Source organism: Salmonella sp. 3C (assembly GCF_025426275.1).
Taxonomy (GTDB): Bacteria; Pseudomonadota; Gammaproteobacteria; order Enterobacterales; family Enterobacteriaceae; genus Salmonella; species Salmonella enterica.
In genome coordinates, this window is sequence record NZ_CP104858.1 from 3,454,573 (window position 1) to 3,911,300 (window position 456,728).

445 protein-coding genes, 5 tRNA genes and 21 pseudogenes (2 of these 471 only partly in view) are annotated in these 456,728 nt (G+C 51.6%); 289 read left to right on the plus strand and 182 right to left on the minus strand.

The annotated features are described in order from the left end of the window. The 3 genes in view from gsiB to gsiD are tightly spaced (at most 60 nt apart) and all read left to right on the plus strand, a layout consistent with a single transcriptional unit that may run on beyond the window. Positions 1 to 409: the 3' end of a glutathione ABC transporter substrate-binding protein GsiB gene (gene gsiB / locus N7E69_RS16455; RefSeq protein WP_000191440.1), read on the plus strand. Its footprint begins 1,130 nt before the window's first position; only the last 409 of its 1,539 coding nucleotides appear in the window; its start codon lies beyond the left edge, outside the window; the stop codon is at positions 407 to 409. Between the two features lie 60 nt (positions 410 to 469). Then, positions 470 to 1,390, plus strand: a complete 921-nt coding sequence (gene gsiC / locus N7E69_RS16460; RefSeq protein ID WP_000936066.1) for a glutathione ABC transporter permease GsiC — start codon at positions 470 to 472, stop codon at positions 1,388 to 1,390. Between the two features lie 2 nt (positions 1,391 to 1,392). Then, positions 1,393 to 2,304 (plus strand): glutathione ABC transporter permease GsiD, encoded by a 912-nt coding sequence (gene gsiD, locus N7E69_RS16465; protein WP_001236024.1) that lies wholly within the window; start codon positions 1,393 to 1,395, stop codon positions 2,302 to 2,304. 90 nt (positions 2,305 to 2,394) lie between these two features. Here the strand turns inward: gsiD and rimO are convergent, their stop codons facing one another. After that, positions 2,395 to 3,720: a 30S ribosomal protein S12 methylthiotransferase RimO gene (gene rimO / locus N7E69_RS16470; protein WP_000073317.1), complete on the minus strand. Its 1,326-nt coding sequence runs from the start codon at positions 3,718 to 3,720 to the stop codon at positions 2,395 to 2,397. Between the two features lie 230 nt (positions 3,721 to 3,950). Between rimO and bssR the strand changes: the two genes are divergently transcribed. The 8 genes and pseudogenes from bssR to N7E69_RS16510 all read left to right on the plus strand — a co-directional run bounded on the left by bssR (position 3,951) and on the right by N7E69_RS16510 (position 10,894). Further along, positions 3,951 to 4,334, plus strand: a complete 384-nt coding sequence (bssR, locus tag N7E69_RS16475; RefSeq protein WP_000259651.1) for a biofilm formation regulator BssR — start codon at positions 3,951 to 3,953, stop codon at positions 4,332 to 4,334. Between the two features lie 101 nt (positions 4,335 to 4,435). Then, positions 4,436 to 4,721 (plus strand): annotated as a pseudogene (locus tag N7E69_RS16480) (IS4 family transposase); the annotation flags it as partial. 325 nt (positions 4,722 to 5,046) lie between these two features. Beyond that, positions 5,047 to 5,562, plus strand: a complete 516-nt coding sequence (locus N7E69_RS16485; RefSeq protein ID WP_001574067.1) for a CoA ester lyase — start codon at positions 5,047 to 5,049, stop codon at positions 5,560 to 5,562. Between the two features lie 22 nt (positions 5,563 to 5,584). After that, the gene (locus N7E69_RS16490; protein ID WP_001523061.1) at positions 5,585 to 6,334 is read left to right on the plus strand and encodes an electron transfer flavoprotein subunit beta/FixA family protein; all 750 of its coding nucleotides are present in this window, start codon (positions 5,585 to 5,587) and stop codon (positions 6,332 to 6,334) included. A 10-nt stretch (positions 6,335 to 6,344) separates the two neighbouring features. Further along, positions 6,345 to 7,304, plus strand: coding sequence for an electron transfer flavoprotein subunit alpha/FixB family protein (locus N7E69_RS16495; RefSeq protein ID WP_001752648.1), 960 nt, complete (start codon positions 6,345 to 6,347; stop codon positions 7,302 to 7,304). A 32-nt stretch (positions 7,305 to 7,336) separates the two neighbouring features. Next, on the plus strand, positions 7,337 to 7,534 hold the full coding sequence (locus N7E69_RS16500; protein WP_001200424.1) for a hypothetical protein: 198 nt from the start codon (positions 7,337 to 7,339) through the stop codon (positions 7,532 to 7,534). A 63-nt stretch (positions 7,535 to 7,597) separates the two neighbouring features. Beyond that, positions 7,598 to 8,761, plus strand: coding sequence for an acyl-CoA dehydrogenase family protein (locus tag N7E69_RS16505; protein WP_000835388.1), 1,164 nt, complete (start codon positions 7,598 to 7,600; stop codon positions 8,759 to 8,761). 447 nt (positions 8,762 to 9,208) lie between these two features. After that, positions 9,209 to 10,894, plus strand: coding sequence for an electron transfer flavoprotein-ubiquinone oxidoreductase (locus tag N7E69_RS16510; RefSeq protein WP_001000310.1), 1,686 nt, complete (start codon positions 9,209 to 9,211; stop codon positions 10,892 to 10,894). A gap of 5 nt (positions 10,895 to 10,899) precedes the next feature. Here the strand turns inward: N7E69_RS16510 and N7E69_RS16515 are convergent, their stop codons facing one another. Both N7E69_RS16515 and N7E69_RS16520 read right to left on the minus strand, forming a co-directional pair. Beyond that, positions 10,900 to 11,790: a LysR family transcriptional regulator gene (locus N7E69_RS16515; RefSeq protein WP_000545335.1), complete on the minus strand. Its 891-nt coding sequence runs from the start codon at positions 11,788 to 11,790 to the stop codon at positions 10,900 to 10,902. A 264-nt stretch (positions 11,791 to 12,054) separates the two neighbouring features. Then, positions 12,055 to 12,480, minus strand: coding sequence for a GntP family permease (locus N7E69_RS16520; RefSeq protein WP_000287111.1), 426 nt, complete (start codon positions 12,478 to 12,480; stop codon positions 12,055 to 12,057). A gap of 346 nt (positions 12,481 to 12,826) precedes the next feature. Between N7E69_RS16520 and N7E69_RS16525 the strand changes: the two are divergent. Together N7E69_RS16525 and N7E69_RS16530 are read left to right on the plus strand one after the other, a co-directional pair. After that, positions 12,827 to 13,030, plus strand: a pseudogene (locus N7E69_RS16525) (IS1 family transposase); the annotation flags it as partial. After that, positions 13,016 to 13,518: pseudogene (locus N7E69_RS16530) on the plus strand (PQQ-dependent sugar dehydrogenase); the annotation flags it as partial. The pseudogenes N7E69_RS16525 and N7E69_RS16530, both read left to right, overlap by 15 nt. Here N7E69_RS16530 and N7E69_RS16535 read toward each other — a convergent pair. Continuing rightward, positions 13,515 to 14,141 carry a glutathione S-transferase family protein gene (locus N7E69_RS16535; protein WP_000631900.1) on the minus strand — a complete coding sequence of 209 codons (627 nt, stop codon included), beginning with the start codon at positions 14,139 to 14,141 and terminating at the stop codon, positions 13,515 to 13,517. The pseudogene N7E69_RS16530 and the gene N7E69_RS16535 overlap by 4 nt on opposite strands. Before the next feature lie 243 nt (positions 14,142 to 14,384). Between N7E69_RS16535 and dacC the strand changes: the two genes are divergently transcribed. After that, positions 14,385 to 15,587, plus strand: a complete 1,203-nt coding sequence (gene dacC, locus N7E69_RS16540; RefSeq protein WP_000195712.1) for a serine-type D-Ala-D-Ala carboxypeptidase — start codon at positions 14,385 to 14,387, stop codon at positions 15,585 to 15,587. 44 nt (positions 15,588 to 15,631) lie between these two features. On the opposite strand, the gene deoR is transcribed toward dacC, so the two are convergent. Beyond that, entirely contained in the window at positions 15,632 to 16,390 is a 759-nt protein-coding gene (gene deoR, locus N7E69_RS16545) for a DNA-binding transcriptional repressor DeoR (RefSeq protein WP_108610888.1), read from the minus strand. Positions 16,391 to 16,461: 71 nt separating this feature from the next. Continuing rightward, a complete protein-coding gene (ybjG, locus tag N7E69_RS16550; protein ID WP_001531378.1) occupies positions 16,462 to 17,070 on the minus strand; it encodes an undecaprenyl-diphosphate phosphatase in 609 nt (202 codons plus the stop codon). A gap of 312 nt (positions 17,071 to 17,382) precedes the next feature. Here ybjG and N7E69_RS16555 point away from each other — a divergent pair, with 312 nt between their 5' ends. After that, the gene (locus tag N7E69_RS16555; RefSeq protein WP_001181285.1) at positions 17,383 to 18,615 is read left to right on the plus strand and encodes an MFS transporter; all 1,233 of its coding nucleotides are present in this window, start codon (positions 17,383 to 17,385) and stop codon (positions 18,613 to 18,615) included. Between the two features lie 53 nt (positions 18,616 to 18,668). On the opposite strand, the gene N7E69_RS16560 is transcribed toward N7E69_RS16555, so the two are convergent. Continuing rightward, positions 18,669 to 19,484: a Cof-type HAD-IIB family hydrolase gene (locus N7E69_RS16560; RefSeq protein ID WP_000023547.1), complete on the minus strand. Its 816-nt coding sequence runs from the start codon at positions 19,482 to 19,484 to the stop codon at positions 18,669 to 18,671. Then, positions 19,481 to 20,692, minus strand: coding sequence for an MFS transporter (locus N7E69_RS16565; protein ID WP_000217416.1), 1,212 nt, complete (start codon positions 20,690 to 20,692; stop codon positions 19,481 to 19,483). Before N7E69_RS16565 ends, N7E69_RS16560 begins: the two co-directional genes overlap by 4 nt. A 167-nt stretch (positions 20,693 to 20,859) precedes the next feature. Here N7E69_RS16565 and N7E69_RS16570 point away from each other — a divergent pair, with 167 nt between their 5' ends. Beyond that, positions 20,860 to 21,480 (plus strand): TetR/AcrR family transcriptional regulator, encoded by a 621-nt coding sequence (locus N7E69_RS16570; protein ID WP_000661881.1) that lies wholly within the window; start codon positions 20,860 to 20,862, stop codon positions 21,478 to 21,480. Between the two features lie 116 nt (positions 21,481 to 21,596). Here N7E69_RS16570 and N7E69_RS16575 read toward each other — a convergent pair whose 3' ends face one another. Next, positions 21,597 to 23,282 carry an aspartate:alanine antiporter gene (locus N7E69_RS16575; protein ID WP_001024853.1) on the minus strand — a complete coding sequence of 562 codons (1,686 nt, stop codon included), beginning with the start codon at positions 23,280 to 23,282 and terminating at the stop codon, positions 21,597 to 21,599. Between the two features lie 270 nt (positions 23,283 to 23,552). Here N7E69_RS16575 and N7E69_RS16580 point away from each other — a divergent pair, with 270 nt between their 5' ends. After that, positions 23,553 to 23,930 (plus strand): inner membrane protein YbjM, encoded by a 378-nt coding sequence (locus tag N7E69_RS16580; protein WP_000680850.1) that lies wholly within the window; start codon positions 23,553 to 23,555, stop codon positions 23,928 to 23,930. Between the two features lie 31 nt (positions 23,931 to 23,961). Here N7E69_RS16580 and N7E69_RS16585 read toward each other — a convergent pair whose 3' ends face one another. Then, a complete protein-coding gene (locus N7E69_RS16585) occupies positions 23,962 to 24,225 on the minus strand; it encodes a GrxA family glutaredoxin (RefSeq protein WP_000495513.1) in 264 nt (87 codons plus the stop codon). A 169-nt stretch (positions 24,226 to 24,394) separates the two neighbouring features. Between N7E69_RS16585 and N7E69_RS16590 the strand changes: the two genes are divergently transcribed. The 13 genes from N7E69_RS16590 (at position 24,395) to N7E69_RS16650 (ending at position 36,612) form a co-directional block, all read left to right on the plus strand. Then, positions 24,395 to 24,685, plus strand: coding sequence for a YbjC family protein (locus tag N7E69_RS16590; RefSeq protein ID WP_001259137.1), 291 nt, complete (start codon positions 24,395 to 24,397; stop codon positions 24,683 to 24,685). Further along, on the plus strand, positions 24,669 to 25,391 hold the full coding sequence (gene nfsA / locus N7E69_RS16595) for a nitroreductase NfsA (protein ID WP_000075300.1): 723 nt from the start codon (positions 24,669 to 24,671) through the stop codon (positions 25,389 to 25,391). Before N7E69_RS16590 ends, nfsA begins: the two co-directional genes overlap by 17 nt. 57 nt (positions 25,392 to 25,448) lie before the next feature. Next, a complete protein-coding gene (rimK, locus tag N7E69_RS16600; RefSeq protein ID WP_000684361.1) occupies positions 25,449 to 26,351 on the plus strand; it encodes a 30S ribosomal protein S6--L-glutamate ligase in 903 nt (300 codons plus the stop codon). Between the two features lie 95 nt (positions 26,352 to 26,446). After that, positions 26,447 to 26,923, plus strand: a complete 477-nt coding sequence (locus N7E69_RS16605; protein WP_000624814.1) for a YbjN domain-containing protein — start codon at positions 26,447 to 26,449, stop codon at positions 26,921 to 26,923. Between the two features lie 348 nt (positions 26,924 to 27,271). Next, on the plus strand, positions 27,272 to 28,384 hold the full coding sequence (potF, locus tag N7E69_RS16610; RefSeq protein ID WP_000125769.1) for a spermidine/putrescine ABC transporter substrate-binding protein PotF: 1,113 nt from the start codon (positions 27,272 to 27,274) through the stop codon (positions 28,382 to 28,384). A gap of 87 nt (positions 28,385 to 28,471) precedes the next feature. Further along, complete coding sequence (gene potG, locus N7E69_RS16615) at positions 28,472 to 29,605, plus strand: putrescine ABC transporter ATP-binding subunit PotG (protein WP_001000700.1); 1,134 nt, start codon at positions 28,472 to 28,474, stop codon at positions 29,603 to 29,605. 9 nt (positions 29,606 to 29,614) lie between these two features. Continuing rightward, positions 29,615 to 30,568: a putrescine ABC transporter permease PotH gene (potH, locus tag N7E69_RS16620; protein ID WP_000105453.1), complete on the plus strand. Its 954-nt coding sequence runs from the start codon at positions 29,615 to 29,617 to the stop codon at positions 30,566 to 30,568. Beyond that, the gene (gene potI, locus N7E69_RS16625; protein WP_001061632.1) at positions 30,565 to 31,410 is read left to right on the plus strand and encodes a putrescine ABC transporter permease PotI; all 846 of its coding nucleotides are present in this window, start codon (positions 30,565 to 30,567) and stop codon (positions 31,408 to 31,410) included. Before potH ends, potI begins: the two co-directional genes overlap by 4 nt. A gap of 73 nt (positions 31,411 to 31,483) precedes the next feature. After that, the gene (locus N7E69_RS16630) at positions 31,484 to 31,957 is read left to right on the plus strand and encodes a YbjO family protein (protein WP_000505788.1); all 474 of its coding nucleotides are present in this window, start codon (positions 31,484 to 31,486) and stop codon (positions 31,955 to 31,957) included. A 42-nt stretch (positions 31,958 to 31,999) separates the two neighbouring features. After that, positions 32,000 to 33,127, plus strand: coding sequence for a 23S rRNA (uracil(747)-C(5))-methyltransferase RlmC (gene rlmC / locus N7E69_RS16635; protein ID WP_001149796.1), 1,128 nt, complete (start codon positions 32,000 to 32,002; stop codon positions 33,125 to 33,127). A 294-nt stretch (positions 33,128 to 33,421) separates the two neighbouring features. Beyond that, positions 33,422 to 34,765: a PTS sugar transporter subunit IIC gene (locus N7E69_RS16640; protein ID WP_000399313.1), complete on the plus strand. Its 1,344-nt coding sequence runs from the start codon at positions 33,422 to 33,424 to the stop codon at positions 34,763 to 34,765. Between the two features lie 29 nt (positions 34,766 to 34,794). Further along, positions 34,795 to 35,115: a PTS sugar transporter subunit IIB gene (locus N7E69_RS16645; protein ID WP_000567331.1), complete on the plus strand. Its 321-nt coding sequence runs from the start codon at positions 34,795 to 34,797 to the stop codon at positions 35,113 to 35,115. Positions 35,116 to 35,124: 9 nt separating this feature from the next. After that, complete coding sequence (locus tag N7E69_RS16650) at positions 35,125 to 36,612, plus strand: sulfatase (protein WP_000644036.1); 1,488 nt, start codon at positions 35,125 to 35,127, stop codon at positions 36,610 to 36,612. Positions 36,613 to 36,819: 207 nt separating this feature from the next. Here the strand turns inward: N7E69_RS16650 and artJ are convergent, their stop codons facing one another. From artJ to N7E69_RS16680, 6 genes are all read right to left on the minus strand, one after another. Beyond that, positions 36,820 to 37,551 carry an arginine ABC transporter substrate-binding protein ArtJ gene (artJ, locus tag N7E69_RS16655; protein ID WP_000737538.1) on the minus strand — a complete coding sequence of 244 codons (732 nt, stop codon included), beginning with the start codon at positions 37,549 to 37,551 and terminating at the stop codon, positions 36,820 to 36,822. A 236-nt stretch (positions 37,552 to 37,787) separates the two neighbouring features. Further along, the gene (artM, locus tag N7E69_RS16660) at positions 37,788 to 38,456 is read right to left on the minus strand and encodes an arginine ABC transporter permease ArtM (RefSeq protein WP_000895396.1); all 669 of its coding nucleotides are present in this window, start codon (positions 38,454 to 38,456) and stop codon (positions 37,788 to 37,790) included. Beyond that, positions 38,456 to 39,172: an arginine ABC transporter permease ArtQ gene (gene artQ, locus N7E69_RS16665; protein WP_001001677.1), complete on the minus strand. Its 717-nt coding sequence runs from the start codon at positions 39,170 to 39,172 to the stop codon at positions 38,456 to 38,458. The genes artM and artQ overlap by 1 nt, the downstream gene beginning before the upstream one ends. 6 nt (positions 39,173 to 39,178) lie before the next feature. Continuing rightward, positions 39,179 to 39,910, minus strand: a complete 732-nt coding sequence (gene artI / locus N7E69_RS16670; protein WP_000756586.1) for an arginine ABC transporter substrate-binding protein ArtI — start codon at positions 39,908 to 39,910, stop codon at positions 39,179 to 39,181. Between the two features lie 17 nt (positions 39,911 to 39,927). Then, entirely contained in the window at positions 39,928 to 40,656 is a 729-nt protein-coding gene (gene artP / locus N7E69_RS16675; protein WP_000027186.1) for an arginine ABC transporter ATP-binding protein ArtP, read from the minus strand. 229 nt (positions 40,657 to 40,885) lie between these two features. Beyond that, positions 40,886 to 41,401, minus strand: a complete 516-nt coding sequence (locus N7E69_RS16680; RefSeq protein ID WP_001270725.1) for a lipoprotein — start codon at positions 41,399 to 41,401, stop codon at positions 40,886 to 40,888. A 127-nt stretch (positions 41,402 to 41,528) separates the two neighbouring features. Here N7E69_RS16680 and N7E69_RS16685 point away from each other — a divergent pair, with 127 nt between their 5' ends. Together N7E69_RS16685 and N7E69_RS16690 are read left to right on the plus strand one after the other, a co-directional pair. Then, the gene (locus N7E69_RS16685) at positions 41,529 to 41,852 is read left to right on the plus strand and encodes a heavy metal-binding domain-containing protein (protein WP_001160727.1); all 324 of its coding nucleotides are present in this window, start codon (positions 41,529 to 41,531) and stop codon (positions 41,850 to 41,852) included. Continuing rightward, entirely contained in the window at positions 41,849 to 42,679 is an 831-nt protein-coding gene (locus N7E69_RS16690; protein ID WP_000645850.1) for an N-acetylmuramoyl-L-alanine amidase, read from the plus strand. The genes N7E69_RS16685 and N7E69_RS16690 overlap by 4 nt, the downstream gene beginning before the upstream one ends. Here N7E69_RS16690 and N7E69_RS16695 read toward each other — a convergent pair. From N7E69_RS16695 to N7E69_RS16725, 7 genes are all read right to left on the minus strand, one after another. Continuing rightward, entirely contained in the window at positions 42,676 to 43,689 is a 1,014-nt protein-coding gene (locus N7E69_RS16695) for an NAD-dependent epimerase/dehydratase family protein (RefSeq protein ID WP_000866905.1), read from the minus strand. The two genes, N7E69_RS16690 and N7E69_RS16695, sit on opposite strands and share 4 nt — an antisense overlap. 95 nt (positions 43,690 to 43,784) lie before the next feature. Next, positions 43,785 to 45,218, minus strand: a complete 1,434-nt coding sequence (locus N7E69_RS16700) for an SDR family oxidoreductase (protein ID WP_000068996.1) — start codon at positions 45,216 to 45,218, stop codon at positions 43,785 to 43,787. Positions 45,219 to 45,228: 10 nt separating this feature from the next. Beyond that, positions 45,229 to 46,230 carry a low-specificity L-threonine aldolase gene (gene ltaE / locus N7E69_RS16705; protein WP_000566338.1) on the minus strand — a complete coding sequence of 334 codons (1,002 nt, stop codon included), beginning with the start codon at positions 46,228 to 46,230 and terminating at the stop codon, positions 45,229 to 45,231. 38 nt (positions 46,231 to 46,268) lie between these two features. Continuing rightward, complete coding sequence (poxB, locus tag N7E69_RS16710; protein WP_000815309.1) at positions 46,269 to 47,987, minus strand: ubiquinone-dependent pyruvate dehydrogenase; 1,719 nt, start codon at positions 47,985 to 47,987, stop codon at positions 46,269 to 46,271. A 158-nt stretch (positions 47,988 to 48,145) separates the two neighbouring features. After that, the gene (gene hcr / locus N7E69_RS16715) at positions 48,146 to 49,114 is read right to left on the minus strand and encodes an NADH oxidoreductase (RefSeq protein WP_001675420.1); all 969 of its coding nucleotides are present in this window, start codon (positions 49,112 to 49,114) and stop codon (positions 48,146 to 48,148) included. An 11-nt stretch (positions 49,115 to 49,125) separates the two neighbouring features. Further along, on the minus strand, positions 49,126 to 50,778 hold the full coding sequence (hcp, locus tag N7E69_RS16720) for a hydroxylamine reductase (protein ID WP_000458788.1): 1,653 nt from the start codon (positions 50,776 to 50,778) through the stop codon (positions 49,126 to 49,128). A gap of 143 nt (positions 50,779 to 50,921) precedes the next feature. Then, entirely contained in the window at positions 50,922 to 51,821 is a 900-nt protein-coding gene (locus tag N7E69_RS16725) for a lysine exporter LysO family protein (protein ID WP_000491118.1), read from the minus strand. Positions 51,822 to 52,022: 201 nt separating this feature from the next. On the opposite strand from N7E69_RS16725, the gene N7E69_RS16730 reads away from it, so the two are divergent. Continuing rightward, complete coding sequence (locus N7E69_RS16730; protein ID WP_000599761.1) at positions 52,023 to 53,681, plus strand: ATP-dependent endonuclease; 1,659 nt, start codon at positions 52,023 to 52,025, stop codon at positions 53,679 to 53,681. Here N7E69_RS16730 and N7E69_RS16735 read toward each other — a convergent pair. After that, positions 53,678 to 54,628, minus strand: a complete 951-nt coding sequence (locus N7E69_RS16735) for a VirK/YbjX family protein (protein WP_001537300.1) — start codon at positions 54,626 to 54,628, stop codon at positions 53,678 to 53,680. The genes N7E69_RS16730 and N7E69_RS16735 overlap by 4 nt on opposite strands. Positions 54,629 to 54,773: 145 nt before the next feature. Here N7E69_RS16735 and macA point away from each other — a divergent pair, with 145 nt between their 5' ends. Continuing rightward, positions 54,774 to 55,892, plus strand: coding sequence for a macrolide transporter subunit MacA (gene macA / locus N7E69_RS16740; protein ID WP_261743134.1), 1,119 nt, complete (start codon positions 54,774 to 54,776; stop codon positions 55,890 to 55,892). Further along, the gene (macB, locus tag N7E69_RS16745) at positions 55,889 to 57,835 is read left to right on the plus strand and encodes a macrolide ABC transporter ATP-binding protein/permease MacB (protein WP_000125884.1); all 1,947 of its coding nucleotides are present in this window, start codon (positions 55,889 to 55,891) and stop codon (positions 57,833 to 57,835) included. Before macA ends, macB begins: the two co-directional genes overlap by 4 nt. A 129-nt stretch (positions 57,836 to 57,964) precedes the next feature. Here macB and cspD read toward each other — a convergent pair whose 3' ends face one another. Next, positions 57,965 to 58,186 (minus strand): cold shock-like protein CspD, encoded by a 222-nt coding sequence (gene cspD / locus N7E69_RS16750; RefSeq protein WP_000447499.1) that lies wholly within the window; start codon positions 58,184 to 58,186, stop codon positions 57,965 to 57,967. Between the two features lie 150 nt (positions 58,187 to 58,336). On the opposite strand from cspD, the gene N7E69_RS16755 reads away from it, so the two are divergent. The 3 genes from N7E69_RS16755 to clpA all read left to right on the plus strand — a co-directional run bounded on the left by N7E69_RS16755 (position 58,337) and on the right by clpA (position 61,137). Continuing rightward, on the plus strand, positions 58,337 to 58,414 hold the full coding sequence (locus N7E69_RS16755; RefSeq protein ID WP_212742690.1) for a hypothetical protein: 78 nt from the start codon (positions 58,337 to 58,339) through the stop codon (positions 58,412 to 58,414). A gap of 95 nt (positions 58,415 to 58,509) precedes the next feature. After that, a complete protein-coding gene (clpS, locus tag N7E69_RS16760; protein ID WP_000520789.1) occupies positions 58,510 to 58,830 on the plus strand; it encodes an ATP-dependent Clp protease adapter ClpS in 321 nt (106 codons plus the stop codon). Between the two features lie 30 nt (positions 58,831 to 58,860). Next, positions 58,861 to 61,137 (plus strand): ATP-dependent Clp protease ATP-binding subunit ClpA, encoded by a 2,277-nt coding sequence (gene clpA / locus N7E69_RS16765; RefSeq protein ID WP_000934064.1) that lies wholly within the window; start codon positions 58,861 to 58,863, stop codon positions 61,135 to 61,137. Between the two features lie 212 nt (positions 61,138 to 61,349). Here clpA and N7E69_RS16770 read toward each other — a convergent pair whose 3' ends face one another. The 5 genes and pseudogenes from N7E69_RS16770 to N7E69_RS16790 all read right to left on the minus strand — a co-directional run bounded on the left by N7E69_RS16770 (position 61,350) and on the right by N7E69_RS16790 (position 64,051). Further along, positions 61,350 to 61,547: a hypothetical protein gene (locus N7E69_RS16770; RefSeq protein ID WP_108610887.1), complete on the minus strand. Its 198-nt coding sequence runs from the start codon at positions 61,545 to 61,547 to the stop codon at positions 61,350 to 61,352. A gap of 161 nt (positions 61,548 to 61,708) precedes the next feature. Further along, a pseudogene (locus N7E69_RS16775) lies at positions 61,709 to 62,062 on the minus strand (tyrosine-type recombinase/integrase); the annotation flags it as partial. 195 nt (positions 62,063 to 62,257) lie between these two features. Continuing rightward, positions 62,258 to 62,345: transfer RNA gene (locus N7E69_RS16780), tRNA-Ser, on the minus strand. Positions 62,346 to 62,493: 148 nt separating this feature from the next. After that, the gene (locus N7E69_RS16785; RefSeq protein WP_000097893.1) at positions 62,494 to 63,171 is read right to left on the minus strand and encodes a hydrolase; all 678 of its coding nucleotides are present in this window, start codon (positions 63,169 to 63,171) and stop codon (positions 62,494 to 62,496) included. A gap of 19 nt (positions 63,172 to 63,190) precedes the next feature. Continuing rightward, entirely contained in the window at positions 63,191 to 64,051 is an 861-nt protein-coding gene (locus tag N7E69_RS16790; protein ID WP_000809969.1) for a pirin family protein, read from the minus strand. A 108-nt stretch (positions 64,052 to 64,159) separates the two neighbouring features. On the opposite strand from N7E69_RS16790, the gene N7E69_RS16795 reads away from it, so the two are divergent. Then, positions 64,160 to 65,071: a LysR family transcriptional regulator gene (locus N7E69_RS16795; protein ID WP_000597928.1), complete on the plus strand. Its 912-nt coding sequence runs from the start codon at positions 64,160 to 64,162 to the stop codon at positions 65,069 to 65,071. Positions 65,072 to 65,161: 90 nt separating this feature from the next. Here N7E69_RS16795 and infA read toward each other — a convergent pair whose 3' ends face one another. From infA to trxB, 6 genes are all read right to left on the minus strand, one after another. Then, on the minus strand, positions 65,162 to 65,380 hold the full coding sequence (gene infA, locus N7E69_RS16800) for a translation initiation factor IF-1 (protein WP_001040187.1): 219 nt from the start codon (positions 65,378 to 65,380) through the stop codon (positions 65,162 to 65,164). Then, positions 65,308 to 65,691, minus strand: a complete 384-nt coding sequence (locus tag N7E69_RS16805) for a membrane protein (RefSeq protein WP_001578948.1) — start codon at positions 65,689 to 65,691, stop codon at positions 65,308 to 65,310. The genes infA and N7E69_RS16805 overlap by 73 nt, the downstream gene beginning before the upstream one ends. Continuing rightward, positions 65,692 to 66,396 (minus strand): leucyl/phenylalanyl-tRNA--protein transferase, encoded by a 705-nt coding sequence (aat, locus tag N7E69_RS16810; protein WP_001241647.1) that lies wholly within the window; start codon positions 66,394 to 66,396, stop codon positions 65,692 to 65,694. Between the two features lie 44 nt (positions 66,397 to 66,440). Continuing rightward, positions 66,441 to 68,162 carry a heme ABC transporter ATP-binding protein/permease CydC gene (gene cydC / locus N7E69_RS16815; protein ID WP_001751914.1) on the minus strand — a complete coding sequence of 574 codons (1,722 nt, stop codon included), beginning with the start codon at positions 68,160 to 68,162 and terminating at the stop codon, positions 66,441 to 66,443. After that, a complete protein-coding gene (gene cydD, locus N7E69_RS16820) occupies positions 68,163 to 69,929 on the minus strand; it encodes a heme ABC transporter permease/ATP-binding protein CydD (RefSeq protein ID WP_001044549.1) in 1,767 nt (588 codons plus the stop codon). A 113-nt stretch (positions 69,930 to 70,042) separates the two neighbouring features. Next, positions 70,043 to 71,011 (minus strand): thioredoxin-disulfide reductase, encoded by a 969-nt coding sequence (trxB, locus tag N7E69_RS16825; RefSeq protein WP_000537407.1) that lies wholly within the window; start codon positions 71,009 to 71,011, stop codon positions 70,043 to 70,045. Between the two features lie 545 nt (positions 71,012 to 71,556). Here trxB and lrp point away from each other — a divergent pair. The 10 genes from lrp to N7E69_RS16875 all read left to right on the plus strand — a co-directional run bounded on the left by lrp (position 71,557) and on the right by N7E69_RS16875 (position 87,198). Continuing rightward, positions 71,557 to 72,051 carry a leucine-responsive transcriptional regulator Lrp gene (lrp, locus tag N7E69_RS16830; RefSeq protein ID WP_000228469.1) on the plus strand — a complete coding sequence of 165 codons (495 nt, stop codon included), beginning with the start codon at positions 71,557 to 71,559 and terminating at the stop codon, positions 72,049 to 72,051. Positions 72,052 to 72,185: 134 nt separating this feature from the next. After that, positions 72,186 to 76,229: a DNA translocase FtsK gene (gene ftsK / locus N7E69_RS16835; RefSeq protein WP_108624500.1), complete on the plus strand. Its 4,044-nt coding sequence runs from the start codon at positions 72,186 to 72,188 to the stop codon at positions 76,227 to 76,229. Between the two features lie 142 nt (positions 76,230 to 76,371). Then, the gene (gene lolA, locus N7E69_RS16840; protein WP_024139215.1) at positions 76,372 to 76,983 is read left to right on the plus strand and encodes an outer membrane lipoprotein chaperone LolA; all 612 of its coding nucleotides are present in this window, start codon (positions 76,372 to 76,374) and stop codon (positions 76,981 to 76,983) included. A 9-nt stretch (positions 76,984 to 76,992) separates the two neighbouring features. Next, entirely contained in the window at positions 76,993 to 78,336 is a 1,344-nt protein-coding gene (rarA, locus tag N7E69_RS16845; protein WP_000067792.1) for a replication-associated recombination protein RarA, read from the plus strand. Positions 78,337 to 78,594: 258 nt separating this feature from the next. After that, positions 78,595 to 79,887, plus strand: coding sequence for a serine--tRNA ligase (gene serS / locus N7E69_RS16850; RefSeq protein WP_001752571.1), 1,293 nt, complete (start codon positions 78,595 to 78,597; stop codon positions 79,885 to 79,887). Positions 79,888 to 80,123: 236 nt separating this feature from the next. Further along, positions 80,124 to 82,568: a dimethylsulfoxide reductase subunit A gene (gene dmsA / locus N7E69_RS16855; protein WP_108629072.1), complete on the plus strand. Its 2,445-nt coding sequence runs from the start codon at positions 80,124 to 80,126 to the stop codon at positions 82,566 to 82,568. Positions 82,569 to 82,578: 10 nt separating this feature from the next. Further along, positions 82,579 to 83,196: a dimethylsulfoxide reductase iron-sulfur subunit DmsB gene (gene dmsB, locus N7E69_RS16860; RefSeq protein WP_000213069.1), complete on the plus strand. Its 618-nt coding sequence runs from the start codon at positions 82,579 to 82,581 to the stop codon at positions 83,194 to 83,196. A gap of 1 nt (position 83,197) precedes the next feature. Next, entirely contained in the window at positions 83,198 to 84,061 is an 864-nt protein-coding gene (locus tag N7E69_RS16865; RefSeq protein WP_000534676.1) for a dimethyl sulfoxide reductase anchor subunit family protein, read from the plus strand. A gap of 349 nt (positions 84,062 to 84,410) precedes the next feature. Continuing rightward, positions 84,411 to 85,559, plus strand: a complete 1,149-nt coding sequence (locus tag N7E69_RS16870; RefSeq protein ID WP_000109266.1) for an MFS transporter — start codon at positions 84,411 to 84,413, stop codon at positions 85,557 to 85,559. 217 nt (positions 85,560 to 85,776) lie between these two features. Further along, complete coding sequence (locus N7E69_RS16875; RefSeq protein WP_001134268.1) at positions 85,777 to 87,198, plus strand: APC family permease; 1,422 nt, start codon at positions 85,777 to 85,779, stop codon at positions 87,196 to 87,198. A gap of 292 nt (positions 87,199 to 87,490) precedes the next feature. Here the strand turns inward: N7E69_RS16875 and pflA are convergent, their stop codons facing one another. Continuing rightward, complete coding sequence (gene pflA, locus N7E69_RS16880) at positions 87,491 to 88,288, minus strand: pyruvate formate lyase 1-activating protein (RefSeq protein WP_000067973.1); 798 nt, start codon at positions 88,286 to 88,288, stop codon at positions 87,491 to 87,493. Between the two features lie 118 nt (positions 88,289 to 88,406). Continuing rightward, positions 88,407 to 88,733, minus strand: a complete 327-nt coding sequence (locus tag N7E69_RS16885) for a hypothetical protein (RefSeq protein ID WP_012543336.1) — start codon at positions 88,731 to 88,733, stop codon at positions 88,407 to 88,409. Positions 88,734 to 88,863: 130 nt separating this feature from the next. On the opposite strand from N7E69_RS16885, the gene sopD2 reads away from it, so the two are divergent. Further along, complete coding sequence (sopD2, locus tag N7E69_RS16890; RefSeq protein WP_001145562.1) at positions 88,864 to 89,823, plus strand: SPI-2 type III secretion system effector SopD2; 960 nt, start codon at positions 88,864 to 88,866, stop codon at positions 89,821 to 89,823. Between the two features lie 75 nt (positions 89,824 to 89,898). On the opposite strand, the gene pflB is transcribed toward sopD2, so the two are convergent. The 3 genes from pflB to ycaO form a co-directional block, all read right to left on the minus strand. Further along, positions 89,899 to 92,181, minus strand: a complete 2,283-nt coding sequence (pflB, locus tag N7E69_RS16895) for a formate C-acetyltransferase (RefSeq protein ID WP_001292799.1) — start codon at positions 92,179 to 92,181, stop codon at positions 89,899 to 89,901. Positions 92,182 to 92,240: 59 nt separating this feature from the next. Further along, positions 92,241 to 93,098: a formate transporter FocA gene (gene focA / locus N7E69_RS16900; protein WP_000642539.1), complete on the minus strand. Its 858-nt coding sequence runs from the start codon at positions 93,096 to 93,098 to the stop codon at positions 92,241 to 92,243. 404 nt (positions 93,099 to 93,502) lie between these two features. Next, positions 93,503 to 95,263, minus strand: coding sequence for a 30S ribosomal protein S12 methylthiotransferase accessory factor YcaO (gene ycaO / locus N7E69_RS16905; RefSeq protein WP_000194823.1), 1,761 nt, complete (start codon positions 95,261 to 95,263; stop codon positions 93,503 to 93,505). 136 nt (positions 95,264 to 95,399) lie between these two features. On the opposite strand from ycaO, the gene N7E69_RS16910 reads away from it, so the two are divergent. The 14 genes from N7E69_RS16910 (at position 95,400) to N7E69_RS16975 (ending at position 111,317) form a co-directional block, all read left to right on the plus strand. Beyond that, a complete protein-coding gene (locus N7E69_RS16910) occupies positions 95,400 to 96,092 on the plus strand; it encodes a DUF421 domain-containing protein (protein WP_000642867.1) in 693 nt (230 codons plus the stop codon). 185 nt (positions 96,093 to 96,277) lie between these two features. Further along, positions 96,278 to 97,366, plus strand: coding sequence for a 3-phosphoserine/phosphohydroxythreonine transaminase (gene serC / locus N7E69_RS16915; protein ID WP_000079590.1), 1,089 nt, complete (start codon positions 96,278 to 96,280; stop codon positions 97,364 to 97,366). Positions 97,367 to 97,436: 70 nt separating this feature from the next. Next, entirely contained in the window at positions 97,437 to 98,720 is a 1,284-nt protein-coding gene (gene aroA, locus N7E69_RS16920; RefSeq protein WP_000445198.1) for a 3-phosphoshikimate 1-carboxyvinyltransferase, read from the plus strand. A 142-nt stretch (positions 98,721 to 98,862) separates the two neighbouring features. Continuing rightward, on the plus strand, positions 98,863 to 99,624 hold the full coding sequence (locus N7E69_RS16925; protein WP_000792301.1) for a M48 family metallopeptidase: 762 nt from the start codon (positions 98,863 to 98,865) through the stop codon (positions 99,622 to 99,624). A 172-nt stretch (positions 99,625 to 99,796) separates the two neighbouring features. Then, positions 99,797 to 100,480, plus strand: coding sequence for a (d)CMP kinase (gene cmk, locus N7E69_RS16930; RefSeq protein ID WP_000125007.1), 684 nt, complete (start codon positions 99,797 to 99,799; stop codon positions 100,478 to 100,480). A gap of 113 nt (positions 100,481 to 100,593) precedes the next feature. Then, positions 100,594 to 102,267, plus strand: a complete 1,674-nt coding sequence (rpsA, locus tag N7E69_RS16935) for a 30S ribosomal protein S1 (protein WP_000140324.1) — start codon at positions 100,594 to 100,596, stop codon at positions 102,265 to 102,267. A gap of 155 nt (positions 102,268 to 102,422) precedes the next feature. Further along, complete coding sequence (gene ihfB / locus N7E69_RS16940; RefSeq protein ID WP_000167332.1) at positions 102,423 to 102,707, plus strand: integration host factor subunit beta; 285 nt, start codon at positions 102,423 to 102,425, stop codon at positions 102,705 to 102,707. Between the two features lie 229 nt (positions 102,708 to 102,936). After that, entirely contained in the window at positions 102,937 to 105,201 is a 2,265-nt protein-coding gene (locus tag N7E69_RS16945; RefSeq protein WP_000705770.1) for a ComEC family protein, read from the plus strand. Positions 105,202 to 105,237: 36 nt separating this feature from the next. After that, positions 105,238 to 106,986, plus strand: coding sequence for a lipid A ABC transporter ATP-binding protein/permease MsbA (gene msbA, locus N7E69_RS16950; protein ID WP_000551246.1), 1,749 nt, complete (start codon positions 105,238 to 105,240; stop codon positions 106,984 to 106,986). Continuing rightward, the gene (gene lpxK / locus N7E69_RS16955) at positions 106,983 to 107,960 is read left to right on the plus strand and encodes a tetraacyldisaccharide 4'-kinase (RefSeq protein WP_000561699.1); all 978 of its coding nucleotides are present in this window, start codon (positions 106,983 to 106,985) and stop codon (positions 107,958 to 107,960) included. The genes msbA and lpxK overlap by 4 nt, the downstream gene beginning before the upstream one ends. A 43-nt stretch (positions 107,961 to 108,003) precedes the next feature. Next, on the plus strand, positions 108,004 to 109,236 hold the full coding sequence (locus N7E69_RS16960; protein ID WP_000056913.1) for a winged helix-turn-helix domain-containing protein: 1,233 nt from the start codon (positions 108,004 to 108,006) through the stop codon (positions 109,234 to 109,236). Positions 109,237 to 109,287: 51 nt separating this feature from the next. Further along, positions 109,288 to 109,470, plus strand: a complete 183-nt coding sequence (ycaR, locus tag N7E69_RS16965) for a protein YcaR (protein WP_000350061.1) — start codon at positions 109,288 to 109,290, stop codon at positions 109,468 to 109,470. After that, positions 109,467 to 110,213 (plus strand): 3-deoxy-manno-octulosonate cytidylyltransferase, encoded by a 747-nt coding sequence (gene kdsB, locus N7E69_RS16970; protein ID WP_000011585.1) that lies wholly within the window; start codon positions 109,467 to 109,469, stop codon positions 110,211 to 110,213. The genes ycaR and kdsB overlap by 4 nt, the downstream gene beginning before the upstream one ends. Positions 110,214 to 110,423: 210 nt before the next feature. Beyond that, the gene (locus tag N7E69_RS16975; RefSeq protein ID WP_000436889.1) at positions 110,424 to 111,317 is read left to right on the plus strand and encodes a YcbJ family phosphotransferase; all 894 of its coding nucleotides are present in this window, start codon (positions 110,424 to 110,426) and stop codon (positions 111,315 to 111,317) included. Here the strand turns inward: N7E69_RS16975 and elyC are convergent. Then, positions 111,297 to 112,073, minus strand: a complete 777-nt coding sequence (gene elyC, locus N7E69_RS16980; RefSeq protein ID WP_000899553.1) for an envelope biogenesis factor ElyC — start codon at positions 112,071 to 112,073, stop codon at positions 111,297 to 111,299. The two genes, N7E69_RS16975 and elyC, sit on opposite strands and share 21 nt — an antisense overlap. A 135-nt stretch (positions 112,074 to 112,208) precedes the next feature. On the opposite strand from elyC, the gene cmoM reads away from it, so the two are divergent. The 7 genes from cmoM (at position 112,209) to N7E69_RS17015 (ending at position 123,144) form a co-directional block, all read left to right on the plus strand. After that, the gene (gene cmoM, locus N7E69_RS16985; RefSeq protein ID WP_001154025.1) at positions 112,209 to 113,012 is read left to right on the plus strand and encodes a tRNA uridine 5-oxyacetic acid(34) methyltransferase CmoM; all 804 of its coding nucleotides are present in this window, start codon (positions 112,209 to 112,211) and stop codon (positions 113,010 to 113,012) included. Further along, positions 113,005 to 114,327: a chromosome partition protein MukF gene (gene mukF / locus N7E69_RS16990; protein ID WP_001288828.1), complete on the plus strand. Its 1,323-nt coding sequence runs from the start codon at positions 113,005 to 113,007 to the stop codon at positions 114,325 to 114,327. The genes cmoM and mukF overlap by 8 nt, the downstream gene beginning before the upstream one ends. Then, positions 114,308 to 115,012: a chromosome partition protein MukE gene (gene mukE / locus N7E69_RS16995; RefSeq protein ID WP_000060025.1), complete on the plus strand. Its 705-nt coding sequence runs from the start codon at positions 114,308 to 114,310 to the stop codon at positions 115,010 to 115,012. The genes mukF and mukE overlap by 20 nt, the downstream gene beginning before the upstream one ends. Further along, positions 115,012 to 119,466, plus strand: coding sequence for a chromosome partition protein MukB (gene mukB / locus N7E69_RS17000; RefSeq protein WP_000572757.1), 4,455 nt, complete (start codon positions 115,012 to 115,014; stop codon positions 119,464 to 119,466). The genes mukE and mukB overlap by 1 nt, the downstream gene beginning before the upstream one ends. A gap of 344 nt (positions 119,467 to 119,810) precedes the next feature. Beyond that, positions 119,811 to 121,661, plus strand: a complete 1,851-nt coding sequence (gene ldtD / locus N7E69_RS17005; RefSeq protein WP_000925867.1) for a L,D-transpeptidase — start codon at positions 119,811 to 119,813, stop codon at positions 121,659 to 121,661. A 259-nt stretch (positions 121,662 to 121,920) separates the two neighbouring features. Then, a complete protein-coding gene (locus tag N7E69_RS17010) occupies positions 121,921 to 122,469 on the plus strand; it encodes a YcbK family protein (protein WP_000357052.1) in 549 nt (182 codons plus the stop codon). Between the two features lie 27 nt (positions 122,470 to 122,496). Further along, positions 122,497 to 123,144 (plus strand): MBL fold metallo-hydrolase, encoded by a 648-nt coding sequence (locus N7E69_RS17015; protein WP_001109471.1) that lies wholly within the window; start codon positions 122,497 to 122,499, stop codon positions 123,142 to 123,144. 61 nt (positions 123,145 to 123,205) lie between these two features. Here the strand turns inward: N7E69_RS17015 and aspC are convergent, their stop codons facing one another. The 4 genes and pseudogenes from aspC to N7E69_RS17035 form a co-directional block, all read right to left on the minus strand. Beyond that, positions 123,206 to 124,396 (minus strand): aspartate transaminase, encoded by a 1,191-nt coding sequence (gene aspC / locus N7E69_RS17020; RefSeq protein ID WP_000462653.1) that lies wholly within the window; start codon positions 124,394 to 124,396, stop codon positions 123,206 to 123,208. A gap of 184 nt (positions 124,397 to 124,580) precedes the next feature. Continuing rightward, positions 124,581 to 125,672: pseudogene (gene ompF, locus N7E69_RS17025) on the minus strand (porin OmpF). 593 nt (positions 125,673 to 126,265) lie between these two features. Beyond that, positions 126,266 to 127,666: an asparagine--tRNA ligase gene (gene asnS, locus N7E69_RS17030; protein ID WP_000117867.1), complete on the minus strand. Its 1,401-nt coding sequence runs from the start codon at positions 127,664 to 127,666 to the stop codon at positions 126,266 to 126,268. 200 nt (positions 127,667 to 127,866) lie between these two features. Next, the gene (locus N7E69_RS17035; protein ID WP_000762342.1) at positions 127,867 to 128,328 is read right to left on the minus strand and encodes an Lrp/AsnC family transcriptional regulator; all 462 of its coding nucleotides are present in this window, start codon (positions 128,326 to 128,328) and stop codon (positions 127,867 to 127,869) included. Between the two features lie 317 nt (positions 128,329 to 128,645). On the opposite strand from N7E69_RS17035, the gene dpaL reads away from it, so the two are divergent. Both dpaL and N7E69_RS17045 read left to right on the plus strand, forming a co-directional pair. Then, a complete protein-coding gene (gene dpaL, locus N7E69_RS17040) occupies positions 128,646 to 129,860 on the plus strand; it encodes a diaminopropionate ammonia-lyase (protein ID WP_000544855.1) in 1,215 nt (404 codons plus the stop codon). A 245-nt stretch (positions 129,861 to 130,105) separates the two neighbouring features. Next, a complete protein-coding gene (locus N7E69_RS17045; RefSeq protein WP_000893202.1) occupies positions 130,106 to 131,542 on the plus strand; it encodes an alanine/glycine:cation symporter family protein in 1,437 nt (478 codons plus the stop codon). A gap of 77 nt (positions 131,543 to 131,619) precedes the next feature. Here N7E69_RS17045 and pncB read toward each other — a convergent pair whose 3' ends face one another. The 9 genes and pseudogenes from pncB to N7E69_RS17090 all read right to left on the minus strand — a co-directional run bounded on the left by pncB (position 131,620) and on the right by N7E69_RS17090 (position 140,349). Continuing rightward, a complete protein-coding gene (gene pncB, locus N7E69_RS17050) occupies positions 131,620 to 132,822 on the minus strand; it encodes a nicotinate phosphoribosyltransferase (RefSeq protein ID WP_000191404.1) in 1,203 nt (400 codons plus the stop codon). Between the two features lie 194 nt (positions 132,823 to 133,016). Continuing rightward, the gene (locus tag N7E69_RS17055) at positions 133,017 to 134,309 is read right to left on the minus strand and encodes a tyrosine-type recombinase/integrase (protein WP_001262311.1); all 1,293 of its coding nucleotides are present in this window, start codon (positions 134,307 to 134,309) and stop codon (positions 133,017 to 133,019) included. A 44-nt stretch (positions 134,310 to 134,353) separates the two neighbouring features. Beyond that, complete coding sequence (gene xis, locus N7E69_RS17060) at positions 134,354 to 134,602, minus strand: excisionase Xis (RefSeq protein ID WP_000065276.1); 249 nt, start codon at positions 134,600 to 134,602, stop codon at positions 134,354 to 134,356. Positions 134,603 to 134,642: 40 nt separating this feature from the next. Further along, the gene (locus N7E69_RS17065; RefSeq protein WP_001237031.1) at positions 134,643 to 134,882 is read right to left on the minus strand and encodes a DUF4060 family protein; all 240 of its coding nucleotides are present in this window, start codon (positions 134,880 to 134,882) and stop codon (positions 134,643 to 134,645) included. Between the two features lie 42 nt (positions 134,883 to 134,924). Continuing rightward, positions 134,925 to 136,084: pseudogene (locus tag N7E69_RS17070) on the minus strand (RecT family recombinase). After that, positions 136,047 to 139,235 (minus strand): RecE family exodeoxyribonuclease, encoded by a 3,189-nt coding sequence (locus N7E69_RS17075; RefSeq protein ID WP_000394220.1) that lies wholly within the window; start codon positions 139,233 to 139,235, stop codon positions 136,047 to 136,049. The pseudogene N7E69_RS17070 and the gene N7E69_RS17075 overlap by 38 nt, the downstream one beginning before the upstream one ends. A gap of 140 nt (positions 139,236 to 139,375) precedes the next feature. After that, positions 139,376 to 139,546: a YdaE family protein gene (locus N7E69_RS17080; protein ID WP_000917690.1), complete on the minus strand. Its 171-nt coding sequence runs from the start codon at positions 139,544 to 139,546 to the stop codon at positions 139,376 to 139,378. Beyond that, positions 139,539 to 139,694: pseudogene (locus tag N7E69_RS17085) on the minus strand (hypothetical protein); the annotation flags it as partial. The pseudogene N7E69_RS17085 and the gene N7E69_RS17080, both read right to left, overlap by 8 nt. A gap of 250 nt (positions 139,695 to 139,944) precedes the next feature. Continuing rightward, positions 139,945 to 140,349: a transcriptional regulator gene (locus N7E69_RS17090; protein WP_001009036.1), complete on the minus strand. Its 405-nt coding sequence runs from the start codon at positions 140,347 to 140,349 to the stop codon at positions 139,945 to 139,947. A 129-nt stretch (positions 140,350 to 140,478) separates the two neighbouring features. Between N7E69_RS17090 and N7E69_RS17095 the strand changes: the two genes are divergently transcribed. From N7E69_RS17095 to N7E69_RS17300, 42 genes and pseudogenes are all read left to right on the plus strand, one after another. Further along, positions 140,479 to 140,715, plus strand: coding sequence for a transcriptional regulator (locus tag N7E69_RS17095; RefSeq protein ID WP_000869364.1), 237 nt, complete (start codon positions 140,479 to 140,481; stop codon positions 140,713 to 140,715). Continuing rightward, the gene (locus tag N7E69_RS17100) at positions 140,681 to 141,055 is read left to right on the plus strand and encodes a CII family transcriptional regulator (protein ID WP_001574095.1); all 375 of its coding nucleotides are present in this window, start codon (positions 140,681 to 140,683) and stop codon (positions 141,053 to 141,055) included. The genes N7E69_RS17095 and N7E69_RS17100 overlap by 35 nt, the downstream gene beginning before the upstream one ends. An 84-nt stretch (positions 141,056 to 141,139) precedes the next feature. Beyond that, positions 141,140 to 142,123: a replication protein gene (locus tag N7E69_RS17105; protein WP_000062941.1), complete on the plus strand. Its 984-nt coding sequence runs from the start codon at positions 141,140 to 141,142 to the stop codon at positions 142,121 to 142,123. A 2-nt stretch (positions 142,124 to 142,125) separates the two neighbouring features. Continuing rightward, complete coding sequence (locus N7E69_RS17110; RefSeq protein WP_000800010.1) at positions 142,126 to 142,875, plus strand: ATP-binding protein; 750 nt, start codon at positions 142,126 to 142,128, stop codon at positions 142,873 to 142,875. A 10-nt stretch (positions 142,876 to 142,885) separates the two neighbouring features. Then, positions 142,886 to 143,233, plus strand: coding sequence for a DUF977 family protein (locus N7E69_RS17115; RefSeq protein WP_000113623.1), 348 nt, complete (start codon positions 142,886 to 142,888; stop codon positions 143,231 to 143,233). Next, a complete protein-coding gene (locus N7E69_RS17120) occupies positions 143,230 to 143,754 on the plus strand; it encodes an ead/Ea22-like family protein (RefSeq protein ID WP_000065105.1) in 525 nt (174 codons plus the stop codon). The genes N7E69_RS17115 and N7E69_RS17120 overlap by 4 nt, the downstream gene beginning before the upstream one ends. Then, positions 143,754 to 144,227 (plus strand): class I SAM-dependent methyltransferase, encoded by a 474-nt coding sequence (locus N7E69_RS17125; protein WP_000445793.1) that lies wholly within the window; start codon positions 143,754 to 143,756, stop codon positions 144,225 to 144,227. The genes N7E69_RS17120 and N7E69_RS17125 overlap by 1 nt, the downstream gene beginning before the upstream one ends. 3 nt (positions 144,228 to 144,230) lie before the next feature. Beyond that, entirely contained in the window at positions 144,231 to 144,803 is a 573-nt protein-coding gene (locus N7E69_RS17130) for a DUF550 domain-containing protein (RefSeq protein ID WP_000208074.1), read from the plus strand. Positions 144,804 to 145,318: 515 nt separating this feature from the next. Next, a complete protein-coding gene (locus tag N7E69_RS17135; RefSeq protein WP_001217670.1) occupies positions 145,319 to 145,558 on the plus strand; it encodes a DinI family protein in 240 nt (79 codons plus the stop codon). 334 nt (positions 145,559 to 145,892) lie between these two features. Continuing rightward, on the plus strand, positions 145,893 to 146,495 hold the full coding sequence (locus tag N7E69_RS17140) for a DUF1367 family protein (protein ID WP_000929791.1): 603 nt from the start codon (positions 145,893 to 145,895) through the stop codon (positions 146,493 to 146,495). Further along, positions 146,495 to 146,701, plus strand: coding sequence for a hypothetical protein (locus N7E69_RS17145; protein ID WP_001241019.1), 207 nt, complete (start codon positions 146,495 to 146,497; stop codon positions 146,699 to 146,701). Before N7E69_RS17140 ends, N7E69_RS17145 begins: the two co-directional genes overlap by 1 nt. 2 nt (positions 146,702 to 146,703) lie before the next feature. Further along, a complete protein-coding gene (locus N7E69_RS17150) occupies positions 146,704 to 147,315 on the plus strand; it encodes a recombination protein NinG (RefSeq protein WP_001096559.1) in 612 nt (203 codons plus the stop codon). Next, on the plus strand, positions 147,312 to 147,458 hold the full coding sequence (locus N7E69_RS17155) for a YlcG family protein (RefSeq protein WP_001617856.1): 147 nt from the start codon (positions 147,312 to 147,314) through the stop codon (positions 147,456 to 147,458). Before N7E69_RS17150 ends, N7E69_RS17155 begins: the two co-directional genes overlap by 4 nt. Next, the gene (locus N7E69_RS17160; protein WP_001047633.1) at positions 147,448 to 148,245 is read left to right on the plus strand and encodes an antitermination protein; all 798 of its coding nucleotides are present in this window, start codon (positions 147,448 to 147,450) and stop codon (positions 148,243 to 148,245) included. The genes N7E69_RS17155 and N7E69_RS17160 overlap by 11 nt, the downstream gene beginning before the upstream one ends. A 404-nt stretch (positions 148,246 to 148,649) precedes the next feature. Continuing rightward, complete coding sequence (locus N7E69_RS17165; protein ID WP_162096904.1) at positions 148,650 to 148,991, plus strand: phage holin, lambda family; 342 nt, start codon at positions 148,650 to 148,652, stop codon at positions 148,989 to 148,991. 2 nt (positions 148,992 to 148,993) lie between these two features. Then, positions 148,994 to 149,608 (plus strand): glycoside hydrolase family 19 protein, encoded by a 615-nt coding sequence (locus N7E69_RS17170; protein WP_001005899.1) that lies wholly within the window; start codon positions 148,994 to 148,996, stop codon positions 149,606 to 149,608. Continuing rightward, the gene (locus tag N7E69_RS17175; protein ID WP_001050813.1) at positions 149,605 to 150,156 is read left to right on the plus strand and encodes a DUF2514 family protein; all 552 of its coding nucleotides are present in this window, start codon (positions 149,605 to 149,607) and stop codon (positions 150,154 to 150,156) included. The genes N7E69_RS17170 and N7E69_RS17175 overlap by 4 nt, the downstream gene beginning before the upstream one ends. After that, positions 150,146 to 150,559, plus strand: a complete 414-nt coding sequence (locus N7E69_RS17180) for a hypothetical protein (protein WP_000403520.1) — start codon at positions 150,146 to 150,148, stop codon at positions 150,557 to 150,559. The genes N7E69_RS17175 and N7E69_RS17180 overlap by 11 nt, the downstream gene beginning before the upstream one ends. A gap of 61 nt (positions 150,560 to 150,620) precedes the next feature. Then, entirely contained in the window at positions 150,621 to 151,595 is a 975-nt protein-coding gene (locus tag N7E69_RS17185) for a terminase small subunit (protein WP_001118137.1), read from the plus strand. Further along, positions 151,585 to 152,856, plus strand: a complete 1,272-nt coding sequence (locus N7E69_RS17190; RefSeq protein WP_000179870.1) for a hypothetical protein — start codon at positions 151,585 to 151,587, stop codon at positions 152,854 to 152,856. Before N7E69_RS17185 ends, N7E69_RS17190 begins: the two co-directional genes overlap by 11 nt. Then, positions 152,856 to 154,286: an anti-CBASS protein Acb1 family protein gene (locus N7E69_RS17195; protein ID WP_001150142.1), complete on the plus strand. Its 1,431-nt coding sequence runs from the start codon at positions 152,856 to 152,858 to the stop codon at positions 154,284 to 154,286. The genes N7E69_RS17190 and N7E69_RS17195 overlap by 1 nt, the downstream gene beginning before the upstream one ends. Beyond that, positions 154,258 to 155,133, plus strand: a complete 876-nt coding sequence (locus tag N7E69_RS17200; RefSeq protein ID WP_001084016.1) for a hypothetical protein — start codon at positions 154,258 to 154,260, stop codon at positions 155,131 to 155,133. The genes N7E69_RS17195 and N7E69_RS17200 overlap by 29 nt, the downstream gene beginning before the upstream one ends. Next, positions 155,134 to 156,708 carry an NUDIX hydrolase gene (locus N7E69_RS17205; RefSeq protein WP_001099363.1) on the plus strand — a complete coding sequence of 525 codons (1,575 nt, stop codon included), beginning with the start codon at positions 155,134 to 155,136 and terminating at the stop codon, positions 156,706 to 156,708. It begins immediately after the preceding gene. 20 nt (positions 156,709 to 156,728) lie between these two features. Further along, positions 156,729 to 157,601: a hypothetical protein gene (locus N7E69_RS17210; protein ID WP_001574105.1), complete on the plus strand. Its 873-nt coding sequence runs from the start codon at positions 156,729 to 156,731 to the stop codon at positions 157,599 to 157,601. A 17-nt stretch (positions 157,602 to 157,618) separates the two neighbouring features. After that, positions 157,619 to 158,650 (plus strand): major capsid family protein, encoded by a 1,032-nt coding sequence (locus N7E69_RS17215; protein ID WP_001110971.1) that lies wholly within the window; start codon positions 157,619 to 157,621, stop codon positions 158,648 to 158,650. Between the two features lie 64 nt (positions 158,651 to 158,714). Then, complete coding sequence (locus tag N7E69_RS17220; protein WP_000780866.1) at positions 158,715 to 159,200, plus strand: hypothetical protein; 486 nt, start codon at positions 158,715 to 158,717, stop codon at positions 159,198 to 159,200. A 12-nt stretch (positions 159,201 to 159,212) separates the two neighbouring features. Beyond that, positions 159,213 to 159,638: a hypothetical protein gene (locus N7E69_RS17225; RefSeq protein WP_001114360.1), complete on the plus strand. Its 426-nt coding sequence runs from the start codon at positions 159,213 to 159,215 to the stop codon at positions 159,636 to 159,638. Next, positions 159,635 to 160,066, plus strand: a complete 432-nt coding sequence (locus tag N7E69_RS17230) for a hypothetical protein (RefSeq protein ID WP_000766225.1) — start codon at positions 159,635 to 159,637, stop codon at positions 160,064 to 160,066. Before N7E69_RS17225 ends, N7E69_RS17230 begins: the two co-directional genes overlap by 4 nt. Next, a complete protein-coding gene (locus tag N7E69_RS17235) occupies positions 160,050 to 160,988 on the plus strand; it encodes a hypothetical protein (RefSeq protein WP_001139602.1) in 939 nt (312 codons plus the stop codon). Before N7E69_RS17230 ends, N7E69_RS17235 begins: the two co-directional genes overlap by 17 nt. 4 nt (positions 160,989 to 160,992) lie before the next feature. Continuing rightward, the gene (locus N7E69_RS17240) at positions 160,993 to 162,387 is read left to right on the plus strand and encodes a hypothetical protein (protein WP_001018952.1); all 1,395 of its coding nucleotides are present in this window, start codon (positions 160,993 to 160,995) and stop codon (positions 162,385 to 162,387) included. 3 nt (positions 162,388 to 162,390) lie between these two features. Next, the gene (locus tag N7E69_RS17245) at positions 162,391 to 162,828 is read left to right on the plus strand and encodes a hypothetical protein (protein WP_001133547.1); all 438 of its coding nucleotides are present in this window, start codon (positions 162,391 to 162,393) and stop codon (positions 162,826 to 162,828) included. After that, complete coding sequence (locus N7E69_RS17250) at positions 162,828 to 163,415, plus strand: hypothetical protein (protein ID WP_000268742.1); 588 nt, start codon at positions 162,828 to 162,830, stop codon at positions 163,413 to 163,415. The genes N7E69_RS17245 and N7E69_RS17250 overlap by 1 nt, the downstream gene beginning before the upstream one ends. A gap of 123 nt (positions 163,416 to 163,538) precedes the next feature. Beyond that, positions 163,539 to 165,593, plus strand: coding sequence for a hypothetical protein (locus N7E69_RS17255; protein ID WP_261743136.1), 2,055 nt, complete (start codon positions 163,539 to 163,541; stop codon positions 165,591 to 165,593). After that, positions 165,593 to 166,090: a hypothetical protein gene (locus N7E69_RS17260; protein ID WP_000011140.1), complete on the plus strand. Its 498-nt coding sequence runs from the start codon at positions 165,593 to 165,595 to the stop codon at positions 166,088 to 166,090. Before N7E69_RS17255 ends, N7E69_RS17260 begins: the two co-directional genes overlap by 1 nt. A 215-nt stretch (positions 166,091 to 166,305) precedes the next feature. Beyond that, positions 166,306 to 166,581, plus strand: coding sequence for a hypothetical protein (locus N7E69_RS17265; protein WP_000100901.1), 276 nt, complete (start codon positions 166,306 to 166,308; stop codon positions 166,579 to 166,581). Then, positions 166,581 to 167,633 (plus strand): hypothetical protein, encoded by a 1,053-nt coding sequence (locus N7E69_RS17270; protein WP_001271127.1) that lies wholly within the window; start codon positions 166,581 to 166,583, stop codon positions 167,631 to 167,633. The genes N7E69_RS17265 and N7E69_RS17270 overlap by 1 nt, the downstream gene beginning before the upstream one ends. After that, positions 167,630 to 168,346 carry a hypothetical protein gene (locus N7E69_RS17275; RefSeq protein WP_000055864.1) on the plus strand — a complete coding sequence of 239 codons (717 nt, stop codon included), beginning with the start codon at positions 167,630 to 167,632 and terminating at the stop codon, positions 168,344 to 168,346. Before N7E69_RS17270 ends, N7E69_RS17275 begins: the two co-directional genes overlap by 4 nt. After that, on the plus strand, positions 168,343 to 168,675 hold the full coding sequence (locus N7E69_RS17280) for a hypothetical protein (protein WP_001261467.1): 333 nt from the start codon (positions 168,343 to 168,345) through the stop codon (positions 168,673 to 168,675). Before N7E69_RS17275 ends, N7E69_RS17280 begins: the two co-directional genes overlap by 4 nt. Further along, entirely contained in the window at positions 168,672 to 169,898 is a 1,227-nt protein-coding gene (locus N7E69_RS17285) for a baseplate J/gp47 family protein (protein WP_001281708.1), read from the plus strand. Before N7E69_RS17280 ends, N7E69_RS17285 begins: the two co-directional genes overlap by 4 nt. Beyond that, positions 169,882 to 170,508: a hypothetical protein gene (locus N7E69_RS17290; RefSeq protein ID WP_000729406.1), complete on the plus strand. Its 627-nt coding sequence runs from the start codon at positions 169,882 to 169,884 to the stop codon at positions 170,506 to 170,508. Before N7E69_RS17285 ends, N7E69_RS17290 begins: the two co-directional genes overlap by 17 nt. A gap of 833 nt (positions 170,509 to 171,341) precedes the next feature. Next, positions 171,342 to 172,214: pseudogene (locus N7E69_RS17295) on the plus strand (phage tail protein); the annotation flags it as partial. After that, on the plus strand, positions 172,214 to 172,795 hold the full coding sequence (locus tag N7E69_RS17300; RefSeq protein WP_000143167.1) for a tail fiber assembly protein: 582 nt from the start codon (positions 172,214 to 172,216) through the stop codon (positions 172,793 to 172,795). The pseudogene N7E69_RS17295 and the gene N7E69_RS17300, both read left to right, overlap by 1 nt. Before the next feature lie 3 nt (positions 172,796 to 172,798). Here N7E69_RS17300 and N7E69_RS17305 read toward each other — a convergent pair. Then, a pseudogene (locus tag N7E69_RS17305) lies at positions 172,799 to 173,014 on the minus strand (tail fiber assembly protein); the annotation flags it as partial. Between the two features lie 258 nt (positions 173,015 to 173,272). Between N7E69_RS17305 and sseI the strand changes: the two are divergent. Beyond that, positions 173,273 to 174,241, plus strand: coding sequence for an SPI-2 type III secretion system effector SseI (gene sseI, locus N7E69_RS17315; RefSeq protein WP_001574112.1), 969 nt, complete (start codon positions 173,273 to 173,275; stop codon positions 174,239 to 174,241). A 97-nt stretch (positions 174,242 to 174,338) separates the two neighbouring features. Further along, positions 174,339 to 174,757, plus strand: a pseudogene (locus N7E69_RS17320) (transposase); the annotation flags it as partial. Positions 174,758 to 174,888: 131 nt separating this feature from the next. Here the strand turns inward: N7E69_RS17320 and N7E69_RS17325 are convergent. The 4 genes and pseudogenes from N7E69_RS17325 to N7E69_RS17340 form a co-directional block, all read right to left on the minus strand. After that, a complete protein-coding gene (locus tag N7E69_RS17325) occupies positions 174,889 to 175,515 on the minus strand; it encodes an SOS response-associated peptidase (protein WP_000334547.1) in 627 nt (208 codons plus the stop codon). A gap of 68 nt (positions 175,516 to 175,583) precedes the next feature. Then, positions 175,584 to 175,890 (minus strand): annotated as a pseudogene (locus N7E69_RS17330) (hypothetical protein). Then, complete coding sequence (gtgE, locus tag N7E69_RS17335) at positions 175,875 to 176,561, minus strand: virulence effector protease GtgE (RefSeq protein ID WP_001525490.1); 687 nt, start codon at positions 176,559 to 176,561, stop codon at positions 175,875 to 175,877. The pseudogene N7E69_RS17330 and the gene gtgE overlap by 16 nt, the downstream one beginning before the upstream one ends. A gap of 270 nt (positions 176,562 to 176,831) precedes the next feature. Beyond that, positions 176,832 to 177,023, minus strand: a complete 192-nt coding sequence (locus N7E69_RS17340; protein ID WP_000497439.1) for a DinI-like family protein — start codon at positions 177,021 to 177,023, stop codon at positions 176,832 to 176,834. Positions 177,024 to 177,449: 426 nt separating this feature from the next. On the opposite strand from N7E69_RS17340, the gene pepN reads away from it, so the two are divergent. From pepN to zapC, 3 genes are all read left to right on the plus strand, one after another. After that, complete coding sequence (gene pepN / locus N7E69_RS17345) at positions 177,450 to 180,062, plus strand: aminopeptidase N (RefSeq protein WP_000193790.1); 2,613 nt, start codon at positions 177,450 to 177,452, stop codon at positions 180,060 to 180,062. Between the two features lie 207 nt (positions 180,063 to 180,269). Beyond that, the gene (gene pyrD / locus N7E69_RS17350; RefSeq protein ID WP_000291723.1) at positions 180,270 to 181,280 is read left to right on the plus strand and encodes a quinone-dependent dihydroorotate dehydrogenase; all 1,011 of its coding nucleotides are present in this window, start codon (positions 180,270 to 180,272) and stop codon (positions 181,278 to 181,280) included. 165 nt (positions 181,281 to 181,445) lie between these two features. Beyond that, positions 181,446 to 181,988: a cell division protein ZapC gene (zapC, locus tag N7E69_RS17355; RefSeq protein ID WP_001574119.1), complete on the plus strand. Its 543-nt coding sequence runs from the start codon at positions 181,446 to 181,448 to the stop codon at positions 181,986 to 181,988. On the opposite strand, the gene N7E69_RS17360 is transcribed toward zapC, so the two are convergent. Further along, positions 181,985 to 183,094, minus strand: a complete 1,110-nt coding sequence (locus tag N7E69_RS17360) for a YcbX family protein (RefSeq protein ID WP_000224079.1) — start codon at positions 183,092 to 183,094, stop codon at positions 181,985 to 181,987. The two genes, zapC and N7E69_RS17360, sit on opposite strands and share 4 nt — an antisense overlap. 98 nt (positions 183,095 to 183,192) lie before the next feature. On the opposite strand from N7E69_RS17360, the gene rlmKL reads away from it, so the two are divergent. The 6 genes from rlmKL (at position 183,193) to rmf (ending at position 191,117) form a co-directional block, all read left to right on the plus strand. Further along, positions 183,193 to 185,301, plus strand: a complete 2,109-nt coding sequence (gene rlmKL / locus N7E69_RS17365) for a bifunctional 23S rRNA (guanine(2069)-N(7))-methyltransferase RlmK/23S rRNA (guanine(2445)-N(2))-methyltransferase RlmL (protein ID WP_001086485.1) — start codon at positions 183,193 to 183,195, stop codon at positions 185,299 to 185,301. Between the two features lie 12 nt (positions 185,302 to 185,313). Next, positions 185,314 to 187,221: an ABC transporter ATP-binding protein gene (locus tag N7E69_RS17370; RefSeq protein ID WP_000053044.1), complete on the plus strand. Its 1,908-nt coding sequence runs from the start codon at positions 185,314 to 185,316 to the stop codon at positions 187,219 to 187,221. Positions 187,222 to 187,235: 14 nt separating this feature from the next. Continuing rightward, entirely contained in the window at positions 187,236 to 188,489 is a 1,254-nt protein-coding gene (pqiA, locus tag N7E69_RS17375; RefSeq protein ID WP_024139221.1) for a membrane integrity-associated transporter subunit PqiA, read from the plus strand. A 4-nt stretch (positions 188,490 to 188,493) separates the two neighbouring features. After that, positions 188,494 to 190,134 carry an intermembrane transport protein PqiB gene (gene pqiB / locus N7E69_RS17380; protein ID WP_000433414.1) on the plus strand — a complete coding sequence of 547 codons (1,641 nt, stop codon included), beginning with the start codon at positions 188,494 to 188,496 and terminating at the stop codon, positions 190,132 to 190,134. Further along, entirely contained in the window at positions 190,131 to 190,694 is a 564-nt protein-coding gene (pqiC, locus tag N7E69_RS17385) for a membrane integrity-associated transporter subunit PqiC (protein WP_000759134.1), read from the plus strand. The genes pqiB and pqiC overlap by 4 nt, the downstream gene beginning before the upstream one ends. Before the next feature lie 255 nt (positions 190,695 to 190,949). Further along, positions 190,950 to 191,117: a ribosome modulation factor gene (rmf, locus tag N7E69_RS17390; protein WP_001537784.1), complete on the plus strand. Its 168-nt coding sequence runs from the start codon at positions 190,950 to 190,952 to the stop codon at positions 191,115 to 191,117. 99 nt (positions 191,118 to 191,216) lie between these two features. Here the strand turns inward: rmf and fabA are convergent, their stop codons facing one another. Then, on the minus strand, positions 191,217 to 191,735 hold the full coding sequence (gene fabA / locus N7E69_RS17395; RefSeq protein ID WP_000227928.1) for a bifunctional 3-hydroxydecanoyl-ACP dehydratase/trans-2-decenoyl-ACP isomerase: 519 nt from the start codon (positions 191,733 to 191,735) through the stop codon (positions 191,217 to 191,219). Positions 191,736 to 191,803: 68 nt separating this feature from the next. Next, entirely contained in the window at positions 191,804 to 193,564 is a 1,761-nt protein-coding gene (locus N7E69_RS17400; RefSeq protein ID WP_000156448.1) for a Lon protease family protein, read from the minus strand. 185 nt (positions 193,565 to 193,749) lie between these two features. Between N7E69_RS17400 and matP the strand changes: the two genes are divergently transcribed. Next, complete coding sequence (matP, locus tag N7E69_RS17405; protein ID WP_000877172.1) at positions 193,750 to 194,202, plus strand: macrodomain Ter protein MatP; 453 nt, start codon at positions 193,750 to 193,752, stop codon at positions 194,200 to 194,202. Positions 194,203 to 194,273: 71 nt separating this feature from the next. Here the strand turns inward: matP and ompA are convergent, their stop codons facing one another. Together ompA and sulA are read right to left on the minus strand one after the other, a co-directional pair. Further along, positions 194,274 to 195,326, minus strand: a complete 1,053-nt coding sequence (ompA, locus tag N7E69_RS17410; protein WP_001674965.1) for a porin OmpA — start codon at positions 195,324 to 195,326, stop codon at positions 194,274 to 194,276. A 356-nt stretch (positions 195,327 to 195,682) separates the two neighbouring features. Continuing rightward, positions 195,683 to 196,192 carry an SOS-induced cell division inhibitor SulA gene (sulA, locus tag N7E69_RS17415; protein ID WP_000288733.1) on the minus strand — a complete coding sequence of 170 codons (510 nt, stop codon included), beginning with the start codon at positions 196,190 to 196,192 and terminating at the stop codon, positions 195,683 to 195,685. 216 nt (positions 196,193 to 196,408) lie between these two features. Here sulA and N7E69_RS17420 point away from each other — a divergent pair, with 216 nt between their 5' ends. Continuing rightward, positions 196,409 to 197,014 carry a TfoX/Sxy family DNA transformation protein gene (locus tag N7E69_RS17420; protein WP_001202375.1) on the plus strand — a complete coding sequence of 202 codons (606 nt, stop codon included), beginning with the start codon at positions 196,409 to 196,411 and terminating at the stop codon, positions 197,012 to 197,014. On the opposite strand, the gene yccS is transcribed toward N7E69_RS17420, so the two are convergent. Both yccS and N7E69_RS17430 read right to left on the minus strand, forming a co-directional pair. Next, a complete protein-coding gene (yccS, locus tag N7E69_RS17425) occupies positions 197,001 to 199,154 on the minus strand; it encodes a YccS family putative transporter (RefSeq protein WP_000950876.1) in 2,154 nt (717 codons plus the stop codon). The genes N7E69_RS17420 and yccS overlap by 14 nt on opposite strands. Before the next feature lie 18 nt (positions 199,155 to 199,172). Further along, entirely contained in the window at positions 199,173 to 199,619 is a 447-nt protein-coding gene (locus tag N7E69_RS17430; RefSeq protein WP_001261222.1) for a YccF domain-containing protein, read from the minus strand. A 123-nt stretch (positions 199,620 to 199,742) separates the two neighbouring features. Between N7E69_RS17430 and helD the strand changes: the two genes are divergently transcribed. Beyond that, a complete protein-coding gene (gene helD, locus N7E69_RS17435) occupies positions 199,743 to 201,797 on the plus strand; it encodes a DNA helicase IV (protein WP_000420503.1) in 2,055 nt (684 codons plus the stop codon). Between the two features lie 35 nt (positions 201,798 to 201,832). Here helD and mgsA read toward each other — a convergent pair whose 3' ends face one another. Both mgsA and N7E69_RS17445 read right to left on the minus strand, forming a co-directional pair. Next, positions 201,833 to 202,291, minus strand: coding sequence for a methylglyoxal synthase (mgsA, locus tag N7E69_RS17440; RefSeq protein ID WP_000424187.1), 459 nt, complete (start codon positions 202,289 to 202,291; stop codon positions 201,833 to 201,835). Between the two features lie 94 nt (positions 202,292 to 202,385). Further along, the gene (locus tag N7E69_RS17445; RefSeq protein ID WP_000847736.1) at positions 202,386 to 203,048 is read right to left on the minus strand and encodes a DUF2057 family protein; all 663 of its coding nucleotides are present in this window, start codon (positions 203,046 to 203,048) and stop codon (positions 202,386 to 202,388) included. Positions 203,049 to 203,221: 173 nt separating this feature from the next. On the opposite strand from N7E69_RS17445, the gene N7E69_RS17450 reads away from it, so the two are divergent. Next, on the plus strand, positions 203,222 to 203,635 hold the full coding sequence (locus N7E69_RS17450) for a CoA-binding protein (RefSeq protein ID WP_001537782.1): 414 nt from the start codon (positions 203,222 to 203,224) through the stop codon (positions 203,633 to 203,635). A gap of 44 nt (positions 203,636 to 203,679) precedes the next feature. Here N7E69_RS17450 and hspQ read toward each other — a convergent pair whose 3' ends face one another. Together hspQ and rlmI are read right to left on the minus strand one after the other, a co-directional pair. Further along, positions 203,680 to 203,997, minus strand: coding sequence for a heat shock protein HspQ (gene hspQ / locus N7E69_RS17455; RefSeq protein ID WP_000561983.1), 318 nt, complete (start codon positions 203,995 to 203,997; stop codon positions 203,680 to 203,682). A gap of 57 nt (positions 203,998 to 204,054) precedes the next feature. Beyond that, positions 204,055 to 205,266, minus strand: coding sequence for a 23S rRNA (cytosine(1962)-C(5))-methyltransferase RlmI (gene rlmI, locus N7E69_RS17460; RefSeq protein WP_000140480.1), 1,212 nt, complete (start codon positions 205,264 to 205,266; stop codon positions 204,055 to 204,057). Positions 205,267 to 205,480: 214 nt separating this feature from the next. Here rlmI and N7E69_RS17465 point away from each other — a divergent pair, with 214 nt between their 5' ends. The 3 genes from N7E69_RS17465 to yccX are packed head-to-tail and all read left to right on the plus strand — an operon-like array spanning position 205,481 to position 207,164. Beyond that, positions 205,481 to 206,029: a YbhB/YbcL family Raf kinase inhibitor-like protein gene (locus N7E69_RS17465; protein ID WP_000859415.1), complete on the plus strand. Its 549-nt coding sequence runs from the start codon at positions 205,481 to 205,483 to the stop codon at positions 206,027 to 206,029. 25 nt (positions 206,030 to 206,054) lie between these two features. After that, positions 206,055 to 206,834: a helix-turn-helix transcriptional regulator gene (locus N7E69_RS17470; RefSeq protein WP_000548091.1), complete on the plus strand. Its 780-nt coding sequence runs from the start codon at positions 206,055 to 206,057 to the stop codon at positions 206,832 to 206,834. Between the two features lie 48 nt (positions 206,835 to 206,882). Then, entirely contained in the window at positions 206,883 to 207,164 is a 282-nt protein-coding gene (gene yccX / locus N7E69_RS17475; protein WP_000072884.1) for an acylphosphatase, read from the plus strand. On the opposite strand, the gene tusE is transcribed toward yccX, so the two are convergent. Both tusE and yccA read right to left on the minus strand, forming a co-directional pair. Then, a complete protein-coding gene (gene tusE / locus N7E69_RS17480) occupies positions 207,161 to 207,490 on the minus strand; it encodes a sulfurtransferase TusE (RefSeq protein WP_000904446.1) in 330 nt (109 codons plus the stop codon). The two genes, yccX and tusE, sit on opposite strands and share 4 nt — an antisense overlap. Before the next feature lie 86 nt (positions 207,491 to 207,576). Beyond that, on the minus strand, positions 207,577 to 208,236 hold the full coding sequence (gene yccA / locus N7E69_RS17485) for an FtsH protease modulator YccA (protein WP_000374046.1): 660 nt from the start codon (positions 208,234 to 208,236) through the stop codon (positions 207,577 to 207,579). 394 nt (positions 208,237 to 208,630) lie between these two features. Here yccA and N7E69_RS17490 point away from each other — a divergent pair. Then, a tRNA-Ser gene (locus N7E69_RS17490) sits at positions 208,631 to 208,718 on the plus strand. A gap of 156 nt (positions 208,719 to 208,874) precedes the next feature. Here the strand turns inward: N7E69_RS17490 and pipA are convergent. Both pipA and pipB read right to left on the minus strand, forming a co-directional pair. Then, on the minus strand, positions 208,875 to 209,555 hold the full coding sequence (gene pipA, locus N7E69_RS17495) for a type III secretion system effector protease PipA (protein ID WP_000938188.1): 681 nt from the start codon (positions 209,553 to 209,555) through the stop codon (positions 208,875 to 208,877). Positions 209,556 to 209,776: 221 nt separating this feature from the next. Then, the gene (gene pipB / locus N7E69_RS17500; protein WP_001123035.1) at positions 209,777 to 210,652 is read right to left on the minus strand and encodes an SPI-2 type III secretion system effector PipB; all 876 of its coding nucleotides are present in this window, start codon (positions 210,650 to 210,652) and stop codon (positions 209,777 to 209,779) included. 214 nt (positions 210,653 to 210,866) lie between these two features. Between pipB and N7E69_RS17505 the strand changes: the two genes are divergently transcribed. Next, positions 210,867 to 211,190, plus strand: a complete 324-nt coding sequence (locus N7E69_RS17505; protein WP_077906650.1) for a hypothetical protein — start codon at positions 210,867 to 210,869, stop codon at positions 211,188 to 211,190. Between the two features lie 9 nt (positions 211,191 to 211,199). Here the strand turns inward: N7E69_RS17505 and sigE are convergent, their stop codons facing one another. Both sigE and sopB read right to left on the minus strand, forming a co-directional pair. After that, positions 211,200 to 211,541: a type III secretion system chaperone SigE gene (gene sigE / locus N7E69_RS17510; RefSeq protein ID WP_000444720.1), complete on the minus strand. Its 342-nt coding sequence runs from the start codon at positions 211,539 to 211,541 to the stop codon at positions 211,200 to 211,202. A gap of 16 nt (positions 211,542 to 211,557) precedes the next feature. Continuing rightward, positions 211,558 to 213,243 (minus strand): SPI-1 type III secretion system effector inositol phosphate phosphatase SopB, encoded by a 1,686-nt coding sequence (gene sopB, locus N7E69_RS17515; protein ID WP_001166952.1) that lies wholly within the window; start codon positions 213,241 to 213,243, stop codon positions 211,558 to 211,560. Between the two features lie 331 nt (positions 213,244 to 213,574). Here sopB and N7E69_RS17520 point away from each other — a divergent pair, with 331 nt between their 5' ends. Then, complete coding sequence (locus N7E69_RS17520) at positions 213,575 to 213,745, plus strand: YlcI/YnfO family protein (RefSeq protein WP_001111006.1); 171 nt, start codon at positions 213,575 to 213,577, stop codon at positions 213,743 to 213,745. Here the strand turns inward: N7E69_RS17520 and N7E69_RS17525 are convergent, their stop codons facing one another. From N7E69_RS17525 to hprR, 4 genes are all read right to left on the minus strand, one after another. Beyond that, positions 213,746 to 213,856 (minus strand): hypothetical protein, encoded by a 111-nt coding sequence (locus N7E69_RS17525; protein WP_000174813.1) that lies wholly within the window; start codon positions 213,854 to 213,856, stop codon positions 213,746 to 213,748. It abuts the gene before it with no gap. A 108-nt stretch (positions 213,857 to 213,964) separates the two neighbouring features. Further along, on the minus strand, positions 213,965 to 215,434 hold the full coding sequence (locus N7E69_RS17530; protein ID WP_000760236.1) for a C69 family dipeptidase: 1,470 nt from the start codon (positions 215,432 to 215,434) through the stop codon (positions 213,965 to 213,967). A gap of 172 nt (positions 215,435 to 215,606) precedes the next feature. After that, positions 215,607 to 216,971, minus strand: a complete 1,365-nt coding sequence (locus tag N7E69_RS17535) for a heavy metal sensor histidine kinase (RefSeq protein WP_000240029.1) — start codon at positions 216,969 to 216,971, stop codon at positions 215,607 to 215,609. After that, entirely contained in the window at positions 216,964 to 217,644 is a 681-nt protein-coding gene (gene hprR, locus N7E69_RS17540; protein WP_000698209.1) for a response regulator transcription factor HprR, read from the minus strand. The genes N7E69_RS17535 and hprR overlap by 8 nt, the downstream gene beginning before the upstream one ends. A gap of 135 nt (positions 217,645 to 217,779) precedes the next feature. Here hprR and hiuH point away from each other — a divergent pair, with 135 nt between their 5' ends. Continuing rightward, a complete protein-coding gene (gene hiuH / locus N7E69_RS17545) occupies positions 217,780 to 218,190 on the plus strand; it encodes a hydroxyisourate hydrolase (protein ID WP_000820358.1) in 411 nt (136 codons plus the stop codon). 332 nt (positions 218,191 to 218,522) lie between these two features. Here the strand turns inward: hiuH and N7E69_RS17550 are convergent, their stop codons facing one another. The 3 genes from N7E69_RS17550 to hpaR all read right to left on the minus strand — a co-directional run bounded on the left by N7E69_RS17550 (position 218,523) and on the right by hpaR (position 221,273). Further along, complete coding sequence (locus tag N7E69_RS17550; protein WP_001195550.1) at positions 218,523 to 219,035, minus strand: 4-hydroxyphenylacetate 3-monooxygenase reductase subunit; 513 nt, start codon at positions 219,033 to 219,035, stop codon at positions 218,523 to 218,525. Between the two features lie 17 nt (positions 219,036 to 219,052). Further along, a complete protein-coding gene (gene hpaB / locus N7E69_RS17555; RefSeq protein WP_000801492.1) occupies positions 219,053 to 220,615 on the minus strand; it encodes a 4-hydroxyphenylacetate 3-monooxygenase, oxygenase component in 1,563 nt (520 codons plus the stop codon). A gap of 217 nt (positions 220,616 to 220,832) precedes the next feature. After that, the gene (hpaR, locus tag N7E69_RS17560; protein WP_000543922.1) at positions 220,833 to 221,273 is read right to left on the minus strand and encodes a homoprotocatechuate degradation operon regulator HpaR; all 441 of its coding nucleotides are present in this window, start codon (positions 221,271 to 221,273) and stop codon (positions 220,833 to 220,835) included. Between the two features lie 275 nt (positions 221,274 to 221,548). Between hpaR and hpaG the strand changes: the two genes are divergently transcribed. The 9 genes from hpaG (at position 221,549) to N7E69_RS17605 (ending at position 230,600) form a co-directional block, all read left to right on the plus strand. Next, the gene (gene hpaG, locus N7E69_RS17565) at positions 221,549 to 222,838 is read left to right on the plus strand and encodes a 4-hydroxyphenylacetate degradation bifunctional isomerase/decarboxylase (protein ID WP_000679212.1); all 1,290 of its coding nucleotides are present in this window, start codon (positions 221,549 to 221,551) and stop codon (positions 222,836 to 222,838) included. After that, positions 222,835 to 224,301 (plus strand): 5-carboxymethyl-2-hydroxymuconate semialdehyde dehydrogenase, encoded by a 1,467-nt coding sequence (gene hpaE / locus N7E69_RS17570; protein WP_000723528.1) that lies wholly within the window; start codon positions 222,835 to 222,837, stop codon positions 224,299 to 224,301. Before hpaG ends, hpaE begins: the two co-directional genes overlap by 4 nt. Before the next feature lies 1 nt (position 224,302). Next, the gene (gene hpaD, locus N7E69_RS17575; RefSeq protein WP_000516978.1) at positions 224,303 to 225,154 is read left to right on the plus strand and encodes a 3,4-dihydroxyphenylacetate 2,3-dioxygenase; all 852 of its coding nucleotides are present in this window, start codon (positions 224,303 to 224,305) and stop codon (positions 225,152 to 225,154) included. Positions 225,155 to 225,163: 9 nt separating this feature from the next. Continuing rightward, entirely contained in the window at positions 225,164 to 225,544 is a 381-nt protein-coding gene (locus tag N7E69_RS17580; RefSeq protein WP_001119849.1) for a 5-carboxymethyl-2-hydroxymuconate Delta-isomerase, read from the plus strand. Positions 225,545 to 225,687: 143 nt separating this feature from the next. Then, complete coding sequence (gene hpaH, locus N7E69_RS17585) at positions 225,688 to 226,491, plus strand: 2-oxo-hept-4-ene-1,7-dioate hydratase (RefSeq protein WP_000884795.1); 804 nt, start codon at positions 225,688 to 225,690, stop codon at positions 226,489 to 226,491. A gap of 10 nt (positions 226,492 to 226,501) precedes the next feature. Beyond that, positions 226,502 to 227,293, plus strand: a complete 792-nt coding sequence (gene hpaI / locus N7E69_RS17590; protein ID WP_000785062.1) for a 4-hydroxy-2-oxoheptanedioate aldolase — start codon at positions 226,502 to 226,504, stop codon at positions 227,291 to 227,293. A 72-nt stretch (positions 227,294 to 227,365) separates the two neighbouring features. After that, the gene (gene hpaX / locus N7E69_RS17595) at positions 227,366 to 228,742 is read left to right on the plus strand and encodes a 4-hydroxyphenylacetate permease (RefSeq protein ID WP_001285788.1); all 1,377 of its coding nucleotides are present in this window, start codon (positions 227,366 to 227,368) and stop codon (positions 228,740 to 228,742) included. A 9-nt stretch (positions 228,743 to 228,751) separates the two neighbouring features. Next, positions 228,752 to 229,648, plus strand: coding sequence for a 4-hydroxyphenylacetate catabolism regulatory protein HpaA (gene hpaA / locus N7E69_RS17600; RefSeq protein WP_001751832.1), 897 nt, complete (start codon positions 228,752 to 228,754; stop codon positions 229,646 to 229,648). Positions 229,649 to 229,661: 13 nt separating this feature from the next. Then, positions 229,662 to 230,600 carry an MBL fold metallo-hydrolase gene (locus N7E69_RS17605; RefSeq protein WP_000976563.1) on the plus strand — a complete coding sequence of 313 codons (939 nt, stop codon included), beginning with the start codon at positions 229,662 to 229,664 and terminating at the stop codon, positions 230,598 to 230,600. A 407-nt stretch (positions 230,601 to 231,007) separates the two neighbouring features. Here N7E69_RS17605 and N7E69_RS17610 read toward each other — a convergent pair whose 3' ends face one another. The 3 genes from N7E69_RS17610 to cbpA all read right to left on the minus strand — a co-directional run bounded on the left by N7E69_RS17610 (position 231,008) and on the right by cbpA (position 233,249). Beyond that, positions 231,008 to 231,370 (minus strand): anti-adapter protein IraM, encoded by a 363-nt coding sequence (locus N7E69_RS17610; protein ID WP_001675818.1) that lies wholly within the window; start codon positions 231,368 to 231,370, stop codon positions 231,008 to 231,010. A gap of 653 nt (positions 231,371 to 232,023) precedes the next feature. Next, entirely contained in the window at positions 232,024 to 232,329 is a 306-nt protein-coding gene (gene cbpM, locus N7E69_RS17615; RefSeq protein ID WP_001284251.1) for a chaperone modulator CbpM, read from the minus strand. After that, complete coding sequence (gene cbpA, locus N7E69_RS17620; protein WP_000420603.1) at positions 232,329 to 233,249, minus strand: curved DNA-binding protein; 921 nt, start codon at positions 233,247 to 233,249, stop codon at positions 232,329 to 232,331. The genes cbpM and cbpA overlap by 1 nt, the downstream gene beginning before the upstream one ends. Positions 233,250 to 233,484: 235 nt before the next feature. Between cbpA and N7E69_RS17625 the strand changes: the two genes are divergently transcribed. The 5 genes from N7E69_RS17625 to agp all read left to right on the plus strand — a co-directional run bounded on the left by N7E69_RS17625 (position 233,485) and on the right by agp (position 238,272). After that, positions 233,485 to 233,847 carry a copper resistance protein gene (locus tag N7E69_RS17625; protein WP_001118898.1) on the plus strand — a complete coding sequence of 121 codons (363 nt, stop codon included), beginning with the start codon at positions 233,485 to 233,487 and terminating at the stop codon, positions 233,845 to 233,847. 48 nt (positions 233,848 to 233,895) lie between these two features. After that, positions 233,896 to 235,782, plus strand: coding sequence for a protein-disulfide reductase DsbD family protein (locus N7E69_RS17630; protein ID WP_000972969.1), 1,887 nt, complete (start codon positions 233,896 to 233,898; stop codon positions 235,780 to 235,782). Further along, positions 235,779 to 236,402 (plus strand): DsbA family protein, encoded by a 624-nt coding sequence (locus N7E69_RS17635; protein WP_000876690.1) that lies wholly within the window; start codon positions 235,779 to 235,781, stop codon positions 236,400 to 236,402. Before N7E69_RS17630 ends, N7E69_RS17635 begins: the two co-directional genes overlap by 4 nt. Further along, positions 236,392 to 236,898, plus strand: a complete 507-nt coding sequence (locus N7E69_RS17640; protein ID WP_000907523.1) for a protein disulfide oxidoreductase — start codon at positions 236,392 to 236,394, stop codon at positions 236,896 to 236,898. Before N7E69_RS17635 ends, N7E69_RS17640 begins: the two co-directional genes overlap by 11 nt. 132 nt (positions 236,899 to 237,030) lie before the next feature. Then, positions 237,031 to 238,272, plus strand: coding sequence for a bifunctional glucose-1-phosphatase/inositol phosphatase (gene agp, locus N7E69_RS17645; RefSeq protein ID WP_000749193.1), 1,242 nt, complete (start codon positions 237,031 to 237,033; stop codon positions 238,270 to 238,272). A gap of 32 nt (positions 238,273 to 238,304) precedes the next feature. Here the strand turns inward: agp and N7E69_RS17650 are convergent, their stop codons facing one another. Then, positions 238,305 to 238,532: a YccJ family protein gene (locus N7E69_RS17650; protein WP_001143125.1), complete on the minus strand. Its 228-nt coding sequence runs from the start codon at positions 238,530 to 238,532 to the stop codon at positions 238,305 to 238,307. Positions 238,533 to 238,552: 20 nt separating this feature from the next. Continuing rightward, the gene (wrbA, locus tag N7E69_RS17655) at positions 238,553 to 239,149 is read right to left on the minus strand and encodes an NAD(P)H:quinone oxidoreductase (RefSeq protein ID WP_001062898.1); all 597 of its coding nucleotides are present in this window, start codon (positions 239,147 to 239,149) and stop codon (positions 238,553 to 238,555) included. Between the two features lie 384 nt (positions 239,150 to 239,533). Here wrbA and N7E69_RS17660 point away from each other — a divergent pair, with 384 nt between their 5' ends. Next, the gene (locus N7E69_RS17660) at positions 239,534 to 239,701 is read left to right on the plus strand and encodes a general stress protein (RefSeq protein WP_001273663.1); all 168 of its coding nucleotides are present in this window, start codon (positions 239,534 to 239,536) and stop codon (positions 239,699 to 239,701) included. 136 nt (positions 239,702 to 239,837) lie between these two features. Then, positions 239,838 to 240,476, plus strand: coding sequence for an HTH-type transcriptional regulator RutR (gene rutR / locus N7E69_RS17665; RefSeq protein WP_000083130.1), 639 nt, complete (start codon positions 239,838 to 239,840; stop codon positions 240,474 to 240,476). On the opposite strand, the gene N7E69_RS17670 is transcribed toward rutR, so the two are convergent. After that, positions 240,473 to 240,868 carry a lysozyme inhibitor LprI family protein gene (locus N7E69_RS17670; RefSeq protein ID WP_000821066.1) on the minus strand — a complete coding sequence of 132 codons (396 nt, stop codon included), beginning with the start codon at positions 240,866 to 240,868 and terminating at the stop codon, positions 240,473 to 240,475. The genes rutR and N7E69_RS17670 overlap by 4 nt on opposite strands. 58 nt (positions 240,869 to 240,926) lie before the next feature. After that, positions 240,927 to 244,889 (minus strand): trifunctional transcriptional regulator/proline dehydrogenase/L-glutamate gamma-semialdehyde dehydrogenase, encoded by a 3,963-nt coding sequence (gene putA / locus N7E69_RS17675; protein WP_261743138.1) that lies wholly within the window; start codon positions 244,887 to 244,889, stop codon positions 240,927 to 240,929. Between the two features lie 420 nt (positions 244,890 to 245,309). On the opposite strand from putA, the gene putP reads away from it, so the two are divergent. Together putP and phoH are read left to right on the plus strand one after the other, a co-directional pair. Continuing rightward, a complete protein-coding gene (gene putP / locus N7E69_RS17680; protein WP_001018467.1) occupies positions 245,310 to 246,818 on the plus strand; it encodes a sodium/proline symporter PutP in 1,509 nt (502 codons plus the stop codon). 892 nt (positions 246,819 to 247,710) lie between these two features. Beyond that, positions 247,711 to 248,499 (plus strand): phosphate starvation-inducible protein PhoH, encoded by a 789-nt coding sequence (gene phoH / locus N7E69_RS17685; protein WP_000533528.1) that lies wholly within the window; start codon positions 247,711 to 247,713, stop codon positions 248,497 to 248,499. 105 nt (positions 248,500 to 248,604) lie between these two features. Here phoH and N7E69_RS17690 read toward each other — a convergent pair whose 3' ends face one another. The 3 genes from N7E69_RS17690 to N7E69_RS17700 all read right to left on the minus strand — a co-directional run bounded on the left by N7E69_RS17690 (position 248,605) and on the right by N7E69_RS17700 (position 252,285). Then, complete coding sequence (locus N7E69_RS17690; protein WP_000433673.1) at positions 248,605 to 249,486, minus strand: MurR/RpiR family transcriptional regulator; 882 nt, start codon at positions 249,484 to 249,486, stop codon at positions 248,605 to 248,607. A gap of 285 nt (positions 249,487 to 249,771) precedes the next feature. Beyond that, positions 249,772 to 251,268 (minus strand): sodium:solute symporter, encoded by a 1,497-nt coding sequence (locus N7E69_RS17695; protein ID WP_000628085.1) that lies wholly within the window; start codon positions 251,266 to 251,268, stop codon positions 249,772 to 249,774. Between the two features lie 336 nt (positions 251,269 to 251,604). After that, a complete protein-coding gene (locus tag N7E69_RS17700; RefSeq protein WP_000054241.1) occupies positions 251,605 to 252,285 on the minus strand; it encodes an N-acetylmannosamine-6-phosphate 2-epimerase in 681 nt (226 codons plus the stop codon). A gap of 505 nt (positions 252,286 to 252,790) precedes the next feature. Here N7E69_RS17700 and N7E69_RS17705 point away from each other — a divergent pair. From N7E69_RS17705 to N7E69_RS17720, 4 genes and pseudogenes are all read left to right on the plus strand, one after another. After that, on the plus strand, positions 252,791 to 253,945 hold the full coding sequence (locus N7E69_RS17705; RefSeq protein ID WP_000525768.1) for an N-acetylneuraminate epimerase: 1,155 nt from the start codon (positions 252,791 to 252,793) through the stop codon (positions 253,943 to 253,945). A 44-nt stretch (positions 253,946 to 253,989) separates the two neighbouring features. Further along, positions 253,990 to 254,682 carry an oligogalacturonate-specific porin KdgM family protein gene (locus tag N7E69_RS17710; protein ID WP_000700610.1) on the plus strand — a complete coding sequence of 231 codons (693 nt, stop codon included), beginning with the start codon at positions 253,990 to 253,992 and terminating at the stop codon, positions 254,680 to 254,682. Between the two features lie 282 nt (positions 254,683 to 254,964). Beyond that, positions 254,965 to 256,246 (plus strand): annotated as a pseudogene (locus N7E69_RS17715) (MFS transporter). Between the two features lie 10 nt (positions 256,247 to 256,256). Then, complete coding sequence (locus tag N7E69_RS17720) at positions 256,257 to 257,363, plus strand: Gfo/Idh/MocA family protein (protein WP_000988586.1); 1,107 nt, start codon at positions 256,257 to 256,259, stop codon at positions 257,361 to 257,363. Positions 257,364 to 257,529: 166 nt separating this feature from the next. On the opposite strand, the gene N7E69_RS17725 is transcribed toward N7E69_RS17720, so the two are convergent. Then, positions 257,530 to 257,823, minus strand: coding sequence for a YciI family protein (locus N7E69_RS17725; protein WP_000114401.1), 294 nt, complete (start codon positions 257,821 to 257,823; stop codon positions 257,530 to 257,532). A gap of 30 nt (positions 257,824 to 257,853) precedes the next feature. On the opposite strand from N7E69_RS17725, the gene N7E69_RS17730 reads away from it, so the two are divergent. After that, positions 257,854 to 258,072 carry a hypothetical protein gene (locus N7E69_RS17730; protein ID WP_000880617.1) on the plus strand — a complete coding sequence of 73 codons (219 nt, stop codon included), beginning with the start codon at positions 257,854 to 257,856 and terminating at the stop codon, positions 258,070 to 258,072. A gap of 600 nt (positions 258,073 to 258,672) precedes the next feature. Here the strand turns inward: N7E69_RS17730 and N7E69_RS17735 are convergent. From N7E69_RS17735 to tssB, 19 genes are all read right to left on the minus strand, one after another. Then, positions 258,673 to 259,131, minus strand: coding sequence for a lysozyme inhibitor LprI family protein (locus N7E69_RS17735; protein WP_000623372.1), 459 nt, complete (start codon positions 259,129 to 259,131; stop codon positions 258,673 to 258,675). A gap of 123 nt (positions 259,132 to 259,254) precedes the next feature. Then, positions 259,255 to 259,626: a hypothetical protein gene (locus N7E69_RS17740; protein ID WP_001675823.1), complete on the minus strand. Its 372-nt coding sequence runs from the start codon at positions 259,624 to 259,626 to the stop codon at positions 259,255 to 259,257. 8 nt (positions 259,627 to 259,634) lie between these two features. Further along, complete coding sequence (locus tag N7E69_RS17745) at positions 259,635 to 260,075, minus strand: hypothetical protein (RefSeq protein ID WP_001022121.1); 441 nt, start codon at positions 260,073 to 260,075, stop codon at positions 259,635 to 259,637. A 19-nt stretch (positions 260,076 to 260,094) separates the two neighbouring features. Then, on the minus strand, positions 260,095 to 260,967 hold the full coding sequence (locus N7E69_RS17750) for a LysM peptidoglycan-binding domain-containing protein (protein WP_000248210.1): 873 nt from the start codon (positions 260,965 to 260,967) through the stop codon (positions 260,095 to 260,097). Positions 260,968 to 260,999: 32 nt separating this feature from the next. Continuing rightward, complete coding sequence (locus N7E69_RS17755) at positions 261,000 to 261,479, minus strand: Hcp family type VI secretion system effector (protein WP_001284963.1); 480 nt, start codon at positions 261,477 to 261,479, stop codon at positions 261,000 to 261,002. A 15-nt stretch (positions 261,480 to 261,494) separates the two neighbouring features. Beyond that, the gene (locus N7E69_RS17760; RefSeq protein ID WP_000076066.1) at positions 261,495 to 262,859 is read right to left on the minus strand and encodes a VasL domain-containing protein; all 1,365 of its coding nucleotides are present in this window, start codon (positions 262,857 to 262,859) and stop codon (positions 261,495 to 261,497) included. A gap of 10 nt (positions 262,860 to 262,869) precedes the next feature. After that, positions 262,870 to 266,331 (minus strand): type VI secretion system membrane subunit TssM, encoded by a 3,462-nt coding sequence (gene tssM, locus N7E69_RS17765; protein WP_001137104.1) that lies wholly within the window; start codon positions 266,329 to 266,331, stop codon positions 262,870 to 262,872. 78 nt (positions 266,332 to 266,409) lie between these two features. Next, positions 266,410 to 267,822 carry a type VI secretion system protein TssA gene (tssA, locus tag N7E69_RS17770; RefSeq protein WP_001752219.1) on the minus strand — a complete coding sequence of 471 codons (1,413 nt, stop codon included), beginning with the start codon at positions 267,820 to 267,822 and terminating at the stop codon, positions 266,410 to 266,412. Position 267,823: 1 nt separating this feature from the next. Next, positions 267,824 to 268,561, minus strand: a complete 738-nt coding sequence (gene vasI, locus N7E69_RS17775) for a type VI secretion system-associated protein VasI (protein WP_000089148.1) — start codon at positions 268,559 to 268,561, stop codon at positions 267,824 to 267,826. Next, positions 268,558 to 271,293 carry a type VI secretion system ATPase TssH gene (gene tssH, locus N7E69_RS17780; protein WP_079945312.1) on the minus strand — a complete coding sequence of 912 codons (2,736 nt, stop codon included), beginning with the start codon at positions 271,291 to 271,293 and terminating at the stop codon, positions 268,558 to 268,560. The genes vasI and tssH overlap by 4 nt, the downstream gene beginning before the upstream one ends. Before the next feature lie 12 nt (positions 271,294 to 271,305). Continuing rightward, the gene (icmH, locus tag N7E69_RS17785; protein WP_000343978.1) at positions 271,306 to 272,064 is read right to left on the minus strand and encodes a type IVB secretion system protein IcmH/DotU; all 759 of its coding nucleotides are present in this window, start codon (positions 272,062 to 272,064) and stop codon (positions 271,306 to 271,308) included. 4 nt (positions 272,065 to 272,068) lie between these two features. After that, positions 272,069 to 273,400: a type VI secretion system baseplate subunit TssK gene (gene tssK, locus N7E69_RS17790; protein WP_000246455.1), complete on the minus strand. Its 1,332-nt coding sequence runs from the start codon at positions 273,398 to 273,400 to the stop codon at positions 272,069 to 272,071. 2 nt (positions 273,401 to 273,402) lie between these two features. Then, positions 273,403 to 273,936: a type VI secretion system lipoprotein TssJ gene (tssJ, locus tag N7E69_RS17795; protein WP_000147702.1), complete on the minus strand. Its 534-nt coding sequence runs from the start codon at positions 273,934 to 273,936 to the stop codon at positions 273,403 to 273,405. Continuing rightward, entirely contained in the window at positions 273,933 to 275,219 is a 1,287-nt protein-coding gene (gene tagH / locus N7E69_RS17800; RefSeq protein ID WP_000796942.1) for a type VI secretion system-associated FHA domain protein TagH, read from the minus strand. Before tagH ends, tssJ begins: the two co-directional genes overlap by 4 nt. A gap of 24 nt (positions 275,220 to 275,243) precedes the next feature. Further along, complete coding sequence (tssG, locus tag N7E69_RS17805; RefSeq protein WP_000509049.1) at positions 275,244 to 276,332, minus strand: type VI secretion system baseplate subunit TssG; 1,089 nt, start codon at positions 276,330 to 276,332, stop codon at positions 275,244 to 275,246. Then, positions 276,296 to 278,149 (minus strand): type VI secretion system baseplate subunit TssF, encoded by a 1,854-nt coding sequence (tssF, locus tag N7E69_RS17810; protein WP_000393868.1) that lies wholly within the window; start codon positions 278,147 to 278,149, stop codon positions 276,296 to 276,298. Before tssF ends, tssG begins: the two co-directional genes overlap by 37 nt. Positions 278,150 to 278,153: 4 nt before the next feature. Continuing rightward, positions 278,154 to 278,570, minus strand: a complete 417-nt coding sequence (gene tssE / locus N7E69_RS17815; RefSeq protein WP_000611698.1) for a type VI secretion system baseplate subunit TssE — start codon at positions 278,568 to 278,570, stop codon at positions 278,154 to 278,156. Continuing rightward, a complete protein-coding gene (gene tssC, locus N7E69_RS17820; protein ID WP_000056999.1) occupies positions 278,567 to 280,039 on the minus strand; it encodes a type VI secretion system contractile sheath large subunit in 1,473 nt (490 codons plus the stop codon). The genes tssE and tssC overlap by 4 nt, the downstream gene beginning before the upstream one ends. Before the next feature lie 290 nt (positions 280,040 to 280,329). Next, a complete protein-coding gene (tssB, locus tag N7E69_RS17825; RefSeq protein WP_000031252.1) occupies positions 280,330 to 280,833 on the minus strand; it encodes a type VI secretion system contractile sheath small subunit in 504 nt (167 codons plus the stop codon). 628 nt (positions 280,834 to 281,461) lie between these two features. Between tssB and N7E69_RS17830 the strand changes: the two genes are divergently transcribed. From N7E69_RS17830 to N7E69_RS17865, 8 genes and pseudogenes are all read left to right on the plus strand, one after another. Then, positions 281,462 to 281,980, plus strand: coding sequence for an Hcp family type VI secretion system effector (locus N7E69_RS17830; protein ID WP_001142966.1), 519 nt, complete (start codon positions 281,462 to 281,464; stop codon positions 281,978 to 281,980). 221 nt (positions 281,981 to 282,201) lie between these two features. Next, positions 282,202 to 284,316, plus strand: coding sequence for a type VI secretion system tip protein VgrG (locus N7E69_RS17835; RefSeq protein ID WP_000103447.1), 2,115 nt, complete (start codon positions 282,202 to 282,204; stop codon positions 284,314 to 284,316). A gap of 101 nt (positions 284,317 to 284,417) precedes the next feature. Continuing rightward, positions 284,418 to 288,635, plus strand: a complete 4,218-nt coding sequence (locus N7E69_RS17840) for an RHS element core protein (protein ID WP_024139208.1) — start codon at positions 284,418 to 284,420, stop codon at positions 288,633 to 288,635. Then, entirely contained in the window at positions 288,635 to 288,967 is a 333-nt protein-coding gene (locus N7E69_RS17845) for a hypothetical protein (RefSeq protein WP_001675826.1), read from the plus strand. The genes N7E69_RS17840 and N7E69_RS17845 overlap by 1 nt, the downstream gene beginning before the upstream one ends. Positions 288,968 to 289,164: 197 nt before the next feature. Continuing rightward, entirely contained in the window at positions 289,165 to 289,725 is a 561-nt protein-coding gene (locus tag N7E69_RS17850; protein ID WP_094078566.1) for an RHS repeat-associated core domain-containing protein, read from the plus strand. Positions 289,726 to 289,792: 67 nt separating this feature from the next. Further along, on the plus strand, positions 289,793 to 290,215 hold the full coding sequence (locus tag N7E69_RS17855) for a tetratricopeptide repeat protein (RefSeq protein WP_001691786.1): 423 nt from the start codon (positions 289,793 to 289,795) through the stop codon (positions 290,213 to 290,215). Continuing rightward, positions 290,196 to 290,756, plus strand: a complete 561-nt coding sequence (locus N7E69_RS17860; RefSeq protein WP_001691784.1) for a tetratricopeptide repeat protein — start codon at positions 290,196 to 290,198, stop codon at positions 290,754 to 290,756. Before N7E69_RS17855 ends, N7E69_RS17860 begins: the two co-directional genes overlap by 20 nt. 193 nt (positions 290,757 to 290,949) lie before the next feature. Further along, positions 290,950 to 292,098: pseudogene (locus N7E69_RS17865) on the plus strand (IS3-like element IS1230B family transposase). Positions 292,099 to 292,236: 138 nt separating this feature from the next. On the opposite strand, the gene N7E69_RS17870 reads toward N7E69_RS17865, so the two are convergent. Further along, positions 292,237 to 293,016, minus strand: a complete 780-nt coding sequence (locus N7E69_RS17870) for a hypothetical protein (protein ID WP_000686692.1) — start codon at positions 293,014 to 293,016, stop codon at positions 292,237 to 292,239. 267 nt (positions 293,017 to 293,283) lie between these two features. On the opposite strand from N7E69_RS17870, the gene N7E69_RS17875 reads away from it, so the two are divergent. The 4 genes from N7E69_RS17875 to N7E69_RS17890 all read left to right on the plus strand — a co-directional run bounded on the left by N7E69_RS17875 (position 293,284) and on the right by N7E69_RS17890 (position 294,887). After that, positions 293,284 to 293,562: a hypothetical protein gene (locus tag N7E69_RS17875; RefSeq protein ID WP_001675348.1), complete on the plus strand. Its 279-nt coding sequence runs from the start codon at positions 293,284 to 293,286 to the stop codon at positions 293,560 to 293,562. Next, the gene (locus tag N7E69_RS17880) at positions 293,559 to 293,936 is read left to right on the plus strand and encodes a hypothetical protein (RefSeq protein ID WP_001574179.1); all 378 of its coding nucleotides are present in this window, start codon (positions 293,559 to 293,561) and stop codon (positions 293,934 to 293,936) included. The genes N7E69_RS17875 and N7E69_RS17880 overlap by 4 nt, the downstream gene beginning before the upstream one ends. A gap of 539 nt (positions 293,937 to 294,475) precedes the next feature. After that, positions 294,476 to 294,688: a cold shock domain-containing protein gene (locus tag N7E69_RS17885; protein ID WP_000208509.1), complete on the plus strand. Its 213-nt coding sequence runs from the start codon at positions 294,476 to 294,478 to the stop codon at positions 294,686 to 294,688. Positions 294,689 to 294,698: 10 nt separating this feature from the next. Further along, positions 294,699 to 294,887, plus strand: a complete 189-nt coding sequence (locus N7E69_RS17890) for a hypothetical protein (protein WP_024131163.1) — start codon at positions 294,699 to 294,701, stop codon at positions 294,885 to 294,887. A gap of 258 nt (positions 294,888 to 295,145) precedes the next feature. Here the strand turns inward: N7E69_RS17890 and ompC are convergent. Further along, positions 295,146 to 296,357: pseudogene (gene ompC / locus N7E69_RS17895) on the minus strand (porin OmpC). A 649-nt stretch (positions 296,358 to 297,006) separates the two neighbouring features. Between ompC and drpB the strand changes: the two are divergent. From drpB to N7E69_RS17915, 4 genes are all read left to right on the plus strand, one after another. Next, positions 297,007 to 297,318, plus strand: coding sequence for a cell division protein DrpB (drpB, locus tag N7E69_RS17900; protein ID WP_000107437.1), 312 nt, complete (start codon positions 297,007 to 297,009; stop codon positions 297,316 to 297,318). Positions 297,319 to 297,397: 79 nt separating this feature from the next. Next, positions 297,398 to 298,093: a phosphohydrolase gene (locus N7E69_RS17905; RefSeq protein WP_000377040.1), complete on the plus strand. Its 696-nt coding sequence runs from the start codon at positions 297,398 to 297,400 to the stop codon at positions 298,091 to 298,093. Positions 298,094 to 298,166: 73 nt separating this feature from the next. Beyond that, the gene (locus N7E69_RS17910; RefSeq protein WP_001157309.1) at positions 298,167 to 299,597 is read left to right on the plus strand and encodes a DNA cytosine methyltransferase; all 1,431 of its coding nucleotides are present in this window, start codon (positions 298,167 to 298,169) and stop codon (positions 299,595 to 299,597) included. Next, a complete protein-coding gene (locus tag N7E69_RS17915; protein WP_000785978.1) occupies positions 299,578 to 300,048 on the plus strand; it encodes a very short patch repair endonuclease in 471 nt (156 codons plus the stop codon). Before N7E69_RS17910 ends, N7E69_RS17915 begins: the two co-directional genes overlap by 20 nt. Here the strand turns inward: N7E69_RS17915 and yedA are convergent. Continuing rightward, positions 300,037 to 300,957 (minus strand): drug/metabolite exporter YedA, encoded by a 921-nt coding sequence (gene yedA, locus N7E69_RS17920; protein WP_001212267.1) that lies wholly within the window; start codon positions 300,955 to 300,957, stop codon positions 300,037 to 300,039. The genes N7E69_RS17915 and yedA overlap by 12 nt on opposite strands. A gap of 169 nt (positions 300,958 to 301,126) precedes the next feature. Here yedA and N7E69_RS17925 point away from each other — a divergent pair, with 169 nt between their 5' ends. The 3 genes from N7E69_RS17925 to dgcQ all read left to right on the plus strand — a co-directional run bounded on the left by N7E69_RS17925 (position 301,127) and on the right by dgcQ (position 304,183). Beyond that, positions 301,127 to 302,044, plus strand: a complete 918-nt coding sequence (locus tag N7E69_RS17925; RefSeq protein ID WP_085983347.1) for a DUF808 domain-containing protein — start codon at positions 301,127 to 301,129, stop codon at positions 302,042 to 302,044. A gap of 76 nt (positions 302,045 to 302,120) precedes the next feature. Next, positions 302,121 to 302,306 (plus strand): YodC family protein, encoded by a 186-nt coding sequence (locus tag N7E69_RS17930; RefSeq protein WP_001521741.1) that lies wholly within the window; start codon positions 302,121 to 302,123, stop codon positions 302,304 to 302,306. Positions 302,307 to 302,470: 164 nt separating this feature from the next. Next, a complete protein-coding gene (gene dgcQ / locus N7E69_RS17935) occupies positions 302,471 to 304,183 on the plus strand; it encodes a cellulose biosynthesis regulator diguanylate cyclase DgcQ (RefSeq protein ID WP_001119828.1) in 1,713 nt (570 codons plus the stop codon). Here dgcQ and N7E69_RS17940 read toward each other — a convergent pair. Both N7E69_RS17940 and yodD read right to left on the minus strand, forming a co-directional pair. Next, complete coding sequence (locus tag N7E69_RS17940) at positions 304,162 to 304,998, minus strand: mannosyl-3-phosphoglycerate phosphatase-related protein (RefSeq protein WP_000948784.1); 837 nt, start codon at positions 304,996 to 304,998, stop codon at positions 304,162 to 304,164. The genes dgcQ and N7E69_RS17940 overlap by 22 nt on opposite strands. Positions 304,999 to 305,307: 309 nt before the next feature. Next, positions 305,308 to 305,535 carry a YodD family peroxide/acid resistance protein gene (yodD, locus tag N7E69_RS17945; protein WP_000844798.1) on the minus strand — a complete coding sequence of 76 codons (228 nt, stop codon included), beginning with the start codon at positions 305,533 to 305,535 and terminating at the stop codon, positions 305,308 to 305,310. A gap of 128 nt (positions 305,536 to 305,663) precedes the next feature. Between yodD and dsrB the strand changes: the two genes are divergently transcribed. Then, positions 305,664 to 305,858, plus strand: a complete 195-nt coding sequence (gene dsrB / locus N7E69_RS17950) for a protein DsrB (RefSeq protein ID WP_000867218.1) — start codon at positions 305,664 to 305,666, stop codon at positions 305,856 to 305,858. A gap of 38 nt (positions 305,859 to 305,896) precedes the next feature. On the opposite strand, the gene rcsA is transcribed toward dsrB, so the two are convergent. The 14 genes from rcsA to fliF all read right to left on the minus strand — a co-directional run bounded on the left by rcsA (position 305,897) and on the right by fliF (position 317,399). Next, positions 305,897 to 306,520, minus strand: coding sequence for a transcriptional regulator RcsA (gene rcsA / locus N7E69_RS17955; protein ID WP_000103974.1), 624 nt, complete (start codon positions 306,518 to 306,520; stop codon positions 305,897 to 305,899). Positions 306,521 to 306,801: 281 nt separating this feature from the next. Continuing rightward, positions 306,802 to 307,596 carry a flagellar biosynthetic protein FliR gene (gene fliR, locus N7E69_RS17960; protein WP_000616955.1) on the minus strand — a complete coding sequence of 265 codons (795 nt, stop codon included), beginning with the start codon at positions 307,594 to 307,596 and terminating at the stop codon, positions 306,802 to 306,804. 8 nt (positions 307,597 to 307,604) lie between these two features. Continuing rightward, positions 307,605 to 307,874 carry a flagellar biosynthesis protein FliQ gene (fliQ, locus tag N7E69_RS17965; RefSeq protein WP_000187355.1) on the minus strand — a complete coding sequence of 90 codons (270 nt, stop codon included), beginning with the start codon at positions 307,872 to 307,874 and terminating at the stop codon, positions 307,605 to 307,607. A 9-nt stretch (positions 307,875 to 307,883) separates the two neighbouring features. Beyond that, entirely contained in the window at positions 307,884 to 308,621 is a 738-nt protein-coding gene (fliP, locus tag N7E69_RS17970; protein WP_001253411.1) for a flagellar type III secretion system pore protein FliP, read from the minus strand. Then, entirely contained in the window at positions 308,621 to 308,998 is a 378-nt protein-coding gene (fliO, locus tag N7E69_RS17975; RefSeq protein ID WP_000978276.1) for a flagellar biosynthetic protein FliO, read from the minus strand. The genes fliP and fliO overlap by 1 nt, the downstream gene beginning before the upstream one ends. Further along, on the minus strand, positions 308,998 to 309,411 hold the full coding sequence (gene fliN / locus N7E69_RS17980) for a flagellar motor switch protein FliN (RefSeq protein ID WP_001282111.1): 414 nt from the start codon (positions 309,409 to 309,411) through the stop codon (positions 308,998 to 309,000). The genes fliO and fliN overlap by 1 nt, the downstream gene beginning before the upstream one ends. After that, positions 309,408 to 310,412, minus strand: a complete 1,005-nt coding sequence (gene fliM, locus N7E69_RS17985; protein WP_000502811.1) for a flagellar motor switch protein FliM — start codon at positions 310,410 to 310,412, stop codon at positions 309,408 to 309,410. Before fliM ends, fliN begins: the two co-directional genes overlap by 4 nt. A gap of 4 nt (positions 310,413 to 310,416) precedes the next feature. Continuing rightward, positions 310,417 to 310,884: a flagellar basal body-associated protein FliL gene (fliL, locus tag N7E69_RS17990; RefSeq protein ID WP_000132169.1), complete on the minus strand. Its 468-nt coding sequence runs from the start codon at positions 310,882 to 310,884 to the stop codon at positions 310,417 to 310,419. Between the two features lie 104 nt (positions 310,885 to 310,988). Next, complete coding sequence (fliK, locus tag N7E69_RS17995; RefSeq protein WP_000631684.1) at positions 310,989 to 312,206, minus strand: flagellar hook length control protein FliK; 1,218 nt, start codon at positions 312,204 to 312,206, stop codon at positions 310,989 to 310,991. Continuing rightward, positions 312,203 to 312,646, minus strand: a complete 444-nt coding sequence (fliJ, locus tag N7E69_RS18000; protein ID WP_000046981.1) for a flagellar export protein FliJ — start codon at positions 312,644 to 312,646, stop codon at positions 312,203 to 312,205. The genes fliK and fliJ overlap by 4 nt, the downstream gene beginning before the upstream one ends. Positions 312,647 to 312,667: 21 nt before the next feature. Beyond that, the gene (fliI, locus tag N7E69_RS18005) at positions 312,668 to 314,038 is read right to left on the minus strand and encodes a flagellar protein export ATPase FliI (protein WP_000213257.1); all 1,371 of its coding nucleotides are present in this window, start codon (positions 314,036 to 314,038) and stop codon (positions 312,668 to 312,670) included. Further along, positions 314,038 to 314,745 (minus strand): flagellar assembly protein FliH, encoded by a 708-nt coding sequence (gene fliH / locus N7E69_RS18010; protein ID WP_000064158.1) that lies wholly within the window; start codon positions 314,743 to 314,745, stop codon positions 314,038 to 314,040. The genes fliI and fliH overlap by 1 nt, the downstream gene beginning before the upstream one ends. Next, on the minus strand, positions 314,738 to 315,733 hold the full coding sequence (gene fliG, locus N7E69_RS18015) for a flagellar motor switch protein FliG (protein WP_000067735.1): 996 nt from the start codon (positions 315,731 to 315,733) through the stop codon (positions 314,738 to 314,740). The genes fliH and fliG overlap by 8 nt, the downstream gene beginning before the upstream one ends. After that, complete coding sequence (gene fliF / locus N7E69_RS18020) at positions 315,726 to 317,399, minus strand: flagellar basal-body MS-ring/collar protein FliF (RefSeq protein WP_039507715.1); 1,674 nt, start codon at positions 317,397 to 317,399, stop codon at positions 315,726 to 315,728. Before fliF ends, fliG begins: the two co-directional genes overlap by 8 nt. A 216-nt stretch (positions 317,400 to 317,615) precedes the next feature. On the opposite strand from fliF, the gene fliE reads away from it, so the two are divergent. Continuing rightward, the gene (gene fliE, locus N7E69_RS18025) at positions 317,616 to 317,930 is read left to right on the plus strand and encodes a flagellar hook-basal body complex protein FliE (RefSeq protein ID WP_000719037.1); all 315 of its coding nucleotides are present in this window, start codon (positions 317,616 to 317,618) and stop codon (positions 317,928 to 317,930) included. Between the two features lie 119 nt (positions 317,931 to 318,049). Here the strand turns inward: fliE and N7E69_RS18030 are convergent, their stop codons facing one another. From N7E69_RS18030 to yedE, 3 genes are all read right to left on the minus strand, one after another. Next, positions 318,050 to 318,436 (minus strand): hypothetical protein, encoded by a 387-nt coding sequence (locus N7E69_RS18030; RefSeq protein WP_000639596.1) that lies wholly within the window; start codon positions 318,434 to 318,436, stop codon positions 318,050 to 318,052. 264 nt (positions 318,437 to 318,700) lie between these two features. Then, positions 318,701 to 318,934, minus strand: a complete 234-nt coding sequence (yedF, locus tag N7E69_RS18035; RefSeq protein ID WP_000790504.1) for a sulfurtransferase-like selenium metabolism protein YedF — start codon at positions 318,932 to 318,934, stop codon at positions 318,701 to 318,703. Then, on the minus strand, positions 318,931 to 320,136 hold the full coding sequence (gene yedE / locus N7E69_RS18040) for a selenium metabolism membrane protein YedE/FdhT (RefSeq protein ID WP_001531105.1): 1,206 nt from the start codon (positions 320,134 to 320,136) through the stop codon (positions 318,931 to 318,933). Before yedE ends, yedF begins: the two co-directional genes overlap by 4 nt. A 185-nt stretch (positions 320,137 to 320,321) precedes the next feature. On the opposite strand from yedE, the gene yedD reads away from it, so the two are divergent. Continuing rightward, positions 320,322 to 320,735 carry a lipoprotein YedD gene (gene yedD / locus N7E69_RS18045; RefSeq protein ID WP_000754699.1) on the plus strand — a complete coding sequence of 138 codons (414 nt, stop codon included), beginning with the start codon at positions 320,322 to 320,324 and terminating at the stop codon, positions 320,733 to 320,735. 39 nt (positions 320,736 to 320,774) lie between these two features. Here the strand turns inward: yedD and amyA are convergent, their stop codons facing one another. From amyA to fliD, 4 genes are all read right to left on the minus strand, one after another. Then, positions 320,775 to 322,259 (minus strand): alpha-amylase, encoded by a 1,485-nt coding sequence (gene amyA / locus N7E69_RS18050; RefSeq protein ID WP_000795480.1) that lies wholly within the window; start codon positions 322,257 to 322,259, stop codon positions 320,775 to 320,777. Positions 322,260 to 322,330: 71 nt separating this feature from the next. Further along, positions 322,331 to 322,699 (minus strand): flagella biosynthesis regulatory protein FliT, encoded by a 369-nt coding sequence (gene fliT / locus N7E69_RS18055; RefSeq protein WP_000204899.1) that lies wholly within the window; start codon positions 322,697 to 322,699, stop codon positions 322,331 to 322,333. Beyond that, positions 322,699 to 323,106, minus strand: coding sequence for a flagellar export chaperone FliS (fliS, locus tag N7E69_RS18060; RefSeq protein WP_000287764.1), 408 nt, complete (start codon positions 323,104 to 323,106; stop codon positions 322,699 to 322,701). The genes fliT and fliS overlap by 1 nt, the downstream gene beginning before the upstream one ends. Positions 323,107 to 323,120: 14 nt before the next feature. Then, positions 323,121 to 324,527 (minus strand): flagellar filament capping protein FliD, encoded by a 1,407-nt coding sequence (fliD, locus tag N7E69_RS18065; RefSeq protein ID WP_000146816.1) that lies wholly within the window; start codon positions 324,525 to 324,527, stop codon positions 323,121 to 323,123. Between fliD and N7E69_RS18070 the strand changes: the two genes are divergently transcribed. The 10 genes from N7E69_RS18070 (at position 324,526) to sdiA (ending at position 333,590) form a co-directional block, all read left to right on the plus strand. Next, the gene (locus N7E69_RS18070; RefSeq protein ID WP_001141165.1) at positions 324,526 to 324,765 is read left to right on the plus strand and encodes a hypothetical protein; all 240 of its coding nucleotides are present in this window, start codon (positions 324,526 to 324,528) and stop codon (positions 324,763 to 324,765) included. The genes fliD and N7E69_RS18070 overlap by 2 nt on opposite strands. Positions 324,766 to 324,782: 17 nt before the next feature. Continuing rightward, entirely contained in the window at positions 324,783 to 326,300 is a 1,518-nt protein-coding gene (locus N7E69_RS18075; RefSeq protein ID WP_000079834.1) for a flagellin, read from the plus strand. Between the two features lie 78 nt (positions 326,301 to 326,378). Beyond that, the gene (fliB, locus tag N7E69_RS18080; RefSeq protein ID WP_000659245.1) at positions 326,379 to 327,584 is read left to right on the plus strand and encodes a flagellin lysine-N-methylase; all 1,206 of its coding nucleotides are present in this window, start codon (positions 326,379 to 326,381) and stop codon (positions 327,582 to 327,584) included. 196 nt (positions 327,585 to 327,780) lie between these two features. Next, positions 327,781 to 328,500, plus strand: a complete 720-nt coding sequence (locus N7E69_RS18085) for an RNA polymerase sigma factor FliA (RefSeq protein ID WP_001087453.1) — start codon at positions 327,781 to 327,783, stop codon at positions 328,498 to 328,500. Positions 328,501 to 328,558: 58 nt separating this feature from the next. Beyond that, the gene (gene fliZ, locus N7E69_RS18090) at positions 328,559 to 329,110 is read left to right on the plus strand and encodes a flagella biosynthesis regulatory protein FliZ (protein WP_000218080.1); all 552 of its coding nucleotides are present in this window, start codon (positions 328,559 to 328,561) and stop codon (positions 329,108 to 329,110) included. A gap of 146 nt (positions 329,111 to 329,256) precedes the next feature. Beyond that, positions 329,257 to 330,057 (plus strand): cystine ABC transporter substrate-binding protein, encoded by an 801-nt coding sequence (tcyJ, locus tag N7E69_RS18095; protein WP_000761628.1) that lies wholly within the window; start codon positions 329,257 to 329,259, stop codon positions 330,055 to 330,057. 153 nt (positions 330,058 to 330,210) lie between these two features. Continuing rightward, entirely contained in the window at positions 330,211 to 331,197 is a 987-nt protein-coding gene (gene dcyD / locus N7E69_RS18100) for a D-cysteine desulfhydrase (RefSeq protein ID WP_001128188.1), read from the plus strand. A 20-nt stretch (positions 331,198 to 331,217) separates the two neighbouring features. Next, positions 331,218 to 331,886 (plus strand): cystine ABC transporter permease, encoded by a 669-nt coding sequence (gene tcyL / locus N7E69_RS18105; RefSeq protein ID WP_001158237.1) that lies wholly within the window; start codon positions 331,218 to 331,220, stop codon positions 331,884 to 331,886. Continuing rightward, complete coding sequence (tcyN, locus tag N7E69_RS18110; RefSeq protein WP_001273044.1) at positions 331,883 to 332,635, plus strand: L-cystine ABC transporter ATP-binding protein TcyN; 753 nt, start codon at positions 331,883 to 331,885, stop codon at positions 332,633 to 332,635. The genes tcyL and tcyN overlap by 4 nt, the downstream gene beginning before the upstream one ends. A gap of 232 nt (positions 332,636 to 332,867) precedes the next feature. After that, positions 332,868 to 333,590: a transcriptional regulator SdiA gene (sdiA, locus tag N7E69_RS18115; RefSeq protein ID WP_001157165.1), complete on the plus strand. Its 723-nt coding sequence runs from the start codon at positions 332,868 to 332,870 to the stop codon at positions 333,588 to 333,590. Between the two features lie 66 nt (positions 333,591 to 333,656). Here the strand turns inward: sdiA and N7E69_RS18120 are convergent, their stop codons facing one another. After that, positions 333,657 to 333,881, minus strand: coding sequence for a DUF2594 family protein (locus N7E69_RS18120; RefSeq protein ID WP_000106483.1), 225 nt, complete (start codon positions 333,879 to 333,881; stop codon positions 333,657 to 333,659). Continuing rightward, on the minus strand, positions 333,878 to 334,033 hold the full coding sequence (locus N7E69_RS18125) for a hypothetical protein (protein WP_000546188.1): 156 nt from the start codon (positions 334,031 to 334,033) through the stop codon (positions 333,878 to 333,880). Before N7E69_RS18125 ends, N7E69_RS18120 begins: the two co-directional genes overlap by 4 nt. 311 nt (positions 334,034 to 334,344) lie before the next feature. Here N7E69_RS18125 and uvrY point away from each other — a divergent pair, with 311 nt between their 5' ends. From uvrY to N7E69_RS18175, 10 genes and pseudogenes are all read left to right on the plus strand, one after another. After that, complete coding sequence (gene uvrY / locus N7E69_RS18130; protein ID WP_000611323.1) at positions 334,345 to 335,001, plus strand: UvrY/SirA/GacA family response regulator transcription factor; 657 nt, start codon at positions 334,345 to 334,347, stop codon at positions 334,999 to 335,001. Next, positions 334,998 to 336,830: an excinuclease ABC subunit UvrC gene (gene uvrC, locus N7E69_RS18135; protein WP_001289477.1), complete on the plus strand. Its 1,833-nt coding sequence runs from the start codon at positions 334,998 to 335,000 to the stop codon at positions 336,828 to 336,830. Before uvrY ends, uvrC begins: the two co-directional genes overlap by 4 nt. 56 nt (positions 336,831 to 336,886) lie before the next feature. Continuing rightward, positions 336,887 to 337,435, plus strand: a complete 549-nt coding sequence (gene pgsA / locus N7E69_RS18140) for a CDP-diacylglycerol--glycerol-3-phosphate 3-phosphatidyltransferase (protein ID WP_001160192.1) — start codon at positions 336,887 to 336,889, stop codon at positions 337,433 to 337,435. A 151-nt stretch (positions 337,436 to 337,586) separates the two neighbouring features. Continuing rightward, positions 337,587 to 337,662 (plus strand) — tRNA-Gly (locus N7E69_RS18145). A gap of 52 nt (positions 337,663 to 337,714) precedes the next feature. Next, positions 337,715 to 337,788, plus strand: a tRNA-Cys gene (locus N7E69_RS18150). Positions 337,789 to 337,799: 11 nt separating this feature from the next. Further along, positions 337,800 to 337,886: transfer RNA gene (locus N7E69_RS18155), tRNA-Leu, on the plus strand. A gap of 249 nt (positions 337,887 to 338,135) precedes the next feature. Next, a pseudogene (locus tag N7E69_RS18160) lies at positions 338,136 to 338,467 on the plus strand (hypothetical protein). 213 nt (positions 338,468 to 338,680) lie between these two features. Then, the gene (locus tag N7E69_RS18165) at positions 338,681 to 340,120 is read left to right on the plus strand and encodes an SH3 domain-containing C40 family peptidase (protein WP_001574190.1); all 1,440 of its coding nucleotides are present in this window, start codon (positions 338,681 to 338,683) and stop codon (positions 340,118 to 340,120) included. 212 nt (positions 340,121 to 340,332) lie between these two features. Continuing rightward, complete coding sequence (locus N7E69_RS18170) at positions 340,333 to 340,659, plus strand: glucose-6-phosphate dehydrogenase (protein ID WP_000240832.1); 327 nt, start codon at positions 340,333 to 340,335, stop codon at positions 340,657 to 340,659. Between the two features lie 238 nt (positions 340,660 to 340,897). Next, entirely contained in the window at positions 340,898 to 341,563 is a 666-nt protein-coding gene (locus N7E69_RS18175) for a YecA family protein (RefSeq protein ID WP_000781526.1), read from the plus strand. Positions 341,564 to 341,637: 74 nt separating this feature from the next. On the opposite strand, the gene tyrP is transcribed toward N7E69_RS18175, so the two are convergent. After that, on the minus strand, positions 341,638 to 342,849 hold the full coding sequence (tyrP, locus tag N7E69_RS18180; protein WP_001562965.1) for a tyrosine transporter TyrP: 1,212 nt from the start codon (positions 342,847 to 342,849) through the stop codon (positions 341,638 to 341,640). Between the two features lie 226 nt (positions 342,850 to 343,075). On the opposite strand from tyrP, the gene N7E69_RS18185 reads away from it, so the two are divergent. Next, positions 343,076 to 343,315 carry a YecH family metal-binding protein gene (locus N7E69_RS18185; RefSeq protein ID WP_000377238.1) on the plus strand — a complete coding sequence of 80 codons (240 nt, stop codon included), beginning with the start codon at positions 343,076 to 343,078 and terminating at the stop codon, positions 343,313 to 343,315. Positions 343,316 to 343,360: 45 nt separating this feature from the next. Here N7E69_RS18185 and ftnA read toward each other — a convergent pair whose 3' ends face one another. After that, complete coding sequence (gene ftnA / locus N7E69_RS18190; protein WP_000920611.1) at positions 343,361 to 343,858, minus strand: non-heme ferritin; 498 nt, start codon at positions 343,856 to 343,858, stop codon at positions 343,361 to 343,363. Between the two features lie 239 nt (positions 343,859 to 344,097). Continuing rightward, positions 344,098 to 344,433 (minus strand): YecR-like lipofamily protein, encoded by a 336-nt coding sequence (locus N7E69_RS18195; RefSeq protein WP_000803234.1) that lies wholly within the window; start codon positions 344,431 to 344,433, stop codon positions 344,098 to 344,100. A 255-nt stretch (positions 344,434 to 344,688) separates the two neighbouring features. On the opposite strand from N7E69_RS18195, the gene N7E69_RS18200 reads away from it, so the two are divergent. Continuing rightward, on the plus strand, positions 344,689 to 345,327 hold the full coding sequence (locus N7E69_RS18200; RefSeq protein WP_000684804.1) for an RpiB/LacA/LacB family sugar-phosphate isomerase: 639 nt from the start codon (positions 344,689 to 344,691) through the stop codon (positions 345,325 to 345,327). Between the two features lie 178 nt (positions 345,328 to 345,505). Here the strand turns inward: N7E69_RS18200 and N7E69_RS18205 are convergent, their stop codons facing one another. Beyond that, on the minus strand, positions 345,506 to 346,009 hold the full coding sequence (locus tag N7E69_RS18205; RefSeq protein WP_000741707.1) for a non-heme ferritin-like protein: 504 nt from the start codon (positions 346,007 to 346,009) through the stop codon (positions 345,506 to 345,508). A gap of 550 nt (positions 346,010 to 346,559) precedes the next feature. Between N7E69_RS18205 and N7E69_RS18210 the strand changes: the two genes are divergently transcribed. From N7E69_RS18210 to otsA, 4 genes and pseudogenes are all read left to right on the plus strand, one after another. After that, entirely contained in the window at positions 346,560 to 347,117 is a 558-nt protein-coding gene (locus tag N7E69_RS18210; protein WP_000754800.1) for a DJ-1/PfpI family protein, read from the plus strand. Between the two features lie 228 nt (positions 347,118 to 347,345). Beyond that, positions 347,346 to 347,527 (plus strand): annotated as a pseudogene (gene araH / locus N7E69_RS18215) (L-arabinose ABC transporter permease AraH); the annotation flags it as partial. A gap of 222 nt (positions 347,528 to 347,749) precedes the next feature. Then, entirely contained in the window at positions 347,750 to 348,553 is an 804-nt protein-coding gene (gene otsB / locus N7E69_RS18220; protein ID WP_000840114.1) for a trehalose-phosphatase, read from the plus strand. Continuing rightward, positions 348,528 to 349,949, plus strand: coding sequence for an alpha,alpha-trehalose-phosphate synthase (gene otsA / locus N7E69_RS18225; RefSeq protein ID WP_000089042.1), 1,422 nt, complete (start codon positions 348,528 to 348,530; stop codon positions 349,947 to 349,949). Before otsB ends, otsA begins: the two co-directional genes overlap by 26 nt. A 17-nt stretch (positions 349,950 to 349,966) precedes the next feature. Here otsA and uspC read toward each other — a convergent pair whose 3' ends face one another. Continuing rightward, entirely contained in the window at positions 349,967 to 350,395 is a 429-nt protein-coding gene (gene uspC / locus N7E69_RS18230; protein WP_000122606.1) for a universal stress protein UspC, read from the minus strand. Further along, positions 350,392 to 350,508, minus strand: a complete 117-nt coding sequence (locus N7E69_RS18235) for a hypothetical protein (RefSeq protein WP_031617291.1) — start codon at positions 350,506 to 350,508, stop codon at positions 350,392 to 350,394. The genes uspC and N7E69_RS18235 overlap by 4 nt, the downstream gene beginning before the upstream one ends. A gap of 682 nt (positions 350,509 to 351,190) precedes the next feature. Between N7E69_RS18235 and flhD the strand changes: the two genes are divergently transcribed. From flhD to N7E69_RS18310, 15 genes are all read left to right on the plus strand, one after another. Further along, positions 351,191 to 351,532, plus strand: a complete 342-nt coding sequence (gene flhD, locus N7E69_RS18240) for a flagellar transcriptional regulator FlhD (RefSeq protein WP_001518146.1) — start codon at positions 351,191 to 351,193, stop codon at positions 351,530 to 351,532. After that, positions 351,529 to 352,113, plus strand: a complete 585-nt coding sequence (flhC, locus tag N7E69_RS18245) for a flagellar transcriptional regulator FlhC (RefSeq protein WP_000605987.1) — start codon at positions 351,529 to 351,531, stop codon at positions 352,111 to 352,113. Before flhD ends, flhC begins: the two co-directional genes overlap by 4 nt. 124 nt (positions 352,114 to 352,237) lie before the next feature. Continuing rightward, positions 352,238 to 353,125: a flagellar motor stator protein MotA gene (motA, locus tag N7E69_RS18250; protein ID WP_000906312.1), complete on the plus strand. Its 888-nt coding sequence runs from the start codon at positions 352,238 to 352,240 to the stop codon at positions 353,123 to 353,125. Beyond that, positions 353,122 to 354,051 (plus strand): flagellar motor protein MotB, encoded by a 930-nt coding sequence (gene motB / locus N7E69_RS18255; RefSeq protein ID WP_000795653.1) that lies wholly within the window; start codon positions 353,122 to 353,124, stop codon positions 354,049 to 354,051. Before motA ends, motB begins: the two co-directional genes overlap by 4 nt. 4 nt (positions 354,052 to 354,055) lie before the next feature. After that, entirely contained in the window at positions 354,056 to 356,071 is a 2,016-nt protein-coding gene (gene cheA, locus N7E69_RS18260; RefSeq protein ID WP_000061316.1) for a chemotaxis protein CheA, read from the plus strand. 20 nt (positions 356,072 to 356,091) lie between these two features. Beyond that, the gene (gene cheW, locus N7E69_RS18265; protein WP_000147295.1) at positions 356,092 to 356,595 is read left to right on the plus strand and encodes a chemotaxis protein CheW; all 504 of its coding nucleotides are present in this window, start codon (positions 356,092 to 356,094) and stop codon (positions 356,593 to 356,595) included. Positions 356,596 to 356,831: 236 nt separating this feature from the next. Then, positions 356,832 to 358,493, plus strand: a complete 1,662-nt coding sequence (tar, locus tag N7E69_RS18270) for a methyl-accepting chemotaxis protein II (protein ID WP_000483265.1) — start codon at positions 356,832 to 356,834, stop codon at positions 358,491 to 358,493. 160 nt (positions 358,494 to 358,653) lie between these two features. Beyond that, positions 358,654 to 359,520, plus strand: coding sequence for a protein-glutamate O-methyltransferase CheR (gene cheR / locus N7E69_RS18275; protein WP_000204370.1), 867 nt, complete (start codon positions 358,654 to 358,656; stop codon positions 359,518 to 359,520). Beyond that, positions 359,517 to 360,566 (plus strand): protein-glutamate methylesterase/protein glutamine deamidase, encoded by a 1,050-nt coding sequence (cheB, locus tag N7E69_RS18280; RefSeq protein ID WP_000036393.1) that lies wholly within the window; start codon positions 359,517 to 359,519, stop codon positions 360,564 to 360,566. The genes cheR and cheB overlap by 4 nt, the downstream gene beginning before the upstream one ends. A 17-nt stretch (positions 360,567 to 360,583) precedes the next feature. Then, positions 360,584 to 360,973 carry a chemotaxis response regulator CheY gene (gene cheY, locus N7E69_RS18285; protein ID WP_000763861.1) on the plus strand — a complete coding sequence of 130 codons (390 nt, stop codon included), beginning with the start codon at positions 360,584 to 360,586 and terminating at the stop codon, positions 360,971 to 360,973. Positions 360,974 to 360,983: 10 nt separating this feature from the next. Next, a complete protein-coding gene (gene cheZ / locus N7E69_RS18290) occupies positions 360,984 to 361,628 on the plus strand; it encodes a protein phosphatase CheZ (RefSeq protein ID WP_000983585.1) in 645 nt (214 codons plus the stop codon). A 193-nt stretch (positions 361,629 to 361,821) separates the two neighbouring features. Beyond that, positions 361,822 to 362,973 carry a flagellar biosynthesis protein FlhB gene (gene flhB, locus N7E69_RS18295; RefSeq protein ID WP_000797090.1) on the plus strand — a complete coding sequence of 384 codons (1,152 nt, stop codon included), beginning with the start codon at positions 361,822 to 361,824 and terminating at the stop codon, positions 362,971 to 362,973. Continuing rightward, positions 362,966 to 365,044 carry a flagellar biosynthesis protein FlhA gene (gene flhA, locus N7E69_RS18300; RefSeq protein ID WP_000002392.1) on the plus strand — a complete coding sequence of 693 codons (2,079 nt, stop codon included), beginning with the start codon at positions 362,966 to 362,968 and terminating at the stop codon, positions 365,042 to 365,044. The genes flhB and flhA overlap by 8 nt, the downstream gene beginning before the upstream one ends. Continuing rightward, positions 365,044 to 365,436: a flagellar protein FlhE gene (gene flhe / locus N7E69_RS18305; protein WP_001233619.1), complete on the plus strand. Its 393-nt coding sequence runs from the start codon at positions 365,044 to 365,046 to the stop codon at positions 365,434 to 365,436. Before flhA ends, flhe begins: the two co-directional genes overlap by 1 nt. A 235-nt stretch (positions 365,437 to 365,671) precedes the next feature. Continuing rightward, positions 365,672 to 366,811: a glycoside hydrolase family 105 protein gene (locus tag N7E69_RS18310; protein ID WP_000989899.1), complete on the plus strand. Its 1,140-nt coding sequence runs from the start codon at positions 365,672 to 365,674 to the stop codon at positions 366,809 to 366,811. A 53-nt stretch (positions 366,812 to 366,864) separates the two neighbouring features. Here the strand turns inward: N7E69_RS18310 and mrdA are convergent, their stop codons facing one another. Together mrdA and argS are read right to left on the minus strand one after the other, a co-directional pair. Beyond that, the gene (gene mrdA, locus N7E69_RS18315) at positions 366,865 to 368,736 is read right to left on the minus strand and encodes a penicillin-binding protein 2 (protein ID WP_000142879.1); all 1,872 of its coding nucleotides are present in this window, start codon (positions 368,734 to 368,736) and stop codon (positions 366,865 to 366,867) included. Between the two features lie 188 nt (positions 368,737 to 368,924). Beyond that, positions 368,925 to 370,658: an arginine--tRNA ligase gene (gene argS / locus N7E69_RS18320; protein WP_001025366.1), complete on the minus strand. Its 1,734-nt coding sequence runs from the start codon at positions 370,656 to 370,658 to the stop codon at positions 368,925 to 368,927. Between the two features lie 236 nt (positions 370,659 to 370,894). Between argS and N7E69_RS18325 the strand changes: the two genes are divergently transcribed. Together N7E69_RS18325 and cutC are read left to right on the plus strand one after the other, a co-directional pair. Then, positions 370,895 to 371,464, plus strand: coding sequence for a VOC family protein (locus tag N7E69_RS18325; RefSeq protein WP_000024799.1), 570 nt, complete (start codon positions 370,895 to 370,897; stop codon positions 371,462 to 371,464). A 19-nt stretch (positions 371,465 to 371,483) separates the two neighbouring features. Beyond that, positions 371,484 to 372,230: a copper homeostasis protein CutC gene (cutC, locus tag N7E69_RS18330; protein ID WP_001185770.1), complete on the plus strand. Its 747-nt coding sequence runs from the start codon at positions 371,484 to 371,486 to the stop codon at positions 372,228 to 372,230. 235 nt (positions 372,231 to 372,465) lie between these two features. On the opposite strand, the gene cmoB is transcribed toward cutC, so the two are convergent. From cmoB to N7E69_RS18355, 5 genes are read right to left on the minus strand one after another with little or no spacing between them, the layout of a single operon-like run. Next, positions 372,466 to 373,437 (minus strand): tRNA 5-methoxyuridine(34)/uridine 5-oxyacetic acid(34) synthase CmoB, encoded by a 972-nt coding sequence (cmoB, locus tag N7E69_RS18335; RefSeq protein WP_000569026.1) that lies wholly within the window; start codon positions 373,435 to 373,437, stop codon positions 372,466 to 372,468. Next, the gene (cmoA, locus tag N7E69_RS18340; protein ID WP_000019609.1) at positions 373,434 to 374,177 is read right to left on the minus strand and encodes a carboxy-S-adenosyl-L-methionine synthase CmoA; all 744 of its coding nucleotides are present in this window, start codon (positions 374,175 to 374,177) and stop codon (positions 373,434 to 373,436) included. Before cmoA ends, cmoB begins: the two co-directional genes overlap by 4 nt. A 40-nt stretch (positions 374,178 to 374,217) precedes the next feature. Then, positions 374,218 to 374,613 carry an MAPEG family protein gene (locus tag N7E69_RS18345; protein WP_000252975.1) on the minus strand — a complete coding sequence of 132 codons (396 nt, stop codon included), beginning with the start codon at positions 374,611 to 374,613 and terminating at the stop codon, positions 374,218 to 374,220. Between the two features lie 52 nt (positions 374,614 to 374,665). Next, positions 374,666 to 375,484 (minus strand): DUF72 domain-containing protein, encoded by an 819-nt coding sequence (locus tag N7E69_RS18350; protein ID WP_000639226.1) that lies wholly within the window; start codon positions 375,482 to 375,484, stop codon positions 374,666 to 374,668. Next, on the minus strand, positions 375,481 to 376,047 hold the full coding sequence (locus tag N7E69_RS18355; RefSeq protein ID WP_000916144.1) for a hydrolase: 567 nt from the start codon (positions 376,045 to 376,047) through the stop codon (positions 375,481 to 375,483). The genes N7E69_RS18350 and N7E69_RS18355 overlap by 4 nt, the downstream gene beginning before the upstream one ends. 324 nt (positions 376,048 to 376,371) lie before the next feature. Between N7E69_RS18355 and aspS the strand changes: the two genes are divergently transcribed. The 5 genes from aspS to N7E69_RS18380 all read left to right on the plus strand — a co-directional run bounded on the left by aspS (position 376,372) and on the right by N7E69_RS18380 (position 381,554). Further along, entirely contained in the window at positions 376,372 to 378,144 is a 1,773-nt protein-coding gene (gene aspS, locus N7E69_RS18360; RefSeq protein WP_001258629.1) for an aspartate--tRNA ligase, read from the plus strand. A gap of 102 nt (positions 378,145 to 378,246) precedes the next feature. After that, entirely contained in the window at positions 378,247 to 378,699 is a 453-nt protein-coding gene (gene nudB, locus N7E69_RS18365; protein ID WP_000653695.1) for a dihydroneopterin triphosphate diphosphatase, read from the plus strand. 29 nt (positions 378,700 to 378,728) lie between these two features. Continuing rightward, a complete protein-coding gene (locus N7E69_RS18370) occupies positions 378,729 to 379,469 on the plus strand; it encodes a YebC/PmpR family DNA-binding transcriptional regulator (protein WP_000907242.1) in 741 nt (246 codons plus the stop codon). Positions 379,470 to 379,505: 36 nt separating this feature from the next. Further along, positions 379,506 to 380,027: a crossover junction endodeoxyribonuclease RuvC gene (gene ruvC / locus N7E69_RS18375; protein WP_000022510.1), complete on the plus strand. Its 522-nt coding sequence runs from the start codon at positions 379,506 to 379,508 to the stop codon at positions 380,025 to 380,027. 30 nt (positions 380,028 to 380,057) lie between these two features. Beyond that, a complete protein-coding gene (locus N7E69_RS18380) occupies positions 380,058 to 381,554 on the plus strand; it encodes a PstS family phosphate ABC transporter substrate-binding protein (protein ID WP_000974701.1) in 1,497 nt (498 codons plus the stop codon). A gap of 99 nt (positions 381,555 to 381,653) precedes the next feature. On the opposite strand, the gene N7E69_RS18385 is transcribed toward N7E69_RS18380, so the two are convergent. After that, the gene (locus N7E69_RS18385; RefSeq protein WP_000716751.1) at positions 381,654 to 382,250 is read right to left on the minus strand and encodes a YebB family permuted papain-like enzyme; all 597 of its coding nucleotides are present in this window, start codon (positions 382,248 to 382,250) and stop codon (positions 381,654 to 381,656) included. 208 nt (positions 382,251 to 382,458) lie between these two features. On the opposite strand from N7E69_RS18385, the gene N7E69_RS18390 reads away from it, so the two are divergent. The 3 genes from N7E69_RS18390 (at position 382,459) to ruvB (ending at position 385,141) form a co-directional block, all read left to right on the plus strand. Beyond that, a complete protein-coding gene (locus tag N7E69_RS18390) occupies positions 382,459 to 383,151 on the plus strand; it encodes a hypothetical protein (RefSeq protein WP_001675835.1) in 693 nt (230 codons plus the stop codon). A 359-nt stretch (positions 383,152 to 383,510) separates the two neighbouring features. Next, positions 383,511 to 384,122, plus strand: a complete 612-nt coding sequence (gene ruvA / locus N7E69_RS18395; RefSeq protein ID WP_000580335.1) for a Holliday junction branch migration protein RuvA — start codon at positions 383,511 to 383,513, stop codon at positions 384,120 to 384,122. Between the two features lie 8 nt (positions 384,123 to 384,130). Further along, positions 384,131 to 385,141, plus strand: coding sequence for a Holliday junction branch migration DNA helicase RuvB (gene ruvB, locus N7E69_RS18400; RefSeq protein ID WP_000568508.1), 1,011 nt, complete (start codon positions 384,131 to 384,133; stop codon positions 385,139 to 385,141). 78 nt (positions 385,142 to 385,219) lie between these two features. Here ruvB and znuB read toward each other — a convergent pair whose 3' ends face one another. Together znuB and znuC are read right to left on the minus strand one after the other, a co-directional pair. Continuing rightward, on the minus strand, positions 385,220 to 386,005 hold the full coding sequence (gene znuB, locus N7E69_RS18405; protein ID WP_000571508.1) for a zinc ABC transporter permease subunit ZnuB: 786 nt from the start codon (positions 386,003 to 386,005) through the stop codon (positions 385,220 to 385,222). Continuing rightward, the gene (gene znuC, locus N7E69_RS18410) at positions 386,002 to 386,757 is read right to left on the minus strand and encodes a zinc ABC transporter ATP-binding protein ZnuC (RefSeq protein WP_000203013.1); all 756 of its coding nucleotides are present in this window, start codon (positions 386,755 to 386,757) and stop codon (positions 386,002 to 386,004) included. Before znuC ends, znuB begins: the two co-directional genes overlap by 4 nt. A 78-nt stretch (positions 386,758 to 386,835) precedes the next feature. Between znuC and znuA the strand changes: the two genes are divergently transcribed. From znuA to lpxM, 3 genes are all read left to right on the plus strand, one after another. Beyond that, complete coding sequence (gene znuA / locus N7E69_RS18415) at positions 386,836 to 387,780, plus strand: zinc ABC transporter substrate-binding protein ZnuA (RefSeq protein WP_000939597.1); 945 nt, start codon at positions 386,836 to 386,838, stop codon at positions 387,778 to 387,780. Positions 387,781 to 387,795: 15 nt separating this feature from the next. Continuing rightward, positions 387,796 to 389,115 carry a murein DD-endopeptidase MepM gene (gene mepM, locus N7E69_RS18420; protein ID WP_001184028.1) on the plus strand — a complete coding sequence of 440 codons (1,320 nt, stop codon included), beginning with the start codon at positions 387,796 to 387,798 and terminating at the stop codon, positions 389,113 to 389,115. Positions 389,116 to 389,231: 116 nt separating this feature from the next. Continuing rightward, entirely contained in the window at positions 389,232 to 390,203 is a 972-nt protein-coding gene (gene lpxM, locus N7E69_RS18425) for a lauroyl-Kdo(2)-lipid IV(A) myristoyltransferase (protein WP_000448401.1), read from the plus strand. Positions 390,204 to 390,275: 72 nt separating this feature from the next. On the opposite strand, the gene pyk is transcribed toward lpxM, so the two are convergent. Next, complete coding sequence (pyk, locus tag N7E69_RS18430) at positions 390,276 to 391,718, minus strand: pyruvate kinase (protein WP_000091156.1); 1,443 nt, start codon at positions 391,716 to 391,718, stop codon at positions 390,276 to 390,278. Between the two features lie 123 nt (positions 391,719 to 391,841). Next, entirely contained in the window at positions 391,842 to 392,711 is an 870-nt protein-coding gene (locus N7E69_RS18435) for a MurR/RpiR family transcriptional regulator (protein ID WP_001056720.1), read from the minus strand. 341 nt (positions 392,712 to 393,052) lie between these two features. On the opposite strand from N7E69_RS18435, the gene zwf reads away from it, so the two are divergent. The 3 genes from zwf to kdgA all read left to right on the plus strand — a co-directional run bounded on the left by zwf (position 393,053) and on the right by kdgA (position 397,253). Beyond that, the gene (gene zwf / locus N7E69_RS18440) at positions 393,053 to 394,528 is read left to right on the plus strand and encodes a glucose-6-phosphate dehydrogenase (protein WP_000301704.1); all 1,476 of its coding nucleotides are present in this window, start codon (positions 393,053 to 393,055) and stop codon (positions 394,526 to 394,528) included. Between the two features lie 234 nt (positions 394,529 to 394,762). Next, complete coding sequence (gene edd / locus N7E69_RS18445; RefSeq protein WP_001069124.1) at positions 394,763 to 396,574, plus strand: phosphogluconate dehydratase; 1,812 nt, start codon at positions 394,763 to 394,765, stop codon at positions 396,572 to 396,574. A gap of 37 nt (positions 396,575 to 396,611) precedes the next feature. Next, entirely contained in the window at positions 396,612 to 397,253 is a 642-nt protein-coding gene (gene kdgA, locus N7E69_RS18450) for a bifunctional 4-hydroxy-2-oxoglutarate aldolase/2-dehydro-3-deoxy-phosphogluconate aldolase (RefSeq protein WP_000800494.1), read from the plus strand. Positions 397,254 to 397,352: 99 nt separating this feature from the next. Here the strand turns inward: kdgA and purT are convergent, their stop codons facing one another. Beyond that, positions 397,353 to 398,531: a formate-dependent phosphoribosylglycinamide formyltransferase gene (gene purT / locus N7E69_RS18455; protein ID WP_000173430.1), complete on the minus strand. Its 1,179-nt coding sequence runs from the start codon at positions 398,529 to 398,531 to the stop codon at positions 397,353 to 397,355. Between the two features lie 130 nt (positions 398,532 to 398,661). Between purT and yebG the strand changes: the two genes are divergently transcribed. From yebG to ptrB, 4 genes are all read left to right on the plus strand, one after another. Continuing rightward, on the plus strand, positions 398,662 to 398,952 hold the full coding sequence (gene yebG / locus N7E69_RS18460; protein ID WP_000257723.1) for a DNA damage-inducible protein YebG: 291 nt from the start codon (positions 398,662 to 398,664) through the stop codon (positions 398,950 to 398,952). 67 nt (positions 398,953 to 399,019) lie between these two features. Beyond that, positions 399,020 to 399,373, plus strand: coding sequence for a protein YebF (gene yebF / locus N7E69_RS18465; RefSeq protein ID WP_001042123.1), 354 nt, complete (start codon positions 399,020 to 399,022; stop codon positions 399,371 to 399,373). A gap of 93 nt (positions 399,374 to 399,466) precedes the next feature. Beyond that, entirely contained in the window at positions 399,467 to 400,126 is a 660-nt protein-coding gene (locus N7E69_RS18470) for a tellurite resistance TerB family protein (RefSeq protein ID WP_000024709.1), read from the plus strand. Positions 400,127 to 400,338: 212 nt separating this feature from the next. Next, positions 400,339 to 402,390 carry an oligopeptidase B gene (gene ptrB, locus N7E69_RS18475; protein ID WP_000936999.1) on the plus strand — a complete coding sequence of 684 codons (2,052 nt, stop codon included), beginning with the start codon at positions 400,339 to 400,341 and terminating at the stop codon, positions 402,388 to 402,390. 36 nt (positions 402,391 to 402,426) lie between these two features. On the opposite strand, the gene exoX is transcribed toward ptrB, so the two are convergent. The 3 genes from exoX to N7E69_RS18490 all read right to left on the minus strand — a co-directional run bounded on the left by exoX (position 402,427) and on the right by N7E69_RS18490 (position 404,143). Further along, complete coding sequence (exoX, locus tag N7E69_RS18480) at positions 402,427 to 403,125, minus strand: exodeoxyribonuclease X (RefSeq protein WP_000944287.1); 699 nt, start codon at positions 403,123 to 403,125, stop codon at positions 402,427 to 402,429. Between the two features lie 23 nt (positions 403,126 to 403,148). Continuing rightward, the gene (locus tag N7E69_RS18485; RefSeq protein WP_000100257.1) at positions 403,149 to 403,805 is read right to left on the minus strand and encodes a carbon-nitrogen hydrolase family protein; all 657 of its coding nucleotides are present in this window, start codon (positions 403,803 to 403,805) and stop codon (positions 403,149 to 403,151) included. 107 nt (positions 403,806 to 403,912) lie between these two features. Next, a complete protein-coding gene (locus tag N7E69_RS18490; protein ID WP_000856224.1) occupies positions 403,913 to 404,143 on the minus strand; it encodes a DNA polymerase III subunit theta in 231 nt (76 codons plus the stop codon). A 137-nt stretch (positions 404,144 to 404,280) separates the two neighbouring features. Here N7E69_RS18490 and yobA point away from each other — a divergent pair, with 137 nt between their 5' ends. From yobA to N7E69_RS18505, 3 genes are read left to right on the plus strand one after another with little or no spacing between them, the layout of a single operon-like run. Next, positions 404,281 to 404,655, plus strand: a complete 375-nt coding sequence (gene yobA / locus N7E69_RS18495; protein ID WP_000168392.1) for a CopC domain-containing protein YobA — start codon at positions 404,281 to 404,283, stop codon at positions 404,653 to 404,655. Continuing rightward, entirely contained in the window at positions 404,656 to 405,531 is an 876-nt protein-coding gene (copD, locus tag N7E69_RS18500; RefSeq protein WP_000979703.1) for a copper homeostasis membrane protein CopD, read from the plus strand. A gap of 16 nt (positions 405,532 to 405,547) precedes the next feature. Next, a complete protein-coding gene (locus tag N7E69_RS18505) occupies positions 405,548 to 405,901 on the plus strand; it encodes a YebY family protein (protein WP_000722368.1) in 354 nt (117 codons plus the stop codon). Between the two features lie 382 nt (positions 405,902 to 406,283). Here the strand turns inward: N7E69_RS18505 and N7E69_RS18510 are convergent, their stop codons facing one another. The 9 genes from N7E69_RS18510 to N7E69_RS18550 all read right to left on the minus strand — a co-directional run bounded on the left by N7E69_RS18510 (position 406,284) and on the right by N7E69_RS18550 (position 412,986). Continuing rightward, complete coding sequence (locus N7E69_RS18510; RefSeq protein WP_000087638.1) at positions 406,284 to 407,363, minus strand: tyrosine-type recombinase/integrase; 1,080 nt, start codon at positions 407,361 to 407,363, stop codon at positions 406,284 to 406,286. Then, entirely contained in the window at positions 407,338 to 407,616 is a 279-nt protein-coding gene (locus tag N7E69_RS18515) for an excisionase (RefSeq protein WP_001675651.1), read from the minus strand. Before N7E69_RS18515 ends, N7E69_RS18510 begins: the two co-directional genes overlap by 26 nt. Positions 407,617 to 407,676: 60 nt before the next feature. Next, complete coding sequence (locus tag N7E69_RS18520; RefSeq protein ID WP_000743301.1) at positions 407,677 to 408,105, minus strand: hypothetical protein; 429 nt, start codon at positions 408,103 to 408,105, stop codon at positions 407,677 to 407,679. Between the two features lie 98 nt (positions 408,106 to 408,203). Beyond that, complete coding sequence (locus tag N7E69_RS18525) at positions 408,204 to 408,389, minus strand: DUF1187 family protein (RefSeq protein WP_000280163.1); 186 nt, start codon at positions 408,387 to 408,389, stop codon at positions 408,204 to 408,206. A 46-nt stretch (positions 408,390 to 408,435) separates the two neighbouring features. Continuing rightward, positions 408,436 to 409,266, minus strand: a complete 831-nt coding sequence (gene recT, locus N7E69_RS18530; protein ID WP_001126030.1) for a recombination protein RecT — start codon at positions 409,264 to 409,266, stop codon at positions 408,436 to 408,438. Continuing rightward, a complete protein-coding gene (gene recE / locus N7E69_RS18535) occupies positions 409,259 to 411,949 on the minus strand; it encodes an exodeoxyribonuclease VIII (protein WP_000023732.1) in 2,691 nt (896 codons plus the stop codon). Before recE ends, recT begins: the two co-directional genes overlap by 8 nt. Positions 411,950 to 412,089: 140 nt before the next feature. Beyond that, positions 412,090 to 412,425, minus strand: a complete 336-nt coding sequence (locus tag N7E69_RS18540) for a hypothetical protein (RefSeq protein WP_000799627.1) — start codon at positions 412,423 to 412,425, stop codon at positions 412,090 to 412,092. 75 nt (positions 412,426 to 412,500) lie between these two features. Further along, positions 412,501 to 412,707 carry a cell division inhibitor protein gene (locus N7E69_RS18545; RefSeq protein WP_000682660.1) on the minus strand — a complete coding sequence of 69 codons (207 nt, stop codon included), beginning with the start codon at positions 412,705 to 412,707 and terminating at the stop codon, positions 412,501 to 412,503. Between the two features lie 3 nt (positions 412,708 to 412,710). Continuing rightward, positions 412,711 to 412,986 carry a hypothetical protein gene (locus N7E69_RS18550; protein ID WP_000103933.1) on the minus strand — a complete coding sequence of 92 codons (276 nt, stop codon included), beginning with the start codon at positions 412,984 to 412,986 and terminating at the stop codon, positions 412,711 to 412,713. A 261-nt stretch (positions 412,987 to 413,247) separates the two neighbouring features. Between N7E69_RS18550 and N7E69_RS18555 the strand changes: the two genes are divergently transcribed. Then, complete coding sequence (locus tag N7E69_RS18555; protein WP_071591195.1) at positions 413,248 to 413,562, plus strand: hypothetical protein; 315 nt, start codon at positions 413,248 to 413,250, stop codon at positions 413,560 to 413,562. A gap of 441 nt (positions 413,563 to 414,003) precedes the next feature. On the opposite strand, the gene N7E69_RS18560 is transcribed toward N7E69_RS18555, so the two are convergent. Then, entirely contained in the window at positions 414,004 to 414,402 is a 399-nt protein-coding gene (locus N7E69_RS18560) for a helix-turn-helix domain-containing protein (RefSeq protein ID WP_001574209.1), read from the minus strand. 98 nt (positions 414,403 to 414,500) lie between these two features. Between N7E69_RS18560 and N7E69_RS18565 the strand changes: the two genes are divergently transcribed. From N7E69_RS18565 to N7E69_RS18585, 5 genes are read left to right on the plus strand one after another with little or no spacing between them, the layout of a single operon-like run. Further along, positions 414,501 to 414,755, plus strand: coding sequence for a helix-turn-helix domain-containing protein (locus tag N7E69_RS18565; protein ID WP_001033912.1), 255 nt, complete (start codon positions 414,501 to 414,503; stop codon positions 414,753 to 414,755). After that, entirely contained in the window at positions 414,742 to 415,236 is a 495-nt protein-coding gene (locus tag N7E69_RS18570; protein WP_001574210.1) for a toxin YdaT family protein, read from the plus strand. Before N7E69_RS18565 ends, N7E69_RS18570 begins: the two co-directional genes overlap by 14 nt. A gap of 46 nt (positions 415,237 to 415,282) precedes the next feature. Further along, positions 415,283 to 416,281 (plus strand): DUF1376 domain-containing protein, encoded by a 999-nt coding sequence (locus tag N7E69_RS18575; protein WP_000729536.1) that lies wholly within the window; start codon positions 415,283 to 415,285, stop codon positions 416,279 to 416,281. Further along, the gene (locus N7E69_RS18580) at positions 416,193 to 416,735 is read left to right on the plus strand and encodes a replication protein P (protein WP_158000546.1); all 543 of its coding nucleotides are present in this window, start codon (positions 416,193 to 416,195) and stop codon (positions 416,733 to 416,735) included. The genes N7E69_RS18575 and N7E69_RS18580 overlap by 89 nt, the downstream gene beginning before the upstream one ends. A 12-nt stretch (positions 416,736 to 416,747) precedes the next feature. Next, entirely contained in the window at positions 416,748 to 417,143 is a 396-nt protein-coding gene (locus tag N7E69_RS18585; RefSeq protein ID WP_000089417.1) for a DUF977 family protein, read from the plus strand. Between the two features lie 286 nt (positions 417,144 to 417,429). Here the strand turns inward: N7E69_RS18585 and N7E69_RS18590 are convergent, their stop codons facing one another. Continuing rightward, the gene (locus N7E69_RS18590; protein ID WP_000529512.1) at positions 417,430 to 418,560 is read right to left on the minus strand and encodes a GGDEF domain-containing protein; all 1,131 of its coding nucleotides are present in this window, start codon (positions 418,558 to 418,560) and stop codon (positions 417,430 to 417,432) included. Between the two features lie 396 nt (positions 418,561 to 418,956). Between N7E69_RS18590 and N7E69_RS18595 the strand changes: the two genes are divergently transcribed. The 8 genes and pseudogenes from N7E69_RS18595 (at position 418,957) to N7E69_RS18630 (ending at position 424,200) form a co-directional block, all read left to right on the plus strand. Then, a complete protein-coding gene (locus N7E69_RS18595) occupies positions 418,957 to 420,936 on the plus strand; it encodes an alkyl/aryl-sulfatase (protein ID WP_001237395.1) in 1,980 nt (659 codons plus the stop codon). 318 nt (positions 420,937 to 421,254) lie between these two features. Continuing rightward, entirely contained in the window at positions 421,255 to 421,353 is a 99-nt protein-coding gene (locus N7E69_RS18600; protein ID WP_223151200.1) for a hypothetical protein, read from the plus strand. Positions 421,354 to 421,624: 271 nt separating this feature from the next. Next, complete coding sequence (locus N7E69_RS18605) at positions 421,625 to 421,873, plus strand: hypothetical protein (RefSeq protein WP_000911593.1); 249 nt, start codon at positions 421,625 to 421,627, stop codon at positions 421,871 to 421,873. Between the two features lie 63 nt (positions 421,874 to 421,936). Further along, positions 421,937 to 422,536 (plus strand): DUF1367 family protein, encoded by a 600-nt coding sequence (locus N7E69_RS18610; RefSeq protein WP_261743143.1) that lies wholly within the window; start codon positions 421,937 to 421,939, stop codon positions 422,534 to 422,536. A gap of 71 nt (positions 422,537 to 422,607) precedes the next feature. Continuing rightward, positions 422,608 to 422,760: pseudogene (locus tag N7E69_RS18615) on the plus strand (recombination protein NinG); the annotation flags it as partial. A 49-nt stretch (positions 422,761 to 422,809) separates the two neighbouring features. Further along, positions 422,810 to 422,893, plus strand: coding sequence for a YlcG family protein (locus tag N7E69_RS24600; RefSeq protein ID WP_012539865.1), 84 nt, complete (start codon positions 422,810 to 422,812; stop codon positions 422,891 to 422,893). After that, positions 422,890 to 423,579, plus strand: coding sequence for a bacteriophage antitermination protein Q (locus tag N7E69_RS18625; RefSeq protein WP_001097218.1), 690 nt, complete (start codon positions 422,890 to 422,892; stop codon positions 423,577 to 423,579). Before N7E69_RS24600 ends, N7E69_RS18625 begins: the two co-directional genes overlap by 4 nt. Positions 423,580 to 423,675: 96 nt before the next feature. Continuing rightward, the gene (locus N7E69_RS18630; protein ID WP_001574213.1) at positions 423,676 to 424,200 is read left to right on the plus strand and encodes a hypothetical protein; all 525 of its coding nucleotides are present in this window, start codon (positions 423,676 to 423,678) and stop codon (positions 424,198 to 424,200) included. 373 nt (positions 424,201 to 424,573) lie between these two features. On the opposite strand, the gene N7E69_RS18635 is transcribed toward N7E69_RS18630, so the two are convergent. Together N7E69_RS18635 and gtgA are read right to left on the minus strand one after the other, a co-directional pair. Then, positions 424,574 to 425,023, minus strand: a complete 450-nt coding sequence (locus N7E69_RS18635; RefSeq protein ID WP_000798708.1) for a hypothetical protein — start codon at positions 425,021 to 425,023, stop codon at positions 424,574 to 424,576. A 360-nt stretch (positions 425,024 to 425,383) separates the two neighbouring features. Then, on the minus strand, positions 425,384 to 426,070 hold the full coding sequence (gene gtgA, locus N7E69_RS18640) for a type III secretion system effector protease GtgA (RefSeq protein WP_001574215.1): 687 nt from the start codon (positions 426,068 to 426,070) through the stop codon (positions 425,384 to 425,386). Between the two features lie 275 nt (positions 426,071 to 426,345). Here gtgA and N7E69_RS18645 point away from each other — a divergent pair, with 275 nt between their 5' ends. The 18 genes from N7E69_RS18645 (at position 426,346) to N7E69_RS18730 (ending at position 441,370) form a co-directional block, all read left to right on the plus strand. After that, positions 426,346 to 426,675 carry a phage holin, lambda family gene (locus tag N7E69_RS18645; RefSeq protein WP_001574216.1) on the plus strand — a complete coding sequence of 110 codons (330 nt, stop codon included), beginning with the start codon at positions 426,346 to 426,348 and terminating at the stop codon, positions 426,673 to 426,675. Next, positions 426,659 to 427,111 carry a lysozyme gene (locus N7E69_RS18650; RefSeq protein ID WP_000984586.1) on the plus strand — a complete coding sequence of 151 codons (453 nt, stop codon included), beginning with the start codon at positions 426,659 to 426,661 and terminating at the stop codon, positions 427,109 to 427,111. Before N7E69_RS18645 ends, N7E69_RS18650 begins: the two co-directional genes overlap by 17 nt. Positions 427,112 to 427,128: 17 nt before the next feature. Further along, positions 427,129 to 427,608, plus strand: a complete 480-nt coding sequence (locus tag N7E69_RS18655; RefSeq protein ID WP_001541990.1) for a lysis protein — start codon at positions 427,129 to 427,131, stop codon at positions 427,606 to 427,608. 207 nt (positions 427,609 to 427,815) lie between these two features. After that, on the plus strand, positions 427,816 to 428,349 hold the full coding sequence (locus N7E69_RS18660; protein WP_024139201.1) for a DUF1441 family protein: 534 nt from the start codon (positions 427,816 to 427,818) through the stop codon (positions 428,347 to 428,349). Further along, positions 428,306 to 430,444, plus strand: coding sequence for a phage terminase large subunit family protein (locus N7E69_RS18665; protein WP_000989241.1), 2,139 nt, complete (start codon positions 428,306 to 428,308; stop codon positions 430,442 to 430,444). Before N7E69_RS18660 ends, N7E69_RS18665 begins: the two co-directional genes overlap by 44 nt. Further along, the gene (locus N7E69_RS18670; RefSeq protein ID WP_000196190.1) at positions 430,441 to 430,647 is read left to right on the plus strand and encodes a hypothetical protein; all 207 of its coding nucleotides are present in this window, start codon (positions 430,441 to 430,443) and stop codon (positions 430,645 to 430,647) included. Before N7E69_RS18665 ends, N7E69_RS18670 begins: the two co-directional genes overlap by 4 nt. After that, a complete protein-coding gene (locus N7E69_RS18675; RefSeq protein WP_001009211.1) occupies positions 430,644 to 432,191 on the plus strand; it encodes a phage portal protein in 1,548 nt (515 codons plus the stop codon). The genes N7E69_RS18670 and N7E69_RS18675 overlap by 4 nt, the downstream gene beginning before the upstream one ends. Beyond that, positions 432,115 to 434,196, plus strand: a complete 2,082-nt coding sequence (locus N7E69_RS18680; protein ID WP_010989008.1) for a ClpP-like prohead protease/major capsid protein fusion protein — start codon at positions 432,115 to 432,117, stop codon at positions 434,194 to 434,196. Before N7E69_RS18675 ends, N7E69_RS18680 begins: the two co-directional genes overlap by 77 nt. Before the next feature lie 90 nt (positions 434,197 to 434,286). Further along, positions 434,287 to 434,610 carry a DUF2190 family protein gene (locus N7E69_RS18685; protein ID WP_001107908.1) on the plus strand — a complete coding sequence of 108 codons (324 nt, stop codon included), beginning with the start codon at positions 434,287 to 434,289 and terminating at the stop codon, positions 434,608 to 434,610. Beyond that, positions 434,603 to 434,902 carry an ATP-binding protein gene (locus N7E69_RS18690; RefSeq protein WP_000774239.1) on the plus strand — a complete coding sequence of 100 codons (300 nt, stop codon included), beginning with the start codon at positions 434,603 to 434,605 and terminating at the stop codon, positions 434,900 to 434,902. The genes N7E69_RS18685 and N7E69_RS18690 overlap by 8 nt, the downstream gene beginning before the upstream one ends. Beyond that, positions 434,883 to 435,449, plus strand: coding sequence for a phage tail protein (locus N7E69_RS18695; RefSeq protein ID WP_000453192.1), 567 nt, complete (start codon positions 434,883 to 434,885; stop codon positions 435,447 to 435,449). The genes N7E69_RS18690 and N7E69_RS18695 overlap by 20 nt, the downstream gene beginning before the upstream one ends. Then, positions 435,446 to 435,847 (plus strand): phage minor tail U family protein, encoded by a 402-nt coding sequence (locus N7E69_RS18700; RefSeq protein ID WP_000196703.1) that lies wholly within the window; start codon positions 435,446 to 435,448, stop codon positions 435,845 to 435,847. The genes N7E69_RS18695 and N7E69_RS18700 overlap by 4 nt, the downstream gene beginning before the upstream one ends. 11 nt (positions 435,848 to 435,858) lie before the next feature. Next, a complete protein-coding gene (locus tag N7E69_RS18705; protein WP_000132757.1) occupies positions 435,859 to 436,608 on the plus strand; it encodes a phage tail protein in 750 nt (249 codons plus the stop codon). A gap of 45 nt (positions 436,609 to 436,653) precedes the next feature. Further along, positions 436,654 to 437,052 (plus strand): phage tail assembly chaperone G, encoded by a 399-nt coding sequence (gpG, locus tag N7E69_RS18710; RefSeq protein ID WP_000478858.1) that lies wholly within the window; start codon positions 436,654 to 436,656, stop codon positions 437,050 to 437,052. After that, on the plus strand, positions 437,049 to 437,378 hold the full coding sequence (locus tag N7E69_RS18715) for a phage tail assembly protein T (RefSeq protein ID WP_010989009.1): 330 nt from the start codon (positions 437,049 to 437,051) through the stop codon (positions 437,376 to 437,378). The genes gpG and N7E69_RS18715 overlap by 4 nt, the downstream gene beginning before the upstream one ends. Before the next feature lie 79 nt (positions 437,379 to 437,457). Continuing rightward, on the plus strand, positions 437,458 to 440,445 hold the full coding sequence (locus tag N7E69_RS18720; protein WP_077906652.1) for a phage tail tape measure protein: 2,988 nt from the start codon (positions 437,458 to 437,460) through the stop codon (positions 440,443 to 440,445). Beyond that, on the plus strand, positions 440,442 to 440,774 hold the full coding sequence (locus N7E69_RS18725) for a phage tail protein (protein ID WP_000978295.1): 333 nt from the start codon (positions 440,442 to 440,444) through the stop codon (positions 440,772 to 440,774). Before N7E69_RS18720 ends, N7E69_RS18725 begins: the two co-directional genes overlap by 4 nt. A gap of 98 nt (positions 440,775 to 440,872) precedes the next feature. Continuing rightward, complete coding sequence (locus tag N7E69_RS18730) at positions 440,873 to 441,370, plus strand: Ail/Lom family outer membrane beta-barrel protein (protein ID WP_000725268.1); 498 nt, start codon at positions 440,873 to 440,875, stop codon at positions 441,368 to 441,370. A 116-nt stretch (positions 441,371 to 441,486) separates the two neighbouring features. Here N7E69_RS18730 and sodC1 read toward each other — a convergent pair whose 3' ends face one another. Next, complete coding sequence (gene sodC1 / locus N7E69_RS18735; protein WP_000877926.1) at positions 441,487 to 442,020, minus strand: superoxide dismutase [Cu-Zn] SodC1; 534 nt, start codon at positions 442,018 to 442,020, stop codon at positions 441,487 to 441,489. Positions 442,021 to 442,109: 89 nt separating this feature from the next. Between sodC1 and N7E69_RS18740 the strand changes: the two genes are divergently transcribed. The 8 genes and pseudogenes from N7E69_RS18740 to N7E69_RS18775 all read left to right on the plus strand — a co-directional run bounded on the left by N7E69_RS18740 (position 442,110) and on the right by N7E69_RS18775 (position 450,899). Continuing rightward, positions 442,110 to 442,805, plus strand: a complete 696-nt coding sequence (locus N7E69_RS18740; RefSeq protein WP_001152416.1) for a phage minor tail protein L — start codon at positions 442,110 to 442,112, stop codon at positions 442,803 to 442,805. A gap of 9 nt (positions 442,806 to 442,814) precedes the next feature. Next, entirely contained in the window at positions 442,815 to 443,546 is a 732-nt protein-coding gene (locus N7E69_RS18745) for a C40 family peptidase (RefSeq protein WP_000606352.1), read from the plus strand. Continuing rightward, positions 443,450 to 444,154 (plus strand): tail assembly protein, encoded by a 705-nt coding sequence (locus N7E69_RS18750; protein ID WP_001576012.1) that lies wholly within the window; start codon positions 443,450 to 443,452, stop codon positions 444,152 to 444,154. Before N7E69_RS18745 ends, N7E69_RS18750 begins: the two co-directional genes overlap by 97 nt. A gap of 71 nt (positions 444,155 to 444,225) precedes the next feature. Continuing rightward, positions 444,226 to 446,675, plus strand: a pseudogene (locus N7E69_RS18755) (host specificity protein J). 69 nt (positions 446,676 to 446,744) lie between these two features. Next, the gene (locus tag N7E69_RS18760; RefSeq protein ID WP_077943317.1) at positions 446,745 to 447,578 is read left to right on the plus strand and encodes a phage tail tip protein; all 834 of its coding nucleotides are present in this window, start codon (positions 446,745 to 446,747) and stop codon (positions 447,576 to 447,578) included. Positions 447,579 to 447,616: 38 nt separating this feature from the next. Continuing rightward, entirely contained in the window at positions 447,617 to 447,859 is a 243-nt protein-coding gene (locus N7E69_RS18765) for a hypothetical protein (RefSeq protein ID WP_000178848.1), read from the plus strand. Between the two features lie 53 nt (positions 447,860 to 447,912). Continuing rightward, positions 447,913 to 450,330 (plus strand): phage tail protein, encoded by a 2,418-nt coding sequence (locus tag N7E69_RS18770; protein WP_001574223.1) that lies wholly within the window; start codon positions 447,913 to 447,915, stop codon positions 450,328 to 450,330. Continuing rightward, complete coding sequence (locus N7E69_RS18775) at positions 450,330 to 450,899, plus strand: tail fiber assembly protein (protein WP_000143180.1); 570 nt, start codon at positions 450,330 to 450,332, stop codon at positions 450,897 to 450,899. The genes N7E69_RS18770 and N7E69_RS18775 overlap by 1 nt, the downstream gene beginning before the upstream one ends. A gap of 201 nt (positions 450,900 to 451,100) precedes the next feature. Here N7E69_RS18775 and sopE read toward each other — a convergent pair whose 3' ends face one another. Further along, positions 451,101 to 451,823: an SPI-1 type III secretion system guanine nucleotide exchange factor SopE gene (gene sopE / locus N7E69_RS18780; RefSeq protein ID WP_000161701.1), complete on the minus strand. Its 723-nt coding sequence runs from the start codon at positions 451,821 to 451,823 to the stop codon at positions 451,101 to 451,103. A 209-nt stretch (positions 451,824 to 452,032) separates the two neighbouring features. On the opposite strand from sopE, the pseudogene N7E69_RS18785 reads away from it, so the two are divergent. Then, a pseudogene (locus tag N7E69_RS18785) lies at positions 452,033 to 452,274 on the plus strand (helix-turn-helix domain-containing protein); the annotation flags it as partial. A 28-nt stretch (positions 452,275 to 452,302) separates the two neighbouring features. Here N7E69_RS18785 and N7E69_RS18790 read toward each other — a convergent pair. From N7E69_RS18790 to N7E69_RS18800, 3 genes and pseudogenes are all read right to left on the minus strand, one after another. Beyond that, on the minus strand, positions 452,303 to 453,103 hold the full coding sequence (locus tag N7E69_RS18790) for a hypothetical protein (protein ID WP_001536069.1): 801 nt from the start codon (positions 453,101 to 453,103) through the stop codon (positions 452,303 to 452,305). Between the two features lie 953 nt (positions 453,104 to 454,056). Beyond that, positions 454,057 to 455,136 (minus strand): tyrosine-type recombinase/integrase, encoded by a 1,080-nt coding sequence (locus N7E69_RS18795; RefSeq protein WP_000087644.1) that lies wholly within the window; start codon positions 455,134 to 455,136, stop codon positions 454,057 to 454,059. 29 nt (positions 455,137 to 455,165) lie between these two features. Next, positions 455,166 to 456,170 (minus strand): annotated as a pseudogene (locus N7E69_RS18800) (exonuclease VIII); the annotation flags it as partial. A 138-nt stretch (positions 456,171 to 456,308) separates the two neighbouring features. Between N7E69_RS18800 and N7E69_RS18805 the strand changes: the two are divergent. Beyond that, positions 456,309 to 456,557, plus strand: a pseudogene (locus N7E69_RS18805) (glycoside hydrolase family 19 protein); the annotation flags it as partial. Next, a protein-coding gene (locus tag N7E69_RS18810) for a DUF2514 domain-containing protein (protein WP_000055326.1) crosses the window boundary here: on the plus strand, positions 456,554 to 456,728 show its start. 359 nt of this gene lie beyond the right edge of the window; the window shows 175 of its 534 coding nt (coding positions 1-175); its start codon is at positions 456,554 to 456,556; its stop codon lies off the right edge, out of view. The pseudogene N7E69_RS18805 and the gene N7E69_RS18810, both read left to right, overlap by 4 nt.

Below are 456,728 nucleotides of genomic sequence, written 5' to 3' on the forward strand. Positions count from 1 at the left end.
AGCCCGGATAACCGCGATGGACGCCGGCCAGCGCGCCGCGGAAGTCGAGGGCAAAGGGCAAAAAGAGAGCGGCGTGCGAATGTTCTATACAGGCTGGTCGGCGTCGACGGGCGAAGCTGACTGGGCGTTATCGCCGCTCTTCGCATCACAAAACTGGCCGCCGACGCAGTTTAATACCGCTTTTTACAGCAACAAGCAGGTCGACAGCGATTTGGCGGCGGCCTTAAAGACCAACGATCCGCAGGAGAAAACACGATTGTACAAAGAGGCGCAGGATATTATCTGGAAAGAGTCGCCCTGGATACCGTTGGTGGTGGAGAAATTGGTTTCTGCGCACAGTAAAAATTTGACCGGTTTCTGGATTATGCCGGATACCGGTTTCAGCTTTGACGATGCGGATTTGAAGTAAGTAATGCGATGGGGCTGGATGGCGCGCGCGTTGTCCGCCATCCGGTAAAAGGTTCGTGTGATGCTTAACTATGTTCTCAAGCGCCTGCTGGGATTAATTCCTACGCTGTTGATTGTGGCAGTGCTGGTGTTTTTATTTGTTCATTTGTTGCCCGGCGACCCGGCGCGGCTGATAGCCGGACCGGAAGCCGACGCGCAGGTGATCGCGCTGGTTCGTCAGCAGCTGGGGCTTGATCAGCCGCTTCATGTCCAGTTTTGGCATTACATCACCCATGTTTTACAAGGCGATTTCGGGACGTCAATGGTTTCCCGCCGCCCGGTTTCTGAGGAGATCGCCAGCCGCTTTTTGCCGACGCTGTGGCTGACGATAACCAGTATGATATGGGCGGTGCTGTTTGGCATGGCGATCGGCATCGCCGCCGCCGTGTGGCGTAATCGCTGGCCTGACCGGGTAGGAATGACGCTTGCCGTGACCGGCATTTCTTTCCCGGCTTTTGCGCTGGGAATGTTGTTAATGCAGATTTTTTCCGTGGATCTGGGCTGGCTACCGACCGTGGGGGCGGATAGCTGGCAACATTATATTTTACCCTCCCTGACGCTTGGTGCGGCGGTGGCATCAGTCATGGCGCGTTTTACGCGCTCCTCGTTTGTCGATGTGCTGAGCGAGGATTACATGAGGACCGCGCGGGCGAAAGGCGTCAGTGAAACGTGGGTGGTGTTAAAACATGGCCTGCGCAATGCAATGATCCCGGTCGTCACCATGATGGGACTGCAATTTGGCTTTCTGCTTGGCGGATCGATCGTCGTCGAAAAAGTGTTTAACTGGCCGGGGCTTGGGCGGTTACTGGTCGACTCCGTCGACATGCGCGACTACCCCGTGATTCAGGCGGAAGTGCTGCTGTTTTCTCTGGAATTTATTCTTATCAACTTAGTGGTGGATGTCCTCTATGCCGCCATTAATCCGGCTATCAGGTATAAGTAAGGATGCGATTATTTAACTGGCGCCGTCAGGCGATTTTACATGCTATGCCGGTGGTAAAACCCGACCAGATACGCACGCCGTGGCGGGAGTTCTGGCGTCGTTTTCGCCGCCAGCATGTCGCGTTGGTCGCCGGGGGATTCGTACTGGCGTTAATTCTGGTGGCGATTTTTGCCCGCTGGCTGACGCCCTACGATGCGGAAAACTATTTTGACTACGATAGCCTGAACAATGGCCCCTCTTTGCAGCACTGGTTTGGCGTTGACTCGCTGGGAAGAGATATCTTTAGCCGGGTTCTCGTTGGGGCGCAGATCTCACTGGCGGCGGGCGTGTTCGCGGTATTTATCGGCGCGATAATCGGTACGGTGTTGGGATTGCTGGCGGGATATTATGAAGGCTGGTGGGATCGTTTTATTATGCGCATTTGCGATGTGCTGTTCGCCTTCCCCGGCATTTTGCTGGCGATTGCCGTTGTGGCGGTGTTAGGCAGCGGTATTGCTAATGTGATCGTTGCGGTGGCGATTTTCTCTATTCCGGCGTTTGCTCGTCTGGTGCGCGGAAATACCCTGGTCTTAAAACAGCAGACGTTTATTGAGTCTGCCCGCAGTATCGGCGCCAGCGACACGACGATTTTGTTTAGCCATATATTGCCGGGAACGGTCTCGTCAATTGTGGTTTTCTTTACGATGCGTATCGGTACGTCAATTATTTCCGCGGCAAGCCTGTCATTTCTCGGATTAGGCGCGCAGCCGCCAACGCCGGAGTGGGGAGCGATGCTCAATGAAGCGCGGGCGGATATGGTCATCGCGCCGCACGTAGCGCTCTTCCCGGCGGTGGCGATTTTCCTGACTGTGCTGGCGTTTAACCTGTTAGGCGACGGGTTGCGCGATGCGCTGGACCCGAAGATTAAGGGGTAAGCCAGCCCGGTGGCGTTGACGCCTGGCGGGCCTGGAACGGTCTCGTCAGGCGGGATAACACATCCGGCACCCGCGCCGGGGGAGGTGGCGTTAAACCCGACTGCCCCACAAATCATATTCGTCGGCGTTTTCCACTTTCACGCGCACGATATCGCCCGGCTTGACGTTGGTTTCGCCGTTCAAATAGACCGCGCCGTCAATTTCCGGCGCATCCGCCATGCTACGCCCGATAGCGCCTTCTTCGTCAACCTCATCGACGATCACCAGAATTTCGCGGCCCACTTTTTCCTGCAAGCGCTCAGCGGAGATTTGCTGTTGCAGTTGCATAAAGCGGTTCCAGCGCTCTTCTTTCACCTCTTCCGGCACCTGATCCGGCAGCTCATTCGCGCCTGCGCCTTCCACCGGGCTGTACTTGAAGCAGCCTACACGATCGAGGCGCGCCTCTTTCAGGAAGTCGAGCAGCATCTGGAAGTCTTCTTCCGTTTCGCCGGGGAAGCCGACAATAAAGGTGGAGCGTAGGGTCAGTTCCGGGCAGATTTCGCGCCACTGCTTAATGCGCGCCAGCTGGCGGTCAACGGAACCGGGACGTTTCATCAGTTTAAGAATCCGCGGGCTGGCATGTTGCAGCGGAATGTCCAGATAAGGCAGGATTTTGCCTTCCGCCATTAGCGGAATCACATCATCAACGTGTGGGTAGGGGTAGACGTAGTGCAGACGTGTCCAGACGCCCAGTTTTGATAACTGCTCGCACAGGCTCACCATACTGGTTTTCACCGGTTCGCCATTATGGAATCCGGTGCGGTGCTTCACATCTACGCCGTAGGCGGAGGTATCTTGCGAAATCACCAGAATCTCTTTGACCCCGGCATCAACCAGACGTTTCGCTTCGCTTAATACGTCGCCAATCGGACGGCTGACCAGATCCCCGCGCATCGACGGGATGATGCAGAACGTGCAGCGGTGATTACAGCCTTCAGAAATTTTCAGATACGCATAATGGCGCGGCGTCAGTTTTACACCCTGTTCTGGTACGAGGCTTAAAAATGGATTGTGCTTCGGCTTCGGTACGTAATGATGTACGTGCTGCAGAACTTGCTCATAGCTATGCGGCCCGGTGATTTCCAGTACTTTCGGATGCACTTCGCGGATCTGATCTTCTTTTGCGCCCAGGCAGCCGGTGACGATTACCTTACCGTTTTCGTTCAGCGCTTCGCCAATGGCTTCCAGTGACTCTTGTACCGCGCTGTCAATAAAGCCACAGGTATTAACGATAACCATATCCGCATCGTCATAGCGTGGCACAACGTCATAGCCTTCGGTACGCAGCTCAGTCAGGATGCGTTCCGAATCAACGAGGTTTTTCGGACAGCCCAGGGAAACGAAGCCGATCTTTGGCTGGTGGGTTACATTACTCATAGCTTAAAAAGTGTTCATTTATTGGAATGGTCAGGGCAGGGATTCTACAGATATCCGAACAAAAATTGTATCGCAATCTCATCGGGAGCGGCGGCATCAACCGTTGTGGTTATCAGCAAAAGGTGAAAAAGGGCAATTCTAAGAAAATTCTTGATCTCTGACACCCCTTTGTCTAAAAAACGACCATACTATTAAGTTGAACCCTGGTAGAAAAGAGGAGGAAAAAAGGTATGGTCGTTGACAGACTGAGAACCGATCTTCTCAACAAGCTGATAAACGCGCGTATCGATCTTGCCGCTTATCTGCAATTGCGAAAAGCGAAGGGGTATATGTCAGTCAGCGAAAGTGACACTCTGCGTGACAATTTTTTTGAACTGAATCGTGAGCTCCACGATCACGCTTTACGGCAGGGACTGCATCTCGATCAGGAAGAGTGGAACGCGCTGCGCCGTGCCGAAGGCGCGCTTGCAGCCGCCGCCGTTTGTTTAATGAGCGGACACCATGATTGTCCGACCTTTATTGCCGTCAACGCAGATAAACTTGAAAACTGTCTGACAACTTTGACGCTGAGTATTCAGAGTCTGAAAGCACATTCACCGCTTACACAGGTCTGAACAAGGGGAGGCGACTCCTGAGGAATCCCCAGCAAACCAGGACAGGCATAGTGTTATGTGATCTAATTGATTGCGCTAACATTTTCAAGGAAATCATCACTATGCCTGCTCGTTCATTATGCCAAAAATCCTTTAAAAATATACTGGAGCCTTTGCACCTTTACCGCCGTCAATCTCTGATTGAGGCTACCAGTGTAGTGATTAACGGTGCATCTCTTACACTTATTCAGTATTGGGCGTGATTTGTCAGGAGTAGCATCGGTCAGGCACAAGATAAAACGTATCGATCGACTTCGGGGAAAGTCTCACTTGCAGAATGAAGTTTCAGATACTTTTTCAGCGTGTTACTAAAAAATCACGGAGGGAATGACCCGGGTTGTCATGCTCTCCTATATGCCAGCCTGTTTTCCGCCAAAGGTGACTAAATTCGGTTCACCAGACAATCGTTGATGTTCTTAGGGAACGGTATAGTCGAATTCACTCCTGAAACAGGTACGGAATGTCGGCCGTTTACTATTCTGAAACGTTATTTATATCAAATAATTAAATTTTATTTTTATCTTTGTTATTGTAACAATAAATTACATGTTTCTTTCTGTTATCAGCGAACCTGAACCAATTTTAATGGGGGGTTAGATAAAAGCTAATTCAGAAAATTATTTTTTTAAGATATATTGAATTATCAGATGCTCCATTCAAATGAGAGACGAGAATGCAAACGTTAGAACGGTTTTTTCTTTTCGTTACGGGTGACCAACCTGAACGATTTGAAAAAGCAAATAGCAGTTGTGTTGATAGCGTAATCCTTGATTTAGAAAATGCGGTGTCATCTGAGAAAAAAATAATTGCCAGAGAAAATGCTCTGAATTTCATGAGTAATGATGAAAAAGTACTGATTGCTGTACGTGCAAAAATTGTAATAACTTCACGCCTGGCTGGATCATATCCTTCTGTTGACGGTATCACAACTGAATTTATGAAAAACGAGTTGACAATACAAAATGCTATTCACTCCTGTAAAATGGGGTTCAGTGGCAAGGTATGTATTCACCCTCCACAAATTTCACATGTAAACAGAGCATTCAGCTATTTAAAACAAGAAATCGAGTGGGTTCCCCAGATTATGCGACTGGCTCAATATCCCCATGGAGCGTTCAGTCATGAAGGGCAAATGGTGGATAAACCGTTACTGGAAAAAGCAAAAAGGATTTTGGCTCATAGCATTTAGTAAATATATGAAGGAGTCACCAATGAAAGCTTTAGTTTGTGTAAAACAAGTTGTCGATCATAACGTTAGAATTAGAATAAAGCAAGATCATTCTGATGTTGATATTTCTGATTCAAAACTCAGTATCAATCCATTTGATGAAATTGCAGTTGAAGAAGCAGTACGTTTAAAAGAACGGGGATTAATCAGTGAGGTTGTTGTAGTGTCTATAGGAAACACAGGTGTAGGGGATGTATTGCGTACAGCACTGGCAGCAGGGGCAGACAGGGCAATACACATATTAACAAAAAACTCTCTTACACCACTAATTGTGGCCAAAACTATCACCGCTATTACCCGGAATGAAAAACCCGATATTATATTATTAGGCAAGCAAGCTATTGACGATGATTGTAATCAGGTAGGCCAAATGCTGGCAGCATTACTCGATCTTCCCCAAGCCACTAATGTTAGTGAAATTACTATTTCTGATAATTCATTAACTGCTGTTCGTGAGGTTGATGGAGGATTAGAAACGTTAAATTTATCCCTGCCTGCAGTACTCACTACAGATCTACGTCTGAATACACCGAGGAATATCAGCTTGCCGAATGTTATTAAAGCCAAAAAGAAACCTGTTAAGGAGATAGATTTCGATTCACTTGGTATTAACCCATCATCCAGATTGACTATTATTAAAGTTGATGAGCCAGCAAGAAGGAAAGCAGGCATAATCGTTCCAGATATTAACACGCTGCTAGATAAATTAAAAAACGAAGAAAAAGTAATTTAAGGAGGAAAATATGGCTTCTTTAGTTATTGCTGAACATAACGGCAATACTCTTTTACCTTCAACACTCAGTACTATCACTGCGGCAAAAGCCATTAATAGTGATATAGATATACTTATGTTAGGATATGGTATAGAAAGTATTGCAGTTAAAGCCAGTCATATTCAGGGGATATCCACTGTATTTGTTGCTGACAGCCCACTATTCGAACACCTTCTGGCAGAGAATGTGGAAAAACAGATCAGCTATTTTTTGAATAGTGGGAAAAATCATTATCAGTCCATTCTTTTTCCTGCAAGCTCTTTTGGAAAAAACTGTGCGCCACGCTTAGCAGCAAAACTTGATGTATCTCAGATTAGTGATATTACGCGTGTCATTGATCAACATACCTTTGAACGTCCAATCTATGCGGGTAACGCTATTGCCACAGTACACAGTGATGATGAATATAAAGTGATAACTGTTCGTCCTACCTCATTTGCGGCTGCGGCTGCGGCTGCGGTTGCGGAAGATGAGGGAAAAGCCCCCATTGAATTTACAGAGGTTGTTCTTGGTTCAGATCAGGTAAAATTTATTAGCCAACATGTTAATAAAAGTAACCGTTCAGACTTACAATCCGCCAGAGTTGTAGTATCAGGTGGACGAGGAGTAGGAAGTGCACAGGCATTCAAAGAACTTGTTGATAACCTGGCAGATAAATTAGGCGCTGCCGTGGGGGCAAGCCGGGCTGCTGTAGATGCTGGTTATGCACCAAATGATTATCAGATTGGCCAGACCGGAAAAATCGTTGCGCCTCAACTTTATATTGCTCTGGGAATTTCTGGCGCCATACAACATCTTGCCGGGATGAAAGAGTCAGGCGTCATTGTCGCTATTAATAAGGATCCTGACGCTCCTATCTTTTCTATTGCGGATTATGGTTTGGTAGCTGATATTTTCAAAGCTGTACCTGAACTTATCGATAAATTATAAATCATATTTTTTCCTCCTTAAAGGTAACTTTTATGCAATATACTGATATTCAAATTTGGCAGCCTGGCATTCTGCGCAACACCGATTATCTTAACCCCGGTCCCGCTAAGCTGCTGGCCGCCACTCTGGATAAAGACATCAAAATCTTTAAAGAGGGGGGGCGTTCTGCCAGAATTATGGCACTGGCTCTATTTTCTTCCTGTCGACCGCCAGTCAGATCTATCTGCTGATGGTCATCCGATAAAAGGTCATTTTCTACCCCCTGTTGGCGCTGGTTTATTGAGGAAAAAATTATGAAAAGTATTGAAAAGGATAAATATCAGGATATTCGTGATGCGGTTAGTTCATTATGTAGTGAATTTGATGATAAATATCACCGTAAGATAGATGAAGCAAAAGCCTATCCTGAAGAGTTTGTTAATAAACTAACCAAAGCTGGTTGGCTGGCTGCGCTCATCCCGGAGGAATTTGGAGGGTCAGGGCTTGGTTTAACTGAAGCATCTATTATCATGGAAGAGATCAATAGATCGGGTGGAAACTCTGGAGCCTGCCATGGTCAGATGTATAACATGAATACGTTGTTACGTCATGGATCCGATAAACAGAAAGAATTCTGGCTGCCACGGATAGCTACTGGTGAATGGCGCCTGCAGTCGATGGGCGTCACAGAACCCACAGCAGGTACAGATACCACCAGAATTAAAACTACAGCTATAAAAAGAGAAGACCGGTATGTGATAACCGGACAAAAAGTCTGGATTTCACGTGTTCAACATTCAGACTGGATGATTCTTCTGGTTCGAACTACTCCGCTTGCAAATGTAAAACGTAAATCCGAAGGGATGTCTATTTTCATGGTTGATATTAAAGAAGCTATGAAAAATGGAATGACAGTACGACCTATTCCCAATATGGTCAATCATGAAACCAACGAGCTCTTTTTTGACAACCTGGAAATTCCCGAAGAAAATCTTATTGGTGAAGAGGGTATGGGTTTTCATTACATACTTGATGGTTTAAATGCAGAGCGTACCTTGATTGCGGCAGAATGTATAGGCGATGGATATTGGTTTATGGATCGTGTTACCCGCTATACCTGCGAGCGTGAGGTTTTTGGTCGTCCCATTGGTCAGAACCAGGGGGTGCAGTTTCCTATTGCAGAAGCATTTATTGCAGTGGAAGCGGCTAATCTGATGCGTTTTAAAGCGTGCGAGCTTTTTGATCAGCATCTTGATTGTGGAGCACAGGCTAATATGGCGAAATACCTTGCTGCGAAAGCCAGCTGGGAAGCAGCCAATGCCTGCCTGCAATTTCATGGTGGATATGGTTTTGCCTGTGAGTATGATATCGAACGAAAGTTTAGAGAAACACGTTTATATCAGGTTGCTCCCATATCTACCAACCTGATCCTGAGCTATATCGCTGAGCATGTGCTGGAGATGCCACGTTCATTCTGATGTCAAATCAATTGGAAAAATATTATGAAACAGTTACCTCTGTCCGGAGTCATTATAGTCTCGATTGAACATGTCATTGCCGCTCCCTTCTGTACCCGACAGTTGGCTGATTATTTCTCGCGGGTAACTATAATAGAATGCCAAGAAAATAGGGACTTTTCCTGCAATTATGATGAACGGCTTAAAAATGATTTGTGTATATTATTTTCATCTGAGGGAGAAAGCTAAATATAAATGTTATGGAATGCTTCATCATCACCGACATTTTTTTAATAGTTGATAACTGGCTATATAGTCTTATAGGCACCTTTTTCTAAGGTTGAACATTCCTATACCATTTCATCTGTTTTATCACTATGATATTTATTTCATTGGTTACAATATGAATGCAATTTTATTTACATAATATAGCTGTTCCTACGGTGCTGAAAAATTAAGGAGTTAATAATGAACGATACACTTTCTAATACCCAGCAATCACGTGAGACAATAGAATGTGATGTTCTTATTGTGGGAGCAGGACCCGCCGGATTATCTGCAGCTCTTAAACTTAAATTACAGGCAAATGACGCAGGAAAAGAACTGTCCATTATCGTCCTTGATAAAGGAGCTGAGCCTGGTTCTCATATTCTCAGTGGGGCAGTCATGGATCCCCGAGCGCTGAATGAACTAATTCCTGATTGGCAGGAAAGAGGCGCACCCATTAAACAGCCTGTTACTCAGGATAAATTACTGTTACTGACGAATGAAAAATGTATTAATTTGCCGGATGTATTGATTCCTGATAATTTTCGCAACCATGGAAACTTTATCGTAAGCCTCGGTAATCTCATTAAATGGCTCGCCGGTCAGGCAGAAACGTCAGGCGTGGATATTTATGCAGGCTTTTCGGCAACTGAGATACTGTATGATCAGGATACTAACATTATCGGTGTAGTAACTGGTGATATGGGACGTCATCGGGATGGCAGCAAGAAAGAGGGGTTCCAGAGTGGAATAGAAATTCTGGCAAAATATACAATTTTTGCCGAAGGGGCCCGCGGTAGTCTGGCTAAAGAACTGATCAAAAAATTTCATCTTGATACAGGCAAAGCACCCCAGAGTTTTAGCATAGGCATAAAAGAGTTGTGGGAGGTTCCATCAGACCAGTCCCATCCGGGGCTTGTAATTCACACCACAGGTTGGCCTCTGGATAAAGAGTCGTTCGGGGGTGGGTTTCTCTATCATCTTAATGATAATAAAATTGCACTAGGTTTGGTTGTGGGACTTGATTATTCAAATCCCTGGTTAAGCCCTTTTCAGGAAATGCAGCGCCTGAAAACACACCCTTCTATACGCAAATACATTGACCGGGGTAAGCGTATTGGTTATGGCGCAAGAGCAATCAATAACGGCGGGATTGCGTCTATGCCTGATCCCTGTTTACCTGGTGGTCTGCTGATTGGTTGTAATGCCGGTACGCTCAATGCAAGTAGAATCAAGGGCATCCATACAGCTATCAAAAGTGGCATGATAGCGGCTGACGCTATATTTAATGCTTTGCTGGACAACAGGAAAAACGACATACTGACAGAATATCAAACATTACTGCGACAGAGCTGGCTTTGGCAGGAACTGGAAAATGGTAGTAATTTCAAACCCTGGTTTAAAAAAGGGCGTGTGATAGGTTTTATCATGACTGGCATTGAGCATTGGCTGCTTCCCCGAATGGGTATAAAAAAAATCCCCTGGCGTGTAAAAAATAACCGACCGGACAATATCACTCTGCAACCGGCCAACAAAAGCCAGAAAAAACTGTACGACAAACCTGACGGTAAACTGACGTTTGATATTTTGTCATCCGTCTATCTCAGTAACACCTGGCATGATGACGACCAGCCAGTACATTTGAAAATCAGTGATCAGAATATCCCTATATCCATTAATCTGGATATTTATGGTGGCCCCGAAGAACGATATTGCCCTGCCGGAGTATATGAATTTTTACAGGATAGTGAAACACAAAACATGCGTCTGCAAATAAATTCACAGAACTGTATTCACTGTAAAGTTTGTGACATTAAAGATCCTAAACAAAATATAACCTGGACTACGCCTGAAGGTGGCAACGGACCAAATTATACAGGGATGTAACGCTATCACTCAGTCTGAGCTGTAAGCATAGTAACCAGTTTTTGTGTGAAACCGGGTAATTTGTCAAAGCTTCTGGCGCAGATTTGTAATTTTCTTAATGACCAAAATTCATCAAGATCAATAATCGAAAATTCATGCAACTGACGCAAACGGGATGCAGCAGAGTGAGGCATTATACCAATGCCCACTTTTGCTTCAACCATACGGCAAAATGTTTCAAAGTTGCCGACCTGTATTCTAATTTTCAGTTTAGATGGTACTAGTTCTGCCTTTTTTCGGATAAATTCAAACATTCCTGTCCCTTCAGGCAGGCTGATTTGTTCATATTGAATTAATTCATGAAAGGTCACGCTTTTTCTGTCAGCAAAGGGATGGTCTGTCGCGGTGATAAGCACTAGCCTATCAGTACGGAACGGCAGTATTTCAAGATTATCTGTTGTAATATTACCAGCAACAATTCCGAGATCAGTTTTCCCCTCAATAACAGAACGTACAATTTCCGGACTTGGATACTCCCTGAGATCAATATTCACATCGTTATATAGTGTAAGGAAATGGCTCAACAATGGGGGGAGATACTCTGCAATAGCAGTTATACTGGAAAATATTCTGACATGTCCTTTGATGCCTTTAACATGCTCCTGCATATCGCTACGTAACATTTCCATCTGATTCACAATAAGGCTGGCGTGGTGTTTAAATGTTTCACCAGCAGAGGATAACGTTATCCCCTTGCTACTACGATACAGCAATCTCAGATTGATACTCTGTTCAAGATTACGTATACGCACGCTACCAGATGCGGCAGACATGTAAGTTTTTTCCGCTCCACGTGTTAAGCTCCCTTCTTCACTGATAGCAAGGAATAATTTTAAATCTTTTATATCAAAGTGCATCGTTGTGGCTCATAATTAACGTATAATACAGTGTGCTGCTTTTTTATAGACTCAGTCAGACTGAGTATTTCGGCCTATCCGAATTCCTGTCACGTCGAGATAACTACAAAATGTAGGCTGACGGTGTCACCGCCCTACCATGATCCGGGGCGGATCTGGTAGGACGCTGGTGACCGCTGACAGGGGGTCAGGTCAGACATATTGTCGGAACCGTTGTAACGTAGATGCTAATACCTGCTCCCCGTGGTCATCAGGTTAACCCGTTTACAGCGGTTTTTTCAGCCCCGGCAGATTTATCATAAACTGATCACCGTAAATATGTGGAATCAGCCAAGTAAAGAACAGATTGGCAAACGCCACCACAAGCAATGATACGCCTCCATAGGTCAATAAAGCGCATACAAGAATAATCATCGGCATGGCTTTGTTCTGGCCCACCATACAGGTCACAGCACTGACAATTGAGTAGTAAAAACCAGCAAATTCAATCAGCTTGCCAAATACTGCACCCAGCAGAAAGACAGGAAAATAAAGTTTTACAAAACCGATCAACTTATCCATAAATATATCACTGAAAACCGGGGCGACCGTCACTGGACGGGTGAACAGAACTGCGCCAAGTGCTACCAGCGGAGCAAAAAGGATCACACTGTAACCACGATAAGCGACCAGCATCAGTAATGAATACATTCATTGTCTTATCTCGCTTGCATGACTACCCATTTTATCCATGTTATGCAACAGCTTGTGTCATATTTTTCTGATCTCCATTTTAGATCAGACAGGCTATTACTCAGGGATTCCGGCGCGAAGAATGGAACATACTCTAAAAAGTACTTGGCGGATTCAAGTCGGTATCACTCCGTTAATAATCTTTATTCTCGACCCGCTGCATGTTGATTTTACGGTTAAACGCCGTTCTCTTATTCATCGCAGGAGTAAACCATCATGACATGCAGTGAAATCCCCAGAAAACGATCATGTATTCAATCGGTGATTATCGTTTCGAATACCGACTTTTATCGCAGGATTTATGATGGCTAAAGTCGATGTGAAATGCCCGTTTTGCGCGCAAACGGCATCCGTTAAAAAGTATGGTCCGGGGAGTGCAGGGCACCAGCATTACCGCTGTCAGGCATGTTGCCGCAGCTTTCAGGTCGACTATGAATACCGCGCCTGTCAGCCCGGCATGAAAGAGCAGGTTGTTGATCTTGCCATGTACAATGCCGGTATTCGTAATCCGCAGGGACTGGCAGTCAATCCCTGGAGCGGCGCGCTATGGCTGCATGAACACGGTCTGCGCGGCGGCGATGAAATTAACATACCGAAAAAAGGCAAAAATTATGGCTGGCCGCTGGCCACATGGGGCGTCAACTATAGTGGTCTGAAAGTGCCGGAAACCAAAGGTGAAATTGTCGAAGGAACGGAGCAGTCGGTTTACTACTGGAAGGATTCTCCGGCAATTAGCGGGATGGCCTTTATATCAGCGACGTTTTTGTGCCGTGACGGCATAAACTGTTTATCGGCGCGCTAAAAGATAAAGAGGTTATTGTGATGCGCGTCAATGGCAATACGGTGACGGAAGAAGACTGTATTTTGAGTGACAGAAAGCAACGTATCTACGATGTGCGTGTCGGACCTGACGGCTACTTATATGTGTTAACCGATGAGTCCGACGGGCAGTTACTCAAGGTAAGTCCTTCACTTGAGGCCGCGGCTACGCGTTAGGTGACTGGGATCATCACCACTTTGCGAAAAGCAGGGCGCTCGGTAAGCTGTTGATACCAGCGTTCCAGATTCGGGCGCGGCGTCCACTTCAGACCCACGTTCAACAGGTTATAGACGAAAGGCGCAATGGCGATATCGCCGGTGCCGAAGTTGTCTCCGGAGAACCACGGCTGGTGGGCCAGAGCGTCATCAAGCAGCGCAAACAGGCCATCACACTTTTCGATACCGGCTTCAATTGCCGCCTGGTCGCGTTTTTCCGGCGGGGTTCTGACCAGTCCCATCAGTATCACGCGGTGCGCCGGGCTTAACGTTTGATTCGCCCAGTCCATCCATTTTTCGCCCTCCGCACGCCGCGCCAGATTATCAACCCATAGCCGGTTCTGGCCGTATTGCGCCGCCAGATAGCGGACAATGGCATTGGATTCCCACAATAACAGGTCGGTTTCATCATCTTTAAGCAGCGGCACCAGCCCATTAGGATTCATCGCCAGATAGTCGGCATCCTGGTTAACGCCGAATTTTCCACCTGCCAGAATTTGATCGTATGGCAGTTCCAGCTCTTCAAGCGTCCACAACACTTTTTTAACATTAGTCGAGTTGTTCCGGCCCCACAGCGTAATCATATTAACCCCTTCTGTTTTATCAGGATGATGACAGTAATCGGCCTACCGTGAGATAAACCTAACATTTACACAATGGTCTGTAAAAAAATCGTTATGAAGGAAGCGTAACGGGATGTTATTGCATAAACTTTAAAAACTTTACCAAGTTACGGTTTCTTTAACGTCGTGAGTGCGTTATTACTCACCGCACTTATTACACGGTGGTGTGACGTGTGTTTTTGGAATGGATACTCGGGTGGTACTATGACGCAATACGCTTCTTCCCTTCGTAGCCTCGCGGCAGGTTCGGTTCTCTTATTCCTTTTCGCTTCGCCTGTAAAGGCAGAGGAACAAACGATCGCGCCGCCGGGCGTTGATGCGCGAGCCTGGATCTTAATGGATTACGCCAGCGGTAAAGTACTGGCGGAAGGCAACGCCGATGAGAAACTCGACCCTGCCAGTTTGACAAAAATTATGACCAGCTACGTGGTGGGCCAGGCGCTGAAGGCAGGGAAAATCAAGCTGACCGATATGGTGACGGTGGGCAAAGATGCCTGGGCGACGGGGAACCCGGCGCTACGTGGGTCGTCGGTGATGTTTCTGAAGCCAGGCGATCAGGTGTCGGTTGCGGATCTTAATAAAGGCATCATCATTCAGTCAGGTAACGATGCCTGTATCGCGCTTGCCGACTACGTCGCCGGAAGCCAGGAGTCCTTTATCGGCCTGATGAACGCCTATGCGAAACGACTGGGGTTAACCAATACAACCTTCCAGACGGTACACGGTCTTGATGCGCCAGGGCAGTTCAGTACCGCTCGCGATATGGCGTTGCTCGGCAAGGCCTTGATTCACGATGTGCCTGACGAATACGCCATTCATAAAGAAAAAGAATTTACTTTTAATAATATTCGTCAACCGAACCGCAACCGCCTGTTGTGGAGCACCAATCTGCATGTCGACGGCATGAAAACGGGGACAACGGCTGGCGCTGGGTATAACCTTGTCGCCTCCGCCACTCAGGGCGATATGCGCCTGATCTCTGTCGTGCTGGGGGCGAAAACGGACCGTATTCGTTTTAATGAGTCAGAAAAACTGCTGACCTGGGGTTTCCGCTTCTTTGAAACGGTCACGCCGATTAAACCTGACGCGACATTCGTGACGCAACGGGTCTGGTTTGGCGATAAGCGTGAGGTCAATTTGGGGGCGGGCGATGCGGGGTCTGTGACGATTCCGCGTGGGCAGCTTAAAAACCTGAAGGCCAGCTTTACGTTGAACGAACCACAGCTCACGGCGCCGTTGAAGAAAGGGCAGGTTGTCGGCACCATCGATTTCCAGCTTAACGGAAAATCCATTGAGCAACGCCCGTTAATGGTGATGGAAAACGTCGAGGAGGGGGGATTTTTCAGCCGGATGTGGGATTTTGTGCTGATGAAACTCCATCAGTGGTTTGGCAGTTGGTTCTCGTAAAATAACTCCGTTGCCGGGTGCGCGTCGCATCCGGCTACGGGCGGTTAATACATCAGAGTAATTTGTTGCGCTTTAGCGTAGGCCACAAAGGCCTCATCGGGACGGCGGTCGCTGATAATCGTATCAAAGCGTGATAATTCCCCCATCCGCGCCGGACGTACCTTGCCGAATTTACTGTGATCCACCACCAGTACATGGCACTGTGCCATTGTCATTGCCCAATGTTTTACCGGCAGCTCTTCCAGATTAAAGCAGGTAGCGCCTTTACTGGTATGAACGCCAGCGGCGGAATAAAACGCGATATCCGGACAAATATTGTTTAACGTTTCATGGAAATCAAGCGGTTTGAAAATGGCGTTGCTGGCGTGAAACTCCCCGCCGCTGAGGATGGCGCGGCAATGGGGTTTGTCCTGCAGCGCCAGAAAGGTATTAAGTGAATAGCACACCGCCGTAAAGGGAAGGTCATTATCAATGGCTTCAATGATCCACGGCGTGGTGGTGCCACAGTCAATAAATACCGTCTGATGGGCTTGTACCAGGCCCGCAGCCAACTGAGCGGCTCGGCGTTTTTCTTCCACCAGACGAGATTTTTGATCGCTTAACAGATAATGGCTGGCGCTGCGGGGCTCCAGTAAGATATAGCCGCCCAGCAACACGACAGGAGCGCTTTTATGGTTCAGGTCGCGACGAATGGTCATTTCAGAGACGCCCAACAGGGTCGCGGCTTCTTTAAGATGAAGTTTATCGCTGTGTTTTAAGGCCTGCAGCAATTGACCAATACGCTCGTCGCGTCGCGTTTCCATAGTTCCCCTGGAGAGTTAAATAAGCGCTCCGCACCATACAGAGCGCTTAATATTACTCTTTTTTTCGCTATTTAGTCACGTACCCAGCCTTTTCGAATGGGCAATGCGAAACAGAAACGGTAACAACGTTGCAGCGCCTGGTAGAGCGGCGCGCCGTACCATTGCCAGATCAGCTGTGCGCTCAGGCAGCCAAGCATCGCTACCAGCAGCGCGCCAATCATATCTAACGGCCAGTGTACGCCGAGATAGACGCGCGACCAGGCGATGGTAATGGCTATCGCCATCATCACGATGCCTGACCAGAGGCGGTGCCAGAACAAAAACGCCAGCGCAAAGGTAAAAATCACCGTACCGTGATCGCTGGGGAACGAGTCATCGGCGGCATGATGCAGGAAGTTATAGCCGATATGATCGACAAACGGACGGTCGTGCGGGAAAAGGTGTCCCATTGTCCAGGAGACCGCCAGACTGATAATCAGCGCGATGCCGATTTTAACGATCAGCTGGCGCTGAGCGCAGACCCGATCGCGGGGACCCCACAGCCAGAGTACCACGGCTAAGAGCGGGACAATGTTGATGACATCTTTGGCGATAAAGATAGCGAGCGAAATTGTCCACTGCGCGGAATCAGGCGTGGCGTTAATAAAATAAAACAGCGAGTTGTTAAGGTTTTCCAGCATAACATCCAGGCTCGGAGCAATGAAATCAAAAGGGATAGCCAGCTCATCCCCGTGCAAACTGAGCATAAATGCAGCGTAACAGAGAGGAAAAGCAGTATTGTCTTATTTGGCGGCAACATGAAGAGATTTAAGACAATGGCATAAAATAACGTTGATGATAACGGCGCAAACTTAAATTAACCTTAAAGTACGTAAGCGCTAAGCGGCTTTCTGTAAAAATGTGCGCTATTTCCCTTGCAGCCTCATAATTCGCTATCTCAGTTCCCCGACTTTCATTACACTCTGCGCGGTTTTTATTGGCGAAGAGATGGTATGCAGAATCGTTTACAATCAGGCGGCAGGCTGGGACGTCAGGCGCTGCTTTTTCCTCTCTGTCTGGTGCTGTACGAGTTTTCTACTTATATTGGCAACGACATGATCCAGCCGGGTATGCTGGCGGTGGTTGAGCAGTATCAGGCGGGCCTGGACTGGGTTCCGACGTCCATGACCGCTTATCTGGCGGGCGGTATGTTCTTACAGTGGCTGCTTGGCCCGTTGTCTGACCGGATTGGCCGTCGTCCCGTGATGCTGGCGGGCGTCGTGTGGTTTATTGTCACCTGCCTGGCGACGTTACTGGCGAAAAACATCGAACAATTTACCTTCCTGCGTTTTTTGCAAGGGATTAGCCTGTGTTTTATCGGCGCTGTAGGGTATGCCGCGATTCAGGAGTCCTTTGAGGAGGCGGTGTGTATAAAAATTACCGCGCTGATGGCGAACGTGGCGTTAATCGCGCCGCTACTGGGACCACTGGTTGGGGCGGCATGGGTGCATGTTCTGCCGTGGGAGGGGATGTTTATTTTATTTGCCGCACTGGCCGCTATCGCCTTTTTCGGGCTACAGCGCGCAATGCCGGAGACCGCCACGCGGCGGGGCGAAACGCTGTCATTTAAGGCGCTGGGCCGGGATTATCGGCTGGTGATAAAAAACCGGCGGTTTGTCGCAGGGGCGTTAGCTCTGGGATTTGTCAGCCTGCCGCTGTTGGCCTGGATTGCGCAGTCGCCGATTATCATCATTAGCGGCGAACAGCTCAGCAGCTATGAATATGGTCTGCTACAGGTGCCCGTTTTTGGCGCGCTCATTGCCGGTAATCTGGTGTTGGCGCGTTTAACCTCCCGACGTACGGTTCGCTCGCTGATCGTGATGGGCGGCTGGCCTATCGTCGCGGGGCTGATCATCGCCGCGGCGGCGACGGTGGTTTCATCCCATGCTTATTTATGGATGACGGCGGGATTAAGCGTATACGCTTTTGGCATTGGGCTGGCGAATGCCGGACTGGTGCGTCTGACGCTCTTCTCCAGCGATATGAGTAAAGGAACGGTCTCGGCGGCGATGGGAATGCTACAAATGCTGATTTTTACCGTTGGCATTGAAGTCAGTAAACACGCCTGGTTAAGCGGCGGCAATGGGCTATTTAGCCTGTTTAATCTGGCAAACGGTATTCTTTGGCTACTGCTGATGCTGGTCTTCTTAAAAGATAAGCGGACGGGGAATTCGCAAACAGTCTGAGAGAGCGGCTACGCCTGATAAGCTTTCTGTTATCAGGCGTAGAGAGGCATCCGCTAGACGTTGAACGGCGGCTCGTTGTTTAATACGCTGTCGATAATATCCAGCACGCCTTCCTGGTTGTTCGATCCGGCGCGGTATTTCGCCGCCGCCGCGACCGCTTCGCTGGCGTGCGACATGGCAAAACTAAACCCGGCCTGACGCAGCATCTCAATATCGTTGCCACCGTCGCCGAATACCACCACTTCACTATCATGAATGCCCCAGCGCTGCTGTAACAGACGCAGGCCGTTGGCTTTATGCACGCCGGGAATAATTAAATCAATACTGCCATAGCCGGTATGAACGGGGACCATGATATCGCCAATGGCGTCGTGCAGCGCTGCCTGTACTTCCGGTATCCGTTCATCGGTAATATTAAGGCCGAATTTGAAAAAGACATCGTTGATATTATTAAAATTATCCACAAACTCCAGACGATGATAATACATTGCCGCAACGGCTTTTAACGCATCGTCGTAGCGTTTCAGCGTGTAGGCGCTGTTTTTTCCACAGGCGATGATCTCCACATCGGCGCGTGTGAGCAGGTGTTCGACAACCGCCTGGAAGTCGGCTTTTGTCAGCTCGCCGTTAAAAATATCCTCGCCTTCGCTGACCACCCAGCCGCCGTTTTCCGCGACAAAAGCGATTTCGTGCGCAATTTCCGGAAAGAAGGAGATTAACTGGTAATACTGGTTGCCGCTGGCCACGACAAAGCGAATGCCTTGCCGCTTCATTTGTTGGTACTGCGCCATAAACCGGTCACGGTTATAGGTTTTTTGATCGCTCAGAAACGTGCCGTCCATGTCGACGGCGATTAATTTGATACTCATGCGTTATGCTCCATCACCGGTTGCGGAGTCGATACAGGTTTGGCGACGGCCTTCGCCACCAGCGCCGCCAGAATAACCAGCGCCAGCACAACCATCATGGCGCTGCGTAATCCATAATGCTCTCCCAGATAGCCCAACAGCGGCGGCCCGACCAAAAACGCCAGATAGCCGGTCGTGGCGACAACGCTCACGCGCGTCGGCGCGTCGGGACCGGTATCGCTGGCGGCGGAAATGGTCAGCGGGAAGCCGAGCGAAGCGCCTAAGCCCCAAAGAATGACCGAGACGCCGGCGACCCAGTCGCTATCGACAAAAATAATCAGGCCAATGCCCAACGCTCCCATCAACGCGCTGGCGCGAACAACCGTCACCCGGCTATAGCGGTCAATAAACCAGCCGCCGGTAAAGCGGCCAACGGTCATACCAAGCGTGAAACCGGCGTAGATCAGAGAGCCGGAGGTTGGGCTAAAACCGTGTCCGTCTACCATCAGTAGCGGTAGCCAGTCATTCGCAGATCCTTCGGCGAATGCCATTGCCAGCACCACCACGCCAATAAGCAAAAGCTGGATGTCCCGATAAAAAGGTAATCCTTTTTCCTGAAGGTGAGAATCTTCCGATGCGTTTTTACCCGTACCGTCAGGGATCGCCCGAATGGCGATGAAAATGGGCGCGATCGCCACGGCAGCCGCGAGGATGATATGGATGTTAGCCGGGACGCTTAATGCGGTTAACGCCATGCCGACACCAGCGCCCGCCAGCGTGCCGAAACTGTAAAAACCATGCATCATCGGCAGAACGGTTTTATTCAGCTCGCGTTCGACCGCCGCGCCTTCGACATTAATCGCCACTTCGGCGGCGCCAAAACTGGCGCCGAAAACGGCTAATCCAAGGGCAAAAATCAGCGGCGAGGCGCACCACAGCGCGACGCTAAGAATAACCATCCCGCCTACTGCGCAGGTCATCGTCATGCGAATAACCTTCCGGGTGCCAAATCGTTTCACCAGCCAGGCGGAACAAAGAATACCGCTCATTGAACCGATAGAAAGCCCGAATAAGACCGCCCCCATTTCCGCGGTAGAGACGGAAAGAATATCCCGAATAGCAGGCGTTCGGGTTGCCCAGGAGGCCATCAGCAGTCCGGGTAAAAAGAAGAACATAAACAGCGCCCAGGTACGGCGTTTTAAGGCGTTACGTGAGGAGAGGACGGTCATAGCGTCAGGCCAGAAAATAGAAGCGAGAGGTAAACATTAGCAAGCTTGTGTACATTTGTACATATCGTCGTCATACTTCGTTGTGCAGACAGTTTTTACTGTCTGTTTTTTCAGCGTAAGCGGCAGGCTACTATCGCCTGCATCCTGAATGAGATGTGGAACTCATCATGAAAGAAAATGCCGTAAGACGCGCCAATGATCCTAAGCGACGGGAAAAAATAATTCAGGCCACACTGGAAGCGGTAAAGACCTATGGCGTTCATGCCGTGACGCACCGGAAAATCGCCGCTATCGCTCAGGTGCCGCTTGGCTCGATGACCTACTATTTTGCCGGTATGGATGCGTTATTGAGTGAAGCTTTTACACTTTTCACCGAGAACATGTCGCGTCAATACCAGGACTTTTTTGCGCAGGTGACGGATGCGGAGGGGGCGTGCCAGGCGATAACGGAAATGATTTACGGCTCGCAGGTTACGACGCCGGATAATATGACGTTAATGTATCAGTTATATGCCTATGCCAGCGATAAGCCAGCGTTAAAAATAGTCATGCAAAACTGGATGCAGCGTAGCCAGAATACGCTGGCGCAGTGGTTTGACGCGCAGACCGCCCGCGCGCTGGATGCGTTTATCGAGGGGATGACGCTGCATTTTGTAACGGATCGAACGCCGCTGGCGCGTGAAGCGATTTTACAGATGGTAAAGCGAATCGCCGGAGAGTCAATGTCGTGTCACTCTGCGTCAGGCAACAAAAAACCCACCAACCTTGAACCGAAATGGCGGGGTTGATGGGCTCCACAAAATGGGGACATCAAAGAAAAGCAGTGGCAATAGGTATGACTGATGCTTTAACGAAAAGTTCGACCTATTGGCAAAATTTTTTCACTTAAAGGCAAACTTCAGTTTTATCCTAACCCCGGCCAGATGATGACAATAAGCGTCCCCGCCAGCGTTAGCAGAACGTTGGCGATGGCGTAAGTCCCCGCATAACCCAGCGCTGGAATATTACTGCGCGCCGTATCGCTAATGATTTCCATCGCCGGGGCGCAGGTACGCGCGCCCATCATGGCACCGAACAGCAGCGCCCGGTTCATGCGCAGCACATAAGCGCCAAACAAGAAGCAGATCACCACCGGTACCAGGCTGACGACAAGCCCGGCGATCAGCATTTGTCCGCCGACCGCGCCCAGACCGTTGCTGATACCGCTGCCGGCGCTTAAACCAACGCCTGCCATAAACACCATCAAGCCGAATTCTTTCACCATATTAAGCGCGCCCTGCGGAATATAACCAAAGGTAGGATGGTTAGCGCGCAGGAAACCGAGCATGATCCCGGCGAACAACAATCCGGCCGCGTTGCCGATGCCGAAACTAAAATTGCTGAACTGGAAGGTAATCATCCCGATCATTAACCCGATGATAAAAAAAGCGCAGAAGGCGAGCAGGTCCGTCACCTGACTATGGATCGAAATAAAACCAATGCGATCGGCGATGGTTTTTACGCGTCTGGCGTCGCCGCTCACCTGTAAAACGTCGCCTTTATTCAGCACGACGTTATCGTCGATAGGCATTTCGATCTGGCTGCGGATGACGCGGTTAAGGAAGCAGCCATGATCGGTCAGCTTGAGCTGAGCGAGGCGGCGACCGACCGCATTGTGGTTTTTCACCACAATTTCTTCCGTCACGATGCGCATATCAAGCAGATCGCGATCAAACACTTCCTTACCATTACGGAAGCTGGGATCGAGCCTGGCGTGCGCGTCCGGATAGCCGACCAGCGCAATCTCATCGCCCATTTGCAGCACCGCATCGCCATCCGGGTTCGCCAGAATACCGTTACGGCGAATACGTTCGATATAGCAGCCTGTCTGGCGGTAAATACCCAGCTCGCGCAGGTTTTTGCCGTCAGTCCAGGCCACCAGTTCCGGGCCAACCCGATAGGCGCGGATAACCGGCAAATAAACCTTGCGATTAGCATCGGTATCCAGACCGCGCTCGCGAGCAATTTGCTGGGCGCTGGTTTGCAAATCCTGATGCTGTAGTTTAGGCAAGTAGCGCGCGCCCACGATCAGACTGACCAACCCAATCAGATAGGTCAGGGCATAGCCCAGGCTCAGATTATCAAGAGCGGAGGAGAGTTGCGTGCTGGCGATGCCGGAATGTCGCAGGGTATCGCCTGCGCCAACCAGCACGGGCGTGGAGGTCATTGAGCCAGCCAGCATACCGGCCGTCAGGCCGATATCCCAGCCGAATAGCTTACCAAGGCCTAAGGCGATTAGCAGAGCGCTACCGACCATGACCAGGGCAAGCATCAGATAATTTTTACCGTCGCGAAAAAAAATCGAAAAAAAGTTGGGGCCAGCCTCGACGCCGACACAAAAAATAAACAGCATAAATCCCAGATTTAGCGCGTCGGTGTTAATACTGAAGTGTTGCTGCCCTAATAATAGAGAGACCACTAAAACGCCAATGGAATTACCAAGTTGGACTGAACCCAGACGTAACTTGCCAAGACACAGGCCAAGAGCCAGGACCACAAATAATAACAGGATGTAATTCCCATTTAACAAATCTGCGACGTTTATATTCACGGAGACTAACTTCTTGTTTACGAGTAAGCTGTTGAAAGAAATGGTAATTTACGCTACTGTTTTTATCATGAATTAAGGGTGCAATCGTATTGCATACAGCATCCAAATAAAAACAACACAACAATATATCCTGCTAGTTTAATCTTATTGCGTACTAACGGCTATAAGAATCGTGCAGGTGTGTTTTTGGCATGGAATGCCACATGACTTTATCTGACTGGATGCCTCACGGCGGAAAGCGTGTTCGATAGAGAGTGTCAGGAGGAACGATTGAAACATAAACACGGGTGGGCAAGCGTTGTCTGCTGCTTTGTACTCTTTATTGTGGTGTGTCTTTCATTAACTATGCATGTACAAGGCGCTTTTCGCGCGGCAGGGCATCCTGAGATTGGACTGTTATTTTTTACGTTGCCTGGTGCGGTGGCCAGTTTTTGTTCTCACCGACGCGAGGTGATCCGACCGCTGATCGGGGCGATGCTGGCGGCGCCGTTTTGCCTGGTGTTAATGCGCGTGGTATTTATGCCTACCCGATCGTTTTGGCAAGAACTCGCGTGGTTATTTAGCGCCGTATTCTGGTGTGCGTTAGGCGCGCTCTGTTATTTGTTTATTAGCAGCCTGTTTAGCCACCGGCGAAAAAAACGCCGATAGCGCCCTCCGTCAGAGGGCGTTGCCAGAGCAATCAGGCGAAAAGATTCAGATTTTCTTTTGCCCATGCTTCAAAATCCGTACAGCCGCCGATATGTTTTTGATCGACAAAAATCTGCGGTACGGTTTCTACAGGTTTACCTACGGTTTTTTCCAAATCCGCTTTAGTAATGCCTTCAGCATGGATATCAATATAGCGGTAGTTGAAATCGTCGCGTTCTTTGCTCAGTTTTTCCGCCAACTCTTTTGCACGCACGCAATAAGGGCACCCTGGACGGCCAAAAATAACAGTAAACATATCTCTCCTCGAACATAAAGCCAGACGGCGAACAGGTGTTATCATGCCGCGATTTACGGCAGATGAAAAGCAGGTTACGCCTGTTCCTTTGATAACCCAGGGCTATATCTGTTAAGCACGCCGGACCAGAACGTTCTACACTGTGCGTCAGTTAACCGGGAGGCTTGATATGCGCACGATTGGCGTGTTACCCAAAAGCGTACTGATACTGGAATACCTCGGTATGATTTTGCTGGCGCTTGCTCTGCTATCGCTTAATCATTACCTTACGCTGCCCGCGCCGTTCAATACGCCGCTGGCTGGCGTATTGATGGTTTTCCTCGGCGTCGTGTTGATCCTCCCCGCCGCGGTGGCGATGATGTGGCGTATTGCGCAGTTACTGGCGCCGCAGTTGATGAAACGTCCACCCGACATTTCTTCCCGTTCAGATAGAGAAAAGCATAATGAGTCCGACCATTGAACTTCTTTGTGGCCATCGTTCTATTCGCCATTTCACCGATGAACCCGTGACTGACGCGCAGCGAGAGGCCATTATTGCCGCCGCGCGCAGCACGTCCAGTTCCAGTTTTTTACAGTGCAGCTCTATTATCCGTATTACCGATCGGGCGCTGCGTGAGGCGTTAGTGCCCCTGACGGGCGGGCAAAAGCATGTGGCGCAGGCCGCTGAGTTCTGGGTATTTTGCGCCGATTTTAATCGTCATTTGCAGATCTGCCCTGACGCGCAGTTGGGGCTTGCCGAACAACTGCTGCTCGGTGTCGTCGATACGGCGATGATGGGGCAAAATGCGCTGACGGCGGCGGAATCACTGGGATTAGGCGGCGTGTATATCGGCGGCATCCGTAATAATATTGAATCTGTTACCGAACTATTAAAATTGCCGAAGCATGTATTGCCGCTCTTTGGCCTGTGTTTGGGATGGCCTGCGGATAATCCGGATCTGAAACCGCGCCTGCCTGCCGAGCTTGTGGTTCATGAGAACCAGTATCAACCGCTTGATGAAAAGCTGCTGGCGCGCTATGACGAGCAGTTGGCTGAGTATTATCTGACCCGCGGCAGTAATACGCGACGCGATACCTGGAGCGATCATATCCGTCGCACCCTGATTAAAGAAAATCGCCCATTTATCCTTGAATATTTGCATAAACAGGGCTGGGCGACGCGCTAAAACCTGCGGGCCAGTGTATGATACGCGGGCTTTTCAGGGTTTTCAGCGAGGTGCAGGGTGAAAATTGCCATATTGTCCAGGGATGGAACGCTCTATTCTTGCAAACGTCTGCGCGAAGCGGCGATGCGGCGCGGCCATCTGGTCGAGATACTCGATCCTCTTTCCTGCTATATGAATATTAATCCGGCAGCGTCGTCGATCCATTACAAGGGGCGTCGTCTGCCCCATTTTGACGCCGTTATTCCCCGTATTGGTTCGGCCATTACCTTTTATGGTACCGCTGCGCTACGTCAGTTTGAGCTACTGGGTAGCTATCCGCTGAATGAATCCGTCGCTATTACCCGCGCGCGCGATAAGCTGCGATCGCTACAACTTCTGGCGCGCCAGGGGATCGATCTCCCCATTACCGGGATCGCCCATTCGCCGGATGATACCAGCGATCTTATTAAGATGGTTGGCGGGGCGCCGCTGGTCGTGAAGCTGGTAGAAGGCACGCAAGGGATCGGCGTGGTATTGGCGGAGACGCGTCAGGCTGCTGAAAGCGTTATTGATGCGTTTCGGGGGCTGAATGCCCATATCCTGGTTCAGGAATACATTGCCGAAGCTAAAGGATGCGATATTCGTTGTCTGGTCGTCGGCAATGAGGTTGTGGCGGCGATTGAGCGGTGCGCGAAAGCCGGTGATTTTCGCTCCAATCTTCATCGTGGCGGGGTGGCCAGCATCGCGACGATCACGCCTCGTGAACGGGATATCGCCATCAAAGCCGCACAAACGCTGGGGCTGGATGTGGCGGGCGTCGATATTTTACGCGCCGCGCGCGGGCCGCTGGTGATGGAGGTGAATGCCTCGCCGGGACTGGAAGGTATCGAAAAGACTACGGGCGTAGATATCGCGGGGCGAATGATTCAGTGGATAGAACGTCACGCTACACCTGAATTTTGCCTTAAAATCGGCGGCTAATCGCAATCGTGGATTCCGCCGTAGTACGAAGCACGCTTTTTGCGTAAGCTGTGCCGGTAATTTTTCATCGTCATCGTAAGAGGTAGCACATTATTATGATATCACTGGTCGTTCCCACTCTGGATACGTTGCGTCAATGGCTCGACGACCTGGGCATGAATTTCTTCGAATGTGATACCTGCCAGGCGCTGCATTTGCCGCATATGCAGAATTTTGACGGCGTCTACGATGCTAAAATCGATTTGGTGGACAACACCGTTCTTTTTTCCGCGATGGCGGAGGTCAGGCCTTCCGCGTTGCTGCCGCTGGCGGCCGATCTCTCTGCTATCAACGCCAGTTCGTTGACGGTAAAAGCCTTTCTCGATATGCAGGATGATAATCTGCCAAAACTGGTTGTGTGCCAGTCTTTATCCGTTATGCAAGGCGTCACCTACGAACAGTTCGAATGGTTTGTTCGCCAAAGTGAAGAGCAGATTTCTATGGTGATCCTTGAGGCCGGGGCGCATCAGCTTCTGTTTAACGCGGAAGAAGACGCGCAAAAAACCAGCGCGGTTGACCATTTTCTTCACTGATCCCTCCCGATAATCAGGCAGTCGCTGCCAGCGCGGCTGCTGTTTACGTTTTTTTATGCTGCCGTTAACCTTTATTTAAAGAATTATTCACCTCCTTTCTGACCATTTCGCTTTATCACATAGACAAAACCTGCATAAAAAATTGATAAAAGGCGTTTTTTAATCTGGGCTATAGCCTCAAACCTTAGCTAAAGTTATTCTTGCGAAGCTTCTATAGCGAGCTTGATGGCAGGGAGGGCGACCTCTCTTCTTCATTTGTATCAAATGAAAAGGTATGCACATTTCAGGCATGTTTTAAACCACGCCTAATGGGTTCATTTGTTAACGGATTTCAGAAGGAAAGCGATGATGACCGCCTTAAAGAAAAAATGGCTATCGGGTCTGGTTGCGGGTGCTCTGATGGTCGTCTCTGTCGGCACGCTCGCTGCCGAACAAAAAACGCTGCACATTTATAACTGGTCAGATTATATCGCGCCGGACACGGTGGCGAACTTTGAAAAAGAGACCGGGATTAACGTTATCTATGATGTCTTTGACTCTAACGAAGTGCTGGAAGGCAAGTTAATGGCAGGCAGCACCGGGTTCGATCTGGTGGTGCCATCGGCCAGTTTTCTTGAGCGCCAGCTCACCGCGGGCGTTTTTCAGCCGCTGGATAAAAGCAAACTTCCCGGCTGGAAAAACCTCGATCCTGAACTGTTGAAACTGGTAGCGAAGCACGATCCTGACAACAAATACGCCATGCCCTATATGTGGGCCACGACGGGCATTGGCTATAACGTTGATAAAGTGAAAGCGGTGCTGGGGGATGATGCGCCAGTGAATAGCTGGGATTTAGTCCTCAAGCCGGAGAATCTGGAGAAGCTAAAAAGCTGCGGCGTCTCTTTCCTTGATGCGCCTGAAGAAATTTTTGCCACCGTGCTGAACTATCTGGGTAAAGATCCGAATAGCAGCAAAGCGGATGACTACACCGGCCCGGCAACCGATCTGTTGTTGAAGCTACGGCCAAACATTCGCTATTTCCACTCCTCGCAATACATTAACGATCTGGCTAATGGCGATACCTGTGTAGCCATCGGCTGGGCGGGCGATGTCTGGCAGGCCGCTAACCGGGCGAAAGAGGCGAAAAATGGCGTCAATATCTCTTTCTCGATCCCCAAAGAGGGGGCAATGGCGTTTTTTGATGTGTTTGCCATGCCGGCTGACGCCAAAAATAAAGACGAGGCCTACCAGTTCCTTAATTATCTGCTGCGCCCTGATGTGATTGCCCATATTTCCGATCACGTTTTCTACGCCAATGCGAATAAAGAGGCGACGGCGCTGGTCAGCCAGCAGGTGCGCGATAACCCGGGAATTTATCCGCCGGCGGATGTGCGGGCCAAGTTGTTTACCCTGAAAGTGCAGGAGCCGAAGATTGATCGCGTCCGCACCCGCGCATGGACGAAGGTGAAAAGCGGTAAGTAATTTATTAACGGTATGGCCTGATAAGCGTGCGCTATCGGGCATTCCACCGTTTGTATCGTTTGATTGTGTTATGCCGGAGAGCGCCTTGTGAATGATGTCCCCCACCGCCCGCAGGTGAAAACCCGTAAAGCGCTGACGCCGCTTCTGGAAATTCGCAACCTGACGAAGTCATTCGACGGGCAACATGCTGTCGATGATGTCAGTCTGACTATCTATAAAGGCGAGATTTTTGCCCTGCTGGGCGCGTCAGGTTGTGGAAAATCGACTCTGCTACGGATGCTGGCAGGTTTTGAACCGCCGAGCAGCGGGCAAATTATGCTCGACGGCGTCGATCTGGCGCATGTTCCGCCGTATCAGCGTCCGATTAATATGATGTTTCAGTCCTATGCGTTGTTTCCGCATATGACGGTAGAGCAGAACATCGCTTTTGGTCTGAAGCAGGACAAACTGCCGAAGGCGGAGATTACCAGCCGCGTCAATGAGATGCTGGGTCCGGTGCACATGCAGGAGTTTGCAAAACGTAAGCCGCATCAGCTTTCCGGCGGTCAGCGCCAGCGCGTGGCCCTGGCGCGCAGCCTGGCGAAACGTCCTAAGCTGCTCTTGTTGGATGAACCGATGGGCGCGCTGGATAAAAAATTACGCGACCGGATGCAGCTTGAAGTGGTGGATATCCTTGAGCGCGTCGGCGTGACCTGCGTCATGGTGACGCACGATCAGGAAGAAGCGATGACGATGGCGGGGCGCATTGCCATCATGAACCGTGGAAAATTTGTGCAAATTGGCGAACCGGAGGAGATTTACGAGCATCCGACAACCCGCTATAGCGCCGAATTTATCGGATCGGTAAATGTTTTTGAGGGCTTACTGAAAGCGCGTGAAGAGGACGGTCTGGTCATTGACGCGCCCGGTTTGGTTCATCCGTTAAAAGTCGATGCAGATGCCTCTGTCGTTGATAATGTGCCGGTATATGTGGCGCTACGTCCGGAAAAAATCATTCTGTGTGAGTCGCCGCCTGCCGATGGCTATAATTTCGCCGTCGGCGAAGTGGCGCATATTGCGTATCTCGGCGATCTGTCTATTTATCATGTGCGGCTAAAAAGCGGGCAGATGATCAGCGCTCAACTGCAGAATGCGCACCGTTACCGGAAAGGGTTACCGACCTGGGGCGATGAAGTGCGTTTGTGCTGGGAAGCGGATAGCTGCGTGGTCCTGACGGTATAAGGGGGAAACATGAGCACACTTGAACCTCCGGCACGCATTAGTAAACCTGGCGGCGCGGCGCTATGGTTGGCGCGAATGCAAATGAAACATGGGCGTAAGCTGGTTATTGCTTTGCCCTATATTTGGCTCATTCTGCTGTTTTTACTGCCGTTTCTTATCGTCTTTAAGATAAGCCTGGCGGAAATGGCGCGGGCGATCCCGCCGTATACCGATCTGCTGGAATGGGCTGACGGTCAGTTGTCGATTACGCTCAACCTCGGCAATTTTTTGCAACTGACCGACGATCCGCTCTATTTCGAAGCCTATCTGCAATCGTTACAAATTGCCGGTATTTCCACAATCTGCTGCCTGCTGTTGGGCTACCCGCTGGCGTGGGCGGTGGCGCACAGCAAGCCCTCCACGCGCAATATCCTGCTGCTGTTGGTGATTCTGCCCTCGTGGACGTCTTTTTTAATACGCGTCTATGCCTGGATGGGCATTTTGAAAAACAACGGTGTGCTGAACAATGTGTTGCTGTGGCTAGGGGTTATCGATCAGCCGCTGACGATCCTGCACACTAACCTGGCCGTCTATATCGGCATTGTTTATGCTTATCTGCCGTTTATGGTACTGCCCATTTATACCGCATTGACGCGCATTGATTATTCGCTGGTGGAAGCGTCGCTGGATCTCGGCGCCCGACCGCTGAAAACATTTTTTAGCATCATTGTCCCGCTCACCAAAGGCGGAATCATCGCCGGCTCGATGCTGGTTTTTATCCCGGCGGTGGGCGAGTTCGTGATCCCGGAACTGCTTGGCGGGCCGGACAGTATCATGATTGGTCGCGTCCTGTGGCAGGAGTTTTTCAATAACCGCGACTGGCCGGTTGCTTCTGCGGTCGCCATTATTATGTTGCTGCTGCTGATAGTACCGATCATGTGGTTCCATAAACATCAGCAAAAAAGTGTGGGGGAGCACGGATGAATAACTTACCGGTCGTTCGCTCGCCCTGGCGCATTCTGATTCTGGTGCTGGGGTTTACTTTTCTCTATGCGCCGATGTTAATGTTGGTGATTTACTCGTTTAACAGTTCGAAGCTGGTGACGGTGTGGGCGGGATGGTCGACGCGCTGGTATGGCGAGCTCTTTCGGGATACCGCCATGATGAGCGCAGTGGGACTAAGCCTGACAATTGCCGCCTGTGCGGCGACGATGGCGGTGGTGCTCGGTACTATTGCTGCGGTGGTGATGGTGCGATTTGGACGATTTCGCGGCGCAAACGGCTTTGCGTTTATGATCACCGCGCCGCTGGTGATGCCGGATGTGATTACCGGGCTGTCGCTGCTGCTGCTGTTTGTCGCGCTCGGTCATGCTATCGGCTGGCCCTCCGATCGCGGGATGCTGACCATCTGGTTGGCGCACGTCACTTTCTGTACCGCCTATGTGGCAGTGGTGATCGCTTCGCGATTACGCGAACTGGATCGTTCGATTGAAGAGGCGGCGATGGATCTTGGCGCGCCGCCGTTGAAAGTCTTTTTTGTCATTACGTTACCGATGATCATGCCAGCGGTGATCTCGGGCTGGCTGTTGGCCTTTACGCTTTCTCTTGACGATCTGGTGATTGCCAGCTTCGTTTCCGGTCCCGGTGCCACCACGCTACCGATGCTGGTTTTCTCCAGCGTGCGCATGGGCGTGAACCCGGAAATCAACGCGCTGGCGACGTTAATCCTCGGCGTGGTAGGAATCGTCGGATTTATTGCCTGGTACCTGATGGCGCGAGCGGAAAAACAGCGGATTCGCGATATCCAGCGTGCAAGACGCGGCTGAAGCCACTAAAATCTTCCACTATGGTAATGCGTTGCCGCGCGGGTCGCGGCATCATTTTCAGGGAAGACATTCATTGGGATTTATAAAGCAATCAACCTCATCACATGCCCGTTTAAATGTGCCTACGCTGGTGCAGGTTGCGGCTATGGCGATTATTTTGATTCGCGGTCTCGATGTGCTGATGATTATGAATACCCTCGGCATACGCGGGATGGGCGAGTTTATTCATCGCAGCGTGCAGACGTGGAGCTTAACCCTGGTCTTTCTGGCCAGTTTAGTGCTGGTCTTTGTTGAAATTTATTGTGCGTTTTCGCTGGTGAAAGGCCGTAGCTGGGCGCGCTGGGTGTACCTGGCGACACAAATTATTGTAAGTGGGTATCTGTGGGCGGCGTCGTTAGGCTACGGGTATCCGGAGTTGTTTAGCATCGCGGGAGAATCGAAGCGTGATATCCTGCATTCCTTGGTCATGCAAAAACTCCCCGATCTTTTAATTCTGTTTCTGCTGTTTATTCCCGCTCCCAGCCGTCGGTTCTTCCGGCTGCAATAATGTGTATAATCGTCGCCCCGGATAATATGAAGGTTTTTTGGTATGCAGTGCGCACTCTATGACGCGGGTCGCTGCCGTTCCTGTCAATGGATTACGCAGTCGGTTAACGAACAACTTTCCGCAAAAACAGCCGATTTACATCGTTTGCTCGCCGGGCTGCCTGTTGAACAGTGGTGCTCGCCGATTGGCGGCCCGGAACAGCATTTCCGCAACAAAGCGAAAATGGTCGTGAGCGGTAGTGTAGAAAAACCGCTCTTCGGGATGCTGCATCGCGACGGTACGCCGGTCGATCTTTGCGGCTGCCCGCTGTATCCCGCCTCCTTTGCCCCCGTATTCAGCGCGCTAAAACCTTTTATTGCCCGTGCCGGACTCACGCCTTATAACGTGGCGCGAAAACGCGGCGAACTGAAATACCTGTTGCTGACGGAAAGCCAGTTCGATGGCGGTATGATGCTACGCTTCGTGTTGCGTTCAGAAACCAAACTTACGCAACTGCGCGCGGCGTTACCGTGGCTGCGCGCGCAACTGCCGCAGCTCAGAGTGATCACCGCAAATATTCAGCCGGTACATATGGCGATTATGGAAGGGGAGACGGAAATCTACCTGACGGATCAGCAGGCGCTGGCGGAACGTTTTAACGATGTGCCGCTGTGGATTCGCCCGCAAAGTTTCTTTCAGACCAACCCTACGGTCGCCAGCCGATTATATGCAACGGCGCGCGATTGGGTAGGGCAACTGCCGGTACGCCATATGTGGGATCTTTTTTGCGGAGTGGGCGGATTCGGCCTGCACTGCGCGACGCCGCAGATGCAATTAACCGGTATTGAGATCGCGCCGGAGGCGATTGCCTGCGCGAAGCAATCCGCTGCCGAGCTGGGATTGACCCGCCTTCATTTCCAGGCGCTGGATTCCACTCAATTCGCCACCGCACAAGGCGAAACGCCCGACCTGGTGTTGGTGAATCCTCCCCGCCGCGGCATTGGCAAGCCGTTGTGCGATTACCTTGCACAAATGGCGCCGCGTTTTATTATTTATTCGAGCTGTAACGCGCAGACGATGGCGCAGGATATTCGCCATCTTCCGAACTACCGTATTCAACGTGTTCAGCTTTTCGATATGTTCCCGCATACCGCGCATTATGAAGTGTTAACACTGCTTTGCAGGCTGTAGCGCCAAAAGCCAGACATACAAAATATCTATATTAACTATCTAATTATCCATAAATAATAATAACCATGATCGAGCGATAAAAAACTCCGATCGATCGTGGTTATATATTACCCTATTTTTGCAAATCAAATCACAAATAATCACTTTAAATCTTTTAATGACTAATTTTGATTATTACAGTGCGTGTAAGGCAAAATTAGACAAGGTGGTTTATCGGGTAACTTTCAATAGCATCAGCGAAGCAATACGTAACGTCAGTAAAGGGGTCAATCATGACAACGAATAGGCACGCTTATGGAGGGCGTTCAGACGATGTTTGCCAAATTTATAGATGTTATTCAAACGTTTTTAACTGAACCGGCAATATTAATTGGGATATTAGTCGGTGTTGGCTATGCGCTGGATAAAAAGACGCCTATAAAAATTATCATCGGTATGATCAGCGCGATGGTTGGTTTGATGATGGTGTTATTTGGCGGCTTTCAATTTTCAGCCACTTTTAAACCGGTTGCAGAGGCAGTCAGCAAGGCTTATGGCGTGCATGGATACTTAATGGATTCATACGCCATGAAAGCCGCGACGCAAATAGCGCTGGGCGATAATTTCGGCTATGTAGGATACGTTTTTGTACTGGCGTTTTTTACTAACCTGTTATTAGTTTTATTTGGCCGTTATACCGGCGCAAAAGGTATATTTCTTACCGGTAATACCGGGGTCTCTCATTCACAGGCAGTACTGTGGTTAATCGTCTTCTGGCTGGGGTTCGGTTGGGTACAATCCATTGTAATTGCCGGGGTATTGACCGGGGTCTTTTGGGCGTTTTCAACTACGCTTATTGTTAAACCCATCGCCAAAGTGACCAATAACGCCGGTTTTACCATTGCGCATAACCAGATGCTGGGACTGTGGTTTTTTTCGAAATTCGCGCATAAATTCGGCGATCCGGAAAAGCATGACGCCGAAAATCTGAAACTTCCCGGTTGGTTAGCCATTTTTAACCACAATGTGACGGCAATCGCCATTGTGATGACGCTCTTCGTTGGCGGTTTTCTATTGGCGACAGGGATCGATAACGTACAGTTAATGGCGAAAGGCAAACCCTGGTATATCTATATCATCAATCTGGGCCTGCAATTCTCTATGTATATGGTCATCTTGCTGCAGGGCGTGCGGATGATGGTTGGTGAAATTAACGGTTCGTTTAAAGGATGGCAGGATCGCTTTATTCCTAACGCCATACCGGCTGTGGATGTTGCTGCTTTATTACCTTTTTCGCCTAACGCGGCCACGCTGGGATTCGTCTTTTGTACTTTCGGCACGATTTTTTCCATGGGCATCCTGCTGCTCATCCATAGCCCTATTATGGTATTGTCTGGTTTTGTTCCGCTCTTCTTTTCCGGCGGTCCCATCGGCGTATTAGCCAACCGAATGGGGGGATATCGTTCCGTTATTATTTGCACTTTCCTGTTAGGGATTATTCAGACTTTCGGTACGGTATGGGCCATTCCTTTAACCGGGCTGGCAAAAGAAGGTGTGGGCTGGACGGGAATATTTGACTGGGCGACTCTGTGGCCTGCAATTTGTGAATTACTGAAATTTATTGCTTCAACGTTCCATCTTGGTCCTTATTCCATTTAATTGATTCGGTTTATATAAAGGATTTTATTATGATAGATTCTGTAAATATTTTATTCGTATGCGGGTATGGTGTAGGCAGTAGCGTAATGTTACAGACTGTTGTTAAGAAAGCGTTAGCAAAATATGACTTCTCTTTTGATATGGAGCATACGGCAGCGGGAGAGGTCGGTGGATTTACCGACTGGGCAGATATTTATGCGATTTCGAAAAAATTGCTTGATGTTGTTAGCCTCGATCCTAAACACGGACAATATCTCATTCCCATTGAAAATATCATGGATGGCGAATCAATAGGTAAACAGATTTACGATGTGGTAGAGAAAAATTTTCCGCACCTGCTCAACAAATGAGGGTGAGTCATGAAAGCGATTATTCTGCTGTTTGACAGTCTGAATAAAAACTATTTGCCGCCCTATGGTGATTTGCTAACGAAAGCGCCTAACTTTCAACGCCTGGCGGCACATACCGCCACCTTTGACAATAGTTATGTCGGCAGTATGCCCTGTATGCCAGCCCGTCGGGAACTGCACACCGGGCGCTACAACTTTCTGCATCGTGAGTGGGGGCCGCTGGAACCCTTTGATGATTCCATGCCGGAATTATTGAAAAAAGCGGGGATCTACACCCATCTTATCAGCGATCATCTGCATTACTGGGAAGACGGCGGCGGTAACTACCATAACCGCTATAGCTCCTGGGACGTAGTACGCGGTCAGGAGGGCGATCACTGGAAGGCAAGTGTTGGCGAGCCGCCCATTCCGGAAGTACTGCGCGTTCCACAAAAACAAACCGGAGGCGGCGTTTCCGGGCTATGGCGTCATGACTGGGCGAACCGCGAATACATCCAGCAGGAGGCCGATTTTCCCCAGACGAAAGTTTTTGACGCAGGGTGCGATTTTATCCATAAAAATCATGCCGAAGATAACTGGTTATTGCAGGTTGAGACGTTCGATCCGCATGAGCCGTTTTATACCACCGAGGAATATTTATCGCTCTATGACGATGAGTGGCAAGGCCCGCATTATGACTGGCCGCGCGGCAAAGTCAGTGAAAGCGAGGAGGCGATAGCGCATATTCGCTGTCGTTATCGGGCCCTGGTTTCCATGTGCGACCGCAATCTGGGACGTATCCTTGATCTGATGGATGAACACGATCTCTGGCGCGATACGATGCTGATTGTCGGTACCGATCACGGCTTCTTGCTGGGGGAGCACGGTTGGTGGGCTAAAAATCAAATGCCCTATTATAACGAGGTGGCGAATAACCCGCTGTTTATCTGGGACCCGCGCAGCGCGGTATGCGGAGCGCGACGGCAGTCGCTGGTGCAGATGATTGACTGGGCACCAACGCTACTGAATTATTTTCAGCAACCTATTCCCGCAGATATGCAGGGCCAACCGCTGGCGAAAGTCATTGCCAGTGATGAACCCGTCAGGGAAGGTGCGCTGTTTGGCGTGTTTAGCGGACATGTTAATGTTACCGACGGACGCTATGTTTATATGCGGGCCGCGCAGCCGGGGCGTGAGCATGACATTGCGAACTACACGTTAATGCCGATCAAGATGAATGCGCGTTATGACGTGGATGAACTGGGAAAATTATCTCTGGCACCTCCGTTTAAATTCACTAAAGGGCTTCAGGTATTACGTATTCCGGCCAGGGAAAAATATAAAGGTGTGAATAGCTTTGGTCATCTCTTGTTTGATCTCAGAGACGATCCGCAGCAGCAACATCCTATTCATGATGAGGCCATCGAAGCAAGGATGATCAACTTACTTATCCGTTTGATGAAAGAAAATGATGCTCCGGCGGAGCAGTATCGCCGTCTGGGTCTGGATGTTGTCTAAAAACGTAACAATGTTGTAAGCCGGGTGCGCGTTAGCGTCACCCGGCAAGTATTAGTCCGAATCGCCTGTTGATGCAGGCGTTTGAAACTGTAGAATGCTCAATGGCGCTGCGCTTATCAGGCCAGGATAGTTTCCGATGGCGGCCCGTGGGCTGAATAAGGTATTTATACTGCCATTTTGCAACACGGTGGGCTAATCACATACGTCTTACTGCGGGAACCACTGATCGCTAATTTTCTGATAAGTGCCGTCTGCTTTAATGGCGGCCAGCGCATTATTCAGTTTTTCCAGCAACGCCTTATTGTCCGGGCGCACCGCGATGCCAAGTCCGGTACCGAAGTATTGCGGATCGGTCACTTTCTCTGTTGCCGGGCCCAGTTGCGGATTCGTTTTCAGCCACTCATTGACCACTGCGGTATCGCCAAAGACACCGTCAATACGGCCATTTTTCAGGTCGATAATCGCATTCTGGTAGCTGTCGTAGGCCACGGTTTTGACCTCCGGATGTTTATCCTGGAGATATTTTTGATGCGTGGTGCCATTTTCCATACCGATACGCTTACCTTTTAGATCGGTAAAGGTTTTATAGGTGTCTTTTTTGGCAATCACCAGCGCGGAGTTCGCATAATAGGGATTGCTAAAGGCGACCTGCTTACTGCGCTCCGGGGTAATGTCCATTCCGGAAATGACGGCATCATATTTTCTGAATTTCAGCGCCGGGATAAGACTATCGAAAGCATGATTGGTAAAAGTACATTCTGCCTGCATTTGCTTGCATAATGCGGTTGCCAGATCGATATCGAAGCCCACAATTTTATTACTCGCATCCAGGGATTCAAACGGGGGATAGGTGGCGGAAACCCCGAAATTGATTTTTTCAGCGGCGATGCTGCCAGTGGCGAAAGAGGCGAGTAATGCAGCCAGAACTAATTTTTTCATGATGTCACTCCCGTAATCTTATGATTATGCGCCGTGTCTGCGGCATAGATTTACAATGTCATTAATTGAATTTATATGCAATAAAAATGATTAAATATTTTAAAATGGATAAAAAAAGACGGACAGGTTAACCACTTGTCCGTCAGATTTATTCAAAATTATGCATCGTAGGCTTGATAAGCGCAGCGCCATCTGACCATTGTCGAACGGCGGCGAGAATGCCTTATCCTGCCGGGTTAATTGCGCCGCTCAAACGCCAGGGCTTTACGCTCAATCAAACGCATCATCAGCGTCAATAGACCGTTGACGACCAGGTAAATTACGCCTGCCGCGCCAAATACCACCACATCGTAGGTACGACCATAGAGCAACTGACTGTACCCCATGACTTCCATCAAGGTGATGGTATAGGCCAGCGAGGTACTTTTGAAGACCAGTACCACCTCATTAGAATAGGAGGAGAGGGCGCGTTTAAACGCATAGGGCAACAAAATCGCCAGCGTATCTTTCTTACTCATCCCCAGCGCGCCACAGGACTGCCACTGACCTTCCGGAATCGCGCGAATCGCGCCATAAAATAGCTGCGTCGTGTAAGCGGCGCTGTTTAGCGACAACGCGATCAGTGCGCACAGCCACGGTTCAGACAGTAGATGCCAGAGTAGTGGATACTCTTGCAGGGTCGGGAATTGACCGGGTCCGTAGTAGATTAGGAAAATTTGCACCAACAACGGCGTACCGGTAAACAACGTGATATAGCCGCGCACCAGCCACACCACGAACGGCGTTTTTAGTGTCAGGATAATGGTAAAAACTAACGCCAGCACCAAAGCGACGGCAATAGAAGCCACGGTCAGCGTCAGGCTGGTGTGTAGCCCTTTTAGCAGTTCAGGTAAGTACTCAAGCATTAGTCTGGCCTCCGCTCAAAACGTGTCGCGCGCAGGTCTATGCGTTTGAGAATGTACTGACTGATCAGCGTAATGACCAGGTAAATAGCCGCCGCAATAATGTACCAGTTAAACGGTTCCTGGGTGCGTGTGGCAATACTTTTGGTCTGCAACATCAGATCGTTAACGCTGATAAGGCTGACCAGAGCCGTATCTTTTAGCAACACCAGCCACTGATTACCCAGCCCTGGCAGGGCGTGACGCCACATCTGCGGCATCACCAGACGGAAAAAAATCGCCGTCTTTGATAATCCCAGTGCCTGACCCGACTCCCACTGACCAGACGGAACGGCTTTCAGCGCGCCGCGTAGCGTCTGCGACGCATAGGCCGCATACAGCAGGGACAACGCAATCACGCCGCACAGGAACGGACTGACGTCAAAGTTCTCAATCTCCATTTGCACCGGGATCTGCGTAAAGCCGAGATGGAGGGTAAACCCGTCAGACAGCGTAAGCAGGAGTTGCGAGGAGCCGAAATAGATAAACAGCACCACCAGAATTTCCGGCAGGCCGCGCAAAATAGTGACCAGCGCGGAGCCTATCCAGGCAATCGGGCGCCATTTTACGGACTCCCAGACGGCAAAGAACATGGCTAACGCGAGGCCAATGATCAGCGCGCAGACGGCAAGGCCGACGGTCATCCCGGCGGCGCTTGCTAAAGGAAAAAATTCGTTCATCAAAGATTACTTCTGGAACCATTTGTTATAGATGGTCTCGTAAGTCCCATCTTTCTTCACTTTTTCCAGCGCAGTATTGAATTTCTGCTGCAGCTCGGTGTTGCCCTGACGTACCGCGATACCCAGGCCGGTGCCGAAATAATCTTTATCGGTGACTTTATCGCCGACCGGCGCCAGCTTAGGATTGGCTTTCAGCCATTCGGTCACGACCGCCGTGTCGCCGAAAACAGCGTCGATACGGCCATTTTGTAGATCCAGCTTCGCGTTCTGATAGCTGTCATACGGTACGGTGGTGATTTCCGGATGCTTATCCATGATGAATTTCTGGTGCGTCGTACCGTTCTGTACGCCGACTTTCTTGCCTTTCAGTTGATCAACGCTGGTGTATTTGCCCTGCTGACCCACGAACAGCGCGGAGTTGTCGTAATATGGCGTGGTAAACAGCACCTGCTTTTCACGTTCCGGCGTGATATCCATTCCCGCCATTACAGCGTCGAAGCGGCGGAATTTCAGGCTGGGGATCAGGCTGTCGAACGCCTGATTGGTAAAGGTACAGGAGGCGTCGATCTCTTTACATAGCGCGTTGGCCAGGTCGACGTCAAAGCCGACAATCTTGTTATTAGCATCCATCGATTCGAACGGCGGATAGGACGCTTCGGTCGCAAAACGAATGGTCTGGGCTGCTGTAGCGGAAAGGCTAAAGCCTGCAATTAGCGCGGCAATCAGAACTTTTTTCATTGTCATTGTCCCGAATCTTAGTGAGAGAGATAGTTTTTGAACGCTTCGGTCTGAGGGTGGGCAAAGCAACCCGCATCACCGTGCTCGACGATGTGACCATTTTCCATATAAATCACACGACTGGCGGTCTTACGCGCCACTTCGACTTCATGCGTAACGATCACCTGAGTAATGTTCGTTTCCGCCAGCTCATGAATAATGCTGACGATTTGAGCGGTAATTTCCGGGTCCAGCGCGGCGGTCGGTTCATCAAACAGCAGCACCTGCGGCTCCATCATCAGCGCGCGGGCAATCGCGACGCGCTGCTGCTGACCGCCGGAAAGGTGCAACGGATAACGATCGCTATAGGGCTTCAGACGTAGACGCTCCAGCAGCTTTTCTGCGCGCGCCAGCGCCTGATCTTTTGTCAGACCCAGTACGCGGCAGGGCGCTTCAATCAGATTCTGCACAACGGTGAGATGCGGCCAAAGATTATATTGCTGAAAGACCATTCCGACATTTTGACGTAGCTCACGAATCGCCTTATCGGACGGCGTTTTCGTAAAGTCAAAATGGTTCCCGGCGATAGTCAGAGTGCCGGAGCGCGGCATCTCAAGCAGATTGAGTACACGCAGCAGCGAACTTTTACCCGCCCCGCTTGGGCCAAGCAACACCAGCGTTTCGCCTTCGGGGCAATCCAGCGTGATATCGAACAGCGCCTGATGCGCGCCGTAAAAGCAATTAATGCCGTTTAATTGAATACTCATTGACACTCGTATACAGGCAGTCTGATAGCTATTGAAGCCGCAGATAGTACCTTTCGCAGAATAGTTATGCAATATTTATGCGTTAAAAGTTAAATATATCCCACATTCTTCCCTAAACATAGCACAAAATAGCAGGAGGAATAGTAGGTAAGAAGAATTGTCGGCATCCCGGGCAGAATGCCAGACAATTTACGGGGTTATGGGTGCAAAAGCGGGGGAATACTGTCTGTTAACGGTTTTCTATTGACTGGCGCAGCGTAACGGCAGGGGCATGGACATCTCCGCCCAGATAGCGAACGTCGTCAATCACCCAGCATGAGCCTTCGTGAATCATAAGCACTTCATCCTGCCAGCTTTGATCGCCCTGTTTTAACGCCACCCGCAGAGGAATGTTGCGCGCATCTCGGTTCGGAATGGTTGATGCGCTGGCGACGTTGGCGCTATCCGGCAGCGTAGCGCGGCTGGAGAACAGATCGCCGCTCATCAACTGGCGGTGCTCCGTATCGCGGCTAGCGTCGGTCAACAATTTCGCCAGGTTATCACTCAAGTAGGGGCGAAGCGCGGCGATATCATTGCTGTGGTGTTGAATACGGTAGTCGTAAAATTGTTGAGCCACGCTGTCCGGGCCGCCTTCCACACACGCGCCGATACGCGGGCCATTATCTTTGTAGGCGGGAGTGACGGTCGTACAGGCGCTAAGCAGAAGCGCGCACGGGATGAGCAAAGAGAGTTTAGAATAGCGCATGATGATTTCCTTATAGGCGATCGAGCAAAAACCGATCTACGATAATCAATTATATCCTTTCAATGATAGCGTATCAGCTTGATAATGCGTTTGAGATCGTGTGCTTAGCTAACCCGGGAGATTCACTATGCAGTTTTCAACAACCCCAACGCTGGAAGGACAAAGCATCGTGGAGTATTGCGGTGTGGTAACGGGCGAAGCCATTTTAGGCGCCAATATTTTCCGCGATTTTTTCGCCGGCATTCGGGATATCGTCGGCGGACGTTCCGGCGCGTATGAGAAAGAGCTGCGTAAAGCGCGTGAAATCGCTTTGCAGGAACTTGGCGAGCAGGCTAAAGCGTTGGGTGCCGATGCGGTGGTAGGCATCGATATTGATTACGAAACTGTCGGCAAGGATGGCAGTATGCTAATGGTCAGCGTCAGCGGAACGGCGGTGAAAACGCGCCGATGAAAGCGCTACTGTGGCTGGTGGGTCTCGCGTTGCTGTTAACAGGCTGCGCGAGCGAAAAAGGAATTATCGATAAAGAGGGATATCAGCTTGATACCCGACATCGGGCGCAGGCGGCCTATCCGCGCATTAAAGTCCTGGTGATTCACTATACGGCGGAAAACTTTGACGTTTCGCTGGCGACGTTAACGGGTCGCAACGTCAGTTCGCATTACCTGATTCCCGCAACCCCGCCATTATATGGCGGTAAACCGCGCATCTGGCAACTGGTGCCGGAACAGGATCAGGCCTGGCATGCGGGCGTCAGTTTCTGGCGAGGCGCCACGCGTCTCAATGATACGTCTATTGGCATTGAGCTGGAAAATCGCGGCTGGCGAATGTCCGGCGGGGTGAAATCTTTCGCGCCGTTTGAATCCGCGCAAATTCAGGCATTGATTCCGTTAGCGAAGGACATTATCGCGCGCTATGACATCAAACCGCAGAATGTGGTGGCCCATGCGGATATCGCGCCGCAGCGTAAAGACGATCCCGGCCCGCGCTTCCCGTGGCGCGAGCTGGCGGCACAGGGGATTGGCGCCTGGCCTGACGCCCAGCGTGTGGCGTTTTATCTGGCTGGACGCGCGCCGTATACGCCAGTCGATACCGCAACGGTGCTTGCGTTACTCTCGCGCTATGGCTATGAAGTCAAAGCCGATATGACGGCGCGCGAGCAGCAGCGGGTGATTATGGCGTTCCAGATGCACTTCCGTCCGGCGCAATGGAACGGTATCGCAGATGCCGAAACGCAGGCGATTGCCGAAGCATTACTGGAGAAGTACGGCCAGGATTAACGCGGTAAATTTCCGTGATCGCGCAGCCAGGCGGCGGTGCGCTCAATGCCTTCGTCCAGCGTGATGATGGGCTGGTAGCCCAGCTCTTCCTGCGCGCGAGTCGTATCGAGCGTAAAATCAAAATTCAGTTTTGACACGCCGTAATGCGTTAGCGGGGGCTCTTTGGCGGATTTTTTGCCGAAGCGCTCCATACTGCGGGCGATCATATCCAGCATCGGGTAAGGCACAGAGCGAATGCGGCAATCGATAGTCAATTCATCAATTAACTTTTGTACGATGCTGCGTAAGGTACGGTTTTCGCCGTTAGTGATGTTATAAGCGCGGCCAGAAGGCAGATGATCGCAGCCCGGCTGGCTGGCCAGCCACATGGCGTGGATCGCATTTTCATAGTAGGTCATATCGACCAGCGCGCTGCCCCCGTGCGGTAATAAGACGCTACCGTAATGGTGCATCATATGCGCCAGACGTGGGATAAATACTTTATCGTGCGGGCCAAACAGGCTTTGCGGACGCAACACCGTAAAACGTGTTTGCGGATTGGCCTGCGCCAACAGATTAATCACCTCTTCGCCGGCGGCTTTACTGCGGGCGAACTCATTGGCAAACCGATGCGGGCGGAAATCTTCTTTGATATCACGGTGATGGTGGTAATCAAAATAGAGCGAGGGAGAGGAGATATGAATAAAATTGCGCACGCCCCAGGCGACCGCCCATTCTCCCAGACGGCGGGTGGCGCGAACATTCGCCAGATCGAAAGCCTGTTGGGTTCCCCAGGGCGAGGTAAAGCTGGAGCAGTGCCACAACGTGTCGATCCCGGCGAGCATCACTTTAGCCTGCGAGGAGACCAGTTCGGTTAAATCCGCATGGACGAATTCCGCGCCCATTTTTTCAAGCAGCTTGCCCATCGCTTCATTGCGACCCGTCGCTCTGACGCTGATGCCTTTATTGCGCAAAAATTCAACCGCGTTTCGACCTAAGCCGCTGGTGGCGCCGGTAACCAGTACCTTCATATCAATCCACTGTGTTTAATAAACCGTCGTGCGCATTCTTCCGTGAATTACGTCGGTATGCAATGGGAAACACGCAAGAATACAGCAACTTTTTCTCATTTTTCTGTGATTTGTTCTGCAAGTCGGGCAATACGCCTTGCCATTCCCCGGAAAATAAACAGGTGCGCCGGGATCATCAGTAGCCAGTAAATCAGGCCCGGCATTCCGTGTGGATGCCACCAGGCGCGCACGTCAATTTCGCGGTAGCGGCCTTTATCGTGCAGCGTGAAGCTAAGCCGCCCCAGGCCCGGCGCTTTCATGCCAAACAAGAGCGTGAGCTGTTTTTCTGGTTCGACAATGATCACTTTCCAGCTATCTACCGTATCGCCAGGCTTGAGCAAGGTATGCGACGGGCGGCCTTTCGCCAGTTTATGCCCCACCAGACGGTCCATCGCGGCGCGCGTCTGCCACAAAATATTGCCGAAAAAATAGCCCTCTTTGCCACCCAGCCGATTTACGACCTGCCAGAGCGCCGATAGGCTGGCCGGGGTCTGCGCGGTAAAGCCCGCCTGCTTTGGAAAATAGCCGTATTCGGGACGCCAGCGGGCGAAGGCCAGCGCGTCGTAGCCCCAGTCGCTGGAGTTCACCAGTTTTTCTTCTTCTTTCAGCGTGCGGCGAACGGCGTCGTCAAAGGTGATAAGCGTTTGGGGGATCAACTTTTTTAACGCGGCGTCATCGGCCAGCAAATCGTGCCTTAACCCCTGGATTAAGGCTTTTGCGGTAGTCGGCGGCACGGAGGTAATAACGTTTAAAAACCAGACCGAAATCCAGCGGGTCGGAAAAGGCACCGGGATCAGCGGACGCCGTTTACCGCTGACGGCCATAAAACGTTCAAACTGCTGCTGATAGCTTAATACCTGCGGCCCGGCGGCTTCCAGAATACGATGCTCGTGCGCAGGGTGGTCCAGCAAGCCGACCAGGTAGTAGAGTAAATTTTCCAGAGCGATGGGCGTGGTGCGCGAACGCACCCAGCGCGGCGGCGTGAGTATTGGCAGGTTGTAAACCATGTCACGCATGACTTCGAAGGCGGCGGAGCCTGCGCCGACGATGATCCCGGCGCGTAATTCCGTCACCGGTACGCCTGCGTCGCGCAGCGTGTCAGCCGTAAGCTGGCGGGCGCGCAGGTGATCGGATTGCTCATGTGCCGGCGCCTGCAATGAACTGAGGAAAATAAGTTGTTTAACCGGCGTCTGGCGCAGCGCGTCGCGCACGTTGAGCGCCGCCTGACGCTCATGGGCGATAAAATCGCCGCCTTCGCCCATGCCGTGTACCAGATAGTAAACGGTATCAATGTCGCGAAGCAGCGCGGGTAAATTTTCCGGCCAGTGCAGATCGACCTTATGACAACTGACGTTGGCGAGGCGCTGTTTTTCCAGACGTTCGATGCGTCGCGCCGCCGCTCGCACATGATGCCCTTGCTGACTTAGCGCAAAGACCAGGTGCTGGCCGATATAGCCGCTGGCGCCGAGAACCAGAATGCGTTGCGCCACGTTGCTCTCCTTAGCGGGCTAAAAAGGCGCGCCAGTGGGCGACGACGTCGGTAAGCTGTTCGCGAGAGACATCCAGATGCGTCACCAGACGCACAATCGGCGCGGCGTTAATCAGGATATTCCGTTCCCGCAAATAGTCGCCAAGCGCGGCGGCCTGTGCTTCGCCAACGCGAACAAACAGCATATTCGTTTCGTGGCGCATGACCTCCGCGCCCGCTTCGCGAAGCTGCTGCGCCAGCCAGGCGGCGTTATCATGATCCTCTTGCAGACGCGCCACGTTATGCTTCAGCGCATACAGTCCGGCCGCTGCCAGAATCCCGGCCTGACGCATTCCGCCGCCGACCATTTTACGCCAGCGTGTCGCGCGTTTAATGTAGTCGCGGTTACCGACCAGCAGCGAACCGACCGGCGTTCCGAGACCTTTTGACAGGCAGATGGTAAAAGAGTCGCAATACTGCGTAATCTCTTTTAACTCACAGCCGTAGGCAACCACCGCGTTAAAAATTCGGGCGCCGTCAACGTGCAGCGCCAGCCCACGTTCGCGGGTAAACGTCCAGGCGTCTTTCAGATACGCGCGCGGCAGCACTTTCCCGTTATGCGTATTTTCCAGACTGAGCAAGCGCGTACGCGCGAAGTGGATGTCATCCGCTTTAATCTTCGCCGCCACGTTCTCCAGCGGCAGCGTACCGTCCGCGGCGGCGTCGATGGGCTGCGGCTGAATGCTGCCGAGCACCGCCGCGCCGCCAGCTTCATAGAGATAATTATGCGCGCCCTGACCGACGATATACTCTTCGCCGCGTTCACAATGGCTAAGCAGCGCGACCAGATTGGCCTGGGTGCCGGTGGGTAAAAAAAGCGCCGCTTCTTTACCGGAAAGGTCGGCGGCGTAGCGCTGAAGGGCGTTAACAGTAGGGTCATCGCCGTATACGTCGTCCCCGATCGGGGCGGTCATCATCGCCTCGAGCATGGCGCGACCCGGTCGGGTAACGGTATCACTGCGTAAATCAATCATGGCACATCCCTGGATTTTAAAAGGTGATGTGCACTGTTTTACCTTAGCCAGTTCGTTTTCGCCAGTTCGATCACTTCATCGCCGCGGCCGCTAATAATGGCGCGTAGCATGTACAGGCTAAAGCCTTTCGCTTGTTCCAGTTTGATCTGCGGCGGGATCGCCAGCTCTTCTTTTGCCACGACCACGTCAACCAGTACCGGGCCGTCAATGGAAAACGCGCGCTGTAGCGCACCGTCCACGTCTGCGGCTTTTTCCACGCGAATACCGGTAATGCCGCAGGCTTCGGCGATACGCGCGAAATTGGTGTCGTGCAGTTCGGTACCGTCGGTAAGGTAGCCGCCGGCTTTCATTTCCATCGCCACAAAGCCCAGCACGCTGTTATTAAAGACGACGATTTTTATCGGCAGCTTCATCTGTACCACCGAGAGAAAATCGCCCATCAGCATACTGAAGCCGCCATCACCGCACATCGCGATAACCTGCCGACCCGGCGCGGTGGCCTGAGCGCCGAGCGCCTGCGGCATGGCGTTGGCCATTGACCCGTGGTTAAACGAACCCAGCAGGCGGCGCTTGCCGTTCATTTTTAGATAGCGGGCCGCCCAGACGGTCGGCGTGCCGACATCGCAGGTAAAAATAGCGTCGTCAGCGGCGAAATGGCTAATTTGTTGCGCCAGATATTGTGGATGGATGGCTTTGTCGCTGAGTTTGGCTAAGTCATCAAGTCCCTTACGGGCGTCCCGATAGTGCTCCAGAGCTTTATCGAGGAATTTACGATTGCTTTTTTCTTCCACCAGCGGCAGCAGGGCGCGAAGCGTGGCTTTAATATCGCCCACCAGCGCCATGTCGACTTTGCTGTGCGCGCCAATACTGCCCGGGTTGATGTCAATCTGAATGATTTTGGCATCGCTCGGATAAAAGGCGCGGTAGGGGAACTGGGTGCCGAGCAGGATCAGCGTATCGGCGTTCATCATGGTGTGGAAGCCAGAAGAGAAGCCAATCAGGCCGGTCATTCCCACATCATAAGGGTTATCGTACTCAACGTGCTCTTTGCCGCGCAGGGCATGAACGATTGGCGCTTTTAGTTTTGCCGCCAACGCGACCAACTCCTCATGCGCGCCCGCGCAGCCGCTACCGCACATCAATGCGATATTGCTGGAGTAGCGCAGCAGTTGCGCCAGTTTTTTCAGCTCTTCCTCCGCCGGCGTAACGACGGGGTGCGGGGCATGGTACCAATGGGTGACGGCGTTTTCAGGCGCAGGTTTCAGCGCCACGTCACCCGGAAGTACGACCACGGAGACGCCGCGGTTTAGCACCGCTTTGCGCATGGCGATGGCGAGTACCTGCGGGATCTGCTCCGGGCTGGAAACCAACTCGCAATAGTGGCTGCATTCACGGAACAACTCCTGCGGGTGGGTCTCCTGGAAATAACCGCTGCCGATTTCACTGGACGGAATATGGGCGGCGATCGCCAGAACAGGGACGTGGTTACGGTGGCAATCAAACAGGCCATTGATCAGGTGCAGGTTGCCCGGTCCACATGAACCGGCGCACACTGCCAGCTCGCCGGTAAGCTGCGCTTGTGCGCCGGCGGCGAAAGCGGCGACCTCTTCGTGACGGGTTGGCATCCATTCAATGGTTCCCATACGATTAAGACTATCGCTCAGGCCGTTCAGGGAGTCGCCAGTGACGCCCCAGATTTGTTTTACGCCAGCCTGTTCCAGCGTTTTGGCGATAAAAGCAGCAACGGTTTGTTTCATGGTTCTCCATCTCCTTAAATGTGATAACGGTTACAAGTTTAGTTGAAGATGACGATGACGTTTTTTCTTTGGCGAAGAGAGGGGCGAAAGGATGAAGCGAGCGGCAAATCGCCCGGTAGCGCTGACGCTTACCGGGCCTATGATGGAACGTTTACCGATTATGCGAGAACAAGATCGCCCTGCGGATGGCAGGAGCAGGCCAGTACGTAACCTTCGGCAATCTCCGCCTCGCTCAGCGTCATGGTGCTACTCACCGTATAGTCGCCGGAAACGACTTTGGTTTTACAGCAGCCGCAAACACCTGCCCGACAGGCAGCGGCAACCGGTACTTTATTACTCTCCAGCGCCTCCAGCAGCGTCGTACCGATCGGGGCATAAAATTCCTGCGCTGGCTGTAGCTTGGTGAATTTCAGGCCGCTGGTTGCCGTTTCCGCCACCGGCGTGAAGAACTTCTCTTTAAAGAAGCGCGTTACGCCAAGCGCTTTCACTCCCTGTTCGACGAAATCCATATAGGGCGCCGGGCCGCAGGTCATGATGGTGCGCGATGCCAAATCCGGTACGCGCTGTAATAATTCCGTGGTCAGACGGCCCGCGACAAAACCTTCCGTGGCATGATTTTCCGCCACTAGCGTGACCGGATACTGTCGCCACTCGTCGGCAAAAATCACATCATCCGGCGAACGGACGTTAAAGATGACCTGCACGTCGGCCTGCGGGCGGTATTTCGCCAGCCAGCGACGCATCGACATGATTGGCGTTACGCCACAACCGGCGGCGAGCAGCAGAAATTTATCTTCTGTTTTATCGTCACAGGTAAAATCGCCCATTGCATCAGACAGCCAGATGTAATCGCCGCGCTTGATGTCATGGGTCAACCACTGTGAACCCGTGCCATCTTCAATCCGACGAACGGTCAGCGTAATATATTCACTGACGCCCGGCGTAGACGAAAGGGTGTAGGCGCGCAGCGTTTCCGCTGAATTACGCACGCTCACCAGCGCATACTGCCCGGCGCGATAAGGGTAGTAGTCATGGCATAATAGCGCAATTGTCCATACATCCGGCGTCTCCTGACGGATGTGATGCACCTGCATTTGCCAGGGACATTGTGAGGTTGGCATCGTCATCATTGACCTCCTTACGCGCTCAGCAATTGCTTCATGTCTTCTTCAACGGTGGTCACGGAGCGCAGGCCGAACTTCTCGTTGAGGATAGCCAGCAGATCCGGCGTGAAGAAGCCCGGCGCGGTCGGCCCGGTGACAATATTTTTCACGCCTAATGACAGCAGCGTCAGCAGAATCACGATCGCTTTCTGCTCAAACCAGGAGAGCACCAGCGATAGCGGCAGATCGTTGACGCCGCAGCCCAGTTTTTCCGCCAGCGTCACCGCCAGGATAATCGCGGAGTAAGCATCATTACACTGACCGGCATCGACCAGACGCGGCAGCCCTTCGATGTCGCCGAACTCCAGTTTGTTGAAACGGTATTTACCGCACGCCAGGGTCAGGATCAGGCAGTCATCCGGTACGCTGGTGGCGAAATCGGTAAAGTAGTTACGCTCGCCGCGCGCGCCGTCACAGCCGCCGACCAGGAAGATGTGGCGCAGTTTTTCACGGCTGACCAGATCGATGAGCGTATCGGCAGTGCCGAGCAGGGTCTGACGGCCAAAACCGACGGTGATGAGATGCGGAATTTCGCTATACGGGAAGCCCGCCATTTGCTGCGCCTGGGCAATGACCGGCCCGAAGTCATCGCCTTCAAGATGGCTAACGCCCGGCCAGCCGACGATGCTACGGGTCCAGATACGGTCGTCATAGCTGCCTACGGTCGGGTCGATAATGCAGTTAGAGGTCATCACGATTGGGCCAGGGAAGCGGGCGAATTCGACCTGCTGATTCTGCCAGCCGCTGCCGTAGTTACCGACCAGATGCTTGAATTTACGCAGTTCCGGATAGCCATGTGCGGGCAGCATTTCACCGTGAGTGTAGACGTTAACGCCGGTGCCTTCGGTCTGCTCCAGCAGGTTGTAGAGATCTTTCAGATCGTGACCGGAGATCAGAATGCACTTGCCTTCAGTCGCTTTGACGTTGACCTGAGTCGGCGTTGGGTGACCGTATTTGGTGGTTTCACCGGCATCCAGAATGCTCATCACTTTGAAGTTCATCTGGCCGATTTCCATTGCGCACTCCAGCAGCGCGTTCATGTCAGCAGGCCAGGTGCCCAGCCAGGCCATGATTTTGTGGTACTGCGCGTAAATGTCGTTGTCGTATTGACCGAGAACGTGCGCGTGTTCCATATACGCCGCCGCGCCTTTCAGACCGTACAGGCACAGCAGACGCAGGCCGAGGATGTTCTCGCCAATGGCGGCTTTGTCTTTATTCGGGGTAAATTCCGCCGCCTGACGTTGCAGTTCGCCCAGATCGTCGCTAACCAGTTGCAGATCGGCCATCGGATTGTCGCAATGCGCATTGGCATCCACGCTCAGGCACTGCGCTTTCAACGCTTCACGCAAGGCAATCGCTTCACGGGCGTAGCCGACGATACGCGGAGAGTCGAAGTTAACGTTGGTCAGCGTGGAGAAAAACGCGCGCGGCGCAAAGTTATCAACGTCGTGATTAATGATGCCATATTCACGGGCCTTCACCGCCCAGGCAGACAAACCTTGCAAAGCCGCAATCAGCAGATCCTGCAGATCGGACGTTTCAGCTGTTTTACCGCACATTCCCTGCGCGTAGGAGCAGCCGTTTCCGGCTGGTGTACGGATGGTTTGTTCACATTGCACACAAAACATGGTCACACCTTTTAAAGTTATATTTAATATACATGTTTAAGGTTATGCCTGTGAACAAAGGGATAAAAGGGATTTCTGCCATAATGTGCAGGGAGATTGATTTAGCGCAATTTTGGCGGCAGATGCCTACCGCCAAAGAGGTATCAGGCCGAGAAGAACGCCATTAAGAGGGGGACCAGCAGGCTGAGGATAAAGCCATGTACGATAGCCGCCGGAACAATCTCTACGCCGCCGGAGCGCTGTAATACCGGCAACGTAAAGTCCATTGAAGTCGCTCCGCACAGGCCCAACGCCGTTGAACGGCTGCGGCGAACCAGACCGGGAATAAGCATAATGGCTAAGAGCTCGCGGGCCAGATCGTTAAAAAATGCCGCGCTGCCGATAACCGGTCCAAACGACTCCGTCAGCAAAATACCGGAAAGAGAGTACCAGCCGAAACCTGACGCCATCGCCAGGGCGGTTTTTAGCGGTAAGTCCAGGATAAACGCATTAATCACGCCGCCCAGTAATGAGCTTGCCACGACAACGACCGCGACCATCATTCCCCGGCGGTTAAGCACAATTTGCTTTAAGGTCATGCCGCTATTTCGTAGCTGAATCCCCACCAGGAACAATAAAAAGATCAGCGTATATTCACTGGCTTCGGTGGCGTGCTGTAAAACAGAGAGTCCGCTCAGGCCGATGACAAACCCCAATACCACTACGCCGCACAGTTGCAGCGACTCCAGCGCCATGGCAATACGTGAAGGCAGTTTTTCCTGCTGATGATGGTGACGCCACGGGAGGATACGTTCCAGCCACAATAAGGCGGCGATATTACACAATAAAATAATCGTAATACTGACGGCGGAATAATGAAAAATCGCCACCAGATTACTGGCGAGGTTATCCAAAAACGCCAGGCTTATTCCCATAAAAAAGAGAATAAGGTACACGATCCAGCTCAGTAGCCGGTTAATAAGTTGTAATGCGGCTTTATGTCGCAGTGGAATGAGATAGCCCACAATCAGTGGAACCAGAATGATTAAAAGTCCTGAAAACATGAACAGCCGGGCCCTTTTTTATTGTTTGAATAGCGTACATGACACTACCGAATTCCAGACTATCAGTAAAGCGACACCGTCAGCCGTACATTTATCAGACAGTTGCCCCAGGCAAAGGGGGGGAATATCACGCCAGGCGGACGCATTTGCCGTTATACTGCGGTGAATTTTATGGAGTGATGACGTTTTTCTGGAGGAAGCATGATTCTCGAACGCGTTGAAATAGTAGGATTTCGCGGTATCAACCGACTGTCGTTGATGCTGGAGCAAAACAACGTGCTGATTGGGGAAAACGCCTGGGGCAAATCCAGCCTGCTGGATGCGCTGACTCTGTTATTGTCGCCAGAACTCGATCTCTACCATTTTGTCCGTGAGGATTTCTGGTTTCCGCCTGGCGACATAAAAGGACGCGAGCATCACCTGCATATTATTCTGACTTTTCGCGAAACGCAGCCAGGGCGGCATCGGGTACGTCGTTATAGAGCGCTGGAAGCATGCTGGTCGCTTTGCGAGGATGATTTTCACCGTATTTTTTATCGGCTAGAGGGCGAATGCGGCGCCGATGGCAGCGTGATGACGCTGCGCAGTTTTCTCAATAGCGATGGGCAGCCATTACTGGTGGAAAATATTAACGATCAGGTGCGCCACCTGGTTCGTCTGATGCCAGTGCTACGTTTGCGCGATGCGCGCTTTATGCGACGTATTCGCAACGGTACGGTGCCCAATGTGCCGGATGTTGAAGTCACGGCCCGGCAACTGGATTTTCTGGCGCGTGAGCTGGCGACCCGGCCGCAAAATTTAACCGACGGGCAGATTCGTCAGGGACTGTCCGCGATGGTGCAACTGCTTGAACACTATTTCTCAGAGCAGGGCGCAGGACAGGCGCGTCACCGACTCATGCGCCGACGTTCGCAAAATGAGCAGCGTAGCTGGCGCTATCTGGATATTATTAATCGGATGATCGACAAACCGGGCAGCCGGTCGCATCGGGTGATCCTGCTGGGGCTTTTCTCCACGCTGTTACAGGCGAAAGGGACGCTGCGGTTACATAAAGACGCACGACCATTACTGCTGGTGGAAGATCCGGAAACCCGTTTACATCCCATTATGCTTTCAGTCGCCTGGCAATTGCTCAATCTGTTACCGCTACAGCGGATAGCGACAACCAACTCAGGCGAATTGCTCTCGCTAACGCCGGTGGAGCATGTCGTACGGCTGGTGCGCGAATCTTCCCGCGTCGCCGCCTGGCGTCTGGGCCCGGGCGGGTTAAGCGCGGAAGATGGACGGCGCATCGCCTTTCATATCCGCTTTAATCGCGCGTCATCGCTGTTTGCGCGTTGCTGGCTACTGGTGGAAGGCGAGACGGAAACCTGGGTTATTAATGAGCTGGCGCGTCAGTGTGGACATCATTTTGATGCGGAGGGCATTAAAGTCATTGAGTTTGCTCAGTCTGGCCTGAAACCGCTGGTGAAGTTCGCCCGCCGTATGGGAATCGAGTGGCATGTCCTGGTGGATGGCGACGAAGCGGGGAAAAAATATGCCGCGACGGTCCGCAGTCTGCTTAATAACGATCGGGAAGAAGAACGCGAACATCTCACGGCGCTGCCTGCGCTGGATATGGAACATTTTATGTATCGTCAGGGCTTTGCCGATGTTTTTCACCGGGTTGCGCAGCTTCCGCCTAATGTGCCGATGAATACCCGGAAAATTATCACTAAAGCTATCCACCGCTCGTCAAAGCCGGATTTGGCGATTGAAGTCGCGATGGAAGCCGGGCGGCGGGGAATTGACGCCGTGCCGCCGCTGTTCAGAAAGATGTTCTCGCGCGTGGTTTGGCTGGCGCGGGGCCGGGCGGATTAACGTTTGAATGTGGCCGGAACCTGTTCGACGACGCTATCGAGTAACGCATAGCGGCGGCGATACTCGGCCCGTTTTTTACTGGCGATCTCCGCTTCGCTTTTTCGGGCGATCGCCAGCGGCAGCGCATAGTAATTTCCTTTAATTCTTTCACCGCCTAACGATTCCCAAAACGCGTCATAGTCGGCATGCATTTGCGTCTTTTTATCCATGTATCGCCAGCTACGGTAAACGTGCGCATCGTTACTCACGGCTATAATCTTTTCTGCCTGAAAGACTTGCGCAAACTGACAGAGAGCCTCCATCACGATGCGTTTGGGAAAAAGACCATGGCAGGCTTTGGTCGCCTGCTGGATAATTTCGTGAGGGACGTCGTTTGCCGCGCCCTGTAATCCGCCGATAAATAGTGTGCGTTGTTGGTTAAAGCGACACAGGGTAAATGTGATCTCTGCCAGAATACGTAACTGTGCGTCGCGAACAACAATAGTGCTTTCACCTTCTTTATCCAGTGAGACCAGACTGACTAAATCAAGTTGAAACAACTCGCCGGTTTTAGTTTCAAATTTAGCAAGATTCAGGCCATACTGACTTAAATAGCTAACTTGTTGTTCCCGCGATAAAAGTTGGCGCATCTGTTGATAATGAAAACACAGCGCATCTAAGGCGAAATCGCGTTTAATATTTACAGCCATATAAGGACGATGTAGCCGAATAGGCAAACGCGGCTGACGAGCAAGTAACGTATTTAACTCCGGCCATTGGGTGAGATTGGTCAGTAATTGGCTGGTCGCACGCGGCATGACTAATGAGCGGATTAAAAACTTGCGACGAAAGCTGGCTTTACGCCAGAATTTTCCTGGCTGTAATTGCCCGCGCGTCAGACGAATAAATAATTGTAAAGGAGAGATGTAATCTGAAGTGTACCAGGTATTATCTGTAAGCTGTGTCATGATCGTAATCCGCGACATAAGATTGTCGAGATTGAACCACAGGAAACATTAACCAATCGTCAATACAGCCGGCGCTATCTTTATTGCGTCAGGTTTGTTTAGATACGGTTTACTTTCTGGTTAAAATTTTGCCGTCAGGGTTTCTATGCGTGCTAAGGGAAAGAAATTTAAAAAGCGTTATCTGGTCATTATTTTAATTCTTTTAGTGGGGGGGATGGCTGGCTGGCGAATGATAAATGCCCCGCTGCCAACTTATCAGACATTAATCGTGCGGCCAGGCGATCTTGAACAGAGTGTACTGGCGACTGGAAAACTGGACGCGTTGCGTAAAGTGGATGTCGGCGCGCAGGTGAGCGGCCAGTTGAAAACGCTGCTGGTCTCCATTGGCGATAACGTTAAAAAAGATCAGCTACTCGGCGTGATTGACCCAGATCAGGCGGAGAACCAGATAAAAGAGGTCGAGGCCACCCTGATGGAGCTGAACGCGGAGCGTCAGCAGGCAGCCGCTGAGTTAAAGCTGGCGCGGGTTACGCTGGCGCGCCAGCAGCAGTTAGCTAAGACTCAGGCGGTATCGCAACAGGATCTGGATACCGCGGTGACGGAGATGTCGGTTAAACAGGCGCGTATTGGCACCATAGATGCCCAGATCAAACGTAATCGGGCCTCGTTGGACACCGCGAAAACCAACCTGGAATATACCCGTATTGTCGCCCCCATGGCGGGGGAAGTGACGCAAATCACTACCCTGCAAGGACAAACGGTGATTGCAGCTCAGCAGGCGCCCAATATTCTGACGCTGGCGGATATGAGCACCATGCTGGTAAAAGCGCAGGTCTCGGAAGCGGACGTGATCCATCTTCGGGCGGGGCAGAAAGCATGGTTCACCATTGCAGGCGATCCGCAAACGCGCTATGAAGGCGTTTTAAAAGATATTCTGCCGACGCCGAAAAAGATCAACGACGCTATTTTTTATTACGCCCGGTTTGAAGTGCCGAATCCCAAAAGAATCTTGCGTCTTGATATGACCGCACAGGTTTATATTCAACTCATGGATGTCAAAAATGTGCTGATTATTCCTCTCGCCGCGCTTGGCGAACCGGTGGGCGGCAATCGTTATAAAGTGGCGCTGTTGCGTAACGGTGAAAAACGTGAGCGCGAAGTGGTCATTGGCGAGCGTAACGATACAGACGTAGAAGTGGTTAAAGGTCTGGAAGCGGGCGGTGAGGTGATCATCGGTGAGAGCAGGCCAGGAGCGACGCCATGACGGCATTGCTTGAACTGCGCAATGTGAGTCGCAGCTACCCCTCCGGAGAAGAGCAGGTGGCGGTGTTGAAAGATATCTCCCTGCAAATCCACGCCGGGGAGATGGTGGCGATCGTCGGCGTTTCCGGTTCTGGAAAATCAACGCTGATGAATATCCTCGGGTGCCTGGATAAACCGACCAGCGGCACTTATCGGGTGGCGGGGCGGGACGTCTCGACGCTGGACCCGGACGCGCTGGCGCAGCTGCGGTGTGAGCATTTTGGCTTTATCTTTCAGCGCTACCATCTGTTGTCGCATTTAACGGCAGCGCAAAATGTTGAAATCCCCGCCGTCTACGCCGGCATTGAACGCAAAAAACGCCAGGCGCGCGCCAGAGAGTTACTTCTGCGGCTGGGATTAAGCGATCGCGTCGATTACCCGCCTTCACAGCTTTCTGGCGGACAGCAGCAGCGTGTCAGTATTGCCCGCGCGCTGATGAACGGCGGACAGGTGATTCTGGCGGATGAGCCGACCGGCGCGCTGGATAGCCATTCCGGCGAAGAGGTGATGGCGATTTTGCGCCAACTGCGCGATCGCGGACATACGGTGATCATTGTGACGCACGATCCGCTGATTGCCGCCCAGGCGGAGCGGATTATTGAAATTCACGATGGCAAGATTGTCCATAATCCGCCCGCGGAGGAAAAGAAACGCGAACAGGGCGTTGACGCTGCCGTAGTTAATACGGCTCCCGGCTGGCGGCAATTTGCCAGCAGCTTTCGCGAAGCGCTGTCAATGGCGTGGTTAGCGATGGCCGCTAACAAAATGCGTACTTTACTGACCATGCTGGGAATTATTATCGGTATTGCGTCGGTGGTGTCGATTGTGGTGGTCGGCGACGCCGCAAAACAGATGGTACTGGCGGATATCCGCGCTATGGGCACTAACACGATTGATATTCATCCAGGCAAAGATTTTGGCGACGACAATCCGCAGTATCGACAGGCGCTGAAATATGACGATCTGGTCGCTATTCAGAAACAGCCGTGGGTTAACTCTGCGACGCCCAGCGTTTCAAAGAGCTTACGTCTTCGCTATGGCAATATTGATATTGCCGTAAATGCTAATGGCGTCAGTGGCGATTATTTTAACGTTTACGGCATGTCCTTTAGGGAGGGGAACACCTTCAATGCTGTACAGCAACAGGATCGCGCGCAGGTGGTGGTGCTGGATGCCAACACGCGACGCCAGCTATTTCCAAATAAAGCGAATGTCGTAGGGGAAGTGGTGCTGGTGGGTAATATGCCGGTTATTGTTATTGGCGTGGCGGAAGAGAAACCGTCCATGTACGGCAATAGCAATCTGTTGCAAGTTTGGTTGCCCTATAGCACGATGTCAGATCGCATAATGGGTCAGTCATGGCTTAACTCGATCACCGTTCGTGTGAAAGATGGCGTTGATAGCGATCAGGCTGAACAGCAGCTTACCCGCCTGCTCACCTTACGCCACGGTAAAAAAGACTTCTTCACCTGGAATATGGACAGCGTTCTGAAAACGGCTGAAAAAACCACCTATACTCTTCAGTTATTTCTGACGCTGGTGGCCGTCATTTCGCTGGTTGTCGGCGGCATTGGCGTTATGAATATTATGCTGGTTTCCGTCACCGAGCGAACGCGTGAAATCGGCATCCGTATGGCGGTAGGCGCGCGCGCCAGCGATGTGCTACAGCAGTTTCTTATTGAAGCGGTGCTGGTTTGCCTGGTTGGGGGAGCGCTGGGGATTAGCTTGTCGATGTTCATCGCATTTATGCTACAGCTTTTCCTGCCCGGCTGGGAGATCGGTTTTTCACTGACTGCGCTGGCGAGCGCGTTTTTATGTTCGACGTTTACCGGGATACTGTTTGGCTGGCTACCGGCGAGAAACGCGGCGCGACTGGACCCGGTGGATGCGCTGGTAAGGGAGTAATCTCGCTGACGTCATTTGTCGGCCTGATAAGATGCAACAGTGTCGCTATCAGGCACTGGCGTTAAATAAAAATGCCAGCCGATCGGGCTGGCATTTTGCCTCCTGGATGTACACAATGAGACAGAGGAGCTATGCAACGGCCTCTGCTTCGATGGGCACGATGACGCTGGCGTGATTGCCTTTTGGCCCCTGGTGGACATCAAACCGGACAGACTGTCCGGCTTTAAGCGTTCTGTAACCATCCATTTGAATGGTGGAATAATGGGCGAAAATATCCTCGCCGCCGCCTTCAGGGCAGATGAAACCAAACCCTTTGGCATTGTTGAACCACTTTACAGTACCCGTTTCCATGCTTCGACATCCTTCGTAAATCTTATATAAGTAAGATGGAATGAACCGGTGACGGAGTGGGGGCTGTTCAAAACCTCACCAACTCTCGACATTACAATTTAGAGAAATCAGGCGAGGCGTCAAGCATCAGGCAGGGGGGATCGGGTAAAAATGAATCAAAAATTTGAAGCAGTTAACGCTATTGCCGGGAATGTGACAGATGTCGCGGATGGTACTGATAGATGTTAGTTATCTATCAATTGAGGTAGATTGATTGTGTGCATAGACTCTGGTCAGCGGCAGATTTTCCTGCCGACAACCGTAACCGATAATGACGACTGACAATGGGTAAGACGAACGATTGGCTGGATTTTGACCAGTTGGTGGAAGATAGCGTGCGCGACGCGCTAAAACCGCCATCTATGTATAAAGTGATATTAGTCAATGATGATTACACTCCGATGGAGTTTGTTATTGACGTGTTACAAAAATTCTTTTCTTATGATGTAGAACGTGCAACGCAATTGATGCTTGCAGTTCACTATCAAGGCAAAGCCATCTGCGGCGTGTTCACCGCCGAGGTGGCGGAAACCAAAGTGGCGATGGTGAACAAGTATGCAAGGGAGAACGAGCATCCGTTGCTGTGTACGCTGGAAAAAGCCTGAATGCAGGTATAAAAATTGGGGGAGGTGCCTATGCTCAATCAAGAACTGGAACTCAGTTTAAACATGGCTTTCGCCAGAGCGCGCGAGCACCGTCATGAGTTTATGACCGTCGAGCATCTGTTGCTGGCGCTGCTCAGCAACCCATCGGCTCGCGAAGCGCTGGAAGCATGCTCCGTGGATCTGGTGGCGCTCCGTCAGGAACTCGAAGCCTTCATTGAACAAACCACACCCGTACTGCCTGCCAGTGAAGAAGAGCGTGATACGCAGCCGACGTTAAGTTTCCAGCGTGTCCTGCAGCGTGCCGTCTTCCATGTTCAGTCTTCCGGGCGTAGTGAAGTGACTGGCGCGAATGTGCTGGTGGCTATCTTTAGCGAACAGGAATCACAGGCGGCTTATCTGCTGCGCAAGCATGAAGTGAGCCGTCTGGATATCGTGAACTTTATTTCTCACGGGACGCGAAAAGACGAACCGAGCCAATCTTCCGATCTCGGCAATCAGCCAACTGGCGACGAACAAGCTGGCGGGGAGGAACGTATGGAAAACTTCACGACGAATCTTAACCAACTTGCTCGCGTGGGCGGCATCGATCCGCTGATTGGTCGTGAAAAAGAACTTGAACGCGCGATCCAGGTCTTGTGTCGTCGCCGTAAAAATAACCCGTTGCTGGTAGGGGAATCCGGCGTCGGCAAAACGGCGATTGCCGAAGGGCTGGCCTGGCGTATCGTGCAGGGCGATGTGCCGGAAGTGATGGCCGATTGCACCATTTACTCTCTGGATATCGGTTCGCTGCTGGCGGGCACCAAATACCGCGGCGATTTTGAAAAACGGTTTAAGGCGTTGCTGAAACAGCTTGAGCAGGATACCAACAGCATCCTGTTTATCGATGAAATCCATACCATTATCGGCGCTGGCGCGGCGTCGGGCGGACAGGTGGATGCGGCAAATCTGATTAAACCGCTGCTTTCCAGCGGCAAGATCCGGGTGATCGGCTCAACGACCTATCAGGAATTCAGCAATATTTTTGAGAAAGACCGTGCATTAGCGCGCCGTTTCCAGAAAATTGATATTACCGAGCCTTCGGTGGAAGAGACGGTGCAAATTATCAACGGCTTGAAACCTAAGTACGAAGCGCACCACGACGTGCGTTATACCGCGAAAGCGGTGCGTGCGGCGGTCGAGTTGGCGGTAAAATATATCAATGACCGCCATCTGCCGGATAAAGCCATTGACGTGATTGACGAAGCGGGCGCTCGGGCGCGTCTGATGCCGGTGAGCAAACGTAAGAAAACGGTCAACGTGGCGGATATTGAGTCCGTAGTGGCGCGAATTGCGCGAATTCCTGAAAAGAGCGTCTCGCAGAGCGATCGCGATACGCTGAAGAACCTGGGCGATCGTCTGAAAATGCTGGTCTTCGGCCAGGATAACGCGATTGAGGCGCTGACCGAAGCTATTAAGATGAGTCGTGCCGGTCTGGGCCATGAGCATAAACCTGTCGGCTCATTCTTGTTCGCCGGGCCAACTGGCGTAGGGAAAACTGAAGTTACGGTACAGCTTTCAAAAGCGCTGGGTATTGAGCTGTTGCGCTTCGATATGTCCGAATATATGGAGCGTCATACGGTGAGCCGTTTGATCGGCGCGCCTCCGGGATACGTCGGTTTCGACCAGGGCGGGCTGCTGACGGATGCGGTGATTAAGCATCCTCATGCGGTGCTGTTGCTGGATGAGATCGAAAAAGCGCACCCGGATGTCTTTAACCTGCTGCTGCAGGTGATGGATAACGGTACGCTGACCGATAACAATGGCCGTAAGGCGGATTTCCGCAACGTGGTGCTGGTGATGACCACCAACGCCGGCGTGCGAGAAACCGAACGTAAATCTATTGGTCTTATTCATCAGGACAACAGTACCGATGCGATGGGCGAGATCAAGAAAGTGTTTACGCCGGAGTTCCGTAACCGTCTCGACAACATTATTTGGTTCGATCATCTGTCTGGCGAGGTGATTCATCAGGTTGTCGATAAGTTTATCGTCGAGTTGCAGGCTCAGTTGGATCAGAAAGGCGTCTCTCTGGAAGTCAGTCAGGAAGCGCGCGACTGGCTGGCGGAAAAGGGCTATGACCGGGCGATGGGCGCACGACCGATGGCGCGTGTGATTCAGGATAACCTGAAAAAACCGCTGGCCAATGAGTTGCTGTTTGGATCGCTGGTTGATGGCGGACAGGTCACCGTCGCGCTGGATAAAGAGAAAAATGCGTTGACGTATGGCTTCCAGAGTGCGCAAAAGCACAAGCCGGAAGCCGCGCATTAATCTTCGTTTCACTGCCGTACAAACCGGGCCTTAGCGCCCGGTTTTTTTACGCCGGCTAATAGTTAGCCTGATGGCGTTGTGCTCGCGGTAGGCGGACAAGGCGCTTGTAAATTGCGTCATCATCCGGTAATCGACGGGTCAAATGCGAAAAAAAAGCCCGACCCGCTGCGTGAAAAGGGATGCTGAAGCCGCTGTTACCAATGCCAAAAAAACTAATCCTCTTCTCTGAAAAGAGTAGTCTTACACTTAGCACAAAGAATTCTTCTGTGATTATCCCATACCTGTATCAAACCAACATCGCTGAATTTCTCGTGACCACAACTGTAGCAGGATATTTTGCTCATATTGTGTTTTTTAATATATTCATCTTTGGCGGGAAGTTGCTTCCAGTAGCCTATCAGTCCGGGCATAACCTCTCCTTGAGTGGGTTATGTAATTTGCAAATCATGATAATAATTATATAAGAAATAGTTCAGTATGAAATTATTACTTATCACATTTTCGAAAGCGAATGCTATTAGCATCACACTTTCTACGTTGTTATCAACGATAATGCTTTCGTACAGGTAGCTTAGCTGTTGGCAGTGCTATACCCCGTCCAATCATCCATCAACGCCACCCGTTTAGGCCATAACGTCCCACGCTGATACGCTGCTTCAGCCTTATCTGCCAACTGGTGCGCCAACGCATGTTCAATAACCTCACGTTGATAATCCGTTGCTTCACCAGCCCACTCACGGAAAGTAGAACGGAAGCCATGTTGCGTTAAGTCGATATATCCCATTCGTTTCAATACAGCCAATAACGACATATCAGAAAGTGTTTCAGCGCGAGGGGCAGGGAATACATGATTGTTATCTTTTAATCGTGGTAAATCTTTTAACAAATCAACAGCAGCATCAGACAGAGGAACTCGGTGCTTTTTTACTACCGAGAGATACTTATGCAAACTTTTCTAAAGCGTTTCAGGTAGGGAAGTAGGGCTGTTTTACACAATCTATAGTAAGTTTGGTGTAGCAACCAAAGGTCCAAAAACAAACCTTTCATCAGGAAAATCACAGTAAAAACAAGAAGTTTAGATACAAAAGCCCGTACTTTCGTACGAGCTCTTTCTTGAATATGGCGGTGAGGGGGGGATTCGAACCCCCGATACGTTGCCGTATACACACTTTCCAGGCGTGCTCCTTCAGCCACTCGGACACCTCACCATATTGTATTGCTGCCTGACCGCTTGGGGGGCAACGGGGCGCTACTATAGGGAGTTGCGCTAAAACGGTCAAGCAGAATTTACATATTCACTGTCGTTTGCTCATGCAATAGACATAATCCCCGCCCAAACTGGCGCGGGGAGGCAAATTAGCGCTGTGAATCCAACATTTCGTTGTTTTTCACCACATCCTGCGCTTTGCTGTAGCTTTCTATCAGCAGTTGATAGGCCGGGAATACCTGAGTATAAACGTCGGCCCACGCGGCGGCGTCTTCACGGTTCCAGGTGCCTTGCAGCTCAGAGGCGACTGCGGCAGTATCCATCGGTACGACGCCAGCCTGTACGATACGCGCCAGGGTGATCTCCTGCGCCATCTTACTGTAGGTACCGGATGCGTCGATCACGGCAAATACCTTATAACCTTCCGCTACCGCGCTAATGGCCGGGAATGCCATGCACACGCTGGTAATCGTCCCGGCAATGATCAGCGTCTTACGACCCGTCGCTTTTACCGCCTTAACGAAATCTTCGTTATCCCAGGCGTTAATTTCACCTTTACGCGCAATGTACTGCGCATGTGGCGCATTAGCGTGGATCTCCGGGATCAGCGGGCCGTTCGGACCTTGCGGTACGGATGCCGTGGTAATGACCGGCATTTTCGCTAACGTCGCCATCTTCGCCAACGCCGCGGCGCGAGCGCGTAATTCCGGCATTGGCATATCGCCTACGGTCTGGAAAAGACCGCTTTGATGATCGATTAAAAGCATCACGGAATCGTTAACATCAATTACCGGGCGCAAACCATTAAAATTAGCAGGACTTGACATCGTGTTCTCCTTCATGTTTTCAGATTTGGCCAAAACGGCCGGAGTTGAAATCGCGGACTGCTTCTGCGATCTCTTGTTTCGTGTTCATAACAAATGGGCCGTAACCCACAATCGGTTCATTCAGCGGCTCGCCTGATAACAGCAATACGCTGGCGTCGCTGCTGGCCTCAAGGTGCAGCGTTTTCCCTTGCTGGCTCAATACCACCAGTTGCGCTTCGTTGACCGGCGTCGTGCCGTTCACCGTGATATTGCCTTTCAGTACCACCAGCGCGGTGCTCCATCCTTCCGGCTGTGCCAATGTAAGCTGGCGATTGCGTTGCAGGCGCATATCCCAGACATTGAGCGGCGAGAAAGTGTGCGCCGGGCCTTTTGTCTCTTCATAACGCCCTGCAATGACCCGCACGACTCCGGCGTCATCCGGTAACGTAACGGTCGGGATAACATCGTGGGTAATGCTTTGATAACCCGGGGTGGTCATTTTGTCCTTCATTGGAAGGTTAACCCACAACTGCACCATTTCCAGTTCGCCGCCCCGACGGGTAAACGCGTCGGAATGGAACTCTTCATGCAAAATGCCTGCGCCTGCGGTCATCCACTGAACGTCGCCCGGGCCGATAACGCCGCCGCGACCGGTAGAGTCCCGATGCTCGACTTCGCCACTATAAACAATCGTCACGGTCTCGAAACCGCGGTGTGGATGCTCCCCAACGCCGCGTTTTTCATTACCCGGCGTAAATGTGTGCGGCCCGGCATAATCCAGCAGCAGGAAGGGACTCAACTGCTGCGCATGTGACTGATAAGAAAAGAGTGAACGAACCGGAAATCCATCGCCAACCCAGTGCGGGCGAGGTGCGGTATAGACGCCTGTAATCTGTTTCATGGTGTTCTCCTCAGTGGCGTTGTCTTGATGTGAATAAGCTTATATTCATGACAAAAGCTTCGGTAGTGGCTAAAATGGCTCATACCGTTCCATTAATAGGACAATGTAATGATAAAAACGGATCTCAATGATTTTGCGTGGTTTGTGCATGTGGTCGAAGAGGGTGGGTTTGCCGCGGCGGGGCGTGCGCTTGATGAACCAAAATCAAAACTGAGCCGGCGTATTGCGCAACTGGAGGAACGGCTGGGCGTGCGATTGATTCAGCGAACCACCCGGCAGTTTAACGTTACCGAAGTGGGACAAACATTCTATGAGCACTGTAAAGCGATGCTGGTGGAAGCTCAGGCGGCGCAGGATGCCATTGCCGCATTGCAGGTAGAGCCTCGCGGTATCGTGAAGCTGACCTGCCCGGTGACGCTGCTGCATGTACACATCGGCCCAATGCTGGCGAAGTTTATGGCGCGTTATCCTGATGTTTCGCTACAGCTTGAAGCGACCAATCGTCGGGTGGACGTCGTAGGGGAGGGGGTGGATGTGGCGATTCGCGTCAGGCCGCGCCCGTTTGAAGATAGCGACCTGGTGATGCGCGTCCTGGCTGACAGAGGGCATCGCCTGTTTGCCAGCCCGGATCTTATCGCACGGATGGGAATCCCTTCCGCGCCGGCGGAGTTGAGTCATTGGCCAGGGCTAAGTCTTGCATCCGGCAAGCATATCCACCGCTGGGAACTTTACGGCCCGCAGGGCGCGCGTGCGGAAGTCCATTTTACCCCGCGTATGATTACTACAGACATGTTGGCGCTACGCGAGGCGGCGATGGCGGGCGTGGGGCTTGTGCAGTTACCTGTCTTAATGGTGAAAGAACAACTGGCCGCCGGTGAACTGGTCGCGGTGCTGGAAGAGTGGGAGCCCCGGCGGGAGGTTATTCATGCTGTGTTCCCATCCCGGCGAGGATTATTACCTTCCGTACGCGCGTTGGTCGATTTTTTGACGGAAGAGTATGCGCGGATGGTGGAAGAGTAACCTGCTCGTCATTCATCGACTTAATGGACGCAAAAAAGGCCGGTTAAACCGACCTTTTATCCAGCCGCCCTTCAGGGCGTGAGGAGACAATTAGCGACTACGGAAGACAATGCGGCCTTTGCTCAGGTCGTACGGGGTCAGCTCAACGGTCACTTTGTCGCCCGTCAGGATGCGGATGTAGTTCTTACGCATTTTACCGGAGATGTGTGCAGTAACCACGTGACCGTTTTCTAACTCTACGCGGAACATGGTATTAGGTAACGTTTCGAGAACGGTACCTTGCATTTCAATATTGTCTTCTTTGGCCATCTAATCCTCTGGGGTATCACTACCATAATTTGAACCGGCAAGATAATGCCGAACTTCTTTTGATAAGTAAAGATTTGTGCGTTTAAAACACAGCAAACCAGGTTTAGCACATGATTCCGCGACACACGACAACGCCGCGTTATACACTTTTTCCCTGATACTACCGCCTGATGTATCGACATAAGCGCAACATATAAGGGAACGGTGAAATAAACGATGGGCGTTACCTGACAACGGGCTGCGGGATAATGAGCTAAACCAATTCTGCGGCAGCAATTATAACACCCCAATAAAAAATGTGCCGAAAACATTCACTTCCGGGGCAAAAATAATGTCCGCGGCACCCAAAAACGGGAGGCCAGCGGCTGTTGGCGTAAGGCCGCGAGGTGATCGAGGTAGTCACGACGTAGAATTTCAATGGCGCCGAGCGAGGCGGTATGATTATTAAGTACCTGACAATCAATAAGTTTACCGCCGTGACGGATAAATTCAGCGCAAAAAACCAGCAGTGCGGTTTTAGAGGCATTCTCCTGGCGGCTAAACATCGATTCGCCGCAAAATAGCGCCCCCTGCGAGACGCCATATATCCCGCCGACCAGTTCCCGATCGCGCCACACTTCAATGGAGTGCGCGTGGCCCAATTCATGTAATCGGCGATAGGCTTCCTCAATACCACGCGTTATCCAGGTGCCTTCGTCACGGTGATTGGCGCATCCATCAATGACCCGGTCGAAAGCGTAATTGAGCGTCACGCGGTAAGGGGATGCGTTGTGAAAGCGCTTCATGCTGCGACTGAGGTGAAACTTTTCAGGCCACAGCACGGCGCGCGGATCGGGCGACCACCACAGAATCGGGTCGCCCGGCGAAAACCACGGGAAAATCCCGTGCTGATAGGCCATTAACAACCGGGCAGGGCTGAGATCGCCGCCCAGCGCCAGTAAACCGTTAGGCTCGCGTAAAGCGCCTTCCGGCGAAGGGAAGGCGATAGAATGTCGGGAAAGCTGAACCAGACGCATGACGGCGAAACTCCAGTACGCAAGTCGGATCGTTCAATAATAGCTTACAGACGTTGTTTAAACTGATAATAGCGCCCTTGTCCGGCTAACAATTCTGCATGAGTGCCTCGCTCAATGATGCGCCCGTCGTCCATTACGATGATTTGATCAAAACGGGCCAGGCCGCGCAAACGGTGAGTCACCATCAGGATGGTTTTCTCGCGCATCACATCGGCAAGTAATTCCAGCATTTCGCTCTCGGTGGTCGCATCCAGCCCCTCAGTAGGCTCATCCAACAGCATCAACGGGGCATCGTGCAACAGCGCGCGGGCGATGGCCAGGCGACGAAGTTCGCCGCCGGATAGCAGACGACCGCCTTCGCCGAGCCAGCTATTAAGCCCACTATCTTCGAGCAGATTTTCGAGGCCGACGCGACGCAGCATGTCGGAAAGGGCTTCGTCGCTGGCATTGGGCGCCGCCAGTAATAAATTATCACGCAGCGTGGCGCTGAACAGGTGGACACGCTGCGGCACCACGCTGATAGTCCGGCGTAAGGCGGATTCGCTCAGCGAGGATAGCGGAAGATCGTTGAGCAGAATTTTGCCTTGTTGCGGGGCCCAGGCGCGGGTGAGTAGCTGCAACAGCGTTGATTTTCCGCAGCCGGTACGCCCCAGAATAGCGACATGCTCGCCAGGATTAGCCTGTAATGAGAGGGCATTGAGCGCATTAATCGGCTGGTCGGGATAACGAAACGAAACGTCCCGCAGGGTGAGTGTGACCTTTTCCGGCGCGGGAGTTTCTGCTTGCGGAAAGGTCACCTCCGGTTTTTGCTCCGTTAATTCAGTGATACGAAGCGCAGAGGCGATAACCTGCCCCAGATGCTGGAATGCGCCGGTAACGGGCGCAAGCGCCTCGAAAGCCGCCAGCGCGCAGAAGACAAACAGCGCGATGAGCGCGCCGGGCTGCGTATTGCCGCCAACGCCGCCGGAGGCCATCCACAACATTAACATCACCGCCAGCGCACCAATCAGCAGCATTAACGCCTGCGATAAGGCGGTGAGTTCAGACTGTCGGCGTTGGGCCTCATGCCATTGTAATTCGGTGGCTTCCATTTGCGCCCGATAGCGTTTGCTGGCGCCAAAAATGGTGAGTTCCGCCTGGCCCTGTAACCATGACGTGAGCTGCTGGCGATACTGACCTCGTAGATGCGTCAGATTTTGGCCGGTATTTTTGCCGGCGCGATAAAACACCGGCGGCATAATAAACAGCGTCAACAGCATAATGCCGCCCAGCGTGATCGCCAGCGTCACGTCGAGAACGCTAAGCCCCAGGGTGACAATCATAATCACTACAAAAGCGCCGACCAGCGGGGAGATGACGCGCAAATAGAGATGGTCCAGCGTGTCGACGTCGGCAACGATGCGGTTCAGCAGTTCACCTTGCTGATAACGCGCCAGACCCGCGGGGGAGAGCGGTAAAAGTTTGCTGAAGGTATAAATACGCAGATGTTGCAGCACGCGGAACGTGGCGTCATGACTTACCAGACGTTCAAAATAACGACCGGCGGTACGGGTAATGGCCGCGCCGCGCACGCCGGCCGCCGGGAGCATATAGTTAAGACTGTAAATTCCCGCGAAGCCTGCGATAGCGGACGCGGACAGGAACCAGCCGGAAAGCGTCAGCAGCCCGATACTGGCAAGCAGGGTCAGGATTGCCAGCGCAATTCCCAGCGTTAGCATCCATTTGTGGCGTTTATAAAGCGTCAGATAAGGGAGTAGCGCGCGCATTTAAATATCCTCCTGACGGTGAGCCAATAACGTCGCAAAAGCGCCGTTGGCGGCGCTGAGTTCGGCATAGCTGCCTTGTTCGACAATCGCGCCATCTTGCATAACCCAGATAGCGTCCCAGTCGGCGAGATCTTCCAACTGATGCGTCACCATTAATGTGGTCTGGCGTTTTGACGCCGCTTTTAACGCCTGCATGACGCGTTGCTCGCTGTGAGCGTCCAGGCTTGCCGCCGGTTCATCCAGCAGTAGCAGTTGACAGGGATTAAGTAGCGCGCGGGCGACCGCTACACGCTGTGCCTGGCCGACGGAAAGTCTGCTGGCATGATTGCCGAGCGGGGTGTCTACTCCCTGCGGCAGCAGCGGTAAAAACTCGCTTACCCATGCGGCGTCAAGCGCGGCATAAAGTTCCTGCTCGCTGGCGTCCGGGCGCGCCAGTAATACATTTTCGCGTAGCGTCGCTGCAGGTAATTGCGGGTTTTGTCCGACCCAGGAGAGATGCTGGCGCCAGGATTCCGGCGAGAGATCGCGAAGCTCGACACCGTTAATACGCAAAGAGCCCTGATAGGAGAGAAAACCGGATAATACATTCAACAGAGAGCTTTTACCGGAACCGCTGCGTCCTACCAGGACGGCGCGTTCTCCTGCCGCTAATGAGAAATTCAGCGGCCCGGCAAGCGTTTTGCCTTCTGGCGAGGTGATAATAAGATTGACTGCGTCAATGGTTACAGGTTCGTTTTCCGCCAGCTCAACTTCGCCGCGCGCCGGGTGGGCGAGGGGTGTTTCCAGAAACGTCTTCAGACTATCCGCCGCGCCAACCGCCTGCGCCTTAGCATGGTAAAACGTGCCGAGGTCGCGTAACGGCTGGAAAAACTCCGGCGCGAGGATCAAGGCGAGGAACCCGGCGGCGAGCGTCACGCCGGTACCGTAATGACCAAAGTTCAGTTCGCCCAGGTAAGAGAAGCCAAAATAAACGGCGACCAGCGCAATAGAAAGCGAGGTGAAAAATTCCAGCACGCCGGAAGATAAAAAGGCGAGGCGCAGTACTTCCATCGTGCGCTGACGAAAATCCTGCGATGCTGCGCGAATGCTTTCGGTTTCCGCTTCTCCACGACCGAAAATTCGCAGCGTTTCCATCCCGCGCAGACGGTCAAGAAAATGGCCGCTTAGCCGGGCAAGCGCCAGGAAATTGCGGCGGTTGGCGTCAGCCGCGCCCATCCCCACCATTGCCATAAATAGGGGAATGAGCGGGGCGGTGCCCAGCAGAATCAGCGCCGCCGCCCAGTTTGACGGGAAAATCGCCGCCACGATTAAGAGCGGTACGCAAACGGCAAGCGCCATTTGCGGCAGATAGCGCGCATAATAGTCATGCATATCGTCAATCTGCTCCAACACCAGCGTCGCCCAGCTACCGGCGGGCTTGCCCTGAATCCAGACAGGGCCGGCTTGCTGCAGACGATCCAACACCTGACGGCGGATCTCAAAGCGAATATGCTGTCCGGCATGAAAACCGACGCGCTCGCGCAACCACACCACCCAGGCGCGGAGGACAAAGACCAGTATCAGCAGGATAAAAGGGAGCAACAGCGCTTCCCGTGGAATGTTCTCCATGATCATATGTTGCAGGATACGCGCCATGATCCAGGCCTGAGCGACAATTAATACGCCACTCATGAACCCCAACAGGCGGGAAATATTCAACCACCGTTGGGAGATTACGCTTTGCTGTTTTAACCAGCGGGTCAGCTCTTTTTGACGGGTTTTATTCATTGCACGCTTAGCAGGTGAGTTATTGGAATTTCAGGCAGGGCAATGTTACAACGACGCAAAAATAAAGGCGACTTATAGTCGCCTTTTTTACTTTTGTTACTGATTTGTAAAAACTATTTGCTCGCGTCGGCCAGACCATCGAGATAGCGTTCAGCATCCAGCGCCGCCATACAGCCCGTACCTGCAGAGGTGATCGCCTGACGGTAAATATGATCCATGACGTCACCCGCCGCGAATACGCCAGGGATGCTGGTTTGTGTGGCGTTGCCATGGGTGCCGGACTGAACTTTGATATAACCATTTTCCAGCTCAAGCTGGCCTTCGAAGAGCGCCGTGTTTGGGCTATGACCGATGGCTACGAAAAGTCCGGCGATGTCCAGCGTCTCGATATTATCGCTCTGCTGCGTGTCGCGAAGACGCAGACCGGTGACGCCCATCTGATCGCCGGTCACTTCTTCCAGCGTCCGGTTGGTGTGCAGAATGATATTGCCATTTTCGACTTTATCCATCAGGCGCTTAATGAGGATTTTTTCAGCACGGAAACCGTCACGGCGATGGATAAGGTGCACTTCCGAAGCGATGTTGGACAGATAAAGCGCTTCTTCAACCGCGGTGTTGCCGCCGCCGATCACCGCTACTTTCTGATTGCGGTAGAAGAAACCGTCGCAGGTTGCGCAGGCGGAAACGCCGCGCCCTTTAAAGGCTTCTTCCGATGGCAGCCCCAGATAGCGCGCGGAAGCGCCGGTCGCAATGATCAACGCATCACAAGTGTACTCTGCGCTGTCACCTGTCAGACGGAACGGACGATTTTGCAGATCCACGTTGTTGATGTGATCAAAAATTATCTCGGTTTCAAATTTTGCCGCATGTTCATGCATGCGTTCCATCAGCAGCGGGCCGGTCAAATCGTTTGGATCGCCGGGCCAGTTTTCCACTTCCGTCGTGGTAGTCAGTTGACCGCCTTTTTCCATACCGGTAATAAGTACCGGCTGTAAATTTGCGCGCGCGGCATACACCGCCGCGGTATATCCCGCCGGTCCTGAGCCCAGAATAAGCAGCTTACTGTGTTTGGTCGTGCCCATGAGATCCCCATAGTTGTTGGCAGACAATGAGCAGAATTGTAGGGAATTTACAGACGTAAAAAAAGAGCATAACGATTTTGTTAACAATATGTGTAATAGCATGAACCGATGAACGGCCGCGACAGCGACGTTATCATCACAAACTTTAATTAAAATCGGTAACTTATAAGGTGACGAAATGACAGTTTACCGCCCTCTCTAATGAATAACTGGCATGTTGTACTAAAAATCGATGTTTTGCTTTGACAATCACCTGCTGTTTTGCGAAAACATTCGAGGAAGAAAAAACTGTGTTATGTATGTGCTGCATAATCATGCATGTAAATACCATGTTTACCGGGCTAGTGAAATCTACGCATGGCGTGGACAGACGCCATTCGTGATGTCGATAGCTGCCGCGAGGCAACGGTCTTCTCACCATAGACCAGGCATTGCGCGCCGTTAATCCCTCTGGGTTTCGGTCTATCGTGATGGGCAGCGACTCTGAACAGTGATGTGAGTAGAGTCAGGCAGGAGTAGGGAAGGAATACAGAGAGACAATAATAATGGTAGATAGCAAGAAGCGCCCTGGCAAAGATCTCGACCGTATCGATCGTAACATTCTTAATGAACTGCAAAAGGATGGGCGTATTTCCAACGTCGAGCTTTCTAAACGAGTAGGACTTTCGCCGACACCTTGCCTTGAGCGTGTGCGTCGGCTGGAGCGACAGGGGTTTATCCAGGGCTATACGGCGCTGTTGAACCCGCATTATCTGGATGCGTCACTTCTGGTATTCGTTGAGATTACCTTAAATCGCGGCGCGCCGGATGTGTTTGAACAGTTTAATGCCGCCGTGCAAAAGCTTGAAGAGATTCAGGAGTGTCATTTGGTTTCCGGCGATTTCGACTACCTGTTGAAAACCCGTGTACCGGATATGTCAGCGTATCGAAAACTATTGGGAGAGACGTTGCTGCGCTTGCCAGGTGTGAACGACACCCGAACTTACGTAGTGATGGAAGAGGTAAAACAGAGTAATCGTCTGGTTATTAAGACACGCTAACACGGAACAGGTGCAAAATCGCTGTAGTTTGATTACACTCCTGTTAATCCATACAGCAACAGTGCCGGGGCAACCCGGTGCTGTTGTCCGTTTTAGCATCGGGCGGGAAAAGCCTGGAACCTGGAGAGCCTTTTTTGAGCCAGGAATATACTGAAGACAAAGACGTCACATTGACGAAGTTAAGCAGCGGGCGCCGACTTCTGGAAGCGTTGTTGATACTTATTGCCCTTTTTGCCGTCTGGTTGATGGCGGCCTTGTTGAGCTTTAACCCTTCGGACCCCAGTTGGTCGCAAACCGCCTGGCATGAACCCATCCATAATTTAGGCGGCGCGCCGGGCGCGTGGCTGGCCGATACACTGTTCTTTATTTTTGGCGTAATGGCCTACACCATCCCTGTCATTATTGTCGGCGGGTGTTGGTTTGCGTGGCGTCATCAGTCTACGGATGATTACATCGACTATTTTGCTGTGTCGCTACGCCTTATCGGCGTGCTGGCGCTGATTCTCACTTCCTGCGGTCTGGCGGCCATTAATGCCGACGATATCTGGTATTTCGCCTCTGGCGGCGTAATTGGCAGCCTGTTAAGCACCACGCTGCAGCCGTTGTTGCATAGTAGCGGCGGAACGATAATGCTTCTCTGTATTTGGGCTGCCGGGCTGACGCTCTTTACCGGCTGGTCCTGGGTCAGTATCGCCGAAAAATTAGGCGGCTGGCTGCTTAATATACTGACCTTCGCCAGCAACCGTACCCGGCGTGATGATACGTGGGTTGACGACGAAGAGTATGATGACGAATACGATGAAGAAACCGACGGCGTGCAGCGTGAATCTCGCCGGGCGCGTATTTTGCGCGGCGCGTTGGCGCGTCGTAAGCGACTGGCTGAAAAATTCAGCAATCCACGGGGCCGTCAGACCGATGCCGCGCTCTTTTCCGGCAAACGGATGGATGATGACGAGGACATTCAGTATAGCGCGCGCGGCGTCGCTGCCGATCCCGACGACGTTCTGTTTTCGGGCAACCGTGCGACGCAGCCGGAATATGATGAATATGATCCGCTGTTAAACGGCCATTCTGTCACCGAACCGGTCGCCGCCGCTGCGGCTGCAACTGCCGTCACCCAGACGTGGGCAGCGTCCGCCGATCCCATAATGCAAACGCCGCCCATGCCTGGGGCTGAGCCGGTTGTCGCGCAACCGACCGTGGAGTGGCAGCCCGTACCGAGGCCGCAAACCGGCGAACCGGTTATCGCGCCTGCGCCGGAGGGGTATCAGCCGCATCCGCAATATGCTCAACCGCAAGAGGCGCAAAGTGCGCCGTGGCAGCAACCTGTGCCTGTCGCTTCCGCGCCGCAATACGCCGCGACGCCAGCGACCGCAGCAGAATATGACTCTCTTGCGCCGCAGGAAACACAGCCGCAATGGCAGGCGCCGGATGCCGAACAACACTGGCAGCCGGAGCCGACCCATCAGCCGGAGCCGGTTTATCAGCCGGAGCCGATAGCGGCTGAACCTTCCCACATGCCGCCGCCGGTTATCGAACAGCCGGTTGCCACCGAGCCTGAACCTGACACAGAAGAGACCAGACCCGCCCGTCCTCCGCTTTACTATTTTGAAGAGGTGGAAGAGAAACGCGCCCGTGAGCGCGAACAACTGGCGGCATGGTATCAACCGATTCCGGAGCCGGTAAAAGAGAACGTGCCGGTCAAACCTACGGTATCTGTCGCGCCGTCCATACCGCCAGTGGAAGCGGTAGCCGCCGCCGCGTCGCTTGACGCAGGTATTAAGAGTGGCGCCCTGGCAGCAGGCGCCGCGGCCGCTGCGCCTGCATTTAGTCTGGCTACCGGCGGCGCGCCGCGTCCGCAGGTGAAAGAGGGGATTGGTCCGCAACTGCCGCGTCCGAACCGCGTTCGCGTGCCGACCCGACGGGAACTGGCATCGTACGGTATTAAGCTGCCGTCACAGAGGATTGCAGAAGAAAAAGCCCGCGAGGCGGAGCGCAATCAGTACGAGACGGGCGCGCAGCTAACCGATGAAGAAATAGATGCAATGCATCAGGACGAGTTAGCCCGTCAGTTTGCGCAGTCGCAGCAGCATCGTTATGGTGAAACGTATCAGCATGATACTCAACAGGCAGAAGATGACGATACCGCTGCGGAAGCTGAATTAGCCCGCCAGTTTGCCGCTTCGCAACAGCAGCGCTATTCCGGCGAGCAACCCGCTGGCGCGCAGCCGTTCTCACTGGACGATCTGGATTTCTCGCCAATGAAAGTATTGGTTGATGAAGGTCCGCACGAACCGCTGTTCACGCCGGGTGTCATGCCCGAGTCAACGCCTGTTCAGCAACCTGTAGCGCCGCAGCCGCAGTATCAGCAGCCGCAGCAACCGGTAGCGCCGCAGCCTCAGCCACAGTACCAGCAGCCGCAACAGCCGGTAGCGCCGCAACCGCAGTATCAGCAGCCGCAGCAGCCGGTAGCGCCGCAGCCGCAGTATCAGCAGCCGCAGCAGCCGGTAGCGCCGCAGCCGCAGTATCAGCAGCCGCAGCAGCCGGTAGCGCCGCAGCCACAGTATCAGCAGCCGCAGCAGCCGGTAGCGCCGCAGCCACAGTATCAGCAGCCGCAACAGCCGACAGCGCCGCAAGACAGCTTGATCCACCCGCTGTTGATGCGTAACGGCGACAGTCGTCCATTACAGCGTCCGACGACGCCGCTGCCTTCGTTAGATCTTCTGACGCCGCCGCCGAGCGAAGTTGAACCGGTAGATACCTTTGCGCTGGAACAAATGGCGCGTCTGGTTGAAGCGCGTCTGGCGGATTTCCGCATTAAAGCTGATGTGGTGAACTATTCGCCAGGCCCGGTCATTACTCGCTTTGAACTGAATCTGGCCCCGGGCGTTAAAGCGGCGCGTATCTCCAACCTTTCCCGGGATCTGGCGCGCTCATTGTCAACGGTAGCCGTACGCGTTGTGGAAGTCATTCCAGGCAAACCTTACGTAGGGTTGGAATTGCCGAACAAGAAACGGCAAACCGTTTATCTGCGCGAAGTGTTGGATAACGCCAAATTCCGCGAGAATCCGTCGCCGCTTACCGTGGTGTTAGGTAAGGATATCGCGGGCGATCCGGTAGTGGCGGATCTGGCGAAAATGCCTCACCTGCTGGTGGCCGGTACGACCGGTTCCGGTAAGTCGGTCGGGGTTAACGCCATGATCCTCAGTATGCTGTATAAAGCGCAGCCGGAAGACGTTCGCTTTATCATGATCGACCCGAAAATGTTAGAACTCTCGGTCTATGAAGGTATACCGCATCTGCTGACAGAAGTTGTTACCGACATGAAAGACGCGGCTAACGCGTTACGCTGGAGCGTCAATGAGATGGAGCGTCGCTATAAGCTGATGTCCGCGCTCGGCGTGCGTAATCTGGCTGGTTATAACGAGAAAATCGCCGAAGCGGCCCGCATGGGACGCCCGATTCCGGACCCGTACTGGAAGCCGGGCGACAGTATGGATGTTCAGCATCCGGTTCTGGAAAAACTGCCGTATATCGTGGTACTGGTTGATGAATTTGCCGACCTGATGATGACCGTCGGTAAAAAAGTTGAAGAGTTGATCGCGCGTCTGGCGCAGAAAGCGCGCGCCGCGGGGATTCACCTGGTACTGGCGACGCAGCGTCCGTCGGTCGATGTGATTACTGGTTTAATTAAAGCCAACATTCCAACCCGTATCGCTTTTACCGTATCCAGCAAGATCGACTCCCGCACCATTCTTGATCAGGGTGGCGCTGAGTCGTTATTGGGAATGGGGGACATGCTCTATTCCGGACCAAACTCCACCATGCCGGTACGTGTCCATGGGGCGTTTGTGCGTGACCAGGAAGTCCATGCGGTGGTGCAGGACTGGAAAGCGCGCGGTCGTCCGCAATATGTGGATGGCATTACCTCCGACAGCGAAAGCGAAGGTGGCGGTGGCGGTTTTGACGGCGGCGAAGAATTAGATGCGCTATTCGATCAGGCCGTTAATTTCGTCACCCAGAAGCGTAAAGCGTCCATTTCCGGCGTTCAGCGTCAGTTCCGCATCGGCTATAACCGTGCGGCGCGTATTATCGAACAGATGGAAGCGCAGGGTATTGTCAGCGCTCAGGGGCATAACGGTAATCGTGAAGTGCTGGCTCCGCCGCCTTTTGAGTAAACCTGTAAGCCGGATGGCGCTGTGCAGGCTGCCATCCGGCAACAAAATTCAGTATTTTCTTCTTTCCTCATGCTGATTTTTGGCCTGGAATAGAAAGCAAAAGGAGCTCCTGGTCGGGAGTGTCGAAACCTGAGGAATAATGATGAAAAAAATGGCAATCGCCTGTGCATTACTTTCAAGCGTTGTAGCCAGCAGCGTATGGGCTGACGCCGCCAGCTCTCTGAAAAGCCGTCTGGATAAAGTGAGCAGCTTTCATGCCACCTTTACTCAAAAAGTCACCGATGGCAGCGGTGCCGCGGTGCAGGAGGGACAGGGTGATTTATGGGTTAAGCGGCCAAATCTATTCAACTGGCATATGACGCAACCTGACGAGAGTATTCTGGTTTCTGACGGCAAAACGTTATGGTTCTATAACCCGTTTGTAGAACAGGCTACCGCCACGTGGTTGAAAGATGCCACTGGAAATACACCGTTTATGCTGATTGCCCGCAACCAGGCCAGCGACTGGCAGCAGTATAATATTAAGCGGGATGGCGATAATTTTGTGCTGACGCCGAAAGCCAGCAACGGCAATCTGAAACAGTTCACCATCAATGTGGGACGCGACGGGACTATCCACCAGTTTAGCGCCGTAGAACAAGACGATCAGCGTAGCGCCTATCAGCTAAAATCCCAGCAAAACGGCGCTGTTGATCCGTCAAAATTTACGTTTACTCCGCCGCAAGGGGTAACGATAGACGACCAACGTAAGTAGAGGCGATGAGTGAGCAATCTGTCGCTCGATTTTTCTGATAATACGTTTCAACCGCTGGCCGCGCGAATGCGGCCGGAAAATTTAGCGCAGTATATCGGCCAGCAGCATTTGCTGGCCGCAGGTAAGCCGTTGCCTCGCGCTATTGAGGCCGGGCATCTGCACTCCATGATTTTATGGGGGCCGCCAGGGACGGGGAAAACCACGCTCGCTGAAGTGATCGCCCGCTACGCCAGCGCCGATGTCGAGCGTATTTCCGCCGTCACTTCTGGGGTAAAAGAGATTCGTGAAGCTATCGAGCGCGCCCGCCAGAATCGTAATGCTGGTCGCCGTACCATCCTGTTTGTCGATGAAGTGCATCGCTTTAACAAAAGCCAGCAGGACGCCTTTTTACCGCATATCGAAGATGGCACTATCACCTTTATCGGCGCGACCACGGAAAATCCCTCTTTTGAGCTGAACTCGGCGCTATTGTCGCGAGCGCGGGTCTATCTGCTGAAATCGTTGACCACTGACGATATCGAGCAAGTACTGGACCAGGCGATGCAGGACAAAACGCGTGGTTACGGCGATCAGGATATCGTGTTACCGAATGAGACACGGCGAGCGATTGCTGAGCTGGTCAATGGCGACGCGCGGCGCGCCTTAAATACGCTGGAAATGATGGCTGATATGGCGGAGGCGGATGACAGCGGCAAACGCGTTTTATTGCCCGCCTTGTTGACCGAGATCGCCGGCGAGCGCAGCGCGCGTTTTGATAACAAAGGCGATCGCTTCTACGATCTTATTTCCGCCTTACATAAATCAGTGCGCGGCAGCGCGCCGGATGCCGCCCTCTATTGGTATGCCCGTATCATTACTGCGGGAGGCGATCCGCTGTACGTGGCGCGTCGCTGCCTGGCGATTGCCTCGGAAGATGTGGGTAATGCCGATCCGCGCGCGATGCAGGTCGCCATTGCCGCGTGGGATTGTTTCACCCGCGTTGGCCCGGCTGAAGGCGAAAGGGCGATCGCGCAGGCTATCGTTTATCTCGCCTGCGCACCGAAGAGCAACGCCGTCTATACCGCCTTTAAGGCTGCGCTGGCCGACGCGCGCGAACGTCCTGATTATGACGTTCCTGTCCATCTGCGTAATGCGCCAACCAAACTGATGAAAGAGATGGGCTATGGCCAGGAGTACCGCTATGCCCACGATGAGCCCAATGCCTATGCTGCGGGTGAAGTGTACTTCCCGCCGGAAATCGCGCAAACGCGCTATTATCATCCGACAAATCGTGGTCTGGAAGGCAAGATTGGCGAAAAGCTCGCCTGGCTGGCTGAACAGGATCAAAATAGCCCCACAAAACGCTACCGCTAGTGTAAACGTTGCGGTAAGGTTATCTCTAAATATGATGCTCCAGGTATCATGGCGTTGATGATGAATCTCGTTATGCCTGATAGCACGTTGCTTATGAGGTCCGCGGGTATAGCGCAATGGATGCGTTGTTGCTGTCGTCGGTCTGGTAAGGCGAAAACGTCGCTATTACGTAAACGCGGTTTACGTTCATCAATACAATCAGAGGCGATCATCAATTGATCGCGTTTCCTTTTATTATTCGATAAGCACAGGATAAGCATGCTCGATCCCAATCTGCTGCGTAATGAGCCAGACGCAGTCGCTGAAAAACTGGCACGCCGGGGCTTTAAGCTGGATGTAGATAAGCTGCGCGCTCTTGAAGAGCGTCGTAAAGTTTTGCAGGTCAACACGGAAAACCTGCAGGCGGAGCGTAATTCTCGATCGAAATCCATCGGCCAGGCGAAAGCGCGCGGGGAAGATATCGAGCCTTTACGCCTGGAAGTGAATAAACTGGGCGAAGAGCTGGATGCGGCGAAAGCCGAGCTGGATACCTTGCTGGCGGAGATCCGCGATATCGCACTGACCATCCCAAACCTGCCTGCGGATGAAGTGCCGGTAGGTAAAGATGAAAACGACAACGTTGAAGTCAGCCTCTGGGGTACCCCGCGTGAGTTTGATTTTGAAATCCGCGATCACGTCACCTTAGGGGAAATGCACTCCGGCCTCGACTTTGCCGCCGCGGTTAAGCTGACCGGCTCCCGTTTTGTGGTGATGAAAGGACAGATTGCGCGTATGCATCGCGCATTGTCGCAGTTCATGTTGGATCTGCATACGGAACAGCACGGCTATAGCGAAAACTACGTGCCGTATCTGGTTAACCACGACACGCTGTATGGCACCGGTCAACTGCCGAAATTCGCAGGCGACTTGTTCCATACCCGTCCGCTGGAAGAAGAAGCAGACAGCAGCAACTATGCTTTGATCCCGACGGCGGAGGTTCCGCTGACCAATCTGGTACGCGATGAAATCATCGACGAAGATCAACTGCCGATTAAAATGACGGCGCATACGCCTTGTTTCCGTTCTGAAGCAGGTTCTTATGGTCGTGATACCCGTGGCCTGATTCGTATGCATCAGTTTGACAAAGTTGAGATGGTGCAGATCGTTCGCCCGGAAGATTCTATGGCTGCGTTGGAAGAGATGACCGGCCACGCGGAAAAAGTGCTCCAGCTACTGGGACTGCCGTACCGTAAAATCATTCTGTGCACTGGCGATATGGGCTTCGGCGCCTGCAAAACCTATGACCTCGAAGTCTGGGTTCCGGCGCAGAATACCTACCGCGAGATCTCTTCCTGCTCTAACGTCTGGGACTTCCAGGCGCGTCGTATGCAGGCACGTTGTCGCAGCAAGTCCGACAAAAAGACCCGTCTGGTCCATACCCTGAATGGTTCTGGTCTGGCGGTAGGTCGTACCCTGGTGGCTGTGATGGAAAACTATCAGCAGGCTGATGGCCGCATTGAAGTGCCGGAAGTATTACGTCCGTACATGAACGGACTGGAATATATCGGCTAATCCTCGCTTTCTCCTCTTCTAAAAAGCGCCTTCGGGCGCTTTTTTTATGCCAGTTTGATACCGGACAATAATCTCTACCCTATTAGGGGTAATACTGATTTCGAATGAAGGTCAGTTTTTAACACTATTTTTCTATTTTTTCGATATATATCAGACTTTATAGCGAAGTTGTCGCTATATAAAATTCTATACATCGTTTTATTGCTTTTTTATTGTGAGCAGCAGAGTGAGCCCTTATGAAAACTAAGATCCCTGATGCCGTGCTGGCAGCCGAGGTGAGCCGTCGTGGTTTAGTCAAAACCACCGCGATAGGCGGCCTGGCGATGGCCAGTAGCGCATTTACCCTGCCATTTACCCGCATCGCTAACGCCGCAGAGGCGATAAGCCCGACGAAAACCGACGAGAAAGTCGTCTGGAGCGCCTGTACGGTAAACTGTGGCAGCCGTTGTCCGCTACGTATGCATGTTGTGGATGGCGAAATCAAATATGTTGAAACGGATAATACCGGAAACGATGATTACGATGGCCTGCACCAGGTTCGCGCCTGCCTGCGCGGTCGTTCTATGCGTCGTCGCGTCTATAACCCGGATCGGCTCAAGTATCCGATGAAGCGCGTCGGCGCGCGCGGCGAAGGTAAATTTGAGCGTATTAGCTGGGACGAAGCCTACGATATCATTGCCACCAATATGCAGCGTCTTATCAAAGAGTATGGCAACGAGTCCATTTATCTGAACTATGGCACGGGAACGCTGGGCGGCACTTTGACACGTTCATGGCCGCTAGGAAAAACGCTGGTCGCTCGTCTGATGAACTGCTGCGGCGGTTATCTTAATCACTACGGTGATTACTCTTCCGCGCAAATCGCAGCGGGTCTGAACTACACCTATGGCGGCTGGGCGGATGGCAATAGTCCGTCCGACATTGAAAACAGTAAGCTGGTGGTATTGTTTGGCAATAACCCTGGCGAAACCCGCATGAGCGGGGGCGGTGTAACGTATTATCTTGAACAGGCGCGGCAGAAATCAAACGCGCGGATGATCATTATCGATCCTCGTTACACCGACACCGGCGCCGGTCGCGAAGATGAGTGGATTCCGATTCGTCCAGGTACCGATGCGGCGCTGGTCAATGGTCTGGCATATGTCTTAATCACCGAGAACATGGTCGATCAGCCGTTCCTGGATAAATATTGCGTTGGTTATGACGAAAAAACCTTGCCTGCCAGCGCGCCGAAAAACGGTCACTACAAAGCCTATATTCTGGGCCAGGGTAAAGACGGTATCGCGAAGACGCCGGAGTGGGCGGCGCAAATTACCGGTATCCCGGCGGATCGCATTATTAAGCTGGCGCGAGAAATCGGCAGCGCTAAACCCGCCTATATTTGCCAGGGATGGGGACCACAACGTCATGCTAATGGAGAAATCGCCACGCGCGCCATCTCGATGCTGGCGATCCTGACGGGTAATGTTGGGATTAACGGAGGTAACAGCGGCGCGCGCGAAGGGTCTTATGCCCTGCCATTTGAACGTATGCCCACGTTAGAAAACCCGGTTGAAACCAGCATCTCCATGTTTATGTGGACCGATGCCATTGAACGCGGCCCGGAAATGACGGCGCTGCGTGATGGCGTGCGGGGGAAAGATAAGCTGGACGTGCCGATTAAAATGATCTGGAACTATGCTGGCAACTGTTTGATTAACCAGCACTCTGAGATTAACCGCACCCACGAAATCCTGCAGGATGACAAGAAATGCGAAATGATCGTCGTTATCGACTGTCATATGACCTCGTCGGCAAAATACGCCGATATTCTGTTGCCGGATTGCACTGCTTCTGAGCAGATGGACTTTGCGCTGGATGCCTCCTGCGGGAACATGTCTTACGTTATCTTCACTGACCAGGCAATTAAACCGCGCTTCGAGTGTAAGACGATTTATGAGATGACCAGCGAACTGGCGAAACGTCTTGGCGTGGAACAACAGTTTACCGAAGGACGGACGCAAGAAGAGTGGATGCGTCATCTGTACGAACAGTCGCGTAAATCCATTCCGAATCTGCCCACCTTTGAGGAGTTCCGTAAGCAAGGCATCTTCAAACAGCGCGACCCCGAAGGCCACCATGTCGCCTATAAAGACTTCCGCGAAGATCCGCAAGCGAATCCACTTACAACGCCATCGGGCAAGATTGAAATCTATTCACAGGCGTTGGCGGATATCGCCGCTACCTGGGAGCTGCCGGAAGGCGACGTGATCGATCCATTACCGATCTACACGCCAGGTTTTGAAAACTATAACGATCCGCTAACGGATAAATTCCCGCTGCAGTTGACGGGTTTCCACTATAAAGCGCGTGTGCATTCCACTTATGGCAACGTAGACGTACTGAAAGCCGCCTGTCGCCAGGAAATGTGGATTAACCCAATGGATGCGCAGAAACGCGGTATCAACAATGGCGATAAAGTCCGCATCTTCAACGATCGCGGCGAAGTTCATATCGAGGCTAAAGTGACGCCGCGCATGATGCCGGGCGTGGTCGCTCTGGGAGAAGGCGCATGGTATGACCCGGATGCAAAACGCGTGGATCAGGGCGGATGTATTAACGTACTGACGACCCAACGTCCTTCTCCGCTGGCGAAGGGGAACCCGTCACATACGAACCTCGTTCAGGTTGAAAAGGCGTAAGGAGTAACCGATGACAACCCAGTATGGATTTTTTATTGATTCCAGCCGTTGCACCGGTTGCAAAACCTGCGAACTGGCCTGCAAGGACTACAAAGATTTGACCCCGGATGTCAGCTTCCGTCGCATTTATGAGTATGCAGGTGGCGACTGGCAGGAGGATAACGGCGTCTGGCACCAGAACGTCTTTGCCTACTATCTCTCCATCTCCTGTAACCACTGCGAAGACCCGGCCTGCACCAAAGTCTGCCCGAGCGGCGCGATGCACAAGCGCGATGACGGTTTTGTGGTGGTGAACGAAGAGGTCTGTATCGGTTGCCGCTACTGCCACATGGCCTGCCCGTACGGCGCGCCGCAGTACAACGCGGCCAAAGGTCATATGACCAAGTGCGATGGCTGTTATGACCGGGTGGCGGAAGGTAAGAAACCGATCTGCGTCGAATCCTGTCCGCTGCGGGCGCTGGATTTCGGCCCGATAGACGAACTGCGCAAAAAACACGGTGAGCTGGCTGCCGTCGCGCCGTTACCGCGCGCGCATTTCACGAAGCCGAATATTGTGATTAAACCCAACGCCAACAGCCGCCCGACCGGGGACACTACCGGTTATCTGGCCAATCCGAAGGAGGTATAAGATGGGAAGTGGATGGCATGAATGGCCGTTGATGATCTTCACGGTCTTTGGTCAGTGCGTGGCCGGTGGTTTTATTGTTCTGGCTTTGGCGCTGATGAAGGGCGACCTGCGCGCGGAAACGCAGCAGCGGGTGATCGCCTGTATGTTTGGTCTGTGGGTGCTGATGGGGATTGGCTTTATCGCCTCGATGCTGCATCTGGGCTCGCCGATGCGCGCGTTTAACTCGCTTAACCGCGTGGGTGCTTCCGCACTGAGCAATGAAATTGCCAGCGGCTCGGTGTTTTTTGCGGTCGGCGGGATTGGCTGGCTGCTGGCGGTACTGAAAAAGCTGCCGCCGGCACTGCGCACACTCTGGCTGATTATCACGATGGTACTGGGCGTCGTCTTCGTCTGGATGATGGTACGCGTCTATAACAGCATCGATACAGTACCGACCTGGTATAGCGTCTGGACGCCGCTGGGCTTCTTCCTGACGCTCTTTATAGGGGGCCCGCTACTGGGTTATCTGCTGCTGCGCATCGCAGGCGTGAACGGTTGGGCGATGCGTTTGTTGCCTGCGGTGTCGGTGCTGGCGCTGGTGGTTATTGCCATTATGGTGGCCATGCAGGGCGCGGAACTGGCGACGATTCACAGTTCCATTCAGCAGGCGTCTGCTCTGGTGCCGGATTATGGTTCGCTGATGGCCTGGCGTATGGTGCTGCTTGCGGCGGCGTTGTGCTGCTGGATTGTGCCACAGTTAAAAGGGTATCAACCTGCGGTACCGTTGCTCTCTGTCGCCTTCATTCTGATGCTGGCGGGGGAATTGATTGGCCGCGGCGTATTCTATGGGCTGCATATGACCGTGGGCATGGCGGTAGCCAGCTAACGCGTTGACGCGCATTCGGCCTGCAGAACGTGCAGGCCGAATTCGCCTTTAGCCGCCATCAATCTAAGGAATATAACCGGGGCGGAGAAGGCGCATATAAATCCATAGAGAAGAAAACGAAGCTAAAGGAACCATGAAATTTTTCGACTGAACAAAACGCCGATTTTGCGGGTTAGATCAATAAAAACAAGGGGATGAATTTTTAGCCTTTCAATATATTCACGTGCAGAATAAGTAAATCAAATCGATAGTCTCAAAACTTGAGAATCGCCCATGCGGAGCCGATTGACAATGTTTTTGGCGATGGCATGATGCGCATGAAATTTGAACTTCCTCACGGTTTTTATTCATGTCCACCTATACCCGTCCCGTCATGCTTTTGCTGTGCGGGCTACTTTTGTTGACCCTGGCCATTGCGGTACTGAATACGCTTGTGCCGCTGTGGCTTGCTCAGGCAAACCTTCCTACCTGGCAGGTGGGGATGGTCAGCTCGTCTTATTTTACCGGCAATCTGGTCGGGACGTTATTTACCGGGTATTTAATTAAACGCATTGGGTTTAACCGTAGCTATTATCTTGCCTCGCTGATCTTCGCCGCGGGTTGTGTCGGGTTGGGGGGGATGGTGGGGTTCTGGAGCTGGATGAGCTGGCGTTTTATTGCCGGTATCGGCTGCGCCATGATTTGGGTGGTTGTCGAAAGTGCGTTGATGTGCAGCGGAACCTCGCATAATCGCGGGCGCCTGCTGGCTGCCTATATGATGGCCTATTACATGGGGACCTTCCTTGGACAATTATTGGTCAGTAAAGTATCTGGTGAATTGCTGCACGTCCTTCCCTGGGTGACCGGAATGATTCTGGCGGGAATTCTGCCGCTACTCTTTACCCGAATTGTAAATCAGCAAACGCAGGCACGTCATTCCTCTTCTATTAGCGCCATGCTGAAGCTACGCCAGGCGCGTCTTGGCGTGAATGGTTGTATTATTTCCGGCATTGTTCTTGGTTCATTATATGGCCTGATGCCGTTATATCTGAAGCATCAGGGGATGGCTAACGCCAGCATCGGTTTCTGGATGGCGGTGCTGGTGAGCGCCGGCATTTTGGGGCAATGGCCAATGGGACGTCTGGCGGACAAATTTGGTCGCTTGCTGGTGTTACGCGTACAGGTATTCGTTGTCATACTCGGTAGTATTGCCATGTTAACCCAGGCGGCGATGGCGCCAGCTCTGTTTATTCTGGGGGCGGCGGGTTTTACGCTTTATCCCGTCGCAATGGCCTGGGCCTGTGAAAAAGTCGAACATCACCAGCTTGTGGCAATGAACCAGGCGCTGTTGTTAAGTTATACGGTAGGGAGCCTGTTGGGGCCGTCTTTTGCTGCGATGTTAATGCAGAATTATTCAGATAATCTGCTGTTTATTATGATCGCCAGCGTATCGTTTATTTATCTGCTGATGCTGTTACGTAACGCCGGCCAGACGCCTAATCCTGTCGCCCACATCTGACTGTTCTCTGAATCGTATGCAGGACGTGAGTCTTGCATACTATTTGTTTATGTTTTACGTAAAATAATTGACCTGCATAATTTTCTTGCTTTGCTGAAAAATAAAATGTGCCGAAGGTTATAATTTTGCGCTCCTCTATTTTCTCTCTTCGTCTTTACCGCGCATAATCCCCCGCTTCATTTATAGTAATAGCATTGTGTTCACGAAGGATCGCGTTATGCCGAATGTGCAGGAAAAACAGTTGCGATGGTACAACATCGCCCTGATGTCGTTTATTACCGTTTGGGGATTCGGCAATGTTGTCAATAACTATGCTAACCAGGGGTTAGTGGTTGTCTTCTCCTGGGTGTTTATTTTTGCGCTCTATTTCATTCCTTATGCCTTAATCGTGGGGCAACTGGGCTCAACCTTCAAAGAGGGAAAAGGGGGCGTCAGTACCTGGATTAAGCATACGATGGGGCCGGGGTTGGCTTACCTTGCGGCATGGACCTATTGGGTCGTGCATATTCCCTACCTGGCGCAAAAGCCGCAGGCGATACTCATTGCATTGGGATGGGCTTTAAAAGGCGACGGCTCGTTGATAAAAGAATATACCGTCGTTGCCTTGCAGGGGCTGACGCTGGCATTGTTTGTTTTCTTTATGTGGGTTGCTTCCCGGGGGATGAAATCGCTAAAGGTTGTTGGGTCTGTGGCCGGGATTGCCATGTTTATCATGTCAATTTTATATGTTGTGATGGCAGTGACCGCGCCAGCAATTACAAACGTTGAAATTGCGACCACTAACATCACCTGGCAGTCATTTATTCCTCATATCGATTTTACCTATATCACCACCATCTCTATGTTGGTCTTTGCGGTTGGTGGGGCAGAGAAGATCTCGCCTTATGTCAACCAGACGCGGAATCCAGGAAAAGAATTTCCGAAGGGGATGCTCTTTTTAGCCGTCATGGTTGCGGTCTGCGCTATCCTCGGTTCGTTGGCGATGGGAATGATGTTTGATTCGCGGCATATACCTGACGATTTAATGACTAATGGGCAATATTATGCATTCCAGAAATTGGGTGAGTATTACCATATGGGTAATTCATTAATGGTGATTTATGCCATTGCCAATACTCTGGGGCAAATCGCCGCGCTGGTGTTTTCTATTGATGCGCCACTGAAAGTTTTACTGGGTGATGCAGACACTAAATATATCCCGCAGCGCTTATGTCGTACTAACGCTTCAGGTACGCCTGTTAACGGTTATTTGCTGACATTAGTGTTGGTCGCTATCTTGATTATGTTGCCAACGCTTGGCATCGGCGATATGAACAACCTGTACAAATGGCTGCTTAATCTCAATTCAGTCGTTATGCCGCTGCGCTATCTGTGGGTATTTGTCGCCTTTATTGCCGTCATTCGACTGGCGCAAAAGTACAAACCCGAATATGTGTTTATTCGCAACCGGGCGTTGGCGTTAACTGTGGGAATATGGTGTTTTGCCTTCACCGCGTTTGCCTGCCTTACCGGTATTTTCCCCAAAATGGAGGCGTTCACGCCGGAGTGGACATTCCAGCTGACGTTGAACATCGTGACGCCTTTTGTCCTGGTCGGGTTGGGATTAATTTTCCCACTGCTGGCGCGTAGAAACACATAACGACGCTCTTTTCCACGGCGCTCCTGTCAGGCGAGCGCCTTTTAAGGTTACAGGTGCCTGGGTTCCAGGCGGAGACCACGGTATTAACAGGCGCCGGGGGCAGCAATAGTTGTCAGACCTTCAACCCAGCAGCAGATAAGCGACTCTGTATTTAATACCTGGTTAGCGCAATATTGTTAACCATGCCTGTCTGATGGCGGGGTCGGGTATTTTAGCGGTAAGAGCGTTATCCAGACAGCAAAACGGCTACCGTCATGGGTAGCCGTTTAAAAGCGGGTAAGATAGCAGGCGATTAATACATCACTTTATGACCATACTGCTCAAGAATACCCTTTACACGCTCCATGGTCTCTTTTTTAGGCGGCTTCACGCCATCCAGTTTATATTCTTCGCCCATTGCCACCCATTTATGTTTGCCCAGCTCATGATAGGGCAACAGTTCGATTTTTTCGACATTACCCATATCGCGGGTAAACTCGCCCAGGCGATGCGCGGAATCATCGTCGTCAGACCAGCCGGGAACGACAACGTAACGGATCCAGACCTTCACATTTTTCTTTGATAAATACTGCGCGAATTCCAGCGTCCGGTGATTAGAGACACCGACCAGATTCTGGTGGATCTCATCATTCATCTGCTTGAGATCGAGCATCACCAGATCGGTAACGTCCAACAGTTCATCAATCACCGGGTCATAACGGCGCACAAAGCCGTTGGTGTCGAGACAGGTGTGGATACCTTCTTTTTTACAGGCGCGAAACCAGTCGCGTACAAATTCTGCCTGCAAAATGGCCTCGCCGCCGGATGCCGTCACGCCGCCGCCAGAAGCATTCATAAAATGCCGATAGGTCACCACCTCTTTCATTAAGTCTTCAACGGTGATTTCTTTACCGCCATGCGTATCCCATGTGTCGCGGTTATGGCAATACAGGCAGCGCATCAGGCAGCCCTGAAAAAAGGTAATAAAGCGGATGCCTGGGCCATCAACGGTGCCACAGGACTCAAAGGAGTGAATGCGACCAATAACCGGCTTTTTATCAGCAGTTACTGCAACACTTTCATTTGTAATACAATTGGTTAAGTTACTCATATCGCTTCGGCTAGCTCTAAATAACATGGGGTTTATGGACACATTCCGGGCATGTTGAGCACCCTGGTAAGGGGGTTGCATCCTGTAAAAAAGCGGTACTGCGAGCGTAAATTTTGGACTACAGAATGTGTGGCTGTTCCAGAATGTGCTGCAATGGGGCTATTTTACCTCTATTCAGTATAAAATATACGGCAAATCTATGCTGCATAACTCGCACCGCCAGAAATTCTGGCTCATTCATCAGCTCGTAACGCCTCAACCGCAATACATACTGTAAGTGTATCATCCATAGCGTCCTGGTTTTGCTGTTTATGATCCGCCTCTTTTTTCGAATGGTTGGCGCCGTTTTGTTGTGGTCAGAACGAAAATAATTCTCAACATAATTCAGATGTGTCCAAAGAACGTTATGCGCTGTCCAGCGCCTGGCGTCGCATTCAACGCGCAATCAGGTGTAAATCTGATGTCATTTCTAAACCCAGGCTGATTCAATCTCTTAAATAGAGTGTGGTTTTAATCAAAAAATGAGAGCAACGGATTGGATCTTGCTTTCGCGGTAAATAATCAAGGGAGTTATTATGCCAGTTACGTTAAGTTTTGGTAATCGTCATAACTATGAAATTAATCATTCACGGCTAGCCCGTTTGATGAGTCCTGATAAAGAAGAAGCGCTATACATGGGGGTATGGGATAGATTTAAGGACTGCTTCAGAACACACAAAAAACAAGAGGTGCTGGAGGTATTATATACACTCATCCATGGATGTGAACGTGAAAATCAAGCTGAACTTAATGTTGATATAACCGGCATGGAGAAGATACATGCCTTTACACAATTAAAACAATATGCTAATCCATCTCAACAAGACCGCTTTGTTATGCGTTTTGATATGAATCAGACACAAGTTTTATTTGAGATTGATGGCAAGGTTATTGATAAATGTAATTTGCATCGTCTCCTCAATGTTTCAGAAAACTGTATTTTTAAAGTGATGGAAGAAGATGAAGAAGAGTTGTTTTTTAAAGTATGTATTAAGTATGGAGAAAAAATTGCCCGCTATCCAGAATTATTAGAAGGATTTGCTAATAAACTTAAAGATGCAGTTAATGAGGATGATGACGTTAAGGATGAAGTTTATAAGCTTATGCGATCTGGAGAAGATCGAAAAATGGAATGTGTTGAATGGAATGGTACTCTTACTGAAGAGGAGAAGAATAAACTACGCTGTCTTCAAATGGGGTCTTTTAATATTACTACCCAATTTTTTAAAATAGGTTACTGGGAATTAGAGGGGGAAGTCCTGTTTGATATGGTTCATCCAACACTTAGCTATCTGCTACAAGCATATAAACCGTCATTGTCATCTGATTTAATAGAAACTAACACCATGCTGTTTTCTGATGTATTAAATAAGGATTATGATGATTATCAAAATAATAAAAGAGAAATTGATGCTATTCTAAGAAGAATATATAGATCACATAATAACACTTTATTTATAAGTGAAAAGTCGAGTTGTCGCAATATGCTTATATAAAAAGTCATTAAAAAGGCCCCACTGATATGGAGCCTTTTTTGTACGCTTTTTATGGCGTAATTTCAGTCAAACCCATTACATGGTCTGCGTGAAGGTACGAGTAATAACGTCCTGCTGCTGTTCTTTCGTCAGGGAGTTAAAACGTACTGCGTAACCAGATACACGGATGGTCAGCTGCGGATATTTTTCCGGATGTTCCATCGCGTCCAGCAGCATTTCACGGTTCATGACGTTGACGTTCAGGTGCTGACCGCCTTCGATGGACGCTTCGTGGTGGAAGTAACCATCCATCAGACCTGCCAGGTTAGTCTTACGAACTTCGTCGTCTTTACCCAGTGCGTTCGGAACGATAGAGAAGGTATAAGAAATACCATCTTTCGCGTAAGCAAACGGCAGTTTAGCAACGGAGGTCAGAGAAGCGACAGCGCCTTTCTGGTCACGACCGTGCATCGGGTTAGCACCTGGTCCGAACGGCGCGCCAGCGCGACGACCATCCGGGGTGTTACCGGTTTTCTTACCATACACAACGTTAGAAGTGATGGTCAGAACAGACTGCGTCGGGATAGCGCCACGGTAGGTGGTCAGTTTCTGAATTTTCTTCATGAAACGTTCTACCAGGTCAACCGCCATGTCATCTACACGAGCGTCGTTGTTACCAAACTGCGGGTATTCGCCTTCGATTTCGAAGTCGATAGCCAGACCATCTTCGTCACGAATCGGTTTAACTTTCGCATATTTGATGGCAGACAGGGAGTCAGCAGCAACGGACAGACCTGCGATACCACACGCCATGGTGCGGATAACGTCACGGTCGTGCAGCGCCATCAGAGAGGCTTCGTAGCTGTACTTGTCGTGCATGTAGTGGATAACGTTCAGCGCGGTGACATACTGTTTAGCCAGCCAGTCCATGAAGTGATCCATGCGATCCATCACTTCGTCGAAGTTCAGAACATCGCCTTTGATCGGTTCGGATTTCGGACCAACCTGCATTTTCAGTTTTTCATCAACGCCGCCGTTGATAGCGTACAGCATGGTTTTCGCCAGGTTTGCACGCGCGCCGAAGAACTGCATTTGTTTACCAACGATCATCGGGCTTACGCAGCATGCGATAGCGTAGTCATCGTTGTTGAAGTCCGGACGCATCAGGTCATCGTTCTCGTACTGCAGAGAAGAGGTGTCGATGGAGACTTTAGCGGCGAATTTCTTGAAGTTCAGCGGCAGTTTTTCAGACCACAGAACGGTGATGTTCGGCTCCGGAGACGGCCCCATGGTGTACAGGGTGTTCAGGAAACGGAAGCTGTTTTTGGTGACCAGAGTACGGCCATCAACGCCCATACCGCCGATAGATTCGGTTGCCCAAATCGGGTCGCCGGAGAACAGTTCATCATATTCAGGAGTACGCAGGAAGCGAACCATACGCAGTTTCATGACCAGGTGGTCAATCATTTCCTGTGCGTCTTGCTCGGTGATTTTGCCTGCTTTCAGGTCACGTTCGATGTACGCATCCAGGAAGGTGGATACACGACCGAAGGACATTGCTGCGCCGTTCTGAGATTTAACCGCAGCCAGGTAACCGAAGTAAGTCCACTGGATTGCTTCCTGAGCGTTAGTCGCCGGACCAGAGATATCGCAGCCGTATTTAGCTGCCATTTCTTTGATCTGACCCAGAGCGCGGTGCTGTTCAGCGATTTCTTCACGCAGACGGATAGTCGCTTCCAGATTTACGCCGTTTTCCAGATCGGATTGCAGAGACGTAAACTGTGCGAATTTGTCTTTCATCAGGTAGTCGATACCGTACAGCGCTACGCGACGGTAGTCACCGATGATACGGCCACGGCCATACGCATCCGGCAGACCGGTCAGAACGCCGGATTTACGGCAACGCAGGATGTCCGGAGTATAAACGTCGAACACGCCCTGGTTGTGAGTCTTACGGTATTCGGTGAAGATTTTTTTGATCATTGGGTCCAGCTCGCGATTGTACGCTTTGCAGGAACCTTCAACCATTTTGATGCCGCCGAACGGGATAATCGCACGCTTCAGCGGAGCTTCAGTCTGCAGACCAACAATTTTCTCAAGCGCTTTGTTGATGTAGCCAGCGTCGTGAGAAGTGATGGTGGAAGCAACGGAGGTGTCAAAGTCAACAGGCGCGTGAGTGCGGTTTTCCTGTTTAACGCCTTCCATTACGCTGTCCCACAGCTTGGTGGTCGCGTCAGTAGCGCCAGCCAGGAAGGACTCGTCACCCTCATACGGAGTGTAGTTTTTCTGAATGAAGTCACGGACGTTTACTTCATTCTGCCAGTCACCTTTGGTAAAACCTTCCCAGGCTGTGGCTAACTTTTCATTAAGCTCGGACATGTAACACCTACCTTCTTAAGTGGATTTTTTATTTACTGCGTGTAATGGGCATCAACAGATTAATGATGCTCGTTACCACGCAGGTAAATGACCCAGTATGTCAACCCGACCAACAAACCGCCGCCGATAATATTACCGATCGTGACCGGAATCAGGTTATCAGTGATGAAGCTCATCACGGTCAGGTGAGAAAAACTTTCCGGAGACGAACCAACCGCGGTCCAAAACTCCGGTGTAGCAAAATCGCGTATTACAATACCCATAGGAATCATAAACATGTTTGCGATACTGTGCTCAAAACCGCTGGCGACAAACATGGCGACGGGCAGTACCATGATGAACGCTTTGTCCATCAGGCTACGACCTGAGTAGCTCATCCACACGGCCAGACAAACCATCAGGTTCGCCAGAATACCGAGGCAGACAGCTTCAATAAAAGTGTGGTGCATTTTGTGGTCGGCGGTTTGCAGGACGTTAAGTCCCCATTGACCGTTGGCAGTCATATACTCGCCGGAAAGCCACATCAGTAACACGAAAAGCAGAGCGCCAATCAGGTTACCAAAATAGACGTTTAACCAGTTTTTAGCCAGTTGCCCCCAGGTGATGCGACCGCTAGCTTTAGCTACAACGATCAGAACAGTAGAGGTGAAGAGATCAGCGCCGCAAATAACACAGAGAATCAGTCCCAAAGAGAAACAGATACCCCCGATAAGTTTCGCCATGCCATAAGGCATCGCGCCAGTACCGGTTGTCGCAGTAATATAAAAAACAAAGGCAATTGAAATGAATACGCCGGCGGTAATCGCCAGATAGAAAGTCTTAAGCGGATGTTTCGTTGCTTTATAGACGCCTGCTTCTTCAGCCACTTTGGCCATTGCTGCAGGGAGTAAAAGGTCAAAAGGGTTGTCAGCTTTCACACTAACTCTCTCTTTATTAAGTCGGCGACGAGATACTAACAAAGCATTATAGATGAGAATTTGATATAGATCATATCTCGCCTGGCTTATAGGCCCGTAAGTCGCATGGCTTTTATGCAATTACGGTGTAACTTTTTGATTATACTAATAAAAATAAATTTTAAAAATTATAAATAGAGTTGAATTTTTTCCTGACTCCTCCTGCTGCACGGTTAATTAATATGGAGTAATCAACAAATAAAGTAACATCACTATGTCAATTAATTTAATATCAACAACCAATATTTAACCTTGTTATTACATTTTTCGCCGTTTAGCGAAAATAAATAAAACGGGGCCGCAAAGGCGCCCCGTAATATAACGCAGCCGAGAGGGTAAACCTACCCTAAGTCACTCATATGGCCTTATTTTGACCAGTATGCCGCTTTCGCGCGCTGTAATTTATCATACGCTTTTAACAAGGACTGATGCGCCGGGAACGCTTGTAGATCGTGGTCGACAGCCGGTAGTCCATAAAAAGCCGCTTCACCGCTAAGCGCGGCGCTGGCGGCCTCTACAGCCTCTGCGCCATACATTTTTATAAAAGCATTGAGATATTGCAGTGGCTGACGCGCATCTTCTTGCGACAGGAGCAGCAGAGTTTGCAGGCAACGGTAATAGTTTGCGCGTGTCGGACTAAAGACCGACGAATTGAACTCCATCGTCCATTCTGTCCAGATTAGCGCCTGCTCCAAATCGCCGCCCGCTAACGCTAACATTGCTTTTAATTCGCCGACGCGCAGTGTATACCAACCATTGTCCGCTCCGGTCGCCAGACCCAACAGTTCACGCACGCGGGTGAAATCGTCAAAACCTTCTTCATCCAATTGTTCAATCAGATTGAGATAATCTTCTTTATTCCAGGCGCTACCGGGCAGCGAAAGCAGAGTCTCACGAAGATGGCTACCCATATTGTTGTTGGCCAGCCACAGATCTTCGGCAGGATAAATATCAGACATTCCCGGTACGATAATACGACAGGCGTATACGCCGAGATGCTCGTAATCGGCAATGTAAACTTCTTTATCTTCAGCAGCAAAGATGGCCATCAGCGTGGCGAATTCTTCTTCGGTAGTGCCGGAAAAACTCCAGTCCGTGAACGGATAATCGGCGTCCTGTTTGAACAGATCCCAGGAAATCAGGCCGCTGGAGTCGATGAAGTGGGTCTCCAGATTAGTGTGCTCCGCGACTTCTTCATCATCGAACGTTGGTGGCGTGAAGACATCAAGATCTTTCAGACCGCGTCCCTGGAGTAGCTCGGTCACTGTACGCTCCAGCGCAACGCCAAAGTCAGGATGGGCGCCAAAAGAAGCAAAGCAGGTACCGTTAGCCGGGTTGAACAGCACGACGCAGATAACCGGATACTTACCGCCCAGCGAGCCGTCATAGGCGAAAATCGGGAAACCCTCGGCTTCCAGCGTGGCGATTGACTCCATTACCGCCGGATAACGCGCCATCACCTCTGCGGGAATCTCCGGCAGACTGATACTTTCCGCAATGATGCGATTTTTCACATAACGCTCGAAGACTTCCGACAGTCCCTGAACGCGGGCTTCATTACGCGTATTGCCGGCGGACATTCCGTTAGAGACGTACAGGTTGCCGATGATATTCATCGGAATATACACGGTCTGGTTATCGGACTGACGGGTAAATGGCAGGCCGCAGACGCCGCGAGCTTCATTGCCGGACTGAAGATCAATTAACTGGCTTCCGGTGAGTTCATTTTCCGGATCGTAAAACGCGCGCAGACGGGCATCAAGCAAGCCTTCCGGTACGTCGTCATTTTCAGTCAGCGGGAACCACTTTTCGTTCGGGTAATGCACGAATGGCCCATTGGCGACCGTTTCGCCAAGCCAGAAATCAGCAAAGAAGTAGTTGGTTGACAGACGCTCGAAGTATTCGCCCAGCGCCGAGGCCAGCGCCGCTTTTTTGGTCGCGCCTTTTCCGTTGGTAAAGCATAACGCGCACTCTTTATCGCGAATATGCACTGACCAGACGTTTGGCACCGGGTTCAGCCAGGAGGCCTCTTCGATGTGAAAGCCGAGGTCGAGTAACTTTTGCTGGAAGCGGGCGATGGAGTCTTCCAGCGCGGCGTCTTTGCCGGGAATAAATGTTTGCGTCATGAAAATCACTTTTGTCGTACGGAAAGCGCGCAATGATACGGGTTTTATGTGACGGGCGCTATCTCGCCGGGACATCGGCGGAAATAAAAGTATTGGCTATGCTTTTACACTGGCATTCACAGGAAGAGCATAAAAAATGAAAGCATTTGATTTGCAACGAATGGCGCTGGATAACGTGCCGGTAGCGTTTTTGGGGGAAGTGGCGCTGCGTAGCTTTTACACCTTTGTTCTGGTGTTTCTTTTCTTAAAGGTGACAGGACGACGCGGCGTACGGCAAATGTCGCTTTTTGAAGTGCTGATCATTTTGACATTGGGATCGGCGGCAGGCGACGTCGCGTTTTATGATGACGTTCCGATGCTCCCTGTTCTGGTGGTATTCATCACCCTGGCGCTGCTCTATCGCCTGGTCATGTGGCTGATGGCGCATAGTGAAAAGTTGGAAGATCTGCTGGAAGGCAAGTCGGTGGTCATTGTTGAAGACGGCGAACTGGCGTGGGAAAAACTGCAGCGCTCGAACATGACGGAGTTTGAGTTTTTTATGGAGCTTCGCTTGAATGGCGTTGAGCAACTGGGGCAGGTCAGACTGGCCATCCTGGAGACAAACGGACAAATCAGCGTCTATTTCTTTGAAAATAAAGACGTTAAGCCGGGGTTAAGCATTCTTCCTGAGCACTGTACGCCACGCTTTATCGTGGCGCCGGAGGCTGGCGACTATGCCTGCGTACGTTGCAGTGAAGTGATACGCATGAATATCGGGGAAAAGCAATTATGTCCGCGCTGCGCAAATCCAGAATGGACGAAGGCAAGCCGGGCTAAACGCGTTGTTTAACAGCGAAAATATCGGATTTATACGGTTAAACCGGAAGATTCTGTTGTGTGACGCATGCCGCATTTTCTCCTCGCATTGTTTTACCCATTGCGGCGCGTGTCACTGAATGATAAAACCGATATTCACATGAATAACGTTTGCCTGATGTCTGTCAGGCAGGAAACAATGCAGCGTGGTGAGGGGAAATGGCTCAGGTCTTTAATTTTAGTTCAGGTCCGGCGATGCTACCGGCGGAAGTACTTAAACTGGCGCAACAGGAACTGCGTGACTGGCACGGTCTTGGTACGTCGGTAATGGAAATTAGCCATCGAGGCAAAGAGTTTATCCAGGTCGCTGAAGAGGCGGAGCAGGATTTTCGCGATCTCCTTAATATCCCCTCCAACTATAAAGTTTTATTTTGTCACGGCGGCGGTCGCGGGCAGTTTGCTGGCGTGCCGCTCAATCTGCTGGGCGATAAAACCACGGCGGATTATGTCGATGCTGGTTACTGGGCGGCGAGCGCCATCAAAGAAGCCAAAAAATACTGTGCGCCGCAGATTATCGACGCCAAAATCACCGTTGACGGCAAACGTGCCGTAAAACCGATGCGCGAGTGGCAGCTTTCCGATAACGCCGCTTATTTACACTATTGCCCGAATGAGACCATTGACGGCATCGCCATCGATGAAACGCCGGATTTTGGCCCGGAAGTGGTCGTCACGGCGGATTTTTCTTCTACCATCCTGTCTGCGCCGCTGGACGTCTCTCGCTATGGCGTAATTTATGCTGGCGCGCAGAAGAATATCGGTCCGGCAGGACTGACGCTGGTTATCGTCCGGGAGGATCTGTTAGGCAAGGCGCATGAGAGCTGCCCGTCCATCCTCGACTACACCGTCCTGAATGATAACGACTCGATGTTTAATACGCCGCCGACTTTCGCCTGGTATCTTTCCGGTCTGGTGTTCAAATGGTTGAAAGCGCAGGGCGGCGTGGCGGCGATGCACAAAATCAATCAGCAAAAAGCGGAGTTGCTGTACGGTGTGATTGATAACAGCGATTTCTACCGTAACGATGTCGCACAGGCCAACCGTTCGCGGATGAATGTTCCGTTCCAGTTAGCGGACAATGCGCTGGACAAGGTCTTTCTGGAAGAGTCTTTCGCCGCCGGTCTGCACGCCTTAAAAGGGCACCGTGTTGTTGGCGGGATGCGCGCCTCTATCTATAACGCCATGCCGATTGAAGGGGTAAAAGCGCTAACCGATTTCATGATCGATTTTGAGCGTCGCCACGGCTAATTCGTTTCTTTTTTCATCCCCACGGCCAGTCTGTGGGGTTTTTATTTCTGTTTTTTGAGAGTTGAGTTTCATGGAATCCCTGACGTTACAACCCATCGCGCGGGTCGATGGCGCCATTAATTTACCTGGCTCCAAAAGTGTTTCAAACCGTGCTTTGCTCCTGGCGGCTTTAGCTTGTGGTAAAACCGTTCTGACGAATCTGCTGGATAGCGATGACGTCCGCCATATGCTCAATGCCCTGAGCGCGTTGGGGATCAATTACACCCTTTCTGCCGATCGCACCCGCTGTGATATCACGGGTAATGGCGGCCCATTACGTGCGCCAGGCGCTCTGGAACTGTTTCTCGGTAATGCCGGAACCGCGATGCGTCCGTTAGCGGCAGCGCTATGTCTGGGGCAAAATGAGATAGTGTTAACCGGCGAACCGCGTATGAAAGAGCGTCCGATAGGCCATCTGGTTGATTCGCTGCGTCAGGGCGGGGCGAATATTGATTACCTGGAGCAGGAAAATTATCCGCCCCTGCGTCTGCGCGGCGGTTTTATCGGCGGCGACATTGAGGTTGATGGTAGCGTTTCCAGCCAGTTCCTGACCGCTCTGCTGATGACGGCGCCGCTGGCCCCTAAAGACACAATTATTCGCGTTAAAGGTGAACTGGTATCAAAACCTTACATCGATATCACGCTAAATTTAATGAAAACCTTTGGCGTGGAGATAGCGAACCACCACTACCAACAATTTGTCGTGAAGGGAGGTCAACAGTATCACTCTCCAGGTCGCTATCTGGTCGAGGGCGATGCCTCGTCAGCGTCCTATTTTCTCGCCGCCGGGGCGATAAAAGGCGGCACGGTAAAAGTGACCGGAATTGGCCGCAAAAGTATGCAGGGCGATATTCGTTTTGCCGATGTGCTGGAGAAAATGGGCGCGACCATTACCTGGGGCGATGATTTTATTGCCTGCACGCGCGGTGAATTGCACGCCATAGATATGGATATGAACCATATTCCGGATGCGGCGATGACGATTGCCACCACGGCGCTGTTTGCGAAAGGAACCACGACGTTGCGCAATATTTATAACTGGCGAGTGAAAGAAACCGATCGCCTGTTCGCGATGGCGACCGAGCTACGTAAAGTGGGCGCTGAAGTCGAAGAAGGGCACGACTATATTCGTATCACGCCGCCGGCGAAGCTCCAACACGCGGATATTGGCACGTACAACGACCACCGTATGGCGATGTGCTTCTCACTGGTCGCACTGTCCGATACGCCAGTTACGATCCTGGACCCTAAATGTACCGCAAAAACGTTCCCTGATTATTTCGAACAACTGGCGCGAATGAGTACGCCTGCCTAAGTCTTCTGTTGCGCCAGTCGACGGGCTGGCGCGCCGAGTCCGTATTCGCACTATTTTTATAATTATGACTAATGCTAATTTGTTGATGATTTAACACATTGATTTATGTGTTTTTTATAATAGTTATCAACGGAAGATTAGTATGAAAAATAAATCATTACTACTGGCGGTGGCGATTTCCGCCACGCTACTGGCAGGATGTAAAAATGGCGTGAATGGCAATTTAATCGCCAGTTCAGGCATGTCAGCCTACAAAGCCGCCACACTGTCCGATGCGGATGTTAAGGCATTATCTAATAATGCCTGTAAACAAATGGACAGCGAGAATCAACTGGCAGGTTCGAAAAGCAAATACACCAAACGTCTGAGCAAAATCGCCAAAGCGCTGGGTAACAACATTGACGGTACGCCGGTTAGCTATAAAGTCTATATGACCAGCGATATCAACGCATGGGCGATGGCGAACGGTTGCGTTCGCGTATACTCCGGCCTGATGGATCTGATGACCGATAATGAAATTGAAGGCGTACTGGGCCATGAACTGGGCCATGTCTCTTTAGGGCACTCTCGCAAGGCAATGCAGACCGCTTATGCCACGCTGGCGGCTCGCGATGCGATTTCCGCCACCAGCGGCGTCGCAGCGCAGCTTTCCCAGTCTCAATTGGGCGATCTGGCGGAAGGCGTCATCAATTCGGCGTTTTCTCGCAGTCAGGAGTCGGATGCGGATGACTTCTCTTACGATCTGCTGAAAAAACGCGGGATTAACACCCAGGGCTTAGTCACGGCATTCGATAAATTCGCCACAATGGACGCAGGTCATGCAAAATCATTGATGGACTCCCACCCGGCTTCAGCCGATCGCGCGCAGCATATGCGCGACAGAATTGCCGAAGATAAAAAGTAAATCATTGTCATCTTTCGGGCTGGTTTCTCGCCGGCCCGCTATAATTGCGCAATTATTCCGCATCTGATTACAGACAAAACTGGTTTTTGCACGCAACGTTAACGGTCGCGAGCGTTGGCGCGTATAATGCGCGGCGTTTACGTTAACGGTACGCCTGTTTAAGGAGATAAAGATGACGGCAATTGCCCCGGTAATAACCATTGATGGCCCAAGCGGTGCAGGTAAAGGCACCTTGTGCAAAGCAATGGCGGAAGCATTGCAATGGCATCTGCTGGATTCCGGCGCGATATACCGCGTACTGGCGCTGGCGGCATTGCATCACCATGTCGATCTCGCCTCTGAAGATGCGCTGGTGCCGCTGGCGTCCCATCTGGACGTGCGTTTCGTCTCAACGGACGGCAACCTGGAAGTTATCCTGGAAGGCGAGGACGTTAGCGGCGAAATCCGTACGCAGGAAGTCGCGAACGCGGCATCCCAGGTGGCAGCATTCCCACGCGTGCGTGAAGCGCTTCTTCGCCGCCAACGCGCATTCCGCGAAGCGCCTGGTTTAATCGCCGATGGACGCGATATGGGGACCGTGGTCTTCCCGGATGCGCCGGTAAAAATTTTCCTTGACGCCTCCTCGGAGGAACGTGCGCATCGACGTATGCTACAGTTGCAGGAGAATGGCTTTAGTGTTAACTTTGAACGCCTTTTGGCCGAGATCAAGGAACGCGACGATCGCGATCGTAATCGCGCTGTAGCGCCGTTAGTTCCTGCTGCTGATGCATTAGTTTTGGATTCTACCCGATTAAGCATTGAGCAAGTGATTGAAAAAGCGTTACAATATGCGCGCCAAAAATTGGCTCTCGCTTAAATGCGACCGAATTTGTAGTACCCCCGTTGCAAAGGATTGACAGCGGGTATGTTAAACAACCCCATCCGGCACGGAGCCAGGTGGACGTTAAATATGAAACCTGAAGATTAAACATGACTGAATCTTTTGCTCAACTCTTTGAAGAATCCTTAAAAGAAATCGAAACCCGCCCGGGTTCCATCGTTCGTGGTGTTGTTGTTGCTATCGACAAAGACGTAGTACTGGTTGACGCCGGTCTGAAATCTGAGTCTGCCATTCCGGCTGAGCAGTTCAAAAACGCCCAGGGCGAACTGGAAATCCAGGTTGGTGACGAAGTTGACGTTGCTCTGGATGCAGTAGAAGACGGCTTCGGTGAAACTCTGCTCTCTCGTGAGAAAGCTAAACGTCACGAAGCATGGATCACGCTGGAAAAAGCTTACGAAGATGCTGAAACTGTTACCGGTGTTATCAACGGCAAAGTTAAGGGTGGCTTCACTGTTGAGCTGAACGGTATTCGCGCGTTCCTGCCAGGTTCTCTGGTAGACGTTCGTCCGGTGCGTGACACTCTGCACCTGGAAGGCAAAGAGCTTGAATTCAAAGTAATCAAGCTGGACCAGAAACGTAACAACGTTGTGGTTTCTCGTCGTGCCGTTATCGAATCCGAAAACAGCGCAGAACGCGATCAGCTGCTGGAAAACCTGCAGGAAGGCATGGAAGTTAAAGGTATCGTTAAGAACCTCACTGACTACGGTGCATTCGTTGATCTGGGCGGCGTTGACGGCCTGCTGCACATCACTGATATGGCCTGGAAACGCGTTAAGCATCCGAGCGAAATCGTGAACGTTGGCGACGAAATCAACGTGAAAGTGCTGAAATTCGACCGCGAGCGTACCCGTGTATCCCTGGGCCTGAAACAGCTGGGCGAAGATCCGTGGGTTGCTATCGCTAAACGTTATCCGGAAGGTACCAAACTGACCGGTCGCGTGACCAACCTGACCGACTACGGCTGCTTCGTTGAAATCGAAGAAGGCGTTGAAGGCCTGGTTCACGTTTCCGAAATGGACTGGACCAACAAAAACATCCACCCGTCCAAAGTGGTTAACGTTGGCGACGTAGTGGAAGTGATGGTTCTGGATATCGACGAAGAACGTCGTCGTATCTCCCTGGGTCTGAAGCAGTGCAAATCTAACCCGTGGCAGCAGTTCGCAGAAACCCACAACAAGGGCGACCGCGTTGAAGGTAAAATCAAGTCTATCACTGACTTCGGTATCTTCATCGGCCTGGACGGCGGCATCGACGGCCTGGTTCACCTGTCTGACATCTCCTGGAACGTTGCAGGCGAAGAAGCAGTTCGTGAATACAAAAAAGGCGACGAAATCGCTGCAGTTGTTCTGCAGGTTGACGCAGAACGTGAACGTATCTCCCTGGGCGTTAAACAGCTCGCAGAAGATCCGTTCAACAACTGGGTTGCTCTGAACAAGAAAGGCGCTATCGTAACCGGTAAAGTCACTGCAGTTGACGCGAAAGGCGCAACCGTAGAACTGGCTGACGGCGTTGAAGGTTACCTGCGTGCTTCTGAAGCATCCCGTGACCGCGTTGAAGATGCGACTCTGGTTCTGAGCGTTGGCGACGACGTTGAAGCTAAATTCACCGGCGTTGATCGTAAAAACCGAGCAATCAGCCTGTCTGTTCGTGCGAAAGACGAAGCTGACGAGAAAGATGCCATCGCAACTGTTAACAAACAGGAAGATGCAAACTTCTCTAACAACGCAATGGCTGAAGCATTCAAAGCAGCTAAAGGCGAGTAATCCTCTGAAACTTCGGGTCTTTTAGTCCGAAGTATAACGAGATTACTTGACAGATTGCAGGTTTCGGCCTGTAATCAAGCACTAAGGGCGGCTACGGCCGCCCTTAATCAATCTCACGGCTGCAGCCAATTTGCCTTTAAGGAACCGGAGGAATCATGACCAAGTCAGAATTGATTGAAAGACTTGCAACCCAGCAATCTCACATTCCCGCTAAGGCGGTTGAAGACGCGGTAAAAGAGATGCTGGAGCATATGGCCTCGACTCTTGCGCAGGGCGAGCGTATTGAAATCCGCGGTTTCGGCAGTTTTTCTTTGCATTACCGCGCGCCTCGTACCGGACGTAACCCCAAGACCGGCGATAAAGTGGAACTGGAAGGAAAATACGTTCCTCACTTTAAACCGGGTAAAGAACTGCGCGATCGCGCCAATATTTACGGTTAAGTTTTAACGAAAAACTTGAACCCGAAAAAAGCACCGTCAGGGTGCTTTTTTCATTTATACGCCGTCAGGCGCAAACGCTATTCGACCGAAAACTGGAAAACGTTTCGCATTTTTTGCTGCGTCTTACATTTATCAGGTAAAAAACCTGGAATCCGCGCCGTATAGCACAAAATCCCCTCCAGACAATGGCGTCCTGAACCTGCACACTTTCCCGCACAGGGAGGTGTCTATGAAGATAACGACGGTCAGCGTATGCGTAGTATGCGGCATACTTCCACTCATGATATTGCCAGTATTACCTGATACGTGGATTCTCGCGGTGCTGTTTTGTCTGGCATGTTTGCTTTGCCTCATACCCCATCACTATGCGCGCTACGCGGCATTAACCTTGCTCTTTTTCATATGGGGGATATTTGCCGCCAGGCAGGCCATCTGGGCGGGAAACGTCCTGCCCGCCGCGACGCAGGAGGCGACAGTCGTCATTACTGCCACCGATCATATGACCACTCATTATGGGCGAATCACCCATTTGCGCGGAAAGCCGCTCTTTCCTGCTGTAGGGATTGTCCTGCATGGCCAGTACTTACCCACGGAAGTGTGTGCCGGGCAACAGTGGGCGATGACGCTGAAGGTCAGAGCGGTACACGGACAGCTTAACGAAGGCGGTTTTGATAGCCAGCGTTACGCGCTAGCGCAGCACCAACCGTTGACCGGGCGTTTTCTACAGGCTAAAGCGATTAACCCTGAGTGTAGCTTGCGTGGGCGCTATCTTGCTTCGCTTCGCGCTACGCTTGCGCCTTATCCGTGGCAGCAGGTTATTCTGGCGTTGGGAATGGGGGAGCGGGGAGCGGTGTCGCAGGAGGTGAAGGCCGTTATGCGCGATACGGGGACTGCCCATTTGATGGCGATTTCCGGCCTGCATATCGCTTTTGCTGCGTTATTGGCTGCCGGATTAATCCGTGGCGGACAATTCTTTTTGCCGGTCAGATGGATTCGTTGGCAGACGCCATTGCTGGGCGGCATTCTTTGCGCGATATGTTATGCCTGGCTTACCGGCTTACAACCGCCTGCGCTGCGCACGGTGGCGGCACTGAGCGTCTGGGGAGGATTAAAATTAAGCGGACGACAGTGGAGCGGCTGGCAAGTCTGGTGCTGCTGTCTGGCCGCGATTATTTTCGCCGATCCTGTGGCGGTTATATCACAAAGTCTTTGGCTGTCAGCATTTGCGGTTGCCGGCCTGTTATTCTGGTATCAGTGGTTTCCTGCGCCAAACGGAAATTTTCCACGAGGCTTACGCTGGTTGCTTAACCTGCTTCACCTACAGGCAGGCATTACACTTCTGCTTTTGCCTCTCCAGGTGGCGCTTTTTCATGGCATAAGCGTTACCGCAATGCTGGCGAATCTTTTTGCCGTACCCTGGGTCACATTTGTGACGGTTCCGCTCATCCTGGCGGGAATGATTCTGCATTTAACCGGGCCGTTTTTTCTTGAAGAGTGGGTATGGTACCTGACCGATCGCGCGTTAGCCGCGCTATTTTACCTGTTGAATGCTTTACCGCAGGGCTGGGTCAATATTGATAACCGTTGGCAGTGGCTGACGCTTTTACCCTGGCTAACGCTTATCGCGTGGCGATTAAACGTCTGGCGTACCTGTCCGGCGGTCTGTTTATGCGGGTTATTGTTGATGAGCTGGCCACTCTGGCGGCCGATAAACGCCAGCGGATGGCAGGTGCATATGCTGGATGTCGGTCAGGGGCTGGCGATAGCGATCGTCAGGGGCGATAAAGTAATACTCTACGATACCGGTCGGGCATGGCCGGAGGGCGACAGCGGGCAACAGGTTATTATTCCCTGGTTGCGCTGGCATAATCTGACGCCGGAGGGCGTTATTTTGAGTCATGAGCATCTGGATCATCGGGGCGGGCTGCGTTCGCTACAGCGGGTCTGGCCGTCAATGTGGATTCGCAGCCCGTTAGGCTGGCAGGGACATTTGCCCTGTTTTCGCGGCGAGCAGTGGCAATGGCAGGGGCTAACGTTTCAGGCGCACTGGCCGTTACGCGAAAGTGCCGATCGAGGAAATAACCGTTCTTGTGTGGTCAAAGTGGATGACGGTGTACATAGCATCCTGCTCACGGGCGATATCGAAGCGGGCGCTGAACAAAAAATGCTAAGTCGTTACTGGCGACATCTTGCGGCGACGTTTATCCAGGTGCCGCATCATGGTAGTAATACGTCGTCGTCGCTACCATTTATTCAGCGCGTACATGGTGAAGCGGCGCTGGCGTCCGCATCGCGCTATAACGCATGGCGGCTGCCGTCCCGCAAGGTAAAACGGCGCTACCGACAGCAGGCGTATCAGTGGTTTGATACACCCCACCAGGGGCAAATTTCGCTGCTGTTTTCTCCGCAGGGCTGGCGCATACAAGGCTTACGGGATCAAATTTTACCTCGCTGGTATCATCAGTGGTTTGGCGTGTCCGAGGATAACGGGTAGAATATGCGGCTATTTCAACAAATGCTGGTTTTTTGAATGCATAACGATAAAGATCTCTCTACGTGGCAGACCTTCCGCCGACTGTGGCCAACCATAGCGCCTTTTAAAGCAGGTCTGATCGTGGCGGGCATAGCGTTAATTCTCAACGCAGCCAGCGATACCTTCATGCTATCGCTCCTCAAGCCATTACTGGATGATGGTTTCGGTAAAACGGATCGCTCAGTGTTGCTGTGGATGCCGCTGGTGGTTATTGGGCTGATGATATTACGAGGCATCACTAGCTATATCTCCAGCTACTGTATTTCATGGGTGTCAGGCAAGGTGGTAATGACCATGCGCCGTCGCCTGTTTGGCCATATGATGGGAATGCCCGTCGCTTTCTTTGATAAACAGTCTACCGGTACGCTGCTGTCGCGTATTACATACGATTCAGAACAGGTTGCCTCTTCTTCATCTGGCGCGCTGATTACCGTGGTGCGTGAAGGGGCATCGATCATCGGATTGTTTATCATGATGTTCTATTACAGCTGGCAGCTGTCGATCATCCTGGTTGTTTTAGCGCCGATTGTGTCGATTGCGATTCGCGTTGTCTCAAAGCGGTTCCGCAGCATCAGTAAAAATATGCAGAACACGATGGGACAAGTGACTACCAGCGCTGAACAAATGCTGAAAGGACACAAAGAGGTACTGATTTTTGGCGGTCAGGAAGTCGAAACTAAACGCTTTGATAAAGTCAGCAATAAGATGCGACTGCAAGGCATGAAAATGGTCTCTGCCTCGTCAATTTCCGATCCTATCATTCAGCTCATTGCCTCGCTGGCGCTGGCGTTTGTCCTCTATGCTGCGAGCTTCCCAAGCGTAATGGATAGCCTGACGGCAGGGACCATCACCGTGGTGTTCTCCTCCATGATCGCGCTGATGCGTCCATTAAAATCGCTGACAAACGTTAACGCGCAGTTCCAGCGTGGGATGGCGGCTTGTCAGACGTTGTTTGCGATTCTGGACAGCGAACAGGAGAAAGATGAAGGTAAACGTGTCATTGACCGCGCGACCGGCGATCTCGAATTCCGCAATGTGACGTTTACTTACCCGGGCCGTGAAGTGCCGGCATTGCGTAACATCAATTTGAAAATTCCTGCCGGGAAAACCGTGGCGCTGGTGGGGCGTTCCGGATCGGGTAAATCAACTATCGCCAGTCTGATCACCCGTTTCTACGATATTGATGAAGGACACATCCTGATGGATGGTCACGATCTACGCGAATACACTCTGGCCTCTCTACGTAATCAGGTGGCGCTGGTTTCGCAAAACGTGCATCTGTTTAACGACACGGTCGCCAATAACATTGCTTATGCCCGGACGGAAGAATACAGCCGCGAGCAGATTGAAGAGGCGGCGCGCATGGCCTATGCCATGGACTTTATCAATAAGATGGATAATGGCCTGGATACCATCATCGGCGAAAACGGCGTACTGCTTTCCGGCGGTCAGCGCCAGCGTATCGCGATCGCCCGCGCCTTACTGCGTGACAGCCCGATTCTGATCCTTGATGAAGCTACGTCCGCGCTGGATACCGAATCTGAACGTGCGATTCAGGCAGCGTTGGATGAGCTGCAGAAAAACCGTACCTCTCTGGTGATTGCGCACCGTCTCTCCACCATCGAACAGGCGGATGAGATCGTTGTAGTCGAAGACGGTATTATCGTTGAGCGCGGCACTCATAGCGAGCTGCTGGCGCAACACGGCGTTTACGCCCAGCTACATAAGATGCAATTTGGCCAATGATTGCGCGTATCTGGTCGGGTGAATCCCCGCTATGGCGGTTACTGCTGCCGCTCTCCTGGCTGTATGGCCTGGTGAGCGGGGCGATTCGTCTGAGCTATAAGCTTGGTTTGAAACGCGCCTGGCGAGCGCCGGTACCGGTGGTTGTGGTAGGGAATCTTACGGCTGGCGGTAACGGTAAAACCCCCGTAGTCATTTGGCTGGTGGAAAAGCTGCAACAGCGTGGCGTGCGCGTGGGGGTCGTTTCCCGCGGCTACGGCGGGAAAGCTGCCGCTTATCCGCTGCTCCTGACGCCGGAGACGACAACCGCAGAAGCGGGAGATGAACCGGTATTGATTTATCAACGGACCGGCGCGCCTGTCGCGGTGGCGCCTGAACGCGCCGCGGCGGTGAAAGCGATTCTGGCGGCGCATAATGTGCAGATTATTATCACCGACGATGGGTTGCAGCATTACCGACTAGCGCGAGATATTGAAATTGTGGTGATTGACGGGGTGCGCCGTTTTGGCAACGGCTGGTGGCTTCCTGCCGGCCCTATGCGCGAACGCGCCAGTCGCCTGAAAACCGTGGACGCCGCTATCGTGAATGGCGGCGTCGCCCGGGCGGGTGAAATACCCATGCAGCTAGCGCCTGGACTGGCGGTGAACTTACGTACGGGAGCGCGTTGCGATGTGGCGCAACTGAGCAATATTGTGGCGATGGCGGGCATCGGTCATCCGCCGCGCTTTTTCGCGACGCTGGAAGCCTGTGGCGCGCATCCGCAAAAGTGCGTCCCGCTGGCCGATCATCAAACGCTCGCCCCTGCTGACGTTCAGGCGTTGGTCGGTGAAGGGCAGACCCTGGTAATGACGGAAAAAGACGCGGTGAAATGCCGTGCTTTTGCCGAAGATAACTGGTGGTTCTTACCGGTTGATGCGCGTTTGTCCGGTGAGCAGCCTGATAAGTTGCTTCAACATATCACCTCGCTGGTTCGCTAGCGTCCCCCAATGCAGCGGCAGTGATGAATTTATGGAGTCATGAATGTCATTGCCGTACCTTTCTCTTTCCCAGGCCCGTTGTCTTCACCTTGCTGCGCAGGGGCTATTGAAAAAGCCGCGCCGTAACGCGCTGCCTGGCGATGTTCTTGCCGCCATCTCACGCATGGCGTTGCTGCAAATTGATACCATCAATGTTGTCGCACGTAGCCCCTATCTGGTGCTGTTTAGCCGTCTCGGTTCGTACCCGCAGGCCTGGCTGGATGAGGCGCTGCGACGCGGCGAGTTAATGGAATACTGGGCGCATGAGGCCTGTTTCTTACCACGCCGCGACTTTAAACTTATCCGCCATCGTATGCTGTCGCCGGAAAAGATGGGCTGGAAATATCGCGCGGCATGGATGCATGAGCACGCGGAAGAAATAGAACAGCTAATGCGGCATATTCAGGAGCACGGCCCGGTGCGATCTGCCGATTTTGAACATGCGCAGAAAGGCGCCAGCGGCTGGTGGGAATGGAAACCACATAAACGCCACCTTGAGGGTTTATTTACCGCCGGAAAAGTCATGGTTGTTGAGCGGCGTAATTTTCAACGTGTATATGATTTAACGCGCCGTGTGATGCCGCACTGGGATGATGAACGCGATGGACTGTCACAGCCGCAGGCGGAAAGCCTGATGCTGGATAATAGCGCGCGCAGTCTGGGGATTTTCCGTGAACAGTGGCTGGCGGATTACTACCGCCTGAAACGTCCTGACCTGAAAGGATGGCGGGAGAGCCGGGCGGAACAGCAGCAGATTATTCCGGTCGAGGTGGAAACGTTGGGGCGGATGTGGCTTCATGCCGATCTTCTTTCGCAGCTTGAACCGGCGCTAAATAACGCCTTAAAGGCGACCCATAGCGCAGTGCTGTCGCCTTTCGATCCTGTGATATGGGATCGCAAGCGGGCAGCGCAGCTTTTCGGATTTAACTATCGGCTGGAATGTTATACGCCTGCGGCGAAGCGCCAGTACGGTTATTTTGTGCTGCCGCTATTATACCAGGGCCGTTTAGTCGGGCGAATGGACGCCAAAATGCACCGTAAAACGGGGGTACTTGAGGTTATCTCGCTGTATCTGGAGGACGATATTCGCCCTGGCGTTAGTCTGCAAAAAGGAATCTGGCAGGCCATTAGCGCGTTTGCTGCCTGGCAACGGGCATCGCGCGTGACGCTGGGACAATGTCCGCCAGGCCTGTTTAGCGCCATGCGTCATGGCTGGGAAATAGACCCTGCACCATAACCGATTATGTTAATATTGAAGGATTCACAATCCGGTCCATCTGGAGGAACTATGGATCATCGTCTGCTTGAAATCATCGCCTGCCCGGTATGTAACGGCAAACTCTGGTATAACCAGGAACAGCAAGAATTAATTTGCAAACTGGATAATCTCGCTTTCCCGTTACGCGACGGCATTCCTGTATTGCTGGAAAATGAAGCTCGCGCCCTGACATCTGATGAGAGTAAATCATGAGTTTCGTCGTCATCATTCCGGCCCGTTTTTCATCTACCCGACTGCCAGGCAAACCATTAGTGGATATTAATGGTAAGCCCATGATTGTTCATGTCCTGGAGCGGGTGCGCGAATCTGGCGCGGAACGCATTATTGTCGCCACCGATCATGAAGACGTGGCTCGTGCGGTAGAAGCGGCTGGCGGCGAAGTGTGCATGACGCGCGCCGATCACCAGTCCGGCACCGAACGGTTGGCGGAAGTGGTAGAGAAGTGCGGATTCAGCGACGATACCGTTATTGTGAACGTTCAGGGCGATGAGCCGATGATCCCGGCGGTTATTATTCGCCAGGTCGCGGAAAATCTGGCACAGCGCCAGGTTGGCATGGCGACGCTGGCGGTGCCGATTCACAGCGCCGAAGAAGCGTTTAACCCGAATGCGGTAAAAGTCGTGCTGGATGCTGAAGGCTATGCGCTTTACTTTTCCCGGGCGACGATTCCCTGGGATCGCGATCGCTTTGCAAAAAGTCTGGAAACGGTAGGGGATACTTGCCTTCGTCACCTGGGCATTTATGGCTATCGCGCGGGGTTTATCCGCCGTTACGTGAGCTGGCAACCCAGCCCGCTTGAACATATTGAAATGCTGGAGCAACTCCGTGTGCTGTGGTACGGCGAAAAAATTCATGTCGCCATCGCCAAAGCGGTGCCCGGCACGGGCGTAGACACCGCCGACGACCTGGAGCGCGTACGCGCTGAAATGCGTTAACATGATCCTGTTCATGATCGTCTTAGACGGTCATGAACAGCGCGGTATGATAGCGCAAAGATGAATACTCACGTCTGCTCATCAGTGGCGGCTTTCTCGTACCGTTACGATTTTCCTCATTTTTCTTTTCTTCCCTTGATCTGATACGGGTGACATCTGTCCATACGACGCTCATTATTAAAGCAGTAGCACTAATGGGGGTAATCTGGAATGGAACAGTTGCGGGCCGAACTCAGTCATTTGTTGGGTGAAAAACTTAGCCGTATAGAGTGCGTGAATGAGAAAGCGGATTCCGCATTGTGGTCATTATATGACAGCCAGGGCATTCCGATGCCGCTGATGGCGCGAAGTTTTACCACTCCCGGCGTTGCGCAGCAACTGGCATGGAAAACCTCAATGCTGGCGCGTAGCGGTACGGTGAGGATGCCGGTAATCTATGGCGTATTGACGCATGAAGAGCATCCTGGTCCGGATGTGCTGCTACTGGAACGACTGCGCGGTGTGCCGGTCGAGGCGCCGGCGCGCACTCCGGAACGCTGGGAACAGCTAAAAGATCAGATTGTCGAAGGGCTGTTAGCCTGGCATCGGCAGGATAGCCGCGGTTGCGTTGGCGCCGTAGACCATACTCAGGAGAATATCTGGCCTTCCTGGTATCGTCAGCGGGTGGAGGTGCTGTGGACGACGCTAAATCAGTTCAGCAATACCGGTCTGACGATGCAGGACAGACGCATTCTGTTTCGTACCAGAGAATGTCTTCCTTCGTTATTTGAAGGGTTTAACGACAACTGCGTACTGGTGCATGGCAACTTCTGCTTGCGCAGTATGCTTAAAGACGCCCGTAGCGATCAGCTTCTGGCGATGGTCGGCCCCGGGCTGATGCTGTGGGCGCCGAGAGAGTTCGAACTGTTTCGCCTGATGGATAATCCATTGGCGGAGGGATTGCTTTGGCATTATCTGCAACGCGCGCCAGTGGCGGAGTCCTTCATCTGGCGGCGTTGGCTCTATGTGCTGTGGGACGAGGTTGCGCAATTGGTCAATACCGGACGTTTTAACCGTACCAATTTTGATCTGGCGGCGAAATCATTACTCCCCTGGCTTGCCTGATATGCCTTTCAGCCATTGCCAAAGTCGCCCTAATGTTTCATACCCAGCGCGATCGCTGTGCATCAGCCAGACCGGGGACGGAATTGCCCGCTCCCAGGGATTGAGCGGCGAATCGATCGCCAACTGATTCGCCGGCGCGGGAAGCGGATTCAGCCCGGCATGCTGAAAGAAAATCATCGCACGCGGCAAATGCGAGGCGGAGGTTACCAACAGGAAAGGGGCGTCGCCGATGGCCTGCTTAACGGCGGCGGCTTCTTCTTCCGTATCTTTTGGCTTATCCAGCGTAATAATATCGCTACGCGGTACGCCCAGCGACTGCGCCACCCGCGCACCGACTTCCGCCGTGCTTACCGTATTGGTTTTTGCTATGCCGCCGGTAAAAATCAGCCTGGCTCCCGGATTCGCGCGCCACAGCCGAATGCCTTCCGCCAGCCGCGGCAAGCTGTTGTTAATTAAATTAGAGCTCGGCGCCCACTGCGGGTTCCAGGTATAGCCGCCGCCGAGAACCACAATATATTCCACCTTTTGCGGACCCTGCCAGGTAGGGTAGCGGTTTTCTATCGGACGCAGCAAATGGTCAGAGACGGGTTGCAGGCTTAATAGCAATAGCGCCAGCCAACCTACGCTGATAAATACTTTTCCGGTCTTCTGAAAGCGGCTAAACCAGAGCAGCGCCAGGCCGACGCCAATGATCAGCAACATCAGCGGAAGCGGCAATAACATACCGCCAATCACTTTCTTTAGCGTAAAAAGCATCCTTTTTGGTTCCTTTTTTAACCATATAGCGGAGGATTAACGGTGATATTACACCAGACAGGTTCATTCTGGCCGCGGCTGTGACAAAATAGCGGTTTTATCAGATAACGCCTGAGCCAGCCTGTGGAGAGTCCGATGCAGGATCGCAATTTTGATGACATTGCTGAAAAGTTTTCCCGTAACATTTACGGCACGACCAAAGGACAACTGCGGCAAGCCATTCTGTGGCAAGACCTGGATCGCGTGCTGGAGGAGATTGGCGGGCGGAAACTGCGGGTGCTGGATGCCGGCGGCGGCGAAGGGCAAACGGCGATTAAGATGGCGGAACGCGGCCATCAGGTGACGTTATGCGATCTGTCTGGCGAAATGATCGCCCGCGCGCGGCAGGCGGCCGAGGCAAAAGGTGTGAGCAAAGACATGCATTTTATACAATGCCCGGCTCAGGACGTCGCTTCGCATTTGGAAAGCCCGGTTGATCTGATATTGTTTCATGCTGTGCTGGAGTGGGTAGCCGATCCTGTCGGCGTATTAGAAACGCTCTGGTCAGTATTGCGCCCTGGCGGCGCGCTGTCGTTGATGTTCTATAACGCTAACGGTTTGCTGATGCACAATATGGTGGCGGGTAATTTTGACTACGTGCAGGCGGGGATGCCTAAACGCAAGAAGCGCACGCTGTCGCCTGACTACCCGCGCGACCCCGCGCAGGTGTACCAGTGGCTGGAGGCGATTGGTTGGCAGATTACCGGTAAAACCGGCGTGCGTGTGTTTCATGATTATCTGCGTGAAAAACACCAGCAGCGTGACTGTTATGAGACCCTGGTCGAACTGGAAACGCGTTATTGCCGCCAGGAGCCGTATATTAGCCTTGGGCGCTACATTCATGTCACCGCGATTAAAAGCCCGGCGCTAGCCGCAGATGCAAGGATAACCTATGAGTGAATTTTCCCAGACAGTCCCCGAACTGGTTGCCTGGGCCAGAAAAAACGACTTTTCCATCTCGCTGCCGGTAGACAGACTTTCCTTTCTGCTGGCGGTCGCCACGTTGAACGGCGAACGCCTTGACGGCGAGATGAGTGAAGGCGAGCTGGTGGATGCATTCCGCCATGTGAGTGATGCGTTTGAGCAAACCAGCGAAACCATCGGCGTGCGCGCGAACAACGCGATTAACGATATGGTGCGTCAACGTCTGCTGAACCGCTTTACCAGCGAGCAGGCGGAAGGCAATGCGATTTACCGATTAACCCCGCTCGGGATTGGCATCACCGATTACTACATTCGTCAACGCGAATTCTCTACGCTGCGTCTTTCTATGCAGTTGTCGATTGTGGCCGGCGAATTGAAGCGCGCGGCGGATGCGGCAGCGGAGGGGGGCGATGAGTTCCACTGGCATCGCAACGTTTACGCGCCATTGAAATATTCGGTGGCGGAGATTTTCGACAGTATCGATCTCACCCAGCGCATCATGGATGAACAGCAGCAGCAGGTGAAAGACGATATCGCACAACTGCTGAATAAAGACTGGCGGGCGGCGATTTCCAGCTGTGAGCTGCTGCTTTCCGAAACGTCCGGTACGCTGCGCGAGTTGCAGGATACGCTGGAGGCGGCGGGCGATAAGCTGCAGGCTAACCTGCTGCGCATTCAGGATGCCACGATGACGCACGACGATCTGCATTTTGTCGACAGGCTGGTGTTTGACTTACAAAGTAAACTCGACCGCATTATCAGTTGGGGTCAGCAGTCTATTGATTTATGGATCGGCTACGATCGTCACGTGCATAAATTTATCCGTACCGCGATCGATATGGATAAAAACCGTGTCTTCGCCCAGCGGTTGCGCCAGTCCGTGCAGACTTATTTTGACGATCCCTGGGCGCTAACCTACGCGAATGCCGATCGTCTGCTGGATATGCGCGATGAAGAGATGGCGTTGCGTGACGATGAAGTCACCGGGGAGTTGCCGCCGGATCTGGAATATGAAGAGTTTAACGAGATCCGCGAGCAGTTAGCGGCCATCATTGAAGAACAGCTGGCTATCTACAAAACCAGACAAACGCCACTGGATCTTGGGCTGGTGGTGCGCGAGTATCTGGCGCAATACCCGCGCGCGCGTCATTTCGACGTGGCGCGTATTGTTATCGATCAAGCGGTACGTCTTGGCGTAGCGCAAGCAGATTTCACCGGACTGCCAGCCAAATGGCAGCCGATTAATGATTACGGAGCCAAGGTACAGGCGCATGTCATTGACAAATATTGAACAAGTGATGCCGGTTAAGCTGGCGCAGGCGCTGGCGAATCCGTTATTTCCGGCGCTGGATAGCGCATTACGTTCGGGCCGCCACATCGGGCTGGACGAACTGGATAATCATGCCTTTCTGATGGATTTTCAGGAATACCTGGAAGAGTTTTACGCGCGTTATAACGTGGAACTGATTCGCGCGCCGGAGGGGTTCTTCTACCTGCGTCCGCGTTCTACCACGCTTATCCCGCGCTCGGTGTTATCCGAACTGGATATGATGGTCGGTAAAATTCTCTGCTACCTCTATCTTAGCCCGGAGCGTCTGGCCAACGAAGGGATCTTTACTCAGCAAGAATTGTACGACGAGCTGCTTACCCTTGCGGACGAAGCCAAACTGCTAAAGCTGGTTAATAACCGCTCGACGGGATCTGACGTTGATCGTCAGAAACTGCAGGAAAAGGTGCGTTCTTCTTTAAACCGCCTGCGTCGTTTGGGCATGGTATGGTTTATGGGCCACGACAGCAGCAAATTCCGCATTACCGAATCGGTCTTCCGCTTTGGCGCGGATGTCCGCGCCGGCGACGATCCTCGCGAGGCGCAGCGTCGTCTCATCCGCGACGGGGAAGCGATGCCCATTGAAAACCATCTGCAACTTAATGATGAGACCGAAGAGAGTCAGCCGGACAGTGGAGAGGAAGAATAATGATTGAACGCGGTAAATTTCGCTCGCTAACGCTGATTAACTGGAACGGTTTTTTTGCCCGTACTTTTGACCTGGATGAACTGGTCACGACGTTATCCGGGGGCAACGGTGCCGGGAAATCCACGACGATGGCGGCGTTCGTCACGGCGCTGATCCCGGATCTTACATTACTGCACTTTCGTAACACCACGGAAGCCGGCGCCACCAGCGGTTCGCGCGATAAAGGTCTGCACGGTAAGCTGAAGGCGGGCGTCTGTTACTCCATGCTCGACACCATTAATTCCCGCCATCAGCGGGTGGTGGTCGGCGTGCGTCTGCAGCAGGTCGCTGGGCGCGATCGCAAAGTGGACATCAAACCGTTCGCTATCCAGGGGCTGCCGATGTCGGTACAGCCGACACAACTGGTGACGGAGACATTAAACGAACGTCAGGCGCGCGTACTGTCGCTTGCTGAGCTGAAAGACAAGCTTGACGAGATGGAAGGCGTGCAGTTTAAGCAGTTTAACTCCATCACCGATTATCATTCGCTGATGTTTGACTTAGGGATTATCGCCCGTCGTCTGCGCTCCGCTTCCGATCGTAGTAAATTCTATCGTTTGATAGAGGCCTCGCTGTACGGCGGGATCTCCAGCGCCATTACCCGATCGCTACGCGATTATTTATTGCCGGAAAACAGCGGCGTGCGCAAGGCGTTCCAGGATATGGAAGCGGCGCTGCGCGAGAACCGACTCACGCTGGAAGCGATTCGTGTTACCCAATCCGATCGCGATCTGTTTAAGCATTTGATCAGCGAAGCCACCGATTATGTGGCGGCGGATTATATGCGCCACACCAATGAGCGTCGGGTTCACCTTGATCAGGCGTTGGCGTTTCGACGCGAACTGTACACATCGCGCAAACAACTGGCGGCTGAGCAGTACAAGCACGTCGATATGGCCCGTGAGTTGGGCGAACATAACGGCGCCGAAGGTTCTCTTGAGGCGGATTACCAGGCGGCGAGCGATCACCTGAATCTGGTGCAAACCGCGCTGCGTCAGCAGGAAAAAATTGAACGCTACGAAGCGGATCTTGAAGAGCTGCAGATTCGACTCGAAGAGCAAAACGAAGTGGTGGCGGAAGCCGCCGAAATGCAGGACGAAAATGAAGCGCGTGCCGAAGCCGCCGAGCTGGAAGTCGATGAACTCAAAAGCCAGCTTGCGGATTACCAGCAGGCGCTGGATGTACAGCAAACGCGCGCGATTCAGTATAACCAGGCGATATCAGCGCTTGCCCGCGCTAAAGAACTTTGTCATCTGCCGGATCTAACGCCGGAAAGCGCCGCCGAATGGCTGGATACTTTCCAGGCAAAAGAGCAGGAAGCTACGGAAAAACTGCTGTCGTTGGAACAAAAAATGAGCGTGGCGCAAACCGCGCACAGCCAGTTTGAGCAGGCTTACCAGCTAGTAGCGGCGATCAACGGCCCGCTGGCGCGTAGCGAAGCCTGGGACGTGGCGCGCGAGCTGTTACGGGACGGCGTGAACCAGCGTCATCTGGCGGAACAGGTACAGCCGCTGCGGATGCGCCTGAGCGAACTGGAACAGCGGCTGCGCGAGCAGCAAGAGGCGGAACGTCTGCTGGCTGAGTTCTGTAAGCGACAGGGCAAAAATTTTGATATTGACGAACTGGAAGCGCTGCATCAGGAGCTGGAAGCCCGCATCGCGTCCTTGTCTGAGAGCGTGTCGTCAGCCAGCGAACAGCGTATGGCCTTGCGTCAGGAACAGGAACAGCTGCAATCCCGTATCCAGCATCTGATGCAACGCGCTCCTGTCTGGCTGGCGGCGCAGAATAGCCTGAACCAGCTTAGCGAACAGTGCGGCGAGGAGTTTACGTCCAGCCAGGAAGTGACCGAATACCTGCAACAGCTACTGGAGCGTGAGCGCGAAGCCATTGTCGAACGCGACGAAGTGGGCGCGCGTAAAAATGCGGTTGATGAAGAGATCGAACGTTTAAGCCAGCCGGGCGGCGCGGAAGATCAGCGTTTGAATGCGCTGGCGGAGCGTTTTGGCGGGGTACTGCTGTCGGAAATCTACGATGATGTCAGTCTTGAAGATGCGCCGTACTTTTCCGCACTATATGGCCCGTCGCGCCATGCGATCGTCGTACCGGATTTATCGCAAATAGCCGAACAGCTTGAAGGTCTGACCGACTGCCCGGAAGATCTGTACCTGATCGAAGGCGATCCGCAGTCTTTTGATGACAGCGTATTCAGCGTTGACGAGCTGGAAAAGGCGGTGGTCGTGAAAATTGCCGACCGTCAGTGGCGTTATTCGCGTTTTCCGTCGCTGCCTATTTTTGGCCGTGCGGCGCGCGAGAACCGTATTGAAAGTCTCCATGCGGAACGGGAAGTGCTTTCCGAGCGCTTTGCCACGCTCTCGTTTGACGTGCAGAAAACCCAGCGTTTGCACCAGGCGTTCAGCCGTTTTATCGGTAGCCACCTTTCTGTTGCCTTTGAGGACGATCCGGAAGCGGAAATTCGCCGACTGAACGGGCGTCGCGTCGAGCTGGAGCGCGCGCTGGCGACGCATGAAAGCGACAACCAGCAGCAGCGCCTTCAGTTTGAGCAGGCCAAAGAGGGCGTTTCCGCGCTTAACCGTTTGCTGCCGCGGCTGAATTTATTGGCCGATGAAACGCTGGCCGATCGGGTCGATGAAATTCAGGAACGGTTGGATGAGGCGCAAGAAGCGGCGCGATTTGTGCAGCAATATGGCAACCAGTTAGCCAAACTGGAGCCGGTGGTTTCCGTTCTGCAAAGCGATCCGGAACAGTTTGAGCAGTTAAAAGAAGACTATGCATGGTCGCAGCAAATGCAGCGCGACGCGCGCCAGCAGGCTTTTGCTCTGGCTGAAGTTGTCGAACGTCGGGCGCATTTCAGCTATTCCGACTCGGCGGAAATGCTGAGCGGCAACAGCGATCTCAACGAAAAGCTGCGCCAGCGGCTGGAGCAGGCGGAAGCCGAGCGTACCCGCGCCCGCGAAGCGCTGCGCAGCCATGCCGCGCAGTTAAGTCAGTACAGCCAGGTCCTGGCCTCGCTAAAAAGCTCTTACGACACGAAAAAAGAGCTGCTTAACGATTTGCAGCGCGAATTACAGGATATTGGCGTTCGCGCCGACAGCGGGGCGGAAGAGCGTGCCCGCCAGCGTCGCGATGAACTGCACGCCCAGTTGAGCAATAACCGTTCGCGTCGCAATCAGCTTGAGAAAGCGCTCACCTTCTGCGAAGCGGAGATGGAGAACCTGACCCGTAAGCTGCGCAAGCTGGAGCGTGATTATCATGAAATGCGCGAGCAGGTCGTGACCGCGAAAGCCGGCTGGTGCGCAGTCATGCGGATGGTGAAAGACAATGGCGTGGAACGCCGTCTGCACCGTCGTGAGCTGGCTTATCTGTCGGCGGATGAACTGCGCTCCATGTCGGATAAGGCGTTGGGCGCGCTGCGCCTGGCCGTCGCGGATAACGAACATCTGCGCGACGTATTGCGTCTGTCGGAAGATCCGAAACGCCCGGAACGTAAAATCCAGTTCTTTGTGGCCGTTTACCAGCATCTGCGCGAACGTATTCGTCAGGATATTATTCGTACCGACGATCCGGTTGAAGCCATTGAACAAATGGAGATTGAGCTGAGTCGTCTGACGGAAGAGCTGACATCGCGTGAGCAAAAGCTGGCGATCAGTTCCCGCAGCGTGGCAAACATTATCCGCAAGACTATCCAGCGTGAGCAGAACCGTATTCGCATGCTGAACCAGGGGTTGCAAAGCGTCTCGTTTGGCCAGGTGAATAGCGTGCGGTTAAACGTCAACGTGCGTGAAACGCATGCCACCTTGCTGGATGTGCTTTCAGAACAGCAGGAGCAGCATCAGGATCTGTTTAACAGCAATCGTCTGACCTTCTCCGAAGCGCTGGCGAAACTGTACCAGCGCCTGAATCCGCAGATCGATATGGGGCAACGCACGCCGCAGACCATCGGCGAGGAGCTGCTGGACTACCGTAACTATCTGGAAATGGAAGTTGAAGTTAACCGTGGGTCCGACGGCTGGCTGCGTGCGGAATCCGGCGCGCTATCAACGGGGGAAGCTATCGGGACCGGGATGTCAATTCTGGTGATGGTTGTGCAAAGCTGGGAAGACGAAGCGCGCAGACTGCGCGGGAAAGATATTTCGCCATGTCGCCTGCTGTTCCTCGATGAAGCGGCGCGTCTGGATGCGCGCTCTATCGCCACGCTGTTTGAACTATGCGAACGTTTGCAGATGCAGCTCATCATCGCCGCGCCGGAAAACATCAGTCCGGAGAAGGGCACGACCTATAAACTGGTGCGTAAAGTGTTTCAGAATACTGAGCATGTTCATGTTGTCGGGCTGCGTGGCTTTGCGCCGCAGCTTCCCGGTACGCAAACGGAAGATACGCCTTCAGAAGCGAGTTAAATACGGCAGAAACGATGACGTGCCTGATGGCGCCTCGTTTATCAGGCAAGGCCGGATAAGTCGGTTACGCCGCCATCCGGCACAACAAGTTCTGCTTTATCATTAGCCTGGGGCGGCGAAAGCCGCCTTTTTCTTTATCTGAAAAATCTCTCCGGGTAGTGCATTTTCTTTAAACTTCTTTACATTAGGTTAGGCAAAAACGTAACGAACTTTATATACTGGAGTTAAGCCTGACGAGTGAGCAGGCTGACTCGTCATACTAAACAAAAGCATTGGTTGCGGTTGACCCGCGCTGCGGGCAGCACAGTCATGCGGAGTATGATAACGAAAACAGGGGGCAAGGGATGTTGCTTAACAAGATGTGTGGTCGTTGTCTGTCGGCAATCAGTTTATGCCTGGCCGTAACATTCGCTCCACTGTTCAATGCGCAGGCCGATGAGCCTGAAATGATACCTGGCGATAGCGCCGTTGCCGCGCCGGATCTAGCTGGGCCGCAGAAGCAATCAGCCGCGACGGCGATTATGGCCGGGATTCAGCCGCTGCCGGAGGGCGTTTCAGCCGAGAAAGTCCGGGCTGATTTACAGTCGCAGCTTCCTTCCGGCTATACGCCGGTCTATATGAGCCAGCTGACATTGCTGTATGCCGCGCGCGACATGAAGCCCATGTGGGATAATCGCGATGCGGTGAAAGTCTTCCAGCAACAGTTGGCGGAGGTGGCGATTGCCGGATTCCAGCCGCAGTTTACCGCCTGGGTGGCATTGTTGACCGATCCCGCCGTAAACGGTATGGCGCGCGATGTTGTGTTGTCAGACGCTATGATGGGCTATCTCCATTTCATTGCGAATATCCCCGTCAAAGGCCAGCGCTGGTTATATAGCAACAAACCTTACGCATTGGCGACGCCGCCAGTCTCGGTGATTAACCAGTGGCAAATCGCGCTGGAAGAGGGGCAGTTGCCGATGTTTGTCGCCAGCCTGGCGCCGCAGCATCCACAGTATGCGCCCATGCATGACGCGCTGCTGAAGCTGGTGGCGGACTCTCGCCCGTGGCCGCAGTTGGCCAATACCGCAACGCTGCGCCCGGGGCAATGGAGTAACGATGTGCCTGCGCTGCGCGAAATATTACAGCGTACGGGGATGCTGGATGGCGGTCCAAAGATAGCCTTACCCGGCGATAACACTGCTGATAGCGCCGTCGTCAGCCCCTCCGCCGTGGTCGACGAACCATCGGTGGCGCAGCCGGTCGACGAACAAACGGCCCGCCGTAGTAAGCCGGCTCCGGCGGTACGCGCCGCCTACGATAATGAACTGGTCGAGGCGGTAAAGCGTTTTCAGGCATGGCAAGGGCTGGGGGCGGATGGCGTTATTGGCCCGGCGACGCGTAACTGGCTTAATATGACCCCCGCGCAACGCGCAGGCGTACTGGCACTGAATATCCAACGTTTACGCCTGCTGCCGGCGGAACTCTCTACCGGTATTATGGTAAACATTCCCGCTTATTCGCTGGTCTACTATCAGAATGGCAACCAGGTGCTGGCTTCGAGGGTGATCGTCGGGCGTCCCGATCGTAAAACGCCGATGATGAGCAGCGCGCTGAATAATGTGGTGGTGAACCCGCCGTGGAACGTTCCGCCCACGCTTGCGCGTAAAGACATTTTACCGAAGGTGTGGAATGACCCAGGCTATCTGGAGCGCCATGGCTACACCGTGATGCGCGGCTGGAACAGCAAAGAAGCGATCGATCCGTGGCAGGTTGACTGGACCACCATTACGCCATCGAATCTTCCGTTCCGTTTCCAGCAGGCGCCAGGCGCGCACAATTCGCTGGGGCGTTATAAATTTAATATGCCGAGCTCTGATGCGATCTATCTGCACGATACGCCTAACCATACTCTCTTTCAGCGTGACGCCAGGGCGTTAAGTTCCGGCTGCGTGCGGGTCAATAAGGCCTCTGAACTGGCGAATATGCTCTTGCAGGATGCTGGCTGGAACGATGCGCGGATCTCAGGCGCCCTGAAGCAAGGCGACACGCGGTATGTCAATATCCGGCAGAACATTCCAGTAAATCTTTACTATCTGACCGCGTTTGTCGGCGCAGATGGACGTATGCAATATCGTACAGATATTTACAATTACGATCTCACAGCGCGATCCAGCGCACAAATTGTGCCAAAGGTTGAACAATTAATCAGGTAAATGAAGAAGTTCTGGTAAATATGTTGTCCTAATGTTTGGCTTCAACGGGGCGTTTCGCTGTAGACCCCCGTTGTGGCTGGGGGAGGGCCATCTTGACGCGGGCTTTATCGGCAGTTAAGGTGCCTTTCGTGCGCCAGAAGTGCATATACAACAACCTTTAAGTCGACCGGGCCGTTCAGAAGTCTGTGCCAGCCGGTATCATGTCTGCTTAAAGGTAGAAGTGTATTAACGATAACATTGACCTGTAGACCTGATTATCATGGACAAATTTGACGCTAATCGCCGCAAGCTGCTGGCGCTTGGTGGTGTCGCTCTCGGCGCCGCCATCCTGCCCGCGCCAGCGTTTGCCACACTCTCGACCCCACGCCCGCGCATTTTGACGTTAAACAATCTCCATACCGGAGAGTCAATCAAGGCGGAGTTTTTCGATGGAAGAGCCTACATTCAGGATGAATTAGCAAAGTTAAACCATTTTTTCCGTGACTATCGCGCGAATAAAGTCCGATCAATCGATCCCCGCCTGTTTGACCAACTTTACCGACTTCAGGGGCTGTTAGGGACGCGTAAACCTGTGCAGCTCATCTCAGGCTACCGTTCTCTTGATACCAATAATGAATTACGCGCCCGTAGCAGCGGCGTAGCGAAAAAAAGCTACCATACAAAAGGGCAGGCGATGGATTTTCATATTGAAGGCGTGGCGCTGAGCAATATTCGCAAAGCGGCGTTATCTATGCGCGCAGGTGGTGTAGGATATTACCCACGTAGTAACTTTGTGCATATTGATACCGGGCCGGCGCGGCACTGGTAATCAGCGAGGCTTAATCAAAGGAGCAGTATGAACTATCGTATTATTCCGGTCACCGCGTTCTCCCAGAACTGTTCATTAATCTGGTGCGAACAAACCCGGCTGGCGGCGCTGGTCGATCCGGGCGGCGACGCGGAAAAAATTAAACAGGAAGTGGACGCCAGCGGCGTGACGTTGATGCAAATTTTACTCACGCATGGGCATCTCGATCATGTCGGCGCGGCGAGTGAACTGGCGCAGCATTACGGCGTTCCTGTTATCGGTCCGGAAAAAGAAGATGAGTTCTGGCTGCAAGGACTGCCGGCGCAAAGCCGCATGTTTGGTCTGGATGAGTGTCAGCCGCTGACGCCTGATCGCTGGCTGAACGACGGCGATCGCGTCAGCGTAGGGAATGTGACGTTACAGGTGTTACATTGTCCGGGACACACGCCGGGACACGTGGTTTTCTTTGATGAACAGTCGCAACTGCTGATCTCCGGCGATGTGATTTTCAAAGGTGGCGTCGGGCGCAGCGATTTTCCTCGCGGCGATCACACCCAGTTGATTGACGCCATTAAGCGTAAATTATTGCCGCTTGGCGATGATGTGACCTTTATTCCTGGCCACGGCCCGCTCTCTACGCTCGGATACGAGCGTCTGCATAATCCCTTCCTGCAAGATGAGATGCCGGTCTGGTAAGCAGAATGAAAAAGCCTGCAATGTGCAGGCTTTTTTATCGGTCACGCCAGTCGACAGCTTTTTATAGTACCGCGACAATGGCTTCGCACAGCGGCGCCATATTATCCGGGGTCATGCCCGCCACGTTCACGCGACCAGAAGCCACGGCATAAACGCCAAACTCTTCACGCAGACGTAGCACCTGATCTTTGGTCAGACCGCTGAATGAGAACATCCCGTTCTGCTTGATAATAAAGCTGAAGTCACGGTTCGCGCCTTTTTCCTGCAAGGTATTCACGAACAGTTGACGCATACGCTGAATACGCTGGCGCATGTCCGTCAGTTCCTGTTCCCAGATAGCGCGCAGGGCGTCATTACTCAGGATAGTCGCGACGATGGACGCGCCGTGCGCTGGCGGGTTGGAGTAGTTAGCGCGAATGGCGGATTTCATCTGGCTAAAAGCGCGATCCACGGTTTCCGCATCGGCAGCCACGAGGGTGCAGGCGCCGACGCGCTCATTATATAAGCCGAAGTTTTTGGAGTAGGAGCTGGCGACAATAAGCTCTTTATGCAGCGCGGCAAAGGCGCGCAGACCTTCCGCATCTTCTTCCAGGCCGCGGGCAAAGCCCTGGTAAGCGAAATCGAATAGCGGCAGCCACCCTTTTTCAACGGAAAGCTCAGCCAGAACCTGCCACTGTTCCAGAGTAGGGTCAATGCCGGTTGGGTTATGACAGCAACCGTGGAACAGAACCACATCGCCGGCCTGTGCTTCGCTCAGGCTGGCTTGTAGCGCTTCAAAATCCAGCGTGTGATTTTCCGCATCGTAGTAAGCGTACTCCCGAACTTCCAGGCCGGCAGCGTTAAACACGCTTTTGTGGTTCGGCCAGCTGGGGTTGCTCACCCACACCCGTTTTACCGGAGTATTTTTTGCCAAAAAGTCGGCGGCAATGCGTAACGCGCCGGTACCGCCCGGCGTTTGCGCCGTGCGTGCGCGCTTGTCGTTAATCAGCGCGCTGCCTTTGCCGAACAGCAGTTCCTGAGTGCAGCGAGCAAATTCCGGAATCCCGTCAATGCCGAGATAGTTTTTCGTCGTTTCATTTTCCAGTAAATACTGCTCGGCTTTTTTAACGCTGGTGAGCACCGGTGTTTTGCCGGTTTCATCTTTATATACGCCAATGCCAAGGTTAATTTTCCCTGGACGGTCATCGGCGCGAAACAGATCGGCCAGGCCCAAAATCGGGTCGGCAGGAGCGGCGGTTATGTTCTCAAACATGACGAGGTTCCATTATAGTTACAGAAGGGAAATCCGCTATCAGGTTAACGGCAGATTTACAAAATGCCAACCGTTAGCGCTAAAAAGCCCGCCTGTTTTTGAAAGACGCACATTTTCTCTAAGAGAGATAAAAAAACAGGACCGAAGTCCTGTTTTTGAGGCATAAAACAAAGGGGTCTGCTGATCAGAACTGGTAAGTAATACCGACAGCCGCCTGATCGTCGGTGCCAACGTAGCTGGAGCTGTAGTCGTTTTCGTCCAGCAGGTTGAAACGGTAGTCAACCCATACGTTCATGTTTTTGTTGAAGTAGTAAGTCGCGCCCGCCTGAATATATTTCGCCAGATCGGCCGAGCCGTCGGCGCCGTTCAACTGCTTACCTTTACTCTGCACATACGAGATTGCCGGACGCAGGCCGAAGTCAAACTGGTACTGAGCGACCACTTCCAGGTTCTGCGTTTTGTTTGCCATTTCCACGGTATCGGTAACCGTATTTTCAACAATGCTCATATTGCGGGTTTCAGCATATACGGCAGCCAGGTAGACGTTGTTTGCATCATATTTCGCGCCAACGGCCCATGATTCTGCGCGATCGCCATTACCATCGCGATCCTGCTGATCGTTAGTACGCTTGCTGTTGCTGTACGCTGCGGTGACGCCAAAGCCGTCGAACTCATATGCCATGGTGTAACCTACGCCATCGCCATTCTGAGAGTTAATGCTGTGGTTGTCCTGATTTTTACCCTGATACTGGATACCGAAAGAGAGACCGTCCACCAGACCAAAGAAGTCAGAGTTACGGTAGGTCAACAAACCGCCAGCACGGCTGGTCATGTAGTTATCAGTATAGGCGCCGCCCTAGGTTTCGCCGGAGAAGTAGGGGGCCATATCGGTATAGGATTCAACATCGTAAACGATACCGTAGTTACGACCATAATCGATTGAACCCACTTCCGCGTATTTCAAACCCGCGAAGGCCAGACGGACCAGATTCGAGTTCTGCTGTTCGCCTTCAGCGCGGTCTGCTTTAGTACGGTATTCCCACTGACCGAAACCGGTCAGATCGGTGTTAATCTGCGTTTCCCCTTTAAAACCAATCTGGGCATAAGTCTGGTCGGCATTTTTGCTATCGCCGGTCGTTGTCCATACGTGACGACCCACGGCTTTACCGTACAGATCCAGCTTATTACCATCTTTATTATAAATTTCTGCTGCGTTTGCGGTTGCAGCAGCCAGCAGGGCAGGGATCACCGCTGCCAGGATTTTGCGCTTCATCATTATTTATTACCCTCATTGGTTTTTTTATATGACACCTGCCACTGCCGTCAATAAAACTTTACAGAAATATTGATGAGAGTTTGGTGTCTTTATGTGTCTGACAGGCATCTTTCCATTCAAACTAACGTTTCGCTACCGTGAAAGTGTTACAAATATAAAGATTTAGTTTCAAAAGGAAAAAATATGTAAATAAATGTTATTTTCGCGGAACTTTGTGAACAACGTCAAACTTCCCCTGAGTTCTCGCTTTGATTTGATCGTTTTTCTTTTATCACTATGATTTTATTGTAATTATTGGCTTGTAGAACCGTTGTGCCTGAAAAAGCAGCAGAAGAGCTATTTCATAAAAATAGCCATTTAGAAGTCTTGATGTCTGAAATTGTGGTGAAAAATTGTGCTATTAGAACAGAAAAATCTAATCCGCAATAAAATTAAGGATTAATTTTTATGTGTAAATATTTTCGTGAAATATACAGTAACAAGATGTGGTAATTCAGAGGGTTGTAATTAAATTTATTTACTTATTGATAATAAAGCTGACATTCAGGCGAAAAAAAAGGCCAGCATAGCTGGCCTTGAGTGTGACGTAAAAATCAGAAGCTGGCGTTGCGTGGGGTCCGTGGGAACGGAATAACATCGCGCACGTTTTGCACACCCGTGACGTAAGCGATAAGGCGTTCAAAGCCCAGGCCAAAGCCGGAATGCGGTACAGTACCGTAGCGACGCAAGTCGCGATACCACCAGTAATCCTCTTTATTCAGCCCCATTTCGGCCATACGGGCATCCAGCACATCCAGACGCTCTTCACGCTGGGAACCACCGATGATTTCGCCGATTCCCGGCGCCAGCACATCCATGGCCGCCACGGTTTTGCCATCTTCGTTAAGGCGCATGTAAAATGCTTTAATTTCCTTCGGATAGTTTTTCACCACTACCGGCGCTTTGAAATGCTCTTCCGCCAGATAACGTTCGTGTTCGGAAGAGAGGTCGACGCCCCAGAACACCGGGTTTTCAAATGTCTTACCACAGCGTTCCAGAATGGCGACCGCATCGGTGTAATCCACCTGAGCGAAGTCGGTAGAGACAAAACGCTCCAGACGAGCGATAGCGTCTTTATCTACGCGTTCGGCAAAGAACTTCATATCATCCGCACGCTCTTCCAGAACCGCCTTGAAGACATATTTCAGCATGGCTTCCGCCAGACGGGCGTTGTCTTCCAGATCGGCGAACGCCACTTCCGGCTCCAGCATCCAGAACTCCGCCAGGTGGCGGCTGGTGTTGGAATTTTCCGCGCGGAAGGTCGGCCCAAAAGTATAGATTTTGGACAGCGCACAGGCATACGTTTCACCGTTGAGCTGGCCGGAGACGGTCAGGAATGATTCTTTGCCAAAAAAGTCTTTGTCAAAATCTACTCTGCCCTGGTCGTTACGCGGCAGGTTTTCCAGATCCAACGTTGAGACGCGGAACATTTCGCCAGCGCCTTCGGTATCGGAAGCGGTAATCAGCGGGGTGGAGACCCAAAAGAAACCCTGCTCATCGAAGAAGCGATGCAGCGCCTGCGCCAGAGTATGGCGAACGCGCGCTACCGCGCCAATCAGGTTGGTGCGCGGGCGCAGATGCGCGACCTCACGCAGATACTCAATGCTATGGCGTTTTGCCGCCATCGGGTAGGTATCCGGATCTTCCACCCAGCCTGCGACCTCTACTTTCGTAGCCTGGATTTCGAAACTTTGCCCCTGTCCCGGCGACGCGACAACCTTACCTGTTACTACCACGGAGCAGCCTGTCGTCAGGTGTAATACTTCTTCATTATAATTGGGCAGAGAATTATTAATGACAGCCTGTACAGGATCAAAGCAGGAGCCGTCATAAACGGCGAGGAAGGAGATGCCAGCTTTTGAATCTCGGCGGGTACGCACCCATCCGCGCACGGTGACTTCTTGGTCAACGGCTACGCGGCCCTGGAGTACGTCGGCTACAGGCACAACGCTCATAATATTCTCTCTAGTTAATAGTCGGAAAAAATAAACACTTGTCCACCCGAAATGGGGGTATTCCTATGTTACCTGGCATCTGCAATCAGACAAGCAGAAATCGCATCTGGAAGCAGGTTTTCAGAAAGAAACCTGTAAAAAGTTCGCACCTGCTCGCGAACCATTGAGAATTTAGGCTGGTTTTGCAAGCTTTGCGCACGTTACTCGATCAGGACGCGCATCTCTTGCTTGGCGTTTTGCATCACGACAATCGTTTTAAAAGACTTAATATTGCCTGAGGAAAAGAAAAGCTCACGGGTAAGCGCTTCATATTCCGCCATGTCACGAACATTGAGCACCAGTAAAAAGTCGAAATCGCCCGTTACGTAGTAGACCTGCTGCACCTGCGGGCAACTGACAAACCGTTGACGAGCCTCTTCCAGTAAATTGAATCGCTCGTTTTCGATCACCACCTGCACCACAATCGTGACCGGGCGTCCCACTTTGCCAGCATCAATAAGGCTGACATTGCCTTTAATTATGCCCGCCTCCTCCAGTGCCGCGATACGACGATTCACTGCCGAAGGTGAAAGATTGACCTGTTCGGCGATTTCCCGCTGAGAAAGACGATTATCGCGCTGCAATAATGTCAGAATGTTTTTATCCCAGGCGTCAAGCTTCATATCGCAAATAACCTCTTTAATGTGATGACTATCACTGTGCGCAATTTTGCCGCGTCCAGGTCGTTAAAAAAAGGTGAAAATTGCACGACGATGGGCATTTTCGCGCCATTTAACAGCAATAAGCATAGTACTATCATAATCAGTGGAATAAAGAAAAGGACGTAATAGATATTGTGCGGCTCTTTTATCAGTACGGTTTATTAAAGTGAGGATAACCACTACTACAGCCACAAAACGCGAGTTCTTTACTTGTTTCTACTCAATAATTGCCAAAAACATATTATTTCAATAAATAAACTTTAACAAAAGGTATCATTATGCATGAGCTTATTAAATACCAGTTTAATACACGTCGGAAAAAATATGGTACAGGAGCGGCTTTAAGTTTGCTTAACGGAAATGTTGGGCGTGAGGTGTTAGCATTTCATAAAAAATTACCCAATTATGCCGTTACGCCGTTACATAATCTGGCGCATCTAAGCCGGCGGCTTGGACTAGGGTCCATCCATATTAAAGATGAGTCCTGGCGTTTTGGTCTGAATGCTTTTAAAGGTCTGGGCGGCTCTTATGCTGTAGGAAAATATCTCGCTGATAAATTGCAATGTGATATTAACTCGTTAAGTTTTGCTGCCCTTAACACTCCTGAGATTAAAGAAAAAATTAAGGATTGTGTTTTTGTTACCGCGACGGATGGCAATCATGGCCGTGGTGTGGCGTGGGCGGCGGAGCAATTAGGTCTAAAAGCCGTCGTTTATATGCCTAAAGGATCATCGTTAATCCGGGCAGAGAATATTCGCCATCATGGAGCTGAATGCACCATCACCGATCTGAACTACGATGATGCAGTGCGACTGGCCCATAGAATGGCGCAAACAAAAGGCTGGGTGCTTTTGCAGGATACAGCCTGGACAGGGTATGAAGAGATCCCAACGTGGATTATGCAAGGCTATATGACACTAGCGGTTGAAGCTTATGATCAGCTCGCAGAAACAAACAGTCCGTTGCCAACCCACCTTATTTTACAAGCGGGGGTGGGATCATTTGCTGGCAGTGTTATGGGTTATTTTGTTGAAAAAATGCAGGAAAGTATCCCTAATATTATTGTGGTTGAGCCGCATCAGGCCAACTGTCTTTATCAATCCGCAGTTATGAATGATGGTCAACCTCACTGCGTCACTGGCGATATGGCGACGATAATGGCCGGGCTTGCGTGTGGGGAGCCGAATATTATCAGTTGGCCTATTATTCGGGACAACACCAGTTGTTTTATTTCCGCTGATGATTGTCTGGCGGCTAAGGGTATGCGCATTTCTGCCGCGCCGCGTCCAGGTACGGATACGCCTTTTATTTCCGGCGAGTCCGGAGCTATTGGCGTAGGGTTACTTTATGAGTTGATGAACAATATGCATTATCAGGATCTTGCTAATCGCTTACAGCTTGATGCCAATGCTCATGTTCTGCTTATTAGCACCGAAGGCGATACGTCCCCAGATATTTATGAAGATATAGTCTGGAACGGACGCAGTGCTTAAACATTACGACTAAAAAATTAGATAATAAAGGCAGCATGTAAAAAACGCGTTTTTTATACGCATAATAAACCTAATGCAGGAAGCAAAACTTCATAACAATATACCATTAAAACGGCATTTAGTGAGTAAGGGATGCTCCTACCCGCTGACTTTCCAGTTTAGTGTTGTTGGCAAAATTCAGGATTACGCTGAACTGGAAAGATTATTTCTGAGACTGAACGAATTAATTTAAATCCGAGGTCATTATGTTAGAGCAACTTTCACAACTCTTTGAATTTCTATGGGGTGGCCCATTATTTTTGTGTGTTATCGGCATTGGCTTTTATTTCACAGTACGCCTCAAATTTTTCCAGATTATCAATTTAAAAGAAATTTACCGTAATACAATTGGTACACTTGCCGGAAAAAATAAACAAAACACTACTGGCGAGGCAGCGTCTAAAAAATCCTTAAAATCAATAGAGGTGGCTGCCACTGTGCTATCCGGCTCATTAGGCGCGGGAACGATCGCAGGTGTTGCTGCGGCTATTGCGGTTGGCGGACCTGGGGCAATTTTCTGGATGTGGATCATTGCGGTCGTGGGTATGATGACCAAAATGGTTGAAGTGACGCTGGCGGTGAAATACCGAAGTAAAGGTGAGAATGGCGAATATTATGGCGGCCCAATGCATTATATTAAGAAAGGGCTCAATAAAAAATGGCATCCCCTGGCAGGATTATATGCGTTTGCATTAATGATTCTGGTTATTACGGATGCCTGTTTTGTGCAAACTAATACGATGGCGGCGGTCATTCACTATACGTTTGAAATCCCAACAAGCGTCATCGGGGGATTTATTGTCATCGTAGGCGTGTTGGTTATTTTAAAAGGACTCTCCAGTCTTGGTAAATTCTGTACGATTGCACTTCCACCGATCACCATTGCCTATTTCATTGGTGCCGCTGGTGTAGTGGTATTGAATATCGAGGCTATCCCACAGGTTATAAAAAGTATTTTCTATTATGCCTTTGCCCCTGCGCCAGCAGTCGGTGGCTTTGTCGGGTCAACCATCATGATGGCCATCAGTAAAGGAGCCAGTCGCGGAATATTCACTAACGAAGCCGGCATGGGTACCTCGGCCACAGTACATGCTACTGCCAACGTGGATTATGCTTTCCGTCAGGGAATGTGGGGGGCAGTGGAAGTATTTTTTGTCTCAATGATTACCTGTAACTTTACCGCATTTGCTGTACTTGCTTCTGGTATGTGGACAGACGCCAGTTATCAAGGTATTCAGATTATCTTTGCCGCCTTAAAAGAAACATGGCATCCGATTATTGTTCAGGTTCTCTGTCTCGGTGTGGCGTTGATTCTGTTTACTTCTTATCTTGGTTCATATATTAAATTTCGCACTTCGATAAACTATATCTTTGGCGATAAGCTAGAACGCATCATTAAATGGCTATATTTTTTGCCGCCACTGATTGCCGTTAATATGGAAATCCCGGTAATCTGGTTAATGGCTGATATTGCTGTCGGTTTTCTGGTTATCCCCAACGTAATTGCTCTGTTCTTGCTGCGTAAAGAATTTATTAGCGAATTCAATTTATTCAGAACGCGTACACAGCGGGACACTCATTCTGAAAAAACAACGCAAATTACGCACGTAAATATGTCGAAGAGTGAAGGGAAAGAGGAGTAACCATCGCGGCCAGAACAGGTAAGATGGTCAGAAGAGTAACAAAGCGCCCACTTTCCGGGCGCTTCGCACAGGCATGGTTAACTTGCTTTACGCACCTGCGGGAGATCGAACGCTTTACGCAGCGCGCGCACAAACGCTTTATCATGACAGATCGTTTTACCGGGGCTGTCGGAAAGTTTAGCCACCGGCTTTCCGTTACATTCCACGAGCTTAATCACGATATTGAGCGGTTTTACCTGAGGGATATCGCAGGTCAGGCGGGTACCGATGCCGAAGCTTAACTGCACGCGAGAGGCGAAATGGCGATAGAGCTCGACCGCCTTTGGCAGATCAAGGTTATCTGAAAAGACCAGCGTTTTTGTCAGCGGATCAATCCCCAGCTTTTCATAATGGGCAATCGCCTTTTCGCCCCATGCGACAGGGTCTCCTGAGTCGTGGCGTAACCCCTGATAACGGCTGGCGAATTCAATGCCGAAATCGCGTAAAAACGCATCCATTGTAATGCAATCTGTCAAGGCGATACCAAGCTGGTCCGGATATTCGTTAAGCCAGGCGGCCAACGCGGCACGCTGGCTGGTCGCCAGGTCCGGACTGATTTGTTGATGCGCCTGGAACCATTCGTGCGCCTGAGTGCCCATCGGCGTCAGCGCCAGGCGACGCGCGAGATCATAGTTGCTGGTGCCGACGAACCATGACTCCTGCTGGAGACGTTTAACTATCGCCTGCTGCACTTCACGAGAGAAACGGCGGCGGGTGCCGAAGTCCATCAGGTGGAAGCGGGACATATCGAGATTGGCGGTTAACGCAGTGAAATCAACCAGCTTACTTTCCAGCGCGTCGAGCGCCTGATCAACGCCCGCGTTTGGCGAGCGGTAGTGATGAACCAGCTCACTGATCACGGCCAGCAGCGGCACTTCCCACATAATGACTTCACGCCACGGGCCGGTTAAGCGAATATTCAGCTTGCCGTTATCGTTGGTGACACAGACTTGAGCTGGGTTATAGCGAAACTCGCGTAACCAGTTCAGATAATCCGGTTTAAAAAAGGGCAGGCCGGAGAGCCACTGGAACTCGTCCTCCTGGAGGCGCAGGTGCTGCATCGCGTCCACCTGCTCGCGAATAGCATCGGCATAAATACCCAGCAGGTCGTCGCCACGGCAACGAAACTCAGCCGCTACCTGCACATCATAGTAGTGGTGAAAAACGGCTTGCTGCATATGCAACTTATAAGCATCTGTATCCAGCAACGAGTGCAGAACAGGAGAAGCGAATTGTGTCATAGGTGCGCTGTTGCGTCCTCTCACGGGAGCGTTTAGTACAATAAACAACTAAGAAAACCGCTGGAGTATACCTTGTTTAGCGATTTATTGAACCCCGATCACACCATAAGCTGTCTTTAGGGTCGAGCGCATTTCGTGCCCCATGTTATAAAAATGTAGCGATGCGACTGCTAACCCCTTGAATTTAAGGATTTCTACTGCGCTGCTACCATGCTTTGGGGCAGTGATGGGGCATAGCGGGAAAGTGCCTGGTTGAGCAGAGAAACCTGTTCTGCGCTCTTCTCTGACATCCACTTTCCATACACCTTGTAAACCATCTGTGCATCGGTATGCCCCATCTGCGTTGCTATAAAGTTTGGGTTAGCACCAGCTGATAATGACCAGCATGCATAGGTATGTCGTGACTGATACGCGTTACGGTAACGAATGCCGGCACGCTTGATTATCGGGGCCCAAATTTTATTAATGGAATTAACCGCGTAGTGATATCCTGTGCGAGGTCCACGTTTGACGCATTGAGGGCTGAATACGAACGTGCAGGGCTGAATGACAGATTGTCCATATTCCCGCAACTTCACTTCAACCTCAAACTGCCGGCCAAGGCGTGTCAACTGGGCCTGATTCCTCAGGGCATCAATAGCTGGTTGAATGAGATATATCACCCTGTCAGTACCTGCGTTGGTTTTTGGCAGGGTGAACTCATCCGTCTGGGTAAGGTTGCGCTTCACAATGATCGTCCCGGCATGCAGATCGATATCTTCCCAGGCCAGACCGCACAACTCCCCATGCCTCATTCCGGTATAGACTGCCAGTGACCAGAGATTTCTCATCTGCTGGTGTCCGCATGCCTGGATAAACCTGATGAACTCGTCTGTCGTGAGTGGATCTGGTTCCCCTTTCGCTTTCTTGAGACGGTTAATTCCGCTAAACGGGTTTTCCTTTGCATAGCCGTTATCTGTTCCAAACTGGAAGATCTCGGCCATCAGCATCATGTAATTATTCACTGTGGACGATTTCCGGCCTTTAACCTGAGTCCGGTGATCCTTCTTCATTACCTGAAAGCCCGTCAGCAACTCCTTCCTGACATACAGCAAATCCTCAGTAGTCACCGCAGAAACCATTTTGTTTTCGCCGATGAGTGGAAGCATGTTTTTTATGATAGATTCGTACCTACTCATGGTATTAGAGCTGATCTCCATTCTCTTCAGCTCGGACCATCTTTCGGTAAGCTCCAGCACAGTAATTTCCTTTCTATCCTGACCGAACCGGGCAAGGTTCGGTGAGTTTGGGAATTTTTCCACATAGTTAAAATTCCCCATCCTTATCGCAAAACAAACCGAAGAACGCAGTTCGCCAGCTATCTTGCGATTTTTTGCAGTGTCAGGGATACCAAGGTTTTCCCTGACACGTTTACCTTTATACAGAAACCAGATGCGGAGCGAACCGCCGTGGTTTTCGACGCCTGTCGGGTATGATGCATTAGCCATTAATCCCTCCTGACGTCCAGGAGCATTGACGAGTGTACTGCTTTTCATGTTGTCTTCGCACCTGGTTGATTTTTTTTCTGCGCCTCGATCCACTGATCAACGGCTTCTCTGTTGTATATGCATTCGCTCGAAGGCTTCGGATTTCCGTCTGGTGAAATGTGCAGGTACTCGCGGCCCAGCATCCAGGATTCTTTTCTGGCGCGGGTAATGGTTCCGGGCTTAAGCCCGGTAACCGCAATCAGAACTTTTTCGCTAACCCACTTGTTTGGCGTCAGTTGGATAATGTTGCTCATCGTTTTCTCCAGTGGCCCCGCAGCGGGCCATCGCTAATATTCAGTTTGCCTGTGCTGGCAGATTTCTAAGTTTCCGGACGCCGATCATTGCGGTGGCTACGTAGCTGGTGGCCCGGTTAACTACTTCAACAGGCACCTTTACGCCATCCACTACAACGGTGTAATTGGTAACGTGCTTTTGTCTGCCGTAATCGCCGAACTTTTCATGATGCGCCGCCAGTGCAACATCACATGCGCGACGGCCCAATGGCGATTGCTTACTGCGATTTATAAGGCGCATAAAACCTCCTCAGGCGGGAGGGCGTAACCCCTCCCGATGCAATTAGCCGATGTATTCCGGTTTCATATCGTCCAGGGTGACGCGGTACTTATCGTGCAGTTCGTCGCCAAGATGACGTTTAGCAGCGCCAAGCGTGCTTTCAGCTTTAGCAAACATCTCTGCGGCTTCCGGTTCGCCAGGGTTTGGAATTGAGTTGATCACTGCCTCGACTTTGTTCTGTGCATCGACCTGGTAATAGCGCTTCACTGCTTTGTTTTTTAATTCGGTGAACAGCGCAGTACCCAGCAACGCTTTCTGTGATTCGATATCCGCACGGATTGCTTTTGCCTGATCAACGGAACTTGCTGTATCAATGCGTTCGCGAAGATCGTCGGCAACAGCATCAACGTTAGCTGCCGACTCCTGCGCGCTGGTCCTGGTGCTAACCTCGCTGGTGATTTCCTGTACGCTCATGCGCTGGACTGGAGCAGGGTTAATCTCGCGTTCTTCTCGTTGCTCAACCTCATCAGGGCTGTACACGCCGAGGATCACTTCCGGGCAGTACAGGCGAGCCCAATATTTAACGCCCAGATAGGCAATTTGCTGTTTAGGGTTTGAAACCCATAGCGGAGAATTGCGGGTAACAACGCCGGAGAGGTAAAGAGGTTCTCCCCAGGTGATTTCAGATTCACCTCGCAGAATGGCACCAACCTGAACGAACAGGCCGATCTCGTCCTCATCTGTCCAGCCACGAACGCGCTCAGTGACGGTGTACTTCCCATTTTTACCGTTTTTATCGCGTGTGATTTCCTGTGTCCTGGTGCAGCGCTCCCAGTCACACCCCCATAGCGGTAATGAAAACGGCCATGAATGGCACTGGAGCTTGCGATTACTGAGTTGACCAGTTGTGCCTCGTAACCAAGAACACCGTTAACCAGGTGTGTTTTCTGCGCCACAGCGTAAGGGTTCATGCCCCATTGCATAGCCTGCATGACGATAGCCATACAGTCGGCTGGTTTCCCTGCAAGGTGTGCCGGTACCGTTACCTTTGAGTCTGCCATCAGGTTAGCGAAAGCTGTTAACTGACCTAGTGCCTGAACGTTAAAAATTGCGTTACTGGCAGAAATGGTGTTTGGTGCCTGCTGCTCAGTGGTAACAATATTTGTGTTTTCCATGATTTTCCCCTTATGCCTGTACGCGCAACGCTTCAAGGCGGCGCACATCAAAATCGTTCAGTTCGTCGGTGTAGTCTTCTGTGATAGGCGCTGACCATTCACCAGTGTCGAAGCCGTTTGCTATCTCTCGCATTGTTTTGCGGTATTCCAGCATGCCAAGTTCCAGCAACTCGGTAGACGCCTCAATGATGGCGACCCAGTGGTAGTTCTCGTCTTTGTTGACGAAAATCCAGAAAAACTGGTCCAGCGCCGCAGTTTCGCAGTACATGGCCGCGCTCAGGTGATAGTCCCGATCGATGATTTCCCGGTGCAACTTCGCACGCAGGCCTTCCTGCTTGATGTTCCACATGCTAATAGTTTTCAGGTCGGCGCCAATGCGCAGGCCGCCCATATCGAGCTCAAGGTCAGGGCGTACCCGAACTTCCAACCCGGTTTCCTCATCAATCCCAAAATAGCTAACCTCGACAGCGCGGCTTGGGTGAGTCAGCAATTTGCCGGCGGTCGGGTGCTCCAGCAGGGCTTTCTGAATGTTCAGCGCGGTGCTGAGCTGTTGGCGGGTGACCAGCACTTTCCCTTCGGTGTTCTCCCGCCACGCATCCAGCAATTCGTCGGCGAATACCGCTGCCGGGTTGACTGATTTCACGGCCTGAATCAGATCGGCCTTCGTGCCAGAGACTTTCAACGGCGACGATTTTTGCGCTTCCTGAGCGACCAGGTCAGGGTTGATTATTGCCAGTTGCTCCAGCAGCGCGTCACGGCTGCCGCTGGTTTTAACCGGCGCGGGCAGGGTAGCGTTGTACTCTTTGATGCAGGCTTTCATCGCCGTGGCTGTATGTTTGGTGCCGTTTTCAATGCGCTGGAATTCTTCGGGAAGCTGCTCATACGATGCATAGGTTTCATCTACCGAAGCTCCAAGCGGCATCTGCGACGGCAGGGTGGCGTTGTACTCTCCCAGCAGCGCTTTGATATCGTCAGCACTCAGCAGCGCTGGCAGGCTGGCGTTGTGCGCGTCGATGAACTCGCGCAGGGTGGCGGTGGTGGTGAAAGCACCCTCAGGGATCTCCGGCTCTACGCTGAACTCTGCTTCGAGGTTTTCCGGCTGTAGAGCCAGAACATGTACCAGGTTGCCCATATCAAGCACTGGAGAGCGCTCTTTGACGATAGTCTTCTCTACGTGACGCGCGTTAAAGTACATCAGCGACACGCGAGCATCTTTCACCTGAGTTGAGCTGATCCCGTTGGCGGCGTGGTAAACCTCGTTTGGTACACCTTCATAGCGGCCCGGCTCGAAGTATTCCGGCCAGGCTGCTTCTGGCTCTTCTTGTTGCGATTCCGGTACGTTTTGTTGCGCCTCAGGTTCAGATTGGCTCACAGAATCGTTGTTCTGGTGCGTCTCAGCCTGATTCTGGTTCTCTACGGTAACTGCTTCTTTACCAGTACCCAGATCGCCTTCGCCTGCCTGCACCGCATCACCAGCCTGTTTTTCATCACTGTCAGCTTTTTGAACCTGCACATTGCTGGTGGTCTCCGGATTCGTTTCTGTGCCATGAGTTGATGAGTTCTGCATTAAAGCGGACACGTCGAAAATACCGTTGCCGACATTTTTAACCAGTTCAGGTTCGGTGGTCGGATGGCTTGTCTCGGTTTTCACCCATTTTGGGTCGTTCGGGTCGCTGATGCCTTCCACATATTCACCGCGCGCGGCTGCCAGTTGTTTACCAACATCAACCGGGTTTTTGGGTGGAATGTTTTTACGTGCTTCGTACAGTTCTGCCCGTATTTTCTGGTAGCCTGCTTCTGTCTGGCTTACAGGTGGCTCATTCTCCAGCGGCTGCGGGTCCGGATGATGTTCAATTGTGTCCTGTTCCACTGCTTCAGGCGTTGCTGGTTCATCTGCCAGTTCGCCTGCTGGTTGTGGTTTTTCTTCATCACACTGAAATCTCCCTGCCTCAATATCCCGCAGACATTTACCCGCCTGACGAAGCCTTGCTGCATTTTCTTCATGGGTTGTTGGGGTGTTATCAGGCGCATATTCGTACCAGTCCGGATCGCGAACACCATGAACGGCAAGAAAGCTTTCGCACCACGTCCGGCGAAGATCAGGATTACCGTTATGTACGGCCTTTGGTGCCTTGCGTACCAGGTCAATAATGGTCTGTCGGTCGTAGCCTTTGATGTCGGGGATAATGCCCACTGTCATCGACATTCGCTTCCAGTCTTCCCGGTCTTCGGCGATGATACGTTTTGCAAAATCCATTGCAGGACGCAGGTTATTCAGATCCAGCTCCTCACAGAAACCACAGGCGAGCTCATAGTTAATCGTTCTGTGTGTCGGTTTTTCGCTACGGCGTGGACGTTCTGGCTTATTTACGTCGGCGACAATTACTTTATGTGGCCCGGATTTTTTAACGGGTGCTGGTTTATTCTTCAGGCGTTCAGCCCATTCCTTAACCAGCAGGCCGCGGTTAATGTGTTCAGCACTGAACCATTCCTTAAAAAACTTAATAGTGGTGCATAACTCAGGCACTTTTCCATCGACAGGAAATACCTGTTTATGCGCATTCACTGCTTTGTGAATATCGTGCTCGATAGCTTTCTTGAACGCTTCAACATTCTCGGCGGCAAGCAGCAGGTTCTGGACATATGAATTATCGGTGTCCATTTCGAGACGTAGAATTTCTTTTTTCTGGGAGGCGTCGACGTGATAAAGATACTCACCTTCACCTATGTGCTGAGCAAGAACGCGGTGACGGAGGGGCATAGTTGCGACAACAGTCAGCTCGGGGGCTGGGGTAGGGCTGTTGCCTTTGTTCTCAAAATTTTCGGAGTGGTCTTCCAATACCTCGCCTGTTTCGGTATCAACACCGTCAACGATGTGCTGGCGGGCCACGGCGGCGGCTTCAGATGATGGCAGGGTGACGCCGGGGATTTGTTCCCAAGTCATGCCATCTTCACCGAGGCGATAATAATTAGTGAAGGTAAAACTTATTTCACCTTCCGGCGGCAGCTCGTTGACTACCGGAAAATTGGTGCGGATCGGCCTTGCATAATCCTTACCGCGGCCGGTTTCAATTTCAGCATCTTCCAGAACGACATCCAGCATAAGGTTGGCGCGCGCTTCTGATTTTGCAGTGAACCAGACCGTCGCATCTTGCTTTCCGGATTTCTGCGTAGCTTTTACTACATAGAAAAATTCCATGTGAGATCCTCTTTTTTAGATGTAAGATCCCCGGGCCAGAGATAGCGCCCATTGGGTGAACTTTGGTTTTTTGTGTAGTTTTCCGGTGGAACTTTGGTCGGTGTCACCGGACGTATGGGCCGCCTTGCGCGGCTTTTGCGTTAACTTTCGTGCGCCATTTGGTCGTATGAGGCACAACGTACAGAGCAGTAATCGCGCTCTTCATGTGTCAGCTGCGCGCCGCGAATCAGCATCAGCTCGTTTTTTACTTCTTTGCCTTGCTCAATCGGCTTTCCACACAGGTGGTAAGCGCATGTCTTTTGTTTAAGCATCCGGATCTCCTTTCTGCGCCAGCAGGTAGCAGAGGCGGCGGATTAAAACCTCAATCCGGTTGAGCGGGAAGGCCTGCTGTCGAGCTGGTTTACGTGCGAAATCAATCATTCTCACCCTCGTTTGCCTTATCGCCGGCCAGCGGAACGTTTATCACCTGCTGCGCGTTAACCTTGCCATCTCATCCCGGTCTTCGTATGCCCCGGGCGGCTACTTCGTGGGCGTCCTGCCTTGATGACTCGTTGCTGCGGTTGATAGGTTAAGTATTATCGATTTAATCGATACATGTCAATTAAATTTGATGATTAATTTTACAGGGAAGATTAAGAAAGCGAGATGTGGGTGAATTAATGACATAAAAAAACCGCCAGTTAAGGCGGTTAGTAGTTTTAAAGCTGGTTTAGCGAGAAGGAGGCTCGATTTTTCTGCGTCTTTGGTATTCAGCCATGAAATCGTCTAGTTCTTGAAGTCTGGTGCCTGCCAGCTCAATAAAACGGTCTTGTTCAACAGTCGGTAGCTGATCAAATATTTCTAAGAGCCGCTTTTGTCGGTCATTGAGATCTGTTGGACCACCTTGTGTTAGACGTTCAGGCACATCCGATTCATCATCATCCTCCATGAAGAACCAATACAACGGCTTACCCGTGGCCTTAGGTAACAACTCTAAGATATCTTTTCGGGGAAGAATGCCGGACTGACACCAACCATTAACTGATTGAGAGGTAGCGCCGACTCTACGACCTAACTCAGATTGGGTGATCCCAGTCTCATTAAGCACTCTTTGTAAACGCTCTCCAAAGTTCATTTTTCGTTCTCGCACAATTACATGGTTTCATTATACAGATTTTTTCTGTAGGTATGGCTATCGAAATAATTTGACAGTATCGATTAAATTTGAATAATTGGTTGTATCTTCACTCAATGAGACCGACCAATGAAAGTAACTGTTCAACGCAAGATCCTTTCCGTGTGTAGCCAGGCTGAGTTGGGACGCCGACTTGGTCGCCGTGCTCAGACCGTTAACGGCTGGTTTAAAAACAAAGTTCCCGGCGAACTTGTAGTTCGAGTGGCAAGAGCTATTGACTGGAAAGTCACCCCACACGAACTGCGTCCTGATCTCTACCCAAACCCAACCGATGGCTTACCAAGCCAAGAGGCATCAGCCAAATAACCATAGAGGATATTTACCCATGGAGAACGCAATTGCACGAAAGTTAGACCCACCAGAAATCAACCCGATTGAGATAGAGAGTGTCCTGCTCAACCGGCTTGCATCAGTAGGGCAGAAATCATACGCCGAGCATATGGGCATCAGCGAGTCGACAGTCAGTAGGCGTAAAGCTGAGGGATATTTCTGCAACATGGCGAAAGAGCTGGCTTTTCTTGGGATTCAGGCCGCGCCACCGGAAGCGGTACTGGTATCCAGAAACTATCTCACAGCCGTAGAGATTCTCGCTGATGCCGGGCTAAAGGCTGAACGAGCCAGGCCGGATGCGCTGGGGTGGGACTGAAAATGACAGCAACCAAAAAGGCGAAAGCCGCGGTGAGGGGTCACCAACGGCTTTCTGGTGCAAAAACGGTAGGTAATTGCGGAGATGAGTATGTCAAATACCGCTGAAATATACAAATTCCCTGCGCCGATACCGACGCAACAGGAGTGCCGTATGGCTGATCTGGAAAATGGCTATTTACGTTTAGCTAATCAGATCCAGGACGCCTTGTGTATCGTTGAACTATCGGGGCGTGAGTTCCGTGTTTTGAATGCGATTATCCGGCTGACTTATGGCTGGTCGAAAAAATCAGATCGTATTGCCAACAGCCTCATTGCAGATAAGACAACACTGAAGGTAAAGCATGTATCCGAAGCGGTGCTGAGTCTTGCCTATCGTAACATCATTATCCTGCGCCGTATTGGTCAAACAAGATACATAGGGATTAATACAAACCTGGATAAATGGGCTTATTCCAAGCCACATTGCTCAAAATGTCCGGTGTCTTTTCCTGATGATGAAATTGCCACATGGATTATTTCTGTACCCGAAACCAGGGATAGTTATCCCCGAAAAGGGGGAAGGGCATCCCCGAAAACGGGGATAGTTATCCCTGAAAACAGGGATAGCGTTTTACCCCATTCAGCCATCCCTGAAAACGGGGATAGTTATCCCCGAAAAGAGGGAAGGGCATCCCCGAAAACAGGGAACACCAAAGACATTATTCCAAAGACAAATATAAAAGATCTAACCCCCTTTAATCCCCCTAAGGGAAAAGTGAAGTTTGATCCGTTGAGTATTCCTGTTCCCGAATGGCTGAATGCTGCGTCGTGGAACGAATGGGTCACATACCGCCAGCAATCCGGAAAGCCCATAAAAACCGAACTGACGGTAACAAAAGCTTTCAGGCTTCTGAAGGAGTGCCTGGATGAAGGCCACGATCCGGTAAACGTCATCAACACAAGCATTGCCAACGGCTACCAGGGACTATTCAAACCGAAGTTCGCTCTCAACGACCGAAGAGCTGGCAGAGATGTGAACCACATTTCTGCGCCAGACAAAACCATTCCTACCGGATTCAGGGGGTAACGATGAAAAACGTAATCGGTACTGGCAGTGCGCTTGATCGCCTGAAAAGAATTATCCCAGCCAGTGTGCAGCCGAAATTCTCGACTGCTGATGAGTGGCGGGCATGGCAGGAAGCCGAAGGGCGTAAACGCAGTGAAGAGCTTGACAGGATGAATCAGAAATCCCGCACCGAGAAGATTTTCGGGCGATCTGGCATTCAGGATCTCCATCGTAGCTGTACGTTTGCTAACTACGAAGTAAGCGGGGAGGGGCAGCGAAAAGCGTACACGATGGCAAAAAGTTATGCCCAGAACTTCGGTAGTGGATTTGCGAGCTTTGTGTTCAGCGGTGGTCCGGGAACCGGGAAAAACCATCTTGCGGCGGCAATCGGAAATCATCTGCTGGCCGGCGGTCATAGCGTTCTGGTGGTAACCATTCCTGACCTGATGCTCAGGGTTCGTGAGTGCTACGACGGTGGGCAATCAGAAGCGTCCCTGCTTGATGACCTTTGCAAAGTTGACCTGCTGGTACTGGATGAAGTCGGTATTCAGCGCGGGAGCAGTGGTGAGAAGGTCATTCTCAATCAGGTTATCGATCGCCGTCTCTCATCGATGCGACCTGTTGGCGTTCTGACGAATCTTAACCACGAGGGGCTGTTGGATTCACTGGGCGCGAGGGTTATCGATCGCCTCCAGATGGACGGAGGGATGTGGGTGAATTTTGACTGGGAAAGCTACCGGAAAAACGTTAGCCACCTCCGGATTGTGAAATAAGGGGTTAAAAATGGCCCGACCTAAAACACACAGCGAACGGATGATTATTCTTGAGCGGATTATCGGTCTGGTGAAAGAGCAGGGGCGCATCACGACGAACGACGTCGTTGCGATTTTTGGCGTGCACCGAACCACGGCGGAGAAATATCTGCGTATCGCGCTGGAGCGAGGCGGCTTCATTCGTCATGGCCGCTGCGGCATTTTCCGAGACCAGCGTGCGGTGATTGATTATGACCTCAGGCGATACAGCAGTAGTCAGGTAACGGGATTTTCAGCGCTGCCGGTGCTGGAGAAAAGCCCGGTAATGCAGGTTTATGGAGCATCCAAAATGAGCATCAACAAGGGGGGAGCCCAATGAGCAACATCGACAAACGGGCGCTTCGTGAAGTGGCTGAGAGGGCTACGCCGGGGAATTGGCGCCGCACCTCATCACTGTTCAATGGCATCACGGTAACGCCATTTTCTCTTTGCGGTGAAGAAGTGACGTTGGCCCATACTGTTGAGAAACGTGACGCGGAATTTATCGCCGCAGCCAACCCCGCCACCATGCTGGCGCTGCTGGATGAGCTGGAAACCAAAGAGGAACAGCGCGCCAATTGGTTTCGGATGGCGCAGAAGTTAGGCGAGGATTTGGATACAGCAGAACGCCTCATAGCCGAACTGGACCAACGCCTGATTGAATACGCGGGAATTGCAACCCGTGAGGCTCGCCGGGTGGCAGAACTGGAGGCGCGGAAGGTCAACCTGTCAAAACTCAGCGTTGGAGAAGTCATGCACATGACCGGATTCAGCCGGGATTATGCCGAGGGTTGGTGTGCTGGTAATGATAATGCGATACACGAAATACGCACCGCTGGCATCAAGGTTAAGGAGTCGTGATGGAATCGCAATCTATTCTGGATATGTGCTGCGGCTCGCGCGTGTTTTGGTTTAATAAGCGCGATGAACGCGCCGTATTCGCCGATATCCGCGCCGAGGAGCATATATTGTGCGACGGTCGCCGCCTAGTCATCAGTCCTGACCTCATTGCTGATTTTCGTGCGCTACCGTTCGCTGATGCGTCGTTTCCGGTCGTGGTGTTTGATCCGCCTCACCTGGAACGTGTCGGCCAAACGGCCTGGATGGGCAAAAAGTACGGGAGACTCAACAAAAAAACATGGCGTTCTGACCTCCGCGCCGGATTCAAAGAGGCGTTTCGGGTGCTGAGGGCACACGGCGTTCTCATTTTCAAATGGAACGAAACGCAGATTCCGGTTAGCCAGATTTTGGCGCTTACTGACGTGAAACCAATTATTGGCCAGCGCACCGGCAAGAACGATAAAACCCACTGGATTATTTTTGTGAAGGACTAACCCATGACCACTATTACCAAAGAATGGCTACAGCAAACCATCGCTGAATTTGAAAACACTCGCGATGATATTCCGTTTGGCCTGAGCGATGACGACGCCAAAATTCTTATTGTGCTGAAGCGTGCGCTGGCATCGCTGGAACGAGAACAAGTTCGCCATGAACATGCTGACTGGTCTGATGCCACATTCGGCGATGTTGGCCCCATCGGTCCACTGAAGCACCTCTCAAAAGAAGCATTGGAAACTGCCGCAGAACTTGGCGACCTGAGCGAATGGGCTGATATGCAATTCCTGTTATGGGATGCACAACGCCGCGCTGGTATTACTGACGAGCAGATTGCCCTGGCGATGGTGGAAAAGCTGGCGGTGAACAAGAAGCGCGAATGGCCTGAACCGAAAGACGGCGAGCCACGACTGCATATCAAAGAGCAGCCAGTGCCGGTAGTGCCGGAAGAATGTCCGGAAGAAATACGCGACCTGATGGCTTCACATTCTGATGCGCTTTTCAACGACGACGATGCGCAAGAAATTTGGAACGCTTGTCGCGCTGCCATGCTCAACGGAGGTAAATCGTGAAACACCTATATGCCGGTCCTGTGATCGGCATTAGTGCAAAATCAAAAAATACGAATCAGTGATTTGTAATCAACATTTCTTAGGTTTGTAGATATGCGAATAATAACCAGGAAGAAACCTGCGTTCACTGACCTGTACCAGACTGGTGTTCTGACGCGTATAGCAGCCGTTAAGACTGACAGTGGCGGCTGGCGCCTGTTTGGAGTGTGGCGTGATCAGGATATCGCTGTATTTGTGGAAGCGGCGCGCGGCGGCATCCGGGAATGGTCCGGTTTAAATTATCTGGCTGAGTTTGTGTTCAGTTGCGGCATTAGTCTCTGGGAGGTTCACAACAAGACGGATCGGAAAACTCCGGCATGAAGTGTTGCGTCATAACCCGCTGCGGCGGGTTTTTTCGCCTAAAATCTGATATGAAACAACATGCTAGCTTTTGCAAAAAGTGCTATTCACCTCTTGAATATTCTTTCTAACAGGTATACTGTGTTTATATACAGTAGTTAAATGTAGAGGGAATTATGAGAATTGAACTTGTTATCAGCCGGACAAAACAGCTTCCGGAAGGTGCCGTTCCTGCACTTGAAAAAGAATTAATTACCCGTCTCCAGAATCAGTATGAAAACTGCAACTTAACCATCCGTCGAGGCAGTCAGGATGGCCTGAGTATCGTCGGTGCTGCTGATGGCGATAAAAAACGTATACAGAGCATTCTGCAGGAAACGTGGGAAAGCGCTGACGACTGGTTTTATGCATATTAAGCATCGTGGAGTCGCAGACGTTTCCAGAAATAAAGTCAGTGTGACGGGGGGTTACATGTTAGAAGACTTACCAGAATCAGGGTATGCGGTTATACGTTGTTACGATCATTGTGTAGTGGCAAGGTTCGGTAGTATTCCGGATAGCGGACGCGCCCTGATGTATCGTCGTGGTGACGAGATATCTTTTGTTCCCCTTCACCCTGATGACATAGTTGGAACTCCAACATTATTTACGCAAATGTTAGAAAAGGCAGGCTATCGAATTACCCGTTGCTTTGATACACTTCAAATGTAGGCCTGAACAACCTGCACCTGCTGCGCCACGGAGAACGCCATGGCGCACGAATTACAACTCATCAAGCAGTCATCTGGAATTCTGATCCCCGCAACGCCGGAGACCAGTGATATTCTGCAATCAAAAATCAAACTCGGCGCCGTGCTGGTGGCTGAGTTCCGTCAGGTGAGGAATCCTGCATTCCATCGCCGCTTTTTCGCGTTGCTTAATCTTGGGTTTGAATACTGGGAACCCACCGGCGGCGCCATTTCTGCCAATGAGCGCAAACTGGTAAACGGTTATGCAAAGTTTCTCGCTGCATATGGCGGGAATGAAAGCGCATTACTGGATGCGGCTGAACAGTATCTGGAACAGATTGCAAACCGCCGGGTAACAAACGGAATTAGCCTCTGTAAATCTTTCGATGCATACCGCGCATGGGTGACGGTTGAGGCTGGTCACTATGACGCCATCCAGTTACCGGACGGCACCCTTCGCAAACATCCCCGCAGCATCGCTTTTTCCAGCATGGATGAGGTCGAATTTCAGCAGTTGTATAAATCCGCGCTTGATGTGCTCTGGCGGTGGATTTTATCACGTACATTTCGTACTCAGCGCGAGGCGGAGAACGCCGCCGCCCAGCTCATGAGCTGGGCGGGGTGATGGCGATGAAATACTCCTGGTTCCATCATCACGACTGCACAACCGAGCAGGCCGACACGCTGATATCGGATTATCAGAAGCGGGGCGTAAGGACAGAAAAGAGCCTGAACCCTGACTTCATTACCTGGACTGTCAGCGCGAAATTACCAGAATATGCACACCGGGTGCGGACGCCAAAATCCTTACGCCAAAAGGTCTGGGGGTGAACATGGCTAAATTACCGCGCCGTAAGTGCGCAAACAAAGAATGCCGCCAGTGGTTTCACCCGATACGCGAGGGGCAGATCGTTTGCTCGTACCAGTGCGCCAGCACCGTCGGCAAAGAACAGACCAGAAAAGCTCGCGAAGCCGCGCAACGTAAGGCGCAATCCCTTCAGCGCGCCGCTGAGAAAAAAGAACGCGCCGCCTGGCGCCAGCGGAAAGCCGCGGTTAAGCCGCTGAAACACTGGATTGACTTGACGCAGCGCGCCGTAAATGACATTTGCCGCGAAACCGAACTGGCAGAAGGACTCGGTTGCATCTCCTGTGGAACGAAGACGGCATTCGCATGGCATGCAGGCCATTACAGGAGTACGGCCGCCGCCGGGCATCTGCGCTTCACTCGCTTCAACATCCATCTTCAGTGTGATGTCTGCAACGTCTACAAATCAGGGAACATCGAAGCATATCGTGCCGCGCTGGTTGAGCGTTACGGTGAGGCGGCGGTGCTGGCACTCGAGAACAATAACACCCCGCACCGCTGGACGGGCGAGGAGCTGAAGGAAATCAGGCTCGCGGCACTGTCGGATCTGCGTGCGCTAAAAAAGCTGGAGGCCGCATGAAACCAGAACTGATCGAGATACTCCGCATGCGCTGGTTGCGTCTCCGAATTTATCGATACCGGGGATCTTTTCCTGTGGCATACCGCATTCTTCGTAATTACGTCCGCATTGAAGCAAAACGGGAGCATCGAAATGAATCTTGAGTCCTTACCGAAATATTTTTCACCTAAATCCATGATGCCCGGCGCAGTACCATGCGGAATAACGTCTGATACGCTGACTATTACTGACGTAATGGCATCTCTCGGGCTACTTACTGCAAAAGCCGCAGTGGGTATTGAATTGTATCTGGCAAAAGCCGGGGTTTTATCTTCTGAAAATATCATCGCCTACATCAGGCAATTAGCAGAGCAGCGTGCAGAACGGCATGGGGCATTACGGAAAATGGAAAAGGGTAAGCGCTCAAAATTTCTCGACACTATGGCGCGTTATGTATTTCGCGATTATTCCCTCAGTGCGGCCAGCTTGGTGACGTGCAGTAGCTGTCATGGTGCTAAATTAATTGATGCTGAGGTTTTCACGAACAAGGTTACTTACCCGGATGGTAAGCCACCAAAATGGGTAAAAGATACGAAAGGTATTTCTCCGTCCGACTGGGAGGTGTGGAAATCAGTTCGTGAGCAGGTGCGTGTAGTGTGTAAGGCGTGTGATGGCAAAGGCCATGTGAAAAATGAATGTCGTTGCCGGGGACGCGGAGAAATTCTCGATAAGAAAAAATCTGAGTTGCAGGGCGTGCCGGTTTATAAAAAATGCCCAAGATTCAAGGGAAGAGGCTACCCACGTCTCAAAGATACCGAGATTTTTAAAGCACTAGGAGTAACGGAAATGGTATGGCGGTACAACTATAAACTGTTTTTCGATCGACTGGTGGAGCATTGCCATATTGAGGAGTCGTATGCAGAAAAGGTTCTGGGAAACGTGACTCGATGACCAAAATAATTTAGCTATTGCAAAATTAACGGAAAATGGCTAACCTGATTCCAACGATGGGTTATTACGCCTGTGACGTTACAAGAATTAAGAACCTCGCCTCGGCGGGGTTTTCTTTTATGGATTCCCGACGCCAATAAGACAAAGTGCGGGGAGTGATGCGGAGTCTACATGTTCCAGCCGACCGCAAAGCTCACACGGGCAGGACCACAATCTGATACCGCGATAGCTTTTGCTGATCGCGCCGGAGCGGTAACCGGCAACAATTTAAGCCTCGGTGATTGCCGGGGCTTTTCTGTTTGTGCCGTCCGGAATAATCCCTCTGAGTTTTGTCGTTAATCCACCGGGCGGCCTTCCTACTTCACACTGCGCCATCCGAGCTATCGGAGGTGAGGCTTATGAAAATGCACAACGATCCCCATTCCTGGCAGGGCTGGCTGGAGCTGTTCCAGAGCTGGTGGCGAGGAGATACGCCGCTGGGCGCTGTTCTGATGTCGTTATTTATGGCAGGCCTGCGTATTGCGTACTTTGGCGGTAGTGGTGGCTGGAAGAAAAAGACACTCGAAATTCTGCTTTGCGGCGCCCTGACGTTGACCTTCTCATCTGCGCTGGAATATTTCGGCTGGCCCAAGTCCCTGTCTGTTGCGATTGGTGGCGGCGTCGGCCTTATCGGCGTGGATGCGATCCGCGGCTTTGCAATGAAGTTTATCAGTGGTCGTATCGGTGGGGATAATAACAAGGTTTAATCATGAACGAGTCTCAATTTCAGCAGGCGGCTGGTATCAGCGCCGAACTGGCCGCACGCTGGTATCCACATATTACGGCGGTAATGAGCGAATTCGGTATTACTGCGCCACTGGATCAGGCCATGTTTATTGCACAAGCGGGACATGAATCAGCAGGATTTACTGTTCTGAAGGAAAGCTTCAATTATTCAGTGGAGGCGCTGAAGAAGACGTTTGGTAAACGCCTGACGCCGTATCAGTGTGAAATGCTGGAGCGTGTCGATGGTAAGCAGGTGGCCCACCAGCCGCAAATAGCAAATCTGGTTTACGGTAGCCGCATGGGTAACAAAGACGCCGGAGATGGCTGGAAGTATCGCGGGCGTGGGCTTATCCAGATTACCGGGCTGGAGAATTACACCAGATGCGGCGTTGCCCTGAAACTGGATCTGGTGGCGAATCCGGGACAGCTTGAGCTGGATCGTCATGCCGCCCGTTCCGCAGCGTGGTTTTTTGTGACTGGAGGGTGTCTGAAATACTCCGGCGACCTGGTACGCGTTACGCAGATCATTAACGGAGGGCAGAACGGCATCGGTGACAGGCGAGAGCGCTTTGAAAAAGCAAAATCGGTGCTGGTATGAATCTGTTACCTGTATTGCTTAAAAAATTCTGGAAGCCATTAGCAGAAATACTGCTGGTGGCTTTTTTGTTATGTGCTGGTGCGTACTGGTGTTATTCACGAGGTTATCAGAAGGCGGATACATCCTGGAAATTCCAGTGGGCGCAACGAGACCTTACTGATGCGACCACCGCATTACAGCGTGAAGTAGCCGAAAGAGCGAAAGAGCAGCGTCGCCAGCACGCCGCAGATGAAGAACGGAAAAGAGCTGATGAAGAACTGGCAAAAATACAGGCCGATGCTGATGCTGCTGAGCGTGCTCGCGGTGGGCTGCAACAGCAGCTCGCAACAGTACAACGGCAGCTCGCAGGAAGTGAAACCGGCAGGCTTTCCGCTCTTGCCGCAGCAAGCCAGGCAAAAGCCGAGACCGGAATACTGCTCGCCCAGTTGCTTGGCGAAGCTGACGATCTGGCGGGAAAGTTCGCAAAAGAGGCTGATGAGCGTTATGTCGCCGGAAGTACCTGCGAGCGCACCTACGACAAAGTAACGGGGAACAGTAATGGAAATTAAGTTGATTAAATACTGGAAGGTTGAATTATTTGAGGAACCAAAGGTTACTGCTTCTGTAATCAATGGAATTCTCCCCATTGAAGAAAGGAGCCCATTTTTAACAGGGTACTCAAACACCCAGTTCGACCTGCGAAAAGCTGTGATTAATGGGGAAGAGTTTATCACCCTGTGTTGTGATCCTGGTTCACTTCAAACTCGTTCCGTTCACATCAGCCGAATCCATGAATTTAAATGTACACCGATTTATGAGAGCGACGACACATTTCAGGAAGCTGCTAAGCCACTGATGAAATGGCTGGTTGAAAATGTGCACCCACATCATCAAGCCATTGTGACCAGTTCACATGCAGAGCTGCTGGAAAGTCAGATCGTGACTAAGACTGAAGAATTTCTGAAGGGATAAGGCATTACAGCAGGCATTCCCTGAGTGTCTGCGATAATGACAAACAGGCAGGTGATCAGATATGGCAAAACCGGACTGGGGAGCACTGCAACACCAGTTCCTCGCCGAGCATGCTAAATCCGGTATTTCCCCCAAAGACTGGTGTGAAGCGCAGGGACTGAATTACGCTACTGCCCGCCGTTACATCAAGAAACCGACTGCGCAAAGTGCGCAAAAAAATGCGCAGAAAAAAATGCGCACTGCGCAGGCAAAAAAAAGCGCAGAAAAACTTCTTAATAGTGAACTCACTCCCCAACAAAAACGCTTTGTCGCTGAATACCTCATAGACCAGAACGCAACAGCCGCAGCCGAACGTGCTGGTTACAGTGATGCAAGTTACGGAAGACAGCTCCTCACAGTACCTCACGTTGCGCAGGAAATTGCGCAGCAGCAAAGAGATTCACTGGTGCGCACTTTGGCGAGTGCAGATGAAGTACTCGAAAAGATGTGGCAGCTCGCTACGTTCGACGCTAACGAAATCTCGCAATATCGCCGTGGATGTTGTCGTTACTGCTGGGGATTTGGCTATCACTATCAGTGGCGTGATGTGGTCGAGTTCACTGAGCAAAAGGAAAAAGTCGCAGGAAAAGAGGGCGCGAAAGAACCGGACGATGCTGGTGGATACGGCTACAACCACAACCGCGAGCCTAACCCTGATTGTCCCCGATGTAATGGTGATGGTGTAGGACGACCTCATTTCGCTGATACCACCAAATTGTCCCCGATAGCCCGCCTTGCTTATTCCGGTACGAAACTGGTGAAGGGCGGTATCGAGATATCGACCATCAGTCGCGAAAAAATGTTTGAAGCGATTATGCGGCGCCTGGGGCTGGCTGAATCCGAACTGGCGCAACGGCTGCTGGATCTGGAAATCCGAAAACGCACCGCCGAAGCCGAACGTCTGGAACAGGAAGTTGAGCTTAAGCGTAAAGGCAAGGGCAAAGACGACGAGCCGACAGTGGTCATTAAACTGGTGAATTCTCCTGATGGCGACTGAACACGTTATTGAGTTCCTGCCGTTCCATGCAGGGCAGAAGAAAATTTACCGTTCACCTGCAAAACGAAAAGTCATTCGCGCCGGGCGCCGCTTCGGTAAAACCACGATGCTGGAGCAGGCTGGCGGAAACTGGGCGGCTCGCCAGATGCGCGTAGGCTGGTTTGCTCCGTCTTATAAAATCCTGTTGCCGTCGTTTAAGACCATCCGTGACCTGTTAAAGCCGATCACGATTAGTTCCAGTAAGACCGATTCGATTATTGAACTGATTGGCGGCGGTCTGGTTGAGTTCTGGACGCTGGATAATCCCGATGCCGGGCGCTCCCGAAAATATCACAAAGTCATTATTGATGAGGGCAGTCTCGTCAAAAAGGGCATGAGGGATATCTGGGAACAGGCCATTGAGCCGACGCTGCTCGACTTTGACGGCGATGCGGTGATGGCCGGTACGCCGAAAGGCGTTGATGACGAGAATTTTTTCTATCAGGCCTGTAATGATAAATCGATGGGCTGGGAGGAACATCATGCGCCGACTGCGGCTAACCCGACAATTAATCCGGCGGCGCTGGCCCGAATTATCGACGGTCGCCCTCCGCTGGTGGTTCAGCAGGAATACAACGCTGAATTCGTGGACTGGCGCGGGCAGAACTTTTTCAAGCTCGACTGGTTGCTGGAGAACGGCGCGCCTGTTGATTATCCGTTTTCCTGCGATACGGTTTATGGTGTCGTTGACTGTGCGCAAAAGGGAAAACTCCAGAACGACGGATCCGCGTGTATCTGGTTTGCGCTCGATAACCTGCCGTCGCCACACCTTATCATTCTGGACTGGGACATTATCCAGATTGACGGGTATTTCCTGAAAGACGTTGTGCCGCAGTGGGAAGGTAAAGCTAAACACCTTAGCGAAATCTGCCGCGCCCGTATGGGGACCACAGGCCTGTTTATTGAGGATAAGGCAACCGGCATCACCCTGTTACAGCAGGACGCTAACGAGGGCTGGAACGTCCACCCTGTCGACAGTGAGTTAACGTCACTTCCCAAAGAATCCCGCGCCATCAACATTTCTGGTTATGTGGCGTCCGGGAAGGTACGCATTTCTAAATACGCCTTTGACAAAATCGTTGAGTACAAACAGTCGAAGAAAAACCATCTTCTGACGCAGGTACTCCAGTTCATCATTGGTGAAGAAAACCTGGACGACGATCTGTTTGACTGCTTTAACTACGGCGTCGCGCTTGGTCTTGGTAACGGAGAGGGGTTCTGATGCAGGACGACGACGATATTTGCATGGGCAGCAATGCTGGCGTCCTCAGCAAGATTCTGGAGGGCGGGAGCATTGAACCCGGCGCGCAGGCGGGTTATGAGCTCTGCAAGCTGATTTATTTGTTTCATCCGCTGGGCGGAAAGATGGTCGACCGCCCGATAAAACTGGCGATGTCGGAACCGCGAACTGTACATGTTACTCGTGGACCTGAAAGGCGCCTGCGTGAAGCTTTCGAGCGCGAGTGGAAAGCGATTAAAGCCGATCGCATCATTGCCAATACAGCGCGCCAGTCCCGAATTTACGGTGTTGGCGCTGTGGTGATGCTTGTCGACGGAGAGCCAACGAACGAAGCTGCTGAGTTTGAGTCGCTGTATAAAAAGTCCATCACTTTTAACGTGCTGGACCCGATGAATACTGCTGGCTCAATTGTGATGAATCAGGATCCAAATTCCGCAGACTTTCAAAAGGTCGGGAATGTAACAGTCGCCAGTAAGCCATATCACCATAGCCGGTGCTGTGTGATGATGAACGAGGATCCGATTTATCTGGCCTACACGCCGTCATCCTTCGGCTTTGCCGGGCGCAGCGTTTATCAGCGTGCGCTGTATCCGCTGAAATCATTTATTCAGTCCATGCGCGCTGACGACATGGTGACGATTAAAGCCGGGTTGCTGGTGGCGTTCATCAAACAGGCCAGCTCTATCGTCAATAACATGATGCAGAAAATGTCCGGCATTAAGCGCTGGATGCTGAAACGCGGTGGCAATGGTGATGTATTGCAGGTAGGGGAACACGACAAAATTGAATCTCTCGACATGCAGAATCTGGAAAAACCGCTTGATACCGCCCGTAATCACATTCTGGCGAATATCGCGACGGCGGCAGACATGCCCGCGATTCTGCTCAACAGCGAGACGTTTACGCGCGGATTTGGTGAAGGAACAGAGGACGCAAAAGCGGTCGCCCAGTATATCGACGATGTGCGCAAAGATTTACAGCCGCTGTATGATTTTTTCGTTCGCATCGTTCAGTACCGGGCGTGGTCGCCTGAGTTTTTCGAGGCGCTGAAAAACGATTTGCCGGAATACAAAAGCATCAGTTGGGAGGCGGCTTTCAGTTCCTGGGTGAACAACTTTGATTACGTCTGGCCGTCATCGCTGAAAGAGCCTGAAAGCGAAAAAGTTAAAGTCGATGAAACACGCTTTAAGGCGATTACTGAGATGTTGACTGTGCTGTTGCCACAACTCACCAAAGACCCGCAAAACAGGGCGACACTCATTAAATGGGCCTGTGAGAACGCCAATATGAACGAAAACCTGTTTGCGGATCGTCTGGAACTGGATTACGAGCAGCTTGAACAAAATCCGCCGGATGTAACACCGCCTGGTGAGGGGAATTTTGATGAACTCCTTTCTGAAAGAGCTGCGTGACGCGATTAAATTCTTTCTGGAACATGGTTACAGCAGTGAAGAAAGTCTGATTATGTGGACTGAGCGCCTGCGTAATGCCACTGAGGATAAAATCGGCGGCGATGATTTTTACAGATATGTGTCCCGGCGTCTGACTGCTGCTTACGATCTGGAAGTTGGCCGGGAGAGGGCGCTTAAGCGTCATCCTGGCGTCAGCCGTTTCACACTGAATTATCTTGAACCAAAACTGCGGGCAGAGCTGGACAGGCGGATTATGGCTTCTGCCGACCTGATAAAGCTGAACCGTACACAAGCTGTTGACCGGACAATTCAGCGTTTCAGTGGCTGGGCAACCAGCATTCCTCCCATTACATCGATAAGTCCCGGTTTATCCGCTTCATCGCGTTCTGGCGTGGTTGCCACAAGCCAGCATATCGCCAAATTAGCGCGGCAGATTGATTTTGAACGGCGCCGCGTGATGGTGGACCAGACACATAAGCTGATTGCCAATATCGATAACATCATTGCGACCGATGGCGGGGCGATTGCGGCGGTGTGGCACAGCCACTGGCGCCAGCCCCATTATGACTATCGGGAACCACACAAAGACCGCGACCTGAAAACCTATGCGATACGCGGTAACTGGGCGTTGAAGAAAGGATTTATGAAGGCGGGGCCGGCTGGCTATCTCGATGAAATCACTCAACCGGGCGAAGAGGTATTTTGTCGTTGTTACCTGACATACATCTACAACGTGCGTAGTCTGCCGGATGAAATGAAAACCGAGAAATGGCGAAAATTTACTGAGGGGAATATGTCAGTCGGTCGCCGAACAGCAAATTTTGAAGGCTTCAGAAACGGAGGATAAGTGAACACCTACGCTGCCGGGATCCTGTTTAAGTCTGGCGGGAAAATATTTCTGGTTAAGCGTGGGGATGATGGTTCGTGGACGGTACCGGGCGGAAAACTCGAAGAGGGGGAGACGCCTGAAGCCGCGGCAAAGCGTGAAGTGCTGGAAGAATGCGGGTTTGATTATTCCGCACCGCTGACGCCTCATACCCTGATTGATGGCTATGTTACCTACCTCGCAGATGATGCTGAGCAATTCGACGCGGTACTGAACGATGAAAATCAGGCCTGTGGCTGGTTTTCTCCGGATGAACTGCCGGAACCGTTGCATCCCGGTATGGTGGCAATGCTTGATGCCGAACCACTCAATGAAAAGGACGTTGCCGGGCTTATTGCCGACGGGCAACTCACATCCCCGCAGTTTTTCAGAAATATGTACCTGTGGGCGCTGCGTATCACCGGAACGGGTGTTACCTGGCGTTCTAAGTTCAGGCAATACGCTTACCGTTCTCCCGAGAATTACCTCACTGATGATTTCCTCGCCCGGTGCTCTGGCCTGCCGGTGATCTGGCTGCACCCGGAGAAAAACACGCTGAACAGCGAGGAGTACGCCGCGAGGACTATCGGTGCGATTGCATTTGCCTGGATCCAGGGTGATGAGGTGTGGGGAATGGCCCGCATCTACGACACTGACGCCGCCACGATTCTTTCAACGCGGCAACTGAGTACATCCCCCACGGTGACGGGCGGCGATGACGTTCTGATCAACGTCGACGGCGAGCCGCTGCTGCTGGAGGGGAACCCTGTTTTACTGGACCACCTGGCTATTTGTGAGCAGGGCGTCTGGGACAAGCTGGGGGAACCGACGGGAGTTAAATCCGACACACTTTTGAACGAGGTCCAGAAAATGGATGAAGAAAAAGTATTAGCACTCATTAACCAGGCGCTGGACGCTCGCGAAGCCCGCGCAAAGGCCGACGCCGAGGAAAAAGCAAAAGCAGATGCTGAAGCAGCAGAAAAGGCGAAAGCTGATGAAGATGCCGCCCGTCTCAAGGAAGAGGAAGAAAAGGCGAAGGCTGACGCTGAAGCAAAGGCCAAAGCGGACGCGGAGGCAGAAGAAAAAGCCAAAGCGGATGCCGAACTGGAAAAAATCCGCGCAGACATGGAAGAAATGAAAAGTCGTGTACCGCAGGAACTCAGCGATGAAGAGCGCAATGAAATCGCTGATACCCAGTGTAAGGCCGACAGCGTGTTTGCTTCATTTGGTGAGCGCGCGCCGCAGCCGATGGCGGGAGAACGCGCTATGCCATACCGCCGCCGCATCATGACTCGCCTGCAAAAATATTCTTCAGACTATAAAGAAGTGGATCTGCATGCCATCGCAGACAGCCAGCTCCTGAGTATTGCGGAGAAAAAAATCTATGCCGATGCGCAGGCATCAGCGGCATCCAGTCTGGAGCCCGGCGCCGGGTTACGTGAAGTCATCCGCACCGACGCCACCGGACGCCGTATCAGTACCTTTATCGGCGATCCGTCCGCAACATGGGCACCGTTCCAGGCCGTCAGCCGCAAAGTCGCTGGCATCAAACAGTAATCAACCGGAGAACAATAAATATGGCGAGTGCATTGTCAGTTAATCCAATGCAGACCACTAACGCGCGCGGCACGTTCTACGCGAAATCTGATGGTCTTATCCAGGGCGTGGCGCTGGACGATCCGGCGGCACGTTATGCGCTGGCTTCCGGTACCCTTGCCAGTGATGAAATAAAACCTTTGTGGGGCGGACTGCCGGTTAACGAACTTGTACCGGGCGCCTCTTCTGCACCACGTGGCAGCATTATCAAACGCGCAGCCAGCCTTTCACAACTGGTGGGCTTTTCCGTGTTCAACCAGGCACACAACGGCCTGACCACGCCGCAATCCCCGGTACCGTTTCTCCTCAGCAATATGAGCGTGTCGTTTTATCGCCTGGGCTCAGGAATGCGTGTTCCGGTCAAAGCCTCTGATGCCGTGATCTCTCTGGCCAGCGCGGGGATTTCTGTTAATCAGCCGCTGGTGTGGAATTTTGCGGAGGATTGTCTGGATGTGTTCAGCACTGCGGCGGCAGATGTGTCTACAACCGCTATTACCTGGACTGCGCCTACCGCAAATTTAGCGGGATTTGCGACCGCGACGACTGCCAGCGCGCACGGCCTGAAAGTGGGCGTTTATGTGGATATTACGGGCGCGGCTCCTGCTGCATATAACGGCATCGTTCAGGTGCTCAGTGTTCCTACGGCAACCACATTCACCTTTACCCCGGTTTCAGTGCCTGCGGGCAATGCAACCACGCAGGGAACGGTAGGCGCGGCAAAAGTGCAGGACGTTGCCCTTCCGGTAAAAATCATCGAAATGCAGATGGGTAACAGCAAAACCGTTTCTTACGATTCGGCAACGGGTTTTGCTACCTGGAACGACAGCGGAAACGCTGCGGTAATTCTGCTGTAATCAGGAGAGGCTAAGAGATGCCAGCTATTACACCCGCTTATCAAATTGTAAATCCGTCGTACATCATGCCGGAAATGATCCTGTCGTATCAGCAGGCATCCGGTGCGTTTTCTGTCATGGCAAGCGGTAACCCGCTGGTTCGCCTGGCAGACGGCGACCAGTACGTTTATATGAAACGCCTGGATATTCGCACTCAGGTCACCTCAAGCCAGTCAGGTAACGCCAACCAGTTACCCTCTGTGGCACTGGAGGCGCGAATGGTCAGCACGCCGACATATATGTTCCGTGCCCGCGCCATTTACGATCATCACGATATGGCCGCAGCGGGGAACTGGGGGATTGCGCTTCCGGAAGCCCAGCGACTCGGTACCCGGCAGGCGATTTTTCAGCAAATGCGTAACGCGCTGCTCTATGGAATGAACCCGGCGGGCGGTGAGGGGGTACTGAACACCAACGGTGCGACCACTATCAGCCTGCCGGCAGACAGCCGCGGGAACACTACCGTACTTACTTACGATCATGGCGAAATGGCGGTATTCCTGCTGGCGCAGATTCAGGCGATCCGCACCCGAACTATGCAAATGGGCCGGGCGTCACGCATGGTTATCCTCGGTCCTCAGCGCACGCTGGGTACCATGGAAATGCAGCAGATCGTTCAGTTGACCAGTTACCAGCGTCCGGGCGGTGGTACTTCCACGGTGAAAGGCACCGTTAATGGTGTGGGGGATGATGCTGATTGTGAAATTGAATGGGGTTATGACGATACGCTGATTGGTGCCGGGGCAAACGGAACGGATGCGATCGTCATCGCCATGCCGGAGGTTGAGCGCCCTGATGTTAACGCGAAAATCAACACCAACGAATTCGCCAGACTGAGTCCGTCACTGGAAGCCACATCACTGATGCTGTGCGACATGGCGGCACCGCGTGAAATTCCCACCCCGATTGCGGGCGGGGCGATCGATGTGCTTTCCGAACTGCGTTCCACCTCTGGCTGGGTACTTCGCCCTGAAGCGCTGACTATCATTTCGATGAAGTACAGCGATTAATTTTCCCTCGCTGATTTCCCTGCGTGCCGGAGGGTGCGCGGGGATTTTTTACCCAGGAGTAAACATGAAACTGTACATCGCCAACACCACCAAACAGCGCCACGATTTCGCCTGGCGCAAGCCGGAGACGGGACGTCTTGTTTATCACCCGATTAATGCAGGCTCTCAGGCCGTTGTCATTGACGGTACCCGCGCCGAAATCGACCTTATTATTCAGCAGCACGCCGATTATGGTCTGATTGATGCGACAAAAATCGACCAGAACCGTATTTATATCGGGTTGTGTTACAGCATTGATAAGCCGGTGTCGTCGAAGGTTATCGAAAAGGCCATGCGGGATAACGATGGTCACCTGAACCATGCAGCGCACGATCGCCGTCAGGCTTCCGTACTGGCAACAAATAACGCACTCACTGAGCAGGAAAACGGCTATCTCGGTGAGCTGGAAGTCAGTGCAGAGCAGCGACTGAACGCAACCGATGACCGTGACGAAACAGCGTTTGTTGATGAAACACTGGCGGTTAACACGGGAACTAAAAAGAAAAAATAAGCGGGGTGTGTCATGCCTGAACTGGCCGGATTTATCCTGTTTATCCGTAATACGATGGGAGTTAATGCCGACGCGTTAGCCGATGACGATCCGGCCGTTAGTCTCTCCTGGTCAATGTCCCTGGACTGGGTGAACCGGCAGATCGCCTGTATCAGCCCGGTTCTGTATTCGCAGGCTGTTTATAACCTCGCGGCCTCCTTTCTGCTTAACTTCGGTCCTGAAGTCGCTTTCGGTCCGGTACGTGAAAAACTGGGTATCAACAATTTTACTGCTGGCGTTATCAGCGCCTCTTCCGACGAATCAACCAGTCAGACGCGGGTTGTCAGTGATGCACTGAAAAATCTCTCTCTTGCAGATCTGCAACAACTCAAAGACCCGTATGGTCGGTGGTATCTGGCAATTGCGCAGCAGTACGGCGATTTGTGGGGGCTGACGTGAAACTGCATCTGGGCGTGATGGATATTCCCTATGAAAACGAGAATACGACTACTGGCGATGTGGCCGAAATTCTTGAAGGGAAATACCGGATCATGCAGACGTTCTTTGACCGCCACGGCGAGGAAATTGCACAGATGATGAGTAATGACCTTGCCGCCGGTCTCGAAAATATGCTCGCAGGCGCGCCGCTTCCTGCGGATCCCTTCGCGGAATCCATGTCACAGGTGCATCACCTCTTTGTCGCTTTCCTTGATAACGAGGAGATGAACGGCACAGAAGGTGTGCCTACTGCCCGCGCACTGGAGGGGATTAGCAAGCGTTTTAAAAACAGGAAAGGGGAACCGCGGCCCTCTTTTATCGATACCGGTATGTTTCAGGAGTCAATGCGCGCCTGGGTAAGTGGGGTGCTGAATGCCTTCCCTCAGTGAACTCTCTCAGGCTAAAACGGAACTCAATGCGTCGCTGGTGCAGGGGCTGGATGATATCAGCCGTTCGGCATCTGTTACGTTTACTAAATATGTCCGGAAAGTGCTTCCCCTTGATGGCTTTGTTTTCTGGGTGAAGGCGTCAGTTCTTGCGGATGATCCTGATACTGAACCGGATACAAAGGAGGTAAAAGGCTATCTGCACCTGACTACTGAATCTATCCAGGATGAAGAACAGCTCTACGATAAAAATGTGGTGACCTTCACCGCGCAGGCCGATATTGATCCGTTTAATGATATTGGTTCTGAGGTGCTTTATATCGGGGAGTTTTACGGCATTCAGTTTGCTTTCTCGCGCCGTTCCGGGCTGAACGAACCAGCGAACATTTACCATTATACCGGACATGCCATTTATCCGCATATGATGTCGCAGATTATTAATTCTGCCGACGATATCGATCTTGCGGATGTGGTGGTTTCCAACTCATTACCGATCTGGCTCTCTCTGAGTCATTTCATGCCGATGTACCCGGCAATGCTTTCCGTGCAAAACCTTGCGCCGCCCTACGCTACAGTGAAATGCGGAGAACCGATCCCTGTGGCCGGAGCCTTCTGTCTCGACGAGAAGCAGAACCAGTATCAACTGGTTTCTGAGGACGTGACACTCACCGTGACAGGGCTGCGTAATGCTGCCGTTGAGGATTTTCTGCGCTATGTGCAGGACTACACGCTCAGCGATAAAGCCGAAATGGGCGTAATGAATATTCCTGTGATACAGGATGAGCGAGTCACGCAGAACGAGCTCAACATTATCGCCATGCGGAAAAAGGTCAAATTCAAAGTTAATTACTACCAGCAGCGGATGAGGAACGTCGCCCGTAAGCTGATCACATCTGCAATTCCGTCCATTTACGTGGAGAAATAATGTAATGGCAATTGTTAATATTAATGTGTCGGTGACCAGTCCGCCGAAACCCTCCCAGTTGTTAAAGTCAGGCGCTCTGGTATCAACGGGGGGAACCACGCTGGCGGCGGGGAGTTATCAGTTGCTGACGTCCAAAGACGATCTAAAAAATATCGTTGCGCCAGCAAAAGCTATTTCTTCGCTTGCGTGGGCCGGGAATACCGTCACGGTGACTCTTTCAGAAAATCATGGCTGGTCCATTGATGAAACGATCCCTGTTGTGATTTCTGGTGCTGCGCCTGCTGCTTATAACGGGGCATATACAGCGTCGGTGACAGGCGAAAAAACGTTTACTTATCCCCTGAACAGTGATCCCGGTACAGCAACGGCTACAGGTACCGTAACGTCTGTTGCCGCCGGAGAACTCCAGCAGATGAACACCACGTACTGGGCACAGGGGACCAGCCGGGCGGTTTATGTCCTTGAGCTGGGTGAGATGAATGTAAAATCTGCGGTTGCGGCCCTTGGTACGTTCATTGATGAAGATACTTCTCTGGGAAACACATACCAGAAATTTTTCTCTTACCTTGTGCCGAGGGAATGGGACGCCGAACCGACCTTTAAAACGCTGGCGAACAATTACACTTCACCCGGCGCGCTGGTGAAATTTTTCGTCACTACCACGATTGCGACGTACCAGGAATGGGTATCCGGAAAATATCCGAATGTCTTTGCCGGGGTTGAGGCGCCGTCAATTGGCGCAACTGAGTTCTCGATGGCGGCACCGTTCCAGTCCTCACTGGCAAACGATCCGGGGTCATCAAACATGGTCCCGCCGATGGCGTACCGCTTTATGTATGGCGTAACGGAGTATCCGCCGGCAGGTAATGGTACGTTGCTGAAAACCCTGCAGGATAACCATATCAACTATATCGGCACGGCGGCAGAAGGTGGCCTGAGCAATAAAATGCTGGTGGCCGGTCACATGCTTGACGGTATGCCGTTTAACTACTGGTACTCGGTGGCATGGTGTGCAATCAACCTTGAGCTGGATCTGGCGAATGAAGTGATTAACGGTTCTAACACTACTGTTAACCCGCTTTATTACGATCAGCAGGGAATTGGTCGCCTGCAACGACGCGCTTTGAAAACTCTCCGTTCCGGTATCAGTTACGGGCTAATCCTCGGTCAGGTAATTGATACGCAGCTCACGCAGGAATCGTTCAACGCGGAATATGAAAAAGGCTCTTATGCCGGGAACGCGGTCATCAACGCAGTACCGTTCGCTGACTATACCAGCCTGAATCAGTCCGATTACGCCGATGGAAAATATAACGGCCTGAGTGCGGTTGTCACCCCGCGTCGTGGTTTTGAGTCCATCACGTTTAATCTCAACGTAACCAACTTTGTGGGGGCGTAATAAATGCCAAATCCATTAGTACCGCAGGGCTTTCTTAACCGTGTCAGGGGGGCGGTGACTGTCACGGATATTCCGGCGCTGAATGTCACCGCGTCATTTCTGGGTAAGGATGCGATTAGTATGCGGCCGGATTCGGCTGCAACGGACATTATCCCCACACTGACCGGAACCGTGGGGAGCCAGGTACCTTATCAGCAGGTAACGATCACGATGCATTTACTGCGAACGCAGGGGCTGGCGGCGAGCTATCAGAACCGTTTCGCTTCTGATACGTCGCTGGGAGAGGTTGTTATCACGCCGGATGCCAGCACCTTCGGAAACTACACGGTCCTGAATGCATATCTGGTGAATTTTAATGAACTGACCATCAACGGTATGGATGCCGGATATGTCGTGACGATTTCCGGTTATCTGATCACCAACGATAAAATGTGGGGCTAATGGCCGTGAAAATTGACCGAAAACTGAATTTTGTCAGCACCATCACCCGCGATGACGGCTCACTGGTGTATCTGCACATTGTGCCGTTTCCGTATGAAGTCGTTGAGGAAAATTGCGTACTGCTGGGGAATCTGTTCAATAATTTTTTCTCCCTGGTGGGTTCGGTAGGTGCGCCCCGCGTGGCGGCGATGATGCTGCGAAAAATCATCAAAGCGCGGCAGGAGGCAGGAGATCTTCAGCCAGGAACGCCGAATATTGTCGATGAGATACAGCGTCTGACAACGGTCATCTGGAACGATAACGGAACCTGGAAAACGTCTTCGCTGGAGGCTGCATTCAGGCAGGAAATTATCACCGATGATGAGTACCGGGAAGTTGAGGGCGAGGTCGTTTTTTTTATGGTGAGCTCTGCCATTCAGAAAGCGAACCTGATCGCACCGACGGTGGGGAAAGCGCTCGATATGTACAGTGGGCAACTTGTGTCATTGAGCGCTATGGCGTATCTCGATTCTTTACCGACGTCGAAAACGGCTACCGATACCCCGACCCCGGAAGCCCTGCCGGAACCCTCACACATACCCTCCTGACATGGGCCTCATGCGAAGGCTTCAGTCACCTCTGCCGTGAACTGGGCTGCGGCGAATATAAAAGCCCGCTCCATTTCCGGCAGCGGTTCATTCTGGAGGAAATAAGACGCAAGGGGTATTTCAATGGCGGCTAAATCCATTGTCGAAATTGATGTTCAGGACGAGAAATTTCAGTCGTTCCTGGAAAAATTCAATGAATACCAGAAAGCACTCGGCGAATTACCTGAACAATGGCGGGGGACGGTTCACGGACTCGGCGAGGCCGCAAAGGAGACAGAACGTGTCCGGGATGGTACGGAGGGGATTACAAAAGCGTTCGCTGATGGCGTTGCGGCGTTAGCATCTGTTAATGACGGCCTCGATCGACTCAACGGTAATCTGGAGAAGGCCACAAAAACCCAGACGGAGTTTAACAAGAAGTCCGGCGGTGCGCGCAATTTCCTGAATAAAGCCAGCAAGGATGCGAAATCGCTGGCAGGTCATATTAAAGATGCCACAACCAGCCTGCTTTCATGGGGAACCGTTCTGGGGCTTTTTTCCGGGCTGGCTGGTGCGGGCGGTCTGTGGGGGCTTAACCACCTGGCCGGCAATGCCTCCGCACAACGGTTTACTGCGATGGGGCTGGGGACGACGGCAGGTGGACTTAATTCGACTGCTGTCGATTTTCAGAAAGCGCTGGGTAATCCTGTCGGAACTCTGGGCGCCATACGTGATGCGCAGCTTGATTTGAGTAAACGCTGGCAGTTCCGGGCAATGGGAGTCGATAACCCGGACAGGGATCCTGCTGAGCTTTTACCTGAAATGATAAAAGCGGCGCGTGATATTTTTGTGCGTAACGGCAGTACGCATCAGGGGGCGGAAGCTTACGGGCTGACGAACTATTTCACCCTTGACGATCTGAACCGCTTCAAAAAAATGAGCGATGAAGAAATCGATGCGATGGCGAAACAGGCACAGCAGGACACCCGCCGCCTTCAGTTGACGGACCAGCAGCTTCGCCAGTGGCAGGATTTCAACATTCAGCTCGACCGCAGTAAGGTCAGTATCGGGAATACGTTTATCCGGGGACTGGCACCGCTGGCGCCGGAGCTGGGAAAACTTTCGGATGCCTTTTCCGGCGCGATTGAAACGGTCCTTAAATCGCCGGAACTGGGAAAATGGATTGATGGCCTTTCAGATGGTATACGCCGGTTTGGTAACTATCTGGCTTCCCCCGAATTCCAGAAAGATGTTGAAGCTTTCATATCCGGTGTGGAGCGGCTTGGTCGGGTTATCGGCAAAGTCATTGACTGGATAAGTGGTAAATCCGACATCACGGCGGATGACATTAAATCCCGGTCATCGATACTCAGCGACGAGAAGCGCACCGATCCCGTTACCAGTGTGACTTACACCCCGGGTGGGGATGATGATCCGCGAGTGTGGTCGTGGCTGAAAGGGGTAAAAAAATTCTTTGCATCAGGGGATGTTAAGCCGGTCGACGGGAAACAGGCTGATGTTCATGCTAAGGGGCGAACCATTGCTGACAGGTTCAATAATCCTGCGAATTTACGTTATGCCGCAGGTTATGAAACCGCCAATACCAGAAGCGGGAAATTTGCTGTGTTCCCCAGCCTGGATGAAGGCGTTCTCGCTGCTGCAAAACAACTGCAAATATACGGCACAAAGGGCATCAACAATATCCACGATATTATCAGTAAATGGGCTCCATCTAACGAGAACAATACGAAAGCATATATCGGGCATGTTGTGAATGCGACTGGCCGCAGCGAATTCGAAAAGCTGAATTTAAATGATACCCGGACGCTCGCGAAATTAATTACTGCCATGTCAGTAAAAGAAGGTGCTGGCTCCCGGTTAAGTGAAGGGAAGGTTATACAGATTATCAATAATGCCGGAGGTCATTTTCAGGAATCGCAGAAAAAATCTTTGCAGGATATAAATCCATCCGACAGCGTGCGGGGACAATACCTTGCCCAGTATGGTTCTGAATTGCCCGGTACCAGCACAAGTAACCCTGTCGTACAACCAGTACAACAGGGTTCGGGGAAAACTGACCAGATACTGCAACAAATTCTGGATAACCAGAAGCGTGGTCATGCTCAGGGACTTGTTGTTTATAACAATACCGGCGGTAATGCAGTTGTATCCAGTACGCAACTTGGAGGGTTCGGTTAATGTCATTTACCCGCGAGCTCTACAAGCTCGGTTTTGAAATCTCCCCGGTTATTCTCTGCGATGGTGTGGCGCAGAGTATACCCGGCGGCATGTTGCCGATAGTTGCCCTGACCCAGAGCGCCAGCTACGTTTCAGGTCTGATGGGCGGGGCGACGGGTCTCACCGACCTGGATAAATATTTCTGCCACTGGTCAGCCGCAGCGGGCACGACAATGGTGGATTACGATATCGGTCGTTATCCGTTCGCTAATCAGAAGGTTGCCGCGAATGCGCTGCTGGCTCAGCCTCTGCGCGTGTCTATGCTGATGAATGCGCCGGTGAACGAGAATACCGGTGCCATGACAAAGCTGGTCACGCTCAGCGCGCTGCAGGCAGTACTACAGGGACATGCCAACCTTGGCGGAACGTTCATCGTCGCCACTCCGGCCATCATTTACAGCAACTGTATACTGAAGGCGGTACGCGACGTAACGGGCTCAAATGAACTGCTGCCGTAACGGCAATGGCTGTGGGAGTTTGAGCAGCCGCTGATCACCGAAAGTGAAGCGGAACAGGTGGCAAATAATTTTAAGCGCAGGATTGATGGCGGCGATAAAGTTACGGGCAACGCCTGGACAACGGCGGCGGGAGCGATTGGTAACACGTCAGTTGGTAGCAGTGTGACAAGCGCGGTTATTGGTCTTATCGGAAAGCTGAGCGGGGTAACTGGTCCATGAGTACCGCATTATACCCTTTTTCTGGCAATGAACAGAAAAGTATGGTTTTCAGTCCGGTGCTTGACGGGAAAATATATGACTGCCAGATGAAATGGAATATTTACTCACAGCGCTGGTATCTGAATGTTACGGATAATTCCGGCAATCGGAAATTAACCATTCCCGTTGTCGCGTCTCCAGCGGATTACGATATTAACCTTCTGATGGGGGCCTTTAGTTCGACAAAAATGGTCTGGAGAGTTGCCAGCGGACAGATTGAGGTGATTAACTGATGCGATATTATGATATTAAAATTTTTTACCCTCCCCAGTATCCCCCGGATCCGAACGCAGATACCCGAAAAATTTACAGGCATTACACCAGTGTGAAAAATGGCGTACATAACCCCGGGAGCCTGATGGTTGAATTTGATATTCTGCGTTTTGGGGAATCCACGCCGCAGGGGGAAACCACCATTACGATATGGGGTATCAGTCCGCAGGAAATGCAGCAGGCCAGACAGAATATGTTCGGCATGCCGATAGAGGTAAGAGTCGGGATGTCAAAAGGGCTTCCGCTGGCGAATGCCGGAAAATCGGGGCTGGTTCTGAAAGGTGTTATCTGGCAGGCGATGGGGAACTGGCAGGGTACCGAACTGCGTCTCGATTTAATTGTGACGGTGAGTCCGGTTTCTCATGTTGACCCGCTTCCGCTGGCTCCCATTAATTTAACGCTCCCCTGGAATAAAGGGCAGAAACTTTCCGATGCTCTGTTCGATTGCTTACGGACGCTTGGTGGTTATACGTTTTCAATCAGTATCAGCGACAGGCTTGTGAATAATTACGACAATGGTATGTATTGCGGGAGCCTTTCCGACCTTGCCGTGTATCTCAATACGTTCAGCAAAAGCATTATTAAAGATAAAAATTACGCAGGGGTGGAAATAGCCGTGGTGGACGGTAATGAAATCCGCGTCTACGACAACGACTTCGGCACTCACCGGGCTAAAAAACCGGAGGAAAGCGCTGCATACCGTAGGGACCACCCGATACAACTTCAGTTTACCGATCTTATTGGGCAACCCACCTGGATTAAATATAATACGGTTTCCGTTCCCTGCGTTATGCGCGGTGATATTCAGGTCGGAGATTATATTCTGATGCCGAAGGAATCCAGACCGATAATTCAGGCCGCGTCCTATTCGCAGTTTCGTGATGAATCGGCATTCAAAGGCCTTTTTCAGGTAACTTTAGTTCGTCTTCTCGGTAACAGTCGGCAGCCTGATGCTAACAGTTGGGTAACTGTTCTGGAGGCTAATCCTTATTCGGAGACACAAAAACAGTGAGCCTGAACAAAAAACTGAGTTTTGGCGGCAATATGAATAATTTCGCCGACCAGAAAATAGCCGCCGCTATGCAGATGGCCGGAAAGATTTTACCCGCAGAGGTCGTCAGTCAGTCCGGGAAAATGGTCACTGTTACCTTTTTGCTGCGGGACATTCCCTACACGTTACCTCAGTTGACCATTCCGCTATTCGGCCCTCAGTACATCAGATACCCGATGCAAAAAGGAGATAAGGGGATAGTCATCCCGGCGGATACCTACCTTGGCGGTGCCAGCGGCCTCGGAGGGGGAACGGCTGATCTGACGCCCCCTGCAAATCTCAGTGCGCTGGTGTTTTTACCCATCAGTAACACGGAGTGGGAGAACGTCGATGGTCAGGTACTGACGCTGTACGGACCGGAGGGGGTAACCATTCGTGAGGCGAAAAGTAACACTACGTTTCTGCTCACACCGGAAAGTATCACGATTGCCACACCTGAAAAATTCGAAGTGACGGTGGGCAGTACAGTTCTGACGCTCACCGCTGGTACCTGGTCGCTGACAGGGCAGAGTGGAACACTGACTGACAGTGCGGCCAGCACAAGCCCGAAAATCATGCTGGAGGGCTGGGAAAAGCTGGTTCAGTGGGTTAACAGCCACAGGCACAGCAATGGTAATGACGGACAGGATACCGGAGGGCCAACGTCACAATTCAACGGGAGTATTACCGAATGAGGACATACGGACGAGATAAAGACGGGAAGTGGGTAACGGTCACAACTGACGAAAACGGGTTTAACGATTCTGTGTATCTCACAACGCTGGTGCAGAATCTGAAGCTGTCCCCGCAGGAGTCCCCGTTTTTTGCTAATCACGGTATACCGGCTAACGGCTCAGTTATTCAGCAGATACTGCCGACTTTTTATGTTAACCGGCTCCAGCAGCAGTTCAGCAAATATTTTTCCTCTCTACAGATTGCGCTGGCGGATGTTGATCCCCCTGTTTACAACATTTCGGCGATTACTAACTCAGGCTCTAAAATAGTGGCTCAGGTGTATGTATGAGTGATTTACCCATTAGTTATGATATTGCCGGCCCTGTTCCTAAAACGACGGATGAACTCCGGCAACTGATTATTGATACTGCAACAGCGCTGTCCTCGGGGATAACCACAAATCTACCAGGATCGCTGATTGAAGATTTGGTCAGTACGAGCGTCGGTGCGCTTGTGGTATGTGATCAGGCGCGGGTTGACCTAATTAACTCATGCAGCCCGTATTCGGCAAATGTACACCTGCTGGCGCAACTGGGTGATATGTACGGCGTTCAGAAAGGGCAGGGTACCAATACATCGGTTTATGTGGTGTTCAGTGGCCCGCCCGGGTTTGCTATACCGAAAGGTTTTATGGTCGGGGATGGAACCTACACCTACACCGTTCAGCGTGACACGATGATCCCGGAAAGTGGACAAACGGAGCCTGTCTATTGCCTGGCAACAACCGGGGGCTCCTGGGCAGTACCTGCGGGAACTGTAAATCAGATAAAAACCTCAGTACCGAATACATACAACCTGACCTGCACCAACCTTACCGCTGGATTACCCGGCGCGCAGGAACAGACTTTTTCTTCATACCGTGCCCAGGTATTCCAGGCGGGTATGTACGGTGTACAGGGAACGCCTGACTGTTACCGGATTGAACTGAAAAATGTTTATGGTGTACAGGAGAATCTGATCTCATACCGACAGGCATCGCTGGGGGCATGGGTAGCGATTGCTGGTGGCGGCGATCCTTATGAAGTGGCTTACGCTATCTATAAAGCCGTGCCAGATATCTCCGTACTGACGAATGATGTAGTGAATCCATCAGGCGCTGCGGTGGATAAAAAAACGATACCGATCATTGTGTATCCGGATACGTATCACGTGCCGTTTGTAGTGCCATCATCACAAAACGTTACGCTTTTAATCACCTGGAATACAGCCTCAACCAGCTATATCGATCCAACCGGGATTGAAAAAGCAGTGCAGCAAAGCATTGCTGATTACATTAACGGAATTGCAACGGGTGAACCAATAAACATTTTCCTGATTCGGGATATTTTTCTTAATCAGGTTAAGGGGCTTGTATCTTCAAACCTTGTATCAATGATTGATATTCAGGTTGGAATAAACGGAAAAATTGTCCCACCTGCAACCGACTCCAGCCTGGTTTATGGTGATACTTACGCCTATTTTTCCACTTCATCTTCACAAATTCAGGTTAAGCAATATGGCAGCTCTTCTTGAAAGCATTATTCCGGCCTACCCCTATACGCAATATAATGACGATCCGGATATAGTTGCCTTTTTTGATGCTTATAACAAACTGGCACAGGGGTATCTTGATTACTTTAACAACCTGAATTTACCTTGCTGGACCTCCCCGGCGATTACCGGTGAGTTGCTGGACTGGATTGCGGCGGGTATTTATGGGGAATCACGCCCCTTGCTTCAAATCTCCGAGGATGCCATTGCTCGTGGGGCGTATAACACTATTGAGTACAATAATGTCGCGTATGCAAAACTGAGAAATTATGTTCCCGGCTCAGCGTCATATGTTCCGGACGACTATTTTAAACGGATACTGACATGGAATTTTTATAAAGGCGATGGTTCGCACTTCTGTATCAACTGGTTCAAACGACGGCTTGCACGCTTTATACATGGAGCTAACGGAATAGACCCACCTGTACAGTCCACTTTTGATATTAGTGTAATGCCCGATAAGGGCATTTTTTTTGTCTCCATTCCTGACTATGGCGATGGTGTCGGACACTTTCTTAAAGATGCAATTGACCAGTCGCTGGTGAAACTCCCTTTTATTTATACCTATTCGGTAACGGTGGTTGAGCAATGATTATTGGATTCGGAAATAATGTCGTCTCCTCACTGGCGGCTGATATTACCGCCAGCCAGACGACCATTCAGGTGATGCCTGGTGTGGGAGCGATGTTTGCTAATTTGCTGACCAGCGATTATGCAAACAGCTCAAACCCTCTTAAAACTTACGCCAAAATTACACTGACAGACGCAAAAGAAACAGTTTTTGAGGTATGCCATCTGACAGCAGTTAATAATGACATGCTGACGGTTATTCGCGGTCAGGAAGGTACAACAGCGAAGGGATGGTCACTGAATGACGTTATAGCGAATTTTGCGACGCGAGGATCTGAAAATCAGTTTGTACAAATTGAAGAGCTCCAGAGTGGGCATTATGTCGCTGGTGTGGCCGGAGGTACAGAAAATAATCTGACGCTGGAGTTACCAGCAACTTATTTCGTCAATGGTGGAGTTGACTGGACATTGCGCACTCCACTTGTGGTTATTCCGGCGCTAAACAATACCGGAGCCAGCACTCTGCAACTGACGATGGGAGGACGTGTGCTTGGCATATTCCCACTATACAAGGGGAATAAAGCAGAGTTATCGGCCAATGATATTATTAAAGATATTCCTGTCTTATGCGTTCTGGATAATACAAAAACCTATTTTTCTGTGCTTAATCCCCTGGAGATTTATTTGGGATCACGGTATTTGCAGAAGGACCAGAACCTGTCCGACGTACCGGATAAGGCCAAAGGTCGCTCCAGTCTTGAGGTCTACAGCAAAACCGAAAGTGATGAAAACTACATGGCTAAAAGCCAGTGTGGTGCGGATATCCCGAATAAGCCGCTGTTTGTACAAAATATCGGAGCGCTCCCTGCATCAGGTACGGCTGTTGCAGCGAACAGACTGGCATCACGCGGCGCGCTTCCGGCACTGACTGGTGCGACAAGAGGCAGCGATAGCGGCCTGATAATGGGCGAGGTCTACAACAATGGCTATCCGACGCAATACGGAAATATTTTACGTCTGACCGGAACCGGTGATGGGGAAATCCTCATTGGCTGGAGCGGGACAAACGGTGCGCCAGCGCCCGCATATATTCGCAGTCATCGAGATACCGCCGATGCTGAGTGGTCCGAATGGGCGATGCTCTACACCTCACTAAATCCGCCACCGAATTCGTATCCAGTAGGTGCGGCGATAGCATGGCCGTCTGATGCTACCCCAGCCGGTTACGCCCTGATGCAGGGGCAATCGTTTGATAAATCTGCTTACCCGTTACTGGCTATAGCGTATCCGTCCGGCATTATCCCTGACATGCGGGGCTGGACAATAAAGGGTAAGCCCATCAGTGGACGTGCTGTACTGTCGCAAGAAATGGACGGCAACAAATCGCACAGTCACAGCGCCAGAGCGCAGGATACTGACTTAGGGACAAAATCTACCTCATCCTTTGATTACGGCACGAAATCGACCAATACCACGGGCAATCATACTCACCAGTTCGGCGGTTATATCAATTCATACTGGGGAGATTCCAATCACACCTCATTTCAGCCAGGAGGTGGTGCATGGACACAGGCCGCTGGCGACCATGCACATACAGTTTATATCGGAGGACATGAGCACACCATGTATATAGGTCCACACGGACACGTCGTTATTGTGGACGCAGACGGTAATGCGGAAACCACGGTTAAAAACATTGCATTTAACTACATAGTGAGGCTGGCATAATGACTTTTAAAATGAGCGAACAGGCGCAGACAATTAAAATTTTCAATCTGCGTTCAGATACTAACGAATTTATTGGTGCAGGTGATGCGTATATTCCGCCGCACACAGGACTACCGGCAAACTGTACTGATATCGCCCCTCCTGATATTCCCGCCAGTCATATTGCTATATTTGACGCTGAAACCCAGACATGGAGTTTGCATGAGGATCACCGCGGCGAGATGGTTTACGACACAACAACCGGCAATCAGGTTTATATCTCCGCTCCTGGTCCGTTGCCCGAAAATGTCACATCAGTTTCACCAGGTGGTGAATACCAGAAATGGGATGGTAAGGCTAAGGTCTGGGTAAAAGACGAAGCGGCTGAAAAAGCAGCGCAGCTTCGTCAGGCGGAAGAAACCAAAAGCCGTCTTTTGCAAATGGCATCTGAAAAAATCGCGCCATTGCAGGATGCAGTTGATCTTGGAATCGCAACAGATGATGAGAAAGCGCGGCTCGACGAATGGAAAAAATATAGGGTGCTGGTAAACCGGATGGATACAGCCGCCCCTGACTGGCCGGAAAGACCAGCCAGCCAGTAGGCGTTACTGTGGTAATGCAGGCCACCTGATTGCTGTGAAGGTGGCCTCATCTGAAACACCTGTTAAGTCCAGCGATTTAAGAACATTGATATAATTCATCGGCAGAATCAAAGCTGCTTTATTTTCATCACTGATAATTCCCAACGTTAATTCTGTGCGCCAGTCCTTAATGGCATTATCTGCATCGTTAAGTAATTTCTGCCGGGTGACTTCTGCCCGCCAAAATTGAACGCCCGGGCGCTGATGCCGGATGATCTGGTCATCGTGGAAAGCGACCCTGAAAAAATCGACACTTTAGCTGTAAAATGACAGTCCCGCCATCCGGTCATCATAACGGATTTTTCTTCTGCACCTTCTGAAGCCCGCCATGGCAGGACGACCATGAATCCGCCGATAACCTTATTGTGAAATTAAGACCAGGAAGAGATGATGTCTGTCGGACAGATACTATATGTAAATTTATAAAGGTTTTTTGTTATGCCCTTTCATATTGGAAGCGGATGTCTTCCCGCCATCATCAGTAACCGCCGCATTTATCGTATTGCCTGGTCTGATACCCCCCCTGAAATGAGTTCCTGGGAAAAAATGAAGGAATTTTTTTGCTCAACGCACCAGACTGAAGCGCTGGAGTGCATCTGGACGATTTGTCACCCGCCGGCCGGAACGACGCGGGAGGATGTGGTCAGCAGATTTGAACTGCTCAGGACGCTCGCGTATGACGGATGGGAGGAAAACATTCATTCCGGCCTGCACGGGGAAAACTACTTCTGTATTCTGGATGAAGACAGTCAGGAGATATTATCAGTCACCCTGGATGACGTCGGGAACTATACCGTAAATTGCCAGGGGTACAGTGAAACACATCACTTAACCATGGCAACAGAACCGGGAGTGGAACGCACAGATATAACTTACAACCTAACCAGTGATATTGATGCTGCGGCCTATCTGGAGGAATTGAAACAGAATCCAATTATAAATAATAAAATAATGAATCCGGTAGGGCAGTGTGAGTCATTAATGACTCCTGTAAGCAATTTTATGAATGAAAAAGGGTTCGATAATATTCGTTATCGAGGTATATTTATCTGGGATAAACCAACAGAGGAAATAACAACAAATCATTTTGCAGTGGTTGGAAATAAAGAAGGGAAAGACTATGTGTTTGATGTTTCAGCCCATCAGTTTGAAAATAGAGGTATGAGTAATCTGAATGGCCCATTAATTCTTTCAGCAGATGAATGGGTGTGTAAATATAGAATGGCAACAAGAAGGAAACTTATTTATTATACTGATTTTAGTAATTCAAGTATAGCAGCTAATGCCTATGATGCATTACCACGAGAATTAGAATCAGAATCTATGGCAGGGAAAGTTTTTGTTACATCACCGAGATGGTTTAATACCTTTAAAAAGCAAAAATATTCCTTAATAGGTAAAATGTAAGCGCACCGTGGAGGACGTCTGTCAGAACCCTGTCAATCCGGCGATGATAGTGTCCACTTAAATTTTGATGGACACTATCACAGATGACAGAGTCCACAGCCCGGCGCAAACACGGCTGTCGGTCAGGAAAGAGAAAAGCCAGTCGCTGTACGACTGGATACAGGCGCAGTTGAAAACGTTGTCGGTGCATGCGGAGATGGCGAAGGAGTTCGGTTACATGCTGAAGCAGTGTGATGCGTTGAGCGTGTCCTCTGCAGCGACGGTCGGGTGGAGATCGACAACAACATCTGTGAAAACGCCTTACGATGCGTGGCGCTGGGCCGACGTAACTATCTGTTCTTCGGCTCAGACAGGAGCGGCGAGGCAGCGGCGATCATCTACAGCCTGCTGGGTACGTGCAAACTAAACGGCGTAGAGTCCGAGGCATGGTTACGCGACGTGCTGTGGAAAATCAGCGACTGGTCATCGAACCGGGTGCACGAACTGCTGCCCTGGAACCTCGAAACCGTAAAATAATCCTTACGCTACGTCCTAAACGGGACGCTTACTGAGTTATGAGGGTGAGGTGGTTTTCTTAATGAGCATCTGAACGCCGGTTTGTGGGATAGGGCAGGTGGGACGGATTCGGGACAGTCATCCGTTTTTAACTATTGGCATGGATTGGTATCTTTTCGCATCATGGGACGTGTGAGCGCAGGTATGACGCGGTATGTTATTGACTTAGAATGTGGTTCCAGGAACTGGCGCATCCATACCCGAGCAGTTTCCGGTGTCAGTGCCAGCGGGCGACGATCGTGAATGTCTACCAGACCTTTATCGGCTGCGGAGGTAACAATCAGGAATCCCTCTGCTTCATCACCGCGCTCAAACGGCGTACTGCCAATGGCAGCCATGAATATCGGCTTCCCGTCCTTTCTGTGAATGAAATACGGCTGTTTTTTGTCGCCTTCCTTCTTCCACTCGAACCATCTATCGGCAAAACAGATAGCCCGGCCATGCTGCCATAGTGGCTTAAACATTCTGCTGGAGGCCGCTGTCGCGACACGGGCGTTAATAAGTGGAGCTTTATCCCACCATCCGGGAGCGTAACCCCAAATCACCGGGTCGAGATGTAATTGCTCGTCGCGTTCGCTCAATAGCAGGACTTTAGTCCCGGGCGCCACGTTATACCGGCCTATAGGCTGAGGGTCATAAGCAATATTACGATCGGCTTCGTCGGCCAGATATGCCAGATATTCTTCACGGGTCTGTGCTTGTGCAAAGCGTCCACACATATGAAACCTCCAGTCGTCAGACTGAAAGTATAGGGCAGGGGGAAAATGTGGCGCGCTCCGGTAATGATTTACAGGGAATTTATACAGTAATTCGAAATGAAAATTTGTGTATTGATGAATTCCGAAACTGAGCAGTGAGCAAACTGATGAATCAATCGCAAATTGCGTCGAATCTCGACGGCTTTATTCCCCAGTTTCACCCCATAGCTTCCCCGTAGGAAATTGAGCCATAAAAAAAACAGCCCTGACAGGCTGGTTTTTAAGGGGAATTTTGGTCGGCACGAGAGGATTTGAACCTCCGACCCCCGCCCCCCCATGTTGGCGGTAGCCTGAATAATTATCTTGGTAAAGGTTAACTATCATAAAATGGTACACCAGTCTTTCCAGGAGGAGGAGTGTAAAGGTTTTGGCTCATAAACACCGTCATAGTAAAGACCACAAATACTGCAATCTTCATTTTTATATTTATCATTGAATGCTAAGGTAAGCTTGTCATAGACATCAATATTTGATTGCCATTCAGGTGAGGTATTCATTGAATCATAAATTAATACTTTTTTCACTTCACTATCATAGCCTACAATGCACTCTGCATGTAGACATTCCGAGCCAAGTGAAGGCCTGATCAACATCAGTGGTCCATGGTTTTGTAATTCGTAAGAAATAAAACTCTCAAAGTCATCTTCTACAGTACTATTGAAAACTTCTGCCTGTAAAGCTTCTTTAATGTTTGTAAAAAGAGAGGATTCAGGTATTTTTTGCACATTCATTTCTTTTAATAAATTCTCACATTCTATTATATCAATACCCTCTAATATATTATTAAACGCTTGATTATCAGAAGTGATGTCCTCTAATGCACTATAATTATTGCCATCTCTGGATTTGATAACATTTAATGAGCAAACCCAGCAATTATTGTAGAGGGTGTTGCCTGTGGTATCAAACTGGCTTTGAAAGTTACGATGGTGAATAATCTGACCCTGAGGAGTTGCTGTATTACTTCTGTAAACGCTGCCTAAACTATTTTGAATGTGTCTTAACATAATATACTCGCCGAATAGTAATTTTGTTAATGTAATTATATACTACAGTGTGGATATTAATACAATTCTTTTGTTGTTAATTATTATTTATGAAATTAATTGAAAGTGAATAAGTTAGAGGTGTTTGTTGGCCTTAAAATTACATTTGTTGAGGGGGCTTATATGATATGTTTTTATTGTATTGTCGCATTTTTCTTAAGCTGAATCCGGATTTTGGGGAGGTGGCTAAATGTAAATGACGTGGTTTAAGATAAATCTATTTTTAATAAGCTATCTGTTCAAATTTTCGCGATCGCTTTTGTTGGTATCACTATTCAAGCAGTTTGCCTGCATCGGCTTCACCCTCACTTCGGCATCAGGGAAAATCTGGTGCACCTGCTCCGTCAGTTCGGCCAGAATGATCTCGCTGGCCCCTTCGAGTCCTTCAACATTACGCTTGTCATAAACCAGTTCTACGAACATACGTGTTTCGCTAATAACTGTTTGTATATACAGTATTTTTGCTTTGGCGGTTTTGTCTGTCAAGGCATGAACCACTTGTTTTTAAATTTTGGGGAACATACTGCGGGCGTGTTTGTTATCGATTTTCCCTGCAGGGCTGATGGGGTCTGGCGTTGACTAAAATTATGTGTGGGGCATGGATGGGGCAAAAGTGGTCTGTGAAGTTCGTTAAAGTTCGTTAATCAAGCTTCATCTCGATCTCGCTCATCCCTTGTTTAAAGCGCTCCTGGACGATCTTTATCGATTTTAAAAACTATGAGTACATATTATAAAAATGTAGCAAATAGGCCGTTTGTGCCTGAAAAGATGAACATTCTGCGTAGCGCGATTTGCGCAACAGGAATAGACTGGAGTCGACACTCTACACAAAGATGCGAAAGGTTTTTTATGACACAACAGCCACAAGCCAAATACCGCCATGACTATCGCGCGCCGGATTACCAGATTACTGATATTGACTTGACCTTTGACCTCGATGCCGAAAAAACCGTGGTCACCGCAATAAGCCAGGCTGTTCGTCATAGCGCGCCTGATGCGCCTCTTCGCCTTGATGGGGAAGATTTAACGCTGGTATCTATCCACGTCAACGATGCGCCGTGGACAGCATATAAGGAAGAAGAGGGCGCGCTTATCATCAGCGACCTGCCAGAGCGTTTTACGTTACGCATTGTCAACGAGATAAGTCCGGCGGCGAATACGGCGCTGGAAGGATTGTACCAGTCCGGCGATGCGCTCTGTACCCAGTGTGAAGCGGAGGGCTTCCGCCATATTACCTGGTATCTTGACCGCCCGGACGTACTGGCGCGATTTACCACCAAAATTATTGCCGATAAAAGCAAATATCCGTTCCTGCTCTCCAATGGCAACCGTGTTGCACAGGGCGAGCTGGAGAATGGCCGTCACTGGGTTCAGTGGCAAGATCCGTTCCCGAAACCGTGTTATCTGTTTGCGCTGGTGGCCGGTGATTTTGACGTGCTGCGCGATACCTTTACCACCCGCTCCGGGCGTGACGTCGCATTAGAACTGTACGTTGACCGTGGCAATCTGGATCGCGCGCCGTGGGCAATGACCTCGCTGAAAAATTCCATGAAATGGGATGAAGCGCGTTTTGGGCTCGAATATGACCTCGACATCTATATGATTGTCGCGGTGGATTTCTTTAATATGGGCGCGATGGAGAATAAAGGTCTCAATATCTTTAACTCCAAATACGTGCTGGCGCGAACCGATACCGCGACGGATAAAGATTATCTCGATATTGAGCGCGTGATAGGCCATGAGTATTTCCACAACTGGACCGGCAACCGCGTCACCTGCCGCGACTGGTTCCAGTTGAGCCTTAAAGAGGGGCTAACCGTGTTCCGCGATCAGGAGTTTAGCTCTGATTTGGGGTCACGCGCGGTGAACCGCATCAGTAACGTGCGTACCATGCGCGGTTTACAATTCGCGGAAGACGCCAGCCCGATGGCGCATCCTATCCGCCCGGATAAAGTAATCGAAATGAATAACTTCTACACCCTCACCGTTTATGAAAAGGGCGCGGAAGTCATTCGCATGATCCACACGTTGCTGGGTGAGGAAAATTTCCAGAAGGGGATGCAGCTTTATTTTGAGCGCCATGACGGCAGCGCCGCGACGTGTGATGACTTCGTACAGGCGATGGAAGATGCTTCTAATGTCGATTTGTCCCATTTCCGCCGCTGGTACAGTCAGTCCGGCACGCCGATTGTAACGGTAAAAGATGATTATAATCCGGAAACCGAGCAGTACACGTTGACCATCAGCCAGCGCACTCCGGCGACGGCGGATCAGGCGGAGAAGCAGCCGCTGCATATTCCATTCGCCATCGAACTGTACGATAACGAAGGCAACGTCATTCCGTTGCAAAAAGGCGGTCACCCGGTCAACGCCGTGCTGAACGTCACGCAGGCGGAGCAGACATTTACCTTCGATAATGTTTACTTCCAGCCTGTTCCGGCCTTGCTGTGCGAGTTTTCAGCGCCGGTGAAACTGGAATATAAATGGAGCGATCAGCAGTTGACGTTCCTGATGCGCCATGCGCGCAATGATTTCTCCCGTTGGGATGCGGCGCAAAGCCTGCTGGCCACATACATTAAACTGAATGTGGCGCGTCATCAGCAGGGGCAACCGCTATCGCTTCCGGTGCATGTCGCTGATGCGTTCCGTGCAGTACTGTTGGATGAGAAAATCGATCCGGCGTTGGCCGCAGAAATTTTAACGCTGCCTTCGGCCAATGAAATTGCGGAGCTGTTTGAGGTCATTGACCCGATCGCCATTGCGCAAGTTCGTGAAGCGCTAACGCGTACGCTGGCGGCAGAACTGGCGGATGAGTTCCTGGCTATCTATAACGCCAATCATCTGGATGAGTATCGTGTTGATCACGGCGATATCGGTAAGCGCACGCTGCGCAATGCTTGCCTGCGCTTCCTGGCGTTCGGCGAGACGGAGCTGGCTAATACGCTGGTCAGCAAACAGTATCGCGACGCCAATAATATGACCGATGCGCTGGCGGCCCTGTCTGCTGCGGTGGCGGCGCAGTTGCCGTGCCGCGATACGCTGATGCAGGAGTATGACGATAAGTGGCATCAGGACGGCCTGGTGATGGATAAATGGTTTATCCTGCAATCCACAAGCCCGGCGGAAAATGTACTGGAAACCGTACGCGGCCTGCTCAAACACCGTTCTTTCAGTATGAGCAACCCGAACCGCGTCCGTTCATTAATTGGCGCGTTTGCTGGCAGCAACCCGGCGGCGTTCCATGCGCAAGACGGTAGCGGATACCAGTTCCTGGTCGAGATGCTGACCGATCTGAATAGCCGTAACCCGCAGGTAGCATCTCGCCTCATTGAACCGCTGATTCGTCTGAAACGTTACGATGAAAAGCGTCAGGAGAAAATGCGTGCGGCGCTGGAGCAGTTAAAAGGACTGGAGAATCTTTCCGGCGATCTGTACGAGAAGATAACTAAAGCGTTAGCCTGACAGTATCCGTTATAAAGAGGTAAGACATGCCCGGTAAGCGTTAGCGCTGCCGGGCATTTTTTTGCCGGACGATGACGCTCGCTGGCGAAACGTGAAGTGAGAATGAAGGAAAACGATTGCTATTTATTGCCGTAGGTCAATTCCCTTTTGCCTTGTTATCGCCCATAATACGCCCCCGGTTTGCATACCGGGAATCCAGGAGAGTTCATGTACTATCCCTTCGTTCGTAAAGCCCTTTTCCAGCTCGATCCAGAGCGCGCTCATGAATTTACATTTCAACAATTACGCCGCATTACAGGTACGCCGCTGGAAGCGCTGGTGCGCCAGAAAGTACCGACAAAGCCGGTTACCTGCATGGGACTTACCTTTAAAAATCCACTGGGGCTGGCTGCCGGTCTGGATAAAGACGGGGAGTGCATCGACGCGTTAGGCGCGATGGGGTTTGGCTCCCTGGAAATCGGCACCGTGACGCCGCGCCCACAGCCGGGTAACGATAAGCCGCGTCTTTTTCGTCTGGTGGATGCTGAAGGTCTGATCAATCGGATGGGCTTTAATAATCTGGGCGTCGATAACCTGGTCGAGAATGTTAAAAAAGCCCATTTTGATGGTATTCTGGGAATTAACATCGGTAAAAATAAAGATACGCCTGTCGAAAATGGCAAAGATGACTACCTGATTTGTATGGAAAAAGTCTATGCTTATGCGGGTTATATCGCCATTAATATTTCTTCGCCGAATACGCCAGGGCTACGTACGCTCCAGTATGGCGATGCGCTGGACGATCTGTTAACTGCCATTAAAAATAAGCAAAACGATCTTCAGGCGATCCACCATAAATATGTGCCGGTGGCAGTAAAGATCGCGCCGGATCTTTGTGAAGAAGAATTGATCCAGGTTGCCGATAGCCTGCTTCGTCATAATATTGATGGGGTGATTGCGACAAATACCACCCTCGATCGTTCTCTGGTACAAGGAATGAAAAATTGCCAGCAAACGGGGGGATTAAGTGGCCGGCCATTACAATTAAAAAGCACAGAAATTATTCGCCGTTTATCCCAGGAGTTAAAGGGACAATTGCCTATTATCGGCGTCGGCGGCATTGACTCAGTTATCGCCGCGCGCGAGAAGATAGCGGCAGGAGCTACGCTGGTACAAATTTATTCCGGCTTTATTTTTAAAGGCCCGCCATTGATTAAAGAAATCGTAACGCACATCTAAACTTTAGCCTTTATCAGACAACCAGGGCTTTATTTCCGGCGCTGGTTGTTTTATATTTCTCCACTGTTGCTTATTTAGACATTTTAGGCTTTTATTATTGGGGTAATAAACGAAGCGGCAAAAGGACAATGCTGTTACGAGTTGCTTAAAAGCGGGAGAGAGGTAATGCGAATTAAACCTGACGATAACTGGCGCTGGTATTATGATGAAGAGCACGATCGTATGATGCTCGATCTCGCCAATGGTATACTTTTTCGCTCGCGCTTCTCTCGTAAAATGCTTACGCCGGACGCGTTTTGCCCGACCGGTTTTTGTGTGGATGATGCCGCGCTCTATTTTTCCTTTGAAGAAAAATGCCGGGATTTCGAATTAACCAAAGAGCAACGCGCGGAGCTGGTGTTGAATGCGCTGGTGGCGATTCGCTATCTCAAACCGCAGATGCCAAAAAGCTGGCATTTTGTAGCGCATGGCGAAATGTGGACCCCAGGAACGGGCGATGCCGCAAGCGTCTGGTTAAGCGATACGGCGGAACAGGTTAATTTGCTGGTCGTTGAGCCGGGAGAAAATGCCGCGTTGTGTCTGCTGGCCCAGCCGGGCGTGGTGATAGCAGGCCGAACCATGCAGCTTGGCGATGCGATTAAAATTATGAACGACAGGCTGAAACCGCAGGTTCACTGTCACAGTTTCAGCCTTGAACAAGCGGTTTAATTCTCCAGTCGTAACGCGGTCTTAGGCACGCAGCTACAGCTCAGAATCGTACCATCGTCACCCATAGCCGATTTTTTCAGCGGACTTACTTCGCCTTCCAGCAAACGTATCCGGCAGCAACCACAGATACCAGCCCGGCAAGAATACGGAATACGAATCCCCTGATTCTCCAACTGTTCCAGTAGTACCTGTTGATTATTCCCGCAGAAGGTTTGCCCCTGCCAGTCGATGGTTACACTCGCGTCCGGGTGTTTATCTGGCGTAACGCTGTCGTCGACCGTTGTGGCGCCATAAGCTTTTGCCGGAGCTGTCGCCAGAATCTCCACTTCATCGCCGACGCGAACGACGCCGCTATTGCGGGCAATCAGATTCTGACCGAAATCCACATCGCCATTGTCCTGGGCGGTACGAAAAGCTTGCAGTGTCGCCAGCGGTTCTCCGGAAGGATGTTTTTGCCCCTTTTCAGGGCTGACGGTTGTAAAAATACAGCGGCTACAGGGCTTCACGACGTCAAAAATCACATCGCCAATGCGAAGCACTTTCCAGCTATCTTCCTCCCAGGCCGCTACGCCGGAAACCACTAAGTTTGGGCGAAATTGTTCCATTTGTACGCCTGCCGGACAACGCTGTTGCAGATCGCGCAGCGAGGCTTCGTTGGTCAATAAATACGGGTAGCCATCGGCAAATCCCAGCGGCACCGCGTTATGTCGTTTGACCCGGCGCGTCAACTGCGGCCCAACCCAGCGCAACTGGACATCGCGGGAGAAAAAGCCGCTCAACCATTGATTAATCGCCGTCGGGGCGACGCGAGCGGTAAAATGGTTTCCCCAGACCTCGGTCGGCGCATCCTGCGGGGTGAAATCCGTAAAGCGAACCAGCGCGCTACTGCCGTCTGGCGCGGTCAAATGGAGGCCGTCGTGTAAGGGAGAAGGGGTAAAACGTACCATTTGTGGAAACTGGCGGGCGGTAATAAATGTGCCGTCAGGCTCGGTCACCATGAAGATGCGATCAAAAGCCAGGCCGCTGATATCTGCCAGCGCATGAGTCAGGCCAATGCCGCGCATGGATTTGACCGGATGAATAAAGAGCCGTGATAACGTCGCCACCGTACAGTCCCTCAAATGAAAATAAGCCTTCAACTTTATGACATGGGCGTGAGATTAGCTATAATGCGCAACAATTTTCTTAGCGTAAAAGTGACAATATGAATTCTCTGTTTGCCAGTACGGCCCGCGGGCTGGAAGAGCTGTTAAAAACTGAACTGGAAAAACTGGGCGCCGTAGGGTGTCAGGTTGTTCAGGGTGGGGTCCATTTTCAGGGCGACACGCGGCTTATTTACCAGAGCCTGATGTGGAGCCGCCTGGCCTCGCGTATTATCCTGCCGATGGGTGAGTGCAAGGTCTACAGCGATCTCGATCTTTACCTCGGCGTTCAGGCGATAAACTGGACAGAGATTTTTAATCCTGGCGCGACGTTTGCGGTGCATTTCAGCGGCCTGAACGACACCATCCGTAATAGTCAGTATGGCGCGATGAAAGTTAAAGACGCGATTGTCGATGCGTTTACGCGGAAAAATCTTCCGCGTCCAAATGTGGACCGCGAATCGCCGGACCTCCGTATTAACGTCTGGCTGAATAAAGAAACTGCCAGCATTGCGCTGGATCTCAGTGGTGATGGCCTGCACCTGCGCGGTTATCGCGATCGCACCGGGCTGGCGCCAATTAAAGAGACGCTGGCGGCAGCGATTGTTATGCGTTCCGGCTGGCAACCAGGTACGCCGCTGCTCGACCCTATGTGTGGTTCGGGGACACTGTTGATTGAGGCCGCGATGTGGGCGACCGATCGCGCGCCGGGACTGCACCGTGGTCACTGGGGATTTAGCGGCTGGGCGCAGCATGACGAAACTATCTGGCAGGAAGTGAAAGCCGAAGCGCAGACCCGGGCGCGTAAGGGGCTGGCGGAGTATTCCTCTCATTTCTACGGTTCCGACAGCGATGCGCGCGTCATTGAGCGGGCGCGCAGCAACGCCCGTCGCGCCGGTATCGGGGAGCTTATCACCTTTGAAGTGAAAGATGTGGCGCAACTGAGTAATCCATTGCCGAAAGGCCCGTATGGTACGGTGATCAGTAACCCGCCTTACGGCGAACGTCTGGACAGCGAACCGGCGCTGATTGCGTTGCACAGTCTGCTGGGCCGTACCATGAAAAATCAGTTTGGCGGCTGGAACCTGTCGCTGTTCAGCGCTTCGCCCGATTTGCTGGGCAGCCTGCAATTACGTGCCGACAAACAGTTTAAAGCCAAGAATGGCCCGCTGGACTGCGTGCAGAAAAACTATCATATTGCGGAAACCACGGCGGACAGTAAACCGGCGACGGTGGCGGAAGATTACGCTAACCGCCTGCGTAAAAATCTTAAAAAGCTGGAGAAATGGGCGCGCCAGGAAGGGATTGAATGCTATCGCTTGTATGATGCCGACCTGCCGGAATATAACGTGGCGGTAGACCGTTACGGCGACTGGGCGGTGATTCAGGAATATGCGCCGCCGAAAACGGTGGATGCGCAAAAAGCGCGGCAGCGCCTGTTCGATATTATTGCGGCAACCTTGTCAGTGCTCGGTATTCCGCCGAATAAACTGGTGTTAAAAACCCGTGAACGGCAAAAAGGAAAAAACCAGTATCAGAAAATGAGCGAGAAGGGCGAGTTCCTTGAAGTCAGCGAATATAATGCGCGCTTATGGGTAAATCTGACGGATTATCTCGACACCGGTCTGTTCCTCGATCACCGTATTGCCCGCAGGATGCTGGGAGAAATGAGCAAAGGCAAAGATTTCCTGAATCTCTTTTCTTATACCGGCAGCGCCAGCGTACATGCGGGTCTGGGCGGCGCGCGCAGCACCACAACGGTGGATATGTCCCGCACCTATCTGGAGTGGGCCGAACGTAATTTGCGTCTGAACGGACTGAGCGGCCGCGCGCATCGCCTGATTCAGGCCGACTGCCTGGGCTGGCTGCGCGAGGCGAATGAACAGTTCGATTTGATCTTTATCGATCCGCCGACGTTCTCTAACTCAAAACGTATGGAAGAGTCGTTTGATGTTCAGCGCGATCATGTCGCGTTAATGAAAGATTTAAAACGTCTGCTGCGTAAAGGCGGCACCATCATGTTCTCAAATAATAAGCGCGGATTCCGTATGGATCTGGAAGGGCTGGCTGAGCTGGGGCTTACCGCACAAGAAATTACGCAAAAAACGCTTTCCCCGGATTTTGCCCGTAACCGTCAGATCCATAACTGCTGGCTGATCCGCGCCGCCTGAAAGGAAAAGTAAATGTCATTAATCAGTATGCATGGCGCATGGCTGTCGTTCAGCGACGCGCCGCTTCTCGATAACGCAGAGTTGCATATCGAAGATAACGAACGCGTCTGTCTGGTGGGGCGTAACGGCGCCGGGAAATCCACCTTGATGAAGATCCTCAACCGCGAACAGGGTCTGGACGATGGGCGTATTATTTATGAGCAGGATCTGATCGTCGCGCGTCTGCAACAGGACCCGCCCCGTAATATTGCGGGCAGCGTCTATGACTTTGTCGCCGAAGGTATCGAAGAACAAGCGGAATACCTCAAGCGCTATCATGAGATTTCCCGTCTGGTGATGACCGATCCCAGCGAGAAAAACCTCAATGAAATGGCGCGCGTACAGGAACAGCTCGATCATCATAATCTGTGGCAGCTGGAAAACCGTATTAATGAAGTGCTGGCGCAGCTTGGACTCGATCCTAACGCCGCGCTGTCGTCGCTCTCCGGCGGCTGGCTGCGTAAAGCCGCGCTGGGTCGGGCGCTGGTCAGCAATCCGCGCGTATTGTTACTGGATGAACCGACTAACCATCTGGATATCGAAACTATCGACTGGCTGGAAGGGTTTCTGAAAACCTTTAACGGAACGATTATTTTTATCTCTCACGATCGTTCGTTTATTCGCAATATGGCGACCCGCATTGTCGATCTCGATCGTGGCAAACTGGTCACCTATCCGGGAAATTACGATCAATACCTGCTGGAGAAAGAAGAAGCGCTGCGCGTAGAAGAGTTACAAAACGCGGAATTTGATCGCAAACTGGCGCAGGAAGAAGTCTGGATTCGCCAGGGGATCAAGGCGCGCCGCACCCGTAATGAAGGGCGCGTGCGGGCGTTAAAAGCGATGCGTCGTGAACGCAGCGAGCGCCGGGAAGTGATGGGCACGGCGAAGATGCAGGTCGAAGAGGCGACGCGCTCCGGTAAAATCGTTTTTGAGATGGAAAACGTCGATTACCAGGTAGAAGGAAAACAACTGGTAAAAGATTTCTCCGCTCAGGTACAGCGCGGTGACAAGATTGCGTTAATTGGCCCGAACGGCTGCGGTAAAACCACGCTACTGAAACTGATGCTGGGACAGCTTCAGGCTGACAGCGGGCGCATCCACGTAGGAACGAAGCTGGAAGTCGCCTACTTCGATCAGCATCGCGCCGAACTGGACCCGGAAAAAACCGTGATGGATAACCTGGCGGAAGGCAAGCAGGAGGTGATGGTAAACGGTAAGCCGCGCCATGTACTGGGCTATTTGCAGGACTTCCTGTTTCACCCCAAACGGGCGATGACGCCCGTCCGCGCGCTTTCCGGCGGCGAACGTAACCGTCTGCTGCTGGCGCGACTGTTCCTCAAGCCGAGCAATCTTTTAATTCTCGATGAACCAACGAACGATCTTGACGTCGAAACGCTGGAACTATTAGAAGAATTAATTGATGGCTATCAGGGCACGGTACTACTGGTCAGCCACGATCGGCAATTTGTCGATAATACCGTGACGGAATGCTGGATTTTCGAGGGCGGCGGCAAAATCGGACGTTATATCGGCGGCTACCATGATGCGCGTGCGCAGCAAGAGCAGCATCTGGCGACGAAACAGCCGATGGCGAAAAAAAATGAGGAAGTTATTGCCCCTAAAGCAGAAATTGTAAAACGTGGCAGTAGCAAACTAAGCTATAAACTGCAGCGCGAGCTGGAGCAGTTACCCGGTCAGCTTGAAGACCTGGAAGCGAAGCTGGAAGCGCTACAGGCGCAGGTTGCGGATGCGGCCTTTTTTAGCCAACCCCATGAGCAAACGCAAAAAGTTCTGGCCGATTTAAGTCAGGCGGAGCAAGAACTTGAGCAAGCCTTCGAACGTTGGGAGTATCTTGAAGGCCTGAAAAACGGGGCATAACGAAAGGAGCGCCTATGTGTGAACATCACCATGCTGCGAAGCACATATTGTGCCCGCAATGTGACATGCTGGTGGCTTTACCCCGCCTCTCGCATGGGCAAAAAGCAGCATGTCCACGATGCGGCGCAACGTTAACGACCGAGTGGGACGCGCCCCGGCAGCGTCCTACCGCCTATGCGTTAGCGGCACTGTTTATGTTGCTGCTTTCTAACCTTTTTCCCTTCGTGAATATGAATGTCGCGGGCGTCACCAGCGAAGTCACGCTTCTGGAAATCCCCGGCGTCATGTTTTCTGAAGATTACGCCAGCCTCGGCACGTTCTTTTTATTATTTGTCCAACTGGTGCCGGCATTTTGCCTGGTGACTATTCTATTACTTGTCAACCGCGCCAGTCTGCCGTTGTCGGTAAAAAAAACGCCGGCAAGGATCTTTTTCCTCCTCAAATCGTGGGGAATGGCGGAAATATTTCTCGCCGGGGTGTTGGTCAGTTTTGTTAAGCTGATGGCCTACGGCGATATCGGCATCGGCAGCAGCTTTATTCCCTGGTGCTTATTTTGTCTCGTTCAACTGCGGGCGTTCCAGTGTGTCGATCGCCGCTGGTTGTGGGATGATATCGCCCCGCAGCCTGCACTGGCGCAGCCGTTAACGCCGGGGATTACCGGTATCCGGCAGTCTTTGCGTTCTTGCGCCTGCTGTACGGCGATCCTGCCTGCGGAGAGTCTCGTCTGTCCGCGTTGCCATACGAAAGGCTATGTCCGGCGTAAAAACAGTTTGCAGTGGACGCTGGCGTTATTATTTACCTCGATCATGCTTTATCTGCCCGCCAATATTTTGCCGATTATGATTACCGACTTACTGGGCTCGAAAATGCCGTCGACCATTCTGGCTGGCGTGATTTTGCTGTGGAGCGAGGGGTCTTATCCGGTGGCGGCGGTTATCTTTCTCGCCAGTATTATGGTGCCGACGCTAAAAATGATCGCCATTGCCTGGCTTTGTTGGGATGCGAAAGGCCACGGTAAGCGCGACAGTGAACGGATGCATTTTATTTATGAAGTAGTGGAGTTTGTGGGGCGCTGGTCAATGATTGATGTCTTTGTCATTGCCGTACTCTCTGCGCTGGTGCGTATGGGAGGGTTAATGAATATTTATCCTGCGATGGGTGCGTTGATGTTTGCTTTAGTCGTCATAATGACAATGTTTTCTGCGATGACCTTTGATCCGCGTCTGTCGTGGGATCGTGAGTACGAACCAGGCCATGAGGAGTCCTGATAGCATGGAACCTAAAAAAGGGGAAGCCAAAGTACAAAAGGTGAAAAATTGGTCGCCTGTCTGGATATTCCCGATTGTTACTGCGCTTATCGGAGCCTGGATTCTGTTTTATCACTACAGCCACCAGGGACCGGAAGTTACCTTAATCACCACCAATGCGGAAGGCATTGAAGGCGGAAAAACGACGATCAAAAGTCGCAGCGTGGATGTTGGCGTGGTTGAAAGCGCGACGCTGACTGACGATCTGACCCACGTACAAATCAAAGCGCGGCTCCATTCCGGTATGGAAAAGTTGCTGCATAAAGACTCGGTATTTTGGGTGGTAAAACCGCAGGTGGGGCGTGAAGGCATCAGCGGGCTTGGGACGCTGCTATCAGGTGCGTATATTGAACTACAACCAGGAAGTAAGGGCAGTCAGCCGGAAAGCTATCAGCTTCTTGACTCACCGCCGTTGGCGCCGCCCGATGCCAAAGGTATTCGTGTGATTCTGGACAGCAAAAAGGCCGGTCAGCTCAGTCCTGGCGATCCCGTTCTGTTCCGGGGCTATCGGGTAGGGTCCGTTGAAACCAGCTCTTTCGATCCGCAAAAACGGACAATGAGTTATCAGTTGTTCATTAAGGCGCCAAACGATCGGTTGGTCACCAGTAATGTCCGATTCTGGAAAGATAGCGGTATCGCTGTGGATCTGACATCGGCGGGAATGCGCGTGGAAATGGGATCGTTGACGACGTTGTTTGGCGGCGGCGTGAGTTTTGATGTGCCGGAAGGACTTGAGCAGGGGCAACCCGTCGCCGAAAAAACGGCGTTTAATCTCTACGACGATCAAAAAAGTATTCAGGATTCGCTGTATACCGATCATATCGATTACCTGATGTTCTTTAAAGATTCGGTGCGCGGATTACAACCCGGCGCGCCGCTGGAGTTCCGCGGTATTCGTCTGGGGACGGTAAGCAAAGTGCCTTTCTTTGCGTCTAAAATGCGCCAGGTATTTAACGACGATTACCGTATTCCTGTGCTGGTGCGCATTGAACCGGAGCGTCTGAAAGCGCAATTGGGAGAAAATGCGGATGTTGGCGCGCATTTGACGGAACTGCTTAAGCGCGGTTTACGCGCTTCGCTTAAAACCGGTAACCTGGTGACCGGGGCGCTGTATGTCGATCTGGACTTTTATCCTAAGGAGCCGCCGATTACCGGGCTACGCGAATTTGATGGTTATGAAATTATTCCCACCGTCAGCAGCGGCCTGGCGCAAATTCAACAGCGACTGGTGGAAACGTTGGATAAGATCAACAACCTGCCGCTGAATCCGATGATTGAACAAGCGACCAATACGCTGTCTGAAAGCCAGCGTACTATGCGTCGGCTGCAAACCACGCTGGATAATATGAACAAGATTACCTCCAGTCAGTCGATGCAGCAGCTTCCGGCGGATATGCAAACGACGTTACGCGAACTTAACCGCAGTATGCAGGGCTTCCAGCCTGGATCGGCGGCGTATAACAAAATGGTGGCGGATATGCAGCGTCTCGATCAGGTGCTTCGTGAGTTACAACCGGTGTTGAAAACTCTGAACGAGAAGAGCAACGCGCTGGTATTTGAAGCGAAGGATAAAAAAGATCCTGAGCCTAAGAGGGCGAAACAATGAAAAAATGGCTAGTCGTGATAATGGCGTTCTGGCTGGCGTCATGTAGCTCCGGCGGAGAGAATAAAAGCTATTATCAGCTCCCGATAGCGCAAAGCGGTGTGCAAAGCACCGCAAGCCAGGGCAACCGTCTCTTATGGGTAGAGCAGGTTTCCGTACCTGACTATCTGGCAGGTAACGGCGTGGTGTATCAAGCCAGTGATGTTCAGTATGTGATTGCCAATAACAATCTGTGGGCCAGCCCGCTGGACCAGCAATTACGTAACACGCTGGTGGCGAATCTTAGCGCCCGGCTTCCTGGCTGGGTCGTCGCTTCCCAGCCGTTGGGAACCACCCAGGATACGTTAAACGTTACCGTAACCGGATTCCATGGACGCTACGATGGTAAGGTTATCGTCAGCGGGGAGTGGTTATTAAACCACAATGGACAGCTGATTAAGCGGCCTTTCCATATCGAAGCCAGTCAGCAGAAAGATGGCTATGATGAGATGGTCAAAGTACTGGCAAGCGCATGGAGTCAGGAAGCAGCCGCTATCGCAGATGAGATAAAGCGCCTTCCCTGAGATAAAAGTAATGTAAATTTAACCGCTTCAGGTCGTGCGCCTGAGGCGGTTTTTTTATTTTTGACGCCGGAAAAATAGTTGTTATGGCTCACATTTTTTGTACAAATGATTTACCGTATAGCTCACAAATATGACATTGGTGTGAATTTTGCGCATTGACGGGCGATCCATTTAGAGGTATTCGTGTAGTGTGATTGCACATTTTGTAATCACTGTTTTCTTTTCCACCAGATACAAATATGAGGGAAACGAGGCATGAAGAGACAAAAACGAGATCGCCTGGAACGGGCACATCAACGTGGATATCAGGCCGGCATCGCCGGACGATCAAAAGAAATGTGTCCCTATCAGACGCTGAATCAACGGTCATACTGGTTGGGAGGTTGGCGACAAGCCATGGAGGACAGGGCGGTAATGGCCTGATTCTGTCTCTTTAGAAAAAGAAACCTCCGCAGTGCGGAGGTTTCGCCTTTATGGGCTTTGCAAGCATGATACCGATAGCGCGGAATATCAATTCAACACTTAGAACGCGGAAGTATCCTGGAACAAACCGACTTTCAAATCGTGTGCGGTATAGATCAGACGACCATCCACCAGAACCTCACCGTCCGCCAGGCCCATGATCAGGCGACGGTTTACGATACGTTTGAAATGAATACGATAGGTGACTTTCCTGGCTGTCGGCAGAACTTGGCCGGTAAATTTCACTTCGCCCACGCCCAGAGCGCGGCCTTTGCCTTCGCCGCCCAGCCAGCCCAGGTAGAATCCCACCAATTGCCACATAGCATCCAGACCCAGACAACCGGGCATCACCGGATCGCCGATAAAGTGGCATCCGAAGAACCATAGATCCGGATTGATATCCAGCTCGGCTTCGACATAGCCTTTGTCGAAATTGCCGCCCGTTTCGGTCATCTTAACGACGCGGTCCATCATCAGCATGTTCGGCGCAGGGAGTTGCGGCCCTTTAGCGCCAAACAGTTCACCACGACCAGAGGCAAGAAGGTCTTCTTTTGTATAGGATTCGCGTTTATCTACCATGTTTTATGTAAACCTTATTTTATTGAAGCACGCAGGATAGCTAACACGTGTACGCTGAACAAGTCCGATCAGTTCGGAATAAAAGCGTTCAGCCAACGTAATGGCCACGGGAAACGATGACGGCCTTCCTGTTGCGTCGCCTGCGCGATACGCTCCTGGATAGTCTGCATCAACGTCGTTTGACCTTCGCCATCCCACACCAGATTTAACAGTAGCGGTAAGGCGTCGGTCACGTCGTCTACCGCCCAGATAGTGAACTTCTCTTCTTTAACCGCTTGCAGCAGTTCAGATTTAAGACTGAGATGGCGGACATTGGCTGCAGGGATAATCACGCCCTGTTTACCGTTTAATTCCCGCTGCTCGCAGATGGCGAAGAAACCTTCAATTTTTTCGTTTAGCCCACCCACCGGTTGCGCGCGACCAAACTGATCGACCGAGCCGGTAATCGCAATGTTTTGATTCACCGGCACATTGGCCAGCGCGCTGATGAGCGCACATAATTCCGCCATTGAGGCGCTATCGCCATCCACTTCGCTGTAGGACTGCTCAAAGGTTAACGAGGCAGAGAAGGGAATTTGTTGCTCCAGCTGCAACTCCGACATCAGGAAGGCCTGCATAATCATCATTCCCTTAGCGTGGATATTCCCGCCAAGTTCGGCCTTGCGCTCAATATCGTTAAATTCGCCATCGCCGATATGCACAACACAGCTAATTCGCGACGGTTCGCCAAAGGCGCGCGGATGCCCGGGAAACTCAATGACGGAAAGCGCATTGATTTGTCCAACGCGTTCGCCTTCGGTTTCAATCAGGATCTGCTCTTGCAGAATCTCATCCTGCATCCGCTCCGCCAGAAAGCCTTCTCGCCATTCGCGTCGGGCAAGCATCAGGCTGAGCGCTTCTGCGCCGCAGGTATCGCCTTCGCATAAAGGCGACGCCTCCTTAAACTGGCGGGCTATCCACAGTGGGCAAAGAGGCAGCGTATCCTGTTCGCCGGTATAGCGCACAGCCTCGCGTATCAGGACGGGCCAGGCGTCCGGTGCCGGAGGGGGCAAATTATCGCGTAAAGCGATACGCGTCACCCATTGACACCACAGGGTCATAGCTTCTGCGTCCGCTATCTGTAAATTGTCTTCAAATTCACTGTAGATAGCCTGTTCCGCGAGCTCCGGTTCCATCTCCTGAAAATCAGCCAGTGATTCACGTTCGCCAACCAGAATCACCTTCAGTTTGAGCGGCATTGATGGCACGGAGACCGGTAATGGACGCGACTCGTCAAAGGCCACCCAGTCAAAACGCTCGCGGCTAACGATGGCTTTCAGACGCATCCACAGTAACGGCTGCGCCAGAAGGGTTCGTAAGGAAATAATCAGCACGCCGCCGTTCGCCTGATGAACCAGTCCCGGCTGCAGGATAATGTCGCCGTTATACTGCCGCAGGCAACCAAAGAGCTGTTCGGCTTCGACCCAGTCCGCGCTGACGACTTGTGTGACGGTGGCAAAGTTGTCTTGCGCATTCTGCGCGGCGCGGTAATGAACAGTATGCCCGGAAACGTCATAATGTCCGCCGGTTAATTGTCCGGCATCGGTTTGCAGAGCGCGGACGGCATCTGAAAGTAAAGTGAGATACTCTTGCTCTTCAGGCGCTTTAGTCAGCATAAAAGAGGATGATGCCCACGGCTGTATAAGTTGCTCAAGCGCAAATTGCAGTCGTGGCTGAGTATCACTGAGTAAGGTGTCGTTTTCGTCAGTCGCGTGTGGCTGTGCAAATATCTCCTGATAGCTTTCGCTATCCGGAACCAGATCACGCCATGCAAGTTTCGTAATGGTCAAAGTTGAGGTTTTTTAGTCTGTTGTAAAAGGGGGGATTATAGCCTAACCCGTCACGCTGCACACGCGGAAAGCGAATGCAAAGTAATATGAAGACGTGTAACCATTCACAGGTTCGAGATTCTTTTCTTCAGATGGCTAAAAAACTGATATTCTGATAACAGTTACACGGTAACGTTGGGATCGCAATGAAATATCAACAACTTGAAAATCTTGAAAGCGGTTGGAAATGGAAATATCTGGTGAAAAAGCACCGCGAAGGGGAGTTGATCACCCGCTACGTGGAAGCCAGTGCTGCCCAGGAAGCCGTCAATTTGTTGTTGGCCCTCGAAAATGAACCGGTGCGGGTAAATGTCTGGATAGACAGGCATATGAATCCTGCCTTGCTTAATCGGATGAAACAAACCATTCGGGCAAGACGCAAACGACACTTCAATGCGGAACATCAGCATACGCGCAAAAAATCTATCGATTTAGAGTTTATGGTCTGGCAGCGTCTGGCGGGCCTTGCGCAGCGACGCGGTAAAACATTATCCGAAACGATAGTGCAACTGATAGAAGACGCGGAGCATAAAGAGAAATATGCCACGCAAATGACCACGTTAAAGCAGGATTTACAGGCGTTATTAGGCAAGAAGTAACGCTGAAAGGCGTTGTCACCCAGACCAGAGCAAAAAACCCCGCGACGCGGGGTTTTTTATCAGACGGAAACTTAAGCCTGCGGCTGAGTTACCACGTCTTTAACGCCTTTAACTTCGATCTCTACGCGACGATCCGGAGCCAGGCAATCGATCAGGGCAGCGCGAGGTTTCACGTTGTCACAGGTGTTGCCGGTAACCGGGTTAGATTCGCCCATACCACGTGCGGAGATTTTGTCAGACGGAATACCTTTGGAGATCAGGTAATCAACAACAGACTGAGCACGTTTCTCGGACAGACCCTGGTTGTAAGCGTCAGAACCGATACGGTCAGTGAAGCCCAGAACGACAACGGAACCGTCTTTCGGATCCAGGTTGCTCAGCTGGCTGTACAGCTGATCCAGAGCCTGCTGGCCTTCCGGCTTCAGGGTAGATTTGTTGAAGTTGAACAGTACGTCAGACTTCAGAGTGAAGTGCTTGGTCTGTACTTCCGGAGCCGGAGCCGGTGCCGGAGCTACTACCGGAGCAGCTTCTTGCTGGCCGAAACGGTAGGAAACACCTACGCTCAGCAGGCCGTTGTCCGGACGGGTGCCGATGGTGTTGGCATCACCGATGTTGTTAGTCCACTGGTATTCCAGACGGGTTGCGATTTCAGGGGTGATGGCATACTCGATACCGCCCGCGAATACCGGGGAAACGCCGGTGTCGTGGTCTTTAGTAGACGGGCCGCCAGGGACGTTAGACTTGGTGTCTGCACGCCATACCATACCACCCAGACGGGTATAAACGTCCAGATCGTCAGTGATTGGATAACCCAGTTTAGCGGTCAACTGAACGCCCTGAGCTTTATAAGCGCCATTGATGTTGTCGCCTTTGTACGGCATACGGCCTAACCAGTCGTAGCCCATTTCAAAGCCAACATACGGGTTAACCTGGTAACCACCAAAAGCACCTGCGCCCAGTTGGTTTTCATGAGTCGGGCCATCATTGTGAATGAAGCCGGTGTCATGGTACTGAGACCAGCCCAGTTTAGCACCAGCGTACCAGGTGTTATCTTTCGGAGCGGCCTGCGCTACGGTAGCGAAACCAGCCAGTGCCACTGCAATCGCGATAGCTGTCTTTTTCATTTTTTGCGCCTCGTTATCATCCAAAATACGCCATGAATATCTCCAACGAGATAACACGGTTAAATCCTTCACCGGGGGATCTGCTCAATAGTTACTCTACCGATATCTACGGCTTATGCTGAGCACCCCTGGCGATGTAAAGTCTACAACGTAGTTGGAAACTTACAAGTGTGAACTCCGTCAGACATGTGAAAAAAACATGACGGATATACACATCATTTAACAGTTTCAGATGATAAATCGTACAGCAAAAATTGCGGAAACCGCTTCTGACAAGCGTTCTCGCAAAAAAAACGTTAGCACTCAAAGGAGATACGTTCGCGTAAAAAAAAGTCCAGGATAAATCCTAATTTTACTTAATGATACAAATTAGAGTGAATTTTTAGCCCGGAATGCTGTCTCCTGGATAAAGCGTGCGCACGTACAGGGCGCATGATAAACCCTACCGCATTACCTACCTTCGCTGCTTCAACCAGGCTGGCATGTTCTTCTTCTGTCAGTTCTTCAGTCATCCAACCAATTACCACGCTGTAATTTCCTGTACGCAAAGCGCGGATCATCGACTCCAGCGTATGACGAGGCGCAAGCTGGCTAATTTGCATCACTTTCGTTAATGGCAAACCTGAAGACTGTACCCATTCACGGCTGAGCTTTTGCTGCGGCGTGAGCCAGAGCTGCCAGCGTGATTGTTGGCCTAACTGACGGAGTAAAGGCAAAAGCAGGAGTTGCGCCATCATGGGCTGGTCTTCGTGGTAGACAACTTCACTGACCAGTCCTGCCGCGGCATTTTCCGTAGCGGTGCGCGCAGCGTTGTGGGTAGTGGTAGGAAATGACGAAGAACGATTTGCATAACCTGAAGTGTACATAATCAATCCAGCCCCGTGAGTTACTGTATATTCATACAGTACCCCTGTGGCGATGAAAGATCAACTCTATTTTCGGAAACTGTCTCGCAATTTTTATTCTTAGTGGCGTCAAAAATAAAAATCATCTTGCTCGCGGAGTATAAGTTGCCTATTTTCGTCATTAACGGATCCGTTACTGCAAATCATTCTTTTACTTTATGATTTAAAAGGAATTTTATGAGAGCACTCTCTTATGACAGGATCTATAAATCGCAAGAATATTTGGCCTCTTTGGGGACGATCCAGTATCGATCTTTATTCGGTAGCTATAGTCTGACCGTGGAGGATACCGTCTTTGCGATGGTGGCTAATGGCGAGCTTTATCTCCGCGCCTGTGAAGAAAGCGTACCCTACTGTGTGAAGCATCCCCCCGCCTGGCTCATGTTTATGAAATGTGGACGTCCCGTTATGCTCAACTATTACCGGGTGGATGAAAGCCTGTGGCGCGATCAGCAGCAGCTGGTACGTTTATCGAAGTATTCTCTTGACGCGGCAATGAAGGAAAAACACAGCCGTATTTTACAGCACAGACTCAAAGATCTTCCCAATATGACCTTCCATCTGGAAACATTGCTCAATGAGTCAGGGATAAAGGACGAAAATATGTTACGCATACTGGGCGCGAAAATGTGCTGGCTAAGGTTGCGACAAAGCAATCCCTTGCTGACGGTGAAAGTTTTGTATGCCCTGGAAGGCGCAATTGTCGGCGTACATGAAGCGGCGCTCCCGGCGAGTCGTCGCCAGGAGCTTGCCGACTGGGCTCATTCGCTTACGGCTGGGTAATTAATGTAGAAGTCGGCGGTGAAATTTGCCGTTGCAAGCGTCCAATCTCGGGCAGTAAGGCAATGAGCAAACCAATTTGTTGAACAACCAGAGGTTCTTTGCTGTCCGGACGTGTTTCCAGTGACTGAACTCGCTGCTTTAAACCCTCCAGCGCCTGGTGTACGCGCTGTTCGTCTTCAGGTTGATGATGAAGCGCATCATCAACGTAGCAGACCGCGTCATCCAGAAGCCCCAACACGTCCGGATTGCTGAGTTTTTCGCGGTGCGCGCCGAGGGCGGAGATATAGCTGGTAAAAGTGTGATTGAGGCAAAGCAGCCTGAACGCCGCCTCCCGGGTTTCGGCCGTGACGTCGGGTTCGCTCGACATATTAGAAACTACGGATGCCAGTTCTGCATCGCGGTTGTGCGCGTCGCGTCTGGCAATGCGATAGGCCAGGCGGTTATCCCGTCCCTGGTGATATTGCTCAAGGATCGCGTCAAGGTAGCGGCAATTAGCATCGGTGGCGCGCTGGAGTACCCGGGGAAGGTTGCGAAAGCGCCAGTCCGGCCAAATAAAGCTGACCGCAGCCCAGGCGATAGCGCAGCCAATTAACGTGTCGACGACGCGCGGTAACGCTACCTCAAAGCCTTCGCCCAGGAGGTTAAAGCAGAGTAATACCAGCAGGGTGATGAACATCGTCGCATGGGCATACTGCACATTACGGAATGCGAAGAAAAGCACGCCGGTAATCACCAGCAGAACTAACTGTCCTTCAAGCGAAGGGACAAACCATAAAATCGGCAGGCCGATCGCAACGCCTACCAACGTACCGATAATCCGGAGCGCAAGGCGATGGCGGGTCGCGTTATAGTTAGGCTGGCAAACGAACAGGCTGGTGAGCAATATCCAGTACCCGTGGCGCATCCCGGTAATTTGGATGAGAGCATAACCGATGCACAATACCAGCGACATGCGTACCGCATGGCGAAAGAGAGCGGACTCCGGGGTAAAATTACGGCTCAGACGCAGCCAGATGTCGCTAAACCCGTGCAGGCTATCATCAGCCAACTGGTTTTCTGACTCATTGCGCGGCATTGCCTGGGCCTGCTCCGACTCGATCGTCGCCAATTGCGCATCAATGGCGCGTAGGTTGGTTAATAAGAATCCAAGCGTATTTAACAGCTCTAAAGAAGCGCCGCTGGCGCGCATACGTTCAAGCGCGGCGTCAATGTGGGTAAAGACGCGTTCAAAACGCGGATCATGCTGGTACGGCGTACGCAGTAAGATACAGCGCGCCAGCTGCGTACAGGCCTGCGCCTGCATCGACATCAGACGCTGAAAGCGGAACATGACGTCGCTATGGCGAAAATAATCGCGCAGCGTCTGGTATTGAATATGCGAAGAACTGGCGCGTTCATGAATATCCTGCGCCACAAAATAGTAATGGAGGGTGCGGCGCGTACCGCGTTGACCGCGATCGCCGCGCAGGCGACTCAATAACGACACTTTCGTTTGGTTCAGCGTCGCCATTAACTGCCCGTTCGCTAACGCTAAATCATAGAGCGGCGCCTGGCTTTCATCTTCAATATCAGGATCAAACAGACGTGATTTCAGTTCCAGATAGTGCGCTAACTGTTCGTAACTGCGTGCCAGATTATCCTGCAACGGACGGATCGGAAATAGCAGATGCCCGGTTAGCGTCAGTAGGTTATACCATACTGCGCCTGCCAGCAGGAGCAGTGGTTGCTGATACCAGTGATCGTATAAAGAGGTACCCAGCATCGTATAGATGGCAATGAGTAACGCGCCGAACGCGATGGTGGCATAGCGTTGCCCCAGTCCTCCCAACAAAATAAACCCGCTGGTGGATAACGTTAAGCCCAACGCAAATAGCCACGGCCAGGGAAAGAGCAGCTCCACAGAAGCCGACGCGATAAAAAAGCAAATTAAGGTAATGATTAAATTACGCAAGCGTCCGGCAAGGCGATCGTCGAGATCGGTTAGCGCCGCGGCAACCATACCGAGCGTGAGCGGGATGGTCAGTTTGACGTCGCCCAGCCACCAGGGCAGGGCGGTGGTGCCGCACAGAGCGATAAAAATGCGGATGTAATACAGCCAGGTACTGTTCCAGGTATAACGGCGAATCAACGGACTTAACATAAAGGCTATTTGTCCCGATCATTCAAAACGGCGGCGCGCGTTAGCTTCTCGCGCGGCGCGAGCGGTTTCTACAGAGACGACGCGGCGACCGACAGGCCAAAGCGCAATCGCGGCAATTTTAAAGTTCGCAATACCGACAGGTATCCCGATGATAGTGACACACTGAGCGATACCGGAGGCAATGTGCATCAGGCATAGCCACCAGCCGAAAAAAAGTAACCAGAAAATATTCAGCAATGTACCGCCAGTATTCATTAATACGCTTTTCGCCGCCGGATTAAGTTCGTCAACGTGAATGGCTTCATTACCGTAAGGGAACAGGGACAGTTTGGTTATCTCCCAGCAGGAGCGGGTCAACGGCAGGGTAAAAATAAGCACAATACTGACAAGCGTCGCCAGCAGCCAGGCCAGCGTAGTGGCAAAGCCGCCCAGTACAAAGTTTAAAATATTCAGAACGGTACGCATAAACCCTCAGTTCATTCCGGTTTTCTATCACTGCGGGCAATTGTAACGTTTTTTTAGACTGGAGCACGTTTTCTCTGGCGGTTACACTGATAAGCACATCTTTACGTCTGGATTCGCTGAGTCATGGAACTGAAAGCAACTTCTCTTGGAAAACGTCTGGCGCAACACCCGTATGATCGTGCCGAGATCCTCAACGCTGGGGTGAAAGTGTCTGGCGACAGGCATGAATATCTTATTCCATTCAATCAGTTATTGGCGATTCACTGTAAGCGTGGGCTGGTATGGGGCGAGCTGGAGTTTGTCCTGCCGGAGGATAAAGTCGTGCGTTTGCACGGTACCGAGTGGTCGGAAACCCAGCAATTCCATCGCTATCTGGACGCGCACTGGCGTCGCTGGAGCCAGGAGATGAGTGATGTCGCCGCGCAGGCATTACAGGAGCAATGGGCGCGTATTAGTGAGCGAACGGGCGAAAACCAATGGCTTACCCGTGAACGCGTTCGGGGGCTGGAACACGAAATTCGCCAGACGTTTGCCGCCTTACCGCTGCCGGTCTCACGTCTGGAGGAGTTTGCTCACTGTCGCGAGATATGGCGTAAGTGTCTGGCATGGTTACAGGATAGCGAGGGAAGTCGGCAGCAGCATAATCAGGCGTATGCTGATGCCATGCTGGAAGCGCATGCCGACTTTTTTACGCAGATAGAATCCTCTCCGCTTAATCCTTCCCAGGCCAGGGCGGTGGTTAACGGCGAATCATCGTTACTGGTACTGGCGGGTGCGGGAAGCGGCAAGACCTCGGTGCTGGTGGCGCGCGCGGGTTGGCTGTTGGCGCGCGGACAAGCCGATGTGGGGCAAATTCTTTTACTGGCGTTTGGTCGCAAGGCGGCAGAAGAGATGGATGAGCGTATCCGCGAGCGCTTACATACGGAAGAGATTACTGCCCGTACGTTCCATTCGCTGGCGCTGTATATTATTCAGCAAGGCAGTAAAAAAGCGCCGGTTATCAGTAAGCTGGAAAGTGACGCCACCGCGCGGCATCAGCTATTTCTGCGCACCTGGCGTCAGCAGTGTAGCGAGAAAAAAGCGCAGGCCAAAGGCTGGCGTCAGTGGCTGGAAGAGGAGATGCAGTGGGTAGTGCCGGAAGGTAATTTCTGGGACGATGAGACATTGCAGCGGCGTCTGGCCCCTCGCCTGGATCGTTGGGTCAGTTTGATGCGTATGCACGGCGGCGCGCAGGCAGAAATGATCGCTGGCGCGCCAGAGGAGTGCCGCGAGCTGTTTGGCAAACGCATTAAGCTGATGGCGCCGCTGCTAAAGGCCTGGAAAAGCGCGTTGAAAGCGGAAAATGCCGTTGATTTCTCCGGGCTGATCCATCAGGCAATGGTGATCCTCGAAAAAGGGCGTTTTATCAGCCCGTGGAAGCATATTCTGGTCGATGAATTTCAGGATATTTCCCCGCAACGGGCGGCGCTGTTAGAGGCGCTGCGCAAGCAGAATAGCCAGACTACGCTGTTTGCCGTTGGCGATGACTGGCAGGCGATTTACCGTTTTAGCGGGGCGCAGCTCTCCTTAACGACGGCGTTTCATCAGACGTTCGGCGAGGGCGAGCATTGCCACCTGGACACCACGTACCGCTTTAACAGTCGGATTGGCGATATTGCCAATCGCTTTGTACAGCAGAATCCGCACCAGCTTAAAAAACCGTTAAATAGTCTGACCCCAGGCGATAAAAAAGCGGTGACGTTATTGGATGAAAGCCAGTTGGACGCGTTACTGGATAAATTATCCGGCTATGCGAAGGAAGATGAACGTATCCTGGTGCTGGCGCGCTATCATCATCTGAAACCCGCGAGTCTACAAAAAGCGGCGACTCGCTGGCCGAAGTTACAGATAGACTTCATGACTATCCATGCCAGCAAAGGCCAACAGGCCGATTACGTGATTCTTGTCGGATTGCAGGAGGGTAACGACGGTTTCCCCGCCCCGGCGCGCGAATCCATTATGGAAAGTGCGCTTCTTCCTCAGGTTGAGGATTTTCCGGACGCTGAAGAGCGGCGTTTGTTATATGTGGCGTTGACGCGCGCGCGTGCGCGGGTCTGGCTGCTTTTCAATAAAGATAATCCCTCGCGCTTTGTGGAGGCGCTTAAACAGCTGGATGTGCCGGTGGCGAGGAAGCCCTAAAGCGCGGGCGGTACAGCATCCCGCCCGCGTAGCGGTTATTTCAGGCGCTCGGCCAGATAACGCGCATAATCCGGAATAAGAATATCTACAGCGTCATTAAAATGCGGGGACTGGATGATAAAGTCCGCCGTTGAGACGTTAGTGGCGACAGGGATATTCCATACGGTGGCCAGACGCAGTAGCGCTTTGACATCGGGGTCGTGCGGTACCGCGTTAAGCGGGTCCCAGAAGAAAATCAACACGTCGATTTTCCCTTCTGAAATGAGTGCGCCAACCTGCTGGTCGCCGCCCATCGGACCGCTCAGCATCGCATTAACGTCCATACCGGTTGCGCGCTGGATCAGATTCCCCGTGGTGCCGGTTGCATAAAGAACGTGTTTTTCCAGCAACGGCTGATGGCGTTCCACCCAGTTCATTAACATCTGTTTGCAGTGGTCGTGAGCAACCAACGCGATATGTTTGCGCGTCGGCAAGGTGCGAGTCGTCAGTTCCATAATTCGATTCCGTAGTTAACCTGTCTACAGATTACTGGAAGCGCTTGATGCTGCAAGAGAAAGACAAAAAAATTGCGCGCTGGGACAACTCATATCAAGAGGGCGGCTGTTTTTCCGCCCATTGCAGAAAATGATGGCGTGTCTGCGGGTCGGCCAGTCGGAACCAATATTTCAGCCGCTGTTCTGTCAGAGTTTGTGATTGCGGCGGTACGGTATCAAGCTCTGAGACGTCGGAAAGTAACGTGCTGTCGTCTGCCATCATCGTGGCGAACTGAGGAAGCGAGGCGCGTTTCGCCGATTTATTATAACGCTCGGTCTCTATTTCATAATCGACCACTTTAGCCGTAGAAGTAATGGCCAGAATATCGAGTTTTACCGGAATGGGCATGGCGTCGCCGTCCAAAAGCGCCAGACGCGGCGCCGCGTTAAAATGCGAGGCTTCGCGCTCGTTTTCCAGCCGCGGGAGCTGGAAATTGACCTGACTTATCAGTTGGGTATCGAAACTTATCACCAGCGGCGGAGAAATATAAAGCCGCTCTTCATTACCGGACAGGCGGATGGTTTTTTCCACCCGGAAAACGAGTTGATGCGGCCCGTTTTCCAGTTCGATGCTCTCTGCGCCGCGTAATAAAGAGCTGGATACCTTTTTGCCGTCCAGCACCAGCAGATCAACCTCATTAGACAAACGGAGCGTTGTGGCAAAAACAGTCACCGGCAAACAGAGAGCAAGGAAGGTGGTTAGCGCGCCGGTTTTCATAAGGTTCTCCTGTCCAAAGGCCGTCTGGCTAATAATGTATCGAAATTTTTCTTAGATCATGTTTACTAACATATAGACATATTTTGGCGTTTTGCTCTCATACATCGGTATGGGATGAATGGTTGCTATGTCAGGTTTGTCGTACACTTTGCAAAACAGCCAGGAGAAAGATGATGAAAGAGACCGATATTGCTGATGTTTTGACGTCCACTCGCACTATCGCGCTGGTAGGTGCGAGCGATAAACCCGATCGTCCAAGTTATCGGGTAATGAAATACCTGCTTGAACAGGGCTACCATGTGATTCCGGTTGCGCCAAAAGTCGCGGGTAAGACATTGCTGGGGCAACAGGGGTATGCCACGCTGGCTGACATTCCCGAAAAAGTCGATATGGTGGATGTTTTTCGCAACTCTGAAGCTGCATGGGGCGTCGCGCAGGAAGCTATCGCCATCGGCGCAAAAACGCTGTGGCTACAGCTTGGCGTGATCAACGAACAGGCGGCGGTGCTGGCGCGGGATGCAGGCATGACCGTGGTGATGGATCGCTGCCCGGCGATTGAGATCCCTCGCCTGGGGCTGGCGAAATAAAAGTTTAAAAGGCCGGATATCGCTTTCCGGCCTTTTAAATACAATCAGTTACGTAGTCGCGGTGCCTGAAGCTGCTTGCGAATGGTACGCGCCAGTTCATCCATCGATGGCTGTTCTGGATGCTCGTCCCGCATTTCGCTTCGCAACTGGGCCTCGGCCAGATAAGTATGCACTGGCTGACCATCATCATCTTCCATTACCACGTGGTACCACGGAGCGGCGCGAAGTTCGTCGTTAACCGCCAGTTCATCAGGCGACGGCTCATCAAGCGAATATTCCGGGTCGATATCGACGACCACTCCGAGGTAACCTAACAGGGAATGGCGGACCTGTTGGCCGATACCGAATTTGCTGGCTATCATAGTCACCTCCCGGGAAATAGATACCCTTTATATGAGGATACTATTCCACTTTTCAAGTTACATGACGCGACAGGCAAACCCTTTCAGATACAGCCCTTCCGGGTAGGTGGCGATCACCGGGTGATCGGCGGCCTGACGGAACTGCTCTATAAATTGTACATCACGACCGGCATCTATTGCGGCATCGGCAATGATTTTCTGAAATAAATCGCTGGTCATCAGTCCGGAGCAAGAGAATGTCAGCAGTATGCCGCCCGGATTGAGCAGTTGAATCGCTAACATGTTAATGTCTTTATAGCCCCGGCAGGCGCCCATTAACTGGCTTTTATTTTCAACGAATTTGGGCGGGTCCATGATGATGACGTCGAATTTTTCGCCGTGTTCACGGTAAGCGCGCAGCAACTTAAACACGTCGTCGCGCACGAATTCGGCTTTGCTCAAGTCCAGTTGGTTCAGTTCAACGTTTTGCCTGGCGATATCCAGCGCATCCTGTGAGGTATCCACGCTGACAACCTGGCGACAACCGCCCATTAACGCCGACACGGCAAAACCGCCGGTATAAGAGAAGCAGTTCAGTACCCGCTGATTTTCCACGTAGCGGCGCGTCGCCAGACGACTGTCGCGCTGATCAAGATAATAACCGGTTTTGTGGCCGCCCTGGATATCGACCAGCAATTTCATACCGTGTTCTTCAATTGGCAAAAGCGCAGGTGGCAGTTCGCCAGTGACCGGACCTTGCGTCAGCGCCATCCCTTCTTTTTTCCGCACGGCGACGTCGCTGCGATCGTAAATAGCGCAATCCGGATAGCATGTTTGCAGCGCGCTAATTAATGCGGCGCGTTGATATTCGGCCCCGGCGCTGAGCAGTTGCAGCACCAAAAAATGACCAAAACGATCGATAGTGACGCCAGGCAGGCCATCGGACTCACCGGCGATCAGACGATAGCTATCCAGGCCGTCTTTTTTCGCCAGCCAGTCGCGCCACTGCTGCGCCTGGCGCAGGCGGCGGGTGAAAAACGCAATATCAATGGATTCTGCTTTATCAAATGTCCAGACGCGCGCGCGGATCTGGGAGGCTGGTGACCAGGCGCCGCGTGCTAACCACTTTCCCTGATGGTCGACGATATCGATAGTTTCACCGAGGTTGGCTTTGCCTTCCAGACGGGATACGGCGCCGGAAAAGACCCATGGGTGGCGGCGGAGTAAAGATTTTTCTCGCCCTTTGCTGAGGACTAAACGGGGATATTGCGGAAATGTAGATTCAGTCATGCGGAGTAACCTCTCACAAACAGTGACGCGAGCCGGATAATAGCTCCAGCCAGGGACCGTGAAAACGAAATGGCGCGTAGAGTAGCACAGATGAGAGAGGCAATCACCAGCGTATGGCGGTGAGCGTTTCTGCACAAAATAGAATCGTAAAGGCACAGTTTCTTCAGCGGACGCTTTTTATAGTGTTATTTCTTTACATGAAGAAGGAAATACAATGAAAACAGTCTTCTCTTTGACCGCAGCCGCAATGATGGCATTGAGTGGCGGCGTATCTGCCGCGTCGGCGTTTAGCCTCAGTAGCGCGGATATTCCGGCGGATTTTCGTTTAACGCAACAGCACGTCTTTAAAGGATTTGGTTGTAGCGGAGAAAATATTTCGCCGCAGCTGAGCTGGCGCAATCCGCCTGCCGGAACCAAAAGCTACGCTATTACCGTCTTCGATCCTGATGCGCCCACCGGAAGCGGCTGGTGGCACTGGACGATGGTGAATATTCCTGCGCAGATTCACGACCTGCCGACGGGGGCTGATAAAAAAACGTTACCCGCTGGAGTGGTGCAGGGACGGAATGATTTCGGTTATGCTGGCTTTGGCGGCGCCTGTCCGCCGCCGGGCGATAAGCCTCATCGCTATCAGTTTACTGTGTGGGCGCTGAATACGGCAACACTGCCGCTCGACAGTGAGTCGAGTGGCGCGTTGGTAGGGTTTATGCTTAACGCGCATATGATTGCGAAAGCACAATTCACGGCCACATACGGAAGATAAAACAGAGGACGGCACGGTGCAGGAGATGCATATTCGACATCAGGATCTTACGACGGCAGAGGTGCGTTCCAGTCATCTGCACCGTTTGCATCGTGTTACGCTTTTTTCCGCCGCTATCTGCCATATTACGCAGGGCAGTAAAGTCATCATTCAGGATGATAGCCGCCTTGTCGCCGGGCCGGGCGAGTTGATTATTATTCCGGTGAACACGCCGCTGGAGATTATTAATCAGCCTGCGCAGAACGGTTTTCGCTCCGACCTGTTGTTACTTTCACCGGAGATTATTGCTCGTTTTAAAACGATGTATGTTCAGGATTATCCACCGGCAAATATGACATCGCTGTGTACCCCGATGAGCCGTAGCCTGACATTTATGTGGGAGAACGTGTTGGATGCTGTGCGCCAGGGCTTACCTGCCGGGCTACAGGAACATCAGGCGATGGGGTTACTGTTAGCGCTTTTGCATGATGGCGCGGCGGGACCGCTGCTTATTGAACGGCGTTACACCCTCACGGAGCAGGTGCGGCAACTGATTATGCTCTCACCTGCTAAGCTATGGACAGCCCAGGAGATAGCCCGCCGTCTTGCTATGGGAACATCGACGCTGCGTCGGCGTTTGCAGCGCGAATCGCAGAGTTATCGGCAAATTATTGAAGAGGTACGCATGTCCTGCGCGCTTTCTCAACTGCAATCGACGACGCTGCCGATCGGCGAAATAGCGCTACGGTGCGGCTACCTGTCGGGGTCGCGATTTACGGCCAGATTCCGCCAACATTATGGGTGTCTGCCTAGTCAGGTACGTTAAGTATGTCCTGTATGCGTCTTCACCGTTGATTATGAAAGGAGAACCATCATGTCGAACGTCTGCATTATCGCCTGGGTTTATGGTCGCGTTCAGGGCGTCGGGTTTCGCTATACCACGCAGCATGAGGCGCAGCGGCTGGGGTTAACCGGCTATGCGAAGAATATGGATGACGGAAGCGTAGAAGTGGTGGCCTGTGGCGACGCGGCGCAGGTAGAAAAGCTCATCAAGTGGCTGAAAGAGGGCGGGCCGCGCTCTGCTCGTGTGGACAAAATCCTCACTGAACCGCACAGCCCTCGCGAGACGTTAACAGGCTTCAGTATTCGGTATTAAATACATTTTACCGGCTTGGGCAGACCGGCGATTTTGGTCGCTTGCTTTGCCGGGCCTTTCGGGAACAGACGATACAGATAGCGGCTGTTGCCTTTTTCTTCGCCGAACTTATTCGCCATCGCTTTTACCAGCATTCGGATGGCGGGAGAGGTATTAAACTCCAGGTAAAATTCGCGCACGAAGCGCACGACTTCCCAGTGTTCCGCAGAGAGCTCAATGCCTTCATTGGCGGCGATAGCGACTGCCAGCGCTTCACTCCACTGCGTCGTCTCTTTCAGATAGCCTTCGCTATCAGTACTGATTTCTTTACCTTCAAAGATCAACATAACGTTTCACTGCGTAATCAACACGGACGGCAGTGTAGCAAAAAATAAAGCCCTGCATAAGCAGGGCTGGAAGAGGGGAATGTCGATTAGTCGCGGCTGGCGAAGCCCAGAATGCTGAGCAGGCTGACAAAGATGTTGTACAGCGAAACGTACAGACTGACGGTCGCACGAATATAGTTGGTTTCACCGCCGTGAATGATGTTACTGGTTTCATACAGGATAGCGCCCGAGGAAATCAGGATAAACACCGCGCTAATCGCCAGGTGCAATGCAGGCAGTTGCAGGAAAATATTCGCCACCATACCAATCAGCACGACGACGATCCCGGCCATTAACATACCGCCCAGGAAAGACATATCCTTACGGGTGGTCAGAACGTAAGCGGAGCAGCAGAAAAATACTAACGCGGTACCACCCAGCGCCAGGCCAATGACATCGCCCATGCCTGCTGACAGATAGGCGTTAAGAATCGGGCCCAGGATATACCCGAGGAAGCCGGTAAACGCAAAAGCAGACAGGATACCGACCGGCTTATTGGCGGTTTTATAGGTCAGGAACATCAGCCCATACATACCGACCAGCGTCAGAATCAGGCCGGGGGAGGGCAGCATCAGTACCGTACTGGCTGTCGCGGTAATTGCGGAGAAAGCCAGCGTCAGGCTCAACAGAAAATAGGTGTTGCGCAGTACTTTGTGCGTACTCAGTAGCGAGCTACGATCACGCGATGATGTAATGATACGATCCATTAGTCACTCTCTTATGACAGATGTAATTAATAAAGGAGAATAATAAAAACAGTCACTGTCACCCAGTGGTTTTACCCATCTTTACGCATTCGTTTACGTTTAGTTTCCTTTAGAGATTTCAGGTGATTACCGTCGTTAAAACGGTCTGCTCATGCCTGGCGCTACGCCATAAAACAGGCGGCAGCGCCAACCACGCGTTACCGATAAAAAAATCGCTAATCACAGCGGTGAAACAGTGGAGGCGATCAATACGTATTCAGCCAGTTTTGTGTTGAAGAAATGGTCAATGTGCCGCTATTTCAGGCAATTAACGAAATTTTGCCTGTTTTTCACGCAAACGAACACATTCGGTCTTTACATGACGCACCGGGATGTTTATAGTGCGCCTCATTCCGGAAGTGTGGCCGAGCGGTTGAAGGCACCGGTCTTGAAAACCGGCGACCCGAAAGGGTTCCAGAGTTCGAATCTCTGCGCTTCCGCCAGATTAAACAAGGGGTTACCGAAAGGTAGCCCCTTTGTTTTTTAGGCGCTATAGAATATAGTTAGAAAATACTGTTAGAATATTTCCCGAAAAAACGGACTACGCGAGTCTTTAGTTTCTTTTCGTTTCCCGATGTGTCTATTTATTGAAGATGTGTCTATTTATTGAAGATGTAGGCCATTCTGGGAGGTGAAGGATGCCCCATCTCTTTCAGAATAATGTTGGTATATTCGACAACAGGGCCTCTTGGATGATTTTCTTCTTTATCCTGAAGATGGGTCAGTGCATGTACAACTTCATGAATAAATGAACGTTTTGTGTCAAAAAGTTGTGGTCCTTCGTTACTTTCATAATGTTCGGTATATGAATCATCAGAATCGTCCAGATTGAGACAAATAACTTTCCTGCCTTCTGAAAGTTTGAAGTGTTCCTGAGCCACGGTAGTTTCAAAGGCTTCGCCTGCCCCCAGTAGCCAGCGCTGCTCCACATCATGTAGTTCTTTTTCATATGCGTAATTCATCAGTCTGCGGAATGTTTCGCTTTGGGTATACGCATTTTGAAGTACGGAGGATAGTTCATCGTAGCATTCGTTATAAGTGTCGTCATCAATTTCTGTATCAGGGTCTATTCCACCCGCGCCTGAGATAAGGTACTCCACCACACACTCTGGCTCCAGACGGAATTCACTGTTTATGGCAAGGCTGTCATGAGCAAGGCGTAGCCATGAGGGGTTTGGTGCATGTTCGGGAATATCGGGGAAAACAGGTGTATCTGCGGTATTTAATCCATATGTGGATACTCCGCTTTGAGGTATTAATCTGTAGGTGACCGGAAGCATAACTTCTTATTTCCTGACTACAATTATGAATTATTTAAATTAAACAATAATAGTGTTTTTAGTTAATGTGCCACATACAGATAACGCTATGATTCAGACAAAGCCAACAAGTAATACGCTGAAAATGTTATTTATAATGAAACTTAGGGGCGGGGTTTATTTAATAAAACAAGGGGGCCTCTGTTTGAATACTTCTTGTTTATAAAATCCCTTTATCTCGACTAAAATATCGGATGGGGGAAAAGAGTTCTATCATTGTAATCCGGGAGTGGAGTAGGGGTATGTTGACTACCTGTCAGATCGGCTCCTGTTAATGCTTTCGCTAAAGTTAGAGCTATCTTATCTAATTTCGCACCATTTAGTTTGGTGTCAGTTAAGTCTGAGCCGAATAGAATTGCAGCGGTTAAGTTTACACCGGACATGTTAGCGCAAGTCAGGTCTGCGTGAGTCAGGTTTGCTTTAGTCATGTTTGAACCCATTAGATTTACAGCGTGTAGATTTGCACAACACAAATTTGCACCGACTAAATTTACATTAGATAGATTTGTTTCACGGAAATCTGCATCAGAAGCATCTATGTCTGACAAATCTTCCCCCTGGAAATCTTTATGAGCCAGGTTTACTCCGCGCAGGTTCAGAAAACCATCCTCGGTTATAAGTGAATCAGGCTGTTGTATATTATGTTGACTCATCAGTTTTAACATTCGACATACATTCCAAAATCTCTCGCTATCAACTTTATCCGTTACAGTTTTTCCATTTTTGTTCACTTCAATAATGACCATGGGAGCCGTATTTTCGGATGCTGCTCCACATGACAGACATATAGTACACCCGTTGACATCCTCCAGAAATATTTTATTACCATCGAAGAAAGCATCTTTATTTACATATAATAATGATGTGGTCAGTTTTCCAATTACCTCCCGAAAGCATCTTTCATTGCTTCTTCTTACTCCACCACAGGTAAAAAAATTGACAAACCATTCCAGTATACCGCGTGGTGAAGTTGCACTTTTCATTGCTTCTTTCGTACCGGTACCGGCCGCATGCAAATATCTTAATATATTTTCTGGGGACGCGTTAGTTATTGGCATTTTGATTCCTTCTTATGGAAGTGAGTCGACTCCTTATAGGTGTGAGTCAAGTCACATTTATACAAGGAATAATAAAAAAAGATATAAGGTGATTTTTGTATTTAGAGCTTTGGTTGAGTATGAGTAGGTGTCTGGCATCTGACAAGAGGCGATGATATCTGCCATAACGGTGAAGCAGAAGTAATATCACCCGTGAATAATAAGATTATCCTTGCTGTTAGTTTCCCTCATTTTCAGCATAACTCACGCTTCATTATCATTGAATAAACAATTAAGTTTGTTGAGCGAAAATTTACTTAAAGAAAAAATAATAAGCACTAATATTTTTTGCAGTATTTCAACTTATACCAGAATAAATGCGCGTAGATGGCGTAAAAACCTGATGAGCAGGAATACTTACACACTAAAAATGCCCCCGCAAAAAGAGCAAAATGAGAAAGAGGAACGTTTGCCCCTTACATTTCCACCAAAGATTCTGGTTTTGTCTCTTGTAAAGGGCATACGTATCGCGTTTTATCTCATTAAGAAAGTATGTTGACGTATTAAATTATGCATAATGCTCTTTCAATTGCTTCACGTTTGAAATGAATAATTCAAAACCAGTGAGCGCCTCTTCTTCGGTACTGGTTTGCGGCAAGCGATAAAGCGCCACTAAAGCAGTATTGTCTGCGTCAGCGCCGATAGTGACGGCGCTGGCATAGTTAAGACGTAAAAAATGCTGCAAAGTCAGGATGTCGTCAGGCAATGGCATAAAGGGACAGCACATTTCCAGTGTATGATCGGATTCATTAAAATAAACCTGTATCCCATCATCAATGATGAGAAGTGGCTCATCTTCTGGTGCATCCAGGCCTAACGCGGCATATAAACGATTTAATAGACTTTCCATATAGTTACCTCAAGACTCAAGATGTGATTAATGAAGAAATGCCTTTTACTGACTGCCAAATATTTTCATCCCCAACTCGTTTTTGATAGGAAAGATTGAGCACCTCTGGCGATAAATTTTTCATTACTTTGTTTCCCGCCCCGCCCGTATTTTGTTTCTGAATCTCCAGGTTACCGCTATTCAGTAATACTTTTTGGAAAATTTTCTGTCCACCGCTATCCGGAAGACTGCCAGGCGCACTTAACATATGGGTCTGATGTAAGGAAATGATCTCTCGCTTGATTTCTGAATCCATCATCCCTGTACGATCTTTGCCGCTTTTACAATTCCAGGCGGGTACCGCGTCAATTTCATGGGCTAACATGGCAAGGCGTTGTGCGAGTTTATAGGGTTCGCCGCCATCTTTATGATGTTGGTTATTTTTCCATATATCCTTAATCTGGCGCGCTAATGTATTGACGACCTCATAATTATCCGGGTATTGTGCCAGCCATTCGCCAACCCAGCCACCTGGTCTGGCTTCAGGGCGTAAATCATTGCCTAATAACTGATATAGCGCCTCGGCATTATAGCTATCCGATGCCTTAAGGCCAAAGCCGAGCTTGAGCGCCAACTCATTAACACCCACATTAAATGCGGCGACGTCCGGTTTTATTTTTACCGTCTGTAGATCGCCATCTTTATTGCGGATTTTTAAATGAATCATTTTTCCCGGCTGGGTCAACGATTGCCATGCGCGCATTTGATCCTCGACCATCGTTCCCTCTTTGCCGAAAATATTCGACGCGGTGAGTAACCCGACGGATACCAGTTTCAGGCTTACCGCCTCGCCCGCTAAGGCTTTGTTAAGCAACTCAGGTTTACTAAAAAGTGCCGCAGTTAATACTTCTTTGGCTTTGTTTTCAGCGCCGACCTGACGCAGAAGCGGATCTTTTTCATGATAGGGGGAAAGCACGCCATGACGTATCCCGCAGAAAAGCGTTTTATCTTTACCGTCCTCATGCACACTCACCGTGGACATCCACAAATTATTGGCGTGATGAATATTCTTGGTATCCCAACTGCATACGCCCTTTCCCTCATAAGCACTGGGAAAGATATCTTTTGCGCCGATTTTCATCTCTGCGGCAGGGAGCTGCGTGTTGGTATAGTGATGCCCGTTATGCGTGAGTGTATTTTTTATGGTTTGCCAGGGCTGGTTATTAAGCTGCTTGACCTGAGCGTCTCTAAACGCTACTGCCGCAAAGCGATGAGCTTCTTTTGCAGGTAAGCCATCCTGCTGCTGAGTGCGTGCTGCAATAAGTTCGATAAGATTTTTCTTCAATGCTTTTGCCGCGGCTTCTTCTTGTTTTGTTGCTGGCCGGTCCGCTTTAACTTTGGCTAACTCCATTTGGTTTGCCATTGACGTTAGAACCGGGTCTTGTTTACCCAGAACGGTTGCCGCGACGGTAAGAAGATCGCGCTGTAAGTTATAGAGGTTATGCAGCGAGTGGTTAGACGTCTTCTGATGCTGTAGATAATTTCCCCATGTCGCGCCAGGTTCTCGCAGGACAATAATTTCCGGGCGAGCGTCGGGCGCTTTAGCCGGCGCTTTGCCCTGGCCTGAGAGAATCTGCATTCCGTTGTATAAGGTTTTTTGTAGGCTTTTAAAAGCCTCCTGGGTTTTTAGTGAAGCTGAGTGATAGAAGCTCTGTATTTGCATAGCGTTTTTAATATTCCTGAATAGGGGAGTGGGAACATTCAACAGGGTTAACAACCCTTTAAAAGGATGTGACTTTTATGCACTAGGAACTTTAAAAAAATGTCCTTTTTAATGAGGAAACGCTTCTGATCAGGCGGGGAGGCATCCTGACGTCCATACGTAGTGGCGATCATGGGGGAGATCGGTACATCAAATGTTCATAAAATCTACAAACTTCACAATTTATGGCACAACTTTTATTGAAAACCCACCTTCTTGACTCAGATCAAATTCACCGATTTACTCCTGCGTAAAGTAACGGCGTTACATCAAATGTTATACAGGTGTGTGTATGCCAGCAAAGCCCCGGACAAGTAAGACCGTGACGAAGAATATTCGTTTTTCCTATTCCATGCTTGAACAGATAGAATTCGCGTTGAAATCTGAAAAGACGCGGAATTTTTCAGCATGGGTAAAAGAGGCCTGTCGGGAAAAGTTATGTAACACGGGACATAAGCTGTAGTTATCGTCTTATGTAAGAGGGGGCGGCCATTTTGAAAAGAACAACGTGCTTATATACCTCCTGGGTTTTTGCCGCTTTTGTCTCTCTGCTGATATTTGCCTGGAGTGTCATAAACTATCCTCTCTATGAATCCATAATAATTATTGTCTTTTATATCTGGCTAATTCTGGTACCGCTTTATCTTATTGTGTATGAGTGGCTAATAGATTGTCATTAAATTTATGGTTGCGTACTTGAAAAGTGATATTTCATATCTGTACGGTAAGTCATTGTCGTAGTAATATTATTGGTCAGGCGACGGGCGAGCGTCTGCGCATTTTGCATCGTTTTATCTTCAAAATTTTGCAGTAAGCGTTGCGCTTCTTTCGGATGCGACGCATATAATCTCAGATAGCTCTGCTCCATCTTATACTGCTGCTTAGCTGTTTGCTGTTCAAATGTTTTCCAGGCGTGTTGCACATCTGGCGCAAACGCATTGTAGTCCTGCATAACCAGCGTTTGCAGCGTGCGGAATGTCCAGTAGGTAGAGTCGTTGCTCGCCCGATCGGTTCCTTTATCATCTCCGGGTTGATAATGACGCATCCCCTGATAATAGGGGAGATAGACGCTAAGAGATGGCATTCCATAGGCGATGTATTCTACGTTGCCGATAGCCTGCGGTAATTTCGGTCTGACCTGTAAAATATGTGACTCCTGGGTACGAAAAACGGATATAGGTCGCCATGGTTCTTGTGGATTATGACTGGCATAAGGGTCGTGCGACGTTCCCTGATAGTGATTGCGTAACGCGTTTTTTACTGCCGCCACGCTGATCTTCGTTATTGGCGTTAAAAAAACAGGAAATGTTTCCCCTTCGCTAACGACCGTATCCAGATGCGGATTAAACTGGTGTTGTAGCGTCCAGACGCGCGGATAATTATAGGTGGTATCGTTTTTGTTATCCTGTGAATAGGCTTGATGAAAGTCGAATTCGCCGCGGGCCGGATCATATAATCCCTGCTTTTTCGCAAAGCTTACTAACGTTGGTGACGCCATATAATTCGCGTTATCATTCGGATCGTAATGGCGTAAACGTCCCTGATTGGCGGAAACGAAATAGCTATCTGCCGGAAGTCGTACTGCCAGCCATTGATGACCGCTTCCCGTCTCCAGATACCATATCTCTTTGCTATCAATAAACGCGACGCCGAAACCTTCGCCCGCGCCTTTTTGTTCAATAATGTCTCCCAGTAATTTGGCGCCCTGACGCGCCGATTGCGCCACTGGCAGGATCACGGACTCAATGGCGTCTTCCGTGATTCCTGTTTTTGTCACGTAAGGATCGGCAGCCAGCGCCGCTCTGCCGTTATAAATGGTTTCCGTTGCGCTCATTCCGACGCCCGCCGAATTGAAACCGGCTTCACCCATGGCGTTATCGTTAGTATCAAAGTCATGAATCGCCGTATAGCGCATCGCTGTCTCCGGAAGCGGCCAGCTAAAATTGTTGCGATGTGCTTTATACTCGCCTTGTTGATGAAACGCGACGGGATGAATAACCTTATGCTTGGCGTTATTTGCCGAGCCATCTTCGTTGCGCGCGATAATGAAGGAGCCGTCAGCCGAAGCCTGATTGCCTACCAAAAGGGTAGTACAGGCGATGACTTTACCCATACCCAGCAGCGTAACGGCGAATGCAAGATACTTTTTCATAAAGGTTCCCACTGAATAACGCGTTATGGGATGAATTGACCCTGGATTGGAAACCGAGAAAGTGATCGAGCCAGCAATATTCTTTGCCGGCATCCTTTATTTTCTCTTTATTGAGGTTGTATTGATAACCACAGCCCTGTGGCAGGGAAGGGGAACAGAACCTGTACTGACCTTAGCTATCACCGCTATCGGGCAGACGAACCGAAAAGATATTATGTTCATCGGCATAGCGGTAAGATGCCGAACCACCGTGTAATAGAGCAATCGCGTTAACTAACGATAACCCCAGGCCGAAACCGGCAGTGTGGCGGGCATTATCTCCTCGCCAAAAACGCCGGAAAAGCTTATCCGCATCGGCTGGGTGGCTGCCCGGATTAGCGACCCGAATTTCTGCAACGTTATCATCATAAGCGCTTTCAATACGTATCACGGCGTTTTCATCAGAATAACGGATGGCATTCGTCAGCAGGTTTGAGAGCACTCTTTGTAATAATATTTCGTCAGCCCATACCGTTCCCTGACATTGATTTATAAAACAGATGCGCTTCTCCTCGGCAAGGGGGCTAAGATAATCCAGCATATTTTCGACCAGCGCATTGAGCGAAACAGGCTGTTTTTTTACCGCTATATTCTGGTGCTCCGCGCGTGCCAGAAAGAGAATATTTTCTGTCAGTCGCGACAGTCCCTCCAGCTCTTCAATATTATCGACAAGGGCTTGTTGATACTCTTCGGCGCTGCGTTCCTGACTCAGCATCACCTGATTCTTCCCCAGTAAAATATTAACCGGCGTGCGCAGCTCATGCGCCAGATCGTCGGCAAATTGGTTCAGGCGTTCAAAATCGTCGGAAAGCTTCTGGCGCATGGTATTTAGCGCTTGTCCAAGCGGCCTGAGCTCAACGGGTAACGCCTGTTCCGCCAACGGCTGGCGAAGTGTGCCGCTATCTGTCGCCGCGGTGAGTCGGCTGAGCGACGTAATGGCCCGCAGCCCGTTTCTGATGACTAATGGACTGAGCGCCGAACAGACGAGGATCGCGATAAGGCTAATCAGCAAACTGTTGCGGCGATATTGCGTCAGCATTTGCCGCCTTTCCGTCGCCAGCCTGGCAATAGTAAGGGTCAGCGGGTCATCGCCGCTTCTGGCGTTTACTCGTACCGCGGTAAGTTCCGTGCCTTGTACCGCCTGGCGAAATAAGGTTTCGCGGGTGATGTTTTTAGCCAGCGGAATCTCGTTAAAGCGTTGGTCGGGGATGCCGCTATGATTAATCGCAACATTGTGGCCTGTTGCTGAATGGATCAATAAGATATCCTGCTTCGTATCCACCATCCGATTGAAATAGAGCGGCAGATTTTCCGGCCTGGCGCCATCCAGTAACAGTTGCTGCATTTGCGCCGCCCGATTTATTAGCGTCATATCATCACGATACGTTAATTCTTTGCTCAGCGCGTTATAGAGCGTCCAGCTAATGCCGGTACAGGCGAGGATAAGGATGGCGATAAAAGAAATTGTCAGGCGCAGCGTCATTGATAACTTAACCATTCTGCGACGTTTCCGCCTGTAATCGATAACCCATCCCCCGGACGGTCATAATGAGCTTCTTTTCAAATGGTTCGTCTACTTTGGCGCGCAGCCGACGAATCGCGACATCAACGGTGTTGGTTTCACTATCAAAGTTAATTCCCCAAACTTCGCTGGCGATCGCGGTTCGGGGCACGATTTCTCCTGCCCGGGACGCCAGTAACCAGAGGAGCAGGAATTCTTTGCGGGTCAGGGAAATCGGTTTGCCATTTCGTGACACCGATTGCTTTGTGGCATCCATGTCCAGACCATTGATCGTCAGTCGGGTAAAGACCGGGACATGCTGTCTGAGTTGAGCTCTCACCCGGGCCAGCAGTTCGGCGAAGGAAAAAGGCTTAACAAGGTAATCATTAGCGCCCGCCTCAAGACCTTTGACGCGATCCTCAACCGAGTCGCGCGCCGTCAGGCAAATAACAGGGGACTGATGCGCAGTGCGTAACGCGCGTAAAACCTGCCATCCATCAAGCCCCGGCAGCATAATATCAAGAATAATCAATGAATAATGTTCCTGAAGGGCGAGGTGTAATCCGTCTCGTCCATCACAGGCATAATCAACCACATAGCCTGCTTCCGTGAGTCCCTGACGTACCCACTCAATGGTTTTCTGGTTATCTTCAATCAATAAAATCTTCATCAACGCAGTATGCCATAGGCTTGTTAGCGAATCCGTAAATCTCCAACAAGATGACATAATTGTCATGTCCGTGTAAGGTTAATCCTGGACGCGCCAGATATATTTTCCTGCATCAATACCGTAAAGGAGTGAAGCATGAAACGACATATACTGGCTACCGTGATAGCATCTCTTGTTGCAGCCCCGGCAATGGCGCTGGCCGCTGGCAACAATATTCTCAGCGTACATATTCTCGATCAGCAAACAGGCAAACCGGCGCCCGGCGTGGAGGTGGTACTGGAGCAGAAAAAGGATAACGGATGGACGCAATTAAACACCGGGCATACCGACCAGGATGGACGTATTAAAGCACTGTGGCCCGAAAAAGCTGCCGCGCCGGGGGATTATCGCGTTATTTTTAAAACCGGCCAGTATTTTGAAAGTAAAAAACTGGATACGTTTTTCCCGGAGATTCCCGTCGAGTTTCATATCAGCAAAACGAATGAGCACTATCATGTGCCGCTGTTATTAAGTCAGTATGGTTATTCAACCTATCGCGGGAGCTAATTTAGAGCCCATCCCATTAGGGCTATTTTACTTGCTATTTTGGTCCTGGGCAGTGCTCGCCAAAACGCGTTAGCGTTTTGAACGCCGCTAGCGGCGGCCCGAAGGGCGAGCGTAGCGAGTCAAACCTCACGTACTACGTGTACGCTCCGGTTTTTGCGCGCTGTCCGTGTCCAAACTGGCTGCGCCAATAACGCCTGGTGGGATAGGCTCTTAGATTGTATTAATCGCCGCGATTTATGGCGAGCAAACATCGCGGCGGGAATAAAAATCTTCAGCGTATCGACTCTTCTCCCACAAGCGGTGGTTATCCCGCTTGTGGGCATGAGTGACGGTTAAACAGGCGCTTCCATCTCAAGTCTGACCGGATGAAAACGGCGTTTGAAATAAATCAGGCCATGCCCATCCTGGCTAAGAATAATATTTTTGATCGCCACCAGATACACCAGATGCGTGCCAATGGTTTGTACCTCGCTGATCTCGCCTTCAAGACCGGCCAGCGCGCCGTTAAGTACCGGCTGGCCCAGCGGCCCGTTTTGCCAACATGGCTGGTGAAAACGCTCTTCCATCGCCATCCCCGTCATACCGGCAAAGTGGCGCGCCATCAGCTCCTGCTCATGGTTAAGTACATTAATGCACAGCCTGCCGTTACCCTGAAAAACGGGGTTCATGGCGCTATTGGCATTAATACATACCATTACGGAGGGCGGCGTATCGGTGACGGAACAGACCGCTGTTGCAGTGATACCGCAGCGTCCGGCGTGACCCGCCGTGGTTACGATGTTGACCGCTGCCGCCAGACTTGCCATCGCATCGCGAAAATGCAGACGTTGTTCATCTACTTGCATGAGAACCTCCTGCCGCGTTATTTCAGCAGCTTATCCAGTTGATTGATGTCGTCGTTATTGTGCAAATGCGAAACCGTCCAGCCATTCTGATCGTATTCGGAGAGGCAGCGATCGACCATTGCCATCATCTTGTCCATATTGCCGGAGCTCTGGGCCTGACGCAGGCACTGCAGACGAATTTCATCCTGGCTGCCCGAGTAGTTAATCTCGTACAGCTCATGGCGACCGCCAAACTCGCTGCCGATGGCATCCCACATCAATTTAAGAATTTTGATACGTTCAACATGGTCCATTCCGTTAGAGCCGCGTACGTATTTCGCCAGGTACTGGTCGATTTGCGGATTATTCAGATCGCGGGCGCTGGAAGGCAGGTAAATCAGGCCGCTGGTAACGTTACGTTCAATAATATTTTTAATTTTCGCGTAGGCCATTGGGGCCATCACACGATAGGTTTGCAGCGCGGCGTGGTCCGGTAGCCAGGCGCCGTTTACCCACGGGGTTGCTTCGGAACACATAGAATCGCTCAATGCCCAGAACATATTGCGCCAGGCCACGACTTCGCCGAGATCGGCCTGCACGCCCCGGAACTCTACGGTACCCGTACATTCGAGCGATTTTTTCAGCAGCGCGGTAATGAAATCAAGTTTAACCGCCAGACGAACACAGGCTTGCAGTGGATACATACGGGCAAAGCCGCCTTCCATCGTCCAGCGACGACAACGATCGAAATCACGGTAAATCAACACGTTTTCCCACGGGATCAACACCTTGTCCATCACCAGAATGGCATCGTTTTCATCAAAGCGGCTGGAGAGTGGATAATCAAACGGCGAGCCCGTCGCGCCCGCGACCATTTCATACGAGGCGCGTGAAATAAGTTTTACGCCTTCGGCATCCATTGGCGCGACAAACATCAGAGCAAAATCCGGGTTTTCGCCCATCGCCTGGGCTGAGCCGAAACCAATCATGTTGTAGTGAGTCAGGGCGGAGTTAGTGGCGACAACTTTCGCCCCGCTGACAATAATCCCGGCGTCCGTCTCTTTCTCCAGCTTGATATAGACGTCTTTCACTTCGTCGGCAGGTTTGTGGCGGTCAATGGGCGGGTTGACGATAGCATGGTTAAAGTACAGGCCGGTCTCCTGAATACGGGTGTACCAGTTACGGGCGTTCTGCTCAAACTGGCCGTAGAAGGCTGGGTTAGCGCCCAGAGCGCAGCCAAAGGCGGCTTTGTAATCCGGTGTGCGTCCCATCCAGCCGTAACTCAGGCGTGACCACTCGGCGATAGCATCACGCTGTTGGCGCAGATCGTCTGCGCTTTTTGCCACGCGGAAAAATTTATGCGTATAACCGCCGCTGCCGGTATCGGTATTCCAGCACAGGGTATCTTGCATCGACGGTTTATGTAATGCGTCATACAGTTGTGCGACAGAGGCTGCGGCATTGCGGAATGCTGGGTGTGTCGTAACATCTTTAACGCGTTCGCCGTAAATATAAATTTCCCGCCCGTCCTGCAGGCTTTTTAAATACTCTTCGCCCGTTAACGGACGCTTGTTATCAGTACGAAAATCTTCAGGTTTCATTGCGGCCTCTTCCTCGTTAATCGGAATGTTTTGTTAATAATATGTTTCTTATTTGTTGTTTAATTGAATAGGCAGAAGCGTAAACTGTGAAGAGACTTTCAGGACAACGGCGGGTACTTTTCAGATGAACGTCGAAGAAGAAGAGTAAAATGCGATCGCCGTCAACGTTGTAAGCGGGAGGGGATTCCCGTGTCGGCGGCGTGGGAAGGAAAGAATACTATGCTTCCGCTTCGCTATCAGGATGCTGGCGTCCCAGAGCAATAAGATCGTCCAGCAGCAGCATCAATTGCTGTGTTTTTTCGGGCGTGAAATCGGCCTCAATTTTTCGATAAGCCTCTTCTACCTGGCTCCGGGCACGGGCGTACAACGTTTGTCCCTGCTCCGTCAACATGACATATAACTTACGCTGATCGTTAACCGGCTTGAGTCGCAACACCAGTCCGTCTCGCTCCATGCGCGTCAATATTCCGGTCAGACTTGGACGCAAAATGCAGGTACGAAAGGCCAGCTCGTGAAAATCCATAGAGGGGCTATCGGCCAGGATTCGCACAATGCGCCATTGCTGGTCGGTCAGATTGTGGCTTTTAACGATGGGGCGGAAATAGGTCATTGCCGCTTCGCGCGCCTGAAGCAATGCGATGGTTAATGAATCATGCATAAGCGTTTCTCTTTTGCAGAATTATTAATACCTGAATAATTCGTGTTTACCGATGTGAGCTATGACATCTGTTTTATGTCCAAAGTTTAACAGAAACAAGGGGTTTTATTTAACTATTTGATATGTATGTATTTAATAATAAATTTGTGAAAATATTGTTAATCACATCACAAATACTTTACTTCAGCTTGCTAAATGTACAGCGAAAGCATAAATCTAATCATTAATATATTAATGAAATCACAGCCCGTTAAATCGGCCTGAGGAGTTTATGTATGAAGGGTACTGTTTTCGCCGTTGCGTTAAACCATCGCAGCCAGCTTGATGCCTGGCAAGAGGCTTTCTCTCAGCCTCCCTATAATGCGCCGCCTAAAACCGCAGTGTGGTTCATCAAGCCGCGTAATACGGTGATTCGTCACGGCGAACCCATTCCTTATCCGCAGGGAGAAAAGGTACTGAGCGGCGCGACAGTGGCGCTCATTGTGGGGAAAACCGCCAGCCGGATACGCTCTGAAGCGGCGGCGGACTATATCGCCGGGTATGCGCTGGCTAACGAGGTCAGCCTGCCGGAAGAGAGCTTTTATCGCCCGGCGATTAAAGCGAAATGTCGCGATGGCTTTTGCCCGCTGGGTGAAATGGCGCCGCTGAGTGATGTGGATAACCTCACCATTATCACGGAAATCAACGGACGAGAAGCGGACCACTGGAATACTGCCGATTTACAGCGTAGCGCCGCACAGCTGCTTAGCGCGTTAAGTGAGTTCGCTACGCTTAACCCTGGCGATGCGATCTTACTCGGTACACCGCAGAATCGCGTTGCGCTGCGTCCCGGCGATCGGGTGCGTATTCTGGCGAAAGGTTTACCCGCTCTGGAAAATCCGGTTGTCGCAGAAGATGAATTCGCCCGCAACCAGACTTTTACGTGGCCGCTGTCAGCGACGGGTACGTTATTTGCGTTGGGGTTGAACTACGCCGATCACGCCAGCGAGCTGGCATTTACGCCGCCGAAAGAGCCGCTGGTATTTATCAAAGCGCCAAACACCTTTACCGAACATCACCAAACGTCGGTGCGCCCGAACAACGTCGAATATATGCACTATGAAGCCGAACTGGTCGTGGTGATTGGCAAAACGGCGCGTAAGGTGAGCGAAGCCGAAGCCATGGAGTATGTGGCCGGTTACACCGTCTGTAACGACTACGCGATCCGCGACTATCTGGAAAACTACTACCGTCCGAATCTGCGGGTAAAAAGCCGCGACGGCCTGACGCCGATAGGCCCGTGGATTGTGGATAAAGAGGCGGTTTCTGATCCGCACAACCTGACGTTACGCACCTTTGTCAACGGTGAGCTGCGCCAGGAAGGGACGACCGCCGATCTGATCTTCAGCATCCCGTTCCTGATTTCTTATCTGAGCGAATTTATGACGTTGCAACCGGGCGACATGATTGCCACCGGTACGCCGAAAGGGCTGTCCGATGTGGTGCCGGGGGATGAAGTTGTCGTGGAAGTAGAAGGCGTGGGTCGCCTGGTTAACCGAATCGTCAGTGAGGAGAGCGCAAAATGAAGAAAATAAATCATTGGATTAACGGCAAAAACGTTGCAGGTAACGACTACTTCCAGACCACTAACCCGGCGACCGGTGACGTGCTGGCGGAAGTAGCCTCCGGCGGTGAAGCAGAAGTGAACCAGGCTGTCGCGGCGGCCAAAGAGGCGTTCCCGAAATGGGCCAATCTGCCGATGAAAGAGCGCGCGCGCCTGATGCGTCGTCTGGGTGACCTGATTGACCAGAACGTACCGGAAATCGCGGCGATGGAAACCGCCGACACCGGTCTGCCTATTCACCAGACTAAAAACGTGCTGATCCCGCGCGCCTCGCATAACTTCGAATTCTTCGCCGAAGTGTGCCAGCAGATGAACGGCAAGACCTATCCTGTTGACGATAAAATGCTCAATTATACGCTGGTGCAGCCCGTCGGCGTCTGCGCGCTGGTGTCGCCGTGGAACGTGCCGTTTATGACCGCGACCTGGAAAGTCGCGCCGTGCCTGGCGCTGGGCAACACCGCGGTGCTCAAAATGTCCGAGCTGTCGCCGTTGACTGCCGACAGGCTGGGCGAGCTGGCGCTGGAGGCAGGAATTCCGGCAGGGGTGCTGAACGTGGTGCAGGGCTACGGCGCGACGGCGGGCGATGCGCTGGTACGCCACCATGACGTACGTGCGGTGTCGTTTACCGGCGGTACCGCCACCGGTCGCAATATCATGAAAAATGCCGGCCTGAAAAAATACTCGATGGAGCTGGGCGGCAAATCGCCGGTGCTGATTTTTGAAGATGCCGACATTGAGCGCGCGCTGGACGCCGCGCTGTTCACCATCTTCTCGATCAACGGCGAACGCTGCACCGCCGGGTCGCGCATCTTTATCCAGCAGAGCATTTACCCTGAGTTCGTGAAGCGCTTTGCCGAACGCGCGAATCGCCTGCGTGTCGGCGATCCGACCGACCCGAACACCCAGGTCGGCGCGCTGATTAGCCAACAGCACTGGGAAAAAGTCTCCGGTTATATCCGCCTCGGCATTGAAGAGGGCGCAACGCTGCTGGCGGGCGGTGCGGAAAAACCCACTGACCTGCCTGCGCATCTGAAAGGCGGTAACTTCCTGCGCCCAACCGTGCTGGCCGATGTCGACAACCGTATGCGCGTCGCGCAGGAAGAGATCTTTGGGCCAGTCGCCTGTCTGCTGCCATTCAAAGACGAAGCGGAAGGGTTACGTTTGGCGAACGACGTGGAATACGGTCTGGCCTCTTATATCTGGACCCAGGACGTGAGCAAAGTGTTGCGCCTGGCGCGTGCGATTGAAGCCGGCATGGTCTTCGTCAACACCCAGAACGTCCGCGACCTGCGCCAGCCGTTCGGCGGCGTGAAAGCCTCCGGTACCGGGCGCGAAGGCGGCGAATATAGCTTCGAAGTGTTTGCGGAAATGAAAAACGTCTGCATCTCAATGGGCGACCATCCTATCCCAAAATGGGGAGTTTGATATGGGCAAGTTAGCGTTAGCAGCAAAAATTACCCACGTGCCGTCGATGTATCTTTCTGAACTGCCAGGAAAAAATCACGGTTGTCGTCAGGCAGCCATTGATGGGCATATTGAAATTGGCAAGCGTTGCCGCGAAATGGGCGTTGACACCATTATCGTATTCGACACCCACTGGCTGGTGAATAGCGCTTACCACATTAATTGTGCCGACCATTTCCAGGGCGTCTATACCAGCAACGAATTGCCGCACTTTATTCGCGACATGACCTATGACTATGACGGTAATCCGGAGCTCGGCCACCTGATCGCCGACGAGGCAGTCAAACTGGGCGTGCGCGCTAAAGCGCATAACATCCCGAGCCTGAAGCTGGAGTATGGCACGCTGGTGCCGATGCGCTACATGAACAGCGACAAGCACTTCAAAGTGGTCTCCATCTCGGCGTTCTGCACTGTGCATGATTTTGCCGACAGTCGCAGACTGGGCGAAGCCATTCTCAAGGCGATTGAGAAATATGACGGTACCGTAGCGGTATTCGCCAGTGGTTCTCTGTCGCACCGTTTTATTGACGACCAACGGGCGGAAGAGGGGATGAACAGCTACACCCGCGAGTTCGATCATCAAATGGACGAGCGCGTGGTCAAGCTGTGGCGCGAAGGCAAATTCAAGGAGTTTTGCACCATGTTGCCGGAGTACGCCGACTACTGCTACGGCGAAGGCAACATGCACGACACGGTCATGCTGCTGGGAATGCTGGGTTGGGACAAATACGACGGCAAGGTGGAGTTCATCACCGACCTGTTCGCCAGCTCCGGTACCGGCCAGGTAAACGCTGTTTTCCCGCTGCCTGCGTAAGGGGTGTTTATGCCGCACTTTATTGCTGAATGTACTGAAAATATTCGCGAGCAGGCTGATTTACCCGGCCTGTTCAGCAAGGTAAACGAGGCGCTGGCCGCCAGCGGGATTTTCCCCATCGGCGGTATCCGCAGTCGCGCCCACTGGCTGGATACCTGGCAGATGGCTGACGGTAAGCATGATTACGCGTTTGTGCATATGACGCTGAAAATCGGCGCCGGGCGCAGCCTGGAGAGCCGTCAGGAAGTCGGCGAAATGCTGTTTGGGCTGATTAAAGCCCACTTCGCCGACCTGATGGAGAACCGCTATCTGGCGCTGTCGTTTGAGATTGCCGAGTTACATCCAACGCTCAATTACAAACAAAACAACGTACACGCGTTATTTAAATAGCACACTCTTTCGCCCGGTGGCGCTGCGCTTACCGGGCCTACAAAAAAACGATGCACGAAGCAATACCGAACCGTAGGCCGGGTAAGACGCACCTGCGTCGCCACCCGGCGCAGCAGCACCGAATGACGTAACAGGAAGCAACTATGCTCGATAAACAGACCCATACCCTGATCGCTCAGCGACTTAATCAGGCTGAAAAACAGCGTGAACAGATTCGCGCAGTGTCGCTGGATTATCCCAACATCACTATTGAAGATGCCTATGCCGTACAGCGTGAATGGGTCAATATCAAGATCGCCGAAGGGCGCACGCTCAAAGGCCACAAAATCGGCCTGACCTCAAAAGCGATGCAGGCCAGCTCGCAAATCAGCGAACCGGATTACGGCGCGCTGCTTGACGATATGTTCTTCCATGACGGCGGCGATATCCCCACCGACCGTTTTATCGTCCCGCGTATTGAAGTGGAGCTGGCGTTTGTGCTGGCGAAACCGCTGCGCGGCCCTCACTGCACGCTGTTCGACGTCTACAACGCCACGGATTATGTGATTCCGGCGCTGGAACTGATTGACGCCCGCAGCCACAACATCGACCCGGAAACCCAGCGCCCGCGCAAAGTGTTCGACACCATTTCCGACAACGCCGCCAACGCCGGGGTGATCCTCGGTGGTCGTCCCATCAAACCAGACGAGCTGGATCTGCGCTGGATCTCCGCGCTGCTCTATCGCAACGGCGTAATCGAAGAAACCGGCGTCGCCGCAGGCGTGCTGAATCATCCGGCCAACGGCGTGGCGTGGCTGGCGAACAAGCTTGCCCCCTACGATGTCCAGCTTGAAGCCGGGCAGATCATCCTCGGCGGCTCGTTCACCCGCCCGGTGCCGGCGCGCAAGGGCGACACCTTCCATGTCGATTACGGCAACATGGGCGCGATCAGTTGCCGGTTTGTGTAAGGAAAAAACGATGAAAAATGCTTTCAAAGACGCGTTAAAAGCGGGGCGTCCGCAAATCGGTTTGTGGCTGGGGCTTGCCAACAGTTACAGCGCTGAACTGTTAGCGGGCGCCGGCTTCGACTGGCTACTGATCGACGGTGAACACGCGCCAAACAACGTGCAGACGGTGTTGACCCAGTTGCAGGCGATTGCGCCTTATCCCAGCCAGCCGGTGGTGCGCCCGTCATGGAACGATCCGGTACAGATTAAGCAACTGCTCGACGTCGGCGCGCAAACGCTGCTGATACCGATGGTGCAGAATGCCGATGAAGCGCGAAACGCCGTGGCGGCTACGCGTTATCCGCCTGCCGGTATTCGCGGCGTGGGCAGCGCGCTGGCGCGGGCATCGCGCTGGAATCGCATTCCGGACTATCTCCACCAGGCCAACGACGCCATGTGCGTACTGGTGCAGATTGAAACGCGTGAGGCGATGAGCAATCTGGCGTCAATTCTCGACGTGGATGGCATTGACGGCGTGTTTATCGGCCCGGCGGACCTCAGCGCCGATATGGGCTTTGCCGGCAATCCGCAGCACCCGGAAGTGCAGGCGGCGATTGAGAACGCCATCGTGCAGATACGCGCGGCGGGGAAAGCGCCGGGGATTCTGATGGCCAATGAAGCACTGGCGAAACGTTATCTGGAACTGGGGGCGCTATTTGTCGCCGTCGGCGTTGACACCACGCTGCTGGCGCGCGGAGCGGAGGCGCTGGCGGCGCGCTTTGGCGCAGAAAAAAACCTGTCCGGTGCGTCCGGCGTCTATTAAGCCTGGCCCGGTAAGCGTAGCGCTACCGGGCAACCGTAGTACCCTACAAAAATTCCCATCAGAGGAAAAAAAATGAGCGACACATCATCTGCACTTCCGGAAAGCCCCGAGTCTGTCGGTTCGCACAACGCGCTCAGCACGGGTCAACAAACCGTCATAAATAAACTGTTCCGCCGACTGATCGTATTTTTATTCGTGTTGTTTATCTTCTCGTTTTTAGACCGTATCAACATCGGTTTTGCCGGGTTGACGATGGGGCAGGATCTGGGGTTAAGCGCCACCATGTTTGGCCTTGCCACGACGCTGTTTTACGCCACCTACGTCATTTTCGGCATTCCCAGCAACGTGATGTTGAGCATTGTCGGCGCCCGCCGCTGGATTGCGACCATTATGGTGCTATGGGGCATTGCATCTACCGCCACGATGTTCGCGGTGGGACCGAAAAGCCTGTATGTGCTGCGAATGCTGGTGGGCATTACCGAAGCGGGCTTTTTGCCAGGAATACTGCTCTATTTAACCTACTGGTTCCCGGCATTTTTCCGCGCCCGCGCCAACGCATTATTTATGATTGCCATGCCGGCCACTACCGCATTGGGGTCGATTGTCTCCGGCTATATTTTATCGCTGGACGGCATATTCAATCTGCATGGATGGCAGTGGTTATTCCTGTTGGAAGGATTTCCGTCAGTTTTGTTAGGCATTATGGTGTGGTTTTACCTGGATGATACCCCGGCAAAAGCCAAATGGCTGACGGCAGAGGATAAAAAATGTTTGCAGGAGATGATGGATAATGACCGCCTGACGCTGGTTCAGCCGGAGGGGGCCATCAGCCATAACGCCATGCAGCAGCGTAGTCTGTGGCGCGAAGTATTCACGCCAATTGTACTGATGTATACGCTGGCCTATTTTTGCCTTACCAATACGCTTAGCGCCATTAGTATCTGGACGCCGCAAATCCTGAAAAATTTTAATGAAGGCAGCAGCAATATCACCATCGGCCTGCTGGCGGCGATCCCGCAGATTTGTACTATTCTGGGCATGATTTACTGGAGCCGCCATTCGGACAAACATCAGGAGCGTAAACATCACACGGCGTTGCCGTTCCTGTTTGCCGCCGCGGGCTGGCTGCTGGCGTCGGCGACCGACCATAACCTGATCCAGCTCCTGGGGATCGTGATGGCATCCACGGGGTCCTTTAGCGCGATGGCGATCTTCTGGACCACGCCGGATCAGTCGATCAGTTTACGCGCCAGGGCGATAGGCATTGCGGTCATCAATGCCACCGGCAATATTGGCTCCGCGCTCAGCCCGTTTATGATTGGCTGGCTAAAAGATATCACCGGTAGCTTCAATAGCGGACTCTGGTTTGTCGCTTCTCTGTTAGTCGTCGGCGCCGCCATTATCTGGCTCATTCCCATGAAAGCATCGCGTCCGCGCGCCACCCCTTGAGGAGAAACTATGTGCCAACGTGCGATCGCCAATATTGATATCAGCAAAGAGTATGACGAAAGCATGGGCAGTAACGATGTGCATTATCAGTCGTTTGCTCGTATGGCGGATTTCTTTGGTCGTGATATGCAGGCGCATCGCCACGACCAGTTTTTTCAAATGCACTTTCTTGATACCGGGCAGATTGAGTTACAGCTCGACGATCATCGCTATTCGGTGCAGGCGCCGCTATTTGTGCTTACGCCGCCCTCGGTGCCGCATGCTTTTATTACCGAATCGGATAGCGATGGCCATGTTCTGACGGTACGCGAAGAGCTGGTTTGGCCGCTGCTGGAAGTGCTTTATCCCGGCACCAGAGAGGCCTTTGTCCTGCCGGGAATCTGCCTGTCGCTGGCGGATAAACCCAACGAGCTGGCGGCGCTCAAACATTACTGGCAGCTAATTGAGCGGGAGTCCACGGAACAACTGGCTGGCTGCGAACATACCCTGGTGCTACTGGCGCAGGCGGTATTTACCTTGCTGTTGCGTAATGCGAAGCTGGACGATCACGCCGCAACCGGGATGCGCGGTGAACTGAAACTTTTTCAGCGCTTTACCCTGTTAATTGACAACCACTTCCATCAGCACTGGACGGTGCCCGATTATGCCTGCGAGTTGCATATTACCGAATCTCGTTTGACCGATATTTGCCGACGTTTTGCTAATCGCCCGCCTAAACGCCTGATTTTTGATCGGCAATTACGCGAGGCGAAACGACTGCTGCTTTTTTCCGACAATGCTGTCAACGAGATCGCCTGGCAATTAGGTTTTAAAGATCCGGCTTATTTCGCCCGTTTCTTTAATCGCCTTGCTGGCTGTTCTCCTTCGCAGTTTCGCCAACGTGAAGTTCCCTCTTTTCTCAACTAAGAAGAGTAAAAACATGATGAAAAAAAGCGTCGCTATGCTGGCGGTTTGTATGCTGGCGCAAAGCCACCTTGCCATTGCTGCCGGTACTCCTGCGCCTCAAGAGATCAACATTGTTTTACTGGGCACCAAAGGCGGGCCTTCTTTGCTCAATACAGCCAGACTACCGCAAGCGACGGCGCTCACTATCGGCGATAAAATATGGCTGATAGATGCCGGCTACGGCGCCAGTCTGCAACTGGTGAAAAACGGCATTCCACTGCGCAACATCAATACTATTTTGCTCACCCATCTGCACAGCGACCACATACTGGATTATCCTTCCTTGCTGATGAATGCCTGGGCAAGTGGTCTGAAAGACCATACCATACAGGTGTATGGCCCGCCGGGAACCCAGGCGATGACGAAGGCTAGCTGGAAGGTCTTTGACAGGGATATCACGCTACGCATGGAGGAAGAGGGGAAACCCGATCCGCGCAACCTGGTTAAGGCGACCGATATTGGCCAGGGCGTCATCTATAAAGATGAACTGGTCACAATAAGCGCGCTAAAAGTGCCTCATTCCCCTTTCCCGGACGGTGAAGCGTTTGCTTACCGTTTTGATACCCAGGGTAAGCGAATCGTCTTCTCTGGCGATACGTCCTGGTTTCCGCCGCTTACAACGTTTGCCCAAGGGGCGGATATCCTGGTACATGAGGCGGTACATGTCCCTTCGGTAGCAAAACTGGCTAATAGTATTGGCAACGGAAAAACGCTGGCTGAAGCGATTGCGTCGCATCACACCACGATTGAAGATGTCGGTAAGATTGCTCGCGAGGCCCACGTGAAAAAACTGGTGTTAAGTCATCTGGTGCCTGCGACGGTTGCGGATGACGTCTGGCAACAGGAAGCCATGAAAAATTACCCGGGCCCTGTCATTGTCGGTCATGACAATATGACGATAAGCGTACCGTAGGTATCAGAGCAGGGATAAACCCACGGGCTGACATGATGTCAGCCCGTTATGCTTTTGGCGATCAGCATGACGCGCAGAGCTTTTGTCTAAAACATTATTTTTTCTAAACACTACTTGCTGATTTTTATGCACAATAAAGGTAAGATGATTGCTCTGGTGAAATATCACTAAATAAGAATGTCACGGATGGAATTTATACAGTGTTAAAAGCAATGCGTTTCTTTGTCTGCCGGCCATCAGTAATATCCTCTGTACCGGCTCCTCGTTGCCAAAGTGAAGGTTAGATTAAACGAATCAAAAAATATCCGAACTGTACAATTTTTATATCAAACATATTTAACTGCAAAATACTGCAAACGTGCGCGAATACACTTAATCAGTAGTATGGCTAATGCATACTTTATTTCCTAAACTTTCTTATTATCTATTTGAATATTTCTGGTTAAACCAAATGGACAAACGGATACCAGACACTCGAAAGGATAACTGCAGGCTTCTGGTTTAGGATTGCAGTTACCAGGACAGTGGCTATTTTCTTTAAGCGATTTCCATAGAACAGCATTAAACCTGGTAACGTTGTAAACAGTAACGGGATAAAGTTTATCGTTTATTAAGACCCCCTTATTAAAGGGGATGATAATGCTACCTGGAGGCATGTAAACATCTGCCTGATACCATAAGGTCAATCTAAGATTTTTTAGGCTATGTATGCATGAGAACGACACTCCGGTAGAGGGACTTATAACTGTATCAACGACCTTCCATTCCATTACAGAAACCTTTTAAGTGAAATAGTCAATGGTGTAAATTACATTTTCCGCAAGCCTATTCAGGATAGATGAAAATCTGAGAAACATAACTCGTTGAAAACGATCGTTTTTTATTGACCACTCTATTTATATTGATTTTTTAATAAGTTATTTATTTTATGCTCTTATTTTGTTTACATTCTATTACATTTTTGTATTTTAGGCGTGGTGTAAATATTGGGCGGTAGTGGATGTTATAACGCTCAATTATTAAACTGTAAGTGACTGTTGTATTTCTTATTTATAAATACCGCAACCTGTAAGCGCAGCGGTACATTTTACCCGGCATTGACAGGGAGAAGGTACGTATCAACCAGAGAGTACAAAACAGTGAAAGAATATATTCTTCAGGCAATAAATGATCGCTAACGTGTAAAAATAACCGACGTATCTAAAAAATGTGAACGTGTGGCTGGTCTTTATTTAAACGATGATCTTCGCAATGGCGCATTAATGGCTGACATTGGCGGTTCGTTGATCGGGTTGTGCGCGGTGAAAGGCTATATTTCTTCCGTTGGGGGAAGTATGTCAGAGGCATTCTGGTATTATACCGGGTACATGTAAATCCGGGGTGGGCAGAAAGCCCACCCTCGGTTTATTGCCTTTATCGTGGATTAGGGATGCGAGATAAAGCGAGAAAGGCGTTGCAGCAGTAACCGGTTTTCTTCGCGCAGCCGTGAATTCTCTTCCAGCAGCGTTAACGCGACCGCGATCCCAGGCCAGTCGAGCGCCAGCTCCTCGCGTAAGCGTAGCGCGCGTTGTACCACGCTCGCTGCGCGATCGTCGAATTGCCAGTCGGCGTTATCGTCTTCGTAAGGCTCAATTACGCCAAGTCCGACGATTTCGTTTAGCTCCTCTTCCGTCACGCCGGTGTGCAAACAAAATTCGGTGATGGTAAAGGTGACAGTGATGTTAGCCATTATGCTTTCCCCCATTGCTGGCGTGGGTCAAAGGACGACTGCGCGTCCGCCAGTTGTTGCCACAGGGCAGCTGTCTTCTCGTCAGGTTTCGGCGGCATAACGATTTTGATGATGGCATAGAGATCGCCAGTGTGCTTTTTACTGGCTAATCCTTTTCCTTTGATACGCAGCCGCTGACCTGCCTGGCTGCCGGGGGGAATGGTCAGCAAAATACGCTCTTTAAGCGTTGGCACAGACACCTTAGCGCCGAGCGCCGCCTCCCATGGGGCAAGCGGAAGGACGACTTCCAGATCCTGATTGACAATATCAAAGAGCGGATGCGGGGCAATATGGATAACGAGCCATAAATCGCCATTAGGTCCGCCGTTTTCCCCCGGCGTGCCCTGGCCTTTCAGTCTGATTCGTTGTCCGTTGCTGACGCCAGCCGGGATTTTCACATTCAATGTTTTGGGAATTTCCCGCTCCACCAGGCCGAACGCGTTATAAACGGGGACGGAATAGCTAATCGTACGCTGGTGCTCTTCCAGCGTTTCTTCCAGGAATACCGCCACTTCAATTTCGATATCATGACCGCGTGCGGCGTGGCGGTGGTGCGAATGGCGACCGTGCTGACCAAAAATAGACGAGAAAATATCATCAAAATCTTCGGCGTTATACGGCTGGCCTTCGTGTTGCTGGAACTGGCGATTAAATTGTGGATCGTTACGGTGTTGCCATAACTGGTCATACTCGGCGCGCCGTTGCTCATCACTCAGCACTTCCCATGCTTCAGCAACCTCTTTGAAACGGGCTTCGGCATCGGGTTCTTTGCTGACATCTGGATGGTACTTGCGGGCCAGTCGGCGATAGGCGGTCTTAATCGTCTTGAGATCGTCCGTCGGTTTCACGCCCATAATGGCGTAATAATCCTTAAGTTCCATAGCATCATCTCGCTAAATCAATACATACAGAAGGGACCCCAAAAAGGTTTCTCCACTAAGTGTAGGGTAAACCTGAAAAGTGCGTATGAAAACACCAGTTATATCATTAGTAAGAATAAATTACGTTGTTCGACTATCAGAAGGTTGCGCAGCGCGCCGACATAACTTTACAGGGGAAAGGTTGCCAAAACCGCGCCAGTGGCTAAGATAACTCGCGTTAAACAGTGAGGGCGCAATGGCGAAACAACAACGGATGGGCTGGTGGTTTCTTTGCCTTGCATGTGTCGTGGTAATGGTTTGTACCGCGCAACGCATGGCGGGCCTGCACGCCTTGCAGATGCAGGCGACGGCCGCTGCTGCGGTGGTCAGCGCTCCCTCCTCGACAGATGACGGCTCGCCGGTCACCCCCTGCGAATTAAGCGCCAAGTCGCTGCTGGCGGCGCCTCCGGTACTCTTTGAAGGCGCTATCCTTGCGCTTTGTCTACTGCTTTCCTTACTGGCGCCTGTCCGGGTCATGCGCCTGCCGTTTTCGCCTCCACGGGCTATTTCGCCGCCCACATTACGGGTACATCTACGATTTTGTGTCTTCCGTGAATGACAGACCGGTTATTGCTAACGGTTAATTACTCATTCACGGAGAAAAAATATGATGATTTTGTTCAGGCGGATACTGTTCTGCCTGTTATGGCTTTGGCTGCCCGTTTCCTGGGCGGCGGAAAGCGGCTGGCTGCGTTCGCCCGATAACGACCATGCCAGCATACGGCTACGTGCCGATACGTCCGCTAACGGTGAGACCCGGCTGTTGCTGGATGTCAAACTGGAAAACGGCTGGAAAACCTACTGGCGCGCGCCGGGGGAAGGGGGCGTGGCGCCCTCTATCGCCTGGAAAGGCGACATGCCTGAGGTAAGTTGGTTCTGGCCAACCCCCTCGCGCTTTGATGTGGCGAATATCACCACCCAGGGATATCACGACGAGGTGACCTTTCCGATGATCGTGCGCGGTACGCCGCCCGCGACCTTGAGCGGCGTGTTGACGTTATCAACCTGCAGCAATGTTTGTCTGTTGACCGATTACCCCTTTTCCGTGACGCCCACTGTGCAGAATGCCGATTTTGCCCATGACTATGCGCGGGCGATGGGTAAAGTTCCGCTCCGCAGTGGACTAACGGACTCGCTTGACGTCGGCTATCGCCCGGGAGAACTGGTGGTCACTGCTACGCGAGCGGCGGGCTGGTCATCGCCCGGGCTCTATCTTGACACCATAGATGACGTCGATTTTGCGAAGCCTCGCCTGCGCGTAGAGGGCGACAGGTTACAGGCGACGGTGCCGGTGACGGACAGTTGGGGCGAAAAGGCGCCCGATTTGCGCAACAAATCGCTGACCCTCGTGTTAGCCGATGGCGCTATCGCCCAGGAGAGCACGCAAACCATTGGCGCTGCGCCAGCGCAAACGCCGGACAATGCGGCGCTACCTTTCTGGCAAGTTGTAATGATGGCGCTGATCGGCGGACTGATTCTTAATTTAATGCCCTGCGTACTGCCGGTTCTGGGCATGAAACTTGGCTCTATTTTATTGGTAGAGGAAAAAAGCCGCTCTCACATCAGGCGACAATTTTTGGCTTCGGTCGCCGGTATCATTGCGTCATTTATGGCGCTGGCGGCGTTTATGACCCTCCTTCGCCTGTCAAACCATGCGCTGGCTTGGGGAATCCAGTTCCAGAATGTATGGTTTATTGGTTTTATGGCGCTGGTGATGTTGTTGTTTAGCGCCAGCCTGTTCGGGCTTTTTGAGTTCAGGCTTCCCTCATCTATGACCACGAAACTGGCCACTTACGGCGGTAACGGTATGTCGGGACATTTCTGGCAGGGGGCATTCGCCACGCTGCTGGCGACGCCTTGTAGCGCGCCGTTTCTGGGCACGGCGGTCGCCGTGGCGCTCACGGCGTCGCTGCCGACGCTGTGGGGGCTGTTCCTTGCGCTTGGCCTGGGAATGAGCGCGCCGTGGCTACTGGTCGCGATACGACCAGGGCTTGCGCTACGTTTACCGCGCCCCGGGCGCTGGATGAATGTCCTGCGCAGGATCCTCGGTCTGATGATGCTGGGGTCGGCTATCTGGCTGGCGACGTTACTCCTGCCGCATTTCGGCTTCACTGCGTCAAAGAGCGCGCAAGACACGGTTCAGTGGCAACCGTTGAGTGAACAGGCAATCCAGTCGGCGCTGGCGCAGCATAAGCGGGTATTTGTCGATGTCACTGCGGACTGGTGTATTACCTGTAAAGTGAATAAATACAACGTCCTGCAAAAAGAGGATGTACAGGCTGCCTTGCAACAGCCGGATGTTGTGGCGCTGTGGGGAGACTGGACGCTGCCGTCCGATGCCATTACAGATTTTCTGAAAACGCGTGGCCAGGTTGCCGTGCCGTTTAATCAGGTATATGGCCCCGGCTTGCCGGAAGGGGAGGCACTGCCCACTTTGCTGACCCGCGATGCGGTATTACAAACGTTGAAAAAAGCGAAAGGAATAACCCAATGAAATACATGATTGTTTTGCTGCTGGCGCTGTTTTCGACGCTGAGCATCGCGCAAGAAACCGCTCCTTTTACGCCGGATCAGGAAAAGCAGATTGAAAATCTGATCCATGCGGCGTTGTTTAACGATCCTGCCAGCCCGCGGATAGGCGCTAAACACCCTAAGCTGACGCTGGTGAACTTTACGGATTACAACTGCCCGTACTGCAAACAGCTCGATCCGATGCTGGAAAAGATTGTGCAGAAATATCCTGACGTTGCGGTCATTATTAAACCGCTGCCATTCAAAGGAGAGAGCTCCGTACTGGCGGCGCGTATTGCGCTGACCACCTGGCGCGAGCATCCGCAACAGTTCCTCGCGCTACATGAAAAACTCATGCAAAAGCGCGGTTACCATACGGATGACAGTATTAAACAGGCCCAGCAGAAAGCAGGGGCTACGCCAGTGACGCTGGATGAAAAAAGCATGGAAACGATACGCACTAATTTGCAGTTGGCAAGGCTGGTCGGCGTGCAAGGAACGCCAGCGACGATCATTGGCGACGAGCTGATTCCGGGCGCAGTGCCCTGGGATACGCTGGAAGCGGTGGTGAAAGAAAAACTGGCGGCTGCCAATGGCGGGTAAACTGCGGCGTTGGCTGCGTGAAGCCGCGGTTTTTCTGGCGCTCCTCATCGCGATAATGGTGGTCATGGACGTCTGGCGCGCGCCGCAGGCGCCTCCGGCGTTTGCCGCGACACCGTTACATACGCTGACGGGAGAGTCGACGACTCTGGCGACCTTGAGCGAGGAACGCCCCGTACTGCTCTATTTTTGGGCCAGCTGGTGCGGGGTATGCCGCTTTACTACGCCTGCGGTCGCTCGCCTGGCGGCGGAAGGGGAAAACGTCATGACCGTTGCGCTCCGCTCCGGCGATGACGCTGAGGTTGCCCGCTGGCTGGCGCGCAAGGGCGTTGACTTCCCGGTCGTCAATGATGCTAACGGCGCCTTATCCGCTGGCTGGGAAATCAGCGTGACGCCAACGCTGGTGGTGGTTTCACAAGGTCGGGTTGTGTTCACCACCAGCGGCTGGACCAGCTACTGGGGCATGAAGCTTCGGCTATGGTGGGCAAAAACGTTCTGAATATGCGCCGGGGTTTCCCGGCGCTAACGCGTTTACTGTAAGAAAAACCCCCGTTTTGCGAAATCGTTCCCGGAAAAATGATCCATTTCTGTCACACTCAGAACGATTTGATAACAACAAGAGGTCATAGGGATGAAAAAATCATTACTCGCTGTTGCTGTGGCAGGGGCTGTTTTGTTGTCATCCGCCGTACAGGCGCAGACAACGCCGGAGGGTTATCAATTACAACAGGTGCTGATGATGAGCCGCCATAATCTGCGGGCGCCGCTGGCGAATAATGGCAGCGTACTGGCGCAGTCGACGCCGAACGCCTGGCCGGCGTGGGACGTTCCCGGCGGGGAACTGACGACGAAAGGCGGCGTGCTGGAAGTCTATATGGGACACTACACACGTGAATGGCTGGTCGCGCAGGGGCTGATACCGTCGGGAGAATGTCCGGCGCCCGACACGGTATATGCCTATGCGAATAGTTTGCAGCGCACCGTCGCCACCGCGCAATTTTTCATTACCGGCGCTTTCCCCGGCTGTGATATTCCTGTTCATCATCAGGAAAAAATGGGCACTATGGACCCTACCTTCAATCCGGTGATTACCGATGATTCCGCCGCGTTCCGGCAACAGGCCGTACAGGCGATGGAAAAGGCGCGTAGTCAGCTACATCTTGATGAGAGTTATAAACTGCTTGAGCAGATAACGCATTATCAGGACTCGCCGTCCTGCAAAGAGAAGCATCAGTGTTCGCTAATCGACGCGAAAGATACCTTCAGCGCGAACTATCAGCAAGAGCCTGGCGTGCAGGGGCCGCTGAAAGTAGGGAACTCGCTGGTGGACGCGTTTACCCTGCAATATTACGAAGGGTTTCCGATGGATCAGGTCGCCTGGGGCGGGATTCACACCGATCGGCAGTGGAAGGTGCTGTCAAAACTGAAAAACGGCTACCAGGACAGCCTGTTTACCTCACCCACGGTGGCACGCAATGTCGCTGCGCCGCTGGTGAAATATATCGATAAGGTGCTGGTTGCCGATCGCGTTAGCGCGCCGAAGGTTACCGTGCTGGTGGGGCATGATTCCAATATCGCGTCGCTGCTGACGGCGCTGGATTTTAAACCCTATCAGCTCCATGACCAGTATGAGAGAACGCCGATTGGCGGTCAGCTTGTCTTCCAACGCTGGCATGACGGCAACGCTAACCGGGATTTGATGAAAATTGAGTATGTCTACCAGAGCGCCCGGCAGTTACGTAACGCGGAAGCATTAACGCTTAAATCGCCCGCGCAAAGGGTAACGCTGGAACTGAAAGGATGTCCGGTGGATGCGAACGGCTTCTGTCCGCTGGATAAGTTTGATAACGTCATGAACACTGCCGCAAAATAGCCGTATGCCCCCGCGCAGGCGGGGCGTTTGTGTTATACGTTTTTACGTTCGATGATTTGTTCGCCCCAGAAGAGCGAGTCTTTGTCCGTTTTCTCAAAGGCTTTGATCAGCACCTCATCGCTACCTTCTTCCCATATTTTTTCTGCCAGTTTCTCGTCATAGTGAGCGACTTCAAAAATGGCTTCGGCAATTTCCGGCGACGTATTACGCAGGCTTGCCCATTCGCCGACGCGGTGCGCTTTTGCTTCTTGAGTTGGCATTCGAATCCTCCTGTTGAAGATTAGCCGTTGAGTTTGACTGCCAGACCGGCGACGTATTCCCCCTGATAGCGAGCGATAGAGAGTTCCTCCTGGCTTGGTTGACGTGAACCGTCGCCTCCAGCGATAGTCGTTGCGCCGTAAGGCGTGCCGCCGCGAACCTGGGAGACGTCAAACAGTTCCTGTGCGGCATAGCCTATCGGGACAATCACCATCCCATGATGGGCAAGCGTAGTCCAGGTCGAGGTGATGGTCTGCTCCTGGCCGCCGCCCGTTCCGGTAGAACTGAACACGCTGCCGAGCTTGCCGTATAACGCGCCGGATGCCCACAGTCCGCCGGTTTGGTCCAGGAAGGTACGCATCTGGCCTGACATATTGCCAAACCGGGTTGGCGTACCAAAAATAATGGCATCGTAATCCGCCAGCTCCTGTGGGGTGGCAACCGGTGCGTTTTGCGTTTTACCGCCAGCTTTTGCGAAGATTTCAGGCGGCATTGTTTCTGGCACACGCTTTATAATGACCTCTGCGCCGTCGACTTTCTTTGCCCCTTCCGCCACCGCGTGCGCCATGGTTTCAATGTGTCCGTACATGGAATAATAGAGCACCAGAATCTTTGCCATTTGTACTACTCCTCAGATTAATCAGGTGTGTAGCGATTCGCTACGTCTATTTAAAGATATGCCCTCCTGTGAAGAGTGCAAATTTCAGCGCCATTTCTTTGATTTATAACAATAATTAATTTGGCTACCTTTGTTGCAAAATGATACATTTTTAAGCGCTTTGATTTTCCCAAGTATAAGAATAACTTATTTATTTCTCATTGTTATTATTCTGCATATTCGGCTTCTGATGTTGCAGAATATTTCGGTAAGCGGCCTACCACGGCGTTTTTCACTATGCTTAATGTTACGCGGCGTTACTGATGATATCGTTCATACGCGGCGCGAGGAGATACTCCTCATTACCTATGCAATATGATGTCTAATCTATGACGGAGGTCAGTAATGGCAAACCATCGTGGCGGTTCCGGTAATTTTGCGGAAGACCGCGAAAGAGCATCAGAAGCAGGTCGTAAAGGTGGTCAGCACAGCGGGGGCAATTTTAAGAATGACCCGCAGCGTGCATCCGAAGCAGGCAAAAAAGGGGGCAAAAGCAGTAACCGTAATAGCTAGCCTGCGTCACAACAGCAAGACGCTGAGCGTTTCGCGCTAAAAAGCGTCATGCGCCACCGCCGCCGGATTTCCGGCGGTTTTTTTGTTTATAAGCCGGATTTGGTATGCTTGCGTCCTGACGAAAAGGAGAGGGCGCATGTCGCAACGCACAGAGAAAAAAATCGGGAAACGTTCGCAGGCCACCGGTGCAAAACGGCAGCTTATCTTAACCGCCGCGCTTGCCGTTTTTTCCCAGTATGGCATTCATGGCGCGCGTCTTGAACAGGTTGCCGAGCGGGCAGGCGTCTCCAAAACCAATCTGCTTTATTATTATCCCTCGAAAGAGGCGCTGTATGTCGCGGTAATGCGACAGATTCTGGATGTCTGGTTGGCGCCGCTCAAGGCGTTTCGCGCAGAATCTTCCCCTCTGGAGGCCATCAAAGAGTATATCTGTCTCAAGCTGGAGGTTTCGCGTGATTATCCGCAGGCGTCGCGGCTCTTCTGCATGGAGATGCTGGCGGGCGCGCCGCTCTTAATGGAGGAACTGACCGGCGATCTAAAAGCGTTGATAGATGAAAAATCCGCGCTGATTGCCGGATGGGTGCACAGCGGGAAACTGGCGCCCGTCTCCCCGCACCATTTGATCTTCATGATTTGGGCCGCCACGCAACATTACGCCGATTTTGCCCCTCAGGTTGAGGCGGTAACCGGCGCGACGCTTCGCGATGAAGCCTTTTTCAACCAAACGGTCGAAAGCGTTCAGCGCATTATTATTGAAGGGGTTCGCGTGCGTTAACCGGCTGGCGGCAGTGGGCAGCTCAAATCACCCTCTTCACATTGCAGCAGCGAGGCTAAAAACGCTTCGCGTTCGTTCGTTTTATCGGTCAGGCACTGGCTGGCGATCATGGGTTGAACGCTGCCGCCCTCCGTACCTGAGCGAATCAGCGCGCAATCGGCGTCGCGCAGGGCAATCCATGCCACCTGTGCTTTTTGTAACAGCTCGCGCTGCGGCGGTTGCGCACGCTTAAGCGCGCTTTGATAGGTTTCGTTCAGCTTTTTATCTGCCGCCTGGTATTGCGCGGCGGCGCAGCGATTCATTTCCAGCTGCGTACTGGCGCTGGCACACTCATCGGCCAACGCCTGACTGCTGATCAACAACGCCGCGCAGGTAAGGAAAATTCGTTTCATACGGTCCTCTGACGCGAGTAAAAAGGCTCCATTGACGGAGCCTTAATTAACCACAGTATTAGCCAATTGTCATCAGGCTGGCATTACCGCCAGCGGCGGCAGTGTTTACGCTCAGCGAACGTTCAATATAGAGCCGTTCCAACAGTATATTGCTTTCGCCGCGGGCGAAACCCTGTACCGACACTATCGCGCCTTCGCGGGCGGCGACGGCTTCGCACACGGTTCGCAGCTTGTCGGAGTCGCCGTGGAAAATCACCGCGTCAAACGGCTGCGCCATCAGCGTTTCCGCTTTCGCAAACTGGACACGCGCCGCAGCGGCGGCGGGGAGACGTTTCGCCAGATCGCGGTGGAAGGCGTCGTCTGACCATAGCGCCTGACTGCCGACGGCGAGAACGGCGGCAAGCTGCGTCAACGCGTCCTGTTCATCATCAGCCAGGCATAATACCCGTTCACGCGGCAACAACGTCCAGGTATTGCGCTCGCCGGTCGGCCCCGGTAGCAGGCGCTGCGTGCCGGCCTGGGCCAGATCGGCGAATTGTCGGCAGAGCGTCTGTAGCGCCGGGCGATCCGCCGCCCATTGTGTCAGGGCGGTCAACGGCGCGAGTAGCGTGGTTTTAAGCTGCGCATCCACCGGGTAACGCGCATCCTGACGAGTCAGCGTCGTATTGAGCGCATTGGGCGGGCGGTGTGCCAGCAGGCGGTAGAGATAGAGCGGCCCTCCCGCTTTTGGCCCGGTACCGGACAGTCCTTCGCCGCCAAACGGCTGGACGCCGACGACCGCGCCCACCATATTACGGTTAACGTACAGGTTGCCGACATGGGCGGAACCGGTGACTTGCGCAATGGTTTCATCAATACGGGTATGTACGCCCAGCGTTAGCCCGTAGCCGGAAGCGTTAATCTGTTCGATAAGCTCCGCCAGTTGGTTACGGTTATAACGCACGACATGCAGCACGGGCCCGAAGACCTCTTTTTCCAGTTCTGCGAAGTTTTCCAGCTCAATAAGCGTGGGCATAACAAACGTACCGGTCTGCCATTCCTGCGCGTCATCGTTGTTTTCACGCGCGGCCTGGAAAACCGGGCGGCCTTTGGCGCGCATCGTCTGGATATGACGCTCGATGTTGGCTTTGGCCTCGCTATCAATCACCGGCCCGATATCGGTCGTCAGACGGCCTAGATTCCCCATCCGACACTCCGCCATCGCGCCGCGTAACATTTTCAGCGTATGTTCGGCGATATCGTCCTGCAAACACAGCACGCGGAGCGCGGAACAGCGTTGTCCGGCGCTGTCGAAAGCGGAAGCCAGCACATCCACGACTACCTGCTCGGTGAGCGCGGAAGAGTCGACAATCATAGCGTTCATACCGCCGGTTTCCGCAATCAACGGAATAGGGCGGCCCTGGGCGTCAAGACGTGTGGCAATGTTGCGCTGCAACAACGTCGCGACCTCCGTGGAACCGGTAAACATCACGCCGCGTACACGCGCATCGGCGGTAAGCTGGGCGCCGACGGTTTCTCCCCGTCCCGGCAACAGTTGCACGACGCCCGGCGGTACGCCCGCTTCCAGCAAAATGGCAATGCCCTGGGCGGCAATCAGCGATGTCTGCTCTGCCGGTTTCGCCAGAACGCTGTTACCTGCCGCCAGCGCGGCGGCGATTTGGCCGGTGAAAATGGCCAGCGGGAAGTTCCACGGACTGATGCAGACTACCGGCCCTAACGGGCGATGCGTTTCGTTATCGAAATCGTCACGCACTTGGCCGGCATAATAATAGAGGAAGTCTACCGCTTCGCGCACTTCGGCAATGGCGTTGCTGAACGTTTTCCCCGCTTCACGTACCAACAGGCCAATCAACTGCTGCATTTGGTCTTCCATTAATACCGCCGCCCGCTGCAAAATGGCGGCGCGTTCTTGCGGCGGCGTCGCAAACCAAACCGGTGCCTGATTGACCGCGTTTTGCAATGCCTGTTCAGCTTCGCTTTCTGTCGCTTCGCGTCCCCAGCCGACAATATCTTTCGGTTCCGCTGGGTTGATAACCGGCGTCATCTCACCGTCGGCCACCGGTTGTTCCAGCACAGGTTTGGCCTGCCATTTCTGCATGGCGTTGCTTAACAGGGCAGAAGAAAGCGAGGCGAGGCGATGTTCATTCGCTAAATCAAGTCCGGCGGAGTTTATCCGACCTTCGCCGTACAGATCGCGCGGCAGCGGAATTTTCGGATGCGGTATGCCAGCCTGACCTTCCTGCTGCGCCAGTTTTTCCACGGCATCGACCGGGTCGGCCACCAGTTCATCGAGCGGTAGGGTGGCATCGGCGATGCGGTTGACAAAAGAGGTGTTGGCGCCGTTTTCCAGCAGGCGTCGTACCAGATAGGCCAGCAGGGTTTCGTGTGTTCCCACCGGCGCGTAAATACGGCAGGGACGGTTAAGTTTTCCGTCCGCTACTTTACCGGTGACCTGTTCATACAGCGGTTCGCCCATGCCGTGCAGGCACTGGAATTCGTACTGACCCGGATAGTAATTTTGCCCGGCCAGATGATAAATCGCCGCCAGTGTGTGAGCGTTATGGGTCGCGAACTGCGGGTAGATCAGATTAGGAACGGCGAGCAGTTTTTTCGCGCAGGCCAGATAAGAGACATCGGTATACACTTTGCGGGTATAAACCGGATAGCCCTCCAGCCCTTCCATTTGCGCGCGTTTGATTTCGCTATCCCAGTAGGCGCCTTTCACCAGACGAATCATCAGCCGACGGCGGCTACGGGAGGCCAGATCGACTAAATAATCAATGACCAGTGGACAGCGTTTTTGGTAAGCCTGGATCACAAAGCCAATGCCGTTCCAGCCTGCGAGTTCGGGTTCGAAGCAGAGTTTTTCCAGCAGATCGAGCGAGATCTCCAGACGATCCGCCTCTTCGGCGTCGATATTGAGACCGATATCATACTGGCGCGCCAGCAGCGTCAGGGATTTCAGGCGCGGATAAAGCTCCTCCATTACCCGATCGTATTGTGCACGACTATAGCGTGGATGCAGGGCGGACAGCTTAATTGAGATGCCTGGCCCTTCGTAAATACCGCGACCGTTAGACGCTTTGCCGATGGCATGAATCGCTTGCTGGTAAGAGACCATATAAGCCTGCGCATCGGCGGCGGTTAACGCGGCTTCGCCCAGCATATCGTAAGAATAGCGGAACCCTTTCTCTTCCAGTTTTCGGGCATTCGCCAGCGCCTGAGCAATGGTTTCACCAGTCACGAACTGCTCGCCCATTAAACGCATCGCCATGTCGACGCCTTTGCGGATTAACGGTTCGCCGCTCTTGCCGATAATGCGGTTCAGCGAGCGCGATAGATTGGCTTCGTTATGCGTTGAGACCAGTCGGCCGGTAAAGAGCAGCCCCCAGGTGGCGGCATTTACAAACAGTGACGGGCTACGGCCAATATGCGACTGCCAGTTGCCATTACTGATTTTGTCGCGAATTAACGCATCGCGCGTAGCTTTGTCAGGAATACGCAGCAGCGCTTCCGCCAGACACATCAGCGCTACGCCTTCTTGCGAAGAGAGGGAAAACTCCTGCAACAGGCCTTGTACCATACCCGCGCGACCGCTGGCGGATTTTTGATTGCGCAATTTCTCCGCCAGTTGATACGCCAGTTTATGCGCCTGCTCAGCGACAGGCGGCGACAGGCGCGCCTGTTCCATTAGCATTGATACCGCATCGGTTTCCGGGCGGCGCCAGGCGGCGGTGATGGCGGCGCGAGAGACGGATTGGGGAAGAATCTGTTCGGCAAACTCCAGAAAGGGCTGATGCGGCTCATCCTGCGGCGCGACCGGCTCCTCGCTTTCATTTGCCGCGCCGGCAAACAGCGCAGGTAGCTCCGGTAGCGTATCGCTATTTTCCAGCTTGTCCAGATAGCTAAAGATTGCCTGTTTTATTAACCAGTGCGGCGTGCGATCGATACGCGACGCGGCCATTTTGATCCGTTCGCGCGTGGCGTCGTCCAGCTTAACCCCCATCGTGGTGGTTCCCATACCCTCTACTCCTGTTATTTGCTCTATCTGCTAACCAATAGTTAGCGGAAAATATCCACCATGTTGCAACTTTGTGCAACCGCGTTAAATGTGACCTGCGTTGCAAGCTTAAAAATGAATAAATTGTTAAAAAAAGAAAGGGGGAGTCTGACGGGGAAAACCATCTGGATTTATTTTCTCTGCGGTAGTTAACACTTTTAAAAGGTGCAACCGCAAAAAATGTGAGAGAGTGCAACCTGGAGAAAATAGTATCCCTCTGCAATCAAATTTGATGTAAATGGTGTGTTAAATCGATTGTGAATAACCACCGCTTCCGGCAGGATACGGTCGCCCTGGTAAACATAACACCCTTGCCACGTTCCGGCAGGGTACAAAACGGCACGCTACGGTAGTGCCAATAAATAAATTTGGAGAACCTTGATGGCTATTAGCACACCGATGTTGGTGACATTCTGTGTCTATATTTTTGGCATGATATTGATTGGGTTTATCGCCTGGCGCTCAACCAAAAACTTTGATGACTATATTCTTGGCGGTCGCAGCCTGGGGCCGTTTGTTACGGCTTTATCAGCCGGCGCGTCGGATATGAGCGGCTGGCTGTTAATGGGGCTGCCTGGCGCTATCTTTCTGTCGGGGATCTCTGAAAGCTGGATCGCCATTGGCCTGACGTTAGGCGCATGGATTAACTGGAAGCTGGTGGCCGGGCGCCTGCGCGTGCATACCGAATTTAACAATAACGCGCTCACGCTACCGGACTATTTTACCGGTCGGTTTGAAGATAAGAGCCGAGTCCTGCGTATTATTTCCGCGCTGGTCATTCTGCTGTTTTTCACTATCTATTGCGCATCAGGTATTGTCGCTGGGGCACGACTGTTCGAAAGCACCTTCGGTATGAGCTATGAAACCGCACTGTGGGCGGGGGCCGCGGCAACCATTATTTATACCTTTATCGGCGGGTTTCTTGCCGTTAGCTGGACGGATACCGTTCAGGCCAGCCTGATGATTTTTGCGTTAATCCTGACGCCGGTGATGGTTATTGTCGGCGTAGGCGGTTTTAGCGAGTCGCTGGAGGTGATCAAGCAAAAGAGCATCGAGAATGTCGACATGCTCAAGGGGCTGAATTTTGTCGCTATTATTTCTCTGATGGGCTGGGGACTGGGTTACTTCGGTCAGCCGCATATCCTGGCGCGCTTTATGGCGGCGGATTCCCATCACAGTATTGTTCATGCGCGTCGTATCAGTATGACCTGGATGATTCTGTGTCTGGCGGGCGCGGTGGCGGTGGGCTTCTTTGGCATTGCGTACTTTAACAATAACCCCGCGCTGGCCGGGGCGGTGAACCAAAACTCAGAACGCGTATTTATTGAACTGGCGCAGATCCTGTTTAACCCGTGGATTGCCGGTGTTCTGCTGTCTGCTATCCTGGCGGCGGTGATGTCGACGTTGAGCTGTCAGTTGCTGGTATGCTCCAGCGCGATTACGGAAGATTTATATAAGGCTTTTCTGCGTAAAAGCGCCAGCCAGCAAGAGCTGGTATGGGTAGGGCGAGTGATGGTGCTGGTGGTAGCGCTGATCGCCATTGCGCTGGCGGCGAACCCCGATAACCGTGTGCTGGGGCTGGTGAGCTACGCCTGGGCTGGATTCGGCGCGGCATTTGGGCCTGTTGTCCTGTTTTCTGTGATGTGGTCGCGTATGACACGTAACGGCGCGCTGGCGGGAATGATTATTGGCGCGGTGACGGTTATCGTCTGGAAACAATATGGCTGGCTGGATCTGTATGAGATTATCCCTGGCTTCATTTTCGGCAGCCTGGGGATCGTAATCTTTAGCCTGCTTGGCAAAGCGCCGACAGCAGCGATGCAGGAACGCTTTGCAAAAGCGGACGCGCATTATCATTCCGCGCCGCCGTCGAAGCTACAGGCGGAATAACCGACATGTCCGATAGCATTATCGCCATCGGACATATTTTACCAGGCGGCGTTATACGCCTGCCTGGTCCTCTGATAAGTCCCGTACCGATTGACTGAAGATGTTCAGGTAAATGAGGACGCTCTCTCAAACTATTTTTAGCCCTTGAGCGCCGTTAACGCGGGCGTAATACGTCTCGAGTAATCACTAACTGGCCATATATGAAATCGCCTGTTAATGGTACCAATAGCCTTGACGCAATAGAGTAATGACAAAAATTAAAACGAGTCAGCGTTACCGGCGTAAGTATGCCGCACAAAATTTTGCATAAATAATGCCGTTTTAGCGATGGGAGAGAGGACACGTTAATTACTCCGTTTTAACCTTTTATATGTTGAATATTCAATGGGTTATGGGTGGTTTTACCATTAATACCCATAGTAGCTAATGATTATCTTTTTTAGTCTCCTGCTAATGAAATAATTGTGTAATCTTTCTGTAAGAGACTGACAATGACGCAATAATGTTTGGTTAATGTTTGGTGAATATATTGTTGCATTATTGATGTTTTGTGTTGTACTTAGTAGTAATAGCGGTAGTTCCCCGGCAGTGATGGTCACTCACTATGGAGATCGCGAATGGTAATGTCCGCACCAGGACACATTGTTTACAGTAGTTACAACACCCTGTACGGACATTCTCTCTCCGGTGGTGGTCTTGTCATCTTAAAAGCTCTCATCATTTCTCTTACTGTCCATACCCATGACGTCATATGTGGTGCGCGTAGCCGTGTGTGGCGTCGTTTCAAAAAGCAAGCTAAGGCTTACAAGGAAGCCAACCCTCAGATGTGTGTGCGCATAATCGCGTTCAAGAGAACGCGGGTGATGTATACCTACAACTCAAGGTGCTATCCATGGGAAGACAAAAAGCAGTGATCAAAGCTCGTCGTGAAGCAAAGCGTGTGTTGAGACGAGATTCGCGTAGTCATAAGCAACGTGAAGAAGAATCGGTCACGTCACTGGTACAGATGGGCGGAGTAGAAGCCATTGGCATGGCGCGCGATAGTCGCGATACCTCGCCTGTTAAGGCGCGAAATGAAGCACAGGCGCATTATCTGAACGCTATCGACAGTAAACAGCTTATTTTTGCGACCGGCGAAGCCGGCTGTGGAAAAACATGGATCAGTGCGGCAAAGGCGGCAGAAGCATTGATTCATAAGGACGTCGAGAGGATCATTGTGACGCGTCCGGTATTGCAGGCTGATGAAGATCTTGGTTTTTTGCCCGGTGATATCGCTGAAAAATTTGCGCCTTATTTTCGTCCCGTCTACGATGTCCTGCTTAAACGGTTGGGCACGTCCTTTATGCAATATTGTTTGCGCCCGGAAATCGGTAAGGTAGAAATTGCCCCGTTCGCCTATATGCGTGGGCGTACTTTTGAAAATGCGGTCGTGATCCTCGACGAGGCGCAAAATGTGACTGCGGCGCAAATGAAAATGTTTTTGACGCGACTAGGCGAAAATGTCACGGTCATTGTCAATGGCGATATTACGCAATGCGACCTGCCGCGCGGCGTGCGTTCCGGATTGAGCGATGCGTTGGAACGCTTTGAAGAAGATGAAATGGTAGGGATTGTGCATTTCAACAAAGACGACTGCGTGCGCTCGGCGCTTTGTCAGCGAACGCTCCACGCATACAGCTAATATAGCATTGACTTTCAGAGCCCGGGAGACCGGGCTTTGTTGTCTATAAAGCGTCCAGCAGACTCATGGACAAAAAAGGAAAATGACGCCTGTACGTGAAGGGAATTATTTTGTCATGTCCAGGGCATTCATTGTCCGTAATTTGCTTTCTCGGGCCTGTTCCGGCGAGGACTGTACAAGAAGGGTATAGAGCAGGTCAAAGACGAAAAGCTGCGCGGCTTTCGTACCGATCGAGTCACCCTGCAACATTCCTTGCCGATTACCATTGATCAGGCAAAAATCGGCCTCTTCACATAATGGAGAACCCAGATTATGGGTAATGGCGACTGTGGTGGCGCCAGCCTGTCGGGCCAATCGGAGTGAATGCACTGTTTCTGGCGATGTGCCCGAGTGACTGACACCCATCGCGACATCGCCTGCTTTTAATAGCGTAGCCTGCATGTACATAAAATGGTTATTGCTTACCGCATCGCCCCGTAAACCAATACGCATTAGCTTGTGTTTCATATCCAGCGCCGTGATCCCCGATGAGCCCACACCAAAGATATAAACTGAGTGACAGTGACGTAGGGCGTCCACGACACCGAGAACCTGTTGCATATCAAGCAGATTTAGCGTTTCAGACAATACATTACTAATGGTGTTCTGCAATTTTAAACCAATGGCGTGGGCATCATCGGATTCGCTAACTTCGGCATCCAGTAGAGGACTACTGTCATCAGACTCGGTAGTGGCAAGTTCAATGGCCAGGTCCATTTTAAAATCCTGAAAACCTTTATAGCCCAGGGTGCGACAAAAGCGAATAACCGTGGCTTCTCCGGCCTGTGTGTCGCGCGACAAATCGGCAATAGATGACTGTGTCACCTGTCTGGGGAAGGCTAAAATATATTGCGCAATACGCTGGGAGGCACGTGTCAGGCTTTTTTGCATAGCACCCAGAGTGTCAAGGATTTTTCCGGGTTTAAGACGTGGGGGTTGAGGCTCCATATAGTTCCTGCTCTTGAGGGCTGATTGCGGCACAAAGCCTGCAATATCGAACAGAGCAGAGCCTATCAAGTCTGCGGCATGAAAAAAAGCGCGATGTAAGTAAAGGAGGGGGAATATTTACATCGCGTTGCCAACTTATGACAGAACATCACTGGAGAGTAATCTGTTTGCTCTTACGGTGTTTATAGCGCGCCATCTGACGGATGGTTTATATCTGGCCCGGTATTGTCGCCCCGCGCGTTGGCGTCACCGTGTGCTGTGTCGGTATAGCGTGGTATCATGAAATCATAATGTCACCTTTGGCTCAGGTTTTTCATCCAGCGTCAATGGCGGTGCCGGGGCAAATAACGGGGCGAAAATAACGCCGCTGATCACCACGCTTAGCGAGCCAATGACCCCATAAAAGAAGAAGTTAAGGTCAGTGGCATAGCGTGCGCCCAGCACGGTAATGACGCTGATAATAATTCCTAAAACCGCACTCCCGGCATTTGCTCGTTTAAAGAAAATGCCCAGCATGAACAGACCGGTCATTGGCCCTCCCATCAGACCTATCAGACTATTAAATGCATCCCAGATTTCTGATTCATCGGCCATGACCAGCCATACTGAGGCCGCGCTACTTATCAGGCCCGCGACCAGAATAACTAACTTAGCTATTTTCATACGGTTTTCAGGCGTTCTTTTTTTATGACTCAAACGCTGATAGATATCGGAATTAAAACAACTGGAAATGCTGTTTAAGCTGCTGGAGATACTGGACTGCGCAGCAGCGAAAATAGCGGCGATTATCAACCCTGCAATGCCGACTGGCATTTCGGTGACCACGAATAAGGGCAAAATGCCGCCAGTGTTGAATCCCGCCGGTAATAATTGTGGATGTTGCTGATAGTAGACAAACAATGCCGAGCCGATAGCAAAAAAGAAAACAGGGATCACAGCAACCAGTTTGGCATTTGTAAGTAATGTTTTCTTCGTTTCCTCTATGGAGTCAGTCACGATATAGCGTTGGACCACATCCTGACTGGCAGTAAATTGCTGAATATTGGCAAACAGAAAACCAATCATCAATACAGGTACTGTGCTTTCCGTCCAGCTCCAGTGGAACTGCGTAGCCGGAAAGAATTTATCCGCCTGCTGCGTCACCGTAAAAATTTCACCAATGCCGCCCTGGACTTTGAGACATATCACTATAAAAATCAGTATCGCGCTGCCAGAAAGTAAGAGGCCTTGAATAACATCAGTCCATATTACTCCTTCAATTCCACCCATCCAAGTATAAATGATACACATCACGCTAATCAACAGTACCAAAATCACCGGGTCTATAGCGATGAAGGGGCGCAAGGCCAGCACGGTGAGGAAAGTGATAATGGCGATACGTCCGATATGAAACAACATAAATGACATGCTGGCGAATAGACGGCAGCGCACATCGAACCGTGCTTCGAGATATTCATAGGCTGATGTGACTTTCAATTTCCGAAAAAACGGAATATAGAAATAAAAAACCAGCGGTAAAATTGCGATAGCCAGATACTGACCAATGATAAACGTCCAGTCGGAAGTAAACGCTTTGGCAGGAATTGACATAAATGTAATTGAGCTTAACGTAGTAGCAAATACACTGACCCCAGCCGCCCAACCAGGAACCCGGCCACCACCGCGAAAATAATCGTCTGCTGTTTTTTGCCGTCTGGAAAAATAGACACCGACTAACATCATGGCCAGGAGGTAGCCAAATAATACAAGATAGTTAACGATGCCGAAAGAATGTGTAATCATAGTTCTTTCCTGCTTATGGTTTTGAGTAGAGTTGCGGTCATCGTCTGTGTATTTTTATCTTCCCATCATTCAGACGATACGATATTCAGATCAAGTAATAGTTTTTGTTACTCTCAATGACGGTAATCATGAGATGTAAAAGGCAGAGCATTTATGCTCCACCAATGGTGATGCCCAGACGTATGTCCTGCCGGATACCTGAAATAGCAGATATCCGATATTGCGTTCAAACAGGCTTCAGGCCTGGGGATCGTATTTGCCGATAGCATTATTAACGTCGGATTATTCTCTGAGACATACATATCAATAGTAAGCGTGTTCATTTTCTTTTCCTGTTCAGCGTTTTACTGCGTGACTGAACCACTGACAGATATGCTCGATACGGGTGATAGCGGAACCAACGGTAACTGCCCAGGCACCATGCTCAATAGCATTGGCCGCCAGTGCAGGCGTGTTATAGCGCCCCTCGGCAATAACACGACAACCTGCATGGCTCAGTTGTGTCACCATTGCCAAATCTGGCTCAACCGGCGTGATGGGGCCGGTATAGCCAGACAGTGTTGTACCAATGAATTCGATTCCTTTCTGATGGCAACTTATGCCTTCATTCACGGTTGAACAGTCTGCCATCGCCAGTAATCCATGCAGGCGAATACGTGTCAGTAAACTATCAATATCAACCGGGCGAGAGCGGAATGAGGCATCAAAAGCGATAATATCGGCACCTGCCTGCGCCAGGGCGTCAACATCCTGTAAATAGGGAGTGATACGGACTGGCGACCCTGTAAGGTCACGTTTAATTATCCCAATAATAGGAACAGAAAGATGGGGACGAACAGCCCGCAGATTCTCAATGCCTTCAATGCGCACAGCGACCGCACCCGCCGAAGCCGCTGCCTGTGCCATTGCAGCCACAATTTCAGGTTTATCCATAGGGCTGCCTGGTACCGGTTGGCATGAGACAATCAGCCCACCGTTTTCGTGTACACTTTGTTCCAGCCTGGCTAATAGTGACATCCAGTTCCGCCTTATATATTTTGAAGTTTTGCTCCGTTTTATATTATGTTGTGGAGTGTTGCTGCATCAAGCAAAAAGATAGAAAAATGTGAACACAGTCATAAGGTATGTTTGTTATTCAATTACTGCGCCAGCGGATTTGAGGCTATAACCTGAAGCTACAAGACAAATACAATTCACTCTGACGGCAGCATGCTGTATTTTATTAACTGCTTCCGGCATAAAGATAAAATGCTCAGAAGGAGCTTATACGCCACGGGATAGCCAGTATGAAATGCATCACATAATTCTTGTTGTATTTATTCGAATGCTATCACTAATGAGTTTGACCATAACAGGTCACCCATAATCACTTCTAACATCACCATGGTGTGCTTTTACCTCGCACATGATAACCTCATGTAATTATTTTTAGCGCTTGGTCACATTTTGTCATTATCATTGTTGAAATTGTGCACCATAAGATCACTAATGATGAAGCTTTACTCCAATTGTATTTCTTCGCATGGGGATGCAGATGAAAAATTTTAAGAAAATGATGACGCTAATGGCGCTATGTTTATCAGTCGCTATCACCACATCAGGATATGCAACGACGCTTCCTGATATACCAGAACCACTGAAAAATGGTACTGGCGCTATTGATAATAATGGCGTGATTTATGTCGGCTTAGGTACCGCAGGGACATCCTGGTATAAAATTGATCTTAAAAAGCAACATAAAGACTGGGAGCGTATAAAGTCGTTTCCTAGTGGAGCTCGTGAGCAATCAGTGTCGGTATTTTTAAATGATGAGCTTTATGTTTTTGGTGGCGTAGGGAAAAAAAACAGTGAATCACCGTTGCAGGTTTATAGCGATGTGTACAAATACTCACCGGTGAAAAATACATGGCAAAAAGTTGACACTATATCTCCAGTTGGATTAACAGGGCATACGGGAGTAAAATTAAACGAAACGATGGTACTTATTACCGGAGGGGTTAATGAGCATATCTTTGATAAGTATTTTATTGATATAGAAGCTGCGGATGAAAGTGAAAAAAATAAAGTCATCTATAATTATTTTAATAAACCTGCCAAAGATTATTTTTTTAATAAAATCGTATTTATCTACAATGCTAAAGAGAACACATGGAAGAATGCCGGTGAGCTGCCAGGCGCGGGGACGGCAGGATCGTCATCGGTAATGGAAAATAATTTCCTGATGCTGATTAATGGTGAGCTCAAACCGGGTTTACGTACCGATGTGATTTACCGCGCCATGTGGGATAACGATAAGCTAACATGGTTGAAGAACAGCCAGTTACCGCCATCGCCTGGAGAACAACAGCAAGAAGGGTTGGCCGGAGCATTTTCGGGCTATAGTCACGGTGTCCTGCTTGTCGGTGGTGGCGCGAATTTTCCGGGAGCAAAACAAAATTATACCAATGGAAAGTTTTATTCCCACGAAGGAATAAATAAAAAATGGCGAGATGAAGTCTATGGTTTGGTTAATGGCCATTGGCAATATATGGGTAAAATGAAACAACCTCTCGGCTATGGTGTATCAGTAAGTTATGGTGATGAAGTTTTCCTTATTGGTGGTGAAAATGCTAAAGGGAAACCTGTTTCGTCTGTAACCTCCTTTACCATGCGTGATGGTAATTTATTAATAAAATAATTTTTAAATACAAAAATAAAGTTAATTGATGAGCGGAGTATTTTATGAAAATCAACAAATATCTTCTGGGTATGGTTTCGTTTATAGCATTTTCATCATATCTACAAGCGGCAACCCTTGATTATCGGCATGAATATGCTGATAGAACCAGAATTAATAAAGACCGTATTGCTATAATTGAAAAGCTTCCTAACGGCATTGGTTTTTATGTCGATGCCAGCGTTAAATCGGGAGGAGTAGATGGTGAGCAGGATAAGCATTTAAGCGATCTCGTCGCAAACGCTATAGAACTGGGCGTAAGTTATAATTATAAAGTTACGGACAATTTTGTTTTGCAGCCTGGATTTATATTTGAAAGCGGTCCAGACACTTCAATTTATAAGCCTTATTTAAGGGGGCAATATAATTTTGATTCTGGTGTTTATATGGCTGGTCGTTACCGTTATGACTATGCAAGGAAGACAGCTAACTATAGTGATGATGAGAAAACGAATAGATTTGATACTTATATAGGTTATGTTTTTGATGAGTTGAAATTAGAATATAACTTTACCTGGATGGATAGCGATCAAATTAAATTTGATAACAAAAAAACAAACTATGAACATAATGTGGCTTTAGCCTGGAAACTGAATAAGTCATTTACACCATACGTTGAGGTCGGAAATGTAGCGGTGAGAAATAATACCGATGAGAGACAGACCCGTTATCGCGTTGGATTACAATACCACTTTTGAGAAAGGTTAAAGAGTTACTGTACTAATCTTTGCTTAGTATTCATATCGATAATCTTATAGCCCGTAGCTACGTTACAGAACGTTAGACTTTGTCTTGAGTATTCACGTCCTTAACGTAGCTACGAATAAGGATGATAAACAATGAATATACGCCTTACATAGCTACGATCTCAGGCGGTTGTCGGAAAGTGCCGATTGATAGTGTCTTATTCGGCAATTGATATGACTTAAAAATTAATTCCGTAAGCATTTCAGACGGTAACAGCAAATAAGGGTTTTATTGTGATAGTAAAATTCTTCCCGTGGTATAGCGAGATAACACGTCCACAAAAAAATGCTTTATTTTCAGCATGGCTGGGTTACGTTTTTGATGGCTTCGACTTTATGCTGATTTTCTACATTATGTATCTGATCAAGGCTGACTTAGGATTGACAGATATGGAGGGCGCATTCCTTGCCACAGCGGCCTTTATTGGGCGACCATTTGGCGGGGCGCTATTTGGTCTGCTGGCAGACAAATTTGGCCGTAAGCCGTTAATGATGTGGTCGATAGTTGCCTATTCTGTAGGTACAGGGTTAAGTGGCCTGGCTTCCGGTGTAATTATGCTGACGCTTAGTCGCTTCATTGTCGGTATGGGGATGGCGGGGGAGTATGCTTGCGCTTCTACTTATGCCGTGGAAAGTTGGCCAAAGCATTTAAAATCTAAAGCGAGCGCATTTCTGGTTTCAGGTTTCGGTATTGGTAACATCATAGCAGCCTATTTTATGCCGTCATTTGCCGAAGCGTATGGTTGGCGTGCTGCTTTTTTTGTCGGTTTGCTACCCGTTCTTTTAGTAATCTACATCCGGGCCAGGGCTCCTGAATCTAAAGAGTGGGAAGAAGCTAAACTCAGTGGTCCCGGAAAGCATTCACAAAGTGCCTGGTCAGTTTTCTCTTTGTCAATGAAAGGGCTATTTAATCGAGCTCAATTTCCACTGACATTAGTGTGTATTTATTGTTCTGTTCTCTATTTTTGGCGCAAACTGGCCGATCTTTGGTCTACTGCCTACATATTTGGCGGGAGAGGGCTTTGATACGGGCGTGGTCTCTAATTTAATGACGGCGGCGGCATTCGGCACTGTATTGGGAAATATCGTTTGGGGTCTGTGCGCAGATAGAATTGGTTTGAAGAAAACGTTCAGCATTGGTCTTCTCATGTCCTTTTTATTCATTTTCCCGTTATTCAGAATTCCGCAAGATAATTATTTACTGCTGGGCGCATGTTTATTCGGTTTAATGGCGACTAACGTAGGTGTTGGCGGGTTGGTTCCCAAATTTCTCTACGACTACTTTCCTCTTGAGGTTCGTGGTTTGGGTACCGGGCTGATTTATAATCTTGCTGCGACATCAGGCACATTCAATTCAATGGCGGCGACCTGGCTTGGAATAACAATGGGGCTAGGCGCTGCGCTAACGTTCATTGTTGCTTTCTGGACCGCAACAATTCTACTCATTATTGGCCTATCCATTCCGGATAGACTAAAAGCACGTCGTGAAAGTTTTCAATCAACAAAAGAATTTTAATAGAGGATAAATGATGACGAAATACGGTGTTGTAGGTACAGGTTATTTTGGCGCTGAACTGGCGCGATTTATGTCTAAGGTTGAAGGGGCGAAAATCACTGCGATTTACGATCCGGTAAATGCGGCTCCGATAGCGAAAGAGTTGAACTGTGTCGCCACTGCAACGATGGAGGCGCTTTGTTCCCATCCTGATGTGGATTGCGTAATTATTGCTTCACCAAATTACTTACATAAAGCGCCAGTCATTGCGGCGGCTAAAGCGGGTAAACACGTGTTTTGTGAAAAACCTATCGCCTTAAATTACCAGGATTGTAAGGATATGGTTGATGCCTGCAAAGAAGCTGGTGTTACCTTTATGGCGGGTCACGTTATGAACTTTTTTCACGGGGTTCGCCACGCTAAAGCGCTCATCAAAGCTGGTGAAATTGGTGAAGTTACACAAGTTCACACTAAACGTAATGGTTTTGAAGACGTGCAGGATGAGATCTCATGGAAGAAGATTCGCGCAAAGTCAGGTGGGCATCTGTACCATCACATTCACGAGCTAGATTGTACACTGTTCATCATGGATGAAACCCCATCCCTGGTTTCAATGGCGGCGGGGAATGTTGCGCACAAAGGTGAAAAATTTGGTGATGAAGATGATGTTGTCCTAATCACCCTTGAGTTTGAAAGCGGTCGTTTCGCGACACTTCAGTGGGGATCATCGTTCCACTACCCTGAGCACTATGTATTAATTGAGGGCACGACAGGTGCAATTCTCATTGATATGCAAAACACGGCTGGTTATCTAATAAAAGCGGGCAAAAAAACACACTTTCTTGTGCATGAAAGCCAGGCGGAGGATGATGATCGTCGCAACGGTAACATATCCAGCGAGATGGATGGCGCAATCGCTTATGGTAAACCCGGTAAACGTACGCCGATGTGGCTCTCATCAATTATGAAACTGGAGATGCAGTACTTGCATGATGTGATAAACGGTCTGGAGCCAAGCGAGGAGTTTGCTAAATTGCTAACGGGAGAAGCGGCGACAAATGCTATTGCTACCGCTGATGCTGCGACGCTTTCCTCAAACGAGGGGCGCAAAGTTAAACTCACTGAAATTCTTGGCTAAAATTGAAAGCCGGATGGTGGTGTTATTGGCCGGTGGCGCTGCGCTTATGTAGACCGGATAAGGCGCCCGTGAACTGTGCCGCCATCCGGCAATGGACGGGTCACATATATGAAAAAAGCCCGTTGTTCTGGTGTGAACTCCGACTGTCGGGCTTTGTTGTTTTTGGTTATAAGACCGCTTTTAATTCCGTGACCATCATTGTGGGTTCAAAAGGAATCAAATCGACTTTAGCTACGCCAGACAAGCGAAAAGGATCTTGTGCCAGATAGTTTTGCAGTACATCCGCGTCATCATAGTTTGCAAGTATTACGCCTCCTGTGCGCGGAATTTTTCGCCCGGAAGCCAGAAAAAGTCCATCGGCATAACCTTTTTTTAGCCATTCCACATGTGCAGGGATTTGCGCATCAATTTCATGCAATGGTTTTACGTAGGTTAAGACAACCACACAAAGCACACTCATTTTGTTGTCCATAAATATAAAGGGGATATTATGCTAGCACTCTATGCAGAGACGCGAAAAATTTTAATGTCTGGAATTATGGAAACGACCTTCATTAGTGGGCCGTTCTTCTATGCGCCAGGAGACGCCGCCAGTAATCTTGATGAACTTTATGTGAGGTTGGCTGAATTGCAATATGCGAAAAAAGCCGAGCTTGATGACAAACCTGTTGTGCGGTTACACATTATCCGACGTGGCAACGTTGGGTGAGGCGAAACCGAAACCCAACATTGCGGTATTGGGTATGAATGTTGGGTTACGCGCCGTTCCACCCAACCTCCGGGAACGATGGTTTTGGCAGTTGGAAAAGCGAAGCGCATTTCGGCATCAAGGTTTGTCAGTCGTCTGATACTTTCGTACAGGCTCTTTTTTGAAGATGCCGGTAAGGGGGAATTGACTCGCTTCGCTCGCCCTTCGGGCAGTCTCCTCGCAGGCTCGTCGTCTGTCCAGCTGGCTGCGCCGCTACTCAGCCCATCCCTGGACCTCGCCCCTTCGGGGCCAGAGCAAGCTCTGTTCAAAAACGCTCCCGGCGTTTTTGTGTCGAACCCCGGTCGGTGGTTCTCATCCCCCCTTGGTTTGGGGGATATATAAGCAAAAAGCCCGTACTTCTGTACGAGCTCTTTCTTGAATATGGCGGCGAGGGGGGGGCCATATTTACGTTCATTATCAGTTGACGAACTTCTTTTGGGATTTTAGAAGATAAATAATAATACTCGTCTGGGGTATATGTTTTTGAATATTCTGGCTCCTCGCGTGAATATGATGAGTTGCACACAAAAAGTAAAAAGCATAACAGTAAACGGGTCATGATTATTTCGTATCCTCTGTATAATTAGGAATATCAGCATGCATCAATTGTTCGGCTCTTTGTTTGTTTAGTTCAGCCATACAGAAATATATGCGAGTAAAACTCCCCACACCATTTCCCCATGATTCTGCAAACGAGCACTGAGCAAGACGATAACGAATAAACTCTTGATTAGATTTATCCAGTCTGTAGAGTGCAATCGGGATAGCATCATCCAGTGCTGCATTTTTGACTTCAGACCATTTGTTTATACGTAATCTGATATTTTCTTCGGCCTTTCTCAGCGTTATAGTGCTTTCAATTACTTCATTTCTCAGGCAGTCGACAAGTTCCGCCTCTTCTCCTGATTCACAGTTGTTCTTACTGGGATAATAAACATTATTTGCATATGTACTATGGATTGAGGAAAAGCTAAATATCAACGTGGCTAATATTATAAAAATCCGTGCAATACTAATCATTGATTTTTATTTCCTGTTGCAGAGGTAAATAATGCATATACATAAGGCAATTTTTCTGCATACTTAGAATCTCCTCCGCCATTATAACTACATCCACTAGCTCATTAAATGATAGTCGCAAAATCACTCATTACTTTCATTTTTTATTTGCGCCTTTTTATACTCGTCATATATTATGATGGTATCATCATAGACCGTTAGTCTTGCTGAATAATCTTTATTATTCTTGTATTTGTTTTTCATCGAGAGTAATTTATTTTCAATGTTTGAGCAGTCTCTTTTAATCGAATCCTCTACAAACTGATAAGTCAATTTTTCTTGACGAACATCAAAATCCCTTATCCATCCTTCACAGGAATCAGCGGTTTCAAAAAAATCCCGTAAGTCTTGCGGCATATCATAAATAACGATATGGTTAACATTTTCTGCAAATAAATAGTTACAGTAAAAAAATGCCATAATGAAATTAATTATAATAAGGAACTTCTTGCGCATAATAACCTCTATATATAATCGTTAAGCCATTTTATTTGTGAAATATTCATCTCGGTTTTACAATATAATGAAGATATTGGAACCCTATAACCGGAAAGCGATCCAATACTAAGTGATGCATAGCCGCATTGTTTTTCCCTGTAAATGATAAAATAACGATGAAGTTCGGGGAAGGTTATTCTTGCAAGGTGAATGTTAGAATCGTATGCAAGAGTCCCATCTTCATTAAGGCCTCTTTCCTTTCCTTCATTTTTATCGAATCTTTCCAGCCTTTTTTGTGCATTAATTTCTTCTTTTTTTAAAGCGATAACACTTTGCTGGTATTTATCCATAAGGCACCAATAGACGTCATCCTGTTGTATCTCATTATTGCATTTCGCAGGATCGATGTTATGCGCATTGGCTGCACCACATATAAGAAAAAGACATAGAATTTTTTTTATGTTCATTGATTATTCCTTGTAAACGTTATTTACTCTCATCTGCGACAATGAGAGCGTATGTGAATCTGATTTTATCCGCATAGGTGTGATCCCCTCTATGACCAGGTTGTGCTTTTGTTGGGTCTATATTATATTGTTTTTGAATGTTTTCAGGTGTAAATAAAAGCCATCCTGGTATATACTGTTCCAGATGCGCTTTCTTATACTTAAGTTTATCTCCGGGGTGAATGACTTTAACGCCATTCAGTTTAGTAAGAACACTCTGTGTTGTACCTATTTTCTTGGCTATGGAGCTATAACCACGATCACCCTCAACAACTTCATAGGTATCTTCATTTTCATTGTCATAAACAATTTTATCTTTTTCTGTTTCTGACATTTTTATCATTAAAAGAGCAATGCCCGCCCGGATGTTATATTCTGGATTGCTCCTTATAAGATCTGTCTTATTGATTAAATATGTGTTCCATGTTTTCGGAATTATGATGTTGTACTTTCTAGGGCGAGCAGGAATAACCACTTCTTTGATCCCTTCATCTCCTGTGTTTCCTATCTGTATTGGTCTCGTTTTCCACGCCGCTACCGCCGCACCTGTTTCAGTCCATATCATTGCCTTAATCAATTTCCAGTCCAGCGGCTTATATTTTTCGATGTTTTTAGATGTTGATAAATGCCGATTAATCTCAGATACAAGTTTCCTGATTGTATTATCATAAATATACCAGTCAGGATTGCCAATCGCTTTTTCCCGGCCAGCCTTCCACTCATCAAGAGGACTGAGTTTTTTGGGAGGGTGTCCAGACCCTTTCCCTGTTGTCCGGGTATTTACCTGGGGTCTTTCCCTCGGATTTTCTGTTGTTGGGATGCCTTTGTGTGCCGATGCTGTGCGATTTACCATGTGCAACCCTCCATTCATTTGTAAAATTTTTACTAAAACACCCTCTCATCCCATAAACTGAATGCACTGGTCCCGGCAATACAGTGTTCCCAGTTTATGGATTCATATATAAAAGAAATACTTTCCTGAGGTTGTGCTTCACTGTCAATGACTACATGCGCAATCGAGAAATTAATATCACTAATTCGGGCGTTTTTTAATTCCAGTTTGTAATATTTTTCATTAATACCAAATCGATTTGTTCGATAAAAATCAAAAGTGCAGGTCAATATTTCATTATCGTTAATTGCTTTTCCCAGTAAAGGAGATGATTTATCGACAGGTTTTTTTATCGTAACTGAATGATGATTGACATTTTGATCCCGACTTAACCCATGTGTCAGTTCATATACCATAATATGATCAAGGTGCAGTAACTGTGCTTTATTACCGATAGAGTCGAGGGAACAACAACCTGCTGAAATCAATCCTTGCTTTTCACCGTTCAGTGTTAAATAAATTAAATTGGCCATGTTAATCTCCTTGATTTAACTATTATTTTCGGGGGGGGCTTTAGTTGCCGTTTCCGGCACTACATTGTTTTTCAGCAACAGCCAGCGGCTTAACACCCCATCCAGCCGTTCATTAATTTGTTTTTCCAGCACCTCCGCATTCCGTCCCTGAGCGCGGGCATCTTGGTACTGCGTCAGCAGGGACTCCAGCGGCGTTTCCTGGTTCAGCAGGCGTTCCGCCTGCCAGGTCACCGTTTTAATATAGGAGAGGGTAAAGCCCTGCTTCTCCGTTTCCCGCTGCATCATCAGGTCAGCAAAGTCACGCAGATTCTGGCGCGCCTGCTGCCAGCCGCGCATTTGTGGGCTGCTTTGCGCGCGGGTTTTCAGGATTTCATTCCACTGCGCTGTTGCCTGCTGCTGTTGCAGACTCTCCGGCCAGCGGCTGTCTGCGGTATGCATCATCTGCATCCCCGCCTCCAGCAGTTGCAGCGGCGAGGCGTCGGGAAGCTGTTGTAACCGCTGCCCGTAGCTGTCCAGTTCAGGCGAGGCCAGCCAGAGCATTGCCGCGCCCTGCGCCGTGTCCCTTACCTGCGCCAGTTGCTGTTGCATCGGGTACACCTGCCACCACCAGAGTGCGGCTGCGACAGCCGCAGCGCAGACGACACCGGCCATAAAGCCTTTTATAGTCCGGCCTGACGTGGCCCTGGCGACAGGCTCTGGATCCTCCACCGCGCCGTGGTGGACTTCCACCTTCATTTCCGGCAACTCAGGCAGGGGCGGAAGGTTTTCCGCCGTGAGGGGCTGCGTGCTCTCCGGGGCGTAGATCAACGTTCTGACGGTGGTCTGCGGCGGAATGTCCACGCTGCTTTTCGGCGGCGGCTCAAGCCGCTTACGTGTGTTCTGCACAAAATAAAGCAGGTTCTCCACATGCGGCTGGCGTTTCAGTTCCACCTGCTGGAGTTTGTCGCAAATCAACTGTAACGCCCGTTCGGTGCGGTACAGCAACGGCAGGTCCGCGCCGGAGAAGGACAGCTGCTGGCGCAGAATATTGCCGGTGCGCGAATTAAGCCAGTCAAGCATCCCGGTGCGGGCTGACTCATCCTGCGGCCAGAATTTGTCCCAGTCGTGGCTTATCATGGCCGCCAGTAGCTCCACCCCTTCGCAAAATCCGGCCAGGCCGTGCGTGCGGGTGCGCGCCAGGGTGTAATAAGTGGCCGTGTGCAGATCCACGCCATGGGCTTTAAAAATGGCCAGCGCCAGCGATTCCACCAGTTTCCAGTTCAGCTCCGGCTGCGACGGGTGAGACGATTTGTTGATCTCTTCCCGCAGGGCGCTGAACTCCGGCAGGCCGCGCGGATCCTGGCCGGTAACAATAATGTGCGTGAGTGCGTCCTGACTCATTTCAGCCTCCTCAGTACAGGGTATCCGGCAGCCGGAACTGACTGAACAGCCCGCCGGTGAAGGGGTTATCTTCCGTATCGGTATGTACCCGGTACACCATCGCTCCGCCGTCCACGTTAAAGCGCACGCTGAATGTCCCCTCCTGAACGCCGGTAAGTTGCCCGGCGCCGAACAGCCTGAACTGCGCCCACGGCCCGCTGAAACTGATGCTGCGCGGCGCGCCGCCACTGACGCCTATCAGCGTCAGCTTACTTTCATTGCCTTCACGCATGTTGTTCGGCCAGACCAGATGGGCGGTGTAATTGCGGCCCTGGCTGTAGTCCACTAACTGCCCGTCCAGATTCAGCACGCTGCGCCGTTTGTTGCCGGAAAGCGACACAGTTTCCACGGCAAACTGCGCGCCCAGGCCGTTCTGTCTGCTGAAAAACGCCTCGCGGATTTCCTGTGCGGTATCCAGTTGCTCCCGGACATCCTCACGAATAATCACGTTGTTATCCCCGTCCTCCAGACTCAGATCGTTTTCCATAAACAGACGCAGGTTCTGCTGATAAAAGGTATCCAGTACGCCATTCGGTTTAAAGAAGCGTTCAAACGCATCCAGCGACGCATCTGACTGTGAGCGTGGGTTAAACGGATAATTGTCGGCGAGTTGTTCATTAAAGGGTTTGACCACGTTGTCGCGCCAGTCCACTTCCATATAGTGAACTGCCTCCACCATCACCACATGCCAGGCCTGATCCGCCAGCTTGCCCACCCAGCGGTTGAGCGGGGCAGGCAGGGTTTTCGCCATCTGGCGGGTGGCGAAAATAGGATCGCTGCTGTTCTGATCCAGCCGTAGCTGCACCGCTTTCAGCGCTGATTTTCCCGGCACCGGCGCGTTCTGAATAGCCAGCAGGTAACGGTGCAGCTCCGTCAGTTGCTGATAGACCGCCTGGAGAGTGTTTTCTTTGTCTTTCTGTACCGCCAGCGTGCTGTTTTCCGGGGCAAATTCATGCCCCAGGCGGGTCAGCAACTGGTAATCCGGCTCCGCCATCGCCTCCTGAAGCGCCTTGTCATCCAGTTTTTCAGAGAGAACGGCAGGCTGCGTGTTGTCGCGCAGTGCCGTCAGCGCCCGCTGGAGCGGCTGATCGCCGCTGATGATCTGCTCCAGCGCCCCGGTCAGTTGCGCAATGGATTCGTAATTGCGCACGTTAAGGTTGTCCATTCCGGCGCGCCAGGTGGCGGTGTAGTCGCTGAGATACTGTTCAGTGAGCTGGCGCTGGATTTCCGCCCGGTCGGCGTCGCTGTATTTCACGCTGCGGGTCAGGTTCAGCACCCAGGAATCCATCGCCGTCAGTTCGATCAGCGCGTCGCGCTGTTTGACAAAATAACTTTGCAGACCGTAACGGGTGAGGAACTGCGGAACAATGAGCTTATTATCATCCCCGGAGGTAAAGACCTGATCAAACGTGGCGCCCACCTGGTCACGCAGGTTCAGATCAGCGGGCAGCACGCCCATCGCCCGCGTTTTCAGACTCTGGTAAACGCGCTGGTAGACGGGCAGTTTGCTGAGCTCTTTCTGCGCCGCCACGACCGGATTGTCATACGGCGTCCAGCGGCTGATGGCGTCGCCGTCGCCTGCCTGACGCTCCGCGTGCCAGTCGGTGTGTTTCAGCGCGTAGTCCAGATGAGACATTAGCTGTGCCTGAATATCGCGCTGGCCGTGAAATTTATCGCTCCAGCGTTTCGCCATATACTGCTTCACCACCTCGTCGCTGCGTCCGCTTTTATCTTCCAGCATTCTGATAACGCGCAATACCGCGAGCTTCTCCTCGCTCTCCGCAGGCGCGGCATTCATCTCTTTGACCAGGCCGTTAAACAGGGCGGGCAGGTAACGCTGCTCCAGCAGTTGCAGGTAGGTCTGCTCCACATATGGGCCGACACGCCTGCCCTGATATAATCCCATATCGGCCAGACGACTGCGATCGCCCCAGTCGCCGTAGGCCAGCGTGGCGTCACGCACCGGGTTAAGTAACGGTAGTTGCAGGTTGCCATAATCGTCCATACCCTGCGGTGGCGGAACCGACATAAAAGCTTTGGCCTGCTCCAGTACGGTGATGCCGGAACGCCAGTTGTTATTGTAATAGTGATGCCAGCCGATAATCAGCAGCAGGGCGGCGATGCCGCCAGTGGCGGAAAACACGGACAACCGGCGGCGGGACTGCATCAGCCAGACGCGGCTTTCACTGGCGAGGTTCGGCTCAGCCAGTAAGGTCTGCGGAAACAGATTACGGGTGAAATACGGTAACGTGTCCACCAGCGGCCAGGCGGTCAGCGGACTGCTGCCCAGCCGGAACTGACGGGCGGCGGACTGCATAAAAATATCGTCTATCTGGCCGCGTTGCAGGGAGGAGGTGAGGTACACGCCGCGCAGCATCACATCCATATTTTCCCCGTCCAGCAGCCCGTTCAGCAGGGCGATCAGCGGCTCGCGGCCCCCCTGGATCTGGCGGACAAAGCTGAACAGGGAACTGCGGGAGCCGGGGGCTAACATCCGCTCCGGCAGGACGTTATTCAACTGTTCGCCCCATGTCTGCCAGAAGGCATTCAGTTCTGTACGCCAGTCGTCATTTTCATGGGCATGACGGGTAAAGGTGACGCCAAGAATGGCGTCGCGATCGTTGCGGTCCAGTGACTGAAACAGGGCGGCGAAACCGTGCAGTAGATCCAGCCGGGTCAGCACCACATAGACGGGGAGCTGGCAGTGAAGATGCTGGCGTATATCCTGCAAACGTCCGCGCAGGATCTGCAACAGGTGCTCACGGCGTGGCTTGTCGGCGGTCAGAAGATCGGGCAGATCCAGCGTCAGTATCAGGCCGTTCAGCGGCTGCCGGGCGCGTTTTTGCGCCAGCCAGTCCAGCATATGGGTCCACAGGCGGCGATGCAGTATATCCGCATCCTGTTGCTCAAAGAGGAGGCCGTCAGCGTCAAAAATCACCGCCTGTTTTCCCACATGCGGGATAACATACCGGCGCTGCTCCACGCCCCGCAGCGCCTCCGGGGCATAAATAATGTCGGACGGATACCCTTCGCGCAGCAGCGTGGTTTTACCGCTTCCCGCCGGGCCAGTGACCATATACCACGGTAGCTGCCACAGATAGCGGCGGCTGTCGAGATGGCGTTGCAGACGCAGTAACCAGTGATCGAGATAGCGTTGCTGGGTGTTCAGTTCCACGCTGAGCGGATCCTGCGCCTCGTCCCGTTGCTGGCGCTGCTGTTTTTCCAGCAGTTGCAGGCGCTTCATGACCCGGACGGTCAGCCACGTCAGCGCAATCAACCCCCAGGCGGCGGTGGCCAGCCAGCGGTTCGCCAGCGGGGCCAGCCAGCGCTGCTCGTAGAGCGTCCATGACGGACCTTTCCACCAGAACCATACCAGCAGCAAAATCCACGCCAGCGCCAGCAGCCAGGCGGCAGAAACCTTAAACCGGGGCATTGCCGGTCTGAGTGCCGATCTCAGTGTGCTGAATAATCGGGGGGTCGGTAATCTGAACACAAAAACTCCTGTTGTCTCTTACTGTTCTGCCGTGAGTTTGTTTTCCAGTTGTTCCAGCAGGGACGGCTCCCATTCAGCCAGCGTCATGCGCAGCCCTGCTTTAAACAACATCCGGTACTGTTGCTGTGCCAGTTGCGCCATCCCGGCTTCTTCTAACAGTTGCGCGCCAAGATACTGCCGGTGGAACCGATCGCGCGGATCGCCTTCCGGCAGGGTTTCCAAGTATCGCAGCGTGGCCTCCAGCCCCTGCTCGCTGAAACACTGGCGGACGGCCTCGGTGTCTTCACTGGTCCGCACCATCGGGGCTGTCTGACTGCCCGGAGACGCCGCCAGCCACTGTTTTGTCTGTTCGCTGATAAACGGTGTGCGGTCATTAAACAGCAGGGTGGCAAGTTGCGGCAGGCGGGCGAGAAAGCGAACCACCTCATCCCGGATGGCTTCTGCCGCGCTGGTGTAGCCCAGGCGTTGTGCGGCCTGCGCTGAAAGGTAATGACCATAGAGCCAGTACGGGGCCAGCAGCAGGCTTTTTTCCACCTGTTGCCAGAGCGCCAGATCGGCGTTGTTCAGCCGCGCCTGGTAATCGGCGGTCATGTCGGCAGGCACCGCCGCCAGCGGTGTGCGCCCGTCGCTTTCGGCCTGGGGGACGGATGTAATGGCCTGCCATAACGCATGGCGGCGCAGGCGGTAGCCCTGCGGTGAATCCGGCTGGCGCTCACAGAGAATGGCGGCCACTTTCAGCAGCGTGTCGCGCCAGGCTTTGTCGTCATGGCTGTCGATATCCACCGGTGGCGCCGTCGTCGCCGCAGGCGCAGACGGGGATACCGGGGCGGACGGCGTGGCCGAAACCGGAGCCGGAGGCGTGGACGGGCCAGCCGCTGGCGGCACCGGGGCGGCCCCGCGAAATGCCCGGCGATACTGCGACGAGAGGTCATCGACGGCCTGTGCCAGCGCCGGGATATTCTGCTCCTGCCAGCGCTGCGCCAGTTTCGCCAGTTCAGCCAGCAGGCTGTCGCGCTGCGCGGTACGGGCTGTCTCTGCGAAACTCTCCACGCCGGTTTCAAAGCGTTTCAGCACCTGGGTGGCGAAACGCTGTTTATGTGCCGCATTTTGTGGTGCCGCCACCGTCCAGTAATGCTCCACGTACAGCGCCAGCAGACGCAGCGCCAGCAGCGGATCGCCGGCATGTTGCAGGGTGCGCAGCAGATGGGCCAGCAGGCGAAAATCCTTGCTTTCCGAGGCCAGAATCACCAGCCCCCGGCGCTGAATTTCCGGGATATCCAGCTGACTGTGCGCCAGCGAGCCGAGTTTAAGCATTTCGCCGTCGATATATTCCCAGTCAGGATCATCGTCTTTCAGCGCGCAGGCCAGTTTGTCATCCGGCAGATTTTCCAGCAGGTGCGAAATCCAGGTATTCGGGTCGCGTAAGTCCATATTATTCTCCCGCCCAGTGACAGGCTTCACGCAGCGGCGCGATGGTTTTTGCCAGTCCATCAATGTTAAACGTCAGTTTTCCGGCTGCGCTGTCGGTGCCGGTATCAATGGTCAGCGTTTTTGCGCCGAAAAGTTGTTTTATTTCGTCGATGCCGGATAAGCCCCGGCTGGACTCCAGCAGGGTGCCGTTTTCGCGGATAAACCAGCGCGACCGAATCTGTCGGGTATCGGCGGTCAGCGTCACGTCGATGCTGTCCGGCGTCATGGCGTGGGTCAGCGCCACCTGCATCCGGGTGATGTTGTCCACGCAGCTGAACATCAGCACCGGGCGCGGCGGTACGTTGCCGATGGCGGGCGTGGTGATAATCACCGTTGGCCGCTCGCCGCCGCTCTGCGTCATTATCAGCGCGGTGGAGTTGTCCGGGCGCTGTTTTTCCTGGGCGAAGGCGCGTTTCCAGGCTTCCCCTTCGTATTTTGCCTTCACCAGCGCGCTGGCAAAACCGGGCTGCTCCGGGGTGAGGATTTTGTCGTAGCAGTCCAGACGCTCCAGCGCCGCAGGCTCCCGGCGACAGGCCGTCATGGCGCTGAGTGTCGCCTGTGCGTCTGTTTCCGGGACGCCCGGCACCACAATTCCCGGCAGCGCGGCAGCCGCCTGTTTGGCCGCGGTTTCCGCCTGTACTGCGCCGGGGAGTAATCCCGGCAGTAGCGCCATGATCAGGAGCGTCTGCATTCTGCTCATAGAACGGCTTCGTCCTCTGCTTCCGCTACGGGCTGAGTATCCTCATCCGGCACATCCTCCACATCCGCGGTAAACGCGCCGTTTGCCACGCCCAGCGTGATACGGGCAATGGCGATATTCGCCGCCATTTTCTGCAACAGCAGCAGGGAGAGCGGCGGCAGCATCTCGCCGTCGATGACCGACTCCAGCATCCGCGCGCCGTTTTCGGCGCGGGTGACGCGCTGCATGATTTCGTCGGTCACCTCCGGCTCAATCACCACCTCCGCGCCGAAGCGGGCGCGCAGTACGTTGTCCAGCCGCGCCAGCTTCCCGGCGATAATGACGGCAAGCGTTTCTCTGGATAACGGCAGGTACGGCACCACTTCCATACGCGCCAGCAGCGCCGGTTTAAAGAAGTCCGCCAGTACCGGGTACAGCGCTTCCTGCATGGCTTCCGGGTTGTCGGCATGTTCGACAATCACCTGATAGCCGAGGTTGGAGGTGAGGAAGAACACCACATTTTTACAGTCGATAAGACGCCCTTCGCCATCGGCCATCTCGCCCTTGTCGAACGCCTGGTAGAACAGGTTGAGCACGTCCGGGTGGGCTTTCTCCACCTCGTCGAGCAGCACCACGGAGTACGGTTTCTGACGAATCGCTTCGGTCAGCACGCCGCCCTCGCCGTAGCCGACATAGCCCGGCGGCGAACCAATCAGGCGTGAAACGGTGTGTTTCTCCTGAAACTCCGACATATTGATGGTGGTCAGGTACTGGCGACCGCCGTAGAGCAGTTCGGCCAGTTGCAGCACGGTTTCGGTTTTGCCGACACCGCTGGGACCGGCCAGCAGGAACGCGCCGAGCGGGCGTCCCGGACGGCGCAGATCGGCGCGGGCGGTCAGCAGGTGTTTGTGCAGGTGCTTAATCGCCAGCGCCTGGCCTTTAATGGTGTCGCCCAGCCACTGCGGCAGGTCGGTGATGACCGACATTTCGTTTTGTGACAGGCGGTTAAGCGGCACGCCGGTCCATTCGGTAATCACGCTGGCTATCTGTTTTTTATCGACGTGTGGGGAGACCAGCAGCTGCGTGTGGTGCAGGGCGTCCAGTTCGGCGGTGAGCTGCGCGAGGCGGGCGGCTGGCGAAATTTCCGGTTCCGCTTCCGGCGGCGCTGTGACGGATTCATCGTCACTGCCCACCGCCTCTGTTTCAGGCGTTGCGGTTTCGTCGTTGCCGGTAGCGTCCGTTTCGTCCAGCAGCCCCTTACGCAGCGCGATAATCTCCTGCACCAGCGTCTGCTGCTGGCGCCACGCGGCCTCCAGCGCATCCAGTTCGCTCAGCGTTTCGTCATACTGCGCCAGAACCTCGTTTAGCCGTGAGGTGTCCGACCGCAGGCCAATACGGATCTCACGCTCAAGCTGGCGGATTTCCGCTTCACACTGCTGGCGCAGGGTGGTCAGCGCCGAGATTTGTCTCGGCGGCGAGGAGAGGTTAATCGCCACGCGGGCGCAGGCGGTATCCAGCACATCAATGGCCTTATCCGGCAACTGGCGGCCTGACAGGTAGCGCTCGCTCAACGTCGCAGCGGCCTGTAAGGCTTCATCGTCAATCAGCACGCCGTGGGACTGCTCATACACCGCCGACAGGCCGCGCAGAATAATGGTGGCTTCGGCAGCATTGGGTTCGCTGACTTTCACTAACTGGAAACGGCGCGACAGGGCGGAGTCTTTCTCGAAGTATTTTTTGTATTCGCTCCAGGTGGTGGCGGCGATGGTTTTCAGCTCGCCGCGCGCCAGTGCCGGTTTGAGCAGGTTGGAGATATCCAGCCCGCCCTGCTGGTTGCCCGCGCCAATCAGCGTGTGGGCTTCGTCGATAAACAGGATGACGGGTTTCGGCGACTGAATGACTTCCGCCATCAGCCCCTTAAAGCGCTTCTCAAATTCACCTTTCACCGACGCGCCCGCCTGTAATGCGCCGAGATCCAGCGTCATAATATCGGTATCGCGCAGTTTGTCCGGCACCTGACCGGCAATAATGCGCAGCGCCAGCCCTTCAATCAGCGCGCTTTTGCCCACGCCCGCTTCGCCCACCACCACCGGATTATTTTTACGGCGGCGGCAGAGGATATCGATCATCAGGTCAATTTCGTTATCGCGGCACAGCACCGGATCAAGCCGCCCCTGCCGGGCATCGTCGGTCATGTTTTTGGCATAGCGGGCCAGCAGGGTGTCGCCGGTATCGGCTATGGCGCTGGCGGTCTGTCCGTCCGCATTCAGGATCACCGATTCGGCGGACTCCTTCGTCCACCCGGCAAAATCCTGCCGGAGCAGGTCGCGGTTGATGGCGGTCAGCAACCGGGCGGCGGCGGGCGGCAGGTAGCGCAACGGCGAATGCAGCAGGGCGAGCAGCAGCACGCCGCCGCGCAGTTCGGTCTGCTGCATTTCCGCGGAGGCCAGCAGCCAGGCCTCTTTCAGCCATTCAACCAGCATCGGGGAAAACGACGGGTAGCTGTCGGATGAACGGGCGGTGGCGTAATTTTCCACCGTCATCGCCTGGCGTAAATCATCGGCGCCGATCTCCGCACGTTCGGCAATCACCCGAAAGTCGCTGCGCGGGGTCGCCAGCATCTGTAGCAGCACATGCGCGACGGTAATTTCTGCCGCCTGCTGGCTCATACACTCCGACGCCGCCGCTTCCAGCGCCTGTTTCGCGAAGGGAGCAAGCCGTTTTACCAGGGTGGCTAAGTCAATCTGGATCATGGGATGAAATCCTTACCTGGCAAGCAGCCGGTTTAACTGATGAAGAATGTCCTGCGTCTGACTGTCCAGACGCAGCAGATAAAACAGATAAAACAGCGCCAGCACGACGATGCCGCCGCACAGAACATGCCGGATGGTCAGCCGTTTAATCAGCTGATAGCGCCCGCCCTGGGTTTTTTTATCCTGGTGCAGCAGCGGAAAGGGCGCATCGCCGCGCAGCTTATGCAGGACGTGATACAGGCGGCGGTATATCTGCTCAAACTCCCCCTGGTCCTGGACGGCGACTTTATAACGCCCGCGAAAGCCCAGCGAAAAGCAGATGTACAAAAATTCCAGCAGATCCTGGTAGCGTTTGGGTTCGCGCATCAGGCGCTCCAGCAGGATAAAAACCTTTTCACCGCCCCAGGCTTCGTTATGGAAATGCACCAGCAGCGACTGCTTGATCCACTCGTTTTTGTTCGACCAGCCATTCCCCAGCGCCGCCTCGTCAATAAAGGTACACAGGATGTAACGAAACGAGATAATCACCCCAGGCTCATAGCCCTGCTCCTGGAGTAACTGCTCCACCGCCTGCACATCCGTCACCACCTGGGTGAACAGGTGTTCAGGCATGGCATGGCTGTTCATGCCCGAAACGCGCATCACCATCCCCAGCAGCGGGGTGGCGGCATCGATCATCGGGTTCAGGCTGTTGCCGCGCAGCGCCAGCTGATACTGGCGCTGGCCTTCTCTCTCGTATCCGGGTAAAGGGGGCAGTGACAGCTCATCCATCGCCTTATCCTCTTATGGCCCACAGTTGCATGTTCAGATCCGGGAACGTACCGGAAACATGCAGGGCGACAGCGCCGGTGGCCGCCACATCCGCCCAGGCGGCCCCGCTCTTGTCCAGTTCGAAATAGCTGAAACCGGCATGGTACGGAAGCTGGCGGGGGGCCACCATCAGCGTATGCAGCGGGATGCCGGGGATTTGCACGCTGACCATATTGCGGATTTTTTCCGGCGAGGAAATTTTTGACTGCTGGATAAACTGGCGCTGGAGTTGCAGCGTCTCCATTTTCGCCGCCACCGCCAGCACGAAGGTGGCCGACTGCAACAGCGTGGAGTCATGTACGTCAGCCTGCCAGATGCCATCGCGCAGATGCAGCGGCAGGTTAACCGCCCTGGGCGACAGGACGGTATGTAATGCCCGTTTCACTTCCGGCAACAGCGTTTTGAAGGTGTCCGTCAGGTTACGGTGATCGTAGACATCCAGCGGACAGGGCAGGCGGGATGGCTCGGTAAATGTCATCAGCTCGCCCAGCAGTCCGGCCAGATCGAGATAAAAATCTTCCGGATGGAGGTGCGGCCTGCGGGCGCGGTGGGTGAACCGCGTCTGGTTACGGTTGAGCAGTTGCAGCATCATAAATTCCGCAACGTCGGCAATACCGCTTTGCGCCGGAGAGCCAATGCGGTTAGCCAGGTCATTGGCCCGGCCGCCAACCGCTTCCTGGACTTCCCGGAGAAATTCACGCAGCCGTGCGCTGACATAAACGTTCTGGCAGGTAGGGATAAAGTTTTCATCCAGCATCAGGGAGCCGTCCGCACGCCTGTCTTTGATACGGCACAGCGGCAACGTGACATACGCGCTCATATCGTCCGCTCCGCTCATAATGCGGGGGGTCAACTGGCCCAGCGTCAGCGTCCGGGCATCGCCATTCTCGGAGTGCAGATCCCGGACACTGGCATCGTTCAGCCGGTAACGCCCAACCTGCTGCCCGTAACTGACTTCGCCTCTCACATCGCTGGCAACGGGTAAAGCCAGATAGACATTGCGGCTTTCTTCATCAGGAAAACTGTCCGGATGCAGCGGATCGGGGAGCGCATCCTGGTCCGGAAGGGAAAACACGGTGCCGTCCGGCAGGGTGCCCGACGCGCTGTCGATCATAATTTTGCCCTGTCCCAGCAGCTCATCATTGAGGGAAAGCTCGGTAAATCCCCAGGACAAATCATGAATGGCCCGGAAACGCAGATTATTCACATAATCGTTATAACGTTGTTGCTGCTGGAGATGGTGCGGACGCATCAGCGTTCCTTCCCGCCACATCACCTTGTTTCGCGTGGTTGCCATCGTTAATCATCCTCTTTTTTCATTTCAATACTGCTCTGCCGGATATGCACCAGCAGGCGGTAGTTGTGTCCTGTCCCTTCTACCGGTTCGATTTGCTTCCATTCCGTAGTCTGGTCGTCGGAAAAATAGGCAATCACGCCGATAAACTGCGTTTTCTCATCCAGCTTCACCGGCGGCAGGGTTTTCATGGTGTCGGGCAGCAGGCTGAAATCCTGGTGATCGATATAGTTTTTCCCCAGCGCGTCGGGTAGTGCGGTGGTGGCTATCTGGTCGTAGTCGGCCGCCTGAAATTTTGAGTCATCGCTCAGATAAACCAGCTGCACGTCCACCGCAGCCGCTTCACCGTCCGCGTTGATATTGGCATCCGGCTCCGTCAGCAGCGTAATCGTCACCTGCGAAGACTGGTCTGCCAGCTTACCGACCTGAATATCCGGGTTTTTAATCACCTCGCCGATTTTTTTTACCGTTTCACAACCGCATAAGGCGAGGGTGAACAACGCCACCATCGCCCAGGCGAGGAAACCACGGCCTGTCATGCTTCCGGCTCCCGCTGCTTTTCACGCAACACCCGGTCATACACCTGGGCATACACTTCGTTAAACAGCATCTCAAAACCCTGCTGGCGGCTGGAGGCCAGCTCATCGTAATAATCGCAGTACATCTGCCACGCACCGGCATCATCCAGCGGTTTACGCAGTTCGTGGCTGCGGCGGTACTGCACAAAACGGCGCATCAGACTCTGTGGCGAGAAGGCGTCCAGCAGCACGCGCAGCGATTCCACAATCGCGGCGCGGTTGGCTTCTTCGTGATGACGAATATTGCGCAGGCTCTCGCTGACGGCGGCGGGCGCGGCCAGATGTACCGGGCTTTTCCCTTCGGCAAACAGCACGTCCAGCGCCGTGGCGTAGTCCATATTCAGGCGCAGCGGGTTATCTTCCAGCGGGCGCAGATGCTTGTCTGACAGGCTGTTGCGGCGCTGCTGTAGCTCAAGCAACCCCTGAATCGCCGCCTGCAATGTCCTTCCGGCCTCCTCCAGAAAATCATCGGCGTCCTGGGTGTTATGCACGGCAAGCGATCCCCCCAGCCCGCGCAGTAACGGCGTGACGGCGAGGTGGCGCTGCGCCGCGTCTGCCGGTGACATGCCCTCTTCATTATCATGCGGATCGGCATACATGGACGGCAGATCCATAAACGGCGTGTTGATCCCGCCGTTTATCGCCGGATCGGATAACGGGGCGGAGGGCCGGGCCGGGGTGATACCCGCAAGCGGATTGTCCCTGGTGGTCAGACTTTCAGCCTGGAGCACCTGCAACGGATCGGTGGAAAAGCCATTAACAACGGTATCCGCGAGCTGATGGCGGGACGGCATTCCCGGATATTCCGGCGCGCCGTCCGTGGACAGTAGCGTGTCCGACAGGAGGTCGTGGTTAGAAACGATGGTTTCAGGCGTCGCCATCTCCTCATCGTAATGCCGCATCCCGCCCTGGTTCAGATAAACCCGGAGTATCAGATGCCCGGTCTGGATCTCATCGCCCTGACGTAACTGCACCTGGTCTGAGGCCGCCGTGACTTTAGCCTGGTTCAGCCATAATGGCGATGCCAGCGGATGCAGGCAGAATGCGCCATCATGCAGGCTGATGCTGAACGCCTTCGCCGGAACGTTCTGGTGCCGGTCCTGAACAGGCCAGTGGCATTCGCTGCCGTGGCCCACATCGCCGTCTCCGGTGAACAGACACCGTGCGGTACGTCCGCTCTCCAGCTCGTTACCGTTAACGACATGCAGTGAAAGCGTCTGTTGCCGCGCTTTTTCTTCCGCCATATTCTGCTCCATGATAGTAATATTTTACTCCCTGACCCTGATGGTGACTGAGGGATGCTCTCCCGGCTCGCCGAGAAATGACGTCCAGCCCAGCAGCGCGCTCTTGTTATCGCCCAGCCGCATAATCCCCACCTGATCCGGGGCCAGCCCCAGGTGTAAATCCCAGGCAAGCTGATCGCGCAGGACGAAGGAGACAAACATCGCCAGCGGCAGAAAATTTTCTCCTGACGGCAGGAACGAGAGAAACTGCTTGCGGCTCAGGTGGTTAATACTTAACTGAAATTTACCGCTGAGATCGGGAACCCGCGTACCGAGGACAAAATTACCCAGCACCGATCGCCCGGCCAGTTTTTCGCCATTTTTAATCGTGTAACATCCAAGACTGTTCTGCTGATCCGGCTCGATATCCACCATCCGCCGCTGCCAGTTTTGCAGCGTCACGTCCGATAAATTTAAATCGAAACAGTGCGCAACCAGCGTACAGACGATCTCCGGCGAACGTCCCGGATTTGCCAGTATCCCGGCATAGGCCAGCATTTTGCTGTGGTTAACGGGCAGACTGTCGCGAAGCTGCCGGTGGCCCAGCCCCACCAGGGAGTACATCCGCTGCGAGAACGCATCCACGCCGCCGTTACGGAAAGCGACGTGGTAACGGTACTTACGCCAGATATGCCAGACAAACTGCGTCAGGCGATGGCTGAACATATCCAGAAAATCGCTGACCGGACTCTGCTCGTGCGCGGATTTCCAGGCCAGGTGATCAAGGTAATAGCCGGGGAGGGGCGACTGGCTGCCCTGCAATCCCATAAAGGTGGTGGTCATCCGGAACAACCCGGAAGCATCCTGCTCCAGCGCGCTGACATCGCTTACCGGAAATCCCAGGCTGGCGTCCGCCTGGAAACGAATGGTTTCCTGCGCCGGAGGGGTATCCAGGGATAACACTGGCGTTTCGCCGCCTTCTGATGCCAGCCGGTGCAGCAGCTCAGAGAGCGCGAAAAAATTGCAGGCGCAGGCGTCCTGAAACAACGGCTCCCGCAGCGTGCGTTGTTCATCCTGCGCCGGAGCATCGTCCGGACTCAGATGAGCGGGTGTTGCCCGGTTCTTTCCGCCCATTTCCATGACTCCTGGCTTTCCGTGTTAACGACGGTCAGCATGTGGAACGAATTGACGCTGGCGTACAGCGACAGAAAATGCGACAGCACCGCGCCCAGCAGGTACATTTCACCCTCGCAGACAAACGGCTCCGGATGAATGGACAGGGTGGACGCCAGCCCGCGCACCGGTATGCCGGTAAACAGGCGATCAACCGGGGTTGTTTCCAGCCGTTCAATGGCGTCCAGCTTCTGCTGTGACAGACGGGCCATCTGCGGATGATGGATGGCGTGGCGATCAAAATTGGCGATCACCTGTTTGAGCGCATCAGCATCCAGCAACGACAGATAATTCAGGTTCATGGCAGACAGCAACGACCAGTGCAGGCTGCCGTCAATCACCGGCCAGAGCGGTCTGGTGGGGCGGGTGATATTGCGAAATGACGCCACCGACGCGTTTTTACCTGTCGTACCGGTGATATCGCCGGGCCGTAGCTGTACCGGCAGCTCCCGGTTGGTGCAGGTCAGCGATACAGAAACCACTTCATTATTAAGCAGTGAGGCATCCGGGAGGCTGCCATCGGCATGAATAAAAGCTAGGGTATGATCAAAGCCCCGGTGAAACAGCGAGGTCCTGGTCCGGTGCTGCCAGTAGACCACTTCCCGCTTACGGCTGTACTCCATCTGGTGGCGGAAACTCTCAAAAGCAGGCCAGTGGCGCGCGGCCTCTGTGATCACCGGCCGTCCAAGATCCGCTTTTCTCTGCTTCCCCTGCGTCTGACTCACCACGCTGTTAACCGAAAAAATGTCGTAATGATCCGGAAAATGACGGCTGGGAACCAGAGCGTAATCCTGCCGCTGATGATCCAGCGTGATGGCTTCGGCATGGTGGGCAAACAGATTAATGGCGGGCGCACAATATAAGCGCAGGGAATCATCCCGCAGCCGGATATCTGCCGGTAAGGGGCGAGAAAACCGCAGCCGCAGAGTGAAACGGTTCTCCTTTAACCTGTCTGGCAATGCCGGAATGCCACAGGCATCGAAAAACAGAAAACTGTCGGCGTAGCAGAAAAACTCCTGGAGAATGCGGTAGCCGCTGTGGACATTGCCGGGCCAGGGCAGCATGGCGTCCTCTGACTCAAAACCCACCGCTTTCAGCATAAATTCAGGCATCGGGCTCGACTGCCCGCCCGCCATCAACTCTGCGCCCTGTAAATATTCACAAAACCACAGATAAAGCTGATAGCGGGTATAGTTATCATCGTTGCCCAGCCAGAAGCGCAGCCTGTTCAGATCCAGCGTGGCAAAATCAGTGCCCGGTGCGACGGCAAACGTAATATCAATAATGCCGTGGCGGGGCGTACTGCGATTTTCAACCTGATCCAGTTGAACGGGTAACAGCCAGATATCCCGGCACAGGGTGAACGTACAGGGCGGGGCTACATCGTGCTCATTGCCGGAATACGCAGACAATACCGGGTTTCCCTGAGTCCCCTTCGCCCCGGTTGTGAACTGCTCATTACGGGGGATCAGTACCGGCACGGAAGTTTTATCCATATCCGGCGTATATTCAATCAGCGTCATCGACGGCACCGGGCGCAGATAATTGGGCCACAGCATCCGGATCAGTCCGTGCGTCAGCTCCGGAAACTCATCCTCGATTTTCTGGCGCAGATTGCCGGTCAGAAAGGCCACGCCCTCCAGCAGACGCTCGATATCCGGATCGGCCTCTTTTTCTGCCAGAAACCGGGCCAGATGCGGCTTTTCGGTCGCCAGCAGCTTGCTCAACTGCCGCAGGTGATCCAACTCCTGCCTGTAATAGCGTTCTTCGAATTCCATTCTGCTACTCCACCCGATAATGCTGACTACCGTCCGGTGCCATATCAAACTCCAGCACATCGTCGATATCGTTAAATGTCACCCAGGCGGTGATACGAAAAATTATCTCCTGTGGGCTGGCGGCCTGTGGCAGGATTGCCCGGACCTCCGCGTGCGAAATCCGGGGTTCATAACGCTCAATACACTGCACGATGGCCTGGCTCATGGCGCTGCGGTAATTATCCGACCCTTCCGGCTCTTCAATACCCAGCCCCGGTGTTCCCCGACAACTGCCGGAGCGGGTGTTCAGGATATTGCGCAGACTATGGCGAATGGACTGCCTGAACGCCTCTATATTACTGCCCTCCCGCCAGTTTCTGGCAGGAGGGTTTTCCAGACGCTCAAACAGCGATCCGGCAGGCTTTTCGCGCGCCGGTATCACTTATCTAACCGTCCGACTAAAGACAATTCAAACGACGCGCCCATATATTTAAAGTGCGGCCTTGCGGAAATCGCCACCTGATACCAGCCCGGCTCGCCGTCCACATCCAGCACCTCCACTTTAGCGCCACGCAGCGGCTTACGGCTGCGGACATCAGCAGGCGGATTCTCCTGATCGGCGACATACTGGCGCACCCAAATATTCAGCTCCCGCTCCAGATCGCTTCTCTCTTTCCACGACCCAAGCTGCTCGCGTTGCAGCACCTTAATGTAGTGCGCGAGGCGGTTAATAATGAACAGATAAGGCAACTGCGTACCCAGCTTGTAGTTGGTCTCGGCGTCTTTGCCCGGAAAATGCTTGGGTTTCTGAACGCTGTTAGCCGAGAAAAACGCCGCATTATCGCTGTTTTTACGCATGGTCAGGGTGATGAACCCCTCTTCGGCCAGCTCGAACTCACGGCGGTCGGTGATCAACACCTCCGTCGGGATCTTGGCCTGAATCTGCCCCATTGACTCATATAAATGTACCGGCAGATCTTTTACTGCGCCGCCGCTCTGCGGCCCGATAATATTGGGCGCCCACCGGTATTTCGCGAACGAATCGGCTATATTACTGGCCAGCATCCAGGCGGTATTGCCCCACAAATAATGCTCGTGGCTGTGGCTCACATCTTCGGCGTAGTTGAAGCTTTTAATCGGGTTTTCGGTCGCGGAATAGGGCTGGCGAAGCAGAAAACGCGGCGCGGTCAGTCCCAGGTAGCGGGAATCTTCGGAATCACGCAGGGCGCGCCATTTTGTGTAGGCCGGACCTTCAAAAATGGCGTAGAGATCCTTGATATTGGGCAGCTCGGTCCATGATTTCAGGCCCATAAACTCCGGCGACACGGAAGAAAGGAACGGCGCGTGAGCCATTGCGCCGACGGCGCTGACATAGTTCAGCAGCTTCATATCCGGCGTGGTATTTTTGAACTCATATGCGCCCAGCACAGCCGCAATCGGTTCGCCGCCAAACTGCCCAAACCCGCTGGAATAAACATGCTTATAGAAGCCGGACTGGGTAATCTCCGGCGCGAACTCGAAATCTTCCAGCAATTCCGCTTTGGTGACATGGAGGACATGCACCTTAATATTCTCACGAAAATCAACGCGATCGACCAGCGCTTTCATTGAACGCCAGAACGACTCCAGTTGCTGAAACTGAGGGGCGTGAATAATAGCATCCATCTGACGGCTGATACGGGCGTCGATGTCCGCAATCATGCTGTCCACGGCCAGTTTGTTTACGGGTTCTGCAGGTGAAGTGGATTGCAGGAGGCTGGCAATAAAAGCCGTTACGCCCTGACGGGCAATATCATAACCGTCAGCGCCGGGCTGGATACGGGTTTGTGCCATGATTTCATCAAGCAACGACGGGGCATGGCTTCCCTGTTCAGTGCGGGTGGAAACAAGTTCTTCTTCCTGTAAAGACATACTGAAAATCCTTGTGTTGATCTGTATTTCTGGAACCAGGTTTCACTGTCAGTGGAACACCTTTCGCCAGTGTGGCTTCATCTGCTGGTACCCGTTGATATGGATGATTTCATCCATCAGACATCCGATCCTCTGGTCAAGCGCCGCGACCAATACCTCCAGTGTTTCTGTGTTGATGTCGCCTGTCTGACTGATAAATAACCGGATCACTGCCTGCGTTATTGCGTCATCGGTTCTGGAGGTCTCTTCCCGCAAGCCCATACCAGGATAATCTCCCTGAAAAACAGAGGTTACTGGTTTTCTGCCTGGCTGATCTCCCGCAGTAACTGTTCGCGGGATTCTTCATTTTCCAGCAATGCCTGAAGCTGGGCGCGAAATGCAGGCAGATTACCGAGCGGGCCTTTTAATGCTGTCAGCGCTTCGCGTAGTTCCAGCAATTTGTTCAACTCCGGTACCTGTTTTGCCACGCTGTCCGGAGAAAAATCGTTCAGGGATTTGATTTCCAGCGAGATATTCATCTCATCGCCATCTTTTGCGTCGTCCTTCAATGATGCCGGAACTGCAAAATTCAGGCTAATGGACGCTTCTGCCATCACTGAATTGAATGAATGTTTGTCGATAGAAACCATCTGGCGTTCATCAAGTGGCGCTGTTTCCTGTGAGTTTCCGGTATCCCCCACTATCAACATATTAAGGGGTAATTCCACCTCAGAAGGCTCACCGTCCGTTTTTGGAATGTAAGAAATATTAATGCGTTCTTTGGGTGCCACGCTGCCGTTATAATCTTTGCTCATAGAGATCATCCATCAGGTTACGTTATGTTTTTTTGCATCTCCGTACAGACTATGGAATGCCGTGTAATAAAAAGCTTGGTAATCATTTTACGCGCAGAAAATTTTTTGAGAAGCACTTTTTCAAAATGGAATACAGGAGTATTCTTCTTTTGTGGTTATTTCAGGATGACGTTGTTTTTATAAGGAATATCTTAAAAGATATTTTAATGAATGGTGTTTTGTTTTTTTAGTTGATTGATATATATGTATTTTTTTATTTAACCATGTATTGGGTAAATGCTATCTATATTTATTTGTACACTTTTTGTTCATCATTAATAAAATAGCATGGTGAATGAGGTTTACGAAGATGGTGATGGTGAAAAAAGAATGGATATAATATTTATTCATGAGTAAGTATCGTCCTTATTTTATAAAAATAAATGCTGATATATTATCATGTGAATATGTTGGCATGTAATTTAGTCATCATGTGAATGCTTTTTAGTCTCAGATTGTACGATTCAGCTTGCTATATGAAGAGAGCTTAAGCTACAGGATTTTTAATGTAATCCACATATTTTTATCTGTCGGATATCTTTCTGCAGATGTATGTAAGTGTCATTAATCGTTAACAAGGAGTTTATAAATGCCAACACCGTGTTACATCTCAATTACGGGGCAAACCCAGGGCAATATCACCGCTGGTGCATTCACCGCAGATTCTGTCGGCAATATCTACGTGCAGGGTCACGAGGATGAAATGCTGGTACAGGAATTCCTGCATAACGTGACCGTACCCACCGATCCACAGTCCGGGCAGCCGAGCGGCCAGCGTTCGCACAAGCCGTTCATTTTTACCGTGGCGCTGAACAAAGCCGTACCGCTGCTGTACAACGCGCTGGCGTCCGGTGAAATGCTGCCGAAAACCGAACTGCACTGGTGGCGTACTTCCGTTGAAGGCAAGCAGGAGCATTACTTCACCACCCGCCTGACGGACTCAACGATTGTGGATATGAAACTGCATATGCCGCACTGTCAGGACCCGGCAAAGCGCGAATTCACGCAGTTGCTCGAAGTCTCGCTGGCCTACCGCAAAATCGAGTGGGAACACGTCAAATCCGGCACCTCTGGCGCGGATGACTGGCGCGCGCCGCTGGAAGCGTAAACGGAATCAACAGCATCCCGCCCTGACGGGCAGGGTGCTGTTTTTGCCTGGAGACGGAGGTAAAAAAGTAGTGCCAGTAAGGGGTTACGTTTTTATTACGGGAGATGGCGGACGCCGGATACTTCGGCGGTAGCGTGCCCGGAGGCAGGCGTAACACTGTACTGTCATTCGCCGCAGTCCGGCAGGCGGTTTATTTTCCCCGTTAATTCATGAGGTTATTCATGTCAACAGGATTACGTTTCACACTGGAGGTGGACGGCCTGCCACCGGATGCGCTGGTCGTGGAGTCCTTTCACCTGAGCCAGTCCCTTTCCACGTTATTTTCCCTCGATATCTCGCTGGTCAGTCAGCAACTTCACAACATTGAGTTTGCCCAGGTACTGGAAAAACCGGCGCACCTGAAAATCTGGCAGGGCACGGAGATACAGCGCCGGGTGAACGGCATAGTGACCTGGTTTGAGCAGGGGGAAAACGACGGACACCAGATGCTGTACAGCATGAAAGTTCGTCCGCCGGTGTGGCGCGCCGCGCTGCGGCAGAACTCGCGTATTTTCCAGAATGAAGACATAAAAAGCATTCTCGGGACGATACTGCAGGAAAACGGCGTGACGGACTGGAGCCCGCTGTTCAGTGAGGCGCATCCGGCGCGGGAGTTCTGCGTGCAGTACAGCGAAACGGATTACGACTTTCTGGCGCGGATGGCGGCGGAGGAAGGTATTTTCTTTTACGAGGAACATGCGCAGACCAGCGACGACCAGAGCCTGGTGCTGTGCGACACGGTACGTTTTCTGCCGGAAGCCTTTGAAATCCCCTGGAACCCGAACACCCGTACCGAGGTGAGCACGCCGTGCGTCAGCCAGTTCCGCCACAGCGCGCAAATCCGCCCCTCTTCCGTCATCGGCAAGGACTACACCTTCAAACGCCCCGGCTGGGCGGGCCGCTTTGAGCACCAGGGCGAACATCAGGATTACCAGCGCACGCAGTATGAGGTCTTTGATTATCCGGGGCGCTTCAAGGACGGCCACGGTCAGAACTTCGCCCGCTGGCAGATGGAAGGCTGGCGTAATAATGCCGAAGTGGCGCAGGGGAAAAGCCGTTCGCCGGCGATATGGCCGGGACGGCGTATTCAGCTGACGGAACACCCGCAGGCGAGCCTGAACCGGGAATGGCAGGTGGTGAGCAGCGATTTACACGGCAGCCAGCCGCAGGCGGCGGCGGGGCGCTCAGGTTCAGGGACAACGCTGGACAATCATTTTACGGTCATCCCGGCAGACAGAACATGGCGGCCACGCCCGCTGCCCAAACCATCAGTGGACGGCCCGCAGTCGGCGGTGGTCACCGGCCCGGAAGGGGAAGAAATCTTCTGCGACGAACATGGCCGTGTACGGGTGAAATTTAACTGGGACCGGTATAACCCGGCGAACCAGGACAGCTCGTGCTGGATACGGGTGGTACAGGCGTGGGCGGGGCCGGGGTTCGGCAACCTGGCGATACCGCGCGTGGGGCAGGAAGTGATAGTGGACTTCCTCAACGGCGACCCGGACCAGCCCATCATCATGGGGCGCACCTACCACCAGGAAAACCGCTCACCGGGCAGCCTGCCGGGCACCAAAACGCAGATGACCATCCGCTCGAAAACCTATAAAGGCAGCGGGTTTAACGAACTCATGTTTGATGATGCGACAGGGAAGGAGCGCGTGTATATCCACGCGCAGAAGAATATGAATACCGAGGTGCTGCGCAACCGCACCACCGATGTGACGAATAATCATGCTGAAACCATTGGTAATAACCAGGTGATCGCCGTTACCAATAACCAAATCCAGACCATCGGCGTCAACCAGGTGGAGAAGGTGGGCAGTAACCAGGTGATCAAGGTGGGTGCCAATCAGGTGGAAACGGTGGGGATTGTCCGCGCCCTGAATGTGGGGCTGGCATACCAGACTACCGTGGGCGGCATCATGAATACCTCGGTGGCGCTGATGCAGTCTTCTGAGGTCGGGATCTTCAAATCACTGAATGTGGGAATGAAATACAACGTCAATGTCGGGCGTAATGCCAGCGTTAACGTGGGCAACAGTAAAACCGAAAGTACCGGTAAAACGGCGGTGTATTCCGCAGGCGAGCATCTGGAACTGGTGTGTGGTGAAGCCCGTCTGGTGCTGACGAGCGACGGCGGTATTTTTCTGAACGGCAAACATATTGAGTTGCAGGGCGTGGACAGCTTAAACGGGGATTCAAAGCTGATCAGCTGGAACTGTGGGGTGAGCAAGAAGCCACCTGAAGCATCTGAACAGCAGGATGACCCCGATCCATCGGATCTGATCATGTACTGAATAACATAATGAATACCGGACTACAGCAGGAGCCACCGGGAGTGTCTTTCGCGTTTTTCCGGTACGGCATGACTCTGAGGGATATTAAGGAAGAAATAAAGATGAGCGGAAAACCAGCGGCGCGTCAGGGCGACATGACCCAGGTGGGCGGCCCGATAGTTCAGGGTTCAGCGGGGGTACTGATAGGCGCACCGACGGGGGTGGCGTGCTCGGTGTGCCCAACCGGAGAGGCCAGTCCGAAGTACGGCAATCCGGTGAACCCGCTGCTGGGGGCGAAGGTCCTGCCCGGCGAGACCGATATTGCGCTGCCCGGCCCGCTGCCGTTCGTGCTTTCCCGCGCCTACAGCAGTTACCGGACGAAGACGCCCGCGCCGGTGGGGCTGTGCGGGCCGGGCTGGAAGCTGCCGTCAGACCTGTGGTTACAGCTGCGCGGCGACGGGCTGATACTGAACGATAACGGGGGCAGGAGCGTGCATTTTGAGCCTCTGGCGCCGGGGGAGATACAGTACAGCCGCAGCGAGTCATTCTGGCTGGCGCGGGGCGGGGCGGCATCGCAGCACAACAGCCACCCGCTGTCGGTCATGTGGGGCATGCTGCCGGAGGCGGTGCGGCTGTGCCCGCATATTTACCTGGCGACGAACAGCCCGCAGGGGCCGTGGTGGGTGCTGGGATGGGCTGAACGGGTGCCGGGGGCGGATGAGGCGCTGCCCGCGCCGCTGCCGCCGTACCGGGTGCTGACGGGGGTGGTGGACGGTTATGGCCGCCGTCTGACGTACCATCGCGACGGTGCATACGGCGGCGCGGTGACGGCGGTGACGGACAGCACCGGGCGGCGCTACCGGCTGGTGCTGACCACGCAGGCGCAGCGCGCGGCGCAGGCGGCGTCAGCGTCTTCTTCGTCATTATCTCCCGCCCCGTCGTCGTTCCCTTCATTTTCTTCCCCACCCTCTCCCCGCTCACCGTCCTCCTGGTCGGAGACGCTGCCTGTAACCGCCTGCGGTGAGGACAGCGGCATCAGGCTGTCGGCGGTGTGGCTGGTGGAAGACCCGGCCTGTCCGGATGCGCTGCCGTCGCAGCCGCTGGTGCGTTACGGGTACACGGCGCGCGGTGAGCTGGAGGCGGTGTATGACCGCAGCGGTGCGGAGGTAAGGCGCTTTGAGTATGACGCCGGGCAGCCGGGGAGGATGACGGCGCACCGTTACGCGGGAAGACCGGCGAGCCGCTACCGGTATGATGACGCGGGGCGGGTGACGGAGCAGGTCAACCCGGAAGGGCTGGGTTATGCGTTCGCGTATGAGAAGAACAAAATAACGGTAACGGACAGCCTGGGGCGGCGTGAAGTGCTGCACACGGAAGGCGAGGGTGGCCTGAAACGGGTGGTGATGAAGGCGTCAGCCGACGGGAGCGTGACGCGCAGTAGATATGATGCGTCGGGAAGGCCAGAGTGGCAGACGGATGCGACGGGGAGGAAGACGACATACAGCCCGGACGTGGCGACAGGGAAGCTGACGGCGGTGACGGGGCCGGACGGGAGAAAGACGAAGTACAGTTATAACGATCGGCAGCAACTGACGACGACGGTGTACCCGGACGGGCTGCGAAGCACGCGGGAGTATGATGAGCGTGGCAGGCTGACGGCGGAGACATCGCGTACCGGTGAGACGACGCGGTACAGCTATGATAATCCGCAGAGTGAATTACCGTCCGGGATACATGACGCCACCGGCAGCAGTAAGACGATGCGCTGGAACCGCTACGGGCAGATGGTGGCGTTCACGGACTGTTCGGGGTATGAGACGAAGTATGAATATGACCGGTTCGGCCAGATGACGGCGGTACACCGGGAGGAAGGGCAGAGCATCTACCGCAGCTATAACCGCCGGGGACAGTTAACTGCCGTCAGGGACAGCCAGGGCCGTGAAACCCGCTACGATTATAACGATGCAGGCGACCTTATCACTGTGACCGGCCCGGACGGAAACCGCACTGAAACGCAGTACGACGGGTGGGGCAAGGCGCTCAGTACCACACAGGGCGGGCTGACGCGGCGGATGGAATATGATGCTGCTGGCCGTGTGACGCAACTGACCAACGAGAACGGCAGCCACAGCGCATTTACCTGGGATACGCTGGACCGCCTGACACAACAGACGGGCTTTGACGGACGGGTGCAGCGGTACGGTTACGACCTGACGGGAAAACTCACACAGAGTGAAGATGAGGACCTGGTCACGCACTGGCACTACGATGCGTCAGACCGGCTGACGCACCGTACCGTCAACGGCCTGGAGGCCGAACGCTGGCAGTATGACGAACACGGGTGGCTGACAGAGCTGAGTCACCTCAGCGAAGAGCAGCGTGTGGCGGTGTATTACGGCTACGATAATAAAGGCCGCCTTATCCGCGAACGCCAGACGGTGAGTGACCCGCAGACGAATGAACTGTTATGGCAGCATGAGACACTACAGGGGTACAGTGAGCAGGGGCTGGCAAACCGGTTTAAGCCGGATAACCTGCCGCCGGTGGAGTGGCTGACGTACGGGAGTGGTTATCTGGCGGGAATGAAGCTGGGGGATATGCCGCTGCTGGAATACACGCGTGACAGGCTGCACCGTGAGGTGTTGCGGCGGTTCGGTTCAGACACCCTCCCGGAGAGTTATGAACTGACGACCACATACACACCGGGCGGTCTGCTTCATGGTCAGCATCTGACACTGCCGCAGCTAAACCGGGAGTACGGTTACGATGAGGGCGGCAGGCTGGTACGCATCAGCGGGCCGCAGCAGACGAGGGAATACCGCTACAGTGATACAGGACGCTTAACTAGTGTCCATACCACCAGTACCACTCTGGACATCACCCTTCCGTATGCCACGGACCCGGCGGGGAACCGGCTGCCGGACCCGGAGTTTTACCCCGACAGCGCCAGTACGGTATGGGCGGATAACCGCATCACGGAAGATATGCAGTACCTGTACCGCTACGACAAATACGGCAGGCTGACGGAGAAAACGGACCGCATCCCGGAAGGGGTGGTGATACGGATGAACGACGAACGTACACACCGGTACGAATACGATAACCAGCACCGGCTGGTACATTATGTGCGCACACAGCACGGAGAAACGCAGGCGGAAGGGCGGTATCTCTATGACCCGCTGGGCCGCCGTGTGGGTAAACGGGTATGGAAGCGGGAACGGGTTCACTGGAGCGACACGAGGATGGAGCTGTCGCGCAGGCCGTATGTGACGTGGTACGGCTGGGAGGGTGACAGGCTGACGACCATCCAGACCGGACAGAGCCGCGTCCAGACGTTATATGCGCCGGGGAGTTTCACGCCGCTGGTGCGCATCGAAACAGATGCGGCTGAACAGGCGAAGGCACAGCACCGCAGCCTGGCGGAGAAGCTGTCACAGGAGGGAAGTGAGGACGGCCAGGCGGTACAGCTTCCGGCGGCGCTGACGGCGATGCTGGACAGACTGGAGGGCGAACTGAGGCGTAACGCGGTGAGTGAGGAGAGCCGGGCATGGCTGGCGGGATGCGGGCTGACGCCGGAGCAGATGGCGGAACAACTGGAGCCGGAGTACACACCCCAAAGGAAAATCCATCTTTACCACTGCGACCAGCGTGGACTGCCGCTGGCGCTGGTTACCCCGGACAACACGGTGGCGTGGCGCGGGGAGTATGATGAATGGGGAAACCTGTCGGGTGAGGAAAATCCTGAGCACCTGGAGCTGGTGATACGGCTGCCGGGGCAGCAATATGATGAGGAATCGGGGCTGTATTATAACCGGCACCGTTATTATAATCCGGGACAGGGGAGGTATATTACACAGGATCCGATAGGGCTGAAAGGGGGATGGAACCTGTACCAGTATCCGCTGAACCCTGTCACAGGTACAGATCCATTGGGATTAAAGGTGACTTTTAAGGGTGACGAAGAACAGCAAAAAGCTATGAAAGAGGCATACGAATCTGTAAGGAAGACAAAACATGGTCAGGAAATGATAGAAAAAATGGAGTTATCTGATCATGATTATATATTTAGAGGACCGAGGAAAGGTATGGAACATACATGCTACGATCCCTCCGAATATACTTTCTATATTGAAATAGATTCTGACCATGCCGCATGCCAATATCAAGGAAAAGGTAAAGCATGCAAACTGACACCTACGCCATTAAGTGTAGTTATCGCCCACGAAATGGGGCATGCAATGGGTGAAAATGACGACGGACCAGGACATATGAATAATGTCAAAAAACATGAGAACCCTGTCCGCAAAGAAATGGGAATCCCACCAAGGATGAAATACTGATGATAAAGATAAGCCCTCCCTGCTTAATGAAATTTTATGTATTTTCTTTGCATCTTCAAAAAATCATTAAAAATACATTATTGTTGCTTGTCTGTATTTTACCATTTTTTTGCGATGCGAAAATGCTATTTTTCCGTATTCCTTTTCGTATTCAAACCTATACACCAATAACAAGGGGGGAAATTAAAAGACTTGCAGTGAAAGGAGGGGTGCAAGAATTGCTGCAACGAAATCATGGAAAAGTATTAGCATTACTAAGCCCACATGGGAATAAATGTTATCTATTCGATGATGAAAACATTAGAATATATATATATGAAGATAATCACTAATATTTCATAGATAACAAAGGTGTAGTGTTATTCAAGAATAAAAAAACTATAAATGCTCAAAAAATAAAATTAATGAGAATGAAATCGTTATGTTATTGAACGATGGAAATGTAGATACATGGGAGAAAGATGAATAATAATGAGAGGAATCGCATAATTCCTGTAGTGGGCCAGGAAAATATATTAAAAATAAAACGATAGTACGATGCAGAAACCAACCGGATCTATATCACCAACACTATGATTTGTTGCAAAGAAAGTATATCACCAAAGATCCGATAGGGCTGGAAGGCGGGCTGAACCTGTATCAGTATCCGCTGAATCCGATTTTGAATATAGATCCTTTAGGATTATCAGGTTGGGATTCTCTTGGATATGGAGGATTTAGGGAAATATGCCAGCAAGCTGGTTCGGCAGTACATTATCTAACACCACAAGAAGCAGCAGGAGTGATACATAATATGGAAACTATGCATAACGTATACAATCCGTTATCTAAATATGTTTTCGGGATATCAGTAGGTTCAACTATAACTGGTATAGCTGGTACGAGTTTCGGAGTGGCAACTGTTGCAGAAAAAGGTTCTGCATGTATTAAAGATGTAGTTAAGTCCATGATAAAAGACGGAGAAAGAGATCCAACAAATTTGGCATTAACTTGCGGAAAAAGCTTTATAAATGAAGGAGATTCCAGTTTTCAGGGTAAGGTATCCGATTACCTTATTGACGCTCTTTTTTCCTATAAGGCGAAACAGTAATCACTGTTATGGATAACGTAACAGTAAGAAATCCATCTATTTTAACAATAGTAAGCTGAAGGATAACATGAAGAAAAACATATTAATGATGGTTTTTACAGTAATTGTTTTATTTGGAGGAGTTATTGCTTGGCTTTATCATTCAAATGATAGTTTGGAAAATGTGAGTGCGAATAGTGATATAGCACATCTAACCAAGTTAGCAGAACAGGGGGATATGAAAGCACAAACAGATCTGGGGCTTGCTTATGGGAGTGGTAACAGTATCCCACAGGATTACACAAAAGCAATGTATTGGTATAATCAGGCTGCAAAACAAGGTTACGCACCAGCACAATTTAATCTCGGTCTTTTCTATGAAAATGGTTGGGGTGGAAGCAGAGATCTTCAATTAGCAAAAGAATTTTACCGTAAGGCGGCAAATCAAGGCTTTACCAATGCTCAAATAAATTTAGGCATTCTATTCATGGATGGCAAAGGGGGGGATTGATTATGTTCAAGCCAGAAAATTATTTATAAAGGCTGCTGAATCCAATAATCCAGTTGCTATTTATAATCTGGGACACATCTATAATTATGGATTGGGCATTCCAAGAGATGATGTTCAGGCTGCAACATGGTATAGCAAAGCGGAAGATCTTGGTTCAATGAGCGCAAGAAATTCACTTGCTCTATTTTATGCAAAAGGATTGGGTAATCTGCCTGTTGACAGAAATAAGGCATTAAAATTATTGAATATTTCTGCTTGTCAGGGATATGCGGTAGCTCAAAATAATCTTGGAATATTATATTCTGATGGTACAGATGAATTATCTAAAGATTATCAGCAATCCTACGCCTGGTTCTCAGTGGCATTTTATAATGGTTTTAAAGAGGCTGATACCTCACGAAACGTAATCATGGGAAAATTAGAAACTAAAGAAATTGAAAAAGCTAAAGCACTTTCCACTGAATATATTGAAAAATACCATACTAATCTCAATGGAGATGACACAGATAGAGATAAAGAGTGTAAGCATTTATACCCGTGATTATTGAAGATGCTTGATTTTTCAGCGACAGAAGATCATTCTACTCGCTAAGAAAATGTTCATTACTGACCAAGAAAAAGTTGAACTTGAACGCCTTCACAATTCCAGTCGTGACGGGCGAGGCAGAGTGATCTTACCCAGAATAGTGGACACGCGACTAAGTGAGTAAACTCTCAAGTAAGAGGTGACTCACATGACAAAACCAGCATCAACCACCAAAAAGCCACGCAAGCAGCACACGCCTGAATTTCGTCAGGAAGCTCTGAAACTGGCTGAACGCATTGGGGTGGCCGCTGCCGCCCGCGAACTTAACCTGTATGAATCACAGCTCTACAACTGGCGAAGCAAACAGCAAAATCAGCTCTCTTCTTCTGAACGCGAGCAGGAGATGTCCGCTGAGATCGCTCGTCTGAAACGTCAACTGGCAGAACGGGATGAGGAACTGGCCATTATCCAGAAGGCCGCGACATACTTCGCGAAGCGCCTGAAATGAAGTATGTCTTCATCGAAAACCATCAGGCTGAGTTCAATATCAAAGCCATGTGCCGTGTACTTCAGATTGCCCGTAGCGGCTGGTACGTCTGGCATCAGCGTCGTCATCAGATAAACCGGCGTCAGCGGTTCCGCCTTGTCTGTGATAACGTCGTCCGGGAAGCATTCAGTGACGCAAAACAACGCTATGGTGCGTCACGCCTGACGGATGAGCTTCGTGCTCAGGATTACCAGTTCAACGTGAAAACCGTGGCGGCCAGCCTGCGTCGGCAGGGGCTGCGGGCGAAAGCCTCGCGCCGGTTCCGTCCGGTCAGTTACCGCAAACATGGTCTGCCAGTCTCAGAGAATCTGCTGAAGCAGGACTTTTACGCCAGCGGCCCGAATCAGAAGTGGGTGGGTGACATCACGTATCTTCGCACTGGTATCTGGCCGTGGTTATCGATCTGTGGTCGCGGTCGTCATTGGCTGGTCGATGTCTTCGCGGATGACGGCACAGCTTGCCTGCGATGCGTTACAGATGGCGCTGTGGCGGCGTAAATGTCCGGAAAATGTCATCGTGCATACAGACAGAGGCGGTCAGTACTGTTCTACGGATTACCAGAGCTTACTGAAACGCCATAATCTGCGGGGAAGTATGAGCGCCAGAGGTTGTTGTTACGACAATGCCTGTGCGGAAAGCTTCTTCCATACGCTGAAGGTGGAATGTATCCACGGAGAGGACTTTGTCAGCCGGGAAATAATGCGGACAGCAGTGTTTAATTATATTGAGTGTGATTACAATCGGTGGCGTCGTCACAGTGCCTGTGGCGGTCTCAGTCCGGAACAATTTGAAAACCAGAACCTCGCTTAGGGTTGTGCCCATATTACGCGGGTAGGATCAGAAACCCCGCTGACAGTGTTGAATCCAAAGACTTAAAAAGCGGAGCGACAGCTCCTCTGGATTTATGTCAGCGGAGAGTCCACCGGCTCCGTATTTGGCACTGTTCGTTTACTGGTAGCGGTTCACCAGATCTTTCACCATTGACGCATAGGTTCTTTGCCTGAGCTGCGAAATCTGCTGTTCTGTAGTTGCCTCTGCGGAATCTTTTTTCCCCGGCTGTGGTGGAAGTACTGTATTCTCATAGTTGAGTGGCGACCAGGTGGCCCATTCGCCCGTAGCCACGTCCACTAAGGTGAAACGCACCAGATAACGCAACGATACGCTGTCGGTCAGTTTTTCATTTTTAAAATCTGACCAGACGGTGTTTTTTGTCATGGCGTCATATTTGCCAGACTGCAACGTATCCTGATAAACGATAATGGCTTTCTGATGTCCTTTCGCGGCAACATAGCGCAGCGCCTGCATCCAGTTCATATTTTCGGCAGTAGCAATGTCCTGATTTCCGTCTTTAATTTTGTCTTTACTGCAGGTCACAGTCTTTTGTCTGTCCGGGATGCCAGAGAACGTCGCAACAGTATAATACTTGCTCATTTCCTGCTGCATAATAGCTTCCGGTGCGCGATTACCAGACTGAACCAGAATGACGGCAGAATTCAGCGGTACGCTGAATTTCTCACCTTCCAGTGCGGCCTGGATATCTTCTTCTGAAACGGCAAGTGTGGTCTCGTTACCAAAGATATCTTTATCTGTTAACTGACTGGCCATATTTTTACTGATACTACTTTCCGTTCTGGGGACGTCCTTTTTCTTTGCGTCAATGGGGGAACGCACACAGGCGCTCAATAAAAATATTGTTGTGCATAAATAAATCATTGAACAGATTTTCATATGTTTTCCTGAAGTGTGTATTGGATGGCGATGTAATTAAAAGACTCTAGTTATTGTTTTTATTATATCCTGTTATTGATAATTTCAGGAGAATTGTTTTGTATTCATAAATCAAATGAAATGTTCTATTTTGATATTCCCTGATTATTGTTAATGTGTCTGGTATCAATTTTAGTATTTGATTTTTATTTGCCAGTGGTGTTTCTGTTTGTAATAACTGACGATGATATTGAGTCCCTCTGGAAGATAAATAAAGGAGAATGTGATATGAGTTCGGTTCCTTATCACAGTAACAATTCTGTCATGCCGGTCCGGGTAACGATTTATGAAGCCGTTAATATTATAAAAAAGCAAGCTAATGAAGAGATTACAGCCAGTGAAATATGGCGTTATGCGCTCTATGGGCACCCTACGCTATCCATCTATTTTCAGTCTCCGGTGATCTTTCGGCGGATTAAAACCAGAAAAAATAAAATATTTTTAATGAAGGGAAAGGATGATCCAGTTAATCGACTCTGTTACCTGAACAGTGATATCATTTTATGAGCAATAGCTGGAGGGTGAAAACTGAAGGTGATTACATCTCTCCACCCAGTCATATAATGGATACACCATTACTGGGCTATGAATATGTTATGCTGCAACGATTACTGGCGCATTCACTGAATCTACCGCTACCAGAGAGCGGGCAGTGTAATATCTATTGTGGCGTTCTTGTCAGTGATGGAAGTAATATTTTTCAGATTTTTGAATATCAGTCTCTGGAGCAAAGGATTTTTCAGCAGTTACAATTAATTCCGGTAGATAAAGCAAGCCTTTGCCATGACGAAATCAATAAAATACAGTTCGACAGAACAAAGAAAGATTACTTTCCTGTCTATCATTTTCCAGGAGATGCCTGTTTCGTTGTAAAAATGTAGCATCTTGAGTCATTCATCAGCCGGTTTTATTCCTCTCAGACTAAGCCATCAACACAGATTTCAACGCCGCTGTCGCGGTTATTATGGCTTGCCTGTAAACATAATGAACACACTAATTCTCTGCTTGACCACCCTTATAAACTGGTCGCACAAGATCACAGGAACCTCTCACGATGAGGCGCATGTATCCTGGTTTACGACATCAAAAAATGTGGCGCGTTTATTGCCCGGCAGGCGTTGTGAGACGTCACTTATTTACGCCAGGTTTCAGCCGTAGCGCCGGGCATGGATAAAAAGAGTATGGCAATCAGCGTGATAATGCTAAAAAACAATTAATATTTTTTTAACAAAACTAAAGCTTGCTATGTTCAGTTAACCATGCGTTAATGGTTGTGCGGTTTGATACAAACTTATCTGAAGTAGTGATTGTAATATTTCTCATCATTTGTTCCTCTTGAGATCTCCTTTAGGTTTTTTTCTCTCTGATAATTTTCTTCAGGCCATTTTGCCCAAGGGCTCATTCGAAAGGTAACAATATTATGACGACGAAAATCACTGGTTTAGTAAAATGGTTTAACCCTGAAAAGGGCTTTGGTTTCATTACGCCTAAAGATGGCAGCAAAGATGTGTTTGTGCATTTTTCAGCCATTCAAAGTAATGAATTCCGCACTCTGAATGAAAATCAGGAAGTGGAGTTTTCAGTAGAGCAGGGACCAAAAGGTCCATCAGCGGTTAACGTTGTGGCGCTTTAAGGCAACTGATATTACTAATAAAATTCACTTCCGGTGTCCATGTTGCCATGGTTCACAATACAGAACATCGACATTCGATGTTACTGAGCAAAACCCGTTTGGCGCGAAATGTATTTTTTGTAAGTCAACCATGATCACTTTTGATAATGTTGGATTATACATTCGCTCAGGGCAGGTTCCGCTAGATTTTAGAAAATAATTCATATTAGCTCCGTACAGGAGCTTTTTTATGCCCGGATGATTATCATCTATAGACGCTGACATCCATCATCTATAGTGGCTTACCTTTCCCCAAAGGTGTTATTTCTCTTGCAGACAGCGCCTGAAAAAAGTGATGTTGTCTTCATCTATCCGATGAAACCAGGTCAACCTGTCTTTGTGCCCTTATCCGTTATTTAATTCTTGCCCTATAATAACAAGCCCGCGCTAAGCACGGGCTTGAATAACATAAAGCGTCTTAGAACTGGTAGACCAGACCAACACCTACAATATCATCGGTTGCAATACCGTTGTTTGCGTAGAAGTCATCATCTTCGTCCAGCAGGTTGATTTTATAATCAACGTAGGTGGACATATTTTTGTTGAAGTAGTAAGTCATACCGACGTCAACATATTTAACCAAATCTTTGTCGGTGTAACGATAGTTACCATGGCTATCCATATCCTGGCCGCCTAAATCTTTGCCCTTAGACTGCAAGTAGGCGATGGACGGACGCAGACCGAAATCGAACTGATACTGTGCAACCACTTCAAAGTTCTGGGTTTTGTTAGCGATACCGCCGCCACCCAACTTACCGTCTGCAGAGTGATAGTCGCTGTCTCCATAAGAGGTCATATTGCGGGTTTCAGAGTACATCGCCGCCAGGTATACGTTATAGGCGTCATATTTGACACCTACGGTCCAGGCTTCGGCAGTTTCACCGCCGGCATCATTGTTGCCATAGTAACGATGACCATCACCATATCCATTACCTACTTGGGCATCGGTACGGTCAGAACTTGAATAAGCAGCTCCCAGGCTTAACCCGAAGTCAAAGTCATAAGAGGTAGAGAGGCCGAAACCGTCACCGTTTTCTTTATTTGTACCGCGGTTAGTTCCATTACCGGAGCCTTACTGGCCAAATGCGTTATTGCCACTTTCGTTATTACCCTGGTATTGCAGCGCGAAGTTCCAGCCTTCCACCAGGCCGAAGAAGTCGGTGTTACGATAGGTGGCCAGGCCGTTAGCACGCTGAAGCATATATACATCTGTCTGGGTGTAAGAGTCGCCGCCGAATTCCGGCAGCACATCGGTCCAGGCTTCAACGTCGTAGATAACACCATAGTTACGGCCATAATCGAAAGAGCCGTACTCGCCGAATTTCAGACCGGCAAAGCCCAGACGAGTCCAGGACGTATCCCTGTTACCTTCAGTGCCACTCGCCTGCATGTTGTATTCCCACTGACCATAGCCGGTCAGCATATCGTTGATCTGCGTTTCGCCTTTAAAGCCAATACGGGCGTAGGACTGGTCGCCATCGTCGCCTGCATTGTCAGAGAAGTAACGCAGACCATCAACTTTGCCGTACAGGTCGAGTTTGTTGCCATTTTTATTATAAACTTCAGCCGCATTTGCTGCGCCTGCCACTAATAACGCCGGGACAAGCAGTGCCAGAACTTTTCTGTTCATTATGTATTCCCTTATGATAATAATTTATATGAATATGTAGCCACTTCAACAAAACTACAAATTGATACTATTCTATGAAGTTCATGGAATTTAAAAAATAACATGTAACAAATGTATTTAAAACATTTCAATTTGTTTCTGTTTGGTTTATTATAATACAGAGTATATAAGTAATTAAGAATATATATTCTATAATTATCATTTTTTATCAATGGGTTATATGTTTTGGCTTGATGGATGTTGGCGTGAATATAATTTGTTTTTTATATGTATTTGATGCTTTGATTATGAAAAAGAATAAAAAAAACCGGCATAAATGCCGGTAATGTGGGTAATGATAAAATAAATGATAAAAGGCTAATAACCGAATCATTCTGACACTTAATGCTAATAAAATAAAACGCTATCGCGGTGCGTAAAAATAAGTTGTTCTGGTTATGGGTTATTCTGCATTAGAGTGCGATTCAATCACCATTCCCTTATTTAACAGCAGGTTCAGCGCCAGGCGTAACATTATCTGAGAATAAACTATTTGTGGAATGAATAACCAGAACAGGTGGATAAGGTATTTTATGGTCGAAATGTGACTAGTGTCACATTATAATGTAATTAATGTCATATGACTTACATCACAAAAGCGGAGTAAAGTTTGAGTACCAGGGAGGACAACGCCACCCGTAGCATGGGCGGCAAATTAGCGTTATGGGTTTTTTATACCTTTTGCGGCTACTTCATCTGGGCGATGGCGCGTTGCGTGTGGCTGATGTCCGCCATACAAACCGAGCCGGTTCTCGGCCCAATCAGCACTCCTGGCAGCACAACGGAAAAATGGCTTAACGCGCTTTCGCTGGGCGTCGTCTGGCTTATTCTGGGGAGTATTGCCTGGTACACCCGGCCTCGCAAAAACAGGGGGTATCCCGCCGACACTAAGCCAGAAACGCGCAAGCACGCAGGGATGTAAAGTGGTGGCGGATATGTCAGGATAGCGAACCCTGTGCTCAGGCATGTAATAAAAATGGTCTGCTATAAAGAGAGGGCGTATGGACTCAGGATACTGGCAATCGCAGTTTGAAGACTGGCTACGTCACCACCACCAGGAACAGGATGCCGCCCATGACATCTTCCATTTTCGTCGTGTTTGGGCAACCGCGCAAACGCTCGGGGAAAACAGTCCTGTCGACTGGCTGGTGGTGCTATCGGCATGTTATTTCCATGACATCGTCAGCCTGGCGAAAAATCATCCGCAGCGGCATCGTTCTTCCATTCTGGCGGCGGCAGAAACCCGACGTATTTTTCTGCGGGATTTTCCTGACTTTCCGGCAGAAAAACTGGCGGGCATTTGTCATGCTATCGAAGCGCATAGCTTCAGCGCAAAAATTGCGCCTACCACGCCAGAGGCAAAAATCGTGCAGGATGCAGACAGGTTGGAGGCGTTGGGCGCCATTGGCCTGGCGCGGGTCTTCGCGGTCTCCGGCGCGCTGGGCGTCGCGCTGTTTGATGCCGACGATCCCTTTGCCGACAGACGGCCTCTTAACGATAAGCAATTCGCGCTCGACCATTTTCAAACCAAACTGCTGAAACTGCCGCTGACGATGCAGACCGAACGGGGCAAGTCCCTGGCGCAGCGTAATGCGGATTTTCTGGTGTCGTACATGGCGAAACTGAGCGCTGAGCTGAAAGGCGACTATGAAACACGGGATGAGGCGGTCATCCAGATGTTTGCTACGCATCAGTAACCCCTGCCGCTGAAACGTAAACCGCGTCATTTTATGTTAGTCTGTCGGCAATTATTTTTGGCCGGTTAAATGTATGCAGGAAAATATTTCAGTAACACACGCCCGGAACCTCATCGCCGACGACGCCGGAAGCGAGATCCAGGCGATGCTGAGTCAATTGCTGGAAATCTACGATGTTAAAACGCTGGTGGCGCACCTTAACGGCCTGGGCGAACAGCACTGGAGCCCGGCCATCTTAAAGCGCGTAATGATGAACGCGGCATGGCATCGTTTGAGCGACAATGAACTCACCTGTCTTAAAACAGAGTTGCCGACGCCGCCAGCGCATCATCCACATTACGCCTTTCGTTTTATCGATCTCTTCGCGGGCATCGGCGGTATTCGCCGCGGATTTGAAGCGATAGGCGGACAGTGCGTGTTTACCAGCGAATGGAATAAGCACGCGGTACGGACATATAAAGCGAACTATTTTTGCGATCCGCTGCAACATCGCTTTAATGAAGATATCCGCGATATCACGTTGAGCCACCGGGAAGGGGTCAGCGATGATGAGGCGGCGGAACACATTCGCCAGCATATTCCGCAACATGATGTCCTGTTGGCGGGCTTTCCCTGTCAGCCATTTTCTCTGGCGGGCGTTTCCAAGAAAAATGCGTTGGGCCGCGCCCACGGCTTTGCCTGCGAGACTCAGGGGACGTTATTTTTTGATGTCGTAAGAATTATCGATGCTCGCCGCCCCGCGCTGTTTGTGCTGGAAAACGTGAAAAACCTTAAAAGTCACGACCAGGGCAACACTTTCCGCATTATTATGCAAACGCTCGATGAACTGGGATATGACGTGGCGGATGCCGCTGACAATGGCCCGGACGATCCGAAAATTATCGACGGGCAGCACTTTCTTCCTCAGCATCGGGAACGTATTGTGTTGGTGGGATTCCGTCGCGATTTAAACCTGAAAACCGATTTTACGTTACGCAATATCTCCCGCTGTTATCCACCGCGCCGTCCGACGCTGGCAGAACTGCTGGAGCCCGTCGTCGAAGCCAAATATATCCTGACGCCGGTGCTGTGGAAATATTTATATCGCTACGCGAAAAAGCACCAGGCGCGGGGAAACGGTTTTGGCTATGGCATGGTTTATCCTGACAATCCGGAAAGTGTGGCGCGCACGTTATCTGCTCGCTACTACAAAGATGGTGCCGAAATTCTGATCGATCGTGGTTGGGATATGGCGAAAGGCGAAGTGAATTTCGACGATGCTGGCAACCAACAACATCGTCCCCGCCGACTCACGCCGAGAGAGTGCGCGCGTTTAATGGGATTTGAGGCGCCGCAAACGTACCAGTTCAGGATACCTGTCTCGGATACGCAGGCCTATCGCCAGTTTGGCAACTCCGTGGTGGTGCCGGTATTTGCCGCGGTAGCAAAGCTGCTGGAACCCAAAATTCACCAGGCGGTGACGCTGCGTCAGAGAGAGACGGTAGATGGCGGACGTTCACGATAAAGCCACGCGCAGTAAAAATATGCGCGCGATAGCGACCCGCGATACGGCGATTGAAAAACGTCTTGCTGGCCTGTTAAGCGCGCAGGGGATTACGTTTCATACTCAGGACGCGACATTACCGGGCAAGCCGGACTTTGTGGTGAATGATTATGATTGTGTGATTTTTACTCACGGCTGCTTTTGGCATCATCACCACTGTTATCTGTTCAAAGTGCCGGCCACGCGAACGGCTTTCTGGCTGGAAAAAATCGGTAAGAACGTTGAGCGCGATGAGCGCGATATTCAGCGTTTACAGGCGCTTGGCTGGCGGGTACTGATCGTCTGGGAGTGCGCCTTGCGCGGGCGAGCGAAATTGAGCGACGCGGCGTTGGCGGAGCGCCTGGAAGAGTGGATCTGCGGCGGCGGCGCCAGCGCGCAGATCGACACCCAGGGGATTCATCTACTGGCGTGAATCTTCCGTTTTACACGGCGTGACCACCGCCTTGACAGGAAACAGGTACTTACCCAGAGTCACCAGCACTACGGCAAACACAATCACACCCAGCGCGGCCCATTCAATGGGCGATAACCTCTCACCGCCCAGGCCAGTGCCAAGCAACACGGCGACAACCGGATTCACATAGGCGTAGCTGGTCGCCAGTGCCGGACTGACGTTGCGAATCAGGTACATATAGGCATTAATGGCGATAATAGAACCGAACAACGCCAGGTAGCCGACGGCCATAAACCCCGATAAACCAGGCAGCGTGGCGAGCTTTTCGCCGGAAAGAAACGCCGCGCAAAGCAATACCACGCCCGCCGCCAGCATTTCAATCGCGCCCGCCATCATGCCCACAGGGAGGGCGATGCGCGAGCCGTAAACGGAACCAAATGCCCAGCTCATCGAACCTATCAGGATCAAAATCGCGCTCCACGGATTGCCGCTTAAGTTGCCGCCGCTGTTCAGCAGAATAATCCCGGCAAGTCCAATGGCAATCCCCACCCATTCTAATTTGCGCGTTTTAATACCAAAAAAGTAGCTAAAGCACAGCGTAAATAGCGGGACAGTGGCGACCACGACGGCAGCAATGCCCGATGGCACGTTTTGATGCTCCGCCACCGTCACCAGGCCGTTACCCACCGCCAGCAGCAGTAGACCAATCAGCGCGGCGTTGATGGTCTGGCGCAGCGGCGGAAGTTTTTCGCCGCGCAACAGCAAAAACGCCATGAGCAACATCCCCGCCGAGAGAAAACGTACGCCTGCCATCATCAGCGGCGGCCAGCTTTCAACGCCTATGCGGATAACAAAATAGGTAGACCCCCAAATGATGTACAAGGCAAAAAGCGCGCCAAAAAGAGGTAATAACTGCCGGAAACGCATAATCACTCACGGTGAAATAAAAAGGGTGAATATAGTAAACGTCAAAATTATTATGCTGGCGAGCATTATAATTGTCCTTTTGGAATAAAAAGGCGTTGACCCGCGCCGCCGGTTTCGGCATTGCGCGTTTTGCTACATACTTAACGTCTTAGAAGAAAAGACCGAGGAAATCATTTTGGCAGGAAGTAGCTTACTGACATTACTCGACGATATCGCCACGCTGCTGGACGATATTTCGGTAATGGGCAAATTGGCCGCGAAAAAAACCGCGGGCGTACTGGGAGACGACCTGTCGCTCAATGCGCAGCAGGTGACCGGCGTTCGCGCTAATCGCGAGCTGCCAGTGGTATGGAGCGTGGCGAAAGGATCATTAATCAACAAGGTTATTCTGGTGCCGTTGGCGCTGCTGATAAGCGCATTTATCCCGTGGGCCATCACGCCTTTATTAATGTTAGGCGGCGCGTTTCTCTGCTTTGAAGGGGTAGAAAAAGTCCTGCATACCTTTGAGGCGCGAAAACACAAAGAAGACCCGGCGGAGCGGCAAAAACGTCTTGAGGCGCTGGCTGCGCAAGATCCTTTGGCCTTTGAAAAAGATAAAGTAAAAGGGGCGGTCCGTACCGATTTCATTCTGTCCGCTGAAATTGTGGCCATTACCCTGGGGATTGTCGCGCAGGCGCCGCTGCTTAATCAGGTGTTGGTGCTGGCGGGGATTGCGTTGGTTGTGACCATTGGCGTGTATGGCCTGGTGGGTATTATTGTCAAACTGGATGATATGGGGTACTGGTTGGCGGAAAAGCGTAGCGTGCTGGCGCAGGGCGTCGGTAAAGGATTACTGATTATCGCGCCCTGGTTAATGAAAGCATTATCCATTGTCGGTACGCTGGCGATGTTTCTGGTCGGTGGCGGGATTGTCGTACACGGTATTGCGCCGCTACACCATGCCATTGAACATTTTGCGCAGCAGCAGGGGGCTTTCATAGCGCATACGATCCCTGCGGGGCTGAATCTGGTGCTCGGCTTTATTATCGGCGCCATTGTGGTGGCGCTGGTGAAAGGTGTGGCGAAAATTCGCGGTGTTTCGCACTGATTTTCTAGAATGAATTATGCAAAATTGTCCATCCTCGTCTAAGGTGAAAACGTTTCATCTGATACAGGAGGCAGGTATGGTCTTTTCTGTCAGTGAGGAAGTTACCGTGAAAGAGGGTGGGCCCCGGATGATCGTCACCGGTTATTCCAGCGGAATGGTAGAGTGTCGCTGGTATGATGGTTTTGGCGTAAAGCGGGAGGCATTCCATGAGAATGAGCTCGTGCCAGGCAAGGAAAGGCGCGGGCGGGACGAAGCCCGATGACAAAACGCCCGGTTAATGCCGGGCGTTTTGCTGTGGAGAAAAAGAGTCGTCGCGCTGCGACATGCTGCTACCTGGTTATGCCAGGATTGAGTGGTATCCCTTGATGAGGTCTGGCTACCGTAAGCCATCAGGGGGAGTTGTATCAATAACCAGGAGTTACCAGGGTGCCGCACGAAACACTGTTAGACAATCAAGGCTGGTTTAAAAAGCTGGCGCGGCGTTTTGGTCCCGGTCATGTCGTCAACACCTGTTTTCTGATCGTGATGCTGTTCTCGACGCTACTTACCTGGCGGGAAGTGATGATACTGAAAGACGCGTATGTCGCCAGTCAGCGCAATCATCTGGGGAGCGTCGCGAATGTCCTTGACCGCCAACTGCAATTCAACATGGACAGGTTGATCTTTTTACGCAACGGTATGCATGAAGCGCTGGTGGCGCCGCTGGCTTTTTCCGCATTGCAAAGCGCGGTGACGCAGTTTGAGCAACGACGCGTCAGACATTTCTGGCAACTGGAGCTGGATAAGCGGCGGACATTGCCGTTATATGGCGTTTCCGATCAATTTGTCGCCCGGACGACGCTTCTTTCGCGGGAGAGTCGTGACCTGGCAAATGAATTAACCGCCACGCTGGAGTTAGGGTATCTGGCGCGTCTGGCGCGCTCATCCGCCATGCTGACGCTGGAGACGATGTATGTTTCTCGCTCAGGGTTTTACCTCTCAACTCTCCCTACGGCGTACGGTAGCGATATTGTCTCCCGTTACTATCAGTACGTGACCCAGCCCTGGTTTATCGAGCAAAGCCAACGGCGTAACCCACAGCGCGGCGTGCGGTGGTTTACCTCCGCACAGCCCTATGTTGCTGACGAGCAGAAAAAAGTGACAGCCAGTCTACCGCTGGATCACGATAATTACTGGTATGGCGTACTGGCAATGGATATTCCCGTCGCGTCATTACAGCGGTTCCTGCGCGATGCGGCCGAAAAGGATATTGAAGGGGAATATCAGCTATACGATAACCATCTCCGTTTGTTGACGGACTCCGCGCCGGAACAACAAACCGCGAATACGTTAAATGACCGTGAGCGCGCCTTACTGGCGCGTGAAATAGAAAAAGATACCCTGGGCGGGCTGCGTTTAGGAACGCATTATGTAAGCTGGGAGCGACTGGATCATTTTGATGGCGTCCTGCTGCGCGTGCATACATTACGTGAAGGCATCCAAGGGAATTTTGGCAGTATTAGTATCGCGCTGACGCTGTTATGGGTGCTTTTTACGGCGATGCTGTTGATCTCCTGGGGCGTTATTCGACATATGGTCAAAAACATGTTTGTTCTGCAAAATTCGCTGCAATGGCAGGCATGGCACGATCCGCTGACCCGGCTATATAACCGTGGCGCGCTGTTTGAAAAAGCGTCCAGGCTGGCAAAGCGCTATCGGGAAGCCCGCCAGCCATTTTCTGTGATACAGCTGGATTTAGATTATTTTAAAAGCGTTAACGATCGCTTTGGCCATCAGGCAGGCGATCGCGTGTTGTCCCATGCCGCTGGGCTCATTGGCAGCACCATTCGAGCGCACGACATCGCCGGACGGGTAGGAGGCGAAGAGTTTTGTATCGTGCTGCCCGGCGCGACGAAAGCGCAGGCGCTGCAGATTGCCGAACGCATACGCCAGCGCATTAATGACAAAGAGATTCTGGTGACGAAAAGCACGACGCTTCGTATCAGCGCGTCAATGGGGATCAGTAGCGCGGAGGAATACGGCGACTATGATTTTGAGCAGTTGCAGTCGCTGGCCGACAAACGGCTTTATTACGCCAAACAGTCCGGACGTAACCGTATTTGCGCCAGCGACGCGACTCAGGAGCGGGAAAAGAAATAGTCCATGCCTTCGCGCCAGCCATCCGGCCCTTCGTTCTGGCTACGGTAGACGCGCTGAGGATCGTCGTTACGCAAATGTACGCCCTCCCGGTTTAGCCCTTTAACGACAACCGCATAATCCATCACATCCAGTAAGGGCGCATCATTGGGGCCGTCTCCTAGCCCCAACGTCAGAGGACGCGCGCGCCACTGCCGACGATATGCTTCAATCAGCCAGTTGGCAGCCTGATCTTTACCGGCGGAGGCGTCCAGCACATGCCAGAAACGGGCGCCATGGACAAATTGCAGTCCCAGGTCATTTAAACGGGCGACAAACTGCGCCATGCGTTCATCGCTATCGCGCCAGATCAGCGACACCGACGCTTCATGCAGACGGGTTAGGGCAGACTGTGCCCGGGTTAGGGCAGACTGTGCCCGGTTTAGGCCCGTCCATTCGCTTATCACCTGATCGTCAACGTCATCAAACGTGGTGAACTTAAACTGTTCCTTTTCACGCAATTTATGCAGGACGAGGCGGATTTCGTTGTGAGAAATACCGGCTATCAGGCGGGGATAGTTGGGATGGTCTTCCCAATGAACGTCCAGTTGGATCACCGCGCCGTTTTCCGCAATCAGCGGCAGTCCCTGTAGATTTAACGTCGTCTGGAGCTGGAGCATTTCAGCCGCGGTTTTACTGCTACAGAGGATCACGGGCACGCCGCTTTCATGCAGGCGTGTAAGCCAGGGGGCTGCGGGCTGCCACTCAAAAGTGTGGCTGTTCAGCAATGTGCCGTCCAGATCGGTAAAAATCAGCAAGGGGTCATGGATTGAGAGCATTTTTTCCTCATTTTCCGTTGCAACAGCGGGCTTATTTCCAGGAAAAGTCCTAAAGCACACTCGAAAGAAGTCGAACGCTAACTGGAACCGATCCCGTCGCTTCCAGGCAGCACATGCGTTGTCACACTTTTGCTACCGAACTATTAGCGCGCTTAATCATTCATGTAAAAAATATTTACTTGTCATGCAAAAAAATTGCAGATAAGGTAAATCTCACATCAGATTTCCTGGTGTAACGAATTTTCAAGTGCTTCTTGCATAAGCAAGTTTGATCCCGACCCGTAGGGCCGGGATTTTTTTCGGCCATTTTTAACGGTTTACTTCTGTTACACTAAAATCATGAATATCCAGCTCGAATGCTTCAGCTAATTCATGCCATGTATGATATTCCCGTCCGTCTACGCTCACCCGCTCAGGATCTTCCTGGCTACGGTGAACCTCGCTTTCGCTGATTTCATTGATGGCCGCCAGTAGCGCATCTACATCGACGCTCACTTCGCGCTTGGCCGTATCACTGTACTCTTTTGCCGTTTTCATCTTCACTACCTCACGGGTTCCTGACAGCCTAAGTATAGACCGTTGAGAAAACCAGCAAACACGCCGGCAAGGCGCTGTCAGACGCAGAAAATTGTTCTACACTGGCACAAAGCGACAGGAGGAAAATGATGAAGGTGAATGATCGGGTAACCGTTAAAACGGACGGCGGTCCCCGCCGACCGGGCGTGGTACTGGCAGTGGAAGAATTTAGTGAAGGCACAATGTACCTGGTTTCGCTGGAGGATTACCCGCTCGGCATCTGGTTCTTCAATGAGTCAGGTCACCAGGATGGTATTTTTGTCGAGAAGGCGGAGCAGGACTAATTGAGCCGGACTGGAGGTACATTGCCAGTCCGGATGTCTCAGCGCATGTTAACAAAAATGCCGTTAGTGACGTTATCTGTCAGCCGCACTACGTGATAGATCACTTGTTTATTATGCGTTTTTATCTTTCTTTTTATATTCCCCTTATGGGAGGATACTGTTTTTGCTTTAATATTCATTCTGTCAGAAATCTGAATGGTTCCCTGACCTTCCATCCACATTCGCAACATGCTGGATTCAGTTCGACTTAACGATAATGTTGGTAAATTTATGGTTCCTGAAATACCCGACTCTTTTTTCAGAATATCGCCAAGAAGGGTATCCAGCGAGTCAGGTTTAATCGATTTTGAGCTAATCAATAAGTTTTTTCTTACTAATAAATATTCATCAAAATGCACATTAGCAATTGCCATAAAAACAATAAATAACGTGTCAGGATGTTGATTAATGATTTGCTTTATTTGTTGACTGTCTGAAGGCGTATGAATGAAACAGTCCTCATTAATAAACACCACCGAAGGCTGATGCGCGCCACAAGCGATAGCGAGTTCGTCAACGGTTTCGATGTCGTTGATTTCCCTTTTTTTCACCCCTCTGCTGACCAGATACCCGCTTAACCCTAGCCGGGTGTAACTGCATAAATCCATAATAATCGTTGACATGGCATACCCTCACTCAATGCGTAACGATAATTCCCCTTACCTGAATAACTCACCATAATCAGACGGAACACGAATAGTCACCTTAGACAACGCTTACGCGGTTTTTCAGGCGAACTTACTATCCCGTAAAGTTACATATAATTTGCCAGGAATCATCTTAAAGTAAAGTGAATGTTGCGTTATGTGAGTGAAGTAAAAACAAATAAGGGGCAGCGGATATATCCTGGTGAATGTTTTTTAAAATTTATTTTCGGATAAACCTTAGTAAAACAGGATAAAAATTATGGGTTATTATTTATCGGCATCTCGCTAACAATATCAGCAAGCAAATTGAAAATTTCGCTGAATAAATGTTCGCAAAACGGCGCAATTAATGGCATTAGCGCGGCCATCAGCATAATGCCGACGGTGAGGGTAAGCGGGAAACCGATAACAAATATCGAGAGCTGCGGCGCCATGCGGTTTAATAGCCCCAGCGCCAGGTTGAGCGTAAGCAGGAGGGTAATGACCGGCAATGCCAGCATCAGTCCGTTTAAGAAAATGAGCCCTCCGGCCCTGGCGAGCGCCATAAATGCATTACTGTTCACCGGGTTACTACCGATGGGCAGAGTGTGGAAGGTATCGACCAACAGCGAAATAAGCCACAAATGGCCATTAAAGGTGAGAAACAGTAGCATGGCGAGCATATCCATAATACGCGCCAGAACCGGCATATTCAGGTGGCTGCCCGGGTCGACGAAGGTGGCAAAGGAAAGCCCCATTTGCAGACCGATAAACTCACCTGCGGTACGCACCGCCGCAAAGGCGAATTGCATGGTAAATCCCAGCGCAATACCGATCAGAATTTGTTGCATCGTCAGCCATAAGGCGGCAATAGAAAAAAGCGGCGTATCGTTTGCCGGTAGCGACGGCGCGATAACAAGGGTAATCATTATTCCCAACCCCAGTTTTACCCGCTTGGGAATAGCGCGCTCGCTGAGAATGGGCGCCGTTGAAATCAGCGCCAGTACGCGCAGCAAAGGCCAGAAATAGAGATGCAGCCAGTATAGCCATTGCTCGCTTGTAACCTGTATCATCGTTCTGTTTATCCGATGATATAAGGTAAATTGCTGAACAGAGTGCGTACGTAGTCCAGCAGCAGGTTGAGCATCCACGGGCCGGCAACGATAATTGCGATGAATACCGCGACGATTTTAGGGATAAACGACAGCGTCATTTCATTAATCTGAGTCGCGGCCTGCAAGATGCTGATAATGAGGCCGGTAATCAGCGCGACGAGTAACAGCGGCGCAGCCAGGGCGAGAGCGACTTTCATCGCCTCGGTCCCCATCATCATGACGGATTCAGGAGTCATTTTGCGCCTCTAACTGTAAAAGCTTTGGGCCAGCGACCCCACAAGCAATTGCCAACCATCGACCAGCACAAACAGCATCAGCTTAAACGGCAGGGCGATTGTCGCTGGCGGCACCATCATCATCCCTAACGCCATCAATACGCTGGCGATCACCAGGTCGATAATCAAAAAAGGGATAAAAATCGTAAAACCGATCTGAAATGCCGTCTTTAATTCGCTGGTGACATAAGCGGGCAGGAGGATACGCATCGGTACTGCTTCCGGTCCCTGTAACGGACCGCTATTGGCCAGACGGGCAAACAGCGCCAGATCGGCTTCGCGGGTTTGGCGCAACATGAACGCGCGTAACGGTTGCGCGCCTTTATCCAGCGCTTCCTGCATAGAAATTTTCTGCTCGCTAAACGGCTGGTAAGCATCCACGTAAATCTTGTCAATGACGGGCGACATAATAAAAAAGGTCAAAAACAACGCCAGTCCGAGTAACACCTGATTTGGCGGTGCCGAGGGCGTGCCCAGCGCGTTACGCAACAGGCCAAAAACAATGATGATACGCGTGAAGCTCGTCATCATCAGTAAAATCGCCGGCAGAAACGTCAGCGAGGTGATGAAAACCAGCGTCTGGACGGATAATGACCAGCTTTGGCCTCCGCCCGCTAATGGTTGGCTGATAAGCCCCGGCAGTTGCGCAGCAGCGGCGGGACTAAAAAGCCACAGACCCGCCAGAGAAAGGAATAACAAACGGCGCATCAGGATCTCCCGGAACGCTTGAGTAAGCTCTTCATCATGTTCTGGAAATCCGCCGGTGGGGCAACGGGTGCTTCCGTGTCATTCTCCGCGGGCGGGAGGGTGTGCAGCAGGTTGATCTGCGAGGCGGTCACGCCCAGTACCAGACGCGCATTTTCGACCTCGACAATCACCACGCGTTCGCGCGGGCCAAGCGAGGCGCTGGCTGACACCTTCAGTCCCCGGACGCTATTTCCTTTTGGCGCGAATCCCATACGCTTAATCACCCAGGCCGCCGCCAGAATGAGCGCAATAATGCCAATTAATGCGCCGCTCACCTGCATGAGCGGCGATCCGGCTGGCGCGGTGGGCTGAGAAACCGTGGCCTCTGTCTTCATCATTAACGACTCAAACGACGCATACGCTCGGATGGCGTAATAATATCGGTGATACGTACGCCGTATTTATCCGCCACGACGACCACTTCACCCTGGGCAATCAGGTAGCCATTAATCAGGATATCCAGCGGCTCGCCCGCCAGCCCGTCCAGCGCGACGACCGACCCCTGCGTCAGACGCAGCAGTTCTTTAATGGTCATTCGCGTGCGGCCCAGCTCTACGGTCAGTTTGACCGGGATATCCATAATCAGATCGATATCCTGCATAGCACCGCTGACATCGCCGCCGCCAAGCTGTTGGAAAACCGCGTCGGCGGCGCTTTTATTGGTGGTCGCTTTTTGCTCGTTTAACGCGTCAGCCCACAGATCATCCAATGCGCCAGTATTCTCATCGGACGGATTATTCATGTCACTCATTTGGGCTGTTCCTCATTCAGCGAATTCAAAATTGGGTTGATCAAATGTTCTACGCGTAGCGCATACTGTCCGTTTACGGTGCCATATTGGCTGGTGAGTACCGGAACGCCGTCCACATGAGCAATAATGCGGTCGGGTTTTTCAATCGGCAGTACATCGCCGGGTTTCAGCTTCAAAATCTGGGAAAGACGTAACGGAATATCGGCAAAATTGGCCACCAGCTCCAGTTCAGAGTGCTGAACCTGGCGTACCAGGTTATCACGCCAGTTCTGATCTTCATGGCGCGAGTTTTCCAGCGGCGGATTCACCAGCAGCTCACGCAGCGGCTCGATCATGCTAAATGGCAGACAGATGTTAAATTCACCGGTCAGATTGCCGATCTCCACATGAAACGGCGTATTAACGACGATATCGTTCGGCGAGGTGGTGATATTGGTAAATTTCACCTGCATTTCGGAACGCACATACTCCACTTCCAGCGGATTAATGGCTTTCCATGCGTCGCTATAGCCTTCCAGCGCCAGTTTCAACATACGGTTGATGACCCGCTGTTCCGTATGGGTAAACTCGCGGCCCTCGACTTTGGTCGGAAAGCGGCCGTCGCCGCCAAACAGGTTATCGACGGCAATAAACACCAGACTCGGCGAGAACACCACCAGCCCGGTGCCGCGTAGCGGCTTCAGGTGGATCAGGTTCAGGTTGGTCGGTACCGGCAGGTTACGCGCAAATTCGTGATACGGCTGAATACGTATGGCACCCACGGTAATATCCGGGCTGCGGCGCAGCAGGTTAAATAATCCCATCCGGAACTGGCGTGCGAAACGCTCGTTAATAATCTCCAGCGCCTGCAAGCGTTCACGCACGACGCGACGCTGGGTATTGGGATCGTAAGGGCGAATATCGCTATCGCTTGCGATACCGGGAGTGGGTTCGTCTTTGGTGTCGCTGTCGCCGTTCAACAGCGCGTCGATTTCAGCCTGAGAAAGAATACTATCGCCCATATCGTTACCGCAGAATAAAAGCTGTATAAAGCACGTCAGTGACGACCTGTTTTGGTTGTCCGGCAACGAGCGGCGCGGCCAGAGTCTCTTTAATGGCGGCAATCAGTTTTTGTTTGCCAGCTTCTGTTGAGAGCTCGGCGGCATTCTGACGGGAAAACAACAACAGCAGACGGCTGCGCACTTCCGGCAGATATTCATTTAATCGCGCGCGCGTCGCTTCGTCTTTCAGACGCAGGGTCACGCCGATATACAACACGCGATCCGCATCGCCCAGATTGACGGTAAACGTATCCAGCGCAAAAAATACCGGCGCGGGCGGCGGAGCCGGTTCCGCTTTAGCGTTCGTGGTCGGTTGCTGCTGCATACGCCAGTAGCTATAACCGGCGGTCGCGCAGGCGGCGAGGGTAATCAACACCAGCAAAGGTATCCAAATCGAGCGTTTGCTCTTTTTGTTAATCGCGGAGTCAGTCATCTGATACGGGCTTCCTGTTTCGGTACTGCTTATTGGCTGATTATCCCGTGTCCTGTCCACGACAAAGCGTGGAAAAGACGCGGATAATCATGCTACCTCTGGCGTTAGGCGAAGATATCCACTGCGCCATTGCCGCGCGCGGCGGCCTGAAGCGAGGCCGGCGCCGCTAACGCTATGTCATCTTCAGCGCCAAACGCGTCCGTGTGTTGGGCGCGGGAAGACTGTTGTTGCGACGAAGACTGCTGCTGTCCGGCAAAGCTTTCGCTACTGATACTGCTTTGTCCCAACTGAATGCCGCTTTCCGCCAACTGGGTGCGCAACATGGGCAGGGCGGCTTCCAGCGCGGCGCGGACATGGCTGTGCGGCGATACCATCTGGAGCTGCGCCTGATTGTCATCCAGCTTGAGCGAAATATGCACCTGACCTAACTCTTCCGGATGCAATCGAAGCTGCGCGCTTTGCTGTCCCTGACGCGTAAATAACATGACCTGCTGACTGAACGTTTGCTGCCATTCATGGCTGCCTAACGGCGCGCTGAGTACCGGGGCTGAGGCGACAGGTAGCGGTTGCGCCGTGGCGCTACTGAGCGTCGGCATTGCCGCGCCATGCGTTACTGGCGCGGGCGGGCTATCCACCTCCACTTTCGCGCTGGTCGCGGCGGCAGCGACTACCAGCGGCGTCAGTGCTGGCCCCGTGGCGCGATCGTCGCTGGCGCGCGCAAGCGACGCCTCGGTTTTCCCTTTTTCATGCTCGCTAAAAGAGAGCGTATGTGTCTCTTCCTGCGGCGCCGATGGCATGTCGCCGCGTAACAGTGACGGCAAGGCGATGTGATTTTCAGCCGGCGTTTCTCCGGCGACAGGCGTCGCGACAGGTTGTCCGGGCAGCATGGCGAATAAGGCGCTCAGACTGGCAAGATCCTCATCGCTCAGCGCGGGCGTTTTCTCATCATGCTGCGCCGTCTTACTCAGTGCGGCCAGAGCGCTGGTTTTCAACGATGGCGTTAGCGTAGACAGTAGATGCTGCGCTTGTGTCAGATCGGTAAGCGTTTCATCCGTCGCATTCGCTTTTTGCGCCAGCAGGTCGGCAAGCTTCACCGCCTGGACTGGCTCGCCATGTTGGGTCAGTAGCTCTTTCGATAACTTGCCGCCTGCCGCCTGTAAATCGGCCAGCGTGATGCGGGCGTCTTTGCCCTGTGCGCCGTCTGCGCCTAACGCGCCCGCCAGGAGCGCCAGAAAGTCCTCGGCTGAACCGGTGGTTTTTCCTGACGTCAGACCCGCGGTCATGTCGGTATCGGTGGTGATCAGTTGGGGCAGGGTGATCATTCGGGTTTCCTCATTGCTGCACGCTGAGCAAATTCATCCATCTTTTTCTGATCCATGCGGTTTTCAGCTAACAGCGCTGCCGCGGTTTGTCGGTCCTGTAAGGTTTGCCAGGCCTGAAGTCGCTGCTTTTTCTCACGCCAGCTCTTCAGCGCCAGGTCGACTTTTTGCGTCCACTGCGTAAGCTGGAGGCGATGCTGCTCTATCGCCTTTTCCAGTGTCTGAATAAACTGCTGATAGTTGATCCAGCGATTACTGGCGATGCCGTTGCCCATATCGGTGTTCAAATTACTGCGATACTCATTCTGATAATCGATCAGCATTTTGAGCTGTTCTTCCGCCTGTTGGCAGCCGCGACGCATTTCGCCCAGTAAACGCGCCGCATCATCTACCTCTTTTTCGGCCAGATCTTTGAGTGTTTCCAGAGCGCCATGTTGTGCCATGATCGTCGCCCTCCTGCTTTATCACACCGTCGGGAAAATTAAATCGAGCGCCTGCAGAGAGTCTTCCCAGTCGGCCCGTTCAAAAATGCCTTGCTGTAAAAACGCTTCCAGTTGCGGCCATAAGGTAATGGCTTTATCGAGCATCGGATCGCTGCCTTTGGCATAGGCGCCGACGCTGACCAGATCGCGGTTACGCTGGAAACTGGAAAGCAACTGTTTAAATAGCCGTACCCGCGCATAGTGCTGCTCGGTAATGAGCGCGGTCATCGCCCGGCTGATTGACGCCTCGATATCAATGGCCGGATAGTGCCCGGCCTCCGCCAGACGGCGGGACAAGACAATGTGCCCGTCGAGGATTGCGCGTGCCGAGTCGGCAATGGGATCTTGTTGGTCGTCCCCCTCGGTCAACACGGTATAAAACGCGGTGATAGAGCCACCGCCGTGGATGCCATTACCGGCACGTTCGACCAGCGCCGGTAGCTTTGCGAACACCGAGGGCGGATAACCTTTGGTGGCTGGCGGTTCGCCGATTGCCAGCGCAATTTCACGCTGTGCCATCGCATAGCGCGTCAGCGAATCCATAATCAGCAACACATGCTGTCCGCGATCGCGAAAGTCTTCGGCGATGCGGGTGGCATAGGCGGCGCCCTGCATTCGCAGCAGCGGCGAAACATCAGCCGGGGCGGCAATCACCACCGAACGCGCGCGACCGTCGGGGCCGAGAATATTTTCGATAAAATCTTTAACTTCGCGGCCACGTTCGCCGATAAGTCCCACGACAATCACGTCCGCCCGCGTGTAGCGCGCCATCATGCCAAGCAGAACCGATTTACCAACGCCGGAACCGGCAAAGAGTCCCATACGCTGACCGCGCCCTACGGTTAACAACGCGTTGATAGCGCGTACGCCGGTATCCAGCACATGTTCGATTGGCGTTCGCTGTAGCGGGTTAAACGGCGGCGTGATTAACGCGCCGGTTTCCAGCGTATCCGGCGCAGGCAGTCCGTCGAGCGGTTTACCGCCGCCATCCAGCACCCGACCAAGCAGGGCCGGGCCGAGCGGTAGCTGTTTGCCGCTTTGCAGACCGTCGCCATGTCCGTTACGGGCGTAAACGCGGGCACCGGGCAGAATGCCTTCGACCTCTTCCAGCGGCATTAAAAACAGACGCTGGCCGTTAAAACCGACGACTTCCGATTCCACCTCTTTGGTTTCAGGGCCGTCCTGGCGCTCAATAATGCAGGTGGCGCCCAGCGGAAGCTGGAGACCGGTGGCCTCCAGTACCAGGCCAGTGGCGCGGGTTAAACGTCCATAACGACGCACCGCCGGCAATAACGCCATTTTGGCTTCAAAGTTGTCGAGCGCGGTAAGCCAGCGGGTCAGGCGCGTGGTCATCAGAGCACTCCCGGCGCCGCCAGGCGACACAACTCTTGCCAGCGAGTAGCGACGCTGGCGTCCAGATCGCCCTCATCGGCAGAGACTTTACACCCGCCGTGATGCAACGTTGGATCGCCGCGTAACCGCCATCCGTGAAGGCTGAGCGTGGCGCCCAGCATCTCTTCCACCCGCTGTAAGTCGTCCGGATGCACGCGCAACTGCGGCTTGCCGCTAAAGAGCGGCTCTTGCTGCAACAGTTGTTGGATCTGTTTAATCAGCGCTGAGTTGTCCACCGCCGGCGTTTGGCCGATGACCTGACGCGCAGCCTCCAGGGCCATTTGCATCAGCCGTGAGGCGATAACGCTATCGAGCGCGTCAAGTGTGTTCTGAAACTCGCTCACTAACTGCTGCATACGGGCATGAATCGGCGCCTGCTGCGTCTGCGCCTGGGCTTGTCCTTGCTCCAGCCCCTGCGCTAACCCTTCCTGGTATCCCTGCGCGTGTCCTTTTTGCCGTCCCTCCGCCAGCCCGGCGTTATAACCTTGTTCATGGGCCTGTATTTTTAGCTGCGCCAGCTCCTGCTCCAGCTGCTGTTCGGCAGTGAGTTCGGGCTCCGGCGTATCGTCTGTCAAGGTCACGTTATCAGCCTCAACCGGCACAAACGTCTCCGGCGGCGGGGCGAGATCGTCGGGGGTCCAGACTTGCCAAGGCAATTCATTAGACATAGGTATCCTCGCCGCTGCCAATCACCATTTCGCCGGTTTCCGCCAGACGACGCACAATAAGCAGAATCGCTTTCTGCTCGTTTTCCACCTGAGACAGACGAACCGGGCCACGGTTGGCAAGGTCGTCGCGCAGGATATCGGCGGCGCGCTGGGACATATTGCGCAGGAACTTCTCGCGTAATGGCGGTTCGGCGCCTTTCAGAGCGATCAGCAGCGATTCGGAATCCACTTCCTGCAGCAGACGCTGGATACTGCGATCGTCCACATCCACCAGATTTTCGAACAGGAACATCTCGTCGATGATTTTCTGCGCCAGTTCGCCGTCGAATTCGCGCACAGCGGTAATAACCGCTTCTTCCTGCTGCGTTTTCATCAGGTTGATAATTTCCGCCGCGGTTCTTACGCCGCCCATTTTGCTGCGTTTCAGGTTCTGACCGTCGAGCAGGCCATTCAGCACTTCGGTCAACTCCGCCAGCGCCGCCGGTTGTACGCCGCCAAATGTCGCGATACGCAGCATCACATCATGACGCAGTCGTTCGTCAAACAGCGCCAGAATATCGGCGGCCTGACTGCGTTTAAGGTGGACCAGAATGGTGGCGATAATCTGCGGGTGTTCGTCGCGAATCAGGTCGGCGGCGCTCTGCGGTTCCATAAAGTTGAGCGTTTCGATACCGCTGGTGGTATCGCGCGTTTCCAGAATATCTTCCAGCAGGCTGGAGGCGCGTTCTTCGCCCAGCGCTTTAACCAGTACGGAGCGCAGGTATTCGTTGGCGTTGATATTCAGCGCGGCGAACTGCTCCGCTTCTTGCTCAAACTCTGATAGTACGTCCGTCAGTTGTTTGTTGGAGATCTGACGCACGTTAGCCATCGCCGTACTTAACGCCTGTACTTCGCGGGTTGAGAGGTGTTTAAACACCTCTGCCGCCCGGTCTTCGCCAATGGTCATCAACAAAATGACGCTTTTATCGGTACCGCTAAGATTACTCATGATCGTTACTCATCCACTGGCGAATGACCAGCGCCACAACGCGCGGATCGTTGTCTGACATTTCGCGAATACGCTGGCTCATCACCTCAGCACCCAGACGCTGGTTAGCCCGGCGTTGCTGGAGCTGCTCGTCTTTGCTAAGGCGTACTTCCACGACTTCTTCGGTTTCCTGGCGAACCTGTGCCTGTTCCTGCGCCGCTTTCGCTTCTTCAACGCGGCGCGTCAACTGCGGACGTACCGCTTTGCGCCACAGAATCCAGGCCACCACCAGCACCAGTAACCAGCGACCTGCCGCGAGCAACTGATCGATAAAGGACTGCTGTTGCCAGAAGGGCAGTTCGCCGCCGGTGTTATCCACTGCGCTAAACGGTGAATTCACCACGTTTAGCGTATCGCCGCGTTTATCAGAAAAACCCATCGCTTCACGGGTTAAATCCTCGATCTGTTTCATCTGATCGGCGGTCAATGGCAGCGGTTTGCCATCCGCCAGCGTTTTGTAATTCACCACGACGGCCACGGAGAGACGCTCAATATCGCCCACATTCATTTTGGTGTGACGAATGGTGCGGTCCACTTCGTAGTTACTGGTTTCATTACGCTGCGTATTGCGCGGGCCAGCACTGTTACTGTTGGTACTGGTGCTGGTTTGTGGCGTATTCTGCGCGTTTTGTTGATTGGTCGGCGGCGTGGCGATCGGCGCCTCGTTAGGCGGCGCTGGTTGGTTCGACAGCGCGCCAGGCACGCCGCCGGGATAGCCCGCGCCTACCTGTTCGCTAATATTCAACTGACGTGAACGCAGGGTGGCCTTCGACGCATCGCCGTTCGGGCTGTAGTGCTCTTCCGTCTGCTCTTTATTGGCAAAATCCAACTGGGCGGTTACCTGAGCGTGAACATTACCGTTCCCGACGATAGGCGACAGAATGGCTTCGATACGGCGTTGGATGCGGCTTTCCACATCATTAGCAAATTTTAATTGCGCGTCATTAAGGTCGCGACCGCTGGTATTGGATTGCGTGAGCAGATGACCGGATTGATCGACCAGAGTGACGTTTCCTGGCGGCAAACCGGCGACAGCGCTGGAAACCAGATGTACCACGGCGCTAATTTGTCCTTCATCCAGCGCCCGACCCGGTTCCAGTGTGACGGTGACGGAGGCGGAAGGGGATTTTTGTTCCCGCACAAATAGCGACGGCTTTGGCATCGCCAGGTGAACGCGGGCGCTTTTTACCGGACCCAGCGTCTCGATCGTCCGGGCCAGTTCACCTTCCAGTGCGCGCTGATAATTCACCTGCTCGCTGAACTGACTGATACCGAATTTTTCCTGATCAAGCAGTTCAAAGCCTACCGCGCCGCCTTTAGGCAGCCCCTGCTGCGCCAGACGCAGACGCAGTTCATGCACTTTGTCGGCGGGCACTTCAATCGCGCCGCTGCCATTGGCAAAGCGATAGGGGATATTCATCTGGGTCAACTGCGCGACGATCGCGCCGCCGTCCTGATCGGAAAGGTTGCTAAATAGCGTGCGGTAATCGGGCGTTTTGGCCCACAGCACCATCGCAACGACGATCGCCACGGCAGCGGAACCCGCCACAATTAACGGAATTCGGGGATTCGCGCGTAGGCGATTAAGCCACTCGAGAGGTTTAGGTTGGGTTGCAGTCGCACTCATCTCGCACCTCGTGACTGATCGTGGACGGCGTTTTTTGCAAAGTGGAACAAGACTCACTCCCGGGTCAGCAAACTCGAAAAATTGACGGTCTCATTATTTGTGGTTTCGAATTTTTCTATGCGCTAAAAACCGAGGTTTTTTATCGTTATTTAACGCCTTTATCTTATTGACAAACTGGTAATCTCTGCTGCGTAAAAAATCATCCAGGGGAATAGCATGGCAGCAATACAGGGGATTGAAGGGGTTATTAGCCAGTTACAGGCGACGGCGATGGCCGCGCGCGGGCAAGACACGCACTCGCAGTCGACGGTGAGTTTTGCCGGCCAGCTACATGCTGCGCTGGATCGTATTAGCGACAGACAGACGGCGGCGCGCGTTCAGGCGGAAAAATTCACTCTGGGTGAGCCGGGCATTGCGCTTAATGACGTGATGGCCGATATGCAAAAAGCGTCCGTCTCCATGCAAATGGGGATTCAGGTGCGCAACAAGCTGGTCGCCGCGTATCAGGAAGTGATGTCTATGCAGGTTTAAGCCAGGGCTGACAACACATCCACAGCGAACTCCCGGGCGCTTACCTACGTCAGCGACGGGGACGCGACGCCCATGCAACCAGTGCGTGATTATGTGGGCTTGTTTTTTGCGAGGCGCGCTCATTTTATTGATAAGCGGGTTGCACATTGTTGCAGGGACTTATTAAAAATAGGGTACGCCTGTTTACTGACGCCGTTCATTCCTACTATTCGTTCTGACGCTATTGTCATTGAGTTTGCAATCCAGAATGTTCCTGCAATATATGCGCCGTTGCGATAATACACGGTAAATTCTTTATTAATGCCTGGAATATCTGTTTCATGGAGATCCAGTATATACCCATACGGGGACAGATTATCAGCGAGACAGCGGGCAATGGCGCTCGGATGTGCATTGACCACTGTGACGGGTGAATAACGGGCAGCGGCAAGACAGACGACTCCAATAATGGAGATGAAAATAATTTTTATCATTTTTTTGGCTTCTGCTGTGCATAAATAAATCATCACCTGATGATGTCAGTGAGTAAAAATATAAATACCTGATAGTCTTTTATGGCGTAGAGGGAAAATAATAATTATTTTATGTTTTGCTTAAAATAGTCATGGGTTTTTCATCGGCTCAAACAAAATTAAAACGGTATACGTTATATAATAGATTTATGCCACGGCGCACAAGACGACCTTGTCTGATTTCTTTTATGCGTTTTAGATTTTTGCCGGTTATGCCGTAAAAGGTCTCCCGCCGTAACGTACAGCGGGAGTATGCGCTTATTTTTGAATCAGATAACGAATTGTCGGGCCATCCTGTTGGATATCCAGCACCGTATAACCGTGATTGCGCGCATCCAGTGGAATATTATTAATGGATTGCGGACAGTCGCTCACCACTTCCAGGATCTCACCTTTTTTTAGCTGCGGCATCGCTTCCAGAGTGGCGACCGCCGGGTACGGGCAAGGTTCGCCAACCATATCCAGACGGTAATCAGGGACGATATTTTTCATACAGATTCCTTAGCAGGCGTCAGCCCCGCACGGCGGAAAAAACGTTTTTCCCAGCCGATAATTAACATCAGCGCGGCAAATAATAACAGGTAGGTGACCAGCAGACCCCCCAGCGGACCAAAGGTATTCAGCAGGTTAACTTTATCCCAACTGGTCGCCAGCGCGGGCGCGAAATCATCCCAGTAGTAAGCCAGGATGGTTGAACCGATGACATTGCCGAGGCCCACCCACCAATAATGCACCTGGCCTTCTACGGCGCGGTACATCCAGCCGGTTTCGCAGCCGCCCGCCAGCACGATGCCAAAACCGAACAGCAGTCCGCCAATGACCGCATTCGGGCCAGCCCACATAATTTTAGGTGCAACGCCCAACTGCACGTAGCTGAAAATACCAATGGCGCTGACCGCCATGCCGAAAATAATCGCTTTCGCCATATGGGCGCGTCCGGAGATCCACAGATCGCGAAAGGCCGAAGTAAAGCAGATTTGCGCGCGCTCGATCAGCAGCCCAAACCCGACGCCGAACAGCATCGCCAGCCCCAGTTTCGGCTGATGCATTGCCGTTAATAACGCCCAGCCAATCATGCCGATAAAGACCAGCATACCGAGCCTGAAACGCCGTCTTGCCTGATCCGGTTTCTGCGTCAGTGGCGAAGCCGCGGAGACCTTCTGCATTTTCACCGGTATGCGAAATATCGGCAGCAACGTAAAGCGGGCGCCGAACCAGGAGCCGATAGCGGTCGCTAGCGCAAAGAACCACGCGTGTAGGGAGAACTGCGGGATCCCGGTAAAAAAGGCGGCCAGGTTACACCCCATCGCCAGACGCGCGCCGAAGCCAGCGATCATGCCTCCGACCACCGCCTGTACGATACGGATTCGGCTGCGCGGCATACGCAGTTTTACGTTGTTGGCCCACAGCGCCGCGGCGAAACAGCCGCCGAACATGCCGAGGATCATCATGCCGTCGATACGCGTCAGCGGCGTACCTTCCAGATGAATCAGCTTGTAGTAGCCCCACTGTTCGGCATGAACGCCAAAAAGCTGCAAAATTTGCCCGCCCCAGCGGGTAAATTCGCCCGTCACGGCCCAAAACGTGCCGGTGATGCCAAAATAGTAGGTAGAGAGAATACCGGCTGCGATCACCGCAGGGGCCGGCGCCCAGAATTTAATTAACCAGGTTTGCTTGAAGTGTTGCCATGACATGTGTTTAGCCTCTGAACTCAGAAGGTGTGAAACAAGAAGTGCGCATACTACACCGATCACAGAATTTGCCTACACCTAATAAGCGGTAATACCGACTGGATCAAATTGCGGCCAGCGCCTGGAAAGGCTGGCGGCGTCAGGGCTTTAATGCCACAATTCCTCTTTCTTCTGATGCAGGATGAATGATGAAAAAAGTAGCGATCGTTGGCGCATTGCTGGTTCTGACCGGATGCGCCGAGGTGGAAAACTATAATGATGTGGTGAAAACGCCCGCGCCGGCCGGTCTGGAAGGGTACTGGCAGTCAAAAGGCCCGCAACGTAAGCTGGTGAGCCCTGAAGCTATCGCCAGCCTGGTGGTGACTAAAGAAGGCGATACGCTGGACTGCCGCCAGTGGCAGCGCGTTATTGCTCTGCCGGGCAAGCTGACCATGCTCTCCGATGACTTAACCAATGTTACGGTTAAGCGTGAGCTCTATGAGATTGAGCGCGACGGGAATACCTTGGAATATGATGGCATGACGCTGCAACGGGTCGCTCGTCCGACGCCGGAGTGCGCCGCCGCGTTAGAAAAAACGCCGCTGCCGACGCCGCTGCCGTAATTTCGCTTCCCGGCAGCGCTCTGCCGCCGGGAACGCTCATCACACGTCCTCAATGACCCACACGCTGACGCTGCCTGCGTTGCAGAAGAACGTCGCTTCGCCTTGATCATTAGTTACAACATGCTGACTGCGGTTTCCCAGAAAATCACGCCAGGTCTTGTTAGCGTAATTGTCGCCGAGCAGGAGGGTTTTTTCACCGTCGTCGCCATTGGAAAGTACAACCACACAGCCTGGATTCTCTTCAGTACCGCTGCGACTAAAGGCGATACAGTTAGGATGATCGAAAAAGAGTGTTTGTATACCGTGCGCAAAACGCTGACGAGCGAGGATCAGCCGATCCAGTTGGTTAATCACCGGCATGTCGACCCGACAGGTCTCGCCATTTTCGCCATTATCCTCATAGCTGGCGCCGTATAAATCGGGATAAAACACCGACGGTACGCCGTTTTCACGAAGCAGGATCAGCGCATAGGCCAATGGTTTGAACCAGGGTTCTACCGGCGCTTCCAGCGCCTGTAACGGTTGTGTATCGTGGTTAGCGACCAGCGTCACCGCATGAAAAGGGTCGGCTTCTACCAGCGTGCCGGTGAAAATGTGGCGCATGTCATACTCCGCGCCCTGGCGCGAGGCTTCATGAAATTTCATCTGCAACGGCGCGTCGAACAGCATGGTTTTCCCGTCGACCTGATCGATGTACGTTTGCAGTTTATCCACTTCATGCGACCAGTATTCTGCGACAATAAACAGCGGTTTTGGCGCAACCGCCTGTACATGCTCAATCCATTCTTTATAAAACCAGGCGGGTATATGTTTTACCGCGTCCAGGCGAAAGCCGTCACAGTGGGTTTGTTCCATGACCCAACGAGCCCAATATTTAATCTCTTCCGTAACCGCGTGATTGCGAAAATCGATATTTTCCCCCATCAGATAGTCGAAATTACCCAGCTCATCATCAACCTGATCGTTCCAGCCATCGCCGGTATAGTCATTGACGATCTTAAAAATGCCGTCTTCGTCGGGATTCTCGATGTGATCAATGCCGCTGAAACAGTGATAGTCCCAAATAAAGTTGGAATACTGGCCCGCGCGGGCAGGGAAGGTGTAGCGCGTCCAGCCTTCGCATTCAATGATGTTGTCATCGATTTGCGTGCGGTCATCCTGATTCACGCGCTGAACGCGAATACGTTCTTTTTCGTCTGCGCCCATTTTGTGGTTCACGACGACGTCGAGCAGCACCGCAATATTATTTTTTTTGAGCGCGTCTATCGCCGTCAGTAACTGGCGTTTATCGCCGTACTTTGTCGCGATAGTTCCTTTTTGGTCAAATTCGCCGAGGTCAAACAAGTCGTAGGTATCATAGCCTACGGAATAGCCGCCGGAGGCGCCTTTACAGGCGGGCGGTAGCCAGACCATATTGATACCGATATCATTCAGCCCATCAGCACGTTCCGCCAGCTCAGACCAGAGTTTACCGCCGTCGGGATAATACCAGTGGAAGTACTGCAATAACGTGGGGTTTTTCATCTTCCGTGCTCCAGAAGTCGTTTAGCCGACCTCTGGAGTATGGAAGAATTTTCATACGAGACGGGAAAATATTATGAGGCGCCAGGCGCGTCTGGCACGAGTAACATACCGGAAAGACGGCCATAAGCGTTGTTGAGTGATTTTTGGCGGGTGGATTGTCCGATCAAACTACTGAGTTCATCCAGTCGCTGTTGCAGCAGCCCTTTCAGGAGCTGCTCATTATCCAGCGTTTGTTTGATGTATCCGGCGACCATATCCTGAATACTTCGCGTAATGCCCGGTGGAGTTTGCTTTTCCATCACCGTTTCAATACTTTGCAGATAGGAGACCTCTTGTTGCAGTAAGAGATCCCATTCACCTCGCTGCGCAAGTTCAAGCAGCGATTGACTGAGCAGCGCAATACGCTGCCAACGGTTGATAAACTCCACGGTTGAGGTCATTAACGAGACTCCTGGAAAGATGCTTTCGGTGAAATCTGCTTCCAGGCTTCTGCAATATTGCTGAGTAACCCTTCCACTTCTTCGATGGCCTGAGCGTCGTTACGCAAATTAGCCTGCAGTAAACGGCGAATCATATAGTCGTATAGCTCGGAAAGATTCGTCGCAATCTCACCGCCTTTTTCCTGATCGAGGCCGGCTTTCAGCCCGTTATCGATAATATTGATGGCTTTGCTTAACGCTTCACCTTTCGCGACAACATCGCCTTGTTCTAAAAACAGGCGAGCGCGCACCAGAGCGCTATTCGCGCCATCAAACAACATTTCAATCAACTGATGCGGGCTGGCGCTCATCACGGCGCTTTCCACGCTGACTTGCGCATAAGCTTTGATACCGCTCGCGGTGTACATGGTAACCTCTGTTATCAGGACTTGTTCATAGCATTAAATTGCTGGGTCAAATAAGTACTGGTGTTATTCAGCTTACTCATCATGGTATCCAGTTGGGTAAACTGGGCCTTGTAACGGGCAACGGTGTCGTCAATGCTACTGCTGACGGTCAGATATTGCTTAGTCAGCTTTTTCAGCGTGGCGTTAATACTGTCCTGGGCGCTGTCAATAATGCCGTCATCGGCCAGATAACTTTTCACTTCGGTGGCAATTTTGGTGGTGATCCCCGTTTCTTTACCATCACCTACCAGCAGCTCACGTACAGAAGCGGTATTTTCATCCAGCGCTTTTTTAAGCTTGGTATCATCAATTTTTAGTTTTCCGGTGGTACCATCAGAAGTAATACCAATTTCATTCAGGGTCTTAAATGTACCTGTACTTGCACCATTAGCGAACTGAGCGCGGATTCCAGTTTGAATCGTTCGCACCACGGTATCTCCAAGTAGTGCACCGTTGTTTTTGTCCTGTTCTTCAGCCCCTGGATCAACCTCTGTATATTTTGTTAATGAACTAAAGGTATCAAGCAGTGAGTTGTAGGCATCAACCCAACCTTTGACGGCTTCGGTCGCCTTTTCATTATCTTTTGTGACGGTAATACGGGCATCTTTTACTTCTTTGGTTAGTTCAAGCGTCACGCCTTGTGGAGCGTCAGTGATTTTATTACTCGGTCGCTCAATATCAATGCCGTTAACGGTTAACAAAGCATTATCTGCAGCAACCAGTTGCTTCATTTTGCCCGTGCCAGTACTACTATCATAGGACAACAGATCGCTGAGTTTGCTATCGCCTTCCACAGAGATAGTCATTTGATTATCCGTGCCACTATCTGCGGTCAGTACAAGCTGATAATCGCCTTCTTTAACTTTAACGATACTGGCGGAAATACCACTGTCAGCATCATTAATGGCGTCACGGATACCCTCTAAAGAGGTTTGATCTTTAGTGAGCTTGATTTCAAGTGGTTCTTTACGGCCTTTCTGTTCAATTTTTATGGTACGGCTGTCAGATGTGGTATCTCCCAGCACTTCTTTGGTAGATGTAATTTTGGTTGCTGTACTCAAAGATTGTGCTTGTGCTAACTGAGTTACGCTAACCACATAAGTTCCAGGTGCGGCCCCAGCTTCCGTCGAGACTTTCAGGTCTTCTGTACTGCTGGTGACATTCGTACTTTTAAACAGATCGGCTTTATTTAACGCCGTGTTTGCTGTTTGAAACTTCTCCAGTGCACTTTTTAAAGTACCGTATGCCGTTAGACGGGCCGTATTAGCACTCTGCTGCTGTGTGATCGGCGTTAAGCGTCCTTTTTCAGCGTTGGTCAGTTTAGTCAGCAGTGAATCCAGAGGTAAGTTTGACCCTACACCTAATGATGAAATTGAAGCCATGCCATCTTCCTTTCGATTGCAAACAGTAGTTAAACGCGTTATCGGCAATCTGGAAGCAAAGTTTAATGATAATTTTGCAAAAATAATGCGTGGAATAATGATGCATAAAGCGGCTATTTCGCAGGCTAAGAAAAAGATCGGGGGAAGTGAAAAATTTTCTAAAGTTCGAAATTCAGGTGCCGATACAAGGGTTACGGTGAGAAACCGTGGGCAACAGCCCAATAACATCAAGTTGTAATTGATAAGGAAAAGATCATGGCACAAGTCATTAATACAAACAGCCTGTCGCTGTTGACCCAGAATAACCTGAACAAATCTCAGTCCTCACTGAGTTCCGCTATTGAGCGTCTGTCCTCTGGTCTGCGTATCAACAGCGCGAAAGACGATGCGGCAGGCCAGGCGATTGCTAACCGCTTCACTTCTAATATCAAAGGTCTGACTCAGGCTTCCCGTAACGCTAACGACGGCATTTCTATTGCGCAGACCACTGAAGGTGCGCTGAATGAAATCAACAACAACCTGCAGCGTGTGCGTGAGTTGTCTGTTCAGGCCACTAACGGGACTAACTCTGATTCCGATCTGAAATCTATCCAGGATGAAATTCAGCAACGTCTGGAAGAAATCGATCGCGTTTCTAATCAGACTCAATTTAACGGTGTTAAAGTCCTGTCTCAGGACAACCAGATGAAAATCCAGGTTGGTGCTAACGATGGTGAAACCATTACCATCGATCTGCAAAAAATTGATGTGAAAAGCCTTGGCCTTGATGGGTTCAATGTTAATGGGCCAAAAGAAGCGACAGTGGGTGATCTGAAATCCAGCTTCAAGAATGTTACGGGTTACGACACCTATGCAGCGGGTGCCGATAAATATCGTGTAGATATTAATTCCGGTGCTGTAGTGACTGATGCAGTAGCACCGGATAAAGTATATGTAAATGCAGCAAACGGTCAGTTAACAACTGACGATGCGGAAAATAACACTGCGGTTGATCTCTTTAAGACCACTAAATCTACTGCTGGTACCGCTGAAGCCAAAGCGATAGCTGGTGCCATTAAAGGTGGTAAGGAAGGAGATACCTTTGATTATAAAGGCGTGACTTTTACTATTGATACAAAAACTGGTGATGACGGTAATGGTAAGGTTTCTACTACCATCAATGGTGAAAAAGTTACGTTAACTGTCGCTGATATTGCCATTGGCGCGGCGGATGTTAATGCTGCTACCTTACAATCAAGCAAAAATGTTTATACATCTGTAGTGAACGGTCAGTTTACTTTTGATGATAAAACCAAAAACGAGAGTGCGAAACTTTCTGATTTGGAAGCAAACAATGCTGTTAAGGGCGAAAGTAAAATTACAGTAAATGGGGCTGAATATACTGCTAACGCCACGGGTGATAAGATCACCTTAGCTGGCAAAACCATGTTTATTGATAAAACAGCTTCTGGCGTAAGTACATTAATCAATGAAGACGCTGCCGCAGCCAAGAAAAGTACCGCTAACCCACTGGCTTCAATTGATTCTGCATTGTCAAAAGTGGACGCAGTTCGTTCTTCTCTGGGGGCAATTCAAAACCGTTTTGATTCAGCCATTACCAACCTTGGCAATACGGTAACCAATCTGAACTCCGCGCGTAGCCGTATCGAAGATGCTGACTATGCAACGGAAGTTTCTAATATGTCTAAAGCGCAGATTCTGCAGCAGGCTGGTACTTCCGTTCTGGCGCAGGCTAACCAGGTTCCGCAAAACGTCCTCTCTTTACTGCGTTAATCCGGCGATTGATTCACCGACACGTGGTACACAATCAAGGCAGCGAAAGCTGCCTTTTTTAATTCCGGAGCCTGTGTAATGAAAGAAATCACCGTCACTGAACCTGCCTTTGTCACCCGCTTTTCCTGTTCTGGCTCGGCCTGCCGCGATCACTGTTGTAAGGGCTGGAAAATCACGCTGGATAAGACGACGGTCAAAAAGTACCTTACCAGCAAGGATGTAACCATCAGAGAGATTGCCAAAAATAGTATTATTCTTTTAAAGAAAGACCCAAATAACTGGGGGGAGATTAAATTACCATCTGGGACAGGAAGCTGCCCTTATCTGGATGACGATCGTCTGTGCAAGGTACAAAAAACACTGGGAGCTAAAGCATTAAGTTATACCTGCACTACGTTTCCGCGGGTGTTCCATACTTATAAAAACGAGGTACGACATTCTCTAAGCCTTGCCTGCCCGGAAGTGACTGCGCATATTTTAAACGATACTGATGCGGTAACACTCAATGAAAAGGCGATCATTCAGCAGAAGTACAATACCGCGCCGCTATTCTCCCCACAGCAAAAACTACTTAACTTGTTTTGCCTGAGTTTGATTAACCATGCTGCCAGCAATCCGGATGCGGCATTATACGCGTTGATCAAGTTTGTAATGTACGTGCAGAAGTTTCCCCGGATTGATGACGCTGCATTAGGGGAGATTGAGCAAGTGTATGGCACGTTAGTTTCCCAGTTGCAGTCCGGTTCGTTAACTCAGGAACTCGCTAATATTACGCCGGATAAGAAATTCAAAACATCCCTGGTACTGTTGATGCAGGATTATTTCAGGGCTCTCCCACCGAGCAGAGGAAGCTATGTCCTCGATCACTATATCCAGTGTCTTCTGCGGGTGCTGACGGCGGAAGAGGGCGTTTCAATGGAGCAGAAGGTTAGCGATATTGAGTCCTCATTAGCGCGCTGTTTACAGGCGGATGAGCAGCAGAAGAACTGGGCCTTCAGAAATTTAATTCTCTATAAAATTTGGGAAAATAATTTCCCCAACCAGCCGAATGTCGACCCGTTACGCGCGCTGTATATTATCGTGGCGGAATATGCCTTTATTAAGCTATTAACGGCAGCCAGTGTGCATGAGCGCGGGCGGCTTGAGTGGGATGACGTTACCAATATTGTGTATAGCTTTCACTCCCGCAGCCAGCATAACAGCGAGGTGGCGGCGAATTTTCATCGCCATATAGAAACGGTGCGTACTGGCGACGATCTGTCGATGATTCATCTTCTGACATAGTTTTGTTCGGGGTGGGCTTTTGCGCATCCCGTTTATCCTATCTGGCTGATTTTATTCTGCTCTTTGAACCGCTAAAAAGGCGCTACAGGTTACATAAGTGAAATAACCCTTCTTTTATAGCCTTATTCCTTCGATAGAACCCTCTGTAGAAACGGATAATCATGCCGATAACTCATTTAACGCAGGGCTGTTTATCGTGAATTCACTGTATACCGCTGAAGGTGTAATGGATAAACACTCGCTGTGGCAGCGTTATGTACCGCTGGTGCGTCACGAAGCATTGCGCCTGCAGGTGCGATTGCCGGCGAGCGTGGAACTGGACGATCTGCTACAAGCGGGCGGCATCGGGTTATTAAATGCGGTCGACCGATATGACGCTTTGCAAGGAACGGCATTTACCACTTACGCAGTGCAGCGTATTCGTGGGGCGATGCTGGATGAATTACGCAGCCGCGATTGGGTGCCGCGTAGCGTCCGGCGTAATGCCCGCGAAGTGGCGCAGGCGATGGGACAACTGGAGCAGGAACTGGGGCGTAATGCGACGGAAACCGAAGTGGCGGAACGTCTTGGCATCCCTGTTGCGGAGTATCGTCAGATGTTGCTCGATACCAACAACAGCCAACTTTTCTCTTACGATGAGTGGCGGGAAGAGCATGGCGATAGCATCGAACTGGTGACTGAAGAACATCAACAGGAAAACCCGTTACATCAACTGCTGGAGGGCGACCTGCGACAGCGGGTAATGGATGCGATTGAATCGCTGCCGGAACGCGAGCAACTGGTGTTAACGCTGTATTACCAGGAAGAGCTCAACCTCAAAGAGATTGGCGCGGTACTGGAAGTCGGCGAATCGCGGGTCAGCCAGTTGCATAGTCAGGCCATCAAACGATTACGCACCAAACTGGGTAAGTTATAGGTCGCGCATGGTCGCACCCGAAAAGTGCCGCACAACGTATAGACTACCAGGAGTTCTCATGACGGTGCAGCAACCTAAAAGGCGGCCCTTGAGCCGCTATCTTAAAGACTTTAAACACAGCCAGACGCATTGCGCGCATTGTCACAAGCTGCTCGACCGCATTACGCTGGTTCGCCGTGGCAAGATCGTTAATAAAATCGCTATTTCACAGCTGGATATGCTACTTGACGACGCTGCCTGGCAGCGGGAGCAGAAGGAGTGGGTGGCGCTGTGTCGCTTTTGCGGCGATTTGCACTGCAAAAAGCAGAGTGATTTTTTCGATATTATCGGTTTCAAACAGTATTTGTTTGAACAAACCGAGATGAGTCATGGCACGGTGCGGGAATATGTCGTGCGTTTACGACGTCTTGGCAATTACCTCAGCGAGCAAAACATTTCCCACGATCTGCTGCAGGACGGTTTTCTCGATGAAAGCCTGGCGCCATGGTTGCCGGAAACCAGCACCAATAATTACCGTATCGCACTACGTAAATACCAGCAATATAAAGCGCATCAGCAGATTGCGCCCAGACAGAAATCCCCCTTTACCGCCAGTTCTGATATATATTAAAAAAGCATAAGATGTAGCAGAGTCGTGTTGGTGAAACGTGGCAAACCTTCTACATTAGGCTGAGTCCCCCAAAGGTTCGCGAGACGTGACGATGCGCCATGGCGGGACACAGTCTATGGTCATTAACGGCAATATTCGGGGTTACTATGAAATTAGCACTGCTGGGACGTCAGGCACTGATGGGAGTAATGGCTGTAGCGCTGGTGGCGGGAATGAGCGCGAAGAGCTTTGCCGATGAGGGTTTGCTGAACAAAGTTAAAGAACGTGGCACGCTGCTGGTAGGGCTGGAAGGTACCTATCCGCCGTTTAGCTTTCAGGGCGACGACGGCAAATTAACCGGTTTTGAAGTCGATTTCGCCGAGGCGTTGGCAAAACATCTGGGCGTTAAAGCGTCGTTGAAGCCGACCAAATGGGACGGAATGCTGGCGTCACTGGACTCTAAACGCATTGATGTGGTGATAAACCAGGTCACGATTTCAGACGTCCGCAAGAAAAAATATGACTTCTCTACGCCTTACACTGTCTCCGGCGTTCAGGCGCTGGTGAAAAAAGGCAATGAAGGCACGATCAAAACGGCTGCCGATCTGCAGGGCAAAAAAGTCGGCGTTGGGCTGGGGACTAACTATGAAGAGTGGCTACGTCAACATGTTCAGGGCGTGGATATCCGTACTTATGACGATGATCCTACAAAATACCAGGATCTACGCGTAGGCCGTATTGACGCGATTTTAGTCGATCGTCTGGCGGCGCTGGATCTGGTGAAAAAAACCAAAGGTACGCTGGCCGTCACCGGTGATGCGTTTTCGCGTCAGGAGTCCGGCGTTGCGTTACGTAAAGGCAACGAAGACTTGCTGAAGGCGGTAGATAACGCTATTGCGGAAATGCAAAAAGATGGCACCTTAAAAGCGCTCTCTGAAAAATGGTTTGGCGCTGACGTGACCCAATAATGCTCTACGTTGCCCGGCAGGCAGAGCGCCGCCGGGCAATATCAACCTCATACTATGTCAGCAAACGGAGGCGCGTGAATCGGCGCCTTTTTTATTTCCGTTAGATCAACGTGCATAATAAAAAGAACACACCACAACGTTACCGGAGGCTCAATGCCACTACATCACTTAACGCGCTTTCCTCGCCTGGAGCTTATTGGCGCGCCGACCCCGCTCGAATACCTGCCGCGATTGTCTGATTATCTTGGCCGTGAGATTTACATTAAGCGCGATGACGTTACGCCCATTGCAATGGGCGGCAATAAACTGCGTAAGCTGGAGTTTCTGGTGGCCGACGCGCTGCGAGAAGGGGCGGATACGCTGATAACCGCAGGGGCGATTCAGTCGAACCATGTCCGTCAGACGGCGGCGGTCGCGGCCAAATTGGGGCTGCATTGCGTCGCCTTGCTGGAAAATCCAATCGGTACCACCGCGGAAAATTACCTGACGAATGGTAATCGCCTGTTACTGGATTTATTTAATACGCAAATTGAGATGTGCGATGCGCTAACCGATCCGGATGCGCAGCTGCAAACGCTGGCGACGCGCATTGAAGCGCAAGGGTTCAGGCCCTATGTTATTCCGGTCGGCGGCTCCAGCGCGCTGGGCGCAATGGGATACGTAGAGAGCGCCCTGGAAATCGCCCAGCAGTGTGAAGAGGTCGTCGGGCTCTCTTCGGTGGTGGTGGCCTCCGGCAGCGCCGGAACGCACGCCGGGTTAGCTGTCGGGCTGGAACATCTGATGCCGGATGTCGAACTGATTGGCGTGACCGTTTCACGTTCTGTCGCCGAGCAGAAACCCAAAGTGATTGCCTTGCAGCAGGCTATTGCCGGTCAGCTGGCGCTGACGGCGACGGCGGATATTCATTTATGGGATGACTATTTTGCCCCGGGTTACGGCGTGCCAAATGACGCGGGGATGGAGGCGGTGAAACTGCTGGCGAGCCTGGAGGGGGTGCTGCTGGATCCGGTATATACCGGTAAAGCGATGGCGGGTCTGATAGACGGCATCAGCCAGAAACGCTTTAACGATGACGGGCCGATTCTCTTTATTCACACCGGTGGGGCGCCTGCGCTGTTTGCCTACCATCCTCATGTATAACCTCCAGGTAATCAACGCGAATGCAAGAAAGTATCCAACTGGTTATTGAATCGCTGCCGTATTTGCTTAAAGGCGCCGTCTTTACCCTGCAACTGAGTATTGGCGGTATGTTTTTTGGTCTGCTGCTGGGATTTGTGCTGGCGCTGATGCGGATGTCTCCGCTATGGCCGGTTCGCTGGCTGGCGCGCTTTTATATCTCGATTTTTCGCGGTACGCCGCTTATCGCCCAGTTATTTATGATCTATTACGGCCTGCCGCAATTTGGGATTGAGCTGGACCCTATCCCGGCGGCGATGATTGGTTTATCGCTCAATACCGCGGCTTACACGTCCGAGACGCTGCGCGCGGCGATCTCGGCTATCGACAAGGGACAATGGGAAGCGGCGGCGAGCATTGGCATGACGCCGTGGCAAACGCTACGTCGCGCTATTTTGCCGCAGGCGGCTCACGTCGCGCTTCCGCCGTTGAGCAACAGCTTTATCAGCCTGGTGAAAGATACGTCGCTCGCCGCGACGATTCAGGTGCCGGAGTTGTTCCGCCAGGCGCAGTTAATTACCTCGCGAACGCTGGAGGTGTTTACCATGTATCTGGCCGCGTCGTTAATCTACTGGGTAATGGCGACCGTCTTATCGGCACTGCAAAACTATTTTGAAAACCAGCTTAACCGCCAGGAGAGAGAGCCAAAATGAGTGCGATCGAAGTTACCAACCTGGTCAAAAAATTTCATGGTCAAACGGTGCTGCACGGTATTGACCTTGAGGTGAAGCCCGGAGAAGTCGTCGCCATTATCGGCCCGAGCGGCTCAGGGAAGACAACGTTATTACGCTGCATTAACCTGCTGGAACAACCGGAAGCGGGCACCATTAAAGTGGGCGGTATTATCATCGATACCGCCCGCCCATTCAGCCAGCAAAAAGGGTTGATTCGCCAGCTACGTCAGCATGTCGGCTTTGTCTTTCAGAGTTTTAACCTGTTTCCGCATCGTACCGTGCTGGAAAATATCATTGAAGGTCCGGTGATTGTAAAGGGAGAGCCGAAAGCCGAGGCGACGGCGCTGGCGCGGGAACTGTTAGCCAAAGTCGGGTTGGCCGGTAAAGAGACCCGTTATCCGCGCCGCCTGTCGGGCGGGCAACAGCAGCGCGTGGCGATTGCGCGCGCGCTGGCGATGCGCCCGGAAGTGATTCTGTTTGATGAGCCGACGTCGGCGCTTGATCCTGAATTAGTCGGCGAGGTGCTTAATACGATTCGCCAGCTGGCGCAGGAAAAGCGCACGATGGTGATCGTTACTCACGAAATGGGCTTTGCGCGTGACGTGGCTGACCGGGCGATATTTATGGATCAGGGGCAAATCGTTGAGCAGGGGCCGGCGAAAACCTTGTTCGCCGATCCTCAGCATCCGCGTACCCGCCAGTTCCTTGAGAAATTTTTAGTGAAATAATGCCTTTTCAACGCTCGCCCGAATTAGCCGCGCCTTGGGCGAGCGCAATGAATAATTATGAAGTCATTCTGCCAGATTATTAACCTTGCTCTCAGGCGGAAGCCAAAAAACTGTAATGCCGCTCAAGTATTCTATGATTCGTCCGATATTTCTTATATATAAACACTATTTATGTGTTAATTTAAGCCATTCATAGTAATGATTATCAATATCAAAGGCGTGACCATAAAATATGCAGGAAAATGATTTCTTCACCTGGCGACGCGCAATGTTGTTACGCTTTCAGGAGATGGCGGCAGCAGAGGATGTTTATACTGAATTGCAATATCAGACACAGCGGCTGGAATTTGATTATTATGCCCTGTGTGTTCGTCATCCCGTCCCCTTTACCCGGCCTAAAATATCGCTTCGTACCACTTATCCTCCGGCGTGGGTAACGCATTATCAGTCCGAAAACTATTTCGCGATCGATCCGGTATTAAAGCCGGAAAATTTCAGGCAGGGTCATTTACATTGGGATGACATGCTATTTCATGAAGCGCAGGCGATGTGGGATGCCGCCCAGCGTTTCGGATTACGCAGAGGCGTAACCCAGTGTGTGATGTTGCCGAACCGGGCGCTGGGCTTTTTATCTTTCTCCCGTAGCAGTTTACGCTGCTCCTCGTTTACCTACGATGAAGTGGAGCTGAGGTTACAACTGCTGGCGCGGGAGAGTCTTTCGGCGCTGACAAGATTTGAAGACGACATGGTGATGGCGCCTGAGATGCGTTTCAGTAAACGTGAGAAAGAGATTCTGAAGTGGACGGCGGAAGGGAAGACCTCATCAGAGATCGCCATTATTCTGTCGATTTCTGAAAATACCGTTAACTTCCATCAGAAAAATATGCAGAAGAAATTCAATGCGCCAAATAAAACACAGATTGCCTGCTACGCTGCGGCGACAGGTCTGATATGACGTGCTGACGATGCTTCGCGCCAGACGCGAAACCGGCTGAAAGCGATGCTAACAGCCGGTTTTTTACTACTGGCGGTAAGCCTGTTTAATTTGCTTAACCGTACTGGAAAATACCGCCGCTTGTGCTTCATCATCCATCTGCGCGATCTGTTTTTCCATTTTAAGAATCACGCGCCCTGCATCGGCCTGGCCCATCGCCTGCAGCATCAGCGTTAACATGGCTTTCAGGCAGTTGACTTCAGTAGCCAGTTCTTGATTATTCTCAGCGGTGGAAAAATCAGGCGTACTCATTTATTTTCCTCGTTATGTTTCAGTGAAAATGTGCGATAGCAGATGTTAAGGCGGCGGAGTATACCATAAGCTACGCTAAAAATAGCAGTGGTTGTTTTTTGATCAAAAAGCGGAGGGGTTACCCACAAAATAAACGTTTCCGCGTGATGCATATATTTTCTTCATTCTTTGTTTATTACGCGTATTTTACTCGTTAATTATTGTTACAAAGTTGATTCCCTAATTAGTGTTTAGACAGCGGAACGTGAAACTTTTGTCACCATTATGAAATATCAGCCCGGAACAGCGCCGTCAGAAGGGGCTACAACGTTGGCAGTTGCCACATGACGTACAACATAATTTCCAAAAACGAGAGCAAAATCGAATACCCGGTGTTTTTTTACGTTTCAAAGTTGAGATAAAACCAGCTAATATAAGGACGATTAACTATCAGTAGCGTTATCCCTATTCTGGAGATATTCCTTTGATCAACGTTCTTCTTGTTGATGACCACGAACTGGTGCGCGCAGGGATACGACGCATTCTTGAAGATATAAAGGGCATTAAAGTTGTCGGTGAAGCGTGCTGCGGAGAGGATGCGGTAAAATGGTGCCGTACTAACGCCGTTGACGTCGTGCTGATGGATATGAACATGCCCGGTATTGGCGGCCTTGAGGCGACGCGTAAAATTGCCCGATCGACAGCGGATATCAAAGTGATCATGCTGACCGTCCATACGGAGAACCCGTTGCCCGCCAAAGTGATGCAGGCTGGCGCAGCTGGCTATCTCAGCAAAGGCGCTGCGCCTCAGGAGGTGGTGAGCGCTATTCGTTCGGTGTATTCCGGACAACGTTATATCGCCTCCGATATCGCTCAGCAGATGGCGCTCAGTCAGATCGAGCCTGCAAAAACGGAAACGCCGTTCGCCAGTTTGTCTGAACGCGAGTTGCAGATTATGCTGATGATCACCAAGGGTCAGAAGGTCAATGAGATTTCAGAACAGCTGAATCTCAGTCCTAAAACGGTGAACAGCTATCGCTATCGTATGTTCAGTAAATTAAACATTCATGGTGATGTTGAGCTGACTCACCTGGCAATCCGCCATGGCCTGTGTAATGCGGAGACGTTAACAAGCCAGTGAGTGAAATATTTGACGCAAAGGCGTTTTTGAAAACCGTTACCAGCCAACCCGGTGTCTATCGTATGTATGACGCCGGCGGTACGGTTATTTATGTCGGTAAAGCAAAAGACCTGAAAAAGCGTCTTTCCAGCTACTTTCGCAGCAACCTGGCTTCGCGTAAAACCGAAGCGCTAGTTGCGCAAATTCAACACATTGATGTCACGGTAACGCATACCGAAACGGAAGCGCTGCTGCTTGAGCATAATTACATCAAGTTGTATCAACCGCGTTACAACGTGTTGTTGCGTGATGATAAATCCTATCCTTTTATTTTTCTGAGCGGCGATACCCATCCGCGTCTGGCGATGCACCGTGGCGCCAAACATGCGAAAGGCGAGTACTTCGGCCCATTTCCTAATGGCTATGCCGTGCGGGAAACGCTGGCGCTGTTACAGAAAATTTTCCCTGTCCGCCAGTGCGAAAACAGCGTATATCGCAACCGCTCGCGTCCTTGCCTGCAATACCAGATTGGCCGCTGCTTAGGCCCCTGCGTTGCAGGACTGGTCAGCGAGGAGGAGTATGCGCAACAGGTGGAGTATGTCCGGTTGTTTTTGTCCGGTAAGGACGACCAGGTCTTAACACAGCTGATTGCCCGGATGGAAAAGGCCAGCCAGGATCTGGCATTTGAAGAGGCGGCGCGTATTCGCGATCAGATCCAGGCGGTACGCCGGGTCACGGAGAGACAGTTTGTCTCCAATGCGGGCGACGATCTCGACGTTATCGGCGTGGCTTTTGATGCGGGTATGGCCTGTGTGCATGTGCTGTTTATTCGCCAGGGTAAGGTGCTGGGCAGCCGCAGCTATTTTCCAAAAGTGCCTGGCGGTACGGAACTGGGCGAAGTGGTGGAAACCTTTGTCGGGCAGTTTTACCTACAGGGTAGCCAGATGCGCACGCTACCGGGCGAGATACTGCTCGATTTTAATCTTAGCGATAAAACGCTGCTGGCCGACTCGTTGTCGGAACTTGCCGGACGGCGTATTCATGTCCAGACAAAACCGCGTGGCGATCGCGCCCGTTATCTCAAGCTGGCGCGGACCAACGCGGCAACGGCCTTAATCACTAAACTTTCGCAGCAGTCCACCATCACGCAGCGTTTGACTGCGCTGGCGGCGGTATTAAAACTTCCTGCGATCAAGCGGATGGAGTGTTTTGACATCAGCCATACCATGGGGGAGCAAACGGTCGCATCCTGTGTGGTATTTGACGCTAACGGGCCGTTACGCGCCGAGTATCGTCGTTATAATATCGCGGGTATCACGCCGGGTGATGACTACGCGGCGATGAATCAGGTGCTACGTCGGCGTTATGGCAAGGCTATAGAAGAAAGTAAGATTCCGGATGTTATTCTGATCGACGGCGGAAAAGGGCAGCTCGCCCAGGCGAAAGCCGTTTTTGCTGAGCTGGATGTCCCCTGGGATAAGCATCGCCCTTTGCTGCTCGGCGTCGCCAAAGGCGCGGACAGAAAGGCCGGTCTGGAAACACTCTTTTTTGAACCGGAAGGCGAGGGGTTTAGCCTGCCGCCGGACTCGCCGGCGCTACATGTTATTCAGCATATTCGCGATGAGTCGCACGATCACGCGATCGGCGGGCACCGTAAAAAACGCGCGAAGGTTAAAAATACCAGTACGCTGGAAACTATTGAAGGCGTTGGGCCTAAACGTCGCCAGATGCTGCTGAAATATATGGGCGGTTTGCAAGGACTACGTAACGCCAGCGTAGAAGAAATTGCAAAAGTGCCGGGTATTTCGCAAGGTCTGGCAGAAAAGATCTTCTGGTCGTTGAAACATTGAGGCCACTGTAGCAACATAGGGGTAATTTCACTGACAACAGATAGTTACCCGTCACTATGCAATTTAATATCCCTACGTTGCTCACGCTGTTTCGCGTCATCCTGATTCCATTCTTTGTCGTGGTGTTTTATTTGCCGTTCGCCTGGGCGCCGATGGTCAGCGCGCTGATTTTCTGTATTGCCGCGATTACCGACTGGTTTGACGGCTTTCTGGCGCGACGCTGGAACCAGAGTACGCGTTTCGGCGCTTTCCTCGACCCCGTCGCCGACAAGGTGCTGGTGGCGATCGCCATGGTGCTGGTCACCGAGCATTATCATAGCTGGTGGGTGACGTTACCTGCGGCGACGATGATAGCCCGCGAAATTATTATCTCTGCTCTGCGTGAATGGATGGCGGAGCTGGGCAAACGCAGTAGTGTAGCGGTCTCCTGGATCGGTAAAGTCAAAACTACCGCGCAGATGGTGGCGCTGGCGTGGCTCTTGTGGCGTCCGAATATCTGGGTAGAGTATGCCGGGATCGCGCTTTTCTTTGTCGCAGCGGTGCTAACGTTGTGGTCCATGTTGCAATATTTGAGCGCTGCACGCGGAGATTTGCTTGATCAGTGATCGTTTCGCCGCAAATTTCAGCAAACGATCGTGAGTGACGAAAAATATCGTTGACTCAGTGCGTCAGGTAAGTAGAATGCAACGCATCGAACGGCAGCACTGATTGCCAGACGATAACAAAATCAAGTGATTAACAAAGTTGCTTGATACTGCGGGAATAGCTCAGTTGGTAGAGCACGACCTTGCCAAGGTCGGGGTCGCGAGTTCGAGTCTCGTTTCCCGCTCCAGTTTAAAAGCATTGGCGTAAAGCGGATGCTGGCTGAAAAGCCAAAAAAATTTGGCGCGTTAACAAAGCGGTTATGTAGCGGATTGCAAATCCGTCTAGTCCGGTTCGACTCCGGAACGCGCCTCCAATTTTTCCCGAGCCCGGATGGTGGAATCGGTAGACACAAGGGATTTAAAATCCCTCGGCGTTCGCGCTGTGCGGGTTCAAGTCCCGCTCCGGGTACCATGGGAAAGACAAGAATAATCAAAGCAATAAGCAGTGTCGTGAAACCACCTACGGGTGGTTTTTTTGTGCCTTCAGTTTGTATGCCGACCGCGAGCGTGAACTCTCCAGTGCGATATACAGTAAAAAACATCGGTAGCGGCATTTCTGCCAGTACAACAGTTATGTGCTACCGACCCGCAAGAACTTATGCCTGGTAAATACTAAACGTCGGGTAAATCAGCCGATAAAATCCATTAATCTCTATAAAAAATGCTGATATGTTTTATGCCTGCTTTATTAAAGAGAGTAGGTCTGCCAGTGAAATATACCGATAATGCAAAATTATTTATTAGCTTCATTAATATTGGGATTGTAGGTTGCGCTTTTTTACTTTTTTTATTTTGTATGAGCCTGAGAGTGCAATCGTAACCTACTCTCTTTCAGGAGAGCTTTCCTCTTCAACATGTGATGCGCGTAATTTTATTGGCTACGTCGATGAAAATGACTTTGCAGAGTATATAAAAAAAGTAGAACTGACGCGCTACAGTATGTATTGTCTGAAAAAAACAGGGACGGGTCAGTGGAGTATTTATGCAAATTAAACGAGTATATAACTGTTCAGGGTTATTTTCTGCACAATTTAACTAAAGGTAGATAGCGAACTAATATTGATCATAAGGTAATGTGATCCGCATCATGCTTTAATCACGTTTTGCAATATTGTCTTAATAACAGGTCAACTACAGATAATTTCGGGTTTTCGTGAATGGCGGTTTTGGTCAGTCTCTATATTATGCTTTCCCCGCTTTACGGAGATGATGATGCAAAAGAAAACCTGGGCCGTTTTATTGATACCATTGTGCCTCACCGCTTGCCACCAGACGACCTACCGATCAACAGCCAAAGATGAAATTGTCGCAGGGAGCTATATTGACCCGACAAAAACACGCTTTCCGTTAGCGGATTATTCACAGTCGGTTGATAAATGGATACCTCCGGACTCGGCTGATTACACTATTCCGGTTATTGATAGTGCTACCCAACAACGCTACTTTCACGCACTAAAATCTCATTATTTCGGAATGGACAGTGAAGCGCACTCGCCGTGGAATGGTTTTTATATTACCGCATTGCTGAAAAAAAATGCAGCACAGGCCCGGGATGCCAGTATTAAGCAGTTTCTTAGCGACGGCAGTGCTTATTGGGGGGAAAACTTCAGACTTTATACCTCTCGCTGGAAAGAGGAGGTTAGAGGGAATACGGATACGCAGATTGACAATATCTATCATGCCTCCCGGCGAGGCATTATGGTCAGAGAAAGTTTAGTCAGAGCGCTGCCAACGGACGACCCGCTCTTTAACGATCCCCGTCAGGCAGGCGAGGGGTATCCGTTTGATAATTTACAAATGTCTTCGCTGCGTCCCGGTACGCCGGTCTATACGCTGACGAAGAGCAAAGACCAACGCTGGCAATATGTCGTTTCACCAGCGGTAACTGGCTGGGTTCATAGTGAAGATATTGCCAGTACGGATCAGAAATTTATAACACAGTGGGTTTTGCTTGCTCATAAGCAACTGGGGGCATTTATCAACGCGCCGGTTTCTGTCCATGCCGCAGGCGTCTATTATTTCACCGGGCGCCCGGGCACTATTTTACCGTTCCGACATCAACGGGCGGGCCAGTTCCTGATTGCGGCGCCAGTTCGCGATAGCAACGGTCGCGCGTCTATCCATTGGGTCTGGCTAAGCGGTAACGAGTTTACGGCTATGCCGTGGAAAATGACGCCGGAAAATATCGCTGTGCTAATGAAAGCAATGCACGGCGCCCCCTACGGTTGGGGAAATTTTAACTTTTATAATGATTGTTCAGCCGAAGTCCGCAGCCTGTTAATGCCGTTTGGCATATTCCTGCCCAGACATTCATCCGCGCAGGTAGAGGCTGCTGGACGGGTGGTCGATCTTAGTCATAAAAATCCCCAAATGCGGATCGATTATCTCACCAGATACGGAAAAGCGTTTACTACGCTGGTCTATATTCCAGGGCATATTATGCTGTATATCGGTAACACAACCATGAATGGGCAGGTCGTGCCGATGTCTTATCAGAATATCTGGGGATTGCGCCCAAACCATGCTAATAGCCGGAGCATTATCGGTGAGGCGGTATTTTTGCCGTTACTGCGTTTTTATCCTGAAAATCCTGAGCTGATATCGCTGGCTGGTAAGGTTCTGTTTAAGCTTGGTTATATAGAATAGGTTGACAAACTGTGTTATCGCGGAAGACATGATTAAGGCAACCGTGCGCGTGGATATAAAGAGAGTATCCCTGTAAACTGTGTCTGAAAAAAGTATGCGCTATAGTGCGGGCTGTTTATTTGAAATACTATCTGGAGCTGATTCTGGATGTGATTATGTGCCTCACACATTGAAGTGAGAGTTATTGTTGGCGGTATCTGGCTGGAGGCTGGGTGGTAAAAAGACGTAATTTATTGCATTTTAATAACGGTGCCCGGTCAGAGCGCGATCTTGGGGATCTGGTCACTAAAGTTTTTGAGAAAGCGGCGAAAAAAGAACCGCAACCGCTATACACATTTAGCCTGCCGTTGCTGAGTGTGCAGGATGATATCCGTGTTTACTGTAAGAAAAAAAATATCAAAATAGGGTACGATACGCTGTTTATGGAAATAACCTTTTCTGCTGACAGAGAAGCGGTAGACGAACTCATTAAACACTTTTTTACTGAAAATAAGCTCTATTTGAGAGGGCGGTTTTATCTGTCCGCGGCGGTGGTATAAGTTAGCATGAGTATAATATAGCGAGAAACCCATCTCTCTCTTTTGTGTGGGGCGAGCGCTTCCTGGCGGAAAATCTGCGCCCTGATCCTCCTTTTGTGCGTTAACTTCCGGAATCCTCCTCATTTCGTGTTAATCTGGCCCCTGATGGTTGCCATCCAAACTGCCTGCAAAAAAATTATTTTTATCCGCTGCAATGTAAGAGGCCTACAGGCGGAAGTCATCACTGAGGAAAAGCGTTATGAAAATGGAACCATTAAACGAGAACGAGCTGGAATGGCTGGATGATGTGCTGACGAAATACAATACCGATCAGGCCATTTTGGATGTCGCGGAGCTGGACGGTCTGATTACTGCGGTACTAAGTTCTCCGCGTCCCATCGAGCCGGAACAGTGGCTGGTCGCGATATGGGGGGGACCCGCGTACGTACCGCGCTGGACATCTGAAAAAGAAATGACGCGATTTATGGAGCTGGTGTTCCAGCACATGGCGGACACAGCCGCCCGGCTTGAAGACTATCCAGAACAGTTCGAGCCGCTGTTTGGCCTGCGAGAAGTTGATGGCCATGAATTAACGATTGTTGAAGAATGGTGCTTTGGTTACATGCGCGGAGTGTCGCTGTCCGACTGGTCTGACTTGCCGGATACGCTAAAACCGGCGCTGGAAGCGATTGCCTTACACGGCACTGAAGAAAACTTTGCGCTGTTGGATAAAATGAGCCCGGAAGCGTTCGATAAAAGCGTTGATGCTATCCGTATCGCGGCGCTTGAGCTGCATGCCTGGTGGATGGCGCATCCGCACACGACGCCGCTACAGATGCCGATAAAAGCAGAGGTGAAAGTGGGGCGTAACGATCCTTGTCCATGCGGGAGCGGCAAAAAATTTAAGCAGTGCTGCCTGCATTAATGGCTCGTAAACGGCCATAGCGTGATGATTATCGAGCCTGGACGGCGTCCGGGCCCGGTAATCTTTGCCTGACATTAACCTGGATCGGGCAGGAACCCCAGTGCGATCGAAAACTGGACGCCAATCACGACAATGCCGCAGATAAACACCAGCGCCAGCGCTGGCGTGCCGCCTGCCACACGATATCCCGCCTGAGGGCTCTGTTTACGGCATTGCCAGACCAGCATAGCAGGGATGAGCAGTGCCAGCACTGCCAGCGCTACGCCGGCATAGCCTAATGCCATCACAAATCCACGTGGGTAGAAAAGCGCAAACGCCAGCGGCGGCAGAAAGGTAATCAGCCCGGTTTGCAGGCGTCCGGACACCGTACTGCGGCGCTGGAATAGATCGGCCAGGTAATCAAATAATCCTAGCGCTACGCCCAGAAAAGAGGTCGCCAGCGCCAGATCGGCGAACAGGTGGACCGCCAGTTCGACATGTGGCGAAGCGACCACTTCTCTGAGCGCCTGCAGCAGGCCATTTAACCCGGCATGGCTGGCCAGTAGCCCTCTGAATGTCGGCGAGTCGATACTTCCCAGCGTGGCGAGCTGCCAAAAAATATAGGCCACTAACGGAATGGCGCTACCCGTCATAAAGACCCAACGCAGCCGGCGAATGTTGCCGTTCATATAACTCACAATACTCGGTACGCTTCCGTGAAAACCAAACGAGGTGAAAATGACCGGTATGGCGGATAACGCCAGCCCCTGCTGTAAAGGAAGCGTAAGAAGATTTACTTTATGAATATGTGGCGTGAGCAACGCAAGCATGATGACCAGAAAAATGATCTTCGCGCTAAACAGGAAGCGGTTAAAAAGGTCGACCAGCGAGGTGCCCACACATACCACCCCACCGGCAACAAAGGTGAACAGCAGCACCCCGGCAGCGGGCGAGAGCGTGGCGCCAAGCCAGTTATTAATACTGGATGCCAGTAATTCTCCGGCTCCGGAAATGTAGGCGGCGGTGAGCGCATACATTAAGAACATCATACTGAATCCCGTAAGCCACTGTCCGTAACGTCCAAGATAGCGTTTTGCCAACGAGCCCAGCCCGGTATCCGCCGGAACGTGTTGATATACCTCCAGTAATAGTAGCGCGGTATAACACATCAGCGCCCACAGGCCAATCAACAATCCCAGCGTGACGCTGAAACCAACGCCAGCCGCTGCCAGCGGCATTGCCAGCATCCCGGCGCCGATAGTGGTGCCTGCCACGATAAAAATACTGCCCAGAGTTCTGTTTTTCACGCTTTCTACTACCCCGGTAACAAAGAACGGTGATATCCGCGGCGCAGGGTAAGGCATTACGCTATTTTCGTCAAATGGTCGTTACAATAGGTGTACTGTAAAATTTACAGTTACGGGCATAAAAGCGAGTATGGGAGGAGACGCGGACAACCGCCGCAAACCTGCGCTAGCGCAAAGTCGCTCGCACAAGGACACATTAGGCTACGAGTTTTATTCAGGAGGGGTTATGGATTCCATTCACGGTCACGAAGTGCTCAACATGATGATTGAGTCTGGCGAGCAGTACACGCATACCTCGCTGGAGGCGGCAATAAAAGCGCGCTTTGGCGAGCGGGCACGATTTCACACCTGTTCAGCGTCAGATATGACGGCGGCGGAACTGGTCGCGTTTCTGGCGGCGAAAGGAAAGTTTATTGCCGTGGAGGACGGTTTTTCAACGCATGAGAGTAAAATCTGCCGCCATTAATACGCCACGGTGAGAGCGCGTCTCACCGTGTAAGGACTTGCTGGATTAATTTTGCGTATCCAGTGTGGAGAGTTCTTTATCAATGAAATAAAGCCCTTCGCCGCTTTTTCCCGCCAGCGTTAATTTATCAATAATAGATTTGAACAATTTTTCTTCTTCATGCTGTTCTGCCACATACCACTGCAAGAAATTAAATGTCGGATAATCCTGGCTGGTCATTGCGGCATGAGCCAGTTCATTAATTTTTTGCGTAATAAGCTGCTCATGCTCATAGGTCGCGCGGAACAGTTCATCCAGCGAGGCGTACTCAGCGAAGGGCGAAGAAACGGTATGAATGCGCGGCAGGCTTCCGGTATCGGTAAGGTAGTCAAACAGGCGCTGCATATGCGTCATCTCTTCTTGCGCATGGCGACGAAGAAATGCGGCCGCGCCTTCAAAACTGTGATAGCTGCACCACGCGCTCATTTGTTGATAGAGCAGGGAGGAGTACAACTCCAGATTCATTTGCTCATTCAGTTTGTCGATCATTTCTGTTTTCAGCATGGTTCCGCTCCACAAATAGCAAAAGATATACGGTAATGTGACGCCACTATAATTTGTTATTTTATTATTTGCAAAAGGTAAAATATTAAATTTAATTATTAAAAATACGAATGGGAATAAAACGCATTAACGCCAGTGTATAGGGTATAAAAATAAAGAAAAGCCAGCACCTTCATGCTGGCAATAGCGACCCTGCGCTCTCCTCCATTGTACATGGTGTCGGCGTTAAGCCAGCCGCCTTAATAATAAAGCGGCATAATTTGCGGGACTGCAACGCCCCGGCACTGCCAGGAGAGGGTAAATCGGGTGTTCAGACACAACGAGCCCGCATAAATGCTACAGGTTCCTACCGGCTGACCAAACGAAACGGCATCGGCATAGCCCATCTGCTGGCATTCGCGTGTTGCGGTCCCGTGAGATACATAGTCATCTGTCCGTGAAGTAAAAAATAGCGGCTGGTTATACGTCAGGCGCACGATGCCGCTTATCGGGCTGGATTCGCTGACCTGCGCTTGTCGAGTAATGGTGCATCCCGTCAGGGCTAGCAGTGAAAGAGTAAAAATAAGAGGCTTCATAAAATCGCTCCGACAATTCGGTATCAGACCATGCTACCTCGTGTCTTGCACCGTCAATGGCTGGAATAACTTACGGATTCGCCTTGATTAAAGGTAACGGCAGGGGATTTACAGCGGAAACAGAAAATGTGTGAGCGTCTCTTCATTTAATGAAACTTCGTTTTATTAAATTTGAATGCATGTTCTTAAGTGTGTAGTGTGGGCAAAACGTCATGATTTACGCAGACGCGACCGTCTGCATTCAGGAGGAACACGATGAAAATTGCACTGATGATGGAAAATAGCCAGGCCAGCAAAAATGCCATCATTTATAACGAACTTAGCGCCGTCGCCAATGAAAAGGGATTTCCCGTTTTTAACGTCGGCATGTGCGACGAAAATGACCATCACCTGACGTACATTCATTTAGGCATCATGGCGAGTATTCTGCTTAATGCAAACGCGGTTGATTTTGTGGTTACTGGCTGTGGCACCGGTCAGGGCGCGCTGATGTCGTTAAATATTCATCCAGGTGTCATTTGTGGCTATTGCATCGATCCGGCAGATGCTTTTCTGTTTGCGCAGATCAACAACGGCAATGCGTTGTCCCTGCCATTTGCGAAAGGCTTTGGCTGGGGCGCTGAGCTGAACGTGCGTTTCATCTTTGAAAAAGCGTTTACCGGGCGTAAAGGCGAGGGGTATCCGCCTGAGCGCAAAGCGCCGCAGGTACGCAATGCGGGCATTTTGAACCAGGTTAAGGCCGCGGTCGTCAAAGAGAATTATCTGGATACACTACGGGCTATCGATCCTGAACTGGTTAAAACGGCGGTTTCAGGGCCGCGTTTCCAGCAATGTTTGTTTGAAAACGGCCAGAATAAAGAAATAGAAGCGTTTGTACGTGAGATGCTGGGGTAATGCCCGGACAAGACAGAGACGTTTCGCGCCTGTCGGCTGGCATGATGTGCCGATAATACGCCAGTAGCGACAGGCACCACCTCTGGCAAACAGATCAGAAACGGTGTAGGCCGGATAAGCTGCTTCGCGTTGCTATCCGGCTAATAACGTCTCAATATTGTCGCTCGGGGTGCCGCTATCAGTGATGCTGATAGGTCACGACGTTAAGGAGATGCTGATCGGTTTGCGCCAGGCATAGCCCTGCTCGTTTAGCGCTGCGAACTTCTTCGAGAATAGTTTGTAAAAGTACGCCATCCTGCTGCTGCTCTTTTTCCAGGGTATGGAGAAAATCGAGCGTTGAGGCATCATTCAGCGCTTTCGCTTCATCTGCCAGACGCGACAGCGTGCTGGCGCGTTGCTGATAATCCTCCAGGGTTTTCTGGAACAATTCTTCCAGAGAGCAGAGCTCTTCACCCGGAACGTCAATGGCTTTAACGATAGGGGTGGCGCCGGCGTTTTTCATAAAATTAAACATGCGCATCATTTGCGTCACGTTGCCTTGCGCCTGGGTACGAAGAAAGGTGGCGGTGCCTGTTAAACTGTGTTCAGAACACCATTCGCTTAGATGGAGGTAAAGATTTGATGCGTAAAACTCAAGGTTCATTGGCGTGTTGAGCTTTTGAACCATTCCTACAGCTGCCATAACAATATCCTTATTTCCAGAAAGTGTTGATGTGCATGACAGACGAGAATGCAACGGGCCGTTGTCACATTCTTACCTCTATGCACAATAAATACTCTTAGCAGAAGAACTCCGTTCCGCCAGTCCCTTATGCGATCTCATTTCCTGTTTATCGATCGGTAATGAGAATAGCGCGTCAATAAAAATAAGAAAATCCTTAAATGCAATTGTTTATCTTTTTTTACATTTTCAGCGGTGTGATTTTTTCAGGTGTAATGATTTTGGATGAGGAGCAGTTGCAACCATTTGAAAGTTAAATGATATTATATAGATTTGTAATTTATGAAACATTGTTTCATATCATGGGTTAAGCCTTTCAAGTATGTTAATTTCAATAAAATAAACATTAGTCAGTCTGGATATCACACGCATAAACGGTTGAGAGCAAATATGCCTGTTTTTATAAACTAGCCGATTTTGCGGTAGATCATTTTTAATGTCATTAATCATACGAGCACGTTATTCGGTTAAGCGCAGTTTTGATGGGTGACTCGTTAACAAGGAGCAGTCAATGAAAAAGGTCGCGGTGCTGTTGGCGCCAGGATTTGAAGAAGCAGAGGCCATTGTTACTCTTGATATTCTGCGACGTTTGCATATCGACGTCGAAACGCTGGCGTGTGCTGAATCACGGGCGGTGGTGAGTTACCATGATATTCCTATGGTTGCGGACAGCACGCTGAGTGAACGCCAGCAGGCGCTTTTTGATGCGGTAGTGCTGCCGGGCGGTCCGCAGGGGAGCGCTAATCTGGCGGCTAATCCGGCGGTGATCGCTTTCGTTGCGCGTCATGATGCGGCAGGCAAATTAATTTGTCCTATCTGTTCCGCGGCGGCAAGGGTGCTGGGTGCTCACGGATTGCTGAAGGGGCGTCGTTATGTCTGTTCCGGCGACCTGTGGAAAGCGGTTCCGGAAGGTGTCTATGTGGATGCGCCCGTTGTTGAAGATGGTAATTTAATTAGCGGCAAAGGCTTGGGTCATGTCTTTGATTTCGCGCTAACCCTTTCCGCCAGACTGCTGGGAGACGATGCGCCGGTTCGCGAACAGGCTGAACATATCTATTATCCCTGGTAATCATTATCCACCCAGGGCCGTAAGGATTAGCTGGCTGATGTTATGGATTAATGTGCTGGCTTTCCTGCCTTTTGGCTGATGAATTCGCTCTGGGTTATGTCATTTTCCGCTAAAACTATTCCTGCCATCAGCATTTATCTAATGAATGAAAGACAGTGCACCGTTTTACGTCTTCTCTAACAAGAATCGTTTGATTTTACCCTACATAAAAAACGCTAAAGCAGGTCAATGACTTCCCTGGGTTATGAGTTAATCGTTATTTCTGCGTGTGTCTTAGGGGGGGATTCCTGAAAGGCGGCCTCGGAAAAGTCTCATATGTGGTGGCGAGCGTACTGATATCAGGAGCGGTGGAGAGCGCGATGAACCTGCTCAACATTTCACCTTTTGCACAGTGTATGGTTCGCGGCTGAATCCTTCTGGCAGCAGTTATCTTCGACCATTATAAGCAAAAAGCGAAGCGTATGATTTGATGAATTAACACTCAACTAAACAGTATAGCTTCACGTCATCGCCAGCCGCTACCCCGGCTGGCGATGGTCTTTCTAAATGGCGAGCAGCGTCACACTGTCTATACTTACATGACTAATGAGACCGTTTGTGAGTCTCAATATGATGATAAGGAGGAGACCAGGGTGGCAGAACCGTTAACCGTATCCCCCGAACTCACTGCGAACTATGCGTATTTTTTTGACCTTGATGGCACATTGGCAGAGATAAAGCCTCATCCCGATCAGGTAGTGGTACCGCATAAAATCCTTCAGTTGTTAGACCGTCTCGCGGCGCACAACGCAGGGGCACTGGCATTGATTTCAGGGCGTTCAATGACTGAGCTGGATGCTTTGGCGAAGCCTTTTCGCTTTCCGCTCGCTGGCGTTCACGGGGCAGAGCGTCGTGACATCAATGGTAAAACCCATATCGTGCGCCTTCCTGAAGCGGTAGTCCGTGAGGTGGAGGCGTTATTACGTTCGACGCTCGTAGCGCTGCCCGGAACGGAGCTGGAGACGAAGGGGATGGCGTTTGCGCTGCACTACCGTCAGGCTCCGGAACATGAAGCGGCGCTGTTGGCGCTTGCGCAACACGTTACGCAGCACTGGCCGCAACTGGCGTTGCAGCCTGGTAAATGTGTTGTGGAAATCAAACCTAAGGGAACCAATAAAGGCGAAGCGATTGCCGCCTTTATGCAGGAGGCGCCCTTTGCGGGACGGATTCCCGTTTTTGTGGGCGACGATTTGACCGATGAGGCTGGCTTTGGCGTGGTGAATCACGCTGGCGGAATTTCCGTAAAAGTGGGCGTCGGGGCAACCCAGGCGGCATGGCGGCTGGAAAGCGTACCCGATGTCTGGCGCTGGCTGGAACAAATCAATTATCCACAACAAGAACAACAAGTAATGAATAACAGGAGAGATGGCTATGAGTCGTTTAGTCGTAGTATCTAATCGAATTGCCCCCCCGGATAATAAAGGCGGCGCCGGCGGCCTCGCCGTTGGCGTGCTTGGCGCGCTAAAAGCGGCTGGCGGGTTGTGGTTCGGCTGGAGTGGCGAGACAGGTAACGAGGATGAGCCATTAAAAAAGGTGACAAAAGGTAATATTACCTGGGCATCGTTTAACCTGAGCGAACAAGATTACGAAGATTATTACTGTCAATTTTCCAATGCGGTTCTCTGGCCTGCGTTCCACTATCGTCTGGACTTGGTACAGTTTCAGCGTCCTGCATGGGAAGGCTATATGCGGGTGAATGCGTTATTAGCGGATAAGTTATTGCCCCTCATTAAAGAGAACGACATCATTTGGGTGCATGACTACCACCTGTTACCGTTCGCCAGCGAGCTGCGTAAACGCGGCGTGAACAACCGAATTGGTTTTTTCCTGCATATTCCATTCCCGACCCCGGAGATTTTTAACGCTTTACCGCCGCATGATGAACTGCTGGAGCAGTTGTGTGACTTTGATCTGCTAGGGTTCCAGACCGAAAATGATCGCCTGGCTTTTCTGGATAGCCTTTCGAGTCAAACGCGAGTCACGACTCGCAGCGGCAAGCAGCATATCGCGTGGGGTAAAGACTTCCAGACAGAAGTGTATCCCATCGGTATTGAGCCCGATGAGATTGCTCTGCAGGCTGCCGGGCCGTTGCCGCCTAAACTGGCGCAGCTCAAGGCGGAACTGAAAAATGTGAAGAATATTTTTTCCGTTGAGCGGCTGGATTATTCGAAAGGGCTGCCGGAACGTTTTCTGGCGTATGAAGCGCTACTGGAAAACTACCCGCAGCATCGGGGAAAAATTCGTTATACCCAAATTGCGCCTACGTCACGCGGCGAAGTACAGGCATATCAGGATATTCGCCACCAGCTTGAGACGGAAGCAGGCCGGATTAATGGGAAATATGGACAATTGGGCTGGACGCCGCTCTATTATCTGAATCAGCATTTCGACCGTAAACTGTTAATGAAGATATTCCGTTATTCAGACGTCGGGCTCGTCACCCCGTTGCGTGACGGGATGAACCTGGTGGCGAAAGAGTTTGTCGCCGCGCAGGACCCCGCTAACCCTGGCGTACTGGTACTGTCACAGTTTGCCGGCGCGGCGAATGAACTGACGTCGGCGTTAATCGTCAATCCTTACGATCGGGATGACGTGGCGGCGGCGCTCAATCGTGCGCTAACGATGCCCCTTGCCGAGCGTATTTCGCGTCATGCGGAGATGCTGGACGTGATCGTTAAAAATGACATTAACCGCTGGCAGGAGCGTTTTATTCATGACCTAAAGGAGGTCACGCCGCGTAGCCCTGAGCGTCAGCAGCAGAACAACGTGGCGACGTTCCCTAAGCTGGCCTGAAATATCGCGAGCGGCGACTAGTCGCCCGCTAACGGCACCAGCAACACATCTACCTGGCTGGCGCTGACGACACTTTTTGCCGAGCAGGACGCGCGCGAAAAGAAACTGTGGTTATGGTTGCCGCAAATGACCAGATCAACATGGTGTTTGCGGCACACAGCCAAAATATGCTGGCTTAACTCACCTGATGCGATGAAAGTTTGTTCAATCGGATAATCCGCCTTTTCCCCCAGCATCTTAAGAAAATTCTCAGTCTCCTCATGCATAACCGCGCGTAAATCCTCCATCATGGGCGCGGCGAACTGGTTATACAGTTCAGGATCGGAAGCGAGAGTAATCAGGCTGACTTTCGCCTGAACAGGGCGGGCGATAGAGACCGCTTTAGCCAGTAGCTGGTGACTTTCCGGGGTGACGGCAACGGCGACAAGAATATGGGTGTAGCTCATAACTCGCTCCTTGATTGCAAGAATATGAGATTGTGCTTTAGCTTTACTCTGTTTATCGCATTTCTGCAATGCGCTAATGCCACATTAATGTGAAGGACATCACAATCAATCATTAATTATTCTTATGTAAAGAATCGTGGCATAAGACACTTTTTACACACCACCAGGATGCTTCATTTAAATGGGTGAACAATGAAAGCTAAAAGTTAAATCAAATGAGCTTATTTTTAACAGCGGAGGGCGTATGCTGTGACGAGATTAATTAATAACGTTTAATATTTAAGCTACTGTTTACTAAAGGTAAAATAAAAGCGTTTCTAAAATAGAAATAATAGCCTGTTATCTATTATCCTGGCGTTATTTTAACAGAGAGAAACAAAAAAGAATTTGGTGTTGACGTACCCCTATTCAGCAGTGTGGAATAGAAAAAGTGAACATTAGGTTATTAATTAAACAAAGTAAAAGCCATGCTGATGGTTTTATCGTAAGTATTCCGTTAAATTATGTGGTCTACATCACATATTTTCTAAAATCGCCGTCCCGCTCCGTTGTATGTCACGAAGCTGACGAGTAGAGTTGCGTCGAATTAGGAAAAATCTTAGGCATTTGTAAAAATTGATGTAAACGTGTAAGGCGAATCTCAGAGGGAGGCTGCGTTATACGTCACAATGTCCATAATGTCTGAGCGCTGCTATGCATTTGACCTTTTTGCTTCTTTTACCGGGCCTTCCCGGCGACATCACGGGGTGCGGCTACGTCGCACAAAAATAAAGTTGGTTATTTTGGATGGGAACAATGCATACATCCGAGTTGCTAAAACACATTTATGACATCAATTTGTCATATTTACTCCTTGCACAGCGTTTGATCGTCCAGGACAAAGCATCTGCGATGTTCCGCCTCGGTATCAACGAAGAGATGGCAAACACACTGGGCGCGTTGACCCTGCCGCAGATGGTCAAACTGGCGGAGACGAACCAGTTAGTTTGTCATTTCCGGTTTGACGATCATCAGACGATCACCCGTTTGACTCAGGATTCGCGCGTCGATGATTTACAGCAGATTCACACAGGTATCATGCTTTCAACGCGTTTGCTCAATGAAGTGGACGATACGGCGCGTAAGAAAAGGGCATGATAATGAGTGAAAAAAGCATTGTTCAGGAAGCTCGCGATATCCAGTTGGCGATGGAGTTGATTAATCTTGGCGCTCGTCTACAAATGCTGGAAAGCGAAACACAGCTCAGCCGTGGTCGCCTCATCAGGCTGTACAAAGAATTACGCGGTAGCCCGCCGCCTAAAGGGATGCTGCCATTTTCGACAGACTGGTTTATGACCTGGGAGCAAAATATTCATGCCTCCATGTTCTGCAACGCCTGGCAATTTTTACTGAAGACTGGCTTATGCAGCGGTGTGGATGCGGTGATTAAAGCTTATCGGCTTTATCTTGAGCAGTGTCCGCAACCGCCTGAAGGGCCGTTGTTGGCGCTGACTCGCGCATGGACGCTGGTGCGTTTTGTTGAAAGTGGGTTGCTTGAATTGTCGAGCTGTAACTGCTGCGGTGGGAACTTTATTACCCATGCGCATCAGCCCGTGGGCAGCTTTGCGTGTAGTTTATGCCAGCCGCCATCCCGCGCAGTAAAAAGACGTAAACTTTCCCGAGATGCTGCCGATATTATTCCACAACTGCTGGATGAACAGATCGAACAGGCTGTTTAACCGAAACGGTGTGGACAAACACTCCAGCAGCGGTAAGTCATTACCGCTGCTTTTTTTTGCCTTGCCTTCGCGTTAATCGCCCGACTGCGCATCCTGTCATAGTCAACAGCGGAAGGATGATGTCGTGCTTATCTTATTAGGTTACCTGGTGGTTATCGGTACAGTTTTCGGCGGTTATGTCATGACCGGCGGACACCTTGGGGCACTCTATCAACCTGCTGAACTGGTCATCATTGGCGGCGCGGGGATAGGGGCGTTCATTGTCGGCAACAACGGGAAGGCCATCAAAGGCACGATGAAAGCGATCCCGTTGTTATTTCGTCGTTCGAAATACACAAAATCTATGTACATGGATTTGCTGGCGTTGCTCTATCGCCTGATGGCCAAATCACGCCAGCAGGGGATGTTCTCCCTTGAACGCGATATTGAAAATCCGAAAGAGAGTGAAATCTTCGCCAGTTATCCGCGTATTCTGGCCGATGCGGTAATGCTTGATTTTATTGTCGATTATCTGCGCCTGATCATCAGCGGCAACATGAATACGTTCGAAATTGAAGCGTTGATGGATGAAGAGATTGAAACCCATGAAAGCGAGGCGGAAGTCCCGGCCAACAGTCTGGCGATGGTGGGGGATTCGCTGCCTGCCTTTGGTATCGTCGCGGCGGTAATGGGGGTGGTTCACGCTCTGGCTTCAGCCGATCGTCCGGCAGCGGAGTTGGGGGCGCTGATTGCCCATGCCATGGTAGGTACGTTCCTCGGTATTTTACTGGCTTATGGATTCATTTCACCGTTAGCGACCGTTTTGCGCCAGAAGAGCGCCGAAACCACCAAGATGATGCAGTGCGTAAAAATTACACTGCTGTCTAATCTGAACGGCTATGCGCCGCCGATTGCCGTGGAATTTGGACGTAAAACGCTTTATTCCAGTGAGCGTCCATCATTTATTGAGTTGGAAGAACACGTTCGCGCAGTGAGAAACCCAAACCAGCAGCAGACGACTGAGGAAGCATGAAAAATCAGGCTCATCCCATTGTCGTCGTAAAACGCCGCAGGCACAAACCGCACGGCGGCGGGGCGCACGGTTCCTGGAAAATTGCCTACGCCGATTTTATGACGGCGATGATGGCTTTTTTTCTGGTGATGTGGCTGATTTCCATCTCCAGCCCTAAAGAATTAATTCAGATTGCCGAATATTTTCGTACGCCGTTGGCCACCGCGGTAACGGGGGGGAATCGGATTGCCAATAGCGAGAGCCCGATACCAGGCGGCGGCGATGATTACACCCAACAGCAGGGTGAAGTGGAAAAGCAGCCGAATATCGACGAGCTGAAAAAACGGATGGAGCAGAGTCGCTTAAACAAACTGCGCGGCGATCTGGATCAACTGATCGAATCCGATCCCAAACTGCGCGCGTTACGTCCGCATCTGAAAATTGATTTAGTTCAGGAGGGGTTGCGCATCCAGATTATCGACAGCCAGAACCGCCCGATGTTTAAAACCGGCAGCGCCGAAGTTGAGCCGTATATGCGCGATATCCTGCGTGCGATTGCGCCAGTGTTAAACGGTATACCTAATCGCATTAGCCTGGCCGGCCATACCGATGACTTTCCCTACGCGAACGGCGAAAAAGGCTATAGCAACTGGGAGTTATCCGCCGATCGCGCCAATGCCTCGCGTCGCGAACTGGTCGCCGGCGGGCTGGATAACGGAAAAGTATTACGGGTGGTTGGCATGGCTGCCACGATGCGGCTGAGCGATCGCGGTCCTGATGACGCCATCAACCGCCGTATAAGCCTGCTGGTGTTAAACAAACAGGCGGAACAGGCCATTTTGCATGAAAACGCTGAAAGCCAGAATGAGCCGGTAAGTGTATTACAACAGCCTGCGGCAGCCCCGCCGGCAAGCGTACCCACATCGCCAAAAGCGGAACCGAGGTGATAGCGTGAGCATGGATATTAGCGATTTTTATCAGACATTTTTTGATGAAGCTGACGAGCTGTTGGCTGATATGGAGCAGCATCTGCTGGATTTGGTGCCGGAATCCCCGGACGCTGAACAACTGAACGCCATTTTTCGCGCGGCGCACTCCATTAAAGGCGGCGCGGGCACATTCGGCTTCACTATTCTGCAGGAAACCACACATTTAATGGAAAACCTGCTGGATGAAGCCCGACGCGGTGAAATGCAGCTCAATACCGACATTATCAACCTGTTTTTGGAAACGAAAGATATTATGCAGGAACAGCTCGACGCCTATAAAAACTCCGAAGAGCCGGATGCCGCAAGCTTCGAATATATCTGCAATGCGCTACGCCAGTTGGCGCTGGAGGCGAAAGGCGAAACCACGCCGGCGGTCGTAGAAACCGCGGCACTAAGCGCGGCGATCCAGGAAGAGAGCGTAGCCGAAACCGAATCGCCTCGTGACGAGAGTAAACTGCGCATTGTACTTTCACGGTTGAAAGCCAGTGAGGTCGATCTGCTTGAAGAAGAGTTGGGTAATCTGGCTACTCTGACGGATGTCGTTAAGGGGGCGGATTCACTGTCGGCAACTCTGGATGGCAGCGTCGCGGAAGATGACATTGTCGCGGTGCTCTGTTTTGTCATTGAGGCCGATCAGATCGCTTTTGAAAAAGTGGTCGCCGCGCCGGTTGAAAAAGCGCAAGAGAAAACCGAGGTAGCGCCGGTAGCGCCTCCGGCAGTCGTTGCGCCAGCCGCCAAAAGCACGGCCCATGAACATCATGCGGGGCGTGAAAAACCTGCGCGTGAACGCGAGTCCACCAGCATTCGCGTGGCGGTAGAGAAAGTGGATCAGCTCATAAACCTGGTCGGCGAGTTAGTGATTACCCAGTCAATGTTGGCCCAGCGTTCTAACGAGCTGGACCCGGTAAACCACGGCGATCTCATTACCAGTATGGGGCAGTTACAACGTAACGCCCGCGACTTACAAGAGTCGGTGATGTCGATTCGTATGATGCCTATGGAGTACGTCTTCAGCCGTTTCCCGCGTCTGGTACGCGATTTAGCGGGCAAACTGGGCAAGCAGGTAGAGCTGACGCTGGTGGGGAGCTCCACTGAACTTGATAAAAGCCTGATCGAACGCATTATCGACCCGCTGACGCACCTGGTGCGCAACAGTCTCGACCACGGGATTGAAATGCCGGAAAAACGCCTTGAGGCGGGGAAAAATGTTGTCGGCAATCTGATCCTTTCCGCAGAACATCAGGGCGGGAATATTTGTATTGAAGTGACCGATGACGGCGCGGGGCTTAACCGTGAGCGTATCCTGGCGAAGGCCATGTCGCAGGGGATGGCGGTGAATGAAAACATGACCGACGATGAAGTAGGCATGTTGATCTTCGCGCCGGGATTCTCAACTGCGGAACAGGTCACGGATGTCTCCGGTCGCGGCGTTGGCATGGATGTGGTGAAACGTAACATTCAGGAGATGGGCGGTCACGTTGAGATCCAGTCAAAACAAGGCTCCGGCACCACGATTCGTATTCTGCTGCCGCTGACGCTGGCCATCCTCGATGGGATGTCGGTTCGCGTGGCGGGGGAAGTTTTTATCCTGCCGTTAAATGCGGTGATGGAGTCGCTGCAACCGCGTGAAGAGGATCTTCATCCGCTGGCGGGCGGCGAACGGGTTCTGGAAGTTCGCGGCGAGTATTTGCCGCTGGTCGAATTGTGGAAAGTGTTTGACGTGGACGGGGCGAAAACCGAAGCCACGCAGGGCATTGTTGTGATCCTGCAAAGCGCGGGACGCCGTTACGCGCTGCTGGTCGATCAGCTCATCGGTCAGCACCAGGTGGTGGTCAAAAATCTGGAAAGCAATTATCGCAAGGTACCGGGGATTTCCGCCGCGACGATCCTGGGCGACGGCAGCGTCGCGCTGATTGTTGATGTTTCCGCATTGCAGGGTTTAAACCGCGAACAACGTATGGCGATCACAGCCGCCTGATTGAGTGAGAAGGGAATAATATGACCGGTATGAGTAATGTAAGCAAACTGGCCGGCGAGCCGTCAGGTCAGGAATTCCTGGTGTTTACACTGGGAAATGAAGAGTACGGCATCGATATCCTGAAAGTGCAGGAGATCCGTGGCTATGACCAGGTGACGCGCATCGCCAATACACCGGCCTTTATAAAAGGGGTGACTAACCTGCGCGGCGTGATTGTCCCCATTGTCGATCTGCGCGTGAAATTCTGCGAAGGCGACGTTGAGTACGATGACAATACGGTAGTGATCGTACTGAATCTGGGGCAACGTGTCGTCGGGATAGTGGTAGACGGCGTGTCTGACGTACTGTCGTTAACGGCGGAACAGATCCGTCCGGCGCCAGAATTTGCCGTGACCTTGTCAACAGAATATTTGACGGGATTGGGCGCGCTCGGCGAGCGTATGCTGATTCTGGTGAATATCGAAAAACTGCTTAACAGCGAAGAGATGGCGCTGCTGGATATCGCAGCATCACACGTCGCGTAATAACGTTGCCGGATGGCGTTGCGCCATTCGGCAATATTCACCGTTATGCTTCCACCAACGGTGAGAGTGCCTCTTCACCGCCCGCGCCCAGCCCCTGCATTTTGCGCCGACATCGCCGCTGCGACACTGTTATTGTCAATATCGTCTTCCGGAACAACGTATTTCCTTTTTGCAAAAGTAAAGTTATCACCGCAGGTGCCGATAACGTTGATAACTCGTTATCAGGAAGGTGCCTTATGTTTAACCGTATCCGCGTTGTCACAATGCTGATGATGGTGCTGGGGGTTTTCGCACTGCTACAGCTTGTTTCCGGTGGTTTGCTGTTTTCTTCATTACAGCATAACCAGCAAGGTTTTGTTATTTCTAACGAATTACGTCAGCAACAAAGCGAACTCACGTCGACATGGGACTTAATGCTGCAAACGCGCATTAACCTGAGCCGCTCCGCCGCACGCATGATGATGGACGCTTCTAACCAGCAGAGCAGCGCCAAAACGGATTTACTCCAGAATGCAAAAACGACCCTCGCACAGGCGGCGGCGCACTACGCCAATTTCAAAAACATGACGCCATTGCCAGCGATGGCGGAGGCCAGCGCGAACGTCGATGAAAAATATCAGCGCTATCAGGCCGCATTAGCCGAACTTATTCAGTTTCTGGACAATGGCAATATGGATGCCTACTTCGCCCAGCCAACCCAGGGAATGCAAAACGCGTTGGGCGAGGCGCTGGGCAATTACGCCCGGGTGAGCGAAAACCTGTACCGCCAGACATTTGATCAAAGCGCTCATGACTACCGTTTTGCGCAATGGCAACTGGGGGGGCTTGCGGTCGTGCTGGTGCTGATTTTGATGGTGGTTTGGTTCGGCATTCGTCATGCCCTGCTTAACCCATTAGCGCGAGTGATTACTCATATCCGTGAAATTGCCAGCGGCGATCTGACGAAAACGCTCACCGTCTCAGGGCGTAATGAAATTGGCGAACTGGCGGGAACGGTTGAACATATGCAACGCTCGCTGATTGACACCGTAACGCAGGTTCGTGAAGGTTCGGATGCGATTTATTCCGGCACCAGTGAAATTGCCGCCGGTAATACCGACCTCTCTTCCCGTACCGAACAGCAGGCCTCCGCTCTGGAGGAGACGGCTGCCAGCATGGAACAACTGACGGCCACCGTGAAGCAAAACGCCGATAACGCCCGTCAGGCTTCGCAACTGGCGCAAAGCGCCTCCGAGACCGCACGCCATGGCGGCAAAGTGGTCGACGGCGTAGTAAACACCATGCACGAAATTGCCGACAGTTCGAAAAAAATCGCTGACATTATCAGCGTTATCGACGGTATTGCCTTCCAGACTAACATTCTGGCGCTGAACGCGGCGGTAGAAGCGGCGCGCGCGGGAGAGCAGGGGCGCGGTTTTGCGGTCGTGGCAGGCGAGGTGCGTAATCTGGCCAGCCGCAGCGCCCAGGCGGCGAAAGAAATAAAAGCGTTGATTGAAGATTCCGTCTCGCGTGTCGATACCGGTTCTGTGCTGGTGGAAAGCGCCGGGGAAACCATGACTGACATCGTCAATGCCGTTACGCGCGTCACGGATATCATGGGCGAAATCGCCTCCGCCTCGGATGAGCAAAGCCGGGGTATTGATCAGGTCGCTTTGGCCGTTTCCGAAATGGATCGCGTAACGCAACAGAACGCCTCGCTGGTTCAGGAATCCGCAGCGGCCGCCGCCGCGCTGGAAGAGCAGGCCAGCCGTCTGACCCAGGCGGTATCGGCTTTCCGCCTGGCATCGCGACCGCTGGCGGTAAATAAACCTGAGATGCGTTTGTCAGTGGACGCTCAGTCCGGCAATACGCCGCGGCCATTAGCCGCCGGGGATGATGCGAACTGGGAAACCTTCTGATCGACGTGCGCTGTGTGCTGTCGGTTATCGATTAATTTGCGAACCCGCCGATCCCTTTCGTCTGGTTCGCATAGATAAAAGCAAAAAATGTGTAATACGGGAAGCATGGCGCTGCCGCAGGGCGCGCCCGTTGTACTTTGAATGTGATTAAGAAGGCGCTATGACATCATCTCTGCCCTCCGGGCAAACGTCAGTATTGTTACAGATGACACAGCGCCTCGCGCTGTCCGACGCGCATTTTCGTCGGATATGTCAATTAATCTACCAGCGCGCAGGGATCGTGCTGGCCGACCATAAGCGGGATATGGTTTATAACCGCCTGGTCCGTCGGCTGCGTACCCTGGGACTGGATGATTTTGGCCGTTATCTCAGTATGCTGGAGGCTAATCAAAACAGCGCTGAGTGGCAGGCTTTTATCAACGCTCTGACTACCAACCTGACCGCTTTTTTTCGCGAGGCGCACCATTTTCCCATCCTTGCGGAACATGCGCGTCGCCGCCACGGCGAGTATCGCGTCTGGAGTGCGGCGGCATCGACAGGAGAAGAACCTTACAGTATCGCCATTACGCTGGCGGATGCGTTGGGGATGGCCCCCGGTCGCTGGAAAGTATTCGCCAGCGATATTGATACTGAAGTGCTGGAAAAAGCGAGAAGCGGTATTTATCGCCTCAGCGAACTGAAAACGTTATCGCCGCAGCAGCTACAACGTTACTTCATGCGCGGTACGGGGCCGCATGAAGGACTGGTGCGCGTGCGTCAGGAACTGGCCAATTATGTTGAATTTTCCTCCGTTAATTTGTTGGAAAAGCAGTACAACGTACCCGGTCCCTTTGACGCGATTTTTTGCCGTAACGTCATGATCTATTTTGATAAAACGACTCAGGAGGACATTCTGCGCCGTTTTGTTCCACTCCTTAAACCTGACGGACTGTTGTTTGCCGGTCACTCAGAAAACTTTAGCAACCTCGTGCGCGAGTTTAGCCTGCGCGGACAGACGGTGTATGCGCTAAGTAAGGATAAAGCATGAGTAAAATCAGGGTATTGTCAGTTGATGATTCCGCGCTAATGCGCCAAATCATGACTGAAATTATTAATAGCCATAGCGATATGGAGATGGTGGCGACTGCGCCAGACCCGTTGGTCGCCAGGGATCTCATCAAAAAATTTAATCCGGACGTATTGACCCTGGACGTTGAGATGCCGCGTATGGACGGCCTCGATTTTCTGGAAAAACTGATGCGCCTGCGACCGATGCCGGTGGTGATGGTCTCTTCGCTGACCGGGAAAGGTTCCGAAGTGACGCTACGGGCGCTGGAGTTGGGGGCCATCGATTTTGTCACTAAACCGCAGCTTGGCATTCGTGAAGGTATGCTGGCGTATAGCGAGATGATCGCCGAAAAAGTGCGTACCGCCGCGCGGGCCCGCATCGCCGCACATAAACCGATGGCGGCCCCGACAACATTAAAAGCCGGTCCGCTGCTCAGTTCGGAAAAACTGATTGCTATCGGCGCTTCAACGGGCGGTACTGAAGCTATCCGACATGTGCTGCAACCGCTGCCGCTTTCCAGTCCGGCAGTGATTATTACGCAGCATATGCCGCCTGGCTTTACCCGCTCGTTTGCCGAGCGTCTGAATAAACTCTGTCAAATCAGCGTGAAGGAGGCCGAGGACGGCGAACGCGTATTGCCAGGTCATGCCTACATTGCGCCCGGCGACAAGCATATGGAGCTGGTGCGTAGCGGGGCGAATTATCAAATCAAAATTCATGATGGCCCGCCGGTAAACCGGCATCGGCCTTCCGTGGATGTGCTGTTTCATTCGGTGGCGAAACACGCGGGGCGCAACGCCGTAGGCGTCATTCTTACGGGGATGGGCAACGATGGCGCCGCTGGAATGTTAGCGATGTACCAGGCTGGCGCCTGGACCATTGCGCAAAACGAAGCAAGTTGTGTGGTGTTCGGCATGCCGCGCGAGGCCATCAATATGGGTGGCGTAAGCGAAGTGGTCGATCTTAGCCAGGTAAGCCAGCAGATGCTGGCGAAAATCAGTGCCGGACAGGCGATACGTATTTGAACCAGGAGTAGTATTTTATGGCGGATAAAGAGCTTAAATTTTTGGTTGTGGATGACTTTTCGACCATGCGTCGTATCGTGCGCAACCTCTTAAAAGAGCTTGGATTTAACAATGTGGAAGAGGCCGAAGACGGCGTCGATGCGCTGAACAAGCTCCAGGCGGGCGGCTTTGGTTTTATTATCTCCGACTGGAACATGCCGAACATGGATGGCCTGGAGCTGCTGAAAACCATTCGCGCCGATAGCGCCATGTCGGCGTTACCCGTGTTGATGGTCACGGCGGAAGCCAAAAAAGAGAATATTATCGCCGCCGCACAGGCTGGCGCCAGCGGTTATGTCGTAAAACCGTTCACCGCAGCGACTCTGGAAGAGAAGCTCAACAAAATCTTTGAGAAACTGGGCATGTGAGGATGCGATGATGATGCAACCATCTATCAAGCCTGCTGATGAAGGCTCAGCAGGAGACATCATTGCGCGCATCGGTAGTCTGACCCGAATGCTGCGCGACAGCCTGCGTGAACTGGGGCTGGACCAGGCGATTGCCGAAGCGGCGGAGGCGATCCCTGATGCGCGCGACCGTCTGGATTACGTCGTCCAGATGACGGCGCAGGCGGCGGAACGCGCGCTAAACAGTGTCGAAGCCTCGCAGCCGCATCAGGATGCGATGGAAAAAGAGGCGAAAGCGCTAACCCAACGTTGGGACGAGTGGTTTGACAATCCGATCGAGCTTGCCGACGCCCGTGAACTGGTGACGGATACGCGCCAGTTTCTCAGGGATGTCCCAGGCCATACTAGTTTTACTAACGCGCAACTGCTGGACATCATGATGGCGCAGGATTTCCAGGATCTGACGGGTCAGGTGATCAAACGCATGATGGACGTGATTCAGGAGATTGAGCGCCAGTTGTTAATGGTGCTGCTGGAAAACATCCCGGAACAGAGCGCGCGACCAAAACGCGAGAACGAAAGCTTGCTCAACGGCCCGCAGGTGGATACCTCGAAAGCTGGCGTCGTCGCCAGTCAGGATCAGGTGGACGACCTGCTGGACAGTCTTGGCTTTTAAGCTTTTTTGACCTGATGGCGCGGCGCTTATCGGGTCCGAATCCGTCAACCCGGCCGGATACGAGACTTTCTTATCGTATCCGGCTATCTCTATTAACGCCATAAACCCCGCCTTTTTTACCGCTTACTCTGCCCATTGGCGTAAAGCGGTTCTGGCATCATTCTCGCTTATCAATCTATCCAGGGTTTGCTGCGTGGCAGAAGAGAGCGACGACGACAAAACAGAAGCCCCCACACCCCACCGACTTGAAAAAGCGCGGGAAGAAGGGCAGATCCCCCGTTCCAGAGAACTGACCTCACTGCTGATATTGCTGGTGGGCGTTTGTATTATTTGGTTCGGCGGCGAGTCGTTAGCGCGGCAGCTGGCGGGAATGCTCTCAGCAGGCCTGCACTTCGATCACCGTATGGTGAACGATCCTAACCTGATCCTGGGGCAGATAATTTTGCTGATTAAAGCGGCGATGATGGCACTGCTACCGCTCATCGCGGGCGTGGTGCTGGTGGCGCTTATCTCGCCGGTTATGCTTGGCGGCCTGATTTTTAGCGGTAAGTCGCTACAGCCAAAATTTTCTAAATTAAACCCGCTGCCGGGAATTAAGCGCATGTTTTCGGCGCAGACCGGCGCGGAACTGCTAAAAGCGGTGTTGAAATCCACGCTGGTCGGCTGCGTTACCGGCTTTTATCTCTGGTATCACTGGCCACAAATGATGCGCCTGATGGCGGAGTCGCCGATCGTCGCAATGGGGAATGCGCTGGATCTGGTTGGACTCTGCGCGTTACTGGTGGTACTGGGCGTGATTCCGATGGTGGGATTTGACGTGTTTTTCCAGATCTTTAGCCACCTGAAAAAATTACGCATGTCGCGGCAGGACATTCGCGACGAATTTAAAGAGAGCGAAGGCGATCCGCATGTTAAGGGCAAAATTCGCCAGATGCAACGCGCCGCCGCGCAGCGCCGCATGATGGAAGATGTGCCGAAAGCGGACGTCATTGTCACTAACCCGACGCACTATTCCGTGGCGCTGCAGTATGACGAAAGCAAAATGAGCGCGCCGAAAGTGGTCGCGAAGGGGGCTGGATTAATAGCGCTGCGCATTCGCGAGATCGGCGCTGAACATCGGGTTCCCACTTTAGAAGCGCCGCCGCTGGCGCGGGCATTATATCGCCACGCCGAAATCGGTCAGCAAATTCCCGGGCAGTTATATGCTGCCGTTGCGGAAGTGTTGGCCTGGGTCTGGCAGCTTAAACGCTGGCGGCTTGCGGGCGGGCAACGTCCTCCACAACCTGAGAACCTTCCGGTGCCAGAAGCGCTGGATTTTATGAACGAGAAGAATACTGATGGCTAATCTGGTCGCGATGCTGCGCCTGCCCAGCAACCTGAAATCGACGCAATGGCAAATTCTTGCCGGGCCGATCCTCATTCTGCTGATTTTGTCGATGATGGTGCTGCCGCTGCCTGCTTTTATCCTCGACTTATTGTTTACCTTTAATATTGCGCTATCGATCATGGTGCTGCTGGTGGCGATGTTTACCCAGCGTACTCTGGATTTTGCCGCGTTTCCGACCATCCTGCTGTTTACCACGCTACTGCGTCTGGCGCTTAACGTTGCCTCAACGCGCATTATTTTGATGGAAGGGCATACCGGCGCGGCGGCGGCGGGAAAGGTGGTAGAGGCGTTCGGTCATTTCCTGGTCGGCGGTAACTTCGCGATCGGGATTGTGGTTTTTATCATCCTCGTCATTATCAACTTCATGGTCATCACCAAAGGTGCCGGACGTATTGCCGAAGTCGGCGCGCGCTTTGTGCTGGATGGTATGCCCGGTAAGCAAATGGCGATTGACGCCGATCTTAATGCCGGTCTGATTGGTGAAGACGAGGCCAAAAAACGGCGTTCGGAAGTCACTCAGGAAGCCGACTTCTACGGCTCGATGGACGGGGCAAGTAAATTTGTACGCGGCGACGCCATCGCCGGTATTCTCATCATGGTCATTAACGTGGTCGGCGGGCTGCTGGTCGGCGTATTGCAGCACGGAATGAGCATGGGCAGCGCGGCGGAAAGCTACACCCTGCTGACCATTGGCGACGGCCTGGTCGCCCAGATCCCGGCGCTGGTTATCTCCACGGCGGCGGGCGTCATTGTGACCCGCGTCAGTACCGATCAGGATGTAGGCGAGCAGATGGTTGGCCAACTGTTCAGTAATCCAAGGGTGATGCTGCTGGCGGCGGCGGTGCTGGGGCTGCTTGGCATGGTGCCAGGAATGCCTAACCTGGTATTTTTACTCTTTACCGCCGCTTTGCTCGGCCTGGCATGGTGGCTGCGCGGGCGCGAAGAAAAAGCGCCAGAGGAGCCGCAGCCGGTAAAAATGCCGGAAAATAACTCGGTGGTCGAAGCCACCTGGAATGACGTACAGCTTGAGGATTCACTGGGAATGGAAGTGGGCTACCGCCTGATCCCGATGGTGGATTTTCAACAGGATGGCGAATTGCTCGGACGTATTCGCAGCATTCGTAAAAAATTCGCGCAGGATATGGGGTTCCTGCCACCAGTTGTCCATATTCGCGACAATATGGATTTACAGCCTGCGCGCTACCGTATTTTGATGAAAGGGGTAGAGATTGGCAGCGGGGACGCCTATCCGGGACGCTGGCTGGCTATTAACCCCGGCACGGCGGCGGGAACGCTACCGGGCGAGAAAACCGTCGATCCAGCTTTTGGCCTTGATGCCATCTGGATTGAAAGCGCCCTGAAAGAGCAGGCGCAAATTCAGGGCTTTACCGTCGTTGAAGCCAGTACCGTTGTGGCGACGCACCTTAACCACTTGATTGGCCAATTCTCCGCCGAACTGTTTGGCCGCCAGGAAGCGCAGCAACTGTTGGATCGTGTCTCTCAGGAGATGCCTAAACTCACGGAAGATCTGGTCCCCGGCGTCGTGACCCTCACGACTTTACATAAAGTCCTGCAAAACTTACTGGCGGAAAAAGTCCCGATTCGCGATATGCGCACCATTCTGGAAACGCTGGCGGAACATGCGCCGTTACAAAGCGATCCGCATGAATTAACCGCCGTGGTACGCGTGGCATTAGGACGAGCGATTACGCAACAGTGGTTCCCCGGTAATGAAGAAGTGCAGGTGATTGGCCTGGATACTGCGCTGGAGCGTTTGCTGCTTCAGGCATTGCAGGGCGGCGGTGGACTTGAGCCGGGGTTGGCGGATCGCCTGCTGGCGCAGACCCAAGAGGCACTTTCTCGCCAGGAGATGCTTGGCGCGCCGCCGGTATTACTGGTTAACCATGCGCTACGTCCATTATTGTCCCGCTTTTTGCGGCGCAGTTTACCGCAGCTGGTGGTGCTGTCGAACCTTGAGCTTTCCGATAACCGTCATATCCGCATGACGGCGACCATTGGAGGAAAATAATGCGTAAATGGCTGGCGTTGTTGCTCTTTCCCCTGACGGTTCAGGCTGCAGGCGAAGGCGCGTGGCAGGATAGCGGCATGGGCGTAACCTTAAATTACCGGGGTGTTTCCGCATCGTCTTCGCCATTGTCGGCGCGTCAGCCGGTTTCCGGTGTGATGACGCTGGTCGCCTGGCGTTATGAACTGAATGGCCCGACTCCCGCGGGCTTACGGGTACGGTTATGTTCCCAGTCCCGTTGCGTAGAACTTGATGGTCAGAGTGGCACGACCCACGGTTTTGCTCATGTTCCCGCAGTCGAGCCGCTCCGCTTTGTCTGGGAAGTCCCCGGCGGCGGCCGACTTATCCCGGCGTTAAAAGTGCGGAGCAATCAGGTGATTGTGAACTACCGCTAACCGCCCCTTTCTTTGCCAGGTAGCAGACCTGACTCTTTTTTGAATAAATAGAAACGCCGTTTTATAAAATGGTGAGGTAGGTTGCCGGACTCTTTGCGTTTTTGCCATTTACGCTCTGGCAATGGCAGAAACAAAAAGGTTTCCGCCCAGCTTAGCTTTTACTGTAGCGAATCGACTGCGTCGGCGGTAAAACTGCACGCAGCACTGAATTCGACATTACACAGAGGTTAAGCAAATGATGGTTTATCCAGTCAAACACAGTCCGCTATTGCGTCAGCCTGAGCATTTTATCGCCAGAGATGAACTAAAAGCCCTGGTGCAAAAGGTGACGCATAACCTGGTCAATATTAAAGATGATACAGGCGAATTTTTATTGCGACTGGACGACGGACGCGTGATCGATACTAAAGGCTGGGCCGGATGGGAGTGGACGCACGGCGTGGGCCTGTACGGAATGTATCACTATTACCAACAGACCGGCGACCAGACGATGCGTAAGATCATTGATGACTGGTTTGCCGATCGTTTTGCGGAAGGCGCGACGACGAAAAACGTTAATACGATGGCGCCGTTTTTAACGCTGGCGTATCGCCATGAAGAGACGCGTAATCCAGCGTATTTACCGTGGCTGGAAACGTGGGCCGAATGGGCGATGAATGAAATGCCCCGTACCGATCACGGCGGAATGCAGCACATCACGCTGGCGGAGGAAAATCATCAGCAGATGTGGGACGACACGCTAATGATGACGGTGCTGCCGCTGGCGAAAATCGGTAAGCTGTTGAACCGGCCGGAATATGTGGAAGAGGCAACCTATCAGTTCCTGCTACACGTGCAGAATTTGATGGATAAAGAGACGGGGCTGTGGTTCCACGGCTGGAGCTATGACGGTCATCATAACTTCGCTAACGCTCGCTGGGCGCGCGGCAACAGTTGGCTGACCATTGTGATCCCGGATTTTCTTGAACTGCTGGACTTGCCGGAAAATAATGCCGTGCGCCGTTATCTGGTCCAGGTACTGAATGCGCAGATCGCCGCGCTGGCGAAATGTCAGGATGAAAGCGGTTTGTGGCATACGCTGCTTGACGATCCGCACTCTTATCTTGAGGCGTCGGCGACGGCGGGTTTTGCCTACGGTATTCTTAAAGCGGTGCGCAAACGCTATGTCGGGCGGCACTATGCGCAGGTGGCGGAAAAAGCCATTCGGGGGATAGTGAAACATATCTCGCCGGAAGGCGAACTGCTGCAAACGTCATTTGGCACTGGCATGGGCCACGATCTCGATTTTTACCGTCATATTCCGTTGACCTCTATGCCTTACGGGCAGGCGATGGCTATGCTGTGTTTGACGGAATATCTGCGTAACTATTTCTGATGTATGCGGATATTCCGGTCGTATCCTTGTCTGATGGCGCTTTGCTTATTTGACTATGGCGCCTGACCCGACTGTGTGGTATCAGCCTGTGGATCAAACAGGTGGTCAAGGATTTTTCGCATGATGGGCGCGGCGGTAACGCCGTCGCTTCCGCCGTTTTCCAGAATCAAGGCAATAGCGACCTTAGGGTTTTTATACGGTGCAAAAGCGGTATAAAACACATGATCGCGCAGGCGAATGGGGATCATTTTCGCGTTGTAGGTCTGATTTTCTTTCAGGCTAAACACCTGCGACGTGCCGCTTTTGGCCGCAATGCCGTAGGGCGCTGTGTGAAAGAACTTATAGCCCGTTCCGTTGGGTGCATTCGCCATGCCATACATCGCCTGACGCACCAGTCCCCAGTATGGCGACGCCGGATCGGCTATCTGTGCCGGTGTTCCTGAAGGGCGATACGGAACCACCGTTTTGCCGCTCTCTTCATTGAGTAACAGGTGAGGGGCAATCACCTTACCGTTGTTGATGAGCGCCACCATCGCTTTTACCATCTGGATGGGGGTGGCAATCCAGTAACCCTGGCCGATGCCGACAGAAATGGTATCGCCCTGATACCAGGCTTTTTTATGGACCCGCTGTTTCCATGCGCGGCTGGGAAGCAGCCCGTCATATTCTTCATTAAGGTCGATGCCCGTCGGTTTGCCATAGCCGAACTGAGACAACATCGTGTCGATACGGTCAATACCCATCATATAAGCGACCTGATAGAAAAAGGTATCCGCAGATTCCTCAATCGCTTTAGTGACATCCAGCATACCGTGTCCGGTTTTTTTCCAGTCCCGGTAATGCCGCTGCGTGCCGGGAAGCGTCCAGGTTGGCGCGCCAAAGAAGGTGGTTTGCGGCGTAATAATCCCGCATAACAGCGCGGACATTGCCATATAGGGTTTAACCGTTGACGCCGGAGGATAAAGCCCTTGCGTCACGCGGTTGATCAGCGGCAGATTTTTATCGTGCAGCAGTTTGCCGTAATCCTGATAGCTAATGCCTTTTACAAAGGGGTTCGGGTCGTAGCTGGGCATAGATACCATCGCCAGCACTGAACCATCGTGCGGATCTTCAACCAGTACGGCAGCACGCTGCCCGGCCAGCAAACTTTCAATGTACTCTTGTAAATGGAGATCCAGCGTCAGGTGAATGTTCTTACCCGCGATGGGAGGAACGTCTTTCAGCAGGCGGACAATACGCCCGTGATTATCCACCTCGACCTCCTGATAACCGGTTTTACCATGAAGATCGTTTTCGTAGTAACGCTCAATCCCCTGTTTACCGATGTTATGTTCCGCCGCGTAATTCTCTGCCAGCCCTTTTTTATCCAGCGCTTTAAGGTCGTTATCGTTTATCTTTGACACGTAACCGAGAACATGCGCCAGCTCCGCGCCGTAAGGATACTGCCGATCCTGATAGCTATTGATCGTGACGCCGTTGAAATGAAACTGATTGACCGCAAAGCGTGCGATTTCAACATCCGTTAGCGCGTTTTTGAGCACCACCGGACGATAGCGGCTACTGGATTTTAGCGCACGGCGAAAGTCGGAGATATCGTCGGGGGAGAGATCAACAATAGGGGTGAGCTGTTTTAGCAGCGCATCCATATCGGCAATTTTATAGGGCGTAACCGCGATATCATACCAGGTTACGTTACGCACCAGCGGAATGCCGTTGCGATCGTAAATGATGCCGCGCGTGGGCGCGACGGGTAGCATCTTGATATCGTTCTCATTCGAACGGGTGGTGTAGTAGTGGTGCTGGCGGATTTGCAAGTTATAGAGGTTGAAGATCAGGATACCAAAGCAGACAACCACTACACCAAACGCCACAATCACACGTCTCAGGAAGAGTTTCTCTTCCGCATCAAAGTCTTTAAAAGTCATTACCTGTACCTGAACAATCCGCCGCCTAATGATACGGGGCGGTCAGCGCCAGCACAGGTAAAAGATGTTCCATCTCTCTATAGAAATGTGTCATTCCTTGTGATTTGTTACAGATATACCGCTGTGGCAATAAAAAGGCCTGAGTCCGTTATCCGGAGTCAGGCCTGATGATGTTAACGACGGCGCGTTTACATGCGTTCTACGGTTTCGATACCCAACGTATCCAGACCCAGTTTCAGCGTCTTCGCCGTCAGTTGCGCCAGTTTTAGGCGGCTATTGCGAACCGCGTCATTCTCGGCGCTGAGAATAGGGCAGTGCTCGTAGAAGCCGGAGAACAGCCCGGCGACGTCATACAGATACGCGCACATGACGTGCGGCGTACCTTCACGCGCGACCACCGTCAGGGTTTCTTCAAACTGCAGCAGACGGGCAGCGAGTTGCGCTTCGCGATCTTCGCTAATGATAACCGGCGCGCTCGCCAGCGCCTGCTCGTCGATGTCCGCTTTACGGAAAACAGACAGCACACGCGTATAGGCATACTGCATATAAGGAGCGGTATTGCCTTCGAAAGCCAACATATTATCCCAGTCGAAGATATAGTCAGTGGTGCGGTTTTTTGACAGATCGGCGTATTTCACCGCGCCAATACCGACGGCGTTAGCCAGTTTTTCCAGCTCGTCAGCCGACATATCCGGGTTCTTCTCCGCCACCAGACGACGCGCGCGCTCCAGCGCCTCATCCAGCAGGTCCGCCAGTTTCACCGTACCGCCCGCGCGAGTTTTAAACGGTTTACCGTCTTTACCCAACATCATGCCGAACATGTGGTGTTCCAGCGGAACGGAATCCGGCACATAACCGGCTTTACGCACAATGGTCCAGGCCTGCATCAGGTGCTGGTGCTGACGGGAGTCAATGTAGTAGAGCACGCGGTCGGCGTGCAGCGTTTCGTAACGGTATTTGGCGCAGGCGATATCGGTAGTGGTATACAGATAACCGCCATCTTTCTTCTGAATAATGACGCCCATCGGGTCGCCTTCCTTGTTTTTAAACTCATCAAGGAAAACCACCGTTGCGCCTTCGCTTTCAACCGCCAGGCCTTTGGCTTTCAGATCGGCGACGATGCCCGGCAGCATCGGATTATACAGACTTTCGCCCATCACATCGTCACGCGTCAAAGTGACGTTCAGGCGATCATAGGTGATCTGGTTTTGCGTCATCGTGATATCAACCAGCTTACGCCACATCTCACGGAAATAGGTATCACCGCTCTGCAATTTGACGACGTAGTTACGCGCGCGCTCGGCAAACGCTTCATCTTCGTCATAATGCTTTTTCGCATCGCGGTAGAATCCTTCGAGATCCGCCAGCGCCATGTCGCCCGCGTTTTCCTGCTGCTGTTTTTCCAGCCAGGCGATAAGCATACCGAACTGGGTACCCCAGTCGCCGACGTGGTTAGCGCGAATAACATGATGGCCCAGAAACTCCAGCGTGCGCACTGCCGCATCGCCGATAATCGTGGAGCGTAGATGACCAACGTGCATCTCTTTCGCGACGTTGGGCGCGGAGTAGTCGACGACAATCGTCTGACGAGTCGGCTGAGAAACGCCCAGACGTTCGGAGGCCAGCGCCTGTTGCACCTGTTCAGCGAGAAAAGCCGGTTCGAGGAAAATATTGATAAAGCCAGGGCCGGCGATTTCAACCTTGCTGGCGATGCCGCTGAGATCCAGATGAGTCAGCACCTGCTCTGCAAGTTGTCGGGGGGCCATACCCAGTTTTTTCGCAACTGCCATCATGCCGTTGGCCTGATAGTCGCCGAACTGAACTTTGGCTGACTGACGAACCTGGGGCTCGCAATCTGCAGGCGCGCCTGCAGCAATCATGGCCTGACTAACTTTTTCTGAGAGAAGAGCCTGAATATTCACCGGAATACCTTACGTTTATGAAGCGGGCTGTATTGCCCGCGCCAGTTTAAGAATTAGGGCGGGAGTATACTGCAAATGCCCGTTGGCGTCAGCATTGCGCGCGCGGCGCGTCGCCTGAAATATACGCAACAATAATCTGCATAAGCATTCAATAAACGCCCAATCAAATCAAAGGTTGGTTGCCGGGGCGCAACAGCGTAAATTAGCGGTTTTCACAGCAAGAAGAGCGTCCTGATATGGCGAACTGGCAACACATTGATGAACTGCATGATATTTCCGCAGATTTACCGCGATTCACTCTGGCGTTCAGAGAACTTTCCACTCGCCTTGGTCTGCAGATTAGCGCCCTTGAGGCCGATCACATTTCATTGCGCTGTCACCAGAATACGACGGCGGAGCGTTGGCGTCGCGGTTTTGAACAATGCGGCGAGCTACTGTCGGAAAATATCATCAACGGCAGGCCGATTTGTCTGTTTAAACTGCATGAACCGGTATGTGTGGAACACTGGCGGTTTTCTGTTATTGAATTACCGTGGCCGGGAGAAAAACGCTATCCACACGAAGGGTGGGAGCATATTGAAATCGTGCTGCCCGGCGAGCCGGAGACCTTGAACGTGAGGGCGCTGGCGTTGTTGTCGGATGAGGGGCTTAGTCAGCCGGGGATCGTGGTTAAAACCAGTTCGCCACAGGGCGAGCATGAACGTTTGCCAAACCCTACGCTGGCCGTGACCGATGGCCGCATCACGGTAAAATTTCATCCATGGTCGATTGAAGCGATTGTCGCCAGCGAACAGGCGGCCCATTAACCTGCCGAGCGGAGTGAATATGGCGTTACTTGAGATCTGTTGTTACAGCATGGAATGCGCGCTCACCGCGCAGCGAAACGGCGCGGATCGTATCGAACTGTGCGCCGCGCCGAAAGAAGGGGGGCTTACGCCTTCTTTCGGCGTCTTACGCAGCGTACGCGAGCATATTACGATTCCCGTACATCCGATTATTCGTCCTCGCGGCGGGGATTTTTACTACACTGACGGCGAATTTGCCGCCATGCTGGAAGATATCCGCCTCGTCAGAGAGTTGGGGTTTCCCGGGCTGGTTACTGGCGTGTTGACCGTTGATGGGGATGTCGATATGTCGCGAATGGAAAAAATAATGGCGGCGGCCGGGCCGCTGGCGGTGACATTCCACCGCGCCTTCGATATGTGCGCTAATCCCTTCAATGCGCTAAAGAATCTGGCTGACGCAGGCGTAGCAAGAGTACTGACTTCCGGACAAAAAGCCGATGCGGCGCAAGGTTTATCAATAATTATGGAACTTATTGCCCAAGGGGATGCACCAACCATTATGGCTGGTGCGGGGGTTCGTGCAAATAACCTGCAGAATTTCCTCGATGCCGGAGTACGGGAAGTACACAGTTCCGCCGGAGTCTTACTGCCTTCGCCGATGCGCTATCGCAATCAGGGGTTATCGATGTCTGCCGATATTCAGGCGGACGAGTATTCTCGCTATAGAGTAGAGGGTGCGGCGGTCGCTGAAATGAAAGGAATCATTGTTCGCCATCAGGCCAAATGATTTTTACCGTTGCATCATGTCGCCCAATATGATGCTTGCTCGTACCAGGCCCCTGCCAATTCAACAGGGGCCTTTTTTTCTCCTTCATATTTCAAGCCGCAGCAGCGTTGGCCGCCTCGCGCACCCCGGTCACGTAGCTACCTACGTTCCCGGGGATTTGCTGCGTTGCCGCCTTGCTGCAACTTGAACTATTTTGGAGAAACGGTGCTATACGTAACGATCATTCGACGATCCATCACGGTTTACGCGCAATCAGCACCGCGCGCTGCGGGGCGGGATAGCCTTCCACCGTCTTGCTGCGATCGTTCGGGTCAAGAAAGTCGGCTAGCGACTCGGTAACCATCCATTCGGTACGGCGCTGCTCTTCGGTGGTAGTGACGCAGACATCGGCGATACGCACGTCAATAAAGCCGCATTTTTCCAGCCATTTTTTTAATGCCGGCGCGGAAGGAATAAAATAGACGTTACGCATCTGCGCGTAGCGGTCACCCGGCACCAGTACGGTATTTTCGTCGCCGTCGACGACCAGCGTTTCCAGTACCAGCTCACCCTCGTTGACCAACTGATCTTTTAACTGCCACAGATGTTCCAGCGGCGAGCGACGGTGATAAAGCACCCCCATCGAGAAGACGGTATCAAATGCTTTCAGCGCCGGGAGTTGTTCAATGCCCAACGGCAGCAGATGCGCGCGCTGATCGTTACCCAACAGTTTACGCACCGCCTCAAACTGGCAGAGGAAAAGCTGTGTAGGATCGATGCCGACCGCCAGATGTGCGCCCGCGCCAATCATCCGCCACAGGTGATAGCCGCTGCCGCAGCCGACATCAAGGATCGTCCGGCCGGTTAAATCTGACAGATGCGGCAGTACGCGATCCCACTTCCAGTCTGAGCGCCATTCGGTATCAATATCTACGCCATAAAGCGAGAACGGGCCTTTACGCCACGGCATCAGATTACGCAGCAATGTATCAATACGCTTTAGCTGACCTTCGCTGAGCGGCGTTTCGCTTTCCGCCGTGACACTGTGCAGTAAATCCAGCCGCCAGGGCGTAATTTCCGGTAAAAATTCTACCGCGTTCGACCACTGTTTAAACAAGCCATGCTGCTGCTCGCGTTGCCAGGCGGCAATCTGCGCGGGCAATGTTTCCAGCCAGTGGGAGAGATGATTTTTAGCAATGAGCTGATAAAAGTTACCAAACTCGATCATGCGGCAACTCCGGCTTTTAACGCGACAAGCGACCCGAAATTAAAGCACTGGAACCACAGTTCACTGTGTTCGAAACCCGCCTGACGCAGGCGCGCTTTATGTGTTTCCACCGAGTCGGTGAGCATCACGTTTTCCAGCATACTGCGCTTCTGGCTGATCTCCAGTTCGCTGTACCCATTAGCGCGTTTAAAATCGTGGTGCATGTTGAATAACAGCTCGCCCACTTTCGCGTCTTCAAAGCTAAATTTTTCCGACAGTACCAGCGCGCCGCCGGGATTCAACCCCAGGTAAATCTTATCCAGCAATGCCTGGCGTTCGGCAGGTTCAAGGAATTGCAGGGTAAAATTCAGCACCACCATCGAGGCGTTTTCAATAGTGATATCGCGGATATCGCCTTCAACGACTTCAACCGGCGTAGGCGCTTTATACGCATCAATATGACGGCGGCAGCGTTCAATCATGGCCGGGGAGTTATCGACGGCGATAATGCGACAATGCTCATGGCGGATATTACGCCGAACAGACAGCGTCGCGGCGCCCAGCGAGCAGCCCAGATCGTAGACCTGCGTGTTCGGCTGCACAAAGCGTTCAGCTAACATGCCGATCATGGAGATGATGTTGGAGTAACCTGGTACCGAACGCTGAATCATGTCGGGGAAAACTTCGGCTACTCGTTCATCAAAAGTCCAGTCGCCGAGACGGGCGATAGGCGCAGAAAAAAGCGTGTCGCGGTGAGACATAACGTATACATCCGGGAAAAATAAAGGCGCATATTGTGCGCTAATACAGGGAGAAAACCAACTCCCAGGGCATATACCACAGGTTTGCCAGCACCATCAGCAACAATGCGCACCAGGTCGCGCTCATCCCCGCCCGCCGCCAGCGGAACAGGCGGTGGTGAAAACCGTAATAATGCATCAGCCGACCGGCGATTAAAATGATGCCGCAGATATGCACCATCCACGTTTCGGCGCCGTTCATTTCCATAAACAGCAGCAGCACCAGCGCGACAGGAATATATTCCACCGCGTTGCCATGAATACGGATGGCGCTTTGCAATTCGCTAAAACCGCCGTCGCCATAGGCGACACGGTACTGCATTCGCAAGCGAACGACATTAAAAGAGAACTTCATTAATAATAACGCACCCAAAACGGCATACAGCGCGCTTACCATACAAACTCCCTTTTAAAATGGCTGATGGCACTGTCTATGATAGGGGGCATTTTCAGAAAAGAGAAGATTGCTGTGGAATGGACGGAGCAGTGCCGATTTCCGGTAAGACGCTGCGTAAATCATGCCAAAGCGTATTCACCAGTTCCGGCGCCTGCGCGATATCCGGAGTATGTAAAAACAGAAAAGGCGTGGTGGTCTGCCGCCACTGCGGGAGTTTCTGCAACCAGGCGGCGAAAAACTCACGGTTTTGCGCCATATTGTCGCTACCGATAAAACGCACCATCGGATGGCTGGCCGTCACGACCGCATGTACCGGGACTTTGGGTTTTTTTCGCTGCGCGTCGCGGACGGCCTCGCTGTGGGGATGGGCGGCATGTACCGGACGACTATCCAGGATCACGCGGTTTACGCCGCGCGCGTGTAACCCGCGATTGAGCCGCTGTTCATCCTCACCTTTGTCAAAAAAACACGGATGACGAACTTCTACGCCATAGGTAAACGTGGCGGGGAGCGCATCAAGAAACTGCCATAAGGCGGGGAGATCGCGCGGTCCAAAGGCGGCGGGCAACTGCAGCCAGTATTGGCCAATACGCGTTTCCAGCGGCGCCAGGCGGGTAAAAAACGCCTGTACCAGATCGTCGCAATGGCGCAGCGCGGCCTGGTGAGAAATGGTCGCGGGAAATTTAAAGCAAAAACGGAAATCGTCCGTAGTTTGCGCATACCAGCGATCGACAATTTCCGCTTTCGGCAGCGCGTAAAGCGTGGTGTTGCCCTCCACGCAGTTAAAGTGGCGGGCATACTCTTCCAGACTGGTGATGCCGAGCCGCGCCCATTTCGGGTGCGACCATTGCGGCAAGCCAATGTAGATCATAAGGCGTTTAAAATATCCTCTACGCTGCGTACCCGGCCAATGCGCGGGAAAATATGCGTCATACTGCTCTGATGCTGCTCACTGCTGGCGGCGCTACAGGCATCTTCGGCAATAATAAGGTTAAATCCCAACTCCCAGGCGTTACGCGCTGTGGATTCGACGCCGATATTGGTTGAGATTCCGCACAATATGATGGTGTCGATACCCCGGCGGCGAAGTTGTAATTCCAGGTCGGTGCCGTAAAACGCGCCCCACTGGCGTTTAGTCACTTCCAGATCGCTGTCCTTTTTACCCAATGCCGTAGGCCAGGTCCACCAGTTTTCCGGCAACGCGTGCGCAGGCGTTGCGGCATCCACCGGCTGTTTTAACGCTTCGGCATAATCATCAGACCATCCAACGCGTACCATAACCACGGGCGAGCCGTTGGCACGACACTTTTCCGCCAGCCGCGCGGCGCGGGCGACCACCTCATTTGCCGTATACGGGCCGCCGGCAAACGGAAGAATTCCTTCCTGTAAATCAATAACCACCAGGGCGGTTGTGGTCGCGTTGAGTTTCAGCATGATAATCACTCTCCTAAAAATAGCGGATTTCACTACACCTTAAGCGCGATTAAAGAGGAAAGCGGCGACAAATATTGTTAATTTTTGTGAGCATACGCAATACCCGCGTGAAAAACCCGGGTACAGTCAGTATGAACCAAGTGTCGATACCGCATGAAACGGGCAAGTTATCGCTCCCATGCTGGATTGACTCTTATCGTGCGGCAGAATTTCCAGTATAATAGCCGCCTTTTTTCATCCAGTTGTGACATACAGCTAAAGCTGCGACTTCGTCGCCTGCATGGCAGGCAACAATCCGCCTGCGGCTAAGTTAAGGGATATCTCATGCGTACAGAATATTGCGGACAGCTACGTCTGTCCCACGTGGGGCAGCAGGTGACTCTGTGTGGTTGGGTCAACCGTCGTCGTGATCTTGGCAGCCTGATCTTTATCGATATGCGCGACCGCGAAGGTATTGTGCAGGTGTTCTTCGATCCGGATCGTGCGGACGCGTTAAAGCTGGCCTCTGAACTGCGTAATGAGTTCTGCATTCAGGTTACGGGCACCGTGCGTGCGCGTGACGCGAAAAACGTCAATGCGGATATGGCGACCGGCGAAATTGAAGTGCTGGCGTCCTCTCTCACTATCATCAACCGCGCAGACTCACTGCCGCTTGACGCTAACCACGTTAATACCGAAGAGGCGCGTCTCAAGTACCGCTATCTGGATTTGCGTCGTCCGGAAATGGCGCAGCGCCTGAAAACCCGCGCCAAAATTACCAGCCTGGTGCGTCGTTTTATGGACGATCACGGTTTCCTTGATATTGAAACGCCGATGCTGACCAAAGCCACGCCGGAAGGCGCGCGCGACTATCTGGTGCCTTCGCGCGTTCACAAAGGTAAATTCTACGCGCTGCCGCAGTCGCCGCAGCTGTTCAAACAGCTCCTGATGATGTCCGGTTTCGACCGTTACTATCAGATAGTCAAATGCTTCCGTGATGAAGACTTACGTGCTGACCGTCAGCCGGAGTTTACTCAGATCGACGTCGAGACCTCCTTCATGACCGCGCCACAGGTGCGCGAAGTGATGGAAGCGCTGGTGCGCCATTTGTGGCTGGAAGTGAAAGGCGTGGATCTGGGGGATTTCCCGGTCATGACGTTTGCCGAAGCGGAACGTCGCTACGGTTCCGACAAGCCAGACCTGCGTAACCCGATGGAACTGGTAGATGTCGCTGACCTGCTGAAATCGGTAGAGTTCGCGGTCTTCGCGGGCCCGGCTAACGATCCGAAAGGCCGCGTGGCAGCGCTGCGTGTGCCTGGCGGCGCACAGCTTAGCCGTAAGCAGATCGACGATTACGGTAACTTTGTTAAGATCTACGGCGCGAAAGGCCTGGCATATATCAAAGTTAACGAGCGCGCGAAAGGTCTGGACGGGATTAACAGTCCGGTGGCCAAGTTCCTGACCGCCGACATTGTCGACGCTATCCTTGAACGTACCGGCGCGCAGGACGGCGACATGATCTTCTTCGGCGCAGATAACAAAAAAGTGGTTGCCGATGCGCTGGGCGCGCTGCGTCTGAAACTGGGCAAAGACCTGAGCCTGACCGACGAAGACAAATGGGCGCCGCTGTGGGTGATTGACTTCCCGATGTTCGAAGACGACGGCGAAGGCGGTCTGACCGCGATGCACCATCCGTTCACCGCCCCGCGTGACATGACGGCGTCTGAACTGAAAACTGCGCCGGAAGAAGCCGTCGCTAACGCTTACGATATGGTGATTAACGGCTATGAAGTGGGCGGCGGTTCGGTGCGTATTCACAACGGTGAAATGCAGCAAACCGTATTTGGTATTCTCGGTATCAATGAGCAGGAGCAGCGCGAGAAGTTCGGCTTCCTGTTGGATGCGTTGAAATACGGTACGCCGCCGCACGCGGGCCTGGCGTTTGGTCTGGACCGTCTGACCATGCTGTTGACCGGCACCGACAATATTCGTGATGTTATCGCCTTCCCGAAAACGACCGCCGCCGCGTGTCTGATGACTGAAGCGCCGAGTTTCGCCAACCAGGCAGCGTTGACGGAGTTGGGGATTCAGGTTGTGAAGAAAGCCGAGAATAACTGATATGAACAATGTACACGACATCATTCGCGTGATATCGCGGCGGCCCGCAAGGGGGAGCCTCATCAATGCGCGGCGTCACCCAACAGCCAACAACGAGGTCGCGTGAAGGATAAAGTGTACAAGCGCCCCGTTTCGGTACTGGTGGTTATTTTCGCGCAGGATACGAAACGGGTGCTAATGTTGCAGCGACGCGACGACCCGGATTTTTGGCAGTCAGTGACTGGCAGCATAGAAGAAGGGGAGACCGCGTTGCAGGCCGCCGTGCGTGAAGTCAAAGAGGAGGTCACGATTGATGTTGTGGCAGAGCAACTGACCTTAATCGACTGCCAACGTACGGTGGAGTTTGAAATTTTTTCACATTTACGTCATCGCTATGCGCCGGGCGTCATGCACAATACAGAATTCTGGTTCTGCCTTGCGTTACCGCATGAGCGGCAGGTGATATTCACTGAACATCTGACGTACCAGTGGCTTGATGCGCCTGACGCGGCGGCGCTTACCAAGTCCTGGAGTAACCGGCAAGCGATTGAAGAGTTTGTCATTAACGTCGCCTGAAAAGGCGCGCTTTTTTTGAGGAAATATTTATGGCAGGTCATAGTAAATGGGCCAACACCAGACATCGTAAAGCTGCGCAGGATGCCAAGCGCGGTAAAATCTTCACTAAAATTATTCGTGAACTGGTAACGGCAGCTAAATTGGGCGGCGGCGATCCGGATGCCAACCCGCGTCTGCGCGCGGCCGTAGATAAAGCGCTGGCCAACAACATGACCCGCGACACTTTGAACCGTGCCATCGCTCGCGGTGTGGGTGGTGATGAAGACTCGAACATGGAAACCATCATCTATGAAGGTTATGGTCCTGGCGGCACGGCCATTATGATTGAGTGTCTGAGTGACAACCGTAACCGTACCGTAGCGGAAGTGCGTCATGCTTTCAGCAAGTGCGGTGGTAATCTGGGTACCGATGGCTCAGTGGCGTACCTGTTCAGTAAGAAAGGGGTCATCTCCTTTGAGAAAGGCGATGAAGACACCATCATGGAAGCTGCTCTGGAAGCTGGCGCGGAAGATGTTGTGACCTATGATGATGGCGCGATTGATGTTTACACTGCCTGGGAAGAGATGGGCAAAGTGCGTGACGCGCTGGAAGCGGCGGGTCTGAAAGCGGACAGCGCCGAAGTGTCCATGATCCCGTCAACCAAAGCGGATATGGATGCGGAAACCGCGCCGAAACTGCTACGTCTGATCGATATGCTGGAAGACTGTGACGATGTTCAGGAAGTCTACCATAACGGTGAGATCTCTGATGAGGTGGCGGCGACCCTGTAATGGTGCTGCTAAACGCCGGCGGGCAGGGGGTATAGCGTGTCGATTATTCTCGGTATTGACCCCGGCTCGCGCATTACCGGTTATGGCGTTATCCGCCAGGTAGGCAGACAACTGACCTATCTGGGCAGCGGATGTATTCGTACCAAAGTCGATGATTTGCCGTCTCGTTTGAAGCTCATATACGCAGGCGTGACGGAAATCATCACGCAGTTCCAGCCGGACTATTTTGCTATCGAACAGGTGTTTATGGCGAAAAATGCCGACTCAGCCCTCAAGCTGGGACAGGCGCGCGGCGTCGCGATTGTCGCCGCGGTCAATCAGGAACTGCCTGTGTTTGAATACGCGGCACGTCAGGTGAAGCAAACTGTCGTCGGTATTGGTAGCGCGGAAAAAAGCCAGGTACAGCATATGGTGCGCACGTTGCTGAAGCTCCCCGCTAACCCGCAGGCAGACGCCGCAGATGCGCTGGCTATCGCCATTACGCATTGCCATGTTAGCCAGAACGCGATGCAAATGAGCGAATCGCGGCTGAATTTAGCGCGTGGGAGAATGCGCTGATGTAAATGCAGGGTCAGGGAGACCCGTACTATGGCGATAATAAAGTCGATAAAATTTTGGCTGGCAGAAATCGTGCTGCTGGTCGTGGTGTTGCCGATATTAGCAATAATATTCAGTATCTTTAACATTATTTTTAATATTGCTGGCGATATCTATGGGCTTATCGCCACGCTGATGGCCACCATTCTTGTGGGTTGTGCGACTGGCGGTATTCGCGGTCGCTTTATCGATGAACGCGAGCGTTTTATTCCTGGTTTTTTACCTGCCTTATTACTGATTTTCTATTCTCTTACCGTTTGGCTGATAATGATTATCGTCGCTGACGGCGACTTCGAAAGTAGCGTGTTTTATCACGGGATACAGTGGTTCGGACTCTATTCTGCCTTGATCAAATCGGCTTTAATGACGGAATTTTATGAGATATCATCGTCAAGGGTGATCATTGCCCCAGTGATTCCATTTGTCGGCTTCCTGTCGTATACCATCATGCGTTTTATCACCGTCCGGCAGAATAATAAGTTGGAAAACGTCACCGGATGGCGAAGTATTGTTCTGCTCATTGCCGCAATGACAATTGCCATTAGCGGATTATTGGCCTGGCAAACTTATGATCGTCGCGAGCGACGAGTGGTTAACGATCCGGCTAGGGAAATAACGGAATCTTTTGAGCCTGGCACATATGACCCGTTTACCCCCGATAATAAACTGACGGCGCTGAGCGCATCACCTGGGCTATCGCTGGAAAACGACTGGCCGCGACTGAATGGCGCAACGGCAGTTTATCCGGTGTACGCCTCGGCAGCGCAGGCGCTGTATCACAATCTGGATGTAGACAGCGTGTGGAAATATGTTCGCTGCGATCGGACACCTGGTGCCTGGGAGAAGTTAATTCATGGTGAAGCGGATATCATTTTTGTCGCTGAGCCTTCCGCCGAGCAAAAAGCCAGCGCGAGGGCGCAGGGCGTTGATTTACACTTCTATCCCATTGCCCGCGAGGCTTTTGTTTTTGTCACGCATAAGGATAATCCGCTGACTCAACTGAGTGAAAAACAGATTCGCGATATCTATTCCGGGCGTGTGAACAACTGGCTGGAAGTCGGCGGCAACGATGCGCGTATTTACCCCTATCAGCGGCCAAAGGGATCGGGTAGCCAGACGATTATGCTGGCTGCGGTGATGGGCGAGGATAAACTTCGCAAGCCGCTGGAAACAGAATCCGTTCACGATATGATCGGATTGCTGCGTAATGTGGCAAATTACCAGAACAGCGCCAATGCTCTGGGGTATACCTTCCGCTATTATGCTACGCAGCTTCACCATAGCCCTGATTTGCGCTTGCTGGCGGTGAATGGCATCGAGCCAACCATCGAAAATATTCGCAATGGAAAATATCCTTACACTATTGATGTATATATGGTTTCCGCTGGAAAACCCTCGCGGCAATCGCAAAAATTTATCGATTGGTTTTTGAGCGAGCAAGGGCAAAGGTTGATTGCTGACGTTGGATACGTTCCTCTGGCGCGCTAATGCACGTTGGGAGGCGGGAGAGACAATATATCTGTCAGTCATTTGACAGGCCTCGTATCGGCCTGTCAGGATATACTCACGAGTGGAAATATCAGGGCGTTATGCCGCTTCTCCGGGAAGATGCCCCTGAGAGTGACTCTGATAGATTACATCCAGGTTGGGATGATGCCACAGGCTGGCTGGCGTCACCGTCTTACGATCCCACGGGATTGAACCTAAAAACCAGAACTTCCAGAAGGTGAGTTTTGCATCAGGATTGCTGTGAAGTAATTCTTCGAATGTCTCAATATCGCCTACCGGAATACACAATGCTTCTTTATAGATATCAAACACAAATTTCGAGCAGAACTGGCGCGATGACTCATATTTAAACCCCGTGTGATAAAACTTATTCAGCCGGGCGGGAACCTGTTCCATGATGGCGAGTTTCTGTTCGACCGTCAGGCCGCCGCACAGGCGACGAACCGCGTAACGTTGTCCGGCTGAACGTTGTATAAACAGTGACAGCGTGGTGACGGTTGAGAGGGGGACGCGACTTTCCGCCACCAGATAGTCATCACCATTATGACCAATAATAATCCCAACATGGTTGCTCCAGCACTGTGAAGCGGTGGATATCTGGCCGAAAAGCGCGGCACCTATACAGGTAAAGACGATATCCCCGGTTTCATATTGGACAGAATAATGTTTTTTCATCTCTGCATTCCATTATTTGAAATAAATTCCTTTTATTTATTCTACAGGGTAGTTAGCATTATACCAAATAAATGACAAGCCTTAGTGTCATCGAAATATGTATGGTGAATATTTCATTTATTGGAATTAATGTCGCAAATATATTTGGGGGGGATTAAGGTGGTAAATTTCTCATCATCTGATCTCTCATATTGACAGGGAGTATGACGTGGTTGATGATAAACCAATGAGAATAGGTTGGGTATTTTATTTTTCTTATATTTTTGTTGCTATTATCTTTCATCTGCTTATTAGTTTTTGTTATTGTTTGTGTATTGATATGGCAGAGGCTAATACTGTTGTTTTTTTATTAAAGCCAGGGACGATTTCATTATTATTTTTGCTTCTCCCTGCCAGGCGGTTCAGGACCAGACTGTTGGCAACATTGAGTTCAGTTTTCATTACCTTAGTATTTAACCAGTGGCATTTGGTTGCCGGGAATAAAGAACTGGTTTTGTGCCTGCAGGTAGCGTGCTTTATGGCTTTCCTAGCTATGACATCGGTAAAAAAATCCGGGTGGATGATTAGCGCATCATTATTTTTGGTTTGTGCGGCCGGAACGATTCGCCAGTGCTGGCTGGAACAGCTGTTTAACGCTGCCGATATATATATTGTTGATGATGGGTGGAGCTGTGGCGCCAGCGGCCACTGCTTCCAGTATATTGCAGCAAAAGGCCGTGGGTTAGCAGCAAAACGACAGGCACTTTTTAGTAGCGAAGAGTATGTGAATATTTATTATAGTTATTCAGAAGGGATGCCAGCCGTGAATTTCGATGGCATGAAAAATGAGTTTGTACAATATTTATTGTGTCATGGCGAATTAAAATCTGTTGCGCGCGACGATAAAACAACATGCGATTAAATTCAGCGCTAGTGGTTAATATTATTAAATCTATTCTCGGGTCTGTTTTTTTGGAGGCCCGATGTTCCGCTGTTGGCATTCGTACTGGATACATTATTAGTGTTATCAGGATACTCATTATTGAAGACTACCGAACGAGCGCCACGGCATGTTGGCAAAAAGTTGTTCGCGTAGGACGCAAAAAGTTGTCAATGAGTGTACGACTTATTTTGTACGCAGCGGGGAGCGTACCCGTCGTTAACCATCGCGGGTTGTCGGAGTAGAGAAATATCGGGATACGTGTTTTTCATCTGGATAAACATCCAGTCTTTTTTTATGATAGTGCATTATCTTTTCAGCCCTTTACGCAGGAGCGTCATGTGATAGGCAGACTCAGAGGCATTATTCTCGAAAAACAACCCCCGATCGTGCTGCTGGAGACAGGGGGAGTAGGCTATGAAGTACATATGCCTATGACCTGCTTTTACGAGCTGCCGGAGGCCGGGCAGGAGGCAATCGTCTTCACCCACTTCGTGGTGCGTGAAGATGCGCAGTTGCTGTACGGATTTAACAATAAGCAAGAGCGCACGCTATTTAAAGAGCTAATTAAAACGAATGGCGTCGGGCCTAAGCTGGCGCTGGCGATCCTCTCCGGCATGTCGGCGCAACAGTTCGTCAATGCGGTTGAGCGCGAAGAGCTTGGTGCGCTGGTGAAGCTGCCGGGTATCGGCAAGAAAACTGCCGAACGATTGATTGTTGAAATGAAAGACCGCTTTAAAGGGCTACATGGCGATCTCTTCACGCCTGCGGTCGATCTGGTATTGACATCGCCGGCCAGCCCAACCTCGGAAGATGCAGAACAAGAAGCAGTTGCTGCGCTGGTGGCGCTGGGTTATAAACCGCAAGAAGCCAGCCGGATGGTAAGCAAGATCGCCCGTCCGGACGCAAGCAGTGAAACACTGATTCGCGACGCGTTACGCGCCGCGCTATGAGGTAAAGGATGATAGAAGCAGATCGCCTGATTTCAGCAGGCGCCACGATTGCAGAAGACGTTGCCGATCGCGCCATTCGCCCCAAGTTATTGGCGGAATATGTCGGCCAACCGCAGGTGCGCTCCCAGATGGAGATCTTTATTCAGGCGGCAAAACGGCGTGGCGACGCATTAGATCACTTGCTGATTTTCGGCCCGCCAGGGTTAGGTAAAACGACTCTGGCGAATATCGTTGCCAATGAAATGGGCGTCAACCTCCGAACCACGTCCGGCCCGGTGCTGGAAAAAGCAGGCGATCTGGCGGCTATGCTCACCAATCTTGAACCGCATGATGTGCTGTTTATTGATGAGATCCACCGGCTTTCACCGGTGGTGGAAGAGGTACTCTATCCGGCGATGGAAGATTACCAGTTGGATATTATGATTGGCGAAGGGCCTGCTGCACGTTCAATTAAGATCGATCTGCCGCCGTTTACGCTCATTGGCGCGACGACGCGAGCAGGTTCGCTGACCTCGCCGCTACGTGACCGTTTTGGTATTGTGCAGCGCCTGGAGTTCTACCAGGTGCCCGATCTGCAGCACATCGTCGGGCGCAGCGCAAGGCACATGGGGCTTGAGATGAGCGATGACGGCGCGCTGGAAGTGGCGCGTCGGGCGCGCGGTACGCCGCGTATAGCCAACCGCCTGCTCAGACGTGTGCGTGATTTTGCCGAGGTGAAGCATGACGGGGCTATTTCAGCGGAAATTGCCGCGCAGGCGCTGGATATGCTGAACGTCGATGCGGAAGGATTTGACTATATGGATCGTAAGCTGCTGCTGGCGGTTATTGATAAATTCTTCGGTGGTCCGGTGGGACTGGATAACCTGGCGGCGGCGATTGGCGAAGAGCGTGAAACCATTGAGGATGTGCTGGAGCCGTATCTGATTCAGCAAGGCTTTTTGCAGCGCACGCCGCGTGGGCGTATGGCAACGGTGCGCGCCTGGAACCATTTCGGGATCACGCCGCCAGAGATGCCTTAGCGCCTGAAGTCGCTGCGCTCATCAGACCTGGGCGATTTTGTAGGCCCGGTAAGCGCAGCGCCACCGGGCAACACACGCTTAGCTTGCCTGCTTTTTCATCATACTGAAGATAAACAGCAGCGCGGCACACAGCACTACGGATGGCCCTGCCGGGGTATCATAAAAGGCTGAGAAGGTCAGTCCACCTGTAACCGCTATCATACCTACACCAACGGCGACGCCCGCCATCTGCTCCGGCGTACGGGCAAAGCGACGCGCGGTTGCGGCGGGGATAATCAGCAGCGACGTAATGATCAGCGCTCCGACAAACTTCATCGCCACGCCAATAGTTAACGCTGTTACCAGCATCAATAGCAGCTTCACGCGCTGTAACTTCACGCCATCGACAAAGGCAAGATCCGGACTGATAGTCATTGACAGCAAGTTGCGCCACTGCCAGAAGAGAATGGCCAGCACAATAACGACCCCAATAGCGATCGAGATAAGATCTTCCGGCGTGACGGCCAGCAAATCGCCAAACAGATAAGCCATTAAATCAACGCGGACGTTGGACATCAGGCTGACCACGACCAGTCCTAAAGATAAGGCGCTGTGCGCCATAATGCCCAGTAAGGTATCAATCGCGAGGTGAGGGCGTTTCTCCAGCCATACCAGACCGGCGGCCAGCAGCAGCGTAACGGCGATTACCGCATAAAAGGGATTAACGTCCAGCAACAGGCCAAACGCCACGCCCAGAAGCGACGCGTGAGCCAGCGTATCGCCAAAATAGGACATCCGACGCCAGACCACAAATGAGCCCAAAGGACCAGCGGCGCAGGCCAGCATCATCCCGGCCAGCCAGCCGGGCAGTAATAATTCAATCATGAGTGACCATTTCCCCGGCGCAGTACAATACGACCCTGTAAATCATGGCGATGATTATGATGATGGCGATAAATCCCTAATTGCTCCGCGCCTCGCGGGCCAAACATAGAGATAAATTCCGGATGCATAGACACCACTTCCGGCGCGCCGGAACAGCAAATATGATGGTTCAGGCATAACACTTCATCCGTCTTTGCCATGACCAGATGTAGGTCATGCGACACCATCAGCACGGCGCAATCGAGTTCGCGACGCAGCTGATCGATAAGGTCGTATAACGCGACCTGGCCGTTGACATCCACGCCTTGCGTCGGCTCATCAAGTACCAGCAACTGCGGCCTGTTAAGCAGAGCACGCGCCAGCAGTACGCGCTGTGTCTCACCGCCGGAGAGTTTTTGCATGGGCGCGTCAATCAAATGTCCGGCCTGAACGCGTTTAAGCGCCGGGAGAATATCCGTTTTTTGCGTGCCGGGACGTAAACGTAAAAATCGGTTTACCGTCAGCGGAAGCGTGGTATCGAGATAGAGCTTTTGCGGGACATAGCCGATACGGAGTTGCCCGTTGCGCTTGATCACCCCATCATCAGGGGCTACCAGTCCTAAAACCACGCGTACAAGCGTTGACTTCCCCGCGCCGTTAGGACCGAGAAGCGTTAAAATTTTTCCGGGGCTCAATTCAAGCGACACGTCAGAGAGGACGCGGCGTTGACCAAATGAGACCGAGACGTTTTCCAGTGAAACTAAACTTGTCATGTTAATTTTAGGCTTGCAGAAGTGATAGAATGTTATAATATCACATTTCACACATTCATTACGATGATTAGTCGCATTATGTTACAGAAAAATACGCTTCTTTTCGCAGCATTATCCGCCGCGCTTTGGGGGAGTGCAACCCAGGCTGCCGACGCCGCCGTTGTCGCTTCGCTTAAACCACTTGGGTTTATCGCTTCCGCCATTGCTGATGGCGTTACGGATACGCAAGTATTACTTCCGGATGGGGCATCCGAGCATGATTATTCATTGCGTCCATCAGACGTAAAACGCTTACAGGGCGCGGACTTAGTCGTCTGGGTTGGCCCAGAAATGGAAGCCTTTATGGAGAAGTCGGTCAGGAATATCCCTGATAATAAGCAGGTTACCATTGCGCAACTTGCCGATGTAAAACCGTTACTCATGAAGGGCGCGGATGATGATGAGGATGAACATGCGCATACGGGCGCCGATGAGGAAAAAGGTGACGTACATCACCATCACGGCGAATATAACATGCATCTTTGGCTCTCCCCAGAGATAGCGCGGGCTACAGCGGTTGCAATCCATGAAAAATTAGTGGAACTTATGCCGCAAAGTCGAGCCAAACTCGACGCCAACCTGAAGGATTTTGAGGCACAATTAGCCGCAACCGATAAACAGGTCGGTAACGAGCTCGCGCCGCTCAAGGGGAAAGGGTATTTCGTTTTTCATGACGCCTACGGTTACTACGAAAAACACTACGGACTCACCCCGCTCGGTCACTTTACCGTGAACCCTGAGATACAACCTGGCGCGCAGCGTTTACATGAAATAAGAACACAGTTGGTTGAGCAAAAAGCAACCTGCGTTTTTGCTGAGCCACAATTCAGGCCAGCGGTCGTGGAAGCCGTGGCGAGAGGGACATCCGTTCGAATGGGAACACTGGACCCCCTCGGGACGAACATTAAACTGGGTAAAACAAGCTATTCAGCGTTTTTAAGCCAATTAGCCAACCAGTATGCGAGCTGCCTGAAAGGAGATTAACGAGGAAGTGAATACGTGCAACAGATAGCCCGCTCTGTCGCCCTGGCATTTAATAATCTGCCCCGACCCCACCGCGTTATGCTGGGGTCACTTACCGTTCTGACACTGGCCGTCGCCGTATGGCGGCCCTATGTTTATCACCCAGAATCCGCACCAATCGTTAAAACTATTGAACTGGAGAAAAGCGAGATTCGTTCCCTCTTACCGGAGGCCAGCGAACCCATCGATCAGGCCGCGCAGGAAGATGAAGCTATTCCTCAGGATGAGCTGGACGATAAAACCGCAGGCGAAGTCGGCGTCCATGAATACGTCGTCTCTACAGGCGATACGTTAAGCAGTATTCTGAATCAGTACGGCATCGATATGAGCGATATTAGCCGACTTGCCGCTTCTGATAAGGAGCTGCGCAATCTGAAAATTGGCCAACAGCTTTCCTGGACACTGACTGCCGATGGCGATTTACAGCGTCTGACATGGGAAGTCTCCCGCCGTGAAACGCGTACCTACGATCGCACTGCCAACGGTTTTAAAATGAGCAGTGAAATGCAGCAGGGGGACTGGGTCAACAGTCTGCTGAAAGGCACGGTAGGGGGTAGCTTTGTCGCCAGTGCGAAAGAGGCCGGTTTAACCAGCAGCGAAATCAGCGCAGTGATAAAAGCAATGCAGTGGCAGATGGATTTTCGGAAGCTGAAAAAGGGCGATGAATTTTCGGTGCTGATGTCGCGCGAGATGCTGGATGGCAAGCGTGAACAGAGTCAGTTGTTGGGCGTGCGGATGCGTTCCGATGGTAAAGATTACTACGCCATTCGCGCCGCTGACGGTAAATTCTATGACCGTAACGGTGTTGGCCTGGCGAAAGGCTTTTTACGCTTCCCGACCGCCAAACAGTTCCGCATCTCCTCCAACTTCAATCCGCGTCGTCTGAACCCGGTTACCGGACGCGTTGCGCCGCATCGTGGCGTTGACTTTGCGATGCCGCAGGGTACGCCGGTGCTGTCGGTGGGGGATGGCGAGGTCGTGGTCGCTAAACGTAGCGGCGCTGCCGGTTACTACATTGCGATTCGTCATGGACGCACCTACACCACACGTTACATGCACTTGCGTAAGCTGCTGGTGAAACCGGGGCAAAAAGTGAAACGTGGCGATCGTATTGCGCTTTCTGGTAACACCGGGCGTTCCACAGGGCCGCATCTGCATTATGAAGTATGGATAAACCAGCAAGCCGTTAACCCTCTAACAGCAAAATTGCCGCGCACGGAAGGTCTGACGGGGTCAGATCGTCGTGAATACCTGGCACAGGTGAAAGAGGTTCTGCCACAACTGCGCTTCGATTAACAAATGCGCTGACAGAGCCGGTACGCGATGTGTGCCGGCTTTTTTGTTTTGTGTGAGACGCAGACGTCGCTACACTATTCACAATTCCTTTTCGCGTCAGCAGACCCTGGAAAAGCATGGAAACCAAAAAAAATAATAGTGAGTATATCCCTGAATTCGAAAAATCCTTTCGCTATCCGCAGTATTGGGGCGCCTGGTTGGGCGCTGCGGCAATGGCGGGGATCGCATTAACACCGGCATCATTCCGTGACCCTTTGCTGGCGACACTGGGGCGCTTTGCCGGACGGCTGGGGAAGAGTTCTCGTCGCCGGGCGCTAATTAATCTGTCTTTGTGCTTTCCGCAGCGTAGCGAAGCTGAGCGCGAAGCGATTGTCGATGAGATGTTCGCCACCGCGCCGCAGGCAATGGCGATGATGGCTGAGTTGGCGATGCGCGGTCCGAAAAAAATCCAACAGCGTGTTGACTGGGAAGGTCTGGAAATCATTGAGGAGATGCGTCGTAACGACGAAAAAGTCATTTTTCTCGTACCGCATGGCTGGGGCGTCGACATTCCGGCCATGCTGATGGCCTCTCAGGGGCAAAAAATGGCGGCGATGTTTCATAATCAGGGTAATCCGGTTTTTGACTATATCTGGAACACAGTGCGTCGGCGTTTTGGCGGACGTTTGCATGCGCGTAATGACGGGATTAAACCCTTTATTCAGTCTGTTCGTCAGGGCTACTGGGGCTACTACCTGCCGGACCAGGATCACGGCCCGGAGCATAGTGAATTCGTTGATTTCTTTGCGACATACAAAGCGACGCTGCCTGCGATTGGTCGGCTGATGAAAGTATGCCGCGCACGCGTGATACCGCTTTTCCCGGTGTATAATGGTAAAACGCATCGCCTGACTATCCAGATTCGCCCGCCAATGGACGATCTGCTCACGGCTGACGATCACACAATCGCCAGACGGATGAACGAAGAGGTCGAAATTTTTGTCGGCCCGCATCCGGAACAGTACACCTGGATCCTGAAGCTGCTCAAAACCCGCAAGCCAGGCGAGATTCAGCCGTATAAGCGTAAAGATCTTTATCCCATCAAATAAATAAAGCCTCTCGTAAGAGAGGCTTTATGCTGACAAACCCTGTACTACCTGATGAACAGGCGTGGGGGAGTTTTACTCAACGGTCAAAATACGCGTGGTATTGGTTGAACCGACGGTGCTCATGACATCGCCCTGGGTCACGATAACCAGGTCGCCGGAAACCAGATACCCTTTATCGCGCAGCAGATTAACAGCTTCATGCGCCGCGACAACGCCATCAGCCGCGCTATCAAAATGCACCGGCGTTACTCCGCGGTAGAGCGCGGTCAGGTTGAGCGTGCGTTCATGGCGCGACATGGCGAAAATCGGCAGGCCGGAGCTGATACGGGAAGTCATTAGCGCGGTACGACCGGATTCCGTCATGGTGATGATTGCGGTAACGCCTTTCAGATGGTTTGCCGCATACATCGCAGACATGGCAATAGCTTCTTCAACGTTGTCGAACTGCACGTCGAGACGGTGTTTAGACACATTGATGCTGGGGATTTTTTCTGCGCCCAAGCAGACGCGCGCCATTGCGGCAACGGTTTCAGAAGGATACTGACCGGCTGCGGTTTCGGCAGACAGCATAACCGCATCCGTGCCATCCAGGACGGCGTTCGCCACGTCCATCACTTCCGCACGGGTCGGCATCGGGTTGGTGATCATCGACTCCATCATCTGCGTTGCGGTGATGACTGCGCGGTTTAGCTGACGCGCACGGCGAATCAGCGCCTTCTGGATACCAACCAGCTCCGGATCGCCGATTTCAACGCCCAGGTCGCCACGTGCGACCATCACAACGTCAGAGGCCAGAATGATATCGTCCATGGCGTTTTGATCGCATACCGCTTCGGCGCGTTCGACCTTAGCCACAATTTTCGCGTCGCAGCCGGCGTCGCGCGCCAGGCGGCGTGCATAGTTCAGATCTTCGCCGCAGCGCGGGAAGGAGACGGCCAGATAGTCAACGCCTATCAGCGCAGCGGTTTGAATATCGGCTTTATCTTTTTCGGTCAGCGCTTCAGCAGAAAGCCCGCCGCCGAGCTTGTTAATGCCTTTATTGTTAGACAGCGGGCCGCCGACGGTGACCTCGGTAAAGACTTTCATGCCCTGGACTTCAAGCACTTTCAACTGCACTCGACCATCGTCAAGCAGCAGGATATCGCCAGGAACGACGTCTGCCGGCAACCCTTTGTAATCAATGCCGACTTTTTCTTTGTCGCCTTCGCCTTTACCCAGGTTAGCGTCTAACAGAAATTTGTCCCCGATGTTGAGGAACACTTTGCCTTCTTTAAAAGTGGAAACGCGAATTTTTGGCCCTTGCAGGTCGCCTAAAATAGCCACATGACGCCCCAGTTTGGCGGCAATCTCACGGACTTTATCAGCGCGCATTTTATGATCTTCCGGCGAGCCGTGAGAGAAGTTCATACGTACGACGTTTGCGCCCGCGGCGATAACCTTCTCAAGGTTGTTATCGCGGTCAGTTGCCGGGCCTAACGTGGTAACGATTTTGGTTCTGCGAAGCCTTCTGGACATGTAATACTCCGTTGACTAAAACAACTTGGTGTTGCGTGAACATTGATCCGGTCGTTCTGAAACCTTAACGGTATAAAATGAACGTCCCCGGATGACGAAAAGGGTAGAACATTGTTATTGCTTTTAGCGGTCATCACTCTTGATGAGTAATTCTTTATCAAAACGCGATTCCTTGAGCGCTTCCTTGACACGCTTCAAGTTATCTCTGAATTTTGCCCCGCGACGCAAAGTAAATCCCGTTGCCAGCACATCTATCACGGTCAGCTGAGCAAGTCGAGAGACCATGGGCATATAAATGTCTGTATCTTCCGGTACGTCGAGGGTAATGGCTAGCGTGGCTTCGCGCGCCAGCGGCGTTCCAGCGGAGGTCAGGGCGATCACCATCGCATCGTTTTCCCGTGCCAACTGCGCCAGTTCCACCAGGCTCTTGGTTCTGCCAGTATGCGAAATGAGCACGACGACGTCATCATCGCTACAATTCATACAACTCATCCGTTGCAGCACGATATCGTCGGAGTAAATCACCGGTACATTGAAGCGAAAAAACTTATTCATGGCGTCATGCGCGACCGCGGCGGAGGAACCAAGACCAAAAAAGGCGATTTTTTTTGCCTGGGTTAGTAAATCGACCGCGCGGTTGACGGCCGATTTATCCAGCGACTGGCGAACATGGTCGAGACTGGCCATGGCGGACTCGAAGATTTTTCCTGTATAGGCCTCGACGCTGTCATCTTCATCCACATTGCGATTAACATAGGGGGTGCCATTTGCCAGACTTTGCGCCAGATGCAGTTTAAAATCAGGAAAGCCGCGGGTATTCATGCTGCGACAGAAACGGTTCACCGTTGGCTCGCTAACGTTAGCTTCCTGGGCCAGCATGGCAATGCTTAAGTGAATCGATCTGCCTGGGGCGGCCAGAATAACATCGGCGACTTTTCGTTCAGATTTGCTTAAATGTTCCAGTTGAGACTGGACTTTTTCCAGCATATTCATGATTAGCAAGGCTCATGGGTATTAGCGATTTCAATGATGCGCGAAACCGAGCGCGTTTTGTTAGATATTACTCCTGGCGGCTGTCAAAGGGGGCAAAATGGCTAAAAAAGGTGTCGTTTTTTTTCATTACATGACCGACGTCGGATTTTAAGTTCCAGCTTGTGTGGAAAAGCGACAATTTTATTAGGCGTTTTGCCGATTATATTGCCAATCAAACGCCGGTTCACCTATGAAAAGGCGTTTACGGTTTCCGTAATCTCGTAAAAGCAGTACAGTGCTGTGTAATAAAATTACAACGATATCCTGGCTAAAGTACCAGGAGATTAACTGAGGAGAATGACATGGCGGTAACGCAAACAGCCCAGGCATGTGACCTGGTCATTTTCGGCGCGAAAGGCGACCTGGCGCGCCGGAAACTGCTGCCTTCCCTGTATCAGCTTGAGAAAGCCGGCCAGATCCATCCGGATACCCGGATCATTGGGGTGGGGCGCGCGGACTGGGATAAAGAAGCTTATACCCACGTCGTGCGTGAGGCGCTGGAAACCTTCATGAAGGAAAAAATTGATGAAGGCTTGTGGGATACGCTGAGCGGCCGTCTGGATTTTTGTAATCTTGACGTGAACGATACGCCTGCGTTTAATCGCCTGGGCGATATGCTGGATCAAAAAAACCGCACCACCATTAACTATTTTGCGATGCCGCCCAGCACCTTTGGCGCTATTTGCAAAGGGTTAGGAGAGGCTAAACTCAACGCCAAACCGGCGCGCGTCGTGATGGAAAAACCGTTGGGTACTTCGCTGGCGACCTCGCGTGAGATTAACGATCGGGTCGGCGAATACTTTGAAGAGTGCCAGGTATATCGTATCGACCACTATCTGGGCAAAGAAACGGTTCTCAACCTGCTGGCGCTGCGTTTTGCCAACTCGTTATTCGTTAATAACTGGGATAACCGCACTATCGATCACGTTGAGATTACCGTAGCGGAAGAGGTGGGGATTGAAGGGCGCTGGGGATATTTTGACCAGGCCGGTCAGATGCGCGATATGATCCAGAACCACTTGCTGCAAATTCTCTGCATGATTGCCATGTCACCGCCGTCTGACCTGAGCGCCGACAGTATTCGCGATGAAAAAGTAAAAGTGTTGAAATCGTTGCGCCGTATTGATCGCTCCAACGTGCGTGAAAAAACGGTTCGTGGTCAATACACCGCGGGCTTTGCGCAGGGTCAAAAGGTGCCGGGCTATCTGGAAGAAGAGGGCGCGAATAAAAGCAGCAACACCGAAACTTTCGTCGCGATCCGCGTCGACATCGATAACTGGCGTTGGGCGGGCGTGCCATTCTATCTGCGCACCGGCAAGCGTCTGCCAACTAAGTGCTCTGAAGTCGTGGTTTATTTCAAGACGCCTGAACTGAATCTCTTTAAAGAGTCCTGGCAAGACCTGCCGCAGAACAAATTGACGATTCGCCTGCAGCCGGATGAAGGCGTAGATATTCAGGTGCTTAACAAAGTACCGGGGCTGGATCATAAGCATAATCTGCAGATCACGAAGCTTGATCTGAGCTACTCCGAGACCTTTAATCAGACGCACCTGGCGGATGCATATGAGCGCCTGCTGCTGGAAACGATGCGTGGCATTCAGGCGCTGTTTGTCCGCCGTGACGAAGTGGAAGAAGCCTGGAAGTGGGTGGACTCCATTACCGAAGCATGGGCGATGGACAACGACGCGCCGAAGCCGTATCAGGCGGGCACCTGGGGACCGGTAGCGTCCGTGGCGATGATTACCCGTGACGGTCGTTCGTGGAATGAGTTTGAGTAAATTTGCCACTCACTCTTAGGTGGTATTTTACCGGTAACATGATCTAACACAGATTGTAGAATCATTTTTGCACTTTTAAGCCTCGTGTGGATTCACCTGCGAGGCTTTTTTTATTACACTGCCTGAAACGATTTTGCCCCATTATCACCGGACATCATGTATTTCACTGTCTTTCCACATTGATGAAACGCATGGTAAACCCGGTAGCCGGACAGATAAATTTCAGGAGCCTCTATGAATCCTAATTTGTTACGCGTAACACAGCGCATTGTCGAACGCTCGCAGCAGACCCGAAAAGCCTATCTTGCCCGCATTGAGCAGGCGAAAACCGCCACGGTCCACCGATCTCAACTGGCCTGCGGCAACCTGGCGCATGGCTTCGCCGCCTGTCAGCCAGAGGACAAAGCCTCGCTGAAAAGTATGTTGCGCAATAATATCGCCATTATTACCTCCTACAATGACATGCTCTCTGCGCATCAACCGTATGAACATTATCCGCAGATTATTCGTCAGGCCCTGCATTCCGTGAATGCGGTAGGTCAGGTCGCAGGCGGCGTACCGGCAATGTGCGATGGCGTTACACAAGGGCAGGATGGCATGGAGTTGTCATTACTCAGCCGTGAAGTGATAGCGATGTCGGCAGCAGTAGGCCTTTCTCACAATATGTTTGACGGCGCGTTATTCCTCGGCGTATGCGACAAAATCGTTCCGGGGCTGGCGATGGCCGCGCTCTCTTTTGGTCATTTACCCGCGATTTTTGTTCCGTCAGGCCCGATGGCGAGCGGCCTGCCGAATAAAGAAAAAGTCCGTATTCGTCAGCTATATGCGGAAGGAAAAGTAGACAGAATGGCGCTGCTGGAGTCAGAAGCCGCCTCTTACCATGCGCCGGGCACCTGTACATTTTACGGCACCGCCAACACCAACCAGATGGTGGTGGAGTTTATGGGAATGCAGTTGCCGGGTTCCTCGTTTGTGCATCCGGATGCGCCGCTGCGCGAGGCATTGACTGCCGCTGCCGCACGTCAGGTAACACGTCTTACCGGCAACGGCAATACGTGGATGCCGCTCGGTAAAATGATCGACGAAAAAGTTGTGGTGAACGGCATTGTCGCGCTGCTGGCTACCGGCGGCTCGACCAACCACACCATGCATCTGGTTGCAATGGCGCGCGCGGCGGGCATTCTGATCAACTGGGATGACTTCTCGGATTTGTCGGAAGTGGTTCCGTTGATGGCGCGTCTGTACCCGAACGGTCCGGCGGACATTAACCACTTCCAGGCGGCGGGCGGTGTACCGGTATTGATGCGTGAGCTGCTCAATGCCGGATTGCTGCACGAAGACGTTAATACTGTCGCAGGCTTCGGCCTGAAACGCTATACGCTGGAGCCCTGGCTCAACAACGGCGAGCTGGACTGGCGTGAAGGCGCGGAAAGGTCACTGGATAACGATGTCATTGCCTCTTTTGATAAGCCGTTCTCTCCTCACGGCGGCACTAAGGTGCTAAGCGGTAATCTGGGGCGCGCAGTAATGAAGACGTCTGCGGTACCGGTTGAAAATCAGATCATTGAAGCGCCTGCCATGGTATTTGAAAGTCAGCATGATGTGCTGCCTGCGTTTGACGCGGGTCTGCTTGATCGGGATTGTGTCGTTGTCGTGCGTCATCAGGGACCAAAAGCGAATGGAATGCCAGAATTACATAAACTCATGCCGCCACTTGGTGTATTATTGGACCGCCGTTTCAAAATCGCGTTAGTTACTGATGGACGACTTTCAGGCGCTTCGGGTAAAGTGCCTTCAGCTATCCACGTAACGCCGGAAGCCTACGATGGCGGCTTACTGGCAAAAGTGCGCGATGGCGACATCATTCGCGTGAATGGGCAGACAGGTGAGTTAACTCTGCTGGTCGACGAGGCGGAACTTGCCGCTCGTCAGCCTCATATTCCGGACCTGAGCGCGTCGCGCGTCGGAACGGGGCGTGAGTTGTTTGGCGCGCTGCGCGAAAAGCTGTCGGGTGCGGAGCAGGGCGCAACCTGTATCACTTTTTAAGATGACACACTAGTAATCAGGCGAGAGAAGAATTCCGATGAAAAACTGGAAAACAAGTGCAGAAGCAATCCTGACCACCGGCCCGGTTGTCCCGGTCATTGTAGTCAATAAACTGGAGCACGCGGTGCCGATGGCTAAAGCGCTGGTGGCCGGGGGCGTTCGCGTTCTGGAAGTGACTTTACGTACGGCCTGCGCGATGGATGCAATTCGCGCTATCGCTAAAGACGTGCCGGAAGCGATTGTCGGCGCCGGAACCGTTCTCAATCCGCAGCAGTTGGCGGAGGTGACGGAAGCGGGCGCGCAATTTGCGATTAGCCCGGGACTGACTGAGCCACTGCTGAAAGCCGCGACGGCAGGCACTATCCCATTGATTCCCGGTATTAGCACCGTTTCTGAACTGATGTTGGGCATGGACTATGGTCTGAAAGAGTTCAAATTCTTCCCGGCGGAAGCGAATGGCGGCACTAAAGCGTTGCAGGCGATTGCCGGCCCGTTCTCTCAGGTACGTTTCTGCCCAACCGGCGGCATCTCTCCGGCAAACTATCGTGACTATCTGGCGCTGAAAAGCGTGTTGTGCATCGGCGGTTCCTGGCTGGTGCCGGCCGACGCGCTGGAAGCGGGTGATTACGATCGCATCACCAAACTGGCGCGCGAAGCGGTAGAAGGCGCGAAGCAGTAAGCCGTTAAATGCCCGATGGCGCTTGCTTATCGGGCTTACGAGTGGCGATCAGGCAGGTCTGATAAAAATGCGCTAACGTCGCCATCAGGCGATGGCGCATTAGCCTTTTACCGTCACGCGGCTGGCGGCCTTTTTCGCTCTTATCACCGCTTCTTCAACGTTTTCACCTGTCGCTAACGCTACACCAAGACGACGAGTGCCGTCGATCTCAGGCTTACCAAACAGCCGTACCTGTACTCCGGCTCCTACCGCCGCGTGTACATTATCAAACGTCACATTTTGACTGGTAAGCTGCGGCAGAATCACGGCCGAGGCAGCGGGACCATACTGGCGAATAGCGCCTACGGGCATTCCCAGAAAGGCGCGCACATGCAGCGCAAACTCAGAGAGATCCTGAGAAATCAACGTGACCATTCCGGTATCGTGCGGGCGAGGGGAGACTTCGCTGAAAATGACTTCATCGCCACAGACGAAGAGTTCAACGCCGAACAGACCATGACCGCCTAACGCCAGTACCACATGACGCGCAATCTCTTGCGCCCGCTTCAGCGCCAGTTCGCTCATCTGCTGTGGCTGCCAGGATTCGCGATAGTCACCATCTTGCTGACGATGACCGACCGGCGCGCAGAAATGCACGCCATCGACGGCGCTAACGGTGAGCAGTGTAATTTCAAAATCAAATTTAACCACGCCTTCCACAATCACGCGACCCGCGCCAGCGCGTCCGCCCTGTTGAGCATACTCCCATGCCTGCGCGAGCTGTTCGGCCGAGCGGATAAAGCTCTGGCCTTTGCCGGAAGAGCTCATGACCGGTTTGACGATGCAAGGAAAACCCACTGCGGCTACCGCATCATGAAAACTGGCCTCACTGTCGGCAAAGCGATACGTCGATGTCGGCAGACCTAATTCTTCTGCGGCCAGGCGACGGATCCCTTCGCGGTTCATCGTGAGCTGCGTTGCACGGGCGCAAGGCACGACATTCAGCCCTTCGCCCTCCAGCTCGCGCAGCGTATCGGTGGCGATCGCTTCTATTTCCGGCACGATATAATGCGGTTTTTCCTCTGTAATCACATGACGTAGCGCCTCGCCGTCCAGCATATTAATGACGTGTGAACGGTGAGCCACATGCATGGCGGGCGCATCAGGATAGCGATCGACGGCGATAACCTCGATCCCCAGGCGTTGGCATTCAATCGCCACCTCTTTTCCCAATTCACCTGCCCCTAATAACATCACCCGCGTTGCTGCCGGACGCAGCGCAGTGCCTAATAGCGTCATATTTCTGTCCCCTTATTTACCTGCGCGCAGTATATACGAAAACGTTTGCGTATGTCTTTTCGAATAGATTGCTTTTCTTGCTGCCTTGCAATATACTGTATATAAACACAGGTAAATAAGGGGCTGCAAAATGGCGGTTGAAGTTAAATACGTAGTCATTCGCGAGGGTGAGGAAAAGATGTCATTTACCAGTAAAAAGGAAGCCGACGCCTGGGACAAAATGCTCGATACTGCCGATCTTCTTGATACCTGGCTTGAGCAGTCGCCAGTCGTGCTGGAAGATGGGCAGCGCGAGGCGTTGTCGCTGTGGCTGGCGGAACATAAAGAGGTATTAAGCACTATCCTCAAAACCGGTAAGTTGCCTTCTCCGCAGGCGGTTGAAAAGGACGCCGCGAGTAAAACGAAAAAGCAAGCCGCCTGAACCCACACTTGCGCTCCCGGCGTTTTGTACCATGCTTTTCCTGAATCATTGTGCTAAGGAGAAAAGTATGAATAAAAGAGGAGCGTTGTTGAGCCTGCTGTTGTTATCCGCCAGCGTATCGGCATTTGCGGCATCCACCGAGAGTAAATCGGTTAAGTTTCCGCAGTGCGAAGGGCTGGATGCCGCCGGGATTGCGGCAAGCGTGAAGCGCGACTACCAGCAAAATCGTATCGTGCGGTGGGCAGACGACCAAAAAAAGGTCGGGCAGGCTGACCCGGTCGCGTGGGTTAATGTGCAGGACGTTGTGGGTCAAAATGATAAATGGACAGTTCCGCTAACTGTTCGCGGTAAAAGCGCCGATATTCATTATCAGGTCATCGTTGATTGCAAAGCCGGCAAGGCGGAATATAAGCCCCGCTAGCAGCGTAATTTGCGCTTCTTTTGCCGGAACAGACAATTCCTGACATCCCCTCAGGTACGCTTGACCATTATTGGTCTGTATTTGAGGGGTACTATGGCTAACTGGTTGAACCAATTACAATCACTTCTTGGGCAAAAAGGCGCTTCCGCATCGCCTTCCGGTGAACAGGGGTTAAATAAACTGCTGGTTCCCGGCGCGCTGGGCGGTCTGGCTGGACTGTTGGTCGCCAATAAGTCTTCGCGCAAATTATTAACTAAATACGGTACTGGCGCTTTGCTGGTGGGCGGCGGCGCGGTGGCGGGTTCCGTATTGTGGAATAAGTACAAAGATAAAGTACGCGCCGCGCATCAGGGGGAGCCGCAATTCGGCAGCCAAAGTACGCCGCTGGATGTTCGCACTGAGCGACTGATCCTGGCGCTGGTTTTTGCTGCAAAAAGCGATGGGCATATTGATGCCAAAGAACGCGCGGCGATTGAGCACCAACTGCGAGAATCAGGTGTGGAAGAGCAAGGGCGTGTGTTTATCGAGAAAGCTATTGAGCAGCCGCTTGATCCACAACGTCTGGCACAGGGCGTTCGTAATGAAGAAGAAGCCCTGGAACTCTACTTCCTGAGCTGTGCCGCCATTGATATTGACCACTTTATGGAACGTAGCTATCTGAATGCGTTAGGAGACGCGCTAAAAATTCCTCAAGAGGTTCGGGACGGTATCGAGCAGGACTTGCAGCAGCAAAAACAAGCGCTACCAGGCTGATAACCTGCCATTAAGTAACATGTTTCGCTTGCATCATGCGTGTCTTTTGCCACCCTTATAGGATGGATAGTTTACGTCATTCATGTTGCAAGATAGCGGCGAAGCAGTGACATCTCAGGCGTTTACCGAGGTGAGCGACCGGGACTACCATGCTACGCCGCTGTGTTTGCCGCGTGATATATAACAAATATTAACGCAAAAGAAAAAACGACATGTTGCCAAAAGCCAATCGAATTCCCTATGCCATGACCGTACATGGCGATACGCGCATTGATAATTATTACTGGCTGCGAGATGACACTCGCTCGCAGCCGGAAGTCCTTGATTACCTGCATCAGGAAAATGAGTATGGCCGGAAGGTCATGACCTCTCAGCAGGCGTTACAGGACCGCATTCTAAAAGAAATTATCGATCGCATCCCGCCCAGAGAAGTTTCCGCTCCGTATGTGAAAAATGGCTATCGCTACCGTTATATCTATGAACCCGGCTGCGAATATGCCATCTATCAACGACAATCGGCGTTAAGCGAAGAGTGGGATGTGTGGGAAACCTTGCTCGATGCGAACCAGCGGGCCGCGCACAGCGAATTTTATACGCTCGGCGGACTTGCCATTACGCCGGATAATACCATCATGGCGCTGGCAGAAGATTATTTATCCCGTCGTCAGTATGGGTTGCGTTTTCGTAACCTCGAAAGCGGTAACTGGTATCCGGAACTGCTGGATAACGTTGCGCCTGAATTTGTCTGGGCCAATGATTCCCTGACCCTTTACTATGTGCGTAAGCATAAGAAGACGCTGCTGCCCTATCAGGTTTGGCGGCACACGATTGGCACTCCGTCATCGCAAGATGAACTGGTATATGAAGAGAAAGACGACACCTTTTATGTCAGCCTGCATAAAACCACTTCGCAGCATTATGTGGTAATTCATCTTGCCAGCGCCACCACTAGCGAAGTGCTATTACTTGACGCGGAACTGGCCGATGCCGAGCCGTTTTCATTCTTACCGCGCCGCAAAGACCACGAATATAGTCTCGATCACTATCAACATAAGTTTTACCTGCGCTCTAACCGGAACGGTAAAAACTTTGGGTTGTACCGTACCCGCGTGCGCAATGAAAACGCCTGGGAAGAGCTGATCCCTCCGCGCGAGCATATTATGCTGGAAGGGTTTACCCTGTTTACCGACTGGTTAGTGGTCGAAGAGCGTCAACGGGGGCTTACCAGCCTGCGGCAAATTAACCGTAAAACCCGTGAAGTGATAGGCATTGCCTTTGACGATCCGGCTTACGTGACGTGGCTTGCCTATAATCCCGAACCTGAGACCTCCCGGCTGCGTTACGGCTATTCTTCAATGACGACGCCAGATACCTTGTTTGAACTGGATATGGATACCGGAGAACGACGGGTACTTAAACAGACGGAAGTGCCTGGGTTTGATTCTGGCTGTTATCAGAGCGAACACCTGTGGATCACCGCGCGCGACGGCGTCGAAGTGCCGGTATCGCTGGTTTATCATCAGAAGTATTTTCGTAAAGGGCAAAATCCGCTTCTGGTTTACGGCTACGGATCTTACGGTTCCAGTATTGACGCCGACTTCAGCAGCAGCCGACTGAGCTTGCTGGATCGTGGCTTTGTTTACGCAATCGTACACGTTCGCGGCGGCGGTGAGCTGGGGCAGCAGTGGTATGAAGATGGCAAATTCCTCAAAAAGCGGAATACTTTTAATGACTATCTTGATGCCTGCGATGCCTTATTAAAACTGGGTTACGGTTCGCCGTCGCTGTGTTACGGGATGGGCGGGAGCGCGGGCGGAATGCTAATGGGCGTCGCTATCAACGAACGCCCCGAGCTTTTCCACGGCGTTATTGCCCAGGTACCCTTTGTTGATGTATTAACCACGATGCTGGATGAGTCGATCCCACTAACGACAGGAGAGTTTGAAGAGTGGGGGAACCCGCAGGATATTGAGTATTATGACTATATGAAAAGCTATAGTCCTTATGACAATGTCAAAGCGCAGGACTATCCGCACCTGCTGGTGACGACAGGATTGCACGATTCCCAGGTGCAATACTGGGAACCTGCGAAGTGGGTGGCAAAATTACGCGAGCTAAAAACGGACCAACGTCTGCTGCTGTTATGTACGGATATGGACTCCGGGCACGGTGGTAAGTCGGGGCGGTTTAAATCCTACGAAGGCGTCGCGCTGGAGTTCGCCTTTTTAATCGGCCTGGCGCAGGGAACCTTACATAGCGCATAGACGCGCGCGCCCGCAACGGCTTGTGAGCGTCGCGGGTTATTGTGGTGTTCCATTGCTGCGTTGCTCGCCAGCCTGAACATCTTCCAGGTAGTGTTTAAGCGTCAGGCGAAGTTCCGGGCTCATATTATCAAGGTTATTAAAAAGCCAGCGTAAATAGCCCGGATCGCGTTTTGCGACTTCAGATACCGCCTTACCGCGGTATTTACCGAACGGGAAAGTGGTTAACAGCGCAGGACGGCCCGTGATATTGACCATTTCTTCCGCGGTCCAGCCGGTGGTTCGCATAATATCAATCAGCAAGGCGGCGGTGATATAGCAATCATAAAGCGCCCGGTGATAGTGCAGCCCCGGCGGCGTTTGTACGCTTAGTTTGCGCGATTTATAGAGCGCCATATTGCTGTATTTTATTCCCGGCCACAGGCGTCGCGACAACTTCATGGTACAGATCCACTCACCCGGCAATTCAGGTAATACACGTCTGTCGAAACTGGCATTGTGAGCGACATACCACTCACTACCGTAATAAAGCGGTATGACATCTTCAATCCACGGCTTATCGGCGACCATGGCTTCGGTAATACGGTGTATCGCCATCGCCTGCGGCGTAATAGGGCGATCGGGGCGTATCAGGTGACTCATGGGATTGACAATGTTGCCATCAATGACATCTACAGAGGCTATCTCTACGATCCCGCCCTGCAGCCCGCAGGTTTCCGTGTCTATAATCCGCAACATGATTCATTCCTCACCGAAAGACCTTAGCGTAATGGAATGATATCGCCTTGCCAACCCTCCGTTGTGCGCAGGCCCGTCAGTAATAGCGAACCGCAATCGGCACGAACAATAAGTTGCCCGCTTTCATCCCACAGCGCGCTACTGCCACAGGCATTGGCCATCAGTACGGCCAGCGCATATTTATGCGAAAAACGTTGTAAGCGTGAGGTAGAAGCATGGAGTTCAGGTTCGTTAAGACATTGACTGGTTGTGAATAACGTAAATGAGGGATCTATATCACCACCTTCTGGCTGCTCATCCACCACGTTGATAGCGCTTCGCTGCCTGGCAATACAGGCGCCATGACTTTTGTGAAACATGAGCGGCGACGTTAGCCATGGGGCAAAAATAGCGATGCCTTTTACGAAGCGGCAGTTATGCTCAACAGGCATACCCACAATGATAGTCATATGATGGGTATCGGCCGCATGAGTGAGCGGCTGTAAAAGCGCCTCGTCAGGCGGGGCGGGCAACGATTTATTCCTTTCGTCGCAGCCTAATAGCGACAGCGACGGAAAGACCAGCAGTTCGCACTGTTGACGAGCCGCAAGCTCAATATATTCCAGATGATGGGCGACATGCTCCGCCGGCGAGGCGTTCAGGGGCGCATACTGCGCAGCAGCAATTTTCCAGGAGGACATAATGACTTCCTTTTCATAGTCTCTACAGCCATTCTAAAAAGCATAGGTTAAGAATCGCCTTATAATGTAGTCGTCTGCATGTAAGGAAGTGTAACGTTATATAATTTTTATTTAACTTTGGGTTCGTAAGGGAGTCGGGATAGTGATACGGAAGCCAGACGATGGGCAATCAGCCGCTCGCGAAACCAGGCGCGTAGATGCTCTGGCTGCTCACGTTCGACCGCCTCCGCGACAACTGGCATATTGTAGCGCTCTTTAAATGCCACCCCGGCTGCCGCCAGGTCCACATTGACTTTATCCATTTCCGCTTGTTCAAGCTGAGCCAGATTTGTTTTCATACGTGTCTCCTTTTTTGTTGCCGCCAGAAGGTACTAAGAGTCCGCGGTAATGGCAAGATGGAAATGATGATCCTCGACTCATTGATTGTTGAAGGTTATTCTTTGTAACGTAGGTATAACAAAAAGGAATAGTGAATATGGCTTCTTCTGCACCATCGCGATGTTTAGCTTTACTGCTGCTGACATCGACATTTGCGACGCCAGCGGCTTGGGCACATGCGCACCTGACGCATCAGTATCCAGCGGCGAATGCTGCCGTTACGGCCTCGCCACAGGCGCTGACCCTGAACTTTTCTGAAGGGATTGAGCCAGGGTTCAGCGGCGCAACCATTACTGGCCCTCAGCAAGAGCTCATCAAAACGCGCCCGGCAAAGCGAAATGAACAGGATAAAACGCAGTTGATTATCCCGCTTGAGCAGCCGTTAAAATCTGGCGCTTACACGGTAGACTGGCACGTTGTGTCGGTGGATGGACATAAAACAAAAGGGAAATACACCTTCAGCGTGAAATAAATGATGCTGACATTCGTCTGGATAACTCTCCGATTTATTCATTTTGCTAGTGTGATGCTGGTCTACGGCTGCGCGCTTTACGGTGCCTGGCTGGCACCCGCATCAATTCGTCGTTTAATGACGCGTCGATTTTTACATCTGCAACAACATGCCGCCGCCTGGAGCGTTATCAGCGCGGCTTTCATGCTGGCGGTTCAGGGCGGACTGATGGGCGGCGGCTGGCCCGATGTTTTTTCCGTCTCGGTGTGGGGCGCGGTACTGCAAACCCGCTTTGGCGCGGTCTGGATATGGCAAATTATCCTCGCGCTGGTCACGCTGGCGGTGGTAGTCATTGCGCCGGTAAAAATGCAACGACGGCTTCTTATTCTAACCGTTGCTCAGTTTATCCTGCTGGCAGGCGTTGGACATGCGACGATGCGCGACGGTGCAGCGGGAACATTACAGCAGATTAACCATGCTCTGCATTTACTCTGTGCCGCAGCCTGGTTTGGCGGGCTGTTGCCAGTGGTTTATTGTATGCGCATGGCTCAGGGACGCTGGCGTCAACATGCTATTAGCGCCATGATGCGTTTTTCTCGTTATGGTCACTTTTTTGTGGCGGGCGTATTGCTCACAGGCATTGGCAACACGCTATTTATCACGGGATTTACCGCTATCTGGCAGACCACCTATGGACAGTTGCTTTTGTTAAAATGTGCGCTGGTCGTGCTTATGGTAGCAATTGCGCTGACGAATCGGTATGTTCTCGTACCACGTATGCGACAGGAAAATCCCCGGACTGACCTATGGTTTGTCAGGATGACGCAAATTGAATGGGGAGTTGGAGGCATAGTTCTGGCGATCGTCAGCCTGTTTGCAACCCTCGAACCTTTTTGATGGACTGGCATAACGAATGAAAAAAATACTCCTTCCGGCGCTTCTGCTGGCCACTTCGGGCGTAGCGTTGGCGGCGCCGCAGGTGATTACCGTAAGTCGTTTTGAAGTAGGAAAAGACAAGTGGGCGTTTAATCGGGAAGAGGTCATGTTGACCTGTCGGCCTGGCCAGGCGCTCTATGTGATCAACCCCAGTACGCTGGTGCAGTATCCCTTGAATGCCATTGCCGAACAGCAAGTAGCGGAGGGTAAAACGCGCGCTCAGCCTATTGCCGTCATTCAAATCGATAACCCGGCGAAGCCCGGTGAGAAAATGAGTCTGGCGCCGTTTATCGAACGTGCGCAAAAGCTTTGTGATCCATCCAATAGCTGACTGATTTTTAATAAAAAACCGTAAACCTTCACGAAAAGGCTTACGGTTTTTTTATCTCTGATAACAGACAAAACGCCAGGTTTTTTCAATCACCTTCGTCGCAAACTGGAAAACCTGGCGTCGTCATCTATTCTTAAAGGGCAAGGCGATTTAGCCTGCATTAATGCCAACTTTTAGCGCACGGCTCTCTCCCAAGAGCCATTTCCCTGGACCGAATACAGGAATCGTATTCGGTCTCTTTTTATTTTTCTTATAAAACAGTCGCTTACGATCCGTTTTCCGAAATTTTCCGAAATTTTTCCGAATTTCTGTATTCCGGTCTTTTTGGTTATATCACAATCAAATTAAATTTAACATTTATTTCACAACGAAAATTGGAGTATTAGAGCATCATATAAGCTTTATCATCACGCTCATCGAGATAGAGTTTCGTGGTGTTCGCTAATGTGTGGCCCAGGAGTTTTTGGGCGAACACCTCGCCGTGCTCGTTTTTGTACAGCCGTCCGGCCAGACTTCGGATCTCGTGAAATGTCGGTGGATTATTGCTGAAGTTAACGCCGGAGGCTTTTCTTGCTTTTACAAATGTCTTTGTCAGCCCATCCGGGTGAATATTCCCGGTCGGGCTATTTTTCCTGATTCCTGCACTGATCATGATATCAGTTCTGCTTACCAGCCGGCAGCGATCGATAACCGTTCCCAGACGTAACCCTGGTGCCTCAAGGGTCAGGGATAGGGGAATGGCTATTTTCATTCCGGTTTTAATCTGAGTTACGTATAAGCGGTTGTCAACAACATCACTAAATTTCATATTTACGATATCCTCCCTACGTTGACCAGTAACGAGCGCTAAATCCATCGCGAGAGGGAACCATGCAGGCATATGCTCTGCTGCCGCTCGTGTGGCGTTATACGTTTCCAGTTGCAGGCGTTCCCTGGCCACCTTAATCTCTGGTATCCGGGTTGCTTCCACCGGGTTTTTCACAATATGCCCTTCGACAATAGCCTCTCTGAACATGTCAGATAGAACTGATCTCATTGCTCCCGCCATAGTGTTTTTTCCCTCGGTTATCCACGACTCAAGAAACTTGGCAATGTGCCTGGTTGTTACTTCTGCCAGTATTATTTCCCCCATTTTTTCGCGTACGGTCGCTAATTGATTACTGCGAATCTTGTAGGTATTAACCGACAGACTCCGGCGCTGTAATAAAACCTCATAGCGATCAATCCATGCGGACACAGTGAATGAGTCAGTTCCTTTTAGCTTTTCAATAAGCGCCACTGGTGTGTGGTTTTGCGCTATGAAGTTGTTTGCCTCTATGGCCTGTGTGATAGCGTCCCTGCGGGCGATCTGACCGAGCGGAAATTCCTTGTCAGTTAGCGGGTTACGCCAGAAAAAAGATTTACTGGCCTTACGGTAGGTGAGGTTCCTCGGAAGGTTAGCATCGTACTTTTTTCGACTCACTGATCAACTTCTCCAGCAATGCACTCGGTTTTCCGGTGCGCCCGTTTGGGTGGTGCTGTTCAAGCACAAGTCCCACTTTATTCGGCTTGATATAAAACGCGTCCGGATCAACCCGATACGTCCTGCCATGTAATAGTGGAGTCGGGTAAATATTTCCGTTTCGCGCCCATCGTCTTAGTGTTGTGAGAGGTGGTGGATCATCGGGATAATTTAATTCACCCCAGGTTTCAAGTCTCACAAAGCTCATAGTCATGTCTCTTTACTTCATGACCGCCGCCAACTATACGGTGTGGCGGTCGGTCAGGGTTGAACATCAATGATCAGGGTAAAATTTAAAGGACTGCTGACCGCCGCCCGGTAAAACTTTTACATCTCCGGCGCGCCGTCCTGTAAATCCTGCCCAATGCGCGGCGCGTATCCTGTCAGCCTGCTCTTCAGTCAGGCAGGGTTGCGGCAGGGCGGAGTTTTTCCGGTAGTCTGCAACGCGTATGAATTCGCCGGCTTCGTGTAACTTCTGGCACTGGGGGCAAAGGTCGCGTGTATCCATCATCCGGATCTTCCCATCGAAAAATATGTTGCCATGCCATGTAGCGCAGTTCCGGCACACGGGCGCATCGCAGGTGAACATGGCTCGACATTTTGTCATGTGCCCGTGTTCATCCTCATCGGCATCCCAGCCGATGATCCCGTCACAAAGCAGGGTGGCCGGGGCGCCGCAGAACATACAGACAGGCTTCTTCATGCTGCAATTACCTCCCTCATTCAGTCTGTACGAATCCCGCCGCGTGAGCGGTGTTTAAAAGCATTTTTACGGTTAATTAATTATTCAGCAGGCGATCTTTATTCCTTAATACATTTAAACTCTTCCAGCGTGACTTTCTCTTCGCGTGATTTCCCGGCTTCAGTTCTGCCGGCCAGCATTTTTTCACACTCGGCTTTATTCATTTTTTTGTCAGAAAAACGAACCCAGTTTGTCGGGGAATTACCTGGCTTTTTGACGATGGCGGTTATTCTATATTTGTACATTAATAAAGCACCTTCACTTCAGGCGGTCAGCGACCGCCAGTCTCCGTTATGCGGTCACGTTCTCTTCCACGCCAGCGCTTTCGACGACGCTGTACTCACCTGTGATGACAGATGCATCAGCCGGATCGATAGTCAGCGTTTCCTTTTCGTCCATTGATACCGCGCGCTGGATCTCAATGGATACAGGCAGGTATTTGAACAGGCGGCGTATGGCGGTTTTTTTTGCCATTTCCTCCCAGTGAGTAACCCACAGGCCGTTGTTACCGGCTTTGCTCTGTGCCCGTACCAGCTCTATCTGTTTACGGGTCATTACCTCAAACTGTGTGCCACCATCTTTAAGGCGGGCAACGGCATAGACATGAGTAACTGGTGCATCTTCGTTCTCACCCGGACGGTGTACCAGCTTTTCTTCCAGACCAAACTCGAAGCTGAAATCGTCACCTTCGCGGACGACGCGCGCGGAAAGACTTGCAATCTGTCCGGAACGGCGGGCAAGGTCGATCATTCCCCGGTATCCAATAATTAACTGAACGTTTTTTTTGCCTGACTTTTCGTTTTTGTTTCCGAACGGCAGCAGATAGGCATGACCGAGCGCGCCGCCGGGCTCCAGCCCAAGCTGGGAACACTGAACGATGGCGCTGACAAAACTCATGGTGTCACAGTCACCCAGCGCCGGAACTTTTCGGATTTCCGTTGTGGCTATCCGGATCATGCGTTCCGCTGTCATGTGGCGGGGCAGGGCCGCCGCCAGTTGTTCTTTCATGGAAGGCTGGTTGATAAAGCTGATCACATCGTTGTTATTTTTCACTGCCGTCGGGGTGCGTGCTCCCTGTGTTTTTTGCAGGTCGGCTTTTGCAATAGGTGGCTGTTTAGGCATTTGCATTCTCCTTCGCCCAGCGGGGCAGTGATAAAGTTTTAATGGCAGGCCATTCATCGTTACTAAGGCATTCGGCCAGGGTTTGCAGATTGCGACGATATTCCCGCTGACCTGCCAGTTTTGCGTCTTCACCCATCATGAAAATCTCAACCGGGTAACGCCCACATTCGGCGGTTGTACTGGCAACAAGGAAGACGAAGGTGGGTATCTCACCGAACTGCGCCCGATAACCGTCGCTGTAGAAAGCGTCCTGTACGTGGTAGCGATAATCGTAATAAGCTGTCCTGAACCGCTGGATATCAGCAGTGGTTTTCACATCCATGATCCAGTGAAATTCAGGGATGATTTTGTCCGGACGGCACCGACACAAAATTCCTGTTTCCGGATCTTCCCAGTAGACTGATGATTCAGCATATCCGGCGCTTTCAACCAGCCACTGCCCCAGCGGTAACGCCATCACACTCTGGTACATAAGTTCGATTTTCCGGCCTTCTTCTGCCGTAAGCACGGTTCTTCCTGTCCGGGCGCACTCTTCCAGAAAGGTTTTCTCTTCTTCTTTTCCTGCGCTGGTACGGCGGTTAAACTCCGGTGCGATGATGAAGCGTTTACTGAACTCCTCTGGTTCCAGTATCCGGCAGTGAAAAGCCGTTCCTGTATCGAGAGTCTTTGTTTTCTCCGTGTCCACGGGGGCATTTTTACGCCACAGATAAATTGCTGGTGTGTCTGCGATATCGTCAAGCTGTGATTTACTGACGCCGGGGCCAGCGTGATACGCCTCGTTAGGGATGTCATAGTAAATACCTGGCTGTATATCATCAGGGACAGTGAAATTTCCGTTTTCTACGGGATCTGCCGCTTCGCCAGCTTCATCACCGCCAGTACCTGATCCACCGTCCGTTGTAATTTCCTGCCCTGTATCGCCAGCCGTTTCCTGCTGGTTGCTCTCTTTCGGCGTTTCTCCATCTCTTTCTGTTCTGGCTTCCATTTTTTCGGTCTGATTTGAGGGAGCACTGAACAGCGCTGAAACGTCGAAAGTCCCGTCTGCGTTTCTGGTGACAGCCTCCGGCTCTGCTGCTGGTTGTTTTTCCTCCGGCACCACTTCTTCTTTTTCACCCTGATTTGAGGCGCTGTAATTGTTATGAACCCACTTCGGATCGTTCGGGGCGCTGATGCCTTCGACATATTCACCGCGCGCGGCTGCCAGTTGTTTACCAACATCAACCGGGTTTTTGGGTGGAATGTTTTTACGTGCTTCGTGCAGTTCTGCCCGTATTTTCTGGTAGCCTGCTTCTGTCTGGCTTACAGGTGGCTCATTCTCCAGCGGCTGCGGGTCCGGATGATGTTCAGTTGTGTCCTGTTCCACTGCTTCAGGCGTTGCTGGTTCATCTGCCAGTTCGCCTGTCGGTTGCGGTTTTTCTTCATCACACTGAAATCTCCCTGTCTCAATATCCCGCAGACATTTGCCCGCCTGACGAAGCCTTGCTGCATTTTCTTCATGGGTTGTTGGGGTGTTATCAGGCACATATTCGTACCAGTCCGGATCGCGAACACCATGAACGGCAAGAAAGCTTTCGCACCACGTCCGGCGAAGATCAGGATTACCGTTATGTACGGCCTTTGGCGCTTTGCGTACCAGGTCAATAATGGTCTGTCGGTCGTAGCCTTTGATGTCGGGAATAATGCCCACTGTCATCGACATTTGTTTCCAGTCTTCCCGGTCTTCGGCGATGATAAGTTTTGCAAAATCCATTGCAGGACGCAGGTTATTCAGATCCAGCTCCTCACAGAAACCACAGGCGAGCTCATAGTTAATCGTTCTGTGTGTCGGTTTTTCGCTACGGCGTGGACGTTCTGGCTTATTTACGTCGTCGACAATTATTTTATGTGGCCCGGTTTTTTTAACGGGTGCAGGTTTATTCTTCAGGCGTTCAGCCCATTCCTTAATCAGCAGGCCGCGGTTAATGTGTTCAGCACTGAACCATTCCTTAAAAAACTTAATAGTGGTGCATAACTCAGGCACTTTTCCATCGACAGGAAATACCTGTTTATACGCATTCACTGCTTTGTGAATATCGTGCTCGATAGCTTTTTTGAACGGCTCTACATTTTCTGCTGCGAGTATCAGGTTCTGGACAGTGGTATTCTGAGTATCCATCTCCAGACACGCGATTTCTTTTTTCTGGTCTGTATCGACGTGATAAAGATATTCTCCATCGCCAATATACTGTGCCAGAACGCGATGGCGGAACGGCAGTGTCGCAACCACGGTCAGTTGAGGGTTTGCTGGCGGGTTATGAGATTCCTGTATCCCGTTTTCTCCGGCAGGAGTGCCAGCACCGTCGGCGCGTTCTGTTTCATCTGATTTAACAGCAGAAGCTGCGCCGGGGATAAGTGTCAGGGTTTTGCCGTCTTCGCCACCGGGTTCGCGGTTTTCACAAAATTTAGTATCAAAGGCCCCCTCGGGCGGAATGTCATTTTCTACCGGAAAATGTACGCGTACAGGTCTGGCAAAATCAGCTTCATCAAATCCGGCAGCATCCATAGCCAGTTCGCCACGGGAGAGGGCGAGTGACTGCTTTTTAGCTGTATACCAGAAAAAACCGGCTTTAAAGCCGAGGCGTTTCCTGGCACTTTCATTTTTAACCTTGTAATAAAATGAATATTCTTCCTGCTTAATGCTCATTGTTTTTTAACCTCAGTTAAGATTAAAATCGTTTTGCCAGTGAAAATCCTCTCCGGGTGCTCACTGGTCATGTCTCTGGTGGTGGGTCTGGTCGCTCACCTCAGCATCCCCGGGATGTAAAGCCGGGGAAGCGCCTGCATTTAATGCAGGCTTTTTTCCTTTGAGGCCTCAGACATCGCCCGCGCAAAATCACTTGCAACAGACAAGCTCTTCAATGCACCAATAACCTCCCTGGGGACGTCTTTCACTTTGAGCAACATGGCTGCTGCGGCTATAGTGGAGTCCCATGCTCCTGTTTTTTCATCTGCATATGCAGTTATTGATTTATTTATTGAATAGCCATCTTCGTTTCTGTTTAACTCGTATGAATAGCCAATAACTACCGGCATATTGTTTTGCTCGCATATCTTAAATATACGGCTGGTGAGCTCTTTTAGTTCCTGTAATACTGCTGCATCAGGCGTTGTATTTTTCATTTTTATTTCCTTTTTCAGGTTGAGTAAATCCCTGCCATTGCTGGCATGATTTAAAAAATGGTATTGTTAAATTAATCAGTTTGTCAGTGGTTCGCCTTTACCATCAAGATAAATTTCTATAACTAAATCCCGGATGGTAATATTTTCACGAATATTTGTTAACGTCAGTTTTCCTCTGGTATTAGCCGTGGCTTTATAAATCCGGTCATTATATTTAACCATTGTTCCGGGAACCGCACATTGCCGTATGACCTCCATTGTACCGTAGTGCTGGTGTTTCATTTTTCAGTCCTCCTGTTGTAATTCACTGACCCTTATTTCAAGCCAGTCAGCCACATCGCGGTGGTCGAAGTAATCAAGAAAGCTGTCGAGTTTATTTCTGGTGGAAATCCAGCGGGCTATATTTTTTTCGCCGATGACATCAAGAAGTTCCGGGGTGTCATCAACCGATTCAACCAGTTCAGATAATGAAATACCTTCAATTTCAACACCGACACGATGAATGTTTACGGGTTTAATTGTGGCGTCGGCTCCCTCCAGATAAATACCGATAGTGCTCATGGTCATATCTCCGGTTTAAAAAGGGCGGATACCAGAAAGGAATGAACTGGTACCGCCAAAGACTACACACAGCAATGTCACGGGTTCCACTCGCAACCGGAAGCGCGCTCAACCAGGATCGGTGGATTTAACGACAACCTTAGTTAAGTAGCGAACGCGCTTTCGTGTTGTGTGCTCCGTATCGTGGAGCTGACGCCCGTCTTTATCCACATCGGGGCGGTGGTATACTGGAGTTCTCACACAACCAGTAAGGACATAAAAATGACACCCCGTCCAATTAGTGTTTTTTGGTTCAAAAATCTCGATCCGTACGAATCATGCAAAGAAATTTTGACCGATTCGTGGGTGCTACCTGACGATTATCGGGACTGGCTTATCCGCTTCAATCAGATGATTGATCGTTATGAACGCAGTGGTATCGAGGTGATCAAAGTAGAGATAGAGCCCAACGAGTTCTCCATCTGGTGCCTCGCCAACGGATGTGAGATAAGCACCAAGAGCTGCAACGACTTCGCTGTTTTCCATGGCAGTAGCAAGGCGCTCCGCGATAGAGATACTGATTGGGGATATGAGTAAACAAACTCGTCCTTCAATTCTGAATATTTCTATTTTCATGACAGTACCTCTACAAATTCTGCGAAGCTTAGCGCCCCCTTACCTTCGATAAGGCTTTGAAAGTATTCCTGGTAAGCCTTTTCCATGGGGGTATTGAAATCCATGCTGACCTCATTCCCGCTTAACGCCCGGCGGCGGAACGTTTTATCTACTGCGCTTGTTACTTAACAACAACTGCCGTCATGTTCGTATGCCTCAGGCTGGCTACTTAGCCCGACTCAGCAGCGGGATAACTCTTGGTATTGTCCGGCTGTTATCTGGTCTGGCGTTGTCTTGATATATCAAATGCTCACATATCGTGAGTAATTTGTCAATATGAATTGTGAGCATTATTTTCTTGGTGGGATATGGATAAGCAAAAAAAATCCCGCATTTGCGGGATTACTAAGAGGGGAGGTTAGCTCAAGAGGATGGAGTATCTTTTTTATGCTGTCTGCTTCTAAGGTATTGTTCTACATACTCATCAATTTCTTTTAATCTGATTTCAAACAGATCAAGCATACGTGTTTGCTCTGATGCTGGCAGTTGATTAAACAATTCGAGTAGCTTTTGTTGGTTATCACTCAGCCATGAGTTGGCATTTTCCTGCTTACCGAACATTAGTTCTGCGGGGGAAATGCCAAGCACTTGACCAAGCGTAATGGCATCCTCAGCTCCAATACTCCGCGTTCCAGCCTCGTAATTTGCAATGCGTGACGACCCCGACCAGCCACATAGCTTAGCCAGTCGTCCCATGCTTAATCCTCTGTTTTGGCGGATAGTTTTAAGACGTTCGCCAATTTGTTCTGCAATCGTTTTCATGTTTGGAATTTTATCACGCTACGTGAAACTGATGATACTCACGTATGTGTAGTTGACTATGCTCACGAATTGTGAATAATAAAATTCGGAGGTTTTAAATGAACAAAATTTCAACATACAGAAAGCAACTGGGGCTATCTCAACGGCAGCTTGCTACTCACCTGGGATGGATACAGAGCCGTCTGGCGAACTACGAAGCAAATTTTCGCACACCCGGACTGGAGGAGTGCCGAAAAATTGTTGCCACACTTAACCATCTGGGATCTCGCTGTGTTCTTGATGATGTTTTCCCGCCTCATGTGAACGATAGCAGAACCATATTAACGAAGGTGAACAACCATGATCACCCCTGAAACAGCCAGTCAGGCGTTATCGTCATGGCTGGCATATCTACAGATAACCCAGGAAACCGCCACGCAGCTGATTACCCGCGCATTCCTGGAGCAGCCGGCGCGACCGGAAATAGCGGTTCACCGTATCGAGCGTGACGACGGAACGGTGGATTACGACGCATGGCGCCGTAACCGGATAAACATTTTTCAGCGCTGGCGGAAACGGGAAACGGCGGAGCACTGCGAGAAATTCTCTGCACTGACCCCCGCTATTCTGGAGGCGATCCGCAAAAGTGCGCCGGAACTGCATAAACGAATAACGGCAGGGCAGAGCATTGAATACCTGCTTTCACAGCTTTTAAAAAAACCGCAGTGGCAAGCGCGGTACTTCTTGGCGCGCCGCTGGCGGATTTTGAGCGGGAGTGTGACGAGGCCATATATGCGTTACAGGCGTTACGTAGCGGTTATCGCCAGCAGTACCAGAGACATGACCAGTGAGTAATTTTTTATGTTTTCAGATCGCCCGGAAAAGAGCGTAGAGAGGCTTTATGGCCGCACTTCCATACATGCAGCTTTACATCGCTGATTATCTGGCGGACACCATGCACCTTTCTGCCGAGGAGCATGGAGCCTATTTGTTGTTGATGTTCAATTACTGGCAGACCGGAAGAGCTATCCCGAAAAACAGGCTGGCAAAAATTGCTCGGATTAGCAGTGAACGATGGGGGGCTGTGGAAGAGTCCCTGAGAGAATTTTTCATTGATAACGGCACTGAATGGACTCATGAGCGTATCGAAAATGATCTCGCTGCGGTCAGGGATGTTCTGGCGAAAAAGTCGGCAGCAGGGAAAGCATCTGTTCAGTCCAGAAGGAACAGGAAGAAAACGCAGGCCGCCAGTGGAAGTAACACATGTTCAACAGGTGTTGGTTCGGTGTTTAAACAGGAAGCCAACAAAAAGGGAACTAATAAAGATATAGATCTAAAAGAATTAAACCCCACACATAACGCGTGCGCGCGCGCGAGTGCTCCGGTTAGTCAGCCTGGAATTATGCAACAGCCTGTCGTGACTGAACCGGAATACCTGAACGAGCCGATCGGGAAATTCTCAATGATGGATGACTGGCATCCCTCGCTGGATTTCCGACAACGGGCCGCCCATTGGGGCGTTGCGTTACCAGAGCCGGAGTATTTACCTACGGAGCTTGTCGCGTTCAGGGATTACTGGACGTCGGAGGGAAAGGTGTTCACACAAATCCAGTGGGAACAAAAATTCGCCCGTCACGTAAACCACGTCAGGGCAAAGGCGAAACCAGCCAGCAGGGGAGAAAGCCATGCAGAAATCCAGCCAGACAGCACCGCATCGCGGGCAGTACAGCAAATCAGGGCAGCCCGCGTGCAGTGGGAACGCGAAAACGGGATCGCCAGCGACGGAGACGGCCTGGCGACTCTGGGAAGTCATGGGGGAAATTTATTCGAACCGATGGACGCAGAAGAACGGCGCGGCACCTTCGAAGCTGTGGGTGGCCCAGATTGGGGCGATGACTGAGCGCCAAATCCGGCTGATTTGTCAGCAGTGTATGGAGCGATGCCGGGCGGCTGAGACATGGCCGCCGGACCTGGCTGAGTTTATTGCGCTGGTTTCTGAAAGCGGAGCTAATGCGTTTGGTCTCACAGCCGATGCGGTGCTGGCGGAATATCGTCACTGGCGTAACGAGTCCTGGCGCTACTCCGGCAGTGATAAATATCCGTGGCCTCAGCCGGTTCTGTATCACATCTGCACCGAGATGCGCAGAACGGGCGTTGAGCACCAGATGACGGAAGGCGAACTGAAACGACTTGCAGAACGGTTACTGGCGAAGTGGACAAAACACGTCGGTAATGGTTTCAGCATACCGCCGGTACGCCGTCAACTTGCAGCGCCGCGCCATCCGGCAGGGCCAACCCCGGCACAACTGATGATGGAAGAATTCAGACGGCGTAAGGCGGCGGGAAGGCTTTAACAGGGGGGACTTATGAGCAGAAATTACACACCGGCGCAGAAAGCTGAAATACAGAAGCGCCTGACGGAACTGGTACGAACACATGGTCGGATGACGTTTGGAGAGCTGCGGAAGATAACAGGGTTAACCATTTTTACAGCCCGCCACTACCTGGAAAAGGCGGAAAGTTGTGGGGATCTGTATCAGGCCGGGAGAAGCGGTATTTTTCCTTCGGAACAGGCTTTCCTGCTTTGGAAGCAGAAACGTGAAGATGCCAGGATTACCCGCTTTCTGAAAACGCCGGAAGGTGTCGTGAGTTCCTACGACCGGACCAGAAACGTTATCTGTACGGAGTGCCGGAACAGCGTGACGATGCAAAGGGTACTGGCATTTTATCGGGGACATTACCGGGAGGTGAAATCTGCATGAAAATCGAATAATATAACTTTGCAGAGGTAGCGAATATCGTAATCACCCGTTCGGCATTTGAATTCCGTGAGCACAGTCGTGTTGTGAATGTCGCCTTGTTCACAACACCAGGAATATTCCACTGTCAACTGGTTGTCTGCGGCTGGACATAATTTTATCTGATATTCAGGCTGTACCAGCGCAAAGGTTCCGTGAGTCCGACTGTCTTTTTTGCTTCCAAATATTCAGTTTTAATTATCTGAGTATGGCAAGGTGATCATCTGTATCAAACACCGGGCAACTGGTTTTACTTTACCCAACGATTACGTCCCTGTTGTTTAGCCCGATAAAGGGCCTCGTCCGCTCTGGCAATAATGCCGGTAACAGTGTCACCGGCTGTGGAAAGGGTGATGCCCATACTGACGGTGACCGTTTCGCTAACCGCAGATGCTGCATGCGGCATTGCGGTTTCACGCAGGTTTGTCTGAATACGTTCAGCAACCAGTGCAGCTTCATTCAGCGACGACGAAGGCAGCACAACGACAAACTCCTCGCCCCCGTAACGTGCCACCAGGTCTGCCGGAGTACGAACCGACCTCTTCATTACCCCGGCCACCTTTGCCAGACAGGCATCGCCAGCCTGGTGACCATAATGGTCGTTATAGTTTTTGAAATAGTCCACATCGAGCATGATCAGTGCAAACGGCTCCGTCTGGCGGAGAGCATCCCCAAGAAAACTTTCCATTGAACGTCGATTAGCGGTCCCGGTCAGTGCATCCTGGTGAGCCATAACGTCGAGACGCGCGATAAGCATCCGGTTTTCCTGGTAACGCAACCAGGCTTCATCAAACCAGCGCTGCAGGATAAAGCGACCATAAATGAGTATGGTGGTAAGAGTAAGCCAGACTAATAAAAACCGGATATTCACATACTGGTTAAGCTGCACACTGGCCAGCAGGGCGGTCAGCCATAACGGGACGATGAAAAATAGCAACGCTGGCAGATGATAATAAAGCGCAGCCAGCGCGGTAAGCATAAGGATGACACTGAGAGGCCAGGCAAAAGGCAGTTGCCACCAGACAATAAAAAAGTAGCTACAATAGCTCCACATCAGACTGAGAATCAGCAGCATCACCAGACAAAGAGGAGTAAATCTGGCCGGAAGGCGGTAAATGAAAAGGAGTATCAGGAACGAAAAAACAATAATACTGCCCATAATATCGTCTATTAAAGGCAGTATTCCAGTCTGTGCACTGATCGACTTGTCAAAGTCACTGATGAGTATGTGGCGAAATAAAATGATAAGCGCAAAACTGATATTCACAAATGTGAACCACGGAATACTTACACGTAGCGCTTGCGTGACCATATCTTTATGATCCTGCCATATCCTTCCAGCACTGGAAGTACGGCGCCTGTCGTCCGAATCCTGCCCCATCCTTAACCGCCTCATATAATGAATAATTACTATCCAGTGTAGTGCGCAGATACCTCACAGTGAAAAATGGAAAAGCTATCAGGCCAGGCAGCATTTTTGGCTGATGAGATGATTTTTGTTCCACAGTGACGAACTTATAGTCAAAGCTTCTGTAGTAGGGGGAATAATTATAGTTGTCTCCCGGAAACGGGAAGCGAGCTTACCCCACTTACTAAAAGAGGATGGAACTGGCTGACGTAAAACACGATTTATTTGTATCCATAAATAGCGAAATGTAACGTTTTGGTTATATTTAAAAGAGAGAAAATGGTCAGCAATAACTTTAATTGTTTGAATTAACAGATAATTAATCTACCAGACTGAGTGATACAGAATATTTTTACATGAGGGGTACAAATGAGACTTAAGTTGATCGTTAAAAGTTTTGCGCTGGCGGGGCTACTCTCTTCCACTGCGCTGACACCTTTATTTGCACAGGAAGCCCCAAAAGGTGCCACTGCTTCAACCAAGCAAGCTAACGATGCGCTTTATAACCAACTTCCTTTCTCTGATAACACCGATTTCACGAATGCCCATAAAGGCTTTATCGCTGGTTTACCTGAAGAGGTGATTAAGGGAGAGCAAGGGAATGTCATCTGGAATCCACAGCAGTACGCTTTCATAAAAGAAGGGGAAAAATCTCCTGACACTGTTAACCCTAGTCTGTGGCGTCAGTCCCAGCTAATCAATATCAGTGGCTTGTTTGAAGTCACAGACGGCGTCTACCAGATTCGTAACCTTGATTTATCCAACATGACGATTATCGAAGGTAAAGAGGGGATTACGGTTGTCGATCCGCTGGTTTCTGCGGAAACAGCCAAAGCCGGTATGGATTTGTATTTCAAAAACCGTGGCAATAAGCCTGTTGTCGCCATCATTTATACTCATAGCCATGTTGACCACTATGGCGGTGTGCGTGGCGTTGTCGATGAAGCGGACGTGAAATCCGGCAAGGTGAAAGTGTATGCGCCTGCTGGCTTTATGGAGGCAGCAGTAGCCGAGAATATTATGGCCGGCAACGTGATGAGCCGCCGTGCCAGCTATATGTATGGCAACCTCCTGAAACCAGATGCCTCCGGCCAGGTTGGCGCCGGACTGGGGACGACCACCTCTGCGGGGACGGTGACACTGATTGCGCCCACTAATATCATCGATAAAGACGGCCAGAAAGAAGTGATTGATGGCCTGACTTACGACTTTATGCTGGCCCCTGGTTCGGAAGCCCCTTCGGAAATGCTGTGGTTCATCGAAGAGAAGAAACTCATCGAAGCCGCAGAGGACGTCACTCACACCCTGCATAACACTTACTCGCTACGTGGCGCAAAAATTCGTGAGCCGTTGCCGTGGTCGAAATATATCAACGAAGCTATAGTGCGTTGGGGTGACAAAGCTGAAATTATTATGGCCCAGCACCACTGGCCGACCTGGGGTAACGAGAATGTTGTTGGTCTGCTGAAAAGCCAGCGAGACCTGTATCGTTATATCAATGACCAGACTCTGCGCATGGCCAATGAAGGTCTGACTCGCGACGAAATAGCGGCCAACTTTAAACTACCGGATAGCCTGGCAAAAACCTGGGCCAACCGCGGCTATTACGGCTCCATCAGCCATGACGTAAAAGCAACGTATGTGCTGTATCTCGGTTGGTTCGATGGCAATCCGGCAACCCTTGATGAGCTGCCACCCGAAGAAGCGGCCAAGAAATTTGTTGAATACATGGGCGGTGCCGATGCGATTCTTCAGAAAGCTAAAGCAGACTTTGACCAGGGGAACTACCGTTGGGTTGCTCAGGTGGTGAGTAAGGTCGTGTTTGCCGATCCAAATAACCAGAATGCACGTAACCTTGAAGCCGATGCGCTGGAGCAATTGGGGTATCAGGCTGAATCTGGTCCATGGCGTAACTTCTACCTGACCGGTGCGCAGGAGCTGCGTAACGGTGTGGTTAAAGGTCCGACGCCAAATACAGCAAGTCCGGATACCGTTCGGGCGATGACCCCTGAAATGTTCTTCGACTTTCTGGCTGTACATATCAACGGTGAAAAAGCGGGTAATGCCCGGGCGGTATTTAATATTGACCTTGGCAGCGACGGCGGAAAGTACAAGCTTGAGCTGGAAAATGGCGTGCTGAACCACACGGCTAATGCTGAAGCGAAAGATGCTGATGCCACGATTACTCTGAACCGTGACACGCTGAATAAAATTATCCTGAAGGAAGAAACTCTGAAGCAGGCTCAAGATAAAGGAGAAGTCAACGTTACCGGTAATGCTGCGAAACTGGATGAGATGCTGGGCTATATGGACAAGTTTGAGTTCTGGTTCAATATAGTTACACCATAAATAGATTCCCTGCGGCGTCAATGCTGCAGGGAAGTTACTTCAGACAATTCTGTACGTTTTTTATACTCTATTTTCCCTTCATTCTTTATATCTTGCTTCATCTTATGTATTTGCTGCTGAAGAACATGGCCCTGATACCAGTCAGTTCTGATTCTGTTATGCACAGCCTTTTTCATCAGATGACAGTAACTGGTTGTTGCGTGATTCAATGGCCTGCGAGTCTGGCCAACATGCTTTTCGATGCCGGTTGGCCATGATGCCAGTATGGTTAACTGGCATCATGGCAGCATAATTTTGCCGGATAAGTCAACCGCAGCGATGTTAATCGTCCTGATTATCATCTGCATCACTGTCACAGTGACTGCACCAGTAACGAGGAGAGACTGCGATCGAACCGGCCAGACAGAGAGGAGGTAGTTGTCTTCATTGCTAAGTAAGAGACCTTGGGGGATGAATCTCCATCACCTGTGATGTGTCAGACAACCTCAATGTACCCGCACTTAATACCTGCGTCGGCGGTTTTTTTAATGTCCGGGAAATGAGCATGTCAAAAAATAACCAGTTATAAGATTATAAATAGAACACAGAGAAAATGTCATTGCATATGGTCAAAAAATAGACATATTTATTGATGATGATAATTAATAGTCTCCTATATATTCATGTTGAGAATGAAGATGCTTTAAAAATGCTCAAGTTCGTTATCTATGGAGACACCGTGAAAAATTTAAATAAAACATTCACTTGTAAATATGCTGTTATTCGCCGTGATGACATGACAGTAATTGCTGAAATGGATTTTTTTCCTGACTGCAACAGGTCATTGATGTATCGGGATGGCCGCTATGTCCGGTTTCTGCCGTTGTTGCAAAATGACATCATGGGGAGCGATACCCTGATTAATGAGCTGACTATCAGGGCCGGTTATCATGAATAATCATCCTTTGTTATACTCGTCTGCGGGCTGAACTCCCAATCTACTGCGCCAACGGAGAGAACGATGGCGCATTTACAACTGGTCAAGCAAACCTCATCAGGGCTTCTGCTCCCGGCGACGCCGGAGAGTGGGGGTTTCCTGCGCTCAGTAAAAATCGGTGAGTGGATACACGCCGATTTTAAACGTGTCCGCAACTACGCCTTTCATAAACGATTTTTTAAACTCCTTCAGCTTGGTTTCGACTACTGGATGCCAACGGGCGGCACGGTCACATCGCGGGAACAGAAACTTATCTCCGGGTTCGTTAATTTTCTTTGCGACTCCGCAGGCCAGGAATATACCCCGGCCCTTAACGAGGCGGCGGAACAGTACCTCCATAACGTAGCTACCCTGCGAACCGGGGACGTCGCCCTTCTTAAGTCTTTCGATGCCTTCCGGGAATGGGTAACCGTTCAGGCCGGGTTTTATACCGAGCATTTTTATCCGGATGGCAGTCGCGGGCGCCGGGCGAAATCCATAGCATTCGCCAGTATGGACGAAACCGAGTTTCAACAGGTCTATAAAGCTGTGCTGAACGTCCTGTGGAACTGGATTCTGTTTCGTAAATTTTCCTCTCTGGAAGAAGTTGAAAATGTGGCCGCGCATCTGCTGGAGTTCGCATGAAAATGACATGGTTTCAGCATCCGGTGTGTACCACCGAAGAGGCGGATGAGCTGGTGGCGGGATACCGGCGCCGTGGCGTGAAGGTTGAGCGTTACGGTGAGGCGGAGGTGCTGGAACTTGAGAGCAATAATACTCCGCAACGTTGGACGGTTGAGGAGCTGAAAGAAATCAGGATCGCTGCACTGGCGGATCTGCGTGCGCTAAAAAAGCTGGAGGCGGCATGACATTCGAATCCTACTTTGCCGATCATCTCCGTGCTCGCTGGTAGCAGTTGTGCTTATACCATTTCCGGGTTCCATCCTGATCGATTACCGGATTTTGAAAAACTACGTGAAGATAACGGGCGGTACCGTATGAATACACAATATCTGGAATATGTGCGACAGCAGCTCATCGTGGCGACTGCAGATCTGAGTGGCGCCACGAAAGGTCAGTTGCAGGCATGGCTGGAGAACGCCCAGCTCTATACGAAAAACTATCCCCGAAAAAAACAGCGTATCAGGGATGAAGTGACCGGAAAAATGATAACGCTGAATAATCCACCGATTGCTGGTAAGCAATCACTGGCGAAAGGAAGCGCAATTCCGCTTGTGCAGCCCGTAGAATACTCCACTTCCTCATGGCGCCGTGCGCTTTTGTCACTCGAAGAACATAATAAGGCCTGGCTATTGTGGAATTACAGTGAAAACACCTGCTGGGAATATCAGGTCACTGTAACTCGATGGGCTTGGGAAAAATTCAGCCAGCAGTTGGAAGGGAAGCGAGTTGCGAAGAAGACTTTAGCACGGTTGCGCCAGCTCATCTGGCTTGCTGCGCAGGATGTGAAGGCGGAACTGGCCAGACGTGAGACGTATGAGTACCAAACGTTGGCGGAACTGATGGGCGTGGCAAAATCTACCTGGACAGAGACGTACATGTCTCATTGGTTAGTAATGCGTAACAGCTTTAAACGGCTTGATAGTGATGCGCTTATCTCCGTAACACGATCGCGTTCACAACAAAAGGCGACAAATTTGGATATAAGTCTTGCAAAACCGAACTGAAATACATATATTTCATGTAAATTTGATATCATGCCTAAAATATGCAAGCCTGCTGAGGAACGGGATTTTTGTATTAATCAGCAATAGGAATTGATGATGTTTTATCGTGATTTATTTCAAGTTTTTGGTCCCGACCCGTTGTATAAGGAAGAAGAAGGAATTGCCATCCTTCGTGAGCAATATGGGATCGAAGCTCCAGAACAAATTTTTAAGCAAATTTATTGTGGGTTATCTAATAATTCTGAATTTCAAACCTTGTATGGGCATCTAAATCTTAAATCACTGAAGTGGGATTTGGTCAGATTGAAAACAGCAGAGTTTACAAAGTTTGGCAGAAATGCCACATATCCTGATTACATGCTCGAGATTTCAGAAGACTTTAATGCCTGCGGCAGCAAGTTTTGCATTGATGCCCGTGAAGAGGTTGCAAACCATTGGCTTAAATTCGGTACATGGGCTGAACCACCGATGTTTATTGAGCGTTCGCTTATTATTCCTGGAGAGAGCGGCTTACACCTTATGGAGGGTCATACAAGATTAGGTACTTTATTGGGGGCTATTAAGTACAAATTTGTGCAGTTAGCTGATACTCATGAACTTTATATAGCCTCGCAGAAATAGTTTAGAGAGGATTGCTCAACACCCTCGGTAAGAATTGCCACACATCAAACTAATGTTAGGGTATCTTCGTCCACAGAGTCGAAATGGCCTTATTTACATCTTCCTGGCTTTTCGCCGGTTTTTTTATTCAGCCCTCGGAAATCATCATCTACATGCTTCGTTGTTAAAACCCCGCCCGAGGGCCTCTCACCCTTACAAATACAGCGCCATCCAAGCTATCGGGGGCGAGGCTTATGAAAATGCACAACGATCCCCATTCAATGGACTCACAATCTATTTTTGCGCTGATTGCGAGTCTGACTTTTTTCGATTGTGAGTCGTTACAGATAGCCGCCGGGCCAGACACCACAACGGTACCAGGTGGCGTTATGTGCTAGAAACCGAAATTCTTGAACATCTCATTACTACTCATATCGTTGGCTGGCGCACGGTTCATCGACTCCATCTGCTTGATCAACCCTATGCTAGCACCAACAGGCCCCCCGACGCTGAAACCGACGCTGCTGGAGCGGGTTTTGCTGGTGCTACTGCTGTGGGTTTGACTACGGGTGTTACAGTTGCTTTGGTGTGTCCGTGTGAGACTATTTTCGCTGAGCTGGCTATCTTCACTTTGGGTGCAGTTTCCCTGTGACTGGCTGTGACTGTCTCCTGTGGTGTGGTTGCGGCTATCCGTGTGCCACTCGCTATAGCCTCCCGCTGGCGCAATGATTCCGACCGATGTACCGTGGGTGGCATAGGGAGGCATGACCATGCCACTACAGCCACCGAGCAGTAACGCGGTGCCGACGATAAAAATGAACTTACCCAGAGCGGTGTTTTTCATTAGTTCCTACCTATTTCTTCTCGTTGGTTATTTCTATGCCCTGCCTTGGCAGGGCTCGCTATTATTCATTCTTCAACTGTGAGATCAAGTTATTTTAATTAAATCGGTATTATTCTTAATTGTGTTCTTTATGAATAAATATCCTCCGGCTATGCCGGAGGATATTTATTATTTCCCCTCATAACTGAGAGGCCCCACACAACCAGAGGGGGATGAATGTCCGAATCGATTTCTGGTACTGGGTTAGCAGGTGGCATCCTGACAGGAGCCAGTGTCTATGGACTGCTGACCTGTATTAGCTCAGACCTGAACTGGTTACTGTGTTGTAGCATCGTGGGATTTTGCATTTTTTGATGAGTGTCAATTACTAAATTCGTAGGCGATTCTTGGTGGTGATGTGTGACCCATCTCTTTTAAAATGATATTGGTATACTCGACTACCGGGCCTCTTGGATTACTGTCTTCTTTGTCCTGAAGGTGAGTCAACGCGTGTACAACTTCGTGAATAAATGAGCGTGTTGTATCAAATTGTTGTGGGCCATCATTACTTTCATAGTACTCTGGTATTGAATCATCGTCTGTATCATCCAGGTTGAGGGCAATCACTTTTCTGCCTTCTGAACTCTCCAGGTCCTCATCAGTTACGGTAGTACCAAAGTTTTCTCCGGCTCCCAGCAACCAGCGTTGTTCTACATCACGCAATTCCTGATCGTAGGCATAATTCATCAGTCTGCGGAATGTCCCGCTTTGAGTGTATGCATCTTCAAGTATGCGTGATAGCACCTCACGGCATTCATCATAGGTATCATCATCAATTTCGATATCAGGATCCATTCCTCCTGGTCCAGAGATAAGGTATTCAGCAAGACACATTGGTTCCAGCCTGGCTTTATCATCGGTAGCAAGACCATCATGTTGGAGGCGTAATTGCGAAGGATTATCTTGGTGTTCTGGAAGGTCTGGAAATACCTTGCTGTCATGAGGATGGGATAATCCATATGTTGACATCATATTATTGATAAATATTGGTTTAATTCCCGTTGGCATGATGAGTTACACATCCTTTTTATTACATGGAATTAACATTCTATAAATAGCATGTTTTTGTCAAACAGAATTCACTCAGCACGCAATCAATTAAACTAAAAGCTAAATTTGCAGTATTTGTGCCTCACCTCCATTAAAATTGTACTCTGCGTGATTTTACTTTCAGATTCTGCAACCACAGGCAATCCTGTTTTACAAGATATTAAACCCTGCAACCCAACCATTTCACTCACTCTAGTTACCATCCGAAATCATCGGAGGTGAGGCTTATGAAAATGAATGACAAGACTCCTGAATTCTGGGCTGCGGTTTTGACCGGACTCAAAAATGCGTGGCCCCAGATACTTGGGGCGTTAATGGCCGGACTCATTGCCTACGGCCGACTGATATACGACGGCGCCACCCGTAAAAATAAATGGCTTGAGGGCGTCCTGTGTGGCGCTCTTTCCTTATGTGTCACCAGTGCGCTTGATGTGGTAGGCCTGCCGGTTTCCATTTCGCCTTTCGTTGGCGGAATTATTGGCTTTGTCGGTGTGGACAAGCTGCGCGAAATCGCAATTAGCGCACTCAAAAAACGTGCAGGGGTTAATGATGAGAATCAGTGAAAAAGGCATTACCCTAATCAAAGAGTTTGAAGGTTGTAGCCTGACAGCTTATCCGGACCCGGGAACGGGGGGAGATCCCTGGACGATTGGTTATGGCTGGACCCACTCTGTTGACGGTAAGCCAGTTAAGCCCGGAATGATGATTGACGAGGCTACTGCCGAGCGCTTGCTTAACACTGGTTTAGTCGGTTATGAAAATGATGTGTCCAGACTGGTTAAGGTCAAGTTGACGCAAGGCCAGTTTGATGCGCTGGTGTCGTTCGCGTACAACCTCGGCGCCCGGACATTATCCTCATCAACTCTGCTGCGGAAGCTAAACGCTGGTGATTACGCTGGCGCCGCTGATGAGTTCCTGCGCTGGAATAAGGCTGGTGGCAAAGTACTGAACGGGCTTACCCGTCGGCGTGAGGCGGAGCGTGCTCTGTTCCTGTCATGATGTTCAACTGGAAAACGATGTTTGTTGGCCTGTTGCTTGTCTCGCTAATTGTTGCCGGTCGGCTGGCAAATCACTACCGAAATAACGCCATCACCTACAAAGAGCAGCGCGATACCGTTACTCATAGGCTGACGCTGGCGAACGCGACAATTACCGACATGACTAAGCGCCAGCGTGACGTTGCCGCCCTCGATGAAAAATACACGAAGGAATTAGCCGATGCGAAAGCTGAGAATGATGCTTTGCGCGATGATGTTGCCGCTGGCCGCCGTCGCCTGTACGTCAACGCAACATGCCCCGCAGTGCCGACAGGTAAATCCACCTCCACCGCCCGCATGGATAATGCAGCCAGCCCCAGACTGGCAGACTCCGCTCAACGGGATTATTTCGCCCTCAAAGAGCGAGTGAAGACGATGCAAAAGCAACTGGAAGGGGCGCAGGCGTACATTCGCACCCAATGCCACGGTAATGCAGGAAAAACTAGTAACCAATGGTGACTGTATTAAAAAGGTACTCCCGGGCAGGGGGCGCCACGGGTGGCTTCGGGCTCGCGGGAATCGGCTGATTTTTGATTTTTTAGTCTCTGTCAGCACTGAAAAATAACCTTAAAAATCAATACATTTACTGTTTTCAGTGTCGAGGCGGTACGTTTTTTGTTCGACACTGAACGCCATTTTCACCGTATACAGGAAAAGAGCACGACTGTGGATCAGGAAATTAAAAGCCTCGAATTAAACATCACACAGCTTTCGGCCATCACTGGTGCACACCGACAGACCATCGCCAGCAGGCTGAAGGGCGTAAAAACCTCAGGTGGGAACGGTAGTAACCTGAAAATCTACCGGCTGGTGGATATTCTGACCGCCATGATGACGATGCCGGCTGTTACCGGGGAGAATGACCCCAATAAGATGAAACCCTCAGATCGACGGGCATGGTTTCAGTCGGAAATGACGCGTATTGAGCTGGAAAAGGAGATGAGAACTCTGATCCCGGCCAGCGAGGTGCTGAGCGTTTATGCTGTCATGGCAAAAACGGTCGTCAAGACACTGGAGGTACTGCCGGACTTACTGGAAAGGGATGCGGCATTGCCGCCTGATGCGCTGGAAATGACGCAAAAAATTATTGATCAACTCAGGGAAGATCTGGCCAGCATGACATACCAGGCCTGCGCGGATGCTATAAACGGAGATGATGATGACAACGGTGACGAAGGGCAAGAGGAAGAGCAGGAATAGTTTAGCCTCTGCCGTTGTTGCCGGATGTGATATCTCATCGATGTTCAGGCCGCCGCGCAGGATGAAAATATCGGATGCGGTCAGAAAATATATGCGCGTACCACGCGATGCGGGAAATTCTGTGGCATGGGAATCCACCCTGACCCCCTATGTGGTGGAAGCCATGAACTGCCTGTCATCACGCAGCTACGATGCCGTGGTATTTGTCGCCCCGGCAAGAACCGGTAAGACGCTGGGGCTGATTGACGGCTGGATTTCCTACAATATTGTCTGCGATCCGTCTGACATGCTGGTGGTTCAGATGACTCAGGACAAGGCGCAGGAGCACTCAAAGCGGCGTCTGGCAAAGATGTTTCGCCACAGTCCGGCGATAGCAAGAAGACTCAGCCCTCACCGTAACGATAATAATGTGCATGATAAAACGTTTCGTGATGGCTCGTTTCTGAAAATTGGCTGGCCATCAATCAATGTTTTTTCGTCTTCGGATTTTAAATGTGTGGCGCTGACTGACTACGATCGGTTCCCCGAAGATGTTGATGGTGAGGGGGATGCATTCTCGCTGGCGTCGAAGCGTACCACAACGTTTATGTCGCTGGGTATGACACTGGTGGAGAGCTCGCCGGGGCGGGAAATTACCGATACCAGATGGAAACCGTCATCACCGCACGAAGCACCGCCGACCACAGGAATACTTTCCCTGTACAACCGTGGCGATCGTCGTCGCTGGTACTGGCCGTGTCCGCATTGTGGCGAATATTTTCAGCCATCAATGGCGAATATGACCGGCTATCGCCATATTGCCGACCCTATGGAGGCCAGTGAAGCAGCGCGGATTCAGTGCCCACACTGCCATAAGTTGACTGAACCACAGCAGAAGCGTGAGCTGAATAATCGTGGCGTCTGGTTGCGGGAAGGTCAGCACATTGACCGCGACGGCAATATTACCGGCGAAGCCCGCCGCTCACGTATCGCCAGTTTCTGGATGGAGGGACCGGCGGCGGCTTATCAGACCTGGGCGCAACTGGTTTACAAGCTGCTGACCGCCGAAGAGGAATACGAACGAACCGGCAGCGAGGAAACCCTGAAAGCCGTCATCAATACGGACTGGGGATTACCCTATCAGTCCCGTCGCTCGCTGGAGGCACGCAGCGGTGACGCGCTGATGGCACGCGCTGAGGACGTATCAAAACGTACCGTTTCTGACGGGGTGCGTTTTATTGTGGCAACCGTTGACGTACAGGGCGGTAAAAAGCGGCGCTTTGTGGTCCAGGTAGTGGGCTATGGCGCATATGGTGAACGCTGGATCATTGACCGCTACAACATCCGTTATTCCCTGAGAGTGAATGAGGATGGCGAAAGCCAGCCTGTCAATCCGGCTGCAAGACCGGAAGACTGGGATTTGCTGAAAACGGATGTGCTGGAAAAGACGTATCCGCTGGCGGCAGATCCTGAACAGTTTATGCCGGTACTGGCAATGGCGGTGGACTCAGGTGGTGAAGACGGTGTTACCGATAATGCCTACGCGTTCTGGCGAAGGTGTAAGCGAAAAGGCGTTGCCGGGCGCGTTTATCTGTTCAAGGGAGACAGTACCCGACGCGAGAAGCTGATCACCAAAACCTATCCCGATAACACCGAACGCTCAGAACGTCGGGCAAAAGCCAGGGGGGATGTGCCGTTGTATCTGTTACAGACCAATGCCCTGAAAGACAGGGTAGCTGCCGCACTGGAGCGTGAGGAGCCGGGGGCGAATTACATTCATTTTCCTGACTGGCTGGGGCCGTGGTTCTACGAGGAACTGACCTATGAAGAGCGCAGCGCAGACGGAAAGTGGAAAAAACCGGGACGCGGTAATAACGAGGCGCTCGATCTGATGTGTTACGCCCACGCGCTGGCTATTCTCCGTGGCTATGAGCGAATCAACTGGGAAAAACCACCAGGATGGGCTCGTTTACCGGAAAAAGACGCCGCAAAAACCACGCAGCCTGTTGAGGTTCGCCAGCAGGAGCAACACGAAGGAGGAGAGAAAGCCGTGAAAGCCAGGAAGAAAAAAATTTTACCCGCCTGGGGCGGTGGTTCCGGAGGAGGGTGGTTATGACCAGGGCAGGGCTACAGGAGTTGTACAACGCCTATCTGGAGGCCGAGCTTGCTGTACTGAAAGGCAAGTCCATCATGCTTAACGGTCAGTCAATGACAATGGAAAGCCTGGAGGAAATCAGGAAGGGGCGCCGCGAGATTGAAGACAGGTTACAGCGGTTAAATAATCCGCGACGGCTTTTCACCCGGGCGAGGTTGTCATGAATTTTATCGATAAAGCTATCAGCATGATGTCGCCGGGATGGGCTGTATCAAGACTCCGATCGCGGGCAGTAATAAAAGCTTACGAGGCTGCAATACCCACCCGGACACATAAAATTAAGCGTGAAAACCGCAACGCCAATCAACTAAACCAGATTGCCGGAAAGTCCCTGCGGGAGCAGGCCCGCTGGTTCGATAACAATCACGATCTGGTGGTGGGGGCGCTCGATAAGATGGAAGAGCGCGTTATCGGGGCTAAGGGGATCATCGTTGAGCCACAACCACTGACGGTGGCCGGAACGCTGAATAACGCGCTGGCGGAACAAATCCGCGCCAGATGGGCAGAGTGGTCCGTGTCGCCGGACGTGACCGGACAATATACGCGCCCGGTACTGGAGCGCCTTTTGTTACGCACATGGTTGCGGGACGGGGAGGTGTTCTCCCAGATGGTGGCGGGAAAAATGCCGGGGCTTGAGCCGGTGGCGGGCGTACCGTTCTGGCTTGAGGCGATGGAACCGGATTATGTCTCGATGGAACAGACGGACAGTACAAATAATCTGATTCAGGGGATCTATTTTAACGACTGGCAAAGGCCAAAAAGTTACATCGTCTGTAAATCCTGGCCGGGATTTGCCACCGCTATGGTGGCCACCAAGCTTATCGATGCAGAAAATATGCTGCATCTTAAATTCACCCGTCGCCTGAATCAGGCGCGGGGCGTCACGCTGCTGGCGCCGGTTATTATCCGGCTGCTGGATCTGAAGGAGTATGAGGACAGTGAAAGGCTGGCCGCGCGTATTTCGGCGGCTTTTGCCATGTTTATCCGGCGCAGTGACGCAATGGTACAGGATGGTGACGCGCCAGATTATGCGGATAAAGACCGCGATCTGGATATTGAACCCGGCACCATTCTGAAAGACCTGTTGCCGGGAGAGGATATCGGCACCATCAAATCTGACAGGCCAAATGCCAACCTGGAGTCTTTCCGTATGGGGCAACTGCGGGCGGTTGCCGCAGGTGTACGCGGAAGTTTTTCTTCTATTGCTAGAAACTACGACGGCACCTACAGCGCCCAGCGTCAGGAGCTGGTGGAGGCTCAGGAGGGATACGCCATTCTACAGGATAATTTTATTGCTGCCGTCAGTCGCCCGGTTTACCGGCGATGGCTGGCGACGGCGATTACGGCGGGTGTGATAGATGTGCCGACGGACACGGACATGGCGACCCTGTTTAATGTCGTGTATTCCGGTCCGGTTATGCCGTGGATAGATCCGCTGAAAGAGGCGAATGCCTGGAGGATACTGATACGCGGCGGGGCGGCAACAGAGAGTGACTGGGTGCGTGCCCGTGGCGGCGCACCTGCTGAAGTGAAACGCCGCCGTAAGGCGGAAATTGACGAAAACCGTAAGCTGGGACTGGTATTTGATACTGATCCGGCACATGACCCGGGGGAACAGGATAATGCCGGAAGTGAAGACAACAGTGGCGGCGATAAAAATGCCGCCGGTGATGACAGCAGGGAACGGACGCGGGGAGGGAAGCAGTAATAGCTGGTATTCCATCAGGGCTGCAGCCAATAACACGGCGGAAGTCCGCATTTATGACGAGATTGGTGGATGGGGAATTTCGGCTCGCTGGTTTGCAGAAGAACTGGCTGCACTGGGACAGATTAACCGGATAAATCTGCATATTCATTCACCTGGCGGAGCAGTACTGGACGGAATAGCCATTTATAACCTCCTGAAAAATCATCCGGCGCAAAAAACGGTGTATATCGATGGAATGGCCTGCTCAATGGCATCCGCTATTGCGATGGTAGGTAATCCCATCATTATGCCGGAAAACGCCATGATGATGATTCATAAGCCGCGCGGAGTGGCGGGGGGTGAGGCGGAGGATATCCGGGAATATGCTGACCTGCTTGACAAGATCGAAAGCGTCATTATCCCCATCTATACCGAAAAAACTGGAAAAACGCCTGAAGATATTGCTGCCATGCTGGCAAAGGAGACCTGGATGAGCGGCGCGGAGTGCGTCAGTGAAGGGTTTGCCGACAAACTGATACAGCCTGTAAAAGCAATGGCCTGTATTCATTCAAAACGTGTTGAGGAGTTTGAGCATATGCCACAGAGCATTAAAGGTATGATTATCGCCCCGCAGGGCAATGCAGGCGCGCAACCGCAGCCACAGGCAAAAGCCCCTGAGTCACAGATTCAGTCGCAGGCTCAGTCGCTGGTGACTGTAGATGAAAATGCCATTCGCGCACGCCTGCAGGAAGAACAGCGTAACCGTATCACCGGCATTCAGAATGTGTTTTCACTTTCCGGCGATCGTTATGCCTCGCTGATGGCAAAGTGCATTGCTGATGTGGATTGCTCTCTGGAAATGGCGAAGGACAGACTGTTGGCCGAGATGGCGAAAGGTATTACGCCGACTAACCAGCTGAACGGTCCGCAGAATCGCGCAGAGTTTCATGCCGGGATGTATACCGGAAACGGTAATATTACCGGCGACGCCGTTCGCGCTGCCGTGATGGCCCGCGCAGGCTATGAAGAAGCGCAGAAGGATAACCCGTACAACTGTATGACCCTGCGTGAACTGGCGCGAATTTCGCTGGTGGCGAGGGGTACAGGCGTGTCCAGCATGAATCCCATGCAGATGATCGGCATGGCATTTACGCACAGCACCTCCGATTTCGGTAACATTCTGCTGGATGTTGCAAACAAGTCCATTCTGCAGGGCTGGCAGGAAGCGCCGGAAACCTTCGATGCCTGGACCAAAAAAGGACAGTTGTCTGATTTCAGGATTGCGCACCGTGTGGGTATGGGGGGATTCAGTTCACTGCGTCAGGTTCGTGAAGGAGCGGAATACAAATACGTCACCACAGGGGATAAACAGGCGACCATTGCGCTCGCTACCTATGGGGAGCTGTTCAGCATTACCCGCCAGGCCATCATCAATGATGATATGAATATGCTGACGGATGTCCCGATGAAGCTGGGACGTGCGGCAAAAGCCACCATTGCCGATCTGGTTTATGACGTTCTCATCAGTAACCAGAAACTGTCCAGTGATAATGTGGCGCTGTTTGACAAGACGAAACACGCAAACGTCCTTGAAAAAGCCGTTATGGATGTGGCGTCCCTGGATAAAGCGCGCCAGCTAATGCGGATGCAGAAAGAGGGCGATCGCCACCTCAATATCCGTCCGGCATTTGTACTGGTGCCGACGGCGATGGAGTCTGTTTCAAATCAGGTGATTAAATCTGTCAGTGTCAAGGGGGCGGATATTAACGCCGGGATCATTAACCCGGTGAAAGATTTCGCCACGGTGATCGCGGAGCCTCGTCTTGATGACGCCAGTCAGTCCACTTTCTATCTTACTGCAGCAAAAGGCAGCGATACCGTTGAGGTGGCTTACCTTAACGGCGTGGATGAGCCGTATATCGACCAGCAGGAAGGATTCACGGTGGATGGCGTAACCACGAAAGTTCGTATTGATGCGGGCGTTGCGCCGGTGGATTATCGCGGCATGGTGAAATGCACCGTATAACCCACTAAAAGCAGACATTAAGCGATACGGCCCTGACGGGCTTTTTTTATACCTGAAATCCGGCACGGCGTGCCGGAAAGGAGAATAACCGTGGCTAAGAATTACGTGGAAGACGGCAAAACGATTGAAATTGTGGCGACCACGTCACTAAAGAGCGGAGATCTGGTACAGGTCGGCGATATGTTCGCTGTGGCTGTTACCGATATTGCCGCCGGGAGCGCCGGAACCGGCATCGCAGAAGGGGTATTCAGCATACCAAAACTGACAACAGAGGATATTGCCGTCGGGAAAAAAGTGTATCTGAAGGATAACGTGGTTCAGACGGATGCAACCGGCAGCCTGCCATATGTCGGGGTGGTATGGGCGCCAGCGGCAAACGGTGATGAAACCGTTCCGGTAAAAATTAATGGCTGACCTTTTTGACGGGATGAAAAGGCGCATGGATGCACTTATCGCAGAACGCTTCGGCATGAAGGTCAACATCAACGGGACTGACTGCATAGTGGTGGAGTCTGATTTTCTGGCTGAACTGGGGCCTGTTGAAGGAAACGGAAAAAACGTAGTGGTGTTTTCAGGCAACGTTATCCCGCGCCGGGGAGACAGGGTGGTACTGCGGGGCAGTGAGTTTACCGTGACCCGTATCCGGCGTTTTAACGGTAAGCCACAACTGACTCTGGAGGAGAACAATGGAGGTAAAGGGGCTTAAAGAGGCCATTTCAGTACTTAAAGAAATTGATCGTGGATATGTGACCCGGGCAAAAATTCGGGCCATTAACCGGGTGGCAAAACGGGTGGTCAGCGTGTCAGTTCGCAGTGCTGCTGCTTTGGTGGTGGCCGGAGACAACCGACGGCAGGGTATTCCCGTCAGAACGGTAAGACGTCGCGCCAGAGTCAGGCTGGCCAGAGCGGACAAGCCTTTTGCCAACATTTATGTGAACTGTGATCCGCTGACTGCCATCAGGTTACTGAGTTCGCCACCATCAACCCCGATGAGGGGGAGAAAAGGTAAGCCGCTACGTATAGGAAAATACCGTTTTGACCGGGGGTTTATTGCGCAGGCTCCGAACGGATGGTGGCAGGTATTTGAGCGTTCCGGTGCCGGAAGATACCCACTTAATGTGGTGAAAATCCCGGTTGCTGATGCATTGCGCCATGCGTTCAACACGCAGGTTGTTTTACAGATGAAAACGGAGATGCCCAAAGAGCTGAAGCATGAAATCAGTTATGAACTGAGGAGATTCACTAAAAAATGACCCGACACAGTGCAGTACGGCAGGCCATTATTGCCGCATTAAAAAAGACCGATGATGGCTCCACCACGTTTTTTGACGGTCGTCCGGTCGTGGTGGAGGAGGATGAGTTACCTGCGGTGGCGGTGTACCTGAGTGATGCTCAGTATACCGGTACTGAGGTGGACGGTGATATCTGGAGCGCGGTGCTACATGTGGAAGTATTTCTGAAAGCCACTGCACCGGACAGCGCCCTGGATGAACAGATGGAGAACAGGGTGTATCCGGCACTGGGGAGCGTGGCGGGACTGGGTGACATCATCCGGACAATGTCGGCGCAGGGGTATAACTATCAGCGAGACGATGAAATGGCGATGTGGGGGTCAGCCGATCTGAGTTACGACATCACCTATTCCATGTAGAGGAAAAGAGAATGACAGACACGACAATTCCTAATCCACTTGCGCCGGTAAAAGGCGCAAATACCACATTCTGGATGTACAACAGCGAGGGTGATCCGTTCGCCAGCCCGCTAAGTGATAATAACTGGCTGAGGCTGGCAAACGTAAAAGACCTGCAGCCGGGAGAACTGACGGCAGATGCAGAAGATAATAACTATCTTGATGACGAGAACGCTGACTGGAAAAGTACCACACAGGGACAGAAGTCTGCCGGGGATACTTCTGTGACGCTGGCGTGGAAGCCAGGTGAGGACGTACAGAAAAAGCTTATTCAACTGTTCACGACCGGGCAGAAGCGCGGATTCCGGATCAAGTATCCGAACGGCACTGTTGATGTGTTCAGAGGCTGGGTGAGCTCGCTGGGGAAAACGGTGCAGAGTAAGGATGAGATCGCCCGTACAGTAAAAATTACCAGTGTGGGCCGTCCGTACATGGCTGAAGAGGATGCACCGGAAGTGGTTAGTGTTACCGGACTGACAGTGGAACCGACAAATGCCACCGTGAAGGTCGGCGCCACAACAGCGGTTACGTTCACGGTGAAACCGGATAACGTGACAGATAAATCACTGCGTATCGCAACGTCAGATCCGACTACAGCCACCGTCACGCAGGCGGAAAATATTGCCACTGTAAAAGGTGTTAAGGTAGGTACAGTGAAAATTATTGGCATGACAACAGACGGTAATTTTACCGCTATTGCGGATATTACTGTTCAGGCATAACCCACCTCTCGTCCTGTTTTGGGGCATTTTTTTCAGGAATAAATCATGTTTTTAAAGAAAGAGACGTTTACCCGGGGGGATGCGTCGGTGGCATTGTTCGAGTTATCCGGCCTGCAACGTATTGAGTACCTGGAGTTCATCCAGAAACGTACTGCGAAATATGACACGGATATGGATGGTGCGACGGAAGCGGATAAGCGCGTGGCTTATATGCAAATGGCACTGGAAATTAATGCCTGGCTGGTATCCCGCTCGCTTCTGAATGGTGATTCTTCTCAGGATGCAGACACGCTTTATCAGTCAGTACAGGCGAAGTGGTCGTATGAGGCGCTGGACGCAGGCGCAGAAAGTGTTCTGATGCTCAGCGGGCTGTCTGCGGATAAGAAAGATAACGCCAGTGATTCAGGTAATGAATCAGAGGACATGACGCCGGAAAAGTCCTGAATAATGAGCTTCATTTTGTCCGGCAACTGGCCCGGGAGTTCCGGCGGCCTGACTGGCGCCGGATGCTGGACGAAATGAGTTCAACTGAACTTAGTGAGTGGGCTGATTTCTTTCGGGAAAACAGTTTCAGTGATGCCCTGCTGGATGCGGAGTTTTCCACGCTGAAAGCGCAGGTGTTCATGCTGGTGACGGGGAAAGAAATCGATGCAGCGGACTTCAGTTTGCTGACATTACCCGGAGCGGTACAGAGCATGACGGAGCAGGATCTGCTTGAAGTGGCAGTCGGTATTCCGGGAGGAGTGAGATTTGAGCCAGAAAGTCGGTGATATCGTCATCAACATGGATGTTGATACAGCTAAAGTTGCCGCCGGTCTTCAGACTGCCAGTAACGGGCTGGGGAAGCTGGTGGACAGCAGTGATCTCGTTGAAAAACGCATCAAGCGATGTATGGAGTCCAGCGCCAGAAGTGTGGCGGCATCGGCAAAAAGTATCAGTGCCGCTATGGCGCAATCACAGGTTGCCACACGCACACAGAGTGACGCTATGGCACAACTGGCGCGTGAGGCGAACGAGGCCAGAGAAAGGGCTGTCGACCTGAATCAGAAGTTAAGGGCGGAAGCTGCGCAGGCAGCGGTGGTTGCACAGGCTCAGGATGCAGCCGCAGCGGCATTTTACCGTCAGATTGACAGTGTAAAACAGTTAAGCGGTGGTCTGCAGGAGTTACAGCGTATCCAGGCGCAGGTACGACAGGCGAAAGGACGCGGAGATATTTCACAGGGCGATTATCTGGCGCTGGTGTCTGAAGCTGCTGCAAAGACACGCGAACTTACCGATGCGGAGGCGCTGGCCACGCAGAAAAAAGCACAGTTTATACGTCGACTGAAAGAGCAGACGGCGGTACAGGGCCTCTCCCGTACTGAGTTGCTGCGGGTGAAGGCGGCTGAACTGGGGGTTAGCAGTGCCGCCGATGTCTATATCCGCAAACTGGATACCGCAACAAAATCCACTCATGCACTGGGACTGAAATCAGCAATGGCGCGCCGCGAGATAGGCGTACTGATTGGTGAACTGGCACGGGGAAATTTGGGCGCCCTTCGCGGTTCCGGTATCACGCTGGCCAACCGGGCCGGGTGGATTGAGCAACTGATGTCGCCGAAGGGCATGATGCTCGGCGGGCTGGTTGGCGGTGTGGCTGCGGCGGTTTACGGACTGGGTAAGGCGTACTATGAGGGGGCGAAAGAAAGTGAGGAGTTCAATAAACAGCTTATTCTGACCGGAAGTTACGCCGGAAAAACCACAGGCAAGCTTAATGAAATGGCGAAGTCGCTCGCCGGAAATGGCGTCACGCAGCACGACGCGGCAGGAGTACTGACCCAGGTGGTCGGTAGCGGAGCGTTTACCGGGCAGGCAGTGGCAATGGTATCCCGTACCGCGGCCAGAATGCAGGAAAACGTGGGGCAGTCAGTGGATGAAACCATCCGCCAGTTTAAACGGCTGCAGGATGATCCGGTGAACGCGGCGAAAGAACTGGACAGGGCACTGCATTTTCTGACTGCCACCCAGCTTGAACAAATCAGGGTGCTCGGTGAACAGGGAAGAACGGCTGATGCTGCGAAAATTGCCATGTCCGCGTATTCGGAAGAGATGAATAAACGGGCGGGTGACGTACATGATAATCTGGGCTGGATCGAGAAGGCATGGAATGCCGTGGGTGATGCGGCGAAGTGGGCGTGGGATCGGATGCTGGATATCGGGCGGGAAGATACGCTCGATGAAAAAATCGCGACACTGCAGGAAAAAATCGCGCGCGCCAGAAAAACGCCATGGACAGTGTCTTCCTCCCAGACTGAATATGATCAGCAGCAACTGAACGAACTTCAGGAACAGAAACGCCAGAAGGACCTGCTGGATGCGAAGGCGCAGGCAGAGCGTAATTATCAGAAGACTCAGAAGCGCCGGAACGAGCAGAACGCCGCGCTGAACCGGGATAATGAAACTGAATCCCTGCGGCATCAACGGGAGGTGGCGCGCATTACCGCCATGCAGTATGCCGATGCAGCGGTACGCAATGCCGCGCTGGAGCGTGAAAACGAACGCCATAAAAAAGCAATGGCACGGCAGAAGGAAAAGCCAAAGGCTTACCACAACGACGAGGCCGGGCGACTGCTTTTGCAGTACAGCCAGCAACAGGCGCAGACTGAAGGGCTGATTGCCGCCGCGAAGCTTTCCACGACCGAAAAAATGACGGAAGCGCATAAGCAGCTTTTGTCATTTCAGCAGCGCATCGCTGATTTGTCCGGTAAAAAACTGACGGCGGATGAACAAAGCGTACTGGCACATAAGGATGAAATAGCGCTTGCGCTACAGAAGCTGGATATCTCACAACAGGATTTGCAACACCAGAATGCCTTTAATGAACTGAAGAAAAAGACGCTCACATTAACCAGCCAGCTCGCTGACGAAGAATCCCGCGTCAGGCAGCAGCACGCACTGGCGCTGGCCACAATGGGTATGGGCGATCAGCAACGTGGCCGGTACGAAGAGCATCTGAAAATTCAACAGCACTACCAGGAACAACTGGAGCAGCTTAAGCGCGACAGCAAGGCAAAAGGGACATACGGTTCTGACGAATACCGTCAGGCGGAGCAGGAACTTCAGGCCAGTCTCGATCGCCGACTGGCTGAGTGGGCGGATTATAACGCGAAAGTGGATGCTGCGCAGGGAGACTGGACGCAGGGCGCGTCGCGGGCGCTGGATAACTTTCTGGCGCAGGGGGGCAACGTGGCAGGCATGACGGAGAACGTTTTCACAAACGCATTTAACGGCATGGCGGACAGTATCGCGAATTTTTCCGTGACCGGAAAGGGCAGTTTCCGGAGCCTGACGGTCTCCATCCTGGCTGACCTGGCAAAAATGGAGGCACGTATTGCGGCTTCTAAACTGTTGGGTTCAGTACTGGGTATGTTCGGCTTTGGCGCATCAGCAGGCGGAAGTACACCATCCGGGGCATACAGTTCAGCGGCGCTGTCGGTCATTCCAAATGCGGACGGCGGCGTGTACCGCTCAGCAGGACTCAGTCAGTACAGCGGCAGTATTGTTAACAGACCGACGTTCTTTGCATTTGCCAGAGGGGCGGCAGTAATGGGAGAGGCCGGTCCGGAGGCTATACTGCCGCTTCGTCGCGGTACTGACGGTAAGCTGGGGGTTGTGGCAGCAGGTTCCGGAGGGATGGCGATGTTTGCACCGCAGTATCATATTGCAATCAGCAACACGGGGCCGGAACTGACGCCGCAGGCGCTGAAGGCGGTTTATGATCTGGGTAAAAAGGCGGCGGCTGATTTCGTGCAGCAGCAGGGGCGTGACGGCGGCAGGCTGAGCGGGGCATATCGATGATGAAAACCTTTCACTGGAAAGTTGACCCGGACATGGGGGTGGATTCGGAACCACAGGTGTCGGTGGTGAGGTTCGGTGATGGCTACGAGCAGCGGCGTGCATCCGGGATCAATAATGACCTGAAAAAATACAGTGTGACTATCCGCGTTGACCGGGAGGATGGTCCGGCACTGGAGGGCTTTTTGTCACAGCATAACGGTGTGAAGGCGTTTTTGTGGACTCCGCCTTACGGATACCGGCAGATTAAGGTTGTCTGCCGGAAATGGAGTGTGAAAGCGGGATTGCTGAAAACAACATTCACCGCGACATTTGAGCAGGTTATTTCTTAGTATTTTTGATCGAAACGATCGATAAATATGATTGAACTTTCTAACCTGCTGCTGTTTCACTGAGCCCGCACAGTCAATAATCAAAAAAAGGAAATGTTATGAAAAAGATTGTCGTGGCGGTTTTAGTTGGTCTGGCGTTAGGTAGCATCGGCGTGGCTAACGCAGCAGGGTATAAAAATACCGTTTCAATTGGATATGCCTACACAGATTTAAGCGGCTGGCTTTCCGGTAATGCGAACGGTGCCAACATCAAATATAACTGGGAAGATCTGGACAGTGGATTCGGGGCGATGGGTTCAGTTACATACACCTCGGCTGATGTTAATAACTATGGGTATAAGGTAGGTGATGCTGATTATACCTCCCTTCTTGTTGGTCCTTCATACCGTTTTAACGACTATCTGAATGCTTACGTGATGATTGGTGCAGCAAACAGACATATTAAGGATAACTGGGGAAATTCTGACAATAAAACCGCCTTTGCTTATGGGGCAGGTATTCAGCTTAACCCGGTTGAAAATATTGCCGTTAATGCGTCTTATGAGCATACAAGTTTTTCCACTGATGCTGACAGTGACGTCAAAGCTGGAACCTAGGTGCTTGGCGTAGGTTACAGCTTCTGACCTTTAACATCGATACAGATTTAATGCCCTCCAGTGAGAGGGCTTTTTTATGGGTAAAACGAAATTATGACGATATGGCTATGTTGCTGTTATTTCTCAATGACACCACAGGCAAAACGTGCACCGCCACCACCCAGTGGAGCAGGTTTATCGGAGTAATTGTCACCGCCTTTATGGATCATCAATGAGTGACCTTTCAGTTCTGACAGTGATTTAAGGCGTGGTGCCAGTAACGGATACGTGGCTGTACCATCTGCATTGACAACCAGTCCAGGCAGATCCCCCAAATGCCCTTTGTCATTATATGGGCCAAGATGTTTCCCGGTTTTTTCGGGGTCAAGATGTCCTCCGGCCATGAGCGCCGGAACCTCTTTACCGTCTTTCATTCCCGGCATACAACTTGGGTTTGTGTGGACATGGAAGCCGTGAATTCCTGGCGTAAGACCATTTAGGTGAGGAGTGAAAAGCAGACCGTAAGGTGTCTCTGAAACTGTGATTTCACCTATGTTTTCTCCTGTTCCGCTGGACAGGGCATCGTTCATCTTTACAGTCAGGGTATTCTCTGCCATTGCTGAACAACTGATGAGCGCACCAGCTACCAGCGACAATATTGTGTATTTCATTAGTTACCTCGTTTTTTGGTTGTATCGTAAATACCATTAATAAAAGCAGGTATATTTTTGCAAGATAAATAATAAAGGATCTCTCATATATGCAGGATATACCACAGGAAACCTTGAGCGAGACCACCAAAGCGGAGCAGTCCGCGAAGGTGGATTTGTGGGAATTTGATTTAACCGCGATTGGCGGTGAGCGCTTTTTCTTCTGTAACGAACCGAACGAAAAAGGCGAGCCGTTAACCTGGCAGGGGAGGCAGTACGAACCGTACCCGATACAGGTACAGGATTTTGAGATGAACGGGAAAGGCGCATCTCCCCGCCCGAACCTCGTTGTTGCCAATCTCTTTGGTCTGGTCACGGGGATGGCGGAGGATTTGCAAAGTCTCGTCGGCGCGTCAGTGGTAAGGCATCAGGTTTACAGCAAGTTTCTTGATGCGGTGAATTTCAGTAACGGCAATCCGGGCGCTGACCCGGAGCAGGAGGCGGTAGCGCGCTATAACGTGGAGCAGTTGTCAGAACTGGATTCATCAACTGCTACCATTATTCTGGCATCACCGGCAGAAACCGACGGTTCTGTGGTGCCGGGGCGTACCATGCTGGCGGACTCCTGTCCGTGGGATTACCGGGATGAAAACTGCGGATACGACGGCCCGCCCGTGGCCGATGAGTTCGATAAGCCCACCTCAGACCCGAAAAAGGATAAATGCAGCCACTGCATGAAAGGCTGTGAAATGCGTAACAATCTGGTGAATGCCGGATTTTTCGCTTCCATCAACAAACTGTCTTAACAGGTTCCCATGATTAACGATGATATTCTGGCACATGCCCGACAGTGTGCGCCTGCGGAATCGTGCGGTTATGTGGTCAGAACAGCACAGGGAGAGCGGTATTTTCCGTGTGAAAATCTGTCTGCTGAACCCACGATGTATTTTCGTATATCCCCGGAGGATTACCTGAATGCCCGGAACCGCGGCGACATCGTGGCGCTGGTACACAGCCATCCTGACGGTAAGCCCTGTCTCAGCAGTGCGGATCGTACCCTCCAGATACAAAGCGGGCTGGACTGGTGGCTGGTCTGTGATAACAGGATACATAAATTCCGCTGCGTGCCACACCTGACCGGGCGGCAGTTTGAGCATGGCGTGACGGACTGCTACACGCTGTTTCGTGATGCCTACCATCTGGCCCGGATTGATATGCCGGATTTCGATAGGGAAGATGACTGGTGGAGTCAGGGTAAAAGCCTCTATCTGGATCACCTGGAGGCGGCGGGATTTTACCGGGTGAATCCGGAGGATGCGCAGCCCGGCGACGTGCTGATTTGCTGTTTTGGTTCACCGACGCCCAATCATGCGGCGATTTACTGCGGCAACGGTGAACTGTTGCACCATATTCCGGAGCAGTTGAGTAAACGAGAGGGGTATAACGACAAATGGCAACGACGGACACACTCAATATGGCGGCACCGGCAATGGTGCGAATCTGCCTTTACGGGGATTTACAACGATTTGGAAAGCGCATCAGCCTAAGCATAAAGACAGCGGCGGAAGGCATACATGCGCTGGCGATACAACTCCCCGGATTCCGGCAGCGAATGAATGAGGGCTGGTATCAGGTCCGGATTGCCGGGAGCGATATGGCGCCGGATACCCTTACTGCCAGACTGAACGAATCGTTACCGCCGGGGGCAGTGGTTCATATTGTACCGCGTATGGCGGGAGCGAAAAACGGTATCTGGCAGGTGGTAGCCGGGGCAGCGCTGATTGGCGCGTCATTTATTCCCGGTCTGAATGCTGTAGCGGCGGCAGTATTGTTTTCCGCAGGAACCAGTATGGCGCTGGGTGGTGTGGCGCAGATGCTGACACCTGTACCCAAAACACCGACGGTGGGTCAGACAGATAACGGGAAACAGAACACGTACTTTTCTTCCCTGGAAAATATGGTGGCCCAGGGGAACCCGGTGCCGGTGTTGTACGGTGAAATGAAAATCGGGTCACGGGTGATATCGCAGATGATGAGTACCCGGGATGAGAGCACGTCGGGAAAAGTTGTGGTGATCGGCTCCCCGTTACAGGCAAACACCACGTCGCGGCAGGACGGCGGGATTACCAGACCGTCTGTCGTCATCCGGCAGTGATAATCATGACAACATGAGCTGATACACATGACCGCCATTACGGCGGTTTTGTTATTTATGGAGCCAGGAGAATGAGCAAAGGTGGAGGGAAGGGGCATACACCACGTGAGGCGAAGGACGATCTGAAGTCCACACAACAACTGAGCGTGATTGATGCCCTCAGTGAGGGACCGATAGTCGGCCCGGTGAACGGTCTGCAGAGCGTGCTGATTAATAACACGCCGGTGGTGGACGCGGACGGTAACAGTAATATTCACGGCGTGACCGTGGTATATCAGGTGGGGGAGACACCACAGGCACCGCTGGAAGGTTTTGAGGCTTCCGGCGCGGAAACGGTGCTGGGTGTGGAAGTGAAACACGATAATCCCGTTACCCGTACTGTTGTCTCAGAGAATGTCGACCGGCTACGCTTCACCTTTGGTGTACAGATGCTGCAGGAGACCATGGACAAGGGGGACCGTAACCCGTCCTCCGTGAATCTGCTGATACAGTTTCAGCGTAGCGGGATCTGGAACACAGAATTTGATATCACTATTAACGGCAAGATCACAACACAATATCTGGCATCGGTAGTGGCTGATAATTTACCGCCGCGCCCGTTCAGTGTCCGCATGGTCAGGGTGACACCGGACAGCACCACCGACAGGCTTCAGAACAAAACGCTGTGGTCGTCGTATACGGAAATCATCGATATCCGGCAGGGTTATCCTGGCACAGCGGTTGCCGGTCTGCTGGTGGATGCGGAACAGTTCGGCAGCCAGCAGGTCACGCGTAACTACCACCTGCGCGGACGTATTTTTCAGGTCCTCTCAAACTATGACCCGGATACCCGCACATATACCGGCCTGTGGGACGGGGCGTTTAAACCGGCGTACACGAATAACCCGGCGTGGTGCACGATGGATAAACTGACCCACCCCCGTTACGGGCTGGGCAGGCGTATCGGGGGGGCGGATGTGGATAAATGGGCGCTGTACGCCATCGCGCAGTACTGCGATCAACCGGTGCCGGACGGATTTGGCGGCACGGAACCCCGCATGACGCTTAATGCGTATATTACCACCCAGCGTAAGGCGTATGACGTTCTGGCGGATTTCTGCTCGGTGATGCGTTGTATGCCGGTATGAAATGGCCGCAAAATGACCTTCATCCAGGACCGCCCCCTCCGATAAAGCATGGACCTACACCAACGGTAACGTGGTGGGCGGGCGCTTTAAATACAGCTTCAGTGCCCTGAAAGACCGCCATAACGCGATAGAAGTGAGATACACCGATCCGCTGAATGGCTGGCAAACCTCCACGGAGCTGGTGGAAGACCATGCCTCACAGGCCCGTTATGGACGCAATCTGCTGAAAATGGACGCGTTCGGCTGTACCTCACGTGGACAGGCGCACCGGACGGGGTTGTGGGTGATGATGACGGAGCTGCTGGAAACGCAGACCGTGGATTTTTCTGTCGGTGCGGAAGGTCTGCGTCATACACCGGGCGATATTATTGAGGTCTGCGACAACGATTACGCCGGGGCGTCGGTCGGTGGGCGTATCACTGACCTGGGTATTTCCACCCGCACGCTGACGCTTGACCGGGAAATAACACTACCGGAAAGCGGCGCCACCACGCTGAATATTGTCGGGCCTGACGGTAAGCCGTTCAGTACGGAGATTCAGTCGCAGCCCGCACCGGATCGGGTGGTAACGAAAGTCCTACCGGAAACCGTGCAGCCATACAGTATCTGGGGGCTGAAACTGCCCTCCCTGAAGCGCCGCCTTTTCCGTTGCGTGCGTATTAAGGAGAATGACGACGGCACATACGCCATCACTGCCTTGCAGCACGTTCCGGAAAAAGAGTCCATCGTGGACAACGGGGCGCACTTTGACCCGTTACCGGGGACCACCAACAGCATTATTCCGCCCGCTGTGCAGCATCTGACAGTCAGCACGGATAACGACAGTACCCTGTATCAGGCCAAAGCGAAGTGGGGCACGCCGCGGGTGGTAAAAGATGTGCGTTTTGTGGTGAGGCTGACCACAGGCAGTGGGAACGAGGGCGATCCGGTTCGTCTGGTGACAACGGCGACGACCAGCGAAACGGAGTACGCCTTCCACGAACTGCCACTGGGTGACTACACGCTGACAGTCAGGGCAATAAACGGTTACGGGCAGCAGGGTGAACCGGCGTCCGTGGCATTCAGTATTCAGGCACCGGAAGCGCCATCCACGATTGAGATGACGCCGGGTTATTTTCAGATAACGGTGACGCCGCACCAGACTGTCTACGATGCCAGTGTGCAGTATGAGTTCTGGTACTCCGCCACGCAACTGGCGACTGCCGCCGATATTCAGTCAAAAGCACAGTATCTGGGCGTCGGGTCATTCTGGATAAAGGATGGACTGAAACCACTGCATGATGCCTGGTTTTACGTGCGCAGTGTAAATCTGGCTGGAAAATCAGTATTTGCGGAAGCATCCGGACGTCCGGGGGATAACGCGAAAGGGTATCTGGATTTTTTTAAGGGACTGATTACGGAGACGTATCTTGGTACGGAGTTGCTGAAAAAAAATTGACCTGACGGAGGATAACGCCAGCAAACTGCAACAATTTTCGAAGGAGTGGCAGGACGCTAACGATAAATGGAGCGCCACGTGGGGCGTCAAAATAGAGCAGACCAAAGACGGCAAATATTATGTGGCCGGACTTGGACTGAGCATGGAAGACACGCCTGACGGGAAGATAAGCCAGTTCCTGGTGGCGGCGGATCGCATTGCTTATATTAACCCGGCAAACGGAAACGAGACGCCCGGATTCGTCATGCAGGGCGACCAGATAATCATGAATGAGGCGTTCCTGAAATACCTGAGCGCGCCGACCATTACCAGTGGCGGGAATCCTCCGGCATTTTCCCTGACGCCGGATGGAAAGCTGACTGCGAAAAATGCGGATATCAGCGGCCATATCAACGCTGTATCTGGCTCGTTTACGGGAGAAATCAATGCCACCTCCGGTAAGTTTTCTGGCGTGATAGAAGCAAGAGAGTTTGTCGGTGATATCTGCGGCTCAAAAGTCATGCAGGGCGTGAGCATCAGGGCGACGAACGACGAACGCAGCACCTCAACACGGTATACCGACAGCGCCACCTATCAGATAGGGAAAACCATCACGGTGATGGCTAACTGTGAGCGTAACGGTGGCACCGGTGCCATCACCGTCACGATAAATATTAACGGCCAGGTGAAAACGGCGGAGGTTATGCCGTATACCGCAGGGATTCCGGCCATGTATCAGACCGTCGTCTTTTCGGTCTACACCACTTCACCTGTCGTGGATATCAGCGTCTCTCTGAGGGTCCGTGGGCAGTACACCACGTCTGCTTCCGTCTGGCCGCTGGTGATGGTTTCCCGGTCGGGGAGCAACTTCACAAACTGACCGGATTTCCGGTCCCTTGCGTTTAATGAGGAACAAATATGACTATGTCGCGCGTAATTTCTCTGGCGGCAGGGCTTTCCCTGTCCGTTTTATTTTCCACTGCTGCCGTTGCCGATAACGGAAGAGGAAGCGGCAACAGCAATATTGAAAACCAGACCCGGATTTATACCGGCACCGACCGTGGGCAGAAACAGCACCGCGAGGCAAAGGGAAAAAAAATCACGCGGAGCGTCCAGTGTTCTCTGCCGGCATATTTACGTGACCCGGATAATCAGTGCTGAGATGTGAATGAATCTGAAGCCTGGCTGCGGGCGGGCTTTTTTATGGAGGCAATATGCCAGTACTTATTTCCGGCGTACTGAAAGATGGTACGGGAACGCCGGTACAGAACTGCACCATTCAGCTGAAGGCCTGCCGGACCAGTACGACGGTGGTCGTGAATACGGTGGCATCAGAAAATCCGGATGACGCCGGGCGCTACAGCATGGATGTGGAGCAGGGGCAGTACACTGTCACGCTCCTGGTGGACGGGTATCCCCCGTCACATGCCGGAGTTATTACGGTTTACGATGATTCAAAGCTGGGCACCCTGAATGATTTTCTGGGGGCCATGACGGAAGACGACGTCCGCCCGGAGGCGCTGCGGCGTTTTGAGGCGATGGTGGAAGAAGTTGCCCGCCAGGCATCGGAGGCATCGCGGAATGCCACCGCCGCAGGGCAGGCATCTGAACAGGCGCAGACATCAGCAGGTCAGGCATCGGAAAGCGCCACGGCAGCAGTGAATGCAGCCGGAGCGGCAGAAGCATCAGCCACACAGGCAGCCTCATCCGCAGCATCTGCGGAGAGCAGCGCAGGTACGGCGACTACAAAAGCCGGGAAGGCATCAGCCAGCGCGGCGTCGGCTGACACAGCCAGAACGGCGGCAGCCGCATCGGCAGCCGCAGCGAAAACATCTGAAGCGAATGCAGATGCCTCCCGTACTGCCGCCGGAGATTCAGCTGCTGCCGCAGCCGCCAGCGCGACGGCGGCGCAGATATCAGCAGAGCGCGCCGGAGCATCCGAAACCGCCGCGAAGACGTCAGAAACGCAGGCGGCTTCCAGTGCCGGTGATGCAGGTGCGTCAGCCACGTCGGAAAAGGCGGCAGCCGCATCGGCAGCCGCAGCGAAAACATCTGAGACAAATGCAGCAACGTCAGCAAGTACAGCAGCGGCCAGCGCAACAGCCGCCTCGTCATCAGCATCGGAGGCATCCACTCACGCCGCCGCATCTGATACCAGCGCATCACTGGCGGCGCAAAGCAGTACTGCTGCCGGAGCAGCAGCCACCAGAGCAGAAGATGCCGCAAAACGGGCAGAAGATATCGCGGACGTGATTTCCCTGGAAGATGCCAGCCTGACGAAAAAAGGTATCGTTAAGTTAAGCAGCGCCACGGACAGTGACAGCGAAGCGCTGGCAGCCACGCCAAAGGCGGTAAAAACCGTTATGGGTGAGGTGCAGGCTAAAGCCCCGCTGGACAGTCCGGCACTGACTGGTACGCCAACAGCACCAACTCCGGAAACCACAGCTGCAGGTATTGAAATTGCCACGGCAGCGTTTGTGGCTGCGAAAGTAGCACAGTTGGTTGGTTCTGCGCCGGAAACGCTGAAAGAACTGGCTGACGCGCTGGGTAACGATCCGAACTTTGCCACCACTGTACTGAATAAACTAGCGGGCAAGCAGCCGCTGGACGATACACTGACGGCGCTGTCAGGAAAAAGCGTTGACGGTCTTATCGAATACGTTGGTTTACGGGAAACCATAAATCACGCCGCCGATGCATTACTAAAATCACAGAACGGTGGCGATATTCCGGAAAAGCCGCTGTTTGTACAAAATATCGGAGCGCTCCCTGCATCAGGTACGGCTGTTGCAGCGAACAGACTGGCATCACGCGGCGCGCTTCCGGCACTGACTGGTACGACAAGAGGCAGCGATAGTGGCCTGATAATGGGCGAGGTTTACAACAATGGCTATCCGACGCAATACGGAAATATTTTACGTCTGACCGGAACCGGTGATGGGGAAATCCTCATTGTCTGGAGCGGGACAAACGGTGCGCCAGCGCCCGCATATATTCGCAGCCATCGAGATACCGCCGATGCTGAGTGGTCCGAATGGGCAATGCTTTACACCACACTAAACCCACCTCCGGATTCGCATCCAGTAGGGGCGGCGATTGCATGGCCATCTGATGCTACTCCGGCAGGTTACGCTCTGATGCAGGGGCAGTCCTTCGATAAATCTGCTTACCCGTTACTGGCTATAGCGTATCCGTCCGGCGTTATCCCTGACATGAGAGGCTGGACAATAAAGGGTAAGCCCATCAGTGGACGTGCCGTATTGTCGCAAGAAATGGACGGCAATAAATCGCACTCGCACACCGCGCGGGCGCAGGATACTGACTTAGGGACAAAATCTACCTCATCCTTTGATTACGGCACGAAATCGACCAATACCACGGGCAATCATACTCACCAGTTCGGCGGTTATATCAATTCATACTGGGGAGATTCCAATCACACCTCATTTCAGCCTGGAGGTGGTGCATGGACACAGGCCGCTGGCGACCATGCACATACAGTTTATATCGGAGGACATGAGCACACCATGTATATCGGTCCACACGGACACGTCGTTATTGTGGACGCAGACGGTAATGCGGAAACCACGGTTAAAAATATTGCATTTAACTACATAGTGAGGCTGGCATAATGACTTTTAAAATGAGCGAACAGGCGCAGACAATTAAAATTTTTAATCTTCGTTCAGATACAAACGAATTTATTGGCTCAGGTGATGCATATATCCCGCCGCACACTGGATTACCGGCAAACTGTACTGATATCGCCCCTCCTGATATTCCCTCCAGTCATATTGCTGTATTTGACGCTGAAACCCAGACATGGAGTCTGCAGGAGGATCACCGCGGCGAGACGGTTTACGACACAACAACCGGCAATCAGGTTTATATCTCCGAACTCGGCCCGTTGCCCGAAAACGTCACATCAGTTTCACCAGACGGTGAATACCAGAAATGGGATGGTAAGGCGTGGGTGAAGGATGAAGCGGCTGAAAAAGCAGCGCAGCTTCGTCAGGCGGAAGAAACCAAAAGCAGGCTCCTGCAAATGGCATCTGAAAAAATCGCGCCGCTTCAGGATGCGGTTGATCTTGGACTCGCAACAGATGATGAGAAAGCGCAGCTCGACGAATGGAAAAAATACAGGGTGCTGGTAAACCGGGTGGATACCTTAAATCCTGACTGGCCGGAGAAACCATCTTAGTTATAAAAATATAGCTATGTAGTAGAGATTGCTGCTATATGTTATATAGCAGCAATGGCTATTATTTTGATGGTTGAGTGTATAATTTTAGCACTGGTAAATGACGGTTTAGCTCCAGAGTTAGTTCCTGGGAAAAATTATGGATACTATTGGTTCATATTAATCAGGAAGAGGCTCGCATATTTTTTGGTGTTTCTGTGTTCAGGGAGTGTTTTGGATATATTTATTAGCAATGTTTTCTAGTATTTGTTGGAATTGCTGTGGAGTCGGCATAGCACACTCATTAAACAGCGGTACAACTTCTGTCATAATGATCTTCTCCGCATAGATGTTAAAGGATGCCTTCTGATGTTGACTGGTAAACATATGTGGATACTTACTGTATGCTGATGTAATCAACGGAGTTATAAAAGGATTGGCTCCTGCGCCGCTTGGCGTAAAAACGTCATTCTTGGTTGCTCCGGGCAGACCTGCATTTTGCGCAGCCTCGCCAATTTCCTTAAGAAAAGGCGCTATGTCGATTCCTTTGCTGATGAGCAAGTTACAATACTGATCTTTATACTTGCTGTAAACTGCCGATAGTATAGCTTCACGGGTCTGGCTGGCGTATGCGGGGTCTTTACTCGCGCTACCTCTAATATCTATATCATGGAGCGTTTGAAGCATAAAGTTTTTAACGACTTTATTTGTCAACACTGCCCGGCCCTCAGATGCGCTTCCTCGGTGAAAGTGTGTTGCAGAAGATTCAGTGTTCTTATGCGAAATAAAACGTTCCGATAATTTTGAATTTAATTTGATGAAGTGATTTTTTACTGCGAGAATACTTTTTGCTAAAGAATTTTTCTCGGTTGATTTTTCTTTTAGTGGTGTGGCTTCCTGTTTTTGGATTCTAAAGTTATGGGGAAATAAAGTTATTTTTGTCACGGTAATGCTCCTTTTATATGTACATAACTCATTTATATATAGATAGCAGGAATACTTTTATTTTTTATAGCAAATGCTATGTCCATCTGATTGATGAATTAGAAAAAATCGGCTGATTAGATTAATGCTCAAATAGTACTATTTTTATTTTCCAGAAACTTTCAAAAAATGTCCTTTTCGCTCAGGAGGAGCCTTGCTGTTCTGGCATTGAAATGGAGCGTGAGCTGATCGTTGAGCGTACCAGCGCCGGGCTGGCAGCGGCAAGGGAGCAGGGGCAAATTGGTGGCCGACGACCGAAACTAACAACGGAACAATGGGCGCAGCCGGGCGCCTCATTAGGGCCGGAGTACCGTGACAGCAGGTAGCGATTATTTATGATGTTGGCGTTTCGACGTTGTACAGAAAATTTCCGGCGAGTAACATGCCTTTGATGCCATTCATGGGAAAATAACACTCCTTTAATCAGCCATAAGAGTTAATTATATAAACTTAAATGGATTTGTTAATTGAATTTCATCAAGATTAACTCTATATAAAAGATTTATTGTCTTTGTTATGGCGTCTATATATTCTGCGCTATTCATTATAGCAGTGTATTTATCGTATGCTTCGAAGCAATGATTTTCATTGATATATTCACTGCTATTGTTTTTATAAATTTCATATGACTCTTCCTTTTTGAAAATGCGCGCATCCAGCCAAGGGTCAAGTATATATTCCGATATTCCTTTTGAATCAGTAAAAGTCAAAAAAACGACCACATGATTCCCTCCTGACGCGCTATTATACATAAGGGATGTGCTTATTCTGGCATCAAATACATTATTTTTCGAAAATCCTATTCCGGTTAGTCTTTGTGGTATATATTTTGCAATAATCGCACCTAAAATTAGCGACATATCAGCACAGTTCCCTGTGTTATATTTTATTGAATCAATGGAAGAATATATTAGACTCAGAGATATTGGGTTTTCTGGTCTTTCAGCCATAGCTCTGTCAAAAGAGTTTGCTTTTATAGTTTGCAGAAATTTCTTGTGATGTTCTCTTTGTAAATTAAGAGCGTCGTATTTTTCCTGCGTATCAATTTTAAGCCTGTCAATTTGCATAGCATCATAACTGTCCGATTTCTTTATTATTGTTCTGACAAAAACGGTACATTCTGAAGCAGCATTAATAATACAGGAGGATAAATCAACTGAAGTACTCTGTTGGTTGTTACAGGCACTCACTCCAGTTGTGTCGAATTTTTCTGTAGCTACATGTCCAACATTTATAATCAATTACATTTCCCTGTATTCAAAATTAAGCGATATTCTTATGTCACGACAACCTAACAGGGACTGACTACAAAGATCTTTAAAGAAACGTTCATTATTGTATCTATTGATGAACTCCCTTCAGATTTAGAGGTTGTGCCCATGGTCGAAAAGCTCCTCTACGCTCATATACTTAACTTATCGGGGACATGGTAGGTTAGGATGTGAAAACACAGGGACAGTTACTGTCACTGCGAAGGCAGCAATAAGGAGGCCTATCCTGTACGAACTGTGGAAAACTATATCTTGTTCACGATCACCTGCATCGTTGACGATGCGCGATCCTGGAGGTTTGACGACTGCCCGGTATGATCGGTGCCGCAGCCACGTCGTATGCAGGAACGGCCTGCGGCAAACTGGCGATCGTTCGATAGTGCGAATATTGAATGGTTGCCAGTCGCGGCGGATTCTACTGGTTAAGAATGGCTAATCAATGTGTTTAATCTGAAACCAGGCATCTGTTCAACTTTTCGTGATCGCTTTTGTTGGCATCACTATTAAGCCTTCGTCTACATGGGCATTTGGCATCGGGAGGCCACCAGTGGAAGAGGTCGAGTGATATATTGGGCAGTGAGTTTGATTGGTCGGGGGATTTATACGCAAAATGGTTTGAAATATGTCAGAATTAAAACGTAAAAAGTGATAACTAATTGAATCTATTAGAATCAAAAATAACGTATTCTAATCGTTAAAATCACTTAATTAATATGTAACATTGTGAATTTAAAGAGAAAGATCAATTGTTGCCGTAAACAGGAATCGTATTCGGTCTCTTTTTATTTTTCTTATAAAACAGTCGCTTACGATCCGTTTTCCGAAATTTTCCGAAATTTTTCCGAATTTCTGTATTCCGGTCTTTTTGGTTATATCACAATCAAATTAAATTTAACATTTATTTCACAACGAAAATTGGAGTATTAGAGCATCATATAAGCTTTATCATCACGCTCATCGAGATAGAGTTTCGTGGTGTTCGCTAATGTGTGGCCCAGGAGTTTTTGGGCGAACACCTCGCCGTGCTCGTTTTTGTACAGCCGTCCGGCCAGACTTCGGATCTCGTGAAATGTCGGTGGATTATTGCTGAAGTTAACGCCGGAGGCTTTTCTTGCTTTTACAAATGTCTTTGTCAGCCCATCCGGGTGAATATTCCCGGTCGGGCTATTTTTCCTGATTCCTGCACTGATCATGATATCAGTTCTGCTTACCAGCCGGCAGCGATCGATAACCGTTCCCAGACGTAACCCTGGTGCCTCAAGGGTCAGGGATAGGGGAATGGCTATTTTCATTCCGGTTTTAATCTGAGTTACGTATAAGCGGTTGTCAACAACATCACTAAATTTCATATTTACGATATCCTCCCTACGTTGACCAGTAACCAGCGCGAGATCCATCGCAAGAGGAAACCACACAGGCAGATGTTCTGCCGCCGTCCTCGTGGCGTTATATGTTTCCAGTTGCAGGCGTTCCCTGGCCACCTTAATCTCTGGTATCCGGGTTGCTTCCACCGGGTTTTTCACAATATGCCCTTCGACAATAGCCTCTCTGAACATGTCAGATAGAACTGATCTCATTGCTCCCGCCATAGTGTTTTTTCCCTCGGTTATCCACGACTCAAGAAATTTGGCAATGTGCCGGGTTGTTGCTTCTGCCAGTATTATTTCTCCCATTTTTTCGCGTACGGTCGCTAATTGATTACTGCGAATCTTGTAGGTATTAACCGACAGATTCCGGCGCTGTAATAAAACCTCATAGCGATCAATCCATGCGGACACAGTGAATGAGTCCGTTCCTTTTAGTTTTTCAATAAGCGCCACTGGCGTGTGGTTTTGCGCTATGAAGTTGTTTGCCTCTATGGCCTGTGTGATTGCGTCCCTGCGGGCGATCTGACCGAGCGGAAATTCCTTGTCAGTTACCGGGTTACGCCAGAAAAAAGATTTACTGGCCTTACGGTAGGTGAGGTACCTCGGAAGGTTAGCATCGTACTTTTTTCGACTCACTGATCAACTTCTCCAGCAATGCACTCGGTTAACGCCATCACACTCTGGTACATAAATTCGATTTTCCGGCCTTCTTCTGCCGTAAGCACGGTTATTCCTGTCCGGGCGCACTCTTCCAGAAAGGTTTTCTCTTCTTCTTTTCCTGCACTGGTACGGCGGTTAAACTCCGGTGCGATGATGAAGCGTTTACTGAATTCCTCTGGTTCCAGTACCCGGCAGTGAAAAGCCGTTCCTGTATCAAGAGACTTTGTTTTCTCCGTGTCCACGGGGGCATTTTTGCGCCAAAGATAAATTGCTGGTGTATCTACGATATCATCAAGCTGTGATTTACTGACCCCCTGGCCAGCGTGATACGCCTCGTTAGGGATGTCATAGTAAATGCCTGGCTGTATATCATCAGGGACAGTGAAATTTCCGTTTTCTACGGGATCTGCCGCTTCGCCAGCTTCATCACCGCCAGTACCTGATCCACCGTCCGTTGTAATTTCCTGTCCTGTATCGCCAGCCGTTTCCTGCTGGTTGCTCTCTTTCGGCGTTTCTCCATCTCTTTCTGTTCTGGCTTCCGTTTTTTCGGTCTGGTTTGAGGGGGGCGGGAATAGCGCTGATACATCGAAAGTCCCGTCCGCGTTTCTGGTGACAGCCTCCGGCTCTGCTGCTGGTTGTTTTTCCTCCGGCACCACTTCTTCTTTTTCACCCTGATTTGAGGCGCTGTAATTGTTATGAACCCACTTCGGATCGTTCGGGTCGCTGATGTCTTCGACATATTCACCGCGCGCGGCTGCCAGTTGTTTACCAACATCAACCGGGTTTTTGGGTGGAATGTTTTTACGTGCTTCGTGCAGTTCTGCCCGTATTTTCTGGTAGCCTGCTTCTGTCTGGCTTACAGGTGGTTCATTCTCCAGCGGCTGTGGGTCCGGATGATGTTCAGTTGTGTCCTGTTCCACTGCTTCAGGCGTTGCTGGTTCATCTGCCAGTTCGCCTGTCGGTTGCTGTTTTTCTTCATCACACTGAAATCTCCCTGCCTCAATATCCCGCAGACATTTGCCCGCCTGACTAAGCCTTGCTGCATTTTCTTAATGGGTTGTTGGGGTGTTATCAGGCACATATTCGTACCAGTCCGGATCGCGAACGCCATGAACGGCAAGAAAGCTTTCGCACCACGTTCGGCGAAGATCAGGATTACCGGGCTGGAGAATTACACCAGATGTGGCGTTGCACTGAAACTGGATCTAGTGGCGAATCCAGGACAGCTTGAGCTAGAACGTCATGCCGCCCGATCCGCAGCGTGGCTTTTTGTGACTAAAGGGTGTCTGAAATATTCCGGCGACCTGGTACGAGTTACGCAGATCATCAACGGAGGGCGGAACGGCATCGGTGATCGGCGGGAGCGCTTTGAGAAAGCAAAATCGGTGCTGGTATGAGTCTGTTATCTGCTCTTCTGAAAAGATACTGGTTGCAGCTGGTGTTTATTTTGCTGATGGCTGGTGCGTTTATCGCCGGTAATGTCTGGAGTGACAGGGGCTGGCAAAAAAAATGGGCAGATCGCGACAGCGCTGAATCCTCTCAGGAAGTCAACGCCCAGACCGCCGCCC

Excerpts from the sequence above, each read along its gene's own strand:
- gsiC (WP_000936066.1), top strand. The coding sequence starts at position 470 with ATGCTTAACTATGTTCTCAAGCGCCTGCTGGGATTAATTCCTACGCTG.
- gsiD (WP_001236024.1), top strand. The coding sequence starts at position 1,393 with ATGCGATTATTTAACTGGCGCCGTCAGGCGATTTTACATGCTATGCCG.
- rimO (WP_000073317.1), bottom strand. The coding sequence starts at position 3,720 with ATGAGTAATGTAACCCACCAGCCAAAGATCGGCTTCGTTTCCCTGGGC.
- bssR (WP_000259651.1), top strand. The coding sequence starts at position 3,951 with ATGGTCGTTGACAGACTGAGAACCGATCTTCTCAACAAGCTGATAAAC.
- N7E69_RS16485 (WP_001574067.1), top strand. The coding sequence starts at position 5,047 with ATGCAAACGTTAGAACGGTTTTTTCTTTTCGTTACGGGTGACCAACCT.
- N7E69_RS16490 (WP_001523061.1), top strand. The coding sequence starts at position 5,585 with ATGAAAGCTTTAGTTTGTGTAAAACAAGTTGTCGATCATAACGTTAGA.
- N7E69_RS16495 (WP_001752648.1), top strand. The coding sequence starts at position 6,345 with ATGGCTTCTTTAGTTATTGCTGAACATAACGGCAATACTCTTTTACCT.
- N7E69_RS16500 (WP_001200424.1), top strand. The coding sequence starts at position 7,337 with ATGCAATATACTGATATTCAAATTTGGCAGCCTGGCATTCTGCGCAAC.
- N7E69_RS16505 (WP_000835388.1), top strand. The coding sequence starts at position 7,598 with ATGAAAAGTATTGAAAAGGATAAATATCAGGATATTCGTGATGCGGTT.
- N7E69_RS16510 (WP_001000310.1), top strand. The coding sequence starts at position 9,209 with ATGAACGATACACTTTCTAATACCCAGCAATCACGTGAGACAATAGAA.
- N7E69_RS16515 (WP_000545335.1), bottom strand. The coding sequence starts at position 11,790 with ATGCACTTTGATATAAAAGATTTAAAATTATTCCTTGCTATCAGTGAA.
- N7E69_RS16520 (WP_000287111.1), bottom strand. The coding sequence starts at position 12,480 with ATGTATTCATTACTGATGCTGGTCGCTTATCGTGGTTACAGTGTGATC.
- N7E69_RS16535 (WP_000631900.1), bottom strand. The coding sequence starts at position 14,141 with ATGATTACGCTGTGGGGCCGGAACAACTCGACTAATGTTAAAAAAGTG.
- dacC (WP_000195712.1), top strand. The coding sequence starts at position 14,385 with ATGACGCAATACGCTTCTTCCCTTCGTAGCCTCGCGGCAGGTTCGGTT.
- deoR (WP_108610888.1), bottom strand. The coding sequence starts at position 16,390 with ATGGAAACGCGACGCGACGAGCGTATTGGTCAATTGCTGCAGGCCTTA.
- ybjG (WP_001531378.1), bottom strand. The coding sequence starts at position 17,070 with ATGCTGGAAAACCTTAACAACTCGCTGTTTTATTTTATTAACGCCACG.
- N7E69_RS16555 (WP_001181285.1), top strand. The coding sequence starts at position 17,383 with ATGCAGAATCGTTTACAATCAGGCGGCAGGCTGGGACGTCAGGCGCTG.
- N7E69_RS16560 (WP_000023547.1), bottom strand. The coding sequence starts at position 19,484 with ATGAGTATCAAATTAATCGCCGTCGACATGGACGGCACGTTTCTGAGC.
- N7E69_RS16565 (WP_000217416.1), bottom strand. The coding sequence starts at position 20,692 with ATGACCGTCCTCTCCTCACGTAACGCCTTAAAACGCCGTACCTGGGCG.
- N7E69_RS16570 (WP_000661881.1), top strand. The coding sequence starts at position 20,860 with ATGAAAGAAAATGCCGTAAGACGCGCCAATGATCCTAAGCGACGGGAA.
- N7E69_RS16585 (WP_000495513.1), bottom strand. The coding sequence starts at position 24,225 with ATGTTTACTGTTATTTTTGGCCGTCCAGGGTGCCCTTATTGCGTGCGT.
- N7E69_RS16590 (WP_001259137.1), top strand. The coding sequence starts at position 24,395 with ATGCGCACGATTGGCGTGTTACCCAAAAGCGTACTGATACTGGAATAC.
- nfsA (WP_000075300.1), top strand. The coding sequence starts at position 24,669 with ATGAGTCCGACCATTGAACTTCTTTGTGGCCATCGTTCTATTCGCCAT.
- N7E69_RS16605 (WP_000624814.1), top strand. The coding sequence starts at position 26,447 with ATGATATCACTGGTCGTTCCCACTCTGGATACGTTGCGTCAATGGCTC.
- potF (WP_000125769.1), top strand. The coding sequence starts at position 27,272 with ATGACCGCCTTAAAGAAAAAATGGCTATCGGGTCTGGTTGCGGGTGCT.
- potH (WP_000105453.1), top strand. The coding sequence starts at position 29,615 with ATGAGCACACTTGAACCTCCGGCACGCATTAGTAAACCTGGCGGCGCG.
- potI (WP_001061632.1), top strand. The coding sequence starts at position 30,565 with ATGAATAACTTACCGGTCGTTCGCTCGCCCTGGCGCATTCTGATTCTG.
- rlmC (WP_001149796.1), top strand. The coding sequence starts at position 32,000 with ATGCAGTGCGCACTCTATGACGCGGGTCGCTGCCGTTCCTGTCAATGG.
- N7E69_RS16640 (WP_000399313.1), top strand. The coding sequence starts at position 33,422 with ATGGAGGGCGTTCAGACGATGTTTGCCAAATTTATAGATGTTATTCAA.
- N7E69_RS16645 (WP_000567331.1), top strand. The coding sequence starts at position 34,795 with ATGATAGATTCTGTAAATATTTTATTCGTATGCGGGTATGGTGTAGGC.
- N7E69_RS16650 (WP_000644036.1), top strand. The coding sequence starts at position 35,125 with ATGAAAGCGATTATTCTGCTGTTTGACAGTCTGAATAAAAACTATTTG.
- artJ (WP_000737538.1), bottom strand. The coding sequence starts at position 37,551 with ATGAAAAAATTAGTTCTGGCTGCATTACTCGCCTCTTTCGCCACTGGC.
- artM (WP_000895396.1), bottom strand. The coding sequence starts at position 38,456 with ATGCTTGAGTACTTACCTGAACTGCTAAAAGGGCTACACACCAGCCTG.
- artQ (WP_001001677.1), bottom strand. The coding sequence starts at position 39,172 with ATGAACGAATTTTTTCCTTTAGCAAGCGCCGCCGGGATGACCGTCGGC.
- artI (WP_000756586.1), bottom strand. The coding sequence starts at position 39,910 with ATGAAAAAAGTTCTGATTGCCGCGCTAATTGCAGGCTTTAGCCTTTCC.
- artP (WP_000027186.1), bottom strand. The coding sequence starts at position 40,656 with ATGAGTATTCAATTAAACGGCATTAATTGCTTTTACGGCGCGCATCAG.
- N7E69_RS16680 (WP_001270725.1), bottom strand. The coding sequence starts at position 41,401 with ATGCGCTATTCTAAACTCTCTTTGCTCATCCCGTGCGCGCTTCTGCTT.
- N7E69_RS16685 (WP_001160727.1), top strand. The coding sequence starts at position 41,529 with ATGCAGTTTTCAACAACCCCAACGCTGGAAGGACAAAGCATCGTGGAG.
- N7E69_RS16690 (WP_000645850.1), top strand. The coding sequence starts at position 41,849 with ATGAAAGCGCTACTGTGGCTGGTGGGTCTCGCGTTGCTGTTAACAGGC.
- N7E69_RS16695 (WP_000866905.1), bottom strand. The coding sequence starts at position 43,689 with ATGAAGGTACTGGTTACCGGCGCCACCAGCGGCTTAGGTCGAAACGCG.
- ltaE (WP_000566338.1), bottom strand. The coding sequence starts at position 46,230 with ATGATTGATTTACGCAGTGATACCGTTACCCGACCGGGTCGCGCCATG.
- poxB (WP_000815309.1), bottom strand. The coding sequence starts at position 47,987 with ATGAAACAAACCGTTGCTGCTTTTATCGCCAAAACGCTGGAACAGGCT.
- hcr (WP_001675420.1), bottom strand. The coding sequence starts at position 49,114 with ATGACGATGCCAACCTCACAATGTCCCTGGCAAATGCAGGTGCATCAC.
- hcp (WP_000458788.1), bottom strand. The coding sequence starts at position 50,778 with ATGTTTTGTGTGCAATGTGAACAAACCATCCGTACACCAGCCGGAAAC.
- N7E69_RS16725 (WP_000491118.1), bottom strand. The coding sequence starts at position 51,821 with ATGTTTTCAGGACTTTTAATCATTCTGGTTCCACTGATTGTGGGCTAT.
- N7E69_RS16730 (WP_000599761.1), top strand. The coding sequence starts at position 52,023 with ATGATTCTCGAACGCGTTGAAATAGTAGGATTTCGCGGTATCAACCGA.
- N7E69_RS16735 (WP_001537300.1), bottom strand. The coding sequence starts at position 54,628 with ATGACACAGCTTACAGATAATACCTGGTACACTTCAGATTACATCTCT.
- macA (WP_261743134.1), top strand. The coding sequence starts at position 54,774 with ATGCGTGCTAAGGGAAAGAAATTTAAAAAGCGTTATCTGGTCATTATT.
- macB (WP_000125884.1), top strand. The coding sequence starts at position 55,889 with ATGACGGCATTGCTTGAACTGCGCAATGTGAGTCGCAGCTACCCCTCC.
- cspD (WP_000447499.1), bottom strand. The coding sequence starts at position 58,186 with ATGGAAACGGGTACTGTAAAGTGGTTCAACAATGCCAAAGGGTTTGGT.
- N7E69_RS16755 (WP_212742690.1), top strand. The coding sequence starts at position 58,337 with ATGAATCAAAAATTTGAAGCAGTTAACGCTATTGCCGGGAATGTGACA.
- clpS (WP_000520789.1), top strand. The coding sequence starts at position 58,510 with ATGGGTAAGACGAACGATTGGCTGGATTTTGACCAGTTGGTGGAAGAT.
- clpA (WP_000934064.1), top strand. The coding sequence starts at position 58,861 with ATGCTCAATCAAGAACTGGAACTCAGTTTAAACATGGCTTTCGCCAGA.
- N7E69_RS16770 (WP_108610887.1), bottom strand. The coding sequence starts at position 61,547 with ATGCCCGGACTGATAGGCTACTGGAAGCAACTTCCCGCCAAAGATGAA.
- N7E69_RS16785 (WP_000097893.1), bottom strand. The coding sequence starts at position 63,171 with ATGTCAAGTCCTGCTAATTTTAATGGTTTGCGCCCGGTAATTGATGTT.
- N7E69_RS16790 (WP_000809969.1), bottom strand. The coding sequence starts at position 64,051 with ATGAAACAGATTACAGGCGTCTATACCGCACCTCGCCCGCACTGGGTT.
- N7E69_RS16795 (WP_000597928.1), top strand. The coding sequence starts at position 64,160 with ATGATAAAAACGGATCTCAATGATTTTGCGTGGTTTGTGCATGTGGTC.
- infA (WP_001040187.1), bottom strand. The coding sequence starts at position 65,380 with ATGGCCAAAGAAGACAATATTGAAATGCAAGGTACCGTTCTCGAAACG.
- N7E69_RS16805 (WP_001578948.1), bottom strand. The coding sequence starts at position 65,691 with ATGTTTTCGGCACATTTTTTATTGGGGTGTTATAATTGCTGCCGCAGA.
- aat (WP_001241647.1), bottom strand. The coding sequence starts at position 66,396 with ATGCGTCTGGTTCAGCTTTCCCGACATTCTATCGCCTTCCCTTCGCCG.
- cydC (WP_001751914.1), bottom strand. The coding sequence starts at position 68,162 with ATGCGCGCGCTACTCCCTTATCTGACGCTTTATAAACGCCACAAATGG.
- cydD (WP_001044549.1), bottom strand. The coding sequence starts at position 69,929 with ATGAATAAAACCCGTCAAAAAGAGCTGACCCGCTGGTTAAAACAGCAA.
- trxB (WP_000537407.1), bottom strand. The coding sequence starts at position 71,011 with ATGGGCACGACCAAACACAGTAAGCTGCTTATTCTGGGCTCAGGACCG.
- lrp (WP_000228469.1), top strand. The coding sequence starts at position 71,557 with ATGGTAGATAGCAAGAAGCGCCCTGGCAAAGATCTCGACCGTATCGAT.
- lolA (WP_024139215.1), top strand. The coding sequence starts at position 76,372 with ATGAAAAAAATGGCAATCGCCTGTGCATTACTTTCAAGCGTTGTAGCC.
- serS (WP_001752571.1), top strand. The coding sequence starts at position 78,595 with ATGCTCGATCCCAATCTGCTGCGTAATGAGCCAGACGCAGTCGCTGAA.
- dmsA (WP_108629072.1), top strand. The coding sequence starts at position 80,124 with ATGAAAACTAAGATCCCTGATGCCGTGCTGGCAGCCGAGGTGAGCCGT.
- dmsB (WP_000213069.1), top strand. The coding sequence starts at position 82,579 with ATGACAACCCAGTATGGATTTTTTATTGATTCCAGCCGTTGCACCGGT.
- N7E69_RS16865 (WP_000534676.1), top strand. The coding sequence starts at position 83,198 with ATGGGAAGTGGATGGCATGAATGGCCGTTGATGATCTTCACGGTCTTT.
- N7E69_RS16870 (WP_000109266.1), top strand. The coding sequence starts at position 84,411 with ATGTCCACCTATACCCGTCCCGTCATGCTTTTGCTGTGCGGGCTACTT.
- N7E69_RS16875 (WP_001134268.1), top strand. The coding sequence starts at position 85,777 with ATGCCGAATGTGCAGGAAAAACAGTTGCGATGGTACAACATCGCCCTG.
- pflA (WP_000067973.1), bottom strand. The coding sequence starts at position 88,288 with ATGAGTAACTTAACCAATTGTATTACAAATGAAAGTGTTGCAGTAACT.
- sopD2 (WP_001145562.1), top strand. The coding sequence starts at position 88,864 with ATGCCAGTTACGTTAAGTTTTGGTAATCGTCATAACTATGAAATTAAT.
- pflB (WP_001292799.1), bottom strand. The coding sequence starts at position 92,181 with ATGTCCGAGCTTAATGAAAAGTTAGCCACAGCCTGGGAAGGTTTTACC.
- ycaO (WP_000194823.1), bottom strand. The coding sequence starts at position 95,263 with ATGACGCAAACATTTATTCCCGGCAAAGACGCCGCGCTGGAAGACTCC.
- N7E69_RS16910 (WP_000642867.1), top strand. The coding sequence starts at position 95,400 with ATGAAAGCATTTGATTTGCAACGAATGGCGCTGGATAACGTGCCGGTA.
- serC (WP_000079590.1), top strand. The coding sequence starts at position 96,278 with ATGGCTCAGGTCTTTAATTTTAGTTCAGGTCCGGCGATGCTACCGGCG.
- aroA (WP_000445198.1), top strand. The coding sequence starts at position 97,437 with ATGGAATCCCTGACGTTACAACCCATCGCGCGGGTCGATGGCGCCATT.
- N7E69_RS16925 (WP_000792301.1), top strand. The coding sequence starts at position 98,863 with ATGAAAAATAAATCATTACTACTGGCGGTGGCGATTTCCGCCACGCTA.
- cmk (WP_000125007.1), top strand. The coding sequence starts at position 99,797 with ATGACGGCAATTGCCCCGGTAATAACCATTGATGGCCCAAGCGGTGCA.
- rpsA (WP_000140324.1), top strand. The coding sequence starts at position 100,594 with ATGACTGAATCTTTTGCTCAACTCTTTGAAGAATCCTTAAAAGAAATC.
- ihfB (WP_000167332.1), top strand. The coding sequence starts at position 102,423 with ATGACCAAGTCAGAATTGATTGAAAGACTTGCAACCCAGCAATCTCAC.
- N7E69_RS16945 (WP_000705770.1), top strand. The coding sequence starts at position 102,937 with ATGAAGATAACGACGGTCAGCGTATGCGTAGTATGCGGCATACTTCCA.
- msbA (WP_000551246.1), top strand. The coding sequence starts at position 105,238 with ATGCATAACGATAAAGATCTCTCTACGTGGCAGACCTTCCGCCGACTG.
- lpxK (WP_000561699.1), top strand. The coding sequence starts at position 106,983 with ATGATTGCGCGTATCTGGTCGGGTGAATCCCCGCTATGGCGGTTACTG.
- N7E69_RS16960 (WP_000056913.1), top strand. The coding sequence starts at position 108,004 with ATGTCATTGCCGTACCTTTCTCTTTCCCAGGCCCGTTGTCTTCACCTT.
- ycaR (WP_000350061.1), top strand. The coding sequence starts at position 109,288 with ATGGATCATCGTCTGCTTGAAATCATCGCCTGCCCGGTATGTAACGGC.
- kdsB (WP_000011585.1), top strand. The coding sequence starts at position 109,467 with ATGAGTTTCGTCGTCATCATTCCGGCCCGTTTTTCATCTACCCGACTG.
- N7E69_RS16975 (WP_000436889.1), top strand. The coding sequence starts at position 110,424 with ATGGAACAGTTGCGGGCCGAACTCAGTCATTTGTTGGGTGAAAAACTT.
- elyC (WP_000899553.1), bottom strand. The coding sequence starts at position 112,073 with ATGCTTTTTACGCTAAAGAAAGTGATTGGCGGTATGTTATTGCCGCTT.
- cmoM (WP_001154025.1), top strand. The coding sequence starts at position 112,209 with ATGCAGGATCGCAATTTTGATGACATTGCTGAAAAGTTTTCCCGTAAC.
- mukF (WP_001288828.1), top strand. The coding sequence starts at position 113,005 with ATGAGTGAATTTTCCCAGACAGTCCCCGAACTGGTTGCCTGGGCCAGA.
- mukE (WP_000060025.1), top strand. The coding sequence starts at position 114,308 with ATGTCATTGACAAATATTGAACAAGTGATGCCGGTTAAGCTGGCGCAG.
- mukB (WP_000572757.1), top strand. The coding sequence starts at position 115,012 with ATGATTGAACGCGGTAAATTTCGCTCGCTAACGCTGATTAACTGGAAC.
- ldtD (WP_000925867.1), top strand. The coding sequence starts at position 119,811 with ATGTTGCTTAACAAGATGTGTGGTCGTTGTCTGTCGGCAATCAGTTTA.
- N7E69_RS17010 (WP_000357052.1), top strand. The coding sequence starts at position 121,921 with ATGGACAAATTTGACGCTAATCGCCGCAAGCTGCTGGCGCTTGGTGGT.
- N7E69_RS17015 (WP_001109471.1), top strand. The coding sequence starts at position 122,497 with ATGAACTATCGTATTATTCCGGTCACCGCGTTCTCCCAGAACTGTTCA.
- aspC (WP_000462653.1), bottom strand. The coding sequence starts at position 124,396 with ATGTTTGAGAACATAACCGCCGCTCCTGCCGACCCGATTTTGGGCCTG.
- asnS (WP_000117867.1), bottom strand. The coding sequence starts at position 127,666 with ATGAGCGTTGTGCCTGTAGCCGACGTACTCCAGGGCCGCGTAGCCGTT.
- N7E69_RS17035 (WP_000762342.1), bottom strand. The coding sequence starts at position 128,328 with ATGAAGCTTGACGCCTGGGATAAAAACATTCTGACATTATTGCAGCGC.
- dpaL (WP_000544855.1), top strand. The coding sequence starts at position 128,646 with ATGCATGAGCTTATTAAATACCAGTTTAATACACGTCGGAAAAAATAT.
- N7E69_RS17045 (WP_000893202.1), top strand. The coding sequence starts at position 130,106 with ATGTTAGAGCAACTTTCACAACTCTTTGAATTTCTATGGGGTGGCCCA.
- pncB (WP_000191404.1), bottom strand. The coding sequence starts at position 132,822 with ATGACACAATTCGCTTCTCCTGTTCTGCACTCGTTGCTGGATACAGAT.
- N7E69_RS17055 (WP_001262311.1), bottom strand. The coding sequence starts at position 134,309 with ATGGCTAATGCATCATACCCGACAGGCGTCGAAAACCACGGCGGTTCG.
- xis (WP_000065276.1), bottom strand. The coding sequence starts at position 134,602 with ATGAGCAACATTATCCAACTGACGCCAAACAAGTGGGTTAGCGAAAAA.
- N7E69_RS17065 (WP_001237031.1), bottom strand. The coding sequence starts at position 134,882 with ATGCGCCTTATAAATCGCAGTAAGCAATCGCCATTGGGCCGTCGCGCA.
- N7E69_RS17075 (WP_000394220.1), bottom strand. The coding sequence starts at position 139,235 with ATGGAATTTTTCTATGTAGTAAAAGCTACGCAGAAATCCGGAAAGCAA.
- N7E69_RS17080 (WP_000917690.1), bottom strand. The coding sequence starts at position 139,546 with ATGCTTAAACAAAAGACATGCGCTTACCACCTGTGTGGAAAGCCGATT.
- N7E69_RS17090 (WP_001009036.1), bottom strand. The coding sequence starts at position 140,349 with ATGAACTTTGGAGAGCGTTTACAAAGAGTGCTTAATGAGACTGGGATC.
- N7E69_RS17095 (WP_000869364.1), top strand. The coding sequence starts at position 140,479 with ATGAAAGTAACTGTTCAACGCAAGATCCTTTCCGTGTGTAGCCAGGCT.
- N7E69_RS17100 (WP_001574095.1), top strand. The coding sequence starts at position 140,681 with ATGGCTTACCAAGCCAAGAGGCATCAGCCAAATAACCATAGAGGATAT.
- N7E69_RS17105 (WP_000062941.1), top strand. The coding sequence starts at position 141,140 with ATGAGTATGTCAAATACCGCTGAAATATACAAATTCCCTGCGCCGATA.
- N7E69_RS17110 (WP_000800010.1), top strand. The coding sequence starts at position 142,126 with ATGAAAAACGTAATCGGTACTGGCAGTGCGCTTGATCGCCTGAAAAGA.
- N7E69_RS17115 (WP_000113623.1), top strand. The coding sequence starts at position 142,886 with ATGGCCCGACCTAAAACACACAGCGAACGGATGATTATTCTTGAGCGG.
- N7E69_RS17120 (WP_000065105.1), top strand. The coding sequence starts at position 143,230 with ATGAGCAACATCGACAAACGGGCGCTTCGTGAAGTGGCTGAGAGGGCT.
- N7E69_RS17125 (WP_000445793.1), top strand. The coding sequence starts at position 143,754 with ATGGAATCGCAATCTATTCTGGATATGTGCTGCGGCTCGCGCGTGTTT.
- N7E69_RS17130 (WP_000208074.1), top strand. The coding sequence starts at position 144,231 with ATGACCACTATTACCAAAGAATGGCTACAGCAAACCATCGCTGAATTT.
- N7E69_RS17135 (WP_001217670.1), top strand. The coding sequence starts at position 145,319 with ATGAGAATTGAACTTGTTATCAGCCGGACAAAACAGCTTCCGGAAGGT.
- N7E69_RS17140 (WP_000929791.1), top strand. The coding sequence starts at position 145,893 with ATGGCGCACGAATTACAACTCATCAAGCAGTCATCTGGAATTCTGATC.
- N7E69_RS17145 (WP_001241019.1), top strand. The coding sequence starts at position 146,495 with ATGGCGATGAAATACTCCTGGTTCCATCATCACGACTGCACAACCGAG.
- N7E69_RS17150 (WP_001096559.1), top strand. The coding sequence starts at position 146,704 with ATGGCTAAATTACCGCGCCGTAAGTGCGCAAACAAAGAATGCCGCCAG.
- N7E69_RS17155 (WP_001617856.1), top strand. The coding sequence starts at position 147,312 with ATGAAACCAGAACTGATCGAGATACTCCGCATGCGCTGGTTGCGTCTC.
- N7E69_RS17160 (WP_001047633.1), top strand. The coding sequence starts at position 147,448 with ATGAATCTTGAGTCCTTACCGAAATATTTTTCACCTAAATCCATGATG.
- N7E69_RS17165 (WP_162096904.1), top strand. The coding sequence starts at position 148,650 with ATGCACAACGATCCCCATTCCTGGCAGGGCTGGCTGGAGCTGTTCCAG.
- N7E69_RS17170 (WP_001005899.1), top strand. The coding sequence starts at position 148,994 with ATGAACGAGTCTCAATTTCAGCAGGCGGCTGGTATCAGCGCCGAACTG.
- N7E69_RS17175 (WP_001050813.1), top strand. The coding sequence starts at position 149,605 with ATGAATCTGTTACCTGTATTGCTTAAAAAATTCTGGAAGCCATTAGCA.
- N7E69_RS17180 (WP_000403520.1), top strand. The coding sequence starts at position 150,146 with ATGGAAATTAAGTTGATTAAATACTGGAAGGTTGAATTATTTGAGGAA.
- N7E69_RS17185 (WP_001118137.1), top strand. The coding sequence starts at position 150,621 with ATGGCAAAACCGGACTGGGGAGCACTGCAACACCAGTTCCTCGCCGAG.
- N7E69_RS17190 (WP_000179870.1), top strand. The coding sequence starts at position 151,585 with ATGGCGACTGAACACGTTATTGAGTTCCTGCCGTTCCATGCAGGGCAG.
- N7E69_RS17195 (WP_001150142.1), top strand. The coding sequence starts at position 152,856 with ATGCAGGACGACGACGATATTTGCATGGGCAGCAATGCTGGCGTCCTC.
- N7E69_RS17200 (WP_001084016.1), top strand. The coding sequence starts at position 154,258 with ATGAACTCCTTTCTGAAAGAGCTGCGTGACGCGATTAAATTCTTTCTG.
- N7E69_RS17210 (WP_001574105.1), top strand. The coding sequence starts at position 156,729 with ATGGCGAGTGCATTGTCAGTTAATCCAATGCAGACCACTAACGCGCGC.
- N7E69_RS17215 (WP_001110971.1), top strand. The coding sequence starts at position 157,619 with ATGCCAGCTATTACACCCGCTTATCAAATTGTAAATCCGTCGTACATC.
- N7E69_RS17220 (WP_000780866.1), top strand. The coding sequence starts at position 158,715 with ATGAAACTGTACATCGCCAACACCACCAAACAGCGCCACGATTTCGCC.
- N7E69_RS17225 (WP_001114360.1), top strand. The coding sequence starts at position 159,213 with ATGCCTGAACTGGCCGGATTTATCCTGTTTATCCGTAATACGATGGGA.
- N7E69_RS17235 (WP_001139602.1), top strand. The coding sequence starts at position 160,050 with ATGCCTTCCCTCAGTGAACTCTCTCAGGCTAAAACGGAACTCAATGCG.
- N7E69_RS17240 (WP_001018952.1), top strand. The coding sequence starts at position 160,993 with ATGGCAATTGTTAATATTAATGTGTCGGTGACCAGTCCGCCGAAACCC.
- N7E69_RS17245 (WP_001133547.1), top strand. The coding sequence starts at position 162,391 with ATGCCAAATCCATTAGTACCGCAGGGCTTTCTTAACCGTGTCAGGGGG.
- N7E69_RS17250 (WP_000268742.1), top strand. The coding sequence starts at position 162,828 with ATGGCCGTGAAAATTGACCGAAAACTGAATTTTGTCAGCACCATCACC.
- N7E69_RS17255 (WP_261743136.1), top strand. The coding sequence starts at position 163,539 with ATGGCGGCTAAATCCATTGTCGAAATTGATGTTCAGGACGAGAAATTT.
- N7E69_RS17260 (WP_000011140.1), top strand. The coding sequence starts at position 165,593 with ATGTCATTTACCCGCGAGCTCTACAAGCTCGGTTTTGAAATCTCCCCG.
- N7E69_RS17265 (WP_000100901.1), top strand. The coding sequence starts at position 166,306 with ATGAGTACCGCATTATACCCTTTTTCTGGCAATGAACAGAAAAGTATG.
- N7E69_RS17270 (WP_001271127.1), top strand. The coding sequence starts at position 166,581 with ATGCGATATTATGATATTAAAATTTTTTACCCTCCCCAGTATCCCCCG.
- N7E69_RS17280 (WP_001261467.1), top strand. The coding sequence starts at position 168,343 with ATGAGGACATACGGACGAGATAAAGACGGGAAGTGGGTAACGGTCACA.
- N7E69_RS17285 (WP_001281708.1), top strand. The coding sequence starts at position 168,672 with ATGAGTGATTTACCCATTAGTTATGATATTGCCGGCCCTGTTCCTAAA.
- N7E69_RS17290 (WP_000729406.1), top strand. The coding sequence starts at position 169,882 with ATGGCAGCTCTTCTTGAAAGCATTATTCCGGCCTACCCCTATACGCAA.
- N7E69_RS17300 (WP_000143167.1), top strand. The coding sequence starts at position 172,214 with ATGACTTTTAAAATGAGCGAACAGGCGCAGACAATTAAAATTTTCAAT.
- sseI (WP_001574112.1), top strand. The coding sequence starts at position 173,273 with ATGCCCTTTCATATTGGAAGCGGATGTCTTCCCGCCATCATCAGTAAC.
- N7E69_RS17325 (WP_000334547.1), bottom strand. The coding sequence starts at position 175,515 with ATGTGTGGACGCTTTGCACAAGCACAGACCCGTGAAGAATATCTGGCA.
- gtgE (WP_001525490.1), bottom strand. The coding sequence starts at position 176,561 with ATGTTAAGACACATTCAAAATAGTTTAGGCAGCGTTTACAGAAGTAAT.
- N7E69_RS17340 (WP_000497439.1), bottom strand. The coding sequence starts at position 177,023 with ATGTTCGTAGAACTGGTTTATGACAAGCGTAATGTTGAAGGACTCGAA.
- pepN (WP_000193790.1), top strand. The coding sequence starts at position 177,450 with ATGACACAACAGCCACAAGCCAAATACCGCCATGACTATCGCGCGCCG.
- pyrD (WP_000291723.1), top strand. The coding sequence starts at position 180,270 with ATGTACTATCCCTTCGTTCGTAAAGCCCTTTTCCAGCTCGATCCAGAG.
- zapC (WP_001574119.1), top strand. The coding sequence starts at position 181,446 with ATGCGAATTAAACCTGACGATAACTGGCGCTGGTATTATGATGAAGAG.
- rlmKL (WP_001086485.1), top strand. The coding sequence starts at position 183,193 with ATGAATTCTCTGTTTGCCAGTACGGCCCGCGGGCTGGAAGAGCTGTTA.
- N7E69_RS17370 (WP_000053044.1), top strand. The coding sequence starts at position 185,314 with ATGTCATTAATCAGTATGCATGGCGCATGGCTGTCGTTCAGCGACGCG.
- pqiA (WP_024139221.1), top strand. The coding sequence starts at position 187,236 with ATGTGTGAACATCACCATGCTGCGAAGCACATATTGTGCCCGCAATGT.
- pqiB (WP_000433414.1), top strand. The coding sequence starts at position 188,494 with ATGGAACCTAAAAAAGGGGAAGCCAAAGTACAAAAGGTGAAAAATTGG.
- pqiC (WP_000759134.1), top strand. The coding sequence starts at position 190,131 with ATGAAAAAATGGCTAGTCGTGATAATGGCGTTCTGGCTGGCGTCATGT.
- rmf (WP_001537784.1), top strand. The coding sequence starts at position 190,950 with ATGAAGAGACAAAAACGAGATCGCCTGGAACGGGCACATCAACGTGGA.
- fabA (WP_000227928.1), bottom strand. The coding sequence starts at position 191,735 with ATGGTAGATAAACGCGAATCCTATACAAAAGAAGACCTTCTTGCCTCT.
- matP (WP_000877172.1), top strand. The coding sequence starts at position 193,750 with ATGAAATATCAACAACTTGAAAATCTTGAAAGCGGTTGGAAATGGAAA.
- ompA (WP_001674965.1), bottom strand. The coding sequence starts at position 195,326 with ATGAAAAAGACAGCTATCGCGATTGCAGTGGCACTGGCTGGTTTCGCT.
- sulA (WP_000288733.1), bottom strand. The coding sequence starts at position 196,192 with ATGTACACTTCAGGTTATGCAAATCGTTCTTCGTCATTTCCTACCACT.
- N7E69_RS17420 (WP_001202375.1), top strand. The coding sequence starts at position 196,409 with ATGAGAGCACTCTCTTATGACAGGATCTATAAATCGCAAGAATATTTG.
- yccS (WP_000950876.1), bottom strand. The coding sequence starts at position 199,154 with ATGTTAAGTCCGTTGATTCGCCGTTATACCTGGAACAGTACCTGGCTG.
- N7E69_RS17430 (WP_001261222.1), bottom strand. The coding sequence starts at position 199,619 with ATGCGTACCGTTCTGAATATTTTAAACTTTGTACTGGGCGGCTTTGCC.
- helD (WP_000420503.1), top strand. The coding sequence starts at position 199,743 with ATGGAACTGAAAGCAACTTCTCTTGGAAAACGTCTGGCGCAACACCCG.
- mgsA (WP_000424187.1), bottom strand. The coding sequence starts at position 202,291 with ATGGAACTGACGACTCGCACCTTGCCGACGCGCAAACATATCGCGTTG.
- N7E69_RS17445 (WP_000847736.1), bottom strand. The coding sequence starts at position 203,048 with ATGAAAACCGGCGCGCTAACCACCTTCCTTGCTCTCTGTTTGCCGGTG.
- N7E69_RS17450 (WP_001537782.1), top strand. The coding sequence starts at position 203,222 with ATGAAAGAGACCGATATTGCTGATGTTTTGACGTCCACTCGCACTATC.
- hspQ (WP_000561983.1), bottom strand. The coding sequence starts at position 203,997 with ATGATAGCCAGCAAATTCGGTATCGGCCAACAGGTCCGCCATTCCCTG.
- rlmI (WP_000140480.1), bottom strand. The coding sequence starts at position 205,266 with ATGACTGAATCTACATTTCCGCAATATCCCCGTTTAGTCCTCAGCAAA.
- N7E69_RS17465 (WP_000859415.1), top strand. The coding sequence starts at position 205,481 with ATGAAAACAGTCTTCTCTTTGACCGCAGCCGCAATGATGGCATTGAGT.
- N7E69_RS17470 (WP_000548091.1), top strand. The coding sequence starts at position 206,055 with ATGCATATTCGACATCAGGATCTTACGACGGCAGAGGTGCGTTCCAGT.
- yccX (WP_000072884.1), top strand. The coding sequence starts at position 206,883 with ATGTCGAACGTCTGCATTATCGCCTGGGTTTATGGTCGCGTTCAGGGC.
- tusE (WP_000904446.1), bottom strand. The coding sequence starts at position 207,490 with ATGTTGATCTTTGAAGGTAAAGAAATCAGTACTGATAGCGAAGGCTAT.
- yccA (WP_000374046.1), bottom strand. The coding sequence starts at position 208,236 with ATGGATCGTATCATTACATCATCGCGTGATCGTAGCTCGCTACTGAGT.
- pipA (WP_000938188.1), bottom strand. The coding sequence starts at position 209,555 with ATGCTTCCGGTCACCTACAGATTAATACCTCAAAGCGGAGTATCCACA.
- pipB (WP_001123035.1), bottom strand. The coding sequence starts at position 210,652 with ATGCCAATAACTAACGCGTCCCCAGAAAATATATTAAGATATTTGCAT.
- sigE (WP_000444720.1), bottom strand. The coding sequence starts at position 211,541 with ATGGAAAGTCTATTAAATCGTTTATATGCCGCGTTAGGCCTGGATGCA.
- sopB (WP_001166952.1), bottom strand. The coding sequence starts at position 213,243 with ATGCAAATACAGAGCTTCTATCACTCAGCTTCACTAAAAACCCAGGAG.
- N7E69_RS17520 (WP_001111006.1), top strand. The coding sequence starts at position 213,575 with ATGCCAGCAAAGCCCCGGACAAGTAAGACCGTGACGAAGAATATTCGT.
- N7E69_RS17525 (WP_000174813.1), bottom strand. The coding sequence starts at position 213,856 with ATGACACTCCAGGCAAATATCAGCAGAGAGACAAAAGCGGCAAAAACC.
- N7E69_RS17530 (WP_000760236.1), bottom strand. The coding sequence starts at position 215,434 with ATGAAAAAGTATCTTGCATTCGCCGTTACGCTGCTGGGTATGGGTAAA.
- N7E69_RS17535 (WP_000240029.1), bottom strand. The coding sequence starts at position 216,971 with ATGGTTAAGTTATCAATGACGCTGCGCCTGACAATTTCTTTTATCGCC.
- hprR (WP_000698209.1), bottom strand. The coding sequence starts at position 217,644 with ATGAAGATTTTATTGATTGAAGATAACCAGAAAACCATTGAGTGGGTA.
- hiuH (WP_000820358.1), top strand. The coding sequence starts at position 217,780 with ATGAAACGACATATACTGGCTACCGTGATAGCATCTCTTGTTGCAGCC.
- N7E69_RS17550 (WP_001195550.1), bottom strand. The coding sequence starts at position 219,035 with ATGCAAGTAGATGAACAACGTCTGCATTTTCGCGATGCGATGGCAAGT.
- hpaB (WP_000801492.1), bottom strand. The coding sequence starts at position 220,615 with ATGAAACCTGAAGATTTTCGTACTGATAACAAGCGTCCGTTAACGGGC.
- hpaR (WP_000543922.1), bottom strand. The coding sequence starts at position 221,273 with ATGCATGATTCATTAACCATCGCATTGCTTCAGGCGCGCGAAGCGGCA.
- hpaG (WP_000679212.1), top strand. The coding sequence starts at position 221,549 with ATGAAGGGTACTGTTTTCGCCGTTGCGTTAAACCATCGCAGCCAGCTT.
- hpaE (WP_000723528.1), top strand. The coding sequence starts at position 222,835 with ATGAAGAAAATAAATCATTGGATTAACGGCAAAAACGTTGCAGGTAAC.
- hpaD (WP_000516978.1), top strand. The coding sequence starts at position 224,303 with ATGGGCAAGTTAGCGTTAGCAGCAAAAATTACCCACGTGCCGTCGATG.
- N7E69_RS17580 (WP_001119849.1), top strand. The coding sequence starts at position 225,164 with ATGCCGCACTTTATTGCTGAATGTACTGAAAATATTCGCGAGCAGGCT.
- hpaH (WP_000884795.1), top strand. The coding sequence starts at position 225,688 with ATGCTCGATAAACAGACCCATACCCTGATCGCTCAGCGACTTAATCAG.
- hpaI (WP_000785062.1), top strand. The coding sequence starts at position 226,502 with ATGAAAAATGCTTTCAAAGACGCGTTAAAAGCGGGGCGTCCGCAAATC.
- hpaX (WP_001285788.1), top strand. The coding sequence starts at position 227,366 with ATGAGCGACACATCATCTGCACTTCCGGAAAGCCCCGAGTCTGTCGGT.
- hpaA (WP_001751832.1), top strand. The coding sequence starts at position 228,752 with ATGTGCCAACGTGCGATCGCCAATATTGATATCAGCAAAGAGTATGAC.
- N7E69_RS17605 (WP_000976563.1), top strand. The coding sequence starts at position 229,662 with ATGATGAAAAAAAGCGTCGCTATGCTGGCGGTTTGTATGCTGGCGCAA.
- N7E69_RS17610 (WP_001675818.1), bottom strand. The coding sequence starts at position 231,370 with ATGGAATGGAAGGTCGTTGATACAGTTATAAGTCCCTCTACCGGAGTG.
- cbpM (WP_001284251.1), bottom strand. The coding sequence starts at position 232,329 with ATGGCTAACATCACTGTCACCTTTACCATCACCGAATTTTGTTTGCAC.
- cbpA (WP_000420603.1), bottom strand. The coding sequence starts at position 233,249 with ATGGAACTTAAGGATTATTACGCCATTATGGGCGTGAAACCGACGGAC.
- N7E69_RS17625 (WP_001118898.1), top strand. The coding sequence starts at position 233,485 with ATGGCGAAACAACAACGGATGGGCTGGTGGTTTCTTTGCCTTGCATGT.
- N7E69_RS17630 (WP_000972969.1), top strand. The coding sequence starts at position 233,896 with ATGATGATTTTGTTCAGGCGGATACTGTTCTGCCTGTTATGGCTTTGG.
- N7E69_RS17635 (WP_000876690.1), top strand. The coding sequence starts at position 235,779 with ATGAAATACATGATTGTTTTGCTGCTGGCGCTGTTTTCGACGCTGAGC.
- N7E69_RS17640 (WP_000907523.1), top strand. The coding sequence starts at position 236,392 with ATGGCGGGTAAACTGCGGCGTTGGCTGCGTGAAGCCGCGGTTTTTCTG.
- agp (WP_000749193.1), top strand. The coding sequence starts at position 237,031 with ATGAAAAAATCATTACTCGCTGTTGCTGTGGCAGGGGCTGTTTTGTTG.
- N7E69_RS17650 (WP_001143125.1), bottom strand. The coding sequence starts at position 238,532 with ATGCCAACTCAAGAAGCAAAAGCGCACCGCGTCGGCGAATGGGCAAGC.
- wrbA (WP_001062898.1), bottom strand. The coding sequence starts at position 239,149 with ATGGCAAAGATTCTGGTGCTCTATTATTCCATGTACGGACACATTGAA.
- N7E69_RS17660 (WP_001273663.1), top strand. The coding sequence starts at position 239,534 with ATGGCAAACCATCGTGGCGGTTCCGGTAATTTTGCGGAAGACCGCGAA.
- rutR (WP_000083130.1), top strand. The coding sequence starts at position 239,838 with ATGTCGCAACGCACAGAGAAAAAAATCGGGAAACGTTCGCAGGCCACC.
- N7E69_RS17670 (WP_000821066.1), bottom strand. The coding sequence starts at position 240,868 with ATGAAACGAATTTTCCTTACCTGCGCGGCGTTGTTGATCAGCAGTCAG.
- putA (WP_261743138.1), bottom strand. The coding sequence starts at position 244,889 with ATGGGAACCACCACGATGGGGGTTAAGCTGGACGACGCCACGCGCGAA.
- putP (WP_001018467.1), top strand. The coding sequence starts at position 245,310 with ATGGCTATTAGCACACCGATGTTGGTGACATTCTGTGTCTATATTTTT.
- phoH (WP_000533528.1), top strand. The coding sequence starts at position 247,711 with ATGGGAAGACAAAAAGCAGTGATCAAAGCTCGTCGTGAAGCAAAGCGT.
- N7E69_RS17690 (WP_000433673.1), bottom strand. The coding sequence starts at position 249,486 with ATGGAGCCTCAACCCCCACGTCTTAAACCCGGAAAAATCCTTGACACT.
- N7E69_RS17695 (WP_000628085.1), bottom strand. The coding sequence starts at position 251,268 with ATGATTACACATTCTTTCGGCATCGTTAACTATCTTGTATTATTTGGC.
- N7E69_RS17700 (WP_000054241.1), bottom strand. The coding sequence starts at position 252,285 with ATGTCACTATTAGCCAGGCTGGAACAAAGTGTACACGAAAACGGTGGG.
- N7E69_RS17705 (WP_000525768.1), top strand. The coding sequence starts at position 252,791 with ATGGGGATGCAGATGAAAAATTTTAAGAAAATGATGACGCTAATGGCG.
- N7E69_RS17710 (WP_000700610.1), top strand. The coding sequence starts at position 253,990 with ATGAAAATCAACAAATATCTTCTGGGTATGGTTTCGTTTATAGCATTT.
- N7E69_RS17720 (WP_000988586.1), top strand. The coding sequence starts at position 256,257 with ATGATGACGAAATACGGTGTTGTAGGTACAGGTTATTTTGGCGCTGAA.
- N7E69_RS17725 (WP_000114401.1), bottom strand. The coding sequence starts at position 257,823 with ATGAGTGTGCTTTGTGTGGTTGTCTTAACCTACGTAAAACCATTGCAT.
- N7E69_RS17730 (WP_000880617.1), top strand. The coding sequence starts at position 257,854 with ATGCTAGCACTCTATGCAGAGACGCGAAAAATTTTAATGTCTGGAATT.
- N7E69_RS17735 (WP_000623372.1), bottom strand. The coding sequence starts at position 259,131 with ATGATTAGTATTGCACGGATTTTTATAATATTAGCCACGTTGATATTT.
- N7E69_RS17740 (WP_001675823.1), bottom strand. The coding sequence starts at position 259,626 with ATGCGCAAGAAGTTCCTTATTATAATTAATTTCATTATGGCATTTTTT.
- N7E69_RS17745 (WP_001022121.1), bottom strand. The coding sequence starts at position 260,075 with ATGAACATAAAAAAAATTCTATGTCTTTTTCTTATATGTGGTGCAGCC.
- N7E69_RS17750 (WP_000248210.1), bottom strand. The coding sequence starts at position 260,967 with ATGGTAAATCGCACAGCATCGGCACACAAAGGCATCCCAACAACAGAA.
- N7E69_RS17755 (WP_001284963.1), bottom strand. The coding sequence starts at position 261,479 with ATGGCCAATTTAATTTATTTAACACTGAACGGTGAAAAGCAAGGATTG.
- N7E69_RS17760 (WP_000076066.1), bottom strand. The coding sequence starts at position 262,859 with ATGAGTCAGGACGCACTCACGCACATTATTGTTACCGGCCAGGATCCG.
- tssM (WP_001137104.1), bottom strand. The coding sequence starts at position 266,331 with ATGCCCCGGTTTAAGGTTTCTGCCGCCTGGCTGCTGGCGCTGGCGTGG.
- tssA (WP_001752219.1), bottom strand. The coding sequence starts at position 267,822 with ATGGACTTACGCGACCCGAATACCTGGATTTCGCACCTGCTGGAAAAT.
- vasI (WP_000089148.1), bottom strand. The coding sequence starts at position 268,561 with ATGAGCAGAATGCAGACGCTCCTGATCATGGCGCTACTGCCGGGATTA.
- tssH (WP_079945312.1), bottom strand. The coding sequence starts at position 271,293 with ATGATCCAGATTGACTTAGCCACCCTGGTAAAACGGCTTGCTCCCTTC.
- icmH (WP_000343978.1), bottom strand. The coding sequence starts at position 272,064 with ATGGATGAGCTGTCACTGCCCCCTTTACCCGGATACGAGAGAGAAGGC.
- tssK (WP_000246455.1), bottom strand. The coding sequence starts at position 273,400 with ATGGCAACCACGCGAAACAAGGTGATGTGGCGGGAAGGAACGCTGATG.
- tssJ (WP_000147702.1), bottom strand. The coding sequence starts at position 273,936 with ATGACAGGCCGTGGTTTCCTCGCCTGGGCGATGGTGGCGTTGTTCACC.
- tagH (WP_000796942.1), bottom strand. The coding sequence starts at position 275,219 with ATGGCGGAAGAAAAAGCGCGGCAACAGACGCTTTCACTGCATGTCGTT.
- tssG (WP_000509049.1), bottom strand. The coding sequence starts at position 276,332 with ATGGGCGGAAAGAACCGGGCAACACCCGCTCATCTGAGTCCGGACGAT.
- tssF (WP_000393868.1), bottom strand. The coding sequence starts at position 278,149 with ATGGAATTCGAAGAACGCTATTACAGGCAGGAGTTGGATCACCTGCGG.
- tssC (WP_000056999.1), bottom strand. The coding sequence starts at position 280,039 with ATGTCTTTACAGGAAGAAGAACTTGTTTCCACCCGCACTGAACAGGGA.
- tssB (WP_000031252.1), bottom strand. The coding sequence starts at position 280,833 with ATGAGCAAAGATTATAACGGCAGCGTGGCACCCAAAGAACGCATTAAT.
- N7E69_RS17830 (WP_001142966.1), top strand. The coding sequence starts at position 281,462 with ATGCCAACACCGTGTTACATCTCAATTACGGGGCAAACCCAGGGCAAT.
- N7E69_RS17835 (WP_000103447.1), top strand. The coding sequence starts at position 282,202 with ATGTCAACAGGATTACGTTTCACACTGGAGGTGGACGGCCTGCCACCG.
- N7E69_RS17840 (WP_024139208.1), top strand. The coding sequence starts at position 284,418 with ATGAGCGGAAAACCAGCGGCGCGTCAGGGCGACATGACCCAGGTGGGC.
- N7E69_RS17845 (WP_001675826.1), top strand. The coding sequence starts at position 288,635 with ATGATAAAGATAAGCCCTCCCTGCTTAATGAAATTTTATGTATTTTCT.
- N7E69_RS17855 (WP_001691786.1), top strand. The coding sequence starts at position 289,793 with ATGAAGAAAAACATATTAATGATGGTTTTTACAGTAATTGTTTTATTT.
- N7E69_RS17860 (WP_001691784.1), top strand. The coding sequence starts at position 290,196 with ATGGCAAAGGGGGGGATTGATTATGTTCAAGCCAGAAAATTATTTATA.
- N7E69_RS17870 (WP_000686692.1), bottom strand. The coding sequence starts at position 293,016 with ATGAAAATCTGTTCAATGATTTATTTATGCACAACAATATTTTTATTG.
- N7E69_RS17875 (WP_001675348.1), top strand. The coding sequence starts at position 293,284 with ATGAGTTCGGTTCCTTATCACAGTAACAATTCTGTCATGCCGGTCCGG.
- N7E69_RS17880 (WP_001574179.1), top strand. The coding sequence starts at position 293,559 with ATGAGCAATAGCTGGAGGGTGAAAACTGAAGGTGATTACATCTCTCCA.
- N7E69_RS17885 (WP_000208509.1), top strand. The coding sequence starts at position 294,476 with ATGACGACGAAAATCACTGGTTTAGTAAAATGGTTTAACCCTGAAAAG.
- N7E69_RS17905 (WP_000377040.1), top strand. The coding sequence starts at position 297,398 with ATGGACTCAGGATACTGGCAATCGCAGTTTGAAGACTGGCTACGTCAC.
- N7E69_RS17910 (WP_001157309.1), top strand. The coding sequence starts at position 298,167 with ATGCAGGAAAATATTTCAGTAACACACGCCCGGAACCTCATCGCCGAC.
- N7E69_RS17915 (WP_000785978.1), top strand. The coding sequence starts at position 299,578 with ATGGCGGACGTTCACGATAAAGCCACGCGCAGTAAAAATATGCGCGCG.
- yedA (WP_001212267.1), bottom strand. The coding sequence starts at position 300,957 with ATGCGTTTCCGGCAGTTATTACCTCTTTTTGGCGCGCTTTTTGCCTTG.
- N7E69_RS17930 (WP_001521741.1), top strand. The coding sequence starts at position 302,121 with ATGGTCTTTTCTGTCAGTGAGGAAGTTACCGTGAAAGAGGGTGGGCCC.
- N7E69_RS17940 (WP_000948784.1), bottom strand. The coding sequence starts at position 304,998 with ATGCTCTCAATCCATGACCCCTTGCTGATTTTTACCGATCTGGACGGC.
- yodD (WP_000844798.1), bottom strand. The coding sequence starts at position 305,535 with ATGAAAACGGCAAAAGAGTACAGTGATACGGCCAAGCGCGAAGTGAGC.
- dsrB (WP_000867218.1), top strand. The coding sequence starts at position 305,664 with ATGAAGGTGAATGATCGGGTAACCGTTAAAACGGACGGCGGTCCCCGC.
- rcsA (WP_000103974.1), bottom strand. The coding sequence starts at position 306,520 with ATGTCAACGATTATTATGGATTTATGCAGTTACACCCGGCTAGGGTTA.
- fliR (WP_000616955.1), bottom strand. The coding sequence starts at position 307,596 with ATGATACAGGTTACAAGCGAGCAATGGCTATACTGGCTGCATCTCTAT.
- fliQ (WP_000187355.1), bottom strand. The coding sequence starts at position 307,874 with ATGACTCCTGAATCCGTCATGATGATGGGGACCGAGGCGATGAAAGTC.
- fliP (WP_001253411.1), bottom strand. The coding sequence starts at position 308,621 with ATGCGCCGTTTGTTATTCCTTTCTCTGGCGGGTCTGTGGCTTTTTAGT.
- fliO (WP_000978276.1), bottom strand. The coding sequence starts at position 308,998 with ATGATGAAGACAGAGGCCACGGTTTCTCAGCCCACCGCGCCAGCCGGA.
- fliN (WP_001282111.1), bottom strand. The coding sequence starts at position 309,411 with ATGAGTGACATGAATAATCCGTCCGATGAGAATACTGGCGCATTGGAT.
- fliM (WP_000502811.1), bottom strand. The coding sequence starts at position 310,412 with ATGGGCGATAGTATTCTTTCTCAGGCTGAAATCGACGCGCTGTTGAAC.
- fliL (WP_000132169.1), bottom strand. The coding sequence starts at position 310,884 with ATGACTGACTCCGCGATTAACAAAAAGAGCAAACGCTCGATTTGGATA.
- fliK (WP_000631684.1), bottom strand. The coding sequence starts at position 312,206 with ATGATCACCCTGCCCCAACTGATCACCACCGATACCGACATGACCGCG.
- fliJ (WP_000046981.1), bottom strand. The coding sequence starts at position 312,646 with ATGGCACAACATGGCGCTCTGGAAACACTCAAAGATCTGGCCGAAAAA.
- fliI (WP_000213257.1), bottom strand. The coding sequence starts at position 314,038 with ATGACCACGCGCCTGACCCGCTGGCTTACCGCGCTCGACAACTTTGAA.
- fliH (WP_000064158.1), bottom strand. The coding sequence starts at position 314,745 with ATGTCTAATGAATTGCCTTGGCAAGTCTGGACCCCCGACGATCTCGCC.
- fliG (WP_000067735.1), bottom strand. The coding sequence starts at position 315,733 with ATGAGTAATCTTAGCGGTACCGATAAAAGCGTCATTTTGTTGATGACC.
- fliF (WP_039507715.1), bottom strand. The coding sequence starts at position 317,399 with ATGAGTGCGACTGCAACCCAACCTAAACCTCTCGAGTGGCTTAATCGC.
- fliE (WP_000719037.1), top strand. The coding sequence starts at position 317,616 with ATGGCAGCAATACAGGGGATTGAAGGGGTTATTAGCCAGTTACAGGCG.
- N7E69_RS18030 (WP_000639596.1), bottom strand. The coding sequence starts at position 318,436 with ATGATTTATTTATGCACAGCAGAAGCCAAAAAAATGATAAAAATTATT.
- yedF (WP_000790504.1), bottom strand. The coding sequence starts at position 318,934 with ATGAAAAATATCGTCCCTGATTACCGTCTGGATATGGTTGGCGAACCT.
- yedE (WP_001531105.1), bottom strand. The coding sequence starts at position 320,136 with ATGTCATGGCAACACTTCAAGCAAACCTGGTTAATTAAATTCTGGGCG.
- yedD (WP_000754699.1), top strand. The coding sequence starts at position 320,322 with ATGAAAAAAGTAGCGATCGTTGGCGCATTGCTGGTTCTGACCGGATGC.
- amyA (WP_000795480.1), bottom strand. The coding sequence starts at position 322,259 with ATGAAAAACCCCACGTTATTGCAGTACTTCCACTGGTATTATCCCGAC.
- fliT (WP_000204899.1), bottom strand. The coding sequence starts at position 322,699 with ATGACCTCAACCGTGGAGTTTATCAACCGTTGGCAGCGTATTGCGCTG.
- fliS (WP_000287764.1), bottom strand. The coding sequence starts at position 323,106 with ATGTACACCGCGAGCGGTATCAAAGCTTATGCGCAAGTCAGCGTGGAA.
- N7E69_RS18070 (WP_001141165.1), top strand. The coding sequence starts at position 324,526 with ATGCCATCTTCCTTTCGATTGCAAACAGTAGTTAAACGCGTTATCGGC.
- fliD (WP_000146816.1), bottom strand. The coding sequence starts at position 324,527 with ATGGCTTCAATTTCATCATTAGGTGTAGGGTCAAACTTACCTCTGGAT.
- N7E69_RS18075 (WP_000079834.1), top strand. The coding sequence starts at position 324,783 with ATGGCACAAGTCATTAATACAAACAGCCTGTCGCTGTTGACCCAGAAT.
- fliB (WP_000659245.1), top strand. The coding sequence starts at position 326,379 with ATGAAAGAAATCACCGTCACTGAACCTGCCTTTGTCACCCGCTTTTCC.
- fliZ (WP_000218080.1), top strand. The coding sequence starts at position 328,559 with ATGACGGTGCAGCAACCTAAAAGGCGGCCCTTGAGCCGCTATCTTAAA.
- tcyJ (WP_000761628.1), top strand. The coding sequence starts at position 329,257 with ATGAAATTAGCACTGCTGGGACGTCAGGCACTGATGGGAGTAATGGCT.
- dcyD (WP_001128188.1), top strand. The coding sequence starts at position 330,211 with ATGCCACTACATCACTTAACGCGCTTTCCTCGCCTGGAGCTTATTGGC.
- tcyL (WP_001158237.1), top strand. The coding sequence starts at position 331,218 with ATGCAAGAAAGTATCCAACTGGTTATTGAATCGCTGCCGTATTTGCTT.
- tcyN (WP_001273044.1), top strand. The coding sequence starts at position 331,883 with ATGAGTGCGATCGAAGTTACCAACCTGGTCAAAAAATTTCATGGTCAA.
- sdiA (WP_001157165.1), top strand. The coding sequence starts at position 332,868 with ATGCAGGAAAATGATTTCTTCACCTGGCGACGCGCAATGTTGTTACGC.
- N7E69_RS18120 (WP_000106483.1), bottom strand. The coding sequence starts at position 333,881 with ATGAGTACGCCTGATTTTTCCACCGCTGAGAATAATCAAGAACTGGCT.
- N7E69_RS18125 (WP_000546188.1), bottom strand. The coding sequence starts at position 334,033 with ATGCATCACGCGGAAACGTTTATTTTGTGGGTAACCCCTCCGCTTTTT.
- pgsA (WP_001160192.1), top strand. The coding sequence starts at position 336,887 with ATGCAATTTAATATCCCTACGTTGCTCACGCTGTTTCGCGTCATCCTG.
- N7E69_RS18165 (WP_001574190.1), top strand. The coding sequence starts at position 338,681 with ATGATGATGCAAAAGAAAACCTGGGCCGTTTTATTGATACCATTGTGC.
- N7E69_RS18175 (WP_000781526.1), top strand. The coding sequence starts at position 340,898 with ATGAAAATGGAACCATTAAACGAGAACGAGCTGGAATGGCTGGATGAT.
- N7E69_RS18185 (WP_000377238.1), top strand. The coding sequence starts at position 343,076 with ATGGATTCCATTCACGGTCACGAAGTGCTCAACATGATGATTGAGTCT.
- ftnA (WP_000920611.1), bottom strand. The coding sequence starts at position 343,858 with ATGCTGAAAACAGAAATGATCGACAAACTGAATGAGCAAATGAATCTG.
- N7E69_RS18195 (WP_000803234.1), bottom strand. The coding sequence starts at position 344,433 with ATGAAGCCTCTTATTTTTACTCTTTCACTGCTAGCCCTGACGGGATGC.
- N7E69_RS18200 (WP_000684804.1), top strand. The coding sequence starts at position 344,689 with ATGAAAATTGCACTGATGATGGAAAATAGCCAGGCCAGCAAAAATGCC.
- N7E69_RS18205 (WP_000741707.1), bottom strand. The coding sequence starts at position 346,009 with ATGGCAGCTGTAGGAATGGTTCAAAAGCTCAACACGCCAATGAACCTT.
- N7E69_RS18210 (WP_000754800.1), top strand. The coding sequence starts at position 346,560 with ATGAAAAAGGTCGCGGTGCTGTTGGCGCCAGGATTTGAAGAAGCAGAG.
- otsA (WP_000089042.1), top strand. The coding sequence starts at position 348,528 with ATGAGTCGTTTAGTCGTAGTATCTAATCGAATTGCCCCCCCGGATAAT.
- uspC (WP_000122606.1), bottom strand. The coding sequence starts at position 350,395 with ATGAGCTACACCCATATTCTTGTCGCCGTTGCCGTCACCCCGGAAAGT.
- N7E69_RS18235 (WP_031617291.1), bottom strand. The coding sequence starts at position 350,508 with ATGATTGATTGTGATGTCCTTCACATTAATGTGGCATTAGCGCATTGC.
- flhD (WP_001518146.1), top strand. The coding sequence starts at position 351,191 with ATGCATACATCCGAGTTGCTAAAACACATTTATGACATCAATTTGTCA.
- flhC (WP_000605987.1), top strand. The coding sequence starts at position 351,529 with ATGATAATGAGTGAAAAAAGCATTGTTCAGGAAGCTCGCGATATCCAG.
- motB (WP_000795653.1), top strand. The coding sequence starts at position 353,122 with ATGAAAAATCAGGCTCATCCCATTGTCGTCGTAAAACGCCGCAGGCAC.
- cheW (WP_000147295.1), top strand. The coding sequence starts at position 356,092 with ATGACCGGTATGAGTAATGTAAGCAAACTGGCCGGCGAGCCGTCAGGT.
- tar (WP_000483265.1), top strand. The coding sequence starts at position 356,832 with ATGTTTAACCGTATCCGCGTTGTCACAATGCTGATGATGGTGCTGGGG.
- cheR (WP_000204370.1), top strand. The coding sequence starts at position 358,654 with ATGACATCATCTCTGCCCTCCGGGCAAACGTCAGTATTGTTACAGATG.
- cheB (WP_000036393.1), top strand. The coding sequence starts at position 359,517 with ATGAGTAAAATCAGGGTATTGTCAGTTGATGATTCCGCGCTAATGCGC.
- cheY (WP_000763861.1), top strand. The coding sequence starts at position 360,584 with ATGGCGGATAAAGAGCTTAAATTTTTGGTTGTGGATGACTTTTCGACC.
- cheZ (WP_000983585.1), top strand. The coding sequence starts at position 360,984 with ATGATGCAACCATCTATCAAGCCTGCTGATGAAGGCTCAGCAGGAGAC.
- flhA (WP_000002392.1), top strand. The coding sequence starts at position 362,966 with ATGGCTAATCTGGTCGCGATGCTGCGCCTGCCCAGCAACCTGAAATCG.
- flhe (WP_001233619.1), top strand. The coding sequence starts at position 365,044 with ATGCGTAAATGGCTGGCGTTGTTGCTCTTTCCCCTGACGGTTCAGGCT.
- N7E69_RS18310 (WP_000989899.1), top strand. The coding sequence starts at position 365,672 with ATGATGGTTTATCCAGTCAAACACAGTCCGCTATTGCGTCAGCCTGAG.
- mrdA (WP_000142879.1), bottom strand. The coding sequence starts at position 368,736 with ATGACTTTTAAAGACTTTGATGCGGAAGAGAAACTCTTCCTGAGACGT.
- N7E69_RS18325 (WP_000024799.1), top strand. The coding sequence starts at position 370,895 with ATGGCGAACTGGCAACACATTGATGAACTGCATGATATTTCCGCAGAT.
- cutC (WP_001185770.1), top strand. The coding sequence starts at position 371,484 with ATGGCGTTACTTGAGATCTGTTGTTACAGCATGGAATGCGCGCTCACC.
- cmoB (WP_000569026.1), bottom strand. The coding sequence starts at position 373,437 with ATGATCGAGTTTGGTAACTTTTATCAGCTCATTGCTAAAAATCATCTC.
- cmoA (WP_000019609.1), bottom strand. The coding sequence starts at position 374,177 with ATGTCTCACCGCGACACGCTTTTTTCTGCGCCTATCGCCCGTCTCGGC.
- N7E69_RS18345 (WP_000252975.1), bottom strand. The coding sequence starts at position 374,613 with ATGGTAAGCGCGCTGTATGCCGTTTTGGGTGCGTTATTATTAATGAAG.
- N7E69_RS18350 (WP_000639226.1), bottom strand. The coding sequence starts at position 375,484 with ATGATCTACATTGGCTTGCCGCAATGGTCGCACCCGAAATGGGCGCGG.
- N7E69_RS18355 (WP_000916144.1), bottom strand. The coding sequence starts at position 376,047 with ATGCTGAAACTCAACGCGACCACAACCGCCCTGGTGGTTATTGATTTA.
- aspS (WP_001258629.1), top strand. The coding sequence starts at position 376,372 with ATGCGTACAGAATATTGCGGACAGCTACGTCTGTCCCACGTGGGGCAG.
- N7E69_RS18370 (WP_000907242.1), top strand. The coding sequence starts at position 378,729 with ATGGCAGGTCATAGTAAATGGGCCAACACCAGACATCGTAAAGCTGCG.
- N7E69_RS18380 (WP_000974701.1), top strand. The coding sequence starts at position 380,058 with ATGGCGATAATAAAGTCGATAAAATTTTGGCTGGCAGAAATCGTGCTG.
- N7E69_RS18385 (WP_000716751.1), bottom strand. The coding sequence starts at position 382,250 with ATGAAAAAACATTATTCTGTCCAATATGAAACCGGGGATATCGTCTTT.
- ruvB (WP_000568508.1), top strand. The coding sequence starts at position 384,131 with ATGATAGAAGCAGATCGCCTGATTTCAGCAGGCGCCACGATTGCAGAA.
- znuB (WP_000571508.1), bottom strand. The coding sequence starts at position 386,005 with ATGATTGAATTATTACTGCCCGGCTGGCTGGCCGGGATGATGCTGGCC.
- znuC (WP_000203013.1), bottom strand. The coding sequence starts at position 386,757 with ATGACAAGTTTAGTTTCACTGGAAAACGTCTCGGTCTCATTTGGTCAA.
- znuA (WP_000939597.1), top strand. The coding sequence starts at position 386,836 with ATGTTACAGAAAAATACGCTTCTTTTCGCAGCATTATCCGCCGCGCTT.
- lpxM (WP_000448401.1), top strand. The coding sequence starts at position 389,232 with ATGGAAACCAAAAAAAATAATAGTGAGTATATCCCTGAATTCGAAAAA.
- pyk (WP_000091156.1), bottom strand. The coding sequence starts at position 391,718 with ATGTCCAGAAGGCTTCGCAGAACCAAAATCGTTACCACGTTAGGCCCG.
- N7E69_RS18435 (WP_001056720.1), bottom strand. The coding sequence starts at position 392,711 with ATGAATATGCTGGAAAAAGTCCAGTCTCAACTGGAACATTTAAGCAAA.
- zwf (WP_000301704.1), top strand. The coding sequence starts at position 393,053 with ATGGCGGTAACGCAAACAGCCCAGGCATGTGACCTGGTCATTTTCGGC.
- edd (WP_001069124.1), top strand. The coding sequence starts at position 394,763 with ATGAATCCTAATTTGTTACGCGTAACACAGCGCATTGTCGAACGCTCG.
- kdgA (WP_000800494.1), top strand. The coding sequence starts at position 396,612 with ATGAAAAACTGGAAAACAAGTGCAGAAGCAATCCTGACCACCGGCCCG.
- purT (WP_000173430.1), bottom strand. The coding sequence starts at position 398,531 with ATGACGCTATTAGGCACTGCGCTGCGTCCGGCAGCAACGCGGGTGATG.
- yebG (WP_000257723.1), top strand. The coding sequence starts at position 398,662 with ATGGCGGTTGAAGTTAAATACGTAGTCATTCGCGAGGGTGAGGAAAAG.
- yebF (WP_001042123.1), top strand. The coding sequence starts at position 399,020 with ATGAATAAAAGAGGAGCGTTGTTGAGCCTGCTGTTGTTATCCGCCAGC.
- N7E69_RS18470 (WP_000024709.1), top strand. The coding sequence starts at position 399,467 with ATGGCTAACTGGTTGAACCAATTACAATCACTTCTTGGGCAAAAAGGC.
- ptrB (WP_000936999.1), top strand. The coding sequence starts at position 400,339 with ATGTTGCCAAAAGCCAATCGAATTCCCTATGCCATGACCGTACATGGC.
- exoX (WP_000944287.1), bottom strand. The coding sequence starts at position 403,125 with ATGTTGCGGATTATAGACACGGAAACCTGCGGGCTGCAGGGCGGGATC.
- N7E69_RS18485 (WP_000100257.1), bottom strand. The coding sequence starts at position 403,805 with ATGTCCTCCTGGAAAATTGCTGCTGCGCAGTATGCGCCCCTGAACGCC.
- N7E69_RS18490 (WP_000856224.1), bottom strand. The coding sequence starts at position 404,143 with ATGAAAACAAATCTGGCTCAGCTTGAACAAGCGGAAATGGATAAAGTC.
- yobA (WP_000168392.1), top strand. The coding sequence starts at position 404,281 with ATGGCTTCTTCTGCACCATCGCGATGTTTAGCTTTACTGCTGCTGACA.
- copD (WP_000979703.1), top strand. The coding sequence starts at position 404,656 with ATGATGCTGACATTCGTCTGGATAACTCTCCGATTTATTCATTTTGCT.
- N7E69_RS18505 (WP_000722368.1), top strand. The coding sequence starts at position 405,548 with ATGAAAAAAATACTCCTTCCGGCGCTTCTGCTGGCCACTTCGGGCGTA.
- N7E69_RS18515 (WP_001675651.1), bottom strand. The coding sequence starts at position 407,616 with ATGACTATGAGCTTTGTGAGACTTGAAACCTGGGGTGAATTAAATTAT.
- N7E69_RS18520 (WP_000743301.1), bottom strand. The coding sequence starts at position 408,105 with ATGAAGAAGCCTGTCTGTATGTTCTGCGGCGCCCCGGCCACCCTGCTT.
- N7E69_RS18525 (WP_000280163.1), bottom strand. The coding sequence starts at position 408,389 with ATGTACAAATATAGAATAACCGCCATCGTCAAAAAGCCAGGTAATTCC.
- recT (WP_001126030.1), bottom strand. The coding sequence starts at position 409,266 with ATGCCTAAACAGCCACCTATTGCAAAAGCCGACCTGCAAAAAACACAG.
- recE (WP_000023732.1), bottom strand. The coding sequence starts at position 411,949 with ATGAGCATTAAGCAGGAAGAATATTCATTTTATTACAAGGTTAAAAAT.
- N7E69_RS18540 (WP_000799627.1), bottom strand. The coding sequence starts at position 412,425 with ATGAAAAATACAACGCCTGATGCAGCAGTATTACAGGAACTAAAAGAG.
- N7E69_RS18545 (WP_000682660.1), bottom strand. The coding sequence starts at position 412,707 with ATGAAACACCAGCACTACGGTACAATGGAGGTCATACGGCAATGTGCG.
- N7E69_RS18550 (WP_000103933.1), bottom strand. The coding sequence starts at position 412,986 with ATGAGCACTATCGGTATTTATCTGGAGGGAGCCGACGCCACAATTAAA.
- N7E69_RS18555 (WP_071591195.1), top strand. The coding sequence starts at position 413,248 with ATGACACCCCGTCCAATTAGTGTTTTTTGGTTCAAAAATCTCGATCCG.
- N7E69_RS18560 (WP_001574209.1), bottom strand. The coding sequence starts at position 414,402 with ATGAAAACGATTGCAGAACAAATTGGCGAACGTCTTAAAACTATCCGC.
- N7E69_RS18565 (WP_001033912.1), top strand. The coding sequence starts at position 414,501 with ATGAACAAAATTTCAACATACAGAAAGCAACTGGGGCTATCTCAACGG.
- N7E69_RS18570 (WP_001574210.1), top strand. The coding sequence starts at position 414,742 with ATGATCACCCCTGAAACAGCCAGTCAGGCGTTATCGTCATGGCTGGCA.
- N7E69_RS18575 (WP_000729536.1), top strand. The coding sequence starts at position 415,283 with ATGGCCGCACTTCCATACATGCAGCTTTACATCGCTGATTATCTGGCG.
- N7E69_RS18580 (WP_158000546.1), top strand. The coding sequence starts at position 416,193 with ATGGGGGAAATTTATTCGAACCGATGGACGCAGAAGAACGGCGCGGCA.
- N7E69_RS18585 (WP_000089417.1), top strand. The coding sequence starts at position 416,748 with ATGAGCAGAAATTACACACCGGCGCAGAAAGCTGAAATACAGAAGCGC.
- N7E69_RS18590 (WP_000529512.1), bottom strand. The coding sequence starts at position 418,560 with ATGGGGCAGGATTCGGACGACAGGCGCCGTACTTCCAGTGCTGGAAGG.
- N7E69_RS18595 (WP_001237395.1), top strand. The coding sequence starts at position 418,957 with ATGAGACTTAAGTTGATCGTTAAAAGTTTTGCGCTGGCGGGGCTACTC.
- N7E69_RS18600 (WP_223151200.1), top strand. The coding sequence starts at position 421,255 with ATGTTAATCGTCCTGATTATCATCTGCATCACTGTCACAGTGACTGCA.
- N7E69_RS18605 (WP_000911593.1), top strand. The coding sequence starts at position 421,625 with ATGCTCAAGTTCGTTATCTATGGAGACACCGTGAAAAATTTAAATAAA.
- N7E69_RS18610 (WP_261743143.1), top strand. The coding sequence starts at position 421,937 with ATGGCGCATTTACAACTGGTCAAGCAAACCTCATCAGGGCTTCTGCTC.
- N7E69_RS18625 (WP_001097218.1), top strand. The coding sequence starts at position 422,890 with ATGAATACACAATATCTGGAATATGTGCGACAGCAGCTCATCGTGGCG.
- N7E69_RS18630 (WP_001574213.1), top strand. The coding sequence starts at position 423,676 with ATGTTTTATCGTGATTTATTTCAAGTTTTTGGTCCCGACCCGTTGTAT.
- N7E69_RS18635 (WP_000798708.1), bottom strand. The coding sequence starts at position 425,023 with ATGAAAAACACCGCTCTGGGTAAGTTCATTTTTATCGTCGGCACCGCG.
- gtgA (WP_001574215.1), bottom strand. The coding sequence starts at position 426,070 with ATGCCAACGGGAATTAAACCAATATTTATCAATAATATGATGTCAACA.
- N7E69_RS18645 (WP_001574216.1), top strand. The coding sequence starts at position 426,346 with ATGAATGACAAGACTCCTGAATTCTGGGCTGCGGTTTTGACCGGACTC.
- N7E69_RS18650 (WP_000984586.1), top strand. The coding sequence starts at position 426,659 with ATGATGAGAATCAGTGAAAAAGGCATTACCCTAATCAAAGAGTTTGAA.
- N7E69_RS18655 (WP_001541990.1), top strand. The coding sequence starts at position 427,129 with ATGTTTGTTGGCCTGTTGCTTGTCTCGCTAATTGTTGCCGGTCGGCTG.
- N7E69_RS18665 (WP_000989241.1), top strand. The coding sequence starts at position 428,306 with ATGATGACAACGGTGACGAAGGGCAAGAGGAAGAGCAGGAATAGTTTA.
- N7E69_RS18670 (WP_000196190.1), top strand. The coding sequence starts at position 430,441 with ATGACCAGGGCAGGGCTACAGGAGTTGTACAACGCCTATCTGGAGGCC.
- N7E69_RS18675 (WP_001009211.1), top strand. The coding sequence starts at position 430,644 with ATGAATTTTATCGATAAAGCTATCAGCATGATGTCGCCGGGATGGGCT.
- N7E69_RS18690 (WP_000774239.1), top strand. The coding sequence starts at position 434,603 with ATGGCTGACCTTTTTGACGGGATGAAAAGGCGCATGGATGCACTTATC.
- N7E69_RS18695 (WP_000453192.1), top strand. The coding sequence starts at position 434,883 with ATGGAGGTAAAGGGGCTTAAAGAGGCCATTTCAGTACTTAAAGAAATT.
- N7E69_RS18700 (WP_000196703.1), top strand. The coding sequence starts at position 435,446 with ATGACCCGACACAGTGCAGTACGGCAGGCCATTATTGCCGCATTAAAA.
- N7E69_RS18705 (WP_000132757.1), top strand. The coding sequence starts at position 435,859 with ATGACAGACACGACAATTCCTAATCCACTTGCGCCGGTAAAAGGCGCA.
- gpG (WP_000478858.1), top strand. The coding sequence starts at position 436,654 with ATGTTTTTAAAGAAAGAGACGTTTACCCGGGGGGATGCGTCGGTGGCA.
- N7E69_RS18725 (WP_000978295.1), top strand. The coding sequence starts at position 440,442 with ATGATGAAAACCTTTCACTGGAAAGTTGACCCGGACATGGGGGTGGAT.
- N7E69_RS18730 (WP_000725268.1), top strand. The coding sequence starts at position 440,873 with ATGAAAAAGATTGTCGTGGCGGTTTTAGTTGGTCTGGCGTTAGGTAGC.
- sodC1 (WP_000877926.1), bottom strand. The coding sequence starts at position 442,020 with ATGAAATACACAATATTGTCGCTGGTAGCTGGTGCGCTCATCAGTTGT.
- N7E69_RS18740 (WP_001152416.1), top strand. The coding sequence starts at position 442,110 with ATGCAGGATATACCACAGGAAACCTTGAGCGAGACCACCAAAGCGGAG.
- N7E69_RS18745 (WP_000606352.1), top strand. The coding sequence starts at position 442,815 with ATGATTAACGATGATATTCTGGCACATGCCCGACAGTGTGCGCCTGCG.
- N7E69_RS18750 (WP_001576012.1), top strand. The coding sequence starts at position 443,450 with ATGGCAACGACGGACACACTCAATATGGCGGCACCGGCAATGGTGCGA.
- N7E69_RS18765 (WP_000178848.1), top strand. The coding sequence starts at position 447,617 with ATGACTATGTCGCGCGTAATTTCTCTGGCGGCAGGGCTTTCCCTGTCC.
- N7E69_RS18770 (WP_001574223.1), top strand. The coding sequence starts at position 447,913 with ATGCCAGTACTTATTTCCGGCGTACTGAAAGATGGTACGGGAACGCCG.
- N7E69_RS18775 (WP_000143180.1), top strand. The coding sequence starts at position 450,330 with ATGACTTTTAAAATGAGCGAACAGGCGCAGACAATTAAAATTTTTAAT.